The 461,373-nt window shown below is 40.7% G+C and carries 408 protein-coding genes, 8 tRNA genes, 1 other RNA gene and 7 pseudogenes (1 of these 424 only partly in view); 294 read left to right on the top strand and 130 right to left on the bottom strand.

The window, feature by feature from the left end; all coding sequences use genetic code 11:
* Positions 1–2,615, bottom strand: partial view of a hybrid sensor histidine kinase/response regulator gene (locus V7783_RS02110; RefSeq protein WP_335677315.1) — the 5' portion only. It extends 154 nt beyond the left edge of the window; the window shows 2,615 of its 2,769 coding nt (coding positions 1–2,615); it begins with the start codon at positions 2,613–2,615; the stop codon falls past the left edge of the window.
* A gap of 336 nt (positions 2,616–2,951) precedes the next feature.
* Between V7783_RS02110 and V7783_RS02105 the strand changes: the two genes are divergently transcribed.
* The 14 genes from V7783_RS02105 to V7783_RS02040 all read left to right on the top strand — a co-directional run bounded on the left by V7783_RS02105 (position 2,952) and on the right by V7783_RS02040 (position 14,726).
* Positions 2,952–3,027 (top strand) — tRNA-Phe (locus V7783_RS02105).
* Between the two features lie 72 nt (positions 3,028–3,099).
* Positions 3,100–3,175, top strand: a tRNA-Thr gene (locus V7783_RS02100).
* A gap of 47 nt (positions 3,176–3,222) precedes the next feature.
* Positions 3,223–3,298: transfer RNA gene (locus V7783_RS02095), tRNA-Phe, on the top strand.
* Positions 3,299–3,356: 58 nt separating this feature from the next.
* Positions 3,357–3,432, top strand: a tRNA-Thr gene (locus V7783_RS02090).
* Between the two features lie 134 nt (positions 3,433–3,566).
* A tRNA-Phe gene (locus V7783_RS02085) sits at positions 3,567–3,642 on the top strand.
* Between the two features lie 342 nt (positions 3,643–3,984).
* Positions 3,985–4,521 carry a hypothetical protein gene (locus V7783_RS02080; RefSeq protein WP_064666422.1) on the top strand — a complete coding sequence of 179 codons (537 nt, stop codon included), beginning with the start codon at positions 3,985–3,987 and terminating at the stop codon, positions 4,519–4,521.
* A gap of 19 nt (positions 4,522–4,540) precedes the next feature.
* Positions 4,541–4,822: a hypothetical protein gene (locus V7783_RS02075; RefSeq protein WP_064666423.1), complete on the top strand. Its 282-nt coding sequence runs from the start codon at positions 4,541–4,543 to the stop codon at positions 4,820–4,822.
* Between the two features lie 531 nt (positions 4,823–5,353).
* The gene (locus V7783_RS02070; RefSeq protein WP_335677314.1) at positions 5,354–6,754 is read left to right on the top strand and encodes a TolC family protein; all 1,401 of its coding nucleotides are present in this window, start codon (positions 5,354–5,356) and stop codon (positions 6,752–6,754) included.
* Positions 6,755–6,756: 2 nt separating this feature from the next.
* Positions 6,757–8,058 carry an efflux RND transporter periplasmic adaptor subunit gene (locus V7783_RS02065; RefSeq protein WP_335677313.1) on the top strand — a complete coding sequence of 434 codons (1,302 nt, stop codon included), beginning with the start codon at positions 6,757–6,759 and terminating at the stop codon, positions 8,056–8,058.
* A complete protein-coding gene (locus V7783_RS02060; protein ID WP_335677312.1) occupies positions 8,055–11,138 on the top strand; it encodes an efflux RND transporter permease subunit in 3,084 nt (1,027 codons plus the stop codon). Before V7783_RS02065 ends, V7783_RS02060 begins: the two co-directional genes overlap by 4 nt.
* A 114-nt stretch (positions 11,139–11,252) precedes the next feature.
* Positions 11,253–12,605, top strand: a complete 1,353-nt coding sequence (locus V7783_RS02055; RefSeq protein ID WP_335677311.1) for a magnesium transporter — start codon at positions 11,253–11,255, stop codon at positions 12,603–12,605.
* Positions 12,606–12,639: 34 nt separating this feature from the next.
* The gene (locus V7783_RS02050) at positions 12,640–13,359 is read left to right on the top strand and encodes a hypothetical protein (protein ID WP_335677310.1); all 720 of its coding nucleotides are present in this window, start codon (positions 12,640–12,642) and stop codon (positions 13,357–13,359) included.
* Between the two features lie 124 nt (positions 13,360–13,483).
* Positions 13,484–13,621: a hypothetical protein gene (locus V7783_RS02045; RefSeq protein WP_335677309.1), complete on the top strand. Its 138-nt coding sequence runs from the start codon at positions 13,484–13,486 to the stop codon at positions 13,619–13,621.
* A 190-nt stretch (positions 13,622–13,811) separates the two neighbouring features.
* Positions 13,812–14,726, top strand: coding sequence for a tetratricopeptide repeat protein (locus V7783_RS02040; protein ID WP_335677308.1), 915 nt, complete (start codon positions 13,812–13,814; stop codon positions 14,724–14,726).
* A 38-nt stretch (positions 14,727–14,764) separates the two neighbouring features.
* Here V7783_RS02040 and V7783_RS02035 read toward each other — a convergent pair whose 3' ends face one another.
* From V7783_RS02035 to V7783_RS02015, 5 genes are all read right to left on the bottom strand, one after another.
* On the bottom strand, positions 14,765–17,284 hold the full coding sequence (locus V7783_RS02035; RefSeq protein ID WP_335677307.1) for a TonB-dependent receptor plug domain-containing protein: 2,520 nt from the start codon (positions 17,282–17,284) through the stop codon (positions 14,765–14,767).
* Positions 17,285–17,428: 144 nt separating this feature from the next.
* Positions 17,429–18,382, bottom strand: a complete 954-nt coding sequence (locus tag V7783_RS02030) for a GGDEF domain-containing protein (RefSeq protein ID WP_442961336.1) — start codon at positions 18,380–18,382, stop codon at positions 17,429–17,431.
* 221 nt (positions 18,383–18,603) lie between these two features.
* Positions 18,604–18,882 carry a hypothetical protein gene (locus V7783_RS02025; protein WP_335677305.1) on the bottom strand — a complete coding sequence of 93 codons (279 nt, stop codon included), beginning with the start codon at positions 18,880–18,882 and terminating at the stop codon, positions 18,604–18,606.
* Between the two features lie 364 nt (positions 18,883–19,246).
* On the bottom strand, positions 19,247–19,621 hold the full coding sequence (locus tag V7783_RS02020) for a DP-EP family protein (protein WP_335677304.1): 375 nt from the start codon (positions 19,619–19,621) through the stop codon (positions 19,247–19,249).
* A 23-nt stretch (positions 19,622–19,644) separates the two neighbouring features.
* Positions 19,645–22,899: an nSTAND1 domain-containing NTPase gene (locus V7783_RS02015; protein ID WP_335677303.1), complete on the bottom strand. Its 3,255-nt coding sequence runs from the start codon at positions 22,897–22,899 to the stop codon at positions 19,645–19,647.
* Between the two features lie 229 nt (positions 22,900–23,128).
* Here V7783_RS02015 and V7783_RS02010 point away from each other — a divergent pair, with 229 nt between their 5' ends.
* Positions 23,129–23,563, top strand: coding sequence for a hypothetical protein (locus V7783_RS02010; RefSeq protein WP_335677302.1), 435 nt, complete (start codon positions 23,129–23,131; stop codon positions 23,561–23,563).
* Entirely contained in the window at positions 23,560–23,757 is a 198-nt protein-coding gene (locus tag V7783_RS02005) for a helix-turn-helix transcriptional regulator (protein ID WP_335677301.1), read from the top strand. The genes V7783_RS02010 and V7783_RS02005 overlap by 4 nt, the downstream gene beginning before the upstream one ends.
* A 44-nt stretch (positions 23,758–23,801) precedes the next feature.
* Here the strand turns inward: V7783_RS02005 and V7783_RS02000 are convergent, their stop codons facing one another.
* The gene (locus V7783_RS02000; RefSeq protein WP_335677300.1) at positions 23,802–25,004 is read right to left on the bottom strand and encodes an MFS transporter; all 1,203 of its coding nucleotides are present in this window, start codon (positions 25,002–25,004) and stop codon (positions 23,802–23,804) included.
* 448 nt (positions 25,005–25,452) lie between these two features.
* Here V7783_RS02000 and V7783_RS01995 point away from each other — a divergent pair, with 448 nt between their 5' ends.
* Complete coding sequence (locus tag V7783_RS01995; RefSeq protein ID WP_335677299.1) at positions 25,453–27,591, top strand: TonB-dependent receptor; 2,139 nt, start codon at positions 25,453–25,455, stop codon at positions 27,589–27,591.
* A 136-nt stretch (positions 27,592–27,727) separates the two neighbouring features.
* Positions 27,728–28,609 carry a DUF1444 family protein gene (locus V7783_RS01990; protein WP_335677298.1) on the top strand — a complete coding sequence of 294 codons (882 nt, stop codon included), beginning with the start codon at positions 27,728–27,730 and terminating at the stop codon, positions 28,607–28,609.
* A 27-nt stretch (positions 28,610–28,636) separates the two neighbouring features.
* Here V7783_RS01990 and V7783_RS01985 read toward each other — a convergent pair whose 3' ends face one another.
* On the bottom strand, positions 28,637–28,804 hold the full coding sequence (locus V7783_RS01985; protein WP_335677297.1) for a DUF2986 domain-containing protein: 168 nt from the start codon (positions 28,802–28,804) through the stop codon (positions 28,637–28,639).
* Positions 28,805–28,996: 192 nt separating this feature from the next.
* Here V7783_RS01985 and V7783_RS01980 point away from each other — a divergent pair, with 192 nt between their 5' ends.
* Complete coding sequence (locus V7783_RS01980; protein ID WP_335677296.1) at positions 28,997–30,487, top strand: dipeptidase; 1,491 nt, start codon at positions 28,997–28,999, stop codon at positions 30,485–30,487.
* A 63-nt stretch (positions 30,488–30,550) separates the two neighbouring features.
* On the opposite strand, the gene V7783_RS01975 is transcribed toward V7783_RS01980, so the two are convergent.
* Positions 30,551–31,336, bottom strand: coding sequence for a putative porin (locus V7783_RS01975; protein WP_335677295.1), 786 nt, complete (start codon positions 31,334–31,336; stop codon positions 30,551–30,553).
* A gap of 278 nt (positions 31,337–31,614) precedes the next feature.
* Between V7783_RS01975 and V7783_RS01970 the strand changes: the two genes are divergently transcribed.
* From V7783_RS01970 to V7783_RS01955, 4 genes are all read left to right on the top strand, one after another.
* Positions 31,615–32,238 carry a DUF1449 domain-containing protein gene (locus V7783_RS01970; protein ID WP_335677294.1) on the top strand — a complete coding sequence of 208 codons (624 nt, stop codon included), beginning with the start codon at positions 31,615–31,617 and terminating at the stop codon, positions 32,236–32,238.
* Between the two features lie 61 nt (positions 32,239–32,299).
* Positions 32,300–34,402, top strand: coding sequence for an SPFH domain-containing protein (locus tag V7783_RS01965; protein WP_064666442.1), 2,103 nt, complete (start codon positions 32,300–32,302; stop codon positions 34,400–34,402).
* Positions 34,403–34,471: 69 nt separating this feature from the next.
* The gene (locus V7783_RS01960; RefSeq protein WP_335677293.1) at positions 34,472–39,793 is read left to right on the top strand and encodes a DNA repair ATPase; all 5,322 of its coding nucleotides are present in this window, start codon (positions 34,472–34,474) and stop codon (positions 39,791–39,793) included.
* 121 nt (positions 39,794–39,914) lie between these two features.
* Entirely contained in the window at positions 39,915–40,274 is a 360-nt protein-coding gene (locus tag V7783_RS01955; RefSeq protein WP_335677292.1) for a potassium channel family protein, read from the top strand.
* 179 nt (positions 40,275–40,453) lie between these two features.
* Here V7783_RS01955 and V7783_RS01950 read toward each other — a convergent pair whose 3' ends face one another.
* The 4 genes from V7783_RS01950 to V7783_RS01935 all read right to left on the bottom strand — a co-directional run bounded on the left by V7783_RS01950 (position 40,454) and on the right by V7783_RS01935 (position 44,171).
* Complete coding sequence (locus V7783_RS01950) at positions 40,454–41,008, bottom strand: TFIIB-type zinc ribbon-containing protein (protein WP_335677291.1); 555 nt, start codon at positions 41,006–41,008, stop codon at positions 40,454–40,456.
* A 199-nt stretch (positions 41,009–41,207) separates the two neighbouring features.
* Entirely contained in the window at positions 41,208–41,351 is a 144-nt protein-coding gene (locus tag V7783_RS01945; RefSeq protein WP_335677290.1) for a DUF2256 domain-containing protein, read from the bottom strand.
* Positions 41,341–42,855, bottom strand: a complete 1,515-nt coding sequence (locus V7783_RS01940; RefSeq protein WP_335677289.1) for a cryptochrome/deoxyribodipyrimidine photo-lyase family protein — start codon at positions 42,853–42,855, stop codon at positions 41,341–41,343. The genes V7783_RS01945 and V7783_RS01940 overlap by 11 nt, the downstream gene beginning before the upstream one ends.
* On the bottom strand, positions 42,855–44,171 hold the full coding sequence (locus V7783_RS01935; RefSeq protein WP_335677288.1) for a DASH family cryptochrome: 1,317 nt from the start codon (positions 44,169–44,171) through the stop codon (positions 42,855–42,857). Before V7783_RS01935 ends, V7783_RS01940 begins: the two co-directional genes overlap by 1 nt.
* 119 nt (positions 44,172–44,290) lie before the next feature.
* Between V7783_RS01935 and V7783_RS01930 the strand changes: the two genes are divergently transcribed.
* Positions 44,291–44,902: a flavin reductase family protein gene (locus tag V7783_RS01930; RefSeq protein WP_335677287.1), complete on the top strand. Its 612-nt coding sequence runs from the start codon at positions 44,291–44,293 to the stop codon at positions 44,900–44,902.
* A gap of 65 nt (positions 44,903–44,967) precedes the next feature.
* On the opposite strand, the gene V7783_RS01925 is transcribed toward V7783_RS01930, so the two are convergent.
* Both V7783_RS01925 and V7783_RS01920 read right to left on the bottom strand, forming a co-directional pair.
* Positions 44,968–45,396, bottom strand: coding sequence for an OsmC family protein (locus V7783_RS01925; protein ID WP_335677286.1), 429 nt, complete (start codon positions 45,394–45,396; stop codon positions 44,968–44,970).
* Between the two features lie 220 nt (positions 45,397–45,616).
* Positions 45,617–46,216: an FMN-dependent NADH-azoreductase gene (locus V7783_RS01920; protein WP_335677285.1), complete on the bottom strand. Its 600-nt coding sequence runs from the start codon at positions 46,214–46,216 to the stop codon at positions 45,617–45,619.
* A gap of 208 nt (positions 46,217–46,424) precedes the next feature.
* On the opposite strand from V7783_RS01920, the gene V7783_RS01915 reads away from it, so the two are divergent.
* A complete protein-coding gene (locus V7783_RS01915; RefSeq protein WP_335677284.1) occupies positions 46,425–48,350 on the top strand; it encodes an alpha/beta hydrolase family protein in 1,926 nt (641 codons plus the stop codon).
* A 31-nt stretch (positions 48,351–48,381) separates the two neighbouring features.
* On the opposite strand, the gene V7783_RS01910 is transcribed toward V7783_RS01915, so the two are convergent.
* On the bottom strand, positions 48,382–48,765 hold the full coding sequence (locus V7783_RS01910; protein ID WP_335677283.1) for a hypothetical protein: 384 nt from the start codon (positions 48,763–48,765) through the stop codon (positions 48,382–48,384).
* Positions 48,766–48,950: 185 nt separating this feature from the next.
* Here V7783_RS01910 and V7783_RS01905 point away from each other — a divergent pair, with 185 nt between their 5' ends.
* On the top strand, positions 48,951–49,454 hold the full coding sequence (locus V7783_RS01905) for a DUF6622 family protein (protein ID WP_335677282.1): 504 nt from the start codon (positions 48,951–48,953) through the stop codon (positions 49,452–49,454).
* 57 nt (positions 49,455–49,511) lie between these two features.
* On the opposite strand, the gene yghU is transcribed toward V7783_RS01905, so the two are convergent.
* Both yghU and V7783_RS01895 read right to left on the bottom strand, forming a co-directional pair.
* The gene (gene yghU / locus V7783_RS01900) at positions 49,512–50,351 is read right to left on the bottom strand and encodes a glutathione-dependent disulfide-bond oxidoreductase (protein WP_335677281.1); all 840 of its coding nucleotides are present in this window, start codon (positions 50,349–50,351) and stop codon (positions 49,512–49,514) included.
* Positions 50,352–50,603: 252 nt separating this feature from the next.
* Positions 50,604–51,689 carry a TonB family protein gene (locus V7783_RS01895; RefSeq protein WP_335677280.1) on the bottom strand — a complete coding sequence of 362 codons (1,086 nt, stop codon included), beginning with the start codon at positions 51,687–51,689 and terminating at the stop codon, positions 50,604–50,606.
* A 267-nt stretch (positions 51,690–51,956) separates the two neighbouring features.
* On the opposite strand from V7783_RS01895, the gene V7783_RS01890 reads away from it, so the two are divergent.
* From V7783_RS01890 to csrA, 5 genes are all read left to right on the top strand, one after another.
* The gene (locus V7783_RS01890) at positions 51,957–52,580 is read left to right on the top strand and encodes a GTP cyclohydrolase II (RefSeq protein ID WP_064666454.1); all 624 of its coding nucleotides are present in this window, start codon (positions 51,957–51,959) and stop codon (positions 52,578–52,580) included.
* 77 nt (positions 52,581–52,657) lie between these two features.
* Positions 52,658–53,446 carry a BPSS1780 family membrane protein gene (locus tag V7783_RS01885; protein WP_064666455.1) on the top strand — a complete coding sequence of 263 codons (789 nt, stop codon included), beginning with the start codon at positions 52,658–52,660 and terminating at the stop codon, positions 53,444–53,446.
* Between the two features lie 11 nt (positions 53,447–53,457).
* Positions 53,458–53,910 carry a regulatory protein RecX gene (locus V7783_RS01880; protein ID WP_064666631.1) on the top strand — a complete coding sequence of 151 codons (453 nt, stop codon included), beginning with the start codon at positions 53,458–53,460 and terminating at the stop codon, positions 53,908–53,910.
* A 19-nt stretch (positions 53,911–53,929) separates the two neighbouring features.
* Positions 53,930–56,530, top strand: coding sequence for an alanine--tRNA ligase (alaS, locus tag V7783_RS01875; RefSeq protein WP_335677279.1), 2,601 nt, complete (start codon positions 53,930–53,932; stop codon positions 56,528–56,530).
* 676 nt (positions 56,531–57,206) lie between these two features.
* Positions 57,207–57,398, top strand: coding sequence for a carbon storage regulator CsrA (gene csrA / locus V7783_RS01870; RefSeq protein ID WP_004587515.1), 192 nt, complete (start codon positions 57,207–57,209; stop codon positions 57,396–57,398).
* A gap of 26 nt (positions 57,399–57,424) precedes the next feature.
* Here csrA and V7783_RS01865 read toward each other — a convergent pair whose 3' ends face one another.
* The gene (locus tag V7783_RS01865; RefSeq protein WP_335677278.1) at positions 57,425–57,892 is read right to left on the bottom strand and encodes a YcxB family protein; all 468 of its coding nucleotides are present in this window, start codon (positions 57,890–57,892) and stop codon (positions 57,425–57,427) included.
* Positions 57,893–58,027: 135 nt separating this feature from the next.
* On the opposite strand from V7783_RS01865, the gene V7783_RS01860 reads away from it, so the two are divergent.
* Positions 58,028–58,957, top strand: a complete 930-nt coding sequence (locus V7783_RS01860; RefSeq protein WP_335677277.1) for a hypothetical protein — start codon at positions 58,028–58,030, stop codon at positions 58,955–58,957.
* On the opposite strand, the gene barA is transcribed toward V7783_RS01860, so the two are convergent.
* The gene (gene barA / locus V7783_RS01855) at positions 58,954–61,719 is read right to left on the bottom strand and encodes a two-component sensor histidine kinase BarA (protein WP_335677276.1); all 2,766 of its coding nucleotides are present in this window, start codon (positions 61,717–61,719) and stop codon (positions 58,954–58,956) included. The genes V7783_RS01860 and barA overlap by 4 nt on opposite strands.
* Positions 61,720–61,817: 98 nt before the next feature.
* Here barA and rlmD point away from each other — a divergent pair, with 98 nt between their 5' ends.
* The 5 genes from rlmD to eno all read left to right on the top strand — a co-directional run bounded on the left by rlmD (position 61,818) and on the right by eno (position 69,297).
* Positions 61,818–63,143 carry a 23S rRNA (uracil(1939)-C(5))-methyltransferase RlmD gene (rlmD, locus tag V7783_RS01850; RefSeq protein WP_335677275.1) on the top strand — a complete coding sequence of 442 codons (1,326 nt, stop codon included), beginning with the start codon at positions 61,818–61,820 and terminating at the stop codon, positions 63,141–63,143.
* An 8-nt stretch (positions 63,144–63,151) separates the two neighbouring features.
* A complete protein-coding gene (gene relA, locus V7783_RS01845) occupies positions 63,152–65,308 on the top strand; it encodes a GTP diphosphokinase (protein WP_335677274.1) in 2,157 nt (718 codons plus the stop codon).
* A gap of 8 nt (positions 65,309–65,316) precedes the next feature.
* Complete coding sequence (gene mazG, locus V7783_RS01840; RefSeq protein WP_335677273.1) at positions 65,317–66,114, top strand: nucleoside triphosphate pyrophosphohydrolase; 798 nt, start codon at positions 65,317–65,319, stop codon at positions 66,112–66,114.
* A 138-nt stretch (positions 66,115–66,252) separates the two neighbouring features.
* The gene (locus V7783_RS01835; RefSeq protein ID WP_210795425.1) at positions 66,253–67,887 is read left to right on the top strand and encodes a CTP synthase; all 1,635 of its coding nucleotides are present in this window, start codon (positions 66,253–66,255) and stop codon (positions 67,885–67,887) included.
* 111 nt (positions 67,888–67,998) lie between these two features.
* Positions 67,999–69,297 carry a phosphopyruvate hydratase gene (eno, locus tag V7783_RS01830; protein WP_335677272.1) on the top strand — a complete coding sequence of 433 codons (1,299 nt, stop codon included), beginning with the start codon at positions 67,999–68,001 and terminating at the stop codon, positions 69,295–69,297.
* A gap of 107 nt (positions 69,298–69,404) precedes the next feature.
* Here eno and mutH read toward each other — a convergent pair whose 3' ends face one another.
* Positions 69,405–70,076 carry a DNA mismatch repair endonuclease MutH gene (gene mutH, locus V7783_RS01825; RefSeq protein ID WP_335677271.1) on the bottom strand — a complete coding sequence of 224 codons (672 nt, stop codon included), beginning with the start codon at positions 70,074–70,076 and terminating at the stop codon, positions 69,405–69,407.
* Between the two features lie 427 nt (positions 70,077–70,503).
* On the opposite strand from mutH, the gene rppH reads away from it, so the two are divergent.
* The 17 genes from rppH to V7783_RS01740 all read left to right on the top strand — a co-directional run bounded on the left by rppH (position 70,504) and on the right by V7783_RS01740 (position 85,889).
* Positions 70,504–71,025, top strand: a complete 522-nt coding sequence (gene rppH / locus V7783_RS01820; RefSeq protein ID WP_064666466.1) for an RNA pyrophosphohydrolase — start codon at positions 70,504–70,506, stop codon at positions 71,023–71,025.
* 17 nt (positions 71,026–71,042) lie between these two features.
* Positions 71,043–73,316 (top strand): phosphoenolpyruvate--protein phosphotransferase, encoded by a 2,274-nt coding sequence (gene ptsP / locus V7783_RS01815; RefSeq protein ID WP_335677270.1) that lies wholly within the window; start codon positions 71,043–71,045, stop codon positions 73,314–73,316.
* 240 nt (positions 73,317–73,556) lie between these two features.
* Positions 73,557–74,366 (top strand): sulfite exporter TauE/SafE family protein, encoded by an 810-nt coding sequence (locus V7783_RS01810; RefSeq protein ID WP_335677269.1) that lies wholly within the window; start codon positions 73,557–73,559, stop codon positions 74,364–74,366.
* Positions 74,367–74,378: 12 nt separating this feature from the next.
* Positions 74,379–75,182: a prolipoprotein diacylglyceryl transferase gene (lgt, locus tag V7783_RS01805; RefSeq protein ID WP_064666469.1), complete on the top strand. Its 804-nt coding sequence runs from the start codon at positions 74,379–74,381 to the stop codon at positions 75,180–75,182.
* Between the two features lie 14 nt (positions 75,183–75,196).
* On the top strand, positions 75,197–76,048 hold the full coding sequence (locus tag V7783_RS01800) for a thymidylate synthase (protein WP_064666470.1): 852 nt from the start codon (positions 75,197–75,199) through the stop codon (positions 76,046–76,048).
* A gap of 35 nt (positions 76,049–76,083) precedes the next feature.
* Entirely contained in the window at positions 76,084–76,962 is an 879-nt protein-coding gene (gene galU / locus V7783_RS01795) for a UTP--glucose-1-phosphate uridylyltransferase GalU (protein ID WP_064666471.1), read from the top strand.
* A 124-nt stretch (positions 76,963–77,086) separates the two neighbouring features.
* On the top strand, positions 77,087–77,728 hold the full coding sequence (locus V7783_RS01790; protein WP_335677267.1) for an SPOR domain-containing protein: 642 nt from the start codon (positions 77,087–77,089) through the stop codon (positions 77,726–77,728).
* Positions 77,729–77,848: 120 nt separating this feature from the next.
* The gene (locus tag V7783_RS01785; RefSeq protein ID WP_335677266.1) at positions 77,849–78,448 is read left to right on the top strand and encodes a DUF4402 domain-containing protein; all 600 of its coding nucleotides are present in this window, start codon (positions 77,849–77,851) and stop codon (positions 78,446–78,448) included.
* 10 nt (positions 78,449–78,458) lie between these two features.
* Entirely contained in the window at positions 78,459–78,929 is a 471-nt protein-coding gene (locus V7783_RS01780) for a DUF4402 domain-containing protein (protein WP_335677265.1), read from the top strand.
* 8 nt (positions 78,930–78,937) lie between these two features.
* Complete coding sequence (locus V7783_RS01775) at positions 78,938–79,732, top strand: fimbrial biogenesis chaperone (protein ID WP_335677264.1); 795 nt, start codon at positions 78,938–78,940, stop codon at positions 79,730–79,732.
* 25 nt (positions 79,733–79,757) lie between these two features.
* Positions 79,758–82,709 carry a hypothetical protein gene (locus V7783_RS01770; protein WP_335677263.1) on the top strand — a complete coding sequence of 984 codons (2,952 nt, stop codon included), beginning with the start codon at positions 79,758–79,760 and terminating at the stop codon, positions 82,707–82,709.
* A 10-nt stretch (positions 82,710–82,719) separates the two neighbouring features.
* Positions 82,720–83,361 carry an SPOR domain-containing protein gene (locus V7783_RS01765; RefSeq protein WP_335677262.1) on the top strand — a complete coding sequence of 214 codons (642 nt, stop codon included), beginning with the start codon at positions 82,720–82,722 and terminating at the stop codon, positions 83,359–83,361.
* Between the two features lie 51 nt (positions 83,362–83,412).
* Positions 83,413–84,006, top strand: coding sequence for a FlgO family outer membrane protein (locus tag V7783_RS01760; protein ID WP_335677261.1), 594 nt, complete (start codon positions 83,413–83,415; stop codon positions 84,004–84,006).
* 12 nt (positions 84,007–84,018) lie between these two features.
* Positions 84,019–84,699: a FlgO family outer membrane protein gene (locus V7783_RS01755; RefSeq protein ID WP_335677260.1), complete on the top strand. Its 681-nt coding sequence runs from the start codon at positions 84,019–84,021 to the stop codon at positions 84,697–84,699.
* 7 nt (positions 84,700–84,706) lie between these two features.
* Entirely contained in the window at positions 84,707–85,375 is a 669-nt protein-coding gene (locus V7783_RS01750; protein WP_335677259.1) for a FlgO family outer membrane protein, read from the top strand.
* 108 nt (positions 85,376–85,483) lie between these two features.
* Positions 85,484–85,558 (top strand) — tRNA-Arg (locus V7783_RS01745).
* Between the two features lie 166 nt (positions 85,559–85,724).
* Complete coding sequence (locus V7783_RS01740) at positions 85,725–85,889, top strand: hypothetical protein (protein ID WP_182762060.1); 165 nt, start codon at positions 85,725–85,727, stop codon at positions 85,887–85,889.
* A 21-nt stretch (positions 85,890–85,910) separates the two neighbouring features.
* Here V7783_RS01740 and V7783_RS01735 read toward each other — a convergent pair whose 3' ends face one another.
* Entirely contained in the window at positions 85,911–86,525 is a 615-nt protein-coding gene (locus V7783_RS01735) for a response regulator (RefSeq protein WP_145236016.1), read from the bottom strand.
* A complete protein-coding gene (locus V7783_RS01730) occupies positions 86,503–87,648 on the bottom strand; it encodes a sensor histidine kinase (protein ID WP_182798128.1) in 1,146 nt (381 codons plus the stop codon). Before V7783_RS01730 ends, V7783_RS01735 begins: the two co-directional genes overlap by 23 nt.
* Before the next feature lie 150 nt (positions 87,649–87,798).
* On the opposite strand from V7783_RS01730, the gene V7783_RS01725 reads away from it, so the two are divergent.
* The 3 genes from V7783_RS01725 to V7783_RS01715 all read left to right on the top strand — a co-directional run bounded on the left by V7783_RS01725 (position 87,799) and on the right by V7783_RS01715 (position 89,789).
* On the top strand, positions 87,799–88,968 hold the full coding sequence (locus tag V7783_RS01725; protein WP_182762030.1) for an acyltransferase family protein: 1,170 nt from the start codon (positions 87,799–87,801) through the stop codon (positions 88,966–88,968).
* Positions 88,969–89,021: 53 nt separating this feature from the next.
* Entirely contained in the window at positions 89,022–89,321 is a 300-nt protein-coding gene (locus V7783_RS01720) for a hypothetical protein (protein WP_145236026.1), read from the top strand.
* Between the two features lie 105 nt (positions 89,322–89,426).
* Entirely contained in the window at positions 89,427–89,789 is a 363-nt protein-coding gene (locus V7783_RS01715; RefSeq protein ID WP_182762032.1) for a hypothetical protein, read from the top strand.
* Between the two features lie 215 nt (positions 89,790–90,004).
* Here the strand turns inward: V7783_RS01715 and V7783_RS01710 are convergent, their stop codons facing one another.
* Positions 90,005–91,333: an ATP-binding protein gene (locus V7783_RS01710; RefSeq protein WP_335677258.1), complete on the bottom strand. Its 1,329-nt coding sequence runs from the start codon at positions 91,331–91,333 to the stop codon at positions 90,005–90,007.
* Positions 91,334–91,575: 242 nt separating this feature from the next.
* Here V7783_RS01710 and V7783_RS01705 point away from each other — a divergent pair, with 242 nt between their 5' ends.
* Entirely contained in the window at positions 91,576–91,920 is a 345-nt protein-coding gene (locus V7783_RS01705; protein ID WP_335677257.1) for a cupin domain-containing protein, read from the top strand.
* 62 nt (positions 91,921–91,982) lie between these two features.
* Here V7783_RS01705 and V7783_RS01700 read toward each other — a convergent pair whose 3' ends face one another.
* The gene (locus V7783_RS01700; protein ID WP_335677256.1) at positions 91,983–93,431 is read right to left on the bottom strand and encodes a dihydrolipoyl dehydrogenase; all 1,449 of its coding nucleotides are present in this window, start codon (positions 93,429–93,431) and stop codon (positions 91,983–91,985) included.
* Positions 93,432–93,559: 128 nt separating this feature from the next.
* On the bottom strand, positions 93,560–94,288 hold the full coding sequence (locus V7783_RS01695; RefSeq protein WP_335677255.1) for a glutathione peroxidase: 729 nt from the start codon (positions 94,286–94,288) through the stop codon (positions 93,560–93,562).
* A gap of 113 nt (positions 94,289–94,401) precedes the next feature.
* On the opposite strand from V7783_RS01695, the gene V7783_RS01690 reads away from it, so the two are divergent.
* Positions 94,402–95,304 (top strand): LysR substrate-binding domain-containing protein, encoded by a 903-nt coding sequence (locus tag V7783_RS01690; RefSeq protein ID WP_335677254.1) that lies wholly within the window; start codon positions 94,402–94,404, stop codon positions 95,302–95,304.
* Here the strand turns inward: V7783_RS01690 and V7783_RS01685 are convergent.
* A complete protein-coding gene (locus tag V7783_RS01685; protein WP_335677253.1) occupies positions 95,288–96,478 on the bottom strand; it encodes a flagellar assembly protein FlgT in 1,191 nt (396 codons plus the stop codon). The two genes, V7783_RS01690 and V7783_RS01685, sit on opposite strands and share 17 nt — an antisense overlap.
* Positions 96,479–96,627: 149 nt before the next feature.
* Here V7783_RS01685 and V7783_RS01680 point away from each other — a divergent pair, with 149 nt between their 5' ends.
* From V7783_RS01680 to V7783_RS01670, 3 genes are all read left to right on the top strand, one after another.
* Positions 96,628–97,086, top strand: a complete 459-nt coding sequence (locus V7783_RS01680; RefSeq protein ID WP_335677252.1) for an LPP20 family lipoprotein — start codon at positions 96,628–96,630, stop codon at positions 97,084–97,086.
* A gap of 264 nt (positions 97,087–97,350) precedes the next feature.
* On the top strand, positions 97,351–97,920 hold the full coding sequence (locus tag V7783_RS01675; RefSeq protein WP_442961335.1) for a transglutaminase-like cysteine peptidase: 570 nt from the start codon (positions 97,351–97,353) through the stop codon (positions 97,918–97,920).
* Positions 97,921–98,018: 98 nt separating this feature from the next.
* Positions 98,019–99,917, top strand: a complete 1,899-nt coding sequence (locus V7783_RS01670) for a bifunctional diguanylate cyclase/phosphodiesterase (protein ID WP_335677250.1) — start codon at positions 98,019–98,021, stop codon at positions 99,915–99,917.
* Here V7783_RS01670 and V7783_RS01665 read toward each other — a convergent pair.
* From V7783_RS01665 to V7783_RS01640, 6 genes and pseudogenes are all read right to left on the bottom strand, one after another.
* Positions 99,914–100,501, bottom strand: a complete 588-nt coding sequence (locus tag V7783_RS01665; protein ID WP_335677249.1) for a response regulator transcription factor — start codon at positions 100,499–100,501, stop codon at positions 99,914–99,916. The two genes, V7783_RS01670 and V7783_RS01665, sit on opposite strands and share 4 nt — an antisense overlap.
* 23 nt (positions 100,502–100,524) lie before the next feature.
* A complete protein-coding gene (locus V7783_RS01660) occupies positions 100,525–101,946 on the bottom strand; it encodes an HlyD family type I secretion periplasmic adaptor subunit (RefSeq protein WP_335677248.1) in 1,422 nt (473 codons plus the stop codon).
* A complete protein-coding gene (locus V7783_RS01655; RefSeq protein WP_335677247.1) occupies positions 101,943–104,081 on the bottom strand; it encodes a type I secretion system permease/ATPase in 2,139 nt (712 codons plus the stop codon). The genes V7783_RS01660 and V7783_RS01655 overlap by 4 nt, the downstream gene beginning before the upstream one ends.
* Before the next feature lie 41 nt (positions 104,082–104,122).
* Positions 104,123–104,854 carry an OmpA family protein gene (locus V7783_RS01650; protein WP_335677246.1) on the bottom strand — a complete coding sequence of 244 codons (732 nt, stop codon included), beginning with the start codon at positions 104,852–104,854 and terminating at the stop codon, positions 104,123–104,125.
* Between the two features lie 45 nt (positions 104,855–104,899).
* Positions 104,900–105,304 (bottom strand): annotated as a pseudogene (locus V7783_RS01645) (TolC family protein); the annotation flags it as partial.
* Positions 105,199–106,122, bottom strand: coding sequence for a TolC family protein (locus V7783_RS01640; protein ID WP_335677245.1), 924 nt, complete (start codon positions 106,120–106,122; stop codon positions 105,199–105,201). The pseudogene V7783_RS01645 and the gene V7783_RS01640, both read right to left, overlap by 106 nt.
* Positions 106,123–106,353: 231 nt before the next feature.
* On the opposite strand from V7783_RS01640, the gene V7783_RS01635 reads away from it, so the two are divergent.
* Entirely contained in the window at positions 106,354–120,102 is a 13,749-nt protein-coding gene (locus V7783_RS01635) for a beta strand repeat-containing protein (RefSeq protein ID WP_335677244.1), read from the top strand.
* Positions 120,103–120,358: 256 nt separating this feature from the next.
* Here the strand turns inward: V7783_RS01635 and V7783_RS01630 are convergent, their stop codons facing one another.
* The 3 genes from V7783_RS01630 to flgA form a co-directional block, all read right to left on the bottom strand.
* A complete protein-coding gene (locus tag V7783_RS01630) occupies positions 120,359–120,790 on the bottom strand; it encodes a flagellar protein FlgN (RefSeq protein ID WP_335677243.1) in 432 nt (143 codons plus the stop codon).
* Positions 120,783–121,097, bottom strand: coding sequence for a flagellar biosynthesis anti-sigma factor FlgM (gene flgM, locus V7783_RS01625; RefSeq protein WP_016710622.1), 315 nt, complete (start codon positions 121,095–121,097; stop codon positions 120,783–120,785). The genes V7783_RS01630 and flgM overlap by 8 nt, the downstream gene beginning before the upstream one ends.
* A 78-nt stretch (positions 121,098–121,175) precedes the next feature.
* On the bottom strand, positions 121,176–121,883 hold the full coding sequence (gene flgA, locus V7783_RS01620) for a flagellar basal body P-ring formation chaperone FlgA (RefSeq protein ID WP_335677242.1): 708 nt from the start codon (positions 121,881–121,883) through the stop codon (positions 121,176–121,178).
* Positions 121,884–122,024: 141 nt separating this feature from the next.
* On the opposite strand from flgA, the gene V7783_RS01615 reads away from it, so the two are divergent.
* The 29 genes from V7783_RS01615 to V7783_RS01475 all read left to right on the top strand — a co-directional run bounded on the left by V7783_RS01615 (position 122,025) and on the right by V7783_RS01475 (position 151,752).
* Positions 122,025–122,957 (top strand): chemotaxis protein, encoded by a 933-nt coding sequence (locus V7783_RS01615; RefSeq protein ID WP_064666493.1) that lies wholly within the window; start codon positions 122,025–122,027, stop codon positions 122,955–122,957.
* A gap of 20 nt (positions 122,958–122,977) precedes the next feature.
* Complete coding sequence (locus tag V7783_RS01610) at positions 122,978–123,808, top strand: CheR family methyltransferase (protein WP_335677241.1); 831 nt, start codon at positions 122,978–122,980, stop codon at positions 123,806–123,808.
* Positions 123,809–124,002: 194 nt separating this feature from the next.
* Positions 124,003–124,413, top strand: coding sequence for a flagellar basal body rod protein FlgB (gene flgB, locus V7783_RS01605; RefSeq protein ID WP_064666495.1), 411 nt, complete (start codon positions 124,003–124,005; stop codon positions 124,411–124,413).
* 2 nt (positions 124,414–124,415) lie between these two features.
* On the top strand, positions 124,416–124,847 hold the full coding sequence (flgC, locus tag V7783_RS01600) for a flagellar basal body rod protein FlgC (RefSeq protein WP_064666496.1): 432 nt from the start codon (positions 124,416–124,418) through the stop codon (positions 124,845–124,847).
* Positions 124,848–124,861: 14 nt separating this feature from the next.
* Positions 124,862–125,542 carry a flagellar hook assembly protein FlgD gene (locus V7783_RS01595; RefSeq protein ID WP_335677240.1) on the top strand — a complete coding sequence of 227 codons (681 nt, stop codon included), beginning with the start codon at positions 124,862–124,864 and terminating at the stop codon, positions 125,540–125,542.
* Between the two features lie 55 nt (positions 125,543–125,597).
* Positions 125,598–126,965: a flagellar hook protein FlgE gene (gene flgE, locus V7783_RS01590; RefSeq protein ID WP_335677239.1), complete on the top strand. Its 1,368-nt coding sequence runs from the start codon at positions 125,598–125,600 to the stop codon at positions 126,963–126,965.
* 155 nt (positions 126,966–127,120) lie between these two features.
* The gene (locus V7783_RS01585) at positions 127,121–127,885 is read left to right on the top strand and encodes a flagellar basal body rod protein FlgF (protein ID WP_335677238.1); all 765 of its coding nucleotides are present in this window, start codon (positions 127,121–127,123) and stop codon (positions 127,883–127,885) included.
* A gap of 21 nt (positions 127,886–127,906) precedes the next feature.
* Positions 127,907–128,695, top strand: a complete 789-nt coding sequence (gene flgG, locus V7783_RS01580; protein WP_064666500.1) for a flagellar basal-body rod protein FlgG — start codon at positions 127,907–127,909, stop codon at positions 128,693–128,695.
* An 18-nt stretch (positions 128,696–128,713) separates the two neighbouring features.
* On the top strand, positions 128,714–129,397 hold the full coding sequence (gene flgH, locus V7783_RS01575; RefSeq protein WP_335677237.1) for a flagellar basal body L-ring protein FlgH: 684 nt from the start codon (positions 128,714–128,716) through the stop codon (positions 129,395–129,397).
* Between the two features lie 12 nt (positions 129,398–129,409).
* Complete coding sequence (locus tag V7783_RS01570) at positions 129,410–130,504, top strand: flagellar basal body P-ring protein FlgI (protein WP_335677236.1); 1,095 nt, start codon at positions 129,410–129,412, stop codon at positions 130,502–130,504.
* A 132-nt stretch (positions 130,505–130,636) separates the two neighbouring features.
* Complete coding sequence (flgJ, locus tag V7783_RS01565; RefSeq protein WP_335677235.1) at positions 130,637–131,605, top strand: flagellar assembly peptidoglycan hydrolase FlgJ; 969 nt, start codon at positions 130,637–130,639, stop codon at positions 131,603–131,605.
* Between the two features lies 1 nt (position 131,606).
* A complete protein-coding gene (gene flgK / locus V7783_RS01560) occupies positions 131,607–133,613 on the top strand; it encodes a flagellar hook-associated protein FlgK (RefSeq protein WP_335677234.1) in 2,007 nt (668 codons plus the stop codon).
* A gap of 2 nt (positions 133,614–133,615) precedes the next feature.
* Positions 133,616–134,848 (top strand): flagellar hook-associated protein FlgL, encoded by a 1,233-nt coding sequence (gene flgL / locus V7783_RS01555; RefSeq protein WP_335677233.1) that lies wholly within the window; start codon positions 133,616–133,618, stop codon positions 134,846–134,848.
* Positions 134,849–135,200: 352 nt separating this feature from the next.
* Positions 135,201–136,172: a flagellin N-terminal helical domain-containing protein gene (locus tag V7783_RS01550; RefSeq protein ID WP_335677232.1), complete on the top strand. Its 972-nt coding sequence runs from the start codon at positions 135,201–135,203 to the stop codon at positions 136,170–136,172.
* Between the two features lie 437 nt (positions 136,173–136,609).
* A complete protein-coding gene (locus tag V7783_RS01545; protein WP_335677231.1) occupies positions 136,610–137,584 on the top strand; it encodes a flagellin N-terminal helical domain-containing protein in 975 nt (324 codons plus the stop codon).
* 162 nt (positions 137,585–137,746) lie between these two features.
* Entirely contained in the window at positions 137,747–138,718 is a 972-nt protein-coding gene (locus V7783_RS01540) for a flagellin N-terminal helical domain-containing protein (RefSeq protein WP_335677230.1), read from the top strand.
* Positions 138,719–138,794: 76 nt separating this feature from the next.
* A complete protein-coding gene (locus V7783_RS01535; protein WP_335677229.1) occupies positions 138,795–139,229 on the top strand; it encodes a flagellar protein FlaG in 435 nt (144 codons plus the stop codon).
* Positions 139,230–139,260: 31 nt separating this feature from the next.
* Entirely contained in the window at positions 139,261–140,679 is a 1,419-nt protein-coding gene (gene fliD, locus V7783_RS01530) for a flagellar filament capping protein FliD (protein ID WP_335677228.1), read from the top strand.
* Between the two features lie 26 nt (positions 140,680–140,705).
* Positions 140,706–141,134: a flagellar export chaperone FliS gene (fliS, locus tag V7783_RS01525; RefSeq protein WP_335677227.1), complete on the top strand. Its 429-nt coding sequence runs from the start codon at positions 140,706–140,708 to the stop codon at positions 141,132–141,134.
* Entirely contained in the window at positions 141,124–141,423 is a 300-nt protein-coding gene (locus V7783_RS01520) for a hypothetical protein (RefSeq protein WP_335677226.1), read from the top strand. Before fliS ends, V7783_RS01520 begins: the two co-directional genes overlap by 11 nt.
* A gap of 8 nt (positions 141,424–141,431) precedes the next feature.
* Positions 141,432–143,513, top strand: a complete 2,082-nt coding sequence (locus V7783_RS01515; protein WP_335677225.1) for a motility associated factor glycosyltransferase family protein — start codon at positions 141,432–141,434, stop codon at positions 143,511–143,513.
* A gap of 235 nt (positions 143,514–143,748) precedes the next feature.
* Positions 143,749–144,972, top strand: coding sequence for an aminotransferase class III-fold pyridoxal phosphate-dependent enzyme (locus V7783_RS01510; RefSeq protein ID WP_335677224.1), 1,224 nt, complete (start codon positions 143,749–143,751; stop codon positions 144,970–144,972).
* 1 nt (position 144,973) lies between these two features.
* On the top strand, positions 144,974–145,462 hold the full coding sequence (locus tag V7783_RS01505; RefSeq protein WP_335677223.1) for a GNAT family N-acetyltransferase: 489 nt from the start codon (positions 144,974–144,976) through the stop codon (positions 145,460–145,462).
* A gap of 1 nt (position 145,463) precedes the next feature.
* Positions 145,464–146,234, top strand: coding sequence for a glycosyltransferase family protein (locus V7783_RS01500; protein ID WP_335677222.1), 771 nt, complete (start codon positions 145,464–145,466; stop codon positions 146,232–146,234).
* Between the two features lies 1 nt (position 146,235).
* Positions 146,236–147,273, top strand: coding sequence for a pseudaminic acid synthase (pseI, locus tag V7783_RS01495; protein ID WP_335677221.1), 1,038 nt, complete (start codon positions 146,236–146,238; stop codon positions 147,271–147,273).
* A 5-nt stretch (positions 147,274–147,278) separates the two neighbouring features.
* Entirely contained in the window at positions 147,279–147,530 is a 252-nt protein-coding gene (locus V7783_RS01490; protein ID WP_240701325.1) for a phosphopantetheine-binding protein, read from the top strand.
* Positions 147,517–149,079: a UDP-2,4-diacetamido-2,4,6-trideoxy-beta-L-altropyranose hydrolase gene (gene pseG / locus V7783_RS01485; protein WP_335677220.1), complete on the top strand. Its 1,563-nt coding sequence runs from the start codon at positions 147,517–147,519 to the stop codon at positions 149,077–149,079. Before V7783_RS01490 ends, pseG begins: the two co-directional genes overlap by 14 nt.
* A gap of 4 nt (positions 149,080–149,083) precedes the next feature.
* Entirely contained in the window at positions 149,084–150,592 is a 1,509-nt protein-coding gene (locus V7783_RS01480) for a class I adenylate-forming enzyme family protein (RefSeq protein ID WP_335677219.1), read from the top strand.
* A 95-nt stretch (positions 150,593–150,687) separates the two neighbouring features.
* Positions 150,688–151,752, top strand: coding sequence for an FkbM family methyltransferase (locus V7783_RS01475; protein ID WP_335677218.1), 1,065 nt, complete (start codon positions 150,688–150,690; stop codon positions 151,750–151,752).
* 3 nt (positions 151,753–151,755) lie between these two features.
* On the opposite strand, the gene V7783_RS01470 is transcribed toward V7783_RS01475, so the two are convergent.
* Genes V7783_RS01470 through pseB form a run of 5 tightly spaced genes read right to left on the bottom strand, consistent with a single transcriptional unit; the run spans position 151,756 to position 157,108 of the window.
* Positions 151,756–152,841: an FkbM family methyltransferase gene (locus tag V7783_RS01470; RefSeq protein ID WP_335677217.1), complete on the bottom strand. Its 1,086-nt coding sequence runs from the start codon at positions 152,839–152,841 to the stop codon at positions 151,756–151,758.
* A gap of 3 nt (positions 152,842–152,844) precedes the next feature.
* Complete coding sequence (locus tag V7783_RS01465; protein WP_335677216.1) at positions 152,845–153,993, bottom strand: Gfo/Idh/MocA family protein; 1,149 nt, start codon at positions 153,991–153,993, stop codon at positions 152,845–152,847.
* A 60-nt stretch (positions 153,994–154,053) separates the two neighbouring features.
* Positions 154,054–154,938: an aldo/keto reductase gene (locus tag V7783_RS01460; RefSeq protein ID WP_335677215.1), complete on the bottom strand. Its 885-nt coding sequence runs from the start codon at positions 154,936–154,938 to the stop codon at positions 154,054–154,056.
* A complete protein-coding gene (pseC, locus tag V7783_RS01455) occupies positions 154,935–156,098 on the bottom strand; it encodes a UDP-4-amino-4,6-dideoxy-N-acetyl-beta-L-altrosamine transaminase (protein ID WP_335677214.1) in 1,164 nt (387 codons plus the stop codon). The genes V7783_RS01460 and pseC overlap by 4 nt, the downstream gene beginning before the upstream one ends.
* Before the next feature lie 8 nt (positions 156,099–156,106).
* Positions 156,107–157,108 carry a UDP-N-acetylglucosamine 4,6-dehydratase (inverting) gene (gene pseB, locus V7783_RS01450; protein WP_335677213.1) on the bottom strand — a complete coding sequence of 334 codons (1,002 nt, stop codon included), beginning with the start codon at positions 157,106–157,108 and terminating at the stop codon, positions 156,107–156,109.
* A 196-nt stretch (positions 157,109–157,304) separates the two neighbouring features.
* Here pseB and V7783_RS01445 point away from each other — a divergent pair, with 196 nt between their 5' ends.
* Entirely contained in the window at positions 157,305–158,090 is a 786-nt protein-coding gene (locus tag V7783_RS01445) for a flagellin N-terminal helical domain-containing protein (protein WP_335677212.1), read from the top strand.
* 162 nt (positions 158,091–158,252) lie between these two features.
* A complete protein-coding gene (locus V7783_RS01440; RefSeq protein ID WP_335677211.1) occupies positions 158,253–159,689 on the top strand; it encodes a sigma-54 dependent transcriptional regulator in 1,437 nt (478 codons plus the stop codon).
* Positions 159,690–160,080: 391 nt separating this feature from the next.
* On the opposite strand, the gene V7783_RS01435 is transcribed toward V7783_RS01440, so the two are convergent.
* The gene (locus tag V7783_RS01435; protein ID WP_335677210.1) at positions 160,081–160,668 is read right to left on the bottom strand and encodes a DNA-3-methyladenine glycosylase I; all 588 of its coding nucleotides are present in this window, start codon (positions 160,666–160,668) and stop codon (positions 160,081–160,083) included.
* 139 nt (positions 160,669–160,807) lie between these two features.
* On the opposite strand from V7783_RS01435, the gene V7783_RS01430 reads away from it, so the two are divergent.
* From V7783_RS01430 to V7783_RS01280, 31 genes are all read left to right on the top strand, one after another.
* Positions 160,808–161,917 carry a sensor histidine kinase gene (locus V7783_RS01430; protein WP_335677209.1) on the top strand — a complete coding sequence of 370 codons (1,110 nt, stop codon included), beginning with the start codon at positions 160,808–160,810 and terminating at the stop codon, positions 161,915–161,917.
* On the top strand, positions 161,914–163,401 hold the full coding sequence (locus V7783_RS01425) for a sigma-54-dependent transcriptional regulator (RefSeq protein ID WP_335677208.1): 1,488 nt from the start codon (positions 161,914–161,916) through the stop codon (positions 163,399–163,401). Before V7783_RS01430 ends, V7783_RS01425 begins: the two co-directional genes overlap by 4 nt.
* 165 nt (positions 163,402–163,566) lie before the next feature.
* Entirely contained in the window at positions 163,567–163,899 is a 333-nt protein-coding gene (gene fliE, locus V7783_RS01420) for a flagellar hook-basal body complex protein FliE (protein WP_335677207.1), read from the top strand.
* Positions 163,900–163,919: 20 nt separating this feature from the next.
* On the top strand, positions 163,920–165,635 hold the full coding sequence (gene fliF / locus V7783_RS01415; protein WP_335677206.1) for a flagellar basal-body MS-ring/collar protein FliF: 1,716 nt from the start codon (positions 163,920–163,922) through the stop codon (positions 165,633–165,635).
* Entirely contained in the window at positions 165,628–166,668 is a 1,041-nt protein-coding gene (gene fliG / locus V7783_RS01410; RefSeq protein WP_335677205.1) for a flagellar motor switch protein FliG, read from the top strand. The genes fliF and fliG overlap by 8 nt, the downstream gene beginning before the upstream one ends.
* Before the next feature lie 3 nt (positions 166,669–166,671).
* Positions 166,672–167,490 (top strand): flagellar assembly protein FliH, encoded by an 819-nt coding sequence (gene fliH, locus V7783_RS01405; RefSeq protein WP_335677204.1) that lies wholly within the window; start codon positions 166,672–166,674, stop codon positions 167,488–167,490.
* 18 nt (positions 167,491–167,508) lie between these two features.
* Entirely contained in the window at positions 167,509–168,843 is a 1,335-nt protein-coding gene (gene fliI / locus V7783_RS01400; protein WP_335677203.1) for a flagellar protein export ATPase FliI, read from the top strand.
* On the top strand, positions 168,843–169,289 hold the full coding sequence (gene fliJ, locus V7783_RS01395; protein WP_335677202.1) for a flagellar export protein FliJ: 447 nt from the start codon (positions 168,843–168,845) through the stop codon (positions 169,287–169,289). Before fliI ends, fliJ begins: the two co-directional genes overlap by 1 nt.
* Positions 169,290–169,418: 129 nt before the next feature.
* The gene (locus V7783_RS01390; protein WP_335677201.1) at positions 169,419–171,641 is read left to right on the top strand and encodes a flagellar hook-length control protein FliK; all 2,223 of its coding nucleotides are present in this window, start codon (positions 169,419–169,421) and stop codon (positions 171,639–171,641) included.
* Positions 171,642–171,734: 93 nt separating this feature from the next.
* Positions 171,735–172,262 (top strand): flagellar basal body-associated protein FliL, encoded by a 528-nt coding sequence (fliL, locus tag V7783_RS01385; RefSeq protein WP_335677200.1) that lies wholly within the window; start codon positions 171,735–171,737, stop codon positions 172,260–172,262.
* A 9-nt stretch (positions 172,263–172,271) separates the two neighbouring features.
* Positions 172,272–173,360, top strand: coding sequence for a flagellar motor switch protein FliM (fliM, locus tag V7783_RS01380; protein WP_064666539.1), 1,089 nt, complete (start codon positions 172,272–172,274; stop codon positions 173,358–173,360).
* 22 nt (positions 173,361–173,382) lie between these two features.
* Positions 173,383–173,781 (top strand): flagellar motor switch protein FliN, encoded by a 399-nt coding sequence (gene fliN / locus V7783_RS01375; protein ID WP_335677199.1) that lies wholly within the window; start codon positions 173,383–173,385, stop codon positions 173,779–173,781.
* A complete protein-coding gene (fliO, locus tag V7783_RS01370; protein WP_335677198.1) occupies positions 173,778–174,161 on the top strand; it encodes a flagellar biosynthetic protein FliO in 384 nt (127 codons plus the stop codon). Before fliN ends, fliO begins: the two co-directional genes overlap by 4 nt.
* A 4-nt stretch (positions 174,162–174,165) precedes the next feature.
* Positions 174,166–174,906, top strand: coding sequence for a flagellar type III secretion system pore protein FliP (gene fliP, locus V7783_RS01365; RefSeq protein ID WP_304179362.1), 741 nt, complete (start codon positions 174,166–174,168; stop codon positions 174,904–174,906).
* Between the two features lie 43 nt (positions 174,907–174,949).
* The gene (gene fliQ / locus V7783_RS01360) at positions 174,950–175,219 is read left to right on the top strand and encodes a flagellar biosynthesis protein FliQ (protein WP_304179359.1); all 270 of its coding nucleotides are present in this window, start codon (positions 174,950–174,952) and stop codon (positions 175,217–175,219) included.
* Position 175,220: 1 nt separating this feature from the next.
* Entirely contained in the window at positions 175,221–176,000 is a 780-nt protein-coding gene (fliR, locus tag V7783_RS01355; RefSeq protein ID WP_335677197.1) for a flagellar biosynthetic protein FliR, read from the top strand.
* A 9-nt stretch (positions 176,001–176,009) separates the two neighbouring features.
* Positions 176,010–177,140, top strand: coding sequence for a flagellar biosynthesis protein FlhB (gene flhB / locus V7783_RS01350; RefSeq protein ID WP_335677196.1), 1,131 nt, complete (start codon positions 176,010–176,012; stop codon positions 177,138–177,140).
* A 73-nt stretch (positions 177,141–177,213) separates the two neighbouring features.
* Positions 177,214–179,322: a flagellar biosynthesis protein FlhA gene (gene flhA / locus V7783_RS01345; RefSeq protein WP_335677195.1), complete on the top strand. Its 2,109-nt coding sequence runs from the start codon at positions 177,214–177,216 to the stop codon at positions 179,320–179,322.
* 23 nt (positions 179,323–179,345) lie between these two features.
* Positions 179,346–180,827, top strand: coding sequence for a flagellar biosynthesis protein FlhF (gene flhF, locus V7783_RS01340; protein ID WP_335677194.1), 1,482 nt, complete (start codon positions 179,346–179,348; stop codon positions 180,825–180,827).
* Positions 180,820–181,680, top strand: a complete 861-nt coding sequence (locus V7783_RS01335) for a MinD/ParA family ATP-binding protein (protein ID WP_145239360.1) — start codon at positions 180,820–180,822, stop codon at positions 181,678–181,680. Before flhF ends, V7783_RS01335 begins: the two co-directional genes overlap by 8 nt.
* Before the next feature lie 26 nt (positions 181,681–181,706).
* Complete coding sequence (locus V7783_RS01330; protein WP_335677336.1) at positions 181,707–182,417, top strand: RNA polymerase sigma factor FliA; 711 nt, start codon at positions 181,707–181,709, stop codon at positions 182,415–182,417.
* A gap of 40 nt (positions 182,418–182,457) precedes the next feature.
* Positions 182,458–182,841, top strand: coding sequence for a chemotaxis response regulator CheY (gene cheY / locus V7783_RS01325; protein WP_016708035.1), 384 nt, complete (start codon positions 182,458–182,460; stop codon positions 182,839–182,841).
* 17 nt (positions 182,842–182,858) lie between these two features.
* Positions 182,859–183,623, top strand: a complete 765-nt coding sequence (locus V7783_RS01320) for a protein phosphatase CheZ (RefSeq protein ID WP_335677193.1) — start codon at positions 182,859–182,861, stop codon at positions 183,621–183,623.
* Positions 183,624–183,637: 14 nt separating this feature from the next.
* Positions 183,638–185,863, top strand: a complete 2,226-nt coding sequence (locus tag V7783_RS01315) for a chemotaxis protein CheA (RefSeq protein WP_335677192.1) — start codon at positions 183,638–183,640, stop codon at positions 185,861–185,863.
* Between the two features lie 67 nt (positions 185,864–185,930).
* Positions 185,931–187,070: a protein-glutamate methylesterase/protein-glutamine glutaminase gene (locus tag V7783_RS01310; RefSeq protein WP_335677191.1), complete on the top strand. Its 1,140-nt coding sequence runs from the start codon at positions 185,931–185,933 to the stop codon at positions 187,068–187,070.
* On the top strand, positions 187,063–187,827 hold the full coding sequence (locus tag V7783_RS01305) for a flagellar motor protein (protein WP_335677190.1): 765 nt from the start codon (positions 187,063–187,065) through the stop codon (positions 187,825–187,827). Before V7783_RS01310 ends, V7783_RS01305 begins: the two co-directional genes overlap by 8 nt.
* Positions 187,827–188,789: a flagellar motor protein MotB gene (locus V7783_RS01300; protein WP_335677189.1), complete on the top strand. Its 963-nt coding sequence runs from the start codon at positions 187,827–187,829 to the stop codon at positions 188,787–188,789. The genes V7783_RS01305 and V7783_RS01300 overlap by 1 nt, the downstream gene beginning before the upstream one ends.
* A gap of 9 nt (positions 188,790–188,798) precedes the next feature.
* A complete protein-coding gene (locus tag V7783_RS01295; protein ID WP_335677188.1) occupies positions 188,799–189,569 on the top strand; it encodes a ParA family protein in 771 nt (256 codons plus the stop codon).
* 3 nt (positions 189,570–189,572) lie between these two features.
* Positions 189,573–190,370 (top strand): chemotaxis protein CheW, encoded by a 798-nt coding sequence (locus V7783_RS01290; RefSeq protein WP_335677187.1) that lies wholly within the window; start codon positions 189,573–189,575, stop codon positions 190,368–190,370.
* A 19-nt stretch (positions 190,371–190,389) separates the two neighbouring features.
* Complete coding sequence (locus tag V7783_RS01285) at positions 190,390–190,887, top strand: chemotaxis protein CheW (protein ID WP_064666556.1); 498 nt, start codon at positions 190,390–190,392, stop codon at positions 190,885–190,887.
* 16 nt (positions 190,888–190,903) lie between these two features.
* A complete protein-coding gene (locus V7783_RS01280) occupies positions 190,904–191,308 on the top strand; it encodes a DUF2802 domain-containing protein (protein ID WP_335677186.1) in 405 nt (134 codons plus the stop codon).
* A 28-nt stretch (positions 191,309–191,336) separates the two neighbouring features.
* On the opposite strand, the gene V7783_RS01275 is transcribed toward V7783_RS01280, so the two are convergent.
* Both V7783_RS01275 and fliK read right to left on the bottom strand, forming a co-directional pair.
* A complete protein-coding gene (locus V7783_RS01275; protein WP_335677185.1) occupies positions 191,337–191,645 on the bottom strand; it encodes an EscU/YscU/HrcU family type III secretion system export apparatus switch protein in 309 nt (102 codons plus the stop codon).
* 3 nt (positions 191,646–191,648) lie between these two features.
* On the bottom strand, positions 191,649–194,309 hold the full coding sequence (fliK, locus tag V7783_RS01270) for a flagellar hook-length control protein FliK (RefSeq protein WP_335677184.1): 2,661 nt from the start codon (positions 194,307–194,309) through the stop codon (positions 191,649–191,651).
* A 103-nt stretch (positions 194,310–194,412) separates the two neighbouring features.
* Between fliK and ccmA the strand changes: the two genes are divergently transcribed.
* From ccmA to V7783_RS01220, 10 genes are read left to right on the top strand one after another with little or no spacing between them, the layout of a single operon-like run.
* The gene (gene ccmA, locus V7783_RS01265; RefSeq protein ID WP_335677183.1) at positions 194,413–195,033 is read left to right on the top strand and encodes a cytochrome c biogenesis heme-transporting ATPase CcmA; all 621 of its coding nucleotides are present in this window, start codon (positions 194,413–194,415) and stop codon (positions 195,031–195,033) included.
* Entirely contained in the window at positions 195,033–195,719 is a 687-nt protein-coding gene (gene ccmB, locus V7783_RS01260; protein ID WP_335677182.1) for a heme exporter protein CcmB, read from the top strand. The genes ccmA and ccmB overlap by 1 nt, the downstream gene beginning before the upstream one ends.
* A gap of 1 nt (position 195,720) precedes the next feature.
* Complete coding sequence (locus tag V7783_RS01255) at positions 195,721–196,458, top strand: heme ABC transporter permease (protein ID WP_335677181.1); 738 nt, start codon at positions 195,721–195,723, stop codon at positions 196,456–196,458.
* A 2-nt stretch (positions 196,459–196,460) separates the two neighbouring features.
* Complete coding sequence (gene ccmD / locus V7783_RS01250) at positions 196,461–196,664, top strand: heme exporter protein CcmD (RefSeq protein WP_304179321.1); 204 nt, start codon at positions 196,461–196,463, stop codon at positions 196,662–196,664.
* On the top strand, positions 196,661–197,140 hold the full coding sequence (ccmE, locus tag V7783_RS01245) for a cytochrome c maturation protein CcmE (protein ID WP_335677180.1): 480 nt from the start codon (positions 196,661–196,663) through the stop codon (positions 197,138–197,140). The genes ccmD and ccmE overlap by 4 nt, the downstream gene beginning before the upstream one ends.
* Before the next feature lies 1 nt (position 197,141).
* Positions 197,142–199,109 carry a heme lyase CcmF/NrfE family subunit gene (locus tag V7783_RS01240; protein WP_335677179.1) on the top strand — a complete coding sequence of 656 codons (1,968 nt, stop codon included), beginning with the start codon at positions 197,142–197,144 and terminating at the stop codon, positions 199,107–199,109.
* Positions 199,106–199,678, top strand: coding sequence for a redoxin family protein (locus V7783_RS01235; RefSeq protein ID WP_335677178.1), 573 nt, complete (start codon positions 199,106–199,108; stop codon positions 199,676–199,678). The genes V7783_RS01240 and V7783_RS01235 overlap by 4 nt, the downstream gene beginning before the upstream one ends.
* Positions 199,675–200,136, top strand: a complete 462-nt coding sequence (locus tag V7783_RS01230) for a cytochrome c-type biogenesis protein (protein ID WP_335677177.1) — start codon at positions 199,675–199,677, stop codon at positions 200,134–200,136. The genes V7783_RS01235 and V7783_RS01230 overlap by 4 nt, the downstream gene beginning before the upstream one ends.
* Entirely contained in the window at positions 200,137–201,435 is a 1,299-nt protein-coding gene (gene ccmI / locus V7783_RS01225) for a c-type cytochrome biogenesis protein CcmI (RefSeq protein WP_335677176.1), read from the top strand.
* 11 nt (positions 201,436–201,446) lie between these two features.
* Complete coding sequence (locus V7783_RS01220; protein ID WP_335677175.1) at positions 201,447–202,178, top strand: MlaA family lipoprotein; 732 nt, start codon at positions 201,447–201,449, stop codon at positions 202,176–202,178.
* A gap of 75 nt (positions 202,179–202,253) precedes the next feature.
* On the opposite strand, the gene V7783_RS01215 is transcribed toward V7783_RS01220, so the two are convergent.
* A complete protein-coding gene (locus V7783_RS01215) occupies positions 202,254–203,474 on the bottom strand; it encodes an EAL and HDOD domain-containing protein (protein ID WP_335677174.1) in 1,221 nt (406 codons plus the stop codon).
* 388 nt (positions 203,475–203,862) lie between these two features.
* Between V7783_RS01215 and putP the strand changes: the two genes are divergently transcribed.
* Positions 203,863–205,377 carry a sodium/proline symporter PutP gene (gene putP / locus V7783_RS01210; RefSeq protein ID WP_335677173.1) on the top strand — a complete coding sequence of 505 codons (1,515 nt, stop codon included), beginning with the start codon at positions 203,863–203,865 and terminating at the stop codon, positions 205,375–205,377.
* Between the two features lie 51 nt (positions 205,378–205,428).
* Here putP and V7783_RS01205 read toward each other — a convergent pair whose 3' ends face one another.
* Positions 205,429–205,752 carry a YebG family protein gene (locus V7783_RS01205; protein WP_335677172.1) on the bottom strand — a complete coding sequence of 108 codons (324 nt, stop codon included), beginning with the start codon at positions 205,750–205,752 and terminating at the stop codon, positions 205,429–205,431.
* 263 nt (positions 205,753–206,015) lie between these two features.
* Here V7783_RS01205 and V7783_RS01200 point away from each other — a divergent pair, with 263 nt between their 5' ends.
* A complete protein-coding gene (locus tag V7783_RS01200; protein ID WP_335677171.1) occupies positions 206,016–206,312 on the top strand; it encodes a ComEA family DNA-binding protein in 297 nt (98 codons plus the stop codon).
* A 42-nt stretch (positions 206,313–206,354) separates the two neighbouring features.
* Here the strand turns inward: V7783_RS01200 and V7783_RS01195 are convergent, their stop codons facing one another.
* The 3 genes from V7783_RS01195 to V7783_RS01185 all read right to left on the bottom strand — a co-directional run bounded on the left by V7783_RS01195 (position 206,355) and on the right by V7783_RS01185 (position 209,266).
* Positions 206,355–206,657, bottom strand: coding sequence for a DUF6170 family protein (locus V7783_RS01195; protein ID WP_335677170.1), 303 nt, complete (start codon positions 206,655–206,657; stop codon positions 206,355–206,357).
* Complete coding sequence (gene dsbB / locus V7783_RS01190) at positions 206,657–207,169, bottom strand: disulfide bond formation protein DsbB (RefSeq protein ID WP_335677169.1); 513 nt, start codon at positions 207,167–207,169, stop codon at positions 206,657–206,659. The genes V7783_RS01195 and dsbB overlap by 1 nt, the downstream gene beginning before the upstream one ends.
* 156 nt (positions 207,170–207,325) lie before the next feature.
* Positions 207,326–209,266, bottom strand: coding sequence for a hypothetical protein (locus tag V7783_RS01185; protein WP_335677168.1), 1,941 nt, complete (start codon positions 209,264–209,266; stop codon positions 207,326–207,328).
* A 193-nt stretch (positions 209,267–209,459) separates the two neighbouring features.
* On the opposite strand from V7783_RS01185, the gene fadR reads away from it, so the two are divergent.
* Both fadR and V7783_RS01175 read left to right on the top strand, forming a co-directional pair.
* Positions 209,460–210,173 carry a fatty acid metabolism transcriptional regulator FadR gene (fadR, locus tag V7783_RS01180; RefSeq protein ID WP_064666576.1) on the top strand — a complete coding sequence of 238 codons (714 nt, stop codon included), beginning with the start codon at positions 209,460–209,462 and terminating at the stop codon, positions 210,171–210,173.
* Positions 210,174–210,406: 233 nt separating this feature from the next.
* Positions 210,407–211,012: a peroxiredoxin C gene (locus V7783_RS01175; RefSeq protein ID WP_192540924.1), complete on the top strand. Its 606-nt coding sequence runs from the start codon at positions 210,407–210,409 to the stop codon at positions 211,010–211,012.
* Between the two features lie 64 nt (positions 211,013–211,076).
* Here V7783_RS01175 and V7783_RS01170 read toward each other — a convergent pair whose 3' ends face one another.
* Both V7783_RS01170 and smpB read right to left on the bottom strand, forming a co-directional pair.
* Positions 211,077–213,674, bottom strand: a complete 2,598-nt coding sequence (locus V7783_RS01170) for a TonB-dependent receptor (RefSeq protein ID WP_335677167.1) — start codon at positions 213,672–213,674, stop codon at positions 211,077–211,079.
* A gap of 179 nt (positions 213,675–213,853) precedes the next feature.
* Positions 213,854–214,333 (bottom strand): SsrA-binding protein SmpB, encoded by a 480-nt coding sequence (gene smpB, locus V7783_RS01165; protein WP_064666579.1) that lies wholly within the window; start codon positions 214,331–214,333, stop codon positions 213,854–213,856.
* A 145-nt stretch (positions 214,334–214,478) separates the two neighbouring features.
* Here smpB and V7783_RS01160 point away from each other — a divergent pair, with 145 nt between their 5' ends.
* Positions 214,479–214,919, top strand: coding sequence for a type II toxin-antitoxin system RatA family toxin (locus tag V7783_RS01160; protein WP_335677166.1), 441 nt, complete (start codon positions 214,479–214,481; stop codon positions 214,917–214,919).
* Positions 214,916–215,245 carry an RnfH family protein gene (locus V7783_RS01155; RefSeq protein WP_335677165.1) on the top strand — a complete coding sequence of 110 codons (330 nt, stop codon included), beginning with the start codon at positions 214,916–214,918 and terminating at the stop codon, positions 215,243–215,245. The genes V7783_RS01160 and V7783_RS01155 overlap by 4 nt, the downstream gene beginning before the upstream one ends.
* Positions 215,246–215,307: 62 nt before the next feature.
* Here V7783_RS01155 and V7783_RS01150 read toward each other — a convergent pair whose 3' ends face one another.
* Positions 215,308–215,667, bottom strand: coding sequence for an outer membrane protein assembly factor BamE (locus V7783_RS01150; protein ID WP_335677164.1), 360 nt, complete (start codon positions 215,665–215,667; stop codon positions 215,308–215,310).
* A 119-nt stretch (positions 215,668–215,786) separates the two neighbouring features.
* Here V7783_RS01150 and V7783_RS01145 point away from each other — a divergent pair, with 119 nt between their 5' ends.
* Positions 215,787–216,107 (top strand): GIY-YIG nuclease family protein, encoded by a 321-nt coding sequence (locus V7783_RS01145; protein WP_335677163.1) that lies wholly within the window; start codon positions 215,787–215,789, stop codon positions 216,105–216,107.
* Here V7783_RS01145 and V7783_RS01140 read toward each other — a convergent pair.
* From V7783_RS01140 to ilvC, 4 genes are all read right to left on the bottom strand, one after another.
* Positions 216,097–216,741: a M28 family peptidase gene (locus V7783_RS01140; protein WP_335677162.1), complete on the bottom strand. Its 645-nt coding sequence runs from the start codon at positions 216,739–216,741 to the stop codon at positions 216,097–216,099. The two genes, V7783_RS01145 and V7783_RS01140, sit on opposite strands and share 11 nt — an antisense overlap.
* Positions 216,742–216,991: 250 nt before the next feature.
* Positions 216,992–218,191 carry a tetratricopeptide repeat protein gene (locus V7783_RS01135; protein WP_335677161.1) on the bottom strand — a complete coding sequence of 400 codons (1,200 nt, stop codon included), beginning with the start codon at positions 218,189–218,191 and terminating at the stop codon, positions 216,992–216,994.
* Positions 218,192–218,271: 80 nt separating this feature from the next.
* On the bottom strand, positions 218,272–220,185 hold the full coding sequence (locus V7783_RS01130; RefSeq protein ID WP_335677160.1) for a methyl-accepting chemotaxis protein: 1,914 nt from the start codon (positions 220,183–220,185) through the stop codon (positions 218,272–218,274).
* Positions 220,186–220,381: 196 nt separating this feature from the next.
* Entirely contained in the window at positions 220,382–221,854 is a 1,473-nt protein-coding gene (gene ilvC, locus V7783_RS01125; RefSeq protein WP_335677159.1) for a ketol-acid reductoisomerase, read from the bottom strand.
* Positions 221,855–222,017: 163 nt separating this feature from the next.
* On the opposite strand from ilvC, the gene ilvY reads away from it, so the two are divergent.
* The 5 genes from ilvY (at position 222,018) to V7783_RS01100 (ending at position 226,285) form a co-directional block, all read left to right on the top strand.
* Positions 222,018–222,932: an HTH-type transcriptional activator IlvY gene (gene ilvY / locus V7783_RS01120; RefSeq protein WP_335677158.1), complete on the top strand. Its 915-nt coding sequence runs from the start codon at positions 222,018–222,020 to the stop codon at positions 222,930–222,932.
* 158 nt (positions 222,933–223,090) lie between these two features.
* A complete protein-coding gene (locus V7783_RS01115; protein WP_335677157.1) occupies positions 223,091–223,948 on the top strand; it encodes a MipA/OmpV family protein in 858 nt (285 codons plus the stop codon).
* Position 223,949: 1 nt separating this feature from the next.
* A complete protein-coding gene (locus V7783_RS01110) occupies positions 223,950–224,336 on the top strand; it encodes a DUF3019 domain-containing protein (RefSeq protein WP_335677156.1) in 387 nt (128 codons plus the stop codon).
* Positions 224,337–224,350: 14 nt separating this feature from the next.
* Entirely contained in the window at positions 224,351–225,043 is a 693-nt protein-coding gene (locus tag V7783_RS01105; RefSeq protein ID WP_335677155.1) for a response regulator, read from the top strand.
* 6 nt (positions 225,044–225,049) lie between these two features.
* Positions 225,050–226,285, top strand: coding sequence for an ATP-binding protein (locus tag V7783_RS01100; RefSeq protein WP_335677154.1), 1,236 nt, complete (start codon positions 225,050–225,052; stop codon positions 226,283–226,285).
* Between the two features lie 179 nt (positions 226,286–226,464).
* Here the strand turns inward: V7783_RS01100 and V7783_RS01095 are convergent, their stop codons facing one another.
* The 3 genes from V7783_RS01095 to V7783_RS01085 all read right to left on the bottom strand — a co-directional run bounded on the left by V7783_RS01095 (position 226,465) and on the right by V7783_RS01085 (position 228,947).
* Complete coding sequence (locus V7783_RS01095; protein WP_335677153.1) at positions 226,465–226,689, bottom strand: DUF3820 family protein; 225 nt, start codon at positions 226,687–226,689, stop codon at positions 226,465–226,467.
* A 117-nt stretch (positions 226,690–226,806) separates the two neighbouring features.
* Positions 226,807–227,088, bottom strand: a complete 282-nt coding sequence (locus V7783_RS01090) for a hypothetical protein (protein WP_335677152.1) — start codon at positions 227,086–227,088, stop codon at positions 226,807–226,809.
* Positions 227,089–227,375: 287 nt separating this feature from the next.
* The gene (locus V7783_RS01085) at positions 227,376–228,947 is read right to left on the bottom strand and encodes a cation:proton antiporter family protein (RefSeq protein WP_335677335.1); all 1,572 of its coding nucleotides are present in this window, start codon (positions 228,945–228,947) and stop codon (positions 227,376–227,378) included.
* A gap of 265 nt (positions 228,948–229,212) precedes the next feature.
* Here V7783_RS01085 and V7783_RS01080 point away from each other — a divergent pair, with 265 nt between their 5' ends.
* Both V7783_RS01080 and V7783_RS01075 read left to right on the top strand, forming a co-directional pair.
* The gene (locus V7783_RS01080; protein WP_064666593.1) at positions 229,213–229,956 is read left to right on the top strand and encodes a sporulation protein; all 744 of its coding nucleotides are present in this window, start codon (positions 229,213–229,215) and stop codon (positions 229,954–229,956) included.
* A gap of 84 nt (positions 229,957–230,040) precedes the next feature.
* Positions 230,041–230,493 carry a GNAT family N-acetyltransferase gene (locus V7783_RS01075; RefSeq protein ID WP_335677151.1) on the top strand — a complete coding sequence of 151 codons (453 nt, stop codon included), beginning with the start codon at positions 230,041–230,043 and terminating at the stop codon, positions 230,491–230,493.
* Positions 230,494–230,529: 36 nt separating this feature from the next.
* Here V7783_RS01075 and V7783_RS01070 read toward each other — a convergent pair whose 3' ends face one another.
* From V7783_RS01070 to V7783_RS01045, 6 genes are all read right to left on the bottom strand, one after another.
* On the bottom strand, positions 230,530–231,882 hold the full coding sequence (locus V7783_RS01070) for a sodium-dependent transporter (RefSeq protein ID WP_335677150.1): 1,353 nt from the start codon (positions 231,880–231,882) through the stop codon (positions 230,530–230,532).
* A 214-nt stretch (positions 231,883–232,096) separates the two neighbouring features.
* Positions 232,097–233,389, bottom strand: coding sequence for a sensor histidine kinase (locus V7783_RS01065; protein ID WP_335677149.1), 1,293 nt, complete (start codon positions 233,387–233,389; stop codon positions 232,097–232,099).
* Between the two features lie 31 nt (positions 233,390–233,420).
* Positions 233,421–234,125: a response regulator transcription factor gene (locus V7783_RS01060; RefSeq protein WP_335677148.1), complete on the bottom strand. Its 705-nt coding sequence runs from the start codon at positions 234,123–234,125 to the stop codon at positions 233,421–233,423.
* Positions 234,126–234,137: 12 nt separating this feature from the next.
* The gene (locus V7783_RS01055; protein WP_335677147.1) at positions 234,138–234,530 is read right to left on the bottom strand and encodes a DUF3019 domain-containing protein; all 393 of its coding nucleotides are present in this window, start codon (positions 234,528–234,530) and stop codon (positions 234,138–234,140) included.
* Positions 234,520–235,377, bottom strand: coding sequence for a MipA/OmpV family protein (locus V7783_RS01050; protein WP_335677146.1), 858 nt, complete (start codon positions 235,375–235,377; stop codon positions 234,520–234,522). The genes V7783_RS01055 and V7783_RS01050 overlap by 11 nt, the downstream gene beginning before the upstream one ends.
* Positions 235,378–235,481: 104 nt before the next feature.
* A complete protein-coding gene (locus V7783_RS01045) occupies positions 235,482–236,285 on the bottom strand; it encodes a hypothetical protein (RefSeq protein ID WP_335677334.1) in 804 nt (267 codons plus the stop codon).
* Positions 236,286–236,402: 117 nt separating this feature from the next.
* Between V7783_RS01045 and V7783_RS01040 the strand changes: the two genes are divergently transcribed.
* Together V7783_RS01040 and V7783_RS01035 are read left to right on the top strand one after the other, a co-directional pair.
* Complete coding sequence (locus tag V7783_RS01040; protein ID WP_442961330.1) at positions 236,403–237,581, top strand: serine hydrolase domain-containing protein; 1,179 nt, start codon at positions 236,403–236,405, stop codon at positions 237,579–237,581.
* Positions 237,578–238,054, top strand: coding sequence for a SixA phosphatase family protein (locus tag V7783_RS01035; RefSeq protein ID WP_335677144.1), 477 nt, complete (start codon positions 237,578–237,580; stop codon positions 238,052–238,054). Before V7783_RS01040 ends, V7783_RS01035 begins: the two co-directional genes overlap by 4 nt.
* Positions 238,055–238,148: 94 nt before the next feature.
* On the opposite strand, the gene yhbY is transcribed toward V7783_RS01035, so the two are convergent.
* Complete coding sequence (yhbY, locus tag V7783_RS01030; RefSeq protein ID WP_064666601.1) at positions 238,149–238,445, bottom strand: ribosome assembly RNA-binding protein YhbY; 297 nt, start codon at positions 238,443–238,445, stop codon at positions 238,149–238,151.
* An 88-nt stretch (positions 238,446–238,533) separates the two neighbouring features.
* On the opposite strand from yhbY, the gene rlmE reads away from it, so the two are divergent.
* The 13 genes from rlmE to V7783_RS00965 all read left to right on the top strand — a co-directional run bounded on the left by rlmE (position 238,534) and on the right by V7783_RS00965 (position 250,909).
* Positions 238,534–239,163: a 23S rRNA (uridine(2552)-2'-O)-methyltransferase RlmE gene (gene rlmE / locus V7783_RS01025; protein ID WP_064666602.1), complete on the top strand. Its 630-nt coding sequence runs from the start codon at positions 238,534–238,536 to the stop codon at positions 239,161–239,163.
* 66 nt (positions 239,164–239,229) lie between these two features.
* On the top strand, positions 239,230–241,173 hold the full coding sequence (ftsH, locus tag V7783_RS01020; RefSeq protein ID WP_228732911.1) for an ATP-dependent zinc metalloprotease FtsH: 1,944 nt from the start codon (positions 239,230–239,232) through the stop codon (positions 241,171–241,173).
* Positions 241,174–241,274: 101 nt separating this feature from the next.
* Positions 241,275–242,135 carry a dihydropteroate synthase gene (folP, locus tag V7783_RS01015; protein ID WP_335677143.1) on the top strand — a complete coding sequence of 287 codons (861 nt, stop codon included), beginning with the start codon at positions 241,275–241,277 and terminating at the stop codon, positions 242,133–242,135.
* Positions 242,132–243,481 carry a phosphoglucosamine mutase gene (gene glmM / locus V7783_RS01010; protein ID WP_335677142.1) on the top strand — a complete coding sequence of 450 codons (1,350 nt, stop codon included), beginning with the start codon at positions 242,132–242,134 and terminating at the stop codon, positions 243,479–243,481. The genes folP and glmM overlap by 4 nt, the downstream gene beginning before the upstream one ends.
* Before the next feature lie 72 nt (positions 243,482–243,553).
* Positions 243,554–244,303 (top strand): triose-phosphate isomerase, encoded by a 750-nt coding sequence (tpiA, locus tag V7783_RS01005; protein ID WP_335677141.1) that lies wholly within the window; start codon positions 243,554–243,556, stop codon positions 244,301–244,303.
* A gap of 1 nt (position 244,304) precedes the next feature.
* On the top strand, positions 244,305–244,655 hold the full coding sequence (gene secG, locus V7783_RS01000) for a preprotein translocase subunit SecG (protein WP_335677140.1): 351 nt from the start codon (positions 244,305–244,307) through the stop codon (positions 244,653–244,655).
* An 83-nt stretch (positions 244,656–244,738) separates the two neighbouring features.
* Positions 244,739–244,823: transfer RNA gene (locus V7783_RS00995), tRNA-Leu, on the top strand.
* Positions 244,824–245,195: 372 nt separating this feature from the next.
* Positions 245,196–245,663: a hypothetical protein gene (locus V7783_RS00990; RefSeq protein ID WP_064666608.1), complete on the top strand. Its 468-nt coding sequence runs from the start codon at positions 245,196–245,198 to the stop codon at positions 245,661–245,663.
* A gap of 44 nt (positions 245,664–245,707) precedes the next feature.
* A complete protein-coding gene (locus tag V7783_RS00985; RefSeq protein WP_335677139.1) occupies positions 245,708–246,190 on the top strand; it encodes a hypothetical protein in 483 nt (160 codons plus the stop codon).
* A gap of 56 nt (positions 246,191–246,246) precedes the next feature.
* Positions 246,247–246,960, top strand: coding sequence for a molecular chaperone (locus tag V7783_RS00980; protein ID WP_064666610.1), 714 nt, complete (start codon positions 246,247–246,249; stop codon positions 246,958–246,960).
* Positions 246,944–247,678, top strand: a complete 735-nt coding sequence (locus tag V7783_RS00975; RefSeq protein WP_335677138.1) for a hypothetical protein — start codon at positions 246,944–246,946, stop codon at positions 247,676–247,678. The genes V7783_RS00980 and V7783_RS00975 overlap by 17 nt, the downstream gene beginning before the upstream one ends.
* Complete coding sequence (locus V7783_RS00970; protein WP_335677137.1) at positions 247,678–250,083, top strand: fimbria/pilus outer membrane usher protein; 2,406 nt, start codon at positions 247,678–247,680, stop codon at positions 250,081–250,083. The genes V7783_RS00975 and V7783_RS00970 overlap by 1 nt, the downstream gene beginning before the upstream one ends.
* Positions 250,073–250,909: a hypothetical protein gene (locus tag V7783_RS00965; RefSeq protein ID WP_335677136.1), complete on the top strand. Its 837-nt coding sequence runs from the start codon at positions 250,073–250,075 to the stop codon at positions 250,907–250,909. The genes V7783_RS00970 and V7783_RS00965 overlap by 11 nt, the downstream gene beginning before the upstream one ends.
* Here the strand turns inward: V7783_RS00965 and V7783_RS00960 are convergent.
* On the bottom strand, positions 250,890–251,498 hold the full coding sequence (locus tag V7783_RS00960) for a LuxR C-terminal-related transcriptional regulator (RefSeq protein WP_335677135.1): 609 nt from the start codon (positions 251,496–251,498) through the stop codon (positions 250,890–250,892). The genes V7783_RS00965 and V7783_RS00960 overlap by 20 nt on opposite strands.
* 252 nt (positions 251,499–251,750) lie before the next feature.
* Positions 251,751–252,596 carry a VOC family protein gene (locus V7783_RS00955; RefSeq protein WP_335677134.1) on the bottom strand — a complete coding sequence of 282 codons (846 nt, stop codon included), beginning with the start codon at positions 252,594–252,596 and terminating at the stop codon, positions 251,751–251,753.
* A gap of 316 nt (positions 252,597–252,912) precedes the next feature.
* Between V7783_RS00955 and V7783_RS00950 the strand changes: the two genes are divergently transcribed.
* On the top strand, positions 252,913–254,538 hold the full coding sequence (locus V7783_RS00950) for a methyl-accepting chemotaxis protein (protein WP_335677133.1): 1,626 nt from the start codon (positions 252,913–252,915) through the stop codon (positions 254,536–254,538).
* Between the two features lie 97 nt (positions 254,539–254,635).
* Here V7783_RS00950 and V7783_RS00945 read toward each other — a convergent pair whose 3' ends face one another.
* The 3 genes from V7783_RS00945 to V7783_RS00935 all read right to left on the bottom strand — a co-directional run bounded on the left by V7783_RS00945 (position 254,636) and on the right by V7783_RS00935 (position 256,773).
* Positions 254,636–255,043 carry a phosphate ABC transporter substrate-binding protein gene (locus V7783_RS00945; protein WP_335677132.1) on the bottom strand — a complete coding sequence of 136 codons (408 nt, stop codon included), beginning with the start codon at positions 255,041–255,043 and terminating at the stop codon, positions 254,636–254,638.
* Between the two features lie 10 nt (positions 255,044–255,053).
* Positions 255,054–256,199: a porin gene (locus tag V7783_RS00940; RefSeq protein WP_335677131.1), complete on the bottom strand. Its 1,146-nt coding sequence runs from the start codon at positions 256,197–256,199 to the stop codon at positions 255,054–255,056.
* Positions 256,200–256,407: 208 nt separating this feature from the next.
* Positions 256,408–256,773 carry a hypothetical protein gene (locus V7783_RS00935; protein ID WP_335677130.1) on the bottom strand — a complete coding sequence of 122 codons (366 nt, stop codon included), beginning with the start codon at positions 256,771–256,773 and terminating at the stop codon, positions 256,408–256,410.
* Between the two features lie 96 nt (positions 256,774–256,869).
* Here V7783_RS00935 and V7783_RS00930 point away from each other — a divergent pair, with 96 nt between their 5' ends.
* The 7 genes from V7783_RS00930 (at position 256,870) to V7783_RS00900 (ending at position 264,012) form a co-directional block, all read left to right on the top strand.
* Positions 256,870–257,406 carry a GNAT family N-acetyltransferase gene (locus tag V7783_RS00930; RefSeq protein ID WP_335677129.1) on the top strand — a complete coding sequence of 179 codons (537 nt, stop codon included), beginning with the start codon at positions 256,870–256,872 and terminating at the stop codon, positions 257,404–257,406.
* Positions 257,407–257,542: 136 nt separating this feature from the next.
* Positions 257,543–259,165: a gamma-glutamyltransferase gene (gene ggt / locus V7783_RS00925; protein WP_335677333.1), complete on the top strand. Its 1,623-nt coding sequence runs from the start codon at positions 257,543–257,545 to the stop codon at positions 259,163–259,165.
* A gap of 658 nt (positions 259,166–259,823) precedes the next feature.
* Positions 259,824–260,930, top strand: a complete 1,107-nt coding sequence (locus V7783_RS00920) for a serine hydrolase domain-containing protein (RefSeq protein ID WP_335677128.1) — start codon at positions 259,824–259,826, stop codon at positions 260,928–260,930.
* Positions 260,931–261,255: 325 nt separating this feature from the next.
* Entirely contained in the window at positions 261,256–261,747 is a 492-nt protein-coding gene (locus V7783_RS00915; protein WP_335677127.1) for a DoxX family protein, read from the top strand.
* A gap of 73 nt (positions 261,748–261,820) precedes the next feature.
* The gene (locus V7783_RS00910) at positions 261,821–262,543 is read left to right on the top strand and encodes a hypothetical protein (RefSeq protein ID WP_055011464.1); all 723 of its coding nucleotides are present in this window, start codon (positions 261,821–261,823) and stop codon (positions 262,541–262,543) included.
* Positions 262,544–262,654: 111 nt separating this feature from the next.
* A complete protein-coding gene (locus tag V7783_RS00905; protein ID WP_335677126.1) occupies positions 262,655–263,248 on the top strand; it encodes a hypothetical protein in 594 nt (197 codons plus the stop codon).
* Between the two features lie 104 nt (positions 263,249–263,352).
* Positions 263,353–264,012, top strand: a complete 660-nt coding sequence (locus V7783_RS00900; RefSeq protein ID WP_335677125.1) for a glutathione S-transferase family protein — start codon at positions 263,353–263,355, stop codon at positions 264,010–264,012.
* A gap of 104 nt (positions 264,013–264,116) precedes the next feature.
* On the opposite strand, the gene V7783_RS00895 is transcribed toward V7783_RS00900, so the two are convergent.
* Positions 264,117–264,446, bottom strand: coding sequence for a stress response translation initiation inhibitor YciH (locus tag V7783_RS00895; protein ID WP_335677124.1), 330 nt, complete (start codon positions 264,444–264,446; stop codon positions 264,117–264,119).
* Positions 264,447–264,609: 163 nt separating this feature from the next.
* On the opposite strand from V7783_RS00895, the gene V7783_RS00890 reads away from it, so the two are divergent.
* The 4 genes from V7783_RS00890 to V7783_RS00875 all read left to right on the top strand — a co-directional run bounded on the left by V7783_RS00890 (position 264,610) and on the right by V7783_RS00875 (position 268,558).
* On the top strand, positions 264,610–264,915 hold the full coding sequence (locus V7783_RS00890; protein WP_064667672.1) for an STAS domain-containing protein: 306 nt from the start codon (positions 264,610–264,612) through the stop codon (positions 264,913–264,915).
* Entirely contained in the window at positions 264,915–266,564 is a 1,650-nt protein-coding gene (locus V7783_RS00885) for an ATP-binding SpoIIE family protein phosphatase (RefSeq protein ID WP_335677123.1), read from the top strand. The genes V7783_RS00890 and V7783_RS00885 overlap by 1 nt, the downstream gene beginning before the upstream one ends.
* A gap of 64 nt (positions 266,565–266,628) precedes the next feature.
* Positions 266,629–267,288, top strand: a complete 660-nt coding sequence (locus V7783_RS00880) for a histidine kinase (protein WP_335677122.1) — start codon at positions 266,629–266,631, stop codon at positions 267,286–267,288.
* Positions 267,289–267,367: 79 nt separating this feature from the next.
* Positions 267,368–268,558, top strand: coding sequence for an amino acid aminotransferase (locus V7783_RS00875; RefSeq protein ID WP_335677121.1), 1,191 nt, complete (start codon positions 267,368–267,370; stop codon positions 268,556–268,558).
* Between the two features lie 85 nt (positions 268,559–268,643).
* Here V7783_RS00875 and V7783_RS00870 read toward each other — a convergent pair.
* From V7783_RS00870 to V7783_RS00830, 9 genes and pseudogenes are all read right to left on the bottom strand, one after another.
* Positions 268,644–268,766, bottom strand: a pseudogene (locus V7783_RS00870) (Tim44 domain-containing protein); the annotation flags it as partial.
* 32 nt (positions 268,767–268,798) lie between these two features.
* A complete protein-coding gene (locus V7783_RS00865) occupies positions 268,799–269,593 on the bottom strand; it encodes a DUF3379 family protein (RefSeq protein WP_335677120.1) in 795 nt (264 codons plus the stop codon).
* Entirely contained in the window at positions 269,593–270,150 is a 558-nt protein-coding gene (locus V7783_RS00860) for a sigma-70 family RNA polymerase sigma factor (protein ID WP_335677119.1), read from the bottom strand. Before V7783_RS00860 ends, V7783_RS00865 begins: the two co-directional genes overlap by 1 nt.
* Before the next feature lie 64 nt (positions 270,151–270,214).
* Positions 270,215–271,858, bottom strand: coding sequence for a BatD family protein (locus tag V7783_RS00855; RefSeq protein WP_335677118.1), 1,644 nt, complete (start codon positions 271,856–271,858; stop codon positions 270,215–270,217).
* Positions 271,852–273,744 carry a vWA domain-containing protein gene (locus tag V7783_RS00850; RefSeq protein ID WP_335677117.1) on the bottom strand — a complete coding sequence of 631 codons (1,893 nt, stop codon included), beginning with the start codon at positions 273,742–273,744 and terminating at the stop codon, positions 271,852–271,854. The genes V7783_RS00855 and V7783_RS00850 overlap by 7 nt, the downstream gene beginning before the upstream one ends.
* Positions 273,744–274,730, bottom strand: coding sequence for a vWA domain-containing protein (locus V7783_RS00845; protein WP_335677116.1), 987 nt, complete (start codon positions 274,728–274,730; stop codon positions 273,744–273,746). The genes V7783_RS00850 and V7783_RS00845 overlap by 1 nt, the downstream gene beginning before the upstream one ends.
* Complete coding sequence (locus V7783_RS00840; protein WP_335677115.1) at positions 274,723–275,160, bottom strand: DUF4381 domain-containing protein; 438 nt, start codon at positions 275,158–275,160, stop codon at positions 274,723–274,725. The genes V7783_RS00845 and V7783_RS00840 overlap by 8 nt, the downstream gene beginning before the upstream one ends.
* 1 nt (position 275,161) lies before the next feature.
* Complete coding sequence (locus tag V7783_RS00835) at positions 275,162–276,106, bottom strand: DUF58 domain-containing protein (RefSeq protein ID WP_335677114.1); 945 nt, start codon at positions 276,104–276,106, stop codon at positions 275,162–275,164.
* A 3-nt stretch (positions 276,107–276,109) separates the two neighbouring features.
* A complete protein-coding gene (locus V7783_RS00830; RefSeq protein WP_064667661.1) occupies positions 276,110–277,066 on the bottom strand; it encodes an AAA family ATPase in 957 nt (318 codons plus the stop codon).
* A gap of 285 nt (positions 277,067–277,351) precedes the next feature.
* Between V7783_RS00830 and fadI the strand changes: the two genes are divergently transcribed.
* The 3 genes from fadI to V7783_RS00815 all read left to right on the top strand — a co-directional run bounded on the left by fadI (position 277,352) and on the right by V7783_RS00815 (position 281,592).
* Entirely contained in the window at positions 277,352–278,662 is a 1,311-nt protein-coding gene (gene fadI / locus V7783_RS00825; protein ID WP_335677113.1) for an acetyl-CoA C-acyltransferase FadI, read from the top strand.
* Entirely contained in the window at positions 278,662–280,953 is a 2,292-nt protein-coding gene (fadJ, locus tag V7783_RS00820; RefSeq protein ID WP_335677112.1) for a fatty acid oxidation complex subunit alpha FadJ, read from the top strand. The genes fadI and fadJ overlap by 1 nt, the downstream gene beginning before the upstream one ends.
* A 111-nt stretch (positions 280,954–281,064) precedes the next feature.
* A complete protein-coding gene (locus V7783_RS00815; RefSeq protein ID WP_335677111.1) occupies positions 281,065–281,592 on the top strand; it encodes a GNAT family N-acetyltransferase in 528 nt (175 codons plus the stop codon).
* Positions 281,593–281,630: 38 nt separating this feature from the next.
* Here V7783_RS00815 and V7783_RS00810 read toward each other — a convergent pair whose 3' ends face one another.
* Positions 281,631–282,017 (bottom strand): MmcQ/YjbR family DNA-binding protein, encoded by a 387-nt coding sequence (locus V7783_RS00810; protein WP_335677110.1) that lies wholly within the window; start codon positions 282,015–282,017, stop codon positions 281,631–281,633.
* 292 nt (positions 282,018–282,309) lie between these two features.
* Between V7783_RS00810 and efpL the strand changes: the two genes are divergently transcribed.
* Entirely contained in the window at positions 282,310–282,882 is a 573-nt protein-coding gene (gene efpL / locus V7783_RS00805) for an elongation factor P-like protein EfpL (RefSeq protein ID WP_064667656.1), read from the top strand.
* 355 nt (positions 282,883–283,237) lie between these two features.
* Here the strand turns inward: efpL and V7783_RS00800 are convergent, their stop codons facing one another.
* Both V7783_RS00800 and V7783_RS00795 read right to left on the bottom strand, forming a co-directional pair.
* On the bottom strand, positions 283,238–285,370 hold the full coding sequence (locus tag V7783_RS00800) for a putative bifunctional diguanylate cyclase/phosphodiesterase (protein ID WP_335677332.1): 2,133 nt from the start codon (positions 285,368–285,370) through the stop codon (positions 283,238–283,240).
* Between the two features lie 157 nt (positions 285,371–285,527).
* Positions 285,528–288,248, bottom strand: coding sequence for an insulinase family protein (locus tag V7783_RS00795; RefSeq protein WP_335677109.1), 2,721 nt, complete (start codon positions 288,246–288,248; stop codon positions 285,528–285,530).
* Positions 288,249–288,429: 181 nt separating this feature from the next.
* On the opposite strand from V7783_RS00795, the gene sixA reads away from it, so the two are divergent.
* The 3 genes from sixA to V7783_RS00780 all read left to right on the top strand — a co-directional run bounded on the left by sixA (position 288,430) and on the right by V7783_RS00780 (position 290,120).
* Positions 288,430–288,900 carry a phosphohistidine phosphatase SixA gene (gene sixA / locus V7783_RS00790; RefSeq protein ID WP_335677108.1) on the top strand — a complete coding sequence of 157 codons (471 nt, stop codon included), beginning with the start codon at positions 288,430–288,432 and terminating at the stop codon, positions 288,898–288,900.
* Between the two features lie 66 nt (positions 288,901–288,966).
* A complete protein-coding gene (locus V7783_RS00785; RefSeq protein WP_335677107.1) occupies positions 288,967–289,317 on the top strand; it encodes a RidA family protein in 351 nt (116 codons plus the stop codon).
* A 65-nt stretch (positions 289,318–289,382) separates the two neighbouring features.
* A complete protein-coding gene (locus V7783_RS00780; protein WP_335677106.1) occupies positions 289,383–290,120 on the top strand; it encodes an SDR family oxidoreductase in 738 nt (245 codons plus the stop codon).
* A gap of 3 nt (positions 290,121–290,123) precedes the next feature.
* On the opposite strand, the pseudogene V7783_RS00775 reads toward V7783_RS00780, so the two are convergent.
* Positions 290,124–291,047 (bottom strand): annotated as a pseudogene (locus V7783_RS00775) (AEC family transporter).
* A 37-nt stretch (positions 291,048–291,084) separates the two neighbouring features.
* Positions 291,085–291,642 carry an endonuclease SmrB gene (gene smrB, locus V7783_RS00770; protein ID WP_335677105.1) on the bottom strand — a complete coding sequence of 186 codons (558 nt, stop codon included), beginning with the start codon at positions 291,640–291,642 and terminating at the stop codon, positions 291,085–291,087.
* A 147-nt stretch (positions 291,643–291,789) separates the two neighbouring features.
* Here smrB and prmB point away from each other — a divergent pair, with 147 nt between their 5' ends.
* Both prmB and aroC read left to right on the top strand, forming a co-directional pair.
* Positions 291,790–292,725, top strand: coding sequence for a 50S ribosomal protein L3 N(5)-glutamine methyltransferase (gene prmB, locus V7783_RS00765; RefSeq protein WP_335677104.1), 936 nt, complete (start codon positions 291,790–291,792; stop codon positions 292,723–292,725).
* Between the two features lie 67 nt (positions 292,726–292,792).
* Positions 292,793–293,890, top strand: a complete 1,098-nt coding sequence (aroC, locus tag V7783_RS00760; RefSeq protein WP_335677103.1) for a chorismate synthase — start codon at positions 292,793–292,795, stop codon at positions 293,888–293,890.
* A 90-nt stretch (positions 293,891–293,980) separates the two neighbouring features.
* On the opposite strand, the gene V7783_RS00755 is transcribed toward aroC, so the two are convergent.
* Positions 293,981–295,990, bottom strand: a complete 2,010-nt coding sequence (locus V7783_RS00755; RefSeq protein WP_335677102.1) for a fused MFS/spermidine synthase — start codon at positions 295,988–295,990, stop codon at positions 293,981–293,983.
* A 129-nt stretch (positions 295,991–296,119) separates the two neighbouring features.
* Between V7783_RS00755 and V7783_RS00750 the strand changes: the two genes are divergently transcribed.
* The gene (locus tag V7783_RS00750) at positions 296,120–298,117 is read left to right on the top strand and encodes a winged helix-turn-helix domain-containing protein (protein ID WP_335677101.1); all 1,998 of its coding nucleotides are present in this window, start codon (positions 296,120–296,122) and stop codon (positions 298,115–298,117) included.
* Positions 298,118–298,145: 28 nt separating this feature from the next.
* Here the strand turns inward: V7783_RS00750 and V7783_RS00745 are convergent, their stop codons facing one another.
* Entirely contained in the window at positions 298,146–298,991 is an 846-nt protein-coding gene (locus V7783_RS00745) for a LysR family transcriptional regulator (protein WP_335677100.1), read from the bottom strand.
* Positions 298,992–299,100: 109 nt separating this feature from the next.
* Here V7783_RS00745 and V7783_RS00740 point away from each other — a divergent pair, with 109 nt between their 5' ends.
* The gene (locus tag V7783_RS00740; protein WP_335677099.1) at positions 299,101–299,751 is read left to right on the top strand and encodes a glutathione S-transferase family protein; all 651 of its coding nucleotides are present in this window, start codon (positions 299,101–299,103) and stop codon (positions 299,749–299,751) included.
* 34 nt (positions 299,752–299,785) lie between these two features.
* Positions 299,786–300,145: a DUF4112 domain-containing protein gene (locus V7783_RS00735; RefSeq protein WP_169020239.1), complete on the top strand. Its 360-nt coding sequence runs from the start codon at positions 299,786–299,788 to the stop codon at positions 300,143–300,145.
* 5 nt (positions 300,146–300,150) lie between these two features.
* On the opposite strand, the gene V7783_RS00730 is transcribed toward V7783_RS00735, so the two are convergent.
* The gene (locus V7783_RS00730; protein ID WP_335677098.1) at positions 300,151–300,855 is read right to left on the bottom strand and encodes a 2'-5' RNA ligase family protein; all 705 of its coding nucleotides are present in this window, start codon (positions 300,853–300,855) and stop codon (positions 300,151–300,153) included.
* A 269-nt stretch (positions 300,856–301,124) separates the two neighbouring features.
* On the opposite strand from V7783_RS00730, the gene V7783_RS00725 reads away from it, so the two are divergent.
* The 4 genes from V7783_RS00725 to V7783_RS00710 all read left to right on the top strand — a co-directional run bounded on the left by V7783_RS00725 (position 301,125) and on the right by V7783_RS00710 (position 304,799).
* Entirely contained in the window at positions 301,125–301,679 is a 555-nt protein-coding gene (locus tag V7783_RS00725) for an elongation factor P hydroxylase (protein ID WP_335677097.1), read from the top strand.
* Positions 301,669–302,805, top strand: a complete 1,137-nt coding sequence (locus tag V7783_RS00720; protein WP_335677096.1) for an ATP-NAD kinase family protein — start codon at positions 301,669–301,671, stop codon at positions 302,803–302,805. The genes V7783_RS00725 and V7783_RS00720 overlap by 11 nt, the downstream gene beginning before the upstream one ends.
* A gap of 2 nt (positions 302,806–302,807) precedes the next feature.
* A complete protein-coding gene (locus V7783_RS00715) occupies positions 302,808–303,083 on the top strand; it encodes a YfcL family protein (RefSeq protein ID WP_335677095.1) in 276 nt (91 codons plus the stop codon).
* A 156-nt stretch (positions 303,084–303,239) separates the two neighbouring features.
* Positions 303,240–304,799 carry an AbgT family transporter gene (locus V7783_RS00710; RefSeq protein WP_335677094.1) on the top strand — a complete coding sequence of 520 codons (1,560 nt, stop codon included), beginning with the start codon at positions 303,240–303,242 and terminating at the stop codon, positions 304,797–304,799.
* 173 nt (positions 304,800–304,972) lie between these two features.
* Here V7783_RS00710 and V7783_RS00705 read toward each other — a convergent pair whose 3' ends face one another.
* The 5 genes from V7783_RS00705 to V7783_RS00685 all read right to left on the bottom strand — a co-directional run bounded on the left by V7783_RS00705 (position 304,973) and on the right by V7783_RS00685 (position 309,086).
* Positions 304,973–305,344: a hypothetical protein gene (locus tag V7783_RS00705; protein WP_283710438.1), complete on the bottom strand. Its 372-nt coding sequence runs from the start codon at positions 305,342–305,344 to the stop codon at positions 304,973–304,975.
* Between the two features lie 86 nt (positions 305,345–305,430).
* Positions 305,431–306,015: a hypothetical protein gene (locus V7783_RS00700; RefSeq protein ID WP_208855847.1), complete on the bottom strand. Its 585-nt coding sequence runs from the start codon at positions 306,013–306,015 to the stop codon at positions 305,431–305,433.
* Between the two features lie 223 nt (positions 306,016–306,238).
* Positions 306,239–308,077, bottom strand: coding sequence for a DEAD/DEAH box helicase (locus V7783_RS00695; protein ID WP_335677093.1), 1,839 nt, complete (start codon positions 308,075–308,077; stop codon positions 306,239–306,241).
* Positions 308,078–308,237: 160 nt separating this feature from the next.
* On the bottom strand, positions 308,238–308,501 hold the full coding sequence (locus V7783_RS00690; protein ID WP_064667634.1) for a GrxA family glutaredoxin: 264 nt from the start codon (positions 308,499–308,501) through the stop codon (positions 308,238–308,240).
* Between the two features lie 87 nt (positions 308,502–308,588).
* On the bottom strand, positions 308,589–309,086 hold the full coding sequence (locus V7783_RS00685) for a TlpA family protein disulfide reductase (RefSeq protein ID WP_335677092.1): 498 nt from the start codon (positions 309,084–309,086) through the stop codon (positions 308,589–308,591).
* A gap of 285 nt (positions 309,087–309,371) precedes the next feature.
* Here V7783_RS00685 and V7783_RS00680 point away from each other — a divergent pair, with 285 nt between their 5' ends.
* Positions 309,372–309,818 carry an Hsp20 family protein gene (locus V7783_RS00680; RefSeq protein WP_335677091.1) on the top strand — a complete coding sequence of 149 codons (447 nt, stop codon included), beginning with the start codon at positions 309,372–309,374 and terminating at the stop codon, positions 309,816–309,818.
* Positions 309,819–309,888: 70 nt separating this feature from the next.
* Here V7783_RS00680 and V7783_RS00675 read toward each other — a convergent pair whose 3' ends face one another.
* The 4 genes and pseudogenes from V7783_RS00675 to V7783_RS00660 all read right to left on the bottom strand — a co-directional run bounded on the left by V7783_RS00675 (position 309,889) and on the right by V7783_RS00660 (position 314,319).
* Entirely contained in the window at positions 309,889–310,452 is a 564-nt protein-coding gene (locus tag V7783_RS00675; protein ID WP_335677090.1) for a hypothetical protein, read from the bottom strand.
* Positions 310,449–311,642, bottom strand: a complete 1,194-nt coding sequence (locus V7783_RS00670; protein ID WP_335677089.1) for a peptidylprolyl isomerase — start codon at positions 311,640–311,642, stop codon at positions 310,449–310,451. Before V7783_RS00670 ends, V7783_RS00675 begins: the two co-directional genes overlap by 4 nt.
* Positions 311,639–312,649, bottom strand: coding sequence for a phospholipase (locus tag V7783_RS00665; RefSeq protein WP_335677088.1), 1,011 nt, complete (start codon positions 312,647–312,649; stop codon positions 311,639–311,641). Before V7783_RS00665 ends, V7783_RS00670 begins: the two co-directional genes overlap by 4 nt.
* A 117-nt stretch (positions 312,650–312,766) precedes the next feature.
* A pseudogene (locus V7783_RS00660) lies at positions 312,767–314,319 on the bottom strand (cryptochrome/photolyase family protein).
* Between the two features lie 113 nt (positions 314,320–314,432).
* Between V7783_RS00660 and V7783_RS00655 the strand changes: the two are divergent.
* On the top strand, positions 314,433–315,245 hold the full coding sequence (locus tag V7783_RS00655) for a DUF4124 domain-containing protein (RefSeq protein WP_335677087.1): 813 nt from the start codon (positions 314,433–314,435) through the stop codon (positions 315,243–315,245).
* Positions 315,246–315,257: 12 nt separating this feature from the next.
* Here V7783_RS00655 and V7783_RS00650 read toward each other — a convergent pair whose 3' ends face one another.
* The gene (locus tag V7783_RS00650; protein WP_335677086.1) at positions 315,258–315,722 is read right to left on the bottom strand and encodes a globin; all 465 of its coding nucleotides are present in this window, start codon (positions 315,720–315,722) and stop codon (positions 315,258–315,260) included.
* A gap of 302 nt (positions 315,723–316,024) precedes the next feature.
* On the opposite strand from V7783_RS00650, the gene V7783_RS00645 reads away from it, so the two are divergent.
* The 17 genes from V7783_RS00645 (at position 316,025) to V7783_RS00565 (ending at position 334,349) form a co-directional block, all read left to right on the top strand.
* Positions 316,025–316,101, top strand: a tRNA-Met gene (locus V7783_RS00645).
* A gap of 316 nt (positions 316,102–316,417) precedes the next feature.
* The gene (rimP, locus tag V7783_RS00640) at positions 316,418–316,873 is read left to right on the top strand and encodes a ribosome maturation factor RimP (protein WP_335677085.1); all 456 of its coding nucleotides are present in this window, start codon (positions 316,418–316,420) and stop codon (positions 316,871–316,873) included.
* A gap of 38 nt (positions 316,874–316,911) precedes the next feature.
* Positions 316,912–318,411, top strand: a complete 1,500-nt coding sequence (gene nusA, locus V7783_RS00635; protein ID WP_335677084.1) for a transcription termination factor NusA — start codon at positions 316,912–316,914, stop codon at positions 318,409–318,411.
* A gap of 25 nt (positions 318,412–318,436) precedes the next feature.
* A complete protein-coding gene (gene infB / locus V7783_RS00630; protein ID WP_064667627.1) occupies positions 318,437–321,094 on the top strand; it encodes a translation initiation factor IF-2 in 2,658 nt (885 codons plus the stop codon).
* A gap of 110 nt (positions 321,095–321,204) precedes the next feature.
* A complete protein-coding gene (rbfA, locus tag V7783_RS00625) occupies positions 321,205–321,651 on the top strand; it encodes a 30S ribosome-binding factor RbfA (RefSeq protein ID WP_335677083.1) in 447 nt (148 codons plus the stop codon).
* A complete protein-coding gene (gene truB / locus V7783_RS00620) occupies positions 321,635–322,585 on the top strand; it encodes a tRNA pseudouridine(55) synthase TruB (protein ID WP_335677082.1) in 951 nt (316 codons plus the stop codon). The genes rbfA and truB overlap by 17 nt, the downstream gene beginning before the upstream one ends.
* A gap of 108 nt (positions 322,586–322,693) precedes the next feature.
* On the top strand, positions 322,694–322,963 hold the full coding sequence (rpsO, locus tag V7783_RS00615; protein ID WP_016707659.1) for a 30S ribosomal protein S15: 270 nt from the start codon (positions 322,694–322,696) through the stop codon (positions 322,961–322,963).
* A gap of 346 nt (positions 322,964–323,309) precedes the next feature.
* Positions 323,310–325,436 carry a polyribonucleotide nucleotidyltransferase gene (pnp, locus tag V7783_RS00610; protein ID WP_335677081.1) on the top strand — a complete coding sequence of 709 codons (2,127 nt, stop codon included), beginning with the start codon at positions 323,310–323,312 and terminating at the stop codon, positions 325,434–325,436.
* A 138-nt stretch (positions 325,437–325,574) separates the two neighbouring features.
* Positions 325,575–326,453: a lipoprotein NlpI gene (gene nlpI, locus V7783_RS00605; protein ID WP_335677080.1), complete on the top strand. Its 879-nt coding sequence runs from the start codon at positions 325,575–325,577 to the stop codon at positions 326,451–326,453.
* Between the two features lie 52 nt (positions 326,454–326,505).
* Positions 326,506–327,648 carry a hypothetical protein gene (locus tag V7783_RS00600; RefSeq protein ID WP_335677079.1) on the top strand — a complete coding sequence of 381 codons (1,143 nt, stop codon included), beginning with the start codon at positions 326,506–326,508 and terminating at the stop codon, positions 327,646–327,648.
* Between the two features lie 211 nt (positions 327,649–327,859).
* Positions 327,860–330,652 carry a monovalent cation/H+ antiporter subunit A gene (locus V7783_RS00595; protein ID WP_335677078.1) on the top strand — a complete coding sequence of 931 codons (2,793 nt, stop codon included), beginning with the start codon at positions 327,860–327,862 and terminating at the stop codon, positions 330,650–330,652.
* On the top strand, positions 330,652–330,999 hold the full coding sequence (locus tag V7783_RS00590; RefSeq protein WP_064667620.1) for a Na+/H+ antiporter subunit C: 348 nt from the start codon (positions 330,652–330,654) through the stop codon (positions 330,997–330,999). Before V7783_RS00595 ends, V7783_RS00590 begins: the two co-directional genes overlap by 1 nt.
* The gene (locus V7783_RS00585) at positions 330,996–332,513 is read left to right on the top strand and encodes a monovalent cation/H+ antiporter subunit D (protein ID WP_335677077.1); all 1,518 of its coding nucleotides are present in this window, start codon (positions 330,996–330,998) and stop codon (positions 332,511–332,513) included. Before V7783_RS00590 ends, V7783_RS00585 begins: the two co-directional genes overlap by 4 nt.
* The gene (locus tag V7783_RS00580) at positions 332,513–333,049 is read left to right on the top strand and encodes a Na+/H+ antiporter subunit E (protein WP_335677076.1); all 537 of its coding nucleotides are present in this window, start codon (positions 332,513–332,515) and stop codon (positions 333,047–333,049) included. Before V7783_RS00585 ends, V7783_RS00580 begins: the two co-directional genes overlap by 1 nt.
* Positions 333,043–333,312 carry a K+/H+ antiporter subunit F gene (locus V7783_RS00575; protein ID WP_016707651.1) on the top strand — a complete coding sequence of 90 codons (270 nt, stop codon included), beginning with the start codon at positions 333,043–333,045 and terminating at the stop codon, positions 333,310–333,312. Before V7783_RS00580 ends, V7783_RS00575 begins: the two co-directional genes overlap by 7 nt.
* 9 nt (positions 333,313–333,321) lie before the next feature.
* Complete coding sequence (locus V7783_RS00570; RefSeq protein WP_064667617.1) at positions 333,322–333,654, top strand: Na+/H+ antiporter subunit G; 333 nt, start codon at positions 333,322–333,324, stop codon at positions 333,652–333,654.
* A gap of 113 nt (positions 333,655–333,767) precedes the next feature.
* Positions 333,768–334,349 carry a hypothetical protein gene (locus V7783_RS00565; RefSeq protein WP_335677075.1) on the top strand — a complete coding sequence of 194 codons (582 nt, stop codon included), beginning with the start codon at positions 333,768–333,770 and terminating at the stop codon, positions 334,347–334,349.
* A 43-nt stretch (positions 334,350–334,392) separates the two neighbouring features.
* Here the strand turns inward: V7783_RS00565 and V7783_RS00560 are convergent, their stop codons facing one another.
* Positions 334,393–336,423 (bottom strand): BCCT family transporter, encoded by a 2,031-nt coding sequence (locus tag V7783_RS00560; protein WP_335677074.1) that lies wholly within the window; start codon positions 336,421–336,423, stop codon positions 334,393–334,395.
* Between the two features lie 207 nt (positions 336,424–336,630).
* Here V7783_RS00560 and V7783_RS00555 point away from each other — a divergent pair, with 207 nt between their 5' ends.
* Entirely contained in the window at positions 336,631–337,647 is a 1,017-nt protein-coding gene (locus V7783_RS00555; RefSeq protein WP_335677073.1) for a DUF2804 domain-containing protein, read from the top strand.
* A 351-nt stretch (positions 337,648–337,998) separates the two neighbouring features.
* Here V7783_RS00555 and dapD read toward each other — a convergent pair whose 3' ends face one another.
* Genes dapD through map form a run of 3 tightly spaced genes read right to left on the bottom strand, consistent with a single transcriptional unit; the run spans position 337,999 to position 342,292 of the window.
* Positions 337,999–338,826, bottom strand: coding sequence for a 2,3,4,5-tetrahydropyridine-2,6-dicarboxylate N-succinyltransferase (gene dapD, locus V7783_RS00550; protein ID WP_335677072.1), 828 nt, complete (start codon positions 338,824–338,826; stop codon positions 337,999–338,001).
* Positions 338,827–338,835: 9 nt separating this feature from the next.
* Positions 338,836–341,454: a [protein-PII] uridylyltransferase gene (gene glnD, locus V7783_RS00545; protein WP_335677071.1), complete on the bottom strand. Its 2,619-nt coding sequence runs from the start codon at positions 341,452–341,454 to the stop codon at positions 338,836–338,838.
* Between the two features lie 52 nt (positions 341,455–341,506).
* On the bottom strand, positions 341,507–342,292 hold the full coding sequence (map, locus tag V7783_RS00540; protein WP_335677070.1) for a type I methionyl aminopeptidase: 786 nt from the start codon (positions 342,290–342,292) through the stop codon (positions 341,507–341,509).
* 272 nt (positions 342,293–342,564) lie between these two features.
* Here map and rpsB point away from each other — a divergent pair, with 272 nt between their 5' ends.
* The 14 genes from rpsB (at position 342,565) to V7783_RS00470 (ending at position 355,924) form a co-directional block, all read left to right on the top strand.
* A complete protein-coding gene (rpsB, locus tag V7783_RS00535; RefSeq protein WP_335677069.1) occupies positions 342,565–343,293 on the top strand; it encodes a 30S ribosomal protein S2 in 729 nt (242 codons plus the stop codon).
* A 105-nt stretch (positions 343,294–343,398) separates the two neighbouring features.
* Complete coding sequence (tsf, locus tag V7783_RS00530) at positions 343,399–344,250, top strand: translation elongation factor Ts (RefSeq protein WP_335677068.1); 852 nt, start codon at positions 343,399–343,401, stop codon at positions 344,248–344,250.
* A 158-nt stretch (positions 344,251–344,408) separates the two neighbouring features.
* A complete protein-coding gene (gene pyrH / locus V7783_RS00525; protein ID WP_064667598.1) occupies positions 344,409–345,158 on the top strand; it encodes a UMP kinase in 750 nt (249 codons plus the stop codon).
* A 50-nt stretch (positions 345,159–345,208) separates the two neighbouring features.
* The gene (frr, locus tag V7783_RS00520; protein WP_215909106.1) at positions 345,209–345,730 is read left to right on the top strand and encodes a ribosome recycling factor; all 522 of its coding nucleotides are present in this window, start codon (positions 345,209–345,211) and stop codon (positions 345,728–345,730) included.
* Between the two features lie 58 nt (positions 345,731–345,788).
* Positions 345,789–346,568 carry an isoprenyl transferase gene (locus V7783_RS00515; RefSeq protein WP_335677067.1) on the top strand — a complete coding sequence of 260 codons (780 nt, stop codon included), beginning with the start codon at positions 345,789–345,791 and terminating at the stop codon, positions 346,566–346,568.
* Positions 346,569–346,584: 16 nt separating this feature from the next.
* Complete coding sequence (locus V7783_RS00510; protein ID WP_335677066.1) at positions 346,585–347,451, top strand: phosphatidate cytidylyltransferase; 867 nt, start codon at positions 346,585–346,587, stop codon at positions 347,449–347,451.
* Positions 347,448–348,653 (top strand): 1-deoxy-D-xylulose-5-phosphate reductoisomerase, encoded by a 1,206-nt coding sequence (ispC, locus tag V7783_RS00505; RefSeq protein WP_335677065.1) that lies wholly within the window; start codon positions 347,448–347,450, stop codon positions 348,651–348,653. The genes V7783_RS00510 and ispC overlap by 4 nt, the downstream gene beginning before the upstream one ends.
* A gap of 1 nt (position 348,654) precedes the next feature.
* On the top strand, positions 348,655–350,007 hold the full coding sequence (gene rseP, locus V7783_RS00500; protein WP_335677064.1) for a sigma E protease regulator RseP: 1,353 nt from the start codon (positions 348,655–348,657) through the stop codon (positions 350,005–350,007).
* A gap of 105 nt (positions 350,008–350,112) precedes the next feature.
* Complete coding sequence (bamA, locus tag V7783_RS00495) at positions 350,113–352,584, top strand: outer membrane protein assembly factor BamA (protein WP_335677063.1); 2,472 nt, start codon at positions 350,113–350,115, stop codon at positions 352,582–352,584.
* Between the two features lie 11 nt (positions 352,585–352,595).
* Positions 352,596–353,114: an OmpH family outer membrane protein gene (locus V7783_RS00490; RefSeq protein WP_064667591.1), complete on the top strand. Its 519-nt coding sequence runs from the start codon at positions 352,596–352,598 to the stop codon at positions 353,112–353,114.
* Positions 353,115–353,123: 9 nt separating this feature from the next.
* Entirely contained in the window at positions 353,124–354,161 is a 1,038-nt protein-coding gene (gene lpxD / locus V7783_RS00485) for a UDP-3-O-(3-hydroxymyristoyl)glucosamine N-acyltransferase (protein WP_335677062.1), read from the top strand.
* Between the two features lie 13 nt (positions 354,162–354,174).
* Positions 354,175–354,627 carry a 3-hydroxyacyl-ACP dehydratase FabZ gene (gene fabZ / locus V7783_RS00480; protein WP_016707632.1) on the top strand — a complete coding sequence of 151 codons (453 nt, stop codon included), beginning with the start codon at positions 354,175–354,177 and terminating at the stop codon, positions 354,625–354,627.
* Between the two features lie 2 nt (positions 354,628–354,629).
* Complete coding sequence (lpxA, locus tag V7783_RS00475) at positions 354,630–355,400, top strand: acyl-ACP--UDP-N-acetylglucosamine O-acyltransferase (protein WP_335677061.1); 771 nt, start codon at positions 354,630–354,632, stop codon at positions 355,398–355,400.
* A 140-nt stretch (positions 355,401–355,540) separates the two neighbouring features.
* Complete coding sequence (locus V7783_RS00470; RefSeq protein WP_335677331.1) at positions 355,541–355,924, top strand: septal ring lytic transglycosylase RlpA family protein; 384 nt, start codon at positions 355,541–355,543, stop codon at positions 355,922–355,924.
* On the opposite strand, the gene cydC is transcribed toward V7783_RS00470, so the two are convergent.
* From cydC to V7783_RS00445, 5 genes are read right to left on the bottom strand one after another with little or no spacing between them, the layout of a single operon-like run.
* The gene (cydC, locus tag V7783_RS00465; protein WP_335677330.1) at positions 355,921–357,654 is read right to left on the bottom strand and encodes a thiol reductant ABC exporter subunit CydC; all 1,734 of its coding nucleotides are present in this window, start codon (positions 357,652–357,654) and stop codon (positions 355,921–355,923) included. The genes V7783_RS00470 and cydC overlap by 4 nt on opposite strands.
* On the bottom strand, positions 357,647–359,449 hold the full coding sequence (gene cydD, locus V7783_RS00460) for a thiol reductant ABC exporter subunit CydD (protein ID WP_335677060.1): 1,803 nt from the start codon (positions 359,447–359,449) through the stop codon (positions 357,647–357,649). The genes cydC and cydD overlap by 8 nt, the downstream gene beginning before the upstream one ends.
* Positions 359,439–359,591: a cytochrome bd-I oxidase subunit CydX gene (cydX, locus tag V7783_RS00455; RefSeq protein ID WP_064667585.1), complete on the bottom strand. Its 153-nt coding sequence runs from the start codon at positions 359,589–359,591 to the stop codon at positions 359,439–359,441. The genes cydD and cydX overlap by 11 nt, the downstream gene beginning before the upstream one ends.
* Before the next feature lie 13 nt (positions 359,592–359,604).
* Positions 359,605–360,744 (bottom strand): cytochrome d ubiquinol oxidase subunit II, encoded by a 1,140-nt coding sequence (cydB, locus tag V7783_RS00450; protein WP_335677059.1) that lies wholly within the window; start codon positions 360,742–360,744, stop codon positions 359,605–359,607.
* Positions 360,741–362,339, bottom strand: a complete 1,599-nt coding sequence (locus tag V7783_RS00445; RefSeq protein WP_335677058.1) for a cytochrome ubiquinol oxidase subunit I — start codon at positions 362,337–362,339, stop codon at positions 360,741–360,743. The genes cydB and V7783_RS00445 overlap by 4 nt, the downstream gene beginning before the upstream one ends.
* A gap of 380 nt (positions 362,340–362,719) precedes the next feature.
* Here V7783_RS00445 and lpxB point away from each other — a divergent pair, with 380 nt between their 5' ends.
* The 6 genes from lpxB to V7783_RS00415 all read left to right on the top strand — a co-directional run bounded on the left by lpxB (position 362,720) and on the right by V7783_RS00415 (position 370,715).
* Positions 362,720–363,877 (top strand): lipid-A-disaccharide synthase, encoded by a 1,158-nt coding sequence (lpxB, locus tag V7783_RS00440; RefSeq protein ID WP_335677057.1) that lies wholly within the window; start codon positions 362,720–362,722, stop codon positions 363,875–363,877.
* Entirely contained in the window at positions 363,867–364,463 is a 597-nt protein-coding gene (rnhB, locus tag V7783_RS00435) for a ribonuclease HII (RefSeq protein ID WP_335677056.1), read from the top strand. Before lpxB ends, rnhB begins: the two co-directional genes overlap by 11 nt.
* Positions 364,463–367,954, top strand: a complete 3,492-nt coding sequence (gene dnaE / locus V7783_RS00430; protein WP_335677055.1) for a DNA polymerase III subunit alpha — start codon at positions 364,463–364,465, stop codon at positions 367,952–367,954. Before rnhB ends, dnaE begins: the two co-directional genes overlap by 1 nt.
* Before the next feature lie 16 nt (positions 367,955–367,970).
* The gene (gene accA, locus V7783_RS00425) at positions 367,971–368,927 is read left to right on the top strand and encodes an acetyl-CoA carboxylase carboxyl transferase subunit alpha (protein WP_335677054.1); all 957 of its coding nucleotides are present in this window, start codon (positions 367,971–367,973) and stop codon (positions 368,925–368,927) included.
* Between the two features lie 145 nt (positions 368,928–369,072).
* On the top strand, positions 369,073–370,380 hold the full coding sequence (tilS, locus tag V7783_RS00420) for a tRNA lysidine(34) synthetase TilS (RefSeq protein WP_335677053.1): 1,308 nt from the start codon (positions 369,073–369,075) through the stop codon (positions 370,378–370,380).
* The gene (locus V7783_RS00415; protein ID WP_335677052.1) at positions 370,377–370,715 is read left to right on the top strand and encodes a hypothetical protein; all 339 of its coding nucleotides are present in this window, start codon (positions 370,377–370,379) and stop codon (positions 370,713–370,715) included. The genes tilS and V7783_RS00415 overlap by 4 nt, the downstream gene beginning before the upstream one ends.
* A 38-nt stretch (positions 370,716–370,753) precedes the next feature.
* Here the strand turns inward: V7783_RS00415 and V7783_RS00410 are convergent, their stop codons facing one another.
* Complete coding sequence (locus V7783_RS00410) at positions 370,754–371,650, bottom strand: GGDEF domain-containing protein (protein ID WP_335677051.1); 897 nt, start codon at positions 371,648–371,650, stop codon at positions 370,754–370,756.
* A gap of 151 nt (positions 371,651–371,801) precedes the next feature.
* Here V7783_RS00410 and V7783_RS00405 point away from each other — a divergent pair, with 151 nt between their 5' ends.
* Positions 371,802–373,778, top strand: coding sequence for a cation:proton antiporter domain-containing protein (locus V7783_RS00405; protein ID WP_335677050.1), 1,977 nt, complete (start codon positions 371,802–371,804; stop codon positions 373,776–373,778).
* Between the two features lie 7 nt (positions 373,779–373,785).
* On the opposite strand, the gene V7783_RS00400 is transcribed toward V7783_RS00405, so the two are convergent.
* Positions 373,786–374,931, bottom strand: a complete 1,146-nt coding sequence (locus V7783_RS00400; RefSeq protein ID WP_335677049.1) for a patatin-like phospholipase family protein — start codon at positions 374,929–374,931, stop codon at positions 373,786–373,788.
* 171 nt (positions 374,932–375,102) lie between these two features.
* On the opposite strand from V7783_RS00400, the gene V7783_RS00395 reads away from it, so the two are divergent.
* The 22 genes from V7783_RS00395 (at position 375,103) to V7783_RS00290 (ending at position 401,467) form a co-directional block, all read left to right on the top strand.
* Positions 375,103–375,966, top strand: coding sequence for a DUF3014 domain-containing protein (locus V7783_RS00395; protein WP_335677048.1), 864 nt, complete (start codon positions 375,103–375,105; stop codon positions 375,964–375,966).
* Between the two features lie 131 nt (positions 375,967–376,097).
* Positions 376,098–376,194: signal recognition particle sRNA small type (gene ffs / locus V7783_RS00390), an RNA gene on the top strand.
* A gap of 133 nt (positions 376,195–376,327) precedes the next feature.
* The gene (locus tag V7783_RS00385) at positions 376,328–376,957 is read left to right on the top strand and encodes a Tn7 transposase TnsA N-terminal domain-containing protein (protein WP_335677047.1); all 630 of its coding nucleotides are present in this window, start codon (positions 376,328–376,330) and stop codon (positions 376,955–376,957) included.
* Positions 376,950–378,770, top strand: coding sequence for a Mu transposase C-terminal domain-containing protein (locus tag V7783_RS00380; protein ID WP_335677046.1), 1,821 nt, complete (start codon positions 376,950–376,952; stop codon positions 378,768–378,770). Before V7783_RS00385 ends, V7783_RS00380 begins: the two co-directional genes overlap by 8 nt.
* 2 nt (positions 378,771–378,772) lie before the next feature.
* Positions 378,773–379,774, top strand: coding sequence for a TniB family NTP-binding protein (locus V7783_RS00375; protein ID WP_335677045.1), 1,002 nt, complete (start codon positions 378,773–378,775; stop codon positions 379,772–379,774).
* A gap of 90 nt (positions 379,775–379,864) precedes the next feature.
* The gene (locus tag V7783_RS00370) at positions 379,865–381,118 is read left to right on the top strand and encodes an SIR2 family protein (RefSeq protein ID WP_335677044.1); all 1,254 of its coding nucleotides are present in this window, start codon (positions 379,865–379,867) and stop codon (positions 381,116–381,118) included.
* Entirely contained in the window at positions 381,108–383,087 is a 1,980-nt protein-coding gene (locus V7783_RS00365) for an ATP-binding protein (RefSeq protein ID WP_335677043.1), read from the top strand. Before V7783_RS00370 ends, V7783_RS00365 begins: the two co-directional genes overlap by 11 nt.
* A 158-nt stretch (positions 383,088–383,245) precedes the next feature.
* Positions 383,246–383,572 carry a helix-turn-helix domain-containing protein gene (locus V7783_RS00360; RefSeq protein ID WP_335677042.1) on the top strand — a complete coding sequence of 109 codons (327 nt, stop codon included), beginning with the start codon at positions 383,246–383,248 and terminating at the stop codon, positions 383,570–383,572.
* A gap of 36 nt (positions 383,573–383,608) precedes the next feature.
* Entirely contained in the window at positions 383,609–387,649 is a 4,041-nt protein-coding gene (locus tag V7783_RS00355; protein WP_335677041.1) for a hypothetical protein, read from the top strand.
* A 74-nt stretch (positions 387,650–387,723) separates the two neighbouring features.
* Positions 387,724–388,899, top strand: a complete 1,176-nt coding sequence (locus V7783_RS00350) for a TniQ family protein (RefSeq protein ID WP_335677040.1) — start codon at positions 387,724–387,726, stop codon at positions 388,897–388,899.
* A gap of 3 nt (positions 388,900–388,902) precedes the next feature.
* A complete protein-coding gene (locus V7783_RS00345) occupies positions 388,903–390,954 on the top strand; it encodes a type I-F CRISPR-associated protein Csy2 (RefSeq protein WP_335677039.1) in 2,052 nt (683 codons plus the stop codon).
* A complete protein-coding gene (gene csy3 / locus V7783_RS00340; protein ID WP_335677038.1) occupies positions 390,954–391,982 on the top strand; it encodes a type I-F CRISPR-associated protein Csy3 in 1,029 nt (342 codons plus the stop codon). Before V7783_RS00345 ends, csy3 begins: the two co-directional genes overlap by 1 nt.
* Positions 391,979–392,581, top strand: coding sequence for a type I-F CRISPR-associated endoribonuclease Cas6/Csy4 (cas6f, locus tag V7783_RS00335; RefSeq protein WP_086999339.1), 603 nt, complete (start codon positions 391,979–391,981; stop codon positions 392,579–392,581). The genes csy3 and cas6f overlap by 4 nt, the downstream gene beginning before the upstream one ends.
* A 1,144-nt stretch (positions 392,582–393,725) precedes the next feature.
* Complete coding sequence (locus V7783_RS00330) at positions 393,726–394,715, top strand: restriction endonuclease (protein ID WP_335677037.1); 990 nt, start codon at positions 393,726–393,728, stop codon at positions 394,713–394,715.
* Positions 394,708–395,598, top strand: a complete 891-nt coding sequence (locus tag V7783_RS00325) for an HNH endonuclease (protein ID WP_335677036.1) — start codon at positions 394,708–394,710, stop codon at positions 395,596–395,598. The genes V7783_RS00330 and V7783_RS00325 overlap by 8 nt, the downstream gene beginning before the upstream one ends.
* 85 nt (positions 395,599–395,683) lie before the next feature.
* Positions 395,684–396,139 (top strand): hypothetical protein, encoded by a 456-nt coding sequence (locus V7783_RS00320; RefSeq protein ID WP_335677035.1) that lies wholly within the window; start codon positions 395,684–395,686, stop codon positions 396,137–396,139.
* Positions 396,140–396,541: 402 nt separating this feature from the next.
* Entirely contained in the window at positions 396,542–397,537 is a 996-nt protein-coding gene (locus V7783_RS00315) for a 5'-nucleotidase (RefSeq protein WP_335677034.1), read from the top strand.
* A 127-nt stretch (positions 397,538–397,664) separates the two neighbouring features.
* Entirely contained in the window at positions 397,665–398,333 is a 669-nt protein-coding gene (locus V7783_RS00310; RefSeq protein WP_335677033.1) for a hypothetical protein, read from the top strand.
* A gap of 129 nt (positions 398,334–398,462) precedes the next feature.
* Positions 398,463–399,446 (top strand): hypothetical protein, encoded by a 984-nt coding sequence (locus tag V7783_RS00305; protein ID WP_335677329.1) that lies wholly within the window; start codon positions 398,463–398,465, stop codon positions 399,444–399,446.
* Entirely contained in the window at positions 399,437–399,991 is a 555-nt protein-coding gene (locus tag V7783_RS00300; protein ID WP_335677032.1) for a non-canonical purine NTP pyrophosphatase, read from the top strand. The genes V7783_RS00305 and V7783_RS00300 overlap by 10 nt, the downstream gene beginning before the upstream one ends.
* The gene (locus V7783_RS00295) at positions 399,991–400,788 is read left to right on the top strand and encodes an SIR2 family NAD-dependent protein deacylase (protein ID WP_335677031.1); all 798 of its coding nucleotides are present in this window, start codon (positions 399,991–399,993) and stop codon (positions 400,786–400,788) included. The genes V7783_RS00300 and V7783_RS00295 overlap by 1 nt, the downstream gene beginning before the upstream one ends.
* Before the next feature lie 265 nt (positions 400,789–401,053).
* Entirely contained in the window at positions 401,054–401,467 is a 414-nt protein-coding gene (locus V7783_RS00290; RefSeq protein WP_335677030.1) for a hypothetical protein, read from the top strand.
* Between the two features lie 324 nt (positions 401,468–401,791).
* Here V7783_RS00290 and V7783_RS00285 read toward each other — a convergent pair whose 3' ends face one another.
* Complete coding sequence (locus tag V7783_RS00285) at positions 401,792–402,250, bottom strand: phage integrase N-terminal SAM-like domain-containing protein (RefSeq protein ID WP_335677029.1); 459 nt, start codon at positions 402,248–402,250, stop codon at positions 401,792–401,794.
* Positions 402,251–403,212: 962 nt separating this feature from the next.
* On the opposite strand from V7783_RS00285, the gene V7783_RS00280 reads away from it, so the two are divergent.
* The 6 genes from V7783_RS00280 (at position 403,213) to V7783_RS00255 (ending at position 406,525) form a co-directional block, all read left to right on the top strand.
* Positions 403,213–403,593 carry a hypothetical protein gene (locus V7783_RS00280; protein WP_335677028.1) on the top strand — a complete coding sequence of 127 codons (381 nt, stop codon included), beginning with the start codon at positions 403,213–403,215 and terminating at the stop codon, positions 403,591–403,593.
* Positions 403,594–403,696: 103 nt separating this feature from the next.
* Positions 403,697–404,236 carry a hypothetical protein gene (locus V7783_RS00275; protein ID WP_335677027.1) on the top strand — a complete coding sequence of 180 codons (540 nt, stop codon included), beginning with the start codon at positions 403,697–403,699 and terminating at the stop codon, positions 404,234–404,236.
* A 105-nt stretch (positions 404,237–404,341) separates the two neighbouring features.
* On the top strand, positions 404,342–404,740 hold the full coding sequence (locus tag V7783_RS00270; protein ID WP_335677026.1) for a hypothetical protein: 399 nt from the start codon (positions 404,342–404,344) through the stop codon (positions 404,738–404,740).
* A 96-nt stretch (positions 404,741–404,836) separates the two neighbouring features.
* On the top strand, positions 404,837–405,148 hold the full coding sequence (locus V7783_RS00265) for a hypothetical protein (protein ID WP_335677025.1): 312 nt from the start codon (positions 404,837–404,839) through the stop codon (positions 405,146–405,148).
* Between the two features lie 137 nt (positions 405,149–405,285).
* On the top strand, positions 405,286–406,029 hold the full coding sequence (locus V7783_RS00260; protein ID WP_335677024.1) for a class I SAM-dependent methyltransferase: 744 nt from the start codon (positions 405,286–405,288) through the stop codon (positions 406,027–406,029).
* A 70-nt stretch (positions 406,030–406,099) separates the two neighbouring features.
* The gene (locus V7783_RS00255; RefSeq protein ID WP_335677023.1) at positions 406,100–406,525 is read left to right on the top strand and encodes a hypothetical protein; all 426 of its coding nucleotides are present in this window, start codon (positions 406,100–406,102) and stop codon (positions 406,523–406,525) included.
* An 82-nt stretch (positions 406,526–406,607) separates the two neighbouring features.
* Here V7783_RS00255 and V7783_RS00250 read toward each other — a convergent pair.
* A pseudogene (locus tag V7783_RS00250) lies at positions 406,608–406,880 on the bottom strand (group II intron reverse transcriptase/maturase); the annotation flags it as partial.
* 15 nt (positions 406,881–406,895) lie between these two features.
* Between V7783_RS00250 and V7783_RS21190 the strand changes: the two are divergent.
* The 16 genes and pseudogenes from V7783_RS21190 to V7783_RS00180 form a co-directional block, all read left to right on the top strand.
* A pseudogene (locus tag V7783_RS21190) lies at positions 406,896–407,124 on the top strand (transposase); the annotation flags it as partial.
* Between the two features lie 234 nt (positions 407,125–407,358).
* Complete coding sequence (locus V7783_RS00245; RefSeq protein WP_335677022.1) at positions 407,359–407,730, top strand: hypothetical protein; 372 nt, start codon at positions 407,359–407,361, stop codon at positions 407,728–407,730.
* Between the two features lie 510 nt (positions 407,731–408,240).
* Positions 408,241–408,762, top strand: coding sequence for a hypothetical protein (locus tag V7783_RS00240; protein WP_076920297.1), 522 nt, complete (start codon positions 408,241–408,243; stop codon positions 408,760–408,762).
* A gap of 95 nt (positions 408,763–408,857) precedes the next feature.
* Positions 408,858–409,529: an RDD family protein gene (locus V7783_RS00235; RefSeq protein ID WP_064667545.1), complete on the top strand. Its 672-nt coding sequence runs from the start codon at positions 408,858–408,860 to the stop codon at positions 409,527–409,529.
* Between the two features lie 286 nt (positions 409,530–409,815).
* Positions 409,816–409,928, top strand: a pseudogene (locus V7783_RS21185) (transposase); the annotation flags it as partial.
* A 229-nt stretch (positions 409,929–410,157) separates the two neighbouring features.
* Positions 410,158–410,784, top strand: coding sequence for a LysE family translocator (locus V7783_RS00230; RefSeq protein ID WP_335677021.1), 627 nt, complete (start codon positions 410,158–410,160; stop codon positions 410,782–410,784).
* A 116-nt stretch (positions 410,785–410,900) separates the two neighbouring features.
* A complete protein-coding gene (locus tag V7783_RS00225; protein WP_335677020.1) occupies positions 410,901–411,269 on the top strand; it encodes a DUF6508 domain-containing protein in 369 nt (122 codons plus the stop codon).
* Between the two features lie 82 nt (positions 411,270–411,351).
* Entirely contained in the window at positions 411,352–411,576 is a 225-nt protein-coding gene (locus V7783_RS00220) for a hypothetical protein (RefSeq protein WP_335677019.1), read from the top strand.
* A 449-nt stretch (positions 411,577–412,025) separates the two neighbouring features.
* Positions 412,026–412,274, top strand: a complete 249-nt coding sequence (locus V7783_RS00215) for a hypothetical protein (RefSeq protein ID WP_335677018.1) — start codon at positions 412,026–412,028, stop codon at positions 412,272–412,274.
* Between the two features lie 520 nt (positions 412,275–412,794).
* On the top strand, positions 412,795–413,046 hold the full coding sequence (locus V7783_RS00210) for a hypothetical protein (RefSeq protein ID WP_335677017.1): 252 nt from the start codon (positions 412,795–412,797) through the stop codon (positions 413,044–413,046).
* Positions 413,047–413,159: 113 nt separating this feature from the next.
* Positions 413,160–413,639, top strand: a complete 480-nt coding sequence (locus tag V7783_RS00205) for an Imm26 family immunity protein (protein WP_335677016.1) — start codon at positions 413,160–413,162, stop codon at positions 413,637–413,639.
* 624 nt (positions 413,640–414,263) lie between these two features.
* Entirely contained in the window at positions 414,264–414,995 is a 732-nt protein-coding gene (locus tag V7783_RS00200) for a hypothetical protein (RefSeq protein WP_335677015.1), read from the top strand.
* Positions 414,970–415,413, top strand: coding sequence for a hypothetical protein (locus tag V7783_RS00195; protein WP_335677014.1), 444 nt, complete (start codon positions 414,970–414,972; stop codon positions 415,411–415,413). The genes V7783_RS00200 and V7783_RS00195 overlap by 26 nt, the downstream gene beginning before the upstream one ends.
* Before the next feature lie 124 nt (positions 415,414–415,537).
* Positions 415,538–415,969, top strand: coding sequence for a hypothetical protein (locus tag V7783_RS00190; protein WP_335677013.1), 432 nt, complete (start codon positions 415,538–415,540; stop codon positions 415,967–415,969).
* A 111-nt stretch (positions 415,970–416,080) separates the two neighbouring features.
* Entirely contained in the window at positions 416,081–416,389 is a 309-nt protein-coding gene (locus V7783_RS00185; protein WP_335677012.1) for a hypothetical protein, read from the top strand.
* A 588-nt stretch (positions 416,390–416,977) separates the two neighbouring features.
* Entirely contained in the window at positions 416,978–417,445 is a 468-nt protein-coding gene (locus V7783_RS00180; protein ID WP_335677011.1) for a nuclear transport factor 2 family protein, read from the top strand.
* A 619-nt stretch (positions 417,446–418,064) separates the two neighbouring features.
* Here the strand turns inward: V7783_RS00180 and V7783_RS00175 are convergent.
* The gene (locus V7783_RS00175) at positions 418,065–419,015 is read right to left on the bottom strand and encodes an alpha/beta hydrolase family protein (protein ID WP_335677010.1); all 951 of its coding nucleotides are present in this window, start codon (positions 419,013–419,015) and stop codon (positions 418,065–418,067) included.
* 94 nt (positions 419,016–419,109) lie between these two features.
* Between V7783_RS00175 and V7783_RS00170 the strand changes: the two genes are divergently transcribed.
* From V7783_RS00170 to V7783_RS00135, 8 genes are all read left to right on the top strand, one after another.
* On the top strand, positions 419,110–420,021 hold the full coding sequence (locus V7783_RS00170; RefSeq protein WP_335677009.1) for an AraC family transcriptional regulator: 912 nt from the start codon (positions 419,110–419,112) through the stop codon (positions 420,019–420,021).
* A gap of 146 nt (positions 420,022–420,167) precedes the next feature.
* Entirely contained in the window at positions 420,168–420,632 is a 465-nt protein-coding gene (locus V7783_RS00165; protein ID WP_335677008.1) for a nuclear transport factor 2 family protein, read from the top strand.
* A gap of 408 nt (positions 420,633–421,040) precedes the next feature.
* Positions 421,041–421,958, top strand: coding sequence for a carbohydrate kinase family protein (locus tag V7783_RS00160; RefSeq protein ID WP_335677007.1), 918 nt, complete (start codon positions 421,041–421,043; stop codon positions 421,956–421,958).
* 227 nt (positions 421,959–422,185) lie between these two features.
* Positions 422,186–425,125, top strand: coding sequence for a SusC/RagA family TonB-linked outer membrane protein (locus V7783_RS00155; RefSeq protein ID WP_335677006.1), 2,940 nt, complete (start codon positions 422,186–422,188; stop codon positions 425,123–425,125).
* A 31-nt stretch (positions 425,126–425,156) separates the two neighbouring features.
* Positions 425,157–426,866 carry a RagB/SusD family nutrient uptake outer membrane protein gene (locus V7783_RS00150; protein ID WP_335677005.1) on the top strand — a complete coding sequence of 570 codons (1,710 nt, stop codon included), beginning with the start codon at positions 425,157–425,159 and terminating at the stop codon, positions 426,864–426,866.
* A gap of 50 nt (positions 426,867–426,916) precedes the next feature.
* The gene (locus V7783_RS00145) at positions 426,917–428,254 is read left to right on the top strand and encodes a sugar porter family MFS transporter (RefSeq protein WP_335677004.1); all 1,338 of its coding nucleotides are present in this window, start codon (positions 426,917–426,919) and stop codon (positions 428,252–428,254) included.
* The gene (locus V7783_RS00140) at positions 428,241–430,253 is read left to right on the top strand and encodes a glycoside hydrolase family 32 protein (protein WP_335677003.1); all 2,013 of its coding nucleotides are present in this window, start codon (positions 428,241–428,243) and stop codon (positions 430,251–430,253) included. Before V7783_RS00145 ends, V7783_RS00140 begins: the two co-directional genes overlap by 14 nt.
* A 61-nt stretch (positions 430,254–430,314) precedes the next feature.
* Complete coding sequence (locus V7783_RS00135) at positions 430,315–431,529, top strand: oligosaccharide MFS transporter (RefSeq protein ID WP_335677002.1); 1,215 nt, start codon at positions 430,315–430,317, stop codon at positions 431,527–431,529.
* On the opposite strand, the gene V7783_RS00130 is transcribed toward V7783_RS00135, so the two are convergent.
* Positions 431,501–432,496, bottom strand: a complete 996-nt coding sequence (locus tag V7783_RS00130) for a LacI family DNA-binding transcriptional regulator (protein ID WP_064667538.1) — start codon at positions 432,494–432,496, stop codon at positions 431,501–431,503. The two genes, V7783_RS00135 and V7783_RS00130, sit on opposite strands and share 29 nt — an antisense overlap.
* A 572-nt stretch (positions 432,497–433,068) precedes the next feature.
* On the opposite strand from V7783_RS00130, the gene V7783_RS00125 reads away from it, so the two are divergent.
* From V7783_RS00125 to V7783_RS00115, 3 genes are all read left to right on the top strand, one after another.
* Positions 433,069–434,589, top strand: coding sequence for an EAL domain-containing protein (locus tag V7783_RS00125; protein WP_335677001.1), 1,521 nt, complete (start codon positions 433,069–433,071; stop codon positions 434,587–434,589).
* 461 nt (positions 434,590–435,050) lie between these two features.
* Positions 435,051–435,869 (top strand): 2,5-didehydrogluconate reductase DkgB, encoded by an 819-nt coding sequence (gene dkgB, locus V7783_RS00120; protein ID WP_335677000.1) that lies wholly within the window; start codon positions 435,051–435,053, stop codon positions 435,867–435,869.
* A 157-nt stretch (positions 435,870–436,026) separates the two neighbouring features.
* Positions 436,027–436,521, top strand: a complete 495-nt coding sequence (locus tag V7783_RS00115; protein ID WP_192540742.1) for a YdcF family protein — start codon at positions 436,027–436,029, stop codon at positions 436,519–436,521.
* 338 nt (positions 436,522–436,859) lie between these two features.
* On the opposite strand, the gene lipA is transcribed toward V7783_RS00115, so the two are convergent.
* The 13 genes from lipA to leuS form a co-directional block, all read right to left on the bottom strand.
* Positions 436,860–437,825 (bottom strand): lipoyl synthase, encoded by a 966-nt coding sequence (lipA, locus tag V7783_RS00110; RefSeq protein ID WP_335676999.1) that lies wholly within the window; start codon positions 437,823–437,825, stop codon positions 436,860–436,862.
* A complete protein-coding gene (gene lipB / locus V7783_RS00105; RefSeq protein ID WP_335676998.1) occupies positions 437,822–438,475 on the bottom strand; it encodes a lipoyl(octanoyl) transferase LipB in 654 nt (217 codons plus the stop codon). Before lipB ends, lipA begins: the two co-directional genes overlap by 4 nt.
* Before the next feature lie 19 nt (positions 438,476–438,494).
* Positions 438,495–438,773, bottom strand: coding sequence for a DUF493 family protein YbeD (ybeD, locus tag V7783_RS00100; RefSeq protein WP_064667532.1), 279 nt, complete (start codon positions 438,771–438,773; stop codon positions 438,495–438,497).
* A 225-nt stretch (positions 438,774–438,998) separates the two neighbouring features.
* On the bottom strand, positions 438,999–440,159 hold the full coding sequence (locus V7783_RS00095; protein WP_335676997.1) for a serine hydrolase: 1,161 nt from the start codon (positions 440,157–440,159) through the stop codon (positions 438,999–439,001).
* Between the two features lie 53 nt (positions 440,160–440,212).
* A complete protein-coding gene (locus V7783_RS00090; protein WP_335676996.1) occupies positions 440,213–440,992 on the bottom strand; it encodes a septal ring lytic transglycosylase RlpA family protein in 780 nt (259 codons plus the stop codon).
* Positions 440,992–442,095 carry a rod shape-determining protein RodA gene (gene rodA, locus V7783_RS00085; protein WP_335676995.1) on the bottom strand — a complete coding sequence of 368 codons (1,104 nt, stop codon included), beginning with the start codon at positions 442,093–442,095 and terminating at the stop codon, positions 440,992–440,994. Before rodA ends, V7783_RS00090 begins: the two co-directional genes overlap by 1 nt.
* On the bottom strand, positions 442,095–443,975 hold the full coding sequence (gene mrdA, locus V7783_RS00080; protein ID WP_335676994.1) for a penicillin-binding protein 2: 1,881 nt from the start codon (positions 443,973–443,975) through the stop codon (positions 442,095–442,097). The genes rodA and mrdA overlap by 1 nt, the downstream gene beginning before the upstream one ends.
* Positions 443,976–443,984: 9 nt before the next feature.
* Entirely contained in the window at positions 443,985–444,455 is a 471-nt protein-coding gene (rlmH, locus tag V7783_RS00075) for a 23S rRNA (pseudouridine(1915)-N(3))-methyltransferase RlmH (RefSeq protein WP_182718128.1), read from the bottom strand.
* A gap of 48 nt (positions 444,456–444,503) precedes the next feature.
* Entirely contained in the window at positions 444,504–444,821 is a 318-nt protein-coding gene (gene rsfS / locus V7783_RS00070) for a ribosome silencing factor (protein ID WP_169019778.1), read from the bottom strand.
* Positions 444,822–444,874: 53 nt separating this feature from the next.
* Positions 444,875–445,510 carry a nicotinate-nucleotide adenylyltransferase gene (gene nadD / locus V7783_RS00065; RefSeq protein ID WP_335677328.1) on the bottom strand — a complete coding sequence of 212 codons (636 nt, stop codon included), beginning with the start codon at positions 445,508–445,510 and terminating at the stop codon, positions 444,875–444,877.
* 16 nt (positions 445,511–445,526) lie between these two features.
* Positions 445,527–446,564, bottom strand: a complete 1,038-nt coding sequence (holA, locus tag V7783_RS00060) for a DNA polymerase III subunit delta (protein ID WP_335676993.1) — start codon at positions 446,562–446,564, stop codon at positions 445,527–445,529.
* Entirely contained in the window at positions 446,564–447,058 is a 495-nt protein-coding gene (locus V7783_RS00055) for an LPS-assembly lipoprotein LptE (RefSeq protein WP_335676992.1), read from the bottom strand. Before V7783_RS00055 ends, holA begins: the two co-directional genes overlap by 1 nt.
* 2 nt (positions 447,059–447,060) lie before the next feature.
* Positions 447,061–449,649 (bottom strand): leucine--tRNA ligase, encoded by a 2,589-nt coding sequence (leuS, locus tag V7783_RS00050; protein WP_335676991.1) that lies wholly within the window; start codon positions 449,647–449,649, stop codon positions 447,061–447,063.
* Between the two features lie 185 nt (positions 449,650–449,834).
* Here leuS and V7783_RS00045 point away from each other — a divergent pair, with 185 nt between their 5' ends.
* The 3 genes from V7783_RS00045 (at position 449,835) to V7783_RS00035 (ending at position 453,261) form a co-directional block, all read left to right on the top strand.
* Positions 449,835–450,293, top strand: a complete 459-nt coding sequence (locus V7783_RS00045) for a zinc ribbon-containing protein (RefSeq protein WP_064667522.1) — start codon at positions 449,835–449,837, stop codon at positions 450,291–450,293.
* An 80-nt stretch (positions 450,294–450,373) separates the two neighbouring features.
* Positions 450,374–452,782: a Lon protease family protein gene (locus V7783_RS00040; RefSeq protein ID WP_335676990.1), complete on the top strand. Its 2,409-nt coding sequence runs from the start codon at positions 450,374–450,376 to the stop codon at positions 452,780–452,782.
* 2 nt (positions 452,783–452,784) lie between these two features.
* Complete coding sequence (locus tag V7783_RS00035; protein ID WP_335676989.1) at positions 452,785–453,261, top strand: FKBP-type peptidyl-prolyl cis-trans isomerase; 477 nt, start codon at positions 452,785–452,787, stop codon at positions 453,259–453,261.
* Positions 453,262–453,309: 48 nt separating this feature from the next.
* Here the strand turns inward: V7783_RS00035 and V7783_RS00030 are convergent, their stop codons facing one another.
* Positions 453,310–454,749: a sugar porter family MFS transporter gene (locus tag V7783_RS00030; protein ID WP_335676988.1), complete on the bottom strand. Its 1,440-nt coding sequence runs from the start codon at positions 454,747–454,749 to the stop codon at positions 453,310–453,312.
* A 376-nt stretch (positions 454,750–455,125) separates the two neighbouring features.
* On the opposite strand from V7783_RS00030, the gene V7783_RS00025 reads away from it, so the two are divergent.
* Positions 455,126–455,647 (top strand): hypothetical protein, encoded by a 522-nt coding sequence (locus V7783_RS00025; protein WP_335676987.1) that lies wholly within the window; start codon positions 455,126–455,128, stop codon positions 455,645–455,647.
* A 15-nt stretch (positions 455,648–455,662) separates the two neighbouring features.
* Here V7783_RS00025 and V7783_RS00020 read toward each other — a convergent pair whose 3' ends face one another.
* Positions 455,663–456,175: a CIA30 family protein gene (locus V7783_RS00020; RefSeq protein WP_335676986.1), complete on the bottom strand. Its 513-nt coding sequence runs from the start codon at positions 456,173–456,175 to the stop codon at positions 455,663–455,665.
* Positions 456,176–456,262: 87 nt separating this feature from the next.
* Here V7783_RS00020 and V7783_RS00015 point away from each other — a divergent pair, with 87 nt between their 5' ends.
* Both V7783_RS00015 and V7783_RS00010 read left to right on the top strand, forming a co-directional pair.
* Positions 456,263–457,000 (top strand): hypothetical protein, encoded by a 738-nt coding sequence (locus V7783_RS00015; protein WP_335676985.1) that lies wholly within the window; start codon positions 456,263–456,265, stop codon positions 456,998–457,000.
* Positions 457,001–457,140: 140 nt separating this feature from the next.
* Positions 457,141–460,383, top strand: coding sequence for a S41 family peptidase (locus V7783_RS00010; RefSeq protein ID WP_442961328.1), 3,243 nt, complete (start codon positions 457,141–457,143; stop codon positions 460,381–460,383).
* Between the two features lie 110 nt (positions 460,384–460,493).
* Here V7783_RS00010 and V7783_RS00005 read toward each other — a convergent pair whose 3' ends face one another.
* Positions 460,494–461,144, bottom strand: coding sequence for an NAD(P)H-binding protein (locus V7783_RS00005; RefSeq protein ID WP_335676983.1), 651 nt, complete (start codon positions 461,142–461,144; stop codon positions 460,494–460,496).
* Positions 461,145–461,373: the final 229 nt, after the last annotated feature.

The following is a 461,373-nucleotide window of genomic DNA, read 5'->3' as shown; positions in this document are numbered from 1 at the left end:
AGCTCTGCTACTTTTTCAGCACCGATAGTTTTTGATATCGATTTTAATTGATGACACGCTGAGATGATTATTTCCTTATCTGCGGTCATTACGCCGGTATTTATTTCTTTAGTTAAAGTATGACTTTGCTCTAAATACATTTTAAAGAAGCGCAATTGCTTTGCTTCGTCATTATTGATGTACTTGGCAAGCATCTCCAAGTTAATGGGCGTTGCAGGTTTAGTTGGCTTAGCCGCGATAGGCCCTTGCTTGCTTATATCACTCCATCTATTGAGGGTTGCCTCTAGCGTGTTTAATTCAACCGGTTTAGTAATGAAATCATTAATCCCCGCGTTTAAACAGCGCTCTTTTTCGCCCTTCAGAGCATTTGCAGTTACCGTGATAATATAAGGTTGGGCGTTAATATCCTCAAGCTTTGCGGCTTCATCGCGGATTTTTTCAACCATGTCATAACCAGACATTTTAGGCATGTGTAAATCGGTTAAAATTAATGGGTAATGACCGCTTTGCCACATTTTCAAACCTTCTTCACCGTTTTCAGCAACCTCTACGCCAAACCCAAGTAAATGCAATTGGTCGGTGAGCACTTGCTGGTTCAAAATATTGTCCTCAACGAGTAATACCAGTTTGTTCTCATCGCGAGCTTGCTCAACACTTAAATAATTATTAAGGGTTTTAACCGGCTTAACTTGTTTTGGTGTGTGTAGCCCAGCTGCAACTAATAACGACATCATAAAGTTTGACTTACACAACGGCGCTGCATTGAGGTAAAAAATGTTTTGATGATTGATTGCCGTTTCGTCTAATTTACTAAGTACCACGACTTGCTGGTTATTATCTTCAAGGGTGTACAGCAAACGACGTAATAAGTAATTAATATTATCCATAGCATCAACGCCATCAAGCACCCAAATAATACTGTGCGTGTCTTGATGTTGTTCAACTTCTTCACCCGTTTGTACAGTAATTGTTTTAGCACCCATAAATGATAGGTAACGATTTAGGGTGTGCTTTCTGGTTGGGTGCTCTGTAACGAGTACAACGCGGTGATCTTTTAAAGTATTTTTATGCGCGTACTTAATACTGTTCTCGGTACTAAATGGCAGTTCCACGACAAAATCACTGCCAATCCCTACATTACTCGTTACATTTATTGATCCCAGCATTAGCTCAGTTAAACTTTTACAAATTGATAAACCTAAACCGGTGCCCCCGTACTCCCGGGTAATAGAGCCTTCAGCTTGAATAAATGGATTAAATATTTCCCGAAGCTGGGCTTGATTCATGCCTTTACCGTTATCACTTACTGTAAAGCGCAAAGTGAAGTGATCAGTGGTGTTTTGTGCCACTTCTACCGAAATACGCACATAGCCTAAACGGTCGTCATTACTACTGGTAAATTTAATCGCGTTACTGCATAAGTTATACAGCACTTGGCGCACACGGACTGTATCACCAATTAAGTTAATAGGGATATCAGGCGCAATGGCAAGTTCTAACTCTAATTGGCGTTTTTTAGCCACAGATGACAATACTCTGGCCACTTCCTCTATGGTATCTGATACAGAGAAAGGGATAGTATCTATGTGGAGCTTACCGGCTTCAATTTTGGAGAAATCTAAAATATCATCCAAAATCCCAAGCAGTGAGAATGCAGATTCACGAATAATTGTACTTAGGCGATGCTGGGCGCCATTTAGCTCGGTTTGCCTTAATAAATCAATTGTGCCGATAACGCCATTCATTGGTGTACGTATTTCATGGCTCATAGTTGCTAAGAAGGTTGTTTTTGCTTCGCTAGCTTGTTCAGCTCGTTGGCTTGCTTTTTCAAGCGCTAAAGTACGGTTTTGCACTTCTGTTTCAAGGCTACTTTGCAGGTTCTGTAAATCTTGCTGGGCGATATCATTGTTACTGATTGCATTTTGAACTTGCAGTAATAGTTGGTTGATATTTTTCGCAACAACACCAAGGCCAATATCAAGTTGCTCATTAACGTGTGTATTGTAAGTATTCGATTTAGTGATGTTTTCTAATTCATGAGCAAGGGTATCACTGCTTTTACGGATCCGTGCATTAAGGTAGGCGATAAAAAACAATGCTAGCAACAATAGGCTTACAGCAGCAAATCCAGCAAACGCTATCGCAAGCACTATCGAATGTTGTGGAAGCAAGGCCGCTGCATTGGTTTTTTGTTTAATGATCAATTCACCAACGGGTTGATCATTTAAATTTAATTGATGATGAATAACACCTTGCTCAGCTAAATATTGGTCAAGTTTAATCGCTTCAATTGCAGGCTTATTACTTGCAAATACTAATTGTGCTGGCGCAGTTGGTGTATACCTATATAAGTAGTAATCATATTGAGCATTCAGTGCGAGAGTTAAATCGAGTAGTTTGTTAGCGTTATCTTGCCCAGGGCGCGTTAATGCGTTTACTAAAGGGGTATCTAACTGCTCAGCCAATTGCGCTAAGCTTAGTGAATCTTGTTCTACTTTAGTATCTTGAGTAGGATAAAAAGAATATGCAACTACAGCGAGTGCGGTTATGGCTAGGTTTATAATTATAAAAAGGAGCAATAGGCCTTTTACAGGAGAAGAAAATTTACTCTGCATTTATTATCCAACTTATCTATTATCAACCGCAATCTAAACAGTCGCTTGTGTACTGGAAATCAATCCTATCATTTACCAGAAATAATTCACTACGTTTTTAGGACTGTTGTACACAAAACAGTTAAAATACCTATCCGATAGATAAATTAAAGAGTACTTGCTGTAAAAAACAGCGTACTTTACATTTATTAATCGCTTTGTTGAAAAACTGTGCAAACAGTTATAAAGAATAAAAAAAAAGTTGACTTGAAAGGGCAAAACCAGTTTAATACGCCGCACGCCCAGATAGCTCAGTCAGTAGAGCGAGATGGGAATTGTATAGATTAAAACTGAAATGCCCAGATAGCTCAGTCGGTAGAGCAGAGGATTGAAAATCCTCGTGTCCGTGGTTCGATTCCGCGTCTGGGCACCATTATTAAAGTAATGGTGTTTAAATCAAATGATTAAAACATTATTATGCGTGCCTTAGCACACAGTTTAGTGTGCCGACTTAGCTCAGCTGGTAGAGCAACTGACTTGTAATCAGTAGGTCAACCGTTCGACTCGGTTAGTCGGCACCATTTATTTAAATTAAATGTTTTAAACATTTAATTAGCACTGTTTAAGTGCCTCGATAGCTCAGTCGGTAGAGCAGAGGATTGAAAATCCTCGTGTCCGTGGTTCGATTCCGCGTCGAGGCACCATTTATTAAAAGTAATCAATCTTTAAAATTGAAACGTGCCTTAGCACACAGTTTAGTGTGCCGACTTAGCTCAGCTGGTAGAGCAACTGACTTGTAATCAGTAGGTCAACCGTTCGACTCGGTTAGTCGGCACCATTTATTTTAGATAATTTGAAAGAGCAACTGACTTGTAATCAGTAATTCATTTAAGTTATCCGTTCGACTCGGTTAGTCGGCACCATTTATTTAGATTTATTGTTAGGTTAACAATAAATCAGCACAGTTGATGTGCCTCGATAGCTCAGTCGGTAGAGCAGAGGATTGAAAATCCTCGTGTCCGTGGTTCGATTCCGCGTCGAGGCACCATTTATTCTAGCCTAGCGCTAATATCTGAAATGCCTTTTCCTACTAAAACATAGTTTCCCTACAAAAATACCTAGTTTTCGTCGTAACAGACGGAGGCGACTTTGCGAACGCCAGAAAGCAAAAAACCGCGATAAAGAAACACCTATGAGTTAAAGGCAAGATTTAAATCAGAGGTGACTTTTATGGTCAGTTACTTTATCAGTGCTATAGTTATTTAAAGTAGTGTATTTGGCAGTTAAATTGATGGTGGCTTTAAATAATAGGTTAAATAAATATAAATATTTGCAGTCTTAAAGTAAAAATGGGAACATAAAGCTACAGAAATCAAGGAAGAAAAATTGCATGAATTTAAAGCATGATGTTGCTGAAAATAAATATCAACAATACAGAGATAGAGCCTTAGAGCAGGCACGTAGGAATTTACCAATACAGATAAGGGATAAGGTTAAATTCAGAAATATTGACAATGAAGCATTGCTAATAGCTAAGGTATGGGAATCTTCACCATTAAGAAAAGAGCTTCCCTGGTCATTTGCACAGGGCTTTAAAAAATGGGCGTTTAGACACCCAAATCGCTTGGATCTAGCTGTTTGGTATGAAAATAATTTATGTAGTTTATCAATTGGCTTTCCCACAAAAACAGGGAAGTCTATGAGACTGGATGTTATCGAGAAAAACCCTTGTAATTATCCTTTAGATAAAAGTATTTTTGCGATAAACATAGTTGCTTTTGAAGAGTTCGCAGACTTGATTGGAGCAGATAAAATTAAAATAATGCGTCCTTTAAATGACAGGTTAATCAATTTTTATCGTTCTTACGGATTTATTTATCAAAAAAGTAAGGGTAGTGAACCAGAACATCTGTGGAAATATCTTTAACTGACAGGAGGTGTTTATTATGACTTCTAAAGCTAAATTAGTTTACGTAAATAAATCTAAAGTTAGACCTCCAGAGGGGACTCCTGAGTTTGATGCCTGGATAGAGGCAAGGTCAAAAGCGCGTGCGAAGTTTTATTTTGATGAAAGCAGAGATGTACCAGATTTAGCTGAAAATACTCAGTTTCTATGTGGTTCTTGGGATTTTTTGTCTCAAACAGATGATGAAATAGATGCTGAGAATGAGGCAATGGAAAAAGCTGAAGAATTACGTAAACGTGAAAACTTAAAAGTAATTAAGTAGCGACTTAGTTATACCAGTAAATGAAAAGTCTTAAATTAGAGATAAAACCTATAATTTTTGAAATCACCTTCAATGGTGAGTGAGCATGTATTTTGTTGTGTGAGTGAAATTGACTTCGAGCGCTTTGGTACTGTTTTGGCGTGTGGGTTGAAAATCCTCGTATCCGTGGTTCGATTACAAAATGCTTCCCTGTATTTTGCCCTACGGGCCATCCTTCGGATGTTAAAAATTGTTCCAGACAATTTTTTGCCGCCCCAGTGCACCATTTATACTAAAGCCCTGCATGAAAATGCGGGGCTTTTTTGTTTTAGAGAAAATTAGCACAAGTAAAGTTTGCCAAGTACTTGGCTGTACTTTTTAATTTTAGCACCTAGCACCTAGCACCTAGCACCTTTTTATCTTTAATCCCACAAAACCTGCGCTTCACCGCTGTTTCCCTTAAGCATGTGTAATGTTATGTAAAGTCAGTTGAGCTATTGCTGCACTGGTGCTTGAATTACACTCATAAATAGCAGTAATTCAGGTTTTTATATGATTTGGCAACTTAAGCCGAGTTTAGTGGCGGTGAGTGTGTTGCTGCTCAGTGCATGCAGCAATCAGCTCAATCCTACTGAACGTGCGCAAGATATCGCAAATACCCCAGAGCTTTGGCAACAAGCGACTACGTCTGCATTAAAGGTTGAAGATAATTGGCTGCAGCAGCTAGAAAACCCACAAGTTTTTTTTCTTGTTGAACAGGCATTAGCAAATAACCAGCAAATTTTGCAGTCCGGTTATGATGTTGCTATTAAACAGCAGCAGCTAATTGCCACAGGCGCCGCGTTGTGGCCGAGCTTGGATTTATCTACGCGGACGAATCGCAGCAAAGATAATCGCCCAGTTAGCTACAATAATGCCAGTTCGGCAAATTTAACCCTCAGCTACGAAATTGATCTATGGGGCAAGTTATCTGATGCGCAGCGTCAAGCTAACCTTGAATTTTTAGCAGAGCAAGCCAATTTTGAGCAAAGTAAGCAGCGCTTAGTAGGCGATGTAGTCAGCGGCTGGTTTAATGTCATCAGTGCGCAAAAGCTATTGGCACTGTATCAACAGCGTGAAAAAAACGCTGAGCAAAATTTGGCAATTATTGAATCGGGTTATCGCCAAGGTTTAAATGATGCGTTAGATGTGTATTTAACGCGTAATGAACTAAATACTGAACGCTCGCGAATTGCCGGGCAAAAAGCGACATTAAATCAAGCTATTCGAACACTTGAACGGCTAACTGGAGATTATCCCAAAGGGGCTTTAGCCGTTGATGCAGAGCTGCCATTATTAGATAAACCGATTCCATTAGGGCTACCCTCAGAATTAATCACTCGCAAACCAAGTTTAATTGCCAGTTGGTACCAACTATTAAGTACCGATGCTAATTTAGCGTATGCCCACAAACAACGTTTTCCGAGCTTAGACTTATCAGCAACACTAGGTGATAGCACAGACCGAGTAAGCGATTTGTTTTCTCCGTCGAGTCTGGCATGGTCATTGGTTGGTAGCATTTCTATGCCGCTGTTTGATGCAGGTAGACTAAAAGCAAACGAGGAAGCTGCGCGGTTAGCAGTGCTAAGCCAAGAGCAAAATTATTTAGCGAGTTTGTATGATGCATTTAATGATGTTGAACAAGCTATTTCGCAAGAGCAGTCATTACAACAGCGCTACCAGGCTACGCTTAAAGCGCAAGAAAATGCTATTGCAGCAGAGCAATTATCATTTGAGCAATATCAAAGTGGTTTAGTCACTTACACCACCGTATTAGATGCACAAGACCGCTCTTTTGATGCACAAAGCTCAGTCATCGAAATTAAAAACCAACTTATTATTAACCGTATAAATCTTCATATTGCCCTTGGTGGCGATTTTTCACAGCCAACCAACGCATCAACAGAGCAATAACTATGAACTTAAAAACCAGAAAAATATTGATCCCAGCCGTAGTGATTGCAGCAACCGCAGCAATTGTTATGTTTATTCAAGGTAACCCGCCGCAAGCTAATCGTTTTGCAGCGCCACCTAAAGCACAAATTAGTGTGGCAGTGCAGTTACTAACACCGCAATCATACCAAGTGATGATTGATAGTTTTGGCACCGTAAAACCACGTACGCAAAGTGGCTTAGTTGCTCAAGCATCGGGGCAAATCATTGCGGTTAGTGAGCAGTTTCGCGAAGGGGGCTTTTTTGAAAAAGGGGATGTGTTACTGCAACTTGATGATAGGGATCACCGCGCTGAAGTAAAAGCCGCACAAGCAAACTTATTAACTGCGCAACAGGGCTTACAAGAAGAGCAAGCGCGTGGACGTCAAGCTTTGGTTGACTGGCAGCGTTTAGGTAATGGTGCACAAGCGAGTAACTTAGTGTTGCGCGAACCACAATTAGCCGCAGCGCAAGCACAAGTGTTGTCAGCTCAAGCGCAACTTGAAAAAGCTGAACTTGATTTAGAGCGTACTAAAATTACAGCTCCTTATGCCGGTCGTGTACTCAGTCGCAGTGTTGATCTAGGCCAAGTGGTGTCTAATAATACTCAGCTTGCAACGATTTATGCCATTGATAGTGTGGAAATTCGTCTGCCAATCAAAAATAAAGATTTGCCATTTATAAACTTACCAGAGCAATATCGTGATGGGCAAAAAAATGCACTTGGATCAGCGGTGCATTTCACTTCAGACTTAGTCGGCAAGCAAAGTTGGCTTGGGCAAATTTCGCGTACCGAAGGAGCTATTGATGAAAGCGCCCAACAACTGTACGTGGTGGCACAAATTAATGATCCATACAAAGCAACAGCGCAAAACCAATACCCAATTAAGATAGGGCAATATATTAAAGCGCAGATCAGCGGTAAACAGGTAAACGATGTATTGGTTATTCCTAACAGCACCATTTATCAAGGCAGCTATGTGTATGTTGTTGAGCAAGGCGTACTTAAGCGTAAAGAGATTAGCTTAGCATGGCAAAACGCCACGCAAGGAATTATTGCCAGTGGTTTAACGGCTGGTGAACAGTTGGTACTCACACCGCTTGGTCAGGTGAGCTCGGGTACGCGAGTTAAAGTAATGGGTGAACCCTCAACCTCGACAGAACCTGTGAAAAAACAGCGCCCAAGTCGTGAGCAGCTAGAAGAGATGGCTAAGAAACAGGGTATTACTGTTGAGCAGTTAGTTGAAAAACGCCGCGCAGCAAGATCGCAAGGAGATAAACCATGATAGCTTGGTTTACCAAAAATCATGTTGCAGCTAATTTATTGCTGATCAGCATTGTATTTGCGGGTCTATTTAGTTTAACCACGCAAATACCGCTTGAAGTATTTCCTTCATTTGAAACCGATCGCATTAGCGTTAGCGTATCATTACGTGGCTCAACGCCAGAAGATGTAGAGCAAGGGGTGACGATTCGAATTGAAGAGTCAGTGCAAGATTTAGAAGGGATCAAGCAGATCTCAAGTCGCTCCTCAGAAGGCTCTGCCTCGGTTAGCATCGAAGTTGAAAGCGGTTATGATCCGCGGGAGTTATTAGCCGATATAAAAAGCCGGGTTGATGCGATCAATACCTTTCCTGTTGATGCCGAAAAGCCCGTTGTAGCTCTTGCAGAGCGCAAGCGCGAAGTCATTGCAGTCACCGTTGCCAGCGATTACGGCGAAAAAGAAACCCGCGAATACGCCGAGCAAGTACGAGATCAATTACTACGTTTACCGAGCGTGACGCAGGTTGAACTAAGTGGCGTGCGCGATTACGAGTTAGCCATTGAAGTCAGCCAAGATACGTTACGCCAATATAGTTTAAGTTTAAGTGATATTTCGCGGGCCATTAGCAATTCGAGCTCTGACATCTCTGCAGGGAATTTAAAAACCGAAGGCGGCGACGTACTCATTCGCTCTAAAGGCCAAGCTTACCGCAAAGACGAATTTGCCCAAGTTGTAGTAAAACACCAAAGCGATGGCACCATAATTCGCCTTGGAGATATTGCTAAAATTAGCGATGACTTTGAAGAGACCCCAGTGCGTACCCGTTTTAATGGTAAACAAGCCGCGTTTATTGATGTGTACCGAATCGGCCCGCAAAGTGCTATTACCGTGGCGGATGAGGTTAAAGAATTCATTGAAAACCAGCAAACTAACCTGCCTATGGGGTTTGAGCTGAGTTATTGGGATGATGATTCAGAACTGGTTAAAAGTCGTATTGCCACGCTTACCACTAATGCCTTACAAGGCGGCATTTTAGTGTTGGCTTTACTGACGTTATTTTTACGACCGGCCATCGCATTCTGGGTGTTCATTGGTATTCCAGTATCGTTTATGGGGGCTTTTTTAGCGATGCCATTGTTTGGTGTAACACTGAACATTATGAGCTTATTTGGTTTTATTTTAGTACTGGGAATTGTTGTTGATGATGCCATTGTTACTGGTGAGAATGTTTATACTCATTTAAAAACGGCTGAATCAGGTGAGCAAGCGGCTATTCGTGGTACCCAAGAAGTGGCAACGCCGGTAACGTTTGGTGTTTTAACCACAGTCGCGGCCTTTTTACCTTTGGCGTTTATTGAAGGAGGCCGTGGCGCGTTATTTGCGCAAATTCCAGTGGTGGTGATCCCTGTGCTATTGTTCTCGTTAATTGAGTCTAAGTTCGTGTTACCAGCGCATTTAAAGTACATCAAATTACGTCATCAAAAAGGCGAGCCCTCAAAATTTGATAAGTTCCAACAACGTTTTGCCGATGGTTTTGAGCATGCAATCTTAAAATACTATCAGCCCATTTTAAACCTCGCATTACGCCATAAACTTGCAACGGTGAGTTTGTTTGTTGGTATTTTCTTGATCATTTTAACCATGATCACCAGTGGCTGGACTAAGTTTATTTTCTTCCCACGTATTCCAAGTGAAACGGTACGAGTTAACTTAACCTTGCCAACGGGTACGCCGTTTGAAGTGACTAATAAATATGTCATTGATATGTCGGATAAAGCACGCCAATTACAAGATAAGTACCGCGATGAAGAGACGGGTGAAAGTGTTATTTTAAATATACTCGCCACCACAGGCGGGCGCGGTGGTGCGTCTAATTCCGGCAGTGTTCGTTTTGAAATAACACCCGCTGAAAGCCGCGACTCCGATATTGGCTCGCGCGAGCTTGCCAGCGAATGGCGCGATTTGATTGGTATTATACCGGGTGCAGAGAGCTTAACCTTTAGAGCCGAAATTGGCCGCAGTTCAGATCCGATTGACGTACAACTGAGTGCAACCTCACTCACGACATTGCAAGAAGTGGCTGATCATGTCAAAGCGCGGTTAGCGACATACCCAACGGTATTTGATATTGCTGATAGTATGTCCGATGGCAAAGAAGAGCTGCAAATTGAACTGACAGAGCAAGGCCTAGCACTGGGGTTGAATCGTGTTGATGTATCGCAACAAGTGCGTAATTCATTTTTTGGTGCACAAGCACAGCGCATTCAACGTGGTCGCGATGATGTGCGAGTAATGGTGCGTTTACCAATTGAAGAACGCCGCTCAGTGGCGGATCTAAAAGATATTTTAATTAATCTACCCGATGGCGGCACAGTGCCTTTATCGCATGTAGCTAAGCTGGTGCCGGGACAAAGTCCATCGTCGATTAATCGCATTGATCGCTACCGTACTTTAAATGTCACCGCTGATATTGAAAAACAAAACACTAATATGACAGTGCTGCAAGCTGATTTAAAAGTTTACCTCGACGAACTTGTGCAGCAATACCCTGGTGTGAGCCACTCACTAGAAGGTGAAGCTAAAGAGCAGCGAGAGTCATTTGGTTCACTTGCGTGGGCATTAGTCTTCGTGTTTTTCATTATTTATGGCTTATTAGCAATTCCATTTAAATCGTACTTGCAGCCATTAATCGTCATGAGTGTGATCCCATTTGGCATGATAGGCGCAGTAATAGGGCATTGGATCATGGGCATGGAGCTGACCATTATGAGCTTACTCGGGATGCTAGCGCTGATTGGCGTAGTGGTAAATGACTCTTTAGTATTGGTTGATTTTATTAATAAAAAGCGCAGTGAAGGTGGTGATTTAGTGGAGGCGGTAAAAATGGCGGGCGCATCACGTTTTCGCCCTGTAATGCTAACCAGCTTAACCACCTTTATAGGCTTAATGCCGCTGCTGTTTGAGAAGGCAACACAAGCGCAATTTTTGATCCCGATGGCGGTGAGTCTTGGTTTTGGAATTATTTTTGCAACCTTTATCACCTTGTTACTGGTGCCAGTTAATTACTTGCTGATGGAGCGCTTGCAAGGCTGGTTTAAATAAAAAACTATTCCCCACAGCCAATTAGGTTGTGGGGAATACGCGAAAAATTTCTCAAACTATTTTTTCAAGCTGAGGTAAACTAACCACAAAGTAGTTAAATTCAAAGGCTTCAACATGATTGAATACCCGATTGATCAACTCCCGCAGCTTATTGATGAGCTTCTGCAATGTGATACCACAGAACGTAAAAACAAGCTGTTAGCCGACGCTAAAGAAATTCTCTCAACTGAGCATTTGTCGCTATTGTTTGAAGCATTGCCAAAAGAGCAACGTTTAGATATTTGGCAGCTGTTAGATGAAGACACCCAGCACGAAATATTTATAAATTTAGGCGCGGATAGTTGTCGTTGGCTATTACAATCACTTGAAGAAGCCGATGGCTTTAAGCTACTCGATGAAGTGAGTGTTGAAGAGTTACTTGAACTCGAAGAGATCATCCCTGAGCGTTTTGTTGAATATGCACGGCGCCAGTTAGATGAAGTACAAACTAAGCAGTATGAACTCGCACAGCAATATAATCAGGAGCAACTAGGTCACTGGCTGGATTTTGATGCCATTAAAGTATCAGAAAAGTTAACCGTTGCAGGCGCCCGTAAAATATTGCAAAAAGGCTTACCTCAATACACTGAAGTGATTTACTTAGTTAGTCGTAAAGGCACTCTAATTGGTGAAGTACCAGTTAATGCATTATTTAAAGCCAATGATTCAGATACTTTGCTGAGTTTTGCCGTGCATGATGTTGCCTCTTTACATGCCGATGATGACCTATATGAAGCGGCTGAAGTGGTGATCCACAGCGAAAGAATGGCCATGCCAGTGGTCAATGCTGACAATAAGTTGCTAGGGCGCTTAAAAGTTACTTCAGCCTACGAATTACGCCAAGAAGTAACCGATGAAGCCGCAGCTAAAGCGGGTGGTTTACGCGAGGACGAAGACCTATTCGCCAGCGTTCGTAAAAGTGCTAAAAACCGCGGGATTTGGCTAGGGATTAATTTAGCCACTGCTTTTTTAGCATCATGGTTTATTGGTCTCTTTGGTGCAACCATTGAGCAAGTTGTTGCACTTGCGGTATTGATGCCAGTGGTGGCTTCCATGGGCGGGATTGCCGGTAGTCAAACACTTACCGTAATTGTGCGCGGTTTAGCGCTGGGTCAGGTAACTGATTCAAACCGTAAAGCGTTACTTAAAAAAGAGCTCAGGGTTGGTGCGGTAAATGGTTGTGTATGGGCTATGGTTATCGGTGTACTTACTTATGTGTGGTTCAGTGATGTGATGCTCAGTATAACTATCACAGTGGCTATTTTACTCAACTTGATCGCTGCGTCGTTGTCGGGGGTGGTGATCCCGTCGATTTTAGATAAAATGAAAATCGATCCTGCGTTATCAGGCTCAGTAATTTTAACCACAGTAACGGATATTGTAGGCTTTGTGACTTTCTTAGGATTAGGTAGTCTATTATTACTTTAATCAACTGGTTTATTTTTAAATAAAGGGAAACAGGATGACTAGAAAATTAACGACAGGGCTGGTAGTCGCAATAGCACTAGTAAGTTATAGCGCTGTAGCAAAGGATAATAAACTTTCTGAAGATCCCACCAAAGTAGTTACCCAAATAGGGGCAACTTATTCTGATGAGGTTAAAGTCAGTGGCTCAATGAGCTTAGATGCCGTTAGAAAGTTAAATGCGAGCATTAGCCTTGAAAGTGAAGAGTGGCGATTTGGTGGTTCTTGGCTTTTTGATATTGGTATCGTTAATTTTAACTTTGGAAAACAATCGTTCGATCGTGGAGCAGAAAAAACCAGTTACAGCGTGGGTACCTTTGTGCCGCTAAGTTATTTTGATATTGCCCCAATGGGCTGGCAAATTTTTGCTATGGGCGGCTACAGCCATACCGAAGGCGATATTGCCTGTGAACTTGATAGCAACTCGTGCCCTGTAATAGATATGCCCTCAACCGATGGTTGGGTGCTAGTACCTAATGCAAGTAATGGTGGCTATTTAGGCGCGTTTGCCTTAAAACCATTAGCAGGAAATTGGACACTAATAACCGCTGCGGCCTATTCTATGGGATCAGATGATTATTCCGGCTACTTTGCTGGCATAGGTGCAAGTTACCAAATAGATAAACAACAAAAAGTTAAGCTGTTTGGCGCGACTCAAAATAGTGATTATGGCTCTGATCAAAACTTAGGGATTGGCTATACTTACCAACTTAATTGATTGCAGTTTTATTTCTGTGTGATGAATTTTTGATGAAGAAGTGGTTGTGCGCTATTTTACAATAGTTTTTTGTAATACTGTGTTGTTCCACAAGACGTTATTATTTAAATTACAAGGAAACATCATGTCAAAGAAACCAGAAAAAGCAAAAAACAAAGAAGCAAAATCAATTAAAAAAGAAATTATCGTACGAAAAGAAAAAGTCGCTAAGCAGAAAACAAAAATTGCCAAGTTAAAAAAAGCATTAAAAAAGGCTGCCTAATTTAGACCCTCGTAGATAAAACACCTTTTATTGCTCGGGCAATTATGATGCAAATTCATAATTGCCCAGTCCCACATTTTTACTAACCTAACTAAAACTCCGTTAACTTGGTAATACTTGTTAATATTTTTATGCAAATATGTTTTAATCTAGGCTTGTCTTTACTGCATTAAGTGTTTTCTTAGACTCTATGATCAAAATTTTTAGTGTACTCACTATTTTTATGTGGGCTTGTCCCGCTAGTGTATTTGCATCTGAGCACTTTAGTGATCACGAACAGTTTTGCCAGCAGCAACCAGATAAACAGTGTTTAACCTATATTAATGAGCACATAGCGGATTCAGAGCTAAATTCAGCACAGTGGTACAAGGCTAAGTCTTATTTATTCGATTATTATTATGATAAGAATGATTTTGAAACCCTAAAAGCGATTGTTGAGCCATTTGCTGATCGCGACGATTTACCTAAAGTATTTAAAGTACAAACTTACTTCTATTACGCCAAAGCGTTACGTTATTACAACGAAGGTGAGCGGGCAAAAATATACGCAACAAAGGCTTTTGATGACATACAGCAGATGTATGAATCGTTTTCTGATCCCATGCGGATGCTAGAGCTGGCTAATTTACAGTATGTTTTTGGTAATAAAGAGACTGCCTTTCAAATACTTTTAAAAGCAGAGCGTAAGTTTGGTAAAAGCAAAGATCCCATCTTTAACTTTGAACTGCATTCAAATAAAGCAAATGCTTATCATGGTCTTGGCGATCTAGAAAATGCCAAACAGAGCAGAAAGCAAGCACTCGACTGGATTTTACCGACACAGCATCTAAATAAAATAATTATTGCACAAGGTAATCTGGCGCACACTTATCAACTTCTCTCAGAGTTTAAACAGGCTAATAAATACTATATTGCGGCGTTAGGTAATATGGTGTCCCCGAGCGATGACCTACTTAAAGCAACTTATAAACTAAGACTGGCAGAAATTAGCTGGCAGGCAAAAAATCCACAACAAGCGAGAGCGTGGTTACAAAAAGTGGATGAAAGCCAATTATTATCAAACGCCCATAAAGCGCTTTATGCACGATTAAAAGCTGTGCTGTAAATAAGCGGTGAAAGCGTTGCCCTCACCGCCGTATTTTATTAAAAATTATAGGTTATATTACCATAGATAAAACGGCCATCTAGGCTGTAAGGTGTAAAGGAACTGTAGGTAAATATCTGATTAAAATCGCTATAACCTATGTTACTCACGGTATCTTGTGGGTATTGATCAAACAAGTTATTAGCACCGAGAGCAAACTTCCACTGCTGTGATGGGAGATACGCCACTTCTAAATCGGTGATCCATTTAGCCGCAATAACTTCATCACCCTCAGGTGTGCTTGAGGTATCAACTACTTCACCATAGCGAGTCGCGCGTAAAGTGGTTTGAAATTTATCAATATCCCACGTTGCTGACAAATTCCACTTATCACTGGGGGTGCCTTTTTCAAAACGGGTGATTTCGCGACGAGCAAAATACTCGTAGTCATCGCCTAACGCTTCAAGCTCAGGTGGGTTTTCTTTTACATTAGTGACTTCAGTGTCGTTAAAGTTAACTGCGGCGCTTAAGCGTAAATCACCATAGTTTTCTAAGCCTAATGAGTAGGTCGCAACGATATCGACACCTTGAGTACGAGAATCGATGGCATTGGTAAAGTAACGCACACTTTGTGTATTAAGCTCACCGGCTTGAACTAAAATAGCCTCAACTTCGGGCCCTTGCAGGTTTTCAGATAATACAATGCGGTCATCAATCTCAATACGATAGGCATCAAGCGTGAGGCTAAAGTTACCTTCAGTAAAGATAAAGCCTGCCGTCATGTTTACTGACTCTTCCGCATCAAGCTCACGAGCGCCCAACGCTTGTGCCGCAGGTTCATCCACAGGGAATAAGCCAACTTCACTCGGAACGCCGTTTTCAAATACTGTACTGACTGATTTATATGAAGTTTGCGCAAGTGAGGGGGCTCTAAAACCGCTGCTGATAGCGCCGCGTAAAGATAATGATTCGTTAATACTCAAGCGAGATGCAAGTTTTGCTGTAAAGGTGCTGCCAAAGTCGCTGTAATCTTCAAAACGCCCAGCAAGAACGACATTCCAATCTTCGGTTAAATAAGTATCAAATTCAGCAAATAACGCAACATTGTGGCGGCTTTTATCGGTCTCACTGTCCGGTGAAAATCCCGCTAATACTTGTGCGCCACCAGCTGCGACTGGGATGCCGTTTTCATCAAGTACAGTAATGTAAGAGGCTTCTTCACCGGCTTTGATTTGATAGTTCTCATGGCGATATTCGGCGCCAACAGTAACAAACACATCATCAGGTAAGCCAAAGTCAAAACTGTTGCTTGCATCCATGTTTACTAGGTATTGCTCGTAAATGAGTGAACCGTTATCAAACTCAGTCGGGCTGTCTAAGCCCATAGAAGTGTTTAAGCTGTTGCTCACCCCTAAAGCAAAGTCATTCAGGCCGTAGTTAGTGCTGATATCCCATGTCCAGTCGTTAGTTTCGCCATTGAGGCCAAGTGCAAACGAGTAGTCATCTACATCCGTGTCTATTTGTGGCAAAAAGCCATCGGGGTAAACTTCGGTTAAATTACGCGAATCTTTCGCACGACGATAAAACCCGCCAGAGTTACCTTTACGATTTGAATAGCTGGCAAATGAGTAAAGTGCTAGCGTGTCATTAAAGTCATAACCTAGGTTATAAAACACTGCAATGTCTTCAATATCTGCTTTACCAAAGCGGTGATTGTAACGGTCAAAATCAAACTCGCGTGAGTCTAACGCGCCATTCACATCGCGGTTATATTGTTCGCGCTCATCAATACCTGAGCGATTGGTTGGTTCATTATTACGTGATTCAATTGAAATATTTAAAAAGCCGTTATCAGCAAACGAAAAGCCGGCATTCGCGCTGGCTGTGCGTGAAATACCGTCGTTTAATTTACGGTCACTGCCTTTAGCAAAGCTTAGATTACCAGAGTCATCAGCTGTGGTGCTGAGTAATTGCGGCGAGCCGGCCATTTGTGTTTGGTACTCACCATAGGTGTAGCTAACTGTACCACCGTCATCGGCATCTTTAAGGATGATGTTGATCACTCCAGCAATAGCGTCAGAGCCATATTGCGCGGCTGCACCGTCACGCAGTACTTCAACACGTTTAATTGCAGAGGTAGGAATATTATTTAAATCAACGGCGGTAGAGCCACGGCCAACTGTGCCGCCTAAATTTAATAAAGCACCAGAGTGACGGCGCTTACCGTTTACCAGTACTAAGGTGTGATCGGGTGCTAGGCCTCTTAATACCGCAGGTTTTGCATGATCAGTCCCATCAGCAAGCGTGGCACTTGGGTAGTTAAAGCTGGGTAATTGCGCTGCTAGCACTTGGCTTATTTCAAGCTGGCCGGTGGTGGCTAAGTCGCGGCTTGTTAATAAATCAACAGGTACGGTGCTTTGGGCGATACTGCGTAAACTGCGTCTGGTTCCGGTAACGGAAATTACTTCGATATCTTTTGCTGTATTTACAGCATTTTGCTCAACAGCGATTGCAGTCACTGAGGTAGCCAATGTACTTGCGATAGCAAGTTGCAAGGGTAGTTTGTTAAATAGTTTCATTGTTGATCCCGTGTTGTTGTCATACGCTGCACAGTGTATAAAGCGTAATGGGAACAAACAAATAACATTAAAGTATAGTATATGTGTAATTAAAGGTGTTTGTTAATATTGATAGCTCCTTGTTAGTAAAGTGTTTGTTTGTACTTATGCGCTTACACTGATTTTATTTCTGCCATCAGTTTTTGCTCTGTATAGCGCCGTATCGGCTGCGCATATAAGTGCTTCGCAGGTGCGGTATTGGTTATCAAATTCGCAGGCAATACCTTGGCTCACACTTACTTTAACTTCTGGCGGTAGGCCAATATCTGTAAATGTCATGGCATTAATTTGTTGTTGAATATGTCTGGCAACAACTGCGGCACTATCACGGTTGCAACGTGGCAGAATAACAGCAAATTCTTCACCGCCATAGCGAGCGGCTAAACAGTCTCTTGATGGTATACATTGTAAAATTACTTTAGCTATTTTTTGCAAACATTTATCGCCTTTAATATGACCATAGGTATCATTAAACTTTTTAAAGTGATCAACATCAATGAGTATACTACTCAATGGCTGGTGGCTTTGAATGCTTTCTGACCAGTATTTATTTAATGATTCATCTAATGTGAAACGATTAGCAAGCCCAGTTAAATGATCTGTAGATGCTTGTACTTTTAATTTGTTATATGTTGCTTTGTGAATACTTAAATCATGCAGAATGCAGACATAAAGTTTTTGTGCAGACGCTATACTTTCTGGCATATTAGAAATAGATAAATCGGCTTCCAGTATACTGCCATCCGCTTTATTTATTTTTACTTCATTAGGACCAAAGTTAAGGCGAGTATCTTTTATATCTAACCAGTTTAGTAGCGTATACATGTATTTATCGCGATCAGTTTCGTGTAAAAATTGTAGCAAGCTTTGCCCAATCAATGACTGCTGAGAGTCACCTAAAAGTTGTGCCGCCATCGGATTAACAAACTCAAACGTACCTTGTTCATCGATGATAAAAATACCTTCACTGGTGCCGTTGAATAATTCAATTAAAGCACCAAACTGTAAGTGAGAAAGGCAAGTTGAAAGGCTTTTACCAGTCGTTACCGATTGCTTAATTACACTAAGTATTTTGCTATTTTTTGTTGTTTGCTTAGACACGATTGTTCCTTTACGCTTTCGCATACATTTTTGGTGTCTATAAATTTACTTAAAAAAGTGAAAATAAACCTTCTGGTAACCTTCTGGTTTTAAGTTGTTGATTTTTATTGTTTGTTTTTTTTGATTTGCACAGATTTTTAACTAACCTGTGCAAAGTGTTCAGGCTTTATTTGCCAGTTTTAGTTTTCTTTTTTCTTATTTTCAACTTGTGGGTCGGGGCTTAATCCTAACTCACGCAGGTCAAACCTTGCTTGCTTTACTGTTGGCTCTTGGGCTAACTCTTGCACTCGTTGCTGAAGATTATCAGCGGCAGTTGTTACAACAACAATGTCGCCTACGCGGTGTTTTAGCTGCAAGTCATAACGGGTTGCCAGGTTGGTAAAGTCGGCATCGGTTGTTAATTGCAGTAACACTTCGCCGGTGAGTTGCAGGCCAGTACCGCTTTGGCTATCAGTCATAATATCGCCAAGCTGTAAGCTATTTGCGTTGTTGGATTGATTGGTTAAGCTGGCGAGTATCGAAGCGCCGGGTGTGATACCATACCCGTGGTTGCAGCGTGTGCCAGTGAGGTAATGCATATGGCAAGTAATAAAATAAACACATTCGTTTTCATTATAGTTCCTTTAAATCAGTCTATTCGAATAGTGTTTCGTATGTTAAGTCATAATGCAACTAAAGGTTAATTTTTTATTATGAGTTAGTGATAAAGGATTGGTTGTTGCGGGTAATAATACGTAATTTTTGGCCTTAAGGTGTTTAAGGTATAAAAAATTGCACAGGGATAAATTAGCCCTGTGCAATTTAAATATTAAGCGTTGTTAATTAGTTTTTTCTTTCATTTATAACTTGTGGGTCAGGGCTTGAATAAGGTTTGTCATTACACTCAACGTGAAATATTAAACAGGCCGTGCCAGAGTTTTCATCTGTGTCAGTGATGGTGATTGCTTGGCGGTTCTCGCTTAGTTTATGGATGAAATCTTGAGCACAAGTGCCTACTTTATCAGTGATTGTGACCCCTGTGAAAAAAAAGCCTTGTTGGATTGTTGCTTGAGCTAACGTGTAAGTAGCGGCAATTTCAGATCTTACAATCCCGCCGCCATCAACGACTTTACCATTTTCTGTGTAGCTAAAAATAGCTTTACCGTTGTTAAGCTCAATATGTACTTGAATATCGGCTTTTTTAATCGTGCTTGTCATATTATTTCCTTTGGTATTTATGGTTATAGTTTAAAATCAGTAATGCCTAGTTTTACTAGGCTTACTTTTAGTTTGGGTATTTCGTTTACCCGGTTTAAGCAAGTGTAGGCTTGCACTAGCGGGTACGTTATATGGATGCTTTGGTTTATTTTTGCTGTTTTAGCAATGGCTTTAAGCGCATTTAAGCAAAATTGCTCTCGCTGATTGCTGTTTGCTGCTAATTTGGCTTTAATCAAGTTTACCCGTGTGAGCACTACGTTATCGCCTGTTTGTATTTGATTTGCTCTATGCTGCTGATAGTTTCCATCATTCTCAAGCATAGTTAATAACTCTAGGGCTTTATGCGGCAAATTTCTATCTATAAAGTATTGCATCAGATTAACTTGTATTTCGATAGGCCAGATATTATTGAAACTTTTTGATTTTAAAAATTTAATAGTTTCTTCTATTCTTAAATCAATATTTTTATCGTTAGACAGCATTAATAAGTGCGTCAAAGAGCGATAATACATTAGCTGAAATTTATTATCTTTTGGATCTTGATCTAAAGCCTTGTTTATAATTTTGTTAGCAAAAAGAGCTTTTTCATAGGCTATTCGTTTATCGGTTAAATAGCTAAGTAAGTAACTCTGTTGCATATGTATATTTGCAGACATATAAAGTAGGCTTGCGTCATTGGGGTAGTAATTAGCCATTTCTTTGACTACAGTAACTGCATTTTCCAATATATCTACAGCAGTGTTAAAATTACCCAAACTTTCTTCTGTACTGGCAAGCCAGCTTATGGTGTCTGCTTTATCACGCAGTAAATTTTTGTTATTGGGTTTAAGCGCAAGTGCTTTGTTTTTAAGATTAAGCGACTCTGTGAAGCTCTGTTTTGCAGCAGCATAGTTAAATTGCTTTAAATACAATGAACCGAGTGAGTTATGTGAATACGATAGCTCCATAATGGAGTTAAAATCATTCGGTGCTAGTGAGTACATTGCTTCACTGTAGGTTTGGTATTTTTTAAACATTGGCTCAGTGGTTGCGTAATCACTTTTATCATAACTTAGCTGACCTAACCAAAAGGCATTGGCACCAGCCAGGGTGAGCAGCTCTATATTGTTTGGCTGTATTTTTAAAAGCGCCTCAAGGCGAGTGCGGGCGTTATCAAACGCGGTATAGGCTTCGTCGGTTTTACCTCGGGAATAGGCGACCTCGCCCATAGCCTCAAGAGTTTGCGCATATTGAAAGCGGTTGTTAAATTCGGCTTTTTGGTTGTTAAAACTAAAAAGAGAACTGGGCTCTTCAGCTTGATTGGTAAAGTATTCCAGCGCTTTATTGCTTATGCCATCCAGTAAGTCCATTCTTCTAACGCTACGCAGTTTATCGGCAAATTCACCCACCATAAAGCCAAGTAGGTTTTCGGCTTCGAGTCGTTTTTGCTGCGCGATTTGCTCTGCGTGGTAACTGCGCACGCCCATAAAACTGGCAATAAAACTGAGTAAGACAAGGGCAACCGCAGTGGCTTGCAACACGCGCTTTTTACGCTTTGCCCGGCGGTTTGATGCTTTAATTAAACTCAACTCAGCAGCGCTTAAGCTAAACATCGGATTATTTAAAAGGCTTTGCGCTTCTTGCAGAGGCTTGCCTTGGGCTAATAAAAAGTCGCTGTGTTTTTGCTCGTTTAACCAACGTTCGGTGGCAATTTGTAAGCGACTTTTAATGGCTAAACTTTGTTGATGTTGGTTTATCCAGTTTATGGCGCGTTGCCAATGACGCAGCAGCGCCTCGTGCGCCAAACTAAAACAGGCTTGGTCATTTTTAAGGTGCGATACAAATAAACGGCTTTCAACCATCGCTTGTGCCAGCTGTGTTTGTGCAGGGTCGGTGAGTTCATCCCAACGTGCTGCGCGGCTGGTGAGGGTTTCACCATCGACATGCAGGGTAATGAGCTTTGATAATACCAAGCTCAGCTGGGCTTGTTGTTGCTTGGGCAACTGCGTAAATACTTGCTCAGCTTTTTGGCCAATCGCTCCTTCAATACCGCCTAATGCTTGATATTCAGAGACTAATAACTCATCGTTTTCGCTGCGTTGTAAGTACAGTTGTTGCAAAGTGTATTGCAACATTGGCAAGGCATCGGGGTTATTGGCGGTGTCGTTACAGAGAACTTCATCCAGTGGTGTTTGGTGCTCAGGATCAAGCTGCCAACTAAGCCCCGCGGCTAAAGCCGGTAGACGGATCATTTGCTTTAATTCAGCGCGCGTTGGCGGCAATAAGTCAAAATGGGCGCCATTGGCTTTGCCCGCCATTAAACTGGGTTGATTAACCACTTGGGGGTAAAAGTCATTACGACAGGCGCTAAAAATAATCATGCAGTTACTGGTGGCCAATAACTCAATAATGGTTAAAAAGTGACTGCGCTGTGCTTCATTAAAAATCGGCGATGACAGCAATACTTCCAACCGATCAATAAATAAAAACAAATACGGCTTAATATGGCTGTTTTGCTGTTGGCTTAAAGCCGTTTTACAGTAGCTAATGACGTGCTCGGGCGTGTTTTGTAATAACTCGCTCAAGGTATCGGCACTCAGGTCGGTGAAAACGGGGGCGTCGTCGATTTCTAAATCCAGTAGGGTCGAGGCTAAATCGAGTAATAGCCGGTTTTTACTTATATCAGCAAAATCAAGCTGACAGTATGACTCAACCCGAAAGCCATCAAAGCCCGATTCACTCATTAATGCCGGCAATATACCTGCATTAACTAGCGATGATTTACCTGAGCCGCTAGAGCCAAGCAATAAACTAAAGGCCCGGCCATAATTTATTTGCGCCGATACTCGTTGTAGTAAGGTGTTTATTTGTTTGGTTCGGCCAAAAAATACATCGGCTTCATTGGGGGTGAACGCGCTTAAGCCAACAAAAGGTGAACTGCCTTGCCATTTTATATGGCTTGCTTTGTGTTCTTCATTTAATGGGAAATCTATCTTGGCAATAACGCGGTAGCCACGTTTGCGGATTGTCTCTATGTATTGCGGATCATTGGCTTTGTCATCAAAGACTTTACGTAATTGCGTAATGACTTTGTGTAAGGGGTTATCTCCCACTGCAACAGTGGGCCAGCAGTGATTAATGATCTCTTCACTGCTAACTAACTCTCCTTGTTTTTCGCATAATAACAATAAAACATCCATCGCTTTTGGCTCAAGTTGTTTGATGTCCGCGCCACGTCGTAAGCTATTGGTGGCTGGTGTTACTTGCCATTCACCGACAAAGAAAACAGATTTACTCATGCAGGGCTCATCATTGTTATTGTTAAAATTGAGATTGCTTTAAACAGCTTTGTTTTATCCTACTGCAAGCAATAAATTAATACAATATTACGAGTTTAATGTTAAGGAGCTTTATTAAATCGTGCCTATCGTTATGTATGACTTACATTACTTTATGTAAAGCTTACTTGACTTTATTGCAAGCTTTAACAATACTGAGTCAAGTTTACTTGACTAAAAAGGCGAGAACATGAAGCAACAAACAGAATTAACATTCAAACAACGCAACAAACTAAACACAATTTATCTAGCAAAGTGGACTCTGGCATGGGTTTTAACTTTGGCGCTTGCTGCGCTAGGCCCGAAATCTCTATGGGCAGAGCAGAACACGTTATTTAGTATTGCGGCTGTTATGATCAATATTAGTGCGGGTATCATGATGATTTTGGCAAATAAACGTCATTTAGCTGGCTTAGATGAGTTGCAGCAACGGTTACATTTAAATGCGATGGCGATCACTTTAGGTGGCAGTGTAGTGTTTGGTTTAGCTTATTCGGTATTGCAGACGAGCGGGGTAGTTTCGCTGCGACAAGGGATTTCTCATTTAATGATGTTTATGGGGATAAGTTATTTTGTTTGTATTTTGGTAATGACTAAACAACTTGGCGCTGAGGACGAAGAATGAAAAACCGCCTTAAAGTACTGCGTGCGGAGCATAACCTAACTCAGGCAAAATTAGCTGAGCTACTTGATGTATCAAGGCAAACGGTGAATGCCATTGAAAAAGGCAAGTTTGATCCTAGCTTACCTTTAGCGTTTAAAGCCGCTCGGTTATTTAAATTAAAAATTGAAGATATCTTTCAAGATGAAGATGCATAAGTTCTACACTCTGCGTGCTTAAAGTACGCAGAGTGTAGTGCTATTTATGGGGCAACTAGTTGCGGTTTTTGTTTACCCATTTGCAATGCACTCAGTAACCACATAATAAATCCACCAGCAAATAAGATTGCGGCGACATAGCCAGTTTGATTCGGTTGCGCGCCTTGTGCAATCGCTAAGCCACCAACCCAAGGGCCTATTGCATTTGCAGTATTGAATGCGCATTGCACAAGTGCGCCAATCATTGCATGGCCATGTGGAGATACGTCCATCAACATGGTTTGGATAACGGTGCCTAGCCCGACACTAAAGCCGATAAAAAATATAACCGCATAAAGTAGCCAAATGTTATGGCTTGCCATTACATAAGTTGTAGCAAAAATCACAGCGCCAATAAGTGCTATACCGGTGGTTTTAAGCGGTGCATGATCGGCAGCTTTACCTAAAACGTAGTTTCCTAGCGTGCAGCCAATGCCGAACATAATCATCGCGATTGAGATGGTATAAGCCGGTGTGTGGGTGATCACTAAAATGGTATCGGCAATATAGGTATAAATACAAAACACGCCACCAAAGCCAACAATAATGATGCCTAAGATTGACCAAACTAGCTTGTTTTTTAATACGCTTAATTCACTTAATAACGACGAGGGAGCTGCATTTTTTGTATTAGGGATATATTTCACAATGAGAATTAGTGCAACCAGTGCTAGCACCGCGGTGCCTGCTAAACAATAACGCCAACTAAAATTTTGTCCTATTAAGGTGACCATAGGCACACCAACAATCGTTGCTATGGTAAGTCCCATAAATACTTTAGACATAAAGCTGGCGCGCTTATTTGCAGGTGCAATATCTGCAGCTAATAAAATGGCCACAGCAAAATATGCACCATGGGGTAAACCACTTAAAAAGCGAAATAATATAAGTTGCTCTAACGAATTAGCAAATGCGCTTAAGCCGTTAAATATAAACATCATCGACACAAATAATAGCAAAGCATTACGCTTGCGCATGTTTGCTGTGGTGATCATAAAAAACGGTGCACCGATCACTACGCCAATCGCATAGGCGCTAATGGTATAGCCACTTTGTGCTGGAGTAGAGGCAAATGTTTCGCTGAACAATGGCAACATCGGCATCATCGAAAACTCCGACAAGCCTAAAATAAAAGTACCCAAAGCAAGTACTAACAAAATAGCGGTGGTGCTTAGTGTATTACTGGCAGCGCTGATATCAGCTGACATAGATAACCCTTGTAAAAAGACTGACGATAAAAATGTAAATGATTTATTTAATAAAAAGCAGGAAACTGCAAATTTGAAGAATGAATTAAACCGCAATTGTATGATAAAAATAAGTCAGCGTCTTGCACTAAAAACAGTGTATTTAGTGCAGAAAATACGATTTTAGATTGCAGCGTTTTTGGCTGAATAGGAACGTTCTAATTTTCAATGACTTGATATATTCACCTTGGTTATTAAGCGGTATGCTGATGAAAAATAAATTTTCAGTGGTTGTGGCTATTTTATGTTTTTAGTGTTTTAACAGCCTTTTAAAAGCTATAAGCATGTTTAAAATAAGAACAATAAACATCGAGTCAGAGCCTGGGGTGCGACAATTTGTCGCGTGTTCAGTGATGTCGTCAAGTTATATACTTTGCTTATCTTAAACCTGCTGTAATTAAAGAATAAAATGAGCAACCACAATCCACCTATCAATTCACATTATGCACTTTCTCCGTTAGCACTTTGCATTGCGAGTTTAGTCTCTCCTTATGTACTGGCTGATGATTCAATTGAAGTGATTGAAGTACAAGGCCAAAACGTTAACAGCCATGCAAATTTAGGTTCTGCTGAACAGCTTTTAACTGAGTTAGGGGTAGATTTCTCTGCGGCAGGTGGCGTATCGAGTTTGCCAATTTTAAATGGCATGATGGGCGATAGAGTTAAAGTGCTTGTTGATGGCGCGGATGTTACAGCAGCATGCGGCAATCAAATGAATCCACCCTTATCCTATGTTTCGGCTAATCAGGTATCCTCTTATCAAGTGGTTGCAGGCATTTCGCCAGTAAGCGCTGGTGGCGATAATATTGCTGGCGTTATTCAAGTAAACACCATTGCTCCACAATATGGTGAAAATGATACGCTTAGCTGGCATTCAGGCTACCTATCAGCACAATATCGCAGTACCAATAATGCCCAAGCGGTAGGTGTTGGGGCGCGTTTAGCCAGTGATACGTTTAGCTTAAATTATCAAGGTTCATTTGAAGATGCTGATAGCTATGAAGATGGTAACGGTGATTTAGTTCTAGATACACTTTATCGCGTACAAAATCATGCACTAACTGCTGCACTGCGAGATGATAAACAGCAGCTAGTGGTTAAATTAACCCATCAAAAAATACCGTTTCAGGGCTTTCCTAATCAATATATGGATATGACTGATAACACCAGTTACGGTTTGATCACCCAATATAAACGCACAATCGACAGTGGTGAGTTTCAAGCCCAAGTTAACTATAACGATGTAAAGCACGAAATGGGTTTTTTCACTGATGAAAAAACCGGCATGATGCCAATGAATACCGATGCGCAAGACTTAAGTTATCAGTTAAACTGGCGTTTAAATCTCGACGCTGACACGACATTATTGCTCGGCCAAGAATACTATGGCTATCGTATTGATGACTGGTGGCCGGCTATAGAAGGCTCAATGATGATGGGGCCAAATGATTATGTGAATATAAATAATGGTGAGCGCGACCGCTATACTGGTTTTGTTGAATTACAAAAACAACTCAATAACAAGTGGTGGTTCTCTGCTGGTACACGCATTGAATATGTGCAAGCGAATGCAGGCGAAGTACAGCCATATTCAGACATGACCGACGATATGCATATGGGTGATATGCCTGGTATGAATATGGGCAATCCTAACCTAGCTGCGGCAAAAGAATTTAATGCGATGGATAGAAAGCGCAGCGATACACTCGTTGATGTTAGCTTATTATTACGCTATCAACTGAGTAATGAAGGTGAACTGCAATTCGGTTTAGCGCGCAAAAATCGTGCACCTAATTTATATGAGCGCTATAGCTGGGGTTTAAGCTCCATGTCGACCAGTATGATAGGTTGGTTTGGTGATGGCAACGGTTATATCGGAAGCCCTGATTTAGACCCTGAAACCGCACATACCCTCAGTAGTACATATACTAAATCAGCACAAGACGGTACATGGCAACTAACTGGCAATGCGTGGTACACAAAAGTAAATGATTATATTGATGTTACTGTTGTTGGCAGCACTAACCGCACAGATATGGCATTAACTGAGCGTAATACTCTGCAATTTACCAATTTAGATGCCACACTTTACGGTGCAAAACTTGAAGGTATTATCCGTGTTGTTGATAGTAAAACTGCAGGTACATGGGATTTAACCGCCGCGCTTACTAGCACCCATGGCGAGCGTGATGACAGTGATGAGCCGTTATATCAAATAATGCCACTGCACAGCAAAGTAGCTCTTGAGCAACAACTCGGTAAATGGCAAAACTCATTAAGTTGGCAGTGGGTCGATAGTAAAACCCGCGTTGATCCACGTCGTTTAGAAAACCAAACCGACAGTTATAGCTTAGTGAATTTAGCCACTAAGGCGACATGGGATAAGTTAACCGTTAGGTTGGCAATTACTAACTTACTTGACGAATACTACCAGCAGCCTTTAGGTGGGGTCAGTATTGCCCAGTTTAACGTGGAGCAAAGCCAAGGCTTCAGCCAATTAGCAGGACAAGGTCGCTCACTTAATGCCGGTATCAGCTACGCGTTTTAATAAATAGGAAATTAGTTAAGTTCTTTTAAAGGCCAAATAATTTGGCCTTTTTCGTACTTAAGAAACATTGTTAATGTTATTTTTAAAACATACTATTAGCTCATTAAAAATAATGAATAGTTAAAGGACCTAAGCTATGAAGTTTTACCCTCTTTTATTTGTGTTAATAAGCATATTTAGCATCCCCGGATTTGCCGCTAGTACTTCGGAACAAGAATTTACACGTCAGTATACTGAACGTGCGAAATTGGCACTTAAGCAAGCAACCTTCAATCATATAGATAATCTTGTCATTGAAATCGAGTTTGAAAATGGTTTAAAAGTAACGAGTTATCTAGCAAATAGCTATGCACGTTATATTTCAGGACAAGCAAGTATGGATGAAGCGTTAGCAGACTTTATCGCCAGTCAAGTTGAATACCAAAATTTAGATGAATCAGATGTACTTAATATTAGCCAGTTACGGCCAGTTATAAAATCACAAAGTTATTTAGATGGAGTGAAAAGTCAGCTAGCAGCTGCGGGGGCTAGCGAAATACAGCTGCCTTATTTTGAAAAGTTAACAGGTGAGCTATTGGTGTTTTATGCAATAGATTCACCTGATAGTTTACGCTTTCTTACTCAACAAGACTTTCAAAGCTTAGCGTTATCAAGTCGTAATTTAAGAAGTAAAGCAATCGCTAATTTAGATGAATATTTAAATGCCATTAATGCCAAAATAGAAAAATTAGACATCGGAGACCATGGTGATGTTTATATGTTAGTTGCTGATGAAAATTATGAAGCAACAGCTATTCTTACGCCATCATTCAAAAAGTTACTTAAACAAAAAATTCCTGGGGAGGTTATTATTGGCATACCTAGCCGCAATATTTTACTTATGGCCAGTAAAAGTGACAGTAAGGCAGTAATGTCTGTAGCAGGGATCACTTACAGTCAATACCCTGAGCTTGCTTATGCAATATCACCCTATATCTATACACTCAAAGACGATAGCTGGCAGCAAATTGACCTTTAGAGGCTTACGAGAGAAGCGTGTTCACTTTCACGCTTCATCATTTACTAAAGCATCTGGTTGTTCCTCAACAAGTAAAGCCAATCTTTCACGTTCAGCTTTAGAAACGTAAGTAGGCTTATTACTTTTGTGTAATTTAGCGTTAGCGCGCTTATCTCTTTGATTAAATTTAGTAACGATCTTTTTTCTGCGGTTCATGGTTTATCTTCACGCGCTTAAAATTGGTGGCATAGTATACAGTGTTATTAAAGCTATTAGCTATTTAAATATTCAACTATAAAATCCTGTAGCTATAGGTACAGTGCTGGCTTAATAAAGGTTAACAACGTTACAATTGTAGAGTCGTTTGGTTTATCCAATTCTTGGTCTTTTAAAAAATAGGAATTTGTTTTGAAACAGTTTATTTTAGCCAGTTTGGCACTTTTGACCGCCAATGCACATGCTAACCTTGATACGCGCAGCGATGCTGCGGCGCAATATGCGGTCAATACATATCAAGATGCGCAAATTCATACCTTAGCTAACTTAGTTTCTTACCCGACTGTTAATAAAGACGGCATCAATACACCTGATAACCCAGACTTTATTGGCTTTAAAGCGCTTTTAAAAATGAAAGCCGCTGAGCTTGGTTTTGATTTCCAAGACTTAGGTTATACCGTACTTATAGGTATGGGTCAGCAAACAGATAAAGTAACCATAGTAACTCATGGTGATGTGCAACCAGCGGATGCCAGTAAATGGAAAAATAGCCCGTTTGAGATGGATATAACCTCAGAGCCTGGTAAGTTAATTGCCCGTGGTACTGAAGACGATAAAGGCGCCATTGTCACCGCACTGTATGCGATGAAAGCTATTAAAGATCAAGGTATCACCCTTGATAATCGTATTGAGCTGATGATTTACTTAGCGGAAGAGTCTGATTGGGCTCCGCTTGAAGAGTTTATGAAAACCTACCAGCAACCTAAATACGCAGTGACGATTGATGCGTCATACCCTGTAGTTGTTGCTGAAAAAGGCTGGAGCTTAATCGCGCCAACGTTTGCCAGTACATCAGCGCAAGCAGATGCTTATGTTAGCGATTTAACTGGCGGTGCATTTGTGAGTCAAATTCCTGAAGATGCCAGTGCGATATTACATAATGCAACAGAAGCAGAACTAGCTAAATTACATGATAATGTTGCAAACTTAACGGATGTTAAAGTGGCCATTACTGAACTTGATTCAGCAATTAAAGTTTCCGTAAAGGGTATGTCAGCACATTCATCAGAGCCAGAATCTGGGCATAACGCAATTGCTCATTTAGCAGAAATCTTCAAAGGTATTGAGCTTGAAAATAACAGTGATGGTCAAGCAATTGAGTTTGTAAATCAACTAATTGGCCTTGATTTATACGGCAAACAGTTTGGTGATATTGCTTACGAACATGACTTTATGGGGCCGATGACCGTCTCGCCAACCGTATTAAAGCGTGATGGTAACGACGTTACTTTGTCGGTGAATTTACGCCGTCCTGTTGGTAAAGATGAAGCTGTGCTTAAACAACAAATCGACACCGCACTGACTAATTGGCAGACGAGTAATCAGGTCACTTTAAAAGATACGCAAGTGATTATTGGCACGCCAATGTTGCTCGACAGCGCACCCCATGCTCAAGCATTACTCGATATTTTTAAGCATTTTACTGGTGATCAAGAGGCTAGCTTTGTGTCTATTGGCGGCGGCACTAATGCTAAGTTATTTGATAATGCCGTATCGTTTGGGCCATCAATGCCAGGTAAGCGCTACACCGGCCACTCAGAGCATGAGTTTATTACAATTGAGCAACTTAAGCTCAACCTTAAAATGTATACAGCAATGATGATAACGCTGGGTAATATGTAACTTAGGTTGTCATAGCCACAAAGTAAAACGCCGCTAAATAGCGGCGTTTTGATTTTTCACTCATTAAAACTGTGCGACAAATTTAATGCTATATACCTCACCGTCCGCTCTGTCGAAAAAGTTAGCGGTGAAGTAATATTGACTATTAATAAAGTACTTAGCTTCAAGTAATAATTTAGAATCAGCAACACCTGCACCAACTGCCACATGGCGATTAAAATAATAATTTGCAAGGCCAGTTATATAAGGATTAAAGTTATTATAGTGATAAGCAACATCTAGAGCTAAATAACTATCAGCATAAAGATGTGCAAAATAGCGAGTTGATAAGCTCCATATTTCTAATTCATCGTCAGTTTGAGCTGTAAGGCCCAGATAATCACTATCATTAAGTTGATAGTTATATTGCGCTGTAAATTGATAGATCGTATCGGTATTTTCAAACTCTTGCATTTGCACAGATACTTTTAGATTGTCAGCAAATAAATAACCAACACCTACAGAGTAATCATCTGTTTCACTCAAATCAGAAAATTCTAAGTTTGCAAACCAGTTACCGTAAAAGCCTTCGCCAAATACGCCAAAGCTGTTGGCTAAATCATTATTGGAATAATCTAACTTGATATTTGAATCAGTGTCTAAGTAGCCGTAATCATCCCATACGCCAGAGTTTTGCTGCGGCGCAAAATAGTAATGGCTCGATAAGTACATCGTGTCATAGTCATAACTTGTATTTTCTAAGGTTGTGTATTGAATTGAGTTGAACCATTGACGAGTTTCAGACTGCTGCGCATTAACAGTAGCAGAGCAAGATAACGCAAGTAATGAAATAGGCAGAAAATAACGCATTTGTGTCCTTTCTTGACGATTTAAGTCTAGCTTCGTTGCTATGGGTACAAAAATAAAGCGCGAATGGTATAGCCAATTAATGTTGATTGCTAGTTTTACTCCACTATTAATTTAGCCTTTAAGTCGTTAATTAAGCTAAGTTAACGTTTCAAAGTAGTAGTTCATTTACAATTTTTTATATTAACAACGTTGATTTTCCATAAAACACTTAACATTTACGCGACTAAATGATAAAAAGTTTTATCGCCTAATGCGTTTAAAATAAATGGATAGTTGTAATGATGGAATTTTTAAACTTAGCGCTTACTTTCCCCACCGTTATTTTTTCAGCCCTGTTGTTAGTTGTGATGTTGTTTTGGCTAATAACCCTTATTGGCTTCGCTGACATTGATATGTTTGAGTCAGATCTGGATATTGAAGCCGACGCGTCGCAAAGCTCAGGATTGAGCTCATGGTTTAGCATGGGTTTTGGTGGTATTCCAATTACCGTATCTATTAGTCTCGTAGTGATGAGCAGTTGGTTGATCAGCATTTATGCCCACAAGTTTTTTGCTTACTTGTTAGGGGATGGTATCTGGTTTTATATTTCTGGCGTGCTCATGCTGGGCGTTTGTTTGCTAATTGCTATACCAATTGCGGCCATTATTTCACGCCCCTTACAGCGCTTTTTTAGCAGCGCAGAAACCTCAAAAAGCTCTGATTTACTAGGTTTAGAGTGTGTTATTGCCACTGGCAAAGTAACCAACACATTCGGCCAAGCACGGGTTAAATTTCAAGGCACTGAACAGCTAATTGAAGTTAGAGCTGAAAATGACGAGCAATTTACATCAGGCGACACTGCGGTGTTACTTGAACACCTCAAAGAGCAACATTGTTACATTATTACCGCCAAGCCTTGGTAATACCTTAATTTTTAGGGATAAGTGACAAATAATAAAATCGATAATCACGTTAGGACATAACATGGAATTTTTAGATAACCTCATACCTATATTGACATTTGTAGGTATAGCAATCGCTGTTATTTTTGCTATTTTGCTGATCATTGGTAAGTTTTATCGCAAGGTAGAACAAGGCCAAGCGCTGATCATTAATAAAATGAAAAACGAGCCGGATGTCACCACCACGGGGGGCATTGTATACCCTGTGATCCATAAAATGGAAGTGATGGATATTTCAACCAAGCGTATGGTGCTTGAACGTAAAGATAAGGGCGGCTTGATCTGTAAAGATAATATTCGCGCCGATATCGCCATAACTTTTTATATTCGTGTTAACGAAAACAAAGAAGATATTCTGCGCGTTGCTAAGCAAGTTGGTTGCGCCCGAGCATCAGAGCTCGACACACTACAAGAGCTGTTTGAAGCGAAGTTTTCAGAGGCGCTTAAAACCGTTGGTAAGCGTATGGATTTTGTTGAGTTATTTACTCACCGAAATGAATTTCGCGATAACATCAAAGAGGTGATTGGCCAAGATTTGTCGGGTTATACACTTGAAGATGTTGCTATTGATTATCTTGAACAAACGTCAATTGATAAGCTTGATCCGCAAAATATTCTGGATGCTGAAGGTATTCGCCGCATCACTGAAATGACTGCAGTGCAAAATGTATCTACCAATCAATTAAAGTGTGATGAAAGGGCTAAGATTGAGATCCAAAATCAAGAAGCCACCGAGAAAACGCTGGAAATTGAGCGTCAAAAACAAGATGCCATGTCACGTCAAGTGCGCGAAATTGAAACTGTAAAAGCGCGCGAATACGCCGAAGCTGAAAAAGTACGTCAAGAAGAGCGCTTAAAATCAGAGCAAGCCCGCATTCAAACCGAAGAAGCCATTGGCATTAGCGAGCAAAATAAGCAACGTGAGCTTGATATTGCTGAGCAAAACCGATTACGCGTTTTGGGTATTGAAGAAGAGAAAGTGGCACGCTCACGTGAAATAGAAGTGATCGAGCGCGAAAGAGAAACTGAAATCCTGCGCATCAATAAAGAAAAAGCGCTGGAAGTAGAACGTAAAGAAATTGCCGATGTAGTGCGTGATCGCGTCATTGTTGAAAAGTCAGTAGCCGAAGAAGAAGAGCGCATTAAAGATGTGAAAGTACTCGCAGGCGCGGAGCGTGAGAAAAATGCAATTATCATTCGTGCTAAAGCCGAAGCTGAAGAGTCATTAGTAAAAGACATCGAAGCTGCAAAAGCGCAAGAGCAAGCGGCGGAATATAAAGCCCGTGAGCTTGAAACAATGGCCAATGCAGAGCTTAGAATTGCCAATCAACAAGCTGAATCGAAAAAGATTCTGGCGCATGCGCAACAAGTTGAAACCGCAGCCAAAGGCCTTGCTGAAGCGGATGTTATTAAAGCTAAAGCACAAGCAAATGCAATTCAAGGTGAAACTGATGCTAAAGTAATGCGTCAAAAACTTGAAGCTGAAGCACAAGGTAACCGTGAAATTGGTTTATCTCAGGCGCAAGTACAAACAGCCATGGCTGATGCGAATGAGAAACAGGGTGAAGTGGAAGCGATTAACCTTGAGCGCAAGATGCGCGCCGAAGCAAAAGGCCTAGAAGAGAAGCTACAAGCCTTGAACGCGATGGATCAAGACGCTCGCGATTATGAAAGCTTTACGCTGCAGCTTAATCAGCAAAAAGAGCTGGTATTGGCAAAAATTTCAGCCAGTAAAGACATTGCCGAGCATCAAGCACACATTATGGCTAAAGCCTTAGGTGATGCTGATATCAACATTATGGGCGGCGATGGTCAGTTCTTTAATCAATTTATGAGTGCAATCAGTTTGGGTAAATCAATTGATGGCTTAGTTGATGAAAGTAAAACCGTACAAACCGTATTTAAAGATCACTTAAACGGTGATCGTAATTTAATTGAAGACCTAAAAGGGGTGTTAGCTGGGGCGAATGGTTCAGCCGAAACACTGAAAAACTTTAACATGAGTAAGTTATTAAAGCAGTTAAGTAATACCTCTGCGGCTGAAAAAAGCCAATTACTAAGCATGTTAGGCGGTAATTTAGGTGGTGGCTTAGATGACAAAATTAAGCTAGATCCAAAAGACTAGTGCGCTAAGTTTATTAGCCGTAACAGCGGTTGTTACGGCTAACTTCTATTAAATTTCAGGATAGGTTTCATGACGGACGCAACTCAATACGCGCTAGAGCAAGGCTCGTACGACTTAATTAAACGCCGCTTAAATAATTTTGGTGCTGATTTAAAAACGCAAATAGACGATGTAAATCAACAGCGGATTAACGAATTTGGCAGCACTGAACTACAAGTGAAAGGACGTGTTCGCGTTCGCACTGAGCAAAACTGTACCCCGCGCGATATCGTAATTGTTGGCGATAAAGTTATTTTTGCTTACAACGTATTTTTGGGCTTAAAAAAAGAAACCTCAATCAGCGACGTATTTAGTGTACAAAAACTGGTGGAGCAAGACGACCATTACGAAATTGAGCCTTACCCTGATACGACACGTTTTTTAACCGATAGTCGTTTTATTCGTGATTTTGAAGAACTGTATACCTACTACAAACAAACTAGCCTACAGCATTTATACCAGCAAAATGGCAAGCTGTTTGCGCTATTCCAAATCGGTGACAAGTTATCGGATGTACGGGTTTTTCGCTGGGAAATTCACCCAGACAACACCATTAATTATATCGATAACCGTGGTGAGCGTGATATTCAACACGCACATGACTATGATTTTGAATGGCTCAAAACTGACCGAAGTAACCACATAGAAGGGCGCCACGCTCATATCAACATCGCCGATGAAGTGTTTGTTGAAACGATTGGCGGCTCACTAACGATTAAAATAGAAAACAGCACCGACACCGGTGAAGGGATTTATCAAGAGCCTGTTGATGATAAAAATCAATCCCTTGCTGATAGCGAAGTAGAATACGCGCTGGTAGGCGATTTAGTGCTGTTAAAAATTCTGCCGTACCGTGAAAAAGTATGGCGCTATTTTATTTATAATACCCGTACTCAGCAGGTTATGCGCCAAGATGCAATCGGCAGTGCATGCGTTACTTTACCTGAAGATCACGGCATTATTTTCCCAGGCGGTTACTACTTACAATCAGGACAAGCACGCTCGTTTGAAGAGCAAATAGAAGATTTAGAATTTCACCGACATATAAAGTCACCAAACGGCGAAGATGTTTTATACGTGTTTTACGAGCCAAGCGAAGGCCGTTACGCACTTTTTGCCTATAATATTATTGATAAAAACCTACAAAACCCGATTTATTGTCACGGCTATGCTATTTACAACGATGGTATAACACTCACCTTTAAGGCTGATAAAGACCAAGCGGAGCGAGTACACCCAATTCAAATTTGGCAAAGCCCATTTGTATCCGCCGAGTTTGCAGCTAATGCGCCGCCACTTACTAGTTTTTTTGGCAAAATCGGGAACCCAGATTTAGTTCGCGGTATTTCTGATTTATACAGTGTTTGTAAAGCCATTAGTGAGCAAAGCCCGACTTTATTTCATTACGAAGATTTAATTGCCCTTAGCCGGAATATCTTTGACCGTTACCATTGGCTTAACGAAAGCGAATTTGCAGAAATCGCGAAAAATCTGCATAGTATTTTTGAAACTGCTGAGCAAGTGCTTGATGAGTTTGAAAAAGTCACCGAAATCCAAAACAAAGCCAAGCAAGCTTTGGTAGATATAAATAAGCACTACACGGACGTAACCCGTGAAGTGCGCCCCGATAACTTTAAAACCGCCTCACAATTTGTGCAAGGTATTGATGCTTTAAAAGTACTCAAAGGCCAAGTAATAAGCCTTGAAGACATTAAATATATAGATATTGCAGCACTTAATAGCTTACAAAGTGAAATTGATGAGCACCTGGTGGAAGTAAGCCAAGCAACCGCAGCGTTTTTACAACAAGACAGCGCCTTGGCGCCGTATCACGAAAAGCTCAAACAGCTTGAAGATCTCAGCAGTAAAAGCGAAAGCGTAAGCGAGCTTAAAACCTATATTGCCCAGTTAGATGCGCAAAGTGTTGAGCTGGATTTACTGAATCACACGATGCTTGATTTAGATATTGATGACAGCCGTGTACGAACAAAAATTCTTGAAGATATCAGCGCTGTTTATGCGTTGGTTAATCGTGGTAAAGCGAGTATCGAAATTCGCCAAAAGAGCCTAGGCAGTGTTGAAGCGAAAGCTGAATTTGCTGCTCGGTTTAAGCTGTTTTCGCAAAGCATTACTAATGCATTGAATAATGCCAAAACGCCTGAAGCATGTGACGACCAGCTTTCACGTTTGCTTATTCAACTTGAAGAGCTGGAATCACAATTTAGTGATTTTGACGAGTACCTGACAGAGATCATTGCCAAACGTGATGACGTATACGAAAGCTTTGAGGCACATAAACAAAGCTTAATTGATACCCGCCAGCGCCGCGCTCTGAATTTAGCGAATGCTGCTGAGCGTATATTGCAAGGCGTAAACCGTCGTGCGCAAAGCTTTACTGAGCTTGATGCATTAAACACTTACTTTGCTGCCGATCCTATGATCAGCAAGCTTCGTGCATTGACTAGCGAGCTTAAAGAGTTAGGCGATGAAATTCGTGCCGATGATATTCAATCAAAACTCAAGGCCAGTAAAGATCAGGGCATTCGTTCATTACGTGATAAACAAGATATTTTCACTGATGGCGGCAATACCGTCAGTATTGGTAAGCACGCTTTTAGCGTCAATAAGCAATTACTCGATTTAACCTTATTGCCGCGTGACGAGCAGCTAATGTTGCATTTAACCGGCACAGATTATTTTGAACCAATAACTGACAAGCAAAGCCTTGAAACCTTGCAAAAAAGCCGTCACTTGTGGCAGCAAACTTTGGTATCAGAAAACGATAGCGTTTATCGTGGGGAGTACTTAGCAGCGCAAATTATATTGGCATGTGAGAACAGTGAGCACTCGCTGACTTTTGCGCAGCTAGAGCAGGCACAACGAGATAAACAGTTATTACAGCTGGTTCAAAAATTTGCCGAACCGCGTTACCAAGAAGGTTATGAAAAAGGCATTCATGATCACGATGCGTGTGCGATTATTGATACCTTATTAACGCAAAAAAATAGTTTGGATTTACTTATTTATCCGGCCAGTTGCCGCATTGTTGCGCAGCTGTTTAGTGCGCAATTATCTGCCGCGCAGCAGAGTGAGTATTTCCATCAAGCAAGCAATGCTATTTTGATGGATAAACACTTTGCCGCGACTAGTTTTATCAGCACCTTAACCGCGCAATTAAGTGAACAGATCAACGACTTTTTAAGTCAAGTTAGCAAATTATCAGCACGCTTTGCTGATTTATCCACTGACTTAGCCGCCGCTTATTTAGTGCAGCAATTAGCGCAACAAAAAACCGCGGATCAACAGTTGTTTATCGTCTCTCAGCAAGCTAAAAATTTGGCTGAACAGTTTAGTAGTGACGCTAAAGCTAAAGGTTATAGCAACGAGCTTGCTCAGGCTTGTGAAAACGTAAAGCAAACTGATGAGCGGGCATTATTATTTTTAAGTTGGCTTAATGCGTATTGCTTGCAAAGCCCTAAAGTGTCGGCAATGGTGCAATCGGAAGCGGCTAACTACTTACACCTCAGTGCCACTACAGCATTGCAGTATACCGTACTGGATGCCACGCCGAGCACGCAAGTTGAACACTTAATGGGGCAGCATAAGCGAGTGCAAGAGCAAGTTTTAAATTTAGATTACGCTGAGTTTTATGCCCGCACGCGTAAGTATATTACTGAGCAAGTGCCGGCTTTTGAGCAATATCATGCATTGCGCAGTGATATTTTAGCTGAGCAAAAAGAGCGCCTGCAGCTTGATGAATTTAAAGCCAGGCCGCTTAGTTCGTTTGTACGTAATCAGCTGATCAATAAAGTGTACTTCCCAATTATTGGCGATAACTTAGCAAAGCAAATTGGCTCAGCAGGTAAAAACAAACGCACTGATTTAATGGGCATGCTATTACTGATCTCGCCGCCAGGTTACGGTAAAACCACCTTAGTGGAATACGTTGCTAACCGTTTAGGGCTGACTTTTGTAAAAGTAAATTGCCCGTCGATAGGGCACGATCAGGTGTCACTCGATCCTGCTCAAGCCATTAACGCCACTGCTGAAAAAGAGATTGCAAAAATCAATCAGAGCTTTGAAATGGGCAATAACGTGATGCTGTATTTAGATGATATTCAGCATACTAACCCTGAGTTTTTACAAAAGTTCATTTCCCTGTGCGATGGTTCAAGACGGATTGATGGGGTGTGGAACGGTAAAAGTAAAACCTATGATTTACGCGGTAAAAAGTTTGCTGTAGTGATGGCAGGTAACCCGTACACGGAATCTGGCGAGAGCTTTAAAATCCCTGATATGTTGGCAAACCGCGCCGATATTTATAATCTTGGCGATACTTTAGCAGGCTGCGAGCAAGAGTTTGCCATGAGCTTTATAGAAAATGCGCTAACCTCTAATGCAGTATTAGCGCCATTGGCTAACCGCAACATGGAAGATTTATATAAGTTAGTGCGGATGTGCCAAGGCGAAGATATTTCATTAAATGAGCTTGAGCACGGCTATTCACAAGCGGAAGTTAACGAAATTAAAGCGGTACTCAGCCGATTAATCACTATTCGTAATACCGTGCTAAAAGTGAATGCTCAGTATATTGCCTCAGCCGCGCAAGATAATAATTACCGTACAGAGCCGCCATTTAAACTGCAAGGCAGCTATCGTAATATGAATAAAATGGCAGAAAAAGTAGTCGCTGCCATGAACGATGAAGAACTAGAAAACCTGATTTGCGACCATTATCGCGGTGAAGCGCAAACGCTCAGCAAAGGGTCTGAAGAGAACCTTCTTAAACTCGGTGAACTACGTGACACATTAAGCACAGAACAACAGCAGCGCTTTAGCCAAATTAAAGCTGACTTTGTACGCTTAAATAAACTTGATGGTGCCGGCAGTCCGGTGATGATGGCGGTGGAGCAAATGGGGTATCTGCATCAATCACTGGAAGAGATTGCCAGTAAACTCAGTAAAAACAACCTAAGCCACGATTACAGCCAGTTATTACAAAGCGTTGGTGTGAATATTCAAGGTTTAGATAATAAACAAGCAATTAGTAGCATAGCGCAATCGCTTGATAATGGTTTTGTGCAAACGCCTTATATGGCAAGTTTAGAGCAATTAAGCCGTGCTATAGCTGGTAATAACTGTCAGCCACACTTGCAGGCGTTAATTGAGCAACTTGAAGCCCTTGATAATAAAGAGGCTGTGAATGCGCTAACTGCAGCGGTTACCAGTAACAATAACCAAACGTCATTTACTGAGCTTGTTAATGCAATTAACCAACAAACTCAAGGTGTCAATAATAACAATGTGCAGGCTCAGTTTGAAAAATTGATTGCTGCATGGGGCGCTAAATAACCAGTACATGTTGCGATAATTAACGTGTGCTGGATTTATATGCAAGTTAAATGGCCCGCTTTGTAAAGGCAAAACACAGTGCTGACGAAGCGGCAAAATAAAAATAAGTTGGTTTTGTTGTATGGAATTTTCGATTACGTTTTTTCAATTATTCTTTATTGGTGTTTACCTTGGTTTACCACTATTTACAGTATTGTTTTTTGTGATCACAGGACTTGGTTTACTGGTTGGTAAACTAGAGTCATGGAGTCGCTTTGACTCACTTTATTGGGCATTGATCACGGCACTGACCGTGGGTTATGGGGATATTAAACCAATCAAGAAACCATCAAAAGTGCTGGCTGTTGTTATTGCTTGGACAGGGATACTTTTTACCGGTTTATTGGTGGCTATAGCAGTAAAAACAGCATCAACAACATTAGAAATGTTTATTGATCCAAGTGTTATTGAGCATATAGAAAAGCGCGTAGCTAACTCATAAGCGTATAAGCCTTAGCTTGGAATAGTCAAAATTAGCGACTGGTATTGCTCGTTGCGTTTGTTCACCATATTTTCGCTATGTTTTTGCGGTATGTGGTTGGATCTGGGAACGGTAAGACTACTGCCATTATTTATTTTTAAGTATCAATAATGGCAGTATAATTTTACTCAATTAAGAGATTACTTCTCTGCAGAGTATGGGTCTTCAGCCATTAGATAGGCTCTTAAATCGGCTTTTTGTGGCTGTGCATTAAGCCATTCCCTGAGTTCTTTAACTTTTGCATAAGTGTCAGTGCCAAACTTATCAGCGTAAATATCGCTAAAGTTTTGTTTGGTACTTTGCTCTCTAATTTGGTTTTGCCATTGCTGTGTTACTACTGCATTCAATGTACCAGCTAAGCCTTCTTCTTTTAGTAATTCCCACTCACCAGCATCTAACCAAATCCCACCTACCGGTGCGCTGTAATCTATACGGTGGTCAGTTGATGATGAAATACGAAACTTCCGCATAATGACACCCGATACCGGGCAAAGTAATGCTTTTTTAGTGTCTGTAGAGTCGGCTTCAAATGAGATGTCGTCAGCAAATGCAAAGTTTGGGTTACGCTCTTTCCAAGCTGCAAAATCTTCGATTAGTATCCAGTGACCATTACAGTGCGTGCATGTATGCGAACGAAATTGACCTTCAATAAAACTAGGTTTAAGTAACCCTTTACCACAACTTGTACAATTCATAGTATCCCTTAATTTATATAGTAACTTGAAGAGCTTATATTCTTAAAGTTATTACAAGCCGCTAAAAAGCATCTTATAATTTAGTTTTTATTTGCGTTCAAGTTTGATTACGACAATGGCCGCAGTAAGAAATTGTAATGTTACCGTATTTTTAGAATCAATAACAAAGCTTTGTTCTGTTTAGTCAACTAGTCGAATTTTAAATAGCCTGCTTATTGTTTTTACAGCGCTGCGAGCAGTAAATAACGTTATCCCAGTCGCGCTGCCATTTTTTACGCCAAGCAAAATCGCGTTTGCAAGTGGGGCAGGTTTTTTGCGGTAAAGTTAGTTTTTTATGAGCCATTGTGATGGTTTGTCTTTGTACTTTTTGATCTAGGGGTGATGCTTACATGCTTTTTTAAAATCGCAGGAATAGCGCGCTTAACCTCAATACGTTCGCGATATTGCCAAAGCCTTTCTCTGGCTTCTTTAGACGCTTTGGTTAAATCAATCATCGGTGCTGGGTAATCGTCACCTAGTTTAAAGTCGTTAAATAATGCTTCCATGGGTGTTTGCTCCCAAGGTTCATGCAAGTATTCTACAGGCAGCTTTTCAAGCTCTGGGCACCATTTTTTTATAAACGCTCCGGTTGGGTCTTGATCCTCAGACTGTTTAATCGGGTTGTAGTGCCTAATAGTATTAATGCCTGTAACCGATGCTTGCATTTGTATTTGCGGGTAGTGAATCCCCGGTTCAAAGTCTAAAAAATAGTTAGCCAGCGGCAGGCTTGCATGTTGCCAGCTGATGTTTAAATGATGCGTAACAAAACTAACTAACATAGCGCGCATTCTAAAATTAATATAACCGGTGGCTTTTAAGCAGCGCATGCAGGCATCAATAATAGGAATACCTGTTTGCCCCTGTGTCCAGCGTTCAATATCGCTAGTAACTTGTGCGTCATCACGATATGGAAATGCATGGTAACCCGGATTTAATGCTTTAAATTCCATGCTGCATTCGCTTTCAAACTTTTGCATAAAGTGGCAATGCCAATGCAGCCGAGATACAAATGCAGCAAGCGGGCGCTGCCAACCTTTTTTATCAGCATGAGTGCTATGGTATGCGTCAATCGCCATTTGATACACTTGCCTAAGGCTGATATTTCCCCACGCTAAATAGGGCGATAGCCTAGAGCAATGGGTGCGACTTAAACTTGGGCTGGATATTCCTTTTTGATAACCCTTGCCACGTTCAGCAAAAAAGCTTTGCATTACTTCACGAGCAAGTCGTGGGCCGCCTTGCTGAAAATGTTCATTATCTTGCGTATAAGCTTTGGCAAGCTTAGGTGCTCGGTATTCAGAAAGAGTGAGTGGCTTTATTTGCTTCCAATTAGGTATAGCAATAGGTGCTTGCATGGTTTGTTGCCAGCGCTCGTTCCAATTGTGGCGATTTTTTTTACCGCGTATCACAGCCCCAGTTGGCGACTCTAGCCAGTTGATACCGTTATGTTGACACCATATTTTAATGGCTTTATCACGCTCAAAGGTGTTATTTAGCCCTATCTCTTGGTGGCTAAAGATGTTTGTGATTGCAAACTGCGTATTGAGCGATTCAAGCAGGGTTTGCATGTCTTCATTAAATATATATACGTGGCTATTAAAGCGAGCCAACTGAATGTTTAGGTCGCAAATAGATTGATAGACAAAGCGCCAATGCCGCTCGTTGTAGTGTCGATCTTCAAGCAGTATAGGTTCAAAGTTATAAATTAATAATGTAGGCAGGCCATTACTAAACGCATTTTTTAAAGGCTGATGATCGCTTAGGCGTAGGTCACGCTTAAACCAGACTATGTTTATTTTTTTACGCATTATAGCTTGCTTCGCGGCCAATCAGCGGCATCGTTTGTATCTAATGGGCGAACCTCATTGCCGTGCCAGTGATTTATAAAGCTATTATTCGGGTCATACATTTGCGTTTGTTTAGGCAAATTAAATCGTCTACCAGAGCGAGGATCAGCGCCAACACCAGCAAGATATTGCCAATTTCCCCAATTGGCCGCTACATCATAGTCAATCAGTTGCTGTTCAAAGTAAGCTGCACCAAATCGCCAATCTAGGTTTAATTCATTAACAAGGCAGCTGGCGACCAATTGACGACCTCGATTAGACATATAACCAGTTTGATTAAGTTGTTTCATGCAGGCATTAACAATAGGGTAGGGGGTTGTGCCTTCGCACCAATTCGCAAAGCGCTCGGGGTAAAAACTAGTTAAAGGTTTACGGTGTGTAATCCCTTGAAATGCAAATAACTGACTATCATAACGCAAGCTATAAAGTTGAAAATATTCGCGCCAAAGTAGCTCAAAGTAAATCCAATAGGTGGATTCGTTAGCACCGTATTGTTGTTCGTATGCTTGCAGCGCAGTCATAATTTGCCGCACTGATAAATTACCATTGGCAAGCCAGGGCGAAAATTTGGTTGAATTTATCATGCCATCAAGCGCATTTCGGGTGAGCTTATATTCGCTTGGTGCGGTGCTTGAAAAGTATTGCTCTAAGTGGCGGTGAGCAGCAGTTTCGCCAGCTTCAAATGCAGTACTGACAGCGTTAACTTTAGGCAGTAATTTAGACCAACAAACCGGCGCGATCAGTGGCGCAGGAAAATTACGTGGTAAATCGGTAGCTGGCTTTATATGTAAGTTAGAAGATTCAATTTTTTTGCGGAATTGGCTGAACGTTGCCGGTAGCTCATTAACTACAAACGGCAGCTGATGCAAATCATAGAGCGTAAAAGTATTACTTTGCTTAAGTATAAGAGTGTCATATTTATTGGTGGTCGCTGCCAGTGTTCGCCTTTCATTTAAGCCCACTTGTTCGCTGCAATACAGCACGTGAATATTGTGGTGAGAGTAATAATGACCAATTACGTCTATGGGGGTTTTAAAATAAACCACCAAGTGCTGACCGAATGCATTAAGTTGGTTATTTAATTCATGCAGTGACTTTACTAAGAAAGCCCAACGTTGCTCGCCTAACGTTTGGCAGTTAAAGCAATTGCTTTTAAACCATTTAGGATCAATACAATAGATAAAGCTAATTTTTGAACTTTGCTCACACGCTTGTTGTAATAGCTGATTATCGCGTAAGCGTAAGTCATGGGTAAACCAATATAAAGAGTGTGTCATATAATTAACTTGCCATTTTAGTTGTGCTAATCCATTCTGATTTTTATACGTAATAAACTTAAAACACGTTTAAAAAAGAGCTAATGTATACTTATTTTAATAACTAAGGTGAAGCGAAGGTGTATTTAGATTTAACGGATGACGGCAATAAAATTAATATTTACAGCCAGTTAGTGGGAGGCATTACGCCAAGGCCGATTGCTTGGGTAAGTACCGTCAGCAGTGATGGTGTGGCAAATCTTGCCCCTTATTCGTTTTTTACTGTAGCAAGTGTTAATCCACCTGTATTGAGTGTCACTCAGGTAAACCCTAGTGATAATAAAAATAAAGACACTTTAAACAACTTATTGGCTACAAAAGAGTGCGTGATTAATGTAGTTAGCCATGAGCTGGTGGAGCAAATGAATCAAAGCTGCGGTAATTATCCCTCTTCGGTCAGCGAGTTTATAGCTGCAAATATTGAGTCAACAGTAAGTAAGTTTGTAAAACCTTTGAGCGTTAAAGCATCAAAGGTGCGGTATGAATGTACTCTTCGTGAGGTAATTACGATAAGCAAACAACCTGCTGGTGGTCAAATGATGCTACTAGATGTGGTAGGGGTTTTTATTGATGACAGTGTGCTTGTTGATGGCTATATTAATCCAACTGCTTTACAGAGTGTTGGTAAAATGGGCGGTAATGATTTTGCCACCACACAGCAGTTATTTAGCTTAGCTCGGCCTCAACTTTAAATTTAAAAACACCCATAATACAAAGCCAAGTACTAAGTACTTGGCTTATAGTCTTAAAATTTAACTTAATTGAGGGCCATAGAAAGCGAGATCTCTGCATTCATTAATTTTGAGATTGGGCAACCCAGCTTTGTTTGCTCACACAGCTTATTAAATTCTGACTCAGAAATACCTGCGATTTTAGCCTCGACATGCAGCGCAATATGACTTATTTCAAAGCCGTCATCCACTTCATCTAAACTGACAACGGCACTTGTGGTGATATCATCGGCTACATAATCGGCTTCTGTTAACGCCAGTGAAAGTGCCATGCTAAAGCAAGCACTGTGTGCAGCAGCAATAAGTTCTTCTGGGTTGGTGCCTTGTTTACCTTCAAAGCGGGTATTAAAACCATAGGGCTGGTTTGTTAACGCACCGCTTTCAGTATTTATCTGACCTTTACCTGATTTTATATCGCCAGACCAATGTGATAGTGCTGATTTTTTAATCGTCATTTTCATCTCCTTTGTAATAATTTCGCTAACTGTGAAAAGCTTGCGCTTTTTCAGTGCGAAATGGGCGGTTTACAGAGACTGTTGCAAAACATATACCTATGGACACTAAGTTGGCGAGTTTTATAAATTTCTAGCGGTAAGTTCTAGCAGTAAGTTAAAGTGGGCGAAGTGAGTAAAAACTAAAACGGCCATATCTGGCCGTTTTTCACATAACTAAAAGTTAAAGAGCTGATACGTAATCGGCAATTTCTTTAATAGCAGCGTCTTTACTTTGTTCAGCGCTTGGCATGCTTAAGCCTTCCGCATAAATAAAATCGACATCAGTAATGCCTAAAAAAGCAAAAAAATCTTTTAGATATTTAGTCTGAGTATCCATATCAGTACCTAAGTACATACCACCACGTGCAGCAAGAATAACCACTTTAGTGTTTTCAACTAAGCCTACAGGGCCTGTCTCTGTGTATTTAAATGTAATACCTGCGCGAGCAACGCGATCGATCCATGCTTTTAATGTTGATGGAATACCAAAATTATACATAGGCACGCCAAGCACAATCAGTTCATTATTTTGTAGTTCAGAAACAAGCTCATCAGAAATAGTCGCTAATGCATTTTGCTCATCGCTACGCTCTGAAGGCGATGTCATCCACGCGCCCATTTCAGCTTGCGTAAGATGCGTTAGTGGGCTTGCAGCAAGGTCACGATGAGTCACTGAGATTTCTGTTTTCTGGGTAAGCTCAGCAATAAATTGGTCACTAAGTTGGTGTGAGTTACCTTGTTCACCATTAAGTGATGAGTTGATTAGTAATACGTTTTTCATAACAGTTCCATTAATTGCAAGTTATTAATTTTAAGCATATCCTTTTGTATGATAAATTAATAATGCAATTAATAGGTTTAATCATTCTATTTTAAAGAATGGTTGCTGTTAACGAATAGCCTTTGTTATTTAGTGTGCCAATGAACGACTAGCCAAAATAGTTAATTGCTTTAAAATAGTTGCAAAAAAAACAAAAATGGAATTTTCTATGAAATTTAAACTGCTTATATTATGTGTAATGTTCAGTGTATGCTTTAGTGCAACAGCTGCGAAAAAATTACCTATTGAATCCTTTGCCTCGCTTAAGTCATTTAGCCGCTTACAGCTTTCTCCAAATGGCGAGAACCTTGCCTTTGTTAGGAACGTAAAGGGTGAATTGGTGTTAATGGTTTACAACATCAAAGACGCCAGTTTTAAGTCTATTTTAAAATCTGATGACCATACTATCTTTTTTGATTGGTATAAATGGGCAAACGATGACATTTTATTGTTAGGCGCTCGGTATATTAAACGCCAGCGTGGCGGAATTAAGTACGCATCTACACGCTTGTATAGCTACAACATTAAAAATAATGAATCAATTAAGATGGCGACAAAGCCAGATTATGGCCGTGATGAACGCCAACCTCAATTTGAAGATCAACTACTGAGCTTTTTGCCAGACAAAAAAGATACGGTTTTGCTCCAGGCCGACTACGATGTGCCAAATATGCCAGCAGTGTATGAGCTTGACTTAAATAATCAGCGTAAAAAGAAAGTTCAACGTGCGCGAAGCAGTGTGGTTGACTGGATTGCTGATCGTCAAGGGAATGTACGTATCGCAAAGAAAATGGATGATGATAAGTTTAGTTATGAGCTTTTGAATCAACAGTCTGGTGATTGGGAAACACTATTTGAGTACAGTGCATTTAGCGATAAAAGTGTTGCGATTTTAGGCTTTGATAAAAACCCTAACTTCATTTATATCAAAGCGATTCACAATGGCCGTGATGCAATATTCAAATTTGATATAACCACTAAAAAACGTGAATTAATTTACAATAATGATAAGTATGATGCGGACGGGGGGATTTTCTATTCAGTAAAAACCGGAGAGGTTGCAGGATTTACCGATTCGCATATACCTGATGGTGTGCAATATTGGGATGCTGATTTAGCGGCTTTACAAGCGGCTATTCGCAATGTATTGCCAGCAGATGAATTTTCAGTGGATATATTAAATACCAGTGATGATCAGCAGAAGTATGTATTGTTTATGAGTTCAGACTCAACCTCAGGTACTTATTTGCTTGGTGATCGAGAAACAAGCTCTTTGGCTGTTTTTGCTACTGACTACCCTGATATAGATGAAACGGTTTACCGAGGCAAAAAACATATTAGTTTTAAAGCGCGCGATGGATTAACCATTGAAGGCTATTTAACCTTGCCTGTAGGTTATAAAGAAGGCGATAAGCTGCCGACCATTATATTTCCACACGGCGGGCCAATGGCTCGTGACTACAGTGACTTTGACTATTGGACTGCGCTATTGGCCTATCATGGCTATGCTGTGCTGCAACCTAACTTTCGAGGTTCGAGTGGCTACGGTTATGACTTTTTAATGCAATCGGTGCAAGGGTTTGGCCAAGCAATGCAAGACGATTTACAAGACGGTGCACTGTGGCTGGTAGAGCAAGGCATAGCTAACAAAGATAAAATCTGCATTGGTGGTGCAAGTTATGGTGGTTATGCAGCATTAATGGCGGTAGTAAAACACCCTGAAACCTTCAAATGCGCAGCAAGCTTTGCCGGTGTGAGTGATTTAGAGCATCTAGTTGGGCAAGCACGCTTCTTTACTAATAAAGAAATTGTCAGAAAGCAGTTTGGTACAGATGACGAAGTGCTAGCAAAAAGCTCACCGGTCAATTACGCCAAACAAATAAACCGCCCAGTATTACTTGTTCATGGCAGTGATGATAATGTAGTACCTGTTTATCATAGTCGTGAAATGGAAGACGAGTTAGATGATGAAGACAAAGACGTTACTTATATTGAACTTGAAGATGGCGATCACTACTTGTCGTATCAACCTTATCGGATCAAAACCTTACAAGCGTTTTTAGATTTTTTTGATAAGCATTTGAAAGACGAATAAATAAAAAGGCGACCAAAAGGTCGCCTTTTTATTAATTCGCTAACTCTGAATCGATGTGACGGGTTAAGTTTGTAACCCAATTTACGTATTGGCGATGTATTTTTTCACCGTTGTAATCTAGGTTTATTGAGTCTTTATAATCAATGTCATACTGCGCTTCATTGTAGCTAATATTAACGCGGAGCTGATGTTTACGAATATCTAATACCCCTAAGATCTTACCCGTCTCTTGTATGCGGCATTTCCAAGTAAGTTGTTTACAAGCGAGTAAAACGGCTTCTCCAACACTTTCTTGAGTGTGTGTTGTATTTGCATTTTGTGGCACTAAATTTTCATCAAAATTACGCATCTGCACTAACGTACTGCAACCTGATAATGCAGCGACAGTCGCTGCTAAAATAATTAGCTTTTTCATAGGTAGTCCTTTGCTTTAAAGCACTATGATAACTTAAGTTTGAGTGTAAATGCATCGCCTTAGTGAGTGGATTTAATAAATAATATACTCAAGGTTAAATAAGTGTAAATGTAACTTTCTTAATTATTTAAACCGCAGTAAGCTCTGAATATTAATAAGCTATACATGATATAAAAGGAAATTTAATGTTTGATGTAATTAAACATACTCCACTGTGGGTATTTGCGTTATTTGTAAGCTTAGTTTTGCTTGGTTTAAAGCAGGCACGCGAGCGGGAAGTTACAGAGCGTGCAGTTTATTTGTTGCCACTAGTGATGGTTGGTCTGTCTATATTTGGGGTTTACACAGCTTTTTCGACAGTAATTGCATTTATAGTCTGGTTTGCAAGCTTTGCTTTGGGTTGGGGAGTTACGCAACAATTTGGTTTGCCAACTGGGGTACGCTACTTTAAAGATCGCAATTGCTTTCGTATTCCCGGTAGTAAAATACCACTAATTTTAATGATGGTTATTTTCTTCACCAAATATTCAGTTGCAGTCATGCAAGCAAAGCAATTAATAATTACCCAAAGTATCGGGTTTTTAGTGATTATTTGTATTCTCTATGGCGTGTTAAGCGGTGTATTTGTGGCTCGAGGGTTACACATATTTAAGGCACGAAATAATAATGCTGAGTTACAACCAACATAGACTAAAACGCGGTGTGTAATATTCGCACACCGCGTTCTGACAATTTTTAACTAGTGATTAAAAATCGTTTTTACTATGACGCTCAGCTAATTGCTCATCTTCTGGTCCCCATGTACGATTTACTCGGCGACCGCGTTTAACGGCTGGGCGGCGCGCAACTTGTTTAGCCCAGCGCATTACATGAGTATAAGATTCAACATCTAAAAATTCTGCTGCATCATAAATATCCCCAAGCACTAGTGAGCCATACCAAGGCCAAATAGCGATATCTGCGATTGAATACTCACTGCCTGACATGTAGTCGTGGTCGCTCAAATGACGATTTAATACATCTAGCTGGCGCTTCACTTCCATAGTAAAGCGGTCAATAGGGTATTGCATTTTAACTGGGGCGTACGCGTAAAAATGACCAAAGCCACCGCCTAAATACGGAGCAGAGCCCATTTGCCAAAATAGCCAGTTACGGCATTCGGTTTTACTGGTGTGATCGTTTGGTACTAATGCATCAAATTTTTCAGCTAAGTACTGTAAAATGGCACCTGACTCAAACACGCGAGTAACAGGGGCAGTACTGTGATCCATTAATGCTGGAATTTTTGAATTAGGATTAACGCCGACAAAGCCTGAACCAAACTGGTCGCCATCAGCAATTTTAATCAAAAATGCGTCATACTCAGCTTCGGTAATGCCAAGCTCTAATAGCTCTTCCAGCATGATTGTGACTTTTTGGCCATTCGGTGTTGCTAAAGAATAAAGCTGAAGAGGATGTTTTCCAACGGGTAAATCTTGTTGGTGGGTAGCGCCTGAAATAGGCCGGTTTGTTTTAGCCCATTCACCGCCATTTTCTGCATCCCACTGCCACACGGCTGGTGGGGTATAATTTTCGCTGTTACTCATCAAAACTCCTCAAACGTTGGTTACTTAAATCAAGGTATAGGTGTTATTACGAACAATCCATCCTAATTGATCATTAAGGGCAAGGGAAGCAAAGTTAAATTTCAATGTTTTGAAGATAGCCAAAAAGCACGGCAGTGGTTACATTAATGTTCGTCTGTTAAATATAACGATGTCTAAACTGGCATTTATTTGTTAGCAGTTGCGGGAAATCAATATTAAGTTTTTTCATATTAATCTCCCTATTTTGTAATGTTATCGGCTTATCTTAAAATCTAACTGCACTTGCGCTTTGGCAACTACCGCTGCGCCATTTTCAAATTTAGGAGCATAACGCCATTTTTCCATCGCTTTAATTGCTTCTTTTTCAAATGCTTCACCACCAGTTGACTTTAATACAGTGACATTTTTGACGAAACCGGATGTAGTGACATCAAACTCGACTTGTACAGAACCGTCTTCTCTTCGTTTTGCTTTCATTTTTGGGTATTGAGGCTCTTGACGATAAAGCGGGGTTTGTTCTTGGTTTTTTTGCCACGGCACCATTTTGGCAATAGCAATACAATGCTTGGTAGCTTCGTCGCTTTCGCCTGTTTTTTCATAAAGGTAAACTAGTTTAGAATGAGCACTCAGTTCGGCTTTATGATCAAAACTAAGTTCATTATCAAACACATCCACGACACGGTTTAAACGCTCAATTGCTTTAGCGTATTGCTTTTTACTTTGTGCAAAAGCGGCTACTAAAAAGTCCGCTTTAATCCGTTCAACTGAGTTCTCTGGTAAGTTTTCACTGTAGTACTCATCGGCATCTAAAAGGTAGCTGCGAGCTCGTGAGTATTTTTTTCCACTAAAGCCATAGGCTAAGCCTTGAGCTGCGGCAAGTTGCATATCAGCAACTAGTTTTGGAGACTTTTGAGCTTGCGCAATACTAATTACTTGCTCATATGAATCAACAGCTTTTGAAGTTGAAGTTGTGCTTTCAGCCATACCTAATAGCGGATCAATAAGTTCGATGCTGTTGGCTGGATGATTAGCGGCTAAAATAGTGTATGCCTGCTCGAATAATGTAAAACGCTGCTGTTTAACTTCTTCAGGGTATTTGTCTAACTCATTCGCATAGTTAATGGCTAAACTTGCGGTGTTGTCTGATTTATCACCATAGAGCTCTTTACCTAAGACATAGGCTTGTTTGGCTTCATCCGTTGCCGATTTTTTTTGTTGCTGCGCATCAATATACTGCTGATAAACGACTTTAAATTGGTTTTTAATTGATGAGTCATCGCCGAGGCTGTGACCCGAATAAGTAACAACAAGACACATTAGTAAACAGGTACTTTTCATAATGATCCTTATTATTTTAATTACAATTGATACTATCAAACAGGTATGTTTTTGTCACTAAAGCTGAATTTCAATAAGAAATTTGTTTTTGTAGCGCAGCATTGCTAATTCAGCATCGCGCTAAACTGAGTTATAATGCTTGAATTACTAGCAACTGCCTCAATATAGTTACCACTCATTGCGGTGTTGTATTATTTTCAATGTAAGTTGCTTTTGTGATATTATCACATTTTCAGTATCGCATTATTTTTAAAATTTGGATTTGTCGTGGCGCAAGTAAGAGCTAGAGTCCAGCTTAATGTTGGCAAAAACAGTGATATACCCGCAGAGATCGTGTCATTCAGCGGTTTAAAAGATGGCCAAGAGCATGTAGCTTTGGTATTTAATAATGCGGATAGCGAGCAGTCTGTGCCGCTTATTCGCATGCATTCAGAGTGTTTAACCGGCGATGTTTTCCACTCATCACGTTGTGACTGTGGTGAACAACTTAACGAATGCATTGAGATGATGCATGAACAAGGTGGTATTTTACTTTATTTACGCCAAGAAGGGCGTGGTATTGGCTTGTATAACAAAATTGATGCCTATGTATTGCAGTCACAAGGTATGAATACCTACGAAGCAAATAATCATTTAGGTTTTGCTGATGACTTACGTGATTTTTCTGACGCCGTATTGATGCTAGAAGCGATGGGGCTCACTCATGTAAAACTTATGACTAACAATCCTAAAAAACTAAATGCCCTAAAAGATGCGGGTATTGAAGTTGATTCAGTGATTGGCACGCATGCACATATCAAAGCCGGATTAGCGGGCAATAAAGCGTACCTAGAGACGAAAATTAAGCATGGTGCGCATATGTTAGATATAAAGAAGATTAAAAAACCGTAATTTTACGCGGTCGTCTATGTAATCAGATCCAACGCCGAGTTATACTCGGCGTGTTTTGTTGTTAATTAAGAGCAAGTATGTCAATTGAATTACGAGTATTTAAGGCCGATGCAGGGCTGAAGTGGTTTAAAGCTGGGTGGCTTATTTTTAAAACTCAGCCTTTTACCTTTATTTTTATGCATTTATTTATCGGCATAATTGGTTTGCTGTCGCTATTTCTACCTTTTTTACAAATTATAGCAGCCTTAGCCACCCCGTTTTTAACCGCAGGGTTTTATCAAGCGGTGATCACTAAGCAGCAAGGTGGCAAAATTATGCTGGCGGATATCTTAAAGCCGTTTACGGCTAAGGGAAATCGCCTAGGGTTGTTGCGCTTAGCTCTGTATCAAATGGCGGCAGGTGTGTTAATGGCGTTATTGGCCGGAGGCTTATTTTCCGAAGCGATTGAGATAATGAGTAATCCAAATGTTGACCCTAACATTGCTTTACAGCGAGTGGTTGATAGTATTTCAATGGCAAACGTGGCACTGTTTTTAATTGCCTTATCGGTGTATTTAACGGCTTTTTCTTATGCTGTGCCGTTAGTTTACTTTAATCAACAAAAACGTATTTTTGAGGTGCTAAAAAGCTCATTCATGGTGTTTTATCATAATATGGCACCACTGAGTGTATATGGCGCTATTGCAGCTGTATTGATGATGTTTTCAATGTTCTTATCATTCTTACCACTGTTGGTTTTAATGCCGATTTGTTACATTAGCTTTTTTGTTTCTTACCAAGCTATTTTTATGCCGGTTGTGCCGCCTGCTGATACTAAGCCTGTATCGCCGCAGCATAATGATGATAGCGGTCGTTTTGACGCATAATGGCTGATGAAATGGATGAAGCATTACAAAAAAAGTTAAAAAATTATGTGCTTTGGTTACTTGGTCGACAAGAGTATTCGCGCCGAGAGTTAACGCAAAAATTACAGCAAAAAGAGGCGACGCCGGAATTTATAGAGGTTCTATTAGATTGGTGCGAAGAGCACAATTTTATTAATGAGCAGCGCTATATTGAAGGGTTTGTACGTCGTCATATTGCTAAAAAACATGGCTTAAAACGTATACAAAGTGAAGCTATGGCGAAAAGGATTGACCGAACACTATTAGAAAGTGTCATTGAATCATTCGAGATAGACTGGTTTCAATTAGCGCAGGATGCGTATTTAAAGAAATATTCAAATTCACAGGACGACTTCGATCAGAAAGAAAAAGCTAAGCGCGTGCGCTACTTAATGTATCGAGGGTTCAGTTACGAACAAATTGATTTTGCAATGCAAGCACAGTAAAAATGGGTGAGACGTTCACATGCAGCACATGACTACCGCACAGATCAGGCAACAGTTTTTAGACTTTTTTGCCTCTAAACAACACCAAATTGTTCCATCAAGCTCGCTTATTCCGGGTAACGATGCGACGTTATTATTTAATAACGCCGGCATGGTGCAATTTAAAGATGTATTTTTAGGCGCAGAAAGTCGCCCTTATAACCGCGCAACTAGCTCACAACGTTGTGTGCGTGCCGGTGGTAAGCATAACGATTTAGAAAACGTGGGCTATACGGCGCGTCACCATACATTTTTTGAAATGTTAGGTAACTTCAGCTTTGGTGATTACTTTAAGCAAGACGCGATTAAGTTTGCGTGGGAATTCTTAACTGACGTAGTAAAGCTGCCTAAAGAAAAGCTATTAGTGACGATTTACCATGATGATGAAGAAGCATTTGGTTATTGGGCTAACGACATTGGTTTGCCTGAAGAGCGTATTATCCGAATTGCGACCTCTGATAACTTTTGGTCAATGGGTGACACTGGCCCATGCGGTCCGTGCTCTGAAATCTTTTATGACCATGGCGAACATATTTGGGGTGGTCCTCCAGGCTCACCAGAAGAAGATGGCGATCGTTTCATTGAAATCTGGAACCTGGTATTTATGCAATATAACCGTCAAAGCGACGGTACTATGGAACCACTTCCTAAGCAGTCTGTTGATACAGGTATGGGTCTTGAGCGTATTTCCGCTATTTTACAAGGCGTGCATTCAAACTACGAAATCGATTTATTCCAAGGCTTGATCAAAGCCGCAGCAGAAATTACCAATGCACAAGACATGGATGATAAATCACTGCGCGTAGTGGCGGATCATATTCGTTCATGTGCGTTTTTAATTTCTGATGGGGTGATGCCATCAAATGAAGGCCGTGGTTATGTCCTGCGTCGTATTATTCGCCGTGCAGTTCGCCACGGTAATAAGCTTGGCGCACAAGGTTCGTTCTTCTATAAGTTAGTTGCTGCGTTAATCGAGCAAATGGGTCAAGCGTATCCTGAGCTTGCAAAACAGCAAGAAATCATTGAAAAAGTGCTGCGCATTGAAGAAGAGCAATTTGGTAAAACGCTTGAGCGTGGTTTAACTATTTTAGAAGAAAGCCTAACTGATTTAACAGGTGATGTGATCCCTGGTGAATTAGTTTTCAAACTTTATGATACTTACGGTTTCCCGGCTGATTTAACTGCTGATGTAGCGCGTGAGCGCTTTATGACAATTGATGAGCAAGGCTTCCAAGAGTGCATGGCTGTGCAGCGTAAAACAGCGCAGCAAGCAGGTAAATTTGGTGCAGATTACAATCAACAATTAAAATCAGATAAACACACTGATTTTAAAGGTTACGATGCAACACAATATAGTGGCACTGTGATTGAAATGTTCGCCCAAGGCGAAGCTGTATCAGTATTAGAAGATGGCCAACAAGGTATTGTTGTACTTGACCGTACACCATTTTATGCAGAATCGGGTGGTCAAGTTGGTGATACGGGCACATTAACAGTAGCCGGTGGCGAGTTTAACGTAACCAATACCACTAAACTAGGTAACGCGTTTGCACATCACGGTACTGTAATGGGCCGAATTGGTGTAAATGATAAAGTAGAAGCGAGCATCGATGATGCGCGCCGTGACCGCGTTAAAAAGAACCATACCGCAACGCATATTCTTCACGAAGCACTGCGCCAATTATTAGGTGAGCATGTATCGCAAAAAGGTTCATTGGTAGATCCAGAGCGTTTACGTTTTGACTTCTCACATTTTGAAGCCGTGACTAAAGCTGAACTACGTGAAATTGAGCGAGTTGTGAATGACGAAATTCGTCGTAACTTTGCCCTAAATACTGAGTTGATGGCAATCGATGCCGCCAAAGAAAAAGGCGCTATGGCGTTATTTGGTGAAAAATACGATGACGAAGTCCGGGTAGTGACCATTGGTGATTACTCTATCGAGCTATGTGGTGGTACTCACGTAAATCGTGCGGGTGATATTGGCTTATTTAAAATTGTATCAGAGAGCGGTATAGCAGCCGGTGTACGCCGTATTGAAGCCGTAACAGGCGCAGATGCGATTGCCTACGTTAGTGAGCAAGAACAACACTTAAATGACGTTGCGGCGCTAGTGAAAGGCGACAGCGCATCAGTACTTGAAAAAGTAACCGCCTTACTTGAAAAATCAAAAGGTTTAGAAAAGCAAATAGCTCAGCTTAACGATAAGCTAGCAAGTGCAGCGGGCGCTTCATTGCTTGATTCAGTAGTTGAAATCAATGGTGTTAAACTATTGGTTGCTAATGTTGAAGGCACAGAATCAAAAGCCTTACGTGGTATGGTTGATGATCTTAAAAACAAGATTGGCTCTGGTGTGATTGCGCTAGGCGTAGCCGATGGCGACAAAGTAAGCTTAATTGCCGGTGTTACTAAAGACTTAACTGGTAAAGTTAAAGCGGGTGAGCTGGTTAACTTCATGGCATCGCAAGTTGGCGGTAAAGGCGGTGGTCGCCCAGATATGGCCCAAGCCGGTGGCTCAGAGCCGCAAAACTTAAGCGCTGCGCTTGATAGTGTAACAGCTTGGTTAACTGAGCGTACTTAAGAGCTCAGTACGTAAAGTTGATTTAACACCTTGGGAGGCTCAATTGAGCCCCTAAGGGGTTTATCCTAAATCTGCTTTAACAGCTAAGTCACATCCTAAATTTATAGCTAAAACGGCATACCTTTCTAAATACACATTACCGCATCTTTTATTGCCAATTGACCTTTCCTACAATACGAAGAACTTGCCCTAGGTTATGAATTATCCTTTGGGGGCGCATCACTGCTATTTATATTGAAACTTTTTGCTGATCATAGCGTCCAAGTAGTTAAGATTAATCATAACTTTGAAAAATAGACTATGCTTTATAGTACCTATAAAGATTTTTAGCAGCGACTTGAAGTATTGAGGGTAAATCACCATTATATTAAGTGTAGAAAGATTTCTGGTGGTTACTCAGCAGGCTAAAATTTATTATAGCAGTGAGTACGAGATCACAACTTAGCGCTGCAAGTATGTTTTATAGATTAACGTAAACAGCTATTGAATTAATATTTGATATTAAACTGTTCATTTGAATAGATGAAACAGACTTAAAATTGGCAATAGGCGCATTACAAAGAGTTTTTTTAACAGAAAATGAATCGATTTAGAGTTTTTACTTACTTTTAAGCTTTATTTTCTTTAAGATACAAACGCGGAATCTTTTAATTTATTGGAATACGGGAGCAAGAGAATGCTAATACTAACTCGTCGAGTAGGTGAAACCCTAATGATTGGTGATGAAGTAACTGTCACTGTACTAGGTGTTAAAGGAAATCAAGTACGTATTGGTGTTAATGCACCTAAAGACGTTTCAGTACACCGTGAAGAAATTTACATGCGTATTCAAGCTGAAAAGTCTAACCCGAATCCGGGCAACGCTTAATCAATTTAATTGATATGAAAGAGCCACTATTTAGTGGCTCTTTTTTTTATGTATTCGATAATTTCATCGTTCAGTACGCTATTTGAAATATACTGCATACCGCGGCGGCTTTTTAAAATAATACCGCGGGGAGTAAAAATTACTTCATCGATATCTTGCCACGCCAGTTGATAACTCTTATGTGGGTTAACACTCTTAAAGCCTTCTTTATCTATACTTAAAGTCGCTTCTGAACCCGATGCACGACTGAGCATTTGGCGAGTGACCCACCAAGGCCTGCGATAATAAAATGCCACGCATTCGAGCACAGCAGCCAAAATCAAAAAATTACCTAAATAATGTTTATTCATCGCATAGATTGCGATCAGCCCTAAACTAACCAACAATATTAACAGTGCGTATTTGGGTTTTGCTTGAGCACTATAAGGCAGTGATTCATCAAAACATTCGTAAAAATAAGGTTTATCTAAAGTATATGTGGTGGAAAAAGACATGATCAACTAATTCTGCTGTAACTATGTTGCCATTTTAGCAAGCTTGATAAAAAAAAGCCGTTTATTTAAGTGTTCATTTTATTGCTACTATGAGAGCTTAATATAGTCGTTTTATTATGTGTGAGTAAGGATATCATGATGGGCCTGATCAGCTTAAGCTGGGCGTTGACTAGTAACGCATTTTTGGTGATGGGGGATATGCCATACACCCCAATAGATGAAATCAATTTAGCGCCGGTGGGAGTTTTAGGCAGTAAAATAACCACCACTGAACATGCTTTTTTACTCCATGTAGGAGACATTAAACCAGGGGCTGAGCCGTGCACCAATGAGCTGCTGACGAAAAATAAGCAACTGCTAACGTCGTTAACTCATAAGCCCTTTATTTACACCCCAGGTGATAATGAATGGACAGATTGCGACCGAAAGAATTTAACGCCTCGCTATGATGAATTAGAGCGCTTAGTATTTTTAAAAAGTCTGATGTACGATAGCAGCTATCTTGAAAAAGCCAAACAGTTGGAAAAATTTCAGCGCCAAGCAAGCATGATAGAAAATGCCCGTTGGCAATTCGCAGATGTGGAGTTTATGACGCTGCATATTGCTGGCACGCATAATGGTCGCAGGCAAATACTTAACAGTGATAAACAGCTGGCTTATCAACAAGCTGATGCAAGAGACGCAAATAACCTACGGTGGTTAGCACAAGCAGACCCATCAGCGACAGGGTATGTAATCGCTTTTCAAGCAGATATTTACACACATAAAACCGATCAACCAGCATGCAGTGCTGAACGGCCGCAAGCGTGTGATGGTTTTAAAGTTTATAGAGATGCATTACATGAATTTGCGAATAAGGTTAAAAAACCTGTTTTGGTGATCCACGGTGATACCGGCCCGTATTGTCAGCAGCCTTTATCGAGCAACTTAACAAGGCTAAATGTGCCGGGCGATTACATGGTTAGTGATATTGCTAAGGTCGCACTGGTGCAACAAAATGCCACTGTAACATGGCAGATCAGCAGCTTAAAATCGGGCCAAGCACTTGAGCGCCAGTGCCGTTAAGGCTCAGCCAAACCAGCATCGGTCATTAGATTACTCAGCTCGTCTTGTAACTCAAATAATTCAGGCTCAATATAACTTAAATCACAATCGCCTTTTAATGCGGTTTCTAATGCCTCTGCAAGGGCTTTTAGCTTCGGCACACCGGTATAGCAACAGGCGCCATGAAATTTATGAATAATACTTAAAAGGTGTTCACAATCTTGGTTATCGGTTGCTTCATCAAGCAGGCGTAAGGTTTCAGGCACGCTCAGTAACAACATATTGAGCATTTCGAGTGCTAGCTCGTTTTTACCACCGGCACGTTGCAGTGCTAAAGGCCAATCCAATGAGGTGCTGGTAAATGGTGGCTCAAGAGCCACTAAATCATTACGACTTTTGTCACGTCTGATTGGTGACTGAGGGCTATGATCACTAATAATTTGTTTCAGCATGTCCTCATCAATGGGTTTGGTTAAATAACCTCTAAAACCATCTTTAATAAGCTGTTCTTTTTCGCCCGCTAAGGCATGAGCTGTAACGGCAATAATAGGGGTATCTTCGTTTAACGATGATTCACGGATCAATTTACAGGCGGTAATACCGTCCATGATTGGCATCTGAATATCCATAAAAATAATGTCGTACTTATGGCTCTTACTCAAGCTATAGGCCTGTGAACCATTGTGAGCCGTATCAATGGCTTCAATTTGCTCTTCCAGTAAGGTGCAGATCAACTTTAAATTGGCATCATTATCATCAACGACTAATACTTTTAGCGGCAATAGTTTCTCGTCATTTTCTTCAATATTATGCACAGGGTGATCAAGTCGGTACGGTGCAGCCAACACTTCACAGAGTTTACGGTGGTTAAGCGGTTTACTTAAACAAGCATCAGCGCCGCAGCCAATATAGGCTTCACGCATATTATGAGACACCGAATTGAGCATTAAATAAAGGTAGTCGGTAGATTCGCGCACTGCTTTGATATAGCTTTTTAATCGCTGCATTTCATCAACAGCAGCGACATGACCAATAATGCAAATATCGTAGTTAAACTCTTTATTGAGTTCTAGTAAAAAGCTTTCTTGATCAAAGCAAGCAGTAACTTGAGTTTGCCATTCGGTCAGTAAAGAGAGCACTGCATGGTGGGTATGTTCATGCGGCTCTAGGTATAAAATACGCTTATTCGCCAAAGATTTACTAGGTAGGTCACTGGTATAAGTATGATTTGGCAATCTAAAAACACTGTTAAATGTAAAGCAGGTACCACTGCCTGGCGCCGAGTTTAAGGTAATGCGACCACCCATGTTTTCAACAATGTGTTTAGTGATTATAAGGCCTAACCCTGTGCCACCAAACTTACGCGTAATACTGGAGTCTGCTTGGCCAAATGGGGTGAACAAGGCATCTTGTTTATCCATTGGAATACCAACACCGGTGTCTGTCACTGACACCAAAATAGAGGTGCGTTCTTCATCAAGTAAGCGATGGCCTACATCAATTTTAATAGCGCCTTTTTCGGTGAATTTAATTGCATTGCTGATCAGGTTGATCAGCACTTGTTTAAAGCGTGTTGGATCGCCTGTAATATTATCTGGCACTTGCGCATTAATATAAATTGATAGCTCTAGCTGTTTCTCATGTGCACTAGGGGCAAGTAAAGTAAGTACTTCATTGATGGTATCGCGAAGTTGAAACTGGATCGATTCAAGCTCCATGGCGCCCGCTTCAAGTTTAGAGAAATCTAAAATATCACTGATGATAGTCATTAAACTATTTGCTGAGAGCTCGATGGTATCGAGGTAATCTTTTTGGTGTTTATTTAGCGGTGTTTTATGTAATTGTCGGGTAAAGCCGATAACACCGTTGAGTGGCGTGCGCAGTTCGTGACTCATTTTTGCCAAAAAGTCAGATTTTACTCGGTTGGCATCTTGAGCGTCGGTTTTAGCAATGCTGAGCTGAATATTTTGCGTTTCGTACAGTTCTAATGATTCGCGTAGATCACTGGTAGCTTGATCGATATGCTTTTGCATTTCATCTTTTTGCATCACCATAGTATCAGAAATGGTGTTAAGACCTTGACGCAATAACTCAAACTCTCCCATCATAGGTGCTGTTAGGCCTGTATCCCTTTTCCCTTCGATTAACTTATCGGTAGCGAGTACTAACTTATTAAGCGGGTTCAAAAACATGTAACTCAACCGAATAGCTAAGAACGCGGCCAATACTAGGGCCAAAATAATCACAATACCGCTGACTAATAATGCTTGTTGTTGACCAATAATGGCTTGATCTTTATTAAGCTGAATAACCACAGTTCCAAGAGATGTTTGAAAGGCGGCGTTGTTCCACTGCGCATCTGGGGTAGAGTGGTTGATGATTGGCGTGAAAAAGGTAATCAGATGCTCACTGGTAAGTACTTTAGTATTTTTTCCAACTTGTAAGTGCTCATTATGCAGTAAATTATCAAAGTCACGGTGATAATTACTGGTGAGTACCAGCTCATTATGCTCGTCAAAAATAGCGATGGTTTTGATCGCGGGTGAGTGCTTATTGTGCGCGTGGCTTATCAAGCGGTTTAGCAGTTGCTTATTTTTTGCTAATAATGGCTGCTCAATGGCGATTGAAAGTGGCTCAGAAATAGTCGACCCTTGCTGATATAAAATTTCATCAAGCTCAATGTAACGATTTATTGTAAAATAGCCGCCAAGAAGTAATCCGATAATCACTGTGGGAATGAGTGTTAGCGTTAAAACTGAGTCGCGCAAACCAAGTTTAGTCATAAGTGAACGTTGTTATCATTATTAGTTAGTTAAAGAGTATATACTTATAAGCTAGTAATCAATCACCCTCGTAGAATCAATATTTAAGGTGTTGCCCGATGGCGCAGTTTTTCCAAGCAAAAAAGAAAACCCTTTCAGGGCAATCGTTAACGTTAGCCATTACCGGCATGGATCATCAAGGTCGAGGCATTGCCAAACACAATAATAAAGTGTGCTTTGTCAGTGGTGCACTAACGGGTGAAATAGTAAAAGCCAAATTAACCGAAGATAAAGCCCGTTACAGCGCTGCCAAAACAGTAAAAGTTGAACAGCCCAGTGATGCCAGAGTAAAACCATTTTGCGAGTACTATCAACAATGCGGAGGTTGCCAATTACAACATTTACGCCTTGATCAACAATTAGTGGAAAAGCAATTGGCGGTGAGCCAGTTGTTTGCCAAGTTTGCAAAGCTTGATGCAATGAACTGGCAAACTCCGTTATTGAGTGAGTCAACACATTATCGTCGCAGTGCACGTTTGGCCGTGATGTTTGATAAAACCGCGAAAAAAATGCGCGTAGGCTATCGTGCTCAAGGATCTAAACAAATAGTAAGCGTGCAACACTGTGCGGTATTAAGTGACGCGTTTACGGATATCTTCACTGTATTTGATGACCTGTTAAATCAATATAATGAACTTCGTAGTATCAGCCATATACAATTATGCCAGGCGGATGAACAAAATTATGTGGTGATCCGCCATACTAAAACCATTACTGATAAATTAAAAAATACCATTGCAGCACTAGGGTTAACTTATAAGTGGCAAATAATATGGCAGGGTGAAACGCAACACATTAATCACGATCATGTAGCGATGCCATTTTATCAATTACCTGAACTAGGTTTAAAGTTTGAATTTGGCTTGGAAAACTTTATTCAGGTAAATGCGCAGGTTAATCAGGCTATGTTATCTCAAGCGGTTGATTGGCTTAACTTAAATGGGGACGAGCAAGTGCTAGATTTATTTTGTGGCATCGGCAACTTCTCGTTAGCGCTGGCAAACAATGCAAAAACTGTTGTTGGTGTCGAAGGTGTTGCTTCTGCGGTTGCAATGGCAACGCAAAATGCGCAAACTAACCACATAGCCAATGCTCATTTTCATTGTTTTGATTTAACACAAAACATGCAGCAAGCGCCGTGGTTTAGTAAAGAATTGGATATATTAGTACTCGATCCTTCACGTACTGGCGCACTCGCTATTTTAGAGCAACTGCCTCTTAAGCAATTTAAAACGATTTTATATGTTTCTTGCGATCCTGTGACTTTAGCCCGTGACAGCGCAATTATTACGCAAGCAGCATTTTCACTTGAAAAAATTGGGCTAATGAATATGTTCCCACATACCGGGCATATTGAAACAATGGCGTTATTTCAAAGGAGGTAGAGCGCATTATGGTAGCTACTCGGCAATCACACCAGCACGACAAACCGGGTGATTTCAGCACACGACTTGGTTTACTGAACTTAACGCAAGAAAAATGCGAGTTATTAACTAAAGCGTTTACCCTTTGCGCAGAGCTGCACAATCATCAGCAACAAAATATCGCCATGGAAATGGTCGAAATTTTGGTGGAAATGAACCTTGATGCAGATACCTTAGCAACAGCGTATATTACGCCATGCTTTTTAGCTGATCTGATTGATATTGAAAAAGTCACAGAGGTGATGGGTAGTCATGTGGCAACTCTATTAACCGGTGTTGCGCAAATGGCGACTATTAGCACCTTAGCTCATCAAGGCACAGGCAGCGTTCAAGTAGATAATATCCGCCGTATGTTATTAGCTATGGTCGAGGATGTTCGTGCAGTTGTGATCAAACTTGCCCAACAAGTATGCCATTTACGGGACGTTAAAAACGCCAGTGAAGAAGAGCGCGTTATTGCGGCAAAAGAAACCGCCGATATTTTTGCCCCCCTCGCTAACCGTTTAGGAATTGGTCAATTAAAGTGGGAGTTGGAAGATTTAGCGTTTCGTTACCTCCACCCAGATGTTTATAAAAACATTGCTAAGCAGTTAGATGACAAGCGACTCGGTCGTGAAGCCTATATGGTCGATATGGTTGAACAAGTTAAAAATAAACTTGCTCAAGCAGGTATCAAAGGTGAGGTCTATGGCCGACCAAAGCATATCTACAGCATTTATAAAAAAATGGCGCAAAAAAATTACGAGTTTGATCAGCTGTTTGATATTCGTGCCATGCGTATTGTGGTAGATGAATTGCAAGATTGTTACGGCGCGCTGGGTATCGTGCACACAAATTGGCGCCATCTTAATAAAGAATTTGATGATTATATTGCCACCCCTAAACAAAATGGCTACCAATCTATTCACACTGTGGTGTTTGGTCCAGAAGGCAAAACCGTTGAAATTCAAATACGCACTCATGCCATGCACCAAGATGCAGAGCTTGGTGTGGCTGCGCACTGGATGTATAAAGAAGGTGCGCTGCCAGGGCGTGGTTCTGGCTATGAGCAAAAAATTAGCTGGTTACGTAAATTACTGCAATGGCAAGAAGAAGTGGTTGATGGCAGTGATTTAGCCGAAGAACTAAAAAATCAAGTTGTTGAAGACAGAGTTTATATTTTTACCCCCCGTGGCGACATCTTTGATTTACCACTGGGCGCAACGCCACTGGATTTTGCCTATTACATTCACTCAAATGTAGGGCACCGCTGTATTGGCGCCAAAGTATTTGGCAAAATAGTGCCATTTACTCATCAATTGCATACTGGTGATCAGGTTGAAATTTTAACGCAAAAACAGCCAAATCCGAGTCGTGACTGGTTAAACCCATCGTTGGGTTACATTAAGTCATCGCGAGCGAGAGCGAAAATACATCATTGGTTTAAACAACTCGACCGTGATAAAAACCTCAGCGCCGGGAAAGAAATTCTTGATACCGAATTACAGAAACTCGATCTTACCTACAAGCATTTAGAGCCGGCTATTTCGCGTTATAACTTTAAAGAGCTTGATGACTTAATGGTCGCGATTGGCGCAGGCGATGTGCGCTTAAATCAATTGCTTAATTTTATAACGGATCGCTCTGATGACGAGCCTGTGATCCGCTTTAAAAACCCAACCAAAAGCAGCGGCGATAAAAACGGTATCGTGGTTGATGGGGTAGGTAGTTTAATGAGTCACGTGGCTAAATGTTGCCGCCCAGTACCTGGTGAGCAGATCATCGGCTATATCACCCAAGGACGCGGTATTGCCGTGCACCGTGATGATTGTGATTCATTTAATAACTTAAAGTCGCAGCACCCTGAACGTGTCGTTGCAGTTAGTTGGTCAGACGAAATTAACGGCTCGTATGCGTTAGCGATTAAAATCGAAGCCAGCGATAGAGCAGGGCTTATTCGCGATATCAGTTCCGTACTGGCAAACGAAAAGGTCAATGTGCTGAATATGAATATGGAAACCGTGGACGACCGTCAATTAGCGCTATTTACTATGCAAGTTGAAGTGCATGATTTATCAAGTACCAATCGACTACTATCAAAGTTGCATCAAATTGAAGGTGTACATGAAGCCAAGCGCAGCCATTAGAGGGTAAAATGAATCAGCAAAATGCATTATCTGAGTTATTGACTATTATGGCTAAGTTACGCGACCCTAAAACGGGTTGCCCTTGGGACGTAAAGCAAGACTTTAAATCCATAGTGCCGCATACCATTGAAGAAGCCTATGAAGTTGCCGACTGTATAGAACAAGGTGACTTTTCTGAATTAAAAACTGAGCTTGGTGATTTACTGTTTCAAGTGATTTTTTATGCGCAATTGGCTCAAGAGCAAGGTTTGTTCGATTTTCATGATGTTGTGCAAGGGCTTAATGATAAGTTAATAAGGCGTCATCCGCATGTTTTTGCAAAGCAACAGAGTTTAACCGATGAGCAAATAGCTCAGCAATGGCAAGCTATAAAGGCGCAAGAACGTAAAGAAAAAGCCGCTAATGCCACCCCATCACTATGGCAAGATATACCAGCAAACTTGCCGAGTTTAAGTAAAGCCAAAAAAATTCAGCAGCGAGTTGCAGGGTTAGGCTTTGATTGGCCAAGTTATCATGGTGCATTAGATAAAGTGGCCGAAGAAGTTGATGAAGTAAAAGAAGCGCTCGCGGTTGATCCACATTCAGCACATAGCGCCGAAGAAGTGGGCGATTTGTTGTTTGCGACGGTGAATGTTGCTCGACATATTAAGCGTGATCCAGAGCAACTATTACGCGCTGCAAATGATAAATTTTCAGTGCGCTTTGAAAAAGTTCAAGCGTATTTAACCGAGCGAGGACAATCACTGGATAGCGCAACACTCGAGCAAATGGACGCCGCATGGGAAGCGATAAAAAAGCCAGTGTAAATAAGGATGGACTCTGAGTGCGTTTTTTGTGCAGAGAATTGCTAACTTTCACTGGATTGATGGCAGTGCCTTTGCTATAATTTCGCCCCGTCTTGATTCTATATTTTTCCTTTTAATTCCTGATATTCTAGGGTTCGCATGAGTACAAAATTTATCTTCGTTACCGGCGGGGTTGTTTCCTCGTTGGGTAAAGGTATTGCAGCAGCATCGTTGGCAGCTATTTTAGAGGCCCGCGGTTTAAATGTTACCATTTTAAAGCTGGATCCTTATATCAACGTTGACCCAGGCACAATGAGCCCAATTCAACATGGTGAAGTATTTGTCACCGAAGACGGTGCTGAAACTGACCTTGATTTAGGTCACTATGAACGTTTCATCCGTACCAAAATGACAAGCCGTAACAACTTCACACAAGGTCGTGTATATGAAGATGTGCTACGTCGTGAACGTCGTGGTGAGTACCTTGGTGCAACAATTCAGGTAATTCCACATATTACCAACGATATTAAGCAACGTGTTTATGACGGTGCTGAAGGCCATGATGTGGCAATCGTTGAAATTGGTGGCACGGTTGGTGATATTGAGTCACAACCATTCTTAGAAGCAATTCGTCAGCTAGGCACAGAGATTGGCCGTGAGCGCGCATTGTTTATTCACTTAACGTTAGTGCCATTCTTAGGCCCTGCGGGCGAAGTGAAAACTAAACCAACTCAGCATTCTGTAAAAGAATTACGCTCAATTGGTATTCAGCCAGACATTCTTATTTGTCGTTCAGATCGTAAATTACCAAACAACGAACGTGCGAAGATTGCTCTTTTCACTAACGTTGAAGAAAAAGCGGTTATTTCATTACCAGATGTAGACAGCATTTATAAAATTCCTGCGTTATTAAAATCGCAAGAGCTAGATAACTTTGTATGTCGTCGTTTCCACCTTGACGCCCCAGAAGCCGATTTGGTTGAATGGGAACAAGTGTTATACCAAGAGTCAAACCCTACGGGCGAAGTGACCATTGGTATGGTTGGTAAATACATTGAATTACCAGATGCGTATAAATCTGTAAACGAAGCACTTAAACATGCAGGTCTTAAAAACCGTTTAACAGTTAACATTCAATATGTTGATTCGCAAGATGTAGAAAGTAAAGGCACTGAACTACTTGCTAACCTTGATGCTATTTTAGTACCAGGCGGCTTTGGTGGCCGTGGCGTTGAAGGTAAAATTTTAGCTGCTCAATATGCTCGCGAAAATAAAGTGCCTTACCTTGGTATTTGTTTAGGAATGCAAGTTGCGCTAATTGAGTACGCACGTAATGTTGCCGGTTTGACCGATGCAAATTCAACAGAGTTTAATGCTAACTCAGCAAGCCCTGTTGTTGGTTTGATCACTGAGTGGTTAGATGCTGAAGGTAATATTGAAACACGTAGTGAGAAATCTGATTTAGGTGGCACAATGCGTTTAGGCGCACAAAAATGTCATTTAACTCCAGGCTCTAAAGTACGTGAAGTATATGGTAGTGACGAGATTGTTGAGCGTCATCGTCATCGTTACGAAGTAAACAATAATTTTGTTGAAAAGCTTGAGCAAGCTGGCTTAAGTTTCACTGGTTTATCGGAAGATAAAAAGCTAGTTGAAATTATCGAGAATAAAGATCACCCGTGGTTTATTGCGGCTCAATTCCACCCGGAATTCACCTCAACACCACGCGATGGTCATCCGTTGTTTGAAGGGTTTGTTGCCGCTGCGCATACTCATCAAAAAGCGTCATCGTAATGTGAATAAGCCGTGCTCTATGCACGGCTTATTTGTTTTTAAAACCGACGGCATTAAGGAAAATTAATAAAGTCGGAGTAGACTCACCATTTTGGGAAAAGAGGAATCAAGATGTCAAATATCGTAAAAGTGATCGGTCGCGAAATTATGGACTCGCGTGGTAACCCAACTGTAGAAGCTGATGTACATTTAGCTGACGGTTCTTGGGGTCGCGCTGCAGCACCTTCTGGTGCATCAACAGGAACTCGCGAAGCACTAGAATTACGCGATGGTGATAAAGCACGTTATTTAGGTAAAGGTGTATTAAAGGCAGTTGGTTTCATTAATAATGAAATTAACAGTGCATTAGAAGGTCAAAGTGCATTAGCGCAAAGCACGGTTGATCAAATCATGCTTGATTTAGATGGTACTGAAAATAAAGAAAAACTAGGTGCCAACGCAATCTTAGCTGTATCACTTGCAACAGCTAAAGCCGCTGCACAGTCTAAAAAAGTAGAGCTTTATGAGCACATTGCCGACCTAAACGGTACGCCAGGTGTTTACTCTATGCCATTACCAATGATGAATATCATCAATGGTGGTGAGCATGCTGATAACTCTGTCGATATCCAAGAGTTTATGATCCAGCCAGTTGGCGCTGCTAACTTCCGCGAAGGCCTTCGTATGGGCGCAGAAGTATTCCACAGCCTTGCAAAAGTACTTAAAGCAGACGGTCATTCAACAGCCGTTGGTGATGAAGGTGGCTTTGCACCAAACCTTGCTTCAAACGAAGCCGCGCTTGCTGCGATTAAAGTTGCTGTTGCAAATGCAGGCTACGAGCTTGGTAAAGACATTACTCTTGCTATGGACTGTGCAGCCTCTGAGTTTTATGACAAAGAAGCAAATATCTATGACCTTAAAGGTGAAGGTAAAAAATTCACGTCTGAAGAGTTTAACTACTTCCTTAAAGATCTAACAGAGCAATACCCAATCGTATCGATTGAAGATGGTCTTGATGAGTCTGATTGGGATGGTTTTGCACACCAAACAAAATTACTTGGCGACAAGATCCAATTAGTGGGTGACGATTTATTCGTAACTAACACAAAAATCTTAAAGCGTGGTATCGACAACGGTATTGCTAACTCAATCTTAATCAAATTTAACCAAATTGGTTCACTAACTGAAACGTTAGCAGCAATCAAAATGGCGAAAGATGCAGGCTTCACAGTTGTTATATCGCATCGCTCAGGCGAAACTGAAGATTCAACAATTGCTGATTTAGCAGTAGGTACTGCGGCAGGTCAAATCAAAACAGGTTCATTGAGCCGTTCTGATCGTGTTGCTAAGTACAACCAATTGCTTCGTATAGAAGAGCAATTAGGCGCTAAAGCACCGTACAATGGTCTTAAAGAAGTAAAAGGTCAGTAATTCTTTCATAAGAATTTGATTTAAGCTTTTAAAAATCCTCGCAACTGCGGGGATTTTTTGTCTCTATGGGTTTTTGCAGGCGGGAGCAAACCATGCGCATTTTTTGGCTATAGCTGAAATTGCTGCTTTAAAATCTCCGCGGTAAAGCTGGTTTTTAAGTAAAAGCCGCGGGGTAGGGTTTTAATAGTTTGACCATTAGGGCCAATGGCGTCGGTGACGATTCGGCTGTTGGCAGCTTTTGGGCGAATTTGCATTGCATCCCCTAGGTGCCCAGAGATCTCATCAACTCGCCCGAGTGCAATCAGTTCCATTTGCTCTTCCCAATCTCGTTGTAATTGCGCATCTTGCTCTGCGGTGGGTTGCCATAAAAAGCCACTGCCGATGGTGCGATCAAATGGCACAATGTCCCGCTCGCCAAGTATGGGTAGCCACAATACATGATTGAGCTTTTTGCGCACATTGCTGTGCTGCCATGTCATACCCGTTACATTTAATAATGGTGTAACCGACACGAAAGTAGTCTCTAGTGGTTTACCTTTGTATGAAATGGGTAAAGTTTTTAGCTCTATACCCAGCTCTTCAAAATCAGGGGTGGGTTTTGAGCCTGCTGTAGCCCCCAAAGCATATTCAATTAATTGCCCGGTCCAACCTTTTTCCTTTAATAAATGCGCCGGTGTTTTAAACTGATATTGACTTGCTAATTGGCCTAATGTCAGTCCTGCAATGTTGCTAACACGTTGCATTAATTCATTGATTGAATGTGGTTTTATCGGTTTCATAGGGAATTATTTGGTTGTATAAATTCGCCACTGATGATAGCAAAAGAGTTTAACCGTGGATATCTTTGTGTTTGAGTGTTTTTTGTTCAGTAGTGGGTTGCTGTGTTTTTAGGCAAACTGAAACTTGCTGACTTTAGGCTTAATGCATTGAATTTAATGGTTTTTAACTATTGTACTCACAAAGTCAGCCAGCTTGGTTGGTAACTTGTTGGGATAAATACATAACTATGAACAACGTTATCCACAGAAACTGTGGAAAAGGCGAGTTATTAGATCTGCTATTGTGGATTTGTTTGCAAAATGAGCTGTATAAACTAAAGTTATGCACAAGCTGTGAGTAAGATGCGTAAAACTGGCATTATTGATTGCCGTATCGCGGGTAATGTGGAACAATCATTAAAAATCGACTTACAAATGAGGCACTAAGGTGATTGATGCCGAAGGTTTTCGTGCCAATGTCGGAATTGTAATTTGCAATAATCAGGGGCAGGTTTTTTGGGCCAGACGTTATGGTCAGCACTCTTGGCAGTTTCCTCAAGGGGGAGTTGATAGTGGCGAAACCGCAGAGCAGACCATGTTTCGTGAATTACACGAAGAAGTCGGCTTACGTCCTGAAGATGTAGAAATTGTTGCAAGTTCAAAACATTGGTTACGTTATAAATTGCCCAAGCGTTTGATCCGCCGAGACTCAAGTCCGGTGTGTATTGGGCAAAAACAAAAATGGTTTTTACTGAAACTGCGTTGTAAAGATGAAGACGTTAACTTACTAAAAACACATCATCCTGAGTTTGATGATTGGCGCTGGGTAAGTTATTGGTATCCGGTAAGGCAAGTTGTATCGTTTAAGCGAGATGTTTATCGACGTGTTATGAAAGAATTTGCGCCTTTTGCGATGCCTTTTAATAAACGAGAACAACCTAAAGATAATTGGCGACACAAAGGTAAATAATATAAAGGAGCAGTATTATGCTGGCTACACTCAGAGCTATTGCCGAGTCCGTTTCGCATCAAGCGAGTTTGGATAGTGCGCTAGCATGTTTTGTTGAAATGGTGAAAGATGCCATGAAAACTGAGTGCTGCTCCATTTACTTTGCTGATTACAGCCAAGATAACTTTGTATTAATGGCCACCAGAGGGCTAAACCCTGCTGCGGTGGGTAAATTTAGAATCGGTTTTACCGAAGGCTTAGTTGGCTTAGTTGCACAACGAGAAGAGCCAATAAATATCGCCTTTGCTAAATCTCATCCGCGTTTTAAACTCTCTCCTGAAGTGAATGAAGAAGGCTATAATGCATTTTTGTCTGTGCCTGTGGTACACCAAAAAAAGGTATTGGGCGTTATTGTTGTACAACAAAAAATAGCCCGGGTATTTAGCCAAGACGAAGAGTCATTTTTAATTACCTTATCTGCTCAACTTGCCTCACAATTAGCGCATGCTGAAATCAAAGAAGTACTTCGTCAAGATGAATTTTCCCATCAAACCTCGGTGCTTAAAGGGGTTTCAAGTGCGCCAGGGATTGCGATAGGGCAGGCATTTGTTATTCTGCCAAAGCTTGATTTTAAGTCTATCGAATTAAAAAAAGATCAAAACAACGCTGAGCAACGTCGCTTATTTACTCAAGCTGTTGCAGCGACACGCAAAGAATTTAATACTTTGTCGATGACGCTCAGTGACTCCATTCCTAAAGAGGCGTTGGCAGTATTTGATGTTTATCAGCAGTTACTCGATGCGAAAAGTTTAGGACAAAATGTCGAAGCGCAACTGCAAGAGGGTTGGTGTGCAAAAAGCGCGTTGAAAATAGTAATAGAGCGACTTATATCGCAATTCAATGCCATGCAAGACCCTTATATCAAAGAACGTGCTGTTGATGTAAAAGACATTGGCCTGCGCGTGTTGCATCATCTGGTTAATACTGAGCATGCTGTAAAAAGTTATCCCAAAGATACCGTCCTTATCGCGAACACCTTAACGCCAGCCATGCTTGCAGAAGTACCAAAAGGGCACTTGGTCGGGGTGGTGAGTGTCAATGGCGCAGCCAATAGCCATGCATCTATTTTAACCCGCGCCATGGGGATCCCGGCAATTTGGGGCATCGAAGATTTACCACTGTTGCAGTTTGATGGTAAAGAAATGATATTAGATGCCTATGCTGGGCGGCTGTATATTTCGCCTTCGCAAATGCTACAAACTGAATATTTGCAACTACAACATCAAGAAAGTCTACTCAATGATAAGTTTATAGCTGAGCAAGAGTGTGATGCAGTAACCATAGATGGCGAGCATATCAGTCTGTTGCTCAATGCGGGTTTAGATCTCAATACAGAAAAAGTAAATACCAAGGTGTGCGATGGCGTTGGCTTGTATCGTACTGAGGCGTGGTTTATGCAAAAGGGCCAGTTTCCATCGCAGATAGAGCAAGAAAATTGGTATCGCGAAGTATTAGCCAGTTACCACCCTGAGCCTGTAGTAATGCGGACCCTCGACATTGGTGGCGACAAAGTACTTGATTACTTTGATATTACAGAAGAAAACCCTTTTTTAGGCTGGCGTGGTATTCGTGTTACTTTAGATCACCCCGAGTTATTTTTAGATCAACTCAAAGCTATGGTCAAAGCTAATATTGGATTAGGTAACTTAAAAATAATGCTACCGATGATCAGCGGCACAGAAGAAGTTGATGAATCCTTAGCGCTATTAGAGCAAGCATATTTTGAGCTGGCAGAGCAATACCCAGAGCAAGCGATTGAACGCCCTGAGATTGGTGTGATGTTAGAAGTGCCATCCAGTGTATTTATGCTGCCAGAATGGGCTAAAAAAGTAGATTTTTGCTCTGTAGGGAGTAACGATTTAACGCAATATTTACTTGCTGTTGATCGCTCTAACGCCCGTGTTGCTGATTTATTTAATCCCTATCATCCAGCAGTATTAAGAGTGTTACAAAAAGTAGCCACTGAATGTCAACAATATGAAATGTCATTTAGTTTGTGTGGTGAATTAGGTGGTGATCCAGAAGGTGCGATACTGCTGATTGCCATGGGTTATAGACGTTTAAGTATGAACCACTCATCATTAAGTAAAGTAAAATGGGTGCTAAGGCGTTTAAAAGTCAGTGATATGGAAGCACTGCTTGCAGAGTGTTTAGCACAATCTACTGCAAAACAAGTGCTTAGGCTCACCCGTAACTTTATGATTGAACATCAGTTAGGTGAATTATTTTATACCCCAAATCAGGCTTCTTAGTTATACCAATCGACTTAAATATTTAACCATTCTAGCGTGCTAAATAAAGCGCTAACTGTGTTATAAATTTCTCAGGTAGAACAACTACATGTCGAAATTTATGCCTTGTTATCACTCTATTTATCTGTCGCTATAAATGGCTAATAACTTAACACGATTGGTATTACAAAACGAGTGCTGTAAAGATCCGATATAATCGATTAGTATATGCATATAACATTTAAAATATAAGAGTTTGCTATGCATGATTTAGTCATACTGATCCTCAGCTGCGCGTTATTAGGTTGTGTGGTTGGATTTTTAGCAGGGTTGTTAGGCATAGGTGGTGGCTTGATTATTGTGCCCGTGCTCAGTGCGTTATTAGTGAATTTTGATGTTGTGGCGGTTGATCATGTATTAATTATCGCTATCGCCACCTCACTAGCCTCTATTTTATTTACTTCTACGTCATCTGCATTAGCTCATCATAAAAACAATAATGTACCATGGGAAATTGCGCCTTGGGTTATGTCTGGTGTGGGACTTGGCGCCTTGATCAGCGGCTTTGCAGCAAGTTTAATTCCGGAACAATTATTACGTATCGTATTTGCTGTAAGTGTAGTGTTTATTGCAGCCCGCATGGTGCTGTCAGCTCGTGATAAACCGGTTGCAACTAAACCTATGCCGAGTGGTCCTATTATTGGCGCCGTTAGCGCGATAATGGGCGGTCTCTCCGGTCTAATTGGCATCGGTGGTGGCGCACTGATTGTACCGTTGCTGCATTATTTTTCAGTGGATATTAAAAAAGCGATTGGTTGTGCAGCGGCATGTGGCATTGTAATAGCGCTATTTGGCTCTGTGGGATATATCAGCGCAGGCTGGCAAGTTACCGATTTACAACATGGCTTTGCAGGTTTTGTGTATTTACCGGCATTATTAGGTATAGTAATAACTTCGTGGTTTATGGCGCCAATTGGGGCTAAAGCAACGCATTATTTACCCGTTTCAACGATAAAAAAAGTGTTCGCGGTGTTACTCGTAATTATCGCACTTCAAATGGTTTTTAGTTAAGGTTTAATTTATATGGCTCTTGAATTTCCAGAGATCGATCCGATCATATTTACGGTCGGTCCTCTAAGCGTACGTTGGTACGGTTTAATGTATTTAATTGGTTTTGCCTTTGCGATGTGGTGGGCAAATAGACAGGCAGCTAAACCAAACTCTGGTTGGACAAAAGAACAAGTCAGTGATTTACTTTTTTACGGCATGCTTGGGGTCATTCTGGGTGGGCGTATTGGTTATGTGCTGTTTTATCAGTTTAGTTACTTTATAGAAAATCCACTCTATCTATTTAGGATTGACCAAGGTGGCATGTCATTCCATGGTGGTACATTGGGTGTGATCACCGCGATTTGTATATTTGCTTGGACACGTAAAAAACAGTTACTTGCAGTAGGGGATTTTGTTGCACCGTTAGTACCAGTTGGTCTGTTAGCAGGGCGTATTGGTAACTTTATTAATGGCGAGTTATGGGGTAGAACTACCGATGTACCTTGGGGTATGGTGTTTCCTACTGGCGGGCCGCTTGCACGTCACCCATCACAATTGTATGAAGCGTTTTTAGAAGGCCTAGTACTGTTTATTATTTTATATGTATTTACTAAAAAGCCGCGTCCCGCTGGTAGTGTCGGTGGATTATTTTTACTCGGCTATGGCGTATTTAGATTCTGTGTTGAATACGTACGTGAACCTGATGCGCATTTAGGCTTATTTGGCGGTTTTATTTCGATGGGACAAATATTGTCATTGCCAATGGTCATTGCTGGTCTTGGTTTGATAATATGGGCATACAAAAAGCCACAGCCTGCTGTTGCAAGTAAAGCATAAAAAAGAAGCGAATAATGAAACAATATTTAGAGTTATGTCAGCGCATTGTTGATGAAGGTATTTGGGTTGAGAATAAACGTACAGGAACGCGTTGTTTAACAGTCATTAATGCGGAGCTTGAATACGACGTTGCGAACAATAAGTTCCCAATGATCACCACCCGAAAAAGTTATTACAAAGCTGCCATCGCAGAGCTGTTGGGTTACCTTCGTGGTTACAGTAGCGCAGCGCAATTTCGCGACATTGGCTGCATGACTTGGGATGCTAACGCCAATGAAAACCAAGCCTGGCTAAATAATCCAAACCGTAAAGGTGAGGACGATATGGGCCGTGTTTACGGTGTACAAGCTCGAGATTGGCAGCGCCCAGATGGCACGCCTTTAGATCAGCTAAAAAAGGTGATTGATAACCTTAAAAATGGCGTGGATGATCGCGGTGAGATCATCACCTTTTACAATCCCGGTGAATTTGATTTAGGCTGCTTACGTCCATGTATGCATACGCATACTTTTTCGCTACTTGGCGATACACTGTATTTAACCTCGTATCAGCGCAGCTGTGATGTACCGCTTGGCTTGAACTTTAACCAAATTCAGTGTTTTGTATTGCTTGCCTTAGTTGCACAAATTACCGGACACAAAGCCGGCAAGGCGTATCACAAAATCGTTAATGCCCATATTTACGAGAATCAACTTGAATTAATGCGTGATGTGCAGCTACAGCGTGAACCATTTGCATCACCAACACTGACGATAAATCCAGAAATCAAATCTCTTGAAGATATAGAAACGTGGGTTACCCGTGATGATTTTGTAGTACATGATTACCAGTGTCATGACGCTATTAAATATCCATTTTCGGTATAATCATTAAATATAGTCACTATTTAAGGAAAAATATTATGAAAGCAGTGATCCCAGTTGCAGGTCTTGGTACTCGCATGTTGCCAGCAACTAAAGCTATTCCAAAAGAAATGTTACCGGTTGTAGACAAGCCATTGATTCAATATGTAGTTAATGAAGCTGTTGCGGCAGGTATTAAAGAAATCGTTTTAGTAACCCACTCAAGTAAAAACTCAATTGAAAACCATTTTGATACCAGTTTTGAACTTGAAGCAACGCTCGAAAAACGGGTAAAACGACAATTGCTTGCCGAAGTACAAGCTATATGTCCAAAAGATGTAACTATCATCCATGTTCGTCAAGGTGAAGCGAAAGGCTTAGGGCATGCGATTAACTGCGCTGCGCCTATTATCGGCAATGAACCGTTTGTGGTCATTTTACCTGATGTGATAATTGATGACGTAGAAAGCAACCTTAAAAAAGATAACCTCGCTGAAATGATCGCGCATTTTAATGAAACCGCGCACAGCCAAATTATGGTTGAGCCAGTACCAATGCAAGATGTTGATAAGTTTGGTGTTGTTGACTTAGGTGATGCAACGCTTGAGCAAGGACAAAGTGCGCCAATCAAAAACATGGTTGAAAAGCCACCGGTACACTCAGCACCATCAAATTTAGCGGTCGTAGGGCGCTACGTTTTAAGTAAAAATATTTGGCCATTACTTGCGAAAACCCCTGCTGGGGCAGGTGATGAAATTCAACTTACCGACGCGATTGCCATGCTAATGGAAAAAGAAGCGGTTGATGCATACGCCATTAAAGGGCGTAGCCACGACTGTGGCAGCAAATTGGGCTATTTAAAAGCAACTATTGAATTTGCACTGCGTCGTGATGAATTTAAAGATGAGCTTAGTGACTTCATTAAAACCTTAGTTTAAGTTGATTTAGCTAATCCACTTTAAAAAAAGTGCCAGCATGGCACTTTTTTTATGGCCTAAAATACTGAAACTGGCACTTACTTTGCTTACAATACAGCATTCCTACTTCATGATGCGCTAACAGATGATGTGTTTAAAAAAGCAAGCTTGGTTTACAACTGCATTGATCACTATAACTATTTTATTAAACGGGTGCAGTAGTAATGCGCACGATCCTGAAAAACGACCAGCATTAATATCAGATCAACAAGTAAAAGAGTATGTACAGCAGTGGCACTCCCAACAAGACAGCATAAATCGCTTAGCTGCTATGGAAGCTGACCTACAACTGTTAATAATGGCACTTTCAGCGGACACAAACATAGCTGAAAACCCAGCAGCCCTTCGTCAAAATGATGTTGCCGTTGTACATAGTCGCGATGATATTAATTTGCCACCGTTGAGTGAAACATCAGCTGAGCAAAGCCAAGTTCCTAACAACATTAACCAGTCCTACTTAAATGACTCTCTACCTGGTGCACAACTTGGCCTGTATTTAAAGCCACAGTTGGTCAGAACTAAAATAGCCAGACTACATCGCCAATATCCTAACGCATTTAGCCAATTAAGTTTTGTAATGACTGAGCGTCAAAATAAAGGCGTTACCTTATATGGACTACGTGTTGGACCATTTCAAAACTATAATGAAGCCAATGTTTTTTGTTCATTAGCACAAAATTTAGGCCAAAAATGCCTCAGCGCCCCATTTGTAGGCCAGCCCTTGTAATTAAATAAGTTATTTAGCTTATTTTTCAGTTATTAAGCTTAAAGTAATTGTTCTAAGTGTCGATAATATCTAAGATAGGGGCAACATAGGGTAATGTCCCATCTCTTATAAGGATTTAACATGAAATTATCTTCCCCAATACTCGTTATGAGTATTTTAGCTGTGCCTTTCAGTGCGATATCTGCTACAGAGACGTTTCGAGCAGAAGTAACGGTACAAAATGCTGTTGTGCTAACTAAAGATACTAATTTAAATTTTGGCAAAGTGCGTGCAGTTGCTGATCCTCTAGGCGTTGATATTGCAGAATTGACGGTTAACGCTACACCTGATGCCAGCCCTATTGCTGAAAGTTCAAATAGTACAGATGCTGCTAAGTTTGCGATTATCGAAGATGGTGAGGCTGCTTCTTTTACAGTATCAGAAGCAGTGCCAAGTGCTGTATTGAAAATAATTGATCCAGTTAAAACAAATTTAGAATTTGAGAATGGGCAAGATACTGATCGCCCTGATTTTACTATTGGCGATTGGAAGTATGTGATCACCAGTGGGGATAATAATAACGCCGACTATACACCAGGTACACCTAATCTACAGGTGGGTCAAGATGGCACTGTGTCATTTAATCTAGGTGCAACATTAAAAACGTCTAGTAAGGTAACCTCAAAGCCTTACGCTGATGGTGTATATGCGGGTACTTTCCAAATCGAAGTAGCTTATTAAACCACAGTTAATGCGACTTCTCCTTTATATTATGGCTGTAAGCGTCTTTGTTTACAGCCCTACTAATCTTGCCAATTCTATTGTCCAGCAGAATCTAGACTTTGGTACCTTGGTCATCCCTAGCAATAGCAACATCAGCTCTGTGATTATTAAGGCTGACGCAGAGATAAATACAACAGGTCGTATCTATGTGCTTGAAAAGGGGCAACCGGCTGAGCTATTGCTGACAGATTTTCCAGCCCTTACACAGCTGACTATGCATTTAGTTAATTCTGTAACAGTACAGCACAACGCACAAGGCAGCAGCAGTGCCGATTTTGAAGTACGCCTGAATGGTTTTCCTAAGTCTGTAAGGACCGACGATCTGGGTGAAGCTAAAGTGTTTATTGGCGGCACATTAATAACAAAACCTAGCAGTAAAAGCTATTCAGATGGCGATTACTCCTCAACTACTAATCTAGAAATTTCGATTGACTACTAAGGACTGTCATGTTCAATAAATTAACAGTGATGTGTGTGCTGCTAACAGCACTTTTTAGCCAAATGGCCTTGGCAAACTTATTGATTTCACCTACCCGCGTTACTTTTGACGATCGTCAGCGCAGTGCTAAAGTCACGGTGATCAATAACTCTGATGAACAGCGTACGTATCGAGTAGTTTGGAGTGAAAAACAAGCTTTACCAGCTGGCGGCTATAATAATTTAGCGCAAGTAACAGCAAACAGTTTATCGCCAATGACACGTCTATCACCAAAACAAGTGACCTTAGCACCGGGTGAAAAACAAACCGTTAAAATTGCTATCCGAAAACCGAAAGGTTTGCAGGCAGGCGAATATCGTTCTCATTTATTGTTTCAAGCTTTGCCTAATGAGAATAAAGAGCAGAAGTCGGGAATACAGATCAATATGATTATGAGCTTTAGTATTCCCGTTGTTTATCGCGAGCAGGCAGAGCAGCCTGAAGTAAACATTACTCAAGCCAGTATTATAGAAAGTAGCAATCACCCTAAACCGCAAATTCAAGTTAAACTGCAACGCCACAATAACTTTAGCAGTTATGGAAAACTCAGCGCTTATATAAAAACAGCATCGGGTGAGAATGAGAAAATAGCTGAAATTAGCAATTTAAGCCTCTATCCAGAAGTTGATACTGCTATTGCAACACTGAGCCTGTTTAAAGATAAACAGTTACCAACACAGGGCAGTATCTTCCTCGATTATCAAGGCGCTGAAGAATACAAAGGGATTGATTTTGCTTCATACACACTCGCTATCGAGGAATAATCTTAAGCACTATTAAGTTATTAAAATGCTCCGTATGTTTGCAATTGGGCTGCTACTTTTAAGCCCAATGAGCCTTGCCAGTAGTGTGCAGACTAATGATGTTCTGCGCACTATTAAAGCTATTCAAGCTAAATTAAATCAAGCTCCCTCACAAACAGATGCGCAGCAACATCCTGCGGTGCAAAATGAGTTCAGTCAGAGCATAGTACAACGTATCGCCACGGGTGAGTTTTTACTTTTTTCGTTATCTCTAAACGATGCCTATCTTGGGGAAGTATTTGCAATAAAAAGCGAGCAAGGGGTGTTACTCGGGTTATCGGGTTTAGTCGAAATATTACAACTGGCTATTAATGTTGATGTTGCAAATGGCACCGCTTCAGGGTGGTTTATCAATGAAGCTAATTTATTTTCACTCAGTGCCACTGAACCTGTACTTTTAACTGTTAATAATCAAAATATTACACTTTCAGAGCAGCAACTGTTAATTGATGATGATATCTATATAGATGCGGCCGTTTTAGAGCATGTTTTCTCAGTTGTTATTAACCCAGATTATGCAAACTTAACGCTCGAGCTTACCACAGAGCAACTGTTTCCTGTTACTGCGCAACAGCAAAGGCAAAAGCAATTGTTTAATAAGCAGAATAAAGGGGATAACCAACCAACCCAGCCATGGAAAGCAAGCCCTTATCAGGCGATTTCAATGCCAGTGGCAGATTTACAACTGAATTACCGCCGCGATAACGACAATAGTCGGACAAGTTATTCATTATTAGGCGCACAAGATTTTGCTTATCTTTCTGCTGAATATTTTTTAGCCGGGCGGGAGCAAGACTTATTAAGTGACTCACGGCTGACATTTTCTAAACAAGATGTGAATAACAACTTACTCGGCGCTTTTGCAGCCAGCGAACTGGCGTTTGGTGATATCACTGCAACACAAGTAGGAAGTCGTTATAACGGTCAGTATGGCCGTGGTTTTAAGTTTTCAAATTATCAGTTAGATCGAAAAATAGATAACAATCGAATTAACCTCACCGGCGCTATCCAGCCCGGTTGGGATGTTGAGCTGTATCGTAATGGCATTTTAATTGAGCAACAATTAAGCCTCGCAGATGGTCGTTATATATTTGATAGTATAGATTTACTGTACGGCGAGAATAACTTTGAGCTGATATTTTATGGCCCTCAAGGGCAGGTTGAACGTAAAACAGAGTATTACTTTATTGATGGTAATCAATTAGCACAAGGTGAAGATGCATACGAAATTTCAGTATCAGAGCAAGGAAAACAATTATTAGGTAGTGAAAGTTATACTTCGCAAAGTGGTTGGCTAGCAGCAGGACGATACGAACGAGGCTTGACTGATAATATCGCTATTTACACAGGGGCTATGGCGCAAAAACGTGAGGACGATGAGTTTTACCAATTTGCATTTGGCACCAATATCAACCTGTTTGAAAGACTGTTGCTTAATTTAGATTACGAGCAAAATAATCAGCAACAAAATGAATTAGAACTGACAGCCAGAACCCAAATAGCGGATCAATCATTACTGTTTACCGTCACTGATCGTACTGACCAACAACAAGATTTTCAAAGTTATCAATTTGATATGTCGGGTGAGCTGATGCAAAATCGTTATGGTCGCCTTAATTATCAAAATAACTTTTTATTACAGCATTCAAGCTCAGGCCGAGACCTGCAACAAGCCTATAATCGTTTTAATTATAGTTATTCAGGCTTCTCTGTGAACAACCTTTTGCAATGGCAAAATGTAAATGAGCAAAGCAAAGTGTATGGTGCAACCCGTATTCAAGGGCGAATAGGACGTTTATATAGCCGTTTTGGTTTTGATTATTTAATATCACCAGAGAGTGATATTTTAAGTTATCAAGCTGAATTTAATCGCAGTATCACCTCACAATTACAAGCTGAGCTTACACTTAAAAACACCCTAAATGAGAATATCCAATCAGCAGATCTAGGGCTTAATTGGCAAAATGATGATTTTAATTTAAGCAGTACTATTAATTACGACACTAATGATAATTGGCTTTTTAGTTTATACAGCCGCTTTAGCTTTGGTTATGACGGGGAAAACAACCGTACTTTTATGACAAATCGCAGCCTGACCAACACTGGTAGTTTAATGGTTAAAGTATTTTTAGATCAAAATAACAACGGCATTATGGATCCTGACGAGCAAGGTGTTGCTGGTATAAAAGTAAAAGGGCTGCAAAATTATCGCCAAGCAATAACCGATGAAAATGGCATTGCATTGTTAACCTCAATGCCAGCTAATCGCACCACAGATATTGTGCTCGATAGAGACAGCTTCCCCGATCCGTTTTTTGTGCCTGCCAATGAGGGCTTTTCAATCACGCCAAGAGCAGGATTTATTGAATACATGGATTACCCGCTAAATAACGCCAGCGAAATTGAAGGGGTGGTGTATCAGCAGCAAGGCGATCACACTTATGTGCAGCCTTATGCAAAAATAACCTTGTTAGATCAAAACGATAAAGAAGTTGCCAACACCCAAGCGGCTTATGATGGCTATTATTTGTTTACCGACCTACGGCCAGGGCAGTATCGGGCTGTGGTTGATGAACAGTTCAAAGATCGTAAAGCACTAAAAAATACTCAACAGGTTAAAGTTAATTTATCTCCTAAAGGGGATGTATTACTTGGTGTCGATTTTACCCTCAAGTCTCTTGAGCAAGTATCAGGTACTATTGTTAATGCAGGCAGTTTCTCATCATTAATGATGCTAAAAACCTACTTAAGATTGATTAGCCCACGCTTAACCTTAAATCAGCAAGAAGTATTCTATATTCACGATCAACAGCAAAATAAGTATATACTCGCTTTAGGGTATGCAGAGCATGCTCAGCCTGAGTTCGCTGGCATTTGTCAGTCACTCATAACACAAGGCTTGAAGTGTGAGCTTGAACAACGAACAATACTTCATTAAAGGAATGCCAATGAATATTAAACAGCCTGTTGCCATGATTACCGCTATGTTATTTGCCTTGACTGTTGTTGGGCTAGTCGGGTGTAAAAGTACCGAGACCGAGACACAAAATGCACAAACGACTACAGCAGAGCAGTATGTGCAAATAACAAAGCAAGAGTTACAGCAGTTACAAACAAGTTCAGCGCAGTGGCAAGCAATAAAACCAGATATTGAAAGGCTATTATTAATTGAAAGCGATTTAAACTTATTGATCGCACAATTAACTGCAATCGCGAATGAAGATCAAACTGAAAGTAGTGCACCGGCAGCATCGCAAGAGCAACATCAATCGCCAGCTCATAAAGCAGAATTAGCTCCTATGGCATCTGGCGATCTCCAGGCATTATTTGCACTTCAAATAGTCTCCGTTACCCAACAAGCGCAACTGGCAACCAGCTGGCAAGCAATTCAACAAAAAGCACCTAGCCTATTTACTCGTAATGCGATCACCAATGTTGAAACGGCACAAGTAAAAGGCACCACATATTATCGGCTTAAACTCGGCGCGTATCAGTATCAAAAAAATGCCCAAGCTGATTGCGATAAATTAAAGCAACAACAGCTCAACTGCATGGTGACTCACTATACAGACAACCCAATAAAATTATAAACAGGCACAATACTTGCTTTGTAATTGCCATGTTTAGTAAGGATGGCAATTATGCGCCTTTTGTTATGTTTATTATTGCTGAGTTTAACGGCGTGTAGTTTAACGCAAGAAAAACCACCAGCACCTAGTACCGAAGCCCCAAAAGCGTCGATGGCGCCGTATACGGTTCATCAGTATGTGGGCGATTTAAGCACCCAACTTAGCCACGTAAACGGGCCATTTAAAAGCTCCGCACGGATTGCCGTAACTAGCTTTTACTTAGCCGGTGCGCTTGATACTGAGCTGGCACAAGGGCAAGGGGCAGGGCTGAGCCAACAAATTCAAGAAAGTTTATTAACTCAGTTTACTCAACTAGGTTACAACACTATTGAATATCGCCTTGAAAAACACCTTAACCTAGCTAGTAATGCTGACGGTATGTTAAGTCGCGATATTAGTAAATTACGTCAACGTCAGAATATTGACTTTGTCATCACCGGCACATTAACACGGCAACAACATGCCTATATAGTTAATGCCCGCATGGTAAATACGCAAGATAGCCGCGTTGTATCAGCAGCCAGCACAGAGATCCCCATTAATGTAATGTGGGGCGATGAAAAAATACAACAGCGCGACGGTTACATTTACCGCAGCGAATACTAATTAGGAGCTCTCATGAAACGCTTAATATTAACTTTATGTTTGCCACTGGGATTTGGTTGCGCACAAATGACACAACCGAGCAGCGCACAAGGTATGAATAACTCGCCACAACTGGTTGATGATCAAAGAATGGTTGCCGCTCCTGGGCAAACTAATTCGCTGTATCAAAATAATACCGCGGTGATGAATGATAGCAGCCAAGTTAGTGTACCAACGCGTAAAAATATTAATCACTATGTGCGCGGTATCATGCAAGATATGGCAGAAAACCTGCAATATGTGAACAGCAAAACGCCACTTGCCGTATCGAGCTTTATCTTTTTAGATGACAACTACAACGACGGTACTTTACTGGGTAATCAAATAGCCGAAAGCTTTATGCACGAGTTACACAGTTTTGGTGTCCCCGTAATTGATTTTAAAACCACCGACTTTATGCGCGTCACACCAAGCGGTGACTTTGTATTTAGCCGCGATTATTTAGAGCTTAGCCAAGATCAAAACTTTAACTACGTACTGGCCGGTACTATGGTTAATCACCAAGGTGGTGTACTTGTTAATGCTCGTATTATTGGCTTAGCAAGCAAAGCCGTTGTTGGCTCTGCGCAAGGGTTTATTCCACAATCTGTGGTTGATGCACTAGACAGTAGCTACCGTACAGATGGCGTGATGCTAAAACAAGCGAGTAAGTGAGGCTATAATGAGTAAGTTAAAAGGTAGCACCTCTTTAATAACCACAGGATTACTGCTTAGTACGCTCAGTGCATGTAATATGATGAACAACTCAGCGCCTGTTGAGCCTGTACAAAGCACCACCAGCCAGTACGAGTACGACCTTACTCCATTGCTACAAGCTCAAGCTAATAGCCAAGAGCCACTAGATAACTCAGCGCAATTTATACCAAATAAACACCATAAAACCTTAGTTAATTATGTGGAGCAAATGGCGCTGGATTTGGTTGATACCATGCAAACCGAGCTAGATGTATCGATTGCAGTTACTTCGTTCGTAGATTTAGATGCCAGCCTTAATAACAGCAGCCAATTAGGCAACCAGTTATCAGAGAGCTTTATCCATCAACTGCAAAAGTTTGGCTATGGTATTGTCGACTTTAAAACCACCAACTACATAGCAGTTAATGCCCGTGGCGATTTTGTATTTTCGCGTGATATAGAGCAATTAGCAGATAAACACATTGCCAGCCATGTATTGTCAGGCACCTTGATTTACCGCAGCAGCGGCGTTGAAGTAAACGCCCGTATTATCGATATCAACAGTAAACGCGTCATCGCCAGCAGCAATAAAACCCTGCCATATTACGTGCTCAACAACGCCGATATCCATCTCCAACGCGCAAGTATCAACTAAGGCCGTATTAAGTCCATTTAACTGCTTGATTGTAAATAGGATAAACCGTTATAATTTCCTAGCACCTAGCACCTAGCACCTAGCACCTAGCACCTAGCACCTAGCACTGGCCTCTTAGTTAAATGGATATAACGGCCCCCTCCTAAGGGGCAGTTACAGGTTCGATTCCTGTAGGGGCTACCAATAAAGTCAATGGGTTACGTGTTTTGTTTTTTCTTCCGCCTGTTTTTTATAGCACATTTATAGCATCGTAAATTGAAATATAAAGAATTTAGCGTTGTCTTTTCATTAAAATAGCCAAATTACATTCAGGCTGCTTTGTGCCATGAGCAGACATTGAAGATCTTTAATGTCTGAAATCAAGATTTGGGTGATGCCAATCATACTCATTGCTAGGTCACAAAAAGTGGGACGCCAAGAAAAGCTCGCATGGATAGTCGCCTGTTTGTTTATTAGTTGGTTTTGTTTACTCTTATTTATGTTGATTGCACCACTTAAGCCTAATCAAAAATAGTAATTTGGTGTTGTTCGCGTGTTAAATTAGGTTTTGATTAATGGCTTTTATAACGGCCTGAGTGCGGTCTTTTACGTCTAATTTGGCAAGAATTTGTGACACATGATTACGAATAGTCCCCTCAGAGTTATCTAATTTTTTGGCAATCACTTTGTTTGGCATACCTAAAGACAAACACTGCAATACGGTTTGTTCTTTGTCCGTTAAGCAGAGCTGAGGGCTTAGTTGCTTTTTGAGTAAAAAATCAGTCACCGCACTTTGCAATACTCGCTCACCTGCAACGACCTGCTTTATAGCGCTAATGAGTTCTTCAAGTTCAATGTTTTTAAGCACATACCCACGAGCACCTAGATTAAGGGCTTTGACTAATACATCACAATCTTCAAATGTGGTAATGATCAGCACGGGGGTTTTATCACCCTTCTCGCGCATTTTTTGCAGCACGCCGAGCCCATCTAAATTCGGCATTCTCATATCGAGTAAAGCAATGTCAAAACTATGCTCAGCTAATAGTGCAAGCGCTTGCAAGCCATCTTCAGCTTGGGCTTCTATATTAATGGCGCTATCGAGGTTAAGTAAATTAGCGAGGCCTAAACGAACTAAGGTCTGATCTTCAACTAGTAGGCACTTTATCATGGCTTTTTTCTTCTAAATTTAGTGGTAATGTCATGGTATTGATCAGTGTTTCTTGCTCAAGATGTTGTGAAAATTCACCGCCAAATAGTGTCATTCGCTCATTTAATCCTGCCAATCCGTTCCCTTTTTTAGGTAAATGGGTCTCTGGTTGATTGTGATACGCTTTTGCAATTAACAGCGGGTGTTGGCCAACGTGGGAGACATTCACATGCAAAGTAAAATAGTTTGCTTGGGTATGTTTAAGGGTGTTGCTGATCATCTCTTGGGTAAACCGCAATACACACAGGGCGTAGTCTTGAGGGAGCTGCTCTGTCCCCTTACTTAGTTGGAGATCACAGTGTAAATTAGGTGTTAGTTCGCAAATGGCCTCAAGAGCTTGCTTAAGTATCGTTTTGTCATTGCGTTGAGTGGAAACGATTTCGCGTACTTCTGCCAATACTTCTTGGCTAAGTTGGTGGCAAAGAGAGAGGGTTTCAACGGTGGCTTCATTTGCTGCTCTTTTAGCAAAATCTAAATTAATGCTGAGCGCGGTAAGCTTATGGCCGAGTGAGTCATGCAGCTCGCGTGATATATTTTGTCGCTCTTGCGCTGCATGCATCGCCCCCATCATGTGTTGGGTGGCTTTTAACTCTTTGTAGTTTTGGCGGGATTGGTAATGTGTATTTAAACTTTCGACAATACGCCGGCTAACAAACCAATTCATCAAGCAAAAGAAGAACCAAATTGTAAACGTGATCCAAGGAATGCCATTTTCCCAGCGCGAATAATGCGTTAAACCATAAACCAGCATGGCGGCCACAACACAAGCGAGTATTTTAGGAAGCGAAAAATGAGGACTAAAAACCGCGGTGAACATCACTAGGTGGATAAAAACTAAGGACGTTGAACTCAGTTGTATCATAGCCAAAATAAGCAGGAAATAGCCAAGTGCTACGCCGTGAACAAATTTATTGGGTTGTTTTAACACATACAGCAAAATGGCTAAAATGGAACCACTTACTATGATTTGCAAATATAGTGCTAATTCTGAGTTTGCATAATAGGCACACGCCGATGTCACCCCAAGCCACGATGCCAATGTTGAGAAATGCCAATCGGTTGTATGTCGTATAGTTGATTCCATTACTGCGGCCATATTTTTTTAGCAATTATTGCAGAACTCGCATTGTAAAAACAGTGACATCTGTCATAGCTCGGGCTATGAGCTTTGTGACTAGTGCCATTATGCCTCATTCATTTATGCTTTATTAATAAAAATTAGTTGGGCACATTAATGAATAAAGACAGTCGATTACATTACATTGATAATTTACGCAGCCTCGCGCTATTGCTCGGCATTGTATTTCATGCCGCTTTAGCCTACAGTCCGTTTTTTAGTAATATTTGGTTTACGGCAGACCCAAGTACACATGGCCTATTTGATTATATTACGCATACGCTGCACTTATTTCGGATGCCATTATTTTTTATTATTGCAGGGTTTTGCAGTGCGTTATTAATAGTTAAATCGAGCAACTCGCGATTTTTACGTCATCGCAGTAAACATATTCTACTGCCTTTTATTGTATTTTTACCGTTAAGCTTTGTCGTTTACTACCATGCCTTGAGTTTTGGGGCCGGTATAGCTAATTCAATACCGCCGATTTTTGCTGTGTTTAAAGTTATTAAAGAGCCTGTTGTTAGCACTATGCACTTATGGTTTTTGTGGAACTTATTCCAGTTTTGCTTAATTCACTGGTTGTTGAAAACAACTAACTTATTAGGCAATAAATTCGATGCGCTTAGCGTTCACCCTTTATTTATGTGGGTTGTACTTCCCATCGTGTTAACGTTTTCATTAATGGGGCAATCTATTCCATTTCCTGCTCCTGATAAACTCACGCCACAGTTATGGTCGTATGGTTTTTACGGCAGTTTTTATTGGTTAGGAGTGGGGCTTTATAAAAAACAGCAGCTCATTTGGTCATATTATAAGTACTTATGGCCTCTTATTTTGGGTGTTGCAATATCACTGACTGGTTATTTTTCTCTATTACCAGCCGCGCCAAGCTTAGATGAAGTGATTGCCGCCGCAACAACAGGTTATTTTGCCGCAGCAAGAGAGCTACATGTATTGCATGTTTTATCACAAGGACTGAGTGTTATTTTGTTAACCGCCATAACGTTTTTACTTGGGCATCGTTTTTTAAATCACCAAAGTAAGCTCAGTCGCAGCATCTCAAATGCATCATATTGGATTTATTTAATACATGTGCCAGTGCTGATTTATATTCAGATTCCATTGATTAATACTAATTTGCCAGTTTTAGTAAAGTTTATAGCTAGCGTGGTGGTTACATTACTTATAGGTCAAATAAGTTATTTATTATTAGTTAAAAATACGTGGTTGGGCGCACTACTTAACGGTAGGCAAACCAAGAGAAAGATAATACAGTCAGCTTAAATGTCGTCACTTGGTAATGACTTAAAAGCAGCGCTACATAAAGGGATACTATAATGAATGCAATAACAATCAAATCGACAACCGCCACGATTCAACAAGGGGCGATTAAAGCGGACGGCAGATTTTGGCTAACCAACACCGATATTCATTTTGCACCGTTTAATGCACAATTTGGGTTAGGGCCTTATACGTTTTCACGGCGTGAAATTGTAAAAGTGAGTAAGTGCACTGGTAAGGTTGTGGGTATTTTGCCTTATACACATGATGCAATTGAAATCGTATTAAAAGATGACGCTAAATATCAATTCATTGTGTCGAATCCAATTGAGTGGGTTAAATTAATTAACCAATAGTTTAAACCACAAACGCTGGTAGCCCATAAAAGTAACTATTGTTTTACTGTAACTAATAATGCACGATAAAACATGCCACTATTTTATTGGGTATATAGTAAGCACATGGATTTGATAAATACGCTTTTGCTTAAGCTCGGATTGGGTAAAAAAGCCGAACCCCTCATCGTTTTAGGGAAGAAACTATCAAACAACAATAACGCGGTAGTTAAGTCGCTTGAGTTATATTGTTTTTCGCCTGATGAGTATTTCGACGATATTAGTGAGTTTGAGAAAGACAATTGTTTTATTGAATCTGTAGATGATATAACCCCTGTTGATGCATTAGTGAGAGCGCTGAGTAGTGCAAATGCCGTTGTTTGTGTCGTGAGCCTTTGCTTGTTTTGCCAATACTACAAAAGCTCACGCCCAGTCGTTTTGAAAAAGCCAACGAGGGTCAAATCTTTTCTTAAGACATCAAACTTTTGACTGACCGCTTATCGCTCAAAGCTGACTAAGAAAGCAATAATGGCTTTATTAAGTACAGTTATTTACAGAACTCCAGATAAGACACTCTTTGCCAATGTTGAAATGGCTAGCTAAAGGTAATTTTTGGCTTTGTATTGGTGTTTGATATGAGCTTTGCGAGCATTCGCCAGCCTCTTCATTTACATCGTAATGAAGTTTGATAGGTCTATTTTTTATCAATTTATCAGCCTCAGGTGTTTGCTTACTACATATTCACTATAGTAGAGCGGCAGGACAATATATTCCTTCTCCAGTGGTGATGAACCTTGCGTGCCGGTGAGTTTAATTGTTTTGATGGGCTGGCATTTATTTATGTACGATTGTAGTGATTTTGCTTTGGTGCGTTTACCACTTTTTACTTCGATAGGCAGTATGTTGCCTTCGTCATCAGAGGCCACAAATTCGATCTCCGCTCTTGCATCACCCCATGAATATGTTGGGTCAATGCCTTGTGCAGCAAGTTCTTGTTGTACAAAGTTTTCCGCCACAAAGCCTTTGTATTCATAGCCTTGTTGTTTTATTTCTTTATACCCAATATTTAGCATATGATTTAATAAGCCTACATCAAAAAGAAATAACTTAACGATATTGTCTTTTTTATATGCTGCTAATGGGCTTTTAGGTGTGCCATCAATAGGGTGGTTTTTCAGTATCAAGCGGCATTTATTTAACCAAGAAATAGCGCTTTCAAAATCACCATAGCGAGATTTTTTATCGTGCATCCCTTTAAATTTAAAGCGATTAACCGATTCATCCATAACTGACGATAACTGTGCTGGAACATTATTAAATACAGCTTCGATTAAACCTGCATCTACTTTTCCTGAGTATTTGCCAAAATCTCGTTGATAGCCCTGTACTAAGTTTTTATGAATGTCAGTTACAGCTTGAACGCGGTCAATGATACTGTGATCAGATAAATCGAACCATGTACTTACAGCCTCTGGCATACCACCAGTAAAGTAATAATCAGTGAGTTTTGAGAATAATTTACTATGTGCTGCACTTGAGTTTGTTTGTGCTGCAAATGCCTTAATTAGAGCGGTGTCCTTCGAGGCGATCAGAAATTCACGAAATGTGAGAGGGCGCAGATTATGTTGCTCCACTTTACCAACCGGAAAGGAGTTTAATAAACCGATATTAGAACCACTGGCAGCGATGTGCATATGCGGTGCTTGTTCAGCAAAGTATTTGAGAGATGTGACTGCTTTAGGGCATTCGCCTATTTCATCAAGGATCAGTAGATCAGTATTAGGGTCAAACGTTTTTCCTGTAAGTAGCTCAATATTCGATAGTACGTCATCGGGTGATAACGAATCTGCGAATGCTTCACTCATTTGCGGGGACTCTAAGAAATCGATTCGAATCACGTTTGCAAAGGTACTGCCTAATAGAGTTTGTAATAAATAAGTTTTACCTGTTTGGCGAGCGCCATCAATTAATAATGGTTTTCGTGTTGGTTTAGATTTCCAATCTAATAACTTTTCTAAAATTAATCGTTGCATGGCAGGTCTCACATTACTCATTAGATGATTAATTACACTTTATTGCGCGAATAAATGCAAGTTTTTACACTTTTACGCGCGAATAAATGCGTGTTTTCACACTTTTACGCGCGAATAAATGAGGTTTTGCACACTTTTATGCGCGAATAAGTGTGGTTATGTTGTATGAATTAAATTTACTATCATTTTAAACTGCGATGTTTTACCTTGTTGTGCAGTCGTTTTTAAGGGATAACGAAGATATGGCAAGGCCTATTTCAATAGAAAACGCTGAGCATTATAACTGGGGTGATGACTGCGATGGTTGGCATTTGGTGAAAAGTGCGGCATTGAGTGTGATCCAAGAGCGAGTGCCGCCGGGCTGTTGTGAGCAGTTGCATAAGCATGAGTTTGCAGAGCAGTTCTTTTTTGTACTTAATGGGCAGGCTAGTTTGATAGTGGAAGCTGAAACGCACATATTAAATCCGCAGCAGGGCTTACATGTGCCTGCGGGGGTTGATCATCAACTATGTAATTATGGCCAAGATGATCTTGTGTTTATTGTTACTTCAACGCCGCCAAGTCATGGTGATAGAGTTAACCAATAATACCAAAGGAGGCCTAGACCTCCTTGATTGTTGGTAATATTTTTATCCTAGCAACCTAGCAACTAGTTCCCCGGGCCACATTCCATACATTGGTTAATAATGTCTGGGCCAAATTTAAGCTTGGCGTTTAAATCGCGTAGTGCGGTACGTAGGCCTTCTTCTATCACTGGGTGATAAAATGGCATATCGAGCATTTGCGGTACGGTCATTTTGTTTTGTACGGCCCATGCTAGTAGGTGGGCGATATGCTCAGCTTGTGGGCCAATAAACTCGGCACCTAAAAACAAACCTGTACCTTGCTCTGCGTATAAACGCATGTGGCCTTTGTTTTTTAGCATTACCCGGCTGCGGCCTTGGTTTTCAAAGCTGACTTCGCCAATTTCAAAACAACCACATTCACCAAAACGCTCGGTTATTTGTTTATATGTTTCACCAATCATAGCAATTTGCGGATCACTAAATACTGCCGCTATTGGTGTGCGTCTCAGGCCGTTACGTACATCAGGAAAACGCCCTGCGTTTTGGCCTGCAATAGTGCCTTGATCGCTTGCTTCGTGTAGCAATGGGATCATGTTACTGGCATCCCCGGCAATAAATATATTTGAATCGCCACACTGCATGGTGTGTTTATCCGCGATTGGTACGCCGCGTTCATCAAGCTCAATGCCGGTGTTTTCAAGGCCGAGTTTGTCGGTGTTTGGTACGCGGCCCGTTGCAGCAAGTACGTAATCAAATTGCTCTGTTTGTTTTTGGCCGTTTTTGTCAACATAGCTAAGCTGAGCTTTATCGCCCACTTTTTGCATATCTGAGACATTTGAGTCGGTATCGACAAAAAACTCTTCAGCAAATACGGTATTTGCGTAGTCTTTTATAACAGGGTCGGTAATTGGGCCAATCGCGCCACCTACACCAAATAATTTTACCTTTACACCTAAGCGGTGTAGCGCTTGGCCAATTTCAAGGCCAATAACACCGGGGCCAAATACGGCAACGGATGTTGGCAAGTCCTGCCAATCGAATACATCGTCGTTAATTATTAATCTGTCGCCAAAGTTATTAAATACGCCAGGGTAGGCAGGACGTGAGCCAGTAGCAATAACAAAACGCTTAGCGGTAATAATTGTATGGTCGTCAATCTGTACGCGATTGGCATCTAAAAACTTAGCATAACCTACAATTTTGTCATCAGCGGGTAACTCGTCTACGGCTTCTACTACAAAGCCAGCAAAGCGGTCACGCTCGTTACGTACGCGCGCCATTACTTCAACACCGTTTATAGTTGGTTTTGAGCTGTGCACACCAAAGGCTGGCGCGACGTCAATTGCGTGGGCGGCTTCTGCGGCGGCAATTAGTAGTTTACTTGGCATACAGCCAACACGCGCACAGGTAGTGCCGTATGGGCCAGCTTCAATCATGAGTACGTTGTTAGTGTGTTGTTTTGCGTTGCGGTATGCGCTTAAGCCTGCTGTGCCGGCACCAATTACCACAACATCTGTATTTAGTTCTTTCATGGTGATGTCCTCAATACCAATTTTATTAAAAAACTGGTTTCAAAATAAGTTAATAAAATGGGTATTTACAAAAAGGTAAGAAGTAGGGGCATAATTGCCCCTAATTACGTGCTTAAAGGATTACTTAATTAAGCAAAGTATTTTTCTAAATCATCAGAGCCACCAATGTGCTTACCGCCGATAAATACTTGTGGTACGGTCTCACGGCCTGAGATTGCTTTAAGGCTAGTTAGTGATGCACCTGCACCCATAGTGATCTCTTCAAATACAAGGCCTTTTTCTTCAAGAAGCGCTTTGGCTTTAGTGCAGAACGGGCAACCTGGTTTAGTAAAGATGCTTACGGCTTCAGGCTTTACTTGCTTAGGGTTGATGTAATCAAGCATGGTGTCAGCGTCTGATACTTCAAACGGGTCGCCTGGTAAGTCTGGCTCGATGAACATTTTGTCAATCACGCCGTCTTTAACCAGCATTGAATAGCGCCAGCTACGTTTGCCAAAACCTAGGTCATTTTTGTCTACTAACATGCCCATGCCGTCAGTAAATTCGCCGTTACCATCGGGTAGTAAAGTAATGTTTTGTGCTTCTTGGTTTTGAGCCCAAGCGTTCATTACAAAGGTATCGTTTACTGATACACATACGATGTCATCAACACCATTTTGTTTAAGTACACCCGCTAGCTCGTTGTAGCGTGGTAAGTGTGTAGATGAACAGGTTGGTGTAAATGCACCTGGTAGTGAAAATACAACAACAGTTTTACCTTTAAAAATGTCGTCTGATGTAACTGATTTCCACTCATCGTTTACGCGAGTTGCGAATGTAACTTGTGGAATTGTTTGACCTTCAATATTGTTTAACATGTTTTTAGTTCCTCTTGATTTGTTGATAGCCATTATGTCGTGAAAGTTATAATAGCTCCAATCGTTTGTTTATATTAATATGATAGGTATCACCTATTGAGTTTGAGCTTACTATGAATTTAAAAGATCTTGAATATGTAAAAGCGGTTGCCCATTACAAACATTTTCGTAAAGCGGCAGACGCCTGTTATGTAAGTCAGCCGACATTGAGTGGCCAAGTTAAAAAGCTAGAACAAGAATTGGGTGTAACATTATTTGACCGCTCCACTAAGCAAGTTACTTTAACGAGGCAAGGTGAACGTTTGTTGACACAAATTAAGTTAGTGTTAGAGCAAACCCAAATATTAAAAGAGCTGGCGGCAACATCGAGTGCGCCATTACAAGGTAGAGTAAAAGTAGGCATTATCCCAACTATTGCGCCGTATTTATTACCCACCTTACTCACCTCAATGAAAGAGGCCTTTGCAGATAGTCAGTTTACCTTTGTGGAGATGCAAACAAGCACTATTCTGGCCGCGCTTGATAACGGTGAACTCGACATTGCAATCCTAGCAGATGTGCCTGAACTTAAGCTTTATCATACAGTTAATTTATATAAAGAAGATTTTTTGGTGGCATTGTCAGCGCAAACCCCGTTAGCAAAACGCAGCAAAATAGCCTTAGATGAACTAAAAGCGTGTAATTTATTAATGCTCAGCGATGGTCACTGCTTTAAAGATCAAGCGCAGCGATTTTGTTTTGCTGCTGGGGTTGATGTATCAAACCAATACCAAGGCAATAGCTTAGAGACATTATTAGCATTGGTGGCTATGGATGATGGCGTAACGTTTGTACCAAAACTGGCTTGTATTGAACGCCCAGGTATTGCGTATTTACCGATTTTTCCGAGCCAACAGCGCAGTGTTGTGTTGGCATCTCGCAAGCATTACCCACATTTGGCCGGTGTAGAGTTATTAGCTAATTGGTTAAGTGATCACCCAAGTTTGCACAAGCAGTTGACTAAAGCGCTAGGTTAGCCAGCTCGACCACATCGTTTATTTGAATATTTGGTAAGGGTTGTTTATCTACACTGACCGCTACTGCGCTTTGCTGATAGACCTGCTCAATCTGTACTTGGTTGAGCGTGGTAATGAGGTTGGGCATTTTATTACCGGCGGCATCGGTTAGGTAATTGTGATGGGCAATATTTAATATTTGTCCTTTTTCAATGCCGTGTGCTTTGCCTAAGTTTATAATTAGTTTACTGTTTTCAATGTGTAGTATTTTTCCTTGGGTTTCAAGGCAGGCCATAGCAGCTTGTAAATCATAGCTGAGGGCTTGATTTATATCAGCAATGGTTTGTCCGTAATCGGAGTCCCAAAACTTTTCGCTGAATACATCTATTAATTCTGTTTTTTCGAACGGCCAGATACCTTGTCCACGGTAGCTCTTTTGCCATAAACGCTCGTAGGTGGTGCCATCAAATAAGACAAAATCAATATTGTAAGCGCGTTTATAGGTTTCATCTTGCCAAAAAGCATAGCTATTATTAAGTTTATCGCTGTTAGATATATTTACAATCTGGCTTAGTAATACGTATTGTGAATTACTGCGCGAGGCTATTTCTTCAAGTAGGGCATTACTGTAGTCATATTGCTGAGTAAAAAACTCACCAACACGAATTGGAAAATTAAAGTAAGCAGTAGGGCGGGTACTTATTGGCGATTCATTTAACGTATTGTAGAGGTTTTCGCTGGTGGCTTTGTTGATGTCAAAAATTTGACCCATTTTTGCTTGTTCGCGGTGTTTAAGTTGAGTTTGCGTAATTGCGACAAATTTATTAAAGCTGCTGGCAGGACACTGCTCTTGCTCGGGGAAAATATCTAAACGTAGGGTGATTGCAAATTGATCGCCGTGTCTATCTTCGCTGATCATTTCTATTTTTTGTATTTCACCATGGCTGTTAATTTTTAATTGGTCTTGCGTGAGCACCCCGTCGACTAAGGTTTGCATTGATGTCACGCGCGCGCCTGAAAACACCAGTGCTTGCGTAATTGCGTCTTTTATTGCGACCGACTTTGCTTTAGCAATATCATTATTTTTAATACTGGCATGGCCGGTTGATTCAAACCATTGTGCATAAGCGCTCGTACTCACGCTCAAAGCAAGCAAAGTCATTGCTGTTACAACACACGTTAATCGTTTTTTCATCACAAGGTCCACGCCAATATATTGGTTAATTATCACTAGTACGCAAGGACTATACCAATTGTTAAATAAAGCAAATTCATCGCTCCATTATGGCATCAATCATGCATTAGTGTTGTTATTAACGAATTATTTTAAGCGTGAGAACGGCCATGCGAATAGCAATTTTGTGTACTTTGATAGTCTGTTTTAGTTTAGCAGGTTGTAGCAGCATCTTTGATAAACATGTTGAGTATAACTATGTAGAGCCTGATAGCTATCCGGTTTTAAAAGCAATTGGCTATGCTCCTATTGGGGCACAACCGGGCGATAACGACTCGCAACGAGCGTTGATGGCATTAAAGGCATCAAAGCTCGAAGCTTATCGCGAGCTTGCTGAGCAAGTGTATGGGCAAAAAATTACCGCAGGCACTACGGTGCAAGGCAGTGTGGCACAAAGTGATCAATTACAAAGCCAAGTACAAGGTGTGATAAAAGGTGCGCAAGTGGTAAAAAGCTATCCTGTTGGCGACAGCTACGCAACGGAACTTAGACTTGATATGAAACGTGTACACGATTTATACATAGGTGAAATCAAACCCCGCGAAGTGAAAAAAGTCACTTACTATTAAAGCAAAATATCTCATATTTATCTGTGACTGCTATGCTTGAGTTAACTATTCTTTTTGATTTAAAGCTGTGGCACGACAAGGTTTTTTTTATTATTTATTAAACTTATTACGGCTAAGCTTATGCTTGCTTTTTTAAAGCGAGTTATGGCTTGGCCAACAGGTTATAAATGCTACCTTTGGCAATCAATATTGCTATTGGTGGTGATCAATAGCCTAGTATTTGCTGCTCGCCTACCTATCCAATTTAATATTTTTTTTCAGCAAATGAATCAGCAGTTTGGTCCCACAAGACTGGCTGTAGCACGTAGCTGGCAGAGCATGCTGGTGCAATCACAAAATAAAACAGAGCAGCAAAAAATTTTAATTGTGAATGACTTTTTTGCCCGCAACTTACGTTACCGTACTGATATTCAGCTTTGGCAGCAAAAAGATTATTGGGCTACCCCCTTAGAAACATTAGGCAAAGGTTTAGGTGATTGCGAAGATTATGCAATTGCCAAATATATTAGCCTCAGAGCACTGGGCATTGATGATAATAAGTTACGGCTTATTTATGTTAAAGCTCAAATTGGTGGCCCGCGTTCAAATCGGACCCAAGCACACATGGTGCTCGGTTATTTTGCTAGCGCCAATGCACAGCCACTTATTCTCGATAGCTTAATTACAAAAGTGTTACCCGCAGCAAAACGCACAGATTTAAGCCCTGTATTTAGCTTTAATAGCCAAGGATTATGGGCGAATAATTCAACCAAAAGTGTCGCTAATCCTACCGCGCGATTGTCGCGTTGGCGCCGGATATTAGAGCAAACACAGCAAGAAGGAGTTATCTGGTAATGGTATTATTTTCATTATTTCAGCGTAATAAAAAAAGCAGTATCACGCTTCGTCAAGAGCTCTGGTTTGCCATTCTTATAGTGATATTGGTAGGGTTTATGAGTAGCTTGTTAATAAGTACTTACTCGGCAAAAAGCTACTTTTCGTCTCAACTGTATTTAAAAAATGTTGATAACGCGAACAGTTTAGCCTTAATGATGAGCCAGTTAGATAAAGATCTAGTCAGCTTAGAGTTACTGATTTCGGCAACTTTTGATACCGGCCATTACCAGCGTATTGAATTACAAAACCCTGCTGGAGAGGTGATTGTAAAACGAGAATTTACTGGTGATTTTGATACTGCAACGCCCGATTGGTTTCATCATATTTATCACCTTAATGTTGCGCCAGGGGTTTCTCAGGTTAATGATGGTTGGAGTCAGTTTGGTACGCTTTTTTTAGAAAGTCATAGTCAATATACCGAACAAGCACTATGGCAAAGTGCTGTAAGGTTGTTCTTTAGCTTTTTAGTTGTAGCAATTGTGGCATGTATTGCAAGTACCTACTTTTTAGCAAAAATTTTACGGCCACTGGATGATGTTGTGCATCAAGCAAGTGCATTAGGGAATAAGCGTTTTATAAAGTCTAAAGTACCTAACACTTATGAGTTTGCTCGGCTTGTGAGTTCAATGAATAAGTTATCAACGCGCTTTAGTCGAATAATCAAAGAAGACAATATGCGCTTAGAAGAGTTTAGATTCAAAAGCCAACACGACGAGTTAACAGGTTTGGCTAACAGAGAATATTTTTTAGCGACTTTAGAAGCGCAGTTAAAACAATCGGAAGATCATGCCCATGGTGCTTTATTTTTATTTACAGTCGTGAACTTAGATCAAATAAGTGAACGACTGGGTCGTGTAGAAATGGTCAATTTTTTAAGAGAGTTTACTAAAACCTTAATATTGTTCTTAGAAGAAAATGAAGACCGCTTTTCAGAGAATCATATCGCGCGTATTTCGCATACTGACTTTACCGTGTTATTTACTGATATTGATGACCTACAATTTTTAAGTGAACGTATTTTACAACAGCATAAAGAGTTATTAGCAGGGTACAGCAATGTTGATTTGGCTATTCCTCATAGCTGCACCTATATAGAAAGTGCCGATACACGTTTTAGCTTATTAAAGCGGGTGGATAACTTATTACAAGTTGCCGCAAGTGAACAAAGCACCCAAGCTAAGTGTGCGAATAATAGAAATAAAAATGAGTTATTTGATAACGCCGATAGTTGGCATGAGGCAATTGTTAAGGCGTTAGATGATAATGACTTGGATGTTATGCTTTATCCTGTTTATAGCTTTAATGGTAAGTTGTTACATAATCAATTAACCCTAAGTTTATTATTAAATGGCGAGCTTTACCGCTGGGGCTATTATCATCATTGGGCTAAGCGGTTAAAACTGCTGGCGCGTTTGGATTGGGGGTTAATAAAGTATTTAGTCCAGGTAATCGACGAACGCGAAGATTTAAAACTAATTTCGGTCGAACTATCTGAGCAAACGTTGTTGGATGATAGTGCGCTGGCAGCTATTTTAACTTACCTTTTGGCATTTCCTGATTTGGCAAAACATATTTGTTTTGATATCAAAGAAAGCATTGCTGTAGCTGAACTGGCTGTATTTAGAGATTTTTGCGGTCAAGTAAATAGTATGGGAGCAAAAGTGGCGCTTAAACGTGTTGGCCCAGCATTCACTAAGCTAGAAAACCTCCAAGAGCTAGGCCTTGAAATGATCAAAGTTGATAGTATTTATGGTCATAATATTTGTTGCAGCCAAGATAACCAAACCTTTTTAAGAGGGGTGTGTGCAATGGCACATTCTATTGGTATTAAGGTGATAGCTGAAGGGGTTAATAATCCTGATGATTTAGTAAAACTACAGACTCTTGGGTTTGATGGTGTGGTGTCTCAACCACTTGATGAAGGAATGACAGAAAAAAACGAGTATAAACTTTAATGACCTTTGACCGCTAACATTAGGTGCATGCGGTCGCGCACCTTTAATTTATTAAACACTGAGCTCATGTGTTCTTTCACGGTGCGCTCTGTAATATAGAGTTTTTTGGCAACTTGTTTATTGGTTGCGCCAGTAACAACAATATCAACCACCTGTCGTTCTCGCTTGGTTAAGCAGTCCAAATTACAATCATGTTGATAATTTATAGGCTGCTTTGATAGAACGCCAACTAAATTAGAGAGCAGTTGCCCAGGTAACCAAATACCGCCACTTAGAATTGTTTCGGCTACTTGCTCAATAATAACTTGACTGGCAAAGGCTTCAACATAGCCTCTGGCCCCCATTTGTAGGGCTGCGCCGAGTTCATTAATAGTTAATTCACGAGTCATCACAATAACTGGAATGCGATTTTGGCTATACTTCTTTATTAACTCTAACCACTGAGGTGTGCCTGCTAATATCCAAATAACAGTGTCAGCAGTGATGTTTTTAGGTGCTAAGTGTTTTACCTCGCAATGAGGGTAAGCATTTTTCCAATGAGGAGAAATAAGCTCTCTGGGGCTAATAAAGATATGTAATCGCATCTGCTTCTCCTGAATTATCTGCCTTAGCGCTCAGTCATGGCTAAGGATGTTGCCCGTAAAACAGGTTTGAGCAAGTATTCTAAAACTGTTTTTTTGCCAGTAATAATATCTACTTGCGTGGTCATACCAGGAATAATGGTTAGGTCTTCGGCAAATTGGTTTTTATTGGTTTTTAGTTGCACTAGATAAAAAGTGTTGTCGCGTTCATCGGTTATGGTATCGGCACTGATCTGCATTACTTCTGCATTTAGGCCACCGTAGATGGCAAAATCATAAGCGCTAAACTTTATCATCGCCGCTTGTCCTGGGCGTAAAAAAGCGATGTCTTGAGGGAGGATCTTCGCTTCAACAATTAGTTGATCATCAAGAGGGACTATTTCCAACACTTCACTCCCTGGCTGTAATATTCCGCCAACGGTATTAACCATCAAGCGTTGTACCGTGCCATTTACCGGTGACTTAATTTCTGTTTGAGTTACTTTGTCAGCGAGCCCGGATTCGGTTTCTTTAATTGATTCAAGGCGCAGTAATGCTTCGGATAGTTCATTATTCCAACGGTTGATCATTACCAGCTCAACTTCAGTTACTTTGTTTTTGGCTTCGTTAATGGCAGATAAGCTACGGTTAATGACGGCTTTGGTTCTATTTATTTCACCTTTTAGGTCAATAGCCTGGCGTTCTAAGCGGATGATGTCGATATCTGACACAGCACCTGACTTTAACAGCGGTCGAGTAACTTGAAGCTCTCGGTAGATTAATCGTAGGGCATTGGTGTGTTGCTGTAATGCCGCTTGCGCTTCAATATGATCTTGGCGGCGTTGTTCTAATTGACGTTTATGAATGGCGACCTGCTGATCGAGCTCTTTTTTATTACTGATGTATAGAGCTTGCTCATGTAACACCGCTTCAGGAGAGCTTGTTGTGAGTTTGTCGTCAAAAGTTAATGGTTGTTTTTTGGTGAGTGCTTTTAACCTTGCAACTTTGGCACTGAGGGATTGCACTTTAGATTGGTTTTCACGAAAGCTAGATATATATCGGGTTGGATCTATTTTGATCAACACATCGCCAACATTGACAACTTGTCCCTCGCGGACATTAATTTGCTCGACCATGCCACCATCATAAGATTGCACAAGCTGTAATTTATTAGAAGGGATAACGCGACCTTCACCACGGGCAACTTCATCTAAACTGGCAAATGCGGACCAAACAATCAATAAAACCATACTTAAACAAATTAAATATAATAATAGCCTTGCCTGGGCGGGCTGCTGTTGCATTTTTTCCCATTGCGCATCGACCACCCAATCTTGGCTATTGGGGGGAGATAGCCAATTTTTAAATAGGCGGTTAAACAAAGATGGTTTTTTGCCTTTTGATGCTTCGATTGCACGGCCCATTGATTCGAATGAGCGTTGTTCTATGCTTGGCTTTTTATCGCTCATGAAGCACGCTCCACAGGTCTGTTATTCAATGATGCAATAACCTTATCTTTAGGGCCATCAGCAGCTATTTTACCGTTGTCTAATACAATAATACGGTCGACAAGTTCTAGCAGTGATGTTCTGTGAGTAATTACAAGTAAGGTTTTATCGGCGCTGTGTTGCTTTAAGCTGTTTAAAATTTTGTTTTCACTGGTGTGATCTAATGCAGATGTTGGTTCATCTAACACTAAAATAGGGGGATCGTTAATAAGTGCTCTTGCGATACCAACAGCTTGGCGTTGTCCTCCTGATAATAACCGGCCTTGCTCACCTACTTGTAAATCAAAGCCATCGGGGTGGGAGTTAATTAAATCAAATAATTGGCTTTGCTCGCAGGCTGAAATGATTTGTTCATCCTTGGCATGCCAAGCACTTAGAGTAACATTATCTTTTAAGGTGCCATAAAATAGTGAAATGGTCTGTGGCACATAACCAATATTATGGCGTAACTCGGCGGGATCTATTTGATGAATATCGGTATTATCAATAGATATTGAGCCGCTTGATGGTTCATGTAGCCCTAAAATTAGTTTTTCGAGGGTACTTTTCCCCGAGCCATTACGTCCTAATATAGCCACTTTTTCACCCGCTCTGATTGAAAAACTAATGCCTGCCAGTGCATCATTGCTTTCATCAGAATATTTAAAATGAACGTCCTTAAATTGAATATCACCTCTTAAAACTGGATGGCTTAACCAATGTTTACCAGGTGGGCGCTCTACTTCATGTTCCATAATTTCATTGAGAGAATGCATGGCAATAGCGGCATGATGAAACTGAGCTAGTACAGCCGCAGACTGGCCAATTGGCCCCATAGCGCGTGATGATAATAAGTAGGCTGCGATCAATCCACCTTGGGTAAGATCGCCATTTATGACTAAATGAACCCCGATGATCATGATGATAACACCGACTGATTGTTGCACCCACGCGGCTGTTGTTGTTATGGAGCCTGAAATTAATCTACTTTGTGCGTTTACTCGCGCGATAAAAATAGTGGATTTTTCCCACACGGCTTGAGTTTTACACTCACTGTGAAAGCTTTTTACATCTTCAATATTAGTGAGGCTTTCAACTAAGGTTGCGTTACGCATGGAGCCTGCTTTCATTGTTTGCTCAGATAAGGCTTCTAACTTTCGGTGTGCAGCGAGAGCATAAAATAATAAAAGCAGTGCGCCGGCAATAATAGGGAAGCTTAGTTGTAAACCTATTATGGCTATTACGGTTATGTATAAAAGTACAAACGGAAGATCCACCAGTGCAATTAAGGTTATAGAGCTAAAGAAGTTTCTAACGGCTTCAAATGACTGAATATTACTAGCAAAAGAGCCCGCTGAATTAGGCCTGTTTTTCAATTTCATGCCCAGTACTCGCTCCATGATCACTGCCGATACTTTAACGTCAATTCTGCTGGCAGCAAGTTCGACAAAGTAGCTTCGCACTAGGCGCAAAGCAAAGTCAGCAGTTAGGGCGATTAAAACGCCAATTGCTAATACCCACAAGGTCTCAGTGGCTTGGTTGGGTACGACGCGGTCGTACACATTCATGACAAATAATGGCATGGCAACAGATAATAGCCCTAAGGCAATAGCAGAGATAATGACGTCTTTATAAAGTGAGCGACATTCTTTTATTACTCCCCAAAACCAACCATCTTTAGACAGTTTTTGTAGTACAGGTGAGCGTGCATCAAAGGTAAACTCGGGACGTGCGTAAATAATTATATCGCTGGCGTTTTGGCTTAGTGTTTCAATGCTTAAGTTTACTGCTGAGTCACTCAGCTCTGGGTAGATAACTTCTAGCATCTCGCTATCTGAGTCGAGTGAGGTAATAACACAAGCTTGGTTATCTTTAAGTAATAATATGGCCGGCAATAAAGCTGTGTTGATTTTTGCCAGTGGTTTATTTACGACTTTGGTTTTAAATCCAACTCGTTTTGCGGCCCGTGAAAAGCCTGAAGGCGTGAGGTTACCTTGTTCAAGTGGTAAGCCATTTAAAATGGTTTCACGCGAAAATTCACGATCATGGTAGTGGCATAAAATTGCTAGGCAATCTACTAATACGCCCCCATGGCTTGTTAAGTCATCTATTTCCATGTAGTAACCAATATTAAAATTTAGGTTTTAGTGCTAAACGTTTAGAATCCATTGCTTGCGGCTAAGCTGCTATTACTTTCGGTTATAATTGCTTCTATACGTCTATTTGCTGCATTTGCGCGTACAGATATTTCAGGAATTTTTGGTTGATCTGTTCCGTACCCCAAGGATTTTACTCTGCTTGGGCTAACACCATATTGTTGAGTTAATATTTGTGCGACTGAAAAAGCACGTCTTTCAGAGAGTTTACGGTTATAAAGTGCAGGCCCTTCTAAGGATGCATGCCCCTGTATTTCTACTCTTTTATTGGGGGGTTGCGTTAAGAAGTCAGCGAGTCTTTGAACTTCTTGCATGTATTGCGGACGGACTTCACTTGAGTCGGCTGAAAATGGAATCCCAATTTCTACATTACTGGTGTTAGGTTGATATTTTGTACAACCAGTGGCGTCTACATCGGTAAAAGCGGGTGTTGCTGGACATCCATCATCTTCGTTGGCAATGCCATCACCATCATCATCTTGAAAGTTGCTTGATGTATTTAATGCTGGTGTATCTAGGTACCTTGGCATTGCTGTTACTGACATATATGCGCTATCTTGCAGTTGTTTTTTTTGCAAAAATGCTTGTCGGTCAATTGTTGCGCCAACATCGTATTTAGGGCAAATAGATTCCGGGTTGTGGGCAAGTGGATCATCAGTAAGATCACTTACCTTAGGGAACTTATCTGACGTTACATTGAGAGTCGGTAACAGTTTACCCATTTCGGCTAACATGGTCAGAATGGCACCTTGGCGTTCGTAAAGTGCAGAAATATAAGCGCGAGTTGATTGGAATGATTCGTTCTCTGCATCGAGTACGTCAAGAAGTGTGCGTTGGCCAATATCAAATTGATCTTTGTAGGCAATTTTAACTTTATCCGATGAGCGCTTATGTTGGTTAAGGGAGGGTAGCTTACTTTCTAATACTTTTACATTGTTGTAGGCTATCTGTAGGCTTTGTCTTATTTCTATACACGATTGATCTCGTTGGTATTTTGCAACGTTTACTTCCTGATACGCTTGTTCTAAATTCGCACTATCAAGGCCCCCTCTGTAGAGGTTATAACTGACATCAATACCTACTCTTGCCTCTGTGCGAGTTTCATTAAATCCAAGTTCATCACGGTCTTGGCTGCCATAGCGTGCCGATAAGTCAACATTGGGATGAAAGCTGACTTTTGTGATTCAGCATTCGCTTTTTGTGCGGCGATATTATACAAAGAAGCGTAGAAGTCATGGCTGTTTTTGTAGGCAATATCTAGGGCTTGATTTATAGAGATGGGGATACTGTCTTCACTTAATTTAGCTTCAATCGTGCCTTGCTGTGGCAGTTCGCCTACGATTCTTAAATAGCGGGCACTAACATCATGTAAGTTTGCATACTCAGTCATTACATTAGATTGTGCTAAAGATAGTCGGCCACTAATTTGTTCTAAATCTGCTGCTCTAGCAACACCAGCTCCAACACTTTGCTCTATTTGTTTATATACCGCTTCGTGCTCTTGTAGGTTTCTTTGCGCCAGTTCGACAAGGCGAGTAAATTTGTGCACATCAATGTAGGCGATACTTGCTTGCAGGGCTATGTCTTCAGCCTGTGACATCATTTCAAAATAACGTATGAGTTGGATCCGTTCGAAGCGCTCTACAGTATTTGCAGTTTGAAACCCATCATAAAGCATTTGCCCTAAGGTGAGCTCTGCAGTATTTCGGTTGTACTCATCTTCAATACCATAATTGCGTTTTTCATAGCCTGCGCTGACAGTCGCATCGACAGTAGGTAAATAACCAGAATGCGCGGCGTCAATGCCGTAAACAGAAGCTCTAAACGCATGCCAAGATTGTTGTACTTCTGGGTTATTAGAAATTGCTTTATCGGCAACATAGGTTAAAGGCATTAGGGAGGTTTGCTCCGCTTGCACTTTAGGTGTAGCACCATTTATTGCAAAAAACAGGCTTAAGGTAACGATAACTTTGTTTTGATTTATGCCACTTTTTCTAATCATTGCATCCTCTTAGATCCGTTGAGAGCACCAGTGATTAAGTTTTAGACAAAGAAGTTCATTTCTGCAAATCTAATTATGAAGTAGCATAAAAATTAATTTATACCAGCCATTTGGTGTTTTTTACTAATCCTTTTTAAGTATAACTGTACTTTGGTCCAGTAATTTTTTCTCAAAGCTCACCTAGGCTTTAATTTATAACGTATTTTTTCTTTGACTGGTTTAGGTGAACTCATGGACGCAAATCAATTATTAGTTATTGATGTACAAGGCTCAGTAGGGGTTGTTTTAGATGATGGATCAATTAGGTCGCTCTCATTGGGAGACACTGTAACGGTTGGAGATGTGGTGGTAACTGCTGCTAATTCTTCACTAATGCTCGATGTTAGAGGTTTATCGTTATCTATACCGGCTAATGAAAGGGTTCAAGTTACTCCTGATTTAGTCGCACAAGCTGCTCGAGACAGTTCTGAAACCACGTTATTTGATGAGTCAATAGATGATGCCATCGCAAGTTTAAATGCATCTGACCCTGTTCCTGAGCAGACCGATCAAAATGCCGATGTATCTGAGTTTTTACAAGCGCTTGAAGGGGATGGCGACATACTTGATGCATTAGATGCAACGGCCGCCGGAGGTAATAACCCTGGAGGCTCAGGCGGGGGAACCTCTTTTGTTACACTTACTAGAATAGCTGAAGGAATTGATGGTAATAGTTTATCTTTTGATGATACTTACGATGGTGTAAATAATGATATTTATGCTCTAAGAGACACAACTGATGGCGTAATAACACAAGATGGGTTGCCTGTTTCACTTTCTCTCAATGAATTAGGCTTGATTAATAATGCACAACCAACAATTAGCGGCTCTAGTGAAAATTTAGTTGGCGAAACTGTTACGGCTATCATTACTGATTCCGTTGGTAACAGCCAAACTGTGGTGGTTGCAATTGCAGAAGATGGGACATTTAGTGCATCGGTGGATGAGCCACTTGCTGATAGTCCAATTGTTATTGATGTTACTGTTATAGCCCCTGATGGCAATCCTATTACAGATACTATTACGGCGGATATTGATACCACAGCGCCTGTAGTCAGTATTAATGATCTTGCGGATTCATCTACTGAGATTGTGACCATCAGTGGCTCTGTTATTGGTTTAAATGCGGGTAATGATGTTGTTGTGACCGTTACGGATAGTGCTGGACAAGTCCAAAACTTTATTACTCAAGTTAATCAACAAGGTGAATGGTCATTAATCACAGCGCCTTTATCTGAGGGAAGCTACACTGTTGAAGCTACTGCAACCGATGAGGCTGGTAATCAAGGCAATGATAGCGCAGCTGCTGTTATAGATTTAACCGCGCCAATAATAACAATTGATGCAATAGCACCAACGAATGACACGACTCCGGTTATTACAGGGGTTGTACAGGGCGTACCAGCAGGTTCGATTATTACTATTGTTGTTACCGATGCTAATAATCTAGAGCAAACGCTGACAACGCAAAGTAATGCTGATGGCACTTGGTCCATCGAAGTTTTAGGCCCGGTTGCCCAAGGTGATTATTCTGTTGTTGCAACTGTGACTGACTCAGCGGGTAATTCAAGTAGCGCAACTGCTGTAGGGCTGGTGGATCTGAGCGCACCGTTAATTAGTATTAATGAGTTGGCTGATTCAAATCAGCAAACGCCAATCATTTCGGGAACCAGTGAAGGGGTTGAGAGTGGCACGCTTGTTTCTGTCACTATTATAGATAGTGATGGCCAACAACAAATACTGACTACAACAACTGAGGCTAATGGTGCATGGTCAGTGATACCACTTGCTTTGGCTGAGGGAGAGTATACGGTTACAGCCGAAGTTACTGACCTTGCGGGTAATTCAGCACAAGACTCAGCAACGGCCAACATTGATTTGACGGCCCCAGTTGTTAACCTCAATCCAATTGCAGATACAGCAGATGATACGCCGGTTATCTCAGGAACCGTTACAGGTGTAGATGTAGGTGCAAACGTTAGTATCCAGTTGATAGATGCTGATGGAGTTGAGCAAGTTTTTACAACCACAGTATTAGCTGATGGCAGTTTTGCTGTAGAAGTGCCGCAAAGCCTTGCACAAGGCGAGTATACAGTTACGGCATCGGCAGTTGATAGCGCTGGTAATGAAGGTAATGATTCAATTTCGGCAAATATTGATCTCAGTGTACTTTCTATCAGCATTGATGTCGTTGGTGAAACAAATGATGTGACACCCACTATTTCAGGTAGCAGCGTAAATGCTCAGCTTGGTGACACTGTCACCGTTATAATCACTGGGCTTGATGGTCAAACGCAGACCCTAGTAGCTGAAACAGACGCTAACGGAGATTGGTCTGTTGTTGCTACACAGTCGTTAGTAGAAGGTGAGTTTAGCATTAGTGCAACACTTTCCGATGATTTTGGTAACTCAGCAAATGCCAACGCCACCGGGATTATTGATATTACTGCCCCTACTATTTCGGTAGATATTCTTGCAAGCAGTAATGATACAACACCCACTATTAGCGGTATCAGTGATGAAATAGGGGCCGCTGTAAGTATTGTGGTGACTGATGCAAGTGGCACAGAGCAAAACTTAACATCCGCAGTGCAATCTGATGGTACGTGGTCTGTGGATGTGCCAACAGCTATGGCTGAAGGTGCGTTTACGGTGGATGCTAGTGTTACAGATACCGCAGGTAATACTGCTAGTGATAGTGAAACTGGCGGCGTGATTGATACTCAAGCGCCGACATTTGATATTGACCCATTAATTGCAACGAATGACACCACACCTATTATTACAGGTACTAGTGACGAAGTAGGTGCAACCGTTACTTTAACTGTTACTGATGCTAGTGGCAGTGAGCAAGTTATTTCAGCAATCGTGCAAGCTAACGGTACTTGGTCTACTGAAGTTGTGAATGCGTTAGCTGAAGGAGAGTATCAAGTAACTGGTACTGTCAGCGATGAGGCTGGAAATACCGCAACAGATACAGAAGTTGGCGGATTGATAAATAGTGATCTTCCTAGCTTAGCTATTAATGAGCTAACAGCTACCAATGACACCACACCGAGCATTACCGGTAGCAGTGATGAAATTGGTGCAACAGTTACACTAACTGTTACAGACGCCGCGGGTACTGAGCAAAACTTAACAGCTACAGTGCAAACCGATGGTACGTGGTCGGTGGATGTGCCCACCGCCTTGGCCGAAGGGGCGTTTACGGTAGATGCCAGCGTGACGGATGCCGCAGGTAATACTGCTAGCGATAGCGAAACTGGCGGGGTGATTGATACTCAAGCGCCAATAATCTTGATCGATGAATTAGATAGTACTAATGATGTAACGCCTTTGATTACAGGGCAAGCTTCGGGTGTTATCGAAGGCACACAAATAAGGTTACAAATCACAGACAATGGTGGTAATCAACAGTTAGTCACTACAACTGTAAACGCAGATGGTAGTTGGAGTGTAGAAGTATCTACGGCGTTGGTTGATGGCGATTACACCGTTAATGCCACACTAGAAGATCAAGCTGGAAATACCGCTTCAGATACTAAATCAGGAAATGTTGATACCACACCGCCCACCTTAACAGTGAATGTAGATACCTTAAGTAATGATAATACCCCTGCTATTTCAGGCACTAGTGATGCTGCTGAAGGTGCAAGTGTTACCGTTGTGGTAACCGATAAAGACGGCTTAATGCAAACTCTTAGCGCGACGGTTGATGCCAATGGTGACTGGGCAATTAGCCCAGCGCAAGCGTTACCTGATGGTGAGTTTACTGTGGATGTAAGTGTGAGCGATGACGTAGGAAATGAAACAACTGAATCAGTAACAGGCGTTATTGATACGCAAGCACCAACATTAACCTTACAAGGTGTTGGGGATGGAAATGATGTAACCCCTGTATTAAGTGGAACCAGTAATGAAATCGGCGGTATGGTAGCTATTACTATTGTGGATGCCAATGGGGTAGAGCAGACCTTAACAGCCAGCGTCCAAAACGATGGTCGTTGGTCAGTGGAAGTACCCAATGGCTTAGCTGAAGGGGATTATAGCGTAGAGGCTACTATCACTGATGAGGCGGGTAATCTTAGTGAACTGAATTTAACAGGGAACATAGATACAACGCCACCTGTGGTTACAGTTAACAATAATGGTTTAAATAATAGTGATAGCCCATTAATAAGTGGTGGCTCAACTGAGCCTGCGGGCACTACAGTGAGCATTAATGTACAAGATAATAACGGTGATAGTTATGCACTAAGTGCTATTGTTCAGGCTGATGGGTCATGGCAAGTCGCAGCACCGAGTTTACCTGATGGCGACTACAACTACAGTGCCAGCATCACTGATGCTGCGGGTAATACTGGTACTGCATCTGGCTCTGGGCAGATCGATACTCAAGCTCCAGTATTGACAATTGAGCAGTTGGGGACAATTAACGATACGACGCCAACTTTAGCGGGGACTTCATCAGAGCCTGAAGGAACTGAAATTAACCTTACTCTAACAGATAGCAGCGATGTAGAAACGCTGCTGACAGCCACCGTCGATAATAATGGGAATTGGTCCGTAACCAGTCCTGTTTTAGCGGATGACGATTACACCGTTACTGCAACTATTACAGATGCAGCAGGTAATAGCACTACAGCAGATAGTTCGTTTGTTTTAAATACAAATGCACCGAGCATTTCAATAAATGCCATTGCAGATACAAATGATACTACGCCAACTATATCGGGAACTACTGATGCCGCAGATAATACTATAGTAACCGTTGTTATTGATGATGGTGTTAACCCTATTCAAACTCTCACCGCTCAAGTTTCATCCGGCACTTGGTCAGTTGCTGCCAATCAAGCCCTTGCTGAAGGTGACTTCACAGTAACAGCCTCAGTCACAGTTTCGGGAAATACAGGAAGTGATACAGCTCAAGGTACAATTGATACTGTGGCGCCACTGATAGATATCAATCCTTTAACAACAACTAATGACACAACACCAACTATTAATGGTACTACAGATGCTGCACCTGGCAGCCAAGTAAATGTGACGATTATAGGTTCGGATGGGGTTCAACAATCAGTTTTCGCTACTGTTACAGCAAATGGTAGTTGGTCAGTGGCCGCAGCAACAAACTTGCCTGATGGGGCTTATACGGTCACAGCCGAAGTTACTGATGCTGCAGGTAATACCGCAAGTGATACCGAAACAGGTGGAGTAATTGATACTCAGGCTCCCAGTTTTGATATTGATCCATTAAATACAACAAATGATACCACACCAACGATCACTGGTAGCAGTGATGAGATTGGCGCTACGGTAAGTGTTGTTGTTACTGATGCTGACGGCGTAATTCAGAATTTAACAGCAATCGTTCAAAGCGATGGAAGTTGGTCTGTGGATGTTGCTTCAGCTATGGCCGAGGGGGAGTTTGAAGTCAACGCGAGCGTTACTGATGAGGCTGGTAATACTTCCGCTGATACAGAAGTAGGTGGCGTCATCGACATTAGCGCGCCAATCGTGACAGTGACCGCGGAGCAATTAACTAATGATAATACACCGCTTGCTACGGGCACGTCAGACTTAGCCAACAGCGATATTATCGTGACCTTCACCGATAGCAATGGCAGTCACAGCGTCACTGTACAAACAGATGGCAGTGGTCAATGGCAGGCAGAGGCCAGCCAAGCACTAGCGGATGGTAACTACAGCGTTAGTGTGAGTATCAGTGATGCAGCAGGTAATACAGGGACCGCCACAGACAGCGGCGTGGTGGATACGATTCCACCGGCACTGGCGTTCACACCGACTTTCTTACTCGGGCAATTAGTCACATTAACCGGAACCTCAGATTTACCTGCAGGCAGCACCATTACCATTACAGAGAACTTAGTGGGGGGTGGATTAGGTGTCAGTTATACCACCACCACGGATGCCAATGGTAATTGGTCACTGGTTGGGTTAACTATCCCGTTATTAAGCGTGGCATCCGTGACAGCCAGTGCCACAGATGAGGCGGGGAACACCCGCACTATTAACTCGCTTGATTTTGATGGCACTCCACCGACTTTAACTGTGAGTGTGGACACCTTAAGCAACGACAACACACCGGCCGTATCAGGCACCACCGATGCGGGTGAAGGCGCGACGGTGACCGTTGTGGTGACCGATAAAGACGGTAATACGCAGACGCTTAACGCAACGGTGGACGACACCGGAAACTGGGCGGTGAGCCCAAGCACCGCCTTACCAGATGGTGAGTTTACAGTGGATGTGAGTGTGCAAGATGGCGTGGGTAATGAAACCACAGAGACCGTGACAGGGGTGATTGATACAGACGCACCGAGCCTCACTGTTAATGGCGTGGGGGATGGTCGTGATGTGACCCCAGAATTCAGCGGCACCAGTAATGAAATTGGCGGCACGGTGACCGTGACCGTCACGGATGCAAACGGCATTGAGCAAACCCTTACTGCCACCGTACAAAGCGACGGCAGTTGGTCAGTGGAAGTACCAAACGCCTTAGCGCAAGGGGATTACACGACAGACGTTGTGATCAGTGATGACGCAGGGAATGAAACTCAAGTGAGCTTAACGGGTAATATTGATACCAGTGTGCCCGTGGTCACGGTGAATAATAATGGCTTAGGCAATGACGCCAATCCTATCATTAGCGGTACATCAACGGAGCCTGCTGGCACCCAAGTGAGCATCATGATTGTGGATGCCAATGGCGATACGCAGACTCTCACAGCTCAGGTTCAAGCAGGGGGCGGCTGGCAAGTGGCTGCGGCCAACTTACCGGATGGGGATTACAGCTACAGTGCGAGCATCACCGATGCAGCGGGCAACACAGGCAGTGCAACGGGGGCTGGGGAAATCGATACCCTGGCACCGGTTATCACGCTTGATAACTTAGGCACCATTAATAATGACACGCCGACTATTTCAGGCACGTCATCAGAGCCGGCAGGCACCGTCATCACCGTCACGCTGACCGACAGCAGCGGTGTAGACACTGAGCTTAGCGCAAGCGTGGATGGCAGTGGCGATTGGTCTGTGCAAAGCCCTGCGTTAGCGGATGGCGATTACAGTATCACAGCCAGCGTTACGGATGAGGCAGGCAACAGCAGTCAACAAACTGATGACTTTATTCTCAACACCAATGCGCCGAGCATTACCATTAACGCAATTGGCGAAACCAACGACACAACGCCGACCATTAACGGCACCAGTGATGCAGCCAATGGCACCACCGTGACGGTGGTGATTGATGATGGTATTAACCCAGTGCAATCAATCGAAGGCACAGTGAACGGCGGGAGTTGGTCAATCACGGTGGCAGACATATTAGCCGAGGGCGACTTCACCGTGACCGCATCGGTTACTGAAGGGGGCTTAACCAGTGAAGCTTCACGCACAGGGGTTATTGATACTACGATGCCAGACATCACTATCAATGCGATAGCGGACAGTAACGACACCACGCCAACAATCAGCGGCACAGCCAGTGCACCGCAAGGCAGCATCGTAACGGTGGTATTTAATGATGCCCTGGGTAACGCGCATACCGTGACCACACAAATGACACCATCGGGCACTTGGTCGGTTCCGGCCAGTGACGCCTTGGCTGAAGGGGAATACACGGTGACCGCGAGTGTATCTGACCAAGCAGGTAACCCTGCGAGCACGAGCATGACTGGGTTGATTGATTTAACGCCACCGAGTGTCAGTATTGACGCGCTCGCTGCGGGCAGTGATGTCACGCCATTAATAAGCGGACAAAGCAGCGGTGTACCAGCAGGTACACAAGTGAGTATCGAGGTCACGGCAGCGAATGGGGCGGTACAAAGTATCAGTACCACCACAGGCAGCGATGGTAGCTGGTCAATCGAGGTGGCGAACGCCCTTGCTGAAGGCGACTATAGTGTGACCGCCAGTATCACGGATACAGCGGGGAACACCGGTAGCAATACAACCACCGGCGAGATAGACACCATTGCCCCGAGTGTAAATATTAACGCACCGGACTTAACCAACGACAACACGCCGCTGGTGACGGGCACGTCAGACCTAGCCAACAGCGATATTATCGTGACCTTCACCGATAGCAATGGCAGTCACAGTGTGACTGTGCAAACAGATGGCAGTGGTCAATGGCAGGCAGAAGCCAGCCAAGCATTAGCGGATGGCAACTACAGTGTTAGTGTCAGTCTCAGTGATGCCGCAGGCAATACCGGCACCGCCACAGACAGCGGCGTAGTGGATACAGTAGCACCAGATTTAAGAATTATACCGTCTTTTGCTCTTGGCAACTTAGTGTCTTTATCTGGTGAGTCAGACCTTCCAGAAGGTAGCATAATAACTATTACGAATCATTTAGTTGGAGGTTTAGTTGGGCTGCCTTATACCGCAGTTACAGATGAAAATGGCAACTGGCAAGTACTAAATTTAACCTTGCCGTTATTAAATTTAGCTCATGTAACTGCAAGTGCTACTGACGCCGCAGGAAATACGGCTACTGTCAGTACACTTGATTTTGATAATATAGCGCCAGAATTAACTGTAAGTGTTGAGCCATTAACTAATGACACAACACCGGTTATTTCAGGTGATACAGATATGGGCGAGGGAACCCTCATTGAGCTTACTGTGGTTGATAGTGACAATGTTAGCCAAACATTCACAGCAGCAGTTCAAGCTGATCAAACATGGTCAGTGTCTGTACCGCAAGAGCTTGCACAAGGTACTTATACCGTGACCGCGGCTGTGCGTGATGGGGTCGGTAATTTAACCACTGAACAAACCAGCGGAGTGCTGGATAGTGTTGCGCCCACCTTAGTGGTCAATAACTTACAGCCAACAGCCGATACAACGCCAACTATTTCAGGCAGTAGTAATGAAATTGGTGGTTTGGTCTCGGTTCTGATTGACGGGCAAATTTTGCAAGCAACAGTAGCAACTGACGGCACATGGCAAGTGACAGTGCCAACTGCATTGACCGATGGTGATTATTCTGTTGATGTGAACATCACCGATGATGCAGGCAATCAACAAAGTGTATCAAGCACATTGTTGGTAGATAGTATAGTGCCAGTATTGACTATGGCCGAACTTAGCCTTGGTAATGATGCAACGCCTGAAATATCAGGGACTTCAACAGAGCCGCAAGGTAGTGAAGTGGTTATTGTATTAGTAGATGCAAACGGTGATAGTCAGCAATTTACTGCTCAAGTTCAAGCTGATGGTAGTTATTCCGCCAGTCCAAGTACGGATATTGCTGACGGAGACTTTACTGTCACTGCAAGTATTACGGATGCTGCCAATAATGTTGGCACTGCTCAAGGAGCGGGTACTGTTGACACATTAAACCCAAGTTTAACTTTAAATGGGCTGGGTACATTTAATGATAGTACGCCCGTCATCTCTGGTACTAGCGATGAAATTGGCGCTACGGTGGCACTAAGTGTGAGTGATAGCTCAAACAGTTCTCAACTTACTGCGATTGTGCAAGCGGATGGCAGTTGGTCAGCACAGGTTGTTGATGCCTTGGATGATGGAGAAATTACGCTAACTGCTACTGTAAGTGACGCAGCTGGTAATCAGGCTTCAGCTTCAGGCTCAGCCACTTTAGATACAAATGCACCAACTATTTCGATTGCGAACTTACAACCAACAATGGACACAACGCCAACAATATCGGGCACAACGGATGCAGCCGATGGCACTGATGTGACAATTCAGATTATTGCTTCAGGTGTGGTTGTACAAACATTGACTACACAAGCTTTGGCTGGCCAGTGGACGGTTGATGCCAGCAGTGCACTTGCACAAGGTAGCTATACTGTGAATGCCAGTGTCAGTGAGGATGGCTTAACAGGTTCATCTAGCACTAATTTAGATATTGATTTAACCGCGCCGACATTAGCTATCAATACCCCAAGTATTAGTAATGATACGACACCATCAATTAGTGGCACCTCAGACGCGGCTCCAGGTACTATAGTTAGCTTATTGATCACAGATAGTAATGGCGCAGAACAAACCGCAAAGGCCACGGTTAAAGCAAATGGCACGTGGTCAGTAGCGCTCGACAGTGAGCTGGCACAAGGTAGCTATAGTATTGATGCAACCATTGCAGATATTGCAGGCAATACTAATTCGGCACAAACTACTGGTGAAATTGACTTAACTCCTCCGACGGTAATTATTGATTCACTAAATAGCACGGCAGATAAAACGCCTGCTGTTTCAGGGGAAGCGTTAGATGCAATTGCTGGCAACACAGTGGCTGTTACATTTACAGATGCGCTAGGTACTAGCCATACCGTTAATACGACCTTAGGGGCTGATCTAACATGGCAGGCAGAAGCTTCGCAGATACTAGCAGAAGGTAATTATACAGTAACAGTGGTGGTTACTGATACTGCAGGTAATGAAGGACAACAAACTGCCAATGCAACGATTGATAGTATTGCTCCTGAAATCAGCATAGATCAAAGTAGCTTGGTATTAACACAAGATACAACGCCATTGATTACAGGTACATCAGATGAAGCGAATGCCACTGTGGAGGTCACTTTTACTGATGCAAATGGTATTGAGCAGATTGTAACCGTTACTACGGATGCTCAAGGTGATTGGCAAGCAGCAGCAAACACGCCATTAGCGGAAGGGGTTTATTCTGTAAAAGCAACAATCACCGATATGGCAGGCAATCAAGGTGAAGACAGTAAAACTGGCGGAGAAATAGATATAACGCCACCTGAACTGGATATCGTCCCGTCATTCTTATTGGGTAATTTGGTGTCCTTGTCAGGAACCTCTGATTTACCTGAGGGTAGCGTAGTCACAATTACAAATCATTTAGTGGGAGGCGCAGTAGGTTTACCTTATACCGCCACTGTTGATGCAAATGGTGACTGGAGCGTATTGAATCTATCAGTTTCATTGCTAACACTTGCTTATGTTGAAGCCTCAGCAACTGATGCGGCAGGTAATACCACTACCATCAGTACCTTAGACTTTGATAATACAGCGCCTGAACTTACGTTATCTGCCCCTGCATTAACGATGGATAGCACCCCAACGATTAGCGGAACCACAGATCTAGGTGAAGGTGCGCAAGTAACACTTGTGGTGACAGGACAAGGAGTAGCAACACAAACCTTTAGTGCGACAGTGCAAGCGAATGGCAGCTGGTCGGTTTCTGTACCGCAAAGTTTAGCGGATGGTCAATATTCAGTAAAAGCAAGCGTACGCGATGGCGTTGGTAATCTAACCGAACAGACAGCCAGTGGCGTAATTGATACTACAGCACCAAGCTTAGTCCTTAATACAACCGCGATCACCAGTGATGATACACCGCTTATCAGTGGCACCAGTAACTTAACTGATGGTGAGGTTACTGTCACTATAGACGGGCAAACCTTAACAGCGACGGTGGCACAAAATGGCCAGTGGCAAGTGTCAGCTAATACACTCACCGATGGCACCTATACAGTCACTGCAACGGTTACCGATCAAGCAGGAAATAGTACAACCCGTACAGGTAATATCAGCGTAGATACAGTTGCACCAAATATTACAGTGGCTAGCCAAGGCTTAGGCAATGATGCGACACCAATAATCTCAGGAACGAGTGATGAAGCACAAGGTAGTACGGTTTCGGTGGTAATTGTTGATGGTAATGGCGATACACATAATTTGACCGCAGTAGTTGATAGTAACGGTGATTGGCAAGTTGAAGCCGACGCTCTCCCAGAGGGTGAGTTCGATGTTACAGCATCAATTACCGATGCGGCAGGGCTCACTTCAAGTGCCACAACAGCCGGTGAAATAGATACCGTTGCGCCAGTTGTGACTGTAGATGCTGTAGGCACAATAAATCTTGCAACCCCAACAATTACAGGTAGCAGCGATGAGCCCGCGGGTACAGTGATCAGTGTTGATGTAACTGACAGTACACAAACCTATAGTTATACAACTCAAGTACAAGCTGATGGTAGTTGGTCTATCGATGTTCCAGATAACTTAGAGGATGGTAGTATCAGTGTTGTTGCTTCGGTTACCGATTTAGCTGGCAATACAAGTACATCAGATAGTGTAACTGGTGTGCTCAATACGAGTGCCCCAAGTATTGGCATTAGTCCTTTGGCTGCTACAAACGATACCACACCTGAAATAAGTGGTACGAGTGACGCCCCAGATGCAAGTATTATTAATTTGGTGATCAGTAATGCAAGCGGTGATGTACAAAGCTTTACTGCCAACTTAAACGCTGGTGTATGGAGTGTTGATGTTCCTTTAGCATTATTAGAGGGAAGTTACACTGTGACAGCCAGTGTTACTGAAGCTGGACTAACGTCATCAAGTTCAGCTTCTCTTGCAATCGACTTAACAGCACCAACCCTAGAAATAACATCTGCGCAATCTTCAGCAGATTCAACGCCGCTTATTTCAGGTACTAGCCTTGATGCACCGTTAGGGTCAATTGTTGAAGTAACCATACTCGACAGCAGCGGTGCTACTCAGGTTGTATCAACCCAAGTACTTGCAAATGGAAGTTGGAGTGTTGCTGCAACCACCGCACTTGCTGAAGGTGATGCTCAGGTCACCGCTGTGATCACCGACACCGCAGGCAACAGCAGCAATGATACAATTACACTCAATATGGATTACACAGGACCTGTAGTTTCAGTAACAGCACCAGCGATAACAAATGATTGGACACCGTTAATTACCGGTACTGTAAGTGATGCTCCAGTAGGCACTTTATTGACAATATTGATCACTGATAGTGCTGGTAGCAAACAAACTTTCACAACCAACTCAAATGCTGATGGTAGTTGGAGTGCTGAAGCAATACAAACCTTGAGCGATGGTCAGTACACTGTGCAAGTGAGTGCCGCTGATGAACTAGGTAATACGACTACGTCATCAACAACAGGGCTTATAGATACACTCGCACCTGTTATTGCAATCACATCAGGATTAGTACTGACAGCGGATACAACACCCTTGATATCGGGAACATCTAATGAACCCGGTGGTATTGTTACGGTGAACTTTAACAATGGCCTTACTCAAGTTGAAGTTACCACAACGGCAGATGCTAGCGGTAATTGGAGTGTTTCAGCAAATGCGAATTTGCTAGATGCTAACTATACGGTTACGGCAGAAGTAACCGATGCAGCAGGCAATACAGGTTCGACTTCGGCGTTAGGTTTAGAGGTTGATACCACACCTGTTGGTTTTGAAGTAACTAACTATTACTGGGGATTATTAGGCATTGGCCTTACCGCAGAAGGGACCGTTGAAGAGGGCAGTAGTGTTTATGTAGTCGGGTCCAATTTACTTGGTTTGGGTTTACTCGATATTGATGTGTTAGAAAGTGGCTTTGAGGTGCAGCCTAATATATTTGGTGAGTGGTCGGCTTTACTGTCTGTACTTGATTTAGGCTCTTGGTTGGATTACAGGTTTGTCACTGTTGACGAAGCAGGAAACTATCTAGTTAAAGACATACTTAATAATGTGATTGATCAAGGGAATGAACCTAGTTTAGCCACTACGAGCGCCGACACTGGTGGTGCCGTATTCGGTACTGAGTTACTAGCAGAGCAACAATCAGAGCCTGAAGCTTCACCCGCAAGTTTAGCGACAGAGCCAGAAAGCACGGTTGAAAGTATTGATCTAAGTATGATATTAGCAAGTGAAGTGGCGACGAGTAATACGATTGAGCCCGTTGATTTAACAATCAATGATGTATTGAGTGATGCTGAACAGCCGGATTTGTTAGCCTTAGACTCTGTGAGCGAAGAAAGTAGTATCGCTTTCAATGGCACCACATCAACAACTGCAGAGCCCGCTCTTGATGTACAAAACCAATCAGAGGAAATGATTAAAAAGTTAATTGAAAGCGGCAATAATCAAATCGATAGTTAATGAGTTAACTATCATGGATATAAAGCGCGGGTAGCTTCACACTTCCCGCGCTTTATCATATTAATCTGCTGAGCAGTTTAGTTACTGCAATAGTTATTACGCAGGGCTTATTTTATACAATCGCAGAAAATCTGTGCAAAGCAATCTTGACTAAAGCTGGGTATGTACTGTTTAGTAAATACAGCTAATCACTAACTAAATAGAATAGGTAAAAGAGGGAAGGAAACTAATAAAGGATATTTTCTAGCAGTTAAAACTAGGCTTTTAAATTATGAACAATTTTGCTGTTGCCATGTACAACACTACCACCTTGGTCATAGGTTGTTGACGTTGGAACGCCAATTAAAATGTCTTTCAATTGCTTTACAGTCAATTGTGCATGATGGGCAGCGTGGGCATTGACATCGTTTTTCTTTTTACATGACTCTAATAATTTGCGTACATCAGCAACTAAGTCAGAGACTTCGGTAGATTCAAGTTCATTACTTGCGAGTAAAGTTTTAAGTTCTTTATCTAAAGTTTGTATTTGACTCAAAAAGCTAAGTTTTTGTTTAGCGATGTCTTTTAAGCCCTCACCACGACGTGATGCGATAGCTGTTAATTCATCATCTAAGATCTCAGCAAGCGACGTTAAGCAATTTAGCTGCATAACAAGTTTAGAGCAGATCAAACTGTTGTGATCAGCCATACACGTCAAACTCAAATGCAGCGATATTTTTGGCTAACTTTTCAGCATCAATTTGATATTTACCTTCACTAATGGCCTTTTTAAGTTCGGCAACTTTATTACTATCAAAACCAGAAGACTGTTGCGCCTTATCTTGTAATGATTTTAATTGCTGAGCCTGAGGCGTCAAACTTACTGAATCAGCAGCAGCTTTAGGCGCATTTGCTTGTGCAGTGTTTGCATTATTGTTTTGTAAATCAACTTTTTGCTGTTTAGCATTGGTCAACACATTAGCCTGTTGCTGACCTTTATTTACTTGGCTTACCATGATTTTAACCTATACGTTACCCAACTTATGCCTAGTTATCGGCATACATATTAGAAACTTTAGCACAAATGCGAAAATTTAGATAATTACCTGTACAGACTCAACACCTTCAACACGGGCATTTAACACTTTACCTGATTTTGCATTTTTCACTTTAACTTGCTCACCTAAAGTACCATCTTCTAGGGCTAAACCGGAAGTTTTTATTTTTAACCCGCGAATGGTTGCAAAGATAGTCACATTATCCCCTTTACACACCATACAAATTTGATTTAAAGCAACGGGGTAACCGCTGCGAATATTTCGTTTACTACGACTGCCAATTAATAGTTCTTCATCTTGTAAATATTGTGCGCGAACAAAATGCTTTGGCTTCATAATTAGGCTCAAATGGTGAGCTTCAATAACTTCACCACGACTTAAGTTTTCACTGGCAACGATAACAGGAGAGAGCTCAATCATCCGCACATGCACATACTGACTCCAGCCATTTAAATCATCACACTTAATTTGTACGGTGATCTGCCGATTAAAAGGAGGCTCGGTTGGAATTGTATAGGAGGGCGCACTCTCGCAACTGCGATCAGGAATGCGACTATCTAAACTTAAAGCGTTAAGTTGTTTATCATCTGCGGTAGCGGGATCTAGCTGATCGTATATATAAGATACAGCGAGTTCTTGCAGTTGCTCTTTACTGTAAGTTTGCGCAGCCAGTGGTGCAACTAGGCATAGGCTAGCAAGAAAATAAAAAACACTGTATCTTCGGCTTTTTTTTAACAAACTCATAATGTTTCGACTATGCTTATGGTTGAAAACAGGGTATAAATATTTAGCGTCAATAAACAGACGCTCCCGTGTAGTTATGTAGCTTTACAGAAAGAAAGCAATTATTGTTCCGTTCTTATATGCTTTCTTTAGGAGATTGAAATGGCAGGCATTTTAGACTCAGTTAATCAACGTACTCAGTTGGTTGGGCAAAACCGCCTTGAATTATTATTATTCAAGCTCAGAGGGCGGCAGCGCTTTGGTATTAATGTGTTTAAAGTGAGAGAAGTACTGCAATGCCCTCCTTTAACAAATATGCCAAAGTCAAACCCTTATATAAGAGGGGTCGCGCACATTCGTGGGCAAACTATTTCAGTAATCGATTTATCGATGGCTGTAGGTGGCCCTGCTATCGAGAATATCAAAGATAGTTTTATCATCATTGCTGAATATAACCGCTCTGTGCAAGGTTTTTTAGTCGGTGGCGTTGAGCGAATAGTTAATATGAATTGGGAAAAAATAATGCCACCGCCATCAGGTGCGGGTCGATATTCGTATTTAACTGCGGTAACAGAAATTGAAAACGAATTGGTTGAAATTCTCGATGTAGAAAAAATATTAAATGAAATCTGTCCGGTAAATACCGAAGTCAGTGCTGAAATAGCAAATGACGGTGAAATTCAAAAAGATTTGGGCGAGCGTATTGTATTTATTGCCGATGATTCTGCGGTTGCTCGTAATCAAGTTAAACGTGCGCTAGAACCATTAGGCGTACAAACAGAGCTTGCTAAAAATGGCAAAGAGGCGCTGATCCGGTTACGAGAGATTGCCGAGCTAGATTGTAAAAATGATATTACCGAGCGAGTAGGGTTGTTGATCTCTGATGTTGAAATGCCAGAAATGGACGGCTATACCTTAACAGCAGAAATTAAAGCAGATCCTAAATTAGCGCCATTGCATGTTATTTTACATACATCACTCAGTGGCGTATTTAATCAGGCGATGATTGAAAAAGTGGGCGCTGATGACTTTATTGCTAAGTTCAATCCGGATGAATTAGCGACAGCAGTGAAGAAATGGGTTCATTGTGACTAATTTGAAAAGGCGGTGTAACTTTGGAAAATAAGCATTTAGAGCAACGCGAGTACGATCAGTTTCGTTCTTTTTTAGAGCAACAATGCGGTATTGTGCTAGGTGATAATAAGCTTTATTTAGTCAAAAGCAGACTTGCTCCGCTAATGGTACGTTTTAATATTGCATCATTGTCGCAATTAGTTAGTAAAACACTGAGCCCACATGAGCGGCAGTTACGTGCCGCTGTGGTCGATGCGATGACCACTAATGAAACCTTGTGGTTTCGGGACCAGTACCCGTTTGAACTATTGCAAAGTAAGTTATTTCCAGAACATAAAGAGTTGCGCCGACCGCTGAAAATTTGGTCTGCGGCAAGTTCGTCAGGGCAAGAGCCGTATTCTATAGCAATGTCAGTTGCTGAGTTTCAAGCTAAACAGCCGGGCGTGTTAAAAATGGGAGCGCAGATCATCGGCACTGATATTTCTAATACCATGTTAGATATGTGCAAACATGCAGAATACGACTCCCTTGCTTTAGCTCGAGGGCTTTCGGCAGAACGCAGGAAGAAATTCTTTAAAGATAGCGGCAATGGCATGGCGCAAGTGAATGAGCCAATCAAGAAACTGGTAAGTTTTCGCCACCTCAATTTATTGGATTCATATGCGTTAATGGGTAAATTCGACATTATTTTTTGCCGTAATGTACTCATTTATTTTGCGCCAGAAGTTAAAGCAAAGATTATTGCGCAATTCGCGCAGGCGCTTAATCCTAAAGGGTACTTATTCTTAGGAGCTTCGGAATCGATGTCGGGATTAAGTGACGAATTTGATATGGTGCGTTGTAACCCTGGCATTATTTATCAAAAGAAATAATCCTAAGTAGCGCTACAAATGAAGTATTAAATATCAAATAGTTTGCATGTAAACTTGAGCGAACAACTCTATAAACGATGTGATTTCACATCGTTTTTCTTTTTAAATCAAATCATTAAACACCTCTTTAAACGCTAACTTAGTTGGCTCACCTTTTGCATTAATCATCCTAAGTCAATTTTTTGGAGATGGTTATGGCTATCAGTTTTGATAAAGCATTTGGGGTTCATCCTCATGCAATGTTGATCCGTTCGCAACGTGCAGAGTTATTAGCAACCAATATCGCTAATGCTGATACGCCGGGCTATAAAGCGAAAGACATCGACTTTGCCTCAGCGTTAAAAGCGGCAAAAAGCCACCAGCAAGGCGGCAATAACATGGTCACAACGGATGCAAATCACATTGCCGGTGGCAGTCGTTATGTTGGTAATAGTGAAATGTTTCGCTCGCCAAATCAAGCAGATACAGGTGATGGTAACTCAGTTGATATACAAGTGGAACGAAACTTGTATACAAAGAACTCATTAGAGTATCAGGCAAGCCTGCAATTTATGAGTGGTAAAATTTCAGGCCTTAAAAAAGCCCTCGGTAGTCAAGGAGCCTAAGCATGAGTTTATATAACGTTTTTGATATTTCGGGTACAGGTATGAGTGCACAAAATGTGCGTTTGAATACAACCGCGAGTAATATTTCGAATGCGAATACCATTAGCTCAAGCCAAGACAAAACGTACCGAGCGCGTCACCCTGTTTTTGCTGCTGAGCTGATGAAAGCATCAGAATCAACTGGCAATAATCAGGGGTCGTCTGTTGGCGTTAAAGTGTTAGGAATTGTAGAGAGTGATAAACCGCTACAAATTGAATATAACCCAAATCACCCAAGTGCGGATGAAAACGGTTATATCTACAAACCTAACGTTAATGTCGTTGAAGAAATGGCTAATATGATTTCTGCCTCACGCTCTTATCAAACCAATGTGCAAGTTGCTGATGCAGCGAAGCAAATGTTAAGTAAAACACTGTTGCTTGGGCAGCGGTAATTGAGGGTTAGATTATGAGTAACGATATCAGCACTGCATCGTCAAGTTACATTGATTCACTTCGCGGGGCGAATAACCAAGTTACTGACGAAAAGAAAAGTGATGCACTAACGCAAGAAGACTTTTTCTCGTTGTTAACGCAGCAGCTGTCGTTTCAAGACCCCAGCAAACCTGCAGACAACGATCAAATGATTGCGCAAATGACTAGCTTTACTATGGCTGAAGGTATCTCAAACCTTAATAGTAACTTTCAGTCGTTAGCAGCATCAATGACATCAAATTCAGCACTGCAAGCATCTACTTTGGTGGGTAAGCAAGCATTGTTAGAATCTGACACATTAGATTTGAATGAAACAAGTGATGCAAAAGGTACTGTGGTTGCTGAAGCTCCTGTAGAGAACTTGTTTTTACGAATACAAGATTCATCAGGCCAACTTGTCCGCAGTATTGACCTGGGTGCACAATCTGCTGGGGCGATACGTTTTTCATGGGATGGTAAAAATGAAGCGGGTGAGCGCTTACCACCAGGGGAATATACTATCAAAGGCGAAGGACAGCTAAATGGAGAATATACAAGCCTACCTATCGCAACGTTTAAAAACATTGAAAGTGTCAATATTAACGGTGCCAACGGCATTATTGTAAACACAAAAGAAGGTGCGGTTAGGCTAGCTGACGTTGCAGAAATCGCGTAAAAATTTTAATTATTAGTTAGCTTTAGGCTAAACATTGACAGATTAGAGGTGAATTATGAGCTTCAATATTGCATTAACGGGCATTGCTGCCGCACAAAAAGACTTGGATGTAACTGCAAATAATATTGCTAACGTAAATACCACAGGTTTTAAAGAGTCACGAGCTGAGTTTGCAGATGTCTATGCATCTTCGGTGTTTAGCTCAGGGAAAACTAAAAATGGTGATGGTGTTCAAACCACGATGGTTGCGCAGCAATTTCACCAAGGTTCATTAAAGTTCACACAGAACTCTCTTGATTTAGCGATCACAGGCGAAGGCTACTTTGCAATGAGCCAAGATTTAGGCGCGCAAGATTTTACGTACAGTCGTGCTGGTGCGTTTAAGCTAAATAAAGATAACTTCATTGTTGATGCTAAGGGTAATTACCTGCAGGGTTTTCCTGTAGATGAAGCCACTGGCGATACTACATCCGTTAGTTTAAGCACGTCTTCAGCATTGCAGATCCCAGATTCATCGGGTTCGCCACGTGCAACAACTAACGTGTATTCATCATTTAATTTAGATTCACGGGCCAGTGCTCCTTCAGTCACTACTTTTGATCCTGAAATTAGTGCATCATATAACAGCTCTACTTCTACAACGGTATATGACTCATTGGGTGAGCCACACGTTTTACAATTTTTCTTTGTGAAAACTGATGCTGCCGTAACGGGTAATGACAATGAGTGGCAAACTTTTGCGACTTTAGATGAAAAGCCATTTAGCCCAGCGGGTGTTGCTGAGACTGCAACGCCTTATACGCCTATCTCAACGTTTCAATTTGATTCAAGTGGTTTACCGCTAAGTACGGATGGTAATGCTAATACGGGAACTACATTTAACCCATTAGCAATTCCTGGTGGTGCAGGTGCCGCTACAGGTCTTTCTGATCTGTTATCCAATGGCGCTAGTTTCCCAGAAGATATAAATATTAATTGGCGTGATGAAGCCGGTACAACAAATAAAGTACCAACCCAATATGCCAGCCGTTTTGAAGTTAAAGCACTTGAGCAAGATGGCGCAACAGTAGGGCGTTTAGCCGGTATTGATATTGGCACTGATGGGAAAATTGTAGCTTCATACAGCAATGGTGATACCTCGTTCCTAGGGCAAGTAGCTATGGTGCGCTTTTCTAACTCACAAGGCTTACAACAAGCAGGTGATACCGGTTGGAAAAAAAGTTTAACCTCAGGTGAACCGATTGCTGGTGAACCAGGTTCAGGTACCTTAGGTTCTATTAATTCATCTGCGCTTGAGCAATCAAACGTTAACTTAACCAATGAGCTAGTTGATTTGATCAGCGCACAACGTAATTTCCAGGCTAACTCTCGTGCACTTGAAGTGAATTCAACACTCCAACAGGCAATTCTACAGATCCGATAATTTCGGTTCTACTTTTTATAATCCGACACCGAGGCCGCTATTTATTAGCGGCCTTTTTTGTTTACCTCATATCTTGCTAGCATTTATCACGTCAATTTATTGTGGCACTTATCTTGCATTTATCATTTTATAGATTTTTAACGTGAGTCGATGTTATGGACAAGATGGTCTACATTGCAGCGTCTGGGGCTAAGCAAAGTTTGCGGGGCCTAGAGCTTAAAGCAAATAATTTAGCAAACGCGAATACCACAGGTTTTAAATCTGACTTCGCGCAAGCACGCTCGATGCAAGCGTTTGGTGAAGGTTTACCAACACGTGTTTTTACTATGCAGGAACGTCCAGGTTCGAATATGACATCCGGCGGTATCGTTGAAACTGGTCGTGATCTTGATATTGCGATGAGCGATAAAGGTTGGTTAACAGTACAAGATGCATCAGGTAACGAAGCCTATACCAAAGTTGGTACGCTGAATATTACCCCTGATGGCGCTTTAATGACTAGCCATGGCCGTCAAGTTGTTGGCGAAGGTGGACCTATTATTTTACTGCTGCCAATTGAAAAAATTGAATTCAGTGAAGATGGCTCGATCCAAGTACGTCCGCAAGGTGCACCAGCTAACTTTTTAGAAGTTGTCGACCGTTTAAAGGTAATTAAAGCGAACAACTCAGAGCTTGAAAAAGGCAATGATGGTCTATTTCGACCAAAACCTGAGTTACTGGAAAATGATATATGTGGATTTTGCGACATTGCGACTGATGTAAAAGTGCTCAGTGGCACCTTAGAGATGTCTAATGTGAATCCAGTACATGAAATGGTGGACATGATAAGCCATCAACGCCAATTTGAATTACAAGTTAAGCTAATGAAAACGGCAGAAGAAATTGACGAACGACATACTCAATTACTGCGTATTGTTTAACTTTATTGAGAGGACATTAGTATGAATCCTGCATTGTGGATAAGTAAAACTGGGCTTGATGCTCAACAAACCGATATTTCGGTTATCTCAAATAATTTAGCCAATGCGAGTACTGTTGGTTATAAGAAAAGCCGTGCTGTATTTGAAGATTTGCTGTACCAAAATATCAATCAGCCGGGTGGCCGTTCATCACAAGATACCGAAATGCCTTCAGGTTTAATGCTCGGTGCTGGTACTAAAGTTGTTGCTAACCAGAAAAACTTTTCGCAGGGTAATATGTTAACCACAGAAAACTCATTGGATTGGATGATCTCCGGTCCGGGCTTTTTTGAAGTATTACAACCTGATGGCAATATTGCCTACTCTCGAAATGGTCAGTTCACTACCGATGAAGATGGTCGCATTGTAACTGCGGGGGCTGGTTTTCCCGTACAACCAGAAATGAATGTTCCTGATGATGCGCAGTCAATTACCGTATCGCAAGATGGTGAAGTATCTGTACGTATTGCCGGGCAGCCTGAAAATGTGGTGATTGGTCAGCTGACAATCAGTGACTTTATTAATCCATCGGGTCTTGAGCCGGTAGGACAAAATTTATATACCGAAACAGCCGTCAGTGGTGCTCCTGTACAAGGTAATCCCGGGCTTGAAGGATTAGGTACTGTTGTGCAGGGTGCGCTTGAAACATCTAACGTAAATGTAACCGAAGAATTAGTTAACCTGATTGAAACTCAACGTATTTATGAGATGAATTCAAAAGTGATTTCAGCGGTTGATGAAATGATGAGTTACATCAGTCAGCAACTTTAACTAATTTGGAGCAGGATTATGCGTAATTTATCAATAGTCTTCACTGGCGCATTTATCTTGAGTGGTTGTATGACGACTCAAAATCTTCATGTGGTTCAAGATGATCCATACTATGCTCCTATGTATCCAGAGCCTGCTGCTGAGCAAGTAGTACCAACAGGTTCATTGTTTGATAGTTATCTATCAAACGATTTATATTCGGATAAAAAAGCCTTACGTACTGGCGACATCATCACAGTAAAACTGCAAGAAGCGACCCAAGCAACTAAAGCGGCAAAAACTGAAACAGATAAGGAAAGTGACGCAAGTCTCGATCCGGTGATTGGTTTAGGGGGATTACCTGTCAATATTGGTGGTGACAGTATCCAATTTGGTATCGGCAGTGACTCATCGTTTAAAGGTGATTCAAAATCGAATCAGTCAAATAGTTTGTTTGGTGATATATCGGTCAATGTGATGCGAGTATTGCCCAATGGTAACTTAGTGATCCGTGGTGAAAAGTGGTTAACTTTAAACACCGGTGAAGAATTTATTCGTCTAGAAGGGCTTGTTCGCCCGCAAGATGTAACCGCAGATAATACTGTGACCTCTAACAGAATTGCCAATGCACGCATTCAATATTCTGGTAAAGGGCAAATACAAGAGACACAAAGTGGCGGATGGTTAACACGATTCTTCAGTAGTGCTCTGTTCCCTTTTTAAAGGATGTTGATAATGAATAACTTAAAAGTGTTGTTGTGCGTATGTTTATTGGGTTGGCATTATAATGCCAGCGCTGAACGTATCAAAGATGTATCAATGGTTGAGGGTGTTCGTTCAAACCAGTTAGTCGGTTATGGTCTGGTAGTTGGTTTACCGGGCACAGGAGAGCAAAGCCGTTTTACTGAACAAAGCTTTAAAGCCATGCTGAATAGCTTTGGCATCACCATGGCTTCAAATTTAAAACCTAAGATTAAAAATGTGGCAGCAGTGGCTGTTCATGCTGAATTACCTGCATTTCGAAAACCCGGTCAAACTATTGATATTACCGTATCATCTATTGGTAGTGCCGGTAGTTTACGCGGTGGCACATTATTGCAAACTTTTCTAAAAGGGGTTGATGGTAATACTTATGCGGTAGCACAAGGCAGTTTGATCGTAGGTGGTTTAGGCGTTGAAGGTGCTGATGGCAGTAAAGTGGTAATGAATACACCCACTGTAGGGCGTATACCAAACGGCGCAACAGTCGAACGCGCCATTAAAAGCCCTTTCATGCAAGGTGATTACATTACCTTTAACCTGAATCGTCCAGATTTCACTACTGCAAAGCGGTTAGAGCAAACGATTAATGATCTTATTGGCCCAGATAGTGCCCATGCACTTGATGCCGCATCTATTCGGGTGATTGCACCGCGTGATGCATCACAGCGTGTGGCTTATTTATCGACTCTTGAAAACCTCGAGTTTAAACCGGCAGATACATCAGCAAAAATTATTGTCAACTCACGGACAGGGACTATTGTAATAGGCAAAAATGTTAAATTACAAGCAGCGGCAATTACTCATGGTGGCCTGACGGTTACCATTGCAGAACAACAGAATGTATCGCAACCTAATGCGTTAAGTGAGGGGGAAACTGTTGTTACTAACCAAAGTATAATCGACGTTGACCAAGATGACTCACGGGCATTTGTGTTTAACCCTGGCGTGAGCCTTGATGACTTAGTACGCGCAATTAATGAAGTCGGTGCTGCACCAGGTGATTTAATGGCGATACTCGAAGCATTAAAAGAAGCGGGTGCAATTAGCGGCCAGCTTGTGGTAATTTAATTATGAAAGGCCCTAGGTTCTAGGTTACTAGAATTTAGGGTATATTCCGCTTTCCTTTTCTGCATAGTAACTTCTTATTGGCGCAATTTTTGCATTGTTAATTTCATTATTAATCACTGTGTCAAATTGCTGATGGATACTAATCATCTCGATAAACAAAACTTCTTTGATTTAGGCAATCTTAATACGTTACGTCAAGACGCCTTAAAAAGTGACGCCTCGCCAGAAGCATCAAAAGAAGCATTAAAAAAAGCAGCGGCACAATTTGAATCTATTTTTACGCAGATGTTGCTTAAAAGCATGCGCAAGGCCAATGAAGCGTTTGAAGATAAAGACAGCCCATTCAATTCCAGTGGCGTAAAGTTTTTTGAAGAAATGCATGACCAGCAGTTATCAGTTGATCTTTCGTCAAAAGGCTCATTGGGCTTAGCCGATCTGATTGTGCAACAACTCTCTCCTGATGCAAAAGGCTTTACCCCAAGCTCGGTGCTACGTACCACTGATAATTTCAGTAGTGATCAACGTGCAAGCGGTAAAAGTGCTGATAGTTCGCCTGACATGGCTGCTGTCACTAGCAGTTCATCAACAGCGAAGAAGCCGCAATTTGAAAATGCAGAAGATTTTATCAGTAGTGTTTGGGAACATGCCAAAACGGCGGCTGAAAAAATTGGTTTGAACCCTGCAGTAATGGTTGCCCAAGCGGCGCTTGAGACGGGGTGGGGTAAGCATATTATTAATAAAAGTGATGGTAACAGCAGTTTTAACTTATTTAATATCAAATCAGATAGAAGCTGGCAGGGTGAGAAAGCCAATAAAATGACACTGGAATTTGAGCAAGGCACGCCAGTTAAAAAACAAGCCAGCTTTCGGGCTTATGAATCGATTAAAGACAGCGTGAATGATTTTGTACAGTTTTTAACAGAAAACCCACGCTACCAAGAAGCATTACAAAATACCGCAAAACCAGCTGCCTTTTTAGATTCACTTCAAAAAGCTGGTTATGCCACAGACCCCAATTATGCTGACAAAATTAAGCAAGTACTGAATCACAGTGAGCTTAAAACATTGGCGACATCATTGGTTCGCCAAGGAGTAAATTAACATGTCGTTTAACTTATTAGATATTGCTAATTCAGGTGTTCGCGCCAATTCAGAATTACTGCAAACGACCAGTAAAAACATTGCTAATGTGAATACGGTTGGTTATGTACGCGAACGTACAGAGCACATGACCATGATTGACAATCAAGTGGGTCGTGGAGAAACGTATCGCTTATTAAATGAGTTTGCCCAAAAGCAACTTAATCGCGACACCTCAAATAAAACCTTTTTTGATCAATTTGTAACAGAAGCAAGTCGGGTCGATACTTTGTTTTCAGAAGAGTCAAATAGTTTGTCGACCAGTGTTAATTCGTTATTTAATAATATTCAAGAAAGTTTAAATCAGCCCTCATCTTCAGTCGCGCGTTCATTAGTAATGACTGATGCCGAGAATATGCTTGATCAGATGGACAGGCTTTCAGGTATTGTGTTTGATCAAAAAAATATAGTGAATGAGCAGTTAGATATTTTCTCAGATGAAGCCAATACTTTAATTCAAAATATTAGTGATTTGAATAAGCAAATAGCAGCAGTTAATGGAACTCGCAATGCTGCAGATTCAAGTACTATATATAACGAGCGAGATTTAGCTATTCGCAAGCTATCAGAATTAATCGATGTAGAAACACTGGATGGCCCCAATGGTGAAAAGCTGGTTTTTATGGGCACAGGTGAGTCATTAGTAATGCAAGATGGTGCGTTTAACTTATTTTCGATGACTGGTGATCCGGATCCTAACTTTAAAGAGTTACGCCTTGATGTTAATGGTGGCAAAGCGGTGCCGCTTGAAGTTGATGCAAGTAAATTAAAAGGTAAAATTGGTGGCTTGTTGGCATTTCGCGATGACATTTTAGTACCAGCACAAAATCAGCTTGGTCAGATGGGCTTAGCAATTGCTGATGCGTTTAATCAACAAAACCGTTTAGGTATGGACGGCAATGGCGAACTCGGTGGGGATATTTTTGCTATTCCGACTGTGGGAGCTTATGCCTATCAAGCCAACACGGGTAATTCAAGTATGACGGCAACCTTAGAGCCAGGCAAAGGTAGTGAAATACCTGCCAGTGATTTTATTGTTACTTATACTAGTGGTACAACCGTTGAAATACAGCCTGTAGATAATAAAGGTGAGCCATTAGGTGCTCCTTCAACCGCGGATATCGTGGCTGGCGTAATTGATTCATCGACTATTACAGGCGGGGAATCGTTTGGTTTACAATTAACTGTGTCGGGTAGTGGTAATGCTGGTGATCAATTCTCAGTGAAGCTTAATGCAGAAGCTGCATCAAGCTTAACGCTTGCGACAAATAGACCTGAAGCGTTAGCATTAGCATCCCCAATCCGTACTGCGGGTAATATAAATAATACCGGTAATGCTAATATATCGGTTGGCACAGTGAGCAGTGTAACGAGTGGTGGGTTTACAACGACAAGCCCACCTGGTTTAGCAAATGGTGATATCAGTATTGTTAAAACCGCAAACGCAAATGAATACACGCTAACAGATGGAAGTGGTACAACGACATTTACCATCACACCTCCTGCTGAGAATATGCTTGCTCAAGCTGGTGCGCCTTACGACACTTACGGATTTGATTTTAACATTGAAGGAACCCCCGCTATTGGTGATAGTTTTTCATTAGAGTTTAACGAAGGTGGCTTTGATGATAATCGCAATGGCTTACTGTTGGCTGGGCTACAAAGTGGTGAGTTAGTGCGGCAGAATGTGACCACAACCGCATCGGCTGATAATCATAAAACTTTTAATCAAGCTTATGCGGGATTAGTCACTGATATAGGTGTGGTAACTAATCAAGCAATGACTAATGGGGCTGCATTTGAAGCCTTAGCTCAACAATCTGAAGCCTGGTATGAATCCCTGTCAGGGGTAAATTTAGATGAAGAAGCTGCAAATTTGTTACGTTTTCAGCAGTCTTACGCAGCCTCAGCACAAGTGCTTTCAACGGCTCGTACAATTTTTGACACATTACTTAGTGCTGCGAGGTAATTATGCGTTTATCAAATAACCAAATGTATCAAAATAGCCTAAATTCTATTTTGAATAACCAACAGAATGTTAATAAAGCGCAAGAGCAAGTAAATACTCAAAAGCGAGTACTGACTGCGTCTGATGATCCATCAGCAACCGCCCGAGCTTTACTGTATACCGACCGTATTCAAGCAAATGAACAGTATAGTAAAAACATTACCATGCTGACGAGTCGCTTAAATACTCAAGAAAGTGTGCTGGAAAATATTAAAGGCTCACTTGAAAAAGCTTATACATTGGCAATTCAAGCCGGTAATGGGGTTTATACGGATATAGACCGTGAAGGCATTGCAGAGGAACTTAAATCAATACAAAGTAGTGTGCTCGATTTAATGAATGCTAAAACTGAAGATGGCAAATATATATTTTCGGGTTATCAAGATAACACGCAAACCTATTCTCTCGATTCATCAACAGGCAAATATGTTTATGGTGGCGATCAAGGCCAGCACAAGATCAAAGTAGCAGAAGGGGTTGAGATAAAATCAAGTGATAACGGTTTTGATACCTTCGAAAAGGTCAATGCGCGTTTAAATGTTGCCTCTAATGATGGTGTTGCATCTGGTGGCATCACCAGCGCCCAAGTATATATACGAGAGCAAGCACAATTTGATGCATTTCATAAAGCCAACTATAACGCAGATCCTAGCGCTGCAGCTGGAGCAAACACGTTTAATATTATTACAACCGCTGGCAGCCCAAATTCATATTCAGTAGAGCAAGGCGGTAATGTCGTTACGTCAGGCACATTTGATGGCTCTCCACTTAAGTTTGCTGGTATGGAAATCAGTATGAACCCTGTTGCAACCGGGCAAGTGGACTTTACACTTGAGGCTCCACAAAAAGAAAACGTGTTAAATACGCTAAGTGACTTAATCGCAGGTCTCACCGATCCAACACTAAGCCAAGACGATTATGATCAAGTACTCGCTGCTGCGATGATCCAAATTGATAACAGTAAAAATACTGTATCTTTAACTCAAGCAGGATTAGGAGGGCGATTAAATACCACTGAAAAAATCACCCAATCGAATAGTGATCTGGATGTCAATAATAAATCATCGCGAGCAGATTTAGTTGAACTTGATATGGCAGAAGCAATCACAGAGCTCACCAAGCAAGAAACGGCACTGCAAGCTTCACAGGCAACTTTTGGCCGCTTAGCTAAACTCTCATTGTTTGATTACTTATAAGTAAGCTATAAGAACACCAAGAGTAAGGCAAAACATTGCCTTACTTTGCTATTTACCCACCTTCTAAGACTCTTATCTTTATTATTTAATTACTTAGCTGATACTGAACTAGAACATATTTAGTTAACCGCATAGCGTTGTTTTCGGTGTGTGATAATCTTTTTATGTGACTAAAAGTTAATTAATAACAATCAGATAATAAAATAATTAAAAAAAACTTAAAAAAAAGCTAAAGGATTTTTCGAGCAGACCGATAACTTAATTAACCAAGCAAAGCGTTGTAAATAACAACCACTGCTTAATCTAAGTAAGTTTGAGAGTAAATGATAAGTTTACTTCGGGAGAGATAATCATGGCTTTATATGTAAATACAAATGTTAGTGCATTAAACGCACAAAGACAATTAAACAATTCTGGTAATGCACTAGATACATCATTCCAACGTTTATCATCTGGTTTGCGTATTAATAGCGCAAAAGATGATGCGGCAGGTCTACAGATTTCTGACCGTTTAACATCACAAATTAACGGTTTGAATCAAGGTAACCGTAATGCAAACGATGGTATTTCATTAGCACAAACGGCTGAGGGTGCACTTGACGAAGTTACAGCAATGTTTCAACGAGTACGTACTCTTGCACAACAAGCAACTAATGGTTCAAATACTGACGAAGACCGTTTAGCGATTCAAGAGGAAATTAGATCTTTGTCTGCTGAAGTCAACCGAGTTGCAGAAGATACGACTTTTGGTGGTCAAAACCTATTAGATGGCACATATGATGCCAAGTTCCAAGTTGGCGCTGACGCGGTCCAAACGATTGGCTTTAGTATGCAAAATGTAGGTGGTACCGCTACAACTAACAGTATCTCTACAAATGGTGGATTTACTATGTCAGGTATCGCTGGGGTAGCCAGTGCCGTCGGTGGTAAAGGTTTAACTACGCTTGCCGCTGGTGTATCTGATATCGCAGGCTCTGCGATTGGCGCGACTAGTGACTTTGCTACTAAGTTTACTGAAACAGGTATCAGTGTTTCATCACAAACAAATGCTCAGTATGTTTTAGCTGGTATGGATGCAATGATTGCTGTAGTTGACAAAAAACGTGCTGAATTAGGTGCGGTGCAAAACAGATTCCAGTCAACTATTCGTAACCAATCAAATATTGCTGAAAATTTAAGCGCTGCAAAATCACGTATTAAAGATACCGATTTCGCCGCTGAGACCGCGAACTTAACTAAGATGCAGATTTTACAACAAGCTAGCCAAACAATCTTGAGCCAAGCAAATCAGCGTCCACAGGCTGCATTAAGCCTACTTGGATAAGATTAGGAATTGAGTCAATAATTTGACTGAAAAGAAAAGCGCCTTTGTCTAATGGGGTATTAACAAAGGCGCTATTGAAGGATTGTAAAGCGGAGGCTTAAAAATCCATCTGTAGTGTTCTAACATTTGTAAGAACATAATAAATAAAGCATAAAGTGTGCCACTTCATTGCTTTTGAAAACCCACTCTCAAACTTATCTTTCAAAGGCTTCTTCTAGAAGCCTTTTTTCATTGTGTATCCTCACATACTATTCTTTGTGCAACTATAAAAAGTTGGCCTAAAGCTTGCTCTACTCTTATTAAGTTTTTAAATAACCTGCAAAGTGGCAGTTTTTTGCCCCAGGCAATTAAAGTTTGCCGTTGTAATGAGTCACTTTGTCAAATACTACCATCTCAAGGTGGTGGCTTAACTTTGACAGATAAGAAGAGAGTTTATTATGGCTTTATATGTAAATACAAATGTGAGTGCATTAAATGCACAAAGACAACTTGAAAGAACTGGGGGCGACCTTGATACTTCATTTAAACGTCTATCTTCAGGTTTACGTATTAACAGTGCTGCAGATGATGCGGCAGGGTTGCAAATCTCTGATCGCTTACAATCGCAAATCCTGGGTTTAAACCAAGGTAACCGTAACGCTAATGATGGAATTTCATTAGCGCAAACAGCTGAAGGTGCAATGGATGAAATTACGTCGACTTTTCAACGCATCCGAACACTAGCACAACAATCTGCTAATGGTTCAAATACTGATGAAGATCGTTTGGCAATTCAGGAAGAGATCCGTCAGTTATCTTCAGAGGTAAATCGAATTGCTGCTGACACCACATTTGGTGGACAAAACCTTCTAGATGGTAGTTATGCAGCGAGCTTTCAAGTTGGCGCTGATGCTGTACAGACAATTGGTTTTAGCATGCAGGATGTGGGCACTACTGCTGGAGGGGCAAATAGTGTTTCTGCCAATGGTGGATTTACTATGTCTGGTATTGCGAGTATTGCTTCAGCCGTTGCAGGTAAGGGGATGTCTACATTAGCCGCAGGTATCAGTAATGTTTCCTCTTCATTAACAGAAGCGACAGTAGGCTTTAGTAGTATCACCGCAGCTAATATTAGTGTGTCTAGTCAGGTGAATGCACAACAAGTTTTTGCCGCTATGGATGCAATGATAGCTGTTGTTGATAAAAAACGTGCTGAATTAGGTGCTGTACAAAACAGATTTCAATCGACTATTCGTAACCAAGCTAATATTTCTGAAAATTTAGCTTCTGCAAAATCTCGAATCAAAGATGCTGACTTTGCAATGGAAACTGCAAACCTAACTAAAAACCAAATTTTACAACAAGCTAGTCAAACTATTTTAGGTCAAGCAAATCAAAGACCTCAAGCAGCATTGAGCTTATTACAAGGTTAAAATTAAATAAAAGTTAAATTATTTTACAAATAAAGCTAAAGCTTTCGCTTTATCAGACGATAACTGATTTAGAGAACTACAGATCTAGGACTCTATGTCGACTTAATAACTGGGTAGGGGTATCTCGTTATTGAGTTATAAAATGATAAAGCGGAGGCTAATATGGCTATCTATGTAAATACTAATGTGAGTTCACTGAACGCACAGCGCCAGTTAATGAAATCTGGTAATCAGCTTGATACATCCTTTCAACGTCTATCATCAGGCTTACGCATTAATAGTGCAAAAGATGACAGTGCTGGTATGCAAATATCTAACCGTTTAACTGGTCAAGTTAATGGTTTGAATCAAGGTAACCGTAATGCTAACGATGGCATTTCACTTGCTCAAACGGCTGAAGGTGCTCTGGACGAAGTAACAACAATGTTCCAACGAGTTCGTACTCTTGCTCAACAAGCAACGAATGGTTCAAATACTGATGAAGATCGTTTAGCGATTCAAGAAGAAATAAGATCATTAGCTGCTGAAGTTAATCGTGTTGCAGAAGATACTACCTTTGGTGGGCAAAACCTTTTAGATGGCAAATATGATGCTAAATTTCAGGTTGGTGCTGATGCGGTCCAAACTATAGGTTTTAGTATGCAAAACGTAGGTGGTACTGCAGCTACAAATAGCATTTCAACTAATGGTGGATTTACTATATCAGGTATTGCCGGTGTTGCTAGTGCTGTAGGTGGTAAAGGTTTAACCACGCTTGCTGCTGGTGTATCTGATATCGCAGGCTCTGCGATTGGTGCTACAAGCGACTTTGCAACTAAGTTTACTGAAACGGGTATCAGTGTTTCATCACAAACAAATGCACAGTATGTTTTAGCTGGCATGGATGCAATGATCGCAGTAGTAGATAAAAAACGAGCAGAGCTAGGTGCTGTGCAAAATCGTTTCCAATCAACGATTCGAAATCAAGCTAATATTTCTGAAAACTTGTCTGCGGCACGCTCGCGTATTCAAGATACTGACTTTGCATCAGAGACAGCAAATTTAACTAAGATGCAGATACTACAACAAGCAAGTAGCTCAATTCTCAGTCAAGCAAACCAGCGTCCACAAGTAGCGTTATCGTTACTAGGGTAGGCAGCTATTAGGTCATTATTGGGATTTTATCTCGATAATGACTTATACTTTGTTTGTATTTTGAAGGAGAGCTACCATGGCTGACTTAGGTGCATTAATTAAATCGAGTGAAAATTTCACCACTAATTCAACATTTATAAATAAAAATGAATTAAATGAGGCAAGTAAAAAAGCAGTTATTGAGCAGACAGGTATAAAAACTGCTGATAGGGAGCCAGTGTTTGTTGATGACAGCAAGCAACTTGATTCCAAAAGTGAAAGAAAAGCACTAATTGATGAAGTGAAAGAAAATTTAGAGAAATTAAATAAGTATATTCCCGTTACTTCAACAAATTTGAAGTTTGAATTTGATGAACAAGGGGATCCGCCAATAATCAAAGTATTTGATAAAACCAGCGAAGAAGTTATTCGCGAAATTCCCACTGAAGAGTTTAGAGAAGTTGCTAAAGCTTTAGATGAATTTGCCGATAAACTTACTAATAAAGGTTTGTTATTTAATCAAACAGTATAATATTTTTTGGAACAGATAGTAGGAGAGAGGTATGCCACTTATAACATCCGCAGGTATTGGATCTGGGTTGGACCTTGAAAGTATCATTCAGGCAACTGTTGATGCCGAAAATGTTCCAAAAATGAATGCTTTTGCAAAAAAAGACAAGTCACTAGAGGTTGAAATATCATCAATCGGAGAGATCAAGTCTGCGTTATCCAAGCTACAAGACACAATAAAAAAACTAGCTGATCCTGATAACTTCAATAAACGCATTGCTAATATCACTCAACCAACAAGTGATGACGGTGATCTCGTCTCCGTTACTCCAACAAAAGATATTACGCCTGGTAATTTTAAAATTGAAGTTTTAGCACTGGCTCAGGGTAGTCGTGCAACGTCAAACGACGCTGTACCTCCTTTATTTTCTTCTACTGACGATGTAGTTACTGCTTCTGGAGGCACCTTATCATTTGCAGCTGGAGACAAAAGCTTTGATCTAACTCTCGATGCGGGTGCAACATTAGCTGATTTACGTGATGCAATTAATGACTCCGATGATAATTTTGGCGTAACAGCAAATATAATAAACACTGGTACTGAGTCAAAGTTGGTACTTACTTCGAGTGTGAGTGGTGCTGGTAATGACTTGGTAATCACCAATGATAATGCTGAGCTTGATAATGTATCTACTGATGCTAATGGAGGAGCTCCTGGTAGTGGTGGTATTGGTATAACAGCTGGAAATGAAGCAAAAAGCGCAGTAATTAAAGTTGATGGTATTGAAATTACTAATGACACAAATACGTTTAAAGATGCAGTGCAAGATATGACTATTACTGCTAAGCGTGAAAGTGTCGATGGAGAAACTGCAAAATTAGCTGTTAGTTATGACCGAGAAAGTGTTACAACATTAATTGATGAATTTATTGCTAATTATAACAATGCAATAGGGCAGTTAGGCCTGCAATCGAGAGTTGGTAAACCTTTAAATAGTGATGCAACCATTCGTACGTTGAGCTCGCAGATGGTCAATATGCTTTCTACAAATTTAACTGATGCAGGGCCGTTTACAAGTATTTTCGATATTGGTTTGGGTGTTGATAAGAAAGGTTACCTAGAAAAATCAACTTTAGTCCGTAGTTTAAATACAGCAATGGATGAGAACTTTGACAATATTGGCAAGGCCTTTGCAGGTGAAAATGGGGTTGCCAAACAGTTCGAATCTTTTTTAGATAATTACGTAAGTTCAAAAGGAATATTGAAACAACGAGAAGATAATCTAAACACGCAGGTTACTGATCTAGAAGATGATGTGCTAAAGCATGAGTTTAGAATGAGCGAATTAGAAGGCAGGCTTAGAAAGCAATATGCGGGCTTAGATGTGTTGCTGGCGCAAATGCAGTCAACACAACAGTACTTAGGAGCCCAGCTTGCAAGTTTGCCTGGATTTACAAGAGACAAATCATAATAAATTTGATTTAAAAGGGTTTTAATATGTATAACGCCAAAGTGAAAAATTATCAGAAAGAAGCACTCAAAACACGAGTTGCTGGTGCTGATCGTTATGAAATTATTCAAATGCTAATGGCTGGTGCAATTGAAAAGATGGTGCTATCTAGAGTTGCAATTGAAAAGAAACAACTTGAAGCAAAAAGTGAACACTTATCCAAAGCATCGGCAATTATAGAGGCTTTACGTAGCTGCTTAGATTTTGAGTTAGGCGGTGAAGTAACTGAAAACTTATATGCGCTTTACTCTTATATGATTGACCGTCTTATTGATGCTAGTATCAAAAATGATCCTGAAATTGTCACTGAAGTTTCTAATTTATTAAAAGAGATCAAGTCTGCTTGGGACGCAATTCCGCACGATGTTAGGGAGCAAACACTTCGTGAAAATGGTGCTGATGCCAATGTCGGATGAGCGTTTAGTAGACATAGAAAAGCAAATTAAAACTACTGAGCAGTTATTGGATACGAGTGATTTTGAAGTATTGGCAGAAGCCGTTACAAATTTAGAGCTTGCTATTAGAACGTTTTTTGAAGACACACATCTTTTAGATAATTCAGAGCTACCTGCCTATCAAAAAATATATGATACATTCTCTTTGTTAACACTAAAGGTAGCATTAAAAAGAAGAGAGCTTGCAGAGGCATTAGGTAATCATTTAAGTACGAAGAAAAAGCTCAATGTTTATAAAAGTATAAAATAGGTCACGTAATGATGGCAAATAATCAGTCAGTAGAAGAACAGTTAGAATTACTTTCAAGTAAAATTGATGACACATTGACGCAGCAAAAAAGAGAACAAGAGTTTGCAAACCAAGCGAATTTAAAGTTTGAAGAAAACCTTCTCGCTTTTAAAAAATATTTTCCTGATATTTTTGAAAAGTTTCAAAAATATCAACCAAACGAACAGTTTCAATTTATTTTAAATGATAATGGCACTGCTAATATTATTGACTATGACACTCAGGTACCTATGTACTCTGAGGACCCCATCAAACAAGCTATTGAACAAGTTAATAATAATATTAAGTCGCCAATTCTGGGCAAAACAGATCACTCGGCAATTTCCGCAATCCAAAACCCCTTAGATTTTATCCATATTGATTTAATGAATAAAATGGGGGAAGTGTTTGGCGAAGCTAAGGCAAATTTACGAGATAATAGTTGTTTAGAAGAGAAGTTACCAAGTTTGATGCTGTTTGGAATTGGCTTAGGTTATCATTTACCAGAGTTAATCGAGAAGCGAGAAATCAGTTTTATTAATATTATTGAGCCAAATGAAGATTACTTTTTTGCAAGTTTATTTGTAGCTGACTGGAAAAATATTTTAGAAAGTATAGATAATAATGGAAGCTTCCTTTATTTGGGAATCGGCATGTCCGAAGATGAGGTATTCAAAAATATTTATGATCGAAGTCGAAATGTAGGTATCGCTTCGGTAAGTTATACTTGGTTTTATCAACATTACCCATCCCAAAAAATGAATAAATGGATTGATGAGTTTAAGGTGAACTTCCATCAATTTTTTACTGGCTTCGGTTTCTTTGATGATGCAATGATGGGGATAGCTCATACTCTTGGTAATCTAGAGAATGAATTTAACCTAATGAGTGTGCAAAAGCCGATGAAGCATGAGATGGCTGACTTTCCTGTAGTCATTATTGCTAATGGACCTTCTCTTGATCAAGAAATTGAATTCTTACAGCAAATACAAGATAAGGTTGTTATTTTTTCTTGTAATTCGGCATCTACAGCTTTAGTTAAAAAAGGGATCATACCTGATTTTCATGTCGCTTTAGAAAGAACAGAAATGACATATGACTTTTTAAGGGATTTTTTACCTGAAGAAGCACGTCAAAAAATGAATTTATTGGTCACAAATGTTATGCATCCAAAGGTGGCTAGTTTGTTTCCATGGACAGGTTATGGATTAAAAGGAAATGAATCTGCTACTCAATTAGTACATTTATCGCAATTTATTAATCGAAAACCAATCACTGAAATACTTTCGTATTGTAATCCATTGGTGGGAAATACAGCGTTGAGTTATGCATGCCATCTTGGTTTTAAGAATATCTATCTCTTTGGGGTAGATAATGGTTATGTTGATGAAGATTACCATCATTCTAAATCTAGCTTTTATTATAATAAAGAAGGTCAAGTAGAGCATAAACCATTAAAAATCGGTAAGCAGATTGCACTTCCAGGTAATTTTGTTCCTACAATACTTACTGATGAGTTTATGAGTGTGGGTAACATCCAAATGGAAAAGCTTATAAATTCATTTAAAAACGAAGGCATTAATTTTTATAACTGTAGTAACGGTGCGAAAATTAAAGGTGCAACGCCTCTTCAGTCTGACTACATTTATTTAGAACCGACTTCATTGGATAAATCAAATGTAGTTGAATATGTGAAAGAGCATCGCTTTTCTACAAGAGTTCAACTTAGCGAAGTTGAAGCTTTACTACATTTTGAAGAGTTTACTGAGTTCTGTAAAACAATGGCTGAGATATTAAAAGAAAATACAGCGATCCGTTCTGATGCTCTTAATAATCTGTTAAAAAGTGTTCGCTATCTGTACTCATTTAAAAATTCCGCGAAATATTTAAACGTATTTTTGTTGTTTGAAGGTGAAGTTCTTTATACAGCTTCTTTGTTAGTATCTTTACTTTATAACTATGGAGATGAAACGGAAATTTTAGAATATTATAATAAAGCACTTAATTGCTGGGTTTCCTTTATTGAAAGTGCTCCTGACTATTACAAAGAAAATGTACGGTTATGTAAATAGATACTTTAAAAAGAATTTTATCTTTATATTTAATCGTTTGACGATGAAAATCTTGGGCTTGATATATTTATTGCTAGAGTCAGATACTTAAATATATCAAGTGGATTATGCATTCCCTTCATCAGAAGAATTTAAGATTATGACCGCAAAAAAAACAACAAGCAGCATCGCTCTTCAAAAAAGGGCTAAAAGTATTATCCCTGGCTTAACTCAATTGCTTTCTAAGCGACCAGATATGTTTAGCACCAATATTTGGCCTGGGTATTTTTCTAAATCAAAAGGATGCCAAGTTTGGGATCTTGATGGTAACGAGTACCTCGATATGTCGATTTCTGGTATCGGTGCAAATATTCTTGGTTACGCGGTAGATGAAGTTGATGATGCGGTTATTAACTCTATTCGAAACGGGGTTAGTTCTAGCTTAAATTGCCCAGAGGATGTTGAGCTTGCTGAGAAGTTATTAGAATTACACCCTTGGTCTGAAGAAGTTAGATATGCCCGTTGTGGCGGTGAAGCAATGACTGTCGCAGTGCGTATTGCACGAGCAGCAACAGGTAAAGATAAAATTGCTTTTAGTGGTTACCATGGATGGCACGATTGGTATTTATCAGCCAATGTTACAAGTAATAGTAATCTTAACGACCATTTAATTCCTGGCCTTTCACCTAAAGGTGTTCCAAAAGCGCTCGCAGGAACAGCACTCCCTTTCCCTTTTAATGATATCGAAGCTCTAGAGCAGTTAGTGGCTGAAAATGGTGATGAGCTTGCTGCTATCGTGATGGAGCCAATGAGAAATTTTGCCCCATCTGAAGAATACTGGCAAAAAGTTGAGGCCATTGCTGCGCAATTAAATATTCCATTAATTATTGATGAAATATCTATGGGCTTTAGGATCAACTGTGGTGGATCGCATTTGAAGCTGGGTATTAATCCTGATATTGCTGTTTTTTCTAAGGCAATGGCTAATGGCTATGCGATGGCTGCCATCATAGGCAAGTCTAAATGGATGGATGCAGCTCAAACGAGTTTTATATCTAGCACTATGTGGACTGAACGAGTAGGGCCAACAGCTGCATTAGCAACGATTAATTATTACGAGAAACACCAAGTCCATGAGCATCTAGCCGTAATCGGTGCAAAAATTAAGGATGGTTGGCTAAGTTTAGCGCAAAAGCATGGCCTTGAAATTCATGTGTCTGGTATTGATGCCCTTTGTCACTTTAGTCTAAAAAATGAAAACTTTTTGACGCTTAAATCTTACTTTATTGAGAAAATGTTAGAGCAAGGTGTGTTAGCAACTAATATGTTTTACTGCATGTATGCGCACAAAGAACACCACGTTGAGACTTATTTAAAAGCGGTTGATAATGCGTTTTCGGCCATAGCCGATGCGATTGAAAATCCTGAGTTACTGACACATGTTATTCCATCAACGTCAGGCTTTAAAAGGCTGAATTAAGATGAATTTACTGACTTCAAATAGGTTTAAACTAAGATACTTAGAAGCAGCAGATGCATCTGCTAAGTATTTAAACTGGTTGAATTCAGGTGTAAGCGAATTCATCCTAAATAAACCAGAGTCTAACAGTGGCCTTGTTGCATATATTGAAGAGCAGCTTGCAGATAAAGATGTGTATTTTTATGGCATTTTTACTCTTGATACTGATGAGCATATTGGAAATATAAAGTTTATCATCAAAGGAAAAAACCGCGATTGTGTTGAAATGGGTATTCTGATTGGTGAAAAAGCGTGGCATGGCAAAGGTGTTGCAAAGGAAGTAATTGAATGTTTTGCACGCCATGCAAAGCAGCAATTAGGTATTACTAAAATGCAGCTTGGTGTTGACTCAGCCAATACTGCTGCCGTTTCGGCTTATTATAAAATAGGTTTTAAAGTTGTAGATGATGGTCGAAATGATGGCGGTCTAACAATGTTATGGGAGTTTTAAGTTGTTGAATACTTTTACTGAACAGCTTGTTTCAAAGCTTCTGGACAACGATTTTTATATTGTAATTCAAGCTAGAATGACGTCATCTCGTTTACCTAAAAAGGTAATGCTGCCTCTTGGAACAAAGCCTGTATTAGAAGTGATGCTAGAAAGATTGGCTCCTTTTAAAGAGAAAATCATTATTGCGACAACAGATGATGGCACTCAGCGACCGATCACTGAGTTGTGTGAACGACTGGGTGTGAAATACGTTGAAGGTGACACTAACAATGTATTAAGTCGCTATTACCTAGCTGCACAGTCTGTAAATGCAAACTCAGATACTGTGATTATTCGTTGTACCAGTGATTGTCCTCTCATTGATTTAACTGAGACTGCACGTGTTATAGATCACTTTTATAGTGTGCGCAGTGAGTATGATTATATTTCGGCTGGCCCTCACTGTGGTTTCCCTAATGGCTTTGATACAGAAGTGTTTACTTTTGAGGCGCTTAAATCAGCCTTTGAATGCGCAACAGAAGATTTTGAAAAAGAACATATGACGCAATATATTTGCAGAAATATGAAAGTGGCTGACTATAAGAACGTCGATGATTTCAGTCATTGGCGTTTAACTTTAGATGAGCCCGCTGATTATGAGTTAATTAAAGCCATTTATAGTTTGTTTGATTACCGTACTGATTTCACATTTGATGAATTAAAACAAATGCTAAGCTCTCATCCTGATATACTTAAGATCAATGAGCACGTAGAACAAGTTCAAGTTGGGTAATATGTTTAAGAAAGAATTTAAAATAGCTGATACATGGGTAGGGCACGATCACCCTTGTTATATCATCGCTGAAATGTCAGCTAACCATGGTCAATGTTTAAATAAAGCTAAAGAGTTAGTTCATGCTGCTCATGAAGCCGGTGCTGATGCGATTAAGCTACAAACTTATACCGCAGATACGTTAACCATGGATTGTAAACTTCCGCACTTTGAAGCGACAGGACCATGGCAAGGTCAGTACTTACATGATTTATACAAGACAGCCTATATGCCTTGGGATTTTCATGCGGAATTGTTTGAACTATCAGCAAAACTTGGACTTACTTGTTTTTCATCACCATTCGATAAATCGGCAGTCGATTTATTAGCACAGTTTGATGCACCAGCCTATAAAATTGCTTCACCTGAACTCATTGACCACCAATTAATTCGTGATGTAGCCGCTACCGGTAAACCCGTAATTATGTCTACAGGTGGTGCGACGTTAGTTGAAATTGCTGAGGCGGTAAAAGTCGCTGAAGATGCGGGTGTTACTGAACTTGCATTGATGAAGTGTACAAGCACTTATCCTGCTCCTGCAGAGACTATTAATTTGCGAACTATCCCTCATATGCAACAGGCTTTTGAGTGTCCGGTTGGTTTATCTGATCACACACTGGGAAATGATGTGCCACTGGCTTCAGTTGCCGTAGGTGCATGTATGATAGAAAAGCACTTTGTATTGGACAAAACAGATAATACCGCGGATAGCTTTTTTTCAATGACGCCATCGGAGCTTCAGGCCCTTGTACATGGCGTAAGACAAATTGAAAAAGCACTGGGCAAAGTTGATTATCCATCCGTTGCCTCAAAAGCACGTCGCTGTGTATACATTATCAAAGATATTAAAGCTGGAGAGCAGCTTAGCCCTGAGCATCTAAGACAAATGCGTCCAGGGGGCGGCGAAATTATGCCAAAAGAGCTGCCAAACCTTATTGGACGAACAGTTAATAAAGAATTGCGTTGTGGCACTCAATTGTCTTGGAGTGACCTAAAGTGAGCGATATGAAACAAGACTTAATCCAATCGGTTCAGCAATTTTTATTAGAACGCGGCGTATTTGTTGAAGATGCTGACATTGCTGAATATGACTTTGTAGCTGCAGGGGCGTTAGACTCATTTGAGATACTGAGCCTTATTATGAGCCTAGAAACCGAATATGGTATTGCTGTTCCTCCAGAGTTAATGGTCGACAGTGAAAATGCAAAAGTAGGAAATTTAGCGACTGCGTTAGTGAAGTTAAATGATAGCAATTAGAGTCGATACACTATGTGGCTTGGGCCACTATATGCGTTGTAAATGGCTCGCGTTAGAGTTGCAATGTTTAGGTGAAGAGGTTGTTTTTTTAGTCGATACACAATTGTCGGATCATTTAACTAAAGAACTCGGAAATATACATTTATTACCCTATGCAATAACACAGATAGAAGATGCGGCTAACTGTGTTCAGCTTTTCAACGAGCAACAGCTCATCATTGATAAATTACTTATTGATAGCTATCGTTTTGATATTGTATGGGAATCAGAGATGGCTAAACATGTGCCATCGATTATTGCGGTTGATGATCTTGAAAGAGAGCATTTAGCAGAGCTGGTTATCGATAGTAAATGGAATGCTGAAAAGACTTCGTCACGTTATCAAAGTACGGCACTTGAATCACAAAACTTTTTACTTGGTCCTGATTTTTCGATGCTGTCTAGGGCTTATCGAAACTGCTCGCAAACAGAGCGCTCAAATAAAGAGCTTATGTTTTCTCTCGGCGGTGGTGGCGATTGGAAACAGCTTACTGAAATCATACGATTAATTCTTGAAACAGCGCCAGAGTATAAAGTTAATCTAATTATAGGCCCTAATGCTACATCCGTTACTCAGCTACATGAGTTAGCTTTAGGTAACTCACAATTAAATTTAATTGAAGCACCTAGTTGTTTAGCCAAATACTATAAAAGCTGCACCTTGTTTGTTGGCGCTTTAGGCACATCTTTGTATGAGCTGGCCGCGACTAAAACACCTGCATTAACGTTCTCGATTGCAAAGAATCAAGAAAATCAACAAGCTGCGTTAGATGATTTGGGGCATTATTTCCATATCGCAAACTTAATAGACTATCCGCCAGAACAGGTTTTAACGCTAATTTTAGCAATGCTACAAAATATAGAGCGCATCCACCTAATGCGTGAAAACGTTGCTGTAAAAATTGATGGTGAAGGTGCAAGTCGTGTTGCCAAGTTAATTACTTCAGAGCTTGCTTCTAGTCAGATTACTCAAGCCAATAGCAACCTAATTGAAAGTCAGCATCAGCATTTAACCGACACAATCACGTTAAGGCGAGTGGTTGATCAAGACATAAACCGCTATTTGGCAGCGAGAAACTTACCGAACAATGCTTGGCGAATGACGATCACAAAAGATATCGATCAACTTGATCATTATTGCTGGTGGTTTGCTAATCGTCGCGACTCTTATGTTATGGAAGTTAAAGGCAAGCCGTTACTTTACGTTTGGCATCAATTGTATGAAATAGAACAGCAAAATTATTTAATTGGTGGCTGGTTTGCAGCAAGTGACGATGTTAATTTTGCCCATGCTCAACTAGTATTAGATTGGCAACTAAAAGAGACTGAGCAAACATACCCAGATGCAATGTGGGTAGCCGTTATTAATAAAGAAAATAAGTTTGTAAATTTGCTTAATCAGCGAGCAGGATTTAAATCTATTGCAGGGGATGCGAAAAAAATGGCAGTGACCCAACATTTATTTCCAAATGCTTCGATTGATGATTTTAATTTTGTAGGAAAAGGGTGAGTAAGTGGATAAAGGTATTTATGAGTTATTTGCTACGAATGTCGCTAATACTCCCACTAAGGTAGCTGTTGATTTTCAACAGCAAAGCGTAACGTATGATGAATTAAATCAGCAAGTTATTAAGCTTACTAGCCATTTTTTAAAACAAGGTGTTAGGCAAGGCCAACGTGTCGCAATATTTGCACCTAACGGTATCGAATTTATCGTTTCGCTGCTGGCAATCGCTAAATTAGGTTTAGCCGCAGTGCCGTTACCTGTTAGTTTAAAAGGTCTTGCTCTGACTGTTGCTCTTAAGAAAACCCCCGTTGCTAAGGTGATTGCTTGGCCGACTATTAGCAAATCACTGCTTGCAGATAATCTGATTGAAGCTGAAAATTTAATTACATTAGGCCAAAGTGTTGCTAATGAAACAAATTGGCTTTGTGTTCAACAAACTGAAGCAGAATACTTTTTTAGTGATGCGATTGATACGCAAGCACCTTACATCTTAACCATGACTTCTGGCTCTACCGGTCAACCTAAGCCAATAGTGTTGAGCCAAGCATGTAAAGTAAATAGAGCATTTGATGCGACCATAAACTACTACGGATTAACGTCCGATGACGTTATTCTCGTAGCGACTCCTATGTACCACTCGCTAGCTCAGCGTGGTGTGCTCATGCCGTTGATGCTTGGTGCAACAACGGTTGTATTACCAAAGTTTAATTTGAAGCTCTGGCTACAAGCAATTGAGCAGCATCAAGTGAGTTTTCTATTTGCCGTTTCATCTCAATTAGTAAGCTTAATTCAAAACGGTGTTGAAGGGCATGACTTGAGCTCTTTACGCTGCCTAGTATCCTCTTCGGCGGTATTAGATAAAGAGAGTAAACAAAGCTTACTTTCATTATTTAGTTGCCGCTTACATGAGTGTTACGGTGCTTCAGAGGTTGGTGTTGTGACTGATTTCGCTGTATCAGAACATCCTGAATTGAGCGGCAGCGTAGGCAATGCTTTACCATTTGTTACTGTGAAAATTACCGATGAGCATGGCCAAGAATTAGCAGCAACTGAAGTTGGAGAAATTTGTTGTAAAACAAAAACTGGGTTTAGTGGATATCATAAATTACCGAACAAAACGCGAGAAGCTTATTATCTTGGTGATTTTTTCAAAACCGGTGATTTAGGTTACCTTGATGAGCAAGGCTATTTATACTATGTCGGCCGTAAAAAAGAGTTGATCTCGAGCGGGGGGATCAATGTATATCCTCAAGATATTGAAGCCGTGATAAAAATGCATCCAGACATCGAAGATTGCGTCGCTTTTTCTATTCCAGACTCTCAGTTCGGTGAGGTAATAAAAGTTGTTTATACGACGCTTTCGCCGTCAGTAAATGAAACAGAATTAAAGAAGCTGTGTTTACAGCAATTGACCGATTATCAACAGCCTAGAGTGTTAGAGCAGATTGATAGTTTTGAAAGAAGTAGTTTAGGCAAAATTCTTCGTCAGTTGGTCAAAGAAAAGTATTCCCAATAATTCAGTACATAGCGAACTCTATTAAAATATATGTGTATTAAATACTTAAATAGATTTTAGCAACATGCAATCTTTATAAGAGAGATAAGCAAATTATGAACGTAAATTTTCTACAAAAGTATTTTGAGAAGAATACAAGACGTTATATTTTCGGTGCAACCTATGAAGCTGAAGTGTTAATTGAGATACATAAAAATAATGGTCTTGAAGTTGTTGCTGTTATAGATAACTTTTATCAACAAGAATCTTTCTTAGGGCTGCCTTGTATAAAACTTGAACAAGTCCCTAAAGGTGCTTTGGTTGTTTCAGCTGTCACAAATAGTAGACCTGTGGACGTAAACAATTTACTTGAAAAACATAGATTGAATTACTGTGACTATTTCTATTTTTACCGCAACTCGGGCTTTCAATGCCCCAAAATAGAATTTTGGGAGGGTGCCCTAAGTCACTGGGAAAGCAATCAAGAACATTACAATGAGGTTAAAAGTTGGTTTGAAGATGATTGCTCTGTAAATACTTTTGAATCAGTCGTTAATTTCCGCAATAAATATGATTTAAGCTTCATGAAAGAATTTAAGTTTGATATTACAAATATGTATATCGAACCTTTTATTACTCCATTTGAGGAGCAAAGCGTTTTTTTTGATCTAGGAGCATTTGATGGTAGTGATTCAGAGCGATTTTTAAGGAACTGTCCATCGGGAAAGGCATACCTTTTTGAACCTATACCGAGTCAAACTGCAATCCTTAAAACAAAGTACCAACACAACAAAGCTATTCAGGTCGTTCCGGTTGCTGTCGGAAGTATAAATAAGACTGTCAATTTTTCATTATCAGGAACATCTTCAAAAGTTGTTGAACCAGGCCAAAATGAAGATGTAATTTCAGTAAAACAAATTAGCATCGATGATTTTTGCATTGAAAATAAAATCTCGCCTAATTATGTGAAAATGGATGTTGAAGGTGTTGAATTAGATGTGCTTCATGGTATGGAAAATACTATTTTAAGATATAAGCCTAAGTTGGCAATTAGTGTTTATCATCGGGCAGAACATTTGATATCAGTTCCACAGTACTTGAAAAAGTTATGCCCTGAATACAAGTTCTATTTGAGACATTACACCCAAGGCTATAGTGAAACAGTTCTATTTGCTGTGTAGTAATTATATTTTTGGAATTGCGTATAATATTATTTCCAAACCAAAATCGCCATGGCAATGAAGTTTGTACTCATAATTAGGGTTGTAGTTTTCTATTTGTTGAGCTATTTGCCAAAGGTGCTCAGGTTCATGATAGACGGAAATAGCGAGTAGGGGAGATTGGTGTGTTATGATTTCTTTCGCTCCCTTTAATGCTTGAGGCTCTGCGCCCTCGATATCCATTTTAATAAAATTAACCGCAGAGGCTATGCTAGTATCATCCAGCGCTATAACAGGCAAAAGTAGATTGTTCTCTGTGATTTGCTGTGAGTCAGCAAACTTGCCTTGTGAAAGGTCTGCACTGAAGCTTAATATTGTATTTTCTTCCCATACACCACATGGAAATAAATAAGTCTTAATACCTTGAGAGACGAATTCTTTCGCTGTTTTGTTTAATAAGTGGAAGTTCTTTGGATCAGGCTCAAAACATTGCATTGTGTTTAACTGTATATCTGCTTTTTTTAATACTTGTGCTGCACTTGCAAGTGTATCGCCGATATATGAACCGCAATCAATAATGTTAATCCCATTTTTCCAAAGAGGAAGTTTCAGTAACCAAGGTGGAAAGTATTGGATTTGCCAGTCATTTTCAACATAGCTTTCGCTTGAAGGGGAGCTGCGAAATGCGATGATATCATCAAGACACTTTTTGCTCTCATCATCGCTTAGTCTTTCTTTAAGCCAAGCTAACTGTTCTTTGTCGTTCTCTGTGCTAGAAATTAGTTTTGCTCGGTAATCTTTTGAGATAAAACGTTCTAAAACGTATGGATAGCGATTAATGATTTCATTCATGTTTAGGCATTCTTGAACACCGACTCCGAGTAAATCCTGCTTAATAGCTTCACTTGTACAAGATACCGATACAAGCATGGTTACATTTTTATTGGCAATATTGTCAGGTTTGTAAATTGGACAGCCTTGATACTCAGTTTCTTGTGTGTATAAATCGACAAAAAACTCTATTTTAATTCCATGCTCTGAAAGTGCATGATAGATTTTTTGCCCATTACCACCGGCGCCATAGATTGCTATAGGAAGGTCATTCATCATAATCTAATTACCTCTTTTAAGCTTTATCCACTGCGCTGACTCGACTGATTCTTGCGCTGCTTTAAATAAGTTTAAGCCGTCTTTTGCTTGCTCTAAGCCAAATACATAGTCATTTTTTTTGTCTGTACCAGCTAAGTAACAGCAAAGTTCTTCGTAAATATCTGTATATAAATTAGAAAAAGCTTCAACAAATCCTGTTGGGTGACCTGGCTTCATTCTGTTATATCTAAATTGGTTGGCATACTCACACTGTCCGGCTCTATCTAAGATTTCTCTGCGACCGTCATTGTAGTTTAACTCTAATTCATCAGGGTTTAGTTGGAACCAACGCGCGCTTCCTTTGTCACCGTATATTCTGATTTGAAGTCCATTGCGGTGGCCAATAGCCGTTTTTGACATCCACATACTACCCTTTATGTTATTTGGGTAGTTCAGCAACATATTTACATCATCAATTAAATTTGGGTATTGAGAATGGTTAGTAAATTGTGCGATTGTTTCCGTTGGCTCCATTTCAAGTAAGTATGTTGATAAGTGGTGTAAATGCACCCCTAAATCCAAGCAAATGGTTGGCACTTCAAAATCTTTTAAACGCCATGCTTGTGGCATCGATGGTTTACCTGCAATATCTGGCGGCCTTCTGAATCCCTCTTGTGGCATTTCAAGGTGAATTTTTTGGATAGTGCCAAGCGCGCCTTGCTTTACTAGGTGTTTCAACTCTCTGACCATCGCATAGCCACTGTAGTTGTATGTAACAGCTAGAAAGTGTTTATTTTTATCATAGCAGGCTTCAATTTCAGCGACTTCTGTAGGGCCGGTAACAAGGGCTTTTTCGCAAATAATCGGTAAATTCGCCTTTAGGAGCGTGGTTATTACCTCAATATGATGGGGTGTTGGTGTCAGTATAACAAATGCATCAACATGGTTTTTCTCTTGCTCTACAAGCTCTTGCCAATCGTTGTATAAATGCTTTTCTGAAACTCCCCATCTTTGCGCTGTTGCACTATTTTCATTGGGATTTCTTGAAAAGGCACCTGCAACAACTGCAAACTTGTTATCGAGTTGACTTGCGGCGAAGTGAACATAGCCTACAGCTGAGTTATTGCCACCGCCAATAAAGGCAAGTTTTAATTGTTTATTGTTGTCATTCATATATATCTGCCTTTTTTGATCATAGCCATTTATCGGCAATCAATCATTTTTCTAAACTATTTATAGTTGCCAATTTGCTGGATTGGTGAGTCTTGGATCATTAACCGTCATTTCTTTGAGCACTTCGTGAGAGATTTGGATGCTGCCCTGATAGGCTTCTAAAATTTGCGCTAACTCAGACTCTGAGTTTACACCGACAACAACTTTATCTATCTCATCTTCTTTTAAAGCATATGCAAGGCTAAGTGTTAGTGCCGACACATCAAGATGCTGCGCTAACTGATGAAATGATAATAAATGTTGCTTCCAAGGTTTAAAGTAACTAGCTAACTCATTGATGGGCATTAATAACAAGCCCTGTAAAAAACAAGATCTAGCGTGCACTTGTGCCTTGTTTTTACTTAGTAATGAAAGAGCGCCAGTGTGCTTAAAGTAGGTATCAAATGCATTATAGGGTATTTGCACAAGGTTAATTTCACTTAGTTGCGTGAAGCTTTCGAGCTCCGCACCTGAATACAATGAAACACCTTTATTAGCTAATTTATTTTCTAATTGTAGTTCTTGTAAATATTCCAAAACAGGCGCTACACCTTGCTTTTCAATGTCGCTTGCTTGGTGGAATAGAATTGCGTTTAGTTTTTCAGTTTTAAAATCTGAAAAACATTGGTCAATTAACGCAATGTAATGGTCTGCGTCCTGATTAGAAAATTGCTCTTTTTGTAGAGGAGGTAACTTAGTAATTAAGTTAAAGATGTCATTAATCGAAGGGTAGGATGCCAATACTTGGTGACTCTCACCGTAACCAAGCGCTGAATCTAAGGTCGTAATGCCAGCGTCTTTTGCAATATCTAAAATGGCATGAGCCTTGGCAATGCTTGGTTGACCAAGCTTATTACTGACACCGTAGTTTAAGCCAAATTGCACTGTGCCTAAAGCGAGCTTCATACTAAACCAATCAATGTATTGATAACAAATTGCTGCTCGTCTGCTGTCATAGTTGGATGCAGAGGAATAGTAACCGCCTGTTTGTAGTAGGTTTCAGCATTAGGAAAATCACCCTCCGAAAAGCCTAAAGCCTGATAATAAGGCTGTAAATGGATCGGTATATAATGCAAGTGAGCAATAATTCCTTGCTCGCGCATGCCTGTAATAACGGACTTGTGTTTTTCTATGTTACATTGCGTTAAACGAACAATATATAAATGGTAGCTAGAGTAACAATCATTTGATTGTGTTAAATGAGCTACTGTCGAATTTGCAAACGCATGGTTATATGTTATTGCTATGTCGTTTCGCACTGATACAAAGTTATCTAGCTGCTTTAACTGACTTAGCCCCAAAGCAGCTTGCATGTCAGTCATTCTATAATTAAAACCCAGTTCTAACTGTTGGTAATACCAAGGGCCATGACTTGGCTCGGTCATTTCTTCAGGAATATTAGTAATACCATGGCTTCGCAAACGGCTCATTTTTTTGTTGAGCTCAGCGCAGTTGGTAACCGCCATGCCCCCTTCAGCTGAAGTGATGATCTTGACTGGATGAAAGCTAAAAACTGTAATATCTGAGTAATTACAACTGCCAACAGGTTTGCCTTTATACTTTGCGCCAATAGCATGCGAGGCATCTTCAATGACCTTAAAACCATACTCTTTGGCAAGTTTATTGATTGCTGCCATATCGCATGACTGACCTGCTAAATGAACAGGGATCACGACTTTAGGGAGTCGCTGGTTTTGTTTGGCAATGGTTAATTTTTCTTCGAGGGCACCAACAGACATGTTGCCTGTGTCAAGGTCGATATCAACAAAGTCGACTTCTGCGCCACAATACAGCGCGCAGTTACTCGATGCGACAAATGAGATTGGTGACGTCCATACGATGTCACCTTTACTAACACCTAAAGCAAGGCAAGCAATATGTAAGGCTGAAGTGGCACTGTTAGTCGCACAGGCGTAGTTGGCATTGCAATACTCAGCAATGGCACTTTCAAATGCCGGAACAGCAGGCCCTTGTGTTAACCAATCAGATTTTAATACGTCAATAACCGCATCAATGTCACTTTGTGAAATAGTTTGCTTACCGTAAGGAATAACTTTATTTTTCATAGTCGTGTTTACAACAAAGCTTGCACATTAAAGTCTTTTATTTCTTTAAGAGTCATATAGTGTGGGTTACTTAAAGAGTTATATTCAAAACCTTGTTTTACTTTCTTGCCTTTTTCACCTAATGCATTAACAGTATAATCATTGCTACGGCTGCTAAATTTAATTCCAGGTGCAATCACAAAGTGATCGTTGTATTCGTAGGTTTCAAAGCATAAATCGGCAGGGCACATAACTTCATGAAGTTTTTCACCTGGGCGGATACCAATAACTTTAATGGGTAAATCAGGCGCCATCGCTTTGGCAAGATCAATAATGCGAATTGAAGGTATTTTAGGCACGAAAATTTCACCGCCTAACATTCGTTCAAAGTTTGTCAGTACAAAATCAACACCTTGTTGCAGGCTTATCCAAAAGCGCGTCATTTCTTCATGAGTAATGGGAATGTGGTCGCGGCCTTGATCGATAAACTTTTGAAAAATAGGTACCACCGAGCCACGTGAGCAAACAACGTTACCGTATCGCACTACAGAAAAAGTGGTTTTATGACCACCTGCAATATTATTTGCTGCAACAAATAGCTTATCTGAAGCAAGCTTTGTCGCACCATATAAGTTTATTGGATTAGCAGCTTTATCTGTTGAGAGTGCAATTACTTTTTCAACATTGTTATCAAGGGCTGCATCAATCACGTTTTCAGCACCATTAATATTGGTCTTGATACATTCCATCGGGTTATATTCAGCCGCAGGTACTTGCTTAAGAGCTGCAGCGTGAATTACATAGTTGACGCCGCGCATTGCCCGTCGTAGCCTGTCTTTATCTCGAACATCACCGATAAAATAACGCATGCAAGGTTGGTCAAAGTCTTGTTGCATTTCAAATTGTTTTAGCTCATCGCGTGAAAAAATAATAATTTTTTTAGGATTATATCGTTCAAGCAAGGTTTTTACGTATTTCTTACCGAATGATCCGGTACCACCGGTAATTAGAATCGTTTTATTATCGAACATAGTGTTACCCAAGTTGTTTATCATTGGCGCTTATAAATACGCATTGTGAGAATTTTGACACATTTCTCAGTAATTTAACTATTAACAAGGTGACTAGCAAGCTCGGTGCCAAGTTAATTTAGTTTAAACATGGTACAAAGTACAAAATTTGGCAAATTAAGCTATAATTTAACCATTCAGCGTGTCGGAGCCTGTTATGAAAATTCAATCACCAGCAACTAACTTTTTAAACCAAACTCAGCAAACTTCAAATAAGCTTGCAGAGCAACTTGCTACGGGTAAAAAAGTAAACTCAGCGGCGGATGATGCCGCAGCTTTGCAAATCATCGATCGATTAATATCGCAACAAGATGGTTATGGGCAAGCTGTTCGCAATGCTTACGACGGTATCTCTTATTCGCAAGTGACGGAGTCAAGTTTATCTGGGGTTAATGATGCTGTATCGCGTATACGTGAACTTTCTATTCAAGCGGGCAGCGGAGCCCTTAATGATAGTGACCGTGCAGCATTGCAAGAAGAAGTAGTACAGTTACAAAGCCAAATTACTGAGACGTTTGAAAATGCTTCTTTTGGCGGTAAACCATTGTTTGATGGTCAACCGGTTTCGTTTCAAGTAGGGCCTGATGCCAATACCACGCAAACAACCACGCCTTCGGACGGCAGTTTTGCATCAGTAATATCAACAATTGATATTTCTACCCAAGCAGGTGCTCAAGCTGCCATTGATATTAGTGACCAAGCGGCGGAGGAAATAAACGGCCAGCGTGCTGAACTTGGTGCTTTTCAAAATACTTTGGCTAGTACTATTAAAAGGCTGGGTACGCAGCAAACAAATATTGCCGCGAGTCAAAGTCGTATTCAAGATACCGATTATGCTCAGGCAATATCTCAGCAGGCATCAAATGATATTTTAGCACAAGCTTCTATAGCACTTCGTGGCCAAGCTAATCAATCGGCTGAATCCATCTTAGGCTTACTTTAATATTAATGATACAGCAGTAATTATTAAGTATTACTTACAATTAGCTCAGTGTCTGTTTTTTGGCATCTATGTCAAAAAACTGCCGCTTTGTGCTTGCATCCCTGTCAAACTCGCTTACAATTTAAATTATTAATAGCTGTAGTAACTGTGGTTCGCTAAATAATGATCTTGATCTTAGATAATAATAATAATCGTGCGATTGGTTTACATGCTGCGCTAACATTTATAGGTGAAGCAGTACATCTGGTTGCCGATACAAATATTGACCAAGAATGTGAAAAGTACCAAAAACAATCATGTATGGTGATACTTGGCGCTCTGCAAGACTCAGATCATGAAAGCCTGATCAAGCGCTATCCTACATTACCTTTCTTACTAATTGGCGAAACGCTTAAACCACTATTAAGTATTGCTAATGTTGTAGGCCTTATTTGTGAGCCGTTTAATCATGATGTTACTACCCAATTACTTCATGATTGCCAACAATATCAACGTATGCTGCCAAGTGATCACAAGCATACAAAACCACACAAAACTTTTGATGGCTTAGTTGGCGAGACCGAAGCGGTTAAAGATGTACGTTTTTTAATTGAACAAGTCGCTAAAACAGATGCGAATGTACTGATTTTAGGTGAATCTGGTACTGGTAAAGAAGTGGTGGCCCGTAATGTTCATCTATTATCAAAGCGCAATTCAGGGCCGTTTGTGCCAGTTAACTGTGGTGCTATTCCTGCGGAGTTACTTGAAAGTGAGTTATTCGGTCATGAAAAAGGGGCGTTCACCGGGGCTATCTCCGCCCGCAAAGGCCGTTTTGAGCTAGCTCAAGGCGGCACCCTATTTTTAGATGAAATAGGCGATATGCCACTGCAAATGCAAGTTAAGCTGTTACGTGTACTGCAAGAGCGCAGTTATGAACGGGTTGGCGGGACCAAAGCTATCCAGGCTGATGTAAGGGTCATTGCGGCAACGCATCGTGACCTTGAGCTGATGATAGAGCAGGGTAGTTTTCGTGAAGATCTCTATTATCGGCTCAACGTTTTCCCCATTGAAAACCCATCACTAGCAGAGCGCGCCGATGATATTCCATTATTATTAAAAGAGTTAATGCGCCGCATTAGCGAACAAAGTGGCACAACTGCTAAATTTACTGAGCGCGCCATTGATAGCCTTAAAGAACATACGTGGCCGGGTAATATTCGTGAGTTAGCTAATTTGGTTGAGCGCATGGTGATCATGCTGCCAGATAAAGTGGTTGATATTCCTGATCTGCCTGCTAAATACCGTTATATTGAAGTAGATGCCTACGAGCCTGAATACCCTGAAGAGCTAATGGAGCGAGATGCGTTTAACGACATTTTTAGTACTGACTTTAGTGATTATGAAGATGAACCTGATGATGAAGCAATACAACCTTCACCTGAGCTGCTTCCTGAAGAAGGTATCGAGCTAAAAGATTATTTGGCTGAACTTGAGATCAGTTTGATCACCCAAGCGTTAGAGCGTTATGATTATGTTGTTGCGCGCGCCGCGGAAATTTTGGGTGTACGACGCACCACCTTAGTTGAAAAAATGAAAAAATATAATCTATCACGAGATTAACAGCTAAGAGCAGATTTTAGGTGTCAGGTAGTAGGTTTTAGGCAAAAATTAACCAAGCACGATGGAGATTACACCTGTAGAGTGGTTTCGTTATTACCCGTAGGGGTTAAGCTTGCTGACGCGCGCACCGTCTTTAATACGGGGGTGTGCTATGGTGAATATCACTAAAAACCTTTTGCACAAAGAGAAGACAATGAGGGTAAATGAGAAGAAAAGAATGCCACGGGCTTCGAGCTTCGAATACCTTAAAATCTAATACCTTTATTTTTACCTCATAAGCGCAGCGTTCTTTTAACTTCTTTGTGAATAAATTTTAATTGCGCGGGGTAAACCCGCGGCTACAAGATTAATTGCGCAAAGAGAATATTTTCTAGCACTTAGCATCTTTCACCTAATACTTCTCAATAATTTCTTGTTTCCTAAAACAATCGTTACTGTGATCGTTAACCATGCCACAGGCCTGCATATGAGCGTACACTGTGGTTGGGCCTAAAAATTTAAAGCCTCGTTTTTTTAAGTCTTTAGCAAACGCTGTGGATGCTTCTGTAATGGCGGGGTAGTCACTGAGTTTATCTAACTCATTCACTATAGGCTTACCACCAACAAACTGCCATTGATAGTTACTAAAGCTGCCAAACTCTTGTTGGATCTCAATAAAGCGTTTTGCGTTATTAATCGTAGCTGCAATTTTTAAGCGGTTGCGCACGATGCCTTCATCCAACATTAATCTTTCAACATCTTGTTCGCTCATTTGCGCAACTTTTATGACATCAAAACTCAGAAACGCGCGTCGATAGCCTGCTCGTTTTTTCAAAATTGTGTACCAACTTAACCCAGCTTGTGCTGATTCAAGGGTAATGAATTCAAAGAGTGTTTGGTCGTCATAAACGGGTACTCCCCACTCATCGTCATGATAGGCGACATAGTCATCTTTGCTGGTATCGAGCCAAGGGCAACGACATAACTTCGCTGAATTCATAATAAGTCCTTTCTCTAAATAAACTGTTCGTCATTTTTCTGTCGCGCTAAAAACACGCTAACCGAATGAAAATGTTGACAATAATTATTGGTACAATTTGTGCATTTAGCTAGTTAGATCCCGTAAACGAGAATACATTATGGCTTTAGCTAATGTCTTAAAACCACAATTTATCACAGCAACTCAGTATAACCCATGCTTACAACAAGAAGAGTATATTGGTGAATTAAGTGAATTGCGCCAGCAAGCGAGTTGGTTAAGTCACTTAGTTGATACCATGCCAGCAGGTGTTGTTGTGCTTGATGGTCGCGGTATGATTGCAAAAGCTAATCAAATCGCTATTGATATGCTGGGCGAGCCACTTGAAGGTGAAAAGTGGTTTAGTGTGATCCAGCGCTCGTTTCGCCCGCAACAAGATGATGGCCATGAAGTATCACTAAAAGATGGTCGTCTTATTAAATTAGAAATAAATGCCTTAACCCCTGAGCCAGGGCAATTGATCTTAATGACCGATTTAACCGAAACACGCCGTTTGCAAACACGTGTTGCGCATATGCAACGCTTAAGTGCACTTGGGAAAATGGTGGCATCGCTTGCGCATCAGGTACGTACACCACTGTCAGCGGCTATGTTATACGCTGCGAATTTGGGGTCTAAACGTTTGCCTGAGAGTTCGCGAGGAAATTTTCATACTAAGTTGATGTCGCGCTTAAGAGATCTTGAAACCCAAGTAAACGATATGTTGTTATTTGCTAAAAGTGGTGATCAACAAGTGGTTGAGCATGTGTCTATGCAACAGCTTTTAACCGAAGTAAAAGCTGGTGCTGATGCCATGGTGGCATTGAATAATAGTGAACTTGAAGTGAGCTTACCAGAACCAGACATCGAAATAATGGGTAATAAAACGGCCCTTGCCAGTGCGATTCAAAATCTTATTCACAACAGCATTCAAGTGATCGGCTCACAAGCACATGTGCAGCTAAGCGCACAGCGTGATGATGACACTGAGTTGGTACGCATAACCGTCAGTGATAATGGTCCTGGTATTGATTTAAGCCAAGCAGACAAATTATTTGAACCGTTTTTTACGACACGAAGCCAAGGCACAGGATTGGGATTAGCTGTGGTCAGTTCAGTGGCGAATGCACATCAAGGTAGGGTTGAAGTAACCAACAACGCCCAAGGCGGAGCAAGTTTCAGCTTACTACTGCCAATTTGTACAGAGTCAAAATCAGTGGAGGCACTATGAACAACACGATTTTAGTCGTCGAAGATGATGCAGGGCTACGTGAAGCCCTAATTGATACGTTAGAAATGTCAGGCATTGATTGTGTCGCAGCCGATAGCGCTGAGCAAGCGATGGTACTGCTGAAAAAAGAGTCGTTTTCATTAGTCGTCAGTGATGTGCAAATGGGCGCGATGAGTGGCCTTGATTTATTGCGCAGTATTAATCTTAATTACCCTGACTTGCCTGTGCTCATGATGACTGCGTATGCGACTATAGATGATGCGGTGGAGGCGATGCGCCTCGGTGCCATTGATTATATGGCTAAACCATTTGCACCTGAAGTATTGCTTAATATGGTCAGTCGTTATCTACCTGAACCTGAAAAAGAAACCGATGGTCCTATTGTCGCAGACCCTAGTAGTATTCAGCTACTGGAACTTGCCAGTCGAGTTGCTAAATCAGACGCCAGTGTGATGGTGCTTGGCCCCAGTGGTTCAGGTAAGGAAGTACTGGCACGCTTTATCCATGATAAATCAGATCGTGCAGAGCAGCCATTCGTTGCTATTAACTGTGCAGCTATTCCTGAGAATATGCTTGAAGCTACCTTATTTGGCTATGAAAAAGGCGCCTTTACTGGGGCCATTCAAGCTTGCCCGGGTAAATTTGAACAAGCCCAAGGTGGCACTATTTTACTTGATGAAATAACCGAAATGGAATTGGGCCTACAAGCTAAATTATTACGTGTACTTCAAGAACGCGAAGTTGAGCGCTTAGGCGGGCGTAAAACCATTAAACTCGATGTGCGAATTTTAGCAACCAGTAACCGAGACTTAAAAGAAGCGGTCGCTAAGCATCAATTTAGAGAAGATTTATACTATCGTTTAAACGTATTTCCGTTAATGTGGCGCCCTCTATGTCAGCGTCCAGGCGATATCGTTGTATTAGCTAAGCATTTAATAGAGCGTCACCTTAATAAAAGTAAAGAGCCAATAGCTCAACTTAGCGCTGCAGCACAAACAAAACTATTAGCCCATGCTTGGCCGGGAAATGTGCGTGAACTTGATAATGTCATCCAGCGTGCGTTGATTTTACGCCATGGTGATGTGATTGATGAGCAAGCTATTTTTATTGAAAACTTAACTGAAGCGCCACTAACCACGGCTTTATCTGAAAATTTAGCAGCGAATAATTCAGCATCAGTCAATATACCACTAGTCAATACACCAGCGACAAATTCGCCAACGAGTGATGCTTATTATGATGTGCAAGCACCTGCGATTAAAGCGACTGCTGAGTATAATCAACCTCTGGGTGAACTGCCAAGTTTAGATTCTGGCACCTATAAAGATGAGCTTAAAGACAAAGAGCACCGTATTATTTTAGAAACTCTTAATCGTTGCCAAGGTAAGCGCAAGGATGTTGCTGAGACACTCGGCATTAGTCCGCGTACACTACGCTACAAGTTAGCCCAAATGCGAGACTTAGGGATCGCGTTACCTGCTTAATCAACTACCTATCTTAAAAGCTTACGCTCAGCCTTGCTGAGCGTAAGCTTGTCAAAACTCTGACAATTGAATTTAAATAATAAGGCATTGATAAATAAGGCTTTATTTGTTGGCATGTTTTGTGCTTTATTAAGTTATTAGTAAACTGCACCGTCAGAGACAATTATGAAAATTCAAAACAGCGCATTATTTCAAGAAATGCAATCTATGGCTCTCGAAGCTGGCCGTAGCAATCAAGTCAATAACTTACCAACACAGGCTCAGCCAACGTCAAGCGCACAATTTGGTGATTTACTCAGTAATGCACTCAATACTGTCAATGACCTGCAAGCAAATGCGAAGCAAAAAGTCACTGCGGTAGAAATGGGTGACCGCAATGTATCACTAGCTGATGCGATGATCGCATCGCAAAAATCGTCGGTGGCTTTTGAGGCTACAGTGCAAGTTCGTAACAAACTTGTCGAAGCCTATAAAGAAATCATGAACATGCCTGTTTAACTAGGTAGTGGAGAATTATTGTGGCGCAATCTAATCAATCAACCGATCTTGCTTTAGCCGGTGGTGGTATCGACCAAAGTGATAACGACGATCAACAAGAACAAAAGTCAGGCTATTTAAGTGCGTTAAACGGCGTTGATGTATTGCGCCAGGTTACCCTAATCGTGGCCTTAGCGATTTGTTTAGCCATTGCCATCTTCGTGATTATTTGGGCTCGTCAGCCTGATATGCGACCACTTGGAAAAATGCCGACAGAAGAGCTTATTCAAACGCTCGATTTTTTAGATGCACAAAAAATAGAATATCAGCTTGATGGTAACGTGGTGTCTGTTGCTGAAAGCGAATATCAAAACATTAAATTGCTAATGACCCGCGAAGGCATTGAGCAAGCGCCAAGCTCAGGCACTGACATTATTATGCAAGACATGGGTTTTGGTGTAAGCCAGCGCTTGGAGCGTGAACGCTTAAAGCATGGTCGTGAGCAACAGCTTGCTCGTACCATTGAAGAATTACAGAATGTGACACGTGCAAAAGTATTGCTAGCTATTCCAAAAGAAAATGTATTTGCTCGTCGCGAGAAGAAGCCATCAGCAACGGTGGTGTTAACCTTAAAGCGTGGCCGTACACTTGATAGTGAAGAAGTGGATGCGATTGTAGATATCATCGGCTCTGCAGTGCAAGGTTTAGAGCCTGCACGCGTGACGGTAACAGATCAAAACGGCCGCCTGCTAAACTCAGGTTCACAAAGTTCATTGGCCTCACGCTCACGTAAAGAGTACGAAGTTGAACGTAAGCGTGAACAAGAATACTTAGAGAAAATAGACAGTATCCTCATACCTGTACTTGGCTTGGGTAATTACACCGCACAAGTTGATTTAAGTATGGACTTTAGTGCAATTGAAGAAACACAAAAACGTTTCAACCCTGATTTACCGGCGGTACGCAGTGAAACGACCTTTGAAGAAAACAACATCGGTGGTTTAGCTATCGGTATTCCAGGTGCACTGACTAATCAGCCGCCAGCAGCTTCAAATATCCCAGAAGTGGCAGGCCAAGGTGGCGCAGGTTCTGGTTCGTCGCCAAGTCGAAGTCATAAAGAAGCAACGCGAAATTATGAACTTGATACTACTATTTCGCATAAGCGTCAGCAAAGTGGAGTTATACGTCGTATCAGTGTCTCAGTCGCAGTTGATTACATTGCAAGTGCGGGTGAAAATGGTGAAACCACTATGGTTCCTCGCTCTGTTGAAGCCTTGTCAAATATCCGTCGTTTATTACAAGGTGGGGTTGGCTTTGACTTACAACGTGGTGATGCGCTTGAAGTTGTAACCGTGCCGTTTGTGCGTGAGCCAATGGACTTAGCAATTGAAGTGCCGCTTTGGGAACAAAATTGGTTTATGAAAGTGGTTCGTTTGGTGCTTGGTGCGTTGGTTATCATTGTATTGATAATGGCGGTGGTTAAACCTATGCTGAAACGCCTAATTTACCCAGATGATACCCTTGAAGAGTATGATGATGATGCACTTAGCTCTGGTGTTGATATTGGTGATAACACCTTAGATATGCTAAATAAAGATTTTGATTCTGCTTCGGTTGGCTTCTCAAGTGATGGTACACTACAGTTACCAGACCTACATGGCGATGAAGACTTATTGAAAGCAGTTCGCGCCTTAGTAGCGAATGAACCGGAACTCTCCTCACAAGTTGTGAAAGCGTGGTTAACTGAAGATGACTGATCAAGAACAAAAACAACTGCCAGCAGCGTTTGATGTTGATAAATTAGACGGTGTAGATAAAGCGGCAATCTTACTGCTTAGCTTATCTGAAGAAGATGCAGCGCAAATACTAAAACACCTTGAGCCAAAACAAGTGCAAAAGGTAGGTATGGCAATGGCGGCGATAGATGATCTATCGCAAGCCAAAATAAGCGCTGTACATAACTTGTTTATAGAGCAAATACAAAGCTTTAGTACGATAGGTTTCCAATCGGAAGACTTTATCAAAAAAGCATTAACCGCAGCACTTGGTGAAGATAAAGCGGCGAGTTTAATTGACCAAATTGTAATGGGATCTGGGGCTAAAGGCCTAGATTCACTAAAATGGATGGATTCAAAACAAGTTGCCAATATTATTCGCAACGAGCATCCACAAATTCAAACTATTGTTTTATCGTACTTAGAGCCGGAGCAATCTGCTGAAATTTTGGCGCAATTTCCTGAAAAAGTGCGCTTAGATTTAACTATGCGTATCGCTAACCTTGAAGAAGTACAACCTGCTGCCTTGCAAGAGTTGAACGAAATCATGGAAAAACAATTCGCCGGACAAGCTGGTGCGCAAGCTGCGAAAATGGGCGGCTTAAAAGCAGCCGCAGACATCATGAACTACCTCGATACTAATATTGAGGGTCAGTTAATGGATTCAATCCGCGAGCATGATGAAGAAATGTCGCAACAAATCCAAGATCTGATGTTTGTATTTGAAAACTTAATGGATGTAGATGATCGTGGCATTCAAGCGATCTTGCGTGAAGTACAGCAAGATGTGTTGATGAAAGCAATCAAAGGTACTGACGATGCATTAAAAGAGAAAATTCTCAGCAATATGTCCAAACGTGCCGCAGATATGCTAGCCGATGATCTAGAAGCTATGGCACCGGTGCGAATTAGTGAAGTAGAAGCTGCACAAAAAGAAATCCTATCGACAGCGCGCCGTTTAGCTGACTCAGGTGAAATTATGCTTGGCGGCGGTGGCGGTGAGGAGTTCTTGTAAACCATGACAAAACCTACTAAATACCAAGGCCGTCCTTTGCACGCAAGCGAAGCGGTTGATGAGTTATTAGAAAACTGGCCAATCCCTGATGTTACGCAAGACACCCGAAAACTTGCGGGGCGCTCAACCGCGTTTGGCACGCCTCTGGCGGATTTATATCGTAAAGAGCTTGAACAAAGCGCAGCAGATGTGGAGTCTGAAGAGCCAGAACTGCCATCACTAACCATGGCTGAACTGGAAGGTATTCGTCAAGATGCTTATGAAGAGGGTTTGAAGCAAGGCCATGAACAAGGTTACATTGATGGCTTTGAAAAAGGTGTCGGTGAAGGCAAAGAAGCTGGCTACAAAGAAGGCGTTGAACTTGGTAAAACGCAAGGTCAAGAAGATGTAAAGCCACTAATAGAAGAGCAACTCACAAGCTTAAAAAGCCTGTTGGATAGCTTGTCAGCACCACTTGAAAAAGTAGATGATGAGGCTGAAAAACAGCTAGTTCAGTTAACTGTTATGCTAACCGAAGCACTTGTTTATCAAGAAATCAAAACATCTCCAGAAATTGTGCTACAAAGCTTAAAGCAATGTATTGATGTATTAGCCAATGAGCAGCAAAGTGTGCGTATCCATTTGCACCCTGACGATATTGAGCTGGTAAAAAGCAGTTATGGTGAAGCGGCTTTGGCAGATAATCATTGGCAATTGGTACCAGAGCCTACGTTAGAGCGTGGTGGTTGCCAAGTTAAAACCCCACAGTCATCTATTGATATGACCATTAAAACCCGCGTCAAAGAAACATTGGATAGTTTTTTGCATAGTAGTGGTATCTAACGCTATTTTTGGTTTGCAATGAGCTCTCAACCTCGTCCATTAAGTGAACGCTTACAACAGTATCAACAGCATATTCATAGCCAAAAACCCGCCGTTGCAGGAATTTTAACCCGTGTTGTAGGGTTAACTTTAGAAGCGAAAGGGTTACGGGCACCTGTGGGTAGCCAATGCAAAATTGAGACGATGCATGGTTTTGTTGATGCTGAAATTGTCGGCTTTAACGATCAAACACTGTATTTAATGCCCAACGATCATATTTCAGGTGTATTGCCTGGGGCACGGGTGATCCCACAAGTAAATGACACAGGGCTACCTGTTGGTATGTGTTTACTTGGCCGCGTTGTTGATGGGCTCGGGCGTCCACTTGATGGTCTTGGAGCAATCAAGGCTGAGCATTATTTAAAATTTGCGCAAAACACTATTAACCCGTTATCACGACGTCCAATCACCCAGCCAATGGATGTTGGCGTACGCGCAATCAATTCAGTTATCACCGTAGGGCAGGGTCAGCGCATGGGGCTATTTGCAGGTTCCGGTGTAGGTAAATCGGTATTACTGGGCATGATGACGCGCGGCTCAGAAGCTGATGTTATCGTGGTTGGTCTAGTGGGTGAACGTGGCCGCGAAGTAAAAGAATTCATTGAAGAAATACTCGGTGTGGAAGGGCGTAAACGCTCAGTGGTGGTAGCAGCACCTGCAGATGCTTCTCCTTTGATGCGTTTAAAAGGCTGTGAAAGTGCAGTCACTATTGCTGAATATTTTCGGGACCAAGGTTTAAATGTTCTATTATTACTAGATTCGGTAACGCGTTATGCCATGGCACAACGTGAAATAGCGCTAGCAGTCGGTGAGCCTCCAGCAACAAAGGGCTACCCGCCTTCGGTCTTTGCCAAGTTACCTGCGCTGGTGGAGCGAGCCGGTAATGGCGGTGAAGGGCAAGGATCTATTACGGCATTTTTTACTGTGCTGAGTGAAGGTGATGATATGCAAGACCCAATAGCCGACGCTGCACGAGCCATTTTAGATGGCCATATTGTGTTATCGCGAGAGCTTGCAGATAGTGGTCATTACCCAGCCATTGATATTGAAAAATCGATATCACGGGTAATGCCGCAGGTTGTTTCAGAGCCTCACATGCAGCAAGCTCGGGTGTTAAAACAAGTGTACTCAATGTTCCAACAAAATAAAGACATGATCACCTTAGGGGCTTATCAAAAAGGCACCGACCAAATGCTTGATCAGGCGATTAATATGATGCCAAGAGTGAATGCCTTTTTACAACAAGGCATGAAAGATGTGATCAGTTATGACGACGGCTTGCAAGGACTTGCTCAATTACTAGGACAAGCGTAATGGCGAATAATAAGCTCGATTTATTGCTAAAAATAGAAAACGAGAAAGAAGAGTCGTTACGGATGAACTTTCTGCAAGCGCAGCAAAACTTGCAAGTTAATCAACAAAAGCTGCAAGGATTAAATAACTTTAGGCTGGAGTATACTCAGCAATTACATCTAAAAGGACAGTCTGGATTAAGTAGTGCTGGCTTTAGCCAATATCACGCTTTTATAGCCAAAATTGAAGAAGCAATTCGTCAACAAGGTAATACCGTGAGTACCGCGAAACAAGTTGTTTCGCAACGACAAAGCTTATGGCTAAAACAGCAGATAAAAGCCAAAGCAGTCGCAAAATTAATAGAGAAACAACAGCTTAAAGCGAATGTGATAGCGCAAAAAAATGAGCAAAAAATGTTGGATGAATTCTCAGCAAATCAATTCTACCAAAGACGGCGCAGTTTATAATTCATTGCGCTTAATTGGATTATTTACATATTCTAATCAGCTTAGGCATATTACTTGCTTATTTAATATATGAAGCATTTATTCTGGCAAACTGCGGCGGCAAGTTGCCACTTTTAATCTAGGTGAGTTATGGCTATTAGTGATCTTTCAGTGTTTATCTCAACTGATAAGGATGTTCAGTTAAGCAAAAAAGACAGCGCTAAAGGAAGTGCAGCAACAGATGCTGAAAGCACTCAAGGTGGTGATTTTTTTAGTCAACTACAAACAGCACATGATCGTGTTGAACCCCTTGCAAAAGAGCCTAGCAGTATTAACGCGGCAGCGAATGAGTTAGTTGAAGCGCAGGAAAAAACTGAAAAAACGGCAATCGATAACGACATTGAAAATGACGATACTGTTTCTGACGATGTTATTTCCGGTGATGATATGCTCGCACAGATCAGTGCGGCTAATAATATGGATACCAGCGTCAAGAGTACCTCTGCTAACAATTCTGCACTCGCAACAGGCTTTGCTAGTTATCAAGAAGAAGCAGTTGATCCTGATACACTTATTGACTTAAAAACACCGCGTCCTATTGATAAAGTTACCCCTATTATTGATACGCCACTAGAGACTGATGAGCCAGTTGATAAGCAATTAAAGTCAACGCTGTTAACAGAAAAAACCGTCGTTGCAGAAGCTATCGATAAACAATTGCAACTGAAAAACAATACTGACCCTGGTGATGCCGTGACACCTATTATTGATGACGTGCAATTGGTAAAAGGCAGGTTATCCGATAGAGAAATTCAGGCAGCAAAAGATATGGCGCTGAATAAAGCGCAGGCTCAGCAATCTACTGAGCTATCAGACACAGCATCAGCGAAACAAGTTGACGCACATGGTGAAAAAGTAAAGCCGGGCACCAGCGCAGCGTTAACAGAGGCTGCTGCAGCTATTAAAGCTGCTATAACGAAGGATGAGGCCGGTAATACAAAGCCAGTTAATCCTCAATTAGCCAGCGCAGCGGAGCAGGGCACAGAGCAGCCTGCAACATCGGATAACGCAACGTTAGATCAAACCACCAAGTTATTGTTGAGCGCACAATCTGCAGAACAAAAAAATGCAGATCCATTATTAGTTAGCTTAACTACAGAGCAACGTCAACAGTTGCAAACACAGGTAAATGCTATCCGTGAGCAAGGTATAAGTGACACTAATGTGGCTTATTTAAAACAAACGCTAACAGAATTTCTTACATTAAATAGCCAAGCTGCAACTAAGCCTGCAGCTACTGTGCTTACAACCCCAGCAGATGTCGCTCAGTTAAGTAAACAGCTGTCGTTATTAAGCACGGATCAAAAACAAGCGCTTAGTCAGAAATTACAAGATTTTATAGCCACTGAGCAGCCCAAAGGCGCGTTATTAGCGAAGATCAATACTGTGATTGATGAACTTGCGCAAACCAATACCAGTGTAAAATCAATGGATGGCAAGCCTCAAAGCATGCCTGTGATGACAGGCAATACCTTAGCAAGCATAGATAATGCAGTGAAACCTCAAGATTTAGTTGCCGTGGTTAATAAATCAAACGTTTCGCAAGATGCGCAGCCTGATAATAAACAACCAGCAGGGCAAAAGGTAGCGAGTGAAGCGCAATTGACGAAGCAGGCAATGCAAGAGAATGAACTAAAAGCCGATACGTTCACTGACAATACGAAAGCAGAGCAAAGTCAATTACGTGAAAGCGCAACTACTCGTGTCAATCAGTTGTTTGGTCAAATTACTGGGCTTGCAAGTACACTTAGCGCAACGGCGGTTTCTGAAGCTCGAGAGAAAAGTTATCAGCAAGCTCTAGCTGACATGCAAATTATGCATGTTCAACAAGCAAGCCCTACATCAGTCACGAAACAAGTAAATCTTGATCCTACGGTATTACAAGCGTTGAATATTGTAAAAAGTGACGCGGCGAAGTTATTACAAGAACGAGTAAGTGCTTTATTAAGTATCAACAATAAAGAAGCTGAAATACGTCTAGACCCACCAGAAATGGGCAGTATGCAAATTCGTATTCGTAGCGATGCCGAGCAAGCACATATTAATTTTGTTGTGCAAAATCAACAAGCCAAAGAAGCGCTAGAGCAATCATTACCCCGCTTACGTGAATTACTTGCACAACAAGGTATTGAATTAGGTGAAAGTAGTATTCACCAAGGTAATAGTCAGGCTGGACACGGTGACGATGGCCAACAAAATAGCCAAGGTCAACTGGCAAATCAGCAACAAAATGAACCGCAGGATAGCGTAACTCAGCAGCCATCAGCTACAACTGGGCAACAATCTTCATCATCAATAGATTACTATGCCTAACACCTGCTATTATAAGACTATAAAAATAAATAACTTGATGGTGTGTAGTGACACTCGTAATATCACTATTATCAAGGCGTAAAGGAAATTGGCATGGCTGAAGAAGCAAATTTAGAAATTGAAGACGGTAGCAAAAGTAAAAAGAAGTTGATCATCATTATTGTTGCGGCCGTTTTAGTAATAGGTGGTGCAGTCGGGTATTTCTTAATGTCAGGCTCTGATGCTGCTCCAGAAACACTTGCCGATGAATCAGTAGCGTCAGCCGAACCCGCTGCCAACAGTGGCGATGGTGCAAAAGTCGGCAGTGCTTTGTATGTTGCTATGCCACGACCTTTTATATTTAATGTCCCAGGCGCCAGTCGTGATCGTATCGTGCAAATTAAAGTGCAATTGTTGGTACGCGGTGATGTCAATGAAGAAATTGCTAAAAAGCATATACCACTGATAGAAGGTACCTTGCTTGGCGTATTTTCAACCACCACCGCCGATGAACTCGGCACCAGTGAGGGAAAAGAAACACTACGAGTGGCAGCGCTTGATAAAGTACAAACTGCGCTTACCGATGTAGAAGGTAGTAAAGTAATCGAGCGGGTGTTGTTTACCGGCTTTGTGATGCAATAAGGGGTCAGCGTGAGCGATTTATTATCCCAAGATGAAATCGATGCTCTCTTACATGGCGTTGATGAAGTCGAAGAGGAGGATTTACAAGACGGTGATGATGGCGGTAGTACGCTGCAATACGACTTTTCATCACAAGATCGTATTGTTCGTGGCCGCATGCCGACTTTGGAGATTGTTAACGAACGCTTTGCAAGGCATATGCGCATCAGCTTGTTCAATATGATGCGTCGTACTGCTGAAGTTTCTATCAATGGCGTACAAATGATAAAGTTTGGTGAATACATCCACACTTTATTTGTTCCTACCAGCCTTAACATGGTGAGGTTTCGTCCACTTAAAGGCACTGGCCTGATCACCATGGAAGCACGTTTAGTGTTTATTTTGGTTGATAACTTTTTTGGTGGCGATGGTCGCTATCATGCCAAAATAGAAGGCCGCGAATTTACGCCTACCGAACGACGTATTGTGCAAATGCTACTAAAAATAATCTTTGAAGATTACAAAGAAGCGTGGGCACCGGTAATGGACGTGTCTTTTGAATACCTTGATTCAGAAGTAAACCCAGCGATGGCGAATATTGTTAGCCCAACAGAAGTGGTGGTGATCAGCTCATTTCATATTGAACTTGATGGCGGTGGCGGTGATTTTCATATTGCCTTGCCTTATTCAATGCTTGAGCCTATTCGTGAATTGCTCGATGCAGGTGTGCAATCTGATACAGAAGACACCGATTTACGTTGGAGTAAGGCGCTACGTGATGAAATTATGGATGTGGAAGTTGAAATATCAACACAATTACTTGAAGTTGATTTAAGCTTAGCGCAAATCATGGAATTAAAAGCAGGGGATATTATCCCTGTTGAAATGCCAGAGCACATCACGGTATTTGTTGAAGAATTACCAACATTTAGAGCCAAAATGGGTCGCTCTCGCGATAATGTTGCTCTGCAAATCAGTGAAAAAATTAAACGTCCTGAATCGGTTAAATCAGAACTGCATGTCTTTACCAAAGGCGGCAAAAAACTTGATTCAGATGCGGAATTAGCAGAACTAGAAGATGATTTACACCTGTCGGAAGGTGTGGATTTAGACTGGTAAGAGAATAAAAAGGTTTAATAGTATGAGTGATGACCAAGATACAATGGACGAATGGGCTGCAGCATTGGCAGAAGCTGAAGGTACGGATAGCTCTGACGGCGCCAAAGTAACTGAGCTTGATGAATTAAGTGATACTAAACATGAAATGAGTGGCGAAGAAAAGCGCAAACTCGATACAATTTTAGATATTCCGGTCACGATTTCTATGGAAGTCGGGCGTTCAAAAATCAATATTCGTAACTTATTGCAACTGAATCAAGGCTCAGTGGTAGAGCTTGACCGCGTGGCAGGTGAACCATTGGATGTACTGGTAAATGGGACGCTTATAGCGCATGGTGAAGTGGTTGTGGTCAATGATAAATTTGGTATTCGTCTCACTGACGTGATCAGCCAAGTTGAACGGATCAAAAAATTGCGATGAGCAGTTGGCTATTTTTATCGACCGCAGCCGGCGCAGCGCTGCCTAGTGGCACACCGATGGGCGACTTATTGTCAATGTCGATGTCTTTAATCATGGTGCTAGTACTGATTGTAGTACTGGCATTTTTGGTTAAAAAGCTAAACCCTAATTTAGCCAATTCGGATGAGTTTAAAGTGGTTCGTAGTTTACCGTTAAGTACACGAGAGCGATTGATGGTTATCGAAATTGATAATTGTCAGCACTTACTTGGCGTGACACCACACAGTATTAACTACTTGCATAAATTAGAAACTCCGTTGAGCGAGAAAGAGTTACCCGCTCTGGCAGAGCGTTTTGGTAAGCTTTTAAATCCACAAACTAACCACACTAAAAAGAACTAATAATATGATTAAGTGGCTGCTACTATTTTTTGCACTGATTTTCATACCGTCAGTTAACGCCGAAGGTATTGAAGCATTGAGTATTACTACCAATCCTGATGGCTCACAAGATTACTCAGTAACGCTGCAAGTACTCGCCATTATGACCGCGCTGAGTTTTATACCTGCGGCGGTGATCATGATGACCTCATTTACACGGATCATTGTGGTCTTGGCAATTTTACGTCAAGCCATCGGCTTACAACAAACGCCGTCGAATCAAATACTTTTAGGTATGTCATTATTTTTGAGTATTTTTATCATGGCGCCTGTGTATCAAAAAGTGAATGAGCAAGCAATTGAACCGTACTTGAATGAACAGGTCACATCAATTCAAGCGCTAGAGCTTGCCAAAGAGCCAATGAAGGCATTTATGCTCTCACAGGTACGTATTAAAGACTTAGAAACGTTCGCTAAAATTGCCGGTTATGATCAACTGGATTCTCCTGAAGCGACACCATTAATTGTACTTATTCCTGCTTTTGTGACCAGTGAATTGCAAACCGCGTTTATTATCGGTTTTATGTTCTTTATTCCATTTTTGATCGTCGATTTAGTCGTCGCGTCGGTATTAATGGCAATGGGTATGATGATGCTATCGCCGATGATCGTATCCTTACCATTTAAAATTATGCTGTTTGTACTTGTCGATGGGTGGAGTTTAGTCATGGGTACTTTAGCTAAAAGCTTTGGTTTGGGTACCTGACATGGCAATACAACCCTGTGTAAAGCACGGCTAGGAGCACAGCATGGAACCTGAAATTTTTGTTGATATACTCAGTGACGCCTTATTCTTAGTGATTAAGTTAGTCTCTGCGATTGTTGTACCTGGTTTATTGGTCGGCTTAGTGGTAGCGGTGTTTCAAGCCGCAACTTCAATTAACGAACAAACGCTCAGTTTTTTACCGCGTTTATTAATTACTATTAGTGCGCTAATTGTTGGCGGTCATTGGTTAACCCAAGAGCTGATGGACTTTTTTACGCGGCTAATTATCCTTATTCCAGAGATCGCAGGCTAATATGGAGTTCCCTTTTTCGGTCATCATCCAGTGGCTGAGTGATTTTTTACTGCCGTTAGTGCGTATTAGTTCGATGATCATGGTGATGGCAGGGATAGGCGCTAAAACTGTGCCCACGCGGATAAAAACGGGACTGGCCGTGGTGATTACCTTCTTAGTGGTGCCTGTGTTACCACCTGCCACCTTTAATAACTTATTCTCCTTTGAAATGATTTTAGTGGTCATTCAACAAATGCTAATAGGCGTCGCAATTGGTTTTGCATCATTACTAATGCTAAATACGTTTGTGTTAGCGGGGCAAATTCTTGCAATGCAAACCGGCTTAGGTTTTGCTTCAATTGTTGACCCCTCCAATGGTATGAGCGTGCCCGCAGTGGGACAGTTCTACTTGATTTTAGCAACGCTGTTATTTTTTGTCTTTAATGGTCATTTAATGATGATTCAAATGGTAGTGCACAGCTTTGACGTTTTGCCGATTGATGGTAATTGGTGGGCGGTGGATCACTATTGGGACATAGTGACGTGGGGTGGCTGGATGTTTACTACGGCACTGGTGTTAGCATTGGCGCCTTTGACCGCTATGTTAGTGATTAATATGTCGTTTGGTGTAATGACTCGAGCTGCACCGCAGTTAAATATTTTTTCTATCGGTTTTCCGTTTACCTTAGTGGCAGGGCTGGTAATTATATGGGCGACGCTCGGGAACTTTGTTACTCAATTTGAATTTCAATGGCTAAAAATGGTTGAGTTAATGTGTACTTTAGTTGGTTGTTCCCCTTAGGAGAGAGTGATGGCTGAAGATTCTGGTCAAGAAAAAACCGAAGAACCCACCGGGAAAAAAATAGAAGAGTCGAAAAAGAAAGGCCAGATAGCGCGATCAAAAGAGCTGGGCACTATGTTTGTGCTTATTTTTTCGGCTATCTCCTTGTTGTTGTACGGGCCTGAAATTGGTAAAGGTTTGTATAACATAATGGGCAGAACACTGAGCCTTAACCGTAACGAAACGTACGATACTACCAAGATGTTTTCAGTCTGGGGCGCTGTTGCAGATGCGCTGGTATTTCCGATGGCGATGTTTGTATTTATTATCGTTTTAGCAGGAATTATAGGTAACACTTTACTTGGTGGCTTTAATTTTAGTTGGCAAGCTGCTGCGCCAAAAGCCAGCAAAATGTCGCCGGCTAAAGGCATTAAACGGATGTTTGGCCCACAAGCAGGTGTTGAGCTGGTTAAGTCGATTTTAAAGTTTGCGGTGGTGGCTGGGTTTGCCGTTTTTTTGATCAGCACCTTTTTTGATGAAATCCTTCACTTAAGTATTGAAAGCGCGCCGGGTAATATTATTCATGCCTTAGAGATTCTAGCGTGGATGTTTTTAGGATTAACCTGTACTTTAACTATTATTGCCGCCATCGATGCGCCATATCAAAGCCATAAACACCACAAAGAGTTAAAAATGACTCTGCAGGAAGTGAAAGACGAATATAAAAACTCTGAAGGTGATCCACAAATTAAAGCCCGTATCAGACAAACGCAAAGACAAATGTCGCAGCGAAGAATGATGCAAGATGTACCGGATGCCGATGTGGTGGTAACCAACCCAACTCATTACTCAGTGGCATTAAAATATGATACTGAACGCGCTGGGGCACCGATTGTGGTTGCCAAAGGTGTAGACGAAATGGCGATGCAAATTAGAAAAATAGCCCTTGGTAACGAAGTACCGATTGTGGAATCCCCGATGTTGACGCGGGCACTGTATCATACCGCTGAGGTGGGTGATCAAATTCCAGATCAACTATTCACAGCTGTTGCGCAAGTACTTGCTTATGTATTTCAGCTTAAGCGTTTTCAAAAAGGCCGCGGTAAACGGCCAACAAAATTGGATAAAACCCTACCAATCCCTGATGCCTACAAATACTAAATCAGCCTAATTAATAACTTGGAATAGTTATTGCAAATTCCGTGTAGTGTCAATTTTTTGAAATTGTAGAATTATGGAATTTAAAGCTGTATTACAACAACTTAATAAAGATAAAAAAGAGTATTTGAAAGGCGTTGGTACGCCTTTACTAGTACTTGCAGCGCTGGGGATGGTGATATTACCGTTACCGCCATTTTTACTCGACATCCTTTTTTCGTTTAATATAGCTCTAGCCTTGGTGGTTTTGTTGGTCACTGTATATACCATGAAGCCTGTTGAGTTTGGGATGTTTCCTGCTGTGCTGTTGATTGCAACCATTATGCGTTTAGCACTTAACGTTGCCAGCACCCGCGTGGTATTGCTAGAAGGACATAATGGCGGGGATTCCGCCGGTAAAGTAATTGAAGCGTTTGGCTCAGTGGTGATCGGTGGTAACTACGCGGTTGGTCTGGTGGTATTTCTAATCTTGATCATCATTAACTTTGTAGTAATTACCAAAGGGGCTGGGCGTATTTCTGAAGTATCAGCGCGTTTTACCCTTGATGCGATGCCTGGTAAGCAAATGGCGATTGATGCTGATTTAAATGCGGGTTTTATTAGTGCCGAGCAAGCTCGAGATCGTCGTGAAGAAGTTACCCGCGAAGCTGATTTTTATGGCTCAATGGATGGTGCGAGTAAGTTTGTAAAAGGCGATGCAATCGCCGGTATCGTTATTTTGATCATCAATATTGTTGGTGGCTTATTTGTTGGTATGATCCAACACGATTTAAGCTTTGGCAACGCCATGGAAGTGTATACCTTACTAACCATTGGTGATGGGTTAGTTGCTCAATTACCCTCATTACTATTATCAATCGGCACAGCAATCGTTGTAACCCGTCAAAATGAATCGCTCAATATGGGCGACCAATTCAAGAAACAACTCGGTAACGAAAAATCATTATTTATTGCTTCAGGTATTTTGATCGTAATGGGCTTAGTGCCGGGTATGCCACATTTTGCATTTTTAAGCTTAGGTGCGTTACTTGGCTATCTCGCCTATTACGCGCAGCAAAGTAAACTTAAAGAAGCTGCAGCAAAAGAAGCGGAAGCTGCCAATGGTGGCGCTACAGGCACCGGTGTAGCAAATAAACAAGAACAAAAAGAGCTTGGTTGGGATGATGTTCAGCAAGTGGATGTTATTGGTTTGGAAGTTGGCTATCGGTTAATCCCATTGGTTGATCAATCACAAGGTGGCGAGCTGTTAAATCGGATCAAAGGGGTACGTAAAAAACTATCTCAAGAACTAGGGTTTTTAGTACCACCGGTGCATATTCGCGATAATTTAGAACTTGATCCTAACGCTTACAGAATAACCATGATGGGTGTATCAACTGGGGAAGGGGAGCTTAAACATGGCGATGAACTGGCGATAAACCCAGGGCAAGTGTTTGGCCCAATCAAAGGGATTGAAACAAAAGATCCTGCCTTTGGTTTAGATGCAGTTTGGATCAAACCAGATCAAAAAGATGAAGCGCAATCGCTTGGTTATACCGTGGTTGATTCTGCAACCGTTGTGGCAACTCATATTAGTCAATTACTCACAAACAGTGCGGCATTATTACTAGGTCATGAAGAAGTACAAAACCTACTTGATATGCTTGCCAAAAGTCATCCTCGTTTAGTTGAAGGACTCGTGCCAGATACCTTGCCACTGACGGTTATAGTAAAAGTATTGCAAAACCTATTGAATGAAGGCGTTGCTATTCGTGATATGCGCTCAATTGTGCAAACCCTAGTTGAGTATGGCCCACGCAGCCAAGACCCTGATGTACTAACAGCTGCAGTGCGTATTTCACTACGTAGATTAATCGTTCAAGACGCTGTGGGTATGTCATCAGAAATCCCTGTCATAACCTTGGCGCCTGAGTTGGAACAGATGTTGCATCAGTCACTTCAAAATGCAGGTGACGAAGGGGCCGGAATAGAACCAGGACTTGCAGAGCGACTTCAACAATCTTTAAATGAAGCGCATCAAAATCAAGAAATGGCCGGTGAACCTTCGATATTGCTAACGTCAGGAATGTTACGCACTGTGTTATCTCGTTTTGTTAAGTACACCATTCCAGGATTGCGAGTGATGTCTTATCAAGAGGTACCAGACGAAAGACAGATCAAGATTGTCAGCTCAGTAGGCCAATAATCGGATTTTAAAGGGGTTGAACCATGAAAATAAAACGTTTTTTTGCTAAAGATATGCGTACCGCACTAAAAGAAGTTAAAGATGAACTCGGTGTTGATGCGGTGATCATGTCAAATAAAAAGTTAGCCAACGGGGTCGAAATTGTCGCCGCGGTTGATTATGAAAAAGCTGCCCCTAAAGCACCTGTACAGCCACAAGCTACAACGGCGCAAGCGCAAAGCAATGCTAATTTTGTTAAACCTGCGCCGCAACGAAGCCAGCCTGAACCACAAGCGCCGGTCGCAGACAGCCTACAAGCATTATTAGAGCGCCAATCTCCTCGCCCGCGCTCACCAGAGCTTGCTTCTATGTTTAGCCAATCAGGTATCGACACAACAACCCAGTATCAGTCGCAGCAACAACCGCAAACACAGTCTGCGCGTCATGAAGCACAAGCTCATCATGATTTTGCACGTCGCGACAACGCGCCGCGCCCACAAACTCAAGCCCACAGCCTAGGGTTTGATGATGAACTAGAAAGTGGTTTTGATGATTTAGATATACCAATGCCAAGCAAAAGTGCAGCTAAAGCAGATGAAATGACCGCCATGCGTGATGAAATGGCTGCGATGCGTCAATTACTTGAATATCAAGTCTCTGGTTTAATGCAACAAGATATGGCTCGTCGCGATCCAACCCGGGCTTGCATGATTGACCGCTTAGTGGGTATGGGCATCGATAGTGAAGTCGCAGAGCAAATGGCCTGTTTCATTCCTGATGATGTGTCGCGTCAGCAAGCATGGCAAGCACTACTGCAAATGGTTGAAAACCAAATGCATACCACTAATAACGAAATTTTACGCCAAGGCGGCGTTTATGCACTGGTAGGTCCAACTGGGGTTGGTAAAACGACTACGGTTGCTAAACTTGCAGCCCTTGGTGCACAGAAATATGGCGCTGATAAAGTGGCACTTATTACTACTGATACTTACCGTATTGGTGCTTATGAGCAACTAGCCACTTATGGCCGTATTATTGGCTGTGGTGTTAAACAAGTAAAAGATGCTAATGAATTAGCAGAAGTTTTATATCATTTACGTAATAAGCGTCTAGTATTAATAGATACGGCTGGTATGAGCCAACGTGATTTACGTTTAACCGAGCAATTAAACACGCTAATGCGTAATCAACGTGTCGATATTCGTAATTATTTGGTTCTTAGCGCTACAGCACAAATTAACGTATTACAAGAGACGGTAAGACACTTTAAAAAAGTACAATTAAGTGGCTGTATTTTCACTAAATTAGACGAATCGTTAAGTTTAGGTGAGATTATTAGTATAGCGATTCAAAATCGCCTCCCAATAGGGTATCTTACAAACGGTCAACGCGTTCCTGAGGACATTCGGGTCGCTAATGCAGAGAAATTAGTAAAAAAAGCTGAGCAATTGTATTTAAAAAGAACAAAAGCGCAATATTCACGACGTCAAGCAGTAGCGTCAAGCACAGTAGGGATGTATGATTAACACAGTATTAGATCAAGCAAGTGGCCTGCGTAAAATGAGTCAAAACAATAATAACGGCGTTAAAGTTATCGCTGTCACCGGTGGTAAAGGTGGGGTAGGTAAAACAAACGTCTCACTAAACACTGCGATTGCGTTAGGTCAACTCGGAAACCGAGTCTTAGTACTGGATGCCGATTTAGGTTTGGCAAATTGTGATGTGATGTTGGGGCTGCGAGTAGAGCGTAACCTATCTCATGTATTATCGGGTGAATGTGAACTCGACGAAATTCTGGTAGAAGGTCCTGCCGGCATAAAAATAGTGCCTGCTACATCTGGCTCACAAAGCATGGTCGAACTTTCTCCCTCTGAGCATGCTGGCTTGATCCGTGCTTTTAGCGAATTAAATACCGAATTTGATATATTAATCGTTGATACTGCCGCTGGTATTTCTGACATGGTGTTAAGTTTTTCGCGCGCAGCGCAAGATGTCATGGTCGTAGTATGTGATGAACCAACCTCAATCACCGATGCTTATGCACTCATTAAAGTCTTAAGTCGCGAGCATGGTGTGTATAAATTTAAAATCGTGGCTAATATGGTGCGTAGCATGCGTGAAGGCCATGAACTATTTGCTAAACTCTCAAAAGTAACAGACCGCTTTTTAGATGTATCTATGGAGTTAGTTGCAACCGTTCCTTATGATGAGAACATGCGTAAAGCAACACGCCGCCAAAAAGTGATTGTTGATTTATTTCCAAACTCTCCAGCAGCAATAGCATTTAAAACATTAGCGACAAAAGCAGTTAAATGGCCTATACCTAATCAACCTTCTGGTCATTTAGAATTTTTCATAGAAAAACTAGTAAACGGCTAACTATGACGGCATCGGTGAATAAAGCGATGGGATATCAATCTACACAAAATTTAAATGTGATTGTTGAACGACATGCTTCACTTGTCAAAAAAGTGGCGTGCCATTTAATTGCTCGTTTACCTGCGAGTGTGCAACTCGATGATTTGATTCAATCAGGAATGATAGGGTTAATTGAAGCATCAAAAAACTTTGATGCAAGCAAAGGCGCAAGCTTTGAAACTTTCGCTGGCATTCGTATTCGTGGTGCTATGCTTGATGAGATGCGCCGTGGTGATTGGGCCCCTCGCTCTGTGCACCGTAATAGTCGCCGAGTCGCTGAGGCTATTAGTGAACTTGAAAGCGAACTTAATCGCGAGCCTAAAGACAGTGAAGTTGCTGAAAAACTTGATATTACACTAGATGAGTACCATCATATTCTTAGTGATGTAAATTCTAGTAAAGTGCTTGGAATAGAAGATTTAGGGGTTGATGAAGATGTTATTACCCCAGTCGGACATGATTTAGCGCTAGACAAGCCCTTTAATAACGTTAAAAATGAACGCTTTAATCAATCATTGTTAGCAGCTATACAATCTTTACCTGAACGAGATGGGTTAGTATTGTCACTGTATTATAACGATGAAATGAATTTAAAAGAGATTGGACATATACTCGATGTAAGCGAATCGCGTGTGAGTCAGATACATGGTCAGGCGATGATTAAGCTCAAAGCAAAAATCAATGACTGGATAAATTAGTAGTAAGTAAATATAGGTTCAGACCTCACCGGAGGATGTTTTGGATAAAAACATGAAAATTCTTGTTGTTGATGATTTTTCGACGATGAGACGTATTATCAAAAATCTGTTAAGAGATTTAGGTTTTACAAATGTACAAGAAGCTGATGATGGCTCAACAGCGCTACCGATGTTACAGAATCAAGAATTTGATTTTGTAGTAACAGATTGGAACATGCCAGGCATGCAAGGGATTGACTTGTTGCGCGCTATCAGGGCTGATGACAGCCTTAAACATATTCCAGTTTTAATGGTAACAGCAGAAGCTAAAAAAGAACAAATTGTTGCTGCTGCCCAAGCGGGTGTTAACGGTTATATCGTTAAACCATTTACAGCTGCAACACTTAAGACCAAATTGGAAAAAGTGTTTGAGCGTTTAGGTTAAATAAATAGGAGAGGCTTATGTCAGCACCAGCTGCGCCTCAGATCAGTTTAGAACAAGCCCGTCAGCTTGTGGTTTACCTTGAAAACGGTGAACAAGACAAAGCTGATCAATTAATTATTGATGCGGCGTCAAAAGAGCAATCAGAATTATTTGCCGAAGTAGGCAAATTGACGCGTCAGCTTCATGATGCGTTGAAAAATTTTGAGCTTGATACACGTTTAGCTGATTTAACTACCGATGCTATCCCTGATGCTAAGCAGCGTCTTAATTATGTTATGGAAATGACAGAAAACGCTGCTAATAAAACCATGGATGCGGTAGAAGCAAGTTTACCTATTGCTCAACAACTCGCCGATGAAATTTCACATATCAAACCGACATGGGATCGTCTCATGAATCGTGAAATAGAGCTGGGTGAGTTTAAAACACTGTGTCATAGCTTAGATAAGTTTATGAATAACTCACAAACTAAAACGGATGAATTGCAAGGGCTAATGACGAATGTGTTAATGGCGCAAGACTTCCAAGATTTGACTGGCCAAGTTATCCGCCGGGTGATCGAATTAGTTAGAGAAGTTGAAGACAGCTTGATCCACTTGTTAACCGCATTTGGTAGCCAAGATGATAGCGAAACAAAAATAGTAGCACCAGCCATTGAAAAACCGCCTGCTGAAAATACACTTGCAGGCCCTGAAGGGCCAATTATTGATAAAGAATCTCGTGATGATGTTGTCTCAGGGCAAGATGATGTAGATGATTTGCTATCTAGCTTGGGCTTCTAAGAGGAGAAAACTGCATGAGCTTTGAAGTCGATGAAGATATTTTACAAGATTTTCTAGTAGAGGCTGGAGAAATTCTTGAGCTTTTGTCAGAACAGCTGGTGGAGCTTGAAAATAACCCAGATGATACCGAATTACTCAATGCAATTTTCCGTGGTTTTCATACGGTCAAAGGCGGCGCTGGCTTTTTAAGTATGACCGAGTTGGTTGATGCTTGCCATGGCGCTGAGAACGTGTTTGATTTATTACGCCAAGGCGTACGTAAAGTTAATTCTGAGCTGATGGATGTTATCCTGCAAGCGCTTGACACAATTAACGAAATGTTCGCGACGATTCAAAGTCGAGAAAAGCCAGAGCCAGCTAATCCTGAATTACTCGCCGTGTTGCACAAACTAGGTTTGCCACCCAGTGCTGATGAAATCAGTGGTGGATCTTCTGTTGAGGATACACCGGCTCCGGTTGTCGATGCTGATGCTATTTTAGATGATGAGGATCCATTTGCATTTGACCTATTATTTGATGGTCAGGTTGATAGCGATGCCAGTGATGTGCAAATTGATGAAATTACTGAAGATGAATTTGAAAGTTTACTTGATGAGCTACATGGAAAGGGTCAAAGCCCAATAACCACAACCGGCTCAGTGACAAATGATTCATCGAGCAGTGATATTACAGATGATGAGTTTGATAACTTATTAGATGAATTACATGGTGTTGGCAGCTTTGGTATGGTGAGCAATAATACTGCAAGTAACCAAGTCGCAGCTCCAACCCCGAGCTCTGCGCCAGTTGAAGCGCCGAAAAGCACCAGCCCTGATGAAATCAGTGATGATGAATTTGAAGCTTTACTTGATGAGCTACATGGTAAGGGAAGTGCTCCGCAGGCTACAGAGTCAACACCTGCGGCCACACCTGCAGTGAAGCCATCCGCTCCAGCTGCTGTTAAGCCTGAAGTTAAGCCTGAAGTTAAGAAACCAACTGTAAGTGAAGCAAGTCAAGTAGTTGAAAAGCCAGCCTCTTCAGCACCTCCTGCGCCAGCATCAGCCCCTGCTGCAGCTAAAAAAGCACCACCACCACAAGCGGATACCACGGTACGCGTTGACACTAAGCGCCTTGACCAAATAATGAATATGGTCGGTGAGTTAGTATTAGTGCGTAACCGCTTAGTGAGCCTTGCAACCAATACCGAAAGTGAGGCAATGGGTAAAGCCATTTCTAACCTTGATGTAGTGACTGCAGATTTACAAGGTGCAGTGATGAAAACGCGGATGCAACCAATCAAGAAAGTGTTTGGTCGTTTCCCTCGTGTGGTACGAGATTTAGCGCGAAGTTTGAAAAAAGACATCAACCTATTATTAGTTGGTGAAGAAACTGATTTAGATAAAAACTTAGTTGAAGCTCTTGCAGATCCATTAGTCCACTTAGTACGTAACTCAGTTGACCATGGTATAGAAATGCCAGATGTACGTGAAGCCGCAGGTAAATCACGTACAGGTACAGTGACATTATCAGCATCTCAAGAGGGGGATCATATTTTGCTTACCATTCGTGATGATGGTGCGGGTATGGATCCTGAAAAGCTGAAAAAAATTGCCATTAGTAAAGGTGTGCTTGATCACGAACAAGCTGCGCGCTTGTCTGATACCGAAGCATACAACCTTATTTTTGCACCTGGCTTTTCGACCAAAGAGCAGATCTCGGATATTTCAGGCCGTGGTGTGGGTATGGATGTGGTGAAAACCAAAATTACCCAATTAAATGGTTCTGTAAGTATTCAATCTGAGCTTGGTGTAGGCACTATTTTAGAAATTAAAGTGCCGTTAACGTTGGCTATTTTGCCAACATTGATGGTTATAGTTGGCGAGCAGACATTTGCATTACCGCTGGCTGGAGTGAATGAAATATTCCACCTTGATCTGACTAAAACAAATGTCGTTGATGGTCAATTAACTATCATAGTGCGTAAAAAAGCGCTGCCGTTGTTTTATTTAGAGCATTGGTTAGTCAAAGGTGCAGATCGTTCACAGCGTAAAGCACAAGGCCATGTTGTGATTGTGCAAATTGGCACACAGCAAGTCGGTTTTGTTGTGGATTCATTGATTGGTCAAGAAGAGGTGGTTATCAAACCGCTTGATGCTTTATTGCAAGGTACACCGGGTATGGCTGGTGCAACAATTACCTCTGATGGTGGTATAGCGCTAATTTTAGATGTGCCAAACCTGTTAAAGAACTACGCAGGCTAGCCCATTCTTATCTTAATGCGGGAGCCTTTTGCGGCTCTCGCAGATAAAATTTAACAAGAGTATGCCGATGGCAGTTAAAGTTTTAGTTGTTGATGATTCCAGTTTTTTTCGCCGTAGAGTGAGCGAAATACTTGAGCAAGATAAGGATATTGAAGTCATTGGTTTTGCGGTAAATGGCCGAGAAGCCGTAGACAAAGCAAATCAATTACGACCAGATGTAATCACCATGGACGTTGAAATGCCAGTGCTTGATGGTATTAGCGCTGTCAAAGAGATCATGGCAGCGAACCCAACACCCATTCTGATGTTTTCTTCATTAACTCGTGATGGGGCAACGGCTACATTAGATGCGCTCGATGCGGGGGCTTTGGATTTTTTACCGAAAAAATTTGAAGATATTGCCCGCAATAATGAAGATGCGATTAAACTCCTACAAAATAAAGTAAAAGAGATTGGTCGTAGACGACTATCACGTTTTAGCCGGCCTGCACCAGCAACGCCAGTCACGCCTTCATCTACGTCTACAGCAACTACCTCGCGACCTGCAATTACTCAGCCGGATAGAAGTTTTAACCGCAGTGCTACGCCGAGCGCTGGTACATCTGCGACTATTCGTGCATCAGGTAAAAAATATCAAATCGTCGCTATAGGTACCTCTACCGGTGGGCCTGTTGCATTACAAACGATTTTGACTCAGCTACCGGCTAATTTTCCGCACCCTATTTTGTTGATCCAGCATATGCCTGCAGCGTTCACGCCTGCATTTGCAGCTCGCTTGAATGGGTTGTGCAAAATACAAGTAAAAGAGGCTCAACAGGGCGATAAATTAATGCCTGGTGTGGCTTATTTGGCACCCGGTGGTCAGCAAATGTTGATTGAAGGACGAGGTGGTAATCGTACTTTGCGAGTGTTTGAAGATGATAGCGCACGGATCACTTATAAACCGAGTGTTGATGTAACCTTTGCCAGTACAGCTAAAGCCTATCAAGGGGATGTACTCGCCGTTGTGCTTACAGGAATGGGAGCCGATGGCCGCGACGGTGCAAGAATGCTGAAACAAGTTGGTGCGACTATTTGGGCACAAGATGAAAAAACCAGTGTCGTCTACGGTATGCCGCAAGCGGTTGCAAGTGCTGGTTTATCATCGGCAAGTATCGCGCTGGGTGATGTTGCTACTCGATTAGTGCGTGAGATTGGTTGTGGATAAGTTGTCATTCTTAGGCCTGTTAATTGCGCTTTTGGCAATTGGCTTTGGTTACTCATTGGAAGGCGGGGTTGTAAGCGCGTTATTTAATGGCCCTGCATTGATAATTGTGCTCGGTGGTACGCTTGGCGCTGTAATGTTGCAAACACCTGCTAGCACCTTCAGTAAAGTATTAAAGATAAGTCATTGGGTGTTTTTTCCGCCGCGTCATGATATTGATGGGGCTATTGAGCAAGTTAAAAGTTGGTCACATAAAGCGCGTCAAGAAGGTTATTTAGCACTGGAAGAAGTGGCATTGACGCACTCTGATCCTTACGTCGCTAAAGGCTTGAGCTTACTGGTTGATGGTCACAGTGAGCAAAAACTTAGAGACACACTTGAAATTGATTTATTATTGGAACGTGAGCGCCTACTTGAAGCTAGCCGTGTTTATGAAGCATTAGGGGGTTATAGCCCAACCATAGGTATTTTAGGTGCGGTGCTTGGCCTTATTCAGGCAATGTCGTTTATCACAGATCCGGAAAAATTAGGCGCTGGTGTCGCAACGGCATTCATCGCTACTATCTATGGCGTTGGCTTAGCAAATTTATTGTTTCTGCCAATGGCTAACAAACTGCAACAGCAAGTTGAACAGAAAATGCTTTACCATGAGCTACTAGCCGAAGGGATTATTGCTATCAGCCAAGGCGATAGTCCAGTCAATATTGAGCTTAAACTTGAAGCGTATCGCGTTGAGCGACCCACTCAGTTACAACAATAATGATGCGTCGCCGCCTTCGTCATTCGTCGAAAAAAAATCAACATACTGAACGTTGGTTAGTTTCCTATGCCGATTACATGACCATTATGTTTGCTTTTTTTGTGGTGATGTATGCCATTGCCATCAATAAAGAAGAAAACTTTCAAATTTTATCTGACTCCTTAGAGCAGGTGTTTGATAAATCGGCTCGTCAGCATTCCCAAGAAGGCCAAGGCGTAACCGGAACCGGTTTATTAACTGATAGAGTAACTCCAGAAAAAGAACTGCTATTTGGTGAGAGTATTCAAAAGCAAGAAGCAGGGCCTGAGTTACTAGATGGTCAAAGTGATACTAGTAATATACAACAAAAGCATTTGGGTAAACCGCTGGATAGTTTACTAACTAAATTACAGTCAGCTTTAATTGATGAAATACGTGATGGTGAAGCCAGTTTAGAACTACACCAAGACTGGTTGATTATTGAATTAAGCTCTGGAATGTTGTTTTCAAGTGGCAGTGCAGTGGCACACTTACGCGCCAAGCAAGTGATCAAACTAGTAAAAGATATTATTGCCCCGGTTGATAATTACATACGCGTTCGTGGTTATACCGACAATGAAACGATTCGAAATGAAATGTTTCGCTCTAATTGGGAGTTGTCGGTTGCTCGGGCAACGTCTATGTTAGTAGAGCTTGAGGCCCTAGGAATTAATCCTGCGCGTATGGCGATTGAAGGTTATGGGCAATATTCACCTTTTGCTGAGAATGACACTGAGCAAGGCCGTGCAGAGAATCGTAAAGTAGTGGTAGCCTTGTCTAAATATGGCCTACCACCACAACCTGAAGTTACAAAAGGGCAAGCAGCACAGCAACGGGCACCAGAGCCGCAACCAATTGAGTTGCCAAGTGACGATAACAGCATTAAAGTGATCCAACTCCCACATGGTGGCATACGAATTACAACGCGCAATGAAAAACAGTAAAGGTGTGATGTGAAAATTTGGACGGTAGCGAATCAAAAGGGTGGAGTAGGCAAAACCACCACGGCTGTGAGTTTGGCTGGCATATTAGCACTGCAAGGAAAGCGAGTATTACTGATTGATACTGATCCCCATGCATCTTTAACCTATTACTTTGGCATTGACTCTGAGGATTTAGAAGTCAGTGTCTATGATATATTTGCCCGTGGTAATACCATGGCCAGTGAAGAAATTTTACAAGCGCTTTGCCCATCAAATATTGATAATTTAGATATTTTGCCAGCGACCATGGCGATAGCCACTCTTGATCGCAGCATGGGTAATAAAACCGGGATGGGGCTGATTTTAAAAAAAGCATTAACTAAAATCAGTGAGCATTACGATTATGCGATATTAGATTGTCCGCCGGTGTTAGGCGTATTAATGGTGAATGCGTTGGCGGCCAGCGAACGGATTTTAGTGCCAGTGCAAACCGAGTTTTTAGCACTGAAAGGGCTTGACCGAATGATGCGAACAATGGAATTAATGCAAAGCTCGCAATCAAAGCAGTATCAATATACCATTATCCCGACAATGTATGATAAGCGCACCAATGCATCGTTAGAGGCATATAAAACATTACAGCAAACGTACCAAGAAAAAGTATGGCCAGGGGTAATACCAGTAGATACGAAGTTTCGTGATGCAAGTTTAGCCCAGCAAGTACCTATTCAGTATTGTCCGCGCTCACGAGGTGTTTATGCATATCGCGCATTACTCGATTATTTGATTGAACAAGGTTAATGAATGAGTAAGCAATTATTTGCTAATGAAAAAGTAATGACCCAGTATCTGGGGGCTTTACTGTGCGAAGAAGAAGAGTCGACGGATTTAGAGCCGGTTGCAAAATTACTCGAACAAGTGTCACCGACGGACACCAGCAATAAAATGCCAGCGAAGGCGTCACAGCAAACGATCGTGCAGCCAAATGCGTTGGACGAGCCAAAACCAACTGCGCAAGCAGAAATACCTGAACAAATTACACCGCCCCTTGAGAAACCGCAGATCCAAGCTAATATCAATGATATAGCTAAAGTTACTTCGCAACTTGACGCCGTTGAGGCGAAAACGCCGGTGCAACGTCAAGAGGATTATTTTGATGGTGAATTTCAAGCATTATTCTTTGAAGTGGCTGGGCTGACTCTTGCTGTTCCACTTAAGGCACTTGGCGGGATCCATCAATTAGGTGAAGTGAACCAATTGTTTGGTAAACCTAAGTGGTTTAAAGGGGTTATGCTCAATCGTGAGGAAAACCTGAATGTGGTTGATACCGCTCGGTGGGTGATGCCAGAAAAATATACCCAAGAGTTAGAAGACAAATTAAACTACCAATACTTGATTACCTTAGGTGATAGCCAATGGGGATTGTTGGCAGAAAAGCTGGTAAATAACATCACACTTCGCAGTGAAGATGTTAAATGGCGAGCTAAAAGTGGCAAGCGACCTTGGCTTGCAGGGGTAATTAAAGAAAAAATGTGTGCCTTGATTGATGTGCAAAGCTTAAATCAATTATTAGAGCAAGGTTTAGATAGCCGCGAGCAGTAGCGATATTCGGAGTACTAACATGAGTGAACAAAGATTATTATCAACCAGTAAAAATACCGATGGCAATGATGAAGTGTTGCAATGGGTTACTTTTAAGCTGGAATCAGAAACCTATGGTGTGAATGTAATGCAAGTGCAAGAAATCTTGCGTTACACAGAAATTGCGCCTGTCCCTGGTGCGCCAAGCTATGTATTAGGGATCATTAACTTACGTGGTAACGTTGTAACGGTTATTGATACTCGCGCGCGATTTGGTTTAATGTCGGCAGAAGCAACAGACAATTCACGGGTTTTGATCATTGAAGCAGAAGAGCAAGTGATTGGTATTCTTGCAGATAGTGTGGCTGAAGTGGTTTATTTACGCAGTTCAGAAATCGACAGTGCACCAAACATTGGTACTGAAGAAAGCGCCAAGTTTATCCAAGGTGTAAGTAACCGTGATGGTGAATTATTGATTTTAGTTGATTTAAACAAATTGCTAAATGATGAAGAGTGGGACGAGCTGAGCGGTTTATAACGCTTACGGAAAAACTATGTTTTTATACTCGTTGTTAGGTGCCTCATTATTACTTGTTTTAGTTTGTTTGGGGCTCATTTTTGTCAATAATAATAAACACGCTGCTGCGTTAAAAAGCCGAACACAGCAATTGCAAGAAGCACAACAACAGCTAAGCATTTTACGCAGCGAAGTTGCTGAAATGCGCACCGGTATGCTCAGTATTGGCAAGCGGTTAGTTGCTGTAGAGCAACGTAATCAGGAATTAGCGCAATTACAAGATGCGCAGAAGTATGACGACCCTGATGCGAAAATTTACTCTCGTGCAGTAAAAATGGTTGAGTTAGGCGCGGATATCGAAGAGATCATTCGTGAATGCGAGTTGCCACGGGCCGAAGCTGAATTATTAATGTCGTTACATCATCAAAAAGGCGCTAATTAGCGCTTTTTTCGTTTTTTTGAAACTATTTTTACGCTTTAATATTTAACTTGCCCTGAAAATCTTGCCAGCCTGGTGGAAATTTTCCGCGCAGTACATATGAAAAAGCGATCAATTCAGCAATAACATAATACAATTCTTTGGGGATCTCCTCACCCAATTCTAAATGCGATAATGTTTTGGCCAAGGCTTCATCTTTGTGGATCAAAATACCTTTTTCTTCTGCTGCCTTAATTATTTCTTCAGCTAATTCGCCAAACCCTTTGCTGGCAACAGTTGGTGAACGGCCTGCTTCGTAAAGTAAGCCGATCGCAGATTTATGGTGAGAGTTATCACTCATGGTCTAAACCTTTATATTAATAATGGCATGGGATTGGTAAAACGCTTGATGCTGTGGTGCGCCTTGACTAAGTGCCAGTTCGCCTACCTGTAAGCCATGAGCTGTAAGTTTATGACGCAGGCTTTCAAGGTGAGGATGCGCCATTGCTGTAACCTCTTGGCTTGAAGCAAGTAATTGGCAATCAAGCGCTTTATCCATTAACTCAGCGGTGATCTGCAACTGTCCAAGTTCGGCATAATCAAAATTAAGTCGCACAAACCAAACATTTTTTCCTTCGAGTTGATCTTTACTGGGTTTTTTATATTGCCCTAATGATATTTCAGTTTGCGCTGCCTCAGGTGGAAGCCGCATAGGTAATAAAAATTGTACCAGCGGATTTGTATCCGGCTGCTGATTAATAGGCGTACTATTTACTTGGCTAATTGCCGTTTTTATTTGGCTGAGCTCCGCAGCTAATGCCTGAGATTGCGGTTGCAGTAATTGCTCTTGTAGTTTTTGCGAATTAGTCGCTTTAAAATTTGGTACTAATACCTGTAGTAGGGCATCTAATGAACTCTGAGCGTTAAAATTTAAGGCACTGATATTCGCTAAGCTCGGTGCAGCTAAAATGCCTACTGTTAAGTGCTCAAGGGATTGACTAAAACTATTCTGCAACGCGCTCGAGGTTAAGCTTTCAGGGCGTAAAACGCTGAGTATCTCTCGTTGAATGGTTAGCGGTTGCAGAGATTGGCTATCAATCATACGACTAAATGCCTGATTAACTAATCGATTCAAATCAACATTATCGCTGACTTTAGTGTTTGCCAGTTTATCGATTTGTGCCGCCACTTGCTGCTTATCAGTTGTCGTGGAGCGGGTAAAGTTAGGCAATGGTTTTTCGTGAGGAGTTTTTAGCAGCGATGCCAGTAATTTGGATTCTAGTGGCAAACTTAGCTGACTTGCTGGCACGGTTGCTTTCAGTGGCCCTTGTATTGGCAATGAAAGCGTTGCGAGCTGTGCTGTTTTGTTGGCACTCACTTTAGCGGTGATTGCCAAATCTGGTTGCTGAGTAGCACTTTGCTTTTGTATGCTTGGACCATCAGCAGTCTTTTTTACTGTTTCAGCGAGGGCTTTGGCGTTGATGGCTGCTGTGCTTACGTCTTTACTTGCACTGCTTGGGTTTGAAATTGGTATTATAGAGCTTGTTTGTTGCTGCTTGTGTGCTGATGCAGCAGCAATATTTTGCGGGTTAACTGTAGGCGCTGTAGGCGCAGCGGCTTTATTCTCCGATTGACTTGCAGACACAACTATCACAGCTTTAGCCTGCGCAGGCGTTGTGGGGGTATTTATATTTGCTTGATCAGCGAGTGCCGCTTTGCTTAATAGTGGAGTCGCTGCAGCCATTTGTAATTGTGTTGATTGTGTAATACTGGCTAAGCTCGCTTTTAATTGCTGCAACACCTGCACCAATGGGGGAGATTGATGGAAGTGTTTCGGTAATGATGTCGCTTGACTTATATCTGCCAGCAATGGCTGGTTGTGATTGATTGCCAGTGCTGCAAGGTTTATTCGAGTTAACGATTTTGGCAATAAGGTGTGTTCTGTTTGTTGTGCCGGCATCACCTGTTGGGGGGATGTAGTGATACTAGATTTACCGCTACTTGGCCTAAGTTGACTAAATGGTTTACTTTCAAAGTAGCGTACGGCGTCGTTGATACGGGTTTTTAAATCAGCAAAACTGTGTTGTAGCCAAGAGCTGATCGGACTACTACTGACCAGCGATGGGCTGGCTGATGTAGCAGGCAAATTTACAGGCGTTGACAGTTGGCTTTTCTGGACCAGTGACTGGAAAGTATTGGCGAGTGAATTTTTTAGTAACAAAGCCATATTAGGCTGCTGTGTTTTAATTATAAGTTGTTCATTAACAGCAATAAGCTGCACTTTTTGTGCAGCTGAACTGGCTTGGCTTTGAGCAGTACGTTGATGATTAGCAGGGGCCTGTATAGCCAGTTTTATATTCCCGTTATAATTATTAAAATTCAGGGTTATGGTGTTTTTATCTAACTGTAGCTGCCCTTGTGGTACTAGCTTGCTTAACCAGAGCGCGAGTTTTGCTTGGCTAATTGGTTGTTGGTGCAAAGTATCTGCAAAACGATTAATTATACTCAAGGTAAAATTACGATTGTTAGGGGTTATAACGGCCTTTAGTCCTGCTTCGCTATGTAATAGTTGTGCGAGTTCTTTATTAACAGTAATACTGGCATCTAATTGGTTTAAGAGTAATTTTGCAGCAGGTTGTAATATGACCTGTACTGATAATGGCTTATTAGTGAGCTGATCACCGCTGTTAATAAAATTTAAAATACTTTGTAATTGATTTGGTTGACGCAGACTTATTTCGGTCTGTGTTGGCAAAATAGTCAGTTGCTTACCATCATGACTGAGTTGAATATTGGCACTGGCAATTTTTGTTTGATTGCTTTGCGACTCAGTGGTGGCCAGGCGTAATGTTTGCCAATGTTTGTCAACATACACTTCCATCTGCACTGAGTCTTTCGCAAATACAATATTTTTAGCACTAAGCGTTTGTTCGCTCAGTGCTGGTAATTGCTGCCCCGCGCCATTGTGCGACGAATGACTGACAGAAAGCGAATTCGCTAATGTTATCTGTGTAGGTTTATTCATTATTTTAAATCAAGTTTTTCATTAATCGGTGCAAAGCATTATTCGTATTACCCTATCATTATGCTAGACTAACGCCTAATTTTGGGTATAGAGAATCATCATCTTGTTACACATTAAGTCCGTCACCTGCATCAAGCAAGACCGTTGTTTGTTTGCGGATCTTAATTTCCGCTTGAATTCAGGTCAAATCATGCAATTAGCAGGCCCAAACGGGGCTGGTAAAACATCATTATTGCGTATAATTGCAGGGTTTTCTGCGCCTGATGAAGGGCAAGTAATGTGGCAGGGTGAATCTATTGCAAAAAATTATGATGAGTTTGCCCGCGAGTTGTTGTTTATCGGTCACAAAACCGGCGTAAATAATCAACTTAGTGCGATTGAAAACTTACGTTTTTGGTTGCAAATTCAAGGTTACAACACAGATCAAGACCTGTATTCATTACTGGCTAAAATTGGCTTAGTAGGCCTTGAGGATGTGCCGGTGCGTACTTTATCCGCTGGGCAACAGCGTCGTGTTGCATTGATCCGGCTATGGCTCAACGATGCTAAATTATGGGTGCTTGATGAGCCTTTTACGGCGCTAGATAAAGCCGGTGTTGCGTTTTTACAGCAACGATTTTTAACTCACCTTGAGCAAGGTGGGGCGATTCTATTAACTACCCACCAAGATTTAACTACGCACTTTGAGCAGTTACAAACCGTGACTTTGGAGTACCGACACTGATGTTACGCCAACATTCATATTGGCAGCTGTTTAGTGCTGTTTGTAAAAAAGACATACAGTTGGCCTTTCGTCAGCGTGCTGAAATTGTTAATCCCATTTTGTTCTTTTTGATTGTTATTACTTTATTTCCGTTAGCTATTGGGCCTGAGCCCGGTCTATTAGCTCGGATGGCGCCGGGTATTATTTGGGTCGCTGCATTACTATCAACCATGTTAGGGTTAGATAAGTTATTTCGCGATGATTTTAATGATGGCAGTTTAGAGCAACTCATTGCTTCTTCATACCCATTACCGCTAACAGTACTTGGTAAAGTAGTTGCCCATTGGTTGATTACTGGTTTGCCATTGGTACTAATGACACCGCTGTTTGCACTGTTACTAAACCTAGACAATCAAGCATTAATAGCGACGGTGCTTACTTTATTGTTAGGTACACCATTACTTAGTTTTATCGGCGCCATTGGTGCTGGACTTACTGTTGGATTACAAAAAGGGGGCATTTTAATGAGCCTATTGGTTCTACCCTTGTATATCCCGGTTCTAATTTTTGCAACGTCCGCTATTGATACCAGCACTATGTCGCTGGATTATAGTGGTCAGCTTGCTATTCTTGGTGCGATGCTCGTCATTGCTATTATTAGCGCACCAATCGCCATATCGTCAGCATTGAAAGTGAGTGTAAGTTAATATGTGGAAGTGGTTACATCCCTACGCTAAAGCAGATCGTGCATATCAATTATGTAATACGTTACTGCCCTATTTTGCCGTGATATCGGTTGTCTGTATGCTCGTTGGTTGGGTCTGGGGGTTAGCCTATGCGCCTGCCGACTATCAGCAAAAAGACAGTTATCGCATTATTTTCATTCATGTTCCTTCAGCTATTTTGTCGATGGGTGCTTATTCATCCATGGCCATTGCGGCAGTGATCGCCTTAGTATGGCAATTACGTAATGCTGAGTTAGCTGTGATTGCTATTGCACCCGTTGGTGCATGTGTGACGGCGATTGCACTAATTACCGGCGCAGCATGGGGTAAACCTATGTGGGGTGCTTGGTGGGTGTGGGATGCTCGGCTTACCTCTGAGCTCATTCTATTATTTTTATACTTAGGTGTGTTGTCTTTATATCATGCCTTTGAAGATAAAAAAGCAGCGGGTCGTGCTGCATCTATTTTGGCAATTGTTGGGGTTATTAACCTGCCAATTATCCATTTTTCGGTTGAGTGGTGGAACACCCTGCATCAAGGTGCCACTATCACTAAGTTTGACACGAAAGCCATTGATTCCAGTATGTTTTGGCCATTAATGGTAAATATAGTCGCCTTTGCTGGTTTTGTTGGCACGGTGACGTTGATGCGTCTTAAAAATGAAATTTTACAACGTGAGAAGCACCGCCCTTGGGTGCGTCAGTTGTTAAATAGGGGCTAGTTATGCAGTTTGATTCTTTTTCTGATTTTATTGCCATGGGCGGTTACGGTTTTTATGTATGGCTCTCTTTTGGCACATGTGCACTGATTTTATTAGGTATTTTAGTTAGTTCTTTAAATGATACCAAGCGCATTATGGCTTCTGTACAGCAACAAGCTGAGCGAGAAGCGCGTATTCAGCAGGCTAAACAGGAGCAACAACTATGAATCCAAGACGCAAAAAACGTCTGTTAGCTGTAACAGCCATAGTATTTGGTGTTGGAGCTGCAATTGGTTTAGTGCTGTATGCGCTACAAGAGAACATTAATTTATTTTATACCCCGAGTGAATTAGTCGAAGGTAAAGGACCAAATAAAGAAAAACCGCACATAGGTCAAAAATTACGTATTGGTGGCATGGTGGTTCCAGGCTCTGTGATCAGAGATGAAACCAGCTTACAAGTCAGCTTTAAATTAATTGATACCGGCCCACTCGTTACGATTAAATACCAAGGTATTTTGCCTGACTTATTTCGTGAGGGACAAGGGATTGTGGCGCAAGGTGTGTTGGTTGAACCTAATGTAATAGAAGCGTTTGAAGTTTTGGCAAAGCATGATGAAGAATACATGCCAGCTGAAGTTGCTGAAGCGGTAAAGGGGATCAAACATGAAAAACCTAAATATAACTTAGAAAGTGGCAATTAAGATGATCCCAGAACTCGGTTATTTCTCCCTAACACTTGCTATGGTGCTGAGTGTTTTATTGTGTATTTTTCCTTTATGGGGCGCACACACTGGCAATTTACGACTAATGCGCGCAGCGCCTTCATTAGCTGTTGGCCAGTTTATATTTGTGCTGTTGTCATTCGCAGCCCTTATTTACGCAAGTTTAACGGATGATTTTACCGTCGCATATGTGGCCTATCATTCAAGTAGTACTTTACCCTGGTATTATAAAATCACTTCAACTTGGGGCGGTCATGAAGGCGCTATTTTGTTGTGGTTAGTGATGCAAGCAGGTTGGACTGCGGTTGTTGCTGTGCGTTCTAATTCACTGCCTTGGATATTACGAGCAAGGGTATTAGGTGTGTTAGGCTTTTTAGGGGTTGGCTTTATGCTTTATACCCTGTGGATGTCAAACCCGTTTGAATTATTGTTACCGTATTTTCCTGTAGAGGGTCGCGATCTCAACCCGTTATTGCAAGATCCAGGTATGATCATTCATCCCCCTTTGCTGTATATGGGCTATGTGGGACTATCAGTATCATTCTCATTTGCTATTGCCGCGCTATTAACCGGCAAGCTTGATAATACTTGGGCTAAATGGTCGCGTCCATGGACCATGACTGCATGGGGCTTTTTAACCTTAGGCATTACAATTGGTAGCTGGTGGGCTTATTCTGAGCTTGGCTGGGGCGGTTGGTGGTTCTGGGATCCAGTTGAAAACGCATCACTCATGCCATGGCTCGTGGCAACGGCATTATTACACTCCTTGTCGGTAACTGAAAAACGCGGCGTGTTTAAATCTTGGACTGTGCTACTTGCTATCGCGGCGTTTTCATTAAGCTTGCTGGGCACCTTTATTGTGCGCTCTGGCATTATTGTGTCGGTACATGCTTTTGCGACAGACCCTGATCGTGGGTTATTTATCTTGGCATTTTTAGCTATCGTCGTCGGTGGCGCATTAACGTTATACGCTTTTAGAGTGTCGCAAGTGCGCAGTGAAGGACGCTATAAGCTGGTATCACGTGAAGTAGCATTATGGCTTAATAATATATTTTTAGTGGTGGCTACATTTATAGTGTTACTAGGTACTCTATTACCTATGGTGCATAAAGAAATGGGCTTAGGCAGTATCTCTATTGGCGAACCGTTTTTTAATAAAATGTTTGCCATTCTTTTGGTACCATTTGCCATTTTAATGGGAATTGGACCCTTACTACGTTGGAAGCAAAATAAGTGGTCTTTTCTGCAAAATAAATTACTTATTGCTGCGCTAATGAGCGTTGTTATCACAGCAGCTTGGTTGTATTCAAGTTATGCCGTTGTTGCACCTTTAACGTTATTAGCAACCACACTGGCAGTATGGATTATCATGACAACCGCTGTTGACCTATACATAAAAGCAACCTTACAAACTAGTTTTAGCCAAGGGCTGAAACGCTTAGGGTTGAGCTACTGGGCAATGGTGTTGGGTCATGTTGGTATCGCTTTTGTTATTGCGGGCGTTACGTTAACTTCGGCATACTCTGTTGAGCGTGATGTCTCAATGAAACCAGGTGAAATTGTACAGTTAAATCAGTATCAGTATCGTTTCGAAGGGGTGAATACTATTCGCGGCGCTAACTACAGTGGCCATGCGGGAGAAGTGAGTGTTCTGAAAAATGATAAATTAGTGACCGTATTGCATGCTGAAAAACGTCGTTATGATATTGGTATGCAATTTATGACTGAAGCGGCAATTGATGCCGGTTTCACCCGCGATTTATATTTAGCGTTGGGTGAGCAGTTAAGTAACGGTGGTTGGTCACTGCGAATTTATCATAAACCGTATGTGCGTTGGATGTGGATTGGTGGTGTGTTGATTTCACTTGCTGGCTTTATGATTTTGGGTGACAGACGCTATCGCACCAGCAAAAAGAAGTCTGATAAATCAAAGGAGCAGTTAGTATGAATCGCAAATTATTAGCGCTTATACCCCTGCTGGCATTTGCTTTAGTGTGTGTGTTTTTATTCCAAGGCTTGTTTTCTAATCCACGAGAAATTCAAACCGGTCGTTTAGGTCAGCCAATGCCGACCTTTGATTTACCTGATTTAATGCAGGATTCAAAGCGTTGGCAGGATAGCCAGTTAAAAGGCGATGTTTATTTACTTAATGTATGGGGCACTTGGTGTCCTACCTGTTTAGCTGAATTAGATTATTTAACCCAACTGCGAGAGCAAGGCGTTAAAATTATCGGGCTTTACTATGTACAAAGTTATGATGCTGATTTCGATGGCGAATTCGACTTACCAGCGCTGCGTGAAGAAGTTAAGTCAATGCTAAGTCGAGCGGGTGATCCGTATCAGTTTAATATTCTTGATTTACACCGCACTTTATCCCTTGATTTAGGCGTATCCGGTGCGCCGGAGACTTTTTTAGTGGACAGTAAAGGGACTATTTTATTGCATCATACCGGCGATATAAATCCGCGAGTTTGGCGTGCTAAATTTGCGCCCTTAATGCAGGAGTTACAGCCATGAAATATTGTTTAGTTGTATTGTTGATGTTTATCAGTGGCGCCGCTCTGGCTGAGCAAGACCGTTATCAATTTGATAATAATGAACAAGCACAACGCTTTTCAGAGTTGACCAAAGAATTACGCTGCCCTAAATGTCAAAATCAAAATATTGCCGATTCTGATGCCGTAGTTGCTAAAGATCTTCGTGACAAAGTCTTGGTATTAGTGAAAGAGGGTAAATCAAAAGACGATGTAATTGAATATATGATTGACCGTTATGGTTACTTTGTTCATTACGACCCACCTGTCACACCTGCAACACTAGTGTTGTGGGTATTACCGGTATTGATTGTGGTATTTGGTTTTGGTTTTATTATTTTTCGTCAGCGAAAAGCGGCGGTTAAACAAACATGGAGTGAGCAAGATGAGGCGCTATTAGCCAAGCTCATTGCTCAAAATGAACGTCAGGAGCAGATTTAAATGATACTAATGTGGGTTGCTTTTGCATTATTAACCTTATTAGCTATGGCGTTTGTTGCCCTGCCTTTTTTAAGTAAAGAGCGCGTACAAAGCCTCACCTATAATGCTAACTCAGAGCTTATTGCTATTTTTCATCAACGCCTTGGCGAGCTGGCGAATGATTTGGCTGAGCAACGTATCGATCAGGTTAACCATGATGAATCGGTGGTTGAACTCAAACGCCGTTTACTAAACGAGTTATCGCCTGAAAAGTCGCTAATGAGTAAAGGTAATAACCGTATTTTTGCATTCACAGGCAGTGCCTTTTTGGTAGCCTTTACCGTGATATTTTATACTGCGACGGGCTCCCAGCAACAATTGCAGAATTGGCACAGTGCGATGGATAATTTACCTGCCTATGGTGAGCGAGCTGTAATGCAGCAAGGTGAGCCACTAAGCCAAAATGAATTACAAGCGTTTGCGTTAGGGTTACGTACTAAACTTGCCCAAAGTGGTGATGACCAAGTGGCCTGGATGTTACTTGGACGAGTTGCTATGTCGCTAAACGAATACGATATGGCACAACAATCATTTGATAAAGTATTGCGTCTGGATCCTGACAACCTCCCTGTATTGATAAGTTATAGCCAAGTGTTATTACTTGAGGGAAGTGATGCGAATATGACCCGTGCCGCAGGTATGCTTTCTAAAGTACTTAAAGATGATCCAACTAACCTTGATGCAATTTCATTATTGGCGTTAATTGCCTACGAGCGGCACGATTGGCTACAAGCAAAAGCCGCATTTGAAGTATTGTTAAAGAGTATGGATAAGGAAGACTCACGTTATAGTATGATTGCTCAGCGGATCTCTGAAATTGAGCAAAATATAAGTGCTGAGAATGAGCAACAAAATAGCCAACTTACACCCGTTGCAACAGCGCAGCAAAGCAGTGATGACAGTTCTGCAGCAACATCAGCAATTAAAGTTACCATTAAATTGGCGCCAGAATTAACGGATAAGTTACCAGCTCAAGGCACCTTGTTTGTATTTGCAAAGGCTGCTAATGGCCCGCCAATGCCATTGGCAGTGGTAAAATTGACGGATTACCGTTTTCCAATTGAAGTGCAGTTAAGTGACAGTAACGCTATGGTTGCAGGTTTAACACTTTCAAGTGTTGAGCAAATCATTTTAACAGCGCGTATTTCAAAAGATGCCTCGGTAATGCCTTCAACAGGTGAGCTAGAAGGGCGCTCTGATGTATTAGAGCGCAGCCAAACTCAGGCTTATGAGTTACTTATCAATGAATTAATACCTTAAAAGGAACAAAGATGTTAAGACAGAGTTTTGTTTTATTGGGTTTACTTGTGCTTGCAGGATGCGCGCAAGTTCCTGATGAAAAAATAGATGAGCGGGACCCACTACAATCCTTTAACCGTCCAATGTATGACTTTAATATGGATGTGCTGGATGCGTATGTGTTGCGTCCTGTTGCGGTTGGTTATGTTGCCGTTACGCCAACGCCAGTGCGTCGTAGTGTTGTCAATTTTACTGATAACATCAGCGCGCCAACCGATGTCATTAATGCTACTTTACAAGGTAAGGCGGGTAATGCAGGAATTAGTATTGCGCGGTTTTTAGTTAATTCAACGGTGGGTATTTTTGGCTTGTTTGATGTTGCTACATCACTTGGTTTAAATATTGTTGATGAAGACTTTGGCCAAACTCTAGGGGTATGGGGAATTGGCGATGGTGCTTATTTAATGCTACCTGGTATGGGCCCTACAACGGCACGTAGCCTAACCGGTGATGTGGTTGATAATTTTGTACTGCCGGAGATTGCCTTAACAACGCCACAGACTGTGCTCGTTTTTGTGCTCAAAGCCGTTGAAGCACGTGCTTCATTAATTCCGCAAGAAAGCTTATTAAATGAATCACTTGATCCGTATATTTTTATGAAAGATATTTATTTTCAACGTCAACTCTATGAACTACATGACGGTAATCCACCGATTGAAAAAGAGCCCGAAGACTTCGATGAGGATTTCTTAGAAAGTCTTTAATATTATTTTTCAGGTTACATAAAAATGCCAGCATTTAAGCTGGCATTTTTATTTTAAAAAAGTAAGCAGGGGTTATCAACTAAGTACTTTCATTTGCTCATTCGCCCAATGGACTGCGTCATGGTAGGCATCAGGTACTTTTTCTGCAGCTAATCCTAACTCATCTTTAATTGCATTCGCGCCTTGCCAGTTAGCTTGCTCATACTGTTTGACTAAGCGCAAATACTGCGCCAGCAAACCTTCGTCATCAACTAATGCTAACTTGATGTCATTTGATAATGGCAGTTTATTCATGACACTTGCCATATCTTCATCAAGTATGGCATCCATTAATGACATCATGCCGGTTAGAAAAGCCATCCCGGTATCTTTGAGTTTATTATGGTTAATAGCCAGCAATTCAGTAAAACGCGCTCTGGTTAAGGAAAGTCGTATTAATTCAGCCGGTTTATCACCTGCAACTTGAGCGGCAAACAATAACGATAAAAACTTTTTAATTTCCTCAGCACCTAACACTATAAGCGCTTGCTTGATGGTGCTGATCTCGGCTCTGCGTTTAAATGCTGCTGAATTGCTGTATCGTAATAATTTATAAGAAAGGTTTACATCCCGCTCAAATACTTCGGTAATTTTCTTTAAATTAACCTCAACAGCAGATGTCTCATAAAGTAGCTCAGCTAAGGCGATTTCTGATGGCGGCAGGGTTTTACTTTGTACCATTTCTGGTTTTGAAAAGAAAAATCCTTGAAAGTAAGCAAACCCAAGATCTAAAGCTAATTGGTACTTTTCGTAGGTTTCTACTTTTTCAGCTAATAACTTTATATGCGGATAAGGTTTAACTTCTTCAATGATGGTATGAATTGTATCCAAGTCACAACTAAGAAAGTCTATTTTTATAATATCAATAAAAGGATAAAAATGACGCCACACAGGCTGATGAATATAATCATCCAACGCTAATGTGTAGCCTTTTTCTTTTAGCTCTTTGACGATTGCTAATAAGCGCTTACCAGGTTGAATTGTTTCGAGTATCTCAACAACAATTTGATCTTTACCCAGCAGTGTTGGGTAGCCTTTTTGCAACGTTTCCAGGGTAAAGTTGATATAGGCTGGTTTGTTATCGGTGAGATCTTCTAACCCAAAATTAAATTGACTGCCTTCAATTAATCGCGTGGTTGCCTCATCACCATCAATATCTGGGAATACATTATCAACGCCGTCACGAAAGAGTAACTCATAACCTACAAGTTCTTTGTTTCGGTCTAAAATTGGTTGGCGTGCAGCATAAAAATACATAAACAATGGATCCACATCAGTTAAACGAGTACTTGGGCAATATAAGTTAAAACAACATAAATAGCATTAACTATATTTGCAATATAAATACTAAAGTATTGATTATTTGAGAAATCATTGATCTAATCCTAGGGCAATTAAGCATTAATTACCATATTCAAATGTGAAATTGTTTTCAACGCGTAAAACCAACTTTACCTCGAACAGTTGTTTGGATATCACAGTAATTGGAGTTATTTACCCTTGGCATGATATAGTCAACTTCTAGGATGGTTTTTACACCAATAATGACTTTGTATCATATTGATTTAATACTGGTTTGTGAGTCATTATTAGGATTAAAAGCCAGATTTTAACTTCAGAGTTGGAGGCGAATTTGGAAACTGGAATGATTATTTCTTTAGCAGCGTATTTTATCGTAATGCTAGGTATTGGCTTATATGCATATAAGCAGTCTACAGCCGACGTATCTGGTTATATGTTGGGTGGAAGAAGTTTATCTCCAGCAGTTGCGGCATTATCTGCCGGCGCATCAGACATGAGTGGTTGGTTGCTGATGGGGTTACCTGGTGCGATGTATCTATTTGGTTTAAGCAAAGTATGGATTGCAATTGGTTTAGTGCTAGGCGCTTGGGCTAATTACTTTTTAGTTGCACCACGACTGCGTGTTTATACTGAAAAAGCAAACGATTCAATTACCATCCCTGATTATTTTGCTAACCGTTTTGCTGATAATAAAAATATATTACGGGTGATCTCGGCAATTGTAATTATTGTGTTCTTTACACTTTATACCTCATCGGGCGTCGTTGCCGGTGGTAAATTATTCGAAAACTCGTTCCAAATGAGTTATGAAACTGGGTTATACGTTACTACGGGAGTTGTTGTACTGTATACCTTGTTTGGTGGCTTCTTAGCTGTGAGTTTGACTGACTTTGTGCAGGGCTGCATTATGTTTATCTCCTTGCTAGCGGTCCCAGTTGTAACATACATGATGTTAGATCAACCGGTTATGGATACATTGGCGAACGCACGTTATGATCTTTTATTGAGTTCACCCAAAGAGAGTGAGATCCATGCACTTAACATGCTTGACTGGTTTGCCGGTGGTTCTACCATCGCGATTATTTCTGCAATGGCATGGGGTTTAGGTTATTTTGGGCAACCGCATATTATCGTTCGTTTTATGTCAGTACGATCTGTTAAAGATATGCCAACTATGCGTCGTATTGGTATGTCGTGGATGACACTTTCAGCAATTGGTGCAGTACTAACTGGGTTATTTGGCGCCGCATATATGATTGAAAACCAAATGCTGATTGACGATAAAGAAACAATCTTTTTAGTATTATCTGAACTAGTATTCCATCCGTTAATTGCAGGCTTTTTACTTGCTGCTATTTTAGCTGCGATTATGAGTACTATTTCGTCTCAGCTATTAGTATGCTCAAGCTCGCTAACTGAAGACTTTTACAAAATCTATTTAAATCGCAGTGCCTCACAAACTGAATTGGTTTTAGTCGGTCGAATTAGCGTATTGCTAGTGGCATTATTTGCTATTTACTTAGCGTATGATCGCGATAGTTCGATTTTAGATTTAGTTAGTAATGCATGGGCTGGTTTTGGTGCTGCATTTGGCCCATTAGTATTGCTTAGCTTGTATTGGAAACGAATGAATCTTCAAGGTGCGATAAGTGGTATGGTTGTCGGTGCTGGTACTGTGTTGGTGTGGATCTATGCGCCAATTACTATTAATGGTGAGACGCTCAGTAGTCTCATTTATGAAATTATACCTGGCTTTATTTTATCAAGTATCGCAATTGTAGTGGTGAGCTTATCAACACCACCTCCGAGTAAAGAGATCACGCAGTTATTTGATGAAGTTGAGGGCTCATTGAGCTAACAGAAAAAAAGGAGCTTTAATAAGCTCCTTTTCTATTTTATAAGTAGGCTATCAGCTCGCTGCTTTGTCAGTGCTTGCTTTTAAATCTGCAACGCTCTCTGCTGTTTTCTTGGTTTTAGCAGGTGCAGCTTTAGCTGGGGCAACGTCTTTAGCGCCTTTAAGTACATTGATAAAGTCGTCTTTACTTTTAGCGATCTCAAGTGCAAGCGATTCAATTTGTTGCTCACTTAAAGGGACATCCACTTTTTCTAGCATCATTTCGAGTGACTCTGCTATATCAAGCATTTTGTCATACGCATCAGCTTCTTTTTTAGTAGTAAACGTCATACGCTCGACTCCGTTTCTTTCTACAACATATTTAACAACAACAGCCATGATTTCTCCTGCCAATTTGCTTGGTGAATAACATGTTCACCTTGATTGATTACTGTTTTTATGTACAGTAATTGTTTGTTGGCCTTTTTGCAAGTTAACATTTTTATTTTTTTACTATCGGTACATTGACAAAGAGGTACAAGTTTACTTTATTTAAATAGTCGCACTTTTTTAGTATGGCTTTATTTGGATGTAGTCCAAAAGTGAGGGCGTTTAAATCAACTATTAACTGAGTCCACGTATGGATATCATGGAGGAGAAACATGAAGTTTTTAACTTTAATAGTAGTAGTGTTTGGTCTTGCTATTTCATTGCCCAGTAATGCAGCTGTAACTAAAGTGGCGGCGACTGAAAGTGCAGGGAAAAACCAGCTAGTAAATGTAAATCAAGCAACAGTCGAGCAACTTAGCCAACTACCTGGTATTGGTAAATCAAAAGCACAAGCGATCGTTGATTATCGCACTAAACAAGGTAAATTTAAGTCTATTGCTGATTTGGCGCAGGTGAAAGGAATTGGCGATAAGCTCGTTGCTAAACTAGAAGGGAAAGTTAAATTTTAAGTAGTTAAATATTAATTAGTTAAACATTAAGAACAGGGCGAATTATTCGCCCTGTGTAAACTCTTCAATTGCTTGCTGTAAATGACCTTTAGCAAACATGATTTCTACTGGCGTAGTCAGCAAAGGGTAAGCTATACCGGTGATCAATAATGCAGGTAACAGTGACCAACCTTCAAAATAGGCTAAAGATAAAAATACAGGGGTCAATAAAAGTAACTTTAAAATACGCAAACTGATTTTTTGCATCGGCGTTAAGCGACTTAAAGCTAAGGCAATAATTTGCTGACGTTGGCGTATTTTAAATGGTTTTAATGGCGTCACTTGGCTTGAAAAAAATGTCATCATCACAGTGACTTTTTAATGATTAAGCGGCTTGCGACAACGCTTATTAGTACTAATGTAAATGCACCAAAAATTACTTCCATCCAAGCGGGCATACTTAAACCAGCAAACTGCCAATCAATATTGCCGCAGTCACCGGTGGCGGCGAAGAACTGTGGTATCCATTCATGTAATGGCACGGGGAAGTTTGGCTCAAACTCACAGCTAAAGGCAAATGGATCCGTAGTGGTTTGCATCTCAATATGTTGACGAGCAATAAAATAGCCCCAAACACTAGCAATAGCCCAGCTCAATAAAGCAGTAACACGGATCACCATGTTAGTGGGGTTGATTGCGCCAATAATGCCTGCAATCAGTAGACCTAGCATCGCGGTTCGCTGATAAATACACATAATGCATGGCTCTAAGCCCATTTGATATTGGAAAAATAAAGCAACTGCTTCAAATGTAAATGCAGTTAATGCCAATAAAACCCAAGGTGTGCGTTGTTGCGCTAAATTTGCTAACCAATTCATAGTATTTCCAAATATTAAAATCAGGTTGGGATTATGACTTAGTACTTAATCAAGGCGCAAGGGGGAAAGCACAGATGATAACTGAAATTGACTTAGTTATTGAATAAAATCGGGTACAATGAAGCGGGTATAAACTTTATACCCGCAGGTCAGTAATTAAAGCACAGGTAACGTTATTTTTCCCGTAATTACTTCATTACTACCCTTTATTACATACTCATAACCTAAAGTCATGTCATTTTTATTTGACGCAGTATTATCGTCTAGGTTTGATATATTGTAAGAAAAATCAAGTGCATACCATTTACTGTCAGCCAGGTTAGTATATTTATCTATTCTATATGACTCGGTTTCGACTCTTTCATTCAAAGCCGAAGAGACAGTGTAGCGAAGAGTTGCGTTGATATTTCCATCATTTACAGCAGATATCGTATAATTTAGTGGATTGCTGGTTCCATTACTTGTGTAGCTGATTAAATAGAATTTGAGGCTTTCTAGTGTTGTGATCGAGCTGGGTAAATATACATTAGCATTGTTTGACTGGTAAGGGTTTATTGGTGCAATACCAGCGGTGTTTGCTGAGACGATCAGGTTGTCATTTGTTTTACCATTATTATTATCCAACTTGATTTGGCTTATATTAAATTTCTCAGGGTGCTCTACAGTAAAGTTTGTTTGAGTTGAAAAATACTTTATTAAATCGGTATCTTTTTCAATAGCACTGGTAAAACGATATTGATATCTCCCTGAAGGCAAGACTGTAGTTGGTAAACTAGTGATAAAACTATCATTGAATGTAAGAGCTGTCTTTATAGGTAACTCAACATCCCCTACGGTGATTTGGGTAACGCCAGGCTCAACGAAATCTGCATCAGAGTCATTACCGCGGGTTACGTTAATTTGCTCTAAGCTAACTAACTTTATACTGTCTTCAACTAGCTTAACTGGCGTATCCATGAATACATAGTAGCCTTGCGTTTTGGTATCTATATCAGCATTTATTATTCTCAATTGCGGATTGGAATTGCTTTCCTTTAGTTGTGAGACTAAAGAAAACACTCCGTTCTCAAGCGGGTAAAAACCATTTAAATTATTATTATAATTTCCTTGAACCGACACACCATCATTAAAAGCAGTTAGGGTTATTTTATTGCTTGTGTAATTTGTACCTTCTGAATCAACATAGCTAGGTAGCACCAAGCTCATGCTGGCAGTTCCTTTATATTCAAATACATATTCATTTGAAGAACTGTCAAAGGTCGGTGTAATTGGTTTCGATAGTTGAGTATATGCAGCAACATTTAGGTCATTTATAGTGTTACCTAATGTATCAATAATACTGAGACGAACAGAAAACTCGGCATTTTCAGCTGTTTTAACTACGTATATACCACTGCCATTACTCAACTCATCAGTATATATACGATTCACATCACTTGGTTGTTGGGTCAAGCTGTAGTCATCTATAGCATCATTATCGATGTCAAAATCGATTACTAATTCTTTATTAAATCCAGCAATTTTAGCTATAGAATACATACCTGTTTGTTCATTGTATGTTGAACGAATAAAGTGCTCATTGCGCTCTTGCCAATCATAGTAACTTTCAAGACTCGTAGAAATTGAGTAATTAAACTCCAAGCCCGGAACAGGTTCATTTGTTCCACTTTGTAGCACTTCAAATTCAATCAACTCTGAATCAGCAACCAACAGTGCGCCTAATTGGCGAATTCCGTAGCTAGTATTTCCGTAAAAAGCTCGTTCTTGAAATGAGTTGTCTGCACTTGAAACTAATAAAGTGAAATCAGCAGCCGCTGGCAAATCGAGTAGTTCGAAAAGACCATTAGTCGTATCGGTTATTTCGCTCCAGGTATTACCTATTTTTATAGATATTTGTGCATTTTCGACAGTGTCGTTAGTTAGTAGGTGCTTAATAGAGCCAGTAAGAGTGGCAGTTTGCATCGCTTCAGCTGTATTATTGTTTTGATTTTCAATTGCTGCAACAAGGTCGTCATTACTATTGTTTTCTACTTCAAGGCAGCCAGACACTAAAAAGCAAGAAGATATCGCCAAAGCGATAGTTGAGTGTTTAAACATGTAAACTCCGTTTATTTTTTTATTCCCCCAAATCGGGGGCATGATCCTATATGACATTTAGATTCCATGCACCACTTTGTTCAAAAAAATATAGCTTCGCAATTACTTTACTTGTTAGTTTTGCTTCATCTGGTACAATCAGTCGGTTAATCGTTTTTAAGTGAAGTAATGTGATAACTCGAGTGGGAATTGAATGAGAATTTTTAAAGCGAAAAGTCCAGCTGGATTTGCAGAAGAGTATATTGTTGAGTCAATTTGGAATGGGGATTTCCCTCCAGGTTCTATACTCCCTGCTGAGCGCGAGTTATCAGAATTAATAGGTGTTACACGCACTACACTACGTGAAGTATTACAACGTCTAGCACGTGATGGCTGGCTAACCATTCAACATGGCAAGCCGACACGCGTAAATAACTTTTGGGAAACGTCAGGACTTAATATTCTTGAAACATTAGCCCGTCTTGATGAAGACAAAATGCCGGAGCTGACAGATCAGTTGCTCTCTGCTCGTACCAACATTAGCGCCATTTATACTCGTGCGGCGATAAAGCTGGCACCAGATCGAGTGATTGAAATCTTATCGCAAAGTGATGAACTTGAAGATAGCGCGCAGGCCTTTGCTGATTACGATTACAAAGTGCACCATGAGTTAGCTGTTGCAGGCAATAATCGTATTTATGTGCTTATTCTAAATGGCTTTAAAGGTTTTTATTCGAAAATTGGCTGTCATTACTTCTCCGATCCGGGCACTCGTCAACTAGCACGTCAGTTTTATAAAGACTTAACTATACTTGCTGAAAAGCGTGAACATGATGGTGCTATTTCAATGATGCGTAAATATGGTCATCAAACAGGTGAAATTTGGCAAAAGATCCGTGGTGATATGCCTGAAAATATTATGGATTAATCATTTTTACTATTTAAAAGCCTGCTCATGCAGGCTTTTTTATTCCCTTTACTTGGTGTTCTGTATTTTCGATGGTAGACATCGGAAAATACGATTGTTCTTTTAAGTCATTACTCTCTAAAATATTTTGACAATTATGCATGCCAGCCCTTGGTATTTTGTTTTTAGATCCCATATTAAAGGCAAGCATTGCGTAAGCAATAAAAAGCAAACTCAAATATTTGGAGAATAAAATGGGTGTATTAGTAGGCCGCCAGGCACCAGACTTTACCGCTGCAGCAGTATTAGGTAACGGCGAGATCGTAGATAGCTACAATCTTCACGAAAAAATCAAAGGTAAAAAAGCGGTAATCTTCTTTTACCCACTAGATTTCACTTTCGTATGTCCTTCTGAACTAATTGCTTTTGACAAGCGTTATGAAGAATTCCAAAAGCGTGGCGTTGAAGTAATTGGTGTTTCAATTGATTCACAATTCTCACACAACGCATGGCGTAACACTGCTGTTGCTGACGGTGGTATTGGCGCAGTTAAATATGCACTAGTTGCAGACGTTAAGCACGAAATCTGTAAAGCATATGACGTTGAGCATCCAGAAGCGGGCGTTGCATTTCGTGGTTCATTCTTAATTGATGAAGAAGGTAATGTACGTCATCAAGTAGTAAATGATTTACCACTAGGTCGTAACATCGACGAAATGCTTCGTATGGTTGACGCTCTAGCGTTCCACAGCGAGCACGGTGAAGTATGTCCTGCTGGTTGGACTGAAGGTAAAAAAGGTATGGACGCAAGCCCAGCAGGCGTTGCTAAATTCCTTTCTGAAAACGAAGGCGACCTATAATTTAGGCCCTAGTTTTTAAATAGAAAACCCGCCAACTGGCGGGTTTTTTTGTTAGCGAGTAAAACTAGAAAGAAAACGACACTTTAGTATAAATATAGCGTCCGCGCGGATTATGCACCGCTGATACATAGCCATATAAATCACTATCGCCATCACCGATAGCGAATGGCGGCTCTTCGTCAAATAAGTTATTTACACCAATCGAAATTTTGGTCGACTCAGTAATACGATAAGCCGTTTGCAAATCAACTAAAACTTGTGAATCAACCATTCTTGATGTGTTGCTATCAAAATCCAGCGTGCCGTCAAAATCAATATCTGGTGTATCTTCAAATTCACCAATATAACTGATATTTACATTAGTATTGAATTCGCCAAGCTCCCAATTAGTTGAAAACATCCAGCGATGTTCAGGGTAACCATATTCACCAGTATAATCGCGGTCGTCTTTTTCAAACTTATCTTGGTATGCCCATTCTAAGTTGAACTTAAGTAAACCTAAATCATCCAATGAGTGGTTATAATTTGCAGAGAAATCAACGCCAGATACTTCTTGCGAAGAGACATTTTCAAAAGTACTGTGAATTTTTTGGATCACCCCTAAACTTTGTCCACCTTGCGGCGGTAGGCGAACGCACACTGTACTATTTTGATTATTACATTCAGCGTCATAAATAGGGCCAAAGGCTTGTTCATCAATTTTGTTATCTTGAGTAATACTCCATACATCAATGCTAAAGCCAAGTTCAGCCATTGGCGCCCAAATAAAGCCAACGTTCCATGATTCAGACTCTTCGGCCTTTAGGTCAGGGTTACCAGCAAATTGAATGTTGTAATCAAGTACATCGCAATCTTCTCCCGTTGCAGCACAGCGATAGCTATCAACAAAAAACTGACTTTCTTCTGAAGGACCTAGGCCAATTTGTGCTAGGGAAGGGGCTCTAAAGCCTTGTGCCCATGAACCGCGAACGGTAATTTCATCGGTAGGAGCCCAGCGCAGTGCTACTTTAGGGTTTGTTGTGGTGCCAAAGTCACTGTAATCATCAAAGCGCCCGGCAAGTTGTAGCTCTAAGCTATCCGCTAATGGAATTGAAAACTCAACATAGGCTGCGTACTGGTCGCGCTCAGCGGCTGCAGAAACAGACTCAGTACCAAAAATTAAACCGCGTTGAAATTGATCATCTGGGATATCGCTGACATCTTCTTCACGGTATTCAATACCAGCAGCCATCATGACAACACTGTCACCAAAGCTAAAAGCCTCGCCGGTAATATTGGCATCAAATGAGGTCATATGAGACTCACCACGGCGTACTAAACTGGTGGTAATACGGTCAATTACCGCTGGATCATTATAAGTGCCGCCAAATGGGTTGTAGTTGCCAGCATCTATTTCTTGCTGTAAAAAATCAGTTCTTACCCAGCCTTGGGTTCTATCACCAGTTTGCATTGATTTACTGCGGCCTTTTTGAACGGCGGCTTCCCAGCTCCAATCGCTAATTTCACCGCGTAGGCCGGCAACAAAACGCAGTGTATCAGATTCAATGTCCCACTGACGGGCACCGGCATCAACAGTTCGGTAACGACCGATCTGAATACCCTGGCCAAAAGGATTGTTCGGGTGACTACCTGGAACAGTTAAACCGGCATCTTCATCTAGCGGTGTAGGTGCACCTGCGGCAATCGAGGTATTATGCTGTACAGCCATTTCCATAAAGGCAGTAATGCCGTTATCAAAGTTATACTCAAATTGCGAAATAGCACCCACTCGCTCAGAAGCAGGAGCAATATAGCCAAATGGTCCATAATCAAATAAGCAGCTGCCGCTAGATGTGGCACTTTCAGCTGGGCAATCCGGATCGATTGTTTTTACGCCGTCAACGTAGAAATAACCTGGGAATCCGCGTGAGGAACGAAAATCTTCTCCCCCATTTGCTGTTTGATCTGCAGTACCTAAGCGACCCATTTCATCTGAAGATAATGAGGTGTTTTTGAAATAGTCAATGATCACTGACGCGCTGCTTTTTTCGTTTGAGGTTCCCCAAACAATACTTGCCGAGGTTTCTTCATAGTTAGGGCCATCAGTGCCGCCATAACCTAAATTCACTTCTAGGCCATCAATATCTTTTTTCAAAATAATATTAACTACACCGGCAACGGCATCGGAACCATAAATTGCAGAGGCACCATCTTTAAGAATATCAATGCGTTCAATAGCAGACACAGGGATGCTGTTAATATCAACAAATGAGTTAGTGATACTCTCAGCAAATGCGCTGATAGCCACTCGACGACCATTAATTAACACAAGCGTTGCATCTGCGCCAAGACCACGCAACGATACTGCCGCAGAGCCATTGGCTGTAGAATCTTGATTGTTGCCGCGGGTAGAAAATGTGCCATTACCGGCAACAGGCATTCTTTCCAGTAACTGTTGTAGGTTGTCATAGCCCATATTATCAATATCGGCGCGACTAATTGATTGTACTGGGGATGGACCTTCAATATCAGTACGTTTTATTCGAGAGCCCGTTACTTCAATACGCTCAACTTTTGTTGCTTCGTCAGCAGCAAATGATTGAGAAGTATAACCCGCTGTTGAAATTGCCAGAGTTACACAAGCGATGAGCTTAGGTTTAAATGGGAGTATTCTGTTCTTCATCCTTAAATCCTTGTTGTCATGATAATTATAAGTGGTACTGAAACCGGTAATATGAATATCATGTAAGTGACTTGTTATCAAACTGTTTTTTTTGTTGTTGTCGATACACTTAGAAGAATTAGGGAGTAGAAATAAAAACGCCTAACTGAGTTAGGCGCTTTTGAGGTTGTTTCGATATATTAAACTTTGTGCTTCATTAACCGTTCTTTTTCGCGAGACCAGTCTTTGTTTTTGCCGTCTTCACGTTTGTCATGCATTTTCTTACCTTTACCTAAGTGAAACTCTAGTTTCACCCAGCATTTTTTCCAATACATGGCAGTGGCGATCAATGAATAGCCGTCGCGCTCAGTTGCACCAACTAAACGGTCCAGCTCGCGTCTGCTTAATAATAACTTGCGATAACGTAATGGATCGCAAATAACATGGGTTGAAGCACTATTGAGTGGCTGTATTTGACTGCCAAGCAAAAACGCTTCGCCATTTTTAAGGTGAATGTACGTTTCAGAGATGTTTACTTTACCAGCTCGGATGCTTTTTACTTCCCAGCCTTGCAGTTCGACACCAGCCTCAAACTTGTCGTGTAAAAAATACTCATGACGCGCCTTTTTATTGAGCGCGATAGTATTACTTGTCGATTTAGATGAATTTTTCTTAGCCATAGTGGCCCATATTATACGTAAAGCTCTGCTTTTTACATCGATTTTTTATTTTTGCCAATAAAAAGTGTCTGTAAATAAAGCGCCAGGAAAGTTTGGGGAAAAACGCAAAGCTTGCTAAAATTCGCCCACACAGTTGGGAGTGAGTATGCCACAAATAGAAAAAAGTGCGCTAGTAATGTATAGCAGCAAAGAAATGTTTGATTTAGTCAATGATGTGGATGCTTATCCTGAATTTTTACCACATTGCTCCGATGCGAAAATTATCGCTCAGCAAGATAATACCATGACCGCCAGTTTAGAAATTTCAAAAGCGGGTATAAAAAAGTGGTTTACGACAGAAAACACCTTTGCAGACGAAAATACCGTGACATTACGTTTAGTGGATGGCCCATTTAAAGCGTTGCAAGGGCGTTGGCATTTTCAGGTGTTGGATGATAATGCCTGTAAAGTGCAGTTACAGCTTGAGTTTGAATTTGCCAATAAGCTGATTGAACTGGCGTTTGGTCGGGTGTTTAACGATGTCGCAAAAAACATGGTGAATGCATTTACACAACGCGCAAAACAAGTATACGGACCAAGATTATGATAAAAGTTGAAGTAGTGTATGCGTTGCCAACAACAGCAACCTGTTTACTGGTTGAGGTGCCTACAGGGACAACGGCTGAAGAGGCGGTGATACAATCTGGTATTCTTGCCAAGTGCCCTGAAATTGACGCTTTAGCGCTCACATTAGGTATTTGGAATCGAACTTGCAAGTTGACTCAGGTGCTTGAGGATGGTGACCGCATTGAGATTTACCGACCTTTAATTGCTGATCCTAAAGATGCAAGACGTAAACGCGCTGAAAAAGCCAAAGACGAAGGCCGCGCAAATAAAATTACCGGTGGGCGACCACTGGATAAAGCGAAATAAGCAAAACAAAAAAGGTTAGCCGCAGCTAACCTTTTTTCTCATAATCGTGAGTGTGTTCGCGATTACTGTTCAAGCGGAGTATTAAACTCGGCTGGTTGTTCGTAGTCACCGCTGATTGATTGCAGTTTTTCATTTTCAAAAACAATGGTCAGTGATTTGCGTTGCTCGTTATCACGGCCAAGGTTGAAAGCATATAAATAGTGCCAAGTGTTTTTATCGAAAGCGTCTTCAGCGACTGGTTTACCTAATACATAAAGCACTTGCTCGCGGGTCATACTGACACGAAGTTTATCAACATCGCTTTGTTCTAAAAAGTTACCTTGTGGGATATTGATACGATAAACCCAACTAGAACAACCTGCGGTTGCACTTAATGTGAGAGCAACGATAAACCAAAGAGAAAAAGTTTTTAACGACTGCATTGTTTGTTTGGATCCTTATTTTTTATAAACTGCATGATACCGATTAGTCACCTAAGGTAAAACCCTTTTAGGCAATTGTTTGTGACTTAATTTTAACTATTGATGTTTGGAGCGTAATTTTGACCTCGCAGTCCGCTAAAAGTTTAACTAACTCTGAAAATAGTACACATATCAATATCTCTATTTGGTCGCTTTATATTGTACAAACACGTTTAGGTCACTGGTATACAGGAATAAGCACGGATGTTGCGAAACGTTTTGCCACACATCAAGCGGGCAAGGGCGCTAAAAACTTAAAAGGTAAAGGGCCATTAACGCTTATTTACCAATGTGAGGTTGGCTCTCGTAGTGAGGCGACTAAACTGGAAATAAAAATTAAACAGCTAAGCAAAGCGCAAAAACGCGAGTTTGTTGCAACTGGTCAGCAGCCTAAAGGCTAGTCATATCAAGCTGGCGGATAAATTGTGCAATATAATTAACTGCTTCAATATATAACGCCTGATCAATATTACTCACTTGATCGGAACTTGTGTGGTGATGTGGGTCATAACCCATGCCAAAATAGATATAAGCAAACCCCGCTTTAGCAAATGCGTAATGATCACTGGCACGGCGCCAATCGATATCTTCGCCCCGGGTTAGTCGGTTCATCATATTGGATGAGCTGGTTACTTTTACTTTGATTAACTCGCTGGAAATATCAGATAATTGGGCTTGTAAAGTACGTCGCTGCGCATTTGATGTAAATGCATACAAGGTTTTTTTCAATCGGCTCACGGCTAACATATCTAAATTAATGTTGAGTATAGTGATGGCGTCGTCAAGGGGTAACTGGCTAACAAAAAACTCAGCGCCATGTAAGCCATTCTCTTCAGCATCGGTGGCAACAAAGCTAAGTTGAAAGGGTGGGGGAGTATCGGTGAATTGTGCGGCTATAAATAATAATGCACTGACGCCACTGGCATTATCATTGGCACCTCCATACATTTTATGACCTTGCTTACCTAAATGATCGTAATGAGCTGTGAGTATCACATGAGCTTTGACGGGGTGTGAGGGCATTAAAGTGGCCACTACATTCTGCCCTGACATTTCAGTAAAAAAACCAGCGGTATAGCTAAACGGTTGTAACCGGCTTTGATAGCCAAGTTGCTGCAAGCGTTGATTAATAAACTCAGCGCTGGCAACGGCATCAGGCGTATTGGTTTTACGGCCATTTAAGGCCGTGGAGCTTAAGTAATTTAAGTCGCTAATGAGTTGCTGGTTTGCATTGTTTGCATAAGCTGTAACAGAAAATAGAATACTCAGGATCAGAATAAATAGCTTAATGGTTATCCACCTTGGCAGTCATTTCACTGAGAGCCTGTAGTTTATTTTGATAACGCTGTTTGTCGTGATCAAAATCAGCGTACTTATTAGCAAAACGCAGTTGCATATATGCTTGCTTAAAATCACCTAATTGATAATAGGTACGTGCTAAACCAAAGTAGCTATCATGGATCTGTCTATCAATAAGTTTGGCTTTGTTAAAGTGTTTAATAGCATCTTGATAGTTTTTAATCAGGTACGCATCGTTACCTAAAGCAACATGATAATATGGATTAGTTTGACGTTTTAAGTCAAGCTTAGTCAAAATCTCATCAGCAAGCTCACCTCGTTCGGTAAGTTGATACAGCAGTGCTAAATTGCCCAGTGCAGTGTTATTGTCAGGGTTTAGTGCTATTGCAAAGTTATAGGCTAGTTCGGCGTTCGCGTATTGTGAATGTAAGCGCAGCAACACCGCTAAGTTCCCCCAAGCACCAGAGTAATTTTCATCGCTTTTTGTAGCTGCTAAAAAGTAGCTGTAGGCTAAGTCGTGCTGCCCATTGAGCATCGCTGTTGCGCCTTTGTTGTTATAAAACATAGCCGTAATTCGTTGTTTGCTGATCGGCGATGTTTTAAATTTTTCACCACGCGAATTTGGATCAAAATCAATGACGAGTGAGTTTTCACTATTATATAGGTAGGTTACACTGCTGCTGGTATTTTTTTCCTGGCGCTGTGTCACAACTAAATTGATATGCCCAGTTAATAAGTTATAGCCGTTACTGACTGCCCAATATTCAGGAATATGCACTGTTTGAAACTGCCCATGCAGGCCTAAATATTCCGCCATACTATAAGCTAAAATCGACAACGATAAACAATTGGCATTTAAATCGCTGTAAGCTTGGTTGGCCGTTAGCGTTGCCCCAGCTTGATATGACAATGAGGCATCACCATTTTCTAGTAAAAAATTTAATAATTTTTTGGTGTTATTTAAGTTACGTTTATTACTTGGGAAGGCTAAATCAAGTTGCTGGGTTATTTTCTCGTCTAATGCGAATATTTCTGCACTATTCTCCACAGGATAAACACTGAAGGCTGGATTATTTGCCACTACGGGCGCAATCAGTGCCGGTTTTTTAGGTGTAGCAGTGCACGCCGATAAACTACACAGCAACAAAATAACGACTAACTTAGCAGGCCACGTTAGTGCTGTCATAATCACACTCCAACTAAATACTGACTAGTTAAGTTTAGTCTATTTTTAGATGGAGTGGATATTAACTGTTACAAACTGTGTCAGTGCTTTTCAAACGTGGCTACTAAACTTGCTAGTGTTTGTGCACTTGTTGCGAGACCTTTGATCGCTTGCTCTGTATCAATTTGCTCTCGCATCGCCATATCACTGATCTCACTGATTTGTTCAATATTACGGCCCACATCTGCAACCACGCTACTTTGCTCTTCTGTGGCTGTCGCAATCAAGGTTGCCATATCATTTATTTCATTGGCTGTATTGGTGATAGCGTCAAGTAACTGCACAGAGCTTTGCATATTGGCAACACTTTGTTGCGCTTTGTTTTTTGATAGCGCAATCTGCTCCACCACATTTGTTGCGGTTTTTGCCAGCTCTTCAATCATTGTTTGAATTTCAGTAGTTGATTGCGAGGTACGATTGGCTAGTGCTCTCACTTCATCTGCGACGACAGCAAAGCCACGGCCGTGCTCACCAGCGCGAGCAGACTCAATGGCGGCATTAAGTGCAAGCAAATTAGTTTGCTCTGATATACCACGAATAGAATCAACGATACTCGCGATTGTTTGAGTTTTATTTGCAAGCTCAGTCACTTGCCCTGTTATTGTATCTATATCACCGGCCAATGCAGTAATACTTTGCTGACTTTGTACGACTTGTTGGTGGCTTTGTAATGTATTCGCTTTACTGTCTTCGGTAAGTTTTGCAGCAGTTGCGGCGCTGTGAGCAATTTCTTGCACGGTTGCACCCATTTCGTTGATTGCAGCTGCAACCGAAATTGTTTGCTCTTTTTGATTATCCATAGCTTGAGAGTTACGTTTTGCTTGGGCAAAAACTTGATCTGAGCTTTGACGAATTTCTAAACTTTCGTGTGAGACTTGGGCAATAGCCGTTTCAATTTTATCAATGAATTGATTAAAGCCATTACTCAGAGCTGCTAGCTCTGGTTGCTCGCTGTGTGGCAACCGATATGCTAAATTAGCGTCCCCCGAGCCTAAGCGGGTAAATAACTCGGCCATTTTTGACAGCGGTGATGACAACGAACGCGCTAATAGAAAGCTGATCACACACGCAAGCAGTGCAATAACAATCGCAAAACTTAAAATCTGCCATTGTAAAGTAGTGATCCCAGCAAACACTTCTGCTTTTGGTACTTGTGCAACTACATACAGTTGGGTGTTTTTAATTGGGCTGGCCGCGATGAAAAACGTATCGCCATTGAGTTCAACTTCTTGTAAGTTAAATTCATTATTGGTTAATAACTGACGACTGACTTGCGCGCCATACAAAGTATCTAGGTTTGTGTTACCTACAATGTTAACGTCTTTGTGGAGTTTAATTAAGCCTTTATTGTCAGTAATAAATACAAAACCAGTTTGCTCTATAGCAAATTTATTCAGCAGCGCTTGCATGTCATCAATGCTTTTTGCGAGTCCTGTTAAGCCAATACCATTAGTTTGTTGATGATTAACAAACATTTTCATATCACCATTAGGTTCTTGATACAGGCTGATAGAATAGGGGCGTTGTGAATTTTTAAAGTCAAAAAACCAGCCATCTTGTTGGCGATCTAATACGCGCAAAAAGCCTTCTTGATTCCAATATTGTGCTGTATCGCGATTAGCCCAGGAAGCCGTCGCTAAATCGTATTGTTTTACCACGCGATTTAGTTCACTCACTAATGTTTGATCATTGTTATCGCCACTTTTTGCCCACGCTAAAATGAACTGGTTACTAGACAGTTGTTCGGCAGCGCTAAGTAATTTATTGATTTCTAAGCTAATGTAATTGTCGATGGCCTGTAATTTACTTGGCAGCTCTGATTGGATCATCCGTTGTTCAATAATGGTCTTGGCTGATAGCAGTGCGGTAATACCAATAAAACTGGCAACGGATAACGCAATGACGATCCCTAAAATAGTGATTTTACGGGTGATACTGAGACTTTGATAAGACATTGTGGGCACTAAAGTTACAAATTATTGGGTACATTTTAGCATGGTTTTTTCAGATAGTTCTATCATCTATTAGAGCAATCACTCACTAAGCAATTTATGCTAAGGAGTCGTTTGACGACTACCTAAAATGAAAAAGCCCACAGCATTTGCATGTGGGCTTGGTTTCTAACAAGCGAAACTTTTATTGTCCAGGGTATTAAACAATCTTTTTCATCGCTGACATATAGCCGCGTAATTTAGTGCCAATGATTTCAACAGGGTGCTCACGGAGCGACTTATTGATAGCAATTAAGGTTTGATTATCGACATGATTACAGCGTTCACCTAAACCGCGACCAATCACATCGGTATCAATGTTTTGCATAAAGTCTTGTAACAGCGGTAAGCATGCATGGTTATATAGGTAACAACCATATTCAGCAGTATCAGAAATCGTACGATTCATTTCAAATAACTTTTTACGCGCAATCGTATTAGCAATGAGTGGTGTTTCATGTAGTGATTCATAGTATGCAGATTCTGCAATGATGCCTGCTGCTGTCATGGTTTCAAACGCAAGTTCTACACCTGCTTTGACCATTGCAACCATTAAAATACCGTTATCAAAAAACTCTTGCTCAGTAATTTCAACATCACCAGCTGGGGTTTTTTCAAAATTAGTTTCAGCTGTATCCGCGCGCCATTTTAAAAGGTTTGCATCATCGTTGGCCCAATCTTCCATCATCACACGTGAGAATGTACCGTCAATGATATCGTCTTGATGTTTGTTATACAGTGGGCGCATAATTACTTTTAACTCTTCACTTAATTCAAACGCTTTTACTTTTGCTGGGTTTGATAAACGGTCTAGCATATTTGTCACACCGCCGTACTTAAGTGCTTCAGTTACTACTTCCCAGCCGTATTGAATTAGCTTTGATGCGTAACCGGCATCAACGCCTTTTTCGATCATTTTATCAAAACATAAAATTGAACCGGTTTGTAACATACCGCAAAGAATCGTTTGTTCGCCCATTAAGTCAGACTTAACTTCAGCTATAAATGATGATTTCAATACACCGGCACGGTGGCCACCAGTGCCTGCTGCATACGCTTTTGCTTGTGCTAAGCCATGACCTTGAGGATCGTTTTCAGGGTGAACGGCAATCAGTGTTGGTACACCAAAGCCGCGCTTATATTCTTCACGAACTTCAGAACCTGGGCACTTAGGCGCAACCATTATTACGGTGATATCATCACGTACTTGCATGCCTTCTTCAACAATGTTGAAACCATGTGAGTAGGCAAGTGTTGAACCTTGCTTCATCATCGGCATAATCGCGTTAACAACGGCTGTGTGTTGCTTATCAGGAGTTAAGTTTAAAACAACATCAGCTGTTGGAATTAATTCTTCGTAAGTACCAACAGTAAAGCCATTTTCAGATGCATTTAAAAATGATTGGCGACGTTCAATGATGGCAGAATCACGTAATGTATAAGATACGTCTAAGCCTGAATCGCGTAAGTTAAGGCCTTGGTTTAAACCTTGCGCACCACAACCAACAATAACAAGTTTTTTGCCTTTAAGTGCAGCAACGCCATCGGCAAATTCAGCCGGATCCATAAATTCACATTGTGCTAGTTGTGCTAGCTGCTCACGTAAAGGAAGAGTATTAAAATAATTCGCCATTGTTAGTATCCTATCTATTTCATATTTTGTTAGATGCAAAGCGTTTTGCCTTGCTTGAAACTACCATAAGGAAAATTTAACCTTGCGTAAAATGATATATTTGCATTAGAGTATTTCACAAAATGAAACGTGGCGGTTTTAAAAATCATAATGAGAGAATCGAATGGATCATAAGCGCTTACATTATTTCTTAGCACTTGCGAAAACCTTGCACTTTGCTCGGGCAAGTGAACTTTGCCATATTAGCGCACCAACGCTCAGTCGCAATATCAAGCAATTAGAAGATGAAGTAGGAGTATCACTCTTTAATCGTGATAATCGCAGCGTAAAACTAACTCGCGAAGGGGAGTCTTTTATTGATTATGCCAATGCAACACTTACTAATTGGCAGCGTTTTCGCTCGAATGTACAAGATCCAGAGCAGACGATTTATGGCAAAGTGAGTATTTATTGCTCAGTTACGGCGTCTTATAGTTTTTTACATCAAATATTAGAGCAATTGCGTCTGCAACATCAGCACATAGAAATAAAACTTAATACGGGCGACCCAGCAGTGGCAATTAACCGTGTACTTGATGGCCATGAAGCGATGGCCATTGCAGCAAAACCCGATAAGTTACCTGCACAAATTGCATTTGCGAGTATTGGCTATTCGTCATTGGTGTTTATTGCACCACGTAATGCATCATTGATAACCCAAAAGCTGGCACAGTTTGGTGATAATATTGATTGGTCTGAGCTTGAGTTTATAGTGCCGGAGCAAGGATTCACACGTCAGCGGTTAGAGCAGTGGTGGCGAAAACATGGTATTAATGCCAAAATATATGCGCAAGTGGCAGGGCATGAAGCTATGGTGTCTATGGTCAGCTTGGGGCTTGGTATTGCCATGGTGCCAAAGATTGTATTAGACAACAGCCCGTTAAAAGATCGTGTTCAGGTGTTAAGTGATCAAAAAGAAGCGCCGCCAGGTTTTGAAATTGGCTTAGCTGTGTTACATAAAGCATTGCCTGATGCAGCACTAAAAGCGTTGTGGGAAATTGCGCAATCATTGAAAGATGTCAATAGCTTAGCAAATTGATCTAAGTATTCACGAATATGTTAACTGACGTTATTGTTACCTAAAAAAACGCCACATGTATCAAAAGTGTGAATGATTGTAATCAGCTAGGGATTAGTTATTAATAGCTTGCTATTATACAGTCACTAGCTTAGGTTTTCTTGGCATAAATAATAATAATGAAGTTGAATCTTAATACTCTCACTGCACTTTGCGTGTCTTTGTGGCTTGCAGCGCCTTGTCTTGCGCAGCAGTCAGAAATTGATCCAGTGCAAAACATCACCATGGATGAGTGGCACCTGAGCCTTAACTTTGGCTTAGGTGTTATGAGTAATCCATTACACGGGGGTGATGACCTTCCTTTAGTTGTGCTCCCTGAAGTGGCCTACTATGGCGAACAATTCTTTTTTGATAATGGCCGTTTAGGTTATAGCCTGTCACAAGACTCAGCACATATAGTTAATTTGGTTAGCGAATTTAATCCAGAAACACGTTTTTTTGTTGATTGGCACCCAAGTAATATTTTTGCATTAACGTCTGCTAATTCGTTAACAACCAGCAATAATGAATTGCACAGCCAGCAACCTCGCCTAAATATAGAACAGCTTGATAAACGTAAGTGGGCACTTGATGCTGGCGTGAGCTATCATTATGTGTATCAGCAACATGTTTTCTCAGTGCAAACACTAGCAGATATATCCGGTGTATATGAAGGGTGGCGTAGTGCATTGCAGTGGCAAATGCATAACAAAATTGGTGAGCTACTTATTAAGCCAAGTGTGGGGATCTGGTATAAATCACCAGCACTGAATACGTATTTTTATGGTGTATCGGCAAAAGAGTCACCAAATGGCGCAATTGAGGTTGGTAGTAGCTGGCAGCCTTATGCTAAAATAGACGCCCGCTGGCCCTTAAATGAAGCCAACTCATTACGTTTTCACTTGGCTTATTATGATTATTCGGCCTTAGATGACAGTCCGCTGTTTGAACAAACGTATTCAATGACTGCCTTTATAGGATTCGATCATATTTTTTAATATGAAGTATTTACAACTTGGTTTAAGCATCGTTTTTTTGTTGGTATGGCCAAAGCTGGCAGTCGCAAAAAAAGATATATTAACAGTAACTCCAAAAGTCTGTGTGGTTTCCGAACAACAAGAATTTTGCGATCTTGATTTGAAATTTGCTTTAAATATGCCCTATAAAATGGATGTATGTTTGTATCATGAAAGGCAACAATTGCAGTGTTGGCAACAAGTTACCACTGAACAGTTTAATCATAAAGCGCGTGTTCAGGTTGAAACAATATACTCCTTAGTCAATCCTCACACGGATGAACTACTGGCGACAACACGCATTGAAGTACAGAGTACTCGCGCTAAAACTACTCGGCGTCGATTACGTTCACCGTGGAGCTTTTTTTAATCTTGGAGCTGCAAATGGCAAAGATCTTACTTGTAGAAGATGATTTAGGGTTACAGCAATTAACGCGTGATTATCTTGAAAATAACGGCCTTGAAGTGGCGGTGTTAGACCGTGGCGATGAAGTATTTACTTACCTTGAAAACAACCCTGTTGATTTAATGATCCTTGACGTTATGCTACCGGGTAAAGACGGCTTTAGCGTTTGCAGACAAGTGCGCGATAAATTCAGCTTGCCTATTTTAATGTTGACTGCCAAAGGTGAAGACTTTGACCAAGTAATTGGTTTAGAGTTAGGTGCCGATGATTATGTTATAAAACCTGCAGAGCCAAGAGTATTACTTGCCCGTATAAGTGCGCTATTACGCCGTGGTCAAGCATCTGTAAAAGCACCAGAAGAATTACAATTTGGTGATTTATCAATTGATAAAACCAGCCGTATTGTGCGCTTAAAAAATAACGAAATTACCCTGACTTCTCATGAATTTGAATTACTCTGGTTATTAGCTTCAAATGCTGGAGAAGTACTGAGCCGTGAACATGTGCATCAACACATGATAGGTCGCCAGTATGATGGCTTAGATCGCACAGTTGACGTGCGTGTATCACGCATTCGTAAAAAGTTAGGCGATAACAGTGATAAACCATACCGTATTAAAACTGTTTGGGGGCAAGGTTACTTATTTGTCTCCGACGCATGGGGTATGTAACTGTTAATGGGGAAACTATTCGCAAGTTTATATTTGTATATTATAGTTTCCCTGTTTTTAGTCAGTGGGGTGATTGAGCAACTTTGGCCCTACGAAGATACCCAACAACAACTCTCCCTCGATGATGAATTCGGCCAATCTCTCTGGCTATTAACGCAAAGCCCTGAAGGTATCGCCAATATAGCCTCGCGTTTTCAAAGTAAAGTCGTGAAAAAACAAGATCTCATGTTGCCACAAGAGCAACGAGAAGCTCTTATTCAACATCACTATATCTATGTTTTTGACCAGCAACAACGTGCTATTTGGTATGTTTCACTCGATGCTGGAACATTATTGCAAGTGGGTCCCATTACTGTGTTATCACCGGTATTTCCATCGGTTTGGCCTTATCTGTTATTGTTGTGCGTTGTGGGAATTCCGGTTGGTTTATGGAGTTTTTTATTATGGCGAGATTTTGCCAAATTACGTTTAGCGTGTGAAGCTGTCGGCGGCTCACAAGACTTTGAACTGAGCGCGACCTCTAAATCGTTTTTTTTACCAATAACAGACACTTTAAGCGCGATGCAACAACGCATACAACATTTATTGACTGCGCAACAAGAGCTTACGTCATCGGTTTCTCATGAGTTCAGAACCCCGCTGGCGCGGTTAAAGTTTGCTCTAGCCATGTTAGAGGATAAGGTGACTGATGAAAAAGCATTTGATTATATCGATAATATGCAATTGGATATTGTCGAGTTAGAATCATTGGTAAAAGAAATGCTCGATTACGCGCGTCTTGATAGTCAACAGCCAAATCTGACTGTGCAAAAATGTGATTTAGTACAGTTGTTAGAAAGTGTTATTACCAAGCTTGATTTTGCAACCGAAATTCAGCTTAATGCACAATTACCGCCAAAGTGTAGTTATATTTGCGATAGTCATTTTATTGCCCGTAGTGTGCAAAACTTAGTGGGCAATGCCCTTAAATATGCTCGTCATGAAGTCAGGGTTAGCCTAACCGAAAATGCCCAGCAAGTGATTATAAGTGTAGAAGATGATGGTCCTGGTATTGATCAAGCGCAGTGGGACACGGTATTTAAACCCTTTGCCCGCCTTGATAAGAGTCGCGATAAAAAAACCGGCGGGTTTGGACTCGGGTTAGCCATTGTGGCAAAAATAGTGTCCTGGCATCAGGGCAGCTGTGAGTTATCTCACTCACAACTCGGTGGGGCTAAATTTATAATTAGCTTACCTAAGTAAGCAGGTTAATACCAATCGTGTTATGTCGATAGGTGTAAGCTAAAAAGTTTAACTTTCTATTTTACTTCCGTACGCACGGCAAAAAAAAAGCGCCATATAGGCGCTTTTCCACGGTTAAAACCAAAATCAACAAGTAGCACATTAATAGACCGACTAAATGCGACTTAGTTCCATACATTTTAATTTCTTTTGTTATTTTCTAATAACGGCATTAGCATTTCTTCTAAACCATTGAGTTTAACTTCATACATCATCGCTAATTGTGCACCTAAGGAACCCTGTGGGAAGCCCTGTTGCTTAAACCAAACTAAATAAGGCTCAGGCAGTAACAGTAAAGGGCGTCCTGCATATTTCCCGAACGGCATTTTAGTATTGATTGCTATTTTTAGTAGTGCTGGATCCATGAGAGAACTTTGGCAGCTGAATTAGCTAAGCAGTGTATTATAAAATAGAGGAAGAAAATAGGCTGTGACGGGCATGAAACAGCCTATTTAATGAGGGGAGTAGGCCCTCATTTTTTACTAGTGGATCTGATATTGCTGTTTTTTAGAGAATCCGAGTTGTTCGAGTCTATTTATAATTGACGGATCATCAATACGATTAGGGGTCTCACTATCACGCAAGAAATGATCTTCAGGCACTTGGTAAACATCAAGCATTTTTTGAAATAATACAGCACGCATAGTTAACGCTGTCATTCCATTTCTTTGTATTTCATCAAGGCGATTTTGAAGTTCAACCAGTTTTGGGTTGGTTACATCATCCGCCACTGCTTGGAACTGTGTAGCAAACTTATTTTTCATCTAAAAACCTTATTTAATAGCAAAGGGTAAAATGCTGATGAATACGTATGTAAAAGCACTAAAGGATTATTTATGTGCTAAAAAGAGATACTTACGGATTAACCAACAAACGCAGTGTACTCTTTTTTTATGGGTAATTGCCAATCTAGATGTAAAGCTTTGTAAATGCGCTTGACTCTTATTTAGGGACTTTTAAGGAGGTGTTTTAGACGTCTAGATGTAAGATTATGAAAATTAGATGAAAATAGTTCTCAGTACCTTACACAGTACTGAGAACGGTATTTACGTTAAGGAAATAATTTTTGTTTTACATGTTCAGCAAAGCCACTACCGGCCTCTAAATAGAAGTTGTAGGTAGAATCTACCCCCATATCTTCTAATTCTTTTTGCTGATCGGGATAGTTCGCAATCGCCGTTACTTGGCCCTGATAACCCGATGCTCTTAATTGCTCTAAAGCAAAAATGTTTTGCATATGTTTAGGCATTGCCAGCATGATCATTTCTACATGAGAGTGGTTTACTCGTTGCCAAAAGTCTGGATCGGTGGCATCGGCTAACAGCGCTTTACGGCCTCGACTAACATGTTTTTCAACTACTTCGGGTTTAATATCCACACCGGCAACAACCCCAGGGTGAGTAATATTAATTGTTTCATATGCACCTGTACCAATGCGGCCCATACCAAAAATAACTATTTTGGTATCATTTAAATTCACGGGGAGTTCTTCAGCTAAGCGAGTTGGGCTTTCAAAGCGTAGTAACCATGCTTCAACCTTTACATAAATTTCGTTTGAACGTTTATTCAGTGGGGAAGCAATAATAAAGGTGATAGAAACCGCAATCGCCATCACGGCAAGCCATTCCGCCGTAATTAACCCACTACTGGCTGCGACCATACATACGATCAGACCAAACTCACTGTAATTAGCAAGGCTAAACGAGGTTAATAAAGAAGTACGAGCACGTAACTTAAGGGCATTCGTTAATATATAATATAAGGCCACTTTAACAGGCAATACCAACACGATAATAGTCGCTATCATTAGTGAATTAACAGTAAGCTCAGCACCTAAGCCAATTGTTAAGAAAAACCCAACTAAGAGGATTTCCTTTAGGTTCAGTAATGACTTGGCAAGTTCGCCAGCTTTTTTGTGAGGTGCAAAAATCATCCCTATGATCAATGCCCCTAAATCGCCTTTTAAGCCTGCAAATTCAAATGCGTGATAACCAACAACCAGCGCAAAGAAAAAGCCAAACAATGGCAGCAGCTCACCGTGTTTAGAACGGTTCAACACCCAAAACATCACAGGACGTAACAAAGGCAAGGCTACTAGGAGTGCAAAAGCCCAACCATTGGGAGTTTTGCCTGTGCTGATAGCAAGAAAAATGACCGCGAAGATATCTTGCATAACCAAAATACCAATGGCAATTTTACCGTGGAGGCTGGCCATTTCTCCGCGCTCTTCAAGCACTTTCACGGCAAATACAGTACTGGAAAAGCTAAAAGCAAAACCAACAAGTAATGCGCTTTGCCAACTAAGATCTACAAATAGCGGTAACGAAATAGCACCGAGTAGTAGCATTAAACTGCAAAAAATAGCGCTGCTAATAATAATATGCAAAGAAGCTGGAGCCCAGACTTGTGGCTTAACAAGGTGACTCACTTTTAGTTTTAACCCAATACTAAATAGCAGTAATGTGATCCCTAAATTTGCTATCGTATTAAGTAGTTCGGTGGTTTTAAAACCTGATAAATTGAGTACAAAGCCTGCGATCAAAAAACCTATCAGAGGAGGGAGTTTAAGTTGATAAACGGCAAAGCCACACACAAATGCGACAGCAAAATATAATAGTTCCATAATTCTTAATATCACTTCATTTGGGTGATCAGTGTAGCGAAATATCTGCATTTTTGAAAATCATTCGTGCATATTGCTTATATAAATTGTGCATATAAAGGTATACCTGTGTATGAAAAATGCGCGTTTAACGAATTATTTCTGTAAAAAGTCAATAAATAGCTATTTTTTCACTGACAGCAGCTTTTAAATATGGTTAAGATGCGGTAACAAAGGAATTTAAGCGTAATTTAGATTTAGGTGAATTAGGCTTAAGGAGAAATAGATGTTTAAAAAAATACTAGCATCAGTCGGTATTGGTGCAGCAAAAGTGGATACTGTGCTTGAAACTGAGCACTTGCAACCTGGGCAACTATTTAATGCCCAAATCGTGATAACCGCAGGAGATGTAAGCCAAGAAATTGCAGGCCTTGATTTAGCATTAATGACGCGAGTGAAAGTTGAAGGTGAAGACGGCGCATATTTCACTAATCATATTATTGATAAATGGCGTATCACCGACATAGGCTGTATTGAGCCGGGTCAGCAGAAACAGATACCATTTGAAGCTCGTTTACATTCTGAAACCCCGATCACCGAAATTAATGCGGGTTACAATCAATCCCATGTCTGGCTTGAAACTGGGCTTGATATTGATTTAGCGCTTGATCCTAAAGATAAAGACCCGTTGCATATTTATCCAAATGATGCAGTCACGACATTTATGCAAGCAATGGATAGACTCGGTTTTAGTTTGCTTAAAGCCGATGTGGAGAAAGGCTTTTTACGCGCCAGCACATTTAATTCTGTTTCTGGCTGTTATCAAGAACTTGAATATAAGCCAAATAGCCGCAGCTTATTTGGCATCCAAGAAATTGAATTGTCATTTGTGCCAGAAGCTCATAAAACCCATGTTTTAATTGAGCTTGACCGCGGTTTTCGTGGCGATGGTTATGTCGATTTAACCATTGAGCATGACCACGTAAACTTATCGCATTTATGTGATCAATTAGAACGTTTGCTTGCTTAATTGGTAATTAATAGCTTAGGTATAAACTAAGTAAGCAAGAGATAGCCCAGTATTGACTGGGCTTTTTTTATGTTAGGAGTTTTAATGCAATTAGTCAGTAAGGCCTTTTCAGAGCTGAGTACACACGAGTTGTTTGCTATTATGCGCACACGGGTTGATGTGTTTGTGGTTGAGCAACAATGCCCGTATCCAGAGTTAGATGATGTCGACTGTATGGCAAGTACTGTGCACCTGTATGGGTTAGATGCGCAGCAATTAGGTGCCTATGCACGATGCTATGAAAAGAATGAACAGTACAGCGCCATTGGCCGCGTATTAGTAGAGCAATCGCAAAGAGGCAAGGGTGTCGCTCCGCTGTTGGTGAATGAGGCAATCCAGTTGTGTTTTACGCGTTGGCCAGATAAAGACATCTATATCGGAGCGCAAACATATCTACTCGGCTTTTATCAGTCATTGGGCTTTCAATGTACTGGCGAGGCTTATTTAGAAGATGGTATTGAACACCAAGATATGATTTTAAAAAACCGCTCAGTATAAAGAGCGGTTTTTAAGTCAGCTAGTTAAGTCAGTTAGTTAAGCTACTATTGAACTTACGAACACTAACCCAATAGCTATTGGGCAAATAAACTTAATGTACCATGGCCATATTTTCCAAAACAAGCTGTTAGCAACGTCTGGGCAACCTTGCTTGATTTCATCAAGCAGTGAATTACGATACCAGATCCAACCGACAAATAAGCAGCACATCAAGCCAAGAATGGGCTGACCAAACTTAGTGGTTAGCGCAATAACCAAACCAAATAAACCTTCAAAATTTAATAGGATGGTAAAGCTTACCAAGGCAATAACACCGCCAATTAACCAAGTCGCAGCAACACGACCCATAGTAAAACGCTCTACCGCGTAAGATACTGGTGCTTCTAACATTGAAATAGACGATGTTAACGCAGCGATACTCATCAATGCAAAAAAGGCGAAGCCAACAAATAACCCTATGGTTCCCATGCCATCAAAAAGCGCTGGCAATACTTGAAATACTAAGGTGTCTTCAGACAGTAACTCTCCACTGGCCGAGAATATTTCCACTCCTTGTGCTTGTGCAACATACATTGCAGGGATGATCAGTAACCCGGCTACAAAGGCGATAAACACATCAATCAGAGTCACGTATGCACCAAGGGAAACGAGGTTTTCCTTTTTACTGATATACGAGCTGTAGATAATCATTACGCTGGTGCCTAGTGATAATGAGAAAAAAGCTTGGCCAAGGGCACTGACCAGTAATTCAGGGTTTAAAATCGATTTAAAATCAGGCACTAAGTAGGCTTTTAGGCCGGCCATAGCGCCTTCTTGCAGCATTACATAAATAATCAGCGCAAATAAAATAGATAACAACGCTGGCATTAAACGTTTAGACCATTTTTCGATGCCGTTTTCAACGCCGCGACTAATAATTGCTACAGTAAGAATAATAAACCCAGCTGTAAATATAAGGTTTCTTGACAGTGACTGTTCACTTAACCATGTTGCAGCCGTATCGCTGCCTGCTAAAGTAGCAATCGGTTCAATGGTCGCACTGATCATCCAGCCGGCCACAATGGCGTAAAAGCTAAGAATCAGACCCGCACAAATAATGCCGCCAAAACCAACTACAAATGCAAACCGTTTTTGGGTTGGTGAATTTGAAATTTTGCGTAATGAACTCACCGCATTCGCTTGACCATGACGGCCAATGGTAAGCTCAGCCATCAAGGCCGGATAGGCTAAACAAAATGCTAAAACAAGGTAGGCAATTAAAAAAGCGGCGCCCCCATTGCTAGCGGTTTGTGTTGGAAAGCCCCAAATATTACCAAGTCCTACAGCAGAACCTGCTGCGGCCATAATGAATCCAAAACGGGAGCTAAACTCCCCTCTGACTGCGCTCATAATTATTCATTCTTCTCTATTTTGTAACGGCGCTGACAATCTACTGTAATTGTTAAAAAATAAAAAGTTCTTATTGAGTAGATTTTCAGGGCAAACTAAGAAATTGTGAGATGTAAATAGCTGTCGCTATTTAGTAAAACCCACAAATAAATTCTATCTATTTGTTTTTAATCGATATACCTTGAATTAACCACTGTAAAGTGTAACATTAAAGTTACAATTTATGGGCGTTATGTATTTTCAGCGTAAAACACGCTCCTGCAAGTTTTTTACTGCGATTCACAGTTACTACGCCATGATGCCAATCTACTACCTTTGCAACAATAGCTAGCCCTAAACCATAACTTTTATCTGCACGGTTACGGTGAGTTTGCTCTTGAAAGAAGGGACTGAACACTTTATGCCAATTTTTTTCCGCAATACCCGGGCCATCATCTTCAACGGTTATAATCAGCGCCTGCTCGGTGCTGTATGCATTTAGGATGATTTTTTGCCTCGCAAAATCACAGGCATTGGATAATAAATTTGTAATTGCACGGGCAAGCCAATGTAAATCTGCATGGATCTGGCTGTTATCGCAGATAACTTGTAAATCAAGTTGGCGCTGCAGTAATCTGGGTTCAAGTTGCTGTGCTATAGTGTTTAAGTAACTGTTTAGCTTAGTCTTTGAGTAGGTTAATTGGTTGGCTTTTTGTTCTAAAGTGGCAAATGCTAAATAGCTTTTTAGCATTGATTCCATTTGGTCTAAGTCAGCTTCCATACGGTGTAGGTAGTGTTTTAGCTTTTCTTCGTTAGGGCTGTCTAGCGCAGCATCCAGGCCAAACCGTAAGCACGCAATAGGCGTGCGTATATCATGGGATAAGCTAGTCGCCATGAGTTTATTTTCATCAAGTAGTTTCTCAATTTGACTCGCCATACGGTTAAAAGTAAGTTCAACATCTTTTATATAAGTAAAATGTGATACTCGAATACGGGCATGCAAATCGCCATTGGCAAATTTTTTAGCGGCTTCATTGACTACCCCTAATCGTTTCGCTAATGGCGCAATAATAAACCCCATAAACACACATAAGCCTGCATAAAATAGCAAGGTAAGCAGCATATCATTTTGTTGGTCTTGCTCATGAGGCTTCTCTAAGCGCAACTTTAGATGAAAAGGGGCGAGTGCATCATTACTGTAAAGGAGATAAAACCCTTCTTGGTCTTCTAAGATCAACCCGCCTTCGGCGTTAATTTGCTCTAGCAACGAAGGCGGTAGTGCCAACGACTGGGTGGCGCGGTAGCTAAGTCCTAATGAAAATTGCTCTGCTAGCAAGGTTGTGTAGTCAGCGCGTTGTTGTTCGGCTTGCGCGGCGATTTGTTGGCTAAAGCCCATTAACAATTTGCTTTGCAGAGCAAATTCATCTTCACTGGTGTGGGTTTGCTGGCTGAATGCATCAATTAACCAGCCTAGCGCCACGATTGACAGTAATGCACTGGCTAGTAAAGATAGATAAAACTTTTTCATAGCATAACAAGGCCCGTTTTTTTAATGATCGTTACCATGCGCTTGCGACCAGTAAATAGCCTCTTCCCCAGATTGTTTTAATTTTTTCAGGGTGTTGCGGATCATCATTAAATTTTTTGCGCAGAGCTGAAATGAGCACATCAACGCTGCGATCAAGGCCATCGTACTCTCGGCCCTTCGTGGCTTTAAATACAGCATCGCGCGACACTACTTGACCGGCATTACAGGCTAAGTAATGCAGTAATAAATATTCAGCGCTAGAAACACCTTGCTCAATGTCATTTATAAAGACGTTGCGAGATTGGGTATCGATTTTTAAAGAGCCCACTTGCACAAGCGTTTCATCTGCTTTTGGCTCAGAGCTGTCACTTGTTGTACGCAAAGCTGCTTTTATGCGAGCCAGCAGGGCACGCGGGCGAACAGGTTTCATGATGTAGTCACTGGCACCGACTTCAAGGCCAATGACTTCATCCATTTCTTCGTCTCTGGCGGTTAGCATAATAATAGGGCTTTGGTAAAACTGGCGCAGCTCACGACACACACTGATACCGTCTTGGCCGGGTAACATAATATCGAGTAAAATTAAGTCAGGCTTGAGTTCCTTAACATGACTCACCACCTGATCGCCGCGTTCACAAATATGGGTTGTGTAGCCTTGATCAGTTAAATACTCTGCCACCCATTGGGCTAAAGAGCCATCATCTTCAACAAGTAATATTGTGCCGTAATTATTCATACTATTCTCGTTTTAAAAAAGGCGCCAGCGGCGTTTCTTTTGGCGGTTTTGATAAACCCATTGCAACTGTACTTGTGTTGCTGCAATGGTTTTACCGGTATCGCTGTTAATTAATTCAAATGAAATACTTTCAACAGAGTCAAAAGCGTAATTTAATTGACCACTTTTTTGTCTAAGCCAACATTGCATTATATGTTTCGACGTGGCGTCGCGTAGGCAATAATTCCCGATACTGTCTTGTTGCCAATTTAGTTCAATATCAGCATAGCAGTTACGTCCTTCACGCAGTGCTACACAGGTATCGGGCAAAGCGACTAATGGCGAATCGTGAGTCTGCTCGTCACTGGCTAATAAGGGCTTAGCACTTAATAGCAAACAGACGATGGCTGAAGCTTTAAAATACATAGCGCACGCCTATCATGGCTTTGTGCTGATAGCCTTGTGATACGATAGGGCTGTTAGTAATCTCATCTGAAAACCACGTAGAAAGCCAGCCACCAAGAAACACCCAGTGTTGATTTAATGGGTACTCAGCATGGAATTCAAAAATAACACTGACAGAGGCATCTGTTTGGTAAACTGGCCGAGTTGCTGTTGCTTCATCTGCGGTGATGCCAAAATAATAGTTTGTAAAATCAGCAGAGTAAGCACTTATGCCAACACCGGTACGAAACTCCCAGTTTTGCCACGGTAGAATATGACTAAAAAAGCTATTCATAACCCAGCCGTTGTGGGCATTGGAAATGTCGTGTAGGTATTCAAAAGAAATTTGTGAGTTTTCAAAACGGCGGGTAAGTCGTAAGCCGGTATCAAAGTCATATCTGCGGCTTCGTATGCCATCAAGTTCTGGGACCGTGCCACTGTTATAAAAATCGAGACCGGTTTCGTCAAATCCAGCTTGCACATTAGTACCAAGAATATCCAGATCCCAGTCATACTTATTGATGATGCTATAACCGATAATAACCCCGCCACTAAGTTGGCTATGGTCAATATCTAAGTAAAAACGTTCGTAGGAAACAGCAAGGTTAATATCAAGTTCTAGACCGTCACTGTATGAGTCCATGCCAACTAGATAAGAATCTTCAATATAATAACCGGCACCGGCACTCCAGTCCCATGCAAAGCCTGAAGTGGGTTCTAAGGTATTGTCAGCATAATAACGGTTACTGGCATTGCTAGAAGTGCTCCATAAACCGACACAGATCAATAATAACAGTAGTTTCTGTAGAGTGTGTTGGTTACGTTGCATCCATGATCCAAATAAATTAAGCAGTTATTAAGTGTATTATATTGTCAAAGAGTGCCCTTGAACTGTAAAAAATTGTAGCCAGCAGCCATTATCTGAATCGTAACTCAATGTACTTTGATTTTATCGATTAAAATGCTGCTTAAATAATAGTGCATCATCGGGGTCAGCGCACTGACTTCAGTGCGATTACAAGGACCTTGTAATTTCGTTAAACTAGTCATTTTTGAAATTGTCTTATAGCTTGGGATGCTGACATCTTGAGTCGCTCTGGCAAGGCGTGCTTGGTCGGTATTTTGTTGATGAACAAAGGTAGCCACTTCTAACTCATTACTGATAACTTGTTCCTGGCTAAAGCTAAAGATAAGTGGTTCACGGTGGAAACTTGCGCTATCAATTGATGATTTACCAAACCAAACTACATCACCAGATGCACGGTGGATCAGTCGCATGCTAACTTCGCCGTTAATAGTTGCGCACTGTTGGATTGGATACAGTTTGGCAATATCAGCAAATAAAGGATACGGTTTAACCGGTGGCTGAACTTGGTATTTGGTATCTTCAATAAAGTTTAACTCAAGCTGATGGATAGCAAGTGTGTAATCGCTATCGCCTTGATCCACAACACGTAAACTCATTGTTGTTAATGCATCGCTAATTTGTTTAAACAGGGTATCAGTGACACTTGCTTTGTCTGCAACCACTCTCACCGTTTGGTTACGCGTTATTTTATGCGCAGGTAACTGGACTGATTTTACTTTAGGTGAAGCGTGCTCTGTTTCATAGGAAACTTGAAACGTTTGACTTTTTAATTGCGGCTTGGCCGGCATTTCTAAAGGTGCAGCTGGCTGCGGTGCAGTAACACAGGCTGTTGTCATGGAAGTGAAAAGCACAATTGATAAATAACGAATAAACACTGTAAAACCCTTTAAAAACTCAATAATCGCGATATTGTACGTTAGTCTTGGTAAAACTTCATGGTATTATGAAGTCAGAAACGTCTTAATTTAGATTAAAATAATAAAATAATGAAGACCCTAGAACCTTTTATGCATGCTTTTTTTATACTTGTCTGTTTTGTGTTATTTCAGACGCACGCCTATGCGCGTGACCAACAATGGCACGACCTTATCAGTGACTATAACCAACACCTTGAACATAAATTAAAAAGTAAAGGCATCCCAGGAGCTGCATTGTCGATAGTCCATGGCCCAGATGATAGCTTCGTACAAGGTTTTGGTGTAACCAAATTGAATAAAGGGCAACCCGTTGATACTCATACTCGGTTTCGTCTAGCGTCAGTCTCAAAAACGTTTGCAGGCTCGTTAACCGCAAAGCTTGCCAGTGAAGGGAAGTTTTCTTTAGATGACCCTGTTAGTAAATTTATACCTGCTTTTGCAACTACTGACTATAAAAATCATTTAAAAGTTTTTCACTTACTTAGCCACTCCAGTGGTTTGGTCCCTAATGCGTATGACAATTTGATTGAATCGAGAATGAGCTACCCGGATATAGTCGAAAAGTTACTCAGTGTAAAACCCATTTGTCAGCCTGGGCAATGCTACGGTTATCAAAATGTAATGTTTAGCTTAATTGATGAAGTGATCAAAGCCAGCACGAAAATGGATTACTCACGCTGGCTGAATGAATTTATTTTCTCACCACTTAGTATGAATGATGCCAGTCTTGGCTATGCGGCCATGGTAATTGATGATAATTATGCGTATCCCCATGTAAGAGGGCGCAAACGCTGGCATACGGCAAGGTTGAAAAAAAATTATTATAAAGTACTGCCTGCCGCAGGAGTTAATGCCAGTGCCAGTGATATGGCTATATGGTTAAGAGCACAATTAGGGTATTACCCAACCGTATTATCAAGTGATGAGTTAGCCACGCAAACCAGGCCTTACACACATACTAAAAAAGAGTTACGCAGACGAGTATGGAAAAAACACCTAACAGAAGCCTATTATGGTTTAGGTTGGCGGGTATACGATTATGACAATGAAACCCTCTATTATCACAGTGGCTGGGTGCAGGGTTACCGGAGCGACCTTGTTGTGATACCGCATTTAAATATCGGTTTTAGCCTTATTCTTAATGCTGAAACAGGGCTTATTAATGAGTTAACCACAGAGTTTATTGACCGTGCATTAACATATAAACGTGCACAGCAAGTTGCAGCGTACCAACAGGAAAATAAATGAAATATGTTTTAGCGAGTTTATTATTACTATTTGCTGCTAACCTGAGCGCAGAACCAGACACTATTTTTTTATTTCGCCATAGTGAAAAGTTAACCGGCAGCGATCCTCACCTATCTGAAGCAGGTAACAATAGAGCAAAACAGCTGTTGAATTTGTTCAGTGGGGAAAAACCAAACGCTATATATAGTACTGCTTATAATCGCACGATTGAAACGGCAACGCCTTTGGCTGAGCATTTCGGCTTACGAATTAAAACCTATGATCCACGTGATTTGGCCGAGTTTAAACAAACTGTGATGGCAGAAAGTGGTGTCGTTGTTATTGTTGGGCATAGTAATACCACGCCAGAATTAGCGGCATTAATAGCACAAGTCGCGGTTGAAAAAATGTCAGAAACTGAGTTTGATCGCTATTTTATGTTACAAAAAACACAACAAGGTTTTCGGTTAAGAAGTATAACGATGAATTTTTAATCACGGCAATATATTTCTTTACAATTTATTGGCGCTTAGTCTCAGGCATAAAAAAACCAGCAACAGCTGGTTTTTTTGCAAAGCATAAAAATAATTAATTACGTGGTAATTGAATTTTCTTTTCTTCACTTTGACGATAAAGTACCAGCGTATGACCGATTGTCTGTAATTTCTCTGCACCAGTTTCACGAATAATAGCTTCAAAAATCAGGGCTTTAGTTTCACGGTCATCAGTAGGTACTTTTACTTTGATAAGTTCGTGAATTTCTAAAGCGCTTTGAATTTCAACTAATACACCTTCTGTTAAACCGTTAGAACCTAGTAGTACTACAGGTTTTAGAGAGTGTGCTTGACCTTTTAAAAACTGCTTTTGTTTGTTCGATAATTTCATGTTGTTACAAATTTTGCTGAATATGGCTTGAATTAAGGGTATTCTAACGCCATCTAAAGAATATTACTAATTAGTTGCGTGATAATTTATGACGAATAAAAAACTTTCGGCCAGTTCACAGCGATGGTTGAAGGAACATTTTGATGATCCTTATGTTCACGAGGCACAAAAGAAAGGTTGGCGTTCTCGTGCGATTTTTAAACTCGACGAGATCCAAAATAAAGATAAATTACTACGCCCAGCCATGACTGTGGTTGATTTGGGAGCTGCCCCGGGAAGCTGGTCACAGTATTTAGCAGAAAAAGTAGGCGATAAAGGACAAGTGATAGCTTGTGATATATTACCTATGGATTCACTGGCTGGCGTTGATTTTTTACAAGGAGATTTCCGAGAAGAAGCTGTTTTAGATGCGTTATTAAATCGCATCGATGGTAAAAATGTTGATGTGGTGCTCTCAGATATGGCACCTAATATGAGTGGTAATAGCTCAGTTGACCAAGCTGGTAGTATGTATTTAGTGGAATTAGCATTAGATATGTGTAGCCAAGTTTTAAAGAAAAATGGTGCATTTGTGGTTAAAGTATTCCAAGGTGAAGGCTTTGATGAATTCTTAAAAACAGTGCGTGATAGCTTTAAAACTGTAAAAATCCGTAAACCCGACGCCTCACGTCCACGATCACGTGAAGTATATATAGTAGCGACAGGCTACAAACTGTAGTACAGTTGTCAGGCGTTTAGTTGAATTTAAATTAATTGGATACAAGAGGTTAACCCCTTGAGCGATATGGCGAAAAATCTAATACTCTGGCTGGTCATTGCAGTAGTGCTAATGTCAGTGTTTCAGAGCTTTAATGGTGGCGATCAAGTAGATCGTCAAACAAGTTACAGTCAATTTGTAAAAGATGCCCGAAGTGGCGCTATACAAGAAGTGGCAATAGAAAGCACCAGTGGCACAATTACTGGTACTAAAACCAATGGCGAACGTTTTCAAACGATCATGCCTATTTATGATAAAGACATTCTTAATGACTTATTAAAAAGTGACGTGAATGTCAAAGGTGTTAAGCCTGAAGAGCAATCGTTCTTAGCTAGCATCTTAATATCATGGTTCCCAATGTTATTACTGATTGGTGTATGGATTTTCTTCATGCGTCAAATGCAAGGCGGCGGTGGCAAAGGTGCGATGTCGTTTGGTAAAAGTAAAGCACGCTTAATGAGCGAAGACCAAATTAAAACCACTTTTGCTGATGTTGCAGGTTGTGACGAAGCAAAAGAAGATGTGACAGAGCTGGTGGATTTCTTACGTGATCCGTCAAAGTTCCAAAAACTCGGTGGTAGTATTCCTAAAGGCGTACTAATGGTAGGTCCTCCTGGTACAGGTAAAACCTTACTGGCTAAAGCGGTTGCCGGTGAAGCTAAAGTACCGTTTTTTACTATCTCAGGTTCTGATTTCGTAGAAATGTTTGTCGGTGTAGGTGCATCGCGTGTTCGTGATATGTTTGAACAAGCGAAAAAAGCAGCGCCTTGTATCATCTTTATCGATGAGATTGATGCCGTAGGACGTAAACGTGGTGCTGGCATGGGTGGTGGTCACGATGAGCGTGAGCAAACACTTAACCAAATGCTTGTTGAGATGGATGGCTTTGAAGGTAACGAAGGGATTATCGTGATTGCCGCGACTAACCGTCCTGACGTACTTGATCCAGCGCTACTTCGTCCTGGTCGTTTTGACCGTCAAGTTGTGGTTGGTTTACCTGATATTCGTGGTCGTGAGCAGATCCTTAAAGTACACATGCGTAAAGTACCATTAGGTGACAACGTTGAAGCGTCAGTTATTGCACGTGGTACACCTGGTTTCTCTGGTGCTGATTTAGCAAACTTAGTCAACGAAGCTGCGCTTTATGCCGCACGTGGTAATAAACGTGTTGTTAGCATGGCTGAATTTGATGCCGCTAAAGATAAAATCATGATGGGCGCAGAGCGCAAGACCATGGTGATGAGCGAGAAAGAAAAAGAAATGACTGCGTACCACGAAGCGGGTCACGCAATCGTTGGTCGTATCGTGCCTGAGCATGATCCTGTTTATAAAGTATCTATTATTCCACGCGGCCGTGCCCTTGGTGTGACCATGTACTTACCTGAACAAGACCGTGTTAGCCACTCTAAAGAGCTACTGGAATCAATGATTTCAAGCTTATATGGCGGTCGTATCGCTGAAGCACTGATTTATGGTGAAGATAAAGTAACTACAGGTGCAAGTAACGACATTGAACGCGCAACAGATATTGCCCGTAAAATGGTTACTCAGTGGGGTCTAAGTGAGAAGTTAGGTCCACTAATGTACACTGAAGATCAAAATGAGATGTACATGGGTGGCGGCGGTGGCCGTGCTATGAGCATGTCAGATGAAACGGCTAAAGTTATTGATGCAGAAGTTCGTTCGTTATCAGATCGTAACTATCAACGTGCTGAGCAAATCTTGAAAGATCATATTGATATTTTGCACTCTATGAAAGATGCATTAATGAAATATGAAACCATTGATGCAAAGCAAATTGATGACTTAATGGCGCGTCAGCCTGTACGCGAACCTCGTGATGCACATGACCGTCGTGATAACACAGACAAGAAAACAGCGCCTGCGGAAACAAAAGCAGAGCCAATTGTTGATAAAGACGACAAACCAGCGCAAAAAGATGAAACAAATCTTGATGACAAAGCTGAATAACCGTTAAAATAGCAATACAAAAGCCCCGATTGTCGGGGCTTTTTTGTAGCTGAATAAATAAAGTAGAAATATCAATGCAATGGATGTATTGAAGGTGATAGATGACCACAGTTGATTTACCCAGAGGTCGCAGTTTACACCTCGACACCCCAGTGATAATGGGGATTTTGAATGTCACTCCTGATTCTTTCTCAGACGGCGGACGCTACTATCAAACAGACAGCGCTGTCATAAAAGCTCAAGCCTTATTAGCCGATGGCGCTACCATACTCGATATTGGTGGTGAATCAACGCGTCCAGGCGCGCCTGATGTAAGCCTTGAAGATGAATTAGCTAGAGTCATACCCGCAATCGAGGCAATTCGGGCCCACAGTGATAGTATTGTCAATGATTGCATTATTTCAATTGATACCAGTAAAAGTGAAGTAATGCGTCAAGCTATTCTAGCTGGAGCCGATATTGTTAATGATGTTCGTGCCTTACAAGAACCAACTGCACTGACAACAGTTGCACAGTTTCCAGACGTCGCAGTGTGCTTAATGCACATGCAAGGTCAGCCCCGTAGTATGCAAACTTCTCCGCATTACGATGATTTATTTAGTGAAATAAATGATTTTTTTGTGCAGCGCTTAAGCGCTTGTGAAACAGCGGGTATTCAGCGAAAGCAGCTTATTCTAGACCCCGGATTTGGCTTTGGTAAAACCCTTAGTCACAATTTTCAAATACTGGCGCGGTTTAATGAATTTAACCACTTTGGTTTACCTGTTTTGGCAGGACTCTCGCGCAAGTCAATGCTTGGCAACTTATTAAATAGACAAACAGACGAACGCCTTGCAGGTAGTTTAGCTGGGGCATTAATTGCAGCGCAAAACGGCGCAAAGATTATTCGTGTACATGATGTAAAAGAAACCGCAGATGTGCTTGGCGTATGGCAAGCCTGTGAACAAGGAATTAAAAAATGAATGAAAGAAAATATTTTGGCACCGATGGTGTACGTGGCATGGTGGGTGAATACCCAATTACTCCTGAATTTGCGCTTAAGTTAGGCTGGGCGGCAGGTAAGGTGTTATCAAAAAATGGCACTAAAAAAGTCATCATAGGTAAAGATACCCGTATTTCAGGTTACATGTTAGAAACATCCCTTGAAGCAGGCTTAATTGCCGCTGGCATCGATGTTGTGTTACTTGGCCCTATGCCAACACCCGCTGTTGCGTATTTAACACAGACGTTTCGTGCCGAGGCAGGTATTGTGATCAGCGCATCTCATAACCCATATCATGATAACGGCATCAAGTTTTTTTGTGGACGAGGCCTAAAACTGGCTGATGAAGTGGAATTACAAATTGAAGCGATGCTGGATGAGCCGATGACTTGCGTTGCATCCGATAAATTAGGTAAAGCTCGTCGGCTAGAAAGTGCCGATGGTCGTTATATCGAGTTTTGTAAAAGCCAGTTTCCTCAAGGTTTATCGTTGGAAGGGTTAAAAATAGTATTAGATTGTGCCAATGGCGCAACTTATCATATCGCACCATCAGTAATGCGCGAGCTTGGCGCTGAGATAATTTGTCATGCTTGTGAACCAAATGGTGTCAATATCAATCTTGAATGTGGTGCAACCCATGTTGATGCACTAAAGCGTAAAGTCTTAGAGCATAATGCGGATGTAGGTATTGCCTACGACGGCGATGGCGACCGTGTAATGATGGTTGATCATAATGGCCGTGTCTTTGATGGCGACGATATTGTTTACATTATTGCATGCCAAGCAGCGAATGATGACATGCTAGGCGGTGGCGTTGTGGGTACTGTTATGTCAAATATGGGGCTTGAAAATGCACTCAAGGCTAAAGGTATTGAGTTTGCCCGCAGCAAAGTGGGTGACCGCTATGTAATGGAATTACTGCAAGAGAAAGGCTGGAAAATCGGTGGTGAAAGTTCAGGCCATGTATTGAATCTTGACTTGATCAGCACCGGCGACGGTATTATCTCAAGCTTGCAAGTGCTTGCCGCAATGGTTGCTCAAAACCGCACCCTAAAAGATTTAGGGGCAGGCTTTGTTAAATACCCAATGAAGATGATTAATGTACGCTACAAAGCGGGCACTGATCCAACGCAAGCACCAGAAGTGATTGCCGCCGTTGCTCAAGTAGAAGAGCAACTTGCTGGAAAAGGCCGGGTATTATTACGTAAATCGGGAACTGAACCGGTTGTTCGCGTCATGGTTGAAGCCGAAGAAGAGAGAGTTGTGCTTGATAGCGCACAAAAAATTGCCGCAGTTGTTGAATCTATGAGCAAACAAACTGATTAAGAACAATAAGCTCTTGTAACTTTGGGCGAGTCGAGTTACTATCTCGCCCGCTTTCTAATGTGGAGTGGAAAAATGGCAATACGCAAGCCAATGGTCGCAGGCAATTGGAAAATGAACGGCTCGAAAGAGTTAGTACAGCAATTATCTGACGCAATCAACAACGTAAAATCAGCAGAGATAGACGTTGTGGTGTTTCCACCTTACCCATTGTTACCTATGCTAACAGCAACTGGTGTAACAACTGGGGCACAAACGGTTTCTGAAAATGAACCGGGTGCATTTACTGGTGAAGTTGATGCACAATTGATTAAAGATTTAGGTGGCGAATATACCTTAGTTGGCCATTCTGAACGCCGTAGTATTTATGGTGAAAGCAATGACACTGTTGCAGCTAAGTTTGCTCGCGCACAACAAGTAGGTTTAACACCTATTTTATGTGTAGGCGAAAGTGAAAAACAGCGGGAACAAGGTCAAACTGAATTAGTGGTTGCTGCACAAATTGATGCAGTAATTGATAAATTAGGTCTAGCAGCACTGAAAGATTCTGTGATAGCATACGAGCCCGTTTGGGCCATTGGCACAGGTAAGACTGCATCGCCTGAACAAGCACAACATGTGCACAAATTTATCCGTGATAAAATTGCTTCAATTAGCAGTGATTTAGCACAAGGGCTGACCATTCTTTACGGTGGCAGCGTAAATGAAAAAAATAGCGAATTATTATTTGCACAACCAGATATAGACGGCGGACTGATTGGTGGCGCTAGTCTAAAAGCAGATTTATTTACTGCAATCTGTGAAAGTGCAAAAGGGACCGTATAAGATGTACGAAATTTTATTAGTAGTTTATTTAGTTGTTGCTTTAGCGCTTGTTGGTATGGTTTTAATTCAACAAGGCAAAGGCGCAGATATGGGTTCATCATTTGGTGCTGGCGCTTCTGGAACTGTTTTTGGTTCATCAGGCGCAGGTAACTTTATGACTAAAACAACCACAATCTTAGCCAGTATTTTCTTTGTGCTAAGTATTGTACTAGGTAACTTAACTGCAGGTCAGATAAAAAAGACTGACGAGTGGGAGAACCTAGAAGCAGCACCAGCAGTTGAAACAATTACTCCTGCAGCTGATGATGTTCCAGCAACATCAACAAAAGAGAAATCTGACGTACCAAATTAATACTTGTAACAAGTATTGTTAGACGATTTATTCTCCTCAAATAAATCATTGAGTTTAACACCTAAAGCGAAAGCTTTGACAATGCGGTTGTGGTGGAATTGGTAGACACGCTACCTTGAGGGGGTAGTGCTTTCGGGCGTGGGGGTTCAAGTCCCCCCAACCGCACCATATTAGAAAAGCCAGTAACATTAATGTTACTGGCTTTTTGCTTTTTTATAATGATTATAATTTTAGGATAATCATCATTAAAACGCTATCAATCAACGTATGCTGTTTATATCTCACCTCTATCAAATCCCTTATGTTCAGTATTTAATATATTGATTTAGTTTTTATTTTACTAAGCTGTTTAATCTTGTTAATTCGATAAGAAAAAAATCACATTTAGAATATAAACATTTGTGTAAACTTTAATTAGAGTATTTAGCTTTGTTGGTATATTTGCATATTCCACAATAAACAAAAAGCAACTGCCCAATATGTTGTTTTACTCCTATTATCTACCCAACTTAGCAAGGCAGCGATTAGGGTTTAACAAGGATGATGAAAGCGATGCTATTTTCACTTGCTTGTTACATTCCTATGAGTGGCGCAAGTGATGAAGTCAATATAAGGCTAGAAGGGAAAATCACACCACGGTGTGAGTTTTCAACCGCTGCCGAATCACTTCTATTTGATGCCACCGGTTTTGCTAATACAGAACTAACTATAAATTGTAATGCGCCAATAAAAATTGCTTTACTGTCAAAAAATGGTGGTTTGCGTCATCAACAGAGTAATTTAATTGAAGCCTATTTCTTAACGATGAGATTACCAGGCAGTGATATGGATATCACAGAGCAGGCGAAGGACCTTATGCTGGAAAAGTCATACGTTATAGATGAAATATTTTTCGATACAACAGCGCAATTAGAATTTCAGTTAGAAAAACCACTGCTATTTGCCGGAGAATACAATGATGTACTCCGTATAGAAGTGACTCCATCAGCACTAATAGGTGGCATTTAACCGTTAGGGCAAAGATTATTTAAAAAATTTTAAGGAATAATAAAATGAAAAAATTACTCGTTTTAACTGCTATCGCGACTGCTTTCACTGGTTCTGCAATGGCTGCAAGTGTTAGCCTAAGTGGTGTTGTTGAGCCTGTTTGTCAAATTTCAGGCGTTGACTCTGTTAATACCTTTAGTGCACTAGCAATTGGTCATACAGCGCAACATAACATCACAGTTCAATGTAATGACTCTGATGGTGCTGAAATCACTCTTAAATCAACTGAAGGCTTATTAGAAAGCTCTGATCATGAAGATCAAGGCATTGCATACCAAGCTACATTTAAAGCGGGTGATTTTGATTTTGCTTTAATTCCTACAAACTGGGCTAATGGTGACAATGATCTATCAGTTACAGGCACTAGCCCTGGTTCTGTTGCTTTAGCGCAAGGCGTACCAGGTACTTTAGTACTTGAACTACTTGAAGAAGCTGTATTCGCAGGCACTTACACAGATACATTACAGATTGCTATCACTGCTAAATAACTTTTCTTCTCCTTTAAAGGCAGCTTTTGCTGCCTTTTATATTTAAGGTTCCCCCAATGAGACTGTTACTTGTCACTCTTTTTTTATGCACTTGCTTTAATGTGGCCGCCTTTCAAGTTAAGCCTATGGTTGCAGAATTAGAAAGCTTAGGCTCACAATCGCAACGCACAATGCGCATACTTAATACGTCAAAAGAACCGCTTACGGTGGAGATAAGCGCTAATAATTTAACATTAGATGCAGCAGGAAATGAGCTGCTCTCTGAAAATGAAGATGATTTTCTTATTCTGCCAATGACGACCGTTATTCCTGTAGGTAAAAGCCAATCAGTATTAATTCGTTATATTGGTGAACCAATGCTTACAGAGTCTAAGAGCTATCGCATTATTGTTGACCAAGTAGCCGTAGACCTAGCACAAATGAACACATCCGGTGTGGGCATGACATTGAGCTTTCAAACTTTATTTAATGTAGTCCCAAAAGATGCTCAGGCAAAGATTGAAATTATGGGTAAAACGATGGTTTCTAAAGGTGTGTGGGAAATTGAGTTAGAAAATAAAGGCAACCGCTACGTTAGACTTGCGCAAGAGAAATGGTTAATTCAACAAGATAGTGATGTCTATACCTTAGAAGGTAGAGAGCTTAGTGATGCACTTGTAGGAAAGTTTTTAATGCCAAACTCTAAACTCAAAGTAAAACTCAAAGTACCTGAAAAATTTGATATTTCTCGCAGTCAATTAGAGATAAAGCTGGATGCGACAACTAACTAAGTTTGTATATTTAAGCTTCTTATTTATATTCAATACTGCAAATGCAATCGAATTATCACCGATGGTACTCACTATCGATGCTAAAAACGGACCTTTTAGTGCAAGCAGCATTATTACGAATACACTAAATCGTGATTTTGCCTTTGACGTTGAAGTTTATAAAATTAACTTCCTAGCCGATGGGCATTTTTTAGAATTGCTTGAAGAGCCGCCTTTTTTCATTTTTCCCCCTGCTGCTTTTTTAAAAAAAGGCCAAAGCCAAAAAGTGCAAATTCAATGGCTGGATAATAGACCACCTGACAGCGATGAAAGTTATATGGTGACACTTGCAGAGCAAGCTGTTGGTAGTGACTCATCCGCAAATAGCGTAAAAATGCTATTTAATTTTAATTTGATTGTTCATTTAGAAAACCCAGTGTTGGATGCTAATTTGCTGCTACGTAAAAGTTGGATAGAGCAAAATGAGATAGTTGCGCTTATCGAAAATATGGGCAAAGGCAATGCTAGGTTGAGTGATTATGAGATTGCGTTTGCAAATAAAGATGGGTTAACCGAAACCCCTACTTTTATAACTCTTTACGAAAAACAACAATTAAAACGCTTAGGAATCGAAGTGTTTTTCGCACCAGGGACGATTAATACGATAAGGATACCATTACCGAGTTCTCTTAACGACTCACGACAAGGGTTGCCACTTAATTTACGCTTGGTTCCCTGATGAAAAAGTTGTTGTTCTTTTGCTCGTTATTTTTAGTCAGTATAAATGGCTATAGTAAGATTAATCCTAGTAATAGAACGATTGAACTTACTGTTGAAAGCTATATAAATAATGCGCCAATTGGTCAAGTAACCTTGAGTATTTCTCCAAGCGATGAGTTTGCATTGCCTTGGCCTGAAGTCGAAGAAAGCTTTGATAAATTTATGTATCCTAATGAAGTGGGGGAGCTGCGCAGTTTAGTTACAAATCAAATAATAACGGGCGAACAACTGCAACAGCTTGGCATTGTGGTTGATTTTGATATGGCCAGTTTCTCTTTATATTTGAGTATTCCCTCTGCATTAGTTAAACCGCAAGCACTTAGTTTAAAGCGCAAGCCTCGTAATTTAAAAGTATCTAAACAAGCTAAAATAAGTGGCTATTTAAACTGGTATGCCAATGCGATCCGCCAGAAAACAGATACCGCTGAAACAGATCAACAATTAAACTCACGCTTTGAATCCGTAGTTAATATTTCGAACGTGGTTTTTGAAAATGAATATGAATATTTCTCCAGCTCTAACAGTACAGATGCACACAGTAGACGAACATCTTCACGCATTATTTATGATTTACCAGAGTATGGCACCCGGCTGTCACTTGGCGATAATTATGGCATTGGAAGCTACTTTCAATCTTCGGTTCGGTTTTTAGGGCTGGCACTGGCGAGAGATTTTTCGATGATGTCAGATCGGCAAATAAAACCCACTGCATCGCAAAGTTTTACTTTAGAGAGCACTTCTTCAGTGGAGATTATTGTTTCAGGCGTTGTTGTCGACAGACTTAACCTATCACCGGGTGTTTATTCCTTAAATGATATTCCCATAGAACAGGGCAGTAATCAGATCCGTTTACGTATAACCGATAGCGCGGGTATAACGCGAGTAGTTGATTTTGATGTCACCACTGGTTTAGATTTATTAGCTGAGGGGGAGCTAGAATACCGATTTAATCTTGGTATTCCCTCAACACTAGCAATTGATGGTTTAGAGTATTTAACTGACGAACCATTTGTAAGTAGCTACTTTGATTATGGTGTATCGCCGAGTTGGACCATTGGTGCCAGCCTACAGGCAAATAGCTATACTCAGCAATTAACGGCTAAAAATATTCTAGCCATTGAACTTGGGCAAGTCTCATTTGAAGGAGCGCTCAGTTACGCAGAAGATCTGGGTAGTGCATTTAGGTTTGTATATCAAAACTTCACTAATGGTAGCAGCTCAAATCATAATATTAGTTTGGGTTATGAATATTTATCTGAAGATTTTACGGCTTTAAAAGCTGAACCGAACTCACTGTTAACAGTGCAAACCATAAAGCATACTCTGCAAGGCAACTATAACTACTATTTTGGTGAGTCGATGCAATTTGGATTAAGTGCGCGACTACAGCAAAAATATCAAGAAGACGAATTTACTCAAGCTTATGGTGTATCAACTAGTGGGCCATTTTCTAAAGGCTGGCGATGGGGGGTGCGTGCTAACTGGGATAACTTAAATGAACAAAGCGACTTAAATTTTGCGTTATCAATTAACTACCGATTTGACCAAAATACGCGTTATAACCTAGCTCTTGACACCCGTAATGATAAACAAAGGTTAGACTATAGCTATACCGGAAACCAACAATTCGTCGATTCTAAAACCGTGCGTTTGGGCTTAGAACGTAATGATACACAGCAAGCAGCTATTGATTTTAACGCTCAATACAATGCGAATAGGTTTTTAATTGGCGCTGATCATGCCAGTGATTACACGCAGCTTGATGAATCGGGTATTCATCAGTCTAGGGTTAATTTTTCGACCGCTTTAGCATTCGCGGAAACTGATATTGCATTCGGTAAACCAATTAGTGATAGCTTTGCATTGGTACAAGCCCATCAGTCGATTCAAGATAAGAACATAAAGCTTGGTCGCTCCCAAGAGTATTATCGTGCCGCAAATGATCAGTTAGGCCCCATCTTATTTAGTGATATTAATTCTTACGATGAAACAACGTTAGCGATTGACATCGATGACTTAGAGCCAGGCTATGATTTGGGCTCAGGTATATTAGCATTTAAATCAAGCTATAAGTCAGGCTATACAGTTACGATAGGATCGAATGCGAATATAACGGTTGTGGCAAAAGTTATAGCTAAAGATGGCTTACCAATAGCAGCCGCTGTCGGCACTGCTAGGTGTCCTGAACAACCCGAGTTTAAAGAAAAAGTGTTTTTTACAAATAAGAAAGGGCGATTTGCTATTACAGGCTTGATCCCATGTGATTATGTTATTACTTGGACTGACAAAACGCTTAAAGAGTTTAAATTAACGATTGTTGATGGTGAACAATTACAACGTTTAGGAGAGATCCATGTACAGTAAAAGTCTTTTATTTTTAAGCGTGTTAAGTGTAAACAGTTTTGCCCAATGTGATGCGCGTTTTGCGAATATCAGTCAAAACAATGATGACATAGCTGTCTATCGACAATCACAGTCTTATGACTCAAAGATTGAGTTTTCGGTGAAGGCCATTAACAATGACCAATGCCAACTTAAAGTGATGGTTGAAAGTGAAAATCATAGTTTTTTTATCTCCGATAATAATCGTTTCGAATTTTTTATTGAATCGTCCACAACGAATACCGGCAGTGTAAAACAGCCTGTTTTTAATATAGAGCAATTAGAGTTAGCAGTTAATTTAACATTAAAAAGCGGAACATTTGTAAAAGCAGGCGCGTATTCTGACATGCTCACATTTAGATTACTTGATGACAAGCAGCAAGAGCTGGATGTACAAGAAATATCAGTTAATACTTTAATAGAACCCAATGTGAGTCTGTCATTATTGGGCTTTAATAGTACAGACCATACGGTTCAATTAGGTGAACTGTACTCAGGGCAAGAATATACAAATTTACCCACTTTAAAAGTAGTTACCAACTCAGATGTACAAATGACCATTGATTCTCAAAATGCTGGGTTTTTACAAAACACCTTATATAAACAACAGTACCAGATCGATTATCAACTTAATGTAAATCAAACCTGGTATGAACTGAACAAAACCCAGTTGTTAACTATTAAGAGTAGTGTGTCATCCGCGGACGTATTTTTACCACTCAAAGTTTTGGTAAAAGATATTAGTAAACGACCCGCAGGGAGTTACGAAGATACAATAAGGATCAGTATTAGCCCATTACACTACTGATCTTATCGCTATTATGCTGACACCACTTAATAGCCTGCTGTTTATTTTTGACGGCGAGTTTGGTATAAATTTTATGTAAGTGAACACGAACAGTACCTTCACTTATGAATAGTTTATCAGCGATTTGAACGCTACTTAAACCATTGTTTAAATGGTTTAATACTTTGAGCTCTTTGGTGGTTAAGTTAACTGACTTTGCGTTACTAAGCTCTTCGTTAGCTAAGTATTCGCGCATCCAATTATCGGTGATCGCTCGAGGAAACCACAATTCACCTTGGTTTATCGCTTGTAGACCTTGATTAATCACAGTCAGGTTCGTATCTTGATAAAAAATTCCTTTAAGATTTGGCCAATCTTTCAAACTTTTAGGAAACTCTTCTTTTGGCACATCAAAAATAGCTAAGGATACGCAATCAGATAATTGCATAAAATTAGCGATTTGTTCTTGGCTAGAGAGTGTAGAAAGTGAGGCGTACTTTACCATGAGTACGTTATATTCTTTTGAGACGATAAATAACGGCGAAAAACTACCATCGTTGTAAAAAGATAGATTACCCTGATTGTGCTGTGACAGTTTATTGATGTCCATAATGATTCCATTCCCTGAAAACCAATACTATATTACTAAAAAAACTCAAAATCAACGTGTAACTATTATGTAGTATGGGCACATTTGGGTGTGCCCGCTATTTTTATAACGAACCACCCATACCAATGCTTGGGTTTACGTAAACTGGGCCCACCTTAAAAGGGGCGCTAACATTGAGGCTAGCGTAAGGGCTGCACGAAGCTAACAATAGTGTCATAGCGCTTACGCTGGCTATTTTTATCAATCGTTTTTTCATTTTAGAGTCTCCTGAATTACTAAACCAGCGCCCGCTGGATCACGAATTATTGCAACAGTACCGTTACGCACAGCATCATCAGGGGCCATCAGCACTTGCCCTCCAGCGGCGGTTACTTTTAATATCGTTGCATCAACATCGGCTACTTTAATATAATTTACCCAGGTATTGCCTATTTCCGCATCTGGTTTTTTTACAAAGCCAAAAGCAGGGCTGTTGTTGATTTTTAAGAACGAATAGTTAGTGCCAAACAAGGTTTTTTGTGCCGCACTATAACCTGCAAGCTGCTGATAAAAGGCGCTGCTGGCAGCGGGGTCATCGCTCCAGACTTCTTGCCAAATCCAGCTATTATCACTTACTGTTAGAGCAGGATCTCCATTGATTGTATTTATCACTGAGAATAAAGCACCTTGTGGGTCCTCTAATACCGCAACCTCACCACGTCCTGCAATGGTTGTTTTAGCAATCAACGTTTTACCGCCAGCGGAATGTGTGGCTTTGACCACACCATCAACATCTGCGACAGATACCAGCGCCAGCCAATGACTATTATTTTGGTTGTTATCAAGGGCAGCCATACCGGCAATGACTTGACCATTTGTACTAACCAGCAGATAGTCATCGTTGACTGCTTGAAATTGCCAATCAAAAACCGCTTTGTAAAAAGCTTGAGATTGTTTTAGATCCGGTGTAACTAAATCATGCCAAACAACCTGTCCTAGCTGTTTAGTGCCACTATCACTGATCGCGGGTAAACTGGTTTGCGTAAGCTGACAGCCAGTTAAAGCGCCAGCTAACGCGGCGCTTAACAGCAAAGGTTTTAAAAAGTGTTTAATAGCCAAGGTGATACTCCTTTCATTTATATTTCCAGCACAGTGCTAATCTCTGCACAATCTCAATAGTCAGTTATGCTTATTGAGGCAGTTTGTATCTATATTGCCAATCTTGGCAAATAATTCAACGATTAAATAATAGTCTATAAATCGCAAAGTAAGCGGTTGATTTACAAATTTAGTTTTCAGTTAAGTGAATCGCTATAGTCCTTTTTTGCTGTTTATATGCTTTTTAGGTGGTAAAGCTAGATAAATTACAAATATAGTTAACACTTATAGTTATTAGGCCGATAATACACACAGTTAAAATAATAAGGTAAATAGCATGGCTTCAAGTTTGTCTTTTCAAAACCTAAGCATCAGTAAAAAAATTCACGCTATAACAAGCATTGCCGTTATCGCGTTTATGGTTATTGTATTGATCAATTACATTGCGATGGGAGACAACCGGGGTTCATTGGACGAACTTGAAAAAACATCTTATCAAGTGGTAAAGCTAACCTCTGCTAATGTTGGATTACTTGAAAAGTTAGATGAGCTGTATACGCAAGCAGTTACCTTTGGTGAGCAGGATCTGGTTGTTAAAGCAACAGACACGTTGACATTGTTAACAGCAAACCTTGATGCGATAAATAACATTAATAGTAGTTACATTGATAGCCAAACACGCACACAGTTAACTGAATACGCAGCGATATCATCAAAAATTGCTAATGATATGATCAGTGGTACAGCGGACTTTAGTAAGATTCAGCAACAAGCTCAAACCAAAACGAATATGTATAATTCAGTGTTGCAAAGCCTCAAAGTAGCACAGCAACGTGCCGATGATCGTTTTTTCGAATTAGTAAAAAGTACCAAGTCACGCTCTGATCATGCATTAACCTTAATGTTAGTTGTTTCATCGGTATCATTGTTATTACTATTATTTATGGCGATTTGGATTGCCCGCGGTATTGCAGCAGCAGCCAGTGATGCCGCCGCAAACTTACGCTTGTTAGGTGAGGGGAAAGGGTCGTTGAGCACACAACTTACCGTTCGTAATGAAGATGAAATTGGCCAAGTATCTATTAACTTTAATGCCTTTATTGCGCTGCTAAAAGAGTCAGTATTAGAAGTGATGGCGGTATGTGAACCTTTGATGGAAAATTCAACTCGCTTAGTTCAGGGGATGGAACAAGCAGAAAAAGCCACGAGTAAGCAAACTGCTGATGCTGAAATAGTTAAACAATCAATGGAAGAGATGAAACAAAGTGTAGGAGATATTTCACACTCAGCAGCAAGTGCTTCACGGGCAGCACAAACGGCTGAACAAGAAGTAGCGCAAAGCCGTTCGCAAATTCAAACATCGGTATCGCAGTCGCAAACTTTAAGCGCTGAAATTAACCGTGCCGCCACGACGATTAATAAATTAGCGGACGATACAAAAAATGTGACACAAATACTCAATGTGATCACAGCTATTGCAGAACAAACAAACTTATTAGCGCTTAACGCCGCAATCGAGGCGGCAAGAGCCGGTGAGCAAGGGCGTGGTTTCGCAGTCGTTGCAGACGAAGTGAGGGAGCTTGCTTCACGTACCGCAAAATCTACCAATGAAATTCGTGAGTTATTAAATACGTTAACCAGCGCTGCAAATGAATCGGTTAGTGCCATGACATCAGCACGAGATATGGCCAGTAATAACGCAAAAGCAGCAGAAAACACCGGCGTCTCAATTGAAAAAATTGCAGAGCAAATGCTTGAAATTAATGGCATGAATTCACAAATTGCAGCTGCAACTGAGGAGCAAACATCGGTCGCGGCTATGGTCGTTGAAAACGTATCTAACATGCATATGTCGTTCGAAGATACGATGGCGTCGCTTACTGCGGTTCGTGATGTTGCGAAAAACTTGCATTATCTATCTGATAACCTATTGGATGCGACGGCTAAATTTAAAGTGGAATAAACTGGACGTCTAATAGCCCAATAGTTCAAAGTAAAAACGCCTTGTGGTTTACAGCCACAAGGCGTTTTATATTGTATTAAAATGTGTGTTTAAAATGCTAAAAAGTAGCGACCACTTTTACAGCGTTAGTTACTTTGCTACTATCGATATAGCCAATTGCATCGGTATTGTTTGTCACAAAGTCGATCACTGCTTGGTCGTTGTCTAGTTTTTCTGGCGGTGTGCCTTTACCTGTAAAAACCAGTTTTGACCAATACGCATTAAGCTGACTGCTTGATTTACCAACGACTTTGTCATTGAATTCATCCGCTACACCATTACCGTTTTGATTGACCGGGTTTACTTTCACACCATCAGCAAACGATTTGCTTTTACCAAGATAGATTTTTTTTATTTCATCTTGATCTACGCTATTGCCATTACTTGCATTCACAATCACCGCAACATCAGCCAACACGCTAAACGAACAGGCAGAGAGTAGACTTGCAAAAATTAGTTTTTTCATACCATTCCCCTTAAAAAACTAAATCAACAGCAACGGCAATCACATCCGTTTCAGTATCTGAAATATCATCATTAAAACGACTAAAATCAACTTTTAGTGCAGCTGACGGATGAAAGTCGTAGCGCGTGCCAATAGTGTATACGTTGCTTTGTGCACGTACGCTATTCAATGCTTGGTTAATACCGTTATTGAGAGGAGGGACTTGTGTTATTTGATCAAAGCGTGAATTATCGTGTTTGTCGTCATTATCTTCATATGTAAAATGCACAATCCACTCATCCATTCGATAACCCACCGACGCATAATATTGCGATTGCTTGGCTAATATACTGTTTTCTACTTCAAACTGGGTATATTCGGCATCAAACAATATATTGTTGTAGTCAATCGACACACCTACGCCGATAAAAGTACCGTCGTCTTCATCAATAGCGAGGTTATCAGCTTGAGCGAGTAAACCATTGTCTCGTAAGAGTTGCTCTAGACCATTAATTGCTTGGCCGCCAAGTTCGTCATTACTTAAATCAATCGAGGTTTCAGCAACTAAGTAAGCGGCGCGTACACTAAACCAATCATAAGATAGGGTCCAGTTCACTCCGGCGATATCATTTAGTTCTGCTTCATCATTGTCAGTTACCGCTGCAATGTCACCATCAAAGCCACCGTAAATAACTTGCACTGTTGAATCCCAGTCACCTAGTTGCGATGTGTGTAGTAAGCTCAAGCCTTCATAAGTCGAAAATGGAATGTTATAGACTGATTGAGGAGGTCTGACCCAACGATAGGCGTAACCCACATCTAAAAAGTCAGAATAACGATAAAAAGGCACACGCATTTTACCTGCACTGAGTTGCAGCTCATCAGTAAATTCGTATGTTAAGTAAGCCCATTCAAATTCGGCATCAAAATCATTTTCACCGCGAGCAACAATTTGTGCTGTGGCACTGAGCTTATCCTGTAAATCAGCTGATACCTGTAAAGCAAATACGCTTTCATTTTTAAATGAAATGTCGTTGTCGTATCCATACAGTGAAGCATCGTCATCCAAAGTTTTACCACCAACGATAGAGGCAAAACCATTAATGCGTACTTCCGCATATGAACTTGCAGATGCACATATAGCGCACAGTGCTATTGCGATAGGCAGTTTTTTCATTGTGTATCCTACTTATTTTGTATGTTGATTTCAGCTGGAGTATAGGAGTAAATGCGTAAATTATCGATAATTTAACGCTGTCTATTTGATTTTATATGAATATTTTTTAAAGCTGAGACATTGCACTGGAGAATACGATGGGAATAATAAATGTAGGTGTGAAATATAGGCTGCCCTTACAGGCAGCCTAATCAATTATCTAAATAGATTAATTATTTTCTTTTTCGCGCTCTTCACGGGCTGCTTTTAATTCGTCAGCAAGTTCTTGCGCTTTTTGTTTGGTTTTCTCTGTCAATTCGCCTGCGGCTTCTTTACTTTCAATCCAAGCATCAAGGGCAACTTCTTTGCCATCGTCGTACATATCAAGGCCCAGTTTTTTGCTTTCTTGCAGTAGTTCATCAAGAGATTCACCTTTAAATTCATTGGTGGTTTCTTTTACTTCATCCCATGCATCACTGATCGCTTGTTGAGCTTCTGCTTTTGCTTCTGCGGCATCTTTTTTTACCTCGTTGGCATCTTCACAGCCCGCTAACGCCACACACCCTAATAAAACTAAGCTTGCTAATTTTTTCATATTGGTTCTCTAATAAAAAGATTTATTTACTAAGGAGGTTTTCCTTAGGTACAGTATTAATGACAATCTAAAAACAAGCAATATACAGGTTCTAAAATGAATGTACCTCGAACAGCACGGCTCAATTTTAAATTAATGGATGAAAATGACGACGCATTATTATTTGAGCTGGACAATGACCCTGCGGTCATGGAGCACCTAACGCGGGGTAAGGTAAGCACCATGAACACCATCAAAGAAGTATTTATTCCTCGGATGCAAGCTTATCGAAACCAACAGCAAGGGTGGGGGTTATGGCAAGTTAATCTCAATGAAAGTGATACTTTTATAGGATGGATTTTGATTCGGCCGATGAAATTTTTTACTGAGCAACCAGATTATAGCGATATTGAAATTGGTTGGCGCTTTAAGCGTGTAAGTTGGGGGAAAGGGTATGCCAGTGAAGCTGCCGCCGCTGTTGCCGATGCAGTTACACAACACACAGATGTCAAAGCACTTAGCGCCACGGCACTCAAAGCAAATTATGGCTCTATTAAGGTAATGAAAAAACTCGGTATGCAATTTATAGAGCAGTATACTCACAGCGATGAATTTGGTGAGTTACCCGCCGTGTTATACCGTAAGTCTGTCTGATCAAACGCAGAGTCGTTTGACCCATATACACAGAGCGTGTATTAATGATTTAATAAAATAATTAAGAACTATAACGGATAAGGAATTTAATATGTTCGCAGGTGCTAAACATTTACTGATTTTCAGTATAGTCGTTATGCAATTACAAATAATGGTAGTGGCTAAAGACAAAACTTCGCAAGCCGCTGTTGCCATGCCAGATAGTTACAGTAGTGACACCGCAAGAGCTATTTTAGAGCAAGGCGGTAATGCGGTAGATGCAGCAATTGCAGCCCAATTTGTATTAGCGGTTACTCTACCTGAAGCGGGTAATATTGGCGGTGGTGGATTTATGCTGATCCAAAAAGACGGTAAAGGCGATTTTATTGATTACCGTGAAACCGCACCAAGTGCCGCACACCGCGATATGTATTTAGATGATAAGGGAGAGGTCATTACCAATAAATCGGTATACGGCATCCACGCCAGCGGTGTACCAGGCAGCGTTGCTGGTATGTGGCTTGCCCATCAAAAACACGGCACCCTTGAGTGGAAAACACTGGTTGAGCCGGCCGTTAAGTTGGCTGAGCAGGGTTTTATTGTTCATCCAAAGCTTGCCAGTAGTATTGAACGCTACATTGCTCGCATGGCTAAAAAAGACGTCACAATTAATTTTGCTGATTACTTTGCAAGTGCCAAAGCCAATAAAAACTTTAAACAACCAGAGCTTGCAGCGACATTAAAACGAATTCGCGATCAAGGTAAAGCCGGCTTTTATCAAGGTGAAACAGCTAAAATCATTGCCTATTTTATGGCTGAACATGGCGGGATCATTACGCAAGCAGATTTAAAAGCGTATCAAGCTAAGTCACGTATTCCGATCAAATCTAATTGGAACGGTTATCAAGTACTTACATCTCCACCGCCTAGCTCTGGCGGGATTGCAATTTTACAGTGGTTAAAAATGTACGAGCTAACTAAGCCAAGTACAGGTCTTGAACATAACTCCACACCATATATTCATTTATTAGCAGAAATTGGCAAACGCGTTTTTGCCGATAGAGCAGAGTACTTAGGCGATCCGGACTTTTATGACGTACCAAAGAGCGAATTAATCGCAGCTGATTACCTTAAAAAGCGCAGTAGCACTATCACGCTTGATAAAATATCCACCACCGAAGACATTAAACCAGGGCTTTATGAAAGTGAGCAAACTACACACTTTTCGATTGTTGATAAATGGGGCAATGCGGTCTCTAACACGACCACTATTAATTTAGGCTACGGCAGTGGTGTAGTTGTGGCAGGCGCAGGCTTTTTGCTAAATGATGAAATGGATGACTTTAGCGCCAAACCAGGGGTGATGAATGTATTTGGTGCTCTCGGTGGTAAAGCTAATGAAATTCAGCCACATAAACGCATGCTCAGCTCAATGACACCCACTATTTTACTCAAAGACAATAAAGTTAAAATGGTCACCGGCTCACCGGGTGGCACTACGATTATTAGCTCAGTGTATGAATCTATCTTAAATGCTGTGGAATTTAATATGAGCGCAGAGCAGGTCGTGAATAGCCCGCGTTTTCACCATCAACTTTGGCCTAAAAATGTGATCCGCTATCATGCAGGGTTAGATGCCGACGTTGTTAAAGCACTAGAGAAAATGGGTTATACACTCGACGAGCGCCGTTTTGGTGATATGCATGTGATCATCGAACGTGATGGCAAACTAGATGCCGGCTCAGAAGCGTCAGGGCGCGGTAAAGCGATGGTATTTTGATCCGAGCTTTAAGCGGTAAGTCATAAGTTGTAAGTTGGCACGGTGTTAAATTAAGCGGTTGTAGTTGGGTTGAGCATAGCCAAGCCCAGCTACAAAAAGGTTTTAGGGGCTAGGTAACTAGGTGCTTATTTATAGGCCGCAAATATGTGTTTGCTGTTAGCTAACAAACGATTAAATAACAAGGGACGCAAAGCAGCTGTCTTGCGTTCTTTCGTAGCTAATTTTAGCTTACTATTTTGCGCCAATTAAGCGAGGCGTTAGGCGTAATCGATGGTTCATTTTAATAAAAAAAGAATTGAGATAAATGGAGTCACTATTGAGTTGCCATACTCAATATTGGATGCCGAAAAAATTTGAACAGAATATTTTAGTCATTTTTGACTACATGGAGTTTAATCAAAGCTCTATAGCACGTAACTTACAGTGCCTTAGTCAAGACGGCTCTGTTATATGGTTAGCGGAGAATCCAACAACTCAAAGCTGCGACGCATACGTTAATTTCTCAGGTTTTGATTTGGTCAATAACTTCGTGATCGCTAATAATTTTGCTGGCTTTAAATGTTATATAGAGCTAACAACAGGAAAGTTGTTGAAAAGCGAGTTTACAAAGTAGCGCCTAGCAAGCGCATCAATGGGCGTTGTACGCATAAGGAAAGTCATGATTAAATCTATTTTGATATTGTATACACTAATTTTAGCTAACTTTGTTTTTGCCGAAGAAATTGCTGATGTATCTGAGTTGACTAAGCGCTTAGACGCTGAGATACCGAAGATTTTAGAAAGGCACCAAGCTCCAGGTGTGGCACTGGCATTCGTCAATGGAAATGAAATCGTTGAATTTCGCTCTTATGGTTTCGCCGATGTAGCGACCGAAGCGGAAATAACCGTAAACACAATGTTTAACGTTGGCTCTATTTCTAAGCTGGTTACTGCTTGGGGGGCAATGCAACTTGTCGCACAAGGCAAAGTAGATCTAGACGAGCCAATTAATCAATACCTCAAACGCTGGCAGATCCCTAATTCCAAGTTTAATGTAAAAAAAGTAACGTTAAGAAATATCCTATCCCACACTTCAGGTTTGTCGCTGGGGCCTTATGCAGGTTGGGACTCTCGCGAAAAGTTATCATCTATTGTTGATTCACTTAATGGAAATAATAACGGTGCTGGACTCGTTGAGCTTGTTCATGCACCCGATACCAAGTGGTCTTACTCTGGTGGTGGGTATTCTGTAGTGCAACTTTTAATAGAAGATGTATCCGGCTTAGCATTTGAAGATTATATGCAGAGAAACGTGTTCGAACCGCTAAACATGACGAACTCTACTTTCAACATTACTGAAAACGTTTTAAACAGGTCGGCAACCCCTTACGACGAAACTGGCAAAGTAACGGGTATGGTGTACTTTAATGAAAAAGCAGCCGCAGGTTTACAAACAACGGCTTTAGATTTAGCGCGTTTTAATATGGCAGTATTACGCAATAAAGATGGGCATTATAACGGTGCAACGTTATTGCCAGAACAGCTAATCGATCTAATGATAAAACCAGCTGAGAATACTAACGGGCGCTGGAGTATGAGCTATGTAGTTGACGCAGAAAATAATAGTCTTGGCTTTGCCGGATTTAACCGAGGCTGGGTCTCATTAACACGTTCTATTACAGACCTAAATTTTGGCTATGTGATATTAACCAACAGCAGCATTGGGGCTGTGAATAATGAAATTGATAGCCTGATTCTTTCGGTTGTAAAACAAAAGCGCAATTAAAACGCTTTGTTGTTCAAATACACTAACGCGTTTTGCCCCAAAACCGTTAGTGTAATTATTTCAAAGCTCTGCTTTGAGCGAACCGGACACTGAACAAATTAAATTTATTGCTACTTCTTTAAGTAGGGGGCCTAACTTTGTCCGATAACATTATTAACCGCCGTTTTGGGGCAAAATAACATGCTTAATTCCTAGCTTTTTTAATTACCTGTTTACAAAGGTAATTATTGGTGAAATTATCAGGGTATGTAATATACGCCGTTTTGGTGTGTTATAAGCCACCAGAATGGTGTTCAATAAGATGTTATGTTCTTAGGGTGGAACCATGGTAACTCCAATAATAATTCTTTTAATTCTTTCTTCTCCGCTGGGTATGGCCTTTGCTTACTCTAAATTCATGAAGGTGCCTGTTGATATTAACAAGTATGCTTGTTGGGGTTTGGGGCTAGCATTTATTTTTTTCTTTGTAGGTCACATCGTAAAAACAGATGGAATGGTTGAAATGCTTCCTTCTTGGGTACCTTTCAAAGTTTCATTAATATATTTTACGGGGGCTCTCGAATTATTAGTTGGTATTGCTCTTTTCAAACCTAAGCTCCAACCCATTGCTGCGAAACTTGGTATTCTCATTTTTGTATTGTTTTTTCCTGCAAATATATACGCTGCATTAAATAGTGTTGGGCTAGGTGGTCATCAATGGGGAGCTGTTTATTTGTTGATACGAGCACCATTGCAAATCATATTAATCGCATGGGCGTATTTCTTGTGCGTAAAGAACATAACAAGGCATTTAAACGGAACTAAAACAGTTGGTTAGGTTCCGCTTCGCTACACATTATAACCAACTATTTTAGTCCGCTTAATGCGGCGTTATGCGACCACGGAGTGTTATGAATCGTTCAGTAGAAATAACGGATAATACATTTTTTTCTATTTTCTCAGATGCAGTTTTACTTTATGAACTTGCATCTTCGGAATGTGATAAAAACACGCAAAATACATTGTCAAAATCTAGTATTATGTCTGTTAACTATGCTCTAGAAGCGGCTGCTAATTCATTTCTTACATCAGTTGAAATAACCTCGAAAATAAAAGACAAAATTGATAAATTTTCGACCTTAGACAAACTCGATTTTGTACTCCAGTGGCATAAAGACGAATCGTTGCCGCGTGGGGAAAAAGAAACACAGATTGTTAAAAAGTTAATTGATCAACGCAATTCATTGGTACACCCGAAAGTAAAAACATTAAAGCAGGAGGTGTCTACTGTTGCTGGTAACGATGGTATTGCTTATTATCATAAAGCACTTCAGGATGACTCAAATGAAAAGTGCAAAATAACGAAGATGGCACTTAATTCAGAGTATTACTCCGCAGAAGATTCTCTTATCGCTTTAAAATCATTAGTAAACTTTTTGAATATATATGTTGAGACTTGGTGGGGAATTGACGTAGAAAGTTCTGCAATATTATTAATGAGATCGTGGAATGGTTCAGTGCAAGCTAATTCGGTTATGTATCAAAAGCATGAGTTAGAAATAGTTTTAAAACACAATGATAAGTTAGGTGTGAGGTTTGTAGGCTTATACGGCATACTCGAAGAGTTCGCATAACAAGCAATTAAACAGGGATTAAAAGCAGCGGGCTTTTCGCTTTGCTCAATTTTAGCCCACTATTTTTAACTCGTTAATCGATCGTTATGTGCACAAAGAATGGGTGTAATTTTGAAGCATTTATATGAAATTGACAAAATCGATACGATTAATAATGTCAAATACGTCTCGGACACAATAATTAAAAGATTATATTCTAGTTTCGACTCTGTTGACGCTGAGTCTCAAGTAGTTGAAGAAACAGCATATCAAAATTCAGCTAAAAGTTTCGACCCTGAAACCATGGGTGAGACGCATGGATTGGAAGAGGCGTTTCAGGAAGGTGTGAGCCATTACCTTATTCACACACACATGAAGCAAGAGTTTTTAAATAGTTCAATTACTTGGCTGTTTCACCAATTTGAAAGGGACTGTACTCGTATCTTCCAAACAGAAGACGGGAATGTTAAGAAAAGTAAATTGACCGCATTAAATGTAGATACCTCGCCAAATTCTAAATGGAAAATTTGCAATTCAGAGCTTAGAGATCTAGCAAATGCTATCAAGCATGGTGAAGGGAAATCATTAAATAGATTAAAGTCTGCGCAACCAAATCTTTTTAAGAGTGGTACCAATCAAATAGAAGTGAAGGTTACTGATGTTGAAAGGTATACCAAGACTTTACTAGATTTTTGGACGGATTTCTTTAATGCTGCTATACGGTAATTAAAGTGCACATTGAGCGTATTTGAAAGATACTCATATGATGCCGTCGTGGCCTTTTTGGCTTTTGTAAATTGTATTTATTATTTTTATTGCAAGGATTTATTATGAGCATAATAGTGTATGGCGTACCGCTTTCTCCATATGTGCGCAAAGTGCGTTTTTGTTTAGATTACAAACAACTTGATTATCAACTTGAAATTGTGCTCCCATTTGATCAACCTGATTGGTTTAAAGAGATGAATCCTTTAGGGCGCATTCCTGCGCTAAAAGAGGGCGATTTAACCTTGGCTGACTCCAGTGTTATTTGTCAGTACATTGATGAAAAATATTCAAATTTACCTTCTGTACTCGGTGAAACACCTGCGCAGCGTGCACAGGTACGTTGGCTTGAAAAATATGCAGATTACGAACTAGCGCCTTTAACTACGTTTACGATATTTCAGCAGCGTGTTATTTCTCCAAGCATGCAAAAGCAACCAGATGAAGCGTTAATACTTAGTGCCTTAACTGAAAAACTCCCGCCGCATTTTGACTATTTAGAAAATATACTCGGTGATAATGAGTTCTTCGTCGGTAACAGTTTAACTTTGGCTGATATTGCATTTTGCTGCCAGCTTATAAACATGGAGCATGGCGGTGAGCAAATAGACGCACAACGTTGGCCTAACCTTACTGCACTTTATAAGCGTATTAAGAGCAGTGCTGCTATCCAGAATATGCTTGAGGGTGAACAAAAAATATTGAACACATTCAAAAGAGGATAAACAATCAAAGTAGTGCTTGCTATCAATTTGCAGCGGTCATAAGATTAGTTGAAAATCATATAACTGCTGCTTGTTGACGCATACCCACTACTTGCTATTAGGGGTTAGCCGCCGGCAATTTTTACTTTGAACTTCAGTGCTTCTAGGATGGCTTTGAGTTTATCGCGGTCGTCACCTTGTACTTCGATGATGCCGTCTTTTACTGCGCCGCCTTGGCCCATTTTGCTTTTAATTGTTTTGGCGAGCTTTTTTAAGTCGTGTTGTTCGCTGTCAATACCTGTTATCAGCATCACGCCTTTGCCTTTACGGCCTTTGGTTTGGCGTTCAATGCGCAGGGCGCCGTCTTTAAATACCTTGCCTGCGACTTCTTTAGTTGGCTTAGGTTGGCTAATACGACCAGTTTCTGTTGAATAAACTAAATTACTATCACTCATGCTTTGCTTAACCTGCATTGAAAACGTTAAATAACAATAGTCGCTATAATATCAAATCTAATAACAAATTTGCGCTTAGGTGTTTTTATTTTTGGCTAATTACTTTTAAGCAGTTATATTTAATACTAATTAAGAATGGATAATCTGAGCAGGAGTGAAGTAAATGAGTCTAAGTAAGAGTGCATCAGCTGATGGTGCTACGCTGACTATTCAAATTAAAGGGAAGTTTGACTTTAATTTAGTACAGTCGTTTCGACAGGCGTACGCCGATATAAGTGACAAGACCGGTAAGATCGTTATTGATTTACGTGAAACAGATTACATGGACAGCTCTGCGTTGGGCATGTTGCTAAATATGAAAAAAACCTTGGGTACTTCAGTTGATGCAATTCAAATTAGTAATTGCCAACCGCAGCTCAAAAAAATCCTACAAATATCTCGTTTTGATAAAAAGTTTGATATTGATTGATGCACGTTCTCGTTGTTGATGACCAACCACTTAATTGTACGCTGTTAAAAGTGATGCTGGAGCAACAAAATTATCAGGTATCTGTTGCTAGCAATGGGGTTGAAGCATTAGCAATATTAGATCAGCAAAGCATTGATATTGTATTACTCGATGTAATAATGCCAATTATGGATGGCTATGAAACGGCAGCTAAAATTAAGCTGCGCCATAATGAAGTTCACCTACCTATTATTTTTATAACGTCACTGGAAGATCAAAGCAGCTTTGAGCGCTGCTTAGAAGTGGGTGGCGATGACTTTATTCATAAACCGTTTGATAAAGTAATTTTAACCGCAAAAATAAAAGCCCACAGTCGTACTCGCAAATTAAGTCTCAAAACCCACGAGCAAAATAAGTTATTAGAATATCATTACAATCAAACCGAGCGTGAACACGAAATTGTTGAGCACATCTTTAATAATGCACTAGAGAACCAAGGTCAATTTACCGACAATATTGATTTTCATTTGTCGCCCGCGTCTATGTTCAATGGTGATATGTGCTTAGTAGGGCAAAGCCCAATTGGTAGTCTGTATTGTATGTTGGGTGATTTTACCGGGCATGGTTTAGCTGCTGCGGTGGGGGCACTGCCTGCATCGAAAGTTTTTTATACTATGGTGAATAAAGGCATGGCGGTGAGTGATATTGCTGCTGAGGTGAATGCTGTATTAGCACAATTACTGCCTGGGCATATGTTTTGCGCTGCGACAATTATCGAGTTGAGCAGTTCAGGGAAAAGTGTCTCGGCTTGGCTAGGCGGTTTACCTGATGCTTATTTAATTGATCAACAAGGTAAAGTATTAAAGGTTTTAGAGTCGCAACATATGGCGCTGGGAATTTTAGAACGTGATGAATTTGAGCGCGAATTAGTACATTTTGAAGTTGATACCAGTATGCGGCTGGTGCTTGCAACCGATGGCATAATAGAAACCACCAATGCTGAAGATGAGTTTTTTGGCGAGCAGCGCTTTATCCAAACACTCGCGAGTAAACGCAAAGTGAATAGTCACGATGTGATAAGCCAAGTCACACAGTTTGCCCATGGCAGTGCACAACAAGATGACCTTAGTTTAGTGTTGTTTAATTGTGTAGCAGTACCTCCTTTGGCTGAAGATAGCGAGCCGTACTCTCGACTACCGTTTAATTTTTCCTTAACGCTTAATTCTCGGCAAATTAAACAAACAGATCCGGTGCTTGAAATTGTTGAAGTAATAACGCAAGTGGGTGGATTAACTGCGCATCGCTCGGATATTTTTCTACTGCTTTCTGAAGCCTATAATAATGCACTTGATCATGGCGTGTTAGGGCTCGACTCAGAGATTAAAAACAAAGAAGATGGCTTTATTGAGTATTATCAACTTAGAGAAGCCACGCTTGCTAAGCTAGTGGATGCGTTGATCATTGTTGACATTCGTTATTGCCCTGACACTTTGAGCCTTTATTTTACTATTTGTGATTCTGGTAATGGCTTTGCGAGTACGGATAGCACTGCCAACAGTAATAACCGAGAGCACGGCCGCGGGCTGTCTATTTTAGAAGAAATAGCCGAACAAGTGACTTATAACGCATCCGGCAATCAAATCGAAATGTGTTATAAACTGCTGCAGTAACAAAGCTAGTCGCGGTCGTTGAGCCATGCTATGATTCGCTTCTTTTAGATGTTTGGATGGCTAAATGGTTTCTTCTTATTTATCTCTTGCGCAATTAGATGTGCCTGCGCAGTTAGTCACTGATGAGCTTACTCAGCTCGAAAATTATTTATCAAGTAACTCGCTTCCTAGCGTTCGTTGGCAGTATCAAATCCCAGAGCTGGGCGAGGGCGGCGGGTGCAGTTTATTTGGTTATTTACAAGATGAGCCGTTTAAACTCACTGATTATGTAAACCAAGATCAACACACCACAGAGAAACTTGCTCAGTTACAATTGATAGTTGATTACGTGGTCGCGAAAACTCAGGTTGATTGGTACGGCATTTACCAAAGCACAGCAACGCCTGAGGGTGAGCAATTACTTAAACTGGCTTATTTTGGCGCGCCAAGTCGACCGCTTTTTCCACTTACCGAAGCATTTGCAGCAGGTAGTAATAATGTGCAGGTTGCACTGAGTAGTAAAGGGCGAGTGATCAACAATGTTGAGCAGTATTTAGCAGGCGGTGGTGAATATTACACCTGCGATCCAAAAGTAAAATCGGAAGCATGCTTACCACTTTTTAACAGCGACAATAGTTGTGTTGGTATTGTTGATGGTGAAGCGTTTAATAACGATTTTTTCAATCAGCAAACATTAGCGCTATTAATTGCGTGCTGTATTAAAATTCCTCACTTTTTAGTGTAAATATCACTAGTCAATCTAGTGAGCTTTTATGTTAAGCTTAGTGCAACAGCTAACCCCTAAATAATGAAAGAGATAGTCAATGTTCTCAGTATTAAAACCATTACCAACTGATCCTATTCTTGGCCTTATGGCGGCCTATAAGCAAGATACTAACCCAAATAAGATTGACTTAGGGGTTGGTGTTTATAAAGACGAGCAAGGTAATACGCCAGTATTAAAAGCAGTAAAAAAAGCTGAAGCGTTCCGTCTTGAAAACGAAACCAGCAAATCATACATTGGTTTGGCAGGTAACTTAGATTACTGTCAAAAAATGGAAAACCTATTATTAGGTGAGCACCAAGCATTATTAGCTAATCGTGTTCGTACAGCACAAGCGCCAGGTGGTACAGGTGCATTGCGTGTTGCTGCTGAATTTATCGTTCGTTGTAATCCAGGTGCGACTGTGTGGGTGACTAATCCTACATGGGCAAATCACATTAGCTTATTTGAAGCGGCGGGTCTGACAGTTAAAGAATACCCATATTACGATTATGAAAACAAAGACCTATTATTTGATGAAATGATCGAAACCCTAACGCAAGTGCCTAAAGGTGACGTTGTTTTATTACATGCATGCTGTCACAACCCAAGTGGTATGGACTTAAACGAAACCCAGTGGAATACGGTTGCTGAACTTGCAAAAGATGTTGGCTTTACACCACTTGTTGATATCGCATACCAAGGTTTTGGTTCAAGCCTTGAAGAAGATGCAAATGGTTTACGTATTCTAGCAAATGCGGTTGATGAACTAATTATTTGTTCGTCATGTTCGAAAAACTTTGGTCTATATCGCGAGCGTATTGGTGCCTGTTCAATTATTGCGAAAGACAGCGCAACAGCTGATATTTCAAACTCAGTATTATTAAGCGTGGTACGTAGTATTTACTCAATGCCACCTGCGCACGGTGCAGATATTGTAAACACTATTTTAAGCAGCACCGAGCTTACACAGCAGTGGCACAGCGAACTTGATGAAATGCGTAACCGTATCAATGGATTACGTACATTGATCAAAGATAGCCTAGCGACTAAAGGCATTGCGCAAGATTTCTCGTTTATTGACCGTCAACACGGTATGTTCTCTTTCTTAGGAATTAATAAAGAGCAAATCGATCGCCTACAAAAAGACTACGGTATTTATATTGTTGGTTCTAGCCGCGTAAACGTGGCAGGTATCAGCCAAGCAAATATCGATTACTTTGCGAATGCTGTTGCAGACGTTTGTAAATAACTCTATTTAAATAGTTTTATTGGATAATAAAAAACCGCACAACAATTGTTGTGCGGTTTTTATTTTTTTTACCTATCAGCTAGGTTTAACTATCAATTAAATCTTCAACACCGACAATTAGCCAAGGTGCATCTGCGCTGGTGGCACGTTCTAAATGTCATATCTCTAAGATAGGCTGTTCTTTATTATCACCAAGATCACGATACTTATCTTAGATTAACGACAAGTTGCGTGAGTAGATTAATGTAACCAGCGGATTGCATGGTTAATACGATCATTGTAGTGCTCTAGTGGCACCCCTAAACTGGCGACTAAAATAGTGTCGGCATCAGCACCACGATTTATATGGCCTTCAAAACGTTCATCTTGAAAATCATCTTCACCGATGCCAAATGATTGATCCTTCGATGGCACAATAAATACTGTCATTGGACCGTGCTCTGATTCAAACACTAAATGCAGCCCTTTTTGGCCCTTAAAGTCACAAAACATTAAATACGTTACTTTACCAGGAAGCTCATTTAAATGGCCGCCAAGCTCTGCAAATTTTTTATTGACGGTTTCTAAACTGATCGCTTTAGTTTTCTGTAACGAATTAATTTCATGATAAACATGGGCAAGTGCATGTTCGCCTGCACCATAAGTAATATTTTGTTCACTGCTAAACAAAAAAGCACCTACTGCAACCAGTAATGAGGCTGCCATTGCAAGCGGTAAACGGCCTAGTTTAAAGCGTGAGCTTGCCTCAACCACATTATCTATTGGTTGTTGCATTGGGGCATCGGTTTGCTCTGTAAAACGCGGCTCCATAGTTGGTGCTTCATTTTGTTCATGCGCTGCGGTATTTGCTAAAATACGCTCAGCAAGACCCTTTGGCACAGGTATATCAAGTGCCTGGCTAATTTGTGTATCAAATGCTTGCATCTCATCTATAAATGCTTGTCGCTCAGGATGCTGCTCTGCAAACTCTAAAAGCTCCTTTTCTGTACTGCTTGGCTGTGCGCTAACTCGGCGACGAAACTCGAGATCATCCATTATTTTGATGCCCCTTTAAGTTGTTCATCATCACGGCTTAAAGCCTCTTTCAACTGGTTTCTGGCGCGGTATAAACGCGTCATCACGGTGTTTTTATTTAAATCTAATATTTCAGCTATCTCATCACCAGAGCAACCCATAACTACTTGCAGTAGTAATGGCTCACGGTATTCATCAGAGAGCTTAGCGATTTGACGCTGGATCACTGTTTGCTCCATTTCGTCATCTAAGGTGACGCTTTTATCATCAACTAAGGTATCGTTTTCAACATCGCTATAATCAAATTGTTTGCGTTCAAAGCGACGGGCATTTTCCCGGCGCAAAATCGTCAATAGCCATGGTTTTGCTGCTTTTTGATCTAATAATGAATCAAGAGAGCGCCAAGCACGTAAAAACGTTTCTTGGACAAGATCTTCGGCTATATTAGGATCACGGCATAACCAATACGCAAAGCGATATAATTCGCTATGATAAACATGAACAAGTTTTTCATAGCGTGTTTTTTTCTCTGCCATATCAACTAAGACCTGACTACTCGCGTTTTTATTTCCAAGCATAAGCACTTTTTTATTTTAAGTAATTCGCTGTCCGAGTTTTAGGGTAGCCCTATATACTCAAACTCTATTTATAAAGTCCTTTTAATACTGCTTGTTGAGATTTCCCTTGGGTATTACGCTGCGCTTCTAATAGCTGCACAATGGCAGCCAAGTCGACCTCGCTGCTATTAGGACTATAGAGGGCAGACTGCAGTTTAGCAATCTGTTGACTCAGTTGAATATTATCAAGGTCTAGCACTAACTTGTCTATCGCACTATGCGGTTGTTTTGTCTGTTGTATAGCGTAACGGTTCAATGCCTGATAGAACGCGTTTATATCATTGTTTTTGCTTATTTTATTAAGTTCATCTAATGACGTTGACGATTCTTTTTTTACTACTTTAGGCTGACTACTAACAACAGTGCGTAAAGAGCGACTACGTAACCATAAAATTAACGTGATCAACCACAGTAAATAGCCAATAACACTTACAATAATCAACCATAGTGGGATGTTGTTTACCAGTACTGGCTGTTGATTTAGCGAGGGCGAATCTTCCGTCATTGGCAACGTCGATGTCGGCGCTGCTGGTTGCGGATTTACAGCGTCGTTACGGCTTGGTGTGACGGTAATGGTTCGAGCAGGCAAGGTTGCATAGCTAATACGGTTAATTTTAGTGTTATACCAAGGTACGCTCACTTCTGGCAGCGTATAAGTGCCTGGCAATTGTGGCAGTAATGCATACGACGCGGTTTGTTGTGATATCACACGGCCATCTCTGACTAAGTGGTTATTTTCTTTTTCATCTGGGTAGCTGCGAATACCTTTTATGTCAGGCAGTTCAATATCGGGTAATTGCTCTTTGGTAATGCCAAGTGCGGTTAAAGTCAGCGTTCGAGTAATCGGCGTGCCAACTTCTACAGTGTCATCTTCTGGCTGCCATTGTTCATCTAAATTCACTAACTCGCTTGGTAACCATGCGCCTTGATAGTCGCTTGGAATGGGTTTGATCTCAATGTTGACATCTTCGCCCAACGCAGAGACATCTAACTGGCGGTAGTCTTGACGAATACGGCCTTGAAAAACAGGGGCTTGAATCGTATAACTGCCACTTTTTTGTGGCTGTACCAAGTATTCACGGGTGATGACTAAATAGCGTTTGCCATCGATCAGCTCGTAATCTTCAGCTTGTTTACCAATTTGGCTCAGCTGCGCATCAGGCATAGAGGGAGTACTTAAATTGCCATCAAGTAACTCTTTGGCAAGATAAAGCTTTACCGTATATACACCAGCTTCTTGGACAAATAAGCTGTCACTAGAGAGTGAGGCTTTAATAAAAATATCATTGTTTTGCTGCGCATCTTGACTGCGCTTTGCAACTTTTAGTGCTATTGGCTCAGAGCTGACACCGGCAACACTAAATGCAGGAATAGTATAATCGCCAGCACTGCGAGTCATTAGTTTAACTGACCAGTTTGTTTGCTTAGAAATACTGCCATTGACAATGTTGGTGCGCGTACTGACCGAAGTACGGCCAACCACAAAGTCTTTTAACAGTACCGATGTATCAGGTTGATCATCTTTAATGGTGTCGTCGGCGCTGATAGTGAGCATAAAAAATTCACCAGCTAACACTGGGTTTTTATCAACACTGGCTTGTAGTTGTGTGACAGCCCACGAGGGCATAGCGCTGATAAGCAATAAACAACAGATTAATCGCATTACCATGATTTTTCGACTCCTTGTGGACGGCGTTGATAGTTTCGTTTTTGGGCTTCTAAGTGCATTTTGTTGCGTAATAAAATAGCGGGATCATCGGGTACTTTGCGCAACAATTGACTTAACTGTTGAGCTTTCTCTTTTTCCTCATTGCTCAGCTCGGCTGTTTGCGCTTGCATGGCTTGCTGTTTCGCCGCATCTTCTGCTTGCTGCTGTTGCTCAGGGGTCATTTGCGGTTGTGCTGATTGCTCCTCGCTTGCGGAATCATCCTCAGGCTCGCTTGGCTGGTCTTGTTGTGCATCAGCGTTATCGCCTTGCTCGGGTTCAGCTTCCATTTGTGGGTCATTTTTTTCATCAGCTTGCTGATCGCCAGGTTGACCATCTTGTTGTTGATCATTTTGCTCTGACTCATCCCCTTGTTGCGATTGCTCATCTTGGGAAGGTTGCTCACCTTGCTGTGATTTATCTTTATTTTGCTGATCTTGACCTTGCTCGCCATCTTGAGAGTCTTGATCTTGATTTTGTTCGCCGTCTTGACCTTGTTGCTCCTGCTGCTGTTGCAGTAACTGCTCAACTAACGCTTGATTTTCCTTTGCTTCGGTAAAGTTATCTTGCAACTGTTGGGCTTGCTGGTAGGCGCTAATTGCTTCCTCTAGTTTGCCTGCTTTGGCTAGTGCATTGCCGAAGTTATATAAACCAGTGGCGCTTTTATCTTCGCTAAACTGCGATAGCGCAGCGTCAAAATTACCTTGTTGGTAAAGCGCCGCGCCTTTTAATTGTCTCGATTGCGCGCTAGCAGCTTGCTCATACTCACCTTGTTGGTAGGCATCCAGAGCACGCTGATCTTGGTTTTTAAATACCGAAGGCAGCTCGAGTGCATAAGCATTTTGCTGTGGTAAAAAGCTGCATACTACTATTACCGCAGCAAAGGCACCGCGGCGGAAGATCCACATCATCATAGGTAGTAAAATAACTAGCCCATAAATGCCAGCATCAATACGCCATAACGCTTGGCTTTGTTTCTCATTTTTTAGCATTTCACTGTTAGCACTTGGCGCAAAAACTTGAATATCACGGGCACTTGGTTGATAAGTCGTAAACTTTCCACCACTGTTCTTAGCTAAACTATTTAATATACTGATATTGATGGTCGGCACCACAATTTGGCCGTAATTATCTTTTAAAAATCCCCCCTCAGGGAGTTTGATTGGCGCACCTTGCTCGGTGCCCACGCCATAAATGTTGAGGCGATAAGGGCTGTTACTAGTAAATTGGCTGATATCGCTTTGTTCATTTTGCTCAATGCCATCGGTGACTAAAATGATGTCGCCTTCGAGGTAGCCTGCTTGGGTCAATAACTCTTTTGCAGCATCAAGCCCCGCAAGTACATTAGATCCTTTATCAGGCATGATCTCTGGACTTAAACTGGGAATTAAATTTTCCAGTGTAGCGGCATCATTGGTCAGCGGAGAAATGGTATACGCGGTGCCTGCATATGCAACTAAAGCGGTGTCACCTTCTTTAAACAATTTAATCATATCTAATGCTTTAAACCGTGCTTGCACTAGGCGGCTAGGGGCGATGTCGGTACTGTACATAGACAGCGACATGTCCATTACAATCACACGGGCATTTTTGCTTTGAAACACAGGAACTTGTTTTTCTTCAAAGCTGGGTCCTGCGCTAAAAATGACGGCCAAAATTGCAAACAATGCAATCAACCAAATAGGCTGGCTTTGCTGTTGGTTATTTGTGTTGATCACAAATTTAGCTAAATGAGGCGCAATTAATTCACCTTGATTATTTTTTTTGTGTTTCAACATTGCAATAGTAAACATTAAACACACAGGCACTAATAGCCATAATACTGCTGGGCGAATAAACTCAAAGTCCATTAGGCCTCCTGTCTGAATGTTTTGGCGGTGGTGAGCATAACGCGCAAACCAACCAAGGCTAGTGCAATGAGTAATGGGTAATAAAATAACGCACTTTGTGGGCGAAACGTTTGTTCATCAGCGCTGATCGGTTCGAGCTTATCCAGCTCTTGATAAATTTGTTGTAAGCCGGCGACGTCTTTGGCACGAAAATACAAACCACCGGTTTGCTCAGCAATACGCTTTAGCAGCGATTCATCTAAGCTACCGCCACTCATGCCACCCATATTAAATAGGCTAAAACCACGGGGATTATCGGAGCCTACGCCTATGGTATACACTTTAATTCCTTCTTCACGGGCCAGCAGTAGGGCTTCTTCTGGGTCTAAGTTACCAGCGGTATTTTGGCCATCGGTAAGTAGCACAACAATACGATTACTTTCATCTTTACTGGCAAAACGTTTTACTGATAAACCCAGTGCATCACCAATAGCTGTGGCACGCCCAACTAGACCAATTTGTGCTTCTGAGAGCATTTGACTCACTGTTTTTACGTCCCGCGTTAGGGGGGTTTGCAAAAATGCAGTATCACCAAATAAAATCAATCCTAAACGATCACCTTGGCGCTGCTCTATAAAGTCACTCAATACCGCTTTTACCATCGTTAAACGGTCAACATATTGGCCTTGATAAGCCATATCTTGCTCGGTCATTGAACCTGATAAATCCACTGCAAGCATAATGTCGCGGCCTTCATTAGGCAGGGTGATTGGTTCATCAAGCCAGGTTGGATTAGCAATAGCGCAAACTAACAATACCCAAACTAACCATTCAAACACGCTGATGCTGCGAGTATGTTGCTGGGCAACCTGTGACGCTAAGTTAAGTTTGGCAAAACCAGGAATACGTAAGCGGGTGCTGCCCTCACTCGCTAAAGGCTTAAGTAAGCGCAATAACCAAGGTAAGGGTAATAATACAAATAGCCAAGGCCAGCTAAATTCAAACATTCAGCGGCTCCTTTAATTTAAATTGCGCAATGGCGAGTTTTAATTTATTAGCCAGCGCAGTTTGATTACTCTGTGGTTGATAAAGACTCATTAACTCACGCTCAGTAAATTGTTGTCCGGTCAGCTTATTTAGCGTGTTACACCATTGTTTAGTGCCTTGTGATGCCGCACTTTGCGCGTAGTAATGTAAAACCAATCGCTTAATTAAAATATGTAATTGAGGGGCATCGTCATTATATTGTTCACTCAATAACACGGCATGTCGTTTGGCTTTTTTAAACTGGTATGCTTGATACAAGCGGTAACTTAGATAGCCGATAGCCAATAATAATGTGCCAATAATGACCCACCAAATGGGTGCTAATGGCCACCAAGACACTTGGCTTGGCACAATCACATCATGTAGGCCATCTAAAGGAGAGGTTTGCATGTTACTTTCTCACTAATTGCAGCTCAAGAGGGATGGCTGCATTGAATGATATTAAATTAAGACCTGATTTTGTTAAGCGTTGTAAACGTGAAGCGAAGGCTTGCTCAGCCGTTTTCGCAAACTTATCACGAAACCCTTTATCCATTAGCGGCAGGGCAAAATCGCTGCCGTTGGCGCTTACAGTCACTGTTTGTTTAAAAGCAGGCAATTGGTGTTCAAATGGATCGCTAATATGGCAACCAATGAGCTCACAGTGACGACTCAGTATTTCGAGTTGTTTAAAGCTTGCATCATCTAAGCTACTAAAATCTGACACCAGATAAACCAAGCTGCCAGGTTTGGCTAAATGATTTAAACGCTTTAAGTTATCACTGAGTTTGTTGGGGGCTTCATCGTCAATTTTATGCAGAGCTTGTTGGTGACTGGCACATAAGTTGTGGCATAGTTTTAACACGGCTTTTTCACGAGCACTGGGTTTGAGCTCTAAATGAGAATGTTGATTAAATACAATCCCACCAATGCGATCGCCACGTTGACACGCCGACCATGCAACTAATGCGCTAATGTGCGCAGCTTGCACAGACTTAAGTAATAACTTTGAACCAAACAACATAGAATTAGAAAAATCGCTAAACACAAATACCGGGCGTTCTTTCTCTTCTTGAAAAAGTTTAGTGTGAGTTTCGCCTGTACGTGCTGTAACTCGCCAATCAATCGAGCGAATATCATCACCTTGCTGATAATGACGTACTTCGGCAAATTCCATACCGCGGCCTTTATGAGGGGCAAGATATTGGCCGGTTAGGCTGTTTCTAATTTTTACTTTTGGGGCAAGTTCGAGTAAGCGAGCCTTTGCTTTATAATACATTAGCTCTTTTAGCCCAAGCTCAACCCCATGGCTATGACTTAAATTCAGCCACTGTTGATTATCTAATTGGCTTTGCATAGTTTATGGCACGGCAACAAGTTCTAAAATACGGCTAATGACTTGGTCTTTAGTAACACCATCAGCTTGGGCTTCGTAACTTAAAATAATACGATGGCGCAACACATTGTGCAGTACGGCTTGAATATCATCAGGTGCAACAAAGTCCCGACCTTGCAACCAAGCATGAGCACGGGCACATTTATCTAAGGCGATGGTGGCACGCGGACTCGCGCCATATTCAATCCAACTACCTAATTGGGCGTCTAGTTTTGCTCCTTCACGGGTGGCAATAATAAGTTGCACTAAATATTGCTCAAGCGGCTCTGCTAAGTACAGACCTAAAATTGCTTTACGAGAGGCAAATAAATCGCTTTGACTAATTTGTTGCGCAGGAGCTTGGTGTTCGCTCAAGGCTTCCCCACGGGTCAGACGTAAAATATCTAGCTCATGCTCGGCGCCCGGGTAATCAATGCTTAAATGCAACAAAAAACGGTCTAATTGCGCTTCAGGCAGGGGATAGGTGCCTTCTTGCTCAAGCGGGTTTTGGGTTGCCATTACCATGAATAAATCAGACAGCGGATAGGTATTTTTGCCAACCGTAACCTGGCGTTCAGCCATGGCTTCTAATAAAGCTGATTGTACTTTAGCGGGAGCACGGTTGATTTCATCGGCTAATATAAGGTTATGAAATAAAGGGCCTTTTTCGAACACGAATTCACTGGTTTGTTGACGATAAATATCTGTGCCAGTAACATCCGCAGGTAATAAATCGGGTGTAAATTGGACCCGTTGGAATGAACCTTCAACCCCTTTAGCAAGAGCATTGACTGCACGGGTTTTAGCAAGCCCTGGAGGGCCTTCAACTAATAAGTGACCATCGGCTAAAATAGCAATAAGTAGTGCTTGCGTTAATTCTGGCTGACCAATGATTTGGCTATCTAAATAAGTTTTTAATTGTGAAAATACGTTAGTGGCCATAGTAAAAAAACTGTCCTGATTTGCAAGGTTTATAAAAGCTTAACTAGTAATATGGGTAAATAGTTTATAACACAAGTGTTAGACCTGAATTTACAAAATAGTTCGTTATTTTTTAAGGATTTTTACCCTAGCATACAAATTGCACTATTTTTTGTAAATACGTTAAAAAAAGCCTATTGTTGATAACTAATTATACTATTTTCAATTTCACTATTGGCTTTAGTACACGGGTTGTTTAGAATCGAGGAAAACAAACAGGTCAGACCTGTCAGCGGGAGAGCATTAATGTCTGAGCAAAACATACTAAAAACAGCAAAGGGCGATCGTATCGCCATCGTCAGTGGTTTACGTACACCATTCGCTAAACAAGCGACTGCATTTCACCATGTACCGGCCCTTGATATGGGCAAGTTAGTGGTTAACGAAATGCTTGAGCGTCTTAACTTTGATAAATCAGAAATTGATCAATTGGTATTCGGTCAAGTAGTGCAAATGCCAGAAGCACCAAACATCGCCCGCGAAATCGTTTTAGGTACTGGCATGCCAGTCTCTGTTGATGCCTATTCTGTATCACGCGCATGTGCCACCAGTTTTCAAGCGATTGCTAATGTCGCCGAGTCGATTATGGCAGGCTCCGTGCAAGTGGGTATTGCTGGTGGTGCTGATTCATCATCTGTATTGCCAATCGGTGTGAGTAAAAAATTAGCCGGTAGTTTGGTCGATTTAAATAAAGCACGCACTTTTGGTCAGCGTTTAAAAATATTTTCAAAGTTGCGTTTAAAAGATTTATTACCAGTACCACCAGCTGTGGCTGAGTATTCGACGGGTTTGTCGATGGGGCAAACTGCTGAACAAATGGCAAAAACGCACAGCATTAGCCGTGCCGATCAAGATGCGCTGGCTCATCGCTCACATACACTAGCAAGCCAAGCTTGGGCAGATGGTAAGCTTAGCGAAGAAGTAATGACAGCCCATTTACCGCCATATAAAAGCTTTATTGAGCAAGATAATAACATTCGCCATAATTCAACCGTTGAAGGTTATGCTAAATTAAAGCCTGCTTTTGACCGCCAACATGGCTCTGTAACTGCTGCTAACTCAACACCATTAACGGATGGCGCAGCGGCAGTGTTAATGATGAGCGAAAGTAAAGCAAAAGCTTTAGGTTATAACATTTTAGGTTATGTACGCAGCTTTGCCTTTTCAGCGATTGGTGTACATGAAGACATGCTTATGGGGCCTGCTCACTCAACACCGATTGCATTAGCCAGAGCGGGCATTACACTCGCAGATCTTGATTTAATAGAAATGCATGAAGCATTTGCAGCGCAAACGTTGGCGAATATGAAAATGTTTGCGTCCGATAAGTTTGCTCAAGAAAAACTCGGTCGCAGTAAAGCGATTGGTGAAATTAACATGGATAAGTTTAATGTATTAGGCGGCTCGCTTGCATATGGTCACCCATTTGCAGCCACCGGCGCACGACTTATCACCCAAAGTTTACATGAACTTAACCGCCGCGGCGGTGGTTTAGCACTTACGACTGCATGTGCTGCAGGCGGGTTAGGTGCAGCCTTTGTATTGGAGAGTGCGTAATGACAGATTCAGTATTTAGTTTAGAAATAGATGAGCAAAAGCTTGCTGTTGTAACTATCGACGTGCCGGGGGAGAAAATGAATACCCTGCGCGACAGCTTTGCTGATGACTTAACAGCATTGCTTGATGAAGCTAAGCAGCAGTCAGTGAAAGGCATGGTTTTTATCAGTGGTAAAAGCGATAACTTTATCGCCGGCGCAGATGTAAAAATGCTTGATAACGTTGAACATCGTAATGATGCATTAGCTATCAGCGAACTATGCCACCGTGCTTTTTTTGATATGAAAGAACTCCCGTTTGCAACGGTGAGTGCTATTCATGGTGCGGCATTGGGTGGTGGTTTAGAATTTGCCTTAGCCTGTGATTACCGTATTTGTTCAGACAGCGACATTACCAAACTTGGCTTGCCAGAAGTGCAACTTGGTTTATTACCGGGTGGCGGTGGTACGCAACGATTACCAAAACTGGTTGGTTTGCAAAAAGCCCTTGAGTGGACTTTAACAGGTAAGCAAATTCGCGCTAAACAAGCTAAAAAAGCAGGCTTAGTGGATGACTGTGTACCGCAAACTGTATTACTGCGTGTTGCTAAAGAGTTTGCGGTAAAAGGTAAAGCAAAAACAACTAAGCCAAAGCTTGACCGTTTAAGCCAATTACTAGAATCGAATCCGTTTGGCCGTAATATTATCTTTAAAAAGGCACAAGAAAATGTGCTGAAAAAAACCGGTGGTCATTATCCAGCGCCACTGGCTATCATCAAAGCAATACGTGCAAGTGTTGAACTTGATGAACTTAAAGCCTATAAAACAGAAGCTGAAGGCTTTGCTACGTTAGTAATGAGTAGTGAGTCTAAATCATTACGTGGGATCTTTTTTGCAACCACGGAGATGAAAAAAGAATGGCGCAATGATGACGCGCCAGCAATCACTAAAACAGCGGTGTTAGGCGGTGGTTTAATGGGCGCAGGTATTGCCCATGTTAGTGCCGTTAAAGCCGGTGTGCCAGTGCGTATTAAAGATGTAGCCGAGCAGGGCATTAGTAATGCCATGAATTACAGCTATAAGATTTTAGATAAAAAGCAAAAACGCCGCATTTTATCTAAAGCTGACCTGCAACAGACTATGAACAGAATTACCGGTACTACTAATTACAGTGGCTTTAAGCACATTGATTTAGTGATCGAAGCGGTATTTGAAGATCTTAGCCTAAAACAAGGTATGGTGGCCGATGTTGAGCGTGAATGCCAAAATAACACTATTTTTGCTAGTAACACGTCATCACTGCCTATTTCACAAATAGCAGCGCAGGCTGCTCGCCCTGAAAATGTCATTGGTCTGCATTATTTCTCACCTGTTGAGAAAATGCCATTGGTTGAAATCATTCCACACGAAGGCACTTCAAAAGAGACCATCGCGCGTATTGTGAACTTTGCTCGCAAGCAAGGTAAAACGCCCATTGTGGTTAAAGATAAAGCGGGTTTCTATGTTAACCGTATTTTAGCGCCGTATGTGAATGAAGCCGCTAATTTATTATTAGCAGGTGAGCCAATTGAAAAGATTGATGCAGCTTTAGTCGAGTTTGGTTTCCCTGTTGGGCCATTAGCGCTACTGGATGAAGTAGGTATTGATATTGGCTCTAAGATTGCGCCAATTCTTGAACAAGAACTCGGTGAGCGTTTTAAAGCACCGGATGCATTTTCACGTTTAATTGATGCCAAACGCTTAGGCCGTAAAACGGGTCGTGGTTTTTATCTTTATGATAAAAAGAGCAAAAAAGTGGACGAATCAGTCTATGAATTGCTAGGTGTTAGCCCATCGCCACGTTTAAATAAAAGCGAAATTGCGAAACGTTGTGTATCGCAAATGCTTAATGAAGCCGCACGTTGTTTAGATGAAGGTATTATCGCAAGCCCACGTGATGGTGATATTGGCGCTATATTTGGTATTGGCTTCCCGCCCTTCTTAGGCGGTCCATTTAGTTATATGGATAAACTTGGTGCGGATAAAGTAAGCTCAGAAATGGCCACGTTTGCGAATTATAATACGGTCTTCGCACCGTGCGCGCCTTTAGTTGCGATGGCAGATGCTGGGGCAAGCTTTTACCAGCTTACACCTGTACAGCAGGCTAAACCTGCAGCAGAGGTTGAAGAGGCAGAGCAAGTAACTGTCGAGCCAAGCACAACCAGTGAAACAGATAGCGAACAGCTTGAAGAGCAACATACGCAGGTGTCAGCAACTGAGGCTGAAGACGTTGCAGTCACTGATACCGACGAGAGTACAAAAGAAAATAAATAGTCTTTTGGCTTTATTTATTATAAAAACGCACTTATTACAGTGCGTTTTTTTATGCTTATTACTTTTATAGACTACATACTCATGAGCAAAGGACGACTTTGGAATATTATTATGATGCTCACTACAGCTAGGCTGACCCTAAGGTTACTAACGGCTGACGATTGGCCGCTTTTCTTTGCATTGCATATCAACTCTCAAGTGATTGAGAAGTGCTTTGATAAGCCACCTGAGGCGCAAATACGCGCAAAATTTAATGAGCGTTTGAAGCCGTGGAGGCCCGCTTCAAATCAACCTTTATGTATGGTTATTAGCGAGAATAGTAGCGGCAAGCCAGTTGGTGTAACGGGCTTTACCGCATCGCAACTGGCAGATATTCAAGAAGTCGGGTACTTATTATTGCCTGAGTTTTATGGGCGGGGCTATGCTACGGAATCACTTAATGCATTTTTAACATGGGCAAAAGGAGAGTTTAATATTCAATTAATAAAGGCAGTGGTTAGCGCAGGTAATATTGGCTCTGAAAAAGTGCTCGAAAAATGTGGTTTTAAGTTAGTGAAAGTTGAGCCATTAGCGTATGAAATTGGTGGGGTATTAATTGATGATCACTATTATTTGTTAGACTGTACAGAAAAAATCTAAGTTGTACTGTTCAATCGCCTGAACAGTACAACAGATTATTACATGTGGATTTCAATTGCCTTACGATCTTTTTCAGGCATATTTGCAACCACTAAGTTAAATGAATTATCGATCATACGTTCAATTTCACCTTGTGGAATTGAGCCATCTAGAATAACAGTATTCCATAACCGTTTATTCATATGATAACCAGGTATTACCGAAGGAAAAATATCCCGTAAAGCTTGCGCCTCATCGGGGTCACATTTTAAATTCATCCACCAAAGTGGGTTGCCATCTTCGTCTGTTTGCCCTTCATTACCAACGGATAAGGTGGCAAACATTTTATGGTTTACTTTATATACATCAACTTCTTGGCCAAAAGGTTTGGTAACCATAACCAGAGGTTTTTTAGATAAATACTCGTGTGCTGTGTGCTGATCCATGATCCAGTCCTTGAAGTCATTTATGGTAAATTAACAATAGCAGCTTTTTCGTAGTTTAGTCATGAAAAATCGGCCAATAGGTAAAATTTATTAGTAAATACAAGCTATAAAGCCTATTTATCTTTCGAGGTTGAATTGTTAGCAGATATTTGGGTTTTTATTGGGCACTGGGCGGCTTGGCTCTATTTTTTACTTAGCAGATAGAAAAACCGCCATAAGCGCTATTTTCTTATTGAAGAAAACCCAGTTCGTGGTATGTTTCTCGGGATTTATAAATTATAGGAATACACTAATGCCAAAGGCAAGTGAAGTTAAAAAAGGTACTGCTATTGAGTTTAATGGCCGCGTTTTAGTGGTTAAGGATATTGTTCGCTCTGTGCCACAAGGCCGTGCTGGTGGAAGCTTATATCGCATGCGTTTGTACGATGTTGTAACAGGCAGCAAAGTAGACGAAACATTTAAAGACAGCGACATGCTTAAACTTGCTGATTTAACTCGTCGCGAAGCTATGTTCTCGTACGTAGATGGCGAAGAATATGTGTTTATGGATAACGAAGATTACACGCCATATAACTTGAGTAAAGAAGCGATCAGCGAAGAAATTTTATTCGTAAACGAAGAAACTCAAGGTGTGCACGTGATTGTTATTGATGGTGCGCCAGTAGGCTTAGATTTACCTTCAAGCGTTGAACTTGTCGTTGAAGAAACAGACCCTTCAATTAAAGGTGCTTCAGCGAGTGCACGTTCAAAACCTGCACGTTTATCAACAGGTTTAACGATTCAAGTACCTGAGCATATTTCTACAGGTGACCGCATTCGTATTAATACTGCTGAGCATAAATTTATGGGCCGTGCTGAAAAGTAATTACGCCTAGGCATTGAAAAAGCCGACAGCCGCTGTCGGTTTTTTTATATCTCTATTTTTATGTTCATTATTTACCCATGTCACTTTAAACTTATCAATGCTTTCGTTACACTACGCGCTCATTTTTTAAACTGAAAAAGCGAGGCTGCTTTTGTATTTTCTGCTCAGCATAGTATCTATTGTCGTTATGTATTCACAGGCGATTAAAAAAGGTATGCCAGTTAAGCGCTGGGTGTTGCTTGGCGGGTTGTTAGGCCCAATTGCTTGGTGTTTGTTTAATTTACATCATCGTCGCGCTTTGCTGCGTTGTGTGGGTATACAAGCATGTGTTTGGCGGCCTTAAAATAAAAGCGCGTTATGCTTGGTGCACTAAACTCAGCGCCGCTTGGTTTTGTTGCTTCTTCAAAAATTCAGTAAACTCAGCTCGCGAAAGCGGTTTTGAATAATAGTAGCCTTGCATTGTTTCACAGTTAAGTTCTTTTAAAATCGCAATTTGATCTGCCTGTTCGACCCCCTCAGCTACGACATGCAAATCTAAGTTATGTGCGATAGTGACGATAGAATCCACCATATTACGGCCGCGCTCGCTGTGCATATCATCGATAAATGCTTTATCAACTTTTAAGGTATTCAGTGGAAATTGCTTTAAATACGCCAGTGAAGAGTAGCCAGTACCAAAGTCATCCATCGCCAAATGAATACCGCGGGCACTGAGGGATCGCATAATGGCAATCGCATCTTGCGGGTCGTCCATTACCGTGCCTTCGGTAATTTCAAGCTCTAAAAAGTACGATGGTAAGGCATGGTTTTGCAAAATCACATCAATGCGGGTGGTTAAATCCGGTAGGCTAAATTGTTTAGCTGATAAGTTCACTGCAACACGGCCATTGAATAACCCTTCGTCTAGCCAAGCTTTAACATCGCGGCAGGCTTTATGTAAGACTACTTCACCAATTTCAATTATTTGCCCGGTTTCTTCGGCTATAGGAATAAACACGCCAGGGCTGATAATGCCTTTTTTCGGGGTTATAAACCGTACCAAAGCTTCCATTCCGGTAAATTTACCCGTACGAATGTTCATTTTTGGCTGGTAATAAACTTCAAAATGATCTTCTTTTAAACCAAAGCGCATCAGGTTTTCAATCTGTAAACGTTTAACGGCTTGGCGGTTCATAGTGTCGTTAAAGAATAAGTAGCTATTGCCTTTCTTTTTCGCATGGTACATCGCCGTGTCGGCATTTTTAAGCAGTAATTCAGGGGTATTGCCGTCTTCAGGAAATAACACGATACCCACACTGGAGGTGATCACTAATTCATGACCGGCCATCTTAAATGGCGTGGCAATCGCAGCTAAAAACTGTTTTGCCATGCGGGTGATGGTATGAATATCGTTAGTGCCGGACATAACTAACGCAAATTCATCGCCGCCCAAACGATAAAATACATCTTTTTCACGGGTCAGTTTATTTAGCCGCATTGCCAGCTTGGCAAGTAGACTATCGCCTAATTGATGGCCTAAAGAGTCATTAATTTTTTTAAAGTTGTCTAAATCAAACACTAGTAGCGCATGATGGTTGTCTTTTTTGGCAAGTTTTTTCAAGTCAGTAAAAAATAGATTTCGATTTGGCAGGCCAGTAGTACGGTCTCGATTTGATAGGTTATGTAGCTGCGACTCGGCTTTTTTCCGTTCAGTTAAATCTGAAAAAACAATTACATAATTACAAATTTGATTATGTTCGTTTTTAATTTCATCAATTGAAATTTCAATCGGTAGTAATTTACGCTCACTGTTACGCAATTTTACTTCTTGTTGCCAGTGTTCGGTGGCGCGTACAGTATCTTTAATATCATCAATATAGCTTTGTTCGTAACCAGGTAAGTTAAACGGTTTATTTAAGTAATTATCGCGGTTACCGCCAAACTGGGTTAAAAAGCTGGGGTTAAGGTCAACTAAATTAAAGTTTTTATCATATATAGCCAGCGCATCTGTGAGTGATTCAACGCATTTAGCAAATAGATTAAGCCGTGCTTCGGTTGATTTTAATTGGCTGATATCACGCACTGTGCCGGTCATGCGTAGCGGGTTTAAATTGGTGTCTTTTTCAATTATTTTGCCCCTGTCGAGTACCCAATGCCAGCGGTCAAAACTGTCTTTTATTCGGTAACTTGCTTCAAAGAAAGCCGTTTGCTCAGCAAAGTGTTGCTTTAAGAGTAGTTCTACGTGGGCAATATCATTTGGGTGGATCAGGGCTTTGTTGGGGGGCACGTCGATGATGGTATTTTTATCCATCATATATTTATCGTTAATACGCAGTACTTCACCGGTTTTTATATTCCAATCCCAAAGGGTGTCACCGCTGCCCTCAACGGTACTTTTTAAGCGTCGTTCAGAAATACTTAATTGGTGTCGTGAGCGACGTAACTTATGAATTGTGAATAACAGGTACGGCAATACCAGCGCAACAAAGGCACTGGGTAAATACACCATTAAGGTTTCTAGATCGACAAGCTGCTCGCTATAACCCAGTGGGCTATAGCACAGCAACAATATGACGAATATGAATGTGTTAGTTATTATTTTTTTTATTATCATTGTGCACTTCTGTTTTCTGCACCTGATAATCTAATTGAAGCGTGCTGTCGTGTCAAAGAGATTGCGAAGAAAGTATTGTTTTTGTCGACTTGTTTGTTTTCGGCTCGCTAGTTAGTTCATATCTTGGTCTATTTTCTAGAAAGGTCTCACGAATATAGGCTACCATCTGCTCTAAACTGAGGCTATCGAGTGCCGCCAATAGTTTTTGCTGCATATGAAAATGATGATCTTGATTACCAATTGCAAGCCATAAGCGTTGCGAACGTAGCCGTAAATTTTTATCTTTTTCGGCAATATGGGTGATTAAACCATGCTTTTGTTGCAGCCATTGGCCTTCTTCGAGTTGTTGTAAAGATTCAAGGTAGTGCTCAATAAATTCATTGTGGCGTTCAAGCAGCGCGGTTGCTGAATAATTTGGTGACTGCACATAAAACGCAATACCAGCTCGGGTATTAAAAGGTGCGTAACCGGCACCAACCAAGTAGCCCAACTGTTGTTTGGTACGTAACTCGTTAAAATAGTCTTGATTAATAAGGTGATTTAGCGCCATCATTTTAACTTTTTCAATAACGTCATCGGTTTGTGCTTGATAATAAATAACCATCGCATAATCATTACAATTAAGGCTTAACTGTGAGCGAGTAACTTGTTTAATTTCAAATAACGGTCGCGTCAAATCTTCGATAGTCGCTGATTTGGCTAAGTGGTGAGCCACTTTCTTTTGAAACTCTATCGCATCACTTTCGCGCCAATTACCATGTAAAAATGATTCAACATGCAAGGCATTGAAAAATTCGCGACGAAAACAATTAAATTGATGAAAGCTGGTATCTTTAAGTGCAACAGCAAGTTGTTCTGGTTCTGGGTTCCAGGGCATTATTTTAGCGCCAAGTACACTAAATAACTCGCCAACGGGTTTATTTTGATTACTGTTACGCCAATGACGGACTAACTGTTTTTTATACTCAGCAAAACGTTTGGCGCAAATATCGACATTGAATAAAGCTTCAAGTAACTCATCAACTAATTCTAATTGGCTCGATGAGAGCCCCGCAGTGTGCAAGGTTAAGCCACCTTGATGTGACGTTAAATGGTAACTTAAACCGGCTAGTTCTGCTGGGTAAAACTGCTCTGCAACACTGTCCATAAATAAATCCGCAAATAAGCGCGTCAGTGCCATATGCTTAATATCTTTAACGGCAAAATCTGAGTCCATTGCTAAATAAAAATGGCCTTTGGCAACTCGAAAAGTGTTGTCTTGCTTGAACCAAAAATCAAACCCCGGCTCTTTTACTAGTAGTCGTGGCTGTGACTGCGGTTGCTCAACATCGTACAGCGACACTTCCTTAGTCAAATAAGGGTTGGCAGTAGGCAGCAGCATTTCAGGTAATGGGGTATTAATCTCACATAATGCTTCAAGCCAGCAGCTCGAAATGCTTTCGATCCGATAGGGGGTATGATACCACTGAGTGGTATGTTCAGGCTCAACGTCTGGGTGGATCAACACTAAGCGCATATTATGTGGGGTTAACCATTGCATTGCGGTTTGGTGCGCGGTTTGATTAAAGCCATCCATCAGGTAGTCACCTTGCACATAATTGGCTTCATCATAGTGCTGCATATTAATACTTAGGTTACTAACCCAATCGATCAATCGCGCTTTTTCTTGGTTATCAAAGGCAATTTGCAATAGGTTCTTTTTATCTTGGTATAAGCGTGGCAACTTTTCGATGTTTTGATTAATTAAACAAATATACTCAAACACCATTTCTACAATGTCTTCATAATATTCAATGCCTTCGTCGGTCAATGCCATGCTGATATTAAAATCTTTAAAGTTACTGCCGTTAATACCACCTCCCGCAGAGAGGGCGTTGATCCAACCTTGTGCTTTTAAAATAGAATACAGCGAGCCTTGACCTTCGTAACCTAATAAGTGGGCAATAAAACTCACTGTTTTGTGGCGATAAAACTCATCAATATTTGGCATGGCAAAACTAACAATAAGTTTTTGCATGTGTTTATGCGGCTCTATATGCAGCACTTTACAAAGATCTTGTGAACGATATAGCGATGCAGCAATAACGGGCTTTGCTTTAGGTTGACCTTTAATATCACTAAACAGGGTATTAACCCATTGCGCCATCGTGTCTATGGCTGCATCGGAGCAAATCACTAGGCTCATCCATTGTGCTTGATAATGCTCATCAAAAAAGCGACGTAACTCTTTACTCACACAGCCATCACGATCAGCTAAGGTTTGCTGATTTCCCACGGAGAATTTTGCAAAAGGGTGGGCCGGGTTAACGGTTTCTTTGTGTGCTTGGTAAATACGGCGGCCATCATCTTTTATTTTTAATTTAAATTCCGCATCAATGGCATTTCGTTCTTTGTCTGTTTCGGCTGGGTTGAGCAAAGGAGCAATGAAGAAACGGCTGAATTGATTTAGTGCCTGCTCAAATTCTTGATTGTTTATATCAAAAAAATAACAGGTGTGTTCAGTGCCTGTCCACGCGTTGGTATTACCGCCTGCTTGGGAAACAAAATTGCCAAAGCCACCGGATTCAGGAAATTGATCTGTTCCTAAAAAAAGCATGTGTTCTAAAAAGTGAGCTAGGCCTTGTCTGTCAAGCGGATCGTCAAAATGTCCAGCATTGACTGCCATCGATGCGGCGGCTTTAGTTGAATCTTTATCTTGCACTAACAGTACTTTTAGACCATTGTCCAGTGTAAGGGCACGGTATGTTCTGTTATCATTGCGGCTGATATTCAAATGATGCTCCTGAAACGTTAAGTTTACTCGTTAACAACAATGATAGCTTCAGGGCTGCGGTTAAATTGCTTAGCGATTTCTACCTGAATATCATAAGCGAAAATGTATGACGTTGTTTTAATATAGCGGACAAACAGGCAAACTGGCTACTGTTTTATATTCTTTAATTGGTTGATTTTTTATGAAAACAATCCTAATAATGCGCCACGGCGAAGCGACTCCGATGCAAGCTGACGATGCAAGTAGAAATTTGACCTCGGTTGGCCAGCAACAGGCTGAAAAAATGGGCTTATGGTTGCAAGCAACCCATGCGCCAAACGCTTTATTGGTGAGTCCTTACATTCGTGCTCAACAAACGGCTGCGGGTGTAAAAAAGCACAATGCATTTTTATTTGAAGAAACCTGCGCGGACATAGTACCAGAAGGCAATCCACAAATTGCCGGGGATTATTTAGAAACCCTAATAGCAATGCACCCTGAATGTGATACTTGGTTAGTGGTGGCACATATGCCAATTGTTAGTTATTTAGTTGATCAACTAAGTGCCGGAAATATGCCTATCTTTAATACCGGTGCCGTTGCCGTGATAAGTTACGACGAACACAATCAAAAAAGCCAATACCTCAGTATCCATGCTCCAGCCAATATCTAAAGTTATTGATATTATTTAATAAGTTAATTTGCTAGATTTAGATAAATTAACTTAGAGAATATATTTATGACAATTGAACGCTTGCAAACTGGTGCGCGAATGAGCCGCATCGTTAAGCACAATGGCACCGTGTATTTATGCGGCCAAGTATGTGCTGACGCAGAAAAAAACATCACCGAGCAAACACAGACCATGCTTGATAAAGTCGAGCTATTACTTAACGAAGCGGGTAGTTCTAAAGAGCATATGCTCAGTGCCACTATTTACGTAAAAAGCATGGAATATTTTGCCGATATGAATGCGGTATGGGATGCCTGGGTACCTGAGGGGCATGCACCCGCACGCGCCTGTGTTGAAGCTAAAATGGCACGCGATGCCTTGTTAGTTGAGATTTCAGTTGTCGCAGCAATCAAATAGTCCTCAAGCAATTGAACGACTTATAAATGTGCGGCGTTGGTTTTCAAGGACATAAAGGAAGCACTATGAGCTCTACTCCCGTGGTACTGATAACCGGCGCTAGCCGTGGCATTGGAGCGGCAACTGCAATTTATTTTGCTCGTCACGGTTATGATGTGTGTATTAATTATAAAACGAATCAACGCAGCGCTGAAAAAATAGTGCTGCAGGTACGTGGCTTTGGCGTCAAAGCTGAAATAGTTCAAGCTGATGTGTCTGAAGAAACACAAGTGCTTACTCTATTTACAAAAGTAGACGAGCTATTTGGCAAACTAGATGTGCTGATAAACAATGCAGGTATTTTAAAACCGCAAATGCCATTACTTGAGATGGATGCCACACGTATAAATGAAGTGCTAACCACCAATGTAACAAGCGCTTTTTTATGCAGTCGTGAAGCGGTTAAGCGCATGACTAATGGCGGCAGTATCGTTAATGTTTCATCTGGGGCGGCCAAAACAGGCTCGCCGAATGAATATATAGATTATGCTGCTTCAAAAGGGGCGATGGACACCTTAACAATTGGCTTAGCTAAAGAAGTCGCTATGCTTAATATTCGCGTTAACTCAGTGCGCCCAGGATTAATCTACACTGAAATGCACCGTGATGGTGGTGAAGCTAATCGGGTAGATCGTCTTAAAGATAAGTTACCATTGGCTCGAGGTGGGCAACCTGAGGAAGTTGCCGCTGCAATTTACTTTTTAGCCTCTGAGCAGGCATCATTTACCACAGCTAGTTTTATTGATGTAGCTGGCGGTTTGTAAAGGTTACAGCAATACCGATAACCAAAAACTAAAGCTAACGACGCTCAATACAGTTGATAAAACCACTGCGCCGGCAAGTGTCACTTGATGTTGGCCTATCTGGCTGGCAATAAGGTAGGCATTAACACCCACAGGAGAAGCGCTTAATAGCACTAATACATTTAAAATCTCTCTTTCTAATTCAAATGCGTATGCACCGATCAAAAATACCCCAGCAGGTAGTAACAAAATCTTCATTAGCGAGGCGATTAATGCAGGTTGCCAATTAGCGGCAATTTTATAAAACGCTAAGTTGGCACCTAATACAAATAACGCGCAGGCAATGGCGGGGGTTGCTAATAGCTCTAAACTCTTTGCTAGGTTATCAAGCAAAACAATGCCGCTGATATTTAATATTAGCCCGCAGCCTATACTCAATACAATCGGATTCAGTACCATGCTCTTAGCAAAATTTGACCATGAAAATGCGTGCTCGCTGCCCTTTGCACCAATTAAGTAAGTGAGTGCAAACAGTAATGTACTGTGAAAGGTAATGATCATAAAAGCGATGGCGATCATTTATTTGCCCAGTGAGGCGATGATAATAGGAATGCCCACCAACACCATGTTTGAGTAACTGGTCGCTAAGCCAAACACACTGTGTTGCTGATAGTTCTTTTGATTCGCTAAATAAAAACGGTCAACTAAAATGCCTAAAGCAAACACCAGTAGCACTGGAATATAAAAACTCAAAAAGGCAGATAAACTAATGCTTTGGTGTAAGTCTATTTGCGACATATTTAAAAATAAAAACGCAGGCAAACTGATGTAAAACGTAAACTTACTCAGTCCTGCAATGTGTTGCTGTTGAAAAAATTTTAACTTACAACAGCCATAACCCAGAGCAACAATGAAGATCAGCGGGAAGATTATTGAAAATATATGCACTTAATTATGGCCTGTAAAAGCAGATGGCTAGCAACGTTTAACGTCTAAATTCATCACTTTGTGGTAAGTTTATTAAAATAAGTACCGCCCCTTTACCACCATATTCAAGCGGTGCTTGGTGCATAGCAATAACATCGGGGTGCTGTACTAAATATTGCGGTACTTTATGTCTGAGAATATGTCCGCCAATGCCATGAACGACACAGGCGCAGTAATAGTGCTTTTTTTTGCATTCATGGATCAGCCCTGCTAATTCATCTTTAGCTAATTCTTTATTTAAACCATGTAAATCAAGGGTTAAATCGGGGATAAAGTCACCACGGCGTAATTGCTTTGCTAAAAAGCGGTCCTCGCCTTCTCGCACATAATTAACCGTACCGTGAGTGTCTATATCGGGCACATATTCATCAGAAAAGAAAAATTCTGACTGTTGTTGCTTTTTTTGCTGGGCAAATAGCTTCGCTTGTGAGATTTTAGGTTTATTAGCAAAGCGGTGAGTATCTTGTTTAAATACACGGGCACCACTGATGCTTTGACGAAACATATCGATGTCGTCGATGCTAATATCTGCGTTTGAGAGAGGATCTTTTTTCATAGCGGCAGTCTAAACAAAAAAACGCTAAAAATCGAGATAAAACAGAGTAAAAACTGTGTGAAAAAGCGTTACAATAGGGCAATCATGGGGCCTTAATTGCGCCTCGATTGAATAGATATTTTCTAAAGCAGCAGGTAGACAACGAACATGAGTGAATTACTAATAGAAGAAGCAACCTTAGATGAAGCTGTAGCAGAACTTTCAACGTTACACGATTGGCTGCGTTGGACGACTAGCCAGTTTGCCAGCAGTGGTATTTTCTTTGGTCACGGTACTGATAATGCATGGGATGAGGCGGTGAGCTTATTACTTCCAGCATTAAGTTTACCGATTGATGCACCAAAAGAATTAATGCATGCGCGCTTAACCAGCACCGAAAAAAACCGCCTCGCAGGTTTAATTGCTGAGCGTATTAACGATTTTACCCCAGTACCTTACTTAACAAATATAGCTTGGTTTGCCAATATGCCATTTTATGTGGACGAGCGCGTACTTATTCCTCGTTCGCCGTTTGCTGAGCTTATCAATAATCGTTTTACGCCGTGGCTTGAAGAGCCTGAGTCGGTTAGCCGTATTTTAGATTTATGCACAGGATCTGGCTGTATTGCAATTGCACTGGCGCAAGTGTTTGATGAAGCACAAGTTGATGCTGTGGATATTTCTTACGAAGCACTTGAAGTTGCGGATATTAATATCACCGACTATCAGTTAAGTGACCGTGTATTACCTATTCAATCAGATGTCTTCAGCGGTGTACCTGGGCAAAAATATGACCTGATCGTGGCAAACCCGCCATACGTTGATGCTGAAGACATGGCCGATTTACCGCGTGAGTTCCACCATGAGCCAGAGCTTGGTTTGGCATCGGGTCACGATGGCCTTGATGTAACTCGTACTATTTTAAGTGAAGCGGCAGATCATCTAACTGATAACGGTTTGTTATTTGTCGAAGTAGGTAACTCTATGGTACACATGGATGCGCTTTACCCTGGCGCGCCGTTTGAATGGATTGAATTTGAACAAGGTGGCTTAGGTGTATTTGTGATCAGCAAAAAGCAGTTAGTTGAATACTTCGCAGATTAGTCACAGCAAGAATTAAAGCCGAGCCTTAGGCTCGGTACTTAGTAGTCATTAGGAATGAGGAAAGTTAATGGCAGGTAATAGCATAGGGCAGTTATTTAAAGTGTCCACCTTTGGCGAAAGCCACGGCGTCGCCCTCGGCGGTGTTGTTGATGGTACGCCCGCAGGTCTTGAAATCACCGAGGCCGATTTACAAATTGATTTAGACCGTCGCAAACCAGGGCAAAGCCGTTACACAACGCAGCGCCGTGAAGACGATCAAATAAAAATTCTCTCTGGTGTATTTGAAGGTAAAACCACAGGCACGAGTATTGGTTTACTGATTGAAAACACCGATCAACGTTCAAAAGACTACGGCAAGATTAAAGACGTGTTTCGTCCAGGCCACGGCGATTATACCTATTGGCATAAATACGGACTGCGCGATTATCGCGGTGGTGGCCGTTCATCTGCCCGTGAAACCGCAATACGTGTAGCCGCAGGTGCGATTGCCAAAAAATACCTAAAACAATTTCATGGTATTGAAGTACGTGCATGTTTAAGCCAACTTGGGCCAATAAAAGCTGAGAACTATGATTGGGATGAAGTTGAAAACAATCTGTTTTTCTTCCCTGATGCTAGCAAACTTGAAGCCCTTGATGAATATATGCGCGACCTTAAAAAGCAAGGTGACTCAGTCGGTGCAAAAGTAAAAGTAGTGGCTAAAAATGTACCTGTTGGGTTAGGTGAACCGGTATTTGATAGGCTTGACGCTGAACTTGCACACTCTCTAATGAGTATCAACGCCGTAAAAGGCGTTGAGATTGGTGATGGCTTTGATGTGGTTGAACAAAAAGGTTCAGAGCATCGCGACGAGTTAACACCTGATGGTTTTACTTCAAATCATGCCGGTGGCGTACTTGCAGGTATCTCTACAGGGCAAGATATTATCGCGTCAATTGCACTCAAACCGACATCGAGCATTACCATCCCAGGCAACAGTATTAATACTGAAAACGAAGCGGTGGAAATGATCACTAAGGGTCGTCACGATCCCTGTGTGGGCATTCGCGCAATCCCGATAGCGGAAGCCATGATGGCGATTACATTAATGGACCATTTACTACGCCAACGCGGACAAAACCCGCATGTTCATCATGAGCATGGGCCAATTAAAGGCTCAATTTAATTGTTTTAGCTTTACACTAAACCGATATATAAATTGAAAGCGCGACTTATGTCGCGCTTTTTTGTGCTTATAGAAACGTGATCAGGGGTATTAAAACTTTATGAGTGGAATAAGGCTGTGCTTTTGATCTGTCCACTGCGTTAATGGTGTTTTTGAATTGGTAATAATAGGTGATAAGTCACTAAGCGTAATCGAATTTAAAAATGCTTGGTTATTAGTCATTACGACCCATTCAGAGCCTAGCAGTGTGCCAGTATATTTAAATTTGATCAGAGACTTATCAAAGCGCTTACTATGGGCTTTAAGTACTGGCATTAAATCTATATGGTTATTGGATATATGTAGGATCAATAAACCATCGCGTGTTAGTCGCTGCCAATAAAGTGCAAATGCTTCTTCAGTCAGTAAGTGAGTTGGAATTACATCACTAGAAAAGGCATCAATGATCAGTGCATTCATCAATGGTGCTTTATTATTTACTTCTTCCGTTAAGGTTATTCTACCGTCGCCAATGGCAACCTCAATTTGTGCAGAGCTATCTGTTAAATATGAAAAATAATTTAGCGCCATGCTATAAACCGCAGGGTTAAGCTCATAAAAACGGATTTTATCGCGTTTATCACCAAATTTTGCTAATACGCCTGCACCTAAACCGACAATACCTATGTTTAAATCTTGCTGAATTTTTAATGCTGACAGTGATTTTGCGATGCCAGTATGTTGATGGTAATAGCTGTTTGTGAGTTCAGTTTGTTTATTTAGCGGCTGTGAGCCATGAATTGTTGTGCCGTCGATTAAACGTCTTTCAGCGAAACTTGCGGTTGTTATATCTTTTACGGTGACATATCCATAGAAGTTTCTTGCAGACGCTAAATTGTACTGATTGAAATTAGCAAAGAGGTAACCGTAACTTGCCCCCCAAACAATCAGCGTGGTGAGTAACGCGGTTTTATAAAGCGTTGATAGGCGCTTTGTTTGTGTGAATTGTGTATAGATAAATAGCATGAGTAGTGCAGCTAACGCGACAATATATTCTGTTATTTGTTCAAATAGCATAGGAGCGAGTATTGCACTGAGTAGACTACCAAGCACACTACCTAAGGCGATATATAAGTAAAATACAGTCAGCAGTGAACCATCGGGAGCGAGCTTTCTAAGTGCGCCATGGCAGATCATACAAACAATAAATAAAATAAAGCTATAAATTAACAGTTGGGCTAGGGCATTAAACTGGCTTCCGAGGAAAAACATAAAAAGCCCTGCGAATACGCTAAGCATCAGCAAATATGCCCAATGAGCGCGATTATAGTTTTTTACCCCCGCAAATGCATAACTGAAGGTCAGTAAATAAATTGCCAGTGGCAAAGCCCAAATTAGTGGCATGGGCGGGATATTGATACTGATCATCTGTGTGGTTGCAATCAACATCATTGAGCTGGTCGCTGAGAATGCAATCCATAACCAGTTAGGTTTGATCAGCAAGCTATTTTTTTGTTTGGAAATTGTATGCTTTGTGAGCTTACCGTTTTTAAATAAAACATAAATCAAGCACAACAACAGCGCACTGTAAGTAAATAACCCCGTGCTCCAATAGTGCTTTTGTTCATTGATTGAAAATGCCACTTCAAAAATAAACGGATAACTCATTAGGGCAAATAGTGACCCCAGATTAGAAAGTGAATACCAATGATAAGGTACGGTTGAGTGAGTTGATTCAATGTACCAACGTTGTAATAGCACGCTGGTGGCACTGAGCAATATAAAAGCAAGGCCAACTTGAAAAAACAATTTAGCAATCACTAACCATGTGGGGGGAAGTGTTAAAAATGCAGCGACGTCAAATTGATTAAAGGTAATGATGCTTGATAAAACCACTAATACTGTATGAGTGAGCAGTTGCTGCTTTAGCTGAAAACGACTTAATAAATGGGCATATATATAGCCGAGTAACAGCATAGTTTGATAAAAAAATAGACTACTAGACCACACCGAAGCGCCGCCACCAAACTCAGGTAGTAACTCTTTAGACAAGATAGGTTGAATTTGAAAGAGTAAAAACGCGCTTACAAAAATAATGAATGTTGATAATATTCGTTGCATCTTTTTTAGTACTTAATAACAGGTGCCCGAACCATCAACTTAACTAATTAAGTCAGCAATGTAATAACCCTTGAGTTTATCTTAAGAAAATCTTAATCTATGATTTATATATATTTATTGGAGTTTTAAGTGACTGGGTTTCGTATAGGAAATTTTACTGTTGATGTTAGTCGGTGTAAAATTTCATCCGCTGAAAGTGAACAAGTTGTCGAACCTAAGGTCATGGATGTACTCCAATTTTTGTACTCCAAACGGGGTAATGTCGTTAGCCAAGAAGAAATTTTTACAGCAGTGTGGCCAAGTTCAGTATTTAGCCCAAGCAATGTGCAGCGCAATATTGCACTGCTGAGAAAAGCATTAAATGAAGATTCTAAAAATCCCAAATTCATTATTACCCACCCGAAACGGGGTTATTGCCTTGCACTTGATGAAGAGAAACCACAAACAGTAACGAGATCAATACTGATTTTTACGACTGTAATACTACTGTGTTTAATTGGCGGCTGGCTGAGCTTGGATCAAGAAGCAGTAAAAACAGATTTTTCGGTACTGGTGCCTATTACGTCAAATGAAGCAAATGAATCCTATCTGTCGCAATCTCATAACGGCAAGTATCTAGCATTTGTTCGCGGCGATGATAACAACCAGCATATTTGGCTAAAAGAATTAGCGACAGGGAAAGAGGTACAGTTATCCCAATATCCATCGACCTACTCTAGTCTAGGGTGGAGTGCGGATAATCGTGCATTGGCTTTTATAGAAAAACAAAATGATATTAGCCAATTAGCGTATTTTAATCTAGATATGGTAAATCTAACGAGTTTAAATTATGTTAAGGTACTGGAACTTAAAGAATATTTAGTTACTAGCCAGCAATTACAATGGACTAATAACAATCAGATTTATTTTATTGAACAACGAAAACACAAAAATGACACACAACTTTCGACCGTCAATATAGAAACTAAACAAAAACAGGTAATTAAAGCCTCTGATGGGCAAGACTGGTTAAAGTTACATGCGTTGTCGCCAGATCAAACGCAATTAGCGCTTGGTTATGAAGCAGGACAAAATAACTACCGTATTGAAATACTGAATTTAACGGATAATAGTAGCAAAGCAATTGCCGTTATCGAAGATGGTATTCACGGGCTTAGTTGGCATCCAAGCGGTGAATACTTGCTGATAAGCAACACCAATAACCTATTACTTATTGATCGCCAGGGTAACTCTACGGATATCGCTTTTAATAACTATAAAATTATTCGTGATGCCAAATTTACACCCTCTGGTGAGGAGATTTTGATGGAATTGGTGAATGTTGATGTTGATATTTTACGTGCAACAAATACGGCCCCTCAGCAGTATGAAAAAATTGTTGATACCTCGTCGGTTGATTTTTTACCGGTGTTTTCAGCTGATTCAACTAAGTTTGTATTTGAATCCCATCGGTTTGGTTTAAAACAGTTATTTTTATATGAGCAAGGTAAACAAACGCTGATTTTTGCAAACCCTAATAATGAAGAACTGTTTGGGGTTGTTTGGTCAAAAAATGGCGAAGAGGTGATCACCGCAAGTAAAGACAAACTGTTTCGAATTGATTTAAATACAGGTGATTATCAAGAAGTGGCTCATCCCCATCATTCGTTTTACCTCAGAGAGAAGTTTTATAATGAAGATGCGATCTTGGTCTCATACCGGGCTGATGATGGCGTTACATTTCATCCTGCAAAATTAGACTTACAAACATTAAGCTTAACACCATTCACAGGCCAAGGAGAGCGATTGGCTTGTTATGCAATGGCTTTAGATAAACACGATCAGATTTATTTTTCTAACGACAAACACGTATTTCGACTCGATCAAGATGGTAATTTTGCACAAGTATGGCACACAGATGATAGTGATATTATTGGTCTGGCGGTCGATGATCAAACATTGAACATTACCTCAGAGCAGGAACAGGGCTATCAGCTCACTCAGCTTAATTTACAAAGTGCCCGCTCAGAAATACACCATATCGCGAATGAGAAGGGGAATATGCTAATTAATGCCTCACACGATAGTACACAGTTTTTATATCTCACTGAACCGAAAAGAACACGAACTTTAGTGAGGCTGCGATAGTCTTTAAACACTTATTAATACCCAAGATTCATAAGGTAAGCGCATAATCTGCTGCTATTAGCTTTACTAACTCTCGTTTTATTGGGTTATGAGCGTGGTTTGCATGTAATAGCACGATATCAATAACGGGTAAGGGTGGCAGGGTTGGATCTGTGATCGTCATCAATCCAAGGGAATTACTTACCTCAGCCATTACACCTACGGCTAAGTTAGCGTTCACCAACCCAGTGAGTGCGCTCACTGAACCGCAGCAAGCAACAATGTTAAATTGGCGTTCAACCTTTAGTAACCCTTCAACAGCCGCTTGATGAAATTTACAATCTCGTTGAAATATTGCAACCGGCAGGGTCATAGCGGATTGATAGTTAAATTCGGCACTTTTAACCCACACACCTTTGCTTGATTGTAAAAAATAACCTTCTTCAGAGTTGGGCGAGCGCGTCGCAATCACCATATCAAGCAAGCCTTGATCTAGCTGTGCTTTGAGCTGGTTGGTCGGCGCGCAACTGATTTGTAAATCAAGTTGCGGTATATGTTTATGTATCAAAGCCACAACTTTAGGTAATACCGTGCCTGCATAATCGTCAGGACATGCTAAGCGCACGCGAGTTTGCCCACCACCGGTTTTAAGTTGTTTATAGGCTTCATCATGCAGTGCTAATAATTGTTTTGCGTAGCTGGCTAAGTGAACGCCACTTGAAGATAGTACAAGCTGCCTGCCTTGTTTGAGAAATAATGGATTACCCAGCTCTTGTTCGAGCTTTTTCATTTGCATGCTCACTGCCGATTGGGTGCGACATACTTGTTGTGCAGCGCGAGTAAAACTACCCGTTTCAACAAAAGCGCAAAAAGTACGTAGGGCGTCTAAATCCATATTTAACTCATCTATCAATTTTACTTATGTATTGTATAAAAACTATTGGTAAGTAATTAGTTTACTACTGCTCTATATTAGGGATATTAAACACTACTAAGGAACGAAAATGCAATTATTTATCGGTAATAAAAACTATTCGACATGGTCGCTTAGAGCATGGTATTTAATGAGTAAATTCAATGTCATTTTTACTGAGCAACAACTCGTATTAGACACCCCAGAGTTTTATGAAACGCTTAAAAACAGTTTTGCAGTACAGAAAGTACCCGCCTTAGTCGATGGCGACTTGCAGGTATGGGATTCATTGGCTATTTGTGAATACATCAATGATGCTTATTTATCTAATGCAGCCTGGCCTACTGATAGTGCGCAGCGAGCAATTGCTCGTAGTTTAAGCGCAGAGATGCACTCAAGCTTTATGGCGCTGCGTAATGAAATGCCAATGAATATTCGTGCAACGCGTAAGGTTGAGTTATCTACGGCGGCGAAAAAAGATCTCGCCCGTATTGATGAAATTTTTGCTACACAACAAGCACGTTACCCAAATGCGTGGTTGTTTGGTGAATTTAGTATAGCTGATGCTATGTATGCGCCTGTTGTACTTAGATTAAAAACCTATCAAATATCATTATCCACTGCCTCTGAGCACTATTGTCAGCATGTTTTAAGTTGTCCTACATTACAACAGTGGATCATTGAATCAAGTAAAGAAACAGATATTGTTGCTTGCGATGAAGCGGGGGTTGATGTTATTTAAAGTAACTTGCCAAGCGCTAAAGTTATGAGGATGTATGGAACAGATTAAATTATCACACCAAGCTGCTTTAAAGCGGTTAGAGAAGTTTAGTCGTTTTACCGACAGCAGTATTGGCATTCCTTTTACTCGGTTTAAGTTTGGTGTAGAGGCCCTGATCGGTATTCTACCAGGTATTGGCGATTTGGCTGGGCTTATTTTATCAAGCTATGTTTTGTTTGAAGCCCAGCGCTTAGGAGTCAGTAAACGTATAAAATTACGGATAGTGATCAATATGCTGATTGATTTTTTTGGTGGCCTAATTCCGCTTGTCGGTGATATTTTTGATGCTTACTTTAAAGCAAATACCCGTAACACCCGATTGCTAAAAAATTATCTAGCAAAGCAACAACAATAAACAAGTTAGTTGTTATCGCTTTGGAAAAAGTACTCTGCAATCACTTGCTTTTGTTGGCCAAATTGGTCTGAAATGCCAATCCCTATGCCGACTATTTTCCCTTCTGCTCGAGGCGGTTTAGCCTGCATTTGTTTATTTAAAATAGCCAGTTGAGGGCTTTTTTCGTTTGCTAATAAAGTTAGGTGAGGTTGAAAGTTTTGAAATACATTAGGACTACCATAGCGTTCAAACGCCATGAGTTTATTCGGATAGTTTTTAACCCAATCGGGTATGGCGGTATTTGGGTCACGTAATGGCTCTATCGCCATTGTTACTTCATCCGATAGCCTTTGCAGTTGCGATGAATACTGTAAGTTAATAAACGCCCAATTACTTTGTGTCACAGTAAAGCCTTGTGCTGTTATAGCAAACGCTTGATGCTGCTCGGTGATAGCTTTTACCGCACGTTTAATTGCCTCCTCAGACCCTTCAGTAAAATCAGTTAAATACAAAGTAGCGTGCACTGGCTTGCCTTTTTCGTAAAAACTGATCATTCCTTGTTTTTTTAAGGCATCACTGGTTTGCTCAACTAGATTAATGATTGGTTTTGAAGGAATTGCAAATACATTAATGCTGATACTTTTTGCAACAGTAGGCAGGGATACAGTTAGTAGCCCAATTAACGTAAAAACTAAAAGCGTAGGTCGTTTAATAAAAGGTAATTTGAACATGAGTTTTATAATTTCATTGTTAAATTTGGATAGCAAGTGTAAAGAGGGTAAGGGTTCTTGCTCAAACAGTAAATAAAAGGAGATAGATTGCAGTAAATAGTTAATTTTTGCCTTATGCATATTAATTAAACTTACGAAATAAAGAACAGCCAACAACGAGAGGTTGCCTAGCGGCTATCCACTTTTACATTCTTGCTAAAAGCCCGTACAATTCGCCTCGTTTTTAATTGTGTTAGCCGCATTTTAGCAAGGTAAATAATCAAATTTTTATGCATCAAATAGCCGACCTGATATCTATTTTTGAAACTACCTTTTATCAAAGCCATAATACGCGTTTGATCAAAGGCGTGCATGAGCCTATTTACATACCTGCTAACGCAGATAGGTCTTATCATCAGATTGTATTTGCCCATGGTTTTTACGCCAGTGCATTACACGAAACAGCCCATTGGCTGGTGGCGGGAGATAAGCGACGATTATTAGAAGATTACGGTTATTGGTATTGCCCAGATGGGCGCGATAAAGTGCAGCAAGCTGAATTTGAAGCGGTTGAAGTAAAGCCGCAAGCCATTGAATGGGCGTTAAGTGTTGCAGCTGGCTTTGATTTTAATGTATCAGTCGATAACTTAAATGGTGAGCAAACCTGTCGATTTGATTTCCAGAAGCGTGTACATCAACAGCTTCTACAATTAATAAAAAATGGCTTTAATCCTCGCACAACCGCTCTTTTAAAAGCGTTAAGCGATTTTTATAATACGCCATGGCCTTTAACTGCCACACAGTTTGTATGGCAACACCCTCAGGAGTTTAGTGATGCAGTTTAAATTAGGGCTAATTGTAAACCCAGTAGCGGGGTTAGGTGGTAGCGTAGCACTTAAAGGCAGTGACGGTATGGCTTACCAAGCAATAGAGCTCGGTGCTGAGCCTAAAGCAAATTTGCGCACCAAGGCCGCGCTTGAGGTGTTATTGCCTTATAAGGATTTGCTTAGCATTTACACTGTTAATGATGCAATGGGCGAGAATACGGCCAAAGAGCTTGGTTTCGCGACTGAGGTTATTTATCACAGCGAGCGTTCGACCACGAGTTCAGATACTGAGCTTGCCGCTCAAGCATTACAGCAGCAGGGCGTAGACCTAATTTTATTTGCTGGTGGCGATGGCACAGCCCGTAATATATGTCACGCAGTGGCAGACACAGTGCCTGTACTGGGTATTCCTGCGGGCTGCAAAATTCACTCGGGCGTGTATGCTATTACCCCAAAAGCAGCAGGTCGAGTTGTTGAAATGCTTGTTAAAGGTGAGTTAGTAACCCTAGCTGATGCAGATGTGATGGATATTGACGAGGATGCGTTCCGCCTAGGGACAGTAAAAGCAAAACGTTACGGCGAAATGCAAGTGCCCAGTGAAGTACGTTATGTACAAGCGGTTAAAAATGGCGGTAAAGAAACCGACGAATTGGTGCTGGCAGATATTGCCGCGCATGTTGTTAGTGAAATGGAAGAAGACACCTTGTATGTGATGGGCAGTGGTTCAACGGTTGAGGCCATCATGCAAGAAATGGGGGTTGAAAATACCTTGTTAGGGGTTGATTTAGTTGAAAACCAAAGTTTAGTTGCACAAGACTTAACAGCGCAACAGCTATTAGCAATTACCCATGCACGCAGCACTAAATTAGTGATCACGCTAATTGGTGGGCAAGGCCACATTTTTGGCCGGGGTAATCAGCAATTAAGCCCCGCACTCATTCGCGCTATTGGTAAAGACAATATTATTGTCGTCGCTACCAAAACTAAATTACAGGCCTTAAATGGCCGACCGCTGATTGCCGATACTGGTGATAGCGAGTTAGATGATCAATTAAGCGGTTATATTCGGGTAACAACCGGATTTAACGACCATGTTATGTACGCTGTGGGTCACCAAGATACCCTGCAAGCACAGGAGAAGTAAAAGTGAGTTTATTAAATTATATTGATGCAGCCCAACAGTATTTTGATGACTTAGTGATCAAAGCTACTGATGATGAGTTATTTGCTGGTGGTTATTTACGAGGCCATTTTGATTTAGCGGTAGGTTATGCGCAAGTTGAAGAACTGAACCTTGAAATTGATGAGCTTAACGAAACCGTTGAAAAAAGCTTAGTGAAAGCGTATCGCAACGGCGAGCTTAATGAAGAAGATAAAACCCTTGTCGTAAGATTATGGGATGAAGTAAAAGCTTTGGCTTAATACTCAGCTCATGCACAAAAAACGGCTCTTTAGCCGTTTTTTTGTGCGCTCGATATAATAATGTCCCTAAAAAGAATATTTTCTATTCACTTAAAATTTACCTAAAGCAGCATTTACGGTAATGTAGCTAAGTATTAATTCTAGGGAACAAGCGAAATGAATAATAACAATGATGCAGCAATGCCGGTAGGGCTAGTTGCACGATTTTTAAACTTTGTAGAGCGGGTGGGCAACAAGCTACCTGATCCGGCAATTATCTTTTTATTTGCCATGTTACTAATTTGGTTGTTGTCATGGTGGTTATCGGGTGTCAATTTTGACGCTATCGATCCGCGTACTGGCGAAGCCATCATAATCAATAATATGTTAGCAAGTGACTCATTAGCCACCTTTTTATCGTCAATGGTAAAAACCTTTACTGGCTTTGCGCCACTGGGCGTGGTGTTAGTGGCTATGCTAGGTGTAGGTGTGGCTGAACATTCTGGTTTTATCAATACCGGTTTAAAGTTAATGCTTAAAGTAACACCTAAGCAATTACTTACCCCTTCAATTATCCTCGTTGCTATTGTCAGCCATACCGCAACTGATGCGGGTTACGTGTTAGTTATTCCACTAGCTGGGGTTATTTTTTATGCCGCAGGACGTCATCCACTTGCAGGTATTGCCGCCGCCTTTGCTGGAGTAAGTGGTGGCTTTGGTGCTAATTTTATTCCATCAGGGATCGATCCATTACTGCAAAGCTTTACCCAAAGTGCAGCCCAAATTATCAACCCAGCGATGTCGATTAACCCGCTTAATAACTGGGCGTTTACCTCAGCCTCTAGTCTATTTATTGTTTTATTAGGCTGGTATATCACCGATAAAATTATTGAACCACGGTTAAAAAATACCGATTTGGATGGTAACAAAGAAGACTTACCTGCGTTTGAAGATGCCCGTAGTGACGAAAAACGCGCATTTTTTATTGCAAGTGCTGTAATGGTCGCAGGCCTTGCATTATTAGCGTTTGTGTCAGCGCCTGCCGATTCAGCAATGCGCAGCGCTGATGGCTCGCTAACTAACTTTCGCTCGCCTTTAATGCAATCTATCGTGCCGCTAATTTTTCTACTGTTTTGGATACCTGGTGCAGTTTATGGTTTTACCGTCGGCACCTTTAAAAGCTCTAAAGATATGATAGATGCCATGAGCAAAGCAATGAGCGGCATGGCGTATTACATTGTAATGGCGTTCTTCTGTGCCTTGTTTATTGCAGCCTTTAGTAAATCTAACTTAGGCGCATTATTGGCAATTGAAGGAGCACAGCTGTTAAAAGCCATGCAATTACCGAGTGCGGTAACCGTTGTTGGAATTATATTTTTAACAGCATTTGTAAACCTATTTGTTGGTTCAAGTTCAGCTAAATGGGCTCTGTTAGGCCCTGTATTTGTACCTATGTTGATGCAACTAGGGATCTCGCCAGATTTAACCCAAGCGGCTTATCGGGTCGGTGATTCAAGCTCAAATATCATTACTCCTTTAATGCCGTATTTCCCATTAGTCGTGGTGTACTGCCAAAAATATGTCAAAGGCACCGGTATCGGGACGCTTATCGCGATGATGCTGCCGTATTCAATCGCCTTTTTAATCGGTTGGAGTTTATTTCTACTCGGCTACTGGGCACTTGGTATTCCGCTAGGTTTAGATGCCAGTTACGTCTACCCAGCAGTCGCGCCATAGTAGGTACTCAAATTAACTTAAACAGGAAGCCTCACAATTAAAATGAAGTGAGGCTTTTTTGTTTTAAATTGTGATAAACATTTCGGTATTTATCTGGTGTACAATTCTGAGAGGTCAACAGACTCTAAAAACTTGTTTGAGTGGATTATTATATTTTAGGCATTAGATTAACTTCATTTCTCATAGCTAATTATAATTTTTTCTGTAGTGGTGGATATAACGCCACCATTTTTATCGAGCATATTTGTTATACGTATGTCTGGTAGACCGTCCCCGGTAATATCTTTAATGATTATTTCTTTTTGATCACTGAAACTGGTAAAAGTAGAGAAAATAAGATTATCTTTCCTATTGATCACAAAAGGAGAGGGGGTAACGCTTGTCTCTTGTATTTCATAGCTGGTATCAGTAAAAGCTAAACTGATTTTAAAGTTATCCGTCCAGACTGTAGAACTTAAGTTATCATTTATGGCTGATATTACCGCAGGATTAGCCTTAACAGCTAAAGTAAATATAATAAGTAGTAGTGCTGTAAAGAGTCTCATGGTTGTTCCTTAACTAGCAGTTTGCGTGTGTTGATAAGTAGAAGATCACCAAAGCATTGTTACTTTGATGATCTTAGATTTTATATTTATAGGCTGATAGTTGAATTATTATTTGAAGTAGGCAGGTTCTGCTGGTTTTGATCTTGTGCGCCAACATCTGTCGATGGGCTTGTTGATGAAGCAATATTATATGTAGCACCAGAAGAGCTTTGGATCTGTAGTACCAGAATATACGCTGTAGCACTTACTTCAAAGCCTGGGATCAAACCGGTTACCATAAGATCAACATCTACAGAGCCGTTAACTTTTTGCTGTTGACTAAGTTCTTGCATTGCTTCTTTGATTTCTTGCTTGTGCGTTTCGGCATTTGCGCCGAAACCAAGCCAGCCCCAAAAGCCACTAACACCCCCTGAGATACTGTATTCAGACACCATTTTTTGATAGGTGCGAGAGCTTTCTAGATTTACAATCGAAAAATCAAACGAGCCAGACATTTTTGCCCAAGCACCTGCACCGGATACCGTTACCCCGACACCTGAAATAGTCCCTTTCTTTTCCGAGATCTGCCAAGTTTCCGCTTCAGTTGATGCAAGCGCGGTTGTATTCGCAGGAGTCGTATTCGCGACTAAGATTGTTTTTGGATTCGGAAGTATAGTAAGTGTATTTGACATGATAAATCTCCATTTTAAGTTTGCTGAGTATTAACTTGAATAAAGAAGTATTCCTTATTCCACAAACTTTATAGCTGAGAAAATCACCATTAAACATTACATACTATTACAAGTAATAAAGTGAGTTTTACCTAGGGTTGAGATTTACTGCTGTAACGCTGCGCCAAAAACAAAAAAACCTTGGCACTTTCGTGGCAAGGTTTTTTTATTAAAGAAGCGTTGCTTATTTAGCTGTGAAGCTTACTGGGCGACGTTCTTTACGAGGACCGCTACGCTTATCACCGCGTGGGCTGTCATCTTTATTAAAGCTGCGTTTCTTATCACCAGCTGGGCGTTCGCTGCGCTCTGGGCGCTCAGAAGCTGCTTCAGCTTGTGTTAGTGTCATACCCATTGGGCGTTTACATATAAACACTTTTTGGAAATGATCTAATACATCTTTAGGCATGTTTTGCGGTAATTGTACCGTACTGTGACTGTCGTGAAGACGAATGTCACCAATAAACTTGCTTGAGATATCAGCTTCGTTAGCAATTGCACCAACAATGTTCTTAACCTGAACACCATGTTCACGACCTACTTCGATACGGTATGTATCCATAGGACCTGCATCACGGCTGTTACGCTCACGAGGTTTTGCATCACGGTCACGAGCAGGGCGTTCGCTGCGCTCGTTACGACGACCACGGTCACCACGATCATTACGTGGGTTACGGTCATTGCGTTCGCTACGCTCACGTTGCTGAATTTTAACTTCTTCAACCTTAATTGGTGATTGTTGCTGTGCTAAACACAGTAACGCACCGGCTAGGTCTTCAGGAGCAAGTTCAAGCTTTTGCGCCATATTTGCAGCAACTTCATTGAAGAAAGTAATGTCTTTGTTTTCAAGCGCGATAGTAAGCTTAGCTTGTAACGCAGCAATACGTTTTTCTTCAACAATTTTAGCCGTTGGTAATTCAACTTGTGCAATATCTGAATTCGTATGACGAATGATATTTTTAAGTAAATAACGTTCGTTATGTTTTACGAAAAGAATCGCTTTACCAGTACGACCAGCACGACCTGTACGGCCGATACGGTGAACGTAGGCTTCAGAGTCTTGCGGAATGTCGTAGTTGATAACAAGGCTTAAACGGTCAACATCTAGACCACGTGCCGCAACGTCTGTTGCGATAACAATGTTCAGCATGCCGCTTTTTAAGCGATCAACAGTGCGTTCACGTGCTTGCTGGTTCATGTCACCGTTAAGCGGAGCTGCAGAGAAACCTTCGCGCTCTAATAACTCAGCAAGTTGTACTGTATCGTTACGTGTACGTACGAAAACAATAGCACCTTCGTATTGTTCTGCTTCTAAGAAACGAACAATCGCTTTATTTTTGTGTACGCTTGCATTCCAAAACACTTGTTCAACAGATGATACTGTTGAGTTACGCGCAGAGATATGAACCTGTTCAGGGTTATTCATATATTTGCTGCTGATGTTTTGAATTTGCTTAGGCATAGTCGCAGAGAAAAGACATGTTTGCTTTTCGCGCGGTGTTTTTTCCATGATGTTTTCAACATCATCGATAAAGCCCATACGTAACATTTCATCGGCTTCATCAAGAACAAGCGCTTGTAAGCTGTCGAACTTGATTGTACCGCGGTTAATGTGATCGATTAAGCGACCTGGAGTAGCGACAATAATTTGCGCGCCACGACGAAGTGCACTTAATTGGATGCTGTAGCTTTGGCCACCATAAAGTGCCAACACTTCAACACCACGAGTGTGTTTAGCATATTGTTCGAATGCCTCAGCTACTTGGATCGCAAGCTCACGGGTTGGTGTGAGAACAAGGATCTGTGGCTGCTTCACAGACGGGTCAATATTATTAAGTAATGGCAGTGCAAATGCTGCGGTTTTACCTGTACCCGTTTGAGCTAGTCCCAGTACGTCCTTTCTTTCTAGCAATAACGGTATACATTGAGCTTGGATTTCAGATGGTGTCTTGTAACCCAACTCTTCAACTGCCTTCAAAATTGCAGGAGAAAGATTTAGAGATTCAAACGTGACTGGTTCTGACATTAATACGCCTCAACGAATTTAAAGAGGCGCGCATTGTATAGGATTTACGAGGCAAATGCTTGTATAAATTACAACTAATTTCTATGTAGTTGATGTTGGTCATAATTTAATCAATTTGATTTTGGGTAAATCAAATTGATTAACAAATTTGATACAGAACTTATTGATAAAGTCCAAGATTCTGTTTTGCATAGGCTTCAAATTCAGTGAAACCGCCGATGTGCTGTTGGTCTACAAAGATTTGTGGCACAGTTGGACAAGGCTTGCCAGCTGATTGTTCTAAATCGGCTTTACTTACGCCCTCTTTAATAATATCAACATAGCGATATTTAAAATCATCGCGTTCATTTGCCAATTTTTCGGCAACATCTTTTGCGCGAACACAAAAAGGGCAGCCTTCACGGCCAAAAATTACAGTTAACATATCGCTCTCCTCGATTTAATTTAAACCTATAATAACGAACCTACTAAAAATATACAGTGTAAAAAAACGATTGGCGTGTTCCATTTTTTAGTTACTTGAGCGCAAGTTTATTCCTAATTCACTGGAATAGCCCATTGCACGTGCGGTTATTTGTAGTTGCTCATTGAGCACATAATAAGTAGGAAAGGCGGTGATTTTATAATTACTTTGCGTGTTTCTATCGCCGAGTAAAATGGGCATTGTTAGCTTAAGTTCGCTAATAAACTGTGCAACTTCTTGCTCATTTTTATAATCAAGTGCAATACCAATTGCATTGATATCAGAATCGAGTAACGCGGCTTCTAGATTTGGCATGCTATAACGACAAATAGTGCACCATGGTGCAAAAAAATAAACGACGGTCGTTTTGCCTTTGAGCATAGCAATATCAATACGTTGGTCTGCGTCATTGAGCATAGGTAAATTAAAATATGGCGCAGGGCTGTGATCAGAGCTGAGTAAATTGCGTTGCTGATAAGTCGTTACGGCAAAAAATACCACAGCTAAGATTATGATGTTTACTAACAAACTTGCTATTTTTTTCATTAGGACCTCTAAAGCTAATGCTCCTAAGTACTCTTTATAGACTTGAAAAGCAAATCTTCTACCCTTATCTATTGTGTAGGCAAAAGCGTATTTTGAAGATTTTTAAATTTTTTTGAAAAATAATCTTGAAAACAATTTTGCCGTCCATATATAGTTAAATGAGGACGCCTGATGGGTCCTTAATAAATAGAAGTTATTGAAATTTATATTATTAATTAAACTTTGTTTGTGCTTGTTCAACCGAAAAGCCCATGCAAAATATCGCTTAAATATGAGGATATTATTATGCGTACAGTAGACTTATCACCACTTTATCGTTCATTCATTGGTTTCGATCATTTAGCATCTTTAATGGATGCGGCGGCTCGCACTGACAAGCAGCCAAGCTTTCCTCCTTACAACATCGAAGCACTTGATAAAGACAAATATCGCATCACTATGGCTGTTGCCGGTTTTAGTGATAATGAGCTGACTATTGAGTCAGAAAACAACACCTTAAAAGTAGCGGGCATTAAAGCCAATAAAGATGAAGGCGCAGAACGTAAATTTATTCATCAAGGCATTGCCGAGCGTAATTTTGAACGCAAATTTCAGCTAGGCGACCACGTAAAAGTACTCGGCGCAGATTTAGCAAATGGCTTACTCAGCATCGATTTACAACGTGAGATCCCAGAGGCACTTAAACCACGCAAAATTGAAATTGGCAGTGGCAACTTGCTAGAAGGTAAATAACCAACCCTTTGACATTATTTTTCCCCTGATTTAATTGTTATTTTTAGCCGCCTCAATTGAGGCGGCTTTTTTATGGCTGCTTAATTAACGTCGCTTGCATGCGCTTTAATGCAGTAATTTTATCAATGGCTACTTGCAGTTGCTGTTGTGAAAGCCCTTGCTGGCGGCCTTTTTCAAGTAAGTTTTCTAAGTGTGCAATTTTTTCATCCGCTGCAACGACAAAGCGTTGCTCAAGTTGAGTTTGTTGCTGCTGATGAAATTTGTTGTACGCTTGGTGATCACTTAATTCACCTTGGTACTGAGCTGCTCTGGTGGGACTTTTTGCGATGACTGGCAGGTATTCTGGTGTGGTATATTCTGGTGTGGTGATTTCTGGTGTAGTAATAGGGGGGATTTGCTGCGAGGTAGTCGTTTTCGCACTCGCTTGACTATCAATCACTGCTTTAGCTGCATTACTGGGAGTTAGTTTTGCTGATAGAGCCGCTGTGTTTACCGAGTTGGCAGGAGTTGAAGCGGATAAGCTAGCAGTCGGGCGGGTCGGGGCTTTTTCATTGTTTGGCTTTGTTGCTAAATTAATGATTATAAAACCGATACAAGCGATGCCAGCGATCAGGAAGATTGTTTTTCTATTCATAAATTAACCGCATGCTGTTGTTGCCAATTCTGCCAGCTTTGCTGATAACGTTGCTGTGCTTGGTGTATTGCAATCGCTTTTTTTGCTTGGTAGCGAACTGTTTCGTCGTAGACAGTAAAATAACTATATTGCTGAGCATTACTTATTATAACCACCCACAAGCCTTCGGGAGAGCGGATCACCGGTGACAATTCACCAGCTTGTTGTGTAAAAGCTAATTGCACAGCCCAATTACTGTTATTTTTTCGAGTTAGTCGGTTGTGGTATTGAGCATAAATATCCTGCTGCTGTGATCTAGTCAGTGCATCTGCAAATGAACTGCTAAGGGCCGCGTTTCTAAAACGCACCGCCTGATCGCGTTGTGTAAACATCACGCCTTGAGCTGTCACTTCACTGAGGTATTTAAAGCGGGCTTTATTTGCTTGGTAATAAGTGTTTATTTGTTGTTCTGATACTTGCTGTTCAAGGTTTTCCAGCAACGGGCTTTGTACATGCATCATGTTTTTAACACCTAACCAACTTTGAATTGAAGGGCGTAAAATTTCGCCTTTAGCCAATTCCTCAAGATGAGTTAAGTTGATCCCTTGCTTAACAAGCAGCGGCGTTGCATTTAGCAGCGCAGCCTCAAACTGCAGTTTCTTTATCACTTCAGCTTTAAATAGGTCACTGTCACCTTGGTGCAGCCGAAAACGCACTTGCATAGATAAAGGAGCAATAAACTCATAGAGGTCCATGGGTTTTGCAAAAAGTGAGCGGAGATCTGTCGCTTGCATTTTAGCTATTTGCGCTGCGTTGTATCGGCCATCTGCAGGGTAGTTAGGCAATGCTTGAATTAGCCATTGGCTATTATACAGTGTGAAGTTAAGCTCTTTAATTCTGCGCGTTGGCGAATTTTGCACGGAGTCAAAAATGGTCATTAAATAACGCTCAACATGGTACTGCGTACTAAAACCGACAGCCGCTTGGCGTACAACCAGTTCTGGCATCAGTTGCTCTGCTTGAGATAATAAAAATTGATTTTCAAACAAACGCTTACGCACTTCTTTAAAGCTAAAGTTGGTATTGCCTTGCTGATAGATTTGCTGCATTAAACGCACTTCAGCGTCAGTGTATTGGTTAAATGATGCCATTGTTAGGCTGCTATAAAGCAATCCTAACAATAACAAAATAGCGGCCTTCATCGCTTTCATTGGCGTGCTACCATGGCATGGTTAAGTAAGTGAACAACCATCGCAATCGCATGTGGGATCACTTGTTTTGCGGTATCTAAACGGTCGTAATGATCTTCTGAATTAAGCACAATACCGCCTTGGGCGTAAGAAAATGCGCCGCCTTGTGTTAGTAAAGGGCGTACGTCTTGGCTGTTTATATCCAGTGGTGAGAATGTTTGCATAGCTTGTGTGATCAAGGCTGAATCGTTTAGCTGTTCCTGATCGTAGTAATCTTTCACCCAGCTTTCCCAGCTTGAATGATTGAGATCTGATGTAGTCCAAGTATGATGTGGTTGTAGTAAGTCAGTGGTATGAAAAACAAAGCCTAACACTTGCGGGTTGCCACTTTGCAAATAGCTTTGATACCAATATTGGCCTAAATTATCAATGGGTTGAAATGGCATGTCTTCAAAGTCATCATACATGTTGTAATTTGATTGACTGTCAATGCGGTAATTGGCCTCGGTTATCCCATAGCTGTTGTACTTTGATGAATCAGCATTAAACCAGCCCGTTTCGCCGCCATTGCCATCATCTAGGTAATCACCTTTTAACCACGCAGAGGCCAAGTTATCAATGGTGCCCCACACAGTTAGTTTTTGATAGTTATAGCCACCAAAATCATTGCCATGTTGATCAGCTCCTTGGGTATGATTTTGAAAATGCCAATAACTTGTGTATTTAACAATACTTTCAGCTGCTCCCCAGACCGGAGCTTGTACACATGAACCAGTTACAGCCCCACAAAAGAACGTATCTTCAAAGTCATCTACATCATAGGCGGCTTGACCTAACACCTCGGCAAGCTGTGTGATGGTCATACTATTTTGTTGTGCATAGCGACTTAACGCCGAAAATTGCGTGCTGCTCGGGTGTTGCTGCATGTAATTTACGGCATCAATAACAATGCGCTTGTGGGTTTCTTGGCTAAACGCGTTTACTTGGCTTGCGCTGAGTAATAATAACGCAGGTAATAGTTTTTTCATTATGTTCTCATAGTGTTGTGGAGTAAGTACCGATATTAGAAAGTAGAGTAGTTACACTATAATGACAAATTAATTAAACATTTATTTAACAATATTACCTATTTTGATACTTAAGTGTTAGAGTTTTTCTATATTATCTAGGCACCACTGCGCTCTATTAAGAATGGCTTGCTGTTGAGCTGTGTCCTGTTTTTGCCAATTTTTATAGACCATACCAATACGGGGATTGTGCGCTAAGCGCGCTTCATGGGTGTGCATAAATTGCCAATATAAGCTGTTAAACGGGCAGGCGGTGGCCTGCGTTTTTTGCTGTACTTTGTAGTGGCAGCTTTTGCAGTAATCACTCATTTTATTTATGTAGTTACCGCTTGCAGCGTATGGTTTTGTGGCGATAAGACCACCATCAGCAAATTGACTCATACCACGAGTGTTGGGCATTTCCACCCATTCAATGGCATCGATGTAAATGCCTAAATACCATTGATCAACATCATTTGGTTGAATACCGGTTAATAAGCAAAAATTACCGGTGATCATTAACCGTTGTATATGATGCGCATAGGCGGTTTCTAAGCTTTGCGTGATAGCCTGCTTCATGCAGTTCATTTTTGTTTTGCCACTCCAAAAATAATCCGGTATTGCGCGGTTAGCATCCAGCTCATTCTTAGTTGCGTAATCAGGCATATTTTGCAAAAAATTCCTCTAACGTACTCTCGCCAACCTAAAATCTGTCTAATAAATCCTTCAACTTGAGCAAGGTTGATCTGATCTTGGCGTGTTGAAAATTCAGCGAGTACTTGCTTAATTACGTGCATTGGATGCAACATTTTAGTGTTCAGCGCAAACGATAATCGACTATGGTATAAGCTCCATTTACTCTCGCTCTGGCAGGTCATCGCATCTTGAAATTGCCCAAAGTAGGGCAGCAGCTGGGTACAGAAGTAATCGAGTAATTGTTTTGCTTGCGCGCGACTGGTTGGCCATAACAAGGTTGCCGAGCAGTCGCCAAAGGTATTTACGTGATGCTTTTTGATGCGTTGTAAAATAGCTTCAATATTATTGGAGAATATTTTTGGTTCTGGGATGGCGGCTAAATCGGTTTTTTTTAATTTGTTACGGTTGTCTTGATCAAAATTCCATTGTCCGCCTTGTGGGGCATTATCTTGCATCAAAATATTAAAGCGCTTACGCATCATGCGATAAAAAAACTCCATTTTCACATGTTTGTCTTTTGTAAAATGGTCGCTGATCTCAGCATAAGGTAATAAAAAATGTTCGCTATCGTAGCCACTGATTATTAAGTTACTGCTTGATTTAAATTGCCGCATTTGTTGCTGCAGACGATATTCATCAGGGTATTGATATTGAATTTGCTGGCATTGATATTGCTCAGCTAAACGGGTTAGCAATGAGCTGAGACAAGCATCGTCTCGGGTATCATCAAGGGTTAAATGAAGGACATTTAATTGGGCTTGTTTGAGTGCAGCGGCAAAGTTCTCCATGGCTGCAAAAAACGCTGCCACTTTTTGTATATGATGTTTTACATAATCAGTTTCTTGTTTTAATTCAGCAATAACATAAAGATATTGTGTTTGATTTGCTTCTTTATACCAACTGTGGCTGGCATTGAGTTGGTCACCAAAAATAAACCGCAGCGTTTTATAGATCATGAATTCTGCCTAAAATAAACCTATACGCACTAAATAGTCGCTTAGATCGCATTTATTAATGCAGATAGCCGTGCTATATAAGTAGCACTACGTAAACAAAGGAATGCCAATCTGTGAGTAAATATCCGTATATCGCTCAAAAACTAAATATTATTTTACCTTGTTGTATTACCCTCTGTTTTATTGCGCCGCTACATGCGAGCGTTTATCAATGTGAAAAAAATGGCGTGGTGGAGTTTAGCCAATTTCCATGTGGTGATGATGCAAAACTTATAACTGTCAAAGAGCAAAACCCAGCCGTGCCCAGTAGTATTGTTACTCACGGGGATATGGATACCACGGAAGTGGATACGTATATTCGCACTAAGCAAATAGATGCGGATATCCAACAGCACCAAGATAAAATAGATACGCTTAGCGAAAAAATGAATGAAGAGATCGCCGGGTTAACGGACCAATCTGATGCGCAACTAAATAATTTATCGGGCGCCAAAAAAGAAACGGCAATCGCGAATCAAATGGCCAGTGTTTCAGAGCGTTATAATGTGTTAATTGAGCGTGAGCAGCGAGATATTGATCGTCTGTCAAAAGAAAGGCTGGCTTTGCAAAGCGTGAAAAGCAGCTCAGAGATTGATGAGCAGTCAACCCAAAGTAAAGATATTGATTCGTTTATTCGCGTGCAAGAAATTAAACGAGATATTGAACAAAGACAATCAAAAATAGATACTTACCAAGCGCAAATGGATAAGCAAATAGCAGTGCTTGAGGCTCAAGCCAGCGAGCAACCGAATAATTTAACGGATGCCACATTTGATAATTCGCTGTCTCGAAAAATGACCGCGTTAACGTCAAAATATGCCACGCTAATCGATGTTGAGCAGCGCCAAATAGACCGTTTATTACAAGAGCTAGCGACTTTGCAATAAGCACTGGGTGTGTTATGAACTCATTTGCTGTTGCACTGACTTATTAATAGCAACAATGTTATTGCTATTAAACAAGTAGCTTTTTACGATGCTTTTAAACATCCTAACGGCATATCTCCAAGCGTTTTCTAACCTTGGCGTAAATTCGCTGCCCAAATGAATTTTTAGTGCTGCGATAAACGCATCGCCCAGTAAATCCACATCCTGACTTGTGAGACCGCTTTTGCTTAACATGTTAGCATGGTGCTGAACGAAAGGTAGGACTGACAATAAGCAGTCTAAGTGGGTGATCGTACGTTCTAATGAACAGTACAATAAATAACTTTTTTCACTTATTTCCTGGCTACTTGGCCATTGCATAGTCAGTGCTTGACGCTTAAGTTGTACATGAAAAGTGACTGTAAAACAGTGAAAGTTGGGTTTTATTATTGCTATGCTCTGCAACAATATTTTTTGATGATGAGCTGATACACCCATAATAAGCCCTCTTAAAAATCTAAACGATGCAGACTGCTGTTGATGCCTAAGTATAGACGCTGGGCTGCAAAGGGTAACTAAATCTAGAAAAAAATGCATTATCTAGGGTCATGACTTCTTTAATCAAATGCGCCTACAGTGGGAGTTCTTGTTAGCTAATTGTACAGGCGAGTAATCTTGCACTTTATAGTCTAGGTATTCTTTACCAGTTTTTGGTTGCTAATTATGCCAAGCCTCTCTATAATAGCCGCCATTGTTTAGCTTAGTTGATTAGCTAAGCAGGTATCTTTGATACCAGTTGGCGCGGGATGGAGCAGCCTGGTAGCTCGTCGGGCTCATAACCCGAAGGTCGTCGGTTCAAATCCGGCTCCCGCAACCAAGTTCTTAAGGCAAGTTAGTCGTTTTTACGATTTTAAGATCTTGTTGCCATACTTATGAGTAGCGATTTTAGTTACTGATTTGAAGTCGCGCATTCTATGTAATGCGCGTTTTGCGTTTAAGCCTTTGGGTTTATTTAGGTGGCGTTAGCTACCCGCAACCAAGCTTGGCCCATGGCCACACAGTTTTATGCTTTAGGTGTGACGCCCCGCTTGGTTCGGGGCGTTGTTGTATCTGCACCACTTGATTTTAAATCAAGGAATAAGCTAAGTATTTTAGGGCTATTAGCCCTTTTTTTGTTTGTATGGAGGATTTTCGTGACAAAACTTGAGCAAGATTTATTAACCATGCTTTCACCGTCAGTTGAGATGTTAGGCTTTGAATTACATGGTCTAGAGTTTGTGCAAGCGGGTCGCCATTCTACGCTTAGGGTCTATATCGATCATGAAGCGGGGATTTCGGTTGATAATTGTGCTGATGCAAGTCGTCAAATAAGCGCGATTTTAGATGTCGAAGACCCAATTACAAATGAATATGATTTGGAAGTATCGTCTCCTGGTGTTGATCGTCTATTATTCAAACAAGATCACTACGAGAAGGCACAAGGAGAGGAAGTACGCGTGCGTACTAAACTTCCACAAGATGGTCGCCGTAATTTTAAAGGCGATTTAGTATCAGTTAGCAGTGATATGATCACACTTTCAAGTGACGGCACTGAACACTTCATCATGCTCAGTAACATTGAACGTGCGAACATAATCGCAAAGTTTTAATTCGAGTGCGAAGGAATAGGGCAAGCGAGGCATAACCCATGGCAAAAGAGATATTATTGGTTGCTGAAGCCGTTTCCAATGAGAAAGCGGTTCCAAAAGAAAAGATTTTCGAAGCGTTAGAGTTCGCATTAGCGACAGCGACTAAGAAAAAACACACGGGTGAAATTGAAGTACGTGTTGCAATTGACCGTAAAACAGGTGACTACGACACTTACCGTCGTTGGCAGATTGCAGAAGTACTTGAAGATGGCTCATTAGAGCACCCATACAGCGAAATTACTTTAGAAGCTGCACAAGTTGATGATCCTGATCTTAAGATTGGTGATTTCATTGAAGAGCAAATCGAGTCAATTAAATTTGACCGTATTACGACGCAAATGGCAAAGCAAGTAATCGTACAGAAAGTACGTGAAGCTGAGCGTGCATTAGTTGTTGAAGCGTATAAAGATCAACAAGGCGAGCTGGTAACCGGTGTTGTTAAAAAAGCAACCCGTGACGCAATCGTACTTGATTTAGGTAACAATGCTGAAGCGGTTATTTACCGTGATGACATGCTGCCACGTGAAAACTTCCGTCCTGGCGACCGTATTCGTGGCTTACTTTACGAAGTAAAACCAGATGCGCGTGGTGCACAGTTATTTGTAACGCGTTCTAAGCCTGAAATGCTGATGGAATTGTTCCGTATTGAGGTGCCAGAAATTGGCGAAGAAATGATTGAATTACGTGCCGCAGCGCGTGATCCAGGCTCGCGTGCTAAAATCGCAGTTAAATCTAACGACAAACGTATCGACCCAATTGGTGCGTGTGTTGGTATGCGTGGTGCACGTGTGCAAGCTGTATCTACCGAGCTCGGTGGTGAGCGTGTTGATATCGTACTTTACGATGACAACCCAGCACAATTTGTTATTAATGCAATGTCTCCAGCTGAAGTTGCGTCAATTGTTATGGATGAAGACACCCATTCAATGGATATCGCTGTTGAAGCAGATAACCTGGCACAAGCCATTGGCCGTAACGGTCAAAACGTACGTCTTGCTAGCCAGTTAACTGGTTGGGAATTGAACGTAATGACTGTTGAAGAGATGCGCACTAAGAACGAAGCGGAATCTGATAAGTTAATTAACTTATTCACAGAAAACTTAGACATCGACGAAGATTTTGCAACGCTACTTATCAATGAAGGTTTCTCGACCCTTGAAGAAGTTGCCTATGTTCCTGCGTCTGAATTCTTAGAAATTGATGGTCTAGATGAAGAAACAGTTGATGTGTTACGTTCACGTGCTAAAGATGCACTAACAACTAAAGCATTGAAGACAGAAGAAAGCCTAGACGGTGCTGAGCCTGCTGAAGACTTATTAGCACTTGAAGGGTTAGAGCGTCACCTTGCGTTTGTTATGGCAAGTAAAGGTGTAGTAACGCTTGAAGATTTAGCTGAGCAAGGTATTGATGAATTAGTCGATATCACAGAAGTTTCTCCTGAAGAAGCTGGTAAGCTCATTATGGCTGCGCGTAACATTTGTTGGTTCGCAGACGAGTAATTTATTAACGGAGGTATTAGAGACTATGGCAGAAGTAAATGTTGAAAAACTAGCCGGGGATATCGGTACAACTGTTGATAAATTGCTTCAACAATTATCGCAAGCCGGTATCACTAAGCAAGCGGGTGATAATGTAACTGAAGCTGAAAAAGCAACGTTACTTGATCACTTAAGCAAGCAACACGGCGGCACAGGCTCAGATGGCCCAGCACGCATGACCTTGCAACGTAAAAGCAAAAGCACACTTAGTGTGACAGGCTCTACGGGTCAAGCAAAGTCAGTACAAGTTGAAGTACGTAAAACACGTACTTACGTGAAGAAAAGTGCTGTTGAGCAAGAACAAGAGCAAGCACGCATTGCAGCTGAAGAAGCCGCACGCCGTGAGCAAGAGCAACAAGCTGCAAAAGAAGCAGCTGAGCTAAAAGCAAAACAAGACGCTGAACGTAAAGCCAAAGAAGAGGCTGACCGTAAAGCGAAAGAAGAAGCTAAACGTAAAGCAGATGCTGAACGTGCAGCAAAACAGAAGCAGATGACTCCAGAACAAAGCGCTAAATCTGAAAAAGACCGCGTTGAAGCTGAGCGTCTGCAAAAAGAAGCAGAAGAGGCCGCATTGAAGAAAGCTGAAGAAGAAGCGAAACGTCAAGCAGAAGAGGCAAGAAAGCTAGCAGAAGAAAATTCAGCTCGCTGGAAGAAAGAAGAAGAAGAACGTAAGAAGCGTGAAGAAACCGCTGATCACCACCTTACGACTTCAACTTACGCACGTGAAGCAGAAGATGTTGCTGATGCCCGTGATGAGCAAGGCGCACGCCGTGCGAAGAAAAAGAAAAAAGCCCCAGCGAAAGAGAAATTCGTTCCTTCAAGAGGCAAGAAAAGCAAGCTAAAAGCACCTGCTTCACTACAACACGGTTTCCAAAAACCAACAGTTGATGTGAAAAACGAAGTGCGTATTAGCGAAACAATTACAGTTGCTGAGCTTGCATCGCGCATGGCTGTGAAAGGCGCTGAAGTTGTAAAAACAATGATGAAAATGGGTGACATGGTTACCATTAACCAAGTGATTGACCAAGAAGCTGCGCAACTTGTTGCAGAAGAAATGGGTCACAAGGTTATCATTGTTAAAGAAAACGAATTAGAGCAAACCGTTCTTAATGACCGCCATGAAGATGGTAAGTCTGAGCCACGTGCGCCAGTAGTGACTGTAATGGGTCACGTTGACCATGGTAAAACGTCAACACTAGATTATATTCGTTCTGCAAAAGTAGCCTCTGGCGAAGCCGGTGGTATTACTCAGCACATTGGTGCTTATCATGTTGATGTTAATGGCAACATGATCACCTTCTTAGATACTCCTGGTCACGCGGCGTTTACGTCAATGCGTGCTCGTGGTGCGAAAGCAACCGATATCGTAATCCTAGTGGTTGCAGCAGATGATGGTGTGATGCCACAAACTAAAGAAGCGGTACAGCATGCGCGTGCAGCTGGCGTTCCTTTAATCATCGCTGTGAACAAAATGGATAAAGAAGGCGTAGACCCAGATCGCGTTAAAAACGAGCTAGCTCAACTAGACGTTATCCCAGAAGAGTGGGGCGGTGATACACAATACGTGCATATTTCAGCTAAAACTGGTTTAGGTATTGATGAGCTGTTAGAAGCTGTATTAATGCAAGCTGAGCTTTTAGAGCTAACTGCACCAAGTGTGGGTATGGCGGCTGGTGTTGTTATTGAATCGCGTCTTGATAAAGGTCGTGGTCCAGTAGCGTCTGTACTTGTACAATCAGGTACGCTTAACCAAGGTGACATCGTATTATGTGGTCTTGAGTATGGCCGTGTTCGTGCAATGCGCGATGAAAACGGTAAAGACATCAAGTCTGCAGGTCCTTCAATTCCGGTTGAAATTTTAGGTCTTTCTGGTATTCCAGCGGCAGGTGATGAAGCAACCGTTGTTAAAGACGAGCGTAAAGCCCGTGAAGTTGCTCTTTATCGTCAAGGTAAGTTCCGCGATGTTAAACTAGCGCGTCAACAAAAAGCGAAGCTTGAAAACATGTTTACTAACATGACTGATGGCGATGTATCAGAAGTTAACGTGGTACTTAAAGCTGACGTACAAGGTTCAATCGAAGCAATCTCTGATTCATTGACTAAACTTTCTACTGACGAAGTTAAAGTGAAGATTGTTGGTTCTGGCGTAGGTGGTATCACAGAAACTGATGCAACACTTGCAGCAGCCTCTAATGCAATCGTCGTTGGCTTTAACGTTCGTGCTGATGCTTCAGCGCGTAAAGTAATTGAGTCTGAAAACTTAGATTTACGTTACTACAGCGTTATCTACAGCTTGATTGACGAAGTTAAGCAAGCTATGTCAGGTATGTTAGCACCTGAGTTTAAACAAGAGATCATTGGTCTTGCTGAAGTACGTGACGTGTTCAAGTCACCTAAGATTGGCGCAATCGCCGGTTGTATGGTTACTGAAGGTGTTGTTAAACGTAGCGCACCAATCCGTGTACTTCGTGATAACGTGGTTATCTATGAAGGTGAACTTGAGTCACTTCGTCGCTTTAAAGACGACGTTGCTGATGTTCGTAACGGCATGGAATGTGGTATCGGCGTTAAGAACTATAACGACGTTCGCGTTGGTGACCAAATCGAAGTATTCGAAACAGTTGAAGTACAACGTACACTTTAATTGTTCGTAAGCTAAGATGATAAATGGGGGCTCAGCCCCCATTTGTGTATTCATTATTTAAATAACTTATTTATATTTCTCAATGAGTTATAAATTTAGAGTAGAGTATAATGAGAGAGTTTTCTCGTACAGATCGTGTTGCTCAGCAAATCCAAAAAGAGATTGCTGTTATTTTGCAACGTGAAATTAAAGATCCACGTTTAGGTATGGTGACAGTCTCGGCTGTTGAAGTATCACGTGATTTATCTTACGCAAAAATCTTTATTACTGTGTTTAACACCCAAGATGAAGATGCTGCAAAGCAAAGCGCTAAAGTATTAAATGAAGCGACAGGTTATATCCGCTCATTACTTGGTAAGCGTATTCGCGCCCGTATTATGCCTGAGCTCAAGTTCGTGGTTGATAATTCACTGATGGAAGGCATGCGTATTTCAAACCTTGTCGACTCTATCATTCGTGAAGACAATGCAAAGCATGTACCTGATGCAGATGAGGTAGATAGCCAAGATCAAACAGATAGCGAAGAAGGCACAAATACAGATGGCAAAGCGCAGTAAAGGCCGCCCAGTTGACGGTATTTTGTTGTTAAACAAAGCAATAGGCATTTCATCAAATAAAGCGTTACAACAAGCTAAAGGCGTGTATTTTGCGCAAAAAGCGGGGCACACTGGCGCGCTTGATCCTTTAGCCACTGGCATGCTGCCAATTTGTTTTGGTGAAGCCACTAAGTTTACCCAGTTTTTACTCGATACTGATAAAACTTATGTGGTACGCGCTAAATTAGGTGAAAGAACAACGACATCAGATTCTGATGGTGAGATTGTTAGCACTAAAGAAGTCAATGTAACGGCTGCGCAACTTAGCGCTGAAATTGCTAAGTTTTTAGGCGAATCAGACCAGTATCCATCAATGTATTCAGCGCTTAAGTATCAAGGTAAACCGTTATATAAATACGCCCGTGAAGGCATTGAAGTTCCTCGCAAGTGCCGAAAAATCAATGTATTTAGTTTAACGCTTGATGAGTTTGACGAAGTGAACAATGAAGTGCAAATGACCGCCCACGTATCAAAAGGGACATACATTCGTACCATCGTTGATGACTTAGGTGAAAACCTAGGCTGTGGCGCGCATGTGATCATGCTGCACCGCAGTGCAGTTGGGCATTACCCTGCTGATAAAATGGTCTCGCTTGAGCAACTTGAAACTTTATTAGCAAAAACCAAAGCAGAAGATATTAGCCCATCGACTTACCTTGATGAGCTGTTACTGCCTATGGATACCGCTTTAGTTGACTTACCTGTGGTTGAAATAAGCAAAGAGCAGGGGATTTCTTTTAGTCATGGGCAGGCTGTGGTGCTTGGTGTAGAACTACCTGAAGGCGCTATTAAAGTGCTGGCAGATGGTGTGTTTATTGGCACTGGCGAAAAAAATGCAGATGGTTATTTGAAGTCAAAGCGCGGCTTATCAAATCAACAAGAAGCAAGCGAGTAAAGTTTCCCTTGTAGTTATTGCCGTAGCTGGTAGAATACGCCCGCTAATCGTTTTGGCTGAATTAGTGATCGGCTAAGACACCTTTTAAATTTTATTTTTGGAGTTACTATGTCACTAAGCAATCAAGAAAAAATCGATATCATCGCAAAATTCGCACGTGCAGAAGGCGACACTGGTTCACCTGAAGTACAAGTTGCACTTTTAACTTTTGATATCAACAAGCTTCAAGGTCACTTTGCTGATCACAAGCATGACTTCCACTCACGTCGTGGTCTGCTTCGTAAAGTAAGCACTCGCCGTAAACTGCTTGATTACCTTAAAGGTAAAGACATTGCACGTTATACTGCGTTAATCCAAGAACTTGGCCTACGTCGCTAAGAACTAGATTTCTTAAAAAGGAGCTTTTTAGCTCCTTTTTTTGTGCCCGAAATACCCCTGCGATTAATAATTAAACTGCTTGAATAATCAAATAAAATCCCCATAACCCAGTACAGTAAAACTAGATAACACAAAGAGTCTAATGCGGTTAGTTTTATCTAAGTCGTGGACTCGCAATTTTGCATTACTTTGTTATATACTATGCGCGTAGATAAAAAGGTTTATCTACGCTTATTCGCATCATTGCCAATTGTAGTACTTAATTGATTTCCAACTGAATACAATTATGTACTGTAATTGGTACTTTGATGACAACTTATTAGAATACATTTAAGGAACATTTTAAGTGCAAGCAATTATTAAAGAATTTCAACTAGGTCAACATACAGTTACCCTAGAAACAGGTGCTATCGCACGTCAAGCTGACGGCGCAGTACTAGCAAGCATTGGCGACACATCAGTATTAGTAACGGTTGTTGGTAAGCGTGAAGCACAACCAGGCCAAGATTTTTTCCCACTTACCGTTAACTACCAAGAGCGTATGTACGCTGCAGGTCGTATCCCTGGTGGTTTCTTAAAGCGTGAAGGTCGTCCTAACGACGGTGAAACACTTATTGCACGTCTTATTGACCGTCCAATTCGTCCACTTTTCCCAAATGGTTTTGTAAACGAAGTACAAGTTATCGCAACGGTTGTTTCTGTTAACCCTGAAATCCAACCTGATATGGTTGCGATGATTGGTACTTCAGCAGCACTTGCTATCTCTGGTATCCCATTCAGTGGCCCAATTGGTGCAGCGCGCGTTGGTTACATCAACGGTGAATACGTACTTAACCCAACACTAAAAGAGCTTGAAGAAAGCCAACTTGATTTAGTTGTTGCTGGTACTGATAACGCAGTACTTATGGTTGAATCAGAAGCTGACGTACTTGCTGAAGACGTAATGCTAGGTGCCGTTGTTTATGGTCATGAGCAATCTCAAGCGATCATCAACGCAATCAACGAATTCAAAGCAGAAGCTGGCAAACCTACATGGGATTGGGCTGCTCCTGAGAAAAACGTTGCTTTAGAAGATAAAGTAGCAGCAATCGCAGCTGGTAAAGTAGGCGAAGCTTACCGAATCACTGATAAAGTGGCTCGTAAAGAAGCACTTGGCGCTGCAAAAGATGAAGTTGTTGCGGTATTAACAGCTGAACTTGCTGAAGGCGAGTCACTAGACAAGCAAGAAGTGGGTAAAGTATTCGGTTCTCTTGAGAAGAAAATCGTTCGTGGCCGCATCACTGCTGGCGAAAAACGTATCGATGGTCGTGAACCAGACATGATCCGTGCACTTGACGTAATGACTGGCGTATTGCCACGTACTCACGGCTCTGCAATCTTTACTCGTGGTGAAACTCAAGCACTTGTAACTGCTACACTTGGTACAGAACGTGATTCACAGTTAATCGACGATTTAACTGGTACACACAAAAACCACTTTATGCTTAACTACAACTTCCCTCCGTTCTGCGTAGGTGAAACAGGTTTTGTAGGTTCTCCTAAGCGTCGTGAAATCGGCCACGGTAACCTAGCTAAGCGTGGTATCCAAGCTGTAATGCCTACATTGACTGAGTTCCCTTACTCAATCCGTGTGGTATCTGAGATCACTGAATCAAACGGTTCATCTTCAATGGCTTCTGTTTGTGGTACTTCACTTGCACTTATGAATGCGGGTGTGCCAATTAAAGCATCTGTTGCAGGTATCGCGATGGGTCTAGTTAAAGAAGACGAAAAATTCGTAGTTCTTTCTGATATCTTAGGTGATGAAGATCACTTAGGTGACATGGACTTTAAAGTAGCCGGTACTGCTGCAGGTATTACTGCACTACAAATGGATATCAAAATTGAAGGTATCACGCAAGAAATCATGCAAATTGCGCTTAAACAAGCAAAAGCTGCACGTTTACACATCCTAGGTGTGATGGACGAAGCGATTTCTGCACCATCTGAAGAGCTTTCAATGTTTGCTCCACGTATCTACACAATGAAGATACCACAGAAGAAAATCGCTGAAGTTATCGGTAAAGGTGGCGCAACTATTCGTCAACTTACTGAAGAGACAGGGACTACGATTGAAATCGGTGATGATGGCACAATCAAAATCGCAGCAACAGACGGTGAAAGCGCAGCAAATGCAATCAGCCGTATTGAGCAATTAACAGCTGAACTTGAAGTAGGTACTATCTACGAAGGTAAAGTGGTACGTATCGTTGATTTCGGTGCATTTGTTAACATTCTTCCTGGTAAAGATGGCCTAGTGCATATCTCTCAGATCAGCACTGAGCGCGTAAATAACGTGACAGATCACCTATCTGAAGGTCAAGAAGTTAAAGTTAAAGTACTAGAAGTAGACCGTCAAGGTCGCGTACGTCTAAGTATCAAAGAAGCAATGGAAGCAGCAGCACCTTCAGCTGACGCGCCAACTGACGCTTAATTGTTGATATTTAATCCAGATATTCTCTGGATAATATAAAAAGGGGCTGTATAGCCTCTTTTTTTATGCTTTAATGAAACCTCTGTGGATAGCACTTGTCTTATCTGTTTGCTACTTATCTTGGTATAAAGGATTTTAATGATACTTAAACACATAGCCTTGGCATCGTTTGCTATTTTGTCTTTAAGCGCCTGTCAATCTACTTCGCAAGCACAACCCTCTGCGATTGTTAATGTGCCTTTCACTGCACCATTGCCTTCTGATTTTCGTAGTGAAATAGCGATAGCTCGTTATTCGGAATTATTGAATCGCGCTGATTTAGCGCCAGATCAACAAGCAAAATTATTTTATGACCGCGGTGTATTATTTGACAGCTTAGGTATGTCTACTTTGGCACGAATCGATTTTAATCGTGCTGTGCAATTAAAACCAGATCTTGCTGAAGTGTATAATTTTCTTGGCATTCACCATACCTTGATGCAGCAATATGAAAAAGCTTATGAATTTTTTGATTCCGCTTTAGAACTCAATGAGCAGCACGAATACGCCTATTTAAATCGTGGTATTGCACTGTATTATGGCGATAGACCAAACCTTGCAGCTGCTGATCTTAAGGAGTTTTTAACTCGTTCACCCAGTGATCCATATCGAGTGTTGTGGCTTTATTTAGCACAAGCGAACGCGGATCCGGTGCAAGCTTTAACTACCTTAAAAGCCAATGCGCAAGGTCTTGACGATAGTCAATGGGCTTATGGCTTAATCTCATTGTTTATTGGCGATATGAGCGAACGTGCCTTTTTAGATAGCATTAGCGAAGGCGTAGCAACTGAACAAGAATATGCACAGCGTCTGTGTGAAGCGTATTTTTACCTCGCGAAAATGTACCAAGCAAAAGGCTTAGATTATCAAGCTGCTGATTTTTTCCGCTTAGCACTTGCCACCAATGTGCATGAGTTTGTGGAATATAAATATGCGCGTTTAGAGCTTGAGTTAATGGCTGGTGAAAACGCTAGTTAAATACCTCATTAGCGTTGCTGTTATACTGATTTTTGGGTGTTTACCAAGCTCAGTGGAACAGCATCGCAACATTGCTTTTTGGCATGCCCAACACAATTCTCACTCTATTGTGGTTAACTATTATCGTTTTGCTGATGAGTTTAATGCGCAATTAAATAGTCTTTCAGATCCCACTTTATACTTATTAGCTTTAAATGCCGTTACAGATGCTCAGTTTGCATGGGCATTGCGCCTATTAAATAATGATCAGCCACGTGCAGCACAGCCGTTTTGGCGTGTCAGTGTCGCTCAGCAAAGTGAACAGAAACGGCGGCAGCTCAGCGCACAGTTACTTCGCCTTGAGCGCTGGGATGATTTAGAGAGCTTAAAAGAGCAACAACGGTTACCTGCCAGTGGTGCTGCTGAGCATTTGAAGTTAAAACGCAGAGTTGCACCGCAGTTTATCGAGCAAGGCTTTGCTAATGATGAAGGGTTTTTATTAGCTTTTTCACAGCTTCAAGCAACGCCTCAATGTCAGTTTAATGTATTGATGATGACAGATCACCGCCAAGGTATTAGCCAACTCAATGCATTTACCCAACGATACCAACAGCAACCACAGCCAGCTCCAGCAAGTTTTTGCTTTAGTAAACCCATTTACTTAGGCAATACAATTGACTGTCAGCAGCAGCCAGACTCTGCGGCTAAATGCGATTGGCAGCCTTTCATAACGCAGCAAAGATGGCCAACAGGCTTTGATTTTATCGTGATGATGACGGCAACAGGGTCAGGTAATGTGCAAGGCGGAATAATGCATTTAAACTCGGCGAGCCATTACGGTTTATTTTTACATGAATTGATGCATTTTAATGGCTTTGAAGATGAGTATGTGTTGCCCCCAGCAAAACAAGCATGGTTATGTGAACAGCGTGGCTTAGTGGCTCCTAATTTGTTTATTGCCAATGGTGTGCCTGCACCTGCTGGCTGGACTTTAAGCGATAGCTGCCAAACGGGAAGTAAAGCTTATAAACCAAGTGCCAAGTGGTCAATTATGCAATATCAAAGGTTGCCACTTTCTGCTCAATATCAGCAGTTATGGCGGCAAAAAATCAGTGAGCCGCACTATCAACCAGTTCGTTTTATTGATTATTTTCAACAAATGGAACCTGCTATGGACTTTATCGACAAAATGCCAAATAAAAATATTGCCGAGTAAAGTTGTGAATAATATGAAATCAGCGTTAAATTAGCACAAAATAGCAGCAAGTAGCTTGGCTGACTATAGACAAAATCGTCCCTGATCAGTATAACTATATATCTATAAAGCGTTTATTGAAGCTAAAATTAAACCATCTCAATGACCAGTACTAAACTAAAACTAACTAGCAGTGTATTGATATTCTTATGACTTCAAAAGGTTTCTCATTATGACTTTGCTCTGGATACCCTTGTTATCCTTAATTGGCAGTGTTATTTCTTCCTGCACCGGAAAACTAACTCGTAATCAATCTACGAGCTTAACTATGCTAGCGCCGTTATGCGCCTTAGCAATTGCGATTTATCACGCGCCAGCAATTTTAGCGGGGGAGACACTGCGCTTTACCGCACAATGGATGCCGGCATTAGGAATAGACATAGCTTTACGCTTAGACGGCTTAAGCTTATTGTTTATTTTTATGATCTTAGGAATAGGTCTGCTGGTAATCTTTTATACTCGTTACTATTTGAGTCCGAAAGACTCAATGTCAAAGCTCTACAGTTACTTAATGCTATTTATGACGGCAATGCTTGGCATTGTAATGTCGAATAACGTTATTCAACTGTGGTTTTTTTGGGAGCTTACTAGTATCAGCTCGTTCTTGCTGATCAGCTACTGGTGGCATAAAACTGAAGCGCGTAAAGGGGCGCGAATGGCGCTGGCAGTGACTGGAGCCGGTGGCTTAGCATTATTAGGTGGTTTATTGCTGATTGGGGACATTGTTGGCAGTTATAATCTCGATGTGATTTTAGCCAGCCGTGCGTTGATCCAATCACACGAGCTATTTGAAGTTGCCTTGGTACTGGTGTTGCTCGGTGCATTTACTAAATCTGCACAGTTCCCATTTCATTTTTGGCTACCGCATGCGATGGCGGCGCCAACACCGGTTAGTGCTTATTTACACTCTGCAACTATGGTTAAAGCGGGGATATTTTTACTGGCGCGTTTCCACCCTGCGCTTGCTGGTAACGACACGTGGTTTATTTTAGTAGCGATGACGGGTTTAACGACCTTATTAGTTGGCGCTTATATCGCGTTATTTAAGCATGATTTAAAAGGCTTGTTAGCCTATTCAACCATTAGTCACCTTGGTTTAATTACCTTACTTTTAGGTTTAGATACAGAGCTTGCTACGGTAGCTGCGATTTTCCATATTATTAACCATGCTACATTTAAAGCTTCTTTATTTATGGCGACCGGTATTATTGACCATGAAACCGGCACCCGAGATATGCGTAAACTTAATGGTATGTGGCGCTTTATGCCTTATACCGCAACTCTTGCAATGGTTGCAGCCGCGGCAATGGCGGGTGTGCCACTGTTAAATGGGTTCTTATCAAAAGAAATGTTCTTTGCGGAAACTCTACACCAACAAGTGCTTGGTTCAATGTCATGGTTGATCCCCGTATTAGCGACCTTAGCTGCTGCTTTTTCAGTGGCTTATTCAGCGCGCTTTATTCATGATGTATTCTTTAATGGCGACCCTATTGATTTGCCTAAAACACCCCATGAGCCACCGCGTTATATGCGCGTGCCAATCGAAATCCTAGTCGTGTTATGTTTGCTCGTTGGTATGTTTCCAAACTTTGTGGTTGATGGCATTTTATCGGCGGCATCTTTGGCTGTGTTAGGGGATGCAACGCCAGAGTTTAAGTTGTCAATTTGGCATGGCTTTAACTTACCTTTGTTGATGAGCTTTTTTGCAACTTGCTGTGGTGTATTTATCTATATTCAGCGTAAGCACCTGTTTCAATTTCAAGCCTCGTTACCCACATTGAATGCTAAAAAGACCTTTGAAAGAGTGCTTTATAGCGTTATTAAATGGAGCCAAGATAAGATCCGTAGTACTGAAAATGGCTCACTACAGCGCTACATCGTTATTATGCTTGGCGTCGTTTTATTGTGCGCGGGCTGGCCATTATTTGAAATGGGGGCATTAGCAGGTACAGCGCCTCTTACGCCGATTGATTTTCATAACGCTATTGGCGCTGGTTTATTGATTATTGGTGCAATCAGCACTGTGATCTGGCATCGCGCTCGTATGGTATCGCTATTAATGATATCCATTGTGGGCTTAATGGTGTCGGTGGCATTTACTCGTTTTTCTGCGCCCGATTTAGCTTTAACACAATTAACTGTGGAAGTTGTGACGGTTATTTTATTGATGTTGGCGCTGTTCTTTTTACCGCAACGTACACCAAAAGAGTCAAGTTCATTACGCATGTTACGTGACTTAGGCATTGCTTCAGCTGTAGGGGTCGTGATTGCCAGTATTTGTTATGCGTTATTAACGCGCCCACTTGAATCAATTTCAGATTTCTTTGTTGCTAATGCAAAAACTGGCGGTGGTGGTACTAACGTAGTTAACGTTATTTTGGTTGATTTCAGGGGTTTTGACACCCTAGGTGAAATTACCGTATTAGGTATTGCTGCATTAGGTATTTATAAATTACTGACAAACTTACCTTTATTTATGCCAGCCAGTGACAGTGAAGGGCGTCCATGGGCACGCGAGCGTTATCCAATACTACTTACTAGTATTTCGCAAAGCTTATTGCCTTTAGCCTTGCTAGTTTCAGCGTATATCTTCTTGCGAGGGCACAATTTACCAGGCGGTGGCTTTATTGCCGGTTTGGTGACTTCTATTGCGTTTATTTTACAATATATGGCTCGAGGTTCAGTGTGGATCACTTCTCGCTTTGATGTGAACTATCGGAAAATCATAGCCTCAGGTATCGCGATTGCCATGTTTACAGGTTTAGGTAGCTGGGCATTTGGCCGACCGTTCTTAACCACATGGTTTGATTACTTTGATATTCCATTTGTGGGTAAAACGGAGCTTGCCAGTGCGATTGTATTTGATTTAGGCGTGTATCTGACCGTGGTTGGTGCCACCTTAATGATTTTAGCAAGTCTTGGTAAACTCACTGCCGATGCAACCAAAGAAGAGGTCAATATTTAATGGAACTGTTATACGCATCATGCGTTGGTGTATTAGTGACTTGTGGCATTTATTTGCTTCTAAGAGCGCGAACTTTTCCAGTGGTGCTGGGATTAACGATGATTTCTTATGCGGTAAATTTATTTTTATTTTCAGCCGGACGATTAACAATTAATAAAGCGGTGGTGCTGGGCACTGGCGCTGATTATGCCGATCCTTTACCACAAGCATTAGTATTAACTGCAATCGTAATTGGTTTTGCAATGACAGCCTTTGTGGTGATTTTAGCCATTCGCGGTCGTGCTGATCTAGGTAATGATCATGTTGATGGTCACCTTGTGAAAAGCAACAACAAGGAGCACAGATGATTCAGCACTTGGCTTCATTGCCTATCTTAATTCCAATGCTTGCAGCCATCCTGCTGTTATTACCGCCATGCGGTAAAAGCATTCCAATTCGTCGTGTAGTGTCGATCGTGATGTCAATTATTACAGCCTGTATTAGTGCTGTATTGCTGGTTCATGTTTATAACTCAGGCCCTATGGTTTATGCCATTGGCGATTGGCAAGCCCCATATGGTATTGTTTTAGTAGCTGATTTGTTGTCGGTATTAATGGTCGCTTTAACGTCATTTTTAGCTTTAGCTGTGGCCCTTTATAGTAGTGTTGGCGATGATGAAAAAGGCAGCTTTTTCCATCCGTTAGTGCACTTTTTAGTACTGGGTGTAAATGGCGCATTTTTAACCGGTGATTTATTTAATCTGTTTGTATTTTTTGAAGTACTGTTAATTGCTTCTTACTCGTTATTGATGCATGCAGGGGATAAACATAAGACGCGTGCGGCATTACAATACGTTGTATTAAACTTGATTGGCTCAAGTGTATTTTTGATTGCCTTAGGTATTTTATATGGCGTATTAGGCACCTTGAATATTGCCGATATGGCGCTAAAAGTATCACAACTACAAGGTGATGATGTCTACCTTGCGAAAATTGGTGGTTTACTACTACTGGTTGTGTTCGCATTAAAAGGCGCACTATTACCGTTGCACCTGTGGTTGCCCAATACATACGCCAGTGCTATGCCGGTAGTGGCAGCCTTGTTTGCGATAATGACCAAGGTGGGCGTCTATGCCATGCTGCGGGTGTATACCGTTATATTTGGTGAGCAGGCGGGTTTATTAAATCACATGGCGCAGCCTTGGTTATGGGGATTAGCAATTGCGACCATTGTGATTGGTGCCATTGGTGTACTTGCAGCACAAGATTTACGCAAACTAACCGCGAACCTGGTGGTGGTTTCGGTGGGGACTTTAGTTGCATTAGTTGCAATTCAGCATGTTAGTGCAACGGCTGCTTTGTTGTACTACCTAGTACATTCAACCATTATTTGTGCGGCGCTATTTTTACTCGCAGATTTAATTGCTCATCAGCGTGGTAAAGTGGCGGATCGTTTAGCCCCAGGGCGTGGTGTTGCACAACCGGTATTATTAGGTGCATGTTTTATTATTGCCGCTTTGGCTGTTGTTGGTATGCCGCCGCTTTCAGGGTTTGTCGGCAAAATTTGGATTTTAAAAGTAACCTTCGATAGTGAGCGTGCACTGCTATTTTGGCCAGTGTATTTAATTGCTAGCTTTGCGCTATTGGTTGCATTATCTCGGGCAGGCACCAGTTTATTTTGGGAGCGTAAGCACCAAGGTCGTGATCATCCAGAAGAAGAGCATGCTAAACCAATGCAAGTTATTGCCGTAATAGGTTTATTAGCGTGTTCGCCATTAATGGTTATTTTTGCAGGGCCTATTTCCGACTATATGATTGCTGCTGCTACGCAATTACATGATATACCGGCCGGAATAAATATGGTTCTTAAGGGAGGCTTATAATGCGTTTAGAATCCCGTTTTCGTTGGTTACCCACGCCATTTCGCAGTTTATTGCTATTTGTCGTGTGGTTACTATTAAATAACAGTGTATCGCCAGGGCATTTAGTTTTGGCAGCACTGTTTGCATTTTTTATCCCTGTGATCACTTTTCCATTTCGTGAACCACAGCCGCTGATAATTAAACCTGGCCTTGCGGTAAAACAATTTTTAATTGTGCTGTTTGATATTATTACGGCGAATTTACAAGTTGCACTGTTAATTTTAGGGCCTGTCAAAAAGCTGCGTCCGGCATTTGTGAAAGTTCCGCTAGATCTAACTCACGCAATGCCGATCACAATCTTGGCAAGTACGGTATCACTGACGCCGGGTACAGTAAGTGCTGAAGTTTACCCGATCCCTGAGTCATTACCGCCAGGTGAAGAGCCAACAGAGCGCTTTTTATTAATACATGTGTTAGATCTAGATGATGAACAAGCATTGATCGATACCATAAAGCAGCGCTATGAAGCCCCACTTAAGGAGATATTTCAATGTTAGAAACGGTTTTTTTAATCGTCTTTGCCATGATAGGCCTATCGCTGTTACTTAACTTGTGGCGTTTAGTGGTTGGCCCTTCGGTTCCTGATCGAATTCTCGCGCTGGATACTATGTATATAAACACGATTGCATTGATCATCTTATATGGTATGAGTATGGGCACAGGGCTGTATTTTGAAGCCGCCTTGTTAATTGCAATGCTTGGCTTTGTCAGCACCGTAGCGGTATGTAAGTATCTGCTACGTGGCGATATCATCGAATAGGGAATACGTATGTACAGTGAATGGGTCGTGTCTATTTTATTACTTATCGGTGGCGCATTTATTTTAATTGGCTCAATTGGCTTAATTAAAATGCCTGACTTTTTTATGCGTTTGCATGGGCCAACCAAAGCCACCACCTTAGGTATGGCTGGGGTGCTGATTGCCGCTATGGTGTTTTTTAGTAATGCACAAGATGGTATCAGTGTGAAAGAGCTATTGATCACTATCTTTTTATTAATCACTGCGCCTATTAGTGGTTATATGCTAATAAAATCAGCGATACACCATAAATTAAAAGCCAAAGACGGCACCAAGGGACTTGATAACGTTGAAGACGATTAAGTAACACTCAGCATGTTGAACTTTTATAAGCCCGTTAATTTACCTTAACGGGCTTTTTATTGGCTGTTATTATTTGTACACTCAAACACATCATAAATTGCTATCACTGATAAATGCTAAAACGTAAAAAACTCATTATCGCGTACTTATTGATTGCGTTGCCACTATTAGACAGCCTATTTATACCGCCCGCGTTTGGTTTGCAATGGCACAATCCAAAAACCATGTATTTACTCAGCGCCTATTTGATACCTGTTAAATTATTGCTGGTGACTATTGGCGGCTTTTTATTAGTAAAACAAGATCGGCAAAATCATGTTCAACCCCGAGCTTGGTATCGTAAATTGGTTGATGGCTTCATTTTTATAGTGGCGGGCGTGCAGTTTATTGTGTTGGCGATTATTAGTGGCTTATATTTAGTGGTGGGTACTCAAGCCGACGACTACCAACAACAAGGCAATATCAGTGTGTATACCTCGGATATAGGCGCGTTTGGCAAAGCGACTCATTATTTTTCTTATCAATGCACTGATGATAATGGCTTTTATACTTTAACACCAATTGTCACTCTTGATTGGCTTGGGCCTTTCACATTCAGTGAAAAAGGCACTGTGTTAATTATCAATCATAATGAGCATACAGATAAAGGCGAGCAAATAAAGCAGGTGGACTTAACAGGGTATAGTTGCCAATAGAAAAAAGTACCAACATCCTTGTGAGTACTTGCTGATTTACAGTTTATTTTTTATCTGTATCTAACATGTCATCATGCTCAGCCATATCCCATGGCAATTCACCTGGACTGTTATCTAAAAAGTGTAAATAATTTTCAAATTGGTCGAGAATATCCTTCACCACATCATCTTCATTAAAACCATATATATCGTAAGATAAGCCACCGCGGCGTAAAAATACCTCTGCACGATAGTAAGGCTGCGGGTCTTCATCTGTAGCTTTTAACTCAGCGTATGCAAAGCTGGGTTTAGCGTGTTCAGTGAGTCTTATATCATAAACAAAATCAACATGTTCATGGCGTACAACGGTTAGAACAGCTCGATTTATAGCATCGTCAAACTCAACCACAGCATGCCATTTACGGGCACTTAGTTCTGTTTTTACAGCTTGCATAGCCTTCATAACTACCTTACTTATAAACGTATGCACCTTTTGCTTATCTGGATAATCTATCATTGCAGTTAAGCGATGCTTCCAGTGTGACAAATCAAGATTTCGGTTGGTTAAAGTATGTGCCTGTAAGCTGGTATCTCTATGCCCTTCAATTCGCAGAGCCCGCCAAAGACCAACGGTTGCAAGTAACATGATCACTGCAAAGGGCAACGCACTGGCGATGGTCATTGTTTGTAACGCACTCAAACCACCGGCAAGTAATAGTACTGATGCAACGGTGCCCTCTAGTACAGCCCAAAAAACACGCTGCCAAGCAGGTGTATCTACATTACCGCCAGAGGCTAATGAATCTATAACAAGTGAGCCTGAATCAGAAGAAGTGACAAAGAATGTAATGATTAAAATGACTGTTAATAGCGAGATAAAGAATGACCAAGGAAGCGCTTCATATAGTTGAAAGAGCGCGACGGCATGATTTGCCTGCACATCAGCAATGAGGGTATTAAAGCCCTCGTTCATTATTAAGTTAAGTGCAGTATCACCAAACACAGAAAACCATAAAAAGGTGAATATAGTTGGCACTAGCATTACGCCCACAACAAACTGCCTAATTGTTCGGCCGCGGCTAATTTTTGCAATAAACATTCCTACAAACGGAGCCCATGCGATTGTCCAACCAAAGATAAATAACGTCCAGTTGCCAATCCAATCACTGCGGCTATAGGCTTGTAAGTTAAAAGTACGCTCAACAATACCACTTAGGTAACTGCCGGTATTTTGTAAAAACGATTCTAAAATATGAATGCTTGAACCGACAAAAAAGACAAATGTCATTAAAGTGATCGCTAACACCATGTTTAAAATAGACAGCCGTTTTACGCCTTTATCCATACCTGCAACAACAGAGATAGTTGCAGCGGCTGTTATCAAGGCGATGGCTATAATTTGTACCGTGGTATTAACAGTAATACTGGGCCATAAGTAATGTAAACCCGCATTGATTTGCGTAACCGACAAACCTAATGTGGTTGCTATGCCAAAGAGGGTGCCTAAAATCGCAAATACATCCACCGTATGACCAATAGGGCCGTGAATTTTATCGCCAATAAGCGGGTATAATGCAGAACGAATCGATAATGGCAGGCCATGACGAAAAGCAAAGTAAGCAAGCACTAAACCAACAATGCCGTATATAGCCCAAATATGAAAACCCCAATGAAAAAAGGCAATTTGCATTGCTTGCTTAGCAGCGTCCACGGTTTCTGCTGCGCCACTGGGCGGGGATGCATAATGTAAAACGGGTTCAGCTACACCAAAATAAAGTAATGCGACACCGTAGCCTGCAGAGAAAAGCATGGCAAACCATTCGGGAAAACTGTACTGAGGTTGTGAATGGTCAGGGCCAAGCTTTATATTGCCCCAACTCGATGCGGCAACAGAGACAATAAACACTAAAAATATAGCGACAGATAACATATAAAACCAACCAAAGGTTTCAGTTATCCAAGATAAAGTAACGCTGAATGCTTCTCCAGCCAATTCAGGGTTACTAATAGTACCGAGTACTAAACACAGAATGATTAACACTGCAGGTAAAAATACAGGCAGCAAAATAGTTGAGCGAAAGGTCTTTTTCATCATATATTAATCCTTAATATTGAGAGCTAAACTTTAAAGCATGCCTATTTACCTTATTACATCTACTGGGTGCTGGCTAATTTAGCCGCTAGTTTTCTTTACCCAAATTAGCTAAAACTACAAAGCTTGGTATTTCCACTGTTTATAAATAACAGCTCTCAATGCAAGTATTGATGCCTAAATGCTAAAAATTAACCGGATTTAACAGCAATGAATAAATTAATTGATCAGCACGGCGAAGCCCAGTTTGGGATGTTTGAGCAAGGGGTTAAGCATATTAATTACATGGATTTTAATTTACGCAATGCGATGGGTAATTCACAAGGGTCATTTGCAAAAAAATTAAAATTTAACCAATTTCAGTTTATTAGCTTTACTTGTGAGCAGCTAATTGTAGGGATCGCTATTGTTGACTTGAAAATTGCCAGTAACTGCTTTGTCTATGTGTATCACCCAAGCAGTGGTGAGTTTGAGGAGTTTAGTTTTACCAATTTATTTGCTATGAGTACTTACATTGATACTAAGCCAAATTCAGGCAAGGCGCATTTTCATAAAGGCGCGAATAGTGTCACGATCAGTGCAGGGTCAGGTTTACGCAAAGTCACAGTATGCTTAAAAGCAGGCCTAAAAATTCATGCTGTCATTGATGAGTCAATAAATTATAACCCACTTGCAGTATGTGCAAGAGCTGGTTTTACTGGTTTTCACTTTACCCAAAAAGCCGCAGCACTGCCTTGCTCAGGTACTATTGAATGGCGGGACAACTGCATTAATCTGGAGCAGGTAAAAGCGCTGGCAAGTGTTGATTGGAGCGCAGGCTTTATGCGCCGTGAAACGTTTTGGAATTGGGGGAGTTTAGCTTGCACGTTAGCCGATGGTCGCCGTTTAGGTTTGAACCTTGCTGCTGGCGTTGTGGAAACGGGCTTTACTGAAAATGCGCTGTGGCTAGACGGCACTTTAATAAAAATAGACATGGTCGATTTTAAGTTTAAACGTTATGCCGATAAACATGACTCCACAAAATGGCAATTGCGTTCAAACGACGGCATTATAAAGCTAACCTTTGAGCCGGTAGGTAAACGCCAAGATAAAACCAACTTACTCATCATCGCCAGTAACTTCACTCAACACTTCGGCCGTTTTTATGGCCAAATAACGCTCGAAAATGAAGTTATCACACTCAATGGCGAGTGGGGGTTAACCGAAGATCATTATGCGAAATGGTAGAGAGGTGCTTTAAGCTTAAAGCGGTAAGTTATAAGTGGTGTGAATTTTGAAAAGAGTGATCAGTAGTGAACATCAATAAAGCCCTAAACAACAATGCTTAGGGCTTTTTAATACAAATACAGGAGCTTTAAGTTTTAAGCGGTAAGTTTTAAGTGGAGTTGATTTTGAAAAGGGTGAATAGCAGTGAACATCAATAAAGCCCTAAACAACAATGCTTAGGGCTTTTTAATACAAATAAAGTTCAGTTGATATTCTAAACAGAGGATAAGCTGTGAGCTCGTGTTATCACACCTACTTACGTTTAACTCAAATCAGCTTATCACTTAAAACTTTACAGCTTACAGCTATGATTTATTCGTCTATCGAACGAAGTAGGGCGTTGATCCCTACTTTTTCGCGGGTTTGCTGATCTACTTTTTTCACGATGATTGCAGCGTAGAGGCTGTGGCTACCGTCTTTTGATGGTAATGCACCAGGCACTACTACTGCGCCTGCTGGCACGCGGCCGTAGTGAGTTTCGCCAGTTTCACGGTCATAAATTCGAGTGCTTTGGCTGATGTAAACGCCCATTGAAATTACTGCGCCTTCTTCAACGATCACGCCTTCTACGATTTCAGAACGTGCGCCAATAAAGCAGTTGTCTTCAATGATAGTAGGATTGGCTTGTAATGGCTCCAAAACGCCACCTATGCCCACACCACCAGATAGATGAACGTTCTTACCGATTTGTGCACATGAGCCTACAGTGGCCCAAGTATCAACCATAGTACCATCATCAACGTATGCACCAATGTTTACATAAGAAGGCATTAAAACGACGTTTTTACCTACAAAGCTGCCTTTACGGGCAACGGCGTTTGGTACTACACGCATGCCGCCTTGTTGAAATTGCTCCGGCGTATAATCGCTAAATTTAAGCGGTACTTTGTCGTAAAATTGGTTTACGCCGTCGTTCATTGGCTGATTGTCACGAATACGAAACGACAGTAAAACCGCTTTTTTAAGCCACTGATGAACTACCCATTCACCACTGATTTTTTCAGCAACACGTGCTGCGCCACTATCAAGTAGCTCAAGTACATCGATAATTGCTTGTTTAACGTCGCTTGATACTGTGCTTGGACTAATGCTATCGCGATTATCCCAGGCGTTTTCAATGGTTGTTTTTAAATCTGACATAAGGTCCTCTTATTCGGTTTCTGCGTTGAGTTTTTTACGCAATGCTTGATGAATTTTTGCTTGTTCTTCGTCGGTAAGCGCTTGGTATTCGTTATTCGATACCACGAAGAAATCTTCTGCACGTTCACCCACTGTGGTGATCCGTGCGGCGTGTATATGTAATAAATGTGCTTGAAATACTTCGGCTATCTTGGTTAATAAACCAGGGATATCCACCGCTTGAATTTCGATTAAGCTGCGATCTTTACGCGGGTGCGGGCGCAAAATAATTTTTGGCTTAATATTAAAGTCTTTAAAGCGCTGTGAGCGATTCTTTTTAAAGCGAATTTTCTTTTTCGGATCGGCAAGGGCTTGATCAAGGCCCCGTTTGATTGATTGTGCTTGAGCACTGGCAATTGGATCGCCACTGACTTCAAGTACCACAAAACTAAACAGCACATAGCCGTCGCGAGTAGTGAGCACTTGAGCGTGTTGGATTTGTGCTTTTTTAGAGCCAATCACACTCACCAAACGGGCAAATAAACCTCCGGAGTAGGGGCTGTAGACAAATATTTGCGTACCGCCGTGCATGGCGGTATTTGATACAGCGACACTGGCTTGGCTTAAATCGTCACAATTGAGTAAATGTTCGGTGTGCCATGAAAGCTGTTGTTCACTAAAGGCAGTAAAGTAATTGGCTTTAAAGCGGCTCCAAATTAAATCTATCTGATTTTCATCATAGCCATTGTTGATGAGGCGTTGTTTGGCCTGATGCTTTTTATCGCGAATTTGGTCGCGCTGATCCATTGGGTTTTCAAGGCCAAGCCGTAAAGCTCGCTGAGTATGCAAATACAGCTCACGCAATAGGGTGTTTTTCCAATCATTCCACAAATTATCATTGGTAGCGCGAATATCTGCCACCGTTAAGCAGTACAGGTAATCAAGTTGGCGCTCGGTTTTGACTCGGGTAGCAAAATCTTTAATTACATCTGGGTCGTTAATATCTTTACGCTGTGCTGTTACAGACATAAGTAAATGATTACTAACCAGCCAAGCTATCAATTTGCCATCGGAAGTTGAAAAACGGTGTAATTTGGCAAACGCAATAGCATCGACAGAGCCAAGCTCGGAGTGGTCGCCACCACGGCCTTTGGCAATATCGTGGAAAATACCCGCTAAGTACAGTAGCTCGGGTTTGTCCATGCGGGTGACAATTTCACAACAAATAGGAAACTCTGCGACGTTGTCTTTACCAAAATACTGGTAAATATTATTGATCAATTTATGGGTGTGCTCATCCACGGTATAAGCGTGAAATAAATCAAACTGCATTTGCCCAAAAATATTACGCCACTGCGGTAAATACGCCGCTAACATGCCGTGTTTGTGCATCAGTGTAAATGCGCGGCCCATGCCGTTAGGGTGTTTTACTAGGCGTAAAAACGCTTCACGACAGGCTGCATAGTCTTGCAAATCGCCCAAAAGACGACGGCGTACCTGGCGAATGGTGCGAATAGTACTTGGATAAATATGGGTGATTTCAGGGTTGTCGGCAATGTGTTCAAATAATACAAACAGTTGGTCACGGCGGAAAAATACCGACGGGTTTTTTACTCTAATTTGATGGCCTACTCGTTCGAAATTACGGTCAAGTTCAATCACGGCTTGTTCGTTACTTTCAGGCAAAATACTTTGTTCAAAATACGACAACAGCATTTGATTAAGCTCACGTACGCGGCTCATGATCCTAAATAACCGTTTCATCATCCGTTCAACAGAGGCTTTACCATCGCTACCAAAACCGAGTAAATCGGCGGCCAGTGGTTGGTGATCAAACAGTAAACGGTTTTCCGAGCGACCAGCAGCTAAGTGCAGCGCAAAACGAATGTTCCAGAGGTTTTCTAAACACTCCAACAGCTCTTGGTATTCTTCGTGAGTAAGGTAGCCGTGACTGATCAGTTCTTGTAAGGTTTCGGCTCTAAAATGTTTTTTAGCAACCCAAATAATGGTTTGTAAATCGCGCAGACCCCCTGGGTTTTCTTTAATATTGGGTTCGAGGTTATACGCCGTACCGTGGCATTTTTTATGGCGTAGTTGCTGCTCGTTTACTTTGGCTAAAAAGAATTCATCAGACTGCCAAACTGGCGTGTCGAGAATATGCGCTTTGAGTTTTTCGTATTCGATATGATTACCAAACAGTAGTCGGCTCTCAAGTAAGCTGGTAGCAAAGGTAACATCTTCACGTTTTTGCTCAATAGCTTGCTCAATGGTACGAACGCTATGACCAATCTCTAAATTGAGATCCCACAACATAGTAACAAACTGGCCAATTTTTTCACAGATTGCATCTGATGGTTGCTCAGTAACCAATAATAAAAAATCAATATCAGAATAAGGATGCAGCTCGCCACGGCCATATCCGCCTACGGCGATCAAGGCTAAATCAGGTTCATGAGCTAAATCATAAACATGAAACAGTTTGATCAGTAGACGGTCAATAAACTCAGCCCGGGCATTAATCAAATTACCGACGGGTTGTTTAGAAAACTCGTTTTGTAACCATTTATAAAAATAAGTAGAACAATCGCGGTAATCGGTTAATTGCTCAGCATCGCTGAGCAACTTCTTAACTTTATTTGGTAATGCCACGTGGGCTGGCTCCTTAGTATACTATTTCACCCTAGTTAGGGTGAGTCAGTATTTAATGTTCAATGATCCTGTCTATCGTATCATCTGATCGCAGCGTCAAAATTTCAACACCATTTTCAGTTACTAACAACGTGTGTTCCCACTGCGCTGACAAGCTACGGTCTTTGGTGATCACAGTCCAGTCATCTTTAAGCAATTTACATTGACGTTTACCTGCGTTGACCATTGGCTCTATTGTTAAACACATACCTGCTTTAAGTGCTTCGCCAGTACCGGCACGGCCGTAGTGCATTACCTGCGGTTCTTCGTGAAATTCGCTACCGATGCCATGGCCACAATATTCGCGAACAATCGAATAGTTAAAACTTTCAGCATATTTTTGAATTGCTTCACCGATATCACCTAAACGCACACCTGGTTTTACCATTTTAATTGCTAAGTAAAGGCTTTCTTGAGTTACCTCAGCAAGGCGCTTTCCTTGGATGTTTGGTGTGCCAACATGAAACATTTTTGATGTATCGCCATGGTAACCATCTTTGATCACGGTAATGTCAATATTGACACTGTCACCGTCTTTAAGTGCTTTGTCATTTGGAATACCATGACAAATAACCTGATTTACTGAGGTGCAAATTGATTTTGGAAAGCCATGATAATTTAAAGGTGCAGGAATCGCTTTTTGCACATCAACAATATAATTATGACAAATTGTATTTAACTCATCAGTGGTAACACCAGGGACAACATGCGGTTCTATCATTTCGAGTACTTCTGCCGCTAAGCGCCCGGCAACACGCATTTTCTCTATTTCTTCAGGGGTCTTGATCACAGCGCTCATGGAGGCTCCATTATCGAGTTTTATTGCATTTATCGCCGCACAATTTTTGCACGCGACGTTGAATATTTGTTTTTAATATGGTATAAAGCGCGCCGTCTTTTTACAAATAAATTCTTAAATGATTTTTTGTATTTAAGGCAAACACAATTTTATTTTAACACACACACGTATCGTCACATACACTTGGGTGCATTTCAGTTTCATTTAACTGCGGTGTTGGTGCTATGGGATATGTGGAGGCCTAACCCTAAACTAAACAGAGGAAATACAAAATGGCAAACGTTTCAATGCGCGATATGCTTCAAGCTGGTGTTCACTTCGGTCACCAAGCACGTTACTGGAACCCTAAGATGAAGCCTTTCATCTTCGGCGCACGTAACCGTGTACATATCATCAACCTTGAGCAAACAGTACCAATGTTCAACAACGCACTTAAGTTTTTAACTGGTGCAGCGTCTAACAAAGGTAAAGTTCTTTTCGTTGGTACTAAGCGTGCAGCAAGCGAAGCAGTTAAAGATGCAGCTATCGCGAGTGATCAGTATTACGTAAATCACCGTTGGTTAGGTGGTATGTTGACTAACTGGAAAACAGTACGTCAATCAATCAAGCGTCTTAAAGACCTTGAAATCCAAAGCCAAGACGGTACTTTCGAGAAATTAACTAAGAAAGAAACGTTAATGCTTAACCGCGAAATGGAAAAGCTTGAGAAAAGCCTTGGTGGTATCAAAAACATGGGTGGTCTTCCTGACGCACTTTTCGTTATCGATGCAGACCATGAGCACATCGCTATCCGTGAAGCTAACAACCTAGGTATTCCAGTTGTTGCGATCGTTGATACTAACTCTAACCCAGACGGTGTTGATTTCATCGTACCTGGTAACGACGATGCGATCCGTGCAATCAACCTTTACACTGGCGCAGTTGCAGCAGCAATCACTGAAGGTCGTGAGAGCAATATCGTTGCTCAAGCTGAGAAAGACGACTTCGTAGAAGCTGAGTAATTAGCTGTCATCAAGTCTTCACCTAAATTTAGGTGAAGACTTGCTATTCTTGTAGAGCGGGTAACCCGCTTATCTAAAACTGTATTCAGATTTGAGGATTTACTAATGGCTGTAACTACTGCCCTAGTTAAAGAATTACGCGAGCGCACAGGCGCTGGCATGATGGATTGTAAAAAAGCGTTAACTGAGACTGATGGTGACATCGAGTTAGCGATTGAAAACATGCGTAAAAGTGGCGCTGCTAAAGCTGCTAAAAAAGCAGGTAACATTGCTGCTGAAGGTACTATCATCATCAAGCAAAACGCGGGTGTTGCGGTACTAGTAGAAGTTAACTGTCAAACTGACTTCGTTGCTAAAGATGCAAGCTTCCTAGCATTTGCTAACAAAGTTGCTGATGCTGCTATCGCAGAAACGATTGCTATCGAAGACTTACAAGCTAAGTTTGAAGAAGCACGCGTTGAGCTAGTAACTAAAATTGGTGAAAACATCAATGTACGTCGTCTACAGTACATCGCTGGCGAAACGCTAGTTGAGTACCGTCACGGTGAGCGTATTGGTGTTGTTGTTGCTGGTGTTGCTGATGAAGAAACACTTAAGCACATCGCAATGCACGTTGCTGCTTCAAACCCAGAATACCTAACTCCTGATGACGTACCTGCTGATGTTGTTGAAAAAGAAAAGCAAGTACAAATCGATATCGCGATGAACGAAGGCAAGCCTGCTGAAATCGCTGAGAAAATGGTTGTTGGTCGTATGAAGAAATTCACTGGTGAGGTTTCTCTTACTGGTCAAGCTTTCATCATGGAACCTAAAAAATCTGTTGGCGAAATTCTTAAAGAGAAAAACGCAACAGTTACTGGCTTCGTACGTGTAGAAGTTGGTGAAGGTATCGAGAAGAAAACTGAAGATTTTGCTGCTGAAGTAGCTGCGCAGATTGCTGCCGCTAAAGGTGAATAAAATCTATTTCCTTTGACTAAAAAGTGAGTTAGATGAAATTAATCTGTTATTTGCTTTTGCGTCATCGCTGAAAATTCTTTAAAATAACCGCGCTCTTTATGTGAAAATCATAAGCGCGGTTATTTTTTATCCTTTTTTTATAAAGTTGGCCCAAATATATGACTATCAATCGTAAACCTATTTTTAGACGCGTTCTTCTCAAATTAAGCGGTGAAGCACTAATGGGAGACGAAGGCTTCGGCATTGACCCAAAAGTATTAGACCGTATGGCGCAAGAAATTAAAGAGCTTGTAGAACTCGACGTAGAAGTGGGTTTAGTTATCGGTGGCGGTAACTTTTTACGTGGTGGCTCATTAGCCGAAGCGGGCATGAATCGCGTAGTGGGTGATCATATGGGCATGCTAGCAACGGTAATGAACGGACTTGCAATGCGGGATGCGCTGCATCGTGCATTTGTAAATTGCCGTTTGATGTCAGCTATCCCACTAAACGGTGTGTGTGACGCGTATAACTGGGCTGAAGCAATTAGTTTATTAAAAACAGGCCGTGTGGTTATCTTTGCCGCGGGTACTGGTAACCCATTCTTTACGACCGATTCAGCAGCGTGTTTACGTGGTATCGAAATTGAAGCAGACACAGTGATCAAAGCAACTAAAGTTGATGGTGTTTATAGTGATGATCCGGTGAAAAACCCAGACGCGACACTTTACCGTCACTTGAGCTACAATGAAATCATTGAAAAAGAATTAAAAGTAATGGATCTTGCGGCATTCACATTGGCGCGCGATCATAATATGCCATTAAGCGTATTTAACATGAATAAATCAGGCGCATTAAAGCGTGTAATTATGGGCGAAGAAGAAGGCACGCTTATTTCTTCACAAGCCTCAGATGAAGTTATTAACTAGATTAGGATTGAACCGTGATAAACGATATTCAAAAAGATGCTGCAGAACGTATGCAGAAAAGTGTAACGGCACTTAGCAGTCAATTATCTAAAATCCGTACTGGCCGTGCTCATCCGGCAATCTTGGATGGCATTATGGTGCCATACTACGGTGCACCAACGCCATTAAACCAAGTTGCGAATGTAACAATTGAAGACTCACGTACATTAGCACTTAGTGTATTTGATAAGTCACTTGCACAAGCAGTTGAAAAAGCGATCATGGCTTCTGACTTAGGTTTAAACCCAATGTCAGCAGGTTCTGTGATCCGCGTACCACTTCCTCCGCTAACAGAGGAACGCCGTAAAAACTTAATTAAAATCGTTCGTGGCGAAGTTGAAAGCGGTCGTGTTGCAATCCGTAATATTCGTCGTGATGCCAATGGCGATGTGAAAAACTTATTGAAAGATAAAGATATTTCTGAAGATGAAGCGCGTCAATCTGACGATGCGATTCAAAAGCTTACCGATAAGTTCATTAAAGAGATGGATACTCAACTAGCGGCGAAAGAAGCCGAGTTGATGGAAATCTAAGCTCGTAAATTTATTAGTTTTGAAACGCCGTCTGGGGTATACTAGGCGGCGTTTTTTTATGGAATACTCGATATTTATGGTTCTTAACGCTGATAAAATTTCCCAGCAATGTTTACCCAAGCATGTCGCTATAATCATGGATGGCAATGGTCGTTGGGCACAAGCCAAAAATAGGCCGCGCGTATACGGTCATAAAAAAGGCGTGGATGCGGTTCGTCATTCTGTGCAGTTTTGTACTAAATTGAAAATTGAATCATTGACTCTGTTTGCGTTTAGTAGTGAAAATTGGCATCGCCCAGAAGATGAAGTAAGTACTTTGATGGAATTGTTTTTGTATGTATTAAGCAAGGAAGTAAAAAAGCTCCACAAAAACAATGTAAAATTAACCATCATTGGCGACTTATCTCGTTTTTCAGAGGCTTTACGCAGTAAGGTTGATGCGGCGCATCAATTAACGGCTAATAATACGGGCTTGCAGCTCAATGTGGCTGCTAATTACGGTGGTCGATGGGATATGACCAATGCTGCTAAGCAGATAGCTAAGCAAGTTGCTGCTGGGGCATTAAATCCTGACGATATTACAGAGCACGACTTAGCTGCAAATATGAGCATGCATGATCAAGCTGAACCTGATTTGCTAATACGCACAGGTGGGGATTTACGTATAAGCAACTTTTTATTATGGCAAGCTGCTTATGCTGAACTTTATTTTACCGATACGCTTTGGCCTGACTTCAATGAAGCAGCTTTTGCTGACGCTATCGCTTGTTACGTTGCCAGAGAGCGACGATTTGGTTGTACTGGCGAACAAATAAAACAATTACTCGCCGAAACCTAATTAAAAGGGTAACACTTTGCTAAAACAACGAATTTTAACCTCTTTAGTGCTAGCACCTTTGGCATTGGTATTGGTTTTTTATACTCCACTTACATTGTTTAGTTATATTGCCGGCGCAATTGTTTTATTAGGCGCGTGGGAATGGTCTGCATTTATGGGGCTGTGCGATAAAGTTAAACGTTTTTCGTTCGTGGTATTTATTGGCTTGTTACTGGTATTGCTGAATTGGCACTGGCCAATTGACGAACTGTGGACTGATGGTCAGCTAGTCGGTGATGCAAATTATATCTTCACGCTGTCATTCTCTTGGTGGATTGTCGCTACTTACTTAGTGTGGCGTTATCCTGCGATGGCGAAAGCGTGGAATGAAGGCATCGTCATGCGTGCTATTGCGGGTATTCTAACCTTAGTTCCCTTGTGGCTTGCGCTCAATACACTGCGCAGTGCTAACTATGAACAATCAACCCATTTTGGCTCAATGCTGATTTTGGTCGTATTAGGCATTGTTTGGAGTGCTGACATTGGTGCGTACTTTACGGGTAAAAATTTTGGTAAACATAAATTAATGCCCAAAGTAAGCCCAAATAAAACGATTGAAGGCCTTGCTGGTGGTGTTGTTGCAGCAGTGATTTTTGTATTAGCCTTTTGTCATTTCACCGATGTTGATATGTCTGTATGGCCAATTTATGCCGTTATGACCATGTTTATTGCCTTGTTTTCTGCTATTGGTGACCTACTTGAGAGTATGTTTAAACGCGAAGCAGGCTTAAAAGACAGTGGCTCATGCTTACCCGGCCACGGCGGTATATTAGATCGTCTTGACAGCTTAACTGCTGCTGCACCCATTTTTGTTTTGTGCTACGCATGGACACTTAGTCTATGAGTTGTAAACAACAACTAGTGATCTTAGGTGCAACAGGCTCAATTGGTTTAAGCACCTTAGATGTTGTAGCCCGTAATAAAGAACAGTTTGCAGTATTTGCGCTTGCAGCGGGTAGCAATAGTGAAGCAATGGCGCAATTATGTATTACTCATCAACCACGCTTTGCCGTGATGGCAGATGAGCACGCTGCGAGTCAATTAAGCCAGTTGCTATCTGGCAGCGAGTGTAAAACAATTGTACGTAGTGGCGTTGCCGCGATGAGTGAATTAGCTGCACACCCAGATGTTGATGCGGTTATGTCCGCGATTGTCGGTGCAGCAGGACTGATACCTACACTGAGTGCAGTAGAAGCCGGAAAAAAAGTATTACTGGCAAATAAAGAATCCTTGGTCATGTCAGGGCAGTTGTTTATCGATAAAGTTAAGCAACACAAAGCCACATTATTACCTATAGATAGCGAGCATAATGCCATATTTCAGTGCCTACCAAGCGCACTGCAAGGCTCCAAAGGCGACGCTCAACTGCATGAACATGGCGTCAGTAAAATTTTACTTACCGGCTCTGGTGGGCCATTTTTAACCCGCGATATCGACACTCTAAAAGATGTGACTGTGGCACAAGCCGTGGCACATCCTAATTGGTCTATGGGGCAAAAAATTTCGGTTGATTCAGCCACTATGATGAATAAAGGCTTAGAATTTATTGAAGCCAAATGGTTGTTTAACTGTACAGCTAAAGATATTGAAGTGGTGATCCACCCGCAAAGTATTATTCACTCAATGGTACAGTACCAAGATGGCTCGATACTTGCGCAAATGGGTAACCCTGATATGCGTACTCCGATAGCTCATGCTTTGGCTTATCCACAGCGTATTGATGCTGGTGTAACACCGCTTGATTTCTCTGCCCTTGCTGATTTTACCTTTACTAAACCTGATTTCGCCCGTTACCCTAATTTGCAATTGGCAATAGCGGCTTGTGAAGCTGGGCAGGGGGCAACTACCACCGTTAATGCGGCAAATGAGGTTGCTGTGAATGCATTTTTACAGGGGCAAATCGGCTTTACGGATATTTACCGTATAAATTCACAAACCCTTGATAACACAATAGATGTAAACGTCCATACGTTGGAAGAAATTCTTGAATGTGATCGTTTAGCTCGACTTCAAGCAACACAACTTATAGCAAAGGTGACCCGCTAATATGTTCGATTTTCTGTGGAATTTAGGCTCTTTTATTTTAGCTTTGGGTATTTTGGTCACTGTGCATGAATATGGCCACTTTTGGGTTGCCCGTAAAGCGGGTGTGAAAGTGTTACGCTTCTCTATTGGTTTTGGTAAGCCACTGATAAAATGGCACGATAAACATGACACAGAGTACGTTATTGCTGCAATCCCATTGGGTGGTTATGTAAAAATGCTTGATGAGCGCGTAGATGACGTGCCAGCTGAGCAACGCCATTTATCATTTAATGCTAAGTCAGTGCAAGCGCGTATCGCGATTGTTGCTGCAGGACCAATGGCAAACTTCATTTTTGCCATTGTTGCGCTGGCAGCGATGTATATGGTGGGGGTGCAATCAGTTAAACCTGTTGTTGGTTCTATAAAAGAAGGTAGCCGCGCAGAACAAGCTGGCCTGATGCCGAGTCAACAAATTGTAAAAATTGGCGACGATAATATTGCTACTTGGCAAGATGCTACGTTTGCATTAATGGCAAGTTTAGGTGAAAAAAGCGTGACAGTAACTGTGCGCGATGAACAATTTCAAGAGCAGCTGAAAACACTCGATATTGATGGTTGGAAGTTGGATCAACAAGATGTGCCGCCATTAGCCTCATTGGGTATTGTGCCGTTTCGCCCGCAGGCGACGTTAACGGTCGCCACTGTTTCTGCTAATTCTGCCGCTGCCGCAGCTAATTTACAGGCCGGGGATGAAATTATCGCAGTAAATGGCGAAACAATGACCGATTGGCCCCAATTAGTTAATGTTATTCAGCAATCCGCTAACAAATCATTACAATTTAGTGTAAAAAGACAAGATACTATAGAACGTATAAACGTCACGCCACAAGGGCAGCGTAATAACGACGGTCAGTTACAAGGCTTTTTGGGTGTAGCGCCGGTGGTTGAAAAGTGGCCAGATGGTTACATTGAAACTAGACATTATGGTCCACTCGATAGTATGGTGCTGGGCGTAAGTGAAACATGGCGCTTGATCAGTCTAAGTTTTGATATGATTGGCAACTTAATTACTGGTCAAGTATCAGTGAAAAATTTAAGTGGTCCGGTTGGTATCGCTGTTGGTGCGGGAACGAGCGTGAGCTATGGCTTAGTGGCATTTTTAAGCTTCTTAGCATTGATAAGTGTAAACTTAGGCGTATTTAATTTATTGCCGTTGCCAGTACTTGATGGCGGGCACTTAATGTATTACATAATTGAACTTTTTCGTAGAAAGCCGGTCTCTGAAAAGACACAAGAATTTGGTTTTAAAGTGGGTGCCTTGTTACTCATTTTTCTTACATGTTTCGCTTTGTTCAATGATGTATCGCGATTATAAGTAATTGCGACAGTCTCGAATTAAAAACACGATTGTAAAACACCGTTAAAGTATAGTTTTAAGGTGTTGAGCGGTAATACCGTTGTAAAGGATAAAGATAATAAAATGGCTATAAAAAAACATTTGGCAGTAACAAGTTTATTAGGCGCTAGCTTTGCAGCCCTAGGCCAAAACTCCTTTATTGTTGATGATTTAAAAGTTGAAGGCTTACAGCGCGTAGCGCTGGGAGCAGCATTAACGCATATCCCTATTAATGTGGGTGATAACGTTGATGACTACACAATTTCAAAAACGATCAAGTCTTTGTATAACTCAGGCCACTTTGACAACATCAAGGCACTACGTGATGGCAACAATGTTATTTTTAGAGTAACAGAACGCCCAACAATCAGTATTATTGAGTTTGAAGGCAATAAAGACATCAAAGATGAGCAGCTAACTCAGTCGCTTGATCAACAAGATATTCGCCAAGGTGAACCGCTGGATAAAACCGTGGTTGATAACATTGAGAAAGGCTTAATTGAGTTTTTCCACAGTATTGGTAAATATAACGCTAAGATTGATGTCAGCATTACTAAACTGCCGCGTAACCGCGTTAAGTTAAAGCTAGAGTTTGATGAAGGTGACGCTGCGTCAATTCGTCAAATTAACTTAGTTGGTAACGAATTGTTTAGTAACGAAGACTTGCTTGCGTTGGCAGAATCACAACAAGATTTACCGTGGTGGCAGTTTATGGGCAGCGACCGCTACCAGAAACAAACCATTGAAGGCGATCTTGAAAAAATCCGTAGCTTCTATTTAGACCGTGGTTATTTACGTTTTAATATCGATTCAACACAAGTGTCGGTGAGCCCAGAACGTGAATCGGTATATGTTACCGCAAATATTTCTGAAGGCGTTAAATACAAAGTTAAAGGTTTTGACTTCATTGGTGATTTACTTGGCCGTGAAGAGCTTATCAAAAGTGTTATTCCACTGCGTGCCGGTGAGCTTTACAATGGCTCAGTGGTGACCTCGTCTGAAGAATTTATCAAAAGCTATTTAGCGCGTTTTGGTTATGCTAACGCTGAAGTTCGCACCATCCCGGAAATAGATGATGAAAACAAAGAAGTTCAGTTAACCTTATCAGTGAACCCGGGTCAGCGTGTTTATGTTCGCCGTATTATTGTCGGTGGTAACCAAAATACCGCGGATGAAGTACTACGTCGTGAAATGACACAGCTTGAAGGTGCTTGGCTTTCAAACCAAAACCTAGAGCGTTCAAAATTACAAATTCAACGTCTACCATATATGGAAAGCGTTGATTTTAATGTGGTACCTGTGCCAGGTGTTGACGACCAAGTGGACGTTGACTTTACTGTTAAAGAACAATCAGCTGGTAGCTTTAATGCGGGTCTTGCTTATGGTTCATACTTAGGTCTGCAATTTAACATTGGTGTGACTGAATCTAACTTCTTAGGTACTGGTAACCAAATTGGTTTCAACATCAATACGTCACGTGGTTCTGAACGAGTGAGCTTATCGTATACTGACCCTTATTTTACCCCTGATGGTGTATCACAAGGCAGTAGTATCTTCTACAGTAACTACGATGCAAGTAAATTCAGCCTGATTGATTACAAATCGAAAAGTTATGGTATTGGTACTAACATCGGCTTCCCAATTGATGCGGTAAACCGTATTAACTTTGGTGTACGTTGGATCCAAGAAGAGCTATCTGAAATTGCTGAATACGAGCAAACGCGTGTAATGCGTGAGACTTTCTTAGATCCGAATAACCCAGATGCTGGTTTTGACTTTACTAAGTACGAGCTGAGCGTGGGCTGGTCTCGAGTGACTGTTAACCGTGGTTTATTCCCAACGGCAGGTTCTCGCCAAACACTTAATTTAACGGGCACAACGCCTAATTCAGATTTAACGTACTTTAAGTTAAATTATGATTCACGTTTTTACTGGCCGATCAGCGATAATCATCGTTGGGTGTTCTCAACACGTGCCGCACTTGGTTACGGTAACGGTTATGGTACAACCAACGGCTATGATCAAACTCTGCCATTCCAAGAGTATTTCCGTATAACGGAAATGGAACTACGTGGTTTTGACCGTAATACAATATTACCGCGAGCTATTTCTCGTACGCCACAATTAATTCCAGGTACCCCATTGCCAGATGGCACCTTGACTGGCAGTATAGGCGGCGCGCCTGAGTTTGATGTACTAACACCACAAGGGCGTATTGGTGGTAATGCTAAGGCTGTTGCAGGTATGGAATTAATCGTACCAACACCATTCTTAGATGAAGATAACACCAGCTCTGTACGTACTAGCTTCTTTGTTGATGCTGCAAACGTATGGGACACTGAATTTAACGTTGACCGTTATCAAAATTTAGGGCCGGATGAACGCGCTAAGCTTGAGGATTATTCAGATCCGATGCGCTTTAGGGTTTCAACCGGTTTATCATTGCAGTGGATCTCACCTATGGGTCCTATGCTGATCAGTTTTGCGTATCCATTGCAACAAGAAGAAGATGACGATACGAAGACCATCAGCTTTAACATTAGTAATACATTCTAAAGGAGTTTTTTGTGAAAAAATCATTTAAATCATCGGCAATCGCCATTTTAGCAACACTTATGATGGGTACTTCTGTAAGTGCTTTTGCACATAAAGTCGGTATTGTAGATATGCAAGAAATCTACAAACAAATTCCACAAATGGCAAAGGTTGAGCAAACATTACAAGCTGAGTTTGCAGAGCGTCGTCAAGAACTTGAAAAACTACAAGGCGATATCCGTTTTGAAGCAGAAAAGTTCAAGCGTGAAGCTACAACTATGAGCCAGGCGCAAAAAGATGCGTTACGTGAAAAAGTAGAAGGCATGCAAAAAAATCTTGCTGAAAAAGGTCGTCCTTTAGAGCAAGAAATCAAAGTACGCCAAAACCAAGAGCTTGCTAAAGTACAAGGTATTATCATCAAAGCAATCGAAGATATTGCTAAAGATGGTAAATACGATGAAGTTAAAGTTAAAGATACGACTATCTACTTTAACCCGAAAACAGTTGTTGATTTATCAAGCAAAGTTGTTGATAAAGTAAGTAAGCAATAGAACTGATATATGCATAATTATACGCTTTCGCAGATTGCGGAACTTCTAAGCGCCGAACTTGATGGTGATGGCGCTATAGAAATCTCAAAAATAGCTACACTTGCAAATGCCCGCTCTGGGCATATTGCATTTTTAGCGAATAAGAAATATCGCTCACAATTAGCAGATACTCAGGGCAGTGCCGTGATCTTATCAGCCGCTGATGCACCGTATTACCAAGGTAATAAGCTGATTGTTGCAAACCCCTATGTTTGTTACGCAAAATTAGCGCAGTTACTGGATACTACACCACGCTCGGCATTAGCCGGGGTTCATCCAAGTGCAGTTATTCACCCGCAAGCTACGGTAGCTAATACTGCTGCGATTGCTGCGAATGCTGTAATTGAAGCCGGTGCTGTGATTGGCGATAACGTGCAAATTGGTGCAAATTGCTTTATTGGTGAAAACACTAAAATTGGCAGTGGCACAAAATTATGGGCAAATGTCAGTATTTATCACGACATAGAGATTGGCAGTGATTGTTTATTCCAATCATCAGCAATCATTGGCAGTGACGGTTTTGGTTATGCTAACGACAAAGGGCAATGGATAAAAATCCCTCAGCTCGGTCGTGTTATTATTGGTGATAAAGTAGAGATTGGAGCCGGTACTGCGGTTGACCGTGGTGCGCTTGACGACACTATTATTCATAGTAACGTGATTATCGATAATCAATGTCAAATAGCTCACAATGTAGAAATTGGTTCAGGTACTGCAATTGCAGGGTGTACCGTGATAGCTGGTAGTACCACTATTGGCAAAAACTGCCAAATTGCTGGGCTTGTCGGCATAAATGGTCACATAGATATCTGTGATGGTGTTATACTTACGGGTATGAGCATGGTAACTAAAGCGATTTCACAACCAGGTGTTTATTCGTCTGGCTTGCCACATTCTTCCAATAAAGAGTGGCGTCGTAACATTGCTCATTTACGTAATTTGCCAGAGATGAAAGTCCGCCTTAAAGCGCTAGAGACTCTGACTAAGTCATTAAACGTTGATAATTGATAAGGATGCTATTTTGGCAAACGAATTAAATAGCCTAGATATACAAGAAATTTTAAGTTTACTTCCGCATCGTTACCCGATGCTACTGGTTGACCGTGTACTTGATTACACCCCAGGTGAATCATTGCATGCGATTAAGAACGTAACTTTTAATGAACCTATCTTTACTGGCCACTTTCCAAACCAGCCTATTTTTCCTGGTGTTTTAATTTTAGAAGCCATGGCACAGGCAACTGGTTTATTAGGTTTTAAAACAGTCGAAAATCGCAGTGAAAATGAACTATATTTATTTGCAGCGATTGATAATGCGCGTTTTAAACAACCTGTTACTCCTGGCGATACTATGCATTTACATGTACAGTTTTTAAAGGAACGTCGTAATATTTGGAAATTTGCAGCAGAAGCAAAAGTCGATGGCAAAGTAGTATGTAGTGCCGAAATTATGTGTGCGAGAAGAGAGCTTTAATTGTGATCCATCCTACAGCGATAATCGAACCAGGTGCAAAGTTAGGCAATAATGTCTCAGTTGGGCCTTATAGCTACATTGGCAACGATGTAGTGATTGGCGATAACTGCATTATTGAATCTCATGTTGTGGTCAAAGGACCATCAACAATTGGTTCTGGCAATCATATATTTCAATTTGCGTCTGTAGGCGAAGCGTGCCAAGACAAAAAATACAATAATGAGCCAACCACACTTATCATTGGTGATAATAATGTCATTCGTGAATGTGCCACTATTCACCGTGGTACTATTCAGGATCAAGGTGTGACTAAGATTGGTAGCAATAATCTATTTATGGCTTACACTCACGTGGCTCATGATGCTGTGATTGGCGATAACGTTATTTTTGCTAATAATGCCTCTGTAGCGGGTCATGTGCATATTGGCGATTGGGTTATTCTTGCTGGTAACTCTGGCATCCATCAGTTTTGTAAGGTCGGTTCACATGCTTTTGTTGGTATGTATTCTGGCGTCAACAAAGATGTACCACCATTTGTAACAACCATTGGTACGCCTGCGGGCCCAGTTGCAATCAACACCGAAGGTATGAAGCGCCGTGGTTTTGAAAGCGATGAAGTGATGGCAACGCGCCGTGCTTACAAAACACTTTACCGTAAGAGCTTAGGTGTAGAAGACGCACTTGCGGCCTTGAGTGAAGATGCTGCTAAGTACCCAGCGGTACAAATGATGATTGATTTCGTTAAAAATTCTGAGCGCGGTATTATTCGTTAATTCGTTTACGCTGCGTAAAAAAGCCACCAGTTATTAAGTTAACTTGGTGGCTTTTTTGTATTCATTGTTTTGTATTTACGAGAATTCAGTTGCAGCTCAGTTGATACCTGCTACTTTTATGCATTCTAAAGGAGCGTTGAATTTTGATTAAAGCACTTTTAATTAGCTTATCATTGGCTATTTTAGCGGGTTGTAGTAGCTCGCCTGCAAGTTATTCTGAAACAAACAATGGCGTTACTGAGCAGGGCAAGGCCAGCTTTTATGCCGATAAATACCATGGTCGACTGACCGCAAGTGGTGAAAAGTTTGATCAGCAAGCCATGACGGCGGCGCACAAAAAGCTGCCATTCAACAGTATGGTCAAAGTCACAAACACAGCAAATAACCGCTCAGTAGTCGTTCGAGTGAATGACCGTGGGCCTTTTATTCGCGGCCGTATCATCGATTTAACACAGCATGCGTTTGAAAAACTCGCAGAGCCTAGCGCTGGAGTTATTAACGTAACTATTGAAGTGATTGATTAAAACCGTGTGATCAAGTTTACGTAATCACGGTGCTCTGCTAATAGTTGCTGATGCGTTGCAACTGCTTTTACTTGCCCTTGCTCTAACCAAATTACGTTATCCATATTAGCAAGTAAGGCAGGATCGTGAGTTATGCTGATGACAGTACAATGCTCCATGCTGGTTAATATCGCATCCATAACTTGATGTTTAGATTGATTGTCCAGTCCCTCGGTCGGCTCATCTAATACCAAAATAGCTGGCGCACGCAGTAGTGCTTGCGCTAACGCTAATCGCCTTGATTGTCCCCGTGATAAGTTTCTACCACCTGTACCTAAGCGAGTATTTAAGCCTTGCTTTAAGTCCTTTATCCAATCAGCGAGTTGTGCCTGTTGGCAAGCTGCAAGCATTTGCGCCTTGCTTGCACTGGGGGCTGCATAACGTAAATTATCAGCAATGGTGCCATCAAAAATATGGTGTTGCTGCGCAACAATATTGACAAGTTCGCAGCGGTTTTGCTGACTAATGGCGTTAATCGCGATAGTTTTGTCTGTGGCGGTGAGGTTTATTGCTCCGCCTTGCTGCGGCCATAAACCACTGAGCAAATTAACCAGAGTCGTTTTACCGCTGCCACTTTGACCGACAATAGCCACTTTTTGCAGTGGTAAAATTGTTAAGTTGATATCATTTAGCGCATAGCTTCCCTTATGATAACAATAGCTTAACTGTTCAAATTCAAGTCCTAAAGGCTGTACCTCCACTAGCTCTTCAGTGTTGTGAGTAAGAGGGCGCAGTTTATCTTCTAAATCAAAAATACGTTTTGCAGCGCTCAGTGCCACTGGCAATTGAATAAATGCATTAGGCAGTGTTAACACGGTCTCAAAACTGGCAAGTACAAATAAGCTGAGCATGGCTAATTCAACATTCACCATAGCACCGCTATAAACCAGTGGCGCAATGATCACAATAGCGCCCAACATGGTCAACTGTACTATCAGCAGTGATAAGCCATTACTCTTTGCCTCTGCATTATGACGTGTGAATAACTGCTGATTATAGCGCTCACTGGCGCTACGACACTGTTCAACTTGTTGCTCAGTGGCTTGATAAATTGCCAACTCTCTGAGTCCGCTTAACGTGTCAGATAACTCAGCGCGCAATGTAGCTGAGTACTTTGTCTCGAGTTCAGCAGTTTGTTGTAGTTGCTTACTCAATAGTAAAGGCAGTGCCACACCTACCAATAGCAGTGCAATAAAGCATAGCAGTGCGACATTGGCGTTGTATGCACTCATAAATATCAGCACAATTGGCACACTAATAAGCGCAACAATCATAGGTAGTAACACGTTTAAATAAAACTTATCGAGGGCTTCTACATCATTTTGCATCCGGTTGAATAGATCGGCGCTGCGGCTCATGGCTAAATCAACATTGCTTAGCTGGCTTAGCGTGTTAAAAACACTGACACGAATTTCACTTAATAATAAAAAGGTGGCGTTGTGGGTTACCAATCGCTCGCCGTAACGAGACGCGGTTCTTACAATTGCCAAAAATCTAATAGTGCCGGCTGGTGTGAAGTAGTTCATATGTACGCCGGCTAACCCAGCTGCCGCCATGGCGGCTAAAAACCAACCAGAAATAGCCAGTAGGGCAACGTTTGCCAGTACGGTCAGAGTTGCCAAAAAAGCACCTAGTAACATCGCCCCTAAGTGTGGCTTACATAACTTAAGCAAACGCATAAAGTCAGTCATTTTGTGTGCTCCTAGCATTGATGCTCCTTGCATTCACTAAGTCATATAGCGCACCAGACTGATTGAGCAAGCTTTCAAAGTCGCCTTGTTCAACCACGCAGCCATCTTTCATTACCATTACCTGTTTAGCCTGCTCGATCGTATTTAAGCGATGGGCGATCACTATAACAAGGTGATCTTTCGCATAGTGATTAATGGCTGTTTGCACTGATTGCTCAGTTTGGCTATCAAGGTGCGCCGTGGGTTCATCAAGGACTAAAATAGGCGCTTGTTTTAAAAATGCCCGCGCTAAAGCGATGCGCTGTTTTTGCCCGCCAGAGAGGCCTTCGCCTTGCTCACCGATGTGAGTATCAAAGCCCTCAGGTAATGCATTTATAAACTCCAGAGCGCCTGCTTGTTTGGCTGCAGCGGCTAGTTGCGCGGCCGTGGCATCTGGCTTTGCGAGTAATAAATTGGCTTTAATAGTGGTGAACAATAATGTCGGCTGCTGCGGGATCCAAGCAATATGTTGCTGCCATTGTGTAATTTGAGACTCGGTTAGCTGCTGTTGATTAACTGCGATGGCTGCGATCACCTGTGGGTGAAACCCTAATAAGCAATCAAGTAAGGTGCTTTTACCAGCGCCACTTTGACCAACAATGGCATATAAACCGGTGCCAGCAAAAGTGAGGTTAATATTTTTAACCCCTTCATTACTGTCTGGGTAATGAAAGTTTAAATTGTCGATCCGCAGTTGTTCAATACGCTCAAGGGTTAATGGAGAATACTCGTTGTGCCGAGTTGACGATTGATTATCGCTACCGGGAATTGGCTCATTCAATATTTTTAGCATATCAGCCGCAGCACTGATGCCCTCTAACTTGGCATGGTAATGACTACCCAATTGACGCAGCGGTAAATAAAACTCTGGAGCCAGTAGTAACACGACAAAACCAGTAGCAAAGTCCAATGTGCCAAAAAACAACCGGAAACCAATGATCACAGCTACTAATGCCACGCTGATCGTGGCTAAAAACTCCAACGCAAAGGACGACAAAAATGCAATTTTTAATACACTTAAAGTGGCATGGCGAAAATCATCGGAGATTTTGGCGATTTGTTTTAGTTCACGTTTTGTAGCATTAAATAATTTAAGCTGCGTAAGCCCTTGTAGGCGATCAAAAAAGTAATTACCCAGCACCGCCAGTTGCTGCCAGCGTTGTTGATTAAGTTGCTCAGCTTGGTGTCCAACTAAAATCATAAAAAATGGAATGAGCGGGGCGGTAAATAAAAAGATCAAACCCGCTTTCCAGTCCGTGGGGAAAATCACCATCAAGATAGCGAAAGGGATCAATGCGCTGTACGCCACACTAGGAAGGTAATTGGCGTAATAATCGTGCAGTGCTTCAACACCGTTATGTAAGGTATTTAAGGTTGCACCATGGCCATGTTGCTCAATATAGCTTGGACCAAGCAGTGTTAGTTTTTCAAGTAAGGTATGGCGCATTGCGGTTTTGATTTTAAGCGCCGCTTTAGCGCTGAGCCGCTGCGAAAACCCAAGCAGTACAGCACGGCCTAAGATCAGTGCTGCTAATGGCCAAAGTAAAGGGGTGATGGTTGTTAAATCCGCCTGTTGAAACATCACTAAATGAATCGAGCGGGCCACCAAATAAGCGCTGGCAATCATCAATAAAGCATTAAAAGTGCCTAGTGCAATACTGATTTTTAAAAGGCTACCGGCGTGATCAGAATGAGTTTTTAAAAACGCGCGCAACGTCGTTTGTTGCGCGCGATTTGGTCGGGGGTTAGTCGTCATTTTGGCGATTAAGCCTATCGTGTAATTCTTGTTCGTCGTCAGCGATACTGTCTTTGTTTTGACCAAATTCGTACCACATCACGTTGATCACACCTAATGTACAGGCTAATAAAACACCGAGTATCCAAGCAAAATACCACATAAGTTAAATCTCCTTAGTAACTGCCATGGCTGTTATTTTCAATTTCTTCAACGGTCACTTTTCGCCACATTTTTACATAACACCATGTGGTGTAACATAAAATAAGAGGGACAAAAATAACAACCGCAACAAACATCACATTTAAGGTCATATGACTAGATACTGCATCCCAAATTGTTAAGCTAATATTAGGGAAGTTACTTGATGGCATAATAAACGGGAACAGTGACATGCCCGCAGTTAAAATGACGCCAGCCAGCATCAAGCTAGTACAAATGAGTGCTAAAGCAGGCTTGTTTGCTTTTGATAATAACCACGCCGCGGCGGCCATAACAAAAGCAATAACAGGGAATGCAATACTTAATGGGATAGCTTGGTAATTATTTAACCAAGCACCTGTTGCCGTGGTAACTGTTTTATCAAGTGGATTAGCAAAGCCTTGCTTATCACCCATAGAGACGATTTGATAGCCATCAAGGTTCGCAACCCAAACACCGGCAAGGGCAAATAACACAATAAATACCAGGAGTGCATAACGGCCATATTGCGCCGAACGACGAGCTACATCGCTATCAGTACGCAGTTGCAACCACATGCCGCCATGAGCAAGTAGCATAGTTACGCTGATCAAACCGGCGAGTAAGGCAAATGGGTTTAATAGTGCAAAGAAAGATCCTTGGTAAGTCGTTCTGAGGTATTCATCAATGCTAAACGGCACACCTAAAAATAGATTGCCAAACGCGACACCAAATACCAGTGCAGGAATGGCACTACCGGCAAATAAGCCCCAGTCCCAATTGTTGCGCCAGCGTAGTGAATCAATTTTACTGCGATAATCAAAACCTAATGGTCTAAAAAATAGCGAAAATAACACCAACATCATAGCAAAGTAAAAACCAGAAAATGCCGCCGCATAGACCATCGGCCAGGCTGCAAATAAGGCGCCACCGGCGGTAATAAACCATACTTGGTTACCATCCCAATGTGGGCCTACGGTATTGATCACCACACGGCGTTCGCTGTCGGTTTTACCTACTAGTTTGATAAGCATAGCGACACCCATGTCCATGCCATCGGTGATTGCAAAACCAATCAGTAGTACACCGATGATCACCCACCAAAGTAGCTTTAACGTTTCATAATCGAAAATCATGATTTTGCTCCTTGCTCGTCAGTTATTTGGTCGTGATTTATATGCTCATCGTGCTCAAAGTGATACTTACCAGTGTGCAACGAACTAGGGCCTAGCTTCACAAAGCGCAGCATCAGCCAGCCTTCAACGATAGCAAGGCCAGTATAAAATACGATAAAGCCAGTTAAGCTGATCAATATATCATTGACAGTCAGTGACGAGGTGGCCAAAAAGGTCGGCAGTATTTCTGAGATAGCCCAAGGCTGACGGCCATATTCTGCTACTATCCAGCCAAACTCTATAGCTATCCATGGCAGAGGAATGCTGAACACGGCGGCCCATAATAACCAGCGCTTTTGTTCAATAACACGGTGTGCATTGTAATAAAATGCCAAGATGAAGACGATTAACATAATCATTCCGCAGCCAACCATGATTCTAAATGACCAAAACATTGGACCAACTTTAGGGAATGAATCTTTCACCGCTTGTTGAATTTGCGCTTCAGTCGCATCAACCACATTTGGCGTATAACGTTTTAGTAATAAGCCGTATCCCAAGTCGTCTTTAAGATCATTAAATTTAGCAATATTTTCAGGTGTGTCATCACCACCGCGCAACCTTTCAAGGTATTTATAAGCAATCATACCGTTACGAATTCGTACTTCGTGTTGGTCTTCTAAATCATTAATGCCAGTAACTTGCTCATCTAACGAACGAGTAGCGATTAAGCCCAGCGCATAAGGAATTTTAACCGCGGCGTGGGTCACTTGTTCATCGGAGTCAGGAATGCCCACGAGTGTAAATGCGGCGGGAGCTTCTTCGGTGTGCCATTCAGCTTCTATGGTTGCCAGTTTTACTTTTTGTACTTCGCCTACTTCATAACCCGATTCATCGCCAAGTAAAATAACGCACAAGATTGACGCTAAACCAAAACCAGAGGCAACCGAGAATGAACGTTTAGCAAAGGCAAGATCGCGGCCTTTTAAGATGTACCAGCTACTAATACCCAAAACAAACATAGACGCAGCGACATAACCGGCAGATACGGTATGAATAAATTTAACCTGCGCAACCGGGTTAAATACCAGCTCTGCAAAACTAGTCATTTCCATCCGCATTGTTTGGTAGTTAAACTCCGCACCTACAGGGTTTTGCATCCAGCCATTGGCGATTAAAATCCACAGAGCAGACATGTTGGTACCAATAGCCATTAAAAAGGTAGCGCCGAGATGCTGGCGTTTACTGAGGCGTTGCCAGCCTAAAAAGAACATGCCCACAAACGTTGATTCTAAGAAGAACGCCATTAGTCCTTCAATCGCAAGGGGTGCGCCAAATACATCGCCCACATAATGAGAGTAATAAGACCAGTTAGTACCAAACTCAAATTCCATGGTGAGGCCTGTCGCGACCCCGATGGCAAAGTTGATACCAAATAATTTACCCCAAAACTTGGTCATGTCTCGGTAGATCTCTCGACCGGTCATCACATAGACCGATTCCATGATCACTAAGATCCAGGTCATTCCTAGGGTCAGTGGTACAAATAAAAAGTGAAACAGGGCGGTGACAGCAAACTGTAATCGCGATAGATCCACAAAGGTTTCATCTATCATTTTTTATAGCTCCTTGTATGTGCGGGCGAGTCACAAAACAAATAAAGTAAGCAAAAGTTATTTAATAAACTTTCAGTAATTATTGAAAGTTTATGCAGTATTAACTTTTGCTTAATTTTTGTCAATCACAAAATGGGTAAATCTTTAGTCTCTTTTGTGTTTATTGCAACGCGTAGAGTTAGCATTAGTAAGTGAAACACAGAGTTTAAATATTTGCCAATTTATGTTGGAAAAACAGGCGAATAGTTTTAATTGTATCAGTAAAGGTACACTGGGCAATGTTTCTATAATTTATTCAGGTTGTGTCATTTAATCGCATTAAAAAACACGCTAGACTAAGGCGTATGACCGTCTTGTTGACTTGTGAATAAAAAGCACCCATGAATAAAGATAAACAGCCATTGCGTATTGCGATTGTAGTTGGAGAACTCTCCGGCGATATTTTAGGCGAAGGCCTAATTAAAGCGTTGAAAAAACGCTACCCAGATGCGATTTTTGAAGGTATCGCAGGGCCAAAAATGCAGGCCCAAGGCTGTAACAGTTTATTTGATATGGAAGAGCTTGCTGTAATGGGACTCGTTGAAGTACTAGGTCGATTACCGCGGTTATTAAAAATCCGCAAGCAACTAGTACAAAACTTTATTGATAACCCACCAGATGTTTACATAGGCATTGATGCCCCTGATTTTAATTTACGGGTTGAAAAGCCGCTCAAAGACGCGGGAATAAAAACTATTCAGTATGTGAGCCCTTCGGTTTGGGCATGGCGTGAAAAGCGTATCCATAAAATTAGTGCCGCCACTAATATGGTATTGGCGTTATTACCGTTTGAAAAAGCCTTTTACGATAAACACAATGTACCCTGTACATTTGTAGGCCATACACTCGCTGATGATATTGCGCTTGAGCATGATGACAGTGCTGCACGCGCGCAACTGGGCTTACAGCAAAATGATAAAGTGCTGGCATTATTACCCGGCAGTCGTGGCTCAGAAGTAGGATTACTCAGTGAAACTTACCTTAAAACGGCTGCAGGCTTACAAGCTAAAAACCCTGATTTAAAAATAGTTGTGCCGCTTGTTAATGCGCAGCGAAAAGCGCAATTTTCAGCTATTTTGGCAACTACCGCGCCGCAGCTGAATATTCAATTGTTAGATGGTCAATCAAATCTTGCTATGCAAGCGGCAGATGTTATTTTAATTGCCTCAGGTACGGCGACTCTTGAAGGCATGTTATATAAAAAGCCGATGGTCGTTGGTTATAAAATAAAAGCCCTCAGTTATTGGATATTTAAAAGCTTATTCACCTTTAATATTAAATACTTTTCACTACCAAACTTATTGGCAGACGAAGAATTAGTGCCTGAATTTATGCAGCATGATTGCAGTGTTGAAAACTTAACTAAGGCTCTCGAGCCGATGCTTAACAGTGATAATAAAGAATTAAAAGCACGCTTTTTAGCTATCCATCAACAAATTCGATTAAACGCCAGCGAGCAAGCAGCAGCGGCTGTTGCGGAGATTATAAATGCAAATTGAACGCCCCAACTTTGAGCTTATCGCAGGTGTTGACGAAGTGGGTCGCGGCCCATTAGTTGGCGATGTAGTGACTGCTGCTGTGATCCTTGACCCAGCAAACCCAATTGCAGGCCTTGCTGATTCAAAAAAATTGACCGATAAAAAGCGCCAGGCATTGGCCATCGAAATAAAAGAAAAAGCCCTGTGTTGGTCAATAGGTCGTTGCAGCCCAACAGAAATAGACGAGTTAAATATTTTACACGCGACTATGCTGGCAATGACTCGGGCGGTTGAAGGGTTAAGCACCGCGCCGGAATTTGTATTTGTTGATGGCAACCGCTTACCTTCACTGACTATGCCAGCGCAAGCCATTATTAAAGGCGATAGCTTAGTGGCAGAAATATCAGCGGCATCTATTATCGCAAAAGTGGCGCGTGATGATGAAATGATTGAGCTTGATAAACGCTACCCAGAATACGGGTTTGCCGGTCACAAAGGGTATCCAACCAAGGCGCATTTTGCTGCCCTTGAACAATACGGTGCTATTAGTGAGCATCGTAAAAGTTTTAAACCAGTGCAACGTGTGCTGGCAATGCAGGAGCAGTAATGGCAGCGCCAGATTTTGTCCACCTGCGGGTTCATTCTGATTTTTCAATGGTCGATGGTTTAGCGAAAACCAAACCGATCGTAGCCAAAGCGCAAGAGCTGCAATTGCCAGCATTGGCCATCACCGATCAAATGAATTTATGTGGTTTAGTACGTTTTTATGACACTGCCCACAATGCTGGTATTAAACCCATTGTTGGGGCTGATTTTTGGCTGCACAGCCCTGAGTTTCCAGAAGCACCGTGTCGGTTAGTTATTTTAGCCAAAGACAACACCGGTTATAAAAATCTTACTTTATTAATTTCAAAAGCGTATCAACGTGGGCATTTATTTCATCGCCCAGTGATTGACCGAGATTGGCTTATTGAGCACAAAGAAGGGCTTATTCTGCTCTCTGGTGCAAAAGACGGCGATTTAGGCAAAGCGTTATTAAAGGGCAATCCTGCCACCGTTGAGTCGGTGGTTAGTTTTTACAAACAGCATTTTAGTGATAACTACTATATTGAACTGATCCGCACTAAACGTACGCAAGAAGAAGACTATTTACACTTAGCGGTTGAGCTTGCAGCGGTTGAGCAATTACCAGTGGTTGCCACCAATGAAGTGGTTTTCCTCAAGCCAGAAAATTTTGAAGCACACGAAATTCGCGTGGCGATTTTTGACGGCTATACGCTGGATGACAAGCGCAGGCCAAAACGTTTCTCTGAAGAACAATACTTAAAAACCCCAGAGCAAATGGCTGAACTGTTTAGCGATATTCCAGAAGCGCTACAAAATAGTGTAGAAATCGCCAAACGTTGTAATGTTACGGTGCAATTAGGTACTTACTTTTTACCTGATTACCCAACTGGCTCATTAAAAATTGAAGACTTCTTAGTTAAAGTTTCCAGAGATGGTCTTGAAGAGCGACTCCAGTTTTTATTCCCAGATGAAGCAGACCGTGCTGTAAAACGCGTTGAGTACGATGAGCGTTTACAAATCGAGCTTGATGTAATCAACCAAATGGGATTCCCAGGTTACTTCTTGATCGTAATGGAGTTCATCCAGTGGAGTAAAGATAACAATATTCCAGTCGGACCTGGACGTGGTTCTGGTGCGGGTTCACTGGTGGCATACGCATTAAAAATCACCGACTTAGATCCACTAGAGTTTGACTTGCTGTTCGAGCGGTTCTTGAACCCTGAACGTGTATCAATGCCGGATTTCGACGTCGATTTTTGTATGGATAGACGCGATGAAGTAATTGATCACGTATCGGCGCTATACGGACGAGACGCGGTATCGCAAATCATCACCTTTGGTACTATGGCGGCTAAAGCGGTAATACGCGATGTTGGTCGGGTACTTGGTCACCCTTATGGATTTGTTGACCGTATTTCAAAATTGATCCCGGGCGACCCAGGCATGACGCTGGCGAAAGCGTTTGATGTAGAGCCGCGCCTGCAAGAAGCCTACGATGGCGACTCAGAGGTTAAAGACTTAATCGATATGTGTCGCATTCTGGAAGGGTGTACACGTAACGCCGGTAAACACGCCGGTGGTGTTGTTATCTCGCCAACCACGATCACTGATTTTGCTGCGCTGTATTGTGATGACGAAGGTAAGTTTCCGGTCACACAGTTTGATAAAAATGACGTAGAAACAGCTGGTCTCGTGAAGTTTGACTTCTTAGGTCTGCGAACGCTAACTATTTTGCAGTGGGCAGTTGATATGACTAATGAGCGCTTAGCCCGAGAGGGAAAAGAGCCGATAGACATCAACACCATTGCATTGAATGACCAAAAAAGTATCGACCTACTACTAAGAGCCGAAACCACCGCAGTATTCCAGCTCGAATCCCGTGGTATGAAAGACTTAGTAAGACGCTTAAAGCCTGACTGCTTTGAAGATATGATAGCCTTGGTTGCCTTGTTCCGACCAGGGCCACTGCAATCGGGCATGGTAGATAACTTTATCGACCGAAAACTGGGCCGCGAAGAAATTTCCTACCCAGATGCTCAGTACCAACATGAAAGCTTAAAGCCGATTTTGGAGCCGACTTACGGCATTATCTTGTATCAAGAACAAGTAATGCAGATTGCACAGGTATTAGCCGGTTACACCCTAGGTGGCGCCGATATGCTGCGTCGTGCAATGGGTAAGAAAAAACCAGAAGAGATGGCAAAGCAGCGTTCAACCTTTGAAGATGGTGCGCGAAATAACGGGATTGACGGCGAACTAGCAATTAAAATCTTCGACTTGGTAGAGAAGTTCGCAGGTTACGGTTTTAACAAATCTCACTCGGCAGCCTATGCGTTAGTGTCGTATCAAACGTTGTGGATGAAAACCCATTATCCCGCTGAATTTATGGCGGCGGTGATGTCTGCCGATATGGATAACACCGAAAAAATCGTTACCCTAGTAGATGAATGTGAGAACATGAAACTCACATTATTACCGCCCGACGTCAACGCTGGTGCTTATAAGTTTACAGTAAACCTCAACGGTGAAATTGTTTACGGCATTGGTGCAATCAAAGGAGTGGGTGAGGCACCGGTAGACGCTATTTTAGAAGCGCGCAGTAACGGTGGGCCATTTAAAGACTTGTTTGATTTTTGTGCGCGAGTTGATTTAAAACGTATCAATAAACGCGTAACCGAAAAACTGATTTATGCAGGTGCGCTTGATCAACTTGGGCCGGAGAAAACGCAACCAGCTCGAGCTACCTTATTGGCGAGTTTGAAAGATGCAATGCGTGCGGCAGATCAACATCATAAAGCTGAGTCGTTAGGACAGAGTGATTTATTTGGTCTACTTGCGACAGAGCCTGATGAAGTTGAACAAGCCTTTATAAAAGCCACACCACTGACCGATAATCAATGGCTTGATGGTGAAAAAGAAACCTTAGGTTTATACCTAACTGGGCATCCGATAAATCAGTATCGTAAAGAGCTGAGATATTACACTAGTGGTAAATTAGTGGATTTACAGCCAACTAATCGTGATGTGCAATCTACTGCTGCAGGCCTCGTGATTGCAGCAAGAGTGCTAGTAAACAAAAAGGGAAATCGGTGGGGACTTGTAACTTTAGATGACAAGAGTGCCCGTATTGATGTACGCTTATTCCCAGAACAGTTTGAAATGTACCAAGATATGCTGCAAATCAATAATATCTTGGTAATATCCGGACAGGTCAGCTTTGATAACTTCTCCGGTGGTATTACAATGACCGCCAGAGACATCTGCACCATCGCGCAAGCGCGCGAAAAACGGATTAAAGCGATTAAAATGACGCTGAATATGGTGCAAATCGAAGCGAACTTCTTCGATAATTTACAAAAAGTACTCGAGCCTTATAAGTTTGGTACTTGTCCGATTAAGGTTTACTACCAGCGTCCAGATGCGCTGGCACAGTTAACTCTCGGGACAGAATGGTGTGTTACGCCTAGTGATGACTTAATTCATAAGTTATCGTTAATGGCGGCGCAAGATGTAGAACTAGAATTTAACTAATTAGGTAGTTTAGAGCATGAGCCTCAATTATCTTGATTTTGAGCTTCCAATCGCAGAATTAGAAGCAAAAATTGAAGAGTTACAAAATATAAGCCGCGCTGGCGATTTAGACCTTGAATTAGAAGAGGAAGTCAGCCGATTAAAAGAGAAAAGTGCCAAAATGAAAGAGGAAATATTCTCTAAGTTAGGTGCTTGGCAGGTTTCTCAGTTAGCCCGTCATCCGTTGCGTCCTTATACTCGAGATTATATCGAGCGCATTTTTACGGAATTTGACGAGTTTGCTGGTGATCGTACTTTTGCTAATGATCCGGCTATTTTAGGTGGTATTGCACGTTTTGAAGGCCAACCAGTAATGGTTATTGGTCAACAAAAAGGCCGTGATACTGCTGAAAAAATCAAACGCAACTTTGGTATGCCAAAGCCTGAAGGTTACCGTAAAGCATTACGCTTAATGGAAATGGCTGAGCGTTTTAAAATGCCAATCATGACCTTTATCGACACCCCAGGTGCATATCCTGGTGTTGGCGCTGAAGAGCGCGGTCAATCTGAAGCAATCGCACGTAACCTTAAAGTAATGGCTGCACTTAAAGTGCCAACCATTTGTACGGTTATTGGTGAAGGCGGGTCAGGTGGCGCACTGGCAATTGGTGTAGGTGATCGCGTTAACATGTTGCAGTACAGCACTTACTCGGTAATTTCACCGGAAGGGTGTGCATCGATCCTTTGGAAGAGCGCTGACAAAGCGCCACTTGCAGCAGAAGCGATGGGTGTAACCGCGGAACGTGTTAAAGAGCTTGATTTGATCAACAGCTTAGTTGAAGAGCCATTAGGTGGCGCACACCGTAACTACGAAGGTATGGCGCGTAACCTTAAAAATCAACTTAAACGTGACTTAGCTGACTTACAAGCCCTGTCGCTTGATGAAATGCTTGATCAACGTTATAAACGTTTAATGTCATTTGGTTATTGTTAATAGCTAATTGATGAAAAAAAGCCGCTTTTGCGGCTTTTTTGTTTTAGAATGTTTATCAGCTATCAGCTATCAGCTATCAGCTATCAGCTATCAGCTATCAGCTATCAGCTTAGCTAACCAATCATCTATTTAGCGATTTTAATTCATGCATGCAACGTCTTTATATCAGCAAGTAAAAAACATCATCACACCTTATGTAGCAGAGCATCAATGTGCTTTTACAATAGCGCTTTCAGGTGGTGTTGATTCTGTGGTATTACTGCATGTTATGAATGCGCTTAAAGCTGAGATGCCACAGTTGCAATTAACGGCTGTTTACGTACATCATGGTTTAAGCAAGTACGCTGATGATTGGCAGGCCTTTTGTAAAAAGCTATGCGATGCGTTAGATATTACCTTTTATGCAGCGCAGGTAAAAATTGATCGTAAAACCCGCACCAGTTTAGAACAGCAAGCGCGGGACGCTCGTTACCAAGCGCTTGATCAACTCAGTCCAAGTGGCAGTATTATTTTGCTAGGGCAGCACTTAAATGATCAACTTGAAACGTTGTTACTGCGCTTGAAGCGCGGCTCTGGTTTGCAAGGTTTAACCGCAATGCGGCAAACGCGAATGCTTAGCTCTGGTCGAGAATGTGTAAGACCGCTGCTAAATGTTACTCGACAAGATATTGAGCAATTTGCTGCAAACTTTACGCTTGAGCATATTACTGACGACTCAAATAGTGATGAACGCTTTGATCGTAATTTTATTCGTCAGCAAGTTGTGCCACTACTGAGTGAACGTTTTAAAGGTTTTGAAAAAAGCGCCGTGCGAAGTGTAAATTTATTGCAGCAGCAACAAGACGTGCTCGACGAATACACCCTGCTAGATTTACAACAATGCCAAAACAATCAGCAAGGTCTAAGTTGCGCAAAGCTTGCAAACTACAGTGCAGCACGCCAAGCTAATGTACTACGCAGTTGGCTTGGCCAATTCACTGCACTTATGCCATCACAGCAGCAAACGTTACAGATACTCAACCAAGGTCTAACCGCACAAGCTGATGCCCAGTTACTTATTCATTTAGCGCACGGACAAGTGCGTCGTCATCAACAGTTTTTATATTTTGTGCGTGATACCGAAGTGCCGCTTAGCCAATTAGTAAACGATGCAGAGCTGTTACTGTCTGATGGACGCAGTTTGGTTCAATTAACGGGTGAAGGAATTAGAAAACCACTGCCTAATGAACAGGTCACAGTGCATTTTAACCGCCCACAAGCACGTATAAAACCACTTAAAAAACCGGGCCATAATACGCTTAAACATTGGTTTAAAGACGCTAAAGTCGCGCCTTGGCTGCGTGCGAGTGTGCCGCTTATTTTTTATAATGAACAATTAGTTTATGTAGTAGGGCATTTTATAAGTGCTGAACACTATCAACAAGAAGGTATATTTTGGAACATAAAAACATGAGCAAGCCACAGCCCCACGTTGGTTTATCGCTTGTTAATAAAGCACCATTAGGACTTGTGAGCACCGCATTAATCGCCATTATCGCCACGTTTATGTTTGATTTAGAGCTATTAACATTAGCTTATGCCAGTGCGGGAGGATTACTTTGCGCGGTGATATTAATTGCTTATTGGTTAGGTAAAGGCGGGATATTTTTTATTGTTGGGGTGAGCATTCCACTGCTCATGGTTATCATAATGCCTTTAGCTACCATGGCAGCTTTGTTGTATTTGGTCAGTGGCTTCTTTTTTGGTTTTTGCTTAGCCTTGCTCGGCTATAAGCTGACAGCTAAATAAGTATCTAATGCCTAGCGGGGGAACTAGGCATTAAAATATCAATAAGCTCTTGCGCAATTTCTACCAGCAGCTTTGGCTTTGTACAGGCCTTTATCTGCTCGGGAAAAAATTTCATTATCACAATCTTGACTACTTGCTAGCGTAAAACCTATGCTGGTGGTTACTTGATATTGTTTCATTAAACTAGATTCAGACACTAAGCGCATCACTCGCTGAGCGATCACTTTGTTAGTGGTAAATTCTGGATCATCAATTAATACCGCAAATTCATCACCACCAAAGCGAAACACAGAATCAGTACCACGAATACTACTACACAATACATCTGCAAATTCTCGTAATACATCGTCGCCAATTTTATGACCATAGTTGTCATTAACTTGTTTAAAGTTATCTAAATCTAACAACATTAAACTAAATGGGCGGTGATGGCGGCGGCAACGCTCTAATTTTTGTGCCAAAATATCATTAAACTGACTGCGGTTATTAAGCCCGGTTAAGGTGTCTTTAGTCGCGAGTTTTAGTACGCGGCTATACATTAATGCATTACGTAACGGATAGACTAATGCACTGTGTAAGCCAATTAACTTTTGTTCAATATTGCCTGTCAGCGGATACTGACAAAAATAGATAAGCTGGCCTAAATGTTCATTATTTATATCTAAATCAAATGAATAGGGCGGTTTACTATTATCACTATCGGCAATTTGAGCCACACCAAGGGATGATTGAAACTGTAACCCTGAAAAATTAATAATTTGTTTTGCATGCGCAGCGTAAATAGTCAGCAGCTCTTCTAAATTCAATGTCGTTTGCAACCTCTCAAGCAAACTATGAATAGCAGTAGGCTCATTATTACGGTAATGCTCTGCCGAAAACGGCAGAAACTCGCCACGTGCTGAGATCCGTTGCGTCAAAATATGGACATTTTCCACGGTTTTCTCCCCCTAGGAGTGTGTTGTTGCTTTAACTAAGCGATTTTTGTGCCACTATTCCAAACTGGCTGAAAAACAGATAGTTGCTATAGTTAATCTTGAAGTAGCTAAAATTTTGGCGGTATTGCGTCGGTAGAAAGAGGAGGTGTGTTTGCAAAGTGTGTTAGCGCAAATATTTGGCTTATTACTAGCTGCTGTGGTGCTGGTTTGGCTATTTAAACGAATTGGCTTACCGCCGATCCTCGCATACCTTGCTACTGGCGTTTTAGCCGGAGGCCATGGTATTGGCTGGATGGCGCAAAGTTATGAAATGCACTTTGTGGCCGAGCTTGGCATTGTTTTTTTACTGTTTAGCCTAGGACTGGAGTTTTCTTTTGGTCGTTTAATGGCGATGCGCAATATAGTATTTGGTTTAGGCACATTGCAAGTGGTGATCACCACTTTAGTGTTTATGTTGATTTTATTACTAATGGGTTTATCAGTTTTAAGTAGTTTTACTATTGCTACACTAATGGCGCTATCATCCACAGCGGTGGTAGTTAAATTATTAAAAGAATCCGGTGAGCTGAAACAGCGACGTGGGCAACTTGCCATCGGTATGTTGTTATTTCAAGATATTGCAGTTGTTCCTTTACTCATTACATTACCACTGCTTGCGCAAAGTAGTGGCTCAGAAGGTATAGCCTGGGCACTGACGTTTGCATTAACCAAAGGCGCGTTTGTTTGCCTATTACTGTGGGCTATTGGCAAATGGGTGTTACCCAAAGTCTTTAGTGAAGTGGCGTTAATGCGCACTGAAGAGTTATTTGTGTTAACCACCTTATTGGTTGCTTTATTTGCCGCAGGACTGACTTATTTATTTGGTTTATCAATGGCGTTAGGGGCTTTTTTAGCGGGTATGATGCTAGGTGAAAGCCAGTATCGGCACCAACTAGAAGCCGATATTAGGCCATTTCGCGATATTTTAATGGGCTTGTTTTTTGTCACCGTAGGCATGCAACTGGATATTTTATTTGTACTGGGTGTATGGTATTGGATAGTAGCTGCACTTGCGTTAATGCTGGTGCTAAAAATTGGCGTTATTACTTTTTTAGCGCAATTAATGGGCGAGCGAAAACAAGATGCTGTAGCTGCCGGTATTATGCTGTGGCAAATGGGCGAATTTGGTTTTGTATTAATTGCCCTTGCTACTAAGCATCAGTTATTGGCCTCAGATCATGCTTCATTTTTAATTGCTATTGCCGTTATGTCGATGGGCTTAACCCCTTATTTAATCGAGCGTACGCCTTGGTTATTAAAGCAACTTGGATTATTAAAAAACCCCCACAGCGAATGGCAGCAACAACCTAACAGCAGCACCTTGTATCATAACCATGTAGTGATCTGCGGCTTTTCGCGAGTTGGGCAAACGATAGCGCGGTTTTTAAAACCAGAAGCAATCGAATATGTTGCTGTTGAAAGTAACCCTATTCTTGTACAAGAGGCCAAAGCTGCCGGTGAGCCGATTATTTTTGGTCATGTAAAACAAAAAGATATTTTAAAATCAGCAGGGGTTGAACGGGCGCGATTAGTGATCATTACGTTTACGGACTTTGAGCATGCGCAAATTGTTATTGATGCGATCAAGCAAATAGCGCCGCAAGTAAAAATATTAGTGCGAATGCGCGACGATAGTCAGCTAGAAGCACTCAAAGAGCTAGGTGTAACCGAAGTAGTGCCAGAAACACTCGAAGCGAGTTTAATGCTGGTGTCGCATGTGTTATCTATGTCGGGCGTGCCGATGTCGCGTATTGTTAGGCGAGTAAGCAAAGAGCGGCGTAACCGCTATCAATTTTTACATGGCTTTTTTGCCGGTGATCAATTTGATAGCGAAGAAAGTAACGCCGAGCGGCTTGAGTATTTACACGTAATAGCACTGCCTGAACATGCTTTTGCAGTGGCTAAAAATATTAGCGAACTAGAGCTTGAAAAACGCCGAGTGTCTGTACGGGCGTTACGCCGCCAAGACCGTGAAATTGATAGCCCGTCGCAGCATACCATTTTACTCGCCGGGGATATTCTTGTGCTGCAAGGGAAACCTCGTCGAGTAGAGCGAGTAGAGCGTTACTTACTTGATGGCAACGAATAGGGAAAGTTTAATCTAACTCTAAAAACTCGCGTATTTGCGGCAATTTTTTAAGACCATCTTTATAGCCTATATCGATCAAATGCTGGGTATAGCGTTTTTCAAACAATAAGTAACTGGTTAAACTCGATTGTGAGCGCTTTTTAACCCCTATCATGCGCAGCAACACTTTAATTGCCAGTGGCATATCATCATAATACTGCGTGGCAATGGCATTAAAGTTTTCTGATGGATTGATCACAAAACTGTGTATTTGTTTCAGCTCTTGGTGTTTGTCACGCGCAGGCAGCAAGCCTAAGGTACGATTGATACGCTCTAAGCGCTCTAAATCGGATTGTAAGGTGTCGGTAAATACACTATCGAGCAAATGACCCGCAATAGACGATAACCCGGGAAAGTGAGCTAAATAGCCTGGTGGATGAGCTTCTTTGGGTTGCTCAACACCAATGATAAATATTTTTTCAGCACCCAAATGAACACTCGGACTCAGCGGTGACAATTGGTGAACAGAGCCATCGCCAAAGTAGTGGTTATGCACATTGACACTTGGAAACACCATGGGAATAGCACTAGATGCCATTAAGTGTTCAACGTTAATGCGAGTCGCTTGGCCTTCACGTTTAGCGCGCTGCCAAGGCGATTGCGTATTAGATTGAAAAAATGCCACAGAATCACCGGTGGTGTAACTTGATGCAGTGATTGACAAAGCATCTAAATAATTACGATGTAAATTACGTTCAATACGAGATAAATCCAAAATATTATTTAGCAACACCCGTAACGGTTGATTGTTCAATAAACTCGCGGGTGGGTGGTTTATGTGTTCAGATTGAAAACTGGTCAGTATATTACGGGCTAAATGACCAAACACACTGATAAAATCACTTTTATAAACCATTGAAGTAGAGAAGTTTTTCCAAACAGACTCCAGCTTACGGACTGCTAAATGCGCACACGATGCATAACTTGCCAAGGCCGCTGAGTTGATCGCTCCCGCAGATGTGCCATTAATGATCGTAAATGGTAAGGGAGCTGTGCGCGGCATACTCTGCGCAAGGGCTTTAAGCACTCCCACTTGATAGGCCGCACGCGCGCCACCGCCTGTTAGTAGCAGCGCGACTTTAGGTTTATCTTGATTGACCTGTTTGATTTTCATAGTTGCAATTAAACCGTTGAGCGTCTTTACTTTATTTATTAACTTTAAGTCTTTAAGCTAGAAGAATCAAAGGATACCTTAGCACTGAGAATAAAATTATCGCTAAGCAATGAATTATAGTAACTTAGGTAACTCTAAGTGTTGTGCATTTAAATTTTTTATGGAGTTCGTATGTCAGATCAATCACCACAGCCAGATACCGAAAAACGTCCATCAAATAACAACTTGCTGTTTGCAATCGGGGTGTTAGTCATCATCGCGTGCGTAGCAGGGTATGTTTTACTCAGTTCCGAAGACAAGCCACAGCCGATTGTTGAGCAAACAATTGAAGAGCCAGCTATGGCTGAATATCAAGCTCCAGAGCCCGAGGTTGCAGAGCCTGAAACGCTACCTGAGCCAGCAGTAGTGCCACGACCAGAGCAAAGACAGGTTGAGCCTGAGCCTGCTGTAGTACCCTTACCAACACTTAACGAAAGTGACACAGTTGTGGTTGCCAGCATTGATGATTACTTAAGTGATCAAGTGATGGGCTTGCTAGTAACTGAAGACGTTATTCGTCGCGGAGTGGTGTTTATTGATAACCTAGCCAAAGGTAAAGTTGCTGCAAAGCATGCACCGGTTGAACGTCCAGAAGAAAACTTTAGCGTGATTGAAGGCGATATTCTTACCATCGACCCAAATAGCTACGAGCGTTATACGCCATACGTAAAAATATTTACCAGCATGAGCGCAGCACAAATCGTGCGTTTATACGATGAGTACAAACCGCTTATTAATGATGCGTATGCAGAAATTGGCTATCAAGGTGATGCGTTTAATCAAACACTTGAAGAAGCGATAGACCTATTACTGGATACTCCAGAACCAAAAGGGGATATGCCGTTGTTACGTGACTCGGTGACTTATCAATACGCCTACTCAGAATGGGAACGCTTACCAGCAGCTCAAAAACAGTTGTTGCGCATGGGCCCAGAAAACATGAAAAAAGTAAAAACAGTACTGCGTAGCGTAAAAGCAGAGTTAGAGAAACAATAAAATCGTTTAAAAAACAGTGCGATTGTATGTTTAACATGCAATCGCACTTTCTTTTTGCGTTTACCCTTGAATAACACCACAAAAGTAGAGATAATCCTTCCCGCGCCAACCAAGGCCCTCAATGGTAGTCTTATTGGTCCTCTCGCAACACTAGCAGGCGAACCTGGTCAGGCCCGGAAGGGAGCAGCCACAGTTTGTGACGTGTGTGCCGAGATGTGGCTGGTAAGACTGCCACCCAAATTCCTCATTTGGGTGTTGTTTGAAGTATAAGTTGACATATTTGTACTAAAAGATGGCATAAATTGGAAGTATAAGGTGGCATAGTCTAGTATTTAACCAAATGGTTAGATGGTTGACTAACATGCACAGAAGAAAACTCAAACACTCTCGTGTTAAAAACCTATATAAATTTGCTAGTCAAAAAAATAAATCTACTTGTTTAGTCGAATCCTCTTTAGAGTTTGATGCTTGTTTCCATTTTGAATTTTCACCATCAATAGCCGCATTTGAAGCACAGCCACTAGGTTACGAATATGAGTTTGATAACCGTACTTGCCGTTACACACCTGACTTTTTACTTACCCATACAGACGGTACGCAAAAATTTATAGAAGTAAAACCACAAAGTAAAATTGCTGACGAAGACTTTCGTGCACGTTTTATTGAAAAGCAAACCATCGCTAAGCAAGATGGACGCGATTTAATACTGGTTACAGATAAACAAATCCGTGTATACCCAACACTCAATAACTTAAAGCTTTTACATCGCTACTCTGGCTTTCAGTCCTTAACAGAGCTGCAAGCATCGGTGCTAGAACTTGTTCAGCAATACGGCTCTATTAAAGTGGGCCAGTTAGTTAACTTTTTAAAAGTAACTGCCGGTGAGCTACTTGCTACGGTGCTACGCTTATTATCACTAGGGCAGTTATTTGCCGACTTAACTACAAATGAAATATCAATAGAAACAGCAATTTGGTCTAACAATGTTTAATGAGGGGCTGTTTGAAGATGAATTTAACCAGCCATTACCAAAAGTAGAAACCAAACCACCTCAAAATTACGCCAAAGATTTACAAGCCCTTCCTGAAAAAATTAAAACTACAACATTTGCTAAGCTTAAATATATTCAATGGCTTGAGGCTAATATTCAAGGCGGTTGGACACAAAAAAACCTTGAGCCTTTATTAAAATTAATGCCTGAAGTTGAGGGAGAAAAAAAGCCCAGTTGGAGAACAGCAGCACGATGGTATAGCGTTTATACCAATGCGGATAAAAATATAATGGCGCTAATACCAAGCCATCAAAAAAAAGGTAACAGAGAGCGTGATACAGCCACCGATAAGTTTTTTGAAAAAGCACTTGAGCGTTACTTAGTAAAAGAAAAACCATCAGTGGCTTCTGCTTATAAGTATTATGCAGATTTAGTTATTATTGAAAACGACAGTGTTGTGGGCAGTGTTTTAAAGCCTTTAACATACAAAGCGTTTAAAAACAGAATAGATAACTTACCACAATACGAAGTAATGATTGCTCGTTATGGTAAGCGCCTTGCTGATATTGCGTTTAATAAAGTAGAAGGGCATACACGGCCTACCCGAGTACTCGAAAAAGTTGAAATTGACCATACGCCACTTGATCTTATCTTATTAGATGATGAGCTGCATATCCCACTTGGTCGACCAACACTCACTATGTTAGTAGATGTGTATAGCCATTGTATTGTTGGCTATTACTTTAGTTTCAGTGAGCCCAGCTATGATGCAGTAAGGCGAGCAATGCTAAATGCCATGAAACCTAAAAGTGAAGTGGCAAAACTATACCCAGATACGATTAATGAGTGGAAGTGTGCAGGTAAAATTGAAACACTCGTTGTTGATAATGGCGCTGAATTTTGGAGTAACAGCCTTGAACTTGCTTGTGAAGAAATAGGCATTAATACTCAATATAACCCTGTCGCAAAGCCCTGGTTAAAACCCTTTGTAGAACGTATGTTCGGCACAATTAACACTGAGTTACTAGACCCGATCCCAGGTAAAACCTTTTCTAACATTTTGCAAAAACATGAATATAACCCCAAAAAAGATGCAATCATGCGCTTTACAACCTTTATGCAGCTATTTCATAAATGGGTAGTAGACGTTTACCATCAAGATGCCGACAGCCGCTTTAAGTACATACCTAGCCAATTATGGGAGCAAGGCTTTAATACGTTACCACCAACAATGCTGAGTAATGCTGATCTTCAACAATTAGATGTTGTGCTCAGTATTTCATATCATCGGGTACTTCGAAAAGGTGGTATACAGTTAGAAAATTCAAGCTATGACAGTACTGAATTAGCCAACTATAGGAAGCAGTTTAGCCACAAAGTATCTCAAGAAGTTTTAATTAAATTAAACCCCGATGATATCTCTTATATATATGTGTACCTCGATAAGCTAGAGCACTACATCAAAGTGCCATGTAAAGATCAAGACTATACCCAAGGTTTGAGTTTGAATCAGCATAAAATAAATATGCGCATTCATCGCGACTTTATTTCGAGCTCTATCGATAATGTAGGCTTAGCAAAAGCGCGTATGTTTATTCATAACAAAATTCAAAACGAGTTTGAAGCGTTAAAAAATGCGCCAAAACACTCAAAAGTAAAAGGGGGGAAAGCGCTAGCTAAGCATCAAAATGTTAGTAGTGATTCACAAAAATCAATCACGCAGAGCGAGCCAGTAGAACCTAAAAAGGTTACAACTAAAGAGCAAGTAACTGATAGCTGGGATGATTTTATCTCAGACCTAGATGGATTTTAATTATGCTGACCGATAAACAAAAAGAAAAGCTTAATGAATTTCGTGATGTATTTATTGAATACCCAATAATAAGCACGGTATTTAACGACTTCGACAGATTAAGACTTGGTAAAGGGTTAGCGGGCGAAAAGCCCTGCATGCTGTTAAATGGCGATACAGGCACAGGTAAAACAGCACTGATCAAGCAATATAAAGAACGACATTTACCGCACTTTATTAATGGAGTGATGAACCACCCCGTATTAGTAAGTCGCATACCTAGTAACCCGACACTAGAATCTACCCTAGCTGAACTTCTTAAAGACTTAGGGCAAATAGGCAGTACAGAGCGCAAACTACGAATAAACGGTACTCGCTTAACGACATCATTAATAAAATGCCTAAAAACGTGTGGCACAGAGCTTATAATTATTGATGAGTTTCAAGAGCTAATTGAGCACAACCAAGGTAAAAAACGCCGCGAGATTGCTAACAGGTTAAAATACATTAACGATGAAGCGGGTGTATCAATTGTCTTGGTAGGTATGCCGTGGGCAGAAAAAATAGCAGACGAACCTCAATGGTCATCGCGTTTATTAGTAAGGCGGCTGCTGCCTTATTTTAAGTTGTCAGAAAACCCAAAGCATTTTGTACAATTAATAATTGGCTTAGCCAATCGTATGCCATTCACCGAAAAGCCAAACTTAAGTGATCAAGCAACAGTTTTTGCTTTGTTCTCATTATCAAAAGGTTGCTTTAGAGCGCTCAAATACTTTTTAAATGATGCCGTACTTTACGCATTAATGGATAACGCGAAAACCCTCACGACCAAGCACTTAGTTAAAGCATTTGATGTACTGTTTCCTGATGTGCCAAACCCATTTACTTTGCCTGTTGCAGAAATTACAGCAAGTGAAGTCGAGCGCTACTCACTATACAAACCTGAAAGCGCCCAAGATGAAGATCCGTTTATAGCAACCAAGTTTACTGAACGGATGCCTATTAGTCAGTTGTTGAGGAAGTGAAGTGTTGGTTTATCAAATGAATCGAGTGTATGAAATTTGGAGTTACATGTGTTATTTATTGAATAGAAATATAAGAATAGGGATGTATAAATGAGTGAAGTAAATTTTCTATCGGCATTTATAAAAAGAACAGATGGAATTAAAAATCCAGAACTAATTAATATTGATGATCCTGAAAAAGGTGAAAATGAAAGTTACTTATCACTAATTTCAAGTATTAGTAACTTACTTGATTTTGATAACTTAGTTATCTTAGCTGGCTCTGGAACCTCATTAACATTTCAAGGTATTGCTCCAAGTATGGGGCAACTATGGGAAAAGTGTAAAGAACAAGATCCAGATAAATTTCAAGATGTTCTTGATGCAGTGAAATATGATGAAAACCAGAAAAAAAGAGATTCAAAAACAAATGAGCCGTGGAATGATATCGAATTATTATTATCATTGTGTGATCAATATATTGCTTTGTTTCCAAATGCAGCAAAAACCGGAGAGCTTACTTCTTTCTTAAATCAATCCAAAACAGTTATCTTAAACGAAACTAACTTTACAGATAAAATAAATTCAAATGATTGGTTTTCCCATGATAAATTCATCCGAACTTTAGGTCGAAGAAGTCCAAAGCAGCAAAGACTTAAATTATTTACAACTAATTATGATTTGGCATTCGAACATTCTGCTGCAAATACAGGTTTTGTAGTTGTAGACGGTTTTGATTTTTCATCCCCTAGTTATTTTAACCCTGCCTGGTATCGCTATGATATTGTTGATAGAAGTGGACACTCTAAAAGTCCAAATTCTTATATCCCAAATGTTTTTCAGCTTTATAAAATGCATGGCTCTGTTAATTGGACTCGTGAAAATGGGCGAGTTAAAAAAGTAGACTATAAAGCAAAAATTGATGAGCCTGTTTTTATTTACCCTAGTAGCTCTAAATATCAAACCTCTTATGATTCACCTTATTTAGATATGATGTCGTCATTTCTAAATAGCGTCCAACAACCTAAAACAGCATTAATATGCCTTGGTTTTGGGTTCAATGATAAGCATATCAATAATGCTGTGACGATGGCTTTAAGAACCAATGCGGAATTTAACCTTCTTATTGCAACAAAAGATTTATTTATTGAAAGCGGATCGTTTAATCCCGAGATAAGAGATTTGTTAGATCAGGCTATTCAACAAGGGGATAAAAGAATTTCATTAGTTGATGGTACTTTCGAGCAATTTTCCGAATTGCTACAAGAGCGTCGAAAAGAGACTCCAGAAGAAAAATTATTTAAAACCTTTGAAACAATTGCTGGAAATATTAACCCCAAGAAGGTGGGTGATAATGAGTTTTAATGAATGGTTTTCACCCTTTGATACTAATAGAAGGATTGGTAGTGTTATTAATATTTCGCCAGCAGAAATTACTGTCAATCTATCAGATGCTGGTTCTGGAGAAGCAAGGTGGTACTTAGGAGATCGTGTAGGCGCAGGTGAGGTTAATGAATTTGTATTCATTGATTGTGGCCAAACAGCAATACTAGGCCGGTTAGTTCAAGTTTGGCTAGATGGCGCTGAAAGGCTATCGGTAGATGCTATGACGATTGATAATGGTTTGAATAATCCTGTAGGAATTATTCAATTATTAACAAGTGTTAACCCAGCAACAGGAGTTATTTACCGTGGAATAAAAAATCACCCTAGACTAGGGAGCCAAATATACTCAGCTCACCCAAAATTAATATCTATTCTTGCTGAAGGAGACTCGAAAGAAAGTGAAGTAAAACTGAATATAGCAGAACTACCATATGATTCCGCCGTTAACATAACTGTTACACCTGATAAGCTATTTGCGAGGCATTGCGCGGTCTTAGGAGCTACAGGTGGTGGTAAAAGTTATTCAATGTCTAGGTTGCTTCAAGAAGTTCAGCAACATGGAGGGAGGGCATTATTGTTAGATCCAACAGGAGAGTACTCTGACTTAGATTGTGATACATATTATGTCGGTAATCATGAAAAAGCTAATCCTAATAATTCTGTTACCTTTCCTCATTGGAAGCTCCCTGAATCTGATATATTTGCTTTTTTGCGCCCATCAGCGCAGACACAAATGCCCAAGTTGAGTTCAGCTATACTGAGTCAGCGTATAGTGCGACGCTATAATAATAATTATGGTGATATAAAAGTTACTGATAATCATATTTTAGTTAAATCAGGTCAGAAAAAAGAACCATATAACAATGCATTAAACTTTATTGAAAAAGATTTAAAATCTGAAAGGTGGTGCTTTAAACATCTGGCAGAGCAAATAGCTCAAGAGTGTGTTTGGCCAACAGGAAAAAAGGCTGGTTCAGGCTACCCAAAAGAAATTGATGAGACAATATGGGGAGATCCTTCAGATAATGAACTGGGTTATTGTATGAGCCTTATATCGAGAATAAGAGCTTACTCTGAAAATTCCTATTTAAAGTGGCTAATTGACCCTGATATAGACCAAGATATACCTTCTCTTCTTGATAGCTATAGCTCTTCAAACTCAAACAATAAAATTTTGAGGTTAGACTTGTCAGCAGTACCTTTTGAAGCTAATGGACGCGAAATCCTTGTTAATGCTATTGGTCGTAAATTGATGGACTTGGCCAGGGATGGGATTATTAGCCATAGTAATCCGATGCTAGTTTTCATAGATGAAGCTCATCAGTTTCTCAATAAAACAATTGGTGATGAATCTAGCTCAATAAAGTTAGATTCTTTTGGCAATATAGCAAAAGAAGGTCGTAAATATGGACTGAATGTGGTTATCGCAACTCAGCGACCGAGAGATATACCTGAAGATGTATTAAGCCAGATAGGCTCTTTAATTGTCCACAGGCTTACGAACTTTCATGACCAAGAAGTGGTTAAAAGAGCTGTAGGTACAATGGATCAGAGATCTGCGTCGTTTCTTCCAACATTAAGTCAAGGCGAGGCTTTACTCCTAGGTATTGATTTTCCTTTTCCTATGACAGTTAAAATGAAAAAGCCAACAATTAAGCCAACATCTAAAAGTGCCGATTACTCGATGGCATGGAAACGAAAGGAAGTTAAATGCCGAATAGGAATTGTTGATTATTTGGAAATTCCAGATGAATTTACGGATGAATTTGAAAGTTTAGATATTGAATATATGCCTCAAGAAGGATCTACTGGTGATATGATTTATAGTTTTTACTTTGAAGTATCTTCTGAGGCCTCAACTGAGCTGCTTGAAATAATGGATTGGAAAATAGGGCAAGTGATTAGTGATATTCCTACTGAAATATTTGAAAATAATGATTTTAGTTAGCTTTACTTTTATTACTAAATGTAAATCATTATGGGCTTTAAGTAGTAACTTCACAGCAGAATTTTTGCCTTTACTTAAAAACTAAAATATCCTTAGTACACTTATAGGTTAGATACTAAGAGAATCTTAGCAAGATATAATTTATAGCTAAGGTTCACATGGAAACTCCAACACCTTCACGCCTAAAATCTGCAAGAAAAGCAGCTGGCCTTACTCAGCAACAGCTAGGTATGGCATTAGGCATGGAACCTAACACGGCTAGTGCTCGCATGAACCAATATGAAAAAGGCAAACATGCCCCTGATTTTTTAACCATGAAACGCATCGCTAAAGAGCTAGATGTACCAGTGGCTTATTTTTATTGTGAAGAAGATGACTTGGCTGAATTAATTTGCGCATGGGGTAAAGCAGACCAGCATGATAAGGCGAAACTGCTTGGTAGTATTAAAGCTTCCAAAATATCTTTAGGCTTAATTAAAGAGTAAATACCTTACTTTAATTTGTGAATATACAGAGAATCTATGACCTCAAATATTTATCTTCAGCGTACTCTTGAAAATGATGAGCAAATTTATGCTGAAGATGAACTCTTGAGTGTCTCTAAGTGCGTAATTATTTTAGCAGAACCAGGAGCAGGTAAGACTGAGTTTCTTAAAAGCTTAGCAAGTAAGGCTAATACTAACCCAGTCACTGCTAGCAAGTACTTGTATTCTAGTAAATTATTTAGGGATTTTCTTGTTATAGATGCCTTGGATGAACTATCCAAGATTGACAACTGTGGTATACACAAATTATTAGCTAAAGTCATCGAGTCAAAACCTGAAACTTTAATAATATCAAGTCGCTCAAGTGAATGGAGCAGTGACTCAGCACAAGCGGTTATAGAGTATTTAGAATGTGATCCTTTGGTTTTAAGGCTGAGGGAGTTTAATGAATTAGAGCAAAGGAAGATTTTTGATCACCACTTGCCTGATGAAGATTTTGATAATTTTTATACAGAAGTATCACGCTTTAATTTAGATGTTTTGCTTCCGAACCCTCAGTTTTTGAAAATGTTTGCAGATGCCTACATTGAAAGTAATCGAAAATTTAAAAGTAAAAGCTCTATCTTTGAAAAAGCAGTTGAGCACTTAGCTAAAGAGCTTAACCCTTCGGCAAAAAGAAGAACTGGAATAGATTTCCCGTATAAGAAAAAAATAGAGCTCGCTTCAGAAGTATTTTCTAAAACTCTTTTATCAGGTGCTGAAGGAGTAAGTGTTAGTGACTTATCAGAGGAATACTTATACCCCAATATCAATGCACTAATAAAAGCGGGCTTAGATCTATCAAGCATTATAGATTCTCGCTTATTTAAACTTGCAGATGATGTTGATCAACATCGAGCTGTTCACAAGATTATTGCTGAATATTGTGCCGCTCAGTATTTAGTAAAGCGAATACAGAGTAATCAAGATCCACTAACTTTAAGAGTTTGTAAAACAGTAATAGCTTCAAATAATATTGTTCGTGATGAATTGAGAGGAGTGCTTGGTTGGATGGCTACTCTCGGCGGGTTAGCGCTACAACATGAAATTATAAAGCTTGATCCTTATGCTGTGCTAGCTAATGGAGACCCCTCACAACTTGATCGCTCATCTAAAAGGTTACTTTTATCACAGTTAACACAAATTGAAAAAAATGACCCGTATTTTAGAAGAGGTGATTTTTGGCGGCGATACAGTACAGTTGGTTTTTTTGGTAAAAATATGGCTGAAGATATTAAGCCAATTTTAGAAAATAAAAATGATGGGCATTTACGAGATTTAGTATTAACTATAATCAAAGAATCTCAGGTTATTGAGCACTTAATTCCTAATCTCAGAAACATACTATTCGATCCTAATGAGAGATTAGATACTCGAAGGCTTGCTATGGAATGTTTGTTTTCGCTTATTGATGTTGATGATATTAAAATACTCGAAACATTAATATCCGAGTCTAGTAATACCTCTCTAAACATCGCAGCTAAAGGAATTGAATTCTTAGGTGCTAATTCTATTGATTTAGGCATACTAAAACGCTTCTTTCGAGCATGTTCAAGTCTCTACCCTACTGAAAAAACCTCAATAGATGATAGACGGTTACAAGGCAATCGATATTTCATCAATAAATTGGTATGGACTTTAAGTGGTGAAAATACAGAACGATTATTAAATTTTTTAACCGATGAGTTAACTTGCAGTTGTGGTAAAGAGTACTATGAATGTTTTTGTAGAGACGGGATAAGCAAGCTTGTAGGTAAATTGCTCGATCATTACTTTGATATTACTAGCCTCCCTTATAATCCAGAACAGATATGGGGGTGGCTAAAAAACTTAAATTATCACAGGGAAGGAAGTGAAAATTTCTGTAAGTCTGTAAAAGCAATTAGAGAAAATAAAGACTTAAGACAAGGACTTTTTAAAACCGCTTTCTTTGGTATAACTGAACGTAAAATAATCTACAATCTTAAACAAAGTAGGTTTGAAACAGATTGCGGTGCGCATTCTGGATTATGTTTTTCCGCTGATGATACTGAATACCTAATCAATTTAGCATTTGAAGAAAATAATTTAGCACTGTGGTCAACCTTTATAACGAGGCATTTTTACTTCCAGCACAACAAGCTTCAGTTGAATAGTCATATACGCAGCATTATGCGTAAACAAGCTAATCAAAAGCTAGAATTTATGCGAGAGTGGGCAAAAGCAAATAATACAGATTACTCTATTGGATTACAGATACGAAAACGAAATTCGAAGTCTAATAGACTAGATAGAAAGAACAAAAAATGTGAGAGCCAAAATCGTGCAGACAACATTAGCTTTATTCAGAGAAACCGCGCTTTAATCGAATCTGGAGGGCATTTCGGGTGGTTAGTTAATTTTTCAGAGTGTTTGTTATTTGAACCTGAAAATATACAAAAAGAGTTTGGTGATGAAGAGCTAATGAGAACTTCATTAAAAAACTGCACTAGCCTGATTGCTCCCGATGTACCTAACTTACAGAAACTTGCGGAGTTGAGGAGTCAATCGCAGAGGTTACATGTTGAAACAGTTTTGTATGCTTTGTGCTTAGAAACAATACGTATGGAGGGAACTCTAGACAATATTAGTAAGCAAATACTTTCTGCCGTGAAAACTAGATGTAATATTTATTATGACGCAGTAACTGAAGATGAACGTGGTCTTCTTAAGTCTGAAATTGATCGTTTGTTATTTCCTGATGTAACTTCCAAAGAAAATTACTTAAAAGAGTATGTTGAGCCTCAATTAGACAAGTTTAAATGCGAACACCCCGAAGTAGAAGTACTAAGAGACGATGAAATATTTAGTGATTTTAAAGCCAATTTACCCTTAGAGTGGTTAAACAAGTATTCTAGCCTGAGCTATTATGCGTTGGATATTTTATTTGATTTAGCCGTTCATTATGGTGATAAAGAACAGCTTAAAGATTTGATCTTAATTCGTTGCGATGAATGGCTGGGTCGAATTGAATCACCCCATATAGATAAGCCTGAAGAGAAAATCATACAATTCTGGTTTTTAAGAGCTTTTTATTTTTTGGATTTATGCGATTCCCAAAAGTTTTTTTATTTCCTTACCCAGAAGAAAAGCTCAATATTTTTATTCGAGGGAATATCAAGTAGTTTAAACTCCGGAAGCCGCGATACTTTTCCAAGTTTATCTAGCGATAAAATATATTTATTATTAGATCGCTTTATTGAAGATTGGCCACAAGTTAACTTGCCTTCCTTTTATGGCACCTCTAGCCCTGACGGAGAAAGAGCATATCGATTTCTGGTTGATATATCTAGGCAAATTGAATTGGACGCTTCTGAGAGAACAATTCATATTATTGAACAGTTAATTGAGGACTCTCGTTTTCAGGTTATGCGCCAAAATCTTAAAAGTATGAGAGCAAATCAAATTCGTGCTTTAGCTATGAGAAACTTTATTCCTCCAAATATTTCAAAGGTTATAGACCTTTTGGATAATTGTGAGATTGTTACAGTTGAAGGACTTAGAGATAGAGTCTTGTATGAGCTAGATAAATATCAAAAAGATATTAAAGGTGGGGAGTTTAACCCTGGAAATCGTTTTTATTCGCAAGGCGGAGTTCGACTTGACGAAGTTAGCTCAGTAGAAATTATTGCAGAGTATTTGAAGCCTCGCTTAGAAGCAGACAGCATAGTTATCAATGCAGAGCATCAAACAAAAGATAAAAATAGAATTGATATTACTGCTTCCAAAGTAATGGATGGTATTCGAAGATTACTTGTGATTGAAGCTAAAGGGCAGTGGCATACAGAACTGTTTTCAGCAGCAGGAAACCAACTGGCTGAAAGATATTCAATTCATCCTGACGCTGAAGGACAAGGTATTTATCTTGTTATTTGGTTTGGGGCTGAAGAAAAGGTAGCGAATAGAAAGCAGCATGGCTTGAAAAGCGCAGATGAACTTAAAGCAAAATTAGAAAATGACTTACCTAAAAATCTTGTAGGGCTGATTGATATATTTGTTTTAGATGTTTCAAAAGATTAATTTCTCTTTAAGCTTGACCTAAGTATTACTTTTAATCTAAACCTAAACTAAGATTTTCTTAGTTTAGGTTGGCGATGCATTTTTTAGTTCAAACAAAACCTTACCCAGATGAGGCGCTTGAAAGCTATTTACTAAGGCTTGCAAGAGATAACTCGTACAATGGCTATAGTGAGCTTGCTGATATTTTATGGCAATGGCTTGTAGAGCAAGATCATGAGCTTGAAGGTGCTTTGCCGTTAGAGCTGAGTAAGGTTGATGTTTATCATGCTAGGCAAGCAAGCAGCTTTAGAATTAGAGCGCTTAAGTTGGTAGCTCAATTAGCTGATGTAAACGCTGGTGATATTCTTGGACTTGCATGGCGGCGCAGTAACTTTAAATTTGGCAACCTAGCAGCAGTAAGCCGTAATGAGCTGACTATTCCCCTTGAACTACTTCGCACTGATAACATACCTGTTTGCATTGAATGCTTGTCTGAGTCTTCATATACTCCTTTTTATTGGCATTTAAAGCCCTATAAAGCGTGCCATAAGCATAAAGCACAATTAACCATACATTGTAGTGAGTGCCATAACTTAATTGATTACAGAGCTTCTGAGGCGTTTTTAGAGTGCGGTTGTGGTTGTGAACTAACCAGTAGTGAACAGTTAAACGATGCAGACTTTAAAATTGCATTTGCGCTTGCAAGTAGTAACAGCCATAAAATAGTGGGGTTGATATCGTGGTTTGCGAAGGTTAAGCAACTTGATGTAAGCGATGCTCACTTTAACTGCGCTTTTGTTGATTACTTTAGTACTTGGCCTGATGGCCTTACCTTTGAATTAAACTTACTCACAAATAATGCGCGTCTCAGGCAACTCAACCCTTTTAATAAAACTAAGTTCAACTTTGTTTATGGCGATTTAATCCGTGATGGTCAAATAGCTGCAACAAGTAACCATAAAAACAAAGTTCTTGATGAGATTATTAATTACTTTGTCGAATTAGTTGATAGTAATCCTAAAGCTAAACATCCAAATATTGCTGACTTACTGCTTTGTACTTTTGATGCCGCAGTATTATTAAATACCACTACAGAGCAAGTTTACAGACTTCATCAAGAAGGCTTTTTAAACTGCGCTTATCCACAAAAAAAGCACGAACAGCTCAGAGCTGATAGCCATGTTTTTTATTTACGCCAAGTAATTGAACTACAGCAAGCATTCGCAGCTGAAAAGCCTCAAACAAAAAAACAATTTATAGCGCCGTGGTAACTTATGAGCTTACAAGATGCATTTGCAATTGAATTATTGAAAGAAAAAACCACAGCCATTAGAAAGTTGTTTGCTCCATACATGCCTCATGTTGCGGTAGATGGATTTGAAGAACAAGCGCTGACTGTACTCATTAACCTAGTTTATAAGCGAAGTGAGATTGATGATTTAACAAGTGTAAGAACTGCTAAAAGTGTATTACGCGATGAAGTGTTATTAAGTAAGTGCATTAACGAAGTTAAATGGTTTCATACTCATAATTTAAAATACCCCGACATACGAGTAAGCCATCAACGTTTAATTAGTGAAGTTGTAAGTGAAGATATTGCGGGTATTTGTAGCCGGTCATTACCTTTAAGTTTTGGCTGGTCGCACAATAGTGCTGAAATTAATCATGCAAAGTTATTTTTAACCTCGTTTAATTGGCAGGGCGAAGTGACTTGTTTAGCAAAGTTATTAATAACTGAAGAGCCTGTTTGGATTAATTTAATAAGAGCATACGGGTTTACTAAAAAGGCAGTTTTAGATATCGCGGGTAAAATAAAACAGCAGTTGCCAGTGGCAGAGCTCCCATTAGAAGTAAGTTCTTTTTCACCACAATTACAAATACCATTTCAGCAAAGCTACCTTGTGGTTACGCCTGTAGTAAGTCACGCAATGCTGGCTAAAATTCAGCAATTAACAACAGGTCGTAAGTTAAATTTTGCTTTAGTTGAGCACTCAAGGCCAGCCAATGTCGGTGATTTAGCAAGCTCAGTAGGCGGCAATATAAGAGTGCTTCGTTACTTCCCTAAAACATATTCAAAGGCTATTAACCACTCTAAAGTAGCCAATTATGATATTGAGAAAGCATTTAAAATTCGTGCGCTATTAAGTAGTCAATTTCAACAGGCGCTTTTGGTATTGGTTGGTATTAAACAGTTTAATACGTTAAGGCAAAAGCGATTAGCGCGAGTCGCGGCTATTAGGCAAGTACGTGTTAGCTTGCAGTTATGGCTTGATAACATTCTTGAAGCTAAAAATAACGCGCAAAACCAAGCTTACCCTGAGTGGGCAAAACATTACTTAGATCAGAGTATTACTAACTGTATTAGCCAATTTAGTAACATACTAAATGAGAGCCTAGGTACTTTAAGTAAGCTCAAACGCTTTGCATATCACCCTAATTTAATGGGGTTGTTTAAAGCGCAGTTAAACTATGTGTTTACTCATTGTGTAGCTGAAGAAGAAACATTAAAAGATGAGCAAATAGTGTATGTACATTGCCAAGATATGCGAGTGTTTGATGCTGAAGCAATGGCTAACCCGTATATTCAAGGTATGCCGTCACTTACTGCTTTAAATGGGCTTGCGCATAACTTTGAGCGTAAGCTAAAAAACTTTATAGACCCTTCAATTAAGTGTATTGGCAGTGCTATTTACATTGAAAACTATCAATTACATACAGGTAAACCATTACCTGAGCCAAGTAAGTTAAAACAAGTTGCTGGCCGTAGTCATGTAATAAGATCTGGAATTATCGATAAACCTAAATGCGACATAACACTCGATTTAGTATTTAGGCTTTTTGTACCAAATGCTGAGCTTTTAGATAAGTTGAATAGTCAGCTTATAAAGCCCGCACTACCATCTATGTTTGCGGGCGGGACTATGCATCCACCTTCGTTATATCAAAATATTGACTGGTGCAATTTACATACTAAACCAAGTGAGCTGTTTAAAAATATAAAGGTAAAATCGTCAAATGGCAGTTGGTTATACCCTTCAAAAAAAGTAGCTAAAAGTTTTGAACAATTGATAGATGCGCTTAACGGTAACTTTAATTTAAGACCCGCTGCAATTGGCTTTGCTGCGCTCGAAGAGCCTGTAAAGCGAGATGCAGCCTTACATGAATACCATTGTTATGCTGAGCCTGTAATCGGGTTGTTAGAGTGTGTTAGCAATACATCAGTAAAGTACGCAGGCGCTAAGCAGTTCTTTCATGACGCATTTTGGGTTATGGATGTTCAAAAAGAGTCTATGCTTATGAAAAAGTCTAAGTTTGAGTATGAATAATGCAATTACCTCGGCACTTAAGTTACACGCGTTCGCTCTCACCCAGTAAAGCAGTGTTTTTTTATAAAACACCGGAATCAGATTTTGAACCGCTACAAATAGAGCAAAATAAATTAGTTGGGCAAAAGTCAGGGTTTGGCGATGGGTATCAAAAGCAAAATATGGCTAAAAATTTAGCGCCACAAGATCTTGCGTTTGGGAACCCACAAACAATCGATGTGTGCTACGTGCCTCCAACAGTTAATGAGCTATTTTGCCGTTTTTCACTCAGGGTTGAGGCCAATAGCAATGAGCCACATGTTTGTGATGACCCTAAAGTTATTTATTGGTTAAAACGTTTTTTTGAAACCTATAAAAAGCACAATGGCCTTAATGAAGTGGCAACTCGCTACGCTAAAAATATACTGATGGGCAACTGGCTTTGGCGCAACCGCCAATCACCAAATGTTGATATTGAAATCCTCACAGAACATTTAGACCCAATAATTGTTGAAGGTGCACAAAAATTAAAGTGGCAGGGCAATTGGCAAAATAATCAAACAGCACTAATAACATTATCAGAAGTTATTCAAGAAGGGCTTAGCAACCCTCAAAGCTACTGTTATTTAGATATAACCGCCAAAATTAAAAATGCATTTAGCCAGGAGGTTCACCCAAGTCAAAAGTTTGTAGATGCTGTTGAACAGGGCATGTCATCTAAACAACTTGCGTACACCCAAGTGGGCGATAAAAAAGCAGCAAGTTTAAACTCACAAAAAGTAGGGGCTGCTATTCAAACTATCGATGATTGGTACGAGGGAGGTTACAAACCTTTACGCACTCACGAGTATGGCGCAGATAAGCAAATATTAGTTGCACACAGAACACCTAAGACCCATTCAGACTTTTATTCATTACTTCCGCGCATTGCTTTGCATATTAAGCACATGGAAAAGCATGGTTTAGAGCAAAGTGAAGAATCAGACGCAGTTCACTTTATTGCGGCAGTGTTGATCAAAGGCGGCTTGTTCCAAAGGAGTAAAGGTTGAAGCGCTATTATTTTACCATTACTTATATACCTAAAAATTGTGATGTAAGCCTTCTCGCAGGGCGTTGTATTGGTATTTTGCATGGGTTTGTGAGTTCACGTGAAATAATTAATATTGGTGTGTGCTTTCCTAAATGGAATGAGCAAACAATAGGTAATCAAATAGCGTTTGTATCGACAGATAAAAAGCAATTAACCAATCTATCTCAGCAAAGCTATTTTGAGATGATGACTCATGATAAGTTATTTGGCTTATCAAAAATACTCGAAGTACCAGTAAACCAAAGCGAAGTCATGTTTGTTCGCAACCAATCAGTAGCCAAAGCATTTGTTGGTGAAAAGCAAAGACGATTGAAACGCGCTAAAAAGCGAGCTGAAGCTAGAGGGGAGGTTTACAACCCTGAATATAAATTTGAGGCAAAGGACATAGGCCATTTTCATTCAATACCTGTATCAAGCAAAGGCAACGGGGAAAGTTTTATACTTCATATACAAAAAATTGAAAATACTAATGCGGTAGGAAATCAATTTAATAATTATGGCTTTGCTACAAATCAAACATTCCAAGGCACGGTTCCCTCTTTGAATACCCTTTTTTAATAGTTTTAAAACACTCTTTTAATTTTCAATGAGTTATCTGATTGATTGAAAATAAGGGTAAATAATTTAAATTCATTTAACAGTTTGGTATTTATAGAAATTTAAACTATTTTTAATAGTGAACTGCCGAGTAGGCAGCTGGAAATTGAGTACGTAAAAGAGCTGACTGCTCGACTTAGTGAACTGCCGAGTAGGCAGCTGGAAATATAAAAAACGATACATAGCGCTAATATATATTGTGAACTGCCGAGTAGGCAGCTGAAGTTAGGCCGGGAAGTGAATAACCACAAATTGTGACTTTTTACTGCCGAAAAGGCAGAGGCTAAATAGAGAAACCCCAGTAAACGCTGGGGTCTTTTTAAGCGTTAAAACTTTGTTTGATGCCATTAATAACGTTCCTAAATAACCTTCTACCAGCAGTTGTATTTACAAATGTTAAAGGTGTTTTAGAGCTAAATTGTAAGGATCATGTATTTAACCATTTATTCCATCGTTCAATATTTTCAAAGTGATCAATACAAGTTGATGCGAAATGAGCCAACTCAAAGGTCTTTTCACTCAAAGTTGTATTTAAACGTTAATGCTCTTTTTTATGACGTTCGAAAGTTCTAGTATTTGTACCAATTGCTTTAGCAAAGGATTGTATATCCCAACCTAACTAAAGCCTAAACTTCTCAACACTCTTTATATCTAAACCACGCTGAATTAATTCAATTTCATCTAAAGGGTTTGAGCTTAAATTAACTTTTCTATTGCTGAGTATATCTACAAATTTATGATTAGCACTAGGTTGAATATCACTAGGCATACATACCTCAAAGCCAGAAAAAGTTATATTTACTAATAGCACTTCTGTTACCCAGCGGATAGTCGGGTTAGAGCGATAACCGGACATTGAGAGTGGCTAAATCTAAAAGTTAATTGATTGGTCAAACTGCTCTTTGCTCATATATTCATGAAAATGAGCTGCGCGCGTATTGTTCTATTTAACTTTACTTTAAAGTTTAAGAAAACTTAGTGATAGTAATACCTTAGGTTATTTGTTAAAACTGTATAAAGTAGAAAAATGAGCGTGGCGTCGGCAGAGATATACGCGATTCGCGCACTATTAAATTAGAAGTCCCGAATAAGTAGGAGATGCTCATTGACATCAGTATTCGATTGGATAATCAAGAACGCATGGAATCTTTTTGGCGGGATAGGTGTGGCTGGTACGTTCTATTTCTCGTTGGCACATGTTCCTGACTATGTTAAGGACATTACGACAGGAAAAGTAAATGTTGTCCATGAAAGTCTTATGGATGATATACAAGAGCTTTTATTTTATGAAAAACCTGTAACGATTGAGGATATTGGATCTTTTATAATGGGTAAAGAACTCAAGCAAGGGGTTTCTTACCCGTATAATCCTGATGAGCTTTTGGTGCAAATTCAAGAGCGATTTATGGGGAATAAATTTATACCTTTAGAGAAGCGAGAGTCCCTTCTGGCCTCAATAAAGACTGTTAGAAGAAGTTACTCGTCTCCTACAGTGCCAGTTGAAAAACCTTTCGATTGGTCTTCAATCCTATCCTGGGCCTTTTCAGGTTTAGGCGTTTTGATCGCAGCGATTGGTGCGGTAAGCATAACTAGAAAGCTAAAAAATGACCGAGAAACCGAAGTGGATATGGTCGCTGGAGATGTTGTCATCAATCAGTACCACACTAGCATGACTGCTGCTGCTTATGAGTTCGAGAAAATGGTGGGAGAGGTTCTAGAAGAAATTGGGGCTTTAAAACCTTTACCCGAAGGCCGTTATGATCATGAATATGATTTCTTGGCTGCTGATAATAAAAGTGAATATATAGTAGAAGTAAAACGCTACAGTCGATTGCTTGGTCTCGGTACGGCGAGAGAGTTTATGTATAAAGTAAACCAATCTGGCAAAGGCGGAATATTGGTTGTTAGTTCTGGAGTTACACAAAGAACGCAGCAGTTGATCTATGAGCACAATAAGGTGTCCGAAAATCAAAAGGTATACCTCATAGTTGCTAACTCAAAAAATGAAGTGAAATCTAAGCTTTCGGATGTGCTGTCAGATAAAACTTCCAACAAATCAAAGCACTCAGACGCAAAAAGTTGCGCCGATGTTTGAAGCGTTAGAAACAAGCAGGAAAATGATGAAATACGATACTTCTGACTGGTCAGAAGCCTCAATTAGATTTGAAGCGCAAGGTAAGGCACCTAAGAGCTATGGTGAGAGGGTCTTTCGTTTCGGGGCAGCAATGACTTTGTCCGTCCTGTTACCAAGAAGAGGGTGGAAGCTAGTTAAGTCGACGAAAAACTACGCATATCTTCAACCTCCTGAAATTTCTAAGGAAAATATATATTCCCTAAAAGCTAAAGTTCCTACTAAAGAACAAGCTCTTGAAATAGCTCGGCATTGTTATGCAAAAGAAGAGTCTTGGATGGGGCAGCTTGGAGAATGGCCCGCTTGGTATACCCACAAGCGAAGAACGATTATGAATGAATTGGTTTCATCAGAGGACCGACGAAGCATAACGAAAAAGTTTGCTTACGAATTACCGCCTAAATCGGCTCTTCATATCGGTGAATGGGGCGTATGGGAGTTAAAGGTCGTGAAATCAGACGGCGATTTTGAAGTTTACGAATCGGGCGCAGTAAGTCGTGACGAAATTCCGAAAATTGATGACACTCAGATCATTGAAGGGCAAGAGTTGTCTTATCAGTTGACCAAATATGAGCGGAGTTCAAAGGCAAGACAGCAATGTATCGAGCATCATGGGGTAAAATGTAAAGTCTGTGATTTAAACTTTGAGAGTTTATATGGAGATATAGGTCGCGGATTTATCCATGTTCATCACATTGTTCCTGTGTCGCGTCAAAAAGATGAGTACCAAATAGATCCGATTAATGATTTGATTCCTGTATGCCCGAACTGCCACTCAATGCTTCACAGGCGTGATCCTCCTCATAGTATAGAAGAACTTAGAGCTATACTTCTTAACCGTTTCTAACAATCGGCTGCACAGCGACCGATTTTCCGCCGCTTTGCGGCTCTAAACCGGCGCGTGAGTCGGGCGTTAAATGCACGAGGTAGTTATGGATAAACCGTTTCAGAGAATAGGCTCAAAATCCAATGCTCATGTAGGGCGTGAGTTCGAATCCGCTGCATCAAAATTTTTTCTGAGCCAAGGCATAGAACTTGTTCCCAATTTGAAAGTTGAAGTCGGAGTTTCAAACTTGAAAAAACAACATGCGTTCGACCTCGGTTGTATTGATCAACAGATCATTGTCGAGTGTAAGGCTCATAAATGGACAATAGGTGGTAATGTTCCTAGTGCGAAATTGACGGTTTGGAATGAAGCAATGTATTATTTATATACAGCTCCAGCCGGTTTCAGAAAAATTATGTTTGTTCTTCGTGACTTCAGTACAAAGAGAAACGAGACTTTAGCTCAATATTATATCCGTACATATAAGCACTTAATCCCAAATGATGTCGAGCTTTGGGAGTACGAGGAGAACACTGAAAGTGCATCGAAAATGTGCATTTAACAAAGCGTTTAAGGCAGATTTCCAACGCTTAGCATTTTCGGTTTGTTTCAGCTTTAGTGTCTACGGCACAATGTTAGGTAAGATGGTAGCGTTGCTCACCACTTAACGCGACGCTACCACCGTCTGCTTCTGGCACTTTGCCGAAATTCAGCTTTGAGCGATAACCAGTCATTGAAAAGGTTAAACTTATTCATATTGTGATGAGTAAGAATCTAATTTGTCCGATAGCATTATTAACCAACATTTGGGTACACAATGGCAAGCTTAATTCCTAGCTATTTTAATTACCTGTTTACAAAAGTAATTATTGGTGAAATTATTACTTTTGTAATATACGCAGTTTTGGTGTGTTATAAACACTAGAGTTGTATTTAAAAAACTTTTGTCTTTCATGGAGGGCTTATGCCCATAGAATTAAATGACACTCTTGTAATCGGAATATCCGCTACAGCATTATTTGATCTTTCCGAAGCGGATAAAGTGTTTAATGAAAAGTTCAAGAACGATCCAGATACTGCGATAGATGAATATCGAAATTATATGCTCGATAGAGAAAACGATCCTCTTGAAGATGGTACTGGGATGTCTCTCATACGAGCCTTGCTAAATCTAAATAAAATACAACCTCCAGAAGATAAAGCTCCCATAGTTGAAGTCGTTGTAATATCTCGCAATAGCCCAGAGACTGGATTTAGAGTGTTGAAAGAAATTAGACGAAGAAAATTACCAATAACTCGTTCAGCCTTTACTGCGGGTGAAAAAAGTTCAAGTTATTTGGAAGCGTTCTATGTCGATCTATTTTTAACTACGAATGAGGAAGATGCACAAGAGGTTATAGATAGTAAAGTTTGTGCGTCTGCAGTAGTGAAACAGCCTCCAAAGGGTGCGGATAAATTAGATGAAAGCCAAGTTAGATTCGCCTTTGATGCGGATGCTGTTATTTTCAGCGAGGCTAGTGAAATTATCAACCAACAAGAAGGTTTACCTAAATTTTGGAGTAACGAAGACGAAGAGCAGGATGTACCATTACAAGAAGGACCTCATGCAAACCTCCTAAAAAAGCTATCAAAAGTACAAGAGCGGCTGCCTGGTAGAGTTGAGTTTTCACCAGTTAAATTAGCAATAATGACTGCTAGGAATAGTCCCGCGGAAATGAGAGTTATAAATACTTTAAGAGCATGGGATGTCTATATTGATCAAGCATTTTTCTTAGGTGGCCTTCAAAAAAGTCGTTTTTTAAAAGCTTTTAAGCCACACATTTTCTTTGATGACCAAGATTCTCATTTAGATCCCGCATCTTTAGATATACCTTGCGCAAAAGTTCTATACCCTAGTGACTCTCCTCTAAAAGAGTTAATAGCAAACAGGTTAAAAGGCGAAGGCGACAGTCAAGAGTGAAAACATAGAAAAAGCAAAGGTAAAACGCAATTCAACGGATGCCTAACGCTTGACTGTGCTCTATAAAACGAATTATAGCCTAGCGTTTTACGCCAATTATTGAGTTGTTTTATTTACAAGGAAGCATATGCAAGCGATCGACTACTTTCAATCAATTAAGAACAAACGATTAGAAGAGTTATCACTAGATGAACTAGCCTATGTTCATTTAAACGGTAGTGAGTTTAACGAAATAAAAGATGCCTACCTTGATTCGTCTTTACCTTTAGTTATAAACGAAATTAGACACGCTAAGTATCAACGTTATTCTCAAAATTTCTTGCCAGTGGCTGCCGCATTCACTGTTTTAGATCAGTTAGGCTTTTGTTATTCACGTAAAGATATTCCTGCTTATAGCCATGCTAACGCTAGTTCAATTAAGAAGTCATTATATTACTTCTGTAATTTCCAAGAAAATGATCAGGATACTAAAACAATATACGCTCTAAGAAATTCTTTTCTTCATACAGCTTCTATTTTGTCTAAAGCGGAAAACAATAATCAACCCAGTCATAGATTTGTATTCGATAGAAGTGCTCTAGATTTAATTAAATACCCTAGAGTCGCTTGGGATGGTAATTTTTATAATTTAAAAAGTGAAATGACAACATTTGTTAACCCTGAAATGTTCGTTGAAATGGCTGAGGAGGCAGTTCATAAAGCTTGCAACTACTTATATAATGATAATTTAATTGTTACATGTAAAAGTGGAGAAGCTGAATTTTTCTATAGGTTTCTAAAGTCACGGGCAAAGTAAATCTAATAAGCAATTAAAGCGGGTATATTTACAATTTACTTGGTTTCAATACGCTACATAGCTTTAATAAACAAATAAATTAATCTTGATAAAAGCATTGGCTGTTTTCATATTTAGGATGGGTAGGTGATGGAATATATCATTCCAGAAATGGAGAAAGGTGAATTACATGTTCATCTCAATGGACTCGTCAGTTCCGGACTAGTAAAAACGTTACTTGAAAATAATATTATTGATATGCCACAAGGTTTTGATCTTGAAAAGGACCTCAATGTCATAAAGCCAGCTAACAACTTATCTTCATACCTCAAACCTTGGGATCTTTTAAGGTTTATTCCTAAAAGCCGAGCTGACTTAACGCTCATTGTATTTGATGCGTTTGAAAATCTTAAGAAATGTAATATTGGATTTGTTGAACTTCGGAATAGTGTTTTATACATAGCTTTGCTTAACAAAGTTAATGTAGATGTAGCAATGGCTTGGTTATTAGAAGATATCGCAAGAGCATCTGAATATTACAGTATTAAGGCAGGTCTAATTCTTACTGTTACTAGAGGTGATTATTCACTAGAACAACTTCGCTCACTCTTAGATGCTTATGTAAAGTTAGGGAAACCAGATTTAATTATAGGATTAGACCTTGCAGGCAATGAAGATATTAAAGTCCCTGACACGCTAGCATACGAATTCGTTCGAGCTAAAATTGAATTCGGTTTGAAAGTTACCATCCATGCAGGTGAAACAGGAAGTTTTGAAAATATTATCATTGCTGTTAATGGTTTTAAAGCTGATCGAATTGGTCATGGAACTGCTGCAATCAAATCTAAAAAAACTATGGATCTTCTGAGAGAAAAAAATATATGCGTCGAGGTCTGCCTTATAAGCAATAGATTAACTAATGCAGTAAGCGCAAGTGAATCTCACCCTGTCATTGAATTTATTAATAACGAGGTTCCATTTGTAATATGCTCAGATAACCCCTCCATACATAGGTCTAGCTTAACTCAAGATTATATTGAATTTTATCGTGAAACAAAGAGTTCAATACATATTAAAAAAATGTTGGGAATGCAAAAAAAATTTAGCTTTATAGAGGGATTAACATGCAGATAAGGTTTGTTTCAAAGAATGATTTCAAAGTGGCTGAGGTACAAAAAATTCTAGATGGTACTGGAGTAACAGTTATTGCAGCAAAACACTCTATTAATGAAATACAAACAGAAGATGTAGATGAATTAGTTAAAGACAAACTATTAAAGGCATTTAAAAAAGTAGGACGTCCTGTTTTTGTAGAGCACACGGGTTTATATATCGATAGTTTAAACGGGTTTCCCGGAGGCTTGACGCAAATATTTTGGGACAAATTAGAAGCTGACAAATTCTCAGCATTGTTGGGAACAGGAGATAGTTTAGGTTTAGTTGCTAAAACAATTATTGGGTATTGCGATGCTAAAAAAATGCATTTCTTTAAAGGTGAAATAAAAGGCACTATATCTTCAGAGCCAAAAGGTGATAGAAGTTTTCAATGGGATTGCATATTTATACCTGAAGGTGAAACAGAAACGTTTGCTGAAATGGGTGATAAGAAAAATGAAATATCAATGCGAAAAATTGCATTTGATCAATTCAAAGCTTTTTTGGAAAAGAGTAAATTGTAATGGAACAACTATTAAGATCATTTAAAGAAGGTAACGTCATACTCTTTGTTGGAGCAGGTGTATCTATGAATCTTGGTTTGCCATCATGGGATTCGTTAATTGATAAAATCGCGAAAGAGTTGGATTATGATCCTGAGATTTATAAAACTTTTGGCAACCATTTAGCTTTAGCTGAATATTACCGTTTAAAAAATGGAAGTATTGGCCCACTAAGAAGTTGGATGGATAGAAATTGGCATACATCAAAGATTGACGTTTCAAAATCAAAAGTTCATGAAAATATAGCTAAAGCTGAATTTCCAATAATTTATACTACAAATTACGATCGTTGGTTGGAGTATGCATTAGACCATTATGGTAAGTCCTTTATCAAAATATCTTCCGTTGCAGACTTAACAAAAGTAGTAAGTAATAGTACCCAAATTATTAAGTTTCACGGAGATTTCGATGATGATAAGTCAATCGTGTTAGACGAAACCAGCTATTTTGAACGATTGGGTTTCGAAACTCCTCTGGACATTAAATTGAGGTCAGATGTTTTAGGTAAATCAGTATTATTTATTGGTTATAATTTGGCTGATATAAATATACGATATCTTTTCTATAAATTGTCGAAGCTTTGGAAAGCTCATCATATTGGTGAAGCACAACCCAAATCATTCGTTTTCTCACCAAAACCAAACCCAGTTCAAGAACGGATTTTAGAGCAATGGGGTATTGAAATGATTTCTTCTAATATTGAACATCCAGGTGAAGCATTAGAGGATTTTCTAAGCAAGTTTATAGACAAAATCTAACAAGTCATTATTTTTAAAATGTCCGCTCTTGGCACTTAGTGGAAGCAATTTATTTAATTTAAGAATGTTTCTGGCTTTGATGAGCGATGAAGTAAACATGGAGGTTTTAGTTAATATAAGTTGATTCTACTAAAGTTATACTATGAGATTATTTCCACTATTTGCTATTTATGTCATCTCATCAAGTAAGGTCATTTATGTGTACTTATAGACAAAGTGCTCACATATATACCCGTTAAGTTTAATTATAGTGAAGGAGTAAATTATGAATAGCAATCTTATTGGTGACGCTGGAGAGTATTTGGTTTCGTACTGTCTATCTCGAAGAGGTATCGCTGCCGCATTAATGAATGCAGGTGCAAAGGGAGTTGATATTCTAGCCACAGATTATGGTAAAAATGTAGTTAGCATTCAGGTTAAATCATCACAAGGTAAATCTCAGCCTCGCCAATGGATAGTGGGAAAGAAACAGCCTAGCGCTTCTAATCATTTCTTTTATGTGTTCTGTAACATATGGGAAGATCTCCATTGTGAACCAGAATTATTTATTGTGCCTAGCCTCTATGTAAAGGAATCAGTAAATTGGAATTCTAAAGTACCTTTGTTTAAATTAAATTCAGAGTCTGCCGAACGCTACTTAAATAATTGGGATCAAATTTTAAATATATTTAGTAAGTAGAAATTATCTACAAGTGACGGTGCTACGAAAGTCCGCAATTGGCACATAGCAGCCAACTAAACTTAGCAGTATTTTATGAGGTTGGCCTCATAAAGCCTGTATTTGGTAACTTTATGCCATTATATGCTTCAATTTTATGCCAAGTTATACTTCACTTACTACGCTGTAGCTCAGTAAAAGCATATGTTCTTATGCCAACTTATACTTCAAACAACATTGGGTGTTGTAAATTTTCCCTTTTTAATTATCTAAAAATCACCAATACTATGTTCTCACAATGCGCTTTATGGTGAATCCTCATCAAAATTGTAATGGCATCATTTTTTAATCAAAATCAATATCTTTCACTCTTAATTGCACCGCTTCCATTACTCTTAAACCACTACCATACATAAGGCCTGCAATAAGATAATAGCGCTTATTCAAATGAGTCATAAGCAGCTTAACTTCTTCTGGCGTCATAACTACAGGTAGTTTTGCTTGTTTCTTACTGCGGGCAAAATTTAAGTTTAACGACAGTTCATTTTTTATTATGTGCTTGTATAAAAATGACAATGAATTGAGTGCTGTGGCTTGCGTACGCGGTGCAACATTTTGTGTTAACACTAAGTGTTCTAGATAGCGTTCGACTTCATTGTCTCCCATTGAGGCGGGGTGGCGCTTATCATGAAAATGGATATAAGATGCAATCCACCTCAGGTACGTGTCCACGGTACGTAATGAATACTGACGTACCAACATATAATCAGCGATATAATTTAAAAATGGGGAGCGCGTTTTCATGTCATTACCAATATAAACAACTGTATAAATATACAGTTTAGTTGTTTTACTCCCATATTCAAGAAAATGAGCGACGAGCGCATTTTCTCTTTTCTGAATATCTTTAGTACCAATAAAAAATTATAGTTGGCAATGCATTAAGTTATTTGTTAATAATAGATTTATTAGATACATGAGCGTGACATCGGCAGAAAGATACGCGACGCGCGCACTATAAAATTGTTATGGTTTAAAGCCGTAAATAGTTTAACGTCGAGAAAAACACAGTTCAGCGCAATAGTTTCAAAAAATATTGCAGCTGCGTTTAGCACTGAAGTTGTTGTCAGCATTATAAATCGCTGGCAGTATCCAATATCACGGTAGGTTCTAAGCGGCATTTATACTGGCTCAGGCTTACTTAATTATTACAAATTATGGTCAGGTTTTACGTTCAGTTTCAGCGTAATTATCTGACCATAACAAGGCAAAGCACTGCGACCCAATACTCTCCGCTTCGTTTTTGTGCGTAAAAATACTCGCACAAAAACAAAGCTCCGGCATTGGTCGCGTGTTTGCGGCGTTATGTTTTAAGGAAAGTATGAGTCTAATACGCAGCTCGGGCGTCTATACGAAACTAAATATTTGCTTAAGTTTATTTTGTATTGGCGGCTTATTTGCGTTTTTCGGTAATCTCGTTATTTCTATTGTTGGTTGTGTATTTTTAGTTTTATCATTTTTTATTGGTAAGTTTGGTGTTATATGCCCTAATTGTGGTTGTAATTGGCTGTTTACTTTTCTTACTCGCACAACATGGAACTTGGATATTAAAGAGTTATATAACCTTGAATCTTGTCCTAGGTGCAATTTAAAACATAACAAGCAAATTAATCAGGACAAATAACAGTTGGTTTTGCTCCTGCGTCGCTTATTTTAACCAACTGATATTTGACCATTATTTGGGCGTTATGTTCCAAGGAAGGTTTGTGAAAATTATATCGGCAAAGTTAAATAAAGAACCTTATCATTCACTTACAAAAAAAGATGTGAAACTAATTTTTAGTCTAGTTCCGAATGAATGGATTTCAGATATTAAAGAGGTTGTAATTGCTTCTGAGATGTTTTCGAAATCTAGGTTTGATAGACCTGTTATATATTCTTCTTATTTAAATCGCCTTAAAATTATTTCACGAGGCTATTCTAAAATTGATGCGGCTAAAGAGGTTCTTCGTGAGTTAGGAGTAAATGGGGGTATAGCCCAAACTCAATTTGCTAACCATATCCCAAAGTCAGAATTAGTTAACCTCGATAAAGTAGTCGCTTTTTATTTGTCAGAATTCTGTGCACAATTGGAACATAACAAATGAATTATTTTGTTCGTAAACTCACTGGGAATTTTACTCGCTGCCCTGCGGCCAAAGCGAGTGTAAAACCCCCATATTCAAAGCGTTATAAGCCTTTAGGATTACGATGAAACTTTTCGACTTCTTAGCTCAAATGAGTGAAGAAAAATTCCCACTTCGTATAGATTACCGCGAACATATCGGCTGCGTTGATGTTGAAGTGAAAGCATTTTCAGAGCGTTGGGTTGTGTCCTTTGACGAAGATGGTTTCGTCGATTTTGTCATTTATAAAGATATTGATGCGCCAGACAATGAAAATGCTAATTTATTAGAGTCTCTATTTAATCGTCCTCAACAAGCTTGGATAAATGCATCAAAAGACTTAGATATCGAATTTATATCACCGTATGTGTTCGTCGGTTCGGATGGAGAAAAATACCAAATTACAGGTTTGTTGCCTCAGTTTGGTGGCAAAAATGGTACTTTGATTACATCTCGTAAAGATGATGATGAAGCTTGCTTTGAAGCAAGAAAATTGGAAGGCTTTCAAAGCACAGGGCTTAATCCTACTTATTACGATAAGTATGATCGTGAAAATGTCATTGAAACTTTGCGAGATTGGGCGTGGAATTCTAAAGAACAAAAACCAGAATGGTACGGTGAATAGGCTTATAACAAGTCGCTCAAAGTGGACGCAAAACAGTTGGCTTGCGCTCATTCTTCGCTAATTTTAGCCAACAATTTTGCGCCCGTTAGCGAGGCGTTAGGTTTCATGAAAGTATTTAGCACCAATTTAAGAAAGGCTATTGCAGCCACCGCCATTTCTCCTTTGGCTGTTATACCTGCAATTTTGAGTTTCACTTTTGTGTCATGGTTATTCGGTACGGATTTCGCTGTTTCAAATTTTAACGAACTTCCTGTGCTATTTATGATTATTTTATTTTTAGCATACCCTTTGACTGCGGCTATTGGCTTACCTTGTAATTTTGTCTTATTGCGGTTTAATTTGTTTAAACTAACTGTAATATTGGCAATCGCAGTTGTAGCAGCGTTAATTATAAGTTTAATGTTTAACCTTACGTTTGGTGGTTGGGTTTTTTATACGTATTTAACTTGCTCAATAGCTTTTTTATATTGGTTTGTATTTACTAGGGTGTGCAATGAAACCTAACAAAACAATAAACAACATTCGCTACGCTCATTGGGAAAAAGCCTCGCTGTCGCTCAGCTTTTCTCGTTATTGTAAGCGTTATACGAAAATATGATCATGGATATCTCTAAGTATTACGAAAAGGCGAAGGAAGTTGGAGAACTTGCAAAAATTCAGGCTCCATCCATTTTGACTGCTCTTGATTACAGTCCAGATGATGACCACCCTTCATCATGGGTGCCAAAAGTGCAGAAGTCGTTACTCGATTTTTATAAGGAATTTCCGGAGTCTGTTACAGCCAACAAAGCGCTAAACCTGTATATACAGGGTGAAATACTGGAAGATCAAGCGGAACGGAATATGGTGGTAAAAGCAGGTTTCGGCTGTTTAATCCTAGGTCTGGTCATCGGATGGTTTATATGGGCTTAGCAACGTATAACAAGGTTGAGCACAATCGCCCTTCGGGCTGGACCTCCGTAAGCGTCACACCTTTTGCAAAAAAAACTCAAAAGTTGCGCCACTTACTCCGGCCTGTGTCAACGGCGTTATACCTTCAGGAGTAATTTATGAGTCAAGCATGGAACGCAAGTCAATATATCAATCACGCTTCTTTTGTTGCAGAGCATGGCTCTCCAGTACTGGATTTATTAAATCCAAAGCTAGGAGAAAGAATATTGGATTTGGGCTGTGGTGATGGAGCGTTAACGCAAGACATAGAACAAATGGGTGCAAGTGTTCATGGAGTCGATTCAAGCGAGAGTATGATTGAAGCCGCCCAGAAAAGGGGGCTTTCCGCTGAAGTAATGAGCGGGGATAGTCTAAGCTTCCATAATGAATTCGATGCGGTTTTTTCAAACGCCGCTCTTCATTGGATGATAAACGAAGAGTCTGTTCTATCTGGAGTATCTAATGCACTAAAACCAAATGGGCGCTTTGTTGGTGAGTTTGGAGGTCAAGGTAATGTGGGTGCTTTGGTAAATGCTATGACTAAGGTCTTCGAGAGCCATGCTGAGTTCGGAGAATTTGTTAATCCTTGGTACTTTCCGAGTGTTGAAGAATACAAACAGAAATTACAAGACCATGGATTTCACATTCATTATATTGAGTTAATTCCTCGACCTACACCGTTAGAGTCTGGTATTGGAGAGTGGTTAAAAATATTTTCTAATGGAATAACGAAAAATCTTAATCCAAAACAAAATGATCAATTTCTAAATGAAGTTGAATATTTAGTTAAGCCACATTTGTTTATTGAAGGGCAATGGGTGGCGGATTACGTCAGGTTGCGGTTCTCTGCACAAAAGGTATAACAAATCAATCAAAGTCGCCTTCGGCTGGACGCGCTTACAGCGCGCCCTTTATTGAGACGTTAGTTGTCTTATGAGTAAATTGATATATCGAGACGTTCATACAAATGAGTTTTCTGATTCTGAAATTTGGGAAGCCATTAAAAATGACGATCGCGAAGCACTAGTTTTAATTCCTATGAAATTAGGATTTTGTCACGACAATTGGAAATTCACTCAAGAAGTAAGTGTTCGATTGTCTGAGCACCCAGATGAAACTATTCGTGGCAATTCAATGCGAGGGTTTGGATACACCGCTATGAATCATGGCAAACTGGAAAAGAACATCGTTAAACCAGTTTTGTTACGCGCTCTAAAAGATTCCAGTGATTGGGTTAAAGGTTGTGCTCAAGACGCAATTGATGATGTTAATAACTATATGGGGTGGCGTATAGGAACTGCAAAAGAAAACAAAGAAAGAGAAAAACGTTTTTATGAGCGCAGGAAAAACGACAACTAATCGGGTAGCCGGAGGTCTCTAACCTCCAGCCCCCACACCACCCATCATGCGCTTTCTATTAGCAGGAAGTGCAATGGGCGGTTCATCTCCCGTAATGAATATTGATCCAAATATCCCTCAATGACACTAAACCTTGTGAAGCTAAGTAGTTATTGCCTAGCGCAATGTTAATACCTTTTGTTTTTGAGCTTCTACAAGGGCCTTTACTGGTGATACCACAGGCTATGGCGAGTCGTTCGCTAACACCCAATTTCATTAAACTGCGTACTTTGGTGCGTGCTATTCCTTATAAAGAGAGTCATTGCCGCCAGTAGCACATCCTTATCCTACGGCGGATCCAATGATCTAAATCCATTGTTAGCTAATTTAAATGAAGGTCAAAATAGACAGCCCTATGGGACGACGACAGCTTTTTACTTAAGGAATGGCAAACGACTAGGCTGTATAGAGCCTGCTTTCCTTTAAATAAAAAGCGGAATATTACCGTCAATAAGGGCATGAATAAATTGACTTTACGGGGTCAAACGAAAGTGAATGCTCAGTGGCAGCTGTATTGCCTTGTTCATAATCTAGAAAAGCTGAGAAACACGATACTTTAATAAAGGTAAGCCCTTATTACCTCAAATAAGCCACTCAAACACCTGTCATACCTTCCAAAACACCAATTAAAGCAACAGTAAATTCTCTTTTTATATTTTACGAAAAATTGAAGTAACTAATTGAATCAAAATAGGAACTCGGCTATGGTTAATACATTAATAAAAATAAATTAAAAACGAGTAATTCTACAGGCTCGTTAGGTTTAAACCATACATCGGAGTTCTGTTTTAATTATGGAAGCAGTAAAAGAAAAAAATATCGAAGTAGATTCAGTTAACGAAAATAAAGTAAAGAATGAAACTCTCACTACAGAGCTTCACTTTGAACTACTAAAACAATATGCATGGCTTTCATCTGCCGTAATTGGTGCAATTATTATACTTGTACAATTAAAGGCTGTTGAAATGGGGAATGATGTTTATATTACCTTGGGGCTTTTAGGTTTATCTATATTCTTTTCAATTGTTGGGCAAGACCATATTGTTGACTCATTACTCAAAGGTAAAGATATATACAAAATATCTAAAACTTTAAAATTTATTAGAGGGGTTTCAATGGGATGTTTAGGTATAGGGGCTGGCTATTTTTCAGCTACCGTATTTTAAACCTAACACATATGAGCCTTAACTCTGTCAATATGCACTAGTATTTTATTTGACCGTTTTAATAAAGTGACGGTCAATTAAAAATCAACTCTAATTCAATAAGCAAATTCGTTTACTTCGTCTGTCAATGTGGCTGTTAAGCAAGTAGCTTACATTAATAGCACTGCATTTGTTTATTTCCCTCTAAAGCGCAGCGTCTCTGAGCCTCTCTGTGAATAATTTACTAAAATTTTTGCACAAAGAGCATGGAATGAGAAGTAAATGAGGGTGAACCTAAAGGCTAATATTGATATGTGAAAACACGAAGCATTAATAAAGGTAAGCTACAACCTCTCCAAATAAGCCACTCAAACACCTTGCAAAACGCCAATTAAAACAACAGCAAATCCTTTTTATATTTTACGTCAAATCGAAGTAACTGATTGAATCAAAATAGGAACTCGGCTATGGTTAATGCATCAATAAAAATAAATTAAAACGAGTTATTCTACAGGCTCGTTAGGTGATCGAATGGGATTGTTCAGCATATTCAAAAGGAAAAAACCAAAGCCTGACTTAGAGTTTGAAAATTATGCTCAGGAGGTAATGGCCGATTTTCAAAGAAATGATTTTCTTGGCAAAGCAGCTGAGGCCGGTCATAAGGCTAAGGCTGCGGTTAAAGAGATGCAATATGATAAGGCTTGGGGGTTTTATCAAGAACAAAAATCATTCTATATGCAGCACGCTAACCGATCAGGCTTTACGGCTAACCAAGTTCTAGCGCTTGACGCTAGCGTCCATGAAGATATGGCGAATATTTTAAGGCTTGAAAACAAGCACGAAGTTGCATTGGTTAATATCGTGTATTGGGTTTTAGCTGGAGTTGATAGGCCTATCAAGCGACATCAACAAAAGCTTAAAAGCTACTTCAATAGGTGCAAACTGAAAAATACTGAATTACCCGAGGCGGAGAGAATTATAGCCACTAATACAAAATTGCCAGAATTCACGCTTGCAAAGTCTATTGTCTCAGAATGGGTGTCTCGTGGGTAATCACCTAACAAATCAAGGCAGCATCGCCCTTCGGGCTGGACGCGCTAACGCGCGCCGCTGCTTGAGGCGTTATGTACTTAAGGAATTATCAAATAATGGATTATGAACCAAACTTTTCAGAATATTCTTATGACGAATTATTAGATGCTGAAAAACATATCGATAAAGAAGCCTATCCCGATCGATATGAAAAAGTAATAAAGCTCTTAAACGATCCAAATCATATACCCGAAGGCAAAGTTGAAGCCCTTAAAGAAATTGAAATAGATAAATATTCTACATTCTGGCCACGTTTTTGGGCGGCAACAATTGACGGTATCTTATTTGCCATACTTCTGTATATCGAGTGTTTAATATTTGGTGTTGAATACAGCACTCAAGATAAGTTTCTTCAAGCCTTAAATGGTGTTCAATTCGCAATATACGCTATTTTTATGCACGGTTACTTTGGCCAAACTCTTGGAAAAATGTTTATGGAAGTTAAGGTACTAAATCATGCTACTGAAACCGAGATTAATGTTAAACAGGCGCTCCGAAGAGAATCGGTTAATTTAGTACTCAATATTTCTTGGGTACTAATTATTTTAACCGTTGCCACAACACTAGAAATGACCGGAGCTATTTCTGTAGGTTTATCTTATGCGGTTATTGGTTTTGGTATTTTAGCTTTAGTGTGGGGAATATCTGAGTTTGTTACCATGTTATTTAATGATAAACGCAGGGCTGTACATGATTATATTGGTAAAACAGTTGTAGTACGTACATAACAAGCAATTAAAGCGGGACTTTTTACAGTTTGCTCGGTTTCGCTTCGCTACACAATTTTAGCAAACTATTAAAAAGCCCCTTAATGTGGGCGTTGAGGCTGTATATTTACTCTTTTTAGGAACTAACTCCACACATTTAACTTGGTTGCTTTTTAACCTTGAATCCACTGGGTTACTGTGATCTAATAAGTATTATTCACCCACGGTAAATTGTCATGGCTCTTTCATTAGGTAAGGAGTCAAGCCTGACTTATCCTGCCAAATAAATTCATTCCTATCAATTTCGCTGAATAAATTGACTTTACGCGGACAAACGAAAGTGAATGCCTTCACTTCATTCTGCGGCAACTGTATTGCTTAGTTCATAACATAGAAAAGCTGCAAAACAGTCTGCATTAAAAAAAGGTAAGCTACTACCTCTCGAAATAAGCCACTTAAACACCTGTCATACCTTCCAAAACACCAACTAAAGCAACAGCAAATCCTCTGTTTATATTTTACGTAAAAGTCAGTTGTCGATTGAATCAAAATAGGAACTAGGCTATGGTTAATGCATAAAATAATAAATTAAAAACGAGTTATTCTACAGGCTCGTTATGCCACAGCCAGAAAACATGGAGAAAAGGAAATGGACTTAAATTCACTATTACTATTTGTAGTCGCTTGTCTTGCTATCAATATGATACCTGGACCAGACGTAATCTATATTGTTTCAAACACAATGAAGGGTAAGTTGGCAACGGGATTTAAAGCTGCAATTGGCCTTGGTGTTGGCTACTTTGTTCATACATTAGCTGCGTGTTTGGGGTTGTCCGCGATAATTCTTAGCTCAGCGGTAGCTTTTAGCGCGGTAAAATGGTTGGGTGCAGCTTACTTAGTATATTTGGGGGTTCAGTCGTTACTTTCTATGTGGCGCGGAGAGAGCAAAATAATGTTAAGTAAAAGTGTTGAAAGCAATAAAAATGTGTTTATACAAGGTATTATTGTTAGTGTTTTAAACCCAAAGGTGGCGCTATTTTTCCTTTCATTCCTGCCTCAGTTTATCGATATATCTTCGGGCTCAGCGTCGATGCAATTATTAGTGCTTGGTTTGTTATTTAGCGCTTTAGCTACGATGTGTAACATTTTATATGCCACAGTTGGTAGTTGGGTATTTAGCCGTTCAAATTCTCAGCGATATTCGCGAGCACTTGAAGGCGTTTCAGGTGTCTTGCTCATTGGTTTAGCTAGCAAAGTCGCAATCAGTGATCGCTAGTGTCCATACAAGCAAATTAATCAGGACAAATAACAGTTGGTTTTTGCTCCTGCGTAGCTTATTTTAACCAACTGATATTTTTCCATTATTTGAGCTTTAGGTTTCATAGAGGATGTATGTTTTCAAAAAGTGATGTGGAAAAACTTGAAAAAGACTATAGGCAGGCTAAGGAGGCGCTACCTGATATAGATCACTCAGGTGGTTACCCTAAATACCCTGAAGTTATTTCTAAATTTATGAATGCTTTTTGTGCTCCTCCATGGTTAAAAATTGATTATGACCCACGAGAAGTAAAAAAGATCATGTCCAATATAGATAATGCTTCTCCTGATAACTTATGTAATGTGCTAACAAATGCGAATCGGATTGAACGTTTTGGTGATGGACAATGGGCTTTACTTTTAGAAGGAGATTTTTTTCCTTTAGTTATATCCCGTGCATACGTACTTACGAACACAAATTGTTCATTCAAGAAGGGACGCTAAAAGCTTGGCTTGCATTCATTCTTCGCTAATTTTAATCAATTATTTTATTGCCTGTTAACAGGGCATTGGCATTATTTAAAATATGAGTAGCAAACCCAAATATCCAATTACAGTATTATTGAATGAAAGCGCTGAAATTGAATCATATAAGTCTGAGATTGAATTAGTTACATCCCTAGAGTGGTTTGAAAGCGAAAATTCACAGTGGCAAGCAAAAGTAATAGATAAAACGGGTGCAAGAGTTGTATTAAAAATTGAAGCTTTAAAGTTATTGGAACTTGAGTATAAACACTTAACAACTGCTTAGACCTGAAAAAAGTTAATAGGGTCAGGTATTTCTTCTTGCCTTTTCTAAATGAAAGTAACGGTTATTGAAAAACTTAGTCTTATTTTTTCTTCTAAAAACTGTTAAGTAGTGGTTTGTTTTTAAAGATATTTATTAAAATTCCAATGTATTTAATGCTGTTTTTAGCAGCAAACACAGTTCATAGCAAATACATTACCTCACTTAATGATGTGGGAGTACCCATTGAAATGAAAGTGGCAAAAAGCAAGGCCTGACCCCCATGTGTTTTAGGCGACTTCATTGAATTCTTTATGTGTATCAAGACCGATAAAAAGTATGCTATGTTTATTCATGTTAGCCTCTGCTGTTTAGTTATTTGACAAACTAATTATGGCTCTGGCTTTGAATTAAGCTAACCCACGAAAAGCGGAGGCTAACACCGTGTGGGAGTCATTATGTCTAGGTGTTTCATGAAGTCGGTATATCTATTAGAACATTTACATGTGATCTCAGATGATAATGAGTGTGTAAAAACAATTGGGATATATGCGTCTGAAGTAGATGCATTAAATGCGGTAGAGCGATTAAAGCATCAACCAGGGTTTAAAGATTTTCCGGTTGTTAACCCTCTTTCAGGTGATGAAAGTGGTTTTTACATAAACACTTATCAAATAGGTGAGGATAATTGGTCGGAAGGTTTCGAAACAGTAAACACCTAACACATATGAGCCTAACTCAATCAATAGTTACCAGTATTTTTTTGACCGTTTTTATACAGTGACGATCAATTCTAAATCAACTCTAATTCGATAAGCAAATTCGTTTACTTCGCCTGTCGATGTGGCTGTTAAGCAAGTAGCTTACATTATTAGCACTGCATTTGTTTATTTCCCTCTAAAGCGCAGCGTCTCTGAACCTCTTTGTGAATAATGCACTAAACTTTTTGCACAAAGAACAGAGAAAGAGAAGTAAACGAGGATGAACTTGAAGGCTAATATTGATATGTGAAAACACGATGCATTAATAAGGGGAGCTGCTACCTCACCAAATAAACCACTTGAACACCTGTGATACCTTTCAAAACGCCAATTAAAACAACAGCAAACCCACTTTTTATATTTTACGTAAAATCGAAGTAACTGATTGAATCAGAATAGGAACTCGGCTATGGTTAATGCATCAATAAAAATAAATTAAAAACGAGTAATTCTACAGGCTCGTTATAAGCCAAAGGAAGATATGAGTTTACTGAAGGAACAATTAGCTAAAGTTAGAACTCCGTTTAGGGTACTTGCTGGTTTCATCTTTGTACTTTCATTGTTTGCGACTTTAGCTACGGTTACTTTTGCGTTTACAGAACCATATGATCATATTATTTGGCTTTTAGGTATCGTGACGTTTGGTATGTCATATATATCAGGGCATGTAGTGTTTACAGGTTATGCCCCTAAATTTTTACTGTTTACGCATGGAGCTAAAGATGGCTTATAACAAGTTTCTCAAGTTCGTTCGTAAACTCACTGGGACAATTAACAGTTGGCTTGGCGCTTCGCGCAAGTATAGCCAACTGTCAATTGCCCCTTAGCAAAGCGTTAGGTGACTGAGTGGCATTACCTGAAACAAACATGGAAGTACAAAAACCTTATCGAAAAAAGCTAAGAGAAGGGGATATATTTAGGCTCAAGTATCCTGATGATAGGTATGTCTTTGGTCAGATCGTTTCTTTGACTGCGAAAGCAGGTGGTTTTGAAAACTGCATAAAAGTCTACGTATTTGATGCAGTGTTTAACGAACCTGAGAAGGTAATCGATTTGACTTCTAATGAATTGATGTTTGCTCCATTGTTTATCAATCGCTTGGGTTTTTCTCGTGGATATATGCCGATTGTTGATAACAAGCCTGTAGTGCAAACATCCACAAAATACTGTTACTTTGATGTGCCATTCAAAAAATATCTCAATGCTGAAGGAGATGAAATTTCCAATGCCAAGGGGTTAGTGGGGACATGGGGTTTAAGTAATTACCTGGTACTTGATGATTTGGTTAGTGAAAAACTCGGTATTCCCGTGATTGAGGCTACTTAAACGTCACCTAACAAACTGTTTAAAGTGGATAAAATTACGTTGGCTTGGTTTCGCTCCGCTTCACATTTTAGCCAACATAATTTTGCCCATTAACAGGGCGTTGAGGCTGTGGAATTACTCTTTTTAGGAACTGATTCTACGCATTTGGCTTAATTTTTTTAACCTTGAATCCGCCGGGTGACTGTGATCTAATAGATATTATTCACCCACGGTAAATTGTTATGGCTCTTTCATTAGGTAAGGAGTCAAGCCTGACTTATCCTGCCAAATAAATTCATTCCTATCAATTTCGCTGAATAAATTGACCTTACGCGGACAAACGGAAGTGAATGCCTTCACTTCATTCTGCGGCAACTGTATTGCTTAGTTCATAATATAGAAAAGCTGCAAAACAGGCTGCATTAAGAAAGTTAAACCCTTATCACCTTAAATAAGCCACTCAAACACCTGTCATACCTTCCAAAACACCAATTAAAGCAAAAGTAAATTCTCTTTTTATATTTTACGAAAAATTGAGGTAACTAATTGAATCAAAATAGGAACTCGGCTATGGTTAATCCATCAATAAAAATAAATTAAAAACGAGTTATTCTACAGGCTCGTTAGCAATACTAGGAAAGATCAGTGAAAATTTTTGGAATTGCCATTTATCTTTTATCATTTTTTGTTCAAGCCGAAATTTTCGAAAAGATCGACTGTGGCTCATATGACGCGTCTAAGTACACCAATAAGCTTGAGTTTAAAGGAGAAACCACAAGCTTGATTGACGAATTTGGCGTCGGAAACTTTATTAATGATATTAATAAGTCAGGTCAAAAGACTGAACTTGGTTCATATGTTGTTTTAAAGCTGGTTGATCGAAAAACAGGAAAATATGAAAAATCTTTTCTTCGTAGATCTCCAAATATTGAAGGTGAAACAGCTGTAGAACATCAAACAATTCAACCAGATTTAATATTAATTTTGGGGCAGAACATTCTTGCTGGCTCTAATAAAGGGGAGTTTGGTGGTGAGTTAGTTCTTATAGATGCTAGTGATGAAGTTTTATTGATTCGCGAAATGAATGTCGAGGACATTTACGAAATGTCATTTGGATTGGTAGTCACTTCCGGCTTAGCGCATATGATGTCGAATGAAGGTGAAGTAAATCTAATCACCAAGGAATTTAAATTGCAGAAATTATTTAGTCTCGTTGGTATGCCTAAATCATCTTGGAAATTAAGTAATGGCGACCTTCTCATTAATAGCTATCCGTCAGGCTCACAGGTTCTAACTAAATCTGGTCACTTAAAACGAGTTGAATGTATTGATAACAAATCAAGTAACACGGATGCTGCAAGCAGCACCGATTCTTGAAGCGTTATGTCTTCGGGAAATTGAATCAATGAGGTTATTTTTTGTATTGCTGCTTCTCAGCTTTCAAACAAGTGCATCTACATGTTTAATAACTGAAGAGATGCAAACTGCTTGGAACAATCAGTACGCTTCTTCAATATTACCTTCGATTACTAATATCGAAGGTAATAGTGATGTACTCGTTACATTTCCAAATGAGATAGAAGGATTAAGCCTTTCTTTTGTCTTTTTATACTTGGGCGAAGACGAAGATCCACAGTTCGTATCTAAGCTTGGCATCCACGAAGAGAACGGGAAGCCAGCGGTATATTTCACTTTAAAAGAGACATTCGCAAAAGGTGGTTACATCGTCGCAAATTATGGCAAAGACTGTGGTATTCAAGTTTATAAAAAGGTTGTTTTTGGTGAACAGACATAACAAGCGCATAAACACTTGCTTTGCTCGCGTGGGACAAAAATACGTAGGCTCCCTGCGCTTCGCTTGGTATTGTAGCCTAAGTATTTTTGCCCGTTATGCGGGAAGTTAGCAGTGCAAGGAAGTTATGAGTAAGCATATTTGGGATATCACAATTCATGACTTATCAGAACATTCTGTTTGGCAATTTCCTATGTGGAAAGATGATAGTTGTGATGACACAATTATTGCCCCTGCAAGTGAAAATGATGCGTTAAACCCTAATTCAAACATTATCGTCAAAGCTAAATTTATTGATGCTATTGGTACTGAGTTTGTAGGTTTTATAAATCATGGTTTAACTGAAATTGAATACTCTCAACCATGTATGTTTGTAAAAGATGAAGTTGTTAGTTTTTGGTTCGGTATATCTAAACCAAGTAAAGCCGATTTAATTAAGCTTAACTTTCCAATCGTAGCAACATCAATTCCTGCTTATGGTTTGGAATCAAAATCAGTGAACATTGATGGTTATGGTTATATAAACGAAAATTCTAGCACTTGCGTAATGCACTGCTAACAAGGCAATTAAATAACGGACACGTAACAGTTGGCTCGGTTCCGCTTCGCTTCACATTTTAGCCAACTGTTACTTAGCCGTTTATTGCGGCGTTAGCTTTGCAGGGAAGATATGAGTTATTTTCAAGTATTATTGGAAGGGGAAAACTTTTTTATCGAATTTGATGGAAAAGAGGAGTTACTCGGGTTTGTAACTACTCGTTGGGTGAAAGCGAAAGATAAGGAAGAGGCCGAGTTAAAGGCTGTTGACCTAGTAAAAAATGATCAGCACCTTCGTAATTTACTTCGAACCAGTGACGGCGACCTTCCTTCACCAATGATCTTTTTGAGTGAGATGCGTGATGTAAATTGGTTTACCTATTTTCGCCGTAACCCAGGAGCGGGATATTCGTTTTATTCAATGGATTGTGATGAAAGCTAACATGTTAAATCATCGGAAAACCATTCGCTGCGCTCGCGTTTTCCGCTGTTTAAAGTGTTGAGGCTGTAGATTTACTCTTTTTAGGAACTAACTCCACACATTTAACTTGGTTGCTTTTTAACCTTGAATCCACTGGGTTACTGTGATCTAATAAGTATTATTCACCCACGGTAAATTGTCATGGCTCTTTCATTAGGTAAGGAGTCAAGCCTGACTTATCCTGCCAAATAAATTCATTCCTATCAATTTCGCTGAATAAATTGATCTTACGCGGACAAACGGAAGTGAATGCCTTCACTTCATTCTGCGGCAACTGTATTGCTTAGTTCATAATATAGAAAAGCTGCAAAACAGGCTGCATTAAGAAAGTTAAACCCTAATCACCTTAAATAAGCCACTCAAACACCTGTGATACCTTGCAAAACGCCAATTAAAACAACAGCAAATCCTTTTTATATTTTACGTCAAATCGAAGTAACTGATTGAATCAAAATGAGAACTCGGCTATGGTGAATGCATCAATAAAAACAAATTAAAAACGAGTTATTCTACAGGCTCGTTATGTGAGCTTTAAGGTAAGGAGTACCAATGAAAAAATGTTTATCAATTTTAACTATCTTAATTTCTGTTATTTCAACAGCGACTTTAGCCAGTAGCGATGAATTTGATTACGATAACTTTGTTAAAAATTATCATCAAGCTATGACAAACACACAAAAACCTAATGCATCTAAAGATGATTTAGAACAGTATTTGTCACTATTAACTGATGATGTTGGTAACCAACATTTCCCAAATGCTCCTGATGACTCTAGAGAGCCAGACGGCAAAGAACTAATGCGTAAAGGAATGTCTCGTTATTTAGGTGTACATACAGAATACAAAGGTAAAATAATAGAGTATATCGTTGGTTATAACGTGGTAGCCCTTAAACATGCGTTCTCTGCAAAAGGCTTACGTTCTGACGGTTCAGAGTTTAGTTATAGCAAAGAAGTTTTAGATGTTTTAGAGCTTGAAAATGGTAAGGTATCTGTAATTCGTAGATACGGGCAATAGTTTACATAACATATATGAGCTGTACTAACTCAATCAATAGTTACCAGTATTTTTTGACCGTTTTTATACAGTGACGGTCAACTCTAAATCAACTCTAATTCGATAAGCAAATTCGTTTACTTCATCTGTCGATGCGGCTGTTAAGCAAGTAGCTTACATTATTAGCACTGCATTTGTTTATTTCCCTCTAAAGCGCAGCGTCCCTGAACCTCTTTGTGAATAATGCACTAAACTTTTTGCACAAAGAGCATGGAATGAGAAGTAAATGAGGGTGAACCTAAAGGCTAATATTGATATGTGAAAACACGAAGTATTAATTAGAGTAAGTCCTTATCACCTCAAATAAGCCACTCAAACATCTGTAATACCTTGCAAAAAGCCAATTAAAGCAACAGCAAATCCTTTTTATATTTTACGTAAATCGAAGTAACTGATTGAATAAAAATAGGAACTTGGCTATGGTGAATGCATCAATAAAAACAAATTAAAAGCGAGTAATTTTCCAGGCTCGTTATGCCAATGAAATTTTGGAGTAGATCAAAATTGAATGGATTTTAATCTGCCCCAAAACCAGCTTCTATGTTAATGGAGCCTTAAGTGTTCTTAAGTTTCAGAGCGTTTAGTGCTTACTTTCCACAAAAGCGTGTTTGCTGGCAAAAGTGCCTAGTGCTTCACAGGCATCTTTCCATATTTTCTCATCGCTGTATAAAGCCGATTTCAAATAAGCTGATGTCATTTTTTGAGTAATGGCGAGACGATCAGGATCTTCGTCGTCGGTTTCTTTTGCATCATAACCAGCAATGCCACCTAACCCATGTTTTCCTCCAATTAATGACAATAAAAAATCGCTACCCGGCGAAATATAGTACGGATCCGCATGCCAGTCTGCATCTCGGGTTGTGAAGTGGGTGCTAAGATCTTGATCACCATACACTACTAAATTTTTTGTGGTCATTGATGAATAATCTGGATTAATTTCAGGGAACCTTTCTCTTGCTGATTCAATTAAATCATCTCCCCCTTTGCCCACAGCCGCTAATAGGACTCCGGCTTTGATACGCTGGTCTAATACGCTTTTGATATGTGGTAATGTCATGCCCATTAACATAGCTGCTGTCATCGCCCCAGCAGAATGCCCCACGATCGCGATACGCTCTTTATCTAATCGGCCAGAAAGACAGGCTGTGTCACGCTCAATTTGTGCCAAATTGTCCAAAATGGTTTTCATTTCGAGCACTCTTTGGTTGAGAAAGAGGGGCGCATCTGCATGGCTATTGCCTAGACCACCCACTCTTGAACTTGCATGGGTAGGTTGAATAACGGCAAATCCTTGCTCAGCGTAATAGTTTACCAGCGGGGCATAACCATCTTTAGAGGGCAGGTACGACGATGGTCCATGCCCATGAGAAAGTAAGATAATTGGAATATTATCGCCACTTAATGGCAGGGTAATTCTAAGCTCAAGTGGTGTTTCACGGCCTTCTACCGTTAGAGTGATTGGGCTAATGGACAGGGTAAGTTGTCTATTTGACTCTGGGATATTCTTAGATTCGGTAACGAGATTATTCATAAAAGCTCCTTAAGTGTTGAGGTGCTAACTCTATCTAAAGGTGCATGTACAATATATAATGAAAAATCCATATTGCATTACCAATAGTATTTAAATGATAGATCCTCTTTCGAGTATTGTGGCCCTATTGCAGCCACAAGCCGCTTTTTCTAAAGTAGTCCATGCCGCAGGCAAGTGGCGTATTAGACGCGAAGAAATCGGTAATCCTTTCTATTGTGTTGTGCTAGAGGGAAATTGCGAGTTCACATTAAAAGGCGATGAACCGATTTATATAACCGCTGGCGATTTTGTCCTTGTTCCAGAAGCTCATGCTTTTACTGTAGCCAGCACCCATCCTCTAGCACTGGACGAAGCCGATACTGTGCCCATTAAAACAGCGGCTAGCACCTATTTTGTTGGTGAAGCAGAGCAAGAGTTGAATGCGCATTTACTAATTGGCCATTGTCAATTTGAGGCGCCTGATTCAAAAATACTGGTATCGCTTCTTCCTAAACTTGTTCATCTCCGAGAAGCTAAAAGGCTCACCACGCTGGTCGAGCTTGTTATTGAGGAATCTTTGGCGCAACGGCCCGGGCGTGATTCTGTATTGGCTCGATTATTAGAAATTCTGCTGATTGAAGCTTTTAGAACGAAGATGGACACGCCAGAAGTTCCTGGTTTGTTAGTTGGTTTAGCCGATGAGCGACTTGCCATGGCAATTCGAAAAATCCATCAAGATGTGAGTAAAGCATGGACGATTGATCAATTAGCCAAAGAGGCCTCATTGTCTCGTTCCAGCTTTTTTCAGCGCTTTAGTAAAGCCGTGGGTTATACACCAATGGAATATGTCATTGCATGGCGCATGGCGATCGCGAAAGATCTCTTAAGGCGCCAAACGTATACTATGGCCACAATTGCAGAAAGGATAGGTTACCAATCTGCCAGTGCCTTTAGCACTGCTTTTAGTAAACATACGGGTCAACCGCCGTCGAGATTTTTGGTTGAGGATAACCTAACAGGTAGCTAGAGTTAGATAAAATGGCTGTAGATGTTATAAAGTAGGTGTTTAAAGAATCCAAAGTGAAGGCTGTCATTAAATTCGCTCCCTACGGTCGTCGGAGCTCGTTTCACTAGGCCGTTTATGGCGGGCGTTTAGCAAACAAGGATAGTCCAATGAAATTTTTAATATCGTTAATTACCTTTATTATTTTCTCACTATCTGCTCTTGCAGATGAGACACTGCCTGAAAGTGTATTAAAACAAAAGGCTGAAGAATTCATACAAGCAAAAAATGCGAGGCAACAGCCAAACACCACCGTCGAAGACATAGATCATTTCATTTCATTTTTGGCTGATGAATTTATTGATGAACATCTGAAATTTAATGTCACTATGACAAGTAAGGAAGAGCTTCGACAGGGGATGATTGCGAAGATGAAAGACAAAGTAATATTCAGTGAAATTAAAATTGACCAGATGATGATTGGAAGCAATGTGGTATTCGTCAAATATACAGAACACGCTAAAGTCAAACCAAGCCACATGGATAAGGTCATTGAGTATACAAGTACTAATATAATGTCTCTAGAGTTTGGTGATAATGGTCTTATCAAACATATTCGTAGACATCATGCGTAAGTGTTTGCCTAACACATATGAGCCTTAACTCTGTCAACACAAGTTAACGAGTTATCAGCGATCCGTTAGTACTCGAGGTAAACTTCTACTCCAAATACCATTTAGGGGTAAAAGTTCGCGATATAAAATTCATAAATTAAACTCACACGCATATTATTTGTTTTATTTACAAGTTGCAGATAGACAATAAGTTAATTTTATCACTCCAAATAAACAACGTTGTCTTTTAGGTCTTGAAATGGAATAATATCTAGGCCACATTTATTTAACAAAGATATCAACATTTAGCACTTTCAATTTAAATGTGTAGTTATTGAAAGTTGTATTTAACTTGAATTTGGTGAAAGGTAAGTTGAACGTAGTCTAATCCGGCTATTCTATAATCGGAGCGTATAAGGAAACTATTGAATGAGTATAATTATAAATGAAAACATACCTAATAAAATTAGTCTTGTTTGCTTTGGGGAGGTCCTTTGGGACTGTTTTGGTACAACCAAGCGATTGGGTGGCGCACCTTTAAATATGTGCTTTAGGGTTAAATCTCTTGGAATTGACGCACAAATGATAAGTGCGGTAGGGGAGGATGAGTTAGGTAATGCTCTGCTTGACGAATTAACAGAGAAAAAATTGACTACAGAGTACATTGCTGTAAACCCAAACAAAAAGACCAGTACAGTCCAGGTAACACTTGATAGCCATGGCTCTGCTAAGTACGAAATTATGCCTGACACCGCCTGGGATAATATTGCTTTAACTAAAGAAATTATCGATAAAGTTGAATCGACGGATATTTTTGTGTTTGGTAGCTTAATTGGCCGTACTGAAACTTCATTAATGACCTTAAAGCAACTGCTTGGACATGCAAATTTTAAAGTGTTTGATGTAAATTTGCGCACTTCTCATTACCAGCTTGATAATTTAATAGAGCTGATGAATAGAGCAGACTTTATCAAGCTAAATGATGAAGAACTTTATGAAATCGCTAAAGGAATGGGGTGTAAATATCATTCTTTAGAGCAAAACTTAGATTTCATAGCAAAACAAACAGATACTGAGTTCTTGTGCGTGACGAAAGGCAGCCATGGTGCTTTATTATCGATTAAAGGTAAGAAGTACTATAATTCAGGCTATCTGATCGATGTTGTTGATACTGTGGGCGCTGGAGACTCGTTTTTGGGAGCTTTAATTTATCAACTGTCTATTCATGATGATGCGCAACAAGCAGTTGATTTTGCGTGTGCAGCTGGTGCTATGGTTGCTCAACAGCTAGGGGCAACACCTGATTTAACGTATCAACAGATCTTAGAGTTTATTGACCCATGTTAGCGTATAGCGTTGTGATTCAAGTGATACACATTTTTAACAGATTTTTGTTATTTATATTGAATAGATGTTTTTTTAATGTTAAAAAGACAACGTTGTTTATTTTTATTGGTTTAGCAAACTAAGTTTAAAGTATAAAAAAGGTATTTTTTTATACTTTAAAGACAACGTTGTTTATTTGTATATTGAAATCAACACTAAAAAGTAAAATTACAATAAGGACACACACAATGCTCGTATTTCAAAAAAACAAACTTGCAGTAAGTGTTAGCACTATACTGCTGGGTTGTTCGTTACCATTAAGTGTTTTTGCTACCGAACAGCAAAAAGATGAAGCTAATACTACTGATGGCATTGAAATAATTGAAGTTTCATATGGTTATGGAAGTGTTAAAAAACAAGATTTAACAGGTGCTGTGAGTACCGTAGACCTTGAAGATGTCGTTGACCAGCCTTCAGGTAATATAATGCAGAACTTGCAAGGAAGAGTACCAGGCCTTCAAATTACCACTAATGGATCTCCTGCGGCTACAGCAACTGTGCGTATCCGCGGACAAGGTTTAGGACCATTGGGTAATAATGATCCCCTTTATGTGATTGATGGAATTCCAACTAAATCGGGGATGCATGAACTTAATAGCCATGATATTGCAGATATACAGGTTCTAAGAGATGCGGCAGCAGCAAGTATTTTTGGTGCACGTTCTGGCAATGGGGTTATTGTTATCACGACAAAAAAAGGCTCTGAGGGGCTCGATTTTAATTTTTCTTTCAATCAATCATATGATGATTTTAATTATGAGCTAAACCCATTAAATACACAGCAAAGGGCACAAGCAGTTTGGCAAGCAGCAATAAATGACGGATCAGATCCAAATGCCGCAAGTTCTCTTTATACTTATGATTGGAATAATGATTTTAATAACCCTCAATTAAACAACGTTGTTTTTCCTGAATTTACTGATGCAGCACAATTACAACGCCCTGCTGATACAAACTGGTTTGATGAAGTTACGCGCTCTGCAAAAGTAACCGATCTTAACTTTTCAGTTTCAGGTGGTTCAGACAAAGCTTCAATATATAGTTCACTCGGGTATTACGGCTCAGAAGGCGTTGTTGATGGCTCAGAGTTTGAACGAATAAGCTTTCGTGTTAACTCTGATTATCAGCTAACAAATAAACTTAAGATTGGTGAAAACTTTATAGTGACAAACCAAGAATCAAACTTGGTTAATGATCTGGCTGGTAATATTTTAAATTTAGCTATAGAGCAACAATCTATCGTTCCTGTGTACAACGAGGAAGGTGGCTGGGGAGGGCCTGTTCCTGGTGTAACTGACCGTGATAATCCAGTTAGAATTATCGAAATGAACCGTGATAACGTTAGTAGATTCAATAAAGTAATGGGAAATATTTTTGTTGAATATGAGGCAATAGAAGGTTTAACGTTAAAAAGCTCTATCGGTTTAGATTACGGGCAATACTACTTCAGAAACTATACCCGTGCTTTTCAAGCCGGCTCGTTAAACTATGGTGATCAGCTTTCAGTCACAGAAAATTGGAATAGCAGTTTTAGCTGGACTAATACCGCGGAATATAAACTTGATTTAGACGAAAATCATTTTACGTTTTTGGTCGGCACAGAACAAATAGATTATGAGTATGAAGGCTCTGTTGGTTTTGGTTCAGGCTTTGCGTCTGATGACCGTGATTACGCACATTTATCACAAGCAACGGGTGATGTTCGTGTGGAGGGAGATGGTGATAAATGGTCTCTTAACTCTTATTTTGCGCGTATGGACTATAACTTTGATGATCGTTACTTAGCCGGTTTAACAATTCGTCGTGATGGCTCATCTCGTTTTGGTAGTAATAATAGCTACGGTAATTTCCCAGCTATTTCTGCAGGTTGGGTGATCAGTAACGAGTCCTTCTATGATATTGAATTTTTATCTACCTTAAAGCTGCGTGCTAGTTGGGGCAAAACAGGTAATCAAGAAATTCCTACCGATGCAACGTACACAACTTACTTAAGCCGTTATGCAACACAGTCCCTATTCACTGATCAGCAAGATGAAGGGACCGCTTATGATATAGGCGGTGCTAATGGCGGAACGCTACCTTCTGGATTTGTAAAAGCACAAACGGGGAATGAGGACCTAAAGTGGGAAACATCAACGCAAACCAATATAGGCCTCGATTTTGGTATGCGTTACGAAACCATATACGGCAGTATCGATTGGTTTGAAAAAACCACAGAGGATATTTTAACGTTAACCAATCCCCTTGCAACATTAGGCGAAGGCGCTCAGCAATGGGTCAATGGTGGCACGATTGAAAACTCTGGTTTTGAGTTACTCATTGGTTACGCCGATTATCTTACTTTTGATAGCTTAGATGGTGATATCGATGTCGATATTAGCTTTAACATTTCTTCAGCTAAAAATAAGGTTGTTTCATTACCTGAAGACGTTGTGAATTCATTTGGTGGTAATGGTGATGATAAAACGATTGTTGGTCATTCAGTTAACTCTGTTTATGGTTATGTCGCTGATGGTTTATTTCAAAACCAAGGTGAAATAGATGCTCATGCAGCGCAATCTGGGGCAGGTTTAGGTCGAGTTCGTTGGAAAGACTTAGATGGTAATGGCGTGATTGATGAGAATGATCAAAGTTTTTTTGCTGATACTGATCCTGATTTTATGTATGGATTGAATATGAATTTCAAATACAAAAATTGGGACTTCAATATGTTTTGGCAAGGTGTTGAAGGAGGGCAAATACGTAATGGCTGGCGTGGATTTACTGACTTCACATCATTAAATATAGGCTCTAACTACGGTGATCGCGTTCTTGATGCATGGTCAGTTAACAATACTGACACTAATGTACCGGCATTAACTTTAATTGATAACAATGGTGAAGGCCGTCAATCAAGCCTGTTTTGGGAAGATGGCAGCTACATAAAGCTGCGTAACTTATCTATTGGTTATACACCGGATGAGCAGTGGTTAAGCCAATACGGTATTAGTTCTGCGCGCATCTATTTGCAAGGAAGTAACTTATTGACCATTACTCCGTCAGGAACCCTAAGCCAGGATCCAGAAACTCCAAACGGTAATTTTCCAATACCAAAACGTATCACGTTAGGCGTGAACCTTTCTTTTTGATTTTTAAACGACAACGATACGAGCACATATTATGAAAAAAATTAAAACACTATTTACAGCTGCTACACTCGCGCTTTCTTTAGCATCGTGTGGTGGCTCTGATCTTGATGTTGCACCTTCTGGGGTATTAACCGAAGAGCAAGTTTCTAACAGTGAAAATGTGGATGCGTTGATTATTGCTGCCTATTCATATCTTGGAAACGATCATTATACTGCGCCTAACTTTTTATGGCCGACAGGAAACTTACGCGCCGGAGATGCCCATAAAGGCGGTAATGGACCCGGTGATATCTTCGCTTATCATGCTTTGTCTTTATATCAGCCAATAGTGCCTGATATGGAGTCTTTCCCGCCAGATTTAATTGATTTGAATAACAAAAAATGGGTACGTAATTACACCGGTATTTCAAGAGCAAACTCAGCATTAGCGGTAATCGCAAATGCGCCAGATGCAATCGAAAACAGTGCTGCAAAACAATCCGAACTACGGTTTATTCGTAGTATTTTCTACTTTGATTTAAAAATACACCATAAGCACATCCCATGGATTGATGAAACAATGACACAAGATCAAATTCTTAGCGCTACTAATCGTGAGCTAAGCGATCAAGAGTTATGGGATAAAATTGCTGCAGATTTTGAGTTTGCTGCCAACAATTTACCACAAACCCAAGAAGATGTAGGGCGCGCTTCAGCGTTATCAGCTAAGGCATATCTAGCTAAAACATTGCTCTACCAAGCGTATGAGCAAAATGAGTTACATGAAGTTATTAATATTAATAAAGATAAACTTGTAAAAGTAGTGGCCCTCGTTGATGAAATTGAACAAGCCGGCGTGTATGGCTTATTTGATGATTACGCGAATAACTTTTTGTTTGAAAGTGAGAATGGTAAAGAGTCAGTTTTTGCTATTCAGCGCTCTTTAAATGACGGCTCTCCAGATGGACGTGGTAGCTGGCCTAGTGCATTAAATGCGCCGATGGCTGGTGGTTTTGGTTGTTGTGGTTTCCATGTACCAACTGACAATTTTGTTAATGCGTTTAAAACAGACCAACAAGGCTTGCCGTTATTTGGCTCTTTTAACGACTTTAATTATGACATGACTAGTGATTCAGTTGACCCTCGCTTAGATCATACCGTGGCTATGGAAGGCAAACCGTTTAAATATGATGAAACGCTAATTCATGGTGGTGATAGCTGGGCACGTGCCCCTGGTATTTATGGCAATTTTACAGCGATGAAAGACTTGGAGCATCCTGATTGTAGTTGCCGTGGAGAAAATGGCCCTTTCCCTATCTTCTCACTTAATACGCCATTAATTCGATACTCAGATGTGCTTCTTTGGAAAGCAGAAGCATTAATTGAGTTAGACAGATATGACGAAGCATTGCCAATTATTAACCGTATTCGTGAGCGTGCTAAACAAAGCACCGATAAATTAAATAACGCGAGTATTTATAACATTGGCTTATATACGAGTTTTGATTCTAAAGAGCAAGCAAGAGCGGCACTGCGCTTTGAGCGACGTTTAGAATTAGGCCTTGAAGGACATCGCTTTTTTGACTTAGTTCGCTGGGGAATAGCTAAAGAAACAATTGATAGTTACTTAGCTATTGAAGCCGTACGTAAACCTTATTTAGTCGATGCTATTTTCACTAAAGGAAAGCATGAATATTTGCCTATTCCAAACCAGCAAATGATTTTAAGTGGTGGGTCGTACACACAAAACCCAGGTTATTAATAGTGGTGGGTTTCGGCCCACCTTTTAATCGTTAAGTTTTAAGAGTGATTATGAAAAAAATTATTTATTGGTCAGTCACCGTTGCCGTTGCTGGTTTTTTATTCGGCTTTGATACAGCAGTTATATCCGGTGCGGATAAACCTATTCAAGCGTTATGGAATACGAGTTCGTTATTTCATGGCTTATTTATTATGTCTTCAGCTTTGTGGGGAACACTACTGGGTGCCTTAACCGGTAATTACCCATGCGATAAGTGGGGTAGAAAACCCACATTAGTTTTAGTTGGGGTGTTGTTTTTAATTTCGGCACTTGGCTCCGCCATGGCTCCTGAGGCTTATAGTTTTGCCTTATTACGTTTTATTGGTGGCGTGGGAGTAGGGATTTCTTCAATTGTTGTACCTGCTTATATTTCTGAGATTGCGCCTGCTAAGTACCGAGGGCGTTTGGTCGCGCTTTATCAGTTTCAAATTGTATTTGGTATTTTAGTTGCGTTTGTTTCTAATTTTTTAATCGCAGGAACATCCGCAATTGATTGGCGTTTAATGTTAGGTGTGGAGGCAATACCGGCCTTAGCTTATTTATTAATGATCATTAAGGCACCTGAAAGCCCACGTTGGTTAGTGCAAAAGAAAAACGAAAAAGCTAAAGCGCGTTCAATCTTAGTGACTTTAGGTGAACAAAACCCAGACCAAGTATTAAATGACATTGAACGGGACAAGTTACAAAACAGTCAATCTAAGTTATTTGGGGGTAGTTACAGTAAGCCTGCGTTATTTGCATTTTTATTTGCTGCATTTAATCAATTATCTGGAATTAACTTTATTATTTATTATGCTCCGCGAGTATTTGAACTTGCGGGATTGGATGTAAATCAATCCTTACTTTCAGGCGCTGGTATTGGCGTGGTGAACTTATGTTTTACCATGCTTGGTTTATCGTTGATTGATAAATTTGGTCGCCGTTCGCTGATGTATATCGGCTCAATTGGCTACGTTATTTCTCTTTCGGTAGTTGCGTGGGCGTTTAGTACTGAATCTGGCGGCTTAACGGTTGTAGCCTTTGTATTTGTGTTTATTGCCGCTCATGCAATAGGGCAAGGTACCGTTATTTGGGTCTTCATTGCGGAAATATTTCCTAATAAAGTGCGTTCGAAAGGTCAGTCTTTAGGCTCCGGTACGCATTGGTTTTTTGCCGCAGCAATCACTTTACTTATGCCATTTTTCTTAGAACGTTTTAGTGCCACTGAAGTATTCACCTTCTTTACTTTAATGATGTTAGGGCAATTGATTTTTGTTGCGTGGTTTATGCCAGAAACAAAAGGACGTTCTTTAGAAGCAATTTCATTAGATACCAATAATAAACATGGAGCATTCGATGCGAACCGTTAATTTAGTTTTAATTTCATCATTTTTGGCAGCATGTAGTATGACAAACCAAACTGAAAAAACAGCCCCTATGGGTGTAGATAAACCGAGTAAAGAGGCGTTTCGACCTGCTTTTCATTTTACCCCAGAAAAGCATTGGATGAATGATCCCAATGGTATGGTTTATTACCAAGGTGAGTATCATTTATTTTACCAGCATAACCCTGATTCATCTGTATGGGGGCCAATGCATTGGGGACACGCAATTAGTAAAGATATGGTTAATTGGCAGCATCAAGAAATTAAGTTGTTTCCTGATGAGCACGGCACTATTTTCTCTGGCAGTGCGGTAGTTGATTGGCAAAATAGCAGCGGCTTTGGCAGTAAAGAAAACCCACCATTAGTGGCTATATTTACCTATCATGATGATAAAAAGGCTGCACAGGGAGCGATTGATTTTCAAACGCAAGGTATAGCATATAGCACTGATAAAGGCCGTACATGGAAAAAATATGCTAACAACCCTGTATTAAAAAATCCTGGGATCCGCGACTTCCGTGACCCTAAAGTAAGCTGGCATGAAGATACTCAGCAATGGGTTATGGTATTGGCTCAAGATGATCATATTGGTTTTTACAGCTCAAAAGATTTAAAAACATGGCAATTTGAAAGTAACTTTGGCGCTGATTGGGGCAGTCACGCAGGAGTATGGGAGTGTCCAGATCTTATTCGCGTGCGTATTGAAGGCACAGACGAATATAAATATGTGTTATTAGTGAGTATAAATCCTGGTGCGCCAAATGGTGGCTCTGGTACACAATACTTTATTGGTGATTTCGATGGTGAAAAATTTGTATTAGATAGTGATTATCAAAAAATGCTTACAGGTACACCAGCTGCGTTTCCCGAAGGGTTAGACTTTTCTAACTTCAAAAATGGTTTAAAAAATTGGCAAGTATCTGGTGACGCATTTCATATAGTTAATGATCAACCAGCCAATACCATTGCTAGTTCTTTTAAAGATTCGGATAAGGCAACAGGCACCTTAACCTCAAAATCATTTGCCATCGACCATGATTTTATTAACTTTAAAATTGCAGGCGGAAAGCATCACAATAGTACTGCAATACAGTTGTTAGTAAATGGCGAAATAGTTAAAACTGCAAGTGGTAACAATACAGGTACGATGACCGCGCGCTCTTGGAATGTGAGTCAATTAAAAGGCCAGCAAGCTTATATTAAAGTGGTAGACAATGAACGTGGTGATTGGGGGCATATAAAAATTGCTGACATCGTGTTTTCTGATAAAGCAGCAAATGAAAAGTACGAACCTTCAATATGGTTAGACTACGGCACTGATAATTATGCTGGTGTAACTTTCTCTGATGTTCAAGACGGTAGACACTTATTTATGGGGTGGATGAGTAACTGGCAATACGCAAACCAAGTACCGACTGAGGTATGGCGCAGCGCAATGACGATTCCCCGAGAATTAAAGTTATTGCAAACGCCAGCAGGCGTGCGTTTGGCATCTCAACCTATTAAAGAGTTAGATAGTTTATTGAGTAAACCACAACAAAAGGCAACATTAACTGGCGCGAATAGCTATCAGTTAGATGAACTTTTTACTGTTGAACCTGGGCAATTTAAGGTGAGTTTTAGTGTAGCAAACGCTGAACAAGTTATTGATATCGTGCTTAGCTCTGCAACGGATGAATACACTAAGCTTCAGCTAAACCCAGCTCAAGGACAACTAATACTTGACCGTAGACAATCGGGTTTAAAAGACTTTGAAGATGGCTTTGCGTCTTTACAAACTGCACCATTACAGAAGGGCCTTGAGTATTACGATGTTGATATATGGGTAGATAAAGCGTCGATAGAAGTATTTGTTAATAAGGGAGTTAGCTCTATGACGTCTATTGTCTTCCCAACATCTCCTTATAATAGAATACGAGTAAGCGCTGATCAGTCTTTGTCGCTTAGTGACGTAAAGTTAAACAATATAGCAATAGAAAAATAACCTTTGAAGCGACTCTATAGTAATATAGAGTCGTTTTACTTTTTATAAGGCTATGCGATATATGAGTAGTAATTATCGGCTATTAAGTGCCATATTCTTTATCTATTTTATGGCATGGTCTTTTTCATTTTCATTTTTCCCTATTTGGCTTAGTCAGGAGGTAGGCCTCAATAGTGCTAAAGTTGGGGTCATCTTTAGTATCAATTCCATCATGGCTTTACTCGTGATGCCTTGTTATGGCATTTTGCAAGATAAGCTCGGTTTACAAAAAACACTACTTTACTTCATTGCATTTTTTATAGTGTTGATTGGCCCGTTTGTTAGTTATGTTTACGCCCCCTTACTACACACACATTTTTACCTGGCTGCTATTTTAGGAGGAGCTGTTTTTTCATGTGCATTTTTAGCTGGAGTGGGAACACTAGAAAGTTACATTGATAAACAAAGTCGCTCGACGAACTTTGAGTTTGGCAAAGCACGAATGTGGGGCTCACTTGGCTGGGCCATGGCAAGTTACTTTGCTGGTCTTTCCTTTAATTTATCCCCCAATTTAAATTATTGGTTATCAAGTATTGCAGCGGTTTGCTTAATGGGGCTATTGGTTTTTGTTAAAGTAGCAAAAGGTCAGCCCGTAACAGCACCTGCTCGAACTTTTTCTCCCGTACAACTACTTAAAGCATTTTTTAAAATCGCGGGATTGTGGCGCTTAAGTGTGTTTGTTATCGGTGTAAGTTGTATTTATGCCGTTTTTGATCAGCAATTTGCTATTTACTACACTTCCTTTTTTAAAACACCAGAGCAAGGTAGGGAGTTTTTTGGTTATTTAACATCAGCACAAGTATTGTTAGAAGCCATTTTTTTATACTTAGCTGTTAAGTGGGTTAATTATTTTGGAGTGAAAAAGTCTTTGCTATTGAGCGGGATATTGATGGCATTGAGGATATATTGTTCAGGGATTGTGAGTGATTCAATAACGATTAGTTTGTTGAAGCTGTTACATGCAATTGAATTACCGCTGATGCTAATTGCATTGTTTAAATATATAAACATGCACTTTGAAGCTCGTTATTCGGCCATGATTTATATAATCGGCTTTCAATTTACAACGCAATTGATGGCATCAATTTTAGCTGTTGTTGTAGGCGTTGTGTACGATAATTTAGGCTTTGCGTTAGCTTATCAATATATGGGACTGATTGTGTGTGTGTTTATCGTATTATCGCTTTTTATATTAAAGGCAGATGTTATTAAAACGAATCACGAGAAATTAGTTTAAATGGTAGGCTGTGATGAACAATATCAGTGCGCTGCTCTATAAGATACTCCATTGCCCAACGTCCCATTGCATGATGTGGTAATGCCATAGTCGTTAAATTCGGTTGTAATAATTCAGGAATACTGCCCCAATCATCAAAACTAGCTATACCAATATCCTTACCAACGATCATTCCTTTATCATGCACAACAAAGTAAATTTCTAGCGCCATAGGATCTTGACCGCAGATAATTGCATCAGGTTTAAACTCGTCTATCACTCGCGCTGCAGACTCTCTTGATGTCGAAACCTCACTACCATCAGCTTGGCCAATAATCACCGATTCAATGTGTAAATCATCGAGCGGTAAGCCATGCTTTTTAAATGAATTTATAACCCCGAGTTTACGACCTTTGGCTGCAACTATATTCTCATTTAAGTTTAAGAAAGCAATTCGTCGATAGCCTTTACGGATTAACGCATCCGTAATATCTTCACCAGCTTGTTGTTCATCAGGTACTACACAGGGAAAGTTATTCAAAGCAGGAAAACAGTTAGCTAAAATTGTTGGTATTTTTTTTAGTTCATCAGCGATTGCAACTTGGCGATGATACATTGCTGAATATATAACGCCCTCTACGCGATACTCTAAAAGGCTTTCTATAGCTCGGTCTATACTCGCTTGGGTTTCGTTAACATTGAGGATCAACAGTTCTTTATTTTTTTGCCACGCAATTTCTTGGGCACCACGGATAATATCAAAAGTATAAGGAACGCTAAGCAGTTCATCAGCAATAATTGCGTAAATGTTTGAGTTTTTGCGTCGTGTTAAACTTGCCGCACGATTAGGACGATAACCTAATTCTTTTATAGCTTTAAGAACTTTCTCGCGGTTAATATCTTTGACTGTTGGATCATTATTGACCACTCGAGATACAGTTTTAAATGAAACACCTGCGTGGACAGCGACTTGTTTAATTGTAACCATACTAGAATAAGACCCTCTGTGAATAAAAACAGTATAACAGCAGATTACACTTTATTTATATGTTTTTGTTAAGGTTTGGGTTGTGTTGTTATTATCTTAGATAAACTTATTCAGGGGCTCACTTTTAAGTTATCAAGGTGAATTATACTTATGATGTAAGAACACTGGCTAAACCTAGTATACCGAAAAGGTAATACCAAGCGTGATATAACTGCTTAAAGCATTAGCTCATCAGATCATAGATTGGGCAGTTACAGTGAATCGAGTTTGGTATATTACTATCCATAATTGGCTCGCCATGGATCGCTTCGACTTTCAATGAGTGGAAGAAACTCGCTGACTTATCAGCTCACCGAATTTGAACCGCTTTTTTTGATTTTCGCGAAGTAGGTGGCAGCCTTTTTAATATGACTAAGTCCTATGTTTTGGATATCTCAATAATTTAAGCTTTTCATACGCAAACAAGCTGCCAGCTGTAAATAACAGTTAATAGTAGGCGCTTGCTGCTAGCGTACGATACAATTTAATGGTATTAAACGATAATTAATGTTGCTAATTGCAAGGGAAGATCTATGTCATTGAGAGCTTTTAAAGAAAAACCAAGTGCAATAATTTTCTTTTTACCGCTTTTGCTACTGCTTTTAATTTGTATATCCCACTTTGGCGCAAACTATGTACAAATGCTTTATCAGAAAAAGTTTACGCACTCTCTTATTAGTAAAGCAGAAGACATCTCCAGTGATATTAGCCAATCAATTTATCAGACAGGGACCATTGACCCTCGACGCTGTGACGAAGAAACAGTAAATAAGTTACGTATACTTTTAACGAACTACCACTACACACATGATGTTGGTTTAGTTAAACAAAATAAAATTATATGTTCGGCAAATTGGGGTATTTTAGAAGAGCCTGTTGAGCTTGATGTTGATTTTTTTAAGGGCAATACAGGCTTTTATTTTGCGCAAAAAGTGGGAGGGATTTTTCCTATTAATGCAAAATATGATATTGCAAAACGCAATGATGTCGTAGCATTCACAATTCAAGAGCCTTTTAAATATTTTGATCAAGCAAATAAGGATTTTTCGTTTAACATAACCTCTAGTGATGGCTTATACGTTTTCCATCAATTTGACTCCGAGTTCCAGTTTGGTAATGAATTTAACCTATTATCACAAGAAGTTAAAAGCTGTAGTACAAAATTTAGCTATTGCGCTAGTGTGCTTAATAATCGACCAGGATTGTTGTTTTTTTCCACTTTGACTTTGACCGCGATACTTATATTACTTTGCGTTATTAGTTTTTTAATTATTTATTCTCTTATCTCATACATAGAAAGAACAAATTCGATTGAATTTCGATTACGAAAAGCAATTGCTGATGAAAGCATTTATTTAGAATACCAGCCAATTTTAGAGGTTCAGAGTAAGCGGATTATTGGCGTAGAATGTTTAATTAGGTGGAAAGATGCGGTACATGGACAAGTCTCACCTGAGTTATTTTTAAGTATTGCTGAGCAGTTAAATTTATATCCGTCGTTGGCATTTTCATCTGTAAAGCGAGCATTTAAAGAGTTGTCGCCTTTTGTTATAGAAAAAGATGATTTTAGTATTGCGATTAATGTTAACTCCTTTGAAATTCAAAGTTCGGAGTATTTACCGTTTTTAAATGAGCAGTGCGAATTATATAAAGTAAGGCAAGAACAAATAAAAATTGAAATCACTGAGCGCATAGGTCTGCCATTAAATGAGTTATCAAACTTCGCTTTGCAGGCTAAACGTTATGGATTTACTGTTGCCTTGGACGATTTTGGTACCGGTGTTTCTAATTTAGTTTGGTTAACCGAAATTAACTTCGACATCATAAAAATAGACCGTATTTTTACTCAATCGATTACTGATCCTTTGAAAAAAGATATGCTCCTGGCAATAATGACACTATTCACGAATCTTAATCGTGTTGTTATTTTTGAAGGCGTTGAAACGCAAGAGCAGTGTGAATTCATTGAAAAGTATAATAAATGCTATCAGGTTCAAGGTTGGTATTTTTATAAGTCTCTGCCTTTAGATGCGTTGCAAGAATTAATGGATTAAAAGCGGTATTGCAAAACCGAACATAAACAGATTTTATTTAAGGCAGAGCATTTATATTTGATTTAAATTAGACGTTTTCTTATTGGCACTGGGCTTTAGTCAAAACTGATGCTTTAAATTTAAAACTTAGCCGTAACCATAATCAAACCTAACCATCTGCGCCAGTGAAACTGCTAGGTGAGCTGCGCGAATCTCATTTCTTTAATGATCAACGTTCGATGTAGCTTTATACACTAGGCTTTAAATCTCCGTCTTGTACATTAATGCTACATTATTAAACGGATTTAAAAATAATCAAAAAAGATATACAGGCTCTAGCCCTTGAAACTAAATTTAATGGCCTCATACCTTTTACGAGGTCAAAGTTTTAAATGAAAAAGTAGCAGGTGTATTTTGAGAAACTTAGCTTAGAAATCTAATAAGTTTGTATTTTAAACCGATTATTTTAGAAGGATAAAATCATGACACAACGTGTAATAGAGATGCCGGATTTAGGTATGGGTACGTTTCGTCTCGAAGGTAAAACAGCGTATGAATCTGTAAAAATGGCCTTAGAGGTGGGTTTTCGCCATATCGATACCGCACAAATTTATGGTAACGAAAAGCAAGTTGGCCAAGCGATAAAAGACAGTAATATTCCACGAGACGAGCTATTCATTACCACTAAAGTGTGGAATAACAAGCTCAATAAAAGTGATTTTATTACCAGTGTGAAAGAGTCACTTGCAAAGCTTCAGCTTGATTCGGTCGATTTATTGTTGATCCATTGGCCTGCGCCATCAAACGATGAGCCAATGAGTGAGTATTTAACTGAGTTATTAAAGGCAAAAGAGCTAGGGTTAACAAAGCATATTGGGGTTTCCAATTTCACCATAGCGAATTTAAAGGAGGCTATGCAAACACTTGACGCACGGGAAATATTTACCAATCAAATAGAAGTACACCCTTATTTAACTAATACTAAGCTGCGTGCTTTTTGCCAGCAACACGACATTCATGTCACTGCCTATATGCCATTTGTAGTCGGTAAAGTATTAACGGATGAAACCATCATTGATATTGCCAATAAGCATGGAGCAAGCCCTGCACAAGTGGTGATTGCATGGGAAAATGCTAACGGCATGACAACCATTCCGTCATCAACGAAGCGTAAAAACTTAGAAGACAACTTTAATGATAAAGCGGTAAAACTGGACGAGGAAGACATTGCCCGTATTGATGCACTTGATTGCGGAGACCGCCAAGCAACCCCAGATTTTGCTCCCGAGTGGGATCAATAAGCCGCGTTAAGTAAATTAATTAAAAGTGCAGCAAGTCTGCACTTTTTGATGTAGGAAGATCAATTAGTTGATATTGTTAAATGTGCTGCAAGAGTGCTAGTAAGTAACGTTAACTTATTATTTTAATTTGCTTTTATTTTTAGTTGGCAGAGTGAATATGAACACTGTAATTATTCTTTTAGGCGCCCCCAATAATAGCGATGGTAGTTTAACGGCGATTGCCAAAAGCCGATGTGATAAGGCGTATCAAATTTTTTTACAGCAGCCATATTGCAAATTGCTTTGCACCGGTGGTTTTGGCGCACATTTCAATACCACTAATATCGCACATGGCGATTTAACTAAAGCTTACTTGATCAAACTTGGCGTGCCTGCAAGTGCTTTTTTGCCCGTTGCGTTAAGCCGTTTTACATTTGAAGACGCGACACTTGCTCAGCCTATTCTAGCAAGCGCTGGGGCCAAAAAGGCCATATTAGTTAGCTCTGAATTTCACATAGCACGTGTACATTATGTATTTTCTCATGTTTTTCCGCACATTGAATTTATTTGCGAAGCTGCAATTACGCCATTACCAAAGGCAGAACTTGAACAACTGGTCGCCCACGAAGAACATGCTATGGAGCGTGAAAAAGTTAATGTGAAAAAACTATAAAACAGTGCAGGTGAGCAACGTTAAACTTGCCTGAATCGTGCTTGCTGCAACGTTACTAGGTGCTTGTAGTGCTCGAAAAGGCAGCGATTGTTGACTGGAAAGTGATATTAAATTAACTCATCAGCCAAAGTGCCGACACCACTTATATTGAACAGTTCAACAGCAGAAAGTTAAGAAAACATTAAAGGTGAAGATTAATTAGTGAGTTAGAGCGCTTAGCGAAGGAAAATGACTATTTTCTAATAAAACTCTTATTCGCAGTTAAAACCGATTCGTATAAAACAAAAAAGCCGTTAGTAAGGTATTACTAACGGCTTTTGTAATTACGTATGAAGCAATTATTTCACTTCTTTACCGGCGGCTTGTTGATCAGCATGATAGCTTGAGCGAACAAATGGGCCTGAGGCTGCATGAGTAAAACCAATTTCATCAGCGTACTCTTTAAGTGCGTCAAACTCTGCTGGTGGCACGTAGCGTTTTACTGGTAAGTGATGCTTAGAAGGTTGTAGGTATTGACCTACAGTTAGCATGTCGACGTTGTGTTCACGTAAATCACGTAACACTTCTTCGATTTCACTGATCTCTTCACCAAGACCAACCATTAACCCTGATTTAGTTTTCACTTCTGGGTGTGCTTCTTTAAAGCGACGTAGTAGTTCTAATGACCATTTGTAGTCAGCACCTGGACGGGCAAGTTTGTATAAACGTGGTGCGGTTTCAAGATTGTGATTGAAAACATCTGGTGGCGTTTCAATTAAAATCTCTAGTGCGCGGTCCATACGGCCACGAAAATCAGGCACTAAAATCTCGATGGTGATTTTAGGGTTATGCTTGCGAATTTCGCGAATACAATCTGCAAAATGTTGTGCGCCGCCATCACGTAAATCATCACGATCCACTGAGGTGATCACTACATAGCTTAGCTTCATGTCTTTAATTGTTAATGCGAGTTTTTCAGGCTCTGCGGCATCAGGCGTAAGTGGACGACCGTGGGCAACATCACAAAATGGGCAACGACGAGTACAAATTGCCCCTAAAATCATAAAGGTTGCTGTACCGTGGTTGAAACACTCTGATAGGTTAGGGCATGAAGCCTCTTCACACACTGAGTGCAGGCCATGTTTACGCATGGCTTGTTTAATACCATCGATACGCTCGGTTGATTTAGGCAAGCGAATTTTTAGCCATTCAGGCTTACGCAACATCTCGTTTTTTTCAGTTGGTAATACTTTAACTGGGATCAACGCCATTTTTTCAGCGTCGCGCAGTTTTACCCCTGGTTCCATCTTGACTGGTTTATTCATTCGTTTTCAAACCCTTCAGTATACTTAACGGCTGTTGCATTAAGTTTTTTGATCATGTGTTTTACGAGTCCAGCACCTGCTTGCGCAAGGTCTTCTGGGCCGTTTAAATCGGTTGTTTGCACCATATTCATGCCTGCATAACCACAGGGGTTAATGCGCAAAAATGGGCTCATATCCATGTTTACATTCAGTGCTAGACCATGAAAAGAACAGCCGCGACGTACGCGAAGTCCTAATGATGCTATTTTGCTGTCGTTAACATACACCCCTGGTGCATCTGCTTTGGCGTAGGCTGCAATGCCGTAATCATTCAGAGTATCGATAATACACTCTTCAAGCCATGTGACCAGTTCTCGTACGCCAATTTTTAAGCGACGTAGGTTAAATAAAACGTACATCATTTGCTGACCAGGCCCGTGATAGGTTACTTGACCGCCACGATCTACTTTGATCACTTCTATGTCGCCAGGAGCAAGTAGGTGTTCATCTTTGCCGGCTTGGCCTTGCGTGAATACAGGCTCATGTTCAACAAGCCAAATTTCATCGGCATCATGCTCAGTACGCACGTCGGTGAAGTCTTGCATTTTTTGCCAAATAGGCATGTAACGCTGCCTACCGAGTTGACGGACGATTAAGGTATTTTCGCTCACAGCTTACTCCGCTTAGCGCTTAAAGCATGTGTCGTACGTCATCAATGGCGCTGATCACATTGTAAATTTCTTCAATATGAGCGCCGCTGGTAACTGTAACTACTAGGCTAACTGACTCGTAATTGCCTTTGCTACTCGGTTTTACTTTAGGAGCATAGTCGCCAGGGGCAATAGGTTGTAACTTAGTTAGAATTTGATCTGTTAAGTTGACGTTTGCCAACCCCATTACGCGAAATGTAAATGGGCAAGGGTACTCTAAATATTCATCAAATTTAGTATTTTCTACCGGTGTAGCCACGACGTTGACTCCTCATACTTAATGTGTGCTTAGTATTATTTTACTAAACAATAAACCGTTTCGATAATCTGTTCTCGACTGTGATAACAATGGGATAACTGCACTTTTTGCCGTTATTATTGCTAGCCAGATTATGTGTCGGTTAGATATGGGGCGCATTCTACCATTTTTAAAGCAAAAAAAAACGCCTTGCTTTGCAAGGCGCTTATATTATTTGATAGCGTTTTACATTATTTGTAAACGTAGGTAATCATAAATTTTACTAAAGAAGCTACCTTCTTCAACTTCTTCAAGCGTTACCAGTGGATACTGGGCAATTACTTCACCTTCTAGTTGTAAAGATAAAGTGCCTACCTTAGAGCCTTTAGCTAGTGGTGCTTCTAATACTTTATCAAGTGTGAAGTCCGCTTTTAAATTTTTACGTTGACCGCGTGGGATAGTAATTGGCGTATCTTCTAAAATACCGAGCGATACGTTTTCTTTATTACCCATCCAAATACGTTGTTCAGCAAAGCTATCGCCTGCTTGATATGGCGTAATTGTTTCAAAGAAGCGGAAGCCATAGTTAAGTAGTTTTTTGCTTTCTACTTTACGGGCGCGTTCGCTTGTGGTTCCCATAACAACAGCAATTAAACGCATATCGTCTTTTGTTGCTGAGCTGACCAGGCTGTAACCTGCCTCTGATGTATGGCCAGTTTTAATCCCGTCAACGTTTAGGCTTTCATCCCATAACAGTGAGTTACGGTTATATTGTTTAATGCCATTAAAAGTAAATGACTTTTTGGCATAAACTTCGTATTCATTTGGTACATCGCGAATAAGCGCTGCGCCTAAAGTAGCCATATCACGTGGTGTTGTGAAGTGCTCGTCGGTATCTAAGCCGTGGCTATTAATAAAGTGAGTATTGCTCATTCCAAGCTTTTCAGCATGGGCATTCATTAAGTCTGCAAAGGCGCTTTCGCTGCCAGCTATATGCTCAGCCATTGCAACACAGGCATCGTTACCTGATTGCACAATAATACCGTGATTTAAATCATCAACACTAATTTGCTTACCCACTTCGATAAACATTTTTGATGATTCAGGAAAGTTTTTAGCCCACGCTTTTTCACTCACCGTAACCATGTCAGTCGGTGCAATGTTACCGGCTTTGATTTCTGTACCAATCACATAGCTGGTCATCATTTTTGTTAAACTAGCGGGTGCTATTTTGGTATCCGGTTCACCTTCGGCGATTACTTTGCCAGTGGTAAAATCAACAAGAAAATAACCTTTTGCATTAACTTGAGGCGGGGCAGGGATGATTTGGGCGGTAGCTGAGAAAACGGCAGCAGAACATACTAAGCCGCACACACCGTTGAGAATTTTGTATTTAATAGATTTCATCATACTCATTAATGGTTAAAGTTAAAGATTCGCGTTACCCTATTCTAAAGGTGTTATTCACTGTAAAGCAAGAACGCGTTTTGAAATTGATCCAGTTTTAATTTTTCAAGTACTTGCTGAGCTTGTTCAGCGTCTCTAATTGGCCCTAAACGCAGCCTATAAATTGCATCTTTTTCCACAATATTTGTGGGTAATTGGTATTGCTGACGTAGGGTGTACGCTAATGCTTCAATATTTTTTAGGGTACTGCCAGCCGCGACTTGAATATAACTCAAACGCACAGTCGAATCGGCCATAGTAACGGCTTCAAGCTTAACCTTGGCTGTACCATGATGGTAGTAGCCCAGTTTATACGCAGCGGCGTAAGATAAATCGATTAAGCGATCATCATGAAAAGGACCTCGGTCATTTACACGTACAATGACTGATTTACCGTTACTGGTATTGGTTACTTTTACAAAGCTAGGTAGCGGCAGTGTTTTATGTGCTGCGGTCATCGCAAACATATCGTACACCTCACCATTGGAGGTGTGGTAACCATGAAACTTACGGCCATACCATGAGGCGATTCCTGCTTCGGTATAACCTGTTTCATCAAGCATTGGCGTGTAGCTTTTGCCAAGTACTGTGTATGGGCGTCCTGCACTGGCACTTTTGGTAACAGGCACAACCACCGCGTCTTGCATTTCTAACTCGGTCGGTACACGCAGCGGTGCTGCGTCATGGCGCATACTATAACGGCTACTGTGATCGGTTTTACTACCAGAGCTGCTACACGCAGCTAACAAAAGCATTAAAGAGCTAAGTGAGATTAATTTTACTAAAGAGTGCATTATTTCAGTAACATCCTTTTATCCGTAGCGATAGACATAATAATGCCAAATCCAGCCATTAGCGTAACCATTGAAGTACCGCCATAACTTATCAGCGGAAGTGGAACACCAACAACAGGCAGTAGGCCTGATACCATGCCAATATTTACGAACACATAAACAAAAAAAGTGAGAGTCAGTGCGCCGGCTAATAACTTACCAAAGGCATCTTGTGCATTTACCGCAATATACAAGCCACGGCCAATTATAAATAAATACATACACAATAATAAGCACACACCAAATAGGCCAAACTCTTCGCTTAATACTGAAAATATAAAGTCGGTATGGCGTTCAGGTAAAAACTCTAATTGTGATTGTGTGCCGTGCAACCAGCCTTTTCCTTCAATACCACCGGAGCCAATGGCAATTTTTGATTGAATAATGTGATAACCAGAGCCGAGCGGATCACTTTCAGGATTAAATAAGGTTAGCACCCGCTGTTTTTGATAATCGTGCATGCCGTAGTGCCAAAAAGGCCACGCAGCGAGAGCGACCAAAGCGCTTAAAAAGCCGATTAAGCGCCAACTTAAACCAGATAAAAACAACACAAATACACCTGAGCTGGCGATTAGTATTGAGGTACCTAGGTCGGGCTGCTCTTTAATTAGTAGTGTTGGGATCATTACAATGGCAAAGCCAACCACTAGATGCATTGCTCTTGGTGGTAAATGATTACGGCCAATATACCAAGCGACCATCATAGGAACGGCAATTTTCATTAATTCAGAGGGTTGAAACCGAGTAACTCCTAAGTCGAGCCAGCGCTGTGCACCTTTTGAACTGACACCAAAAATTAACACGCCAACAAGCATCAATAAACCAACACAATACAGTGGAAAAACTAAGCGCTTTAGCGTGGCTGGTGAAAACTGTGCTAACACAAACATACCAATCACTGCTCCGGCCATACGCGTAGCGTGGCGGATCATCATCGCGCTATCTTGGCCGCTGGCACTGTACACAATGGCTAAACTGGCAGCCATTAAGGTTAACAATGCCAGTAATAATGGCAGGTCTAAATGCAATTTATCCCAAATAGAGCGTTTATCATCTAACTGCATTAGGGCGCCTCATTACGTGCGATATTAACGGGATTAGCAGAGAAATAATAATCCATTAGCTGGCGCGCGATTGGTGCACCTACGGTACTACCACCGCCGGTGTTTTCTACCACGATTGACACAACAATTTGTGGATCATCATAAGGTGCAAAACCGACATAAATTGCATTATCACGGTGACGCTCTTTTAGCGACTTCGCATCATAACGCTCACCTTGGGCAATGCTAACCAATTGTGCGGTGCCTGTTTTACCGGCGGGATCATAACTCACCCCTCTAAATGCTTTGTGAGCCGTGCCCGTCACTTTACTTACCGTGTTATGCATAGCGTCTAATGCTATTTGCCAATGCTTTGGATCTTTGAGTATCACTGGAGGTTTTTCTTCATTATTAATTTGTACAACCTGATTTTCTTGCTTAGCAACTTGGACTAAGTGAGGAGGGCGGTTTACCCCTTTATTTACTAATATATTTAGTGCATTAGCAATTTGCATCGGTGTCGCAGTCCAGTAACCTTGACCAATGCCGACTGAAATTGTATCACCGCGCCACCATGATTCTTTAAAGCGTGCTTCTTTCCACTCTTTTGACGGTAGAATAGCAGTGGTTTCTTCATGAATATCGATACCGGTTAAATCACCAAAACCAAATTGCGCCATAAAATCGCTAATTTTAGTGATCCCTAAGCGATAGGCTGCATCATAAAAGTAGGTATCACATGATTCCTCAATCGCTTTGTAAACATCAACATGACCATGACCCCAGCGTTTCCAATCACGCCATTTATGGTCAACATTAGGTATTTGGAAAAAACCTGGATCCCATAGGCTAGTGTGCTCGGTGACTAAGCCTTCCTCAAGCGCTAAAATAGCCATGTGCGGCTTAACAGTTGACGCAGGAGCATAGCGACCTTGGGTAGTACGATTGATCAATGGTCGATCTGGATTTAATAATGCTTTGTAATTTTTGCTACTAATACCATGAACAAATAAATTTGGGTCGTAGCTGGGATTAGAATACAAAGCCAGTACTCCGCCGTCTTTAGCATCCATTACCACCACTGCACCGCGCATATCTTTAAAAGCATGCTGGGCAATTTGTTGCAGCCCAATATCAAGAGTCAGCACTAAATCGTGACCGGGTTGCGGAGGTGTCATGCTTAAGGTGCGAATAACGCGGCCACGGTTATTTACTTCAACGCGTTGTGAGCCAACTTGGCCATGCAGTAACTGTTCATAGTATTTTTCAATACCCAGTTTGCCAATATCATGGGTGGCCCGATAGTTAGTGCCTTGATTATCCATTTCGAGTTTAGCGAGTTCTTTTTTATTGAGTTTAGCAACGTAGCCTAATGCGTGAGTTAGGGTGTCTGCAAACGGGTAATAGCGAGCTAAACGCGCTTCAATGCTAAAACCTGGAAACTTATGCTGGTTGACCGAAAAGCGGGCCACTTCAAGTTCAGTTAAGCGTGCTTTTAATACTTGGCTTTTAAAGCGACGATTGTGTTTGATATCGTCAGTGAAATCGCTTTTTTGCTGCTCTGAAATATCAATGTATTGCGTTAAGGCAGACAGTGATGCATCAAGGTCGTCAACCTCTTCAGGAATAACCTCTAGGTTATAAACGGGTTTATTTTCAGCGAGCAATACGCCATTGCGATCGTAAATAAGGCCGCGGTTAGGCGCAATCGGGATCACTTTAATACGGTTGTCGTTAGAGCGGGTTTGATAATCTTGATGATCATCGACTTGAATAGTGTATAAATTAGAAAGTAACACCGCGACTAAAAGTGTAACAAACACAAAGCCCACAAAAGCACGACGAGCAAACAGATTCGCTTCTGCTGAGTGATCTCTAATTGTGGGTCTGTGTTTTCGCATGAGTAATGCTTACTCGCGATGATATGGGTGGTTATTGTTTAAGCTCCAGCCTCTATAAAGGCTTTCAGCAACAATAATACGCACCAATGGATGGGGCAGGGTCAAATTTGATAGTGACCATTTTTGCTCTGAAGCTGCAATGCACTCCGGCGCTAAGCCTTCAGGGCCGCCAATTAGCAAACTGACATCGCGGCCATCCAGTTGCCACTTTTCCATGTCTTTTGCTAATTGGTGAGTATCAAGCGCTTTGCCTGTTACCTCAAGCGTCACAATACGATTGCCTTTAGGGATTGCGGCTAAGGTTTTTTCACCTTCAATATGCAAGATTCGTTTGATATCTGCATTTTTACCACGTTTGCCTGCGGGAATTTCAATTAACTCCAGCGCCATATCTTTTGGAAAGCGGCGCTGATATTCTGCAAAACCCGTTTCTACCCACGCTGGCATTTTGGTGCCAACGGCAATCATCTGTATTTTCACGTGTTACATCCAAACTCGGTTAAAAATTAGTGAGCGTTTAGCTTGGTATTAGCTCCATAGTTTTTCGAGGTCGTAATAGCTACGTGCTTGATCTTGCATTACGTGTACGATTACATCGCCTAAATCAACCAGCGCCCATTCACCATCTGATTGGCCTTCATAACCTAGTGGTTCTTGACCTGCGTGACGAGCTTCTTTTGCTAAATGGTCTGCAATTGACAATACATGACGCTTTGACGTGCCAGAACATACAACCATAAAGTCGGTAATGTCTGAGCTTGCAGTTACATCAATATTAACCACATCACGTGCTTTCATATCGTCGATTTTGTCTATTGCAAAGGCAAGTAGTTGTTTCGTATCCAAGGTGTTATCTCATTTAAAAGTGAATAGCTGTTATTTTATCACGCAACCAGTATTTATTCATCACTTAGATAAAGTTGCTGTGATTGAATATACTGACCCACGGCAATGGGTAGAAGTTCATTGTAATTTATACCTTTTTTTATCGCATCCCGTATATCGCTTGAGGCAATGGCCAGTTCTTCGCCAGTTAAAAAGTATAATTTGCCGCCAGAGTGTGCTGCAAGCTCTGCGCTATCACTACATTCGGCCGCTTGTTGATAGGCTTTTAATTCACCATGGGCATTGCACTTAAGCCCTGGGCGTTGAAATACCACAATATGGCACAACTGAGTAATTGTTTGCCACTGATACCACTTATCTAGATTATTAAATGAATCCATACCAATTAAGAACAAGATAGACTGCTGAGGATATTGCATACGCAGCTCTTGCAAACTTAATAGTGAATAAGAAGGGCCGCTGCGGTTTAGCTCGCGTAAATCGAGCTGAAAGTAAGGATAAGGTGCAATAGCGGCATTAAGCATGGCAACGCGGTGTTGTGTGCTTATTCCCGGAGCTGCTTTATGAGCTGGGATGGCACATGGCATAAAGTATAAAGTTGTTAAATTGAAATGCTCGACACAATGCTTAGCCATATTGATATGGCCTAAATGAACGGGGTCAAAAGTCCCACCAAACAGTGCAATCATCATAAACGCCTAATAATTAGTTGAGCGGATGCGCAGGCAAAGGAAACGCCAATGGTTGGCAAAATACTAAACAAATATGTGCTAATGCTTGATACGGTTTGACTAAATTACCTTGCTTATAACTGGCATCAAATTGTGCCAAAAGTTGGGTTATTTGTTCAAGCGTTGCAATTGATAAACGATTAAGCGCTTGTTGGATTGGCCCTTGCTGGTTTTTCCAAATCGCTTTTTGTTTAAATAAAGTCGCTAGCTGTTCACCTTGCTGTAAGCCAAATTGCAGGCTCAGTAAGGTGTTGGCTTCTTTCGTGATGGTCCACAAAATACTGACCGCTTCGGTGTTATCGCCTGCGAGTTTGTTCAGTACTTTAATAGCTTGGCGACTATTGCCTTGTAGCAAGGCGTCACTTAAATCAAAAATATCAAACTTGGCTTGGTTTAATAGCCCTTGTAATACCTGCTGTTGGTCTATCAGCGCAGTGCCATGCAATAATGACAGTTTCTCTAATTCTTGAAAGCACGCTAATAAGTTACCTTCAGTGGCATCAATTAAAGTACGCTTTGCATCGTTTTGCATATTGATTTGCAAGCGCTGGCATTGCTCGTCTAACCAGCGACTTAAATGATTGCCAGTGAGTGGGTAGCAAGGCACAAAAATACCCAGTTTATCTAAAGACTTAAACCAAGCACTGCGTTGGATATCTTGGCTTGCTTTGGCGCCTTTGACGATCAAAACGGTATCAGGGTTATTCAAATCCAATAATTGCTTGAATGTTTGACTACCCGCAATTCCTGGTTTTTGGAAGTTAAGATCCAGCTCGATTAACGTACGCGCACTGAATAATGACATGCTCTGATATTGAGCTATCAGTTCTTGCCAATCAAAGCCCGGCATTAAAGTCAATTTAACGACTTCATCAAAGCCTTGCTGTTTAGCTGTTTGGCGAATTTGCTGGGCGCATTGCGCCACTTGAAAGGGTTCTTCACCAAACACTAAATAAAAAGGCTGTAAGCCTTTTTTTAATTCATTAGGTAATTGATTCGCATAACAGCGCATTACAGTTGCGACAGCTCTCGGGTGATACGACGGCTGGCTTGCATACGAATTTCATTAAGTAATAGCTCTAACTCTTTCGCTTTGGCAAGTGCGTTATCTGGGTCGTCTTGGTAATTACGATACAGCTCAAAGCTTTGCTCAACCGCATCTTTACCCGGGCGTTTAAGTAAATAACTGACACTGTAGGCCAGCTCGTATTCAGCAACTTGACCATTTTTAAATAATGACAATGTTTGACGCTCTAAACGATCTTTAAATAAATACAGTTGTGCGACGTTTTTCTTAGGCGCGTCGAGTAACTCAACTTTGCTCAATGTGAGTTCTTTTTCAAGCATCGCAAATAATGCTGATTTCTCATCATCGCCGCTTAACGTGAGGGTGGTTAAATCATCTGGTAGGCTTGATGCTTTTTTTAGATGAAAGCCACAGCTTGATAACAAAAAACAGACTAGCGCTAAGGCTAGTCCGTTTTTAATGGCATGAATAGCAGCCATAATTAGTTAGCAACCACGTTAAGTAGTTTACCTGGTACGTAAATAACCTTGCGGATAGTAACGCCATCAGTGAACTTAGTAACATTTGCTTCAGCAAAGGCAAGCGCTTCAACTTGTTCTTTAGTAGCATCGGCTGACACTGTTAATTTAGCGCGTAGTTTGCCGTTAACTTGTACGATGATTAGTTTTTCATCTTCAACAAGAGCTGACTCATCAACCACAGGCCACGATGCATCTAGAATATCACCTTCTTTACCAAGCTCTTGCCACAACTGGTGCGATAAATGCGGGGTAATTGGGGCAAGCATAATTAATAATGCTTCCAGTGCTTCATTGGCAATCGCAACATCTTGCTTGTCAGCTAAAGGCGCTTTTAACAATTTGTTAGAGATTTCCATGATTGCTGCAATTGCCGTGTTAAATGTTTGACGACGTTCAACATCATCAGTCACTTTAGCAATGGCTTTGTGTAGCTCACGACGTAACACTTTTTGCTCATTGTTCAAGGCTGCTTTATCAAGCGCTTGGAAGCCAACCATGTTTACGTCAACTGCGTATTTCCAAACACGTTTAATGAAACGGTGCGCGCCTTCTACGCCAGAGTCAGACCATTCAAGGGTTTGTTCTGGTGGTGCAGTAAACATCATAAATAAACGTACCGTGTCAGCGCCGTATTGAGCGATAACTTGTTGCGGATCGATACCGTTATTTTTCGACTTCGACATTTTACTCATGCCTGATGAGAATACTGGCTCACCGTCAACTTTATGCCATGCTTTAGTTACGCGGCCTTTTTCGTCGGTTTCAGTATTTACATCACTTGGTGAAATCCAAATGTCGCCGCCTTTTTCATCTTTACGATAGAAAGTTTCAGCCAGTACCATGCCTTGGCATAGTAAGCGATCAAATGGCTCATCTGAGTTTACTAAGCCAAAGTCACGTAATAATTTATGGAAAAAGCGCGAGTACAATAAGTGTAAAATTGCGTGCTCAATACCACCGATGTATTGATTTACCGGTAACCAATAGTTTGCCGCTGCTGGATCAAGCATGCCTTCGTCATGGCGAGGGCTACAGTAACGTGCATAATACCAAGATGACTCCATGAAGGTGTCAAAGGTATCGGTTTCATGAAACGCAGGCGCACCGTTTACAGTGGTTTTAGCCCACTGTGGGTCGGCTTTAATTGGTGATGTAACACCATTCATTACCACGTCTTCTGGTAAACGTACTGGCAGCATATCTTCAGTGGCAGCAAGTTCATTGCCGTCTTCATCGCTTAGCATTGGGATTGGTGAACCCCAATAACGTTGGCGGCTTACACCCCAATCACGTAAGCGGAAGTTTACTTTACGCTCACCCACGCCAAGTGCTTCAAGCTTATTGGCAACCGCATTAAATGCGCCGTCAAAGTCAAGGCCATCAAATTCACCTGAATTAACCAGCACGCCTTTTTCAGTGAATGCTTCATCTTTTAGATTTACTTCAAGCTCTGAGCCTGCAACAGGTGCGATAACTTGTTTGATGTCTAGGCCGTAAGCTGTAGCAAATTCAAAGTCACGTTGGTCATGCGCAGGTACTGCCATAACCGCACCTGAGCCATAATGCATCAATACAAAGTTAGCAACCCAAATTGGGACTTGCTCGCCAGTTAATGGGTGAGTTGCGTAAAAACCAGTTGCAATGCCTTTTTTCTCCATGGTTGCCATGTCTGCTTCGGCAACTTTGGTGTTTTTACATTCTTCAACAAAACGTGCTACTGCATCGCTATTTTTAGCCGCTTCTTGCGCGATAGGGTGGGCACCGGCAACAGCAAGGTAAGTTACACCCATAAAGGTATCTGGACGCGTTGTATAGACGCTGAATTTTTCGTTGTTATCTGTGCGGGTAAACTCGATATCTAGCCCTTCAGAGCGGCCAATCCAGTTACGTTGCATGGTTTTAACTTGCTCAGGCCAATCTTCAAGTTTGTCTAAATCGTCTAGTAGCTCTTGCGCGTAGTCGGTGATTTTAATAAACCATTGTGGAATTTCTTTTTGCTCAACCACAGCGCCAGAGCGCCAACCGCGACCATCAATTACTTGCTCATTCGCCAGTACAGTTTGATCCACTGGATCCCAGTTTACCGTTGACATTTTTTTGTACACTAAGCCTTTTTCATATAGCTTAGTGAAGAACCATTGTTCCCATTTGTAATATTCTGGGTGGCAAGTTGCAATTTCACGATCCCAGTCATAACCAAAACCTAATTGCTTAAGTTGGGTACGCATGTAATCAATGTTTTCGTAGGTCCATTTTGCTGGGGCTGTTTTGTTTTTAATTGCCGCATTTTCAGCTGGTAAGCCAAAGGCATCCCAACCCATAGGTTGCATGACGTTTTTGCCTTGTAAACGTTGGAAGCGAGAAACAACATCACCAATTGTGTAGTTACGAACATGACCCATGTGGAGTCGGCCGCTTGGGTAAGGGAACATAGAAAGGCAATAATACTTTTCTTTGCTCTCATCTTCAGTGGCTTTAAATACTTGGTTTTCTTCCCAGTAGGCTTGGACTTTTGACTCTATGTCTTGTGGGTTATATTGCTCTTGCATCTACGATTCCAGACTTCTTGCAAACTAATAAAAAATTGCCGATAGGATACCCCAAAAAAAGCGCTATTCACAGCGCCAAATTGGCGCTTTTTATAAATTCGCAACTAAATTAGTTTTCAGGGCAGGTTAACCTATACTGATCTAATCTGAGTGTTGATTTTTCATCATTTTTCTAGGAGCACACAATGGCTGATTATAAAACGTGGTTAACAGACTTGAGTACATGGTTAAAAGATGTAAAAGAACATGAGCTCAAGGATGCAATGGACAAGTTCATTGAATCTGAACAAGCGCTCAAAGATTTAGGGCAAGAAAAACTAACTTTATACCGAGAATATTTAAAGCGTGATATTGACCATATTCAAGAGCATGATCAACACTATGATTCTCTTGCATGGCAAGAACTTAAAGAATCTTTGTGGTTTGAGCTGTCGCACATTGAAGACAAAACTCAACTGGAGTGGCACGCATTAAATCAAGATTTTAAGCATAATGGGGTTTATCACCAAGGTGAATGGATAGCCATGGGCACATTAGTATGTAAGAATTGCCAACATAGTTATGATATTTACCACGCAACGCAAATTACAGCTTGCTCTGAATGTGGTGGTATTTACTTTAGCCGCAAGGCATTACAACCATAAATACATAGTGAGCAGTGCGTTTTATGTGCGCTGACACCACCCTAACATCAACGAATATGTTGGTATAAAAAGAAGTTAGAATGACGAAAAAACTGCTGCCATTATCTGTGTCGGCCCTTGCGCCGACAATTTCACTTAATCATGTGCAAACGTGCATGAACAATCCATACCCAGAAACGCTGACCTTCATTGGCCAACAACGTGCACAAAGTGCGCTTGATTTTTCACTGGGGATGGAACTACCTGGTTACAACGTATATGTAATGGGCGAGGCCGCTCATGGCCGTTTTACATTAGTAAAAGACAAGCTTGAAGCACACAGCAAAGGTCGGCCAACACCAAACGAATGGTTATACGTAAATAATTATGACGACCACCGTGAGCCAATCGCATTATTTATGCAAGCGGGTCAAAGTAAGCAACTTGCCGATGACATTGATTCATTTATCGACGAAGTGTTAGATACCTTTCCGGCAGCGTTTGATAATCCGGCCTATCAGCGGAAAAAGAAAAAAATCGATCGAGAATTTAACGATGCTTACGATAGTGCAATTACCGAAGTTGAAATAGCAGCTTTGGAACAAAGCGTTGCCCTAATAGAAGAAAAAAGTGTAGTAGGCTTTGCCCCTCTTATTGATGGCAAACAGTTAAGTGATGCTGAATTTGCTGAGCTTGATGATGAATTACGTGAACAATTTTACGAAGTGATTGAAAAGCTCGAAGATGCATTAATCGAAGCACTGATTGAGTTACCACGTTGGAAGCGAGAATCTTCTGAAAAACTGCGCAATTTAAAAAAATCCACAGCAGAGCTGGCAACCAAACCATTACTTAAAGATCTTGAACACAAATACGCCGCCCATATTGGCGTACTGCGTTATTTAAAAGATATTCGCGTAGAAATTATCGATGCGGTGCTTGAGTGGCTTGATGACGAAGATGTCAGCGACGAAAACAAAGAAGACTTTGACCGTAAAGGCATGTTGACTGATTTTTTTGCGCCTAATATTTTAGTTGAGTTTAAAGAAGGTGACGCAGCACCTGTGGTATACGAGCCAAACCCGACCTTTGGCAATATATTTGGCAAGATAGAGTATGCGACATCGCAAGGTTCACTGATCACCAGTTACCGCTCAATTCAGCCCGGTGCGCTGCATCGTGCTAATGGCGGTTACTTGATTATGGACGCCGAAAAAGTGATGGCTAACCCGCAAGTGTGGGATGGCTTAAAACTGTCACTAAAAACTCATCAAATTAAAAATGATTTACCGTATCAAGACAGTGCGGTTGGTAGCAGCTTTACTTTGCGCCCGCAGCTAATTCCGCTTGATGTAAAAATTATTTTGCTTGGCTCACGTGAGTTGTATTACACCATTGGTGAGTATGACGAAGAGTTTGCTGAGCTATTCAGAGTGCTCGCTGATTTTGATTATTATCTGCCAAGCAGTGATAAATTACAGTATCAATTTATTACCAAAGTGATTGAGTACTGTGAAGGTACGTTAAAGTGCAGCTTAACTGAGTCAGCTATGGCACGATTACTGAAATTTAGTTATCGCCAAGCAGAGCACCATAATAAGTTATCTGCCCGTTTTGCCGATGTATTAGAGTTGGTCGCAGAGGCAAGTTTTTATGCAAAACAAGATAACCTAAGCCTTATTGACGCACATCACATTGATGAAGCCATTGAAGGTAAACAATATCGCACCGGGCAAATAAGTGAAAACATGCTCAGTGATATTAAAGAAGGGCACACATTAATTGCCACCGAAGGTCATGCGGTCGGCAAAGTAAATGGTTTAACTGTATTACACATTGGTGATACGTCATTTGGTACACCTGCGCGTATAACTGCCACTGTATATGCCGGCGCTGATGGCGTTATAGATGTTGAGCGCGAAGCCGAACTCGGCAAAGCAATTCACTCCAAAGGCGTGATGTTACTGACTGGCTATTTAGGTAATAAATACGCCCAGCAGTTTAGTTTAACACTCAGTGCTAATATCGCCATTGAGCAAAGCTATGGTTACATTGATGGTGACAGTGCATCATTAGCTGAGTTATGTGCATTGATCTCTGCAATTACCAGCCTACCTATTAGTCAATCAATCGCACTGACCGGCTCAATTAACCAGCATGGTGATGTGCAAGCTATTGGCGGCGTGAATGAAAAAATAGAAGGCTTTTTTAAGCTATGTAAAATGCGTGGTTTGACGTCTGAGCAAGGTGTCATTATCCCTAAGTCGAATCAAGTCAACTTAGTACTAGATGATGAAATTCTTAATGCGGTAGAGCTAGGTAAGTTTCATATTTATGCTGTTGAAACCGTTGATCAAGCCCTTAATTTATTGATGGATATAGCCGCCGGTGAGCTTAAAGACGGTCAATACCCTGATAATTCAGTAAATGGTATTGCTTTGGCACGATTAAGTGAAATTGCTGATATCGTTAATGGCGATAACGACGAAAAAGAACACGAGAAAGAGTGAATATGATCAATATTATTTTGGCGATTGTGATCGCCATTTTATGCTTTTTAATTTTTCAAAATAGCAAAAAAGTAAAGCAACAAGCTGTTGCCAACGCGCAAATTGAAGCCGACTTTTTAGTGGCTAATAGTAAGGTCGAGGATGTAGTTGAGACCGCCTCAGGCCTGCAATATAAAATTGTGCAGCGCAGTGGTAATGAAGCAAAACCAAGCCCAACCAGCATGGTGAACGTGCATTATCACGGTACTTTGCTAGATGGCACTGTATTTGACAGTTCAGTCGATCGTAATAGCCCGATCAGCTTTGGCTTACACCAAGTGATAAAAGGCTGGACAGAAGGCTTACAATTGATGAGTGAAGGCGACAAATTTACTTTTTATATTCCTCATCAACTTGCCTACGGCGAAAAGCGAGTGGGGAGCATTCCTCCTGCGTCACTGCTTATATTTGAAGTAGAACTACTTAAGGTAGAATCATAATATTTAAAATGAAATGGCGAACATCTAAGTCGCCATTTCCTCCTGCAGTTACATAGCTTCGAGCTTCATACCGCGAGTTTCTTTTATATATTTAATAATAAAAAATACGCTAATTAAGGCTGATAGGGCATAAAACCCATAGGCACCTGCTAACCCAATACTGCCTAACATAATTGGGAAGGTCATTGTAATTGCAAAGTTCGCTAACCATTGCGCGCTCGCAGCAACAGCTAAAGCAGCACCACGAATTCTGTTATTAAACATTTCACCTAATAGTACCCAAACGACCGGACCCCAACTTAAGCCAAAAAACACCACAAAAAGATTCGCCATAATCAAGGCGAAAGTGCCCATGTTTTCACTTAGTGCCAGTTTACCTGCCTCGTCTAGGCCAGCGCTACCAAAGGTGTAGGTTAATGCGCTTAAGCTTATAAACATACCAATACTACCTACCAGCAATAATGGTTTTCGGCCTACTTTATCGATAAGTGCAATGGCTATAAAAGTTGATAATATATTAGTTGTACCCGCCAAGACATTAATAAACAAAGATTGCGATTCATCAAAACCGGCAGCTTGCCACAGCTCAGAGCCATAATAAAATACCACATTGATCCCTACAAATTGCTGAAACACAGACAACGCAATACCTACCCATACTATCGGGTGGATTTTCTTTTTGCCATCAATAAATAAGTCTCGGATACTTGGCTTTTTATCACCGTGTAGCGACTGCTTAACGTCGTTTATTTGTGCTTGAGTGTCATCACTCGATATTTTACCAAATACCGCTTTGGCTTTTTCTAGCTGGCCTTGAGCAACTAAATAGCGCGGTGACTCAGGGATAAATAAGACGCCCAATAAAAATAACCCGGCAGGGACAAGTTCAGCCCAAAACATCCAGCGCCAAGCTGCAAGATCAAGTAAAAAAATACCTTCAGCGCCATTTGCCGCAGAGGCTATTAGGTAGTTACTTACAAAAGCAGCAAATAAGCCAAGTACAATTGCTAATTGTTGCAGCGTTGCTAAACGCCCTCGTATAGCTGCAGGCGAGACTTCAGCAATATAAGCGGGTGCTATAACGGATGCCGCACCTATACCTAACCCACCAAATAAACGATAAAAAATAAATTCGGCAGAGCTGTCAGCAACCCCAGAGCCAAATGCACTGATGGCAAATATTACAGCAGTGATAATCATAATCGCTCGGCGGCCAAATTTATCTGCCATTGGTCCGGCTACCAGCGCACCTAGTGCACAACCAAGTAAAACCGAGGCAACATTAAAACCAGTTGCAACGCTGTTTGAGGCAAAGGTATTCCCAAGAGCGGACACCGTTCCGTTGATAACGCCAGAGTCAAAACCAAATAAAAAGCCGCCAATAGCAGCAACGCCAGATATAAAAATAACGTAAAGTAGAGAGTGGGTGCTTGTTGTTGAAGTATGATTCGGGCTTTGAATCTTGCCCGACGATAAAGGTGTTGTCATGGTGATGTACCTAGTTATTGTTGTAACGAATTATAGAGTAGTGTGAGGCGATGCGTACTTTAACATGATTTTATCTGGGCTGACTCTTTCATAGCTAATATTAAAGTTATAATTGTGCACTTCAAGTAAACCTTTCAGTTCGCAAGTTTGACCATGCTGGCTACTTGTACATATTTAAACGCTCATTATTAAAGCCCAATATACCCAAGTCATCTCAAGATGTTCCCCCGCATCTTGGGTATACTAGCCGCTTTTAGTCTTTGCGTAATCTAGGGGGAGATTATGTCATGCAGCAAAGGACAAGGCTGACGAAATAGTGCTTAAGCTTTTTTATTTTATGCCGATACCTTTATTAGGACCATTTCAGGATGAAATAATGAAAATATCACCAGTTATAAATTTGCCTAAAGCTGAGGGCTTTCAAACGAATACTGATAAGCGATTGGAGCAACAGCAATCCCAAGATGATGAGCCTGAATATACTCTGTCTGAGTTTTTAGATGCCAAAGCGCAACAATACAGCGATGAAGATGCCAGTTTTGCGGGCCAATATGAAAACTTAGAAAAAGTATACGACGATTTAGAGCAAAAGATTAATGTACTGCAAGCGCAAATTAGCAAACTCAAACAAGACCCAATCCAACGCCATCTGCAGCTAGAAAGAACCACTGCAGAGGTGGTTAAATCTGAACAAAGTAACGTACAGCAAAGCTTAAAAATAGCACCTGAGCATACGGGCGTTAAGCGCTACAGAGACTCCCAGCAACAAGAACAAATAGATATATTGATGCAACAGCTTAATGAACTGCAATCTAAGCAAGCAGAAGTTAAGCAACAGATGATGGAGATGGTCATTACTGAGATCAAAAAGCGGGATAACGAAGAATATAATTTTTAATTTGCAGCGGTTGCTTTAATTATTGATAAACGCGATTTGTTTTAACTCTATTCTAAAATTACCTTGTTGTTTCTTTGCGATCATCAGGCCTAACTGTTGAACATCATTAAAATTTAACTTTGCTTGTTGCTGTAATGCTTTACCGCGATAAGTTAAGCTGAAATCATCCGCTGAAAAGGTAATAACTTGCCATTGATCTTTCAATGTTGCAAACGAAACAGTAAACGCTGGGCCATCTAAATATTGACTCGTTCTTAAGCGTAGTTGGTATGTTTTGCCATCGCCTTTTACTTGCAAGATGATATGCTCAGGCGTTTGGTTTAGAGTATTGATACACGTACGAGTAGATGCAAAACCGCCGTTATTTTCTACAGATACAACTCCTGTAAAGATTAACGTTTGCTCTTGTACAGACACTTTGCTGGTGGATGAACCGCCCATCACTGAGTCATTAACTATTTGCCAGTGCTGAGTTATATCGCTAGACCCTAATGGTAATAGCCAGTTGGTAGTCGGGGGTGTTTTCATTTTTTATCGCAACGCTTTGTGTTATAGATAAGCTTATTACTACGTATGTTCAGATAAATTGATCACTTTTTTAAAAATAGGGAAAGCATGAATTCAGATAAATTTTTTAAATGGGTATGGAACTTAAATGGAATTATTTTATTAGTCGGGGTTTTAATTACGACAGTATTAATTTCAGTCCAACTTGTTACAACAGTATTTAATGATAACGACGTTGAGCCACCGGCATTAAATTTAGCAGATGACAAGAACGAAGAAGAAAAGTGGCGTTTGGGCTACCCGCGAAGAGTAGGAGAAACGGACTTTTATTATATAGAGCTTGAGTCTGAAAAGTTAACGGTTGAAGCCGATACCGAACGTGGGTTAGGGCAAGTTGTAGAAAATTTTAGTGGTTCCTCTTATTATAAACATAGGCCAACACGGTCAAAAAATGTGATGTTTATCAATGGTAAAACAAATTATGCAAATTGGCTTTTTGATACGACAGGTCAGTTGATTACTGATATTTCTCCATTGTATTTATCTGAATTTGATTCGCAGTCAAAAGCGGCGGGTGTTGCTTACCATGTCATTAAAAACGACACAAATAACGATGGCATTCTAAGCAATGAAGATAAAAGCACTTTTGCATTAAGTAAAATTGATGGCAGTGGTTATAGTCAGATCCTTAGCGGCTACGACCGTATTCTTGAGCACAATGTTAACGAGCAAGGCAATTTGTTTATATTGTTTATAGACAATGCTGAAGTGTTTTCAATGCTTATTGATCTAACAACATTTAAAGTCATTGATAAAAGGCAGCTACCTAAAGTAGGCGAAACATAGCGGCTAACTGTCATTGCTCATGAACGTTATTTACACTCTGTTACAGTAATTTATCGAACAAAGCTGCAATCCATTCTTAAGTTGTTATTATGATATAAAATAACAACCGCTCACTAGTTGGGCATAGAAGGATGGTCTCGTTGAAACTACGTACTTTATTAACGGCACTCGCTGTTGCAGTTACGCCTGCAATCTCATCAGTTGCGCTCGCCTACGAAACACACGATACGCGCTTATTGCGTTTCCCTGATATTCATAAAGGATCGGTTACCTTTGTTTATGCTGGTGATATTTATATCGCAGATATAACAACAGGCAAGAGCACGCGTTTAACTGATCATATTGGTTTTGAAACCTTTCCTAAGTTTTCCCCTGATGGCAGTAAAATAGCTTTTTCAGCGCAATACAATGGCAGCCGCCAAGTGTATGTGATGAACCGCGACGGCTCACAGCTAAAACAGTTAACTTACTACAATGATGTGGGTGTGATGCCACCGCGTGGTGGATTTGATTATCGTGTACTTGATTGGACGCCTGACGGTAAGCATATCGTATTTAGAGCCAATCGTACGCCCTATGGTAAACGCGTTGGTCGTCCTTATATGGTGCCAGTTGATGGCGGCCTTGAGCAGCCGTTAGCGATACCTGAAACGGGCGGCGGCATGCTATCGCCAGATGGTAAGCAGTATTTATACACCCCGATTGACCGCGAGTTTCGTACTTGGAAGCGCAGCCGTGGCGGTCGTGCACAAGATGTATGGATTTATAACCTAGAAAATAATACCTCAAAACAATTAACCAGTGATGCAGCAACTGAGCAGCAACCGACTTGGGTGCACGACAACATTTATTATGTCTCTGATAAAGACTACACCTTAAATTTATATAAGCACCAAGAAGGCAAAGCACCTGTAAAAGTGACTAACCACAGTGACTTTGATGTGCTTTGGCCATCAGCAGGGCCTGATGCCATAGTGTATGAAAATGGCGGTTATTTATATCGTTTTGATGATGCTACGGGGCAAACCAAAAAACTGACTATTAATGTCCAAGGTAACCGTGAATACACTATGCCTTACAGCAAAAATGTAGCTGGTTTTATTGATTCAATGGATGTATCTCACGATGGTAAGCGTGTGTTATTCACAGCGCGTGGTGAGTTGTTTTCAGTGCCTGTGAAACATGGCCCAACCCGTAATCTAAGCCACTCGCCAAAAGGACGAGAGATAGCAGCATCTTGGTCACCGAATGGCCGTTATGTGGCGTACATGAGCGATGCAAGCGGTGAATACGAAATTTACCTGCAAGATCGTGCTAATAATAATCAGGTTAAACAACTGACTAGTAATGGCACCATTTGGCGTTTTGATCCCGTTTGGTCACCGGACAATAAAAAGCTATTGTTTGCTGATCTAAATCACACCTTATGGTGGCTGGATGTCAAAACGGGTAAACAACATAAAATTGATACCGCAAAGTATGAAGAAGATGGCTTAACCACCTATATCTGGTCACCAAACAGTGAAGATATTGTGTTTGTTAAAAATAACGAAAACCGTTACGCATCACTGTGGCATTACAATATCAAAGAAAAAGATCTGACTCGCTTGACTGACGATATGAGCAGTGAGAGAAATCCAACGTTTTCGCCAGATGGCCAACAATTGTATTTTACCTCTGAGCGTGATTTTAATTTAACTTTCAGTAGTTATGAATTTGACTACATGTTTAATAATGCCACGCGAATTTACGCGGTTGCAGTAAATAACAAAATTAAACCGTTGAATGCTCCTTTGACTGATGAAACCAGTATTGCACAGACGAAGGAAGATAAAGATGATGACAAGTCATCTAAAGCGCCGAGCAATCATATTGATAGCGCAGGCTTTATGCAGCGTGCTGTGGCACTCAATGCAGCTGCTGGCAACTACGGCGCATTAAGTGGTGTTAAAGATGGCGTATTAACGTTATCTGGCGGTGAACTAAAGCTTATCCCCAATGCCGTTGATGGTGAGATTGCCACTGTTGCTGCAGGTGTTAATAGCTATAAAGTATCAACAAATAGCGAGCATATCATTGCGCGTGCTGGCGATAACTACAGCGTTATTGTGCCTGCTGCAAAGCAAGATTTAAAAGCCACGCAACTAAACCTTGACGACATGGTGCTAAAAATTGATCCGCAAACCGAGTGGGCACAAATGTATCGCGAAGGCTGGCGAACATTACGTGATTGGTTTTATGATGAAAATCATCATGGTCAGGATTGGGATGCTATTTTAAAACGTTATCAACCGATGGCAGATGCTATTGCGCACCGCGCTGATCTCGATTACGTGTTAAGTGAAATCGCTGGTGAAATTAACTCAGGGCATATCTATGTCAATTCTGGTGATATGCCAAGATCAACGCGTTTGCAACATGGTTTATTAGGCGCTGAAATTAGCGCGCATAAATCGGGTTATGTAAAAATTGAGAACATCTTTAAAGGTGAAAACTGGCACGAAAACTTCCGTTCGCCTCTAAACGAAACAGGCGTTAACGCAAGCGTAGGTGACTATATTATTGCGGTTAATGGCCGCTCAGTAAAAGACGTGGTTAATTTTTATGAGCTACTTGAAAACACCCAAGGAAAACCAGTTGAGTTATTACTAAATAAGTCACCAAGTACTAAAAATAGCTGGAAAGTGTCAGTTAAACCAGTGGCAAGCGAAACTGGTTTACGCTATTTACAATGGAGTCAAAGCCGCGCTGACTATGTAAATAAACTCTCTAATGGCCGAATAGGGTATGTGCATTTACCTAATACTCATTACGAAGGTAACCGGTCACTGTTTAAAAACTTTTTACCGCAAACAACGAAAGAAGCCATGATCATTGATGATCGTTACAACGGCGGTGGGTTTATTCCTGAGCACATGATCACTTGGCTGGCGCGTAAGCCACTTAACTATTGGAAACGTCGTGGTGTAGAACCGACTAAAACGCCACAGTTTGCGCATGATGGACCAAAAGCCATGTTGATCAATGGCTACTCAAGTTCTGGTGGTGATGCATTGCCGTATTACTTCCGCCAAGCTGGTTTAGGTAAACTCATTGGTACTCGTACTTGGGGGGGCTTAATTGGTATCTCAGGTAATCCAAGTCTTGTTGATGGTGGCTCTGTGATTGCCGCTACCTTTAGAATACTCGACAACGATGGTAATTGGATCATCGAAAACGAAGGTGTAAGCCCAGATATTGAAGTGATTGACCGTCCAGAGCTTATTCATGCAGGACAAGATCCTTCGGTTGAGCGTGCAGTTAAAGAGCTACTAAAAGAACTAAACGCGAACCCGAAAAAACCATTGGTTGTGCCACCGGCACCAACCGAGTTTGGTAAGTAAATAGTATTGTTTAAAAGCCAGCGTTTGCTGGCTTTTTTATCAATTTTTTACCCTAAAGTTTTGTAGGTCGCAACGGATAGCGAAAACTGTCTGAAATATTCTTCATTAATTTAATCTTTAAACAACTCATCCAATTTAAAATACGCGACACCAGAGCCTGATTCAGCACTCAGTGCGGACATTTTTATGGCGACTTGTTTGCCTGTGATAGGGCGATATTTTTTTAAACCGGGTAGCCAACATAAAATAGGTAATACTGCATTTCCTAGCTTTTCAGCGAGGCGAAAATCGTTATTGCGCTCGCCAACTAATAATGATGGTTGAATAATGCTAATTTGATCAAATGCTAAAGTTTTAACCGTCTGTTCCAGTTCACCTTTCATTTTTAAATAGGCATTGTTGCTATGGGCATTTGCACCACTGGATGACACGAGCAAGTAATGTTTCACCCCATAATTTGCAGCAAGCTCAGCTGCTTTTAATTGATAATAAAAATCTACCTTACGTTGAGCGGCAATAGAGCCCGCGGCTTTTTTGGTGGTGCCCAAACATGAAAATAAAATATCTGCTTTAAACAGTTGCGCATGCTGGGCTAAGTGATCAAAATCAACCACATGATTAATCACTTTTTCATTTTTGTATGGTGCAGGGCGGCGAGTGAGGGTAATGACTTTACTGATATGCGTTGCCACAATTAATTCTTCAACTAAGTGACTGCCCACTAAGCCAGTTGCACCAATAACGATTGCGGTTTTGCCCATACGTATCTCACCGTGTTTGATTAAATAGTCGAGTCAGCATTGTTATGGATATTTACCTTTAAAACAATCTATTAGTTTATTTACATTAACAGGTATCTTTTAAACTTGGATCCAAATAGTAAAGCTAGTAACTTAAACATTAACCATGGCATTATATACCCAAGCCACCTCAAGATGCAGAATTCAGCGTTTCACAGGGGCTTAATATCAAGGCGTTACTTTGCAAGAA

The sequence above is a fragment of the Pseudoalteromonas sp. genome (assembly GCF_036960685.1).
GTDB lineage: Bacteria > Pseudomonadota > Gammaproteobacteria > Enterobacterales > Alteromonadaceae > Pseudoalteromonas.
Note: the sequence above shows the minus strand (reverse complement) of the source record. Positions and strands in the feature narration are given on the sequence as shown.

Excerpts from the sequence above, each read along its gene's own strand:
- V7783_RS02080 (WP_064666422.1), top strand. The coding sequence starts at position 3,985 with ATGAATTTAAAGCATGATGTTGCTGAAAATAAATATCAACAATACAGA.
- V7783_RS02075 (WP_064666423.1), top strand. The coding sequence starts at position 4,541 with ATGACTTCTAAAGCTAAATTAGTTTACGTAAATAAATCTAAAGTTAGA.
- V7783_RS02070 (WP_335677314.1), top strand. The coding sequence starts at position 5,354 with ATGATTTGGCAACTTAAGCCGAGTTTAGTGGCGGTGAGTGTGTTGCTG.
- V7783_RS02065 (WP_335677313.1), top strand. The coding sequence starts at position 6,757 with ATGAACTTAAAAACCAGAAAAATATTGATCCCAGCCGTAGTGATTGCA.
- V7783_RS02060 (WP_335677312.1), top strand. The coding sequence starts at position 8,055 with ATGATAGCTTGGTTTACCAAAAATCATGTTGCAGCTAATTTATTGCTG.
- V7783_RS02055 (WP_335677311.1), top strand. The coding sequence starts at position 11,253 with ATGATTGAATACCCGATTGATCAACTCCCGCAGCTTATTGATGAGCTT.
- V7783_RS02050 (WP_335677310.1), top strand. The coding sequence starts at position 12,640 with ATGACTAGAAAATTAACGACAGGGCTGGTAGTCGCAATAGCACTAGTA.
- V7783_RS02045 (WP_335677309.1), top strand. The coding sequence starts at position 13,484 with ATGTCAAAGAAACCAGAAAAAGCAAAAAACAAAGAAGCAAAATCAATT.
- V7783_RS02040 (WP_335677308.1), top strand. The coding sequence starts at position 13,812 with ATGATCAAAATTTTTAGTGTACTCACTATTTTTATGTGGGCTTGTCCC.
- V7783_RS02035 (WP_335677307.1), bottom strand. The coding sequence starts at position 17,284 with ATGAAACTATTTAACAAACTACCCTTGCAACTTGCTATCGCAAGTACA.
- V7783_RS02025 (WP_335677305.1), bottom strand. The coding sequence starts at position 18,882 with ATGACTGATAGCCAAAGCGGTACTGGCCTGCAACTCACCGGCGAAGTG.
- V7783_RS02020 (WP_335677304.1), bottom strand. The coding sequence starts at position 19,621 with ATGACAAGCACGATTAAAAAAGCCGATATTCAAGTACATATTGAGCTT.
- V7783_RS02015 (WP_335677303.1), bottom strand. The coding sequence starts at position 22,899 with ATGAGTAAATCTGTTTTCTTTGTCGGTGAATGGCAAGTAACACCAGCC.
- V7783_RS02010 (WP_335677302.1), top strand. The coding sequence starts at position 23,129 with ATGAAGCAACAAACAGAATTAACATTCAAACAACGCAACAAACTAAAC.
- V7783_RS02005 (WP_335677301.1), top strand. The coding sequence starts at position 23,560 with ATGAAAAACCGCCTTAAAGTACTGCGTGCGGAGCATAACCTAACTCAG.
- V7783_RS02000 (WP_335677300.1), bottom strand. The coding sequence starts at position 25,004 with ATGTCAGCTGATATCAGCGCTGCCAGTAATACACTAAGCACCACCGCT.
- V7783_RS01995 (WP_335677299.1), top strand. The coding sequence starts at position 25,453 with ATGAGCAACCACAATCCACCTATCAATTCACATTATGCACTTTCTCCG.
- V7783_RS01990 (WP_335677298.1), top strand. The coding sequence starts at position 27,728 with ATGAAGTTTTACCCTCTTTTATTTGTGTTAATAAGCATATTTAGCATC.
- V7783_RS01985 (WP_335677297.1), bottom strand. The coding sequence starts at position 28,804 with ATGAACCGCAGAAAAAAGATCGTTACTAAATTTAATCAAAGAGATAAG.
- V7783_RS01975 (WP_335677295.1), bottom strand. The coding sequence starts at position 31,336 with ATGCGTTATTTTCTGCCTATTTCATTACTTGCGTTATCTTGCTCTGCT.
- V7783_RS01970 (WP_335677294.1), top strand. The coding sequence starts at position 31,615 with ATGATGGAATTTTTAAACTTAGCGCTTACTTTCCCCACCGTTATTTTT.
- V7783_RS01965 (WP_064666442.1), top strand. The coding sequence starts at position 32,300 with ATGGAATTTTTAGATAACCTCATACCTATATTGACATTTGTAGGTATA.
- V7783_RS01960 (WP_335677293.1), top strand. The coding sequence starts at position 34,472 with ATGACGGACGCAACTCAATACGCGCTAGAGCAAGGCTCGTACGACTTA.
- V7783_RS01955 (WP_335677292.1), top strand. The coding sequence starts at position 39,915 with ATGGAATTTTCGATTACGTTTTTTCAATTATTCTTTATTGGTGTTTAC.
- V7783_RS01950 (WP_335677291.1), bottom strand. The coding sequence starts at position 41,008 with ATGAATTGTACAAGTTGTGGTAAAGGGTTACTTAAACCTAGTTTTATT.
- V7783_RS01945 (WP_335677290.1), bottom strand. The coding sequence starts at position 41,351 with ATGGCTCATAAAAAACTAACTTTACCGCAAAAAACCTGCCCCACTTGC.
- V7783_RS01940 (WP_335677289.1), bottom strand. The coding sequence starts at position 42,855 with ATGCGTAAAAAAATAAACATAGTCTGGTTTAAGCGTGACCTACGCCTA.
- V7783_RS01935 (WP_335677288.1), bottom strand. The coding sequence starts at position 44,171 with ATGACACACTCTTTATATTGGTTTACCCATGACTTACGCTTACGCGAT.
- V7783_RS01925 (WP_335677286.1), bottom strand. The coding sequence starts at position 45,396 with ATGACGATTAAAAAATCAGCACTATCACATTGGTCTGGCGATATAAAA.
- V7783_RS01920 (WP_335677285.1), bottom strand. The coding sequence starts at position 46,216 with ATGAAAAACGTATTACTAATCAACTCATCACTTAATGGTGAACAAGGT.
- V7783_RS01915 (WP_335677284.1), top strand. The coding sequence starts at position 46,425 with ATGAAATTTAAACTGCTTATATTATGTGTAATGTTCAGTGTATGCTTT.
- V7783_RS01910 (WP_335677283.1), bottom strand. The coding sequence starts at position 48,765 with ATGAAAAAGCTAATTATTTTAGCAGCGACTGTCGCTGCATTATCAGGT.
- V7783_RS01905 (WP_335677282.1), top strand. The coding sequence starts at position 48,951 with ATGTTTGATGTAATTAAACATACTCCACTGTGGGTATTTGCGTTATTT.
- yghU (WP_335677281.1), bottom strand. The coding sequence starts at position 50,351 with ATGAGTAACAGCGAAAATTATACCCCACCAGCCGTGTGGCAGTGGGAT.
- V7783_RS01895 (WP_335677280.1), bottom strand. The coding sequence starts at position 51,689 with ATGAAAAGTACCTGTTTACTAATGTGTCTTGTTGTTACTTATTCGGGT.
- V7783_RS01885 (WP_064666455.1), top strand. The coding sequence starts at position 52,658 with ATGTCAATTGAATTACGAGTATTTAAGGCCGATGCAGGGCTGAAGTGG.
- V7783_RS01880 (WP_064666631.1), top strand. The coding sequence starts at position 53,458 with ATGGATGAAGCATTACAAAAAAAGTTAAAAAATTATGTGCTTTGGTTA.
- alaS (WP_335677279.1), top strand. The coding sequence starts at position 53,930 with ATGCAGCACATGACTACCGCACAGATCAGGCAACAGTTTTTAGACTTT.
- csrA (WP_004587515.1), top strand. The coding sequence starts at position 57,207 with ATGCTAATACTAACTCGTCGAGTAGGTGAAACCCTAATGATTGGTGAT.
- V7783_RS01865 (WP_335677278.1), bottom strand. The coding sequence starts at position 57,892 with ATGTCTTTTTCCACCACATATACTTTAGATAAACCTTATTTTTACGAA.
- V7783_RS01860 (WP_335677277.1), top strand. The coding sequence starts at position 58,028 with ATGATGGGCCTGATCAGCTTAAGCTGGGCGTTGACTAGTAACGCATTT.
- barA (WP_335677276.1), bottom strand. The coding sequence starts at position 61,719 with ATGACTAAACTTGGTTTGCGCGACTCAGTTTTAACGCTAACACTCATT.
- rlmD (WP_335677275.1), top strand. The coding sequence starts at position 61,818 with ATGGCGCAGTTTTTCCAAGCAAAAAAGAAAACCCTTTCAGGGCAATCG.
- relA (WP_335677274.1), top strand. The coding sequence starts at position 63,152 with ATGGTAGCTACTCGGCAATCACACCAGCACGACAAACCGGGTGATTTC.
- mazG (WP_335677273.1), top strand. The coding sequence starts at position 65,317 with ATGAATCAGCAAAATGCATTATCTGAGTTATTGACTATTATGGCTAAG.
- V7783_RS01835 (WP_210795425.1), top strand. The coding sequence starts at position 66,253 with ATGAGTACAAAATTTATCTTCGTTACCGGCGGGGTTGTTTCCTCGTTG.
- eno (WP_335677272.1), top strand. The coding sequence starts at position 67,999 with ATGTCAAATATCGTAAAAGTGATCGGTCGCGAAATTATGGACTCGCGT.
- mutH (WP_335677271.1), bottom strand. The coding sequence starts at position 70,076 with ATGAAACCGATAAAACCACATTCAATCAATGAATTAATGCAACGTGTT.
- ptsP (WP_335677270.1), top strand. The coding sequence starts at position 71,043 with ATGCTGGCTACACTCAGAGCTATTGCCGAGTCCGTTTCGCATCAAGCG.
- V7783_RS01810 (WP_335677269.1), top strand. The coding sequence starts at position 73,557 with ATGCATGATTTAGTCATACTGATCCTCAGCTGCGCGTTATTAGGTTGT.
- lgt (WP_064666469.1), top strand. The coding sequence starts at position 74,379 with ATGGCTCTTGAATTTCCAGAGATCGATCCGATCATATTTACGGTCGGT.
- V7783_RS01800 (WP_064666470.1), top strand. The coding sequence starts at position 75,197 with ATGAAACAATATTTAGAGTTATGTCAGCGCATTGTTGATGAAGGTATT.
- galU (WP_064666471.1), top strand. The coding sequence starts at position 76,084 with ATGAAAGCAGTGATCCCAGTTGCAGGTCTTGGTACTCGCATGTTGCCA.
- V7783_RS01790 (WP_335677267.1), top strand. The coding sequence starts at position 77,087 with ATGATGTGTTTAAAAAAGCAAGCTTGGTTTACAACTGCATTGATCACT.
- V7783_RS01785 (WP_335677266.1), top strand. The coding sequence starts at position 77,849 with ATGAAATTATCTTCCCCAATACTCGTTATGAGTATTTTAGCTGTGCCT.
- V7783_RS01780 (WP_335677265.1), top strand. The coding sequence starts at position 78,459 with ATGCGACTTCTCCTTTATATTATGGCTGTAAGCGTCTTTGTTTACAGC.
- V7783_RS01775 (WP_335677264.1), top strand. The coding sequence starts at position 78,938 with ATGTTCAATAAATTAACAGTGATGTGTGTGCTGCTAACAGCACTTTTT.
- V7783_RS01770 (WP_335677263.1), top strand. The coding sequence starts at position 79,758 with ATGCTCCGTATGTTTGCAATTGGGCTGCTACTTTTAAGCCCAATGAGC.
- V7783_RS01765 (WP_335677262.1), top strand. The coding sequence starts at position 82,720 with ATGAATATTAAACAGCCTGTTGCCATGATTACCGCTATGTTATTTGCC.
- V7783_RS01760 (WP_335677261.1), top strand. The coding sequence starts at position 83,413 with ATGCGCCTTTTGTTATGTTTATTATTGCTGAGTTTAACGGCGTGTAGT.
- V7783_RS01755 (WP_335677260.1), top strand. The coding sequence starts at position 84,019 with ATGAAACGCTTAATATTAACTTTATGTTTGCCACTGGGATTTGGTTGC.
- V7783_RS01750 (WP_335677259.1), top strand. The coding sequence starts at position 84,707 with ATGAGTAAGTTAAAAGGTAGCACCTCTTTAATAACCACAGGATTACTG.
- V7783_RS01740 (WP_182762060.1), top strand. The coding sequence starts at position 85,725 with ATGTCTGAAATCAAGATTTGGGTGATGCCAATCATACTCATTGCTAGG.
- V7783_RS01735 (WP_145236016.1), bottom strand. The coding sequence starts at position 86,525 with ATGATAAAGTGCCTACTAGTTGAAGATCAGACCTTAGTTCGTTTAGGC.
- V7783_RS01730 (WP_182798128.1), bottom strand. The coding sequence starts at position 87,648 with ATGGAATCAACTATACGACATACAACCGATTGGCATTTCTCAACATTG.
- V7783_RS01725 (WP_182762030.1), top strand. The coding sequence starts at position 87,799 with ATGAATAAAGACAGTCGATTACATTACATTGATAATTTACGCAGCCTC.
- V7783_RS01720 (WP_145236026.1), top strand. The coding sequence starts at position 89,022 with ATGAATGCAATAACAATCAAATCGACAACCGCCACGATTCAACAAGGG.
- V7783_RS01715 (WP_182762032.1), top strand. The coding sequence starts at position 89,427 with ATGGATTTGATAAATACGCTTTTGCTTAAGCTCGGATTGGGTAAAAAA.
- V7783_RS01710 (WP_335677258.1), bottom strand. The coding sequence starts at position 91,333 with ATGCAACGATTAATTTTAGAAAAGTTATTAGATTGGAAATCTAAACCA.
- V7783_RS01705 (WP_335677257.1), top strand. The coding sequence starts at position 91,576 with ATGGCAAGGCCTATTTCAATAGAAAACGCTGAGCATTATAACTGGGGT.
- V7783_RS01700 (WP_335677256.1), bottom strand. The coding sequence starts at position 93,431 with ATGAAAGAACTAAATACAGATGTTGTGGTAATTGGTGCCGGCACAGCA.
- V7783_RS01695 (WP_335677255.1), bottom strand. The coding sequence starts at position 94,288 with ATGTTAAACAATATTGAAGGTCAAACAATTCCACAAGTTACATTCGCA.
- V7783_RS01690 (WP_335677254.1), top strand. The coding sequence starts at position 94,402 with ATGAATTTAAAAGATCTTGAATATGTAAAAGCGGTTGCCCATTACAAA.
- V7783_RS01685 (WP_335677253.1), bottom strand. The coding sequence starts at position 96,478 with ATGAAAAAACGATTAACGTGTGTTGTAACAGCAATGACTTTGCTTGCT.
- V7783_RS01680 (WP_335677252.1), top strand. The coding sequence starts at position 96,628 with ATGCGAATAGCAATTTTGTGTACTTTGATAGTCTGTTTTAGTTTAGCA.
- V7783_RS01675 (WP_442961335.1), top strand. The coding sequence starts at position 97,351 with ATGAATCAGCAGTTTGGTCCCACAAGACTGGCTGTAGCACGTAGCTGG.
- V7783_RS01670 (WP_335677250.1), top strand. The coding sequence starts at position 98,019 with ATGAGTAGCTTGTTAATAAGTACTTACTCGGCAAAAAGCTACTTTTCG.
- V7783_RS01665 (WP_335677249.1), bottom strand. The coding sequence starts at position 100,501 with ATGCGATTACATATCTTTATTAGCCCCAGAGAGCTTATTTCTCCTCAT.
- V7783_RS01660 (WP_335677248.1), bottom strand. The coding sequence starts at position 101,946 with ATGAGCGATAAAAAGCCAAGCATAGAACAACGCTCATTCGAATCAATG.
- V7783_RS01655 (WP_335677247.1), bottom strand. The coding sequence starts at position 104,081 with ATGGAAATAGATGACTTAACAAGCCATGGGGGCGTATTAGTAGATTGC.
- V7783_RS01650 (WP_335677246.1), bottom strand. The coding sequence starts at position 104,854 with ATGTTAGCCGAAATGGGTAAACTGTTACCGACTCTCAATGTAACGTCA.
- V7783_RS01640 (WP_335677245.1), bottom strand. The coding sequence starts at position 106,122 with ATGATTAGAAAAAGTGGCATAAATCAAAACAAAGTTATCGTTACCTTA.
- V7783_RS01635 (WP_335677244.1), top strand. The coding sequence starts at position 106,354 with ATGGACGCAAATCAATTATTAGTTATTGATGTACAAGGCTCAGTAGGG.
- V7783_RS01630 (WP_335677243.1), bottom strand. The coding sequence starts at position 120,790 with ATGGCTGATCACAACAGTTTGATCTGCTCTAAACTTGTTATGCAGCTA.
- flgM (WP_016710622.1), bottom strand. The coding sequence starts at position 121,097 with ATGGTAAGCCAAGTAAATAAAGGTCAGCAACAGGCTAATGTGTTGACC.
- flgA (WP_335677242.1), bottom strand. The coding sequence starts at position 121,883 with ATGAGTTTGTTAAAAAAAAGCCGAAGATACAGTGTTTTTTATTTTCTT.
- V7783_RS01615 (WP_064666493.1), top strand. The coding sequence starts at position 122,025 with ATGGCAGGCATTTTAGACTCAGTTAATCAACGTACTCAGTTGGTTGGG.
- flgB (WP_064666495.1), top strand. The coding sequence starts at position 124,003 with ATGGCTATCAGTTTTGATAAAGCATTTGGGGTTCATCCTCATGCAATG.
- flgC (WP_064666496.1), top strand. The coding sequence starts at position 124,416 with ATGAGTTTATATAACGTTTTTGATATTTCGGGTACAGGTATGAGTGCA.
- V7783_RS01595 (WP_335677240.1), top strand. The coding sequence starts at position 124,862 with ATGAGTAACGATATCAGCACTGCATCGTCAAGTTACATTGATTCACTT.
- flgE (WP_335677239.1), top strand. The coding sequence starts at position 125,598 with ATGAGCTTCAATATTGCATTAACGGGCATTGCTGCCGCACAAAAAGAC.
- V7783_RS01585 (WP_335677238.1), top strand. The coding sequence starts at position 127,121 with ATGGACAAGATGGTCTACATTGCAGCGTCTGGGGCTAAGCAAAGTTTG.
- flgG (WP_064666500.1), top strand. The coding sequence starts at position 127,907 with ATGAATCCTGCATTGTGGATAAGTAAAACTGGGCTTGATGCTCAACAA.
- flgH (WP_335677237.1), top strand. The coding sequence starts at position 128,714 with ATGCGTAATTTATCAATAGTCTTCACTGGCGCATTTATCTTGAGTGGT.
- V7783_RS01570 (WP_335677236.1), top strand. The coding sequence starts at position 129,410 with ATGAATAACTTAAAAGTGTTGTTGTGCGTATGTTTATTGGGTTGGCAT.
- flgJ (WP_335677235.1), top strand. The coding sequence starts at position 130,637 with ATGGATACTAATCATCTCGATAAACAAAACTTCTTTGATTTAGGCAAT.
- flgK (WP_335677234.1), top strand. The coding sequence starts at position 131,607 with ATGTCGTTTAACTTATTAGATATTGCTAATTCAGGTGTTCGCGCCAAT.
- flgL (WP_335677233.1), top strand. The coding sequence starts at position 133,616 with ATGCGTTTATCAAATAACCAAATGTATCAAAATAGCCTAAATTCTATT.
- V7783_RS01550 (WP_335677232.1), top strand. The coding sequence starts at position 135,201 with ATGGCTTTATATGTAAATACAAATGTTAGTGCATTAAACGCACAAAGA.
- V7783_RS01545 (WP_335677231.1), top strand. The coding sequence starts at position 136,610 with ATGGCTTTATATGTAAATACAAATGTGAGTGCATTAAATGCACAAAGA.
- V7783_RS01540 (WP_335677230.1), top strand. The coding sequence starts at position 137,747 with ATGGCTATCTATGTAAATACTAATGTGAGTTCACTGAACGCACAGCGC.
- V7783_RS01535 (WP_335677229.1), top strand. The coding sequence starts at position 138,795 with ATGGCTGACTTAGGTGCATTAATTAAATCGAGTGAAAATTTCACCACT.
- fliD (WP_335677228.1), top strand. The coding sequence starts at position 139,261 with ATGCCACTTATAACATCCGCAGGTATTGGATCTGGGTTGGACCTTGAA.
- fliS (WP_335677227.1), top strand. The coding sequence starts at position 140,706 with ATGTATAACGCCAAAGTGAAAAATTATCAGAAAGAAGCACTCAAAACA.
- V7783_RS01520 (WP_335677226.1), top strand. The coding sequence starts at position 141,124 with ATGTCGGATGAGCGTTTAGTAGACATAGAAAAGCAAATTAAAACTACT.
- V7783_RS01515 (WP_335677225.1), top strand. The coding sequence starts at position 141,432 with ATGATGGCAAATAATCAGTCAGTAGAAGAACAGTTAGAATTACTTTCA.
- V7783_RS01510 (WP_335677224.1), top strand. The coding sequence starts at position 143,749 with ATGTTTAGCACCAATATTTGGCCTGGGTATTTTTCTAAATCAAAAGGA.
- V7783_RS01505 (WP_335677223.1), top strand. The coding sequence starts at position 144,974 with ATGAATTTACTGACTTCAAATAGGTTTAAACTAAGATACTTAGAAGCA.
- pseI (WP_335677221.1), top strand. The coding sequence starts at position 146,236 with ATGTTTAAGAAAGAATTTAAAATAGCTGATACATGGGTAGGGCACGAT.
- V7783_RS01490 (WP_240701325.1), top strand. The coding sequence starts at position 147,279 with ATGAAACAAGACTTAATCCAATCGGTTCAGCAATTTTTATTAGAACGC.
- pseG (WP_335677220.1), top strand. The coding sequence starts at position 147,517 with ATGATAGCAATTAGAGTCGATACACTATGTGGCTTGGGCCACTATATG.
- V7783_RS01475 (WP_335677218.1), top strand. The coding sequence starts at position 150,688 with ATGAACGTAAATTTTCTACAAAAGTATTTTGAGAAGAATACAAGACGT.
- V7783_RS01470 (WP_335677217.1), bottom strand. The coding sequence starts at position 152,841 with ATGATGAATGACCTTCCTATAGCAATCTATGGCGCCGGTGGTAATGGG.
- V7783_RS01465 (WP_335677216.1), bottom strand. The coding sequence starts at position 153,993 with ATGAATGACAACAATAAACAATTAAAACTTGCCTTTATTGGCGGTGGC.
- V7783_RS01460 (WP_335677215.1), bottom strand. The coding sequence starts at position 154,938 with ATGAAGCTCGCTTTAGGCACAGTGCAATTTGGCTTAAACTACGGTGTC.
- pseC (WP_335677214.1), bottom strand. The coding sequence starts at position 156,098 with ATGAAAAATAAAGTTATTCCTTACGGTAAGCAAACTATTTCACAAAGT.
- pseB (WP_335677213.1), bottom strand. The coding sequence starts at position 157,108 with ATGTTCGATAATAAAACGATTCTAATTACCGGTGGTACCGGATCATTC.
- V7783_RS01445 (WP_335677212.1), top strand. The coding sequence starts at position 157,305 with ATGAAAATTCAATCACCAGCAACTAACTTTTTAAACCAAACTCAGCAA.
- V7783_RS01440 (WP_335677211.1), top strand. The coding sequence starts at position 158,253 with ATGATCTTGATCTTAGATAATAATAATAATCGTGCGATTGGTTTACAT.
- V7783_RS01435 (WP_335677210.1), bottom strand. The coding sequence starts at position 160,668 with ATGAATTCAGCGAAGTTATGTCGTTGCCCTTGGCTCGATACCAGCAAA.
- V7783_RS01430 (WP_335677209.1), top strand. The coding sequence starts at position 160,808 with ATGGCTTTAGCTAATGTCTTAAAACCACAATTTATCACAGCAACTCAG.
- V7783_RS01425 (WP_335677208.1), top strand. The coding sequence starts at position 161,914 with ATGAACAACACGATTTTAGTCGTCGAAGATGATGCAGGGCTACGTGAA.
- fliE (WP_335677207.1), top strand. The coding sequence starts at position 163,567 with ATGAAAATTCAAAACAGCGCATTATTTCAAGAAATGCAATCTATGGCT.
- fliG (WP_335677205.1), top strand. The coding sequence starts at position 165,628 with ATGACTGATCAAGAACAAAAACAACTGCCAGCAGCGTTTGATGTTGAT.
- fliH (WP_335677204.1), top strand. The coding sequence starts at position 166,672 with ATGACAAAACCTACTAAATACCAAGGCCGTCCTTTGCACGCAAGCGAA.
- fliI (WP_335677203.1), top strand. The coding sequence starts at position 167,509 with ATGAGCTCTCAACCTCGTCCATTAAGTGAACGCTTACAACAGTATCAA.
- fliJ (WP_335677202.1), top strand. The coding sequence starts at position 168,843 with ATGGCGAATAATAAGCTCGATTTATTGCTAAAAATAGAAAACGAGAAA.
- V7783_RS01390 (WP_335677201.1), top strand. The coding sequence starts at position 169,419 with ATGGCTATTAGTGATCTTTCAGTGTTTATCTCAACTGATAAGGATGTT.
- fliL (WP_335677200.1), top strand. The coding sequence starts at position 171,735 with ATGGCTGAAGAAGCAAATTTAGAAATTGAAGACGGTAGCAAAAGTAAA.
- fliN (WP_335677199.1), top strand. The coding sequence starts at position 173,383 with ATGAGTGATGACCAAGATACAATGGACGAATGGGCTGCAGCATTGGCA.
- fliO (WP_335677198.1), top strand. The coding sequence starts at position 173,778 with ATGAGCAGTTGGCTATTTTTATCGACCGCAGCCGGCGCAGCGCTGCCT.
- fliP (WP_304179362.1), top strand. The coding sequence starts at position 174,166 with ATGATTAAGTGGCTGCTACTATTTTTTGCACTGATTTTCATACCGTCA.
- fliQ (WP_304179359.1), top strand. The coding sequence starts at position 174,950 with ATGGAACCTGAAATTTTTGTTGATATACTCAGTGACGCCTTATTCTTA.
- fliR (WP_335677197.1), top strand. The coding sequence starts at position 175,221 with ATGGAGTTCCCTTTTTCGGTCATCATCCAGTGGCTGAGTGATTTTTTA.
- flhB (WP_335677196.1), top strand. The coding sequence starts at position 176,010 with ATGGCTGAAGATTCTGGTCAAGAAAAAACCGAAGAACCCACCGGGAAA.
- flhA (WP_335677195.1), top strand. The coding sequence starts at position 177,214 with ATGGAATTTAAAGCTGTATTACAACAACTTAATAAAGATAAAAAAGAG.
- flhF (WP_335677194.1), top strand. The coding sequence starts at position 179,346 with ATGAAAATAAAACGTTTTTTTGCTAAAGATATGCGTACCGCACTAAAA.
- V7783_RS01335 (WP_145239360.1), top strand. The coding sequence starts at position 180,820 with ATGATTAACACAGTATTAGATCAAGCAAGTGGCCTGCGTAAAATGAGT.
- V7783_RS01330 (WP_335677336.1), top strand. The coding sequence starts at position 181,707 with ATGGGATATCAATCTACACAAAATTTAAATGTGATTGTTGAACGACAT.
- V7783_RS01320 (WP_335677193.1), top strand. The coding sequence starts at position 182,859 with ATGTCAGCACCAGCTGCGCCTCAGATCAGTTTAGAACAAGCCCGTCAG.
- V7783_RS01315 (WP_335677192.1), top strand. The coding sequence starts at position 183,638 with ATGAGCTTTGAAGTCGATGAAGATATTTTACAAGATTTTCTAGTAGAG.
- V7783_RS01310 (WP_335677191.1), top strand. The coding sequence starts at position 185,931 with ATGGCAGTTAAAGTTTTAGTTGTTGATGATTCCAGTTTTTTTCGCCGT.
- V7783_RS01300 (WP_335677189.1), top strand. The coding sequence starts at position 187,827 with ATGATGCGTCGCCGCCTTCGTCATTCGTCGAAAAAAAATCAACATACT.
- V7783_RS01290 (WP_335677187.1), top strand. The coding sequence starts at position 189,573 with ATGAGTAAGCAATTATTTGCTAATGAAAAAGTAATGACCCAGTATCTG.
- V7783_RS01285 (WP_064666556.1), top strand. The coding sequence starts at position 190,390 with ATGAGTGAACAAAGATTATTATCAACCAGTAAAAATACCGATGGCAAT.
- V7783_RS01280 (WP_335677186.1), top strand. The coding sequence starts at position 190,904 with ATGTTTTTATACTCGTTGTTAGGTGCCTCATTATTACTTGTTTTAGTT.
- V7783_RS01275 (WP_335677185.1), bottom strand. The coding sequence starts at position 191,645 with ATGAGTGATAACTCTCACCATAAATCTGCGATCGGCTTACTTTACGAA.
- fliK (WP_335677184.1), bottom strand. The coding sequence starts at position 194,309 with ATGAATAAACCTACACAGATAACATTAGCGAATTCGCTTTCTGTCAGT.
- ccmB (WP_335677182.1), top strand. The coding sequence starts at position 195,033 with ATGTTACGCCAACATTCATATTGGCAGCTGTTTAGTGCTGTTTGTAAA.
- V7783_RS01255 (WP_335677181.1), top strand. The coding sequence starts at position 195,721 with ATGTGGAAGTGGTTACATCCCTACGCTAAAGCAGATCGTGCATATCAA.
- ccmD (WP_304179321.1), top strand. The coding sequence starts at position 196,461 with ATGCAGTTTGATTCTTTTTCTGATTTTATTGCCATGGGCGGTTACGGT.
- ccmE (WP_335677180.1), top strand. The coding sequence starts at position 196,661 with ATGAATCCAAGACGCAAAAAACGTCTGTTAGCTGTAACAGCCATAGTA.
- V7783_RS01240 (WP_335677179.1), top strand. The coding sequence starts at position 197,142 with ATGATCCCAGAACTCGGTTATTTCTCCCTAACACTTGCTATGGTGCTG.
- V7783_RS01235 (WP_335677178.1), top strand. The coding sequence starts at position 199,106 with ATGAATCGCAAATTATTAGCGCTTATACCCCTGCTGGCATTTGCTTTA.
- V7783_RS01230 (WP_335677177.1), top strand. The coding sequence starts at position 199,675 with ATGAAATATTGTTTAGTTGTATTGTTGATGTTTATCAGTGGCGCCGCT.
- ccmI (WP_335677176.1), top strand. The coding sequence starts at position 200,137 with ATGATACTAATGTGGGTTGCTTTTGCATTATTAACCTTATTAGCTATG.
- V7783_RS01220 (WP_335677175.1), top strand. The coding sequence starts at position 201,447 with ATGTTAAGACAGAGTTTTGTTTTATTGGGTTTACTTGTGCTTGCAGGA.
- V7783_RS01215 (WP_335677174.1), bottom strand. The coding sequence starts at position 203,474 with ATGTATTTTTATGCTGCACGCCAACCAATTTTAGACCGAAACAAAGAA.
- putP (WP_335677173.1), top strand. The coding sequence starts at position 203,863 with ATGATTATTTCTTTAGCAGCGTATTTTATCGTAATGCTAGGTATTGGC.
- V7783_RS01205 (WP_335677172.1), bottom strand. The coding sequence starts at position 205,752 with ATGGCTGTTGTTGTTAAATATGTTGTAGAAAGAAACGGAGTCGAGCGT.
- V7783_RS01200 (WP_335677171.1), top strand. The coding sequence starts at position 206,016 with ATGAAGTTTTTAACTTTAATAGTAGTAGTGTTTGGTCTTGCTATTTCA.
- V7783_RS01195 (WP_335677170.1), bottom strand. The coding sequence starts at position 206,657 with ATGATGACATTTTTTTCAAGCCAAGTGACGCCATTAAAACCATTTAAA.
- dsbB (WP_335677169.1), bottom strand. The coding sequence starts at position 207,169 with ATGAATTGGTTAGCAAATTTAGCGCAACAACGCACACCTTGGGTTTTA.
- V7783_RS01185 (WP_335677168.1), bottom strand. The coding sequence starts at position 209,266 with ATGTTTAAACACTCAACTATCGCTTTGGCGATATCTTCTTGCTTTTTA.
- fadR (WP_064666576.1), top strand. The coding sequence starts at position 209,460 with ATGAGAATTTTTAAAGCGAAAAGTCCAGCTGGATTTGCAGAAGAGTAT.
- V7783_RS01175 (WP_192540924.1), top strand. The coding sequence starts at position 210,407 with ATGGGTGTATTAGTAGGCCGCCAGGCACCAGACTTTACCGCTGCAGCA.
- V7783_RS01170 (WP_335677167.1), bottom strand. The coding sequence starts at position 213,674 with ATGAAGAACAGAATACTCCCATTTAAACCTAAGCTCATCGCTTGTGTA.
- smpB (WP_064666579.1), bottom strand. The coding sequence starts at position 214,333 with ATGGCTAAGAAAAATTCATCTAAATCGACAAGTAATACTATCGCGCTC.
- V7783_RS01160 (WP_335677166.1), top strand. The coding sequence starts at position 214,479 with ATGCCACAAATAGAAAAAAGTGCGCTAGTAATGTATAGCAGCAAAGAA.
- V7783_RS01155 (WP_335677165.1), top strand. The coding sequence starts at position 214,916 with ATGATAAAAGTTGAAGTAGTGTATGCGTTGCCAACAACAGCAACCTGT.
- V7783_RS01150 (WP_335677164.1), bottom strand. The coding sequence starts at position 215,667 with ATGCAGTCGTTAAAAACTTTTTCTCTTTGGTTTATCGTTGCTCTCACA.
- V7783_RS01135 (WP_335677161.1), bottom strand. The coding sequence starts at position 218,191 with ATGACAGCACTAACGTGGCCTGCTAAGTTAGTCGTTATTTTGTTGCTG.
- V7783_RS01130 (WP_335677160.1), bottom strand. The coding sequence starts at position 220,185 with ATGTCTTATCAAAGTCTCAGTATCACCCGTAAAATCACTATTTTAGGG.
- ilvC (WP_335677159.1), bottom strand. The coding sequence starts at position 221,854 with ATGGCGAATTATTTTAATACTCTTCCTTTACGTGAGCAGCTAGCACAA.
- ilvY (WP_335677158.1), top strand. The coding sequence starts at position 222,018 with ATGGATCATAAGCGCTTACATTATTTCTTAGCACTTGCGAAAACCTTG.
- V7783_RS01115 (WP_335677157.1), top strand. The coding sequence starts at position 223,091 with ATGAAGTTGAATCTTAATACTCTCACTGCACTTTGCGTGTCTTTGTGG.
- V7783_RS01110 (WP_335677156.1), top strand. The coding sequence starts at position 223,950 with ATGAAGTATTTACAACTTGGTTTAAGCATCGTTTTTTTGTTGGTATGG.
- V7783_RS01105 (WP_335677155.1), top strand. The coding sequence starts at position 224,351 with ATGGCAAAGATCTTACTTGTAGAAGATGATTTAGGGTTACAGCAATTA.
- V7783_RS01100 (WP_335677154.1), top strand. The coding sequence starts at position 225,050 with ATGGGGAAACTATTCGCAAGTTTATATTTGTATATTATAGTTTCCCTG.
- V7783_RS01095 (WP_335677153.1), bottom strand. The coding sequence starts at position 226,689 with ATGGATCCAGCACTACTAAAAATAGCAATCAATACTAAAATGCCGTTC.
- V7783_RS01090 (WP_335677152.1), bottom strand. The coding sequence starts at position 227,088 with ATGAAAAATAAGTTTGCTACACAGTTCCAAGCAGTGGCGGATGATGTA.
- V7783_RS01085 (WP_335677335.1), bottom strand. The coding sequence starts at position 228,947 with ATGGAACTATTATATTTTGCTGTCGCATTTGTGTGTGGCTTTGCCGTT.
- V7783_RS01080 (WP_064666593.1), top strand. The coding sequence starts at position 229,213 with ATGTTTAAAAAAATACTAGCATCAGTCGGTATTGGTGCAGCAAAAGTG.
- V7783_RS01075 (WP_335677151.1), top strand. The coding sequence starts at position 230,041 with ATGCAATTAGTCAGTAAGGCCTTTTCAGAGCTGAGTACACACGAGTTG.
- V7783_RS01070 (WP_335677150.1), bottom strand. The coding sequence starts at position 231,882 with ATGAGCGCAGTCAGAGGGGAGTTTAGCTCCCGTTTTGGATTCATTATG.
- V7783_RS01065 (WP_335677149.1), bottom strand. The coding sequence starts at position 233,389 with ATGAAAAAGTTTTATCTATCTTTACTAGCCAGTGCATTACTGTCAATC.
- V7783_RS01060 (WP_335677148.1), bottom strand. The coding sequence starts at position 234,125 with ATGAATAATTACGGCACAATATTACTTGTTGAAGATGATGGCTCTTTA.
- V7783_RS01055 (WP_335677147.1), bottom strand. The coding sequence starts at position 234,530 with ATGTATTTTAAAGCTTCAGCCATCGTCTGTTTGCTATTAAGTGCTAAG.
- V7783_RS01050 (WP_335677146.1), bottom strand. The coding sequence starts at position 235,377 with ATGCAACGTAACCAACACACTCTACAGAAACTACTGTTATTATTGATC.
- V7783_RS01040 (WP_442961330.1), top strand. The coding sequence starts at position 236,403 with ATGAAGACCCTAGAACCTTTTATGCATGCTTTTTTTATACTTGTCTGT.
- V7783_RS01035 (WP_335677144.1), top strand. The coding sequence starts at position 237,578 with ATGAAATATGTTTTAGCGAGTTTATTATTACTATTTGCTGCTAACCTG.
- yhbY (WP_064666601.1), bottom strand. The coding sequence starts at position 238,445 with ATGAAATTATCGAACAAACAAAAGCAGTTTTTAAAAGGTCAAGCACAC.
- rlmE (WP_064666602.1), top strand. The coding sequence starts at position 238,534 with ATGACGAATAAAAAACTTTCGGCCAGTTCACAGCGATGGTTGAAGGAA.
- ftsH (WP_228732911.1), top strand. The coding sequence starts at position 239,230 with ATGGCGAAAAATCTAATACTCTGGCTGGTCATTGCAGTAGTGCTAATG.
- folP (WP_335677143.1), top strand. The coding sequence starts at position 241,275 with ATGACCACAGTTGATTTACCCAGAGGTCGCAGTTTACACCTCGACACC.
- glmM (WP_335677142.1), top strand. The coding sequence starts at position 242,132 with ATGAATGAAAGAAAATATTTTGGCACCGATGGTGTACGTGGCATGGTG.
- tpiA (WP_335677141.1), top strand. The coding sequence starts at position 243,554 with ATGGCAATACGCAAGCCAATGGTCGCAGGCAATTGGAAAATGAACGGC.
- secG (WP_335677140.1), top strand. The coding sequence starts at position 244,305 with ATGTACGAAATTTTATTAGTAGTTTATTTAGTTGTTGCTTTAGCGCTT.
- V7783_RS00990 (WP_064666608.1), top strand. The coding sequence starts at position 245,196 with ATGATGAAAGCGATGCTATTTTCACTTGCTTGTTACATTCCTATGAGT.
- V7783_RS00985 (WP_335677139.1), top strand. The coding sequence starts at position 245,708 with ATGAAAAAATTACTCGTTTTAACTGCTATCGCGACTGCTTTCACTGGT.
- V7783_RS00980 (WP_064666610.1), top strand. The coding sequence starts at position 246,247 with ATGAGACTGTTACTTGTCACTCTTTTTTTATGCACTTGCTTTAATGTG.
- V7783_RS00975 (WP_335677138.1), top strand. The coding sequence starts at position 246,944 with ATGCGACAACTAACTAAGTTTGTATATTTAAGCTTCTTATTTATATTC.
- V7783_RS00970 (WP_335677137.1), top strand. The coding sequence starts at position 247,678 with ATGAAAAAGTTGTTGTTCTTTTGCTCGTTATTTTTAGTCAGTATAAAT.
- V7783_RS00965 (WP_335677136.1), top strand. The coding sequence starts at position 250,073 with ATGTACAGTAAAAGTCTTTTATTTTTAAGCGTGTTAAGTGTAAACAGT.
- V7783_RS00960 (WP_335677135.1), bottom strand. The coding sequence starts at position 251,498 with ATGGACATCAATAAACTGTCACAGCACAATCAGGGTAATCTATCTTTT.
- V7783_RS00950 (WP_335677133.1), top strand. The coding sequence starts at position 252,913 with ATGGCTTCAAGTTTGTCTTTTCAAAACCTAAGCATCAGTAAAAAAATT.
- V7783_RS00945 (WP_335677132.1), bottom strand. The coding sequence starts at position 255,043 with ATGAAAAAACTAATTTTTGCAAGTCTACTCTCTGCCTGTTCGTTTAGC.
- V7783_RS00940 (WP_335677131.1), bottom strand. The coding sequence starts at position 256,199 with ATGAAAAAACTGCCTATCGCAATAGCACTGTGCGCTATATGTGCATCT.
- V7783_RS00935 (WP_335677130.1), bottom strand. The coding sequence starts at position 256,773 with ATGAAAAAATTAGCAAGCTTAGTTTTATTAGGGTGTGTGGCGTTAGCG.
- V7783_RS00930 (WP_335677129.1), top strand. The coding sequence starts at position 256,870 with ATGAATGTACCTCGAACAGCACGGCTCAATTTTAAATTAATGGATGAA.
- ggt (WP_335677333.1), top strand. The coding sequence starts at position 257,543 with ATGCAATTACAAATAATGGTAGTGGCTAAAGACAAAACTTCGCAAGCC.
- V7783_RS00920 (WP_335677128.1), top strand. The coding sequence starts at position 259,824 with ATGATTAAATCTATTTTGATATTGTATACACTAATTTTAGCTAACTTT.
- V7783_RS00915 (WP_335677127.1), top strand. The coding sequence starts at position 261,256 with ATGGTAACTCCAATAATAATTCTTTTAATTCTTTCTTCTCCGCTGGGT.
- V7783_RS00910 (WP_055011464.1), top strand. The coding sequence starts at position 261,821 with ATGAATCGTTCAGTAGAAATAACGGATAATACATTTTTTTCTATTTTC.
- V7783_RS00900 (WP_335677125.1), top strand. The coding sequence starts at position 263,353 with ATGAGCATAATAGTGTATGGCGTACCGCTTTCTCCATATGTGCGCAAA.
- V7783_RS00895 (WP_335677124.1), bottom strand. The coding sequence starts at position 264,446 with ATGAGTGATAGTAATTTAGTTTATTCAACAGAAACTGGTCGTATTAGC.
- V7783_RS00890 (WP_064667672.1), top strand. The coding sequence starts at position 264,610 with ATGAGTCTAAGTAAGAGTGCATCAGCTGATGGTGCTACGCTGACTATT.
- V7783_RS00885 (WP_335677123.1), top strand. The coding sequence starts at position 264,915 with ATGCACGTTCTCGTTGTTGATGACCAACCACTTAATTGTACGCTGTTA.
- V7783_RS00880 (WP_335677122.1), top strand. The coding sequence starts at position 266,629 with ATGGTTTCTTCTTATTTATCTCTTGCGCAATTAGATGTGCCTGCGCAG.
- V7783_RS00875 (WP_335677121.1), top strand. The coding sequence starts at position 267,368 with ATGTTCTCAGTATTAAAACCATTACCAACTGATCCTATTCTTGGCCTT.
- V7783_RS00865 (WP_335677120.1), bottom strand. The coding sequence starts at position 269,593 with ATGGATGATCTCGAGTTTCGTCGCCGAGTTAGCGCACAGCCAAGCAGT.
- V7783_RS00860 (WP_335677119.1), bottom strand. The coding sequence starts at position 270,150 with ATGCTTGGAAATAAAAACGCGAGTAGTCAGGTCTTAGTTGATATGGCA.
- V7783_RS00855 (WP_335677118.1), bottom strand. The coding sequence starts at position 271,858 with ATGGTAATGCGATTAATCTGTTGTTTATTGCTTATCAGCGCTATGCCC.
- V7783_RS00850 (WP_335677117.1), bottom strand. The coding sequence starts at position 273,744 with ATGGACTTTGAGTTTATTCGCCCAGCAGTATTATGGCTATTAGTGCCT.
- V7783_RS00845 (WP_335677116.1), bottom strand. The coding sequence starts at position 274,730 with ATGTTTGAATTTAGCTGGCCTTGGCTATTTGTATTATTACCCTTACCT.
- V7783_RS00840 (WP_335677115.1), bottom strand. The coding sequence starts at position 275,160 with ATGCAAACCTCTCCTTTAGATGGCCTACATGATGTGATTGTGCCAAGC.
- V7783_RS00835 (WP_335677114.1), bottom strand. The coding sequence starts at position 276,106 with ATGCAAAGCCAATTAGATAATCAACAGTGGCTGAATTTAAGTCATAGC.
- V7783_RS00830 (WP_064667661.1), bottom strand. The coding sequence starts at position 277,066 with ATGGCCACTAACGTATTTTCACAATTAAAAACTTATTTAGATAGCCAA.
- fadI (WP_335677113.1), top strand. The coding sequence starts at position 277,352 with ATGTCTGAGCAAAACATACTAAAAACAGCAAAGGGCGATCGTATCGCC.
- fadJ (WP_335677112.1), top strand. The coding sequence starts at position 278,662 with ATGACAGATTCAGTATTTAGTTTAGAAATAGATGAGCAAAAGCTTGCT.
- V7783_RS00815 (WP_335677111.1), top strand. The coding sequence starts at position 281,065 with ATGATGCTCACTACAGCTAGGCTGACCCTAAGGTTACTAACGGCTGAC.
- V7783_RS00810 (WP_335677110.1), bottom strand. The coding sequence starts at position 282,017 with ATGGATCAGCACACAGCACACGAGTATTTATCTAAAAAACCTCTGGTT.
- efpL (WP_064667656.1), top strand. The coding sequence starts at position 282,310 with ATGCCAAAGGCAAGTGAAGTTAAAAAAGGTACTGCTATTGAGTTTAAT.
- V7783_RS00800 (WP_335677332.1), bottom strand. The coding sequence starts at position 285,370 with ATGGTGTATTTACCCAGTGCCTTTGTTGCGCTGGTATTGCCGTACCTG.
- sixA (WP_335677108.1), top strand. The coding sequence starts at position 288,430 with ATGAAAACAATCCTAATAATGCGCCACGGCGAAGCGACTCCGATGCAA.
- V7783_RS00785 (WP_335677107.1), top strand. The coding sequence starts at position 288,967 with ATGACAATTGAACGCTTGCAAACTGGTGCGCGAATGAGCCGCATCGTT.
- V7783_RS00780 (WP_335677106.1), top strand. The coding sequence starts at position 289,383 with ATGAGCTCTACTCCCGTGGTACTGATAACCGGCGCTAGCCGTGGCATT.
- smrB (WP_335677105.1), bottom strand. The coding sequence starts at position 291,642 with ATGAAAAAAGATCCTCTCTCAAACGCAGATATTAGCATCGACGACATC.
- prmB (WP_335677104.1), top strand. The coding sequence starts at position 291,790 with ATGAGTGAATTACTAATAGAAGAAGCAACCTTAGATGAAGCTGTAGCA.
- aroC (WP_335677103.1), top strand. The coding sequence starts at position 292,793 with ATGGCAGGTAATAGCATAGGGCAGTTATTTAAAGTGTCCACCTTTGGC.
- V7783_RS00755 (WP_335677102.1), bottom strand. The coding sequence starts at position 295,990 with ATGCAACGAATATTATCAACATTCATTATTTTTGTAAGCGCGTTTTTA.
- V7783_RS00745 (WP_335677100.1), bottom strand. The coding sequence starts at position 298,991 with ATGGATTTAGACGCCCTACGTACTTTTTGCGCTTTTGTTGAAACGGGT.
- V7783_RS00740 (WP_335677099.1), top strand. The coding sequence starts at position 299,101 with ATGCAATTATTTATCGGTAATAAAAACTATTCGACATGGTCGCTTAGA.
- V7783_RS00735 (WP_169020239.1), top strand. The coding sequence starts at position 299,786 with ATGGAACAGATTAAATTATCACACCAAGCTGCTTTAAAGCGGTTAGAG.
- V7783_RS00730 (WP_335677098.1), bottom strand. The coding sequence starts at position 300,855 with ATGTTCAAATTACCTTTTATTAAACGACCTACGCTTTTAGTTTTTACG.
- V7783_RS00725 (WP_335677097.1), top strand. The coding sequence starts at position 301,125 with ATGCATCAAATAGCCGACCTGATATCTATTTTTGAAACTACCTTTTAT.
- V7783_RS00720 (WP_335677096.1), top strand. The coding sequence starts at position 301,669 with ATGCAGTTTAAATTAGGGCTAATTGTAAACCCAGTAGCGGGGTTAGGT.
- V7783_RS00710 (WP_335677094.1), top strand. The coding sequence starts at position 303,240 with ATGAATAATAACAATGATGCAGCAATGCCGGTAGGGCTAGTTGCACGA.
- V7783_RS00705 (WP_283710438.1), bottom strand. The coding sequence starts at position 305,344 with ATGAGACTCTTTACAGCACTACTACTTATTATATTTACTTTAGCTGTT.
- V7783_RS00700 (WP_208855847.1), bottom strand. The coding sequence starts at position 306,015 with ATGTCAAATACACTTACTATACTTCCGAATCCAAAAACAATCTTAGTC.
- V7783_RS00695 (WP_335677093.1), bottom strand. The coding sequence starts at position 308,077 with ATGTCAGAACCAGTCACGTTTGAATCTCTAAATCTTTCTCCTGCAATT.
- V7783_RS00690 (WP_064667634.1), bottom strand. The coding sequence starts at position 308,501 with ATGTTAACTGTAATTTTTGGCCGTGAAGGCTGCCCTTTTTGTGTTCGC.
- V7783_RS00685 (WP_335677092.1), bottom strand. The coding sequence starts at position 309,086 with ATGAAAAAAATAGCAAGTTTGTTAGTAAACATCATAATCTTAGCTGTG.
- V7783_RS00680 (WP_335677091.1), top strand. The coding sequence starts at position 309,372 with ATGCGTACAGTAGACTTATCACCACTTTATCGTTCATTCATTGGTTTC.
- V7783_RS00675 (WP_335677090.1), bottom strand. The coding sequence starts at position 310,452 with ATGAATAGAAAAACAATCTTCCTGATCGCTGGCATCGCTTGTATCGGT.
- V7783_RS00670 (WP_335677089.1), bottom strand. The coding sequence starts at position 311,642 with ATGAAAGCGATGAAGGCCGCTATTTTGTTATTGTTAGGATTGCTTTAT.
- V7783_RS00665 (WP_335677088.1), bottom strand. The coding sequence starts at position 312,649 with ATGAAAAAACTATTACCTGCGTTATTATTACTCAGCGCAAGCCAAGTA.
- V7783_RS00650 (WP_335677086.1), bottom strand. The coding sequence starts at position 315,722 with ATGGGTGTATCAGCTCATCATCAAAAAATATTGTTGCAGAGCATAGCA.
- nusA (WP_335677084.1), top strand. The coding sequence starts at position 316,912 with ATGGCAAAAGAGATATTATTGGTTGCTGAAGCCGTTTCCAATGAGAAA.
- infB (WP_064667627.1), top strand. The coding sequence starts at position 318,437 with ATGGCAGAAGTAAATGTTGAAAAACTAGCCGGGGATATCGGTACAACT.
- rbfA (WP_335677083.1), top strand. The coding sequence starts at position 321,205 with ATGAGAGAGTTTTCTCGTACAGATCGTGTTGCTCAGCAAATCCAAAAA.
- truB (WP_335677082.1), top strand. The coding sequence starts at position 321,635 with ATGGCAAAGCGCAGTAAAGGCCGCCCAGTTGACGGTATTTTGTTGTTA.
- rpsO (WP_016707659.1), top strand. The coding sequence starts at position 322,694 with ATGTCACTAAGCAATCAAGAAAAAATCGATATCATCGCAAAATTCGCA.
- nlpI (WP_335677080.1), top strand. The coding sequence starts at position 325,575 with ATGATACTTAAACACATAGCCTTGGCATCGTTTGCTATTTTGTCTTTA.
- V7783_RS00595 (WP_335677078.1), top strand. The coding sequence starts at position 327,860 with ATGACTTTGCTCTGGATACCCTTGTTATCCTTAATTGGCAGTGTTATT.
- V7783_RS00590 (WP_064667620.1), top strand. The coding sequence starts at position 330,652 with ATGGAACTGTTATACGCATCATGCGTTGGTGTATTAGTGACTTGTGGC.
- V7783_RS00585 (WP_335677077.1), top strand. The coding sequence starts at position 330,996 with ATGATTCAGCACTTGGCTTCATTGCCTATCTTAATTCCAATGCTTGCA.
- V7783_RS00580 (WP_335677076.1), top strand. The coding sequence starts at position 332,513 with ATGCGTTTAGAATCCCGTTTTCGTTGGTTACCCACGCCATTTCGCAGT.
- V7783_RS00575 (WP_016707651.1), top strand. The coding sequence starts at position 333,043 with ATGTTAGAAACGGTTTTTTTAATCGTCTTTGCCATGATAGGCCTATCG.
- V7783_RS00570 (WP_064667617.1), top strand. The coding sequence starts at position 333,322 with ATGTACAGTGAATGGGTCGTGTCTATTTTATTACTTATCGGTGGCGCA.
- V7783_RS00565 (WP_335677075.1), top strand. The coding sequence starts at position 333,768 with ATGCTAAAACGTAAAAAACTCATTATCGCGTACTTATTGATTGCGTTG.
- V7783_RS00560 (WP_335677074.1), bottom strand. The coding sequence starts at position 336,423 with ATGATGAAAAAGACCTTTCGCTCAACTATTTTGCTGCCTGTATTTTTA.
- V7783_RS00555 (WP_335677073.1), top strand. The coding sequence starts at position 336,631 with ATGAATAAATTAATTGATCAGCACGGCGAAGCCCAGTTTGGGATGTTT.
- dapD (WP_335677072.1), bottom strand. The coding sequence starts at position 338,826 with ATGTCAGATTTAAAAACAACCATTGAAAACGCCTGGGATAATCGCGAT.
- map (WP_335677070.1), bottom strand. The coding sequence starts at position 342,292 with ATGAGCGCTGTGATCAAGACCCCTGAAGAAATAGAGAAAATGCGTGTT.
- rpsB (WP_335677069.1), top strand. The coding sequence starts at position 342,565 with ATGGCAAACGTTTCAATGCGCGATATGCTTCAAGCTGGTGTTCACTTC.
- tsf (WP_335677068.1), top strand. The coding sequence starts at position 343,399 with ATGGCTGTAACTACTGCCCTAGTTAAAGAATTACGCGAGCGCACAGGC.
- pyrH (WP_064667598.1), top strand. The coding sequence starts at position 344,409 with ATGACTATCAATCGTAAACCTATTTTTAGACGCGTTCTTCTCAAATTA.
- frr (WP_215909106.1), top strand. The coding sequence starts at position 345,209 with ATGCAGAAAAGTGTAACGGCACTTAGCAGTCAATTATCTAAAATCCGT.
- V7783_RS00515 (WP_335677067.1), top strand. The coding sequence starts at position 345,789 with ATGGAATACTCGATATTTATGGTTCTTAACGCTGATAAAATTTCCCAG.
- ispC (WP_335677065.1), top strand. The coding sequence starts at position 347,448 with ATGAGTTGTAAACAACAACTAGTGATCTTAGGTGCAACAGGCTCAATT.
- rseP (WP_335677064.1), top strand. The coding sequence starts at position 348,655 with ATGTTCGATTTTCTGTGGAATTTAGGCTCTTTTATTTTAGCTTTGGGT.
- bamA (WP_335677063.1), top strand. The coding sequence starts at position 350,113 with ATGGCTATAAAAAAACATTTGGCAGTAACAAGTTTATTAGGCGCTAGC.
- lpxD (WP_335677062.1), top strand. The coding sequence starts at position 353,124 with ATGCATAATTATACGCTTTCGCAGATTGCGGAACTTCTAAGCGCCGAA.
- cydC (WP_335677330.1), bottom strand. The coding sequence starts at position 357,654 with ATGACTGACTTTATGCGTTTGCTTAAGTTATGTAAGCCACACTTAGGG.
- cydD (WP_335677060.1), bottom strand. The coding sequence starts at position 359,449 with ATGACGACTAACCCCCGACCAAATCGCGCGCAACAAACGACGTTGCGC.
- cydX (WP_064667585.1), bottom strand. The coding sequence starts at position 359,591 with ATGTGGTATTTTGCTTGGATACTCGGTGTTTTATTAGCCTGTACATTA.
- cydB (WP_335677059.1), bottom strand. The coding sequence starts at position 360,744 with ATGATTTTCGATTATGAAACGTTAAAGCTACTTTGGTGGGTGATCATC.
- V7783_RS00445 (WP_335677058.1), bottom strand. The coding sequence starts at position 362,339 with ATGATAGATGAAACCTTTGTGGATCTATCGCGATTACAGTTTGCTGTC.
- lpxB (WP_335677057.1), top strand. The coding sequence starts at position 362,720 with ATGAATAAAGATAAACAGCCATTGCGTATTGCGATTGTAGTTGGAGAA.
- rnhB (WP_335677056.1), top strand. The coding sequence starts at position 363,867 with ATGCAAATTGAACGCCCCAACTTTGAGCTTATCGCAGGTGTTGACGAA.
- dnaE (WP_335677055.1), top strand. The coding sequence starts at position 364,463 with ATGGCAGCGCCAGATTTTGTCCACCTGCGGGTTCATTCTGATTTTTCA.
- accA (WP_335677054.1), top strand. The coding sequence starts at position 367,971 with ATGAGCCTCAATTATCTTGATTTTGAGCTTCCAATCGCAGAATTAGAA.
- tilS (WP_335677053.1), top strand. The coding sequence starts at position 369,073 with ATGCATGCAACGTCTTTATATCAGCAAGTAAAAAACATCATCACACCT.
- V7783_RS00415 (WP_335677052.1), top strand. The coding sequence starts at position 370,377 with ATGAGCAAGCCACAGCCCCACGTTGGTTTATCGCTTGTTAATAAAGCA.
- V7783_RS00400 (WP_335677049.1), bottom strand. The coding sequence starts at position 374,931 with ATGAAAATCAAACAGGTCAATCAAGATAAACCTAAAGTCGCGCTGCTA.
- V7783_RS00395 (WP_335677048.1), top strand. The coding sequence starts at position 375,103 with ATGTCAGATCAATCACCACAGCCAGATACCGAAAAACGTCCATCAAAT.
- V7783_RS00385 (WP_335677047.1), top strand. The coding sequence starts at position 376,328 with ATGCACAGAAGAAAACTCAAACACTCTCGTGTTAAAAACCTATATAAA.
- V7783_RS00380 (WP_335677046.1), top strand. The coding sequence starts at position 376,950 with ATGTTTAATGAGGGGCTGTTTGAAGATGAATTTAACCAGCCATTACCA.
- V7783_RS00375 (WP_335677045.1), top strand. The coding sequence starts at position 378,773 with ATGCTGACCGATAAACAAAAAGAAAAGCTTAATGAATTTCGTGATGTA.
- V7783_RS00370 (WP_335677044.1), top strand. The coding sequence starts at position 379,865 with ATGAGTGAAGTAAATTTTCTATCGGCATTTATAAAAAGAACAGATGGA.
- V7783_RS00365 (WP_335677043.1), top strand. The coding sequence starts at position 381,108 with ATGAGTTTTAATGAATGGTTTTCACCCTTTGATACTAATAGAAGGATT.
- V7783_RS00360 (WP_335677042.1), top strand. The coding sequence starts at position 383,246 with ATGGAAACTCCAACACCTTCACGCCTAAAATCTGCAAGAAAAGCAGCT.
- V7783_RS00355 (WP_335677041.1), top strand. The coding sequence starts at position 383,609 with ATGACCTCAAATATTTATCTTCAGCGTACTCTTGAAAATGATGAGCAA.
- V7783_RS00350 (WP_335677040.1), top strand. The coding sequence starts at position 387,724 with ATGCATTTTTTAGTTCAAACAAAACCTTACCCAGATGAGGCGCTTGAA.
- V7783_RS00345 (WP_335677039.1), top strand. The coding sequence starts at position 388,903 with ATGAGCTTACAAGATGCATTTGCAATTGAATTATTGAAAGAAAAAACC.
- csy3 (WP_335677038.1), top strand. The coding sequence starts at position 390,954 with ATGCAATTACCTCGGCACTTAAGTTACACGCGTTCGCTCTCACCCAGT.
- V7783_RS00325 (WP_335677036.1), top strand. The coding sequence starts at position 394,708 with ATGTTTGAAGCGTTAGAAACAAGCAGGAAAATGATGAAATACGATACT.
- V7783_RS00320 (WP_335677035.1), top strand. The coding sequence starts at position 395,684 with ATGGATAAACCGTTTCAGAGAATAGGCTCAAAATCCAATGCTCATGTA.
- V7783_RS00315 (WP_335677034.1), top strand. The coding sequence starts at position 396,542 with ATGCCCATAGAATTAAATGACACTCTTGTAATCGGAATATCCGCTACA.
- V7783_RS00310 (WP_335677033.1), top strand. The coding sequence starts at position 397,665 with ATGCAAGCGATCGACTACTTTCAATCAATTAAGAACAAACGATTAGAA.
- V7783_RS00305 (WP_335677329.1), top strand. The coding sequence starts at position 398,463 with ATGGAATATATCATTCCAGAAATGGAGAAAGGTGAATTACATGTTCAT.
- V7783_RS00300 (WP_335677032.1), top strand. The coding sequence starts at position 399,437 with ATGCAGATAAGGTTTGTTTCAAAGAATGATTTCAAAGTGGCTGAGGTA.
- V7783_RS00295 (WP_335677031.1), top strand. The coding sequence starts at position 399,991 with ATGGAACAACTATTAAGATCATTTAAAGAAGGTAACGTCATACTCTTT.
- V7783_RS00290 (WP_335677030.1), top strand. The coding sequence starts at position 401,054 with ATGAATAGCAATCTTATTGGTGACGCTGGAGAGTATTTGGTTTCGTAC.
- V7783_RS00285 (WP_335677029.1), bottom strand. The coding sequence starts at position 402,250 with ATGAAAACGCGCTCCCCATTTTTAAATTATATCGCTGATTATATGTTG.
- V7783_RS00275 (WP_335677027.1), top strand. The coding sequence starts at position 403,697 with ATGAAACTTTTCGACTTCTTAGCTCAAATGAGTGAAGAAAAATTCCCA.
- V7783_RS00270 (WP_335677026.1), top strand. The coding sequence starts at position 404,342 with ATGAAAGTATTTAGCACCAATTTAAGAAAGGCTATTGCAGCCACCGCC.
- V7783_RS00265 (WP_335677025.1), top strand. The coding sequence starts at position 404,837 with ATGGATATCTCTAAGTATTACGAAAAGGCGAAGGAAGTTGGAGAACTT.
- V7783_RS00260 (WP_335677024.1), top strand. The coding sequence starts at position 405,286 with ATGAGTCAAGCATGGAACGCAAGTCAATATATCAATCACGCTTCTTTT.
- V7783_RS00255 (WP_335677023.1), top strand. The coding sequence starts at position 406,100 with ATGAGTAAATTGATATATCGAGACGTTCATACAAATGAGTTTTCTGAT.
- V7783_RS00245 (WP_335677022.1), top strand. The coding sequence starts at position 407,359 with ATGGAAGCAGTAAAAGAAAAAAATATCGAAGTAGATTCAGTTAACGAA.
- V7783_RS00240 (WP_076920297.1), top strand. The coding sequence starts at position 408,241 with ATGGGATTGTTCAGCATATTCAAAAGGAAAAAACCAAAGCCTGACTTA.
- V7783_RS00235 (WP_064667545.1), top strand. The coding sequence starts at position 408,858 with ATGGATTATGAACCAAACTTTTCAGAATATTCTTATGACGAATTATTA.
- V7783_RS00230 (WP_335677021.1), top strand. The coding sequence starts at position 410,158 with ATGGACTTAAATTCACTATTACTATTTGTAGTCGCTTGTCTTGCTATC.
- V7783_RS00225 (WP_335677020.1), top strand. The coding sequence starts at position 410,901 with ATGTTTTCAAAAAGTGATGTGGAAAAACTTGAAAAAGACTATAGGCAG.
- V7783_RS00220 (WP_335677019.1), top strand. The coding sequence starts at position 411,352 with ATGAGTAGCAAACCCAAATATCCAATTACAGTATTATTGAATGAAAGC.
- V7783_RS00215 (WP_335677018.1), top strand. The coding sequence starts at position 412,026 with ATGAAGTCGGTATATCTATTAGAACATTTACATGTGATCTCAGATGAT.
- V7783_RS00210 (WP_335677017.1), top strand. The coding sequence starts at position 412,795 with ATGAGTTTACTGAAGGAACAATTAGCTAAAGTTAGAACTCCGTTTAGG.
- V7783_RS00195 (WP_335677014.1), top strand. The coding sequence starts at position 414,970 with ATGCTGCAAGCAGCACCGATTCTTGAAGCGTTATGTCTTCGGGAAATT.
- V7783_RS00190 (WP_335677013.1), top strand. The coding sequence starts at position 415,538 with ATGAGTAAGCATATTTGGGATATCACAATTCATGACTTATCAGAACAT.
- V7783_RS00185 (WP_335677012.1), top strand. The coding sequence starts at position 416,081 with ATGAGTTATTTTCAAGTATTATTGGAAGGGGAAAACTTTTTTATCGAA.
- V7783_RS00180 (WP_335677011.1), top strand. The coding sequence starts at position 416,978 with ATGAAAAAATGTTTATCAATTTTAACTATCTTAATTTCTGTTATTTCA.
- V7783_RS00175 (WP_335677010.1), bottom strand. The coding sequence starts at position 419,015 with ATGAATAATCTCGTTACCGAATCTAAGAATATCCCAGAGTCAAATAGA.
- V7783_RS00170 (WP_335677009.1), top strand. The coding sequence starts at position 419,110 with ATGATAGATCCTCTTTCGAGTATTGTGGCCCTATTGCAGCCACAAGCC.
- V7783_RS00165 (WP_335677008.1), top strand. The coding sequence starts at position 420,168 with ATGAAATTTTTAATATCGTTAATTACCTTTATTATTTTCTCACTATCT.
- V7783_RS00160 (WP_335677007.1), top strand. The coding sequence starts at position 421,041 with ATGAGTATAATTATAAATGAAAACATACCTAATAAAATTAGTCTTGTT.
- V7783_RS00155 (WP_335677006.1), top strand. The coding sequence starts at position 422,186 with ATGCTCGTATTTCAAAAAAACAAACTTGCAGTAAGTGTTAGCACTATA.
- V7783_RS00150 (WP_335677005.1), top strand. The coding sequence starts at position 425,157 with ATGAAAAAAATTAAAACACTATTTACAGCTGCTACACTCGCGCTTTCT.
- V7783_RS00145 (WP_335677004.1), top strand. The coding sequence starts at position 426,917 with ATGAAAAAAATTATTTATTGGTCAGTCACCGTTGCCGTTGCTGGTTTT.
- V7783_RS00140 (WP_335677003.1), top strand. The coding sequence starts at position 428,241 with ATGCGAACCGTTAATTTAGTTTTAATTTCATCATTTTTGGCAGCATGT.
- V7783_RS00135 (WP_335677002.1), top strand. The coding sequence starts at position 430,315 with ATGAGTAGTAATTATCGGCTATTAAGTGCCATATTCTTTATCTATTTT.
- V7783_RS00130 (WP_064667538.1), bottom strand. The coding sequence starts at position 432,496 with ATGGTTACAATTAAACAAGTCGCTGTCCACGCAGGTGTTTCATTTAAA.
- V7783_RS00125 (WP_335677001.1), top strand. The coding sequence starts at position 433,069 with ATGTCATTGAGAGCTTTTAAAGAAAAACCAAGTGCAATAATTTTCTTT.
- dkgB (WP_335677000.1), top strand. The coding sequence starts at position 435,051 with ATGACACAACGTGTAATAGAGATGCCGGATTTAGGTATGGGTACGTTT.
- V7783_RS00115 (WP_192540742.1), top strand. The coding sequence starts at position 436,027 with ATGAACACTGTAATTATTCTTTTAGGCGCCCCCAATAATAGCGATGGT.
- lipA (WP_335676999.1), bottom strand. The coding sequence starts at position 437,825 with ATGAATAAACCAGTCAAGATGGAACCAGGGGTAAAACTGCGCGACGCT.
- V7783_RS00095 (WP_335676997.1), bottom strand. The coding sequence starts at position 440,159 with ATGAAATCTATTAAATACAAAATTCTCAACGGTGTGTGCGGCTTAGTA.
- V7783_RS00090 (WP_335676996.1), bottom strand. The coding sequence starts at position 440,992 with ATGCACTCTTTAGTAAAATTAATCTCACTTAGCTCTTTAATGCTTTTG.
- rodA (WP_335676995.1), bottom strand. The coding sequence starts at position 442,095 with ATGCAGTTAGATGATAAACGCTCTATTTGGGATAAATTGCATTTAGAC.
- mrdA (WP_335676994.1), bottom strand. The coding sequence starts at position 443,975 with ATGCGAAAACACAGACCCACAATTAGAGATCACTCAGCAGAAGCGAAT.
- nadD (WP_335677328.1), bottom strand. The coding sequence starts at position 445,510 with ATGATTGCACTGTTTGGTGGGACTTTTGACCCCGTTCATTTAGGCCAT.
- holA (WP_335676993.1), bottom strand. The coding sequence starts at position 446,564 with ATGCGCTGTTATGCGAATCAATTACCTAATGAATTAAAAAAAGGCTTA.
- V7783_RS00055 (WP_335676992.1), bottom strand. The coding sequence starts at position 447,058 with ATGGCTGCTATTCATGCCATTAAAAACGGACTAGCCTTAGCGCTAGTC.
- leuS (WP_335676991.1), bottom strand. The coding sequence starts at position 449,649 with ATGCAAGAGCAATATAACCCACAAGACATAGAGTCAAAAGTCCAAGCC.
- V7783_RS00045 (WP_064667522.1), top strand. The coding sequence starts at position 449,835 with ATGGCTGATTATAAAACGTGGTTAACAGACTTGAGTACATGGTTAAAA.
- V7783_RS00040 (WP_335676990.1), top strand. The coding sequence starts at position 450,374 with ATGACGAAAAAACTGCTGCCATTATCTGTGTCGGCCCTTGCGCCGACA.
- V7783_RS00035 (WP_335676989.1), top strand. The coding sequence starts at position 452,785 with ATGATCAATATTATTTTGGCGATTGTGATCGCCATTTTATGCTTTTTA.
- V7783_RS00030 (WP_335676988.1), bottom strand. The coding sequence starts at position 454,749 with ATGACAACACCTTTATCGTCGGGCAAGATTCAAAGCCCGAATCATACT.
- V7783_RS00025 (WP_335676987.1), top strand. The coding sequence starts at position 455,126 with ATGAAAATATCACCAGTTATAAATTTGCCTAAAGCTGAGGGCTTTCAA.
- V7783_RS00020 (WP_335676986.1), bottom strand. The coding sequence starts at position 456,175 with ATGAAAACACCCCCGACTACCAACTGGCTATTACCATTAGGGTCTAGC.
- V7783_RS00015 (WP_335676985.1), top strand. The coding sequence starts at position 456,263 with ATGAATTCAGATAAATTTTTTAAATGGGTATGGAACTTAAATGGAATT.
- V7783_RS00005 (WP_335676983.1), bottom strand. The coding sequence starts at position 461,144 with ATGGGCAAAACCGCAATCGTTATTGGTGCAACTGGCTTAGTGGGCAGT.